Genomic DNA, 458548 nt, shown 5'->3' on the forward strand with positions numbered 1-458548 from the left:
CGGCGACCGTCAACTCGCCGAAGACGCCGCGCCCTTCGGGCACCAAAGCGATGCCGCGTTCCACGATCAAATGGGCCGGCAGTTCGCCGATGTCCTGTCCGTCGAACCGGATCGTTGCGCCCGGGGCGGGCCTGACCAACCCGGCGATGCTCTTGAGCAGGGTCGACTTGCCGGCCCCGTTGGCGCCGAGGATCGCGACGATCTCGCCTTGACCGATGCCGAGCCCAATGTCGGCCAGGGCCTGGTGCTTGCCATAGAAATGGGAGAGGGCGGCGACCTCAAGCATCGTCACCTCCGAGATAGGCGGCGACGACTTTTGGATCGGCCAAAACCTCGTCCGGAGCACCGCGCGCGATCACGCTGCCGGCGTTCATGACGATGCAATGCCCGCACAACGCGCGGATGGCATCCATGACATGCTCGACCATGATGATGGTGAGGCCGCGCTCGCGCAGCTTTGCGATCAGCGCGATGCCGGCCTCGAGCTCGCTTGGATTGAGGCCCGCCAACCATTCGTCGAGCAGCACGAGGCGCGGCTGCAGCGCCAGCGCGCGGGCAAGCTCGAGACGCTTCTGATCGATATAGGTCAAGTCGCCCGCTTGCGCTTCGTGCATGGTGCCGAGCCCGACCAGGTCCAGCAGTTCGCTTGCCGTTGCATCCGAGCCGTTCGACGTGGAGAACAGCCGTGCCGCCGCGACGTTCTCGGCGACGGTGAGGTCCGGCATCACGCGCACCAGCTGGAAGGTGCGGGCAAGGCCCAGGCGCGCGATCTGGTGTGCTCGCAGGCCATTGAGGACGGTGCCACTGAACCGGATCGTGCCCGATGACGGCTTCAAGGCGCCGGACAGCGTATTGAGAAGCGTGGTCTTGCCGGAGCCGTTCGGGCCGATGACGCCGACGATCTCGCCGGGGGCGACCTGGAAGCTGACGCTATCGACGGCGCGCAACCCGCTGAACGACTTGCTGACGCCGTCGACCGCCAGCAACGGTGTATCCATGGTGCGGGCGGACGCCGCCGCGGGGCCGCCTGCCGGAACACGCCAGCGCCCGCCCCCGAACAGTCCGATCACCCCGTTCGGCAGCACCATGACGATGAGCACGAAGATGAGGCCGAGCACGATGCTGAAATGATTGGGCAGCGTCGCGGTCAGAACCTCGAACAGCAGGACCAGCGGGATGACACCCAGCACGGGACCGAACAGCGAGCCTGCGCCGCCCAGCAAGGCCATGATGACGACCTGGAACGAAATGGTCGGATTGAACGCGATGGCCGGATCGATATAGGTCCAGCGCGGCGCCATCACCGCGCCGGTCATCGCCATGAATGTCGCGCTCAGGATGAACACGCCGAGCTTGACCCGCGTCGCATCGATGCCGGAATGGCTGGCCGCGGTCTCGTCTGCGCCGATGGCGCGCAAGGCAAGCCCATAGCGCGAGCGCCCGAGCAGCCAGCCGACCAGGAAGACGAGCGCCGTCAGGCCAAGCAACTGCCAGTAGAGAATGTCCTGCGTCACGGCGCTGAAGAGGTAGCGGCCGACCGATTTGTGGATGTTGACCTCGTACCAGATCACAAGTTGCCGGATCAGCTCGGCAAGCCCGAAGGAGAAGATCACGAAATAGATGCCCGATAGCCGCAGCGTCGAGAGGCCGGTGATTGCGGCGGTCAGGGCGCCTATTCCCGCCGCGGCCAGCAGCACGATGGGCCAGGGCATGGTCTCGCCCAGCGCTGCGGCGGTGTAGGCGCCAAGGCCGAAGAAGGCGACGGTCGCAAGCGAGATGTAGCGGGTGGGACCTGAGAACATCGCCCAGGCCGTCGCCAGAATGGTGAAGTAGAGGACGCTGATGCCGAGCGCGAGATAATAGCCGTTGGCGTACAGCGGATAGGTGATAACCGCTGCAGCCACGGCAAGGCCGGCACCCCACAGCAATGTCCGGACGAGCGGCGTCATGACGTGGCTCTCCCGAACAGACCGGTCGGCTTGATCAGGAGCACGCCGAGAAACAGCGCGTAGGTGGCCGCCAGCGTCAGGCCCGGGTCGACCAGCCGCGCCACCGCTGTTTCGACCACACCGAGCAGCAGTCCCGCGACCAGCGCGCCCATCACGTTGCCGACGCCGCCCATGATGACAACGACCAGCGCCTTCATGGTGAAGACCACGCCCATGGCGGCATTGAAAGTTAGAAACATGCTGACCAGCACGCCGCCGACGGCGACGAGGCCGCCGCCGAATGCGAAGGCCAGCCCCGACAGCGCTGCGACGTCGATCCCCACGAGGCGCGCGGCATTCGCATCCACTGCGATGGCGCGGACGGCGGTCCCGATCCGGGTGCGGGTGAGGGCAAGATACACGGCGCCGCCGACCAGTGCCGCGAACAGCAGCGCGACCAGGCGATTGACCGCAAGCGTCGAGCCCATGATCGTCAGTGGAATGGAGAGATAGCTGTAACTGTAATACTGGCCGCCGAAGGCGACCAGCATGGCGCCCTGGATCACGAACAAGACGCCGAAAGTGACGAGGATGCTGTCGATCTCCTGCGCGCCTCTGTCCTTGCCCCGCCGCATCAGTCGCTCGAGCAGGAAGCGGTAGAGCAGCCAGTTCAGCACCATCGCGACGGGGACGGCCAATAGCAGCGCAGCCAGCGGGCTGAGGCCGAGACCGCTGTAGAGCGAGAACGCGCCGAAGGCGGCGGCGACCAGCGACTCCCCATAGGAGAGGTTCATGATGCGCGCCACGCCATATTGCAGCGTCAGCCCAAGCGCGATCAGCGCGTACATGCCGCCAAGCACGAGGCCCGGCAGGACGATGTCGACAACCAGCATGAAACAGGGTTCCTAGTGGACGGCGGCAGGCCGCGCAGCGCGCGGCCCGCCCGCCAGCCTTACTGCCACTGCGCCTTCGGCACGACCGGCGCACGCGCGCCCGGAAGCGAGGCGGGCGCGAGGGCGTAGAATTCGCCGTTCTGCCACTGGCCGACGCTCCAGACCTCCTGGAGCAGACCGTCCTTCAGCTTGACCTTGCCGATGATGGTGTCGAACGTTCCTGCGCGGATCTCGGCCGCGACTGCGGCGCGATCGAGCTTGCCGACCTTCTCGATCGCCTGCTGGAGCACCTGGAGGCTCGCATAGGTGATCGAGCTTGCCCAGCGATCAGGCTCCTTGCCGGTCGCGGCCTTGTGGCGCGCGAGATAGTCCTTCAGCTGCGGCGAGTCCGCGTTCCAGCCGCCGATCCCCATCACGCCGTCGCTGTTGGCGGCGAACTTGCCCTTGTACAGCGGGAAGGCGGTACCGACGCCGACATAGAAGACCTTCGGGTTGAACTTGAGCAGTTGCGCCTGCTCGGTCAGCGCGATCGTATCCGGCGGATAGCTGAAGGCGACGAACGCGTCCGGATTGGACGCGATGGCGTCCTTCAACAGGGGCTGAAGATCCTGTGTCCCCATCGGATAGGTCTTGTCGTAGGCGAGCTTGAAGCCGTGCTTCTTGAAGGCTTCGCGGCCCGCGGCGGACAACTCGATGCCGAACTGATCGGCGATGCTGACCATCGCGATGTTGGGCCCGATCTTGCCGTCGCTCTTCAATTTGCCGAGCAGATCGGCGAGCGCCTCGGAGATCTGCGCGGAGGTGCCGAGCCAGAAGGTCGCGTTCGACCAGCGCTTGGCCAACTCCGGGGCCTTGTCGGTCACCGACGTGACCGCGAGGTGGGGGTAGCCGAGACGGTTCAGCGTCGGGCCGACCGCGAGATTGAGGCCCGTGCTCCAGGGCGGAAGAATGAAATCGACCTTGTCCTGGTTGGCGAGGCGCTCGATCGCCTTGACGGCTTCCTCAGAGCTGCTGCGGTCGTCGTATTCGACCACTTCGATCGGCAGTTTCTTGTCGCCGACCTTGATGCCGCCGGCCGCGTTCACGTCCTTCACCCACAGCTCGTAATTGGGCAGGGTCGTGATGCCGGCACCACCGGCATAGGGGCCGGTCTTGGAGATGGCATAGCCGATCCGGATCTTCTCCTGTGCATCGGCTGTGGACGCGAAGGTCCCCAGCGCCGCGGCGAAAGCCGCAAGGCCAGTGACGCGCAGCAACGTTCGACGGTTCGCCGAAAACATGTCGATCCTCCCTCGTTTTCACTCGCGCGGTTGTCCGCAACGATGTGAGTGTCGTTTCCTCATGGTCCCGATTTCTCTTCGGCGCGGCTTCGATGGCCGGCTGCGATCGGGGACTTGACCTAGCAAGCACCGCAAGGTTTGTTCGCACAATGGACAAATCCGGTGAAAGATTGGACGTTTCTGGTCAGGGCTGGGAAGTGCGTCGAGGCGTCGCGGGGGTCAATCCGGTGCTGGGTCCCATAGCGGGGGGCGCCGCACCCGTCGGAGCCGAGCTGATCGGATCGCACTACGTGGCGCGGCGCTGGACGCTGACGTCAAGGTCGTCCCGACCCTTCATCCATTTGCTTTGCCTGCACGGCGGCGCCGCCGAGATCGGCCGGGCCGGCAAGTCGATGACATTGGCGGGACCCGCCATCGCCTGGCTGCCGGCCGGATCGGCCGAATATCTGGAGGTGTCGGCAGGAGCCATCGCCGAGCTGCTGCATCTGCGCACGGGCGTGTGGCATCGATACCTGCCGCCGTCGGCCGAGCCTGCGTACCTCGCACTCGAAGGCGCCGGCGGTATCATGGCGCTGCCGGTCGAGACCGATCTCGTCACGACCATGGCCCGTTCGATCGCGGCGATCGCGGATGAGATCGCAGCGCCCACGCGCAGTGGCGCAGCATCGATCATGTCGGCCGAGCTGACGCTGTGCGTCCTGCGCTTCTGGCGGCTGTTCTCCGGCGACAGTGACCGGGACGAGGAGGGCACCAGCACCGAGATCCTGAGCCGCTTCCGCAGGCTGCTCGAGGAGCGCTATCAGCAGCACCTGCGCGTCAGCGATTACGCCGGCCTCCTCGGCATGACGCCGGACCGCCTGCACGCCCTCTGCAGCCGCGAGCTGAAGCGTTCGCCGAGCGAGCTGATCCAGCAGCGCGTCGTCAAGGAAGCCGCGACCCGGCTGGAGGCCGGCACCGTCGCCGTCAAGCAGATCGCGTTCGCGCTCGGCTTCAAGGACACCGCCTATTTCAGCCGGTTCTTCCGCAAGCACACCGGCGAGGCACCGGGCGCATGGCGCCGACGCATCGCAGCGCGCGAGCGAGCCGGACGATCGAGACCGACGCTGAATTTTGCCGACTGGCCGTAAGCGCCCGCCCGCACAGCTAGCCTCCGCGCCGGATGTCCTCGGTCGCGCGTCTGAGGATGTCGTGGAGCCAGTTGTGTGCTGGCTCGCCCTCGATCCGTTCGTGCCACAACAGCCGGACCTCGACCGGGGTCGTGGCGTAGGGCAGCTCGTAAGCCGTGACGGCATGCGCGCGTTGGAACGCCCGCGCCAATGGACGGGGAACGATGGCCGCGAGTTCGGAGTCCGCGAGCAGGGCGGGCAGGGCCAGGAAATGCGGCAGCGAGACCGCTATGCGCGGCGGCCGGTCGCTTTCGGACAGGGCACGTTCGAGCGCGGCGCGGTCGTACATTTCCGATCGCCGGGCGAGTCCGCGCTCGGAGATGAAGCCGCCGATCGCTCCCTCCTGCTCGCCGCCGAAGGAGACGACGACCAGAGGCATGCGCGCGAGCGCCGCGTTGTCGATCCGGCCAAGCTTGCGCTTGCCGCCCGCGATCAGCACGTCGTCATATTCGAACAGCAGCGAGGTGCGGAAGCGGCTTGGCGGATCCGAGAACACGCCGATGGCGACGTCGATGCGACCGAGGTCGATCTGTTCGGCGAGGTCGATCCGTGTCACGGGCTTGATGATCAGGTCGATCGCCGGTGCCTCAAGTCTGAGGATCTTCAGGAGCGGTGTGGCCAGCACCATCGTGGTGAAGTCGTTGGCGGCGAGGGTGAACTGCCTGGTGGAGGCCGCCGGAACGAAGCGCGGCTGCTCGACCGCGGCCTCGAGCGATCGCAGGGCTTGCCGAACCTGCGGCGCCATCGTCAATGCGCGGGTCGTCGGCTGCATGCCGGTCGCCGTACGCACGAACAGATCGTCTTCCAGCATCTCGCGGAGCCGGGCGAGCGAATGGCTGACAGCAGATTGGCTGAGAGCCACCCTTTGGCTTGCCCGCAGCACGCTGCGTTCCTCCATCACGGCATCGAAGACCTTGAGCAAGTTCAGGTCGAGAGTCTTGAAGGAAACAGCCACGAGCAGCACACCGTCTCAAGGCGGATCGCGCGCCCGTTGCGTTACTGCGATCGCGTCCAGTTAAGGCCAACCACGCAGCCGACGCAACCGAGCAGGGCGCCCGGATCGCCCGGCCGTTCGCCTCACCAATCTGAAGGCGGTTCAGGATCACTCTGCAAGAGTTTCACTTCCGCAATCGCGCGATCCCGTCATGATCCCGGCGCCGGCTTTGGAGGAGACGGGCCATGAAATCCTACGGAATGTCGATCGGAGTTTTCGGACTAGCACTGGCGCTGTTCGCGGCGCCGGCCATTGCGCAGGATGGTCAGGTGAAGCTCGGCGTCCTCACCGACATGTCTTCGCTGTATGCCGACAATGGTGGCCAGGGCTCCGTGGTCGCGGCGCAAATGGCCGTCGACGACTTCGGCGGTCAGGTGCTCGGACGCAGCATCCAGATCGTCGCGGGAGACCACCAGAACAAGGCCGATGTGGGAGGGACGATCGCCCGACGCTGGATCGAAAACGAAAACGTCGAGGTCATTCTCGACGTGCCGAATTCTGCGGTCGCGCTGGCGGTGCAGGGCATCACACGCGACAAGAAGAAGCTGTTCCTCGCCACCGGCGCCGCGACATCGCGCCTGACTGGCGATGAATGCTCGCCGACCGGGATACACTGGACCTACGACACCTATGCGCTGTCGCAGGGAACGACGCGGGCGATGTCGCGCCTCGGCGCCAACTCCTGGTATTTCATCTCTGTCGACTATTCCCTCGGAGCCCAACTCGAGGCCGACAGCCGCAGCGTCATCAACGCCATGGGCGGCAGAGTGAGCGGCGCGGTGAAGCACCCGATCAACACACCGGATTTCTCGTCCTTTCTGCTGCAGGCGCAATCCTCGAAGGCGGACGTGATCGCGCTCGCCGATGCCGGCGGCGACTTCATCAACGCGGTCAAGCAGGCCGGCGAATTCGGCATCACGCAGCGACAGAAACTGGTCGCGCTGCTCGCCTTCATTGCGGACATCCACAGCCTCGGACTCCAGAGCGCCCAGGGCCTGATGCTGAGCTCGGCGTTCTACTGGGACCTGAACGATGACACGCGGGCCTGGTCGAAGCGCTTCATCGCCAAGACCCAAAAAGTGCCGACCATGATCCATGCCGGCACCTATGGCGCAGTGATGCACTATCTGAAGGCGGTTCAGGCCGCAGGCAAGCTGGATGGACCGACGGTCGCCGCCCGGATGCGCGACACGCCCGTGAACGACTTCATGACCAAAAATGGCCGGATCCGCGAGGACGGTCGGCTGGTCCGCGACATGTATCTGTTTCGCGTCAAGTCGCCCGAGCAGTCGAAGTACAAGTTCGACTATTACGAGCTGCTGGCAACGATCCCGGGCATCGAGGCTTTCCGGCCGATGGAGCGAGGCGGATGTCCGCTGGTGAAGCAGCCATGACCGGCGAGGGCGCGGCGACGCGCATCGACGAGATCATCGCGAGCCGCTTTGCGTGCCGCGACTTCTCAAGCGAACCGGTCGGGCGAGGGACCATCGAGCAGATTCTGCGCGTGGCGCGGTTTGCACCAAGCGGCGCCAATATCCAGCCCTGGCACGTCTACGTGCTGGCGGGCGAAGCCAAGGACCGGGTGTCGGCGGCGCTGGGCAAGGCGCACGACACCGCACGCAACCAGCATGCGTCGGAATACAGCTATTACGCCACCGACCTGCCCGAACCCTATTTGCAACGGCGTCAGGAGTTCGGCCGCCTGTTTTACGGCTCGCTCGGGATCGCCCAGACCGACATCGAAGCGAGAGGCCGCCAGACCGGCAAGAATTACGCGTTCTTCGGCGCGCCCGTCGGGCTGATCATCACCATCGATCGGCGGCTGGAGGTCGGTAGCTGGCTCGATCTCGGCATGTTCGTCCAGAACGTGCTGCTGGCCGCGGCAGGCCAGGGGCTTCAATCCTGTCCGCAGGAAACGTTCTCCAAATACCACCGGATCCTGCGTCCGCTGCTGGCGATCCCGGCGGAGCAAATGGTCGTGTGCGGCATTTCGATTGGCCGGGCCAGGGATCACATCGCCGGCAGGCTGATGCCGCGCGCGGACGTCACGCAGTTCGCCTCGTTCGCGGGCTTCGAAGAACAAAGTGCAACCCAACTGGAAAGGACAACGCCATGGGAAGCCGAGACGATCTGATTGCGTGCAGCATTCCGTTTCTGCGCGAGGTCAAGGACATGACGCCGGGCGCGGAGATGGAGCGGTGGCTCAACCAGACATACGGCGAGGGTAGCGAGCTCTACCAGGACCTGGCGCGCCTGATTAAGCTCGGGGTCGAGCAAGGCTGGGCCGCCAACCAGGAGGTCGAAGGTCCGAATTACCGGCGCAGCCGCATCCTGGAACCGGGGCCTGAAACGTTCCAGTTCAGCATCACGGCCGTCTACATGAACAGCACCGATCCACGCCGCTTCAAGGACGATGACGACCATGATGTGCTGCGCGGACAATATCACGGCCATCCCTATGGGGAGCTGAACCTGGTCGTGCCGCTGGACAAGGGCGCCGAGCTCAAGGGGCTGCAGGGCTGGCAGGGCCCCGGCTGGACCGCGCCCGATCCCGGCAGCCGTCACTATCCCGAAGTCCGCGGCGGCGCCGTCATCGCGCTGTTCTATTTGCCCGCCGGACGCATCTCCTACGACTTCGCGGCGCCGTCCTGATTGGCAACCCGTCGTCTCGGGTGGCTCCGTTCGCGGACCTTCACCCGAGATGAAGGCGGCCCGACCGAGGGGCCGCCCAGCTGGCCGTGAGTCGCGACAGCCGCGGCTCCGACGCGGACTGGCGGATACAGCTGGAGAGGGATTTCGACGGCCCAGACGACAAGCGGAGGCTCGCGCTCAGCCATATCCGTAATTCGCATAAGGTATATTATGGAATATATTTATATACAATCAGATCAGATGTTTAGGGAGAATTCCTGTCACGGCGCCTTCGCTTTGACCCCGTCTTCGCTTTGCGCCTCGACCATTCCCCCGGCTGTCAGCGGCTACTGTGCATGGGGTTGTTTTTCAGACTTTGAATCGGATCGATGTCTGCGAAAGCCGATATTGCCGTGACCTTGTCCGGCTGCAATAAGCGAGGCCTCGCGAGATCGCAGATGACCTTCTGACCTGACGTCCGTATAGGTTTGCATCTCAGAACAACAACAAACCTTCCGAGGAAGCAGACCCATGGTCCTTTCAACGCGCTTTTCCCGACGCACGCTTCTCAAGGCCTCCGCCGCGACCGCGGTCCTGGGCGGTATCGGTGCGCCCCATGTGGCCCGCGCCCAGAGCGCCGAGTTCACCTACAAATACGCCAACAACCTGCCCGACACCCATCCGCTGAACGTGCGCGCCAGGGAGATGGCGGCTGCGATCAAGAGCGAGACGAACGGCAAGTTCGACCTCCAGATCTTCCCGAACAACCAGCTTGGATCCGATACCGACATGCTGAGCCAGATCCGCTCCGGCGGCGTCGAGTTCTTCACGCTGTCGGGCCTGATCCTGTCGACCCTGGTGCCGGCGGCGTCCATCAACGGCATCGGCTTCGCATTCCCGGACTATGACACGGTCTGGAAGGCTATGGACGGCGATCTCGGCGCCCATGTCCGCGGCGAGATCAAGAAGGCCGGCCTCGAGGTCATGGACAAGATCTGGGACAACGGCTTCCGCCAGACCACGTCGTCGAGCAAGCCGATCACCGGGCCTGACGACCTCAAGGGCTTCAAGATCCGCGTGCCGGTGTCGCCGCTCTGGACCTCGATGTTCAAGGCGTTCGATGCGGCGCCCGCCTCGATCAATTTCAGCGAGGTCTATTCGGCGCTGCAGACCAAGATCGTCGAGGGCCAGGAAAACCCGCTGGCGATCATCTCGACCGCAAAGCTTTACGAGGTGCAGAAGTACTGCTCGCTGACCAATCACATGTGGGACGGCTTCTGGTTCCTGGCCAACCGCCGGGCCTGGGAAAAGCTCCCACAGGATGTGCGCTCCGTCGTCGCCAAGAACATCAACGCGGCTGCGGTCAAGGAGCGTGAGGATACCGCCAAGCTCAATGCCAACCTCCAGCAGGAGCTTGCGACCAAGGGCCTGACCTTCAACCAGCCGGCCGTAGGACCGTTCCGCGACAAGCTGCGGACTGCCGGCTTCTATGCCGAGTGGAAGGGCAAATATGGCGACCAGGCCTGGGATCTGCTGGAAAAGGCCGTGGGCAAGCTGTCGTAGAGCGTCGGGGCCGTCATGGCTCATGTCGAGGCCGAGGTAGTCGACGCGGCGGGCGAGGCGACTGTTCAGTCCCCTCGCCGACCTTCGTTGCTGGCATCGCTCGAGCGCGTGCTCGGTCTGATCGTCGAAATTCCGGCGGCGATCCTGGTCGTCGCCGAGATCGTGATCCTGTTTGCCGGCGTCGTCGCACGCTACGGCCTTCACCGGCCGCTGATCTGGTCGGACGAACTCGCCTCGATCCTGTTCCTGTGGCTGGCGATGCTCGGCGCGGCGGTGGCGTTCCGCCGCTCCGAGCACATGCGCATGACCGCGATCGTTGCGAGCGCCAGGCCGGCGATGCGGGCCTATCTCGATCTGGTCGCAACCTCGGCGGCGCTGGCGTTCCTGGCGCTGATCGTCTGGCCGTCCTTTGACTATGCCTATGAGGAAAGCTATATCACCACGCCGGCGCTGCAGATCTCCAATATGTGGCGCGCTGCCGCGCTGCCGGCCGGCATTGCCCTGATGGCGGCCTTTGCCTTGCTGCGGCTGCTGCGCGCGGCGGACTACCGGATGGTTGCGGCCGCCGTGCTGTCGGTCGTCGTCCTGGTCGGCCTGTTCTGGCTCGCGGAGCCCTTGCTGCGGCCGCTTGGCAATCTCAACCTCGTCATCTTCTTCGTCGGCGTTGCCGGCTTCTGTGTCTTTGCCGGCGTTCCCATTGCGTTCGGCTTCGGCCTCGCCATCTTCGGCTATCTGGCGCTGACCACGCGCACGCCGGTCATGGTGCTGGTCGGGCGGATGGACGAGGGCATGAGCCATCTCATCCTGCTCTCGGTGCCGCTGTTCGTGTTCCTGGGACTCCTGATCGAAATGACTGGCATGGCGCGGGCCATGGTGGCGTTCCTGGCCAGCCTGCTCGGCCATGTCCGCGGCGGCCTGCATTACGTTCTGGTCGGCGCCATGTACCTGGTCTCCGGCATCTCCGGCGCCAAGGCGGCCGACATGGCGGCCGTCGCGCCCGTGCTGTTCCCGGAAATGAAACAGCGCGGCGCCAAGCCCGGCGATCTGGTTGCGCTCCTTGCGGCCACTGGCGCTCAGACCGAGACCATTCCCCCAAGCCTCGTGCTGATCACGATCGGCTCGGTCACCGGCGTGTCGATCGCGGCGCTCTTCACCGGCGGCCTGTTGCCCGGAGTCGTGCTCGCGATCACGCTGTGCATGCTGGTGTGGTGGCGCTATCGCCACGAGGACATGAGCCACGTCCGCCGTGCCACGGGTGGCGAGATCGGCAGGACCTTCGTCGTCGCGCTGCCCGCGCTCGCGCTGCCCTTCGTGATCCGCTACGCCGTGGTCGAGGGCATCGCGACGGCCACCGAAGTCTCCACCATCGGTATCGTCTATGGCGCCGTGGTCGGCCTCCTCGTCTACCGCCGCTTCGACTGGCGGCGGCTGTTTCCGATGCTGGTCGAGACCGCGGCGCTGTCGGGCGCGATCCTGCTGATCATCGGCACCGCGACCGGCATGGCCTGGGGCCTGACCCAATCAGGCTTCTCGCGCTCCCTGGCGGCGGCCATGACCGGATTGCCCGGAGGAGCTGCGACCTTCATCGCCGTCTCCATCCTGGCCTTCGTCATTCTCGGCAGCGTGCTGGAGGGCATTCCGGCGATCGTGCTGTTCGGGCCGCTGCTGTTCCCGATCGCCCGCGCCGTCGGCGTGCACGAGGTGCACTATGCCATGGTGATCATTCTGGCCATGGGTATCGGACTATTCGCCCCGCCCTTCGGCGTCGGCTATTATGCCGCCTGCGCCATTGGACGCGTCGATCCGGCCGAAGGCATCAGGCCGATCTGGGGCTATCTGCTGGCGCTGCTGGTGGGATTGATCATCGTTGCGATCTTCCCCTGGATCTCGATCGGATTCCTTTGAGACGTTTTCAGGAGGGTGTCGATGAGTGAGCGGCAGAACCAGTACAATATCGGCCTCGACAAGACCCCCGCCAACTATGTGCCCCTGAGCCCGCTGAGCTTCCTCGCGCGCAGCGCCGCCGTCTTTCCCGATCACGTCAGCACCGTCTATGAGGGCCGCAGCTTCACCTGGGCGCAGACCCACGAGCGCTGCCGCCGCTTCGCCTCCTATCTGTCGGGCAAGGGCATCGGCGTCGGCGACACCGTGGCGGCGATGCTGCCGAACATCCCGGCGATGAACGAGGCGCACTTCGCCGTCCCCATGACGGGCGCTGTGCTCAACGCTCTCAACATCCGCCTCGATGCGCCCTCGATCGCCTTTCAGCTCGACCATGGCGGCGCCAAGATCATCCTGGTCGACCCGGAATTCTCCGGCGTCATCAGCGACGCGCTGGCGCAGATGAGCGGGCCAAAGCCGTTCGTGATCGACGTCGACGATGCCGCCTTCCCCGGCGGCCAACGCATCGGCCAGATCGAATATGAGGCGGCGCTCGGGCTCGGAGATCCAGGCTTCACCGCAATCCCACCGACCGACGAGTGGGACGCGATCGCGCTGAGCTATACGTCGGGCACCACCGGCAATCCCAAAGGCGTCGTCACCCATCATCGCGGCGCCTATCTGAACGCCGTCAGCAACATCCTTGCCGGCAATCTCGGCCAGCATCCGGTCTATCTCTGGACGCTGCCGATGTTCCATTGCAACGGCTGGTGCTTTCCCTGGACCATTGCGGCAGCCGCCGGAATCAATGTCTGCCTGCGCAAGGTCGAGCCGAGCAGGATCTTCGAGCTGATCCGGCAACATGGCGTCACCCACATGTGCGGCGCGCCGATCGTCTACAACACGCTGATCAACGCACCCGATGCGCCCAAAGGCAACGCCGCGCGCCGCGTCGTCGGCCTGATCGCTGGCGCCGCGCCGCCCGTCGCCGTGCTCGAAGGCGCCGAAAGCATCGGCATCAAGCTGACGCATGTCTATGGGCTGACCGAGGTCTACGGCCCCGCTTCCGTCTGCGCCGAGCAGCCCGGCTGGGATGACCTGCCCGCCGCCGCGCGCGCGCGCATGAAGCGCCGGCAGGGCGTGCCCTACCCGCTCGAGGAAGCCGTCACTGTCATCGATCCGCAGACCATGCAGGAGGTGCCGCGCGACGGCGAGACCATCGGCGAGGTCATGTTCCGCGGCAACATCGTGATGAAGGGCTACCTCAAGAACGAGAAGGCGACCAAAGAGGCGTTCGAAGGCGGCTGGTTTCACACGGGCGATCTCGGCGTGCTCGACGAGCACGGCTACGTCATCATCAAGGACCGCTCCAAGGACATCATCATCTCCGGCGGCGAGAACATCTCCTCGGTCGAGGTGGAGGATATCCTCTACAAGCACCCGGCCGTGCTGTTCGCGGCCGTGGTCGCCAAGCCGGATCCGAAATGGGGCGAGGTGCCCTGCGCCTTCGTCGAGCTCAAGGATGGCGCCAGCGCGAGCGAAGCCGAGATCATTGCGTTCTGCCGCTCGCAGCTAAGCGGCTTCAAGACGCCGAAGGCGATCGTGTTCGGGCCGATCCCGAAGACGTCCACCGGCAAGATCCAGAAATTCCTGCTGCGCAACGAAGTCGGATCAGTCAAGGCGATCTCGGCGTAGATTAGCCGCTCAGCCGCTTCGTCGTTCGTAGACGGCCGGTGCTGCTTCGCGAGACGACGGTCGCAGCTTCAGCATGATCCAACCTGCCAGTTTCTTGTGCTTGGCCTCGGTGGCCTTGGCGAAATAGTAGGCCGCGACATTCGAAACAACGATTGCCGCGCTGAACGTCAGCCATAGCGGCATCGGCGACCAGACGACGATGATATTGACGATCGTCATGTGGATGAGAAAAAGGCTGTAGGAATAGTTCGCGAAAAATTCGACGAGTCCGCGGCGTTGCGACAGAACGTTCCAGGCCTGCGCAGCAACGGCAAGACACACGAACCACGCGGCAAACACGGGATAGGAAATAAGCGCATATTCGTTGCCGCGCACATGGCCAACTCGCCATCGCCAGAACAGAAAGATTGACAACGCGGCGCAAACGACCATGACGGTACGATCAATTCTCATATTGATCACGATGAAATACCCGGCAAAGCCAAGGAGCCAGAGAATGAAAAGGCTCCGAGCGACGCTCGATGCCTCGGTGAAGTAGCTGAGCGGCAATGCGGCCGACGCAATCACCAGCAAGAGGCCCGCAATCCGATTGCGCCCGATGCAGAAGAAGAACGCGCCGCCGATGAGGTAGTAGATGTGAAATTCCGCCGCGAGCGAGCTGAGTTGTCCCGCCGAGCCAAACGTTCCGCCGCCCCATTCTCCCGGATACCCCTGGAGCATCGCGAGGTTCCTGAAGAAGCTCGTCGCGTTGTCAGGCACGATCGGCATGCCGAGCGCGGAGGCTGCATAGTCGAGCGCAGCGATCAAAAGCAGAGCCGGAGCATAGGCCGAATAGATGCGGGCGAAACGTTCGACCGCGTAGTTGATCAAGAAATAGGTCTCGGACTTCGTCCGCTCATGGAGCGTGAAAGCGATCACAAAGCCCGACAGGACGAAGAACAGCATGACCCCGATGTCAGGCACCAACGTCTGACGCGCACCGCCTGTCGCGGCAAAGGTGTAATTCCACGTGTGTCCGACGCACACCATTTGCGCGGCACAGGCGCGGAGCAAATCGAGCAGCGTCGAGGTGTCGTTCTTCGAGCGATCGAGACTGAACATTCTGACATCATTAAGCGAGCTTCCCAACGAAGTATAGCGGAAGAGCAACGACGGCGATCGAGGGCGGCCCAGCAAAGCCGCAAGCGGTCGGCTCAGGCCGATCCCAAAGACCTCGACCAGAACGATCCAGGAAATTCTCGCTGCGCAGCGAAGCCCCCCGGTTGGCGAAGACGATTTCATCCTGGACCAGCGCCCGCCTTCCCGCAGAAGGCGCGGATTGACGCTGTGTCCGCAGAGCGACCGTGATTCGTCCGGAAACCGATCGCGCGGCTTCAACGAAATCGAGACACGACAGGAAAAGATTGGAAAACGTTAGAGACGCATTAGCGAAGTGTCGAGCCTCGTGCGGTCCTATACCCGCAAGGCCATGCTGCGGTAAGCGTGGTAGGCGCTCAACGCGTCTCCAGCCGCAGCCCGTCATAGGCCGGCACCACGCCTGCCGGCAGTGACTGCCTGAGAACCTCGTAATCGACGTCGGCGGTCATGTTGGTGATGACCGCACGCTTCGGCTTGAAGCGCTCGATCCACGACAGTGCGTCGTTGATGCTGAGATGGCTGGTATGGGTGGTGTAGCGCAGGCCGTCGATGATCCAGAGGTCCAGATTTTCCAGTGCGCCCCAGCTCTCGCGCGGGATGTCGTTGAGATCCGGCGTGTAGGCGGCATCGCCGATGCGGTAGCCGAGCGCGGGAATGGCGCCGTGCTGCACCAGGAAGGCCGTCATCGTCACCGCGCCGCCCTTCCCCAGGATGATCTGGCTTTCGCCTGCTTCAATCGAATGTCGGGTCAGGATCGGCGGATAGTCACTGCCCTCGGGCGAGATGAAGCAATAGGAGAACCGCGCCATGATGTCCTTGGCGGTCGACAGGTTGAGGTAGGTCGGGATGCGCCGGCGCATCTTCATGACGACCGAGCGCAAATCGTCCATGCCGTGGGTCTGGTCGGCGTGCTCGTGGGTCAGGAACACGGCGTCGATGTGGTCGACGTTGGTCGAAAGCAATTGCTCGCGCAGGTCCGGCGAGGTGTCGATCACGATGCGCGTGATGCCGTGCTCGGAAATCCGTTCGACCAGCAGCGAGCAGCGGCGACGGCGGTTCTTGGGGTTGTCGGGATCGCAGGCGCCCCAACCGAGCGCCGGGCGCGGCACACCGGCGGAGGAGCCGCAACCCAGGATCGTCAGCGTCAGTGTCATGCGCCTTCCGAAGCTTTCACCTTGGAGAACAGGCGGAAGAAGTTCTCGGTGGTCTGGCGCGAGATCTCCTCGAGCGATACGCCGCGCGTTTCGGCGAGCACTTTTGCGACCTCGACCACATAAGCCGGCTCGTTGCGCTTCCCCCGGAACTTACCGGGCGCAAGATAAGGCGCGTCTGTTTCAACCAGAATACGGTCGGACGGCAGCTCGGCCGCCAGCGCGCGCAGGGACTCCGATTTCTTGAAGGTCAGGATGCCCGTGAAACCGATATAGAGCCCCAGCGAGACCGCCTTCAGCGCGAGCTCACGTCCGCCGGTGTAACAATGCAGCACGGCGCGAAACGATCCATGTCCGGCCTCCTCCTCGAGGATGCGCGCGCAATCCTCATCCGCCTCGCGGGTGTGGATCACGAGCGGCAGACCGCTGGTGCGTGCCGCGGCAATGTGGGCGCGAAAGCCCCTCGCCTGCGCATGGGGCGAGCCGTTGTCGTAGAAATAATCCAGCCCCGCTTCGCCGAGCGCGACGACCTTGGGATGCCCGGTCAGCGCGATCAGTTCGTCCGGCGTGATGCCATCTTCCTCATCCGCATTGTGGGGATGGGTGCCGACCGAGCAATAAACGTCCTCGTAGCGCTCGGCGATGGTCAGAAGCTGGTTCAGCCTGCGTACCCGCGTCGAGATCGTGACCATGCGCGTGATACCGGCTGCACGCGCCCGCGACACGATCCCGTCGAGATCCTCCGCAAAGTCCGGAAAATCCAAATGGCAATGGCTATCGACCAGCATCGCGCGAACGCCTTCAGGCCGCCGGCTCGATGTAGCGCGGGAACGCCGGTGTCGGGGCCGGCAAGGACGAACCGGGCGCGATCCGCCTGGTGCCGCCGAGCGTTGCAAAATTGCGCTCGTCCGCGGGGATGCCGAGGCTGTCGAGCAGCAGTCCCGAGGCCGTCGGCATCGCCGGCTGGGCCAGGATCGCAATCTGACGCACCACCTCGGCGGTGACATAGAGCACCGTCTTCTGCCTGACAGGGTCGGTCTTGGCGAGCGCCCACGGCGCTTCGCCCGCGAAATAGCGGTTGGCCTCCGCGACCACGGCCCATACGGCGTTGAGCCAGTGATGGATCTGTTGCGTCGCCATGGCTTCGCGCGAGGCGGCGACCATGCCGTCGGCCATCGCCAGGATCGCCTTGTCATTGTCGCTGAACTCGCCGGGCTCCGGCAGCACGCCGCCGAGTTGCTTGGCGATCATCGACAAGGAGCGCTGCGCAAGGTTGCCGAGATCGTTGGCGAGATCGGCATTGATCCGCGCGACGATGGCCTCGTGGTTGTAATTGCCGTCCTGGCCAAACGGCACCTCGCGCAGGAAGAAGTAGCGCAACTGGTCGACGCCATATTGGTCGGCGAGGTTGAATGGATCGACGGTGTTGCCGACCGACTTCGACATCTTCTCGCCCCTGTTGAACAGGAAGCCGTGGGCATAGACCCGCTTCGGCAGCGGGATCCCGGCCGACAGCAGGAACGCCGGCCAGTACACCGCGTGGAAACGGATGATGTCCTTGCCGATGATGTGCACGTCGGCCGGCCAATAGCGCCAGTTTCCATCGCCCTCGTCGGGGAAGCCGACGCCGGTGATGTAGTTGGTCAGCGCGTCGACCCAGACATACATCACGTGCTCTTCGTCGCCGGGCACTTTCACGCCCCAGTCGAAGGTCGTTCGCGAGATCGAGAGATCGCGCAGGCCGCCCCTGACGAAGCTCACCACCTCGTTCTTGCGCGAGTCCGGCCCGATGAAATCGGGATGATCCGCATAGAGCCGCAAGAGCTTGTCCTGGTATGCAGACAGGCGGAAGAAATAGCTTTTCTCCTCGACCCATTCGACCGGCGTGCCCTGCGGCCCGAGCCGGACGCCGTCATCGTTCAAGCGCGTCTCGTCCTCGGCGTAATACGCCTCGTCGCGCACGGAATACCAGCCGGCATAGGTGTCGGCATAGATGTCGCCGTTCGCTTCCATGCGCCGCCAGATCTCCTGGCTGGAGCGATGATGCTGCTCCTCGGTGGTGCGGATGAAGCGATCGAACGACACGTTCAGGCGCTCGTCCATCTCCTTGAAGCGCCCGGCATTGCGGGTCGCGAGCGCAGAGACGGACATGTTCTCGCCGGCCGCCGTCTGAACCATTTTCTGGCCATGCTCGTCGGTGCCGGTCAGGAAGAACACGTCCTTGCCGTCGAGCCGCGCAAAGCGCGCCAGCACGTCGGTCGAGATCGCCTCATAGGCGTGACCGATATGCGGGCTGCCATTGGGATAGGCGATCGCGGTCGTGATGTAGAAGACGTTGTCGCGCGCGGGCGCCGCAACGGGCGCGACGGCTTGCGCAGCCACGACGGGCTCCGGCGCGCGCGGCACCCTGGGTTTCGAGACTTTGGGCGTCACGGCTTTCGGCGGCGTGGCGGCGGACGACGGCGTGGCGACAGGCGCAGCCACCGTCGCCTTCTTGGTCGCTTTCTTCGCCGGAGCCTTGGCCGGCTTTCCGGCCGTCTTCTTCACTGCCTTCTTGGCGACGGCCTGCTTCTTCGCAGCCTTTTTGCCGATCGTCTTCGCCGTCTTCGCAGCGCTCTTCTTCACACCCTTCTTGGCCGCAGCCTTCCTGTTCTTCTTGGCGACCGTGCGCGCGAGCGCCTTCACGGCCTTTTTCGCGGCCTTCTTGACGGTTTTCTTGGCGGCCTTCTTCGCAGCCTTCTTGCCGCTCTTGCGCTTGACGGTTTTCTTAGCTCGCGTTGCCACCACGAATTCCTTTATCGGCTTCTCGAAATCTGGAAACGAACCTGCGTTCGGTTATTGTTTGAGCATGATCTTCTCGGAAAACCGCTGCACACTTTTCCGGTTCACGCTCTAGCGCGTTGCGTCCGCCAGCCAGCCGAACACCGAGAAAACCAAGGGCTTGCGCTCCAGATTGTAGGTTTCGGTGTCGCGCGCGGCGCGGACGATCTTTTCCCATACCTCAGCTAGACGCGCAAGGCGCGGCAGGTTCTGGTTGGCGTTGGCTTCGTCCGCATGCAGACGCTCCGCGATCCAGCGGTCGATGCCGTCGATGAAGGCGGCGAGCGCGACGCGGTCGCTGGTGCCAAGCGAATCGCCGAGCGTGTGCAATTCGCGCGGATCGACCTGCGGCAGACGCGCGAGCAGCGCCGCCGTACGCTGCTGGAGCTTGAGCGCATCGCCGCCGAGCAGCGTCAGCGCCCGCGCGACACTGCCCTCCGAGGCCTCGGCCGCCTCGCGCAGCGCGGGATCGCTCGGATCGAGATCGGCTGCGGACGCCGCAGCACCGATCACATCGTCCGTGGCGAGCGGGCGCAGGCGCAGCTTGCGGCAACGCGACTGGATCGTGGCGAGGACGCGTGCGGGCGCGTGGCTGACCAGCAGAAACAGCGATTGCTGCGGCGGTTCTTCGAGGATCTTCAGCAATGCGTTGGCTGCATTGGGGTTGAGCTCGTCGACGGTGTCGACGATGCAGACGCGCCAGCCCTCGGCGGCGGCTGTCGAGCCGAAGAACCCGATCGTCTCGCGCGTCTCGTCGACGGTGATGACGGTGCGCATCACACCGCGGTCGTTGGCGGTGCGCTCCAGCGTCAGCAGGCCGCCATGCGAGCTCGCCGCAACCTGCCGCGCCACAGCGTTATCGGGATCGATCGCAAGATCCTCGGCGCGCTGCACGGAGGACGTCAGCGGTTGACCATGGGCGAGCACAAAGCGCGCCATGCGGTAGGCCAAGGTCGCCTTGCCGATCCCTTGCGGCCCGCCGATCAGCCAGGCATGCGGGATGCGGCCGCTGCGATAGGCGGTGAGCAGCGCCGCCTCGGCCTCGCGATGGCCGAACAACCTCGACGTCTCGCGCGGATGTGGAATGGCGCTTTCGCGTTCGGTCTGACGCGGGCTCATCTCGAGACCACCGATGCCGGCGTGGGAAGGAGACGTTCGCGCAGCGCCGTCCATATCCGCCCGGCGACCGTATCGGGATCGGAGTTGGCGTCGATCAGTACGCAACGCGCGGGCTCTTCCGCGGCGATCTTGCGGTAGGCGTCACGCAGACCCTGGTGGAACGTGAGGTTCTCGCCCTCGAACCGGTCGGGGGTGGCACTGCCGCGGCGCGCGGCGGCGCGCTGCAGGCCGATCTCGACCGGCAGGTCGAGGATGATGGTGAGGTCCGGCTTGAGATTGCCGATCGTGACACGCTGCATCGCGTTGATCAGGCCAGCCGGCACGCGGCCGAGGCTGCCCTGATAGGCCCGCGTCGAGTCGGCGAAACGGTCGCACAGCACCCAGGTGCCTTGGTTGAGCGCAGGCTGGATCACGGTGCGGACGTGATCGTCGCGGGCGGCGGCAAACAACAGCGTCTCGGCTTCGGGTCCGAGCAGCTTGCCCATGCCTGACAGGACCAGATGACGCATGATCTCGGCGCCCGGCGAGCCCCCCGGCTCGCGCGTGACGAGGATGCGCATCCGTGCCGCCTTGAGGCGGTCGGCGAGCTTCTTGATCTGGGTCGACTTCCCCGCCCCCTCACCGCCTTCAAAGGTGATGAAGCGCCCGCGTCCAGACGGCCATCTTACCGCGCTTTCACTCATGGTCAGAGCTTCTCGGCGCCTGCGCGGAACATGCCGATCACGAGCTCGCTGGCGCCATCGATGGCGCGGCGGACGGTCGATCCGGTGCCGATCGCTTCGGCGGCATAGACCGGCGTCTCCACCGCGATGTTGCCGCTGCGCCAGACCCTGACGACGCCGACCCGCTGGCCGGCCTCGACCGGGGCGCGCACTGGGCCGCTATAGACGATGCGGGCGATCAGCTTGTCGTTGCCGTTCTTGTGCACCATCACCTTCACGGGCGTCTTGGCGACGAGCTTCACCGAACGGCTTTCGCCGCCGAACACCTTGGCGTAGCCGACAGGCTGCTCGGCCGCGATCAGCGTGCGGGTCTCGAAATTACGAAAGCCCCATTCCAGCATCTTCTTGGCTTCCGTGGCACGGTCTTCAGGATCGTCCAGCCCATTGACGACCACGATCAGCCGCGTGCCGTTCTGCACCGCCGAGCCCACCATGCCATAACCGCCTTCCTTGGTGTAGCCGGTCTTGAGGCCGTCGGCGCCTTCCATCGAATTGAGCAGCGGATTGCGGTTGGGCTGACGGATCTTGTTCCAGGTGAACTCCTTCTCGCCGAACAGTTTGTAGAATTCGGGAAAGTCCAGGATGATGTGACGGGCGAGGATGCCGAGTTCGCGCACCGTCATCTTGTTGCCGGGATCGGGCAAGCCGTTGGAGTTGGCGAAGGTCGATCGGGTGAGACCAAGCTCTCGCGCGCGCTTGGTCATGAACTCGGCGGCGAAAATCCGCTCGTTGCCCGCCATGGCTTCGGCGAGCGCGATGCAGGCGTCGTTACCGCTCTGGATGATCGCCCCGTGCAGGAGATCGTCGACCGAGACCTTGCTGTTGATCGCCGCGAACATGGTCGAGCCGCCCGAAGGCGCCCCGCCCCTGCGCCAGGCATTCTCGCTGATCCGGTATTCGTCGGTCAGCTTGATGTCGCCCTTCTTGACGGCGTTGAAGACGACCTCCGCGGTCATCAGCTTCATCATGCTCGAGGGCGCGCGCAGCTCGTCGGCGTTCTTCTCGAACAGCACGCTGCCCGAGGAAGCCTCGATCAGGATCGCGGTCGGGGCGTCGCCGTCGAAGCCGATGTCTTCTGCTTTCTTGGCGCCCTGGACGCTCTGGTTGGCGGCGTAGAGCGCCCCGCCCCAGCCGATGCCTGCGACCAGAACTGTCGCGATCAGCCCGCGCGCCAGCGCACCGGCGGTGAACCGGGGACGACGAAGCAAGGAAGAATGAAATGCCATGGCGAAGCCCTGAGAGCGGCGTTCTAACAGCTGGAACAGGTGCGAACAACACAGGGTTGGCCGCGCCTTCCCGAGATTGCACGATTCTCGTCGCGCCCCTATCGTGGCACCTTACATTTCCTGACCAAACCCCTGAAACAAGGCGGAAAAGCGAAAATGTCCTCAACCCGGACGATCAAGACCAACGGGGTCGAGCTCTTCATCCGCGAGCAGGGCCAGGGGCCGCTCGTGGTGCTGTGCCATGGCTGGCCGGAACTGTCCTATTCCTGGCGCCACCAGATCCCGGCGCTGGCGGCGGCCGGGTTTCACGTCGTCGCCCCCGACATGCGCGGCTATGGCCAGAGCGCAGCGCCACCTGACGCAGCCGCCTACTCCATCTTCGACACCGTCGGCGATGTCGTTGGCCTCGTGCAGGCACTCGGCGAGAGCAAGGCCATGGTGGTCGGCCATGACTGGGGCGCGCCGGTGGCTTGGCACGCAGCCCTGTTCCGCCCCGACATCTTCACGGCCGTCGCAGGCCTCAGCGTGCCGCCGCCGTTCCGCGGCCGCGGCAAGCCGCTCGATCTGTTGCGCCAGGGCGGCATCACCAACTTCTACTGGCAGTATTTCCAGACGCCCGGCGTCGCTGAGGCCGAGCTCGAGCGCGACGTCGCCCGCACCATGCGCGTCGTGCTCGGCGGACGCGGCCTGGCCGATCCCTCCGCGGCCATGTTCGTGCAGGAGGGCAAGGGCTTTCTCGGTCACGCGGGCGCCGAGGAGCCCCTTCCCGGCTGGCTGAGCGAGGCTGACCTCGCCTATTTCACCGAAAGCTTCCGCAAGTCCGGCTTTCGCGGCGGGCTGAACTGGTACCGCAACCTCGACCGCAATTGGGAGCTGACGGCGCCCTGGCAGGACGCGCAGATCCATCAGCCGTCGCTGTTCATCGCCGGCTCCAGGGATGCCGTCATCACCGGCCTGATCGGGGCCAAGCGCGTCAACGAGCTCGAGCGCGTGCTGCCCAATCTGAAGCGCAAGCTGATCCTCGAGGGCGCCGGCCATTGGGTGCAGCAGGAGCGCCCCGACGAGGTGAACGCTGCGCTGGTGACGTTTCTGAAGGAGAGCGCGGCCTAGTACAGCCCGCGCCCGCTCAGGATGCTGCGGGCTTCGGCTGCACCATCCGAGGCATAGGCGGCGGACGGCGCGCTCTCGCTCGCGTAGCGGCCGTTCTCGTCATAGGACACCGCGCGCGCGTTCTGGAGCGCCCGGCCCCGGCCGCGGCTGGAGGCCGACATTTCCGAGGTCGCATTGAGCGAGGCCATATCGGCCGAGGTGCTGCCGAGATTGTACGGGCGCCCCTCCGGCATCGGAACCTCGCCGCGAATGGTACCGCGGCGCGACGAGGACAATTCCGGCACGAAGGGTTTGGCCGAAGCGACCCGGACCATCGAGGGGGTCGGCGCCGGAACGCCGGTGCGCAGGGTGGCCATCAGCTGGCGGTCGTCGGAGCCTTCGAGCGGTGCCCGGCCGACATATTCGACCCGCACCTTGGCGACGCCATTGCCTTTGAATTCAAGCAGTTCGGCGGCCTTGTTCGAGACGTCGATGAGCCGGTTGCCGTGATAGGGCCCGCGGTCATTGACGCGCACGATCAGCGATTTGCCGTTCGAGACATTTGTCACCCGCGCATAGGACGGCATCGGCAGGGTCGGGTGCGCCGCCGTCAGCGACGTCATGTCGAACACTTCGCCATTGGCGGTCAGGCGGCCGTGGAAATCGTCGCCATACCAGGACGCCATGCCCTCGGCCCGGTAGTTGACGTCCTCCTCGGGCACGTAGGTCTTGCCGGCCACGACATAGGGCTTGCCGACGCGGTAGGTGCCGCCGCCCTTCGGGACCGGATCGCCGAAGGCCACCACCCGGGGGCTCGAGGACACGCCGTACTTCGGATCGACGCGGCTGGCGAACTTGTTCGAGGAGGCGCAATTGGCGAGCGCAAGGCAGGTCGCGACCGCCGCAACGCCACGCGCGGCCCGCAAAACCGAATCTGACCGTCGGATCCCCATTCGCCCCAAATACCATTCCCGCCGACGGCTGCCCAACCCGCGTTGGCTACGGGAACGCCGTCCGGTCATCTGATCCGAGGCGGCCCACCACCGCATCGGAAGCGGTAAGGATAACGCAACCCGAACACGGCGGAAATGGGGAGCCCGCAGCGATCCCGCTGGGATGGTAAACGGGACGTTCGCCCTCCCCGTTCATCTACGGAGCGCGGGCGCCCTGCTTTGTGCCAAGGCTGGACAGTCTGTTGCGCCAAATCCTCACTCCACCCCCATTGTCGCGCCGCTCACCGAAATTCTTTTGACTGTGCAAGGCCGCACGCGTTCTCTCGGATGCAAGGGCGGGATTTGGAATTTAACGATGATCGAGACGGTTTCGGCACTGATGGGTCTGGTTAGCGCGGCAATCTTCCTGGCCCATGCCTTCGAAGGTTACCGCACGAGGGCCTGAAGGCACTCGCGCGGTGGCAAGCATCACCTCTTTCAAGGCGGCACGTTCGGATAATCTTAATCGATCCGATCGAGTATCGAAGACGAGAGCGGCAGGTGTCCCATGAGTAACCATGACCTCGTATCCGATGGCTTCCTGGCACTGACTGCAGGCGGCTTTGTCCTGCTCTGTTCGAGCCTCGTGGCATTGGCCTTCGGCTGACCCGAATCAGAGCTCCTCGCTTTTCCGACGACGGCCATACTGCGCTGCAAACTCGTGTTTGCCCGGGATTGCCCTGCTCTCGCTTTATTGATTGAATTTCCGCGTTCGGCGCCTCGACTTACATTTCAGGAGGCCATCACCAACGAGGGTGACCAACATGCTTGCCGAGAAGTTTTTCCTGGTTCTGGAATCCCTGATCCGCGGCGATCGCACCTATCCGGACGGAAGTCCGCGGCAGATCAGCACCTCCCCGCACGTGCCGGTGAAATTGCCGGGCCGCAAATAGCCGGCTCGCCGTCGAGCCCCGGTCACGCACCGCTCAGCGCAGGCCCAGCAGCGAGCGGCGATAGCGGGCATCGCGCGCTTCGCCCAGACAGACGAAGCTGCCGTCGAAGCCCTGGCGATATCGCTTCTGGGCCCTGGTGTAGTAGACGCCCTTCCTGAAATCGAGCCAGACCACCTGATCGTGCGGACAATGGCGCTGCGCCTGCGCCTCGTAGCGAAACGGCGACAGCGGCGTTGCCGATACCTCCGCGCCGGAGCCGGCAATGATCGCAGCGAGCGCAATCCCGCCGACCCCTCTCCTGATGCCGCTCCAGGACACGTGCCCCTCCCGATCCCGGCCGCCCGCGTGACGGCCTTGGTCGGCAGGCTAGCACGAAACAGCACCGAGCCTGGAAGGTGGCGAGCGCCCGCCGCGTCTTCCGCCGGCCATCTTGCCGGGGTACATGGACGGCGGTCGTCTCGATGCGAGGATGCTGCCTGAATGTCGGTTGAGCCTGGACCCAGCACCGAATCCCGTCCGCCCTCGCCGCGCCTGGGCCTGCTGCCGATGATCATCTTCGGCTCGCGCTGGCTGCAGCTGCCGCTCTATCTCGGGCTGATCGTGGCGCAGTGCGTCTATATCGCGCTGTTCCTCAAGGAGCTCTGGCACCTGTCCTGGCACGCGCTCGATCTCACCGAGCAGCAGATCATGATGAGCGTGCTGGCGCTGATCGACGTCGTGATGATCTCAAACCTGCTGGTGATGGTGATCGTCGGCGGCTACGAGACCTTCGTCTCGCGGCTCGAACTCCAGGGTCATCCCGACGAGCCGGAATGGCTCGGCCACGTTAATGCGAGCGTGCTGAAGATCAAGCTCGCCATGGCCATCATCGGCATCTCCTCGATCGCGCTGCTGCGCACCTTCATCGAGGCCGGCAATCTCGGCTCGAACCGCGCCGGCTTCACCGAGAGCGGCGTGATGTGGCAGGTGCTGATCCACCTCACCTTCGTCGTCTCGGCGATCGGCATCGCCTATGTCGACAAGCTCGGCGATTCCGGGACGCGCAAACACGCCGAGTGAGGTGCGGCGCGGCAACGGGACTCTTCAAGAGATACGGATTGGGCAGCGCGCCTCGGTCAACCCTTGGTCAACCCTGATCAACCCTTGGCCGCGGCCGCTTCGCGCGCGAGGCGCTCGGCTTTGAGCCGCTCCTTGTTGGCGTAAAACGCCTTCTGCGCCTCTTCGTGGTCGCGCATGGCCTTTTCGGCCTCGATCCGGCGTGCCGCATCGCGCGCCTGGCGCTGCTCGGGGGTCAGGGGTTTGCGTCGGAAGGAAAGGTCTTCAGTCATGCGAAGGAAACGCGGGGATCAGGAAAAAGTTCCGCATGGCCCTGCCGACCCGCACAGGCCCCGACATTATATCTGCGAAAACAACCCCATGCACAGTAGCTAAGTCATTGTAACATAATCCCTTTTGAATCGCGCACACGGGGCGGTTGAGCCGTCGGGCAAAACACCGGCAACCTGCCAGCTTCGGACAATCATCAAGATCATGGCCGACCTCCACGAACATCGTCATCCGGTGGTGGAATCTCGATGTCCGCGATCACGGGCAGATGGTCTGAATAGGCCCTTGCCTCCAGGTCGGTCCAAACTTTCCCGATCCGGCTGTCGGGCGTTGCATAGATCCGGTCGAGCCGCATGAGGGGCAGGCGCGAGGGGAAAGTCCGCAGTCGCGTACGGTTGGGACAGACCTGCGCGAGCACGCGCCGCACCGATCTGACCCAGAACCAGTCGTTGAAATCGCCGAGGACAACGGTCCTTCCCGGTTTCACCAGGCTCACCAGGGCCCGCGCCTGGGCATAACGCTCATGGATACTCAAGCCGAGATGCGTGGCCACCACGCGCACATCGCCGGCGGGCGTCAGCAAGTCCGTGGCAATCGCCCGGCGTGGCTCCCGCTCCCGATACGACACATCGACGATCTCGGGCACGCCGGAGAACGGAAAGCGGCTCAGCAGCATCTGACCGTACTCGCCGTCCTCGGTGACGATCGACTTGGCGTGCACGCGGTGATCGCCGACGACACTCGCCAGCTTCCCAAATGGATCGTCTGACCGTGATCGCGAATCCACTTCCTGAAGCGCGACCACATCGGGGGTCCACTTGCGCAAAATGGAGCAGACGCCCTCGAGATCGAACTTCGGATTGAGATTGAACGTGCCATGCACATTCCACGTCATGAAGCGCACGGGCGCCATCAGCGCCTCCCGGCGAGCCACGTCGCGACGAATTGCGCGCCGGCGCAGACCCCGAGCCAGCCCAGGAATGCGAGTGCGAGCAGCGATATGTTGGACCAGGACGCATTCCTGGCGAGATCTGCGATCTGCGCGCCCAGGACGGCCATGGCGAGAATACCGGGCATCATGCCCAGCAGGGTTCCAGCCATGAAGTCACGCAGGGGCAGCGTGCTCGCACCAGCCACGACGTTCACCACCGAGAATGGCGCGATGGGAATCATCCGGATGACGACGACGGCCAGGATCCCCTTGCCGACAACGCGTTCCTGGATGCGCGCGGCGCGTCGCCCCAGCAGACGCTGCAGGCGTTCTCGGCCGAGGAACCGTCCGATCGTGAACAGGATGAGAGCGCTGAGCAGAACGCCTGCCATCGCGGTGACGAAACCCAGCCAAGGCCCCAGTGCGGCAGCAGTTGCGGCGATGAGCACGAGAACCGGAAAGATGACGAGCCCGCCGACGACGAAGGCTGCGATCGCAAATGGCGGCCCCCAAACGGATTCCGCATAGGCAGACAGGAATGTCGAAATATGGCCTGTGTCGGTGTAATCGCTCAGGGACGTGTACGACCAGGCCATCCCCAGTCCAAGAAGACCCACGGCGATCGAAACGATCCCGATGATGGTCTTCGTACTCCACATGCGAGATGCCGCGCGCTCCAGATGAAGCGGCAGATCAGGATCCGCCACCGGCTGAACCATGGTGGCCAGCGTACTGGTCAGGACCGAAGACTCCACTTTCCGCAACGTCTTTGCCCCCTTCGCCTTCGCTACGTCGTCCAGCAGAGCGAACAGCCGCTGCTCGTCATGCGCGATGGCCTGTTCGTCGAGACCGCAGAAATGAGCGATCAGGCGACGGCGGACCGACACAATGAAATCCCGGTGCTCCTCGGTCGCGGCTTCAAAAATCAGGTCGCATTCGCTGTCGGCTCCCATCGACCGGTTGTTCAGGTTGGCCGAGCCGATCCTCAAGATCCGGTCGTCGACGACCAAGAGCTTGCTGTGCACCATCACGGCGGCTTCCTTCTCCCCGCTGCGCGAGACCGGGTAGACGAAGCGGATGCGATCGGCCACGCCAGCCTCGCTGAAACAAGCGATGAAGGCGCCTCGGCCGTTCTGCATGGCCTGAGATTCCAGCCACGAGGAATGTAGTTTGGGAGCAACGATCAGAGCACGAAGCGACGGAACGCGACGCATCTGCTCGGCCAGTTCGCGCGCTATCCTCGTCGCACTAGTGAACTGGTTTTCGACGTACACGAAGCTCGTCGCCGACCGGATCGCTGCGATCAACGAGCGTTCGATCTCCCTGATCGTCGAGCCTGCAGGAGAGACCACCTCGGTCCTGGCGATCCCGACCGGCAAGTGCTCGGCTTCGACCGGCACATTCGCCGGCCAGCGATCGCCCTTCGGCGCGCGCCGTTCATCGGCCTGTTGGCCGGCCGCGCGCCAGCGTTCCTCCACGAGTTCGAACAGCTGCACCGCGGCATCCCCGTCGACCAGGCATTGGACATCATGAAACGGCGGGTATGGCTTCCGCTGGGGGTCGCAGCGCATTGCGTTGTCGGCGCGATGATCACTCGTGTCCCAGCGCCTGATGGTCAGATCGAGCCCGCCGGCGAACGCCAGTGAACCGTCGACACAGACGATCTTCTGGTGTTGGGCCGAGCCAAACGGAAGCGTGGCGTCCAGATGAAAGCGCACGCGGCCATCCGTGTCGGCGGTGAATTTCGCCGCCGAATTCCATTCCCTCTCAGAGGCGTAAAACGAGACGAAGTCCCAGACGAGGATGTTGATGCGCAAGGCGGGGCGGCGCTGAACCAGCGCGCGCAGGAACGGACCCAGCTCCTCAGGCAAGCCGTCATCCGCCTGTCCGGAAGCTCCGACCAGCCGGGTCCTGCTATGGATATCCCATCCGACGATGTAGACGAGATCCTGCGCCTCCAGCAGCGCCTCCCGCAGGGCCGCAAAATAAGCGGCGGCATCGTTCAGAACCGCCACGCGCTGCGCCTCGCACCGCCGCCACACGGTGTCGCCGGGGATCAGGGTCGATGAACTCTGAAGCAGGTGGACCTCGCAAATCGCGTTTGCGTCTAAACGCGCTGAACGCTCAAGGGGTTCCTCGCCTTCAGGGGAGCTCAACGGGTGCTGCTCGCGGCCAGCGGCAGCTCCGGCGTAGACGCGGCTTTGCCGTCGGCACCGCCGCATGCGTTCGTACCGCCGGCCGGCTGGACGAAGACATCGCTTCGCGCCACGCCGCATTCCTGCACGACATGCTCAACCGCCAGCTCGGCGCCGCGGCGCGTGTCGAATGCTCCGATGATCGTGCTTTCCAAGGCCGCTCTCCGTGGCTGGGTCGAGAGTGCGGACAACGCGAGCCAAGGCCAGCGTTCCTGAAAGCTTGGGACGTGTTCCTCAACAGCGCACAGGAAAAGAAGCGCCACAGTTACGAAGCCACCATCTCGTCGCTCCGGAGAGGTAGCGGACAGCTTGTCGCAGTTGTGCCGAAAATATCACAGACGGAGGCCGACGGCCCCAACTTAAATCTATTCTAGGCGCCGTTGCGATGCGTGCCCACGGTCCTTCGGATAAGGCAGCAGATGGCTGTGTTTCCGGGGGTTACAGAATGCATTTTTTTAAGACTATTGCATCTCGCGCGGTTTTGGCTGGCGCGACAGGTTCGATCATCCTTCTCGTCGAAATTCCGAGCGAAGCTTTCGCGCAGCAACAAGCGCTGCCTCCCGTAACTGTTGAAGCGGCGAAACCATCTGCTCGTCCCGCACGTCCCGCTCGCCGCGCCGCGCGCGCCCCGGCGACGACGCGTCGCATCGCGGCCCAACGGCAAGACGCAGTTCCCGAAGCGGCGCGTGATGGTGGCGCCGGCATCGAACGCGCCAATGGCCCGGTCAACGGCATGGTCGCACGGCAGAGCGCAACAGGAACCAAGACGGACACGCCGATCCTCGAAACGCCGCAATCCATCACGGTGGTGCCCAGACAGCAGATCGAACTACAGGGCGCTCAGTCGATCGGCGAGGCCATTCGCTATACGTCTGGCACGCAAGGTCAATTGTACGGCGCGGCGTCAGTGTTTGACACGGAGGTCAGAGTCCGCGGCTTCATCGCGCCACGTTATCTCGACGGCTTGCGCTTGCCTTACGACACGACGATCCAGTTCGCTCAACCGCGAACTGAGCCTTATGGGCTCGAGCGGATCGAAATCCTCAAGGGACCCGCGTCGGGGATTTACGGCCAAGCCTCACCTGGCGGCATTCTCAACATGGTGAGCAAGCGGCCGACCATCGAGCAGCGCGGAGAAGTCGAGGTCCAGACAGGCAGCTTCGACCGGATCCAGGGCGCCTTCGACGTCTCCGGCCCGATCGACAAGAACCGCGAGTTTCTCTATCGCATCGTCGGCCTGGGGCGCGAGAGCGACACATTTGTCGATAGGAACAAGGAGCAGCGCTATTTTCTTGCGCCGAGCTTCACCTGGCAACCCACTGTCGACACGAGCCTGACGGTGCTCGCCAGCGCACAGCGCGACCGTCTTGACGGCCAGGTCCATGCCTATCTGCCGGCTTACGGCACACTCTTCCCGAATCCGAACGGCCGCATTCCGGCCAGCACCTACACCGGCGAACCGGGGTTCGACAAAATCGGATTCGACCAGGCCATGATCGGTTATGAATTCAGGCATCGTTTCGACGATGCCGTCGAATTCCGCCAGAACCTGCGGGTGGCGTCGGTCGATATCGATATGTTTTCAATGCGCAACGCCGGGACACTCTGCCCGATCGCGGGCGGCCATGTCGCCTGCTATCTCCCGGGTGTCGTGCCTCCCATTGACCCTGCGCAGCGCATCACCCTGCGCGATGCGAATTTCGTCGGTGGCAGCACGAAGAACTTCGCGATCGACAACCAGCTGCAAGCGGATTTCAACACCGGTTGGTTGCGTCATAAGGTTCTGGCCGGGCTGGACTACCAGAAGACCACGGTCGACACCGATTACCGCGGCACCTTCCCCGGCTTCCCGATTGACGTTTACAATCCGGTCTATGGTGCGACGCCGCTGCCGACCAAGGCGACGATGATACCGTTCATCAATACAACGACGAACAAGGACCAACTGGGCATCTACCTGCAGGACCAGATCAAGCTGGATCGCTGGAATCTCGTGCTGACAGGACGTCACGACCACGCGACGGCCGAAACGGTCAACAGGATCGCCAGCGTAAACGTCCCTCAGGATGATTCCGCGTTCACCGGGAGGGTCGGCCTCAACTACGTGTTCGACTTCGGCCTGGCTCCCTACATCAGCTACGCCACCTCATTCGAGCCGGTCGCAGGACTATCGTTGACCTCGGCGACGGGACAGCCCTTCAAGCCCACGACGGGAGAGGGAATCGAGGTGGGTGTCAAATACGCGCCGCCGGGCACGAGGATGCTGTTCACCACCGCCGTGTTCGACATGACCCAGCAGAACGTTGTGGTGAACACGCCGACATTCGTGCCTTTCCAGGTCGGTGCGGTCAGGGTCAAGGGCGTGGAGGCCGACTTCCGCGCAAGCATCAACGACAATTTCGACATCATCGCCGGCGGTTCTCATATCGAGCCGATCGTTCAGGAGCACATCAACCCGGCGATCGTCGGCAAGGATGTCGCGAGCGTGAATCGTGACAGCGCGTTCGTGTGGGGATTTTACAAGTTCACGGGTGGCCCGGTTGCTGGCCTGGGTCTCGGCGGCGGCGTCCGCTACACCGGCGGCGTTTGGGGCGACGATGCCAACCTGATCAGGGTTCCCGGCTATACCCTGGCCGATGCCGTGCTCACCTACGATTTCAGCTATTTGAGACACGATTGGCGCGGCTTCAACCTGCGCATCAACGTCAACAACATCTTCGACACCTATCACGTGACGAACTGCTTTACCGGCCTTGCCTTTTGTGCGCTGGGTCAGCCCCGCACCGTTCTTGCGACGCTGAGCTATCGCTGGGGAGAAACGCCAAAGCCGCCTTTGCTCGTGACGAAGTAGCAGACGAAGGCATAGAGCCATCCTGATGGGGAACGGCGCCTCGCGGCGCCGTGTCGAGACGGAGGAAGAGTTCATTGACGGCAGCGACGCGATCTCTTCGGCGATGGGGCATCATCCACAAATGGACCAGCCTCATCTGCACCGTGTTCATGCTGCTGCTGTGCATTACGGGCCTGCCGCTGATCTTCCATGAGGAGATCGACGACGTCCTGCACAGCAGCGTCAAGGCTGCGGAAGTGCCGCCGGGCACGCCGCCGGCCAATCTCGACCGCCTGCTGGGCAATGCGATGGCCAACGCCCCCGGCAAGGTCCCGCATTTCCTGATCTGGGATCGCGACGATCCCAGTGCCATGTTCGTCAGCGTCGGCCCCACGATCACGTCGGATCCGTCGAAGAACACCCTGATCCGCATGGATCTGCACACGGGCGCGTTCCTCGATGCGCCCGATGTCACGGCACGCTTCACCTACATCATGCTGAAGCTGCACACGGACATGTTCGCCGGGCTGCCCGGCAAGCTTTTCCTCGGCCTGATGGGAATCTTGTTCTGCGTCGCGATCATCTCCGGGATCGTGGTCTATGCCCCGTCGATGCGAAAGCTGAGTTTTGGCACCTATCGCGCACGGCGAACCCGCGTCGTGCGCTGGCTCGACATTCACAACCTCGCCGGCATCCTGCTGGTAGCATGGACGCTGGTCGTCGGCTTCACCGGCGTCATCAACACGTGGGCCGATCTTGTCCTCAAGATGTGGCAATTCGGACAACTCGCGGAGATGACGGCACAGTACCGCGATCGCTCGGTCCCTGAAAAGCTGACGCCACTCAACGCTGCCGTAGACGTCGCCGCGACGGCCGTCCCCGGCATGACGCCGAGCTTCGTCGCGTTCCCCGGGACGCTTTTCAGCAGCAAAAGTCACTACGCGGTCTTTCTGCGCGGTGAAACGCCCTTGACGTCGCGCCTGCTCAAGCCTGCCCTGATCGACGCCGAGACTGGCAAGCTGACGGACGCCCGCGACATGCCCTGGTATGTCTCGACGCTTTTCATCTCGCAGCCGCTGCATTTCGGCGACTATGGCGGCATGCCGCTCAAGATCATCTGGGCCGTGCTGGACGTGCTCACCATCGTCATTCTGTGGACCGGCGTCTATCTCTGGCTCCGTCGCCGCAAATCCGGCGTGTCCGTGGAACGAAGCATCGCGAACAACTCGGCCGTCGAGAACGCCGCATTGGAGGCGTCATGAATTCCCGGGCGGCCCATCGAAGCCTGACGCAGATTTTCGGTGTACCGCTCCTCGTCGCGATTCTCAGCGGCGTGGGACTAGTCTCCGCGCTTGTCGGCGATGGTTGGTGGGATGCAATGTCGTGGTCCGCCCTGGGCATTCCGGCCCTGCTCTATTTTGTCTTCATCTGGCGACGAAGCCCGCGCTGACGCCGTTTCGCGCCGGCCCCCAAGCGCTCGGAACGCGTGGGCATCGCTGCGCGAGGTCCTGCGGAAAGAACGTCAAGTCGCGCGTCAGTGACGCGCAAACTTGAACTGCTGAGTGCCCCGCTCCGTGGGATCCGGGCTCTGCTCGGTGAGGCGAAAACCCTCGTGAGCTCTGATGAAGGCCTGCTCCGAGATCCACTTCCGCTCGTATCTGACAAGCTTCTCCCTGGAAGCGCGCGACTCCCCTGGGCCGTTGTCGCTCAGATACGATGTCTGGACCTCGCGCCGGATCTCGTCGCTGATCGGGACGCGATGCCAGACCAACATGGCCGGCTGGACGGCGCAAAGTGCTCTGACGGTGTCCAGCGGATCCGGAACGTATTGTATGGCCCCGTTCGAATGGACGAGATCGACACCGCCAAGCCAATCGGCCGCTTCCTCAATGCGCTCGAAGAACATCAGCCTGTCGGAGGCTAGCTCCTTGGCACGCCGCACCATGGCTGGCGTTTCGACCACCGCCCATTGAATGTCCGGGGATTGCTGGCACGCCAGCCTGTAGTGCAGCCCGGCGCCTCCTCCGAAATCGAGAACCGTCTTCACGCCGACGACGAGCGGCCAGGCGTGGCCGCCGGGCTTGTGGTTGACCGTCTTGAGAAAGATCGTTTCGACCAGTTCCGGGTTCTCATACCCCTCGATGATCTCGCGGGGCTTGAACAGCTTGCGCGCTACTCTCCGGACGAATTTCATCGGGGTTGGCCTGCTACACTTGTGATCGTGCATGCTGGCTAACACAATCGGGAAACATTCGGAAACATCGCGATATGTCCGATTGTCGCGGCGGGCCGAGTTCCAACGCGGCCAACCGGGCGACGCGTGCATTCAGAACGTGTCCTTACGATGGGGGACCTGCCCGTATTTGACGCCAGTGTCCTAGCGATTCCATGACTGGGAGTGTCCTAGGTTAATTTGACTCCGGCTCGGCTGCGATACGTTCTCAAGGCATTCTAACGAGCCGCCCTCATGACGCAGGATCAGATCGCACCCGTCCGCTGCCTCAAATGCAACGTCCCCACCAAGCTCATTCTTTACGAAACTCTCTGGAGCCCCCACGCAGGCAGCTCCGTCCGCATCTACAAATGCCAGTGCGGGGATCTCGTCTGGGACGATAAGCAAGGCATGGCGAAGAAGCCGGAACCAACAGACGACGCGGACAAGGCTCGGACCGATGAGGCCCGCAAGGTCGTCAACGAGCACGTGGACGATCAGCGCGAGTTGCTAGACAAGTTGCGCCGCAAGATGAACTAAGGCCGCCTCAGCACGTGGCCTCTCCGTTCAGGCTGGCGAGCCGCCACTTCGAGACCGGCGCCCTGTACGAGCTCGCTGCGGGCAATCTCCTTCGCGATCTCTTCCGCTTGCTGGGGCGACCGGTCATGGAGCGCCGGCCCGGGTTCTTGTCGAGCTGCACAAAGGTCGAGAAGCAAATCTCGTAGCGATGGTTCAGAAGCCCATCATCGACCCGTCCCCGCGCTGCGCACTCGAAGCGGAAGCCGGCAGTTCGGTCGATCATCGGCGGCTTATGGCCCGGACCGGAAGCTGGCCGAGTTCGTGTTGAACCATTTGAATTGCGCCCCCGACCAAGGGTCGGAAGGGGGTTCGGGGATATAGCGATCGGCTATCCCGGCCGCTTCGACCAGACGCGATCGGGCGAGTGAAGAAAGCTTTGAGCGCAAAATGATGAGCAATTGAGCTATGCAGAAGCGCTCAAGCTTCAATACAGGGCAATTCGGAGTTGTCGGTCGAAAGACGCTCTTCTTGCTGCTTCTCCTTTTCGCGATCCCCGCGGACGATTGCTCCGCGCAGACACCGCCGCCGCCCGTCGACCAACATGCGTTCGAGCGCGTGTCGCCGACGGTTGTGAAGAGATTGGCGACCCGCTTTTCGCTAGGCGCATTCGCGGGCCGCTTCGAAGAGACGCGGCTCGGTGCGGTTCGCGACGCCGTGGGCGAAGGGACCATCCAACACCAGGGCGACGCTGGAGATAGCATCTATTGGCTGTGTTATCGGCGCGCGCAGCATCGATTGTGGGTCGTGTCCAACGGAGAGATGGGCGGCCCGGACCATCTCGTCACGGAGATCATTGAAGAGCTCACCGAGAAAGACGCCGGGACCTCGGCCGATTGCGCCATCATCCCGGACAAGTTCTCGCCCGTCGTCTTCGACGGCAAGCTGCATTTGGGTATGTCGCGTCGGGAGGTCATCACGGCGCTGGGACCGCCGTCGAAGTCGGAAGCTGCCCGGATGGTGTATTCTCATGCCGGAAAGCTCGCAGACGGTTTCGATGAGACCGCATGGCTCATTCTGCGGTTTCGTGAGGGAAAGCTCGCATCCATGCGCGGCAGCAAGACCACGACGAATTGAGGTGGCCGCTAGGCAGCGTTCATGCTTCACAGCGTGATGCGAGCGCGTCACGCCCGCTCCCGCACGATCCCCATCACCTACCCCAACTTCTCCACCACCTTCGGCGAAAGCAAGCCAAGGGCACTTGGTCATCCACTGCCGACGACGGCTTCGGACGCGGCGCCGGGCGAGCGCAGCGGTCAAAACTGTGCTAAACAACGAAGCCCAGCACCGTCGTCAAGGTTCATATGGAGCACCAAATGGCTTCCTCGCGGGACGACAGCATCGCGGAACGACAGATCGCGGAGGAGCTTTCGCTCCTGACGCGCAAGGCGGAAGGCGTCCCCTCGGTGCAGCCGACCATGGAGACGTCTCGCGCCCAGCCGGCAATGAACCATCGATCGACGAAACAGCCCCGCGTGGCTGTCGTCTGCTCTCTGTTGGCAGCATCCATCGCTGCTTGGTGGTGGTCGTCCTCTCATCCGGCGATGACGGTCCCCTCGGACCCTGCACCTCTGACGCAGCCGCCCCGAGAAGCGGCGGCGCCGAAAGACGCAGCGCCGTCTGCAATCGCCCTGGTTTCCGACTTGACGCAGCAGCTCCAGTCGACGACGCGCGATCTCGTTGCCTTGAGGCAAGAAGTCGAACTGCTCAAGTTCACGCGAGAGAGATTGGTCCACGACAATGAAAATGTCGCGCGCCAACTCAAGGCAAGCCAGGAAGAAATCGCACGCAACAACCGTGTCATCGACGACGTCAAAGCGATCCAGATCCAGATGGCGCGCGAAAACCAAACGCTCACCGATCGCCTCAACGCAAGCCAGGAGCAACTCGCCCGCGTCACGGCCGACGCCTCGGCGCCAAAGGAGATGATGCCTGAAATTACGAACGCGATCCCAGAACAGCCAAGGGTCATGCCTGAAATCCCATTGCCGCGTCCGCGGCAGTCGGCCAATGTCGTCCAGGCGCCAAAGCCGGCGCCAGTTGCCAAGCCGCAAGCCACAAAACCGCAACCGTCGTTCGCGTGGCCATGGTCGCGCTAGGGCCAGATCGTTACGGCGTCGCGTATTGAGATCGCATCGCTGACCGCGCTGCACCTTGTGCGGATCGCTCGACGCCGACGGCGCGTCCTCAGCACAGAGCATCAGCCGGCGTCTGTTGTGGCTCGCGATCGAATGGGGGCTGGAGCGAGCTCCGAAGGTCGGAAACGCGCCGAGCGACGAGCTGTGCGACTATTGCCGGAAGCACGGGATCAGCTTTGACTGGATGCTCTGCGGGGACCTAACGGGCCTCCAGGCCATGACGCACCGCCGGCTGGAGCGATACCGATCTCGGGCCCGCCGGTTCGCCGGCGGGCCCTTTGGTGAAACCCGCGCCGCCGGGCACCCGTATCTCGCAGATGCCGGATATGGATAGCAATGAGCGGGCCGAACTTGCCAAGCAGTTGGAGGAGTGTTGCCGCAGATTGCGGCTGCTGACCGAAGCCCGCAGACAGGTTGAGGCACACTTTGCCGACCTAAGTCGGCGACGAAGTGAACAGGGCGATTGAGGTCGCCTCAGATCGCGATGCGCTTTCCGGAGAAGTGCCACGAACGGCGCAAATAGATGGGCTGAAAGAAGCGGACGCGCCCTCCTCCCGAAGCATTGTCACCGCTCACGAAATGTGCGCGCACTTACCAAATTGGCTAACCGTCGGATTTATATGGCGGTGGAAATCGTCACGGATAGGCATCGTTACCTTGGTCGGCTACCTCTCGGAAGCGGACACAGCGGCGCTTTAGCCCATGGTCAGCCATGGACCCATCAGCGGACATTGGCCGCTCCTCAGTCGCCCAGTTCGTTAGACCCCTTCGCCTGTTGGTCCAGCCTGTCCTCAAGCCAGGTCGAGATTGCGTTTGGCGGAATGACCTGTTTGGGCATGTGTGGATTGAGGGTGCCCGCTATCACGACCAGTCCCTGATCGATCTTCTCTTTCGCAAACAGCTTGGCTTCCGTCTCCGTTTCAAAAGTCTTGGTCAGCCGAGGATGTCTTGGCTTTGGCAACACCCCTCTACTTTGCACCTCGAAAGTCACGTACCAACTGTGTCTCATCGATTGCTCAACATGCAGCGGGTCGCAAAGTTGCCTAGCCGGAAAATGCTCCGTTCGTGAGCCGCAACACGGCATCACCGGCGCACTCCAACTCGATTAACACCCCCGTTTAAGTTGCCACCCGCGTTATGACGGACCGCAGCGCGCGCCACCGGACGAGGCCTGAGTACCACACCAGCCCGCGCGACGCAGCCCGCTGGGTAGCCAACGTATGTGCAGTAGATCACCGCGTGAGCCGGTGCCGGGCTGAGAGAGAGACCTCCGAGCCCCAGCAGAACGCTGGCCGCAAGCCCTAGAGCTGTTCTCGATCCAATCGATAGACGCTTCCCGTTCATGGCAATCCTCCCGCAGTTGCGAACTGAAAGGCGACTGAAGTCGCCTTTGTGTTGCTGACATTGCGTGAGCGTCGGGAAAAGTTGGCTTGATCTGAATCAACGGCGGATATGAAAGTCAAGTGATCGGTATCGCGGTACACCCCCAAGGTGAATGTCGCTCCGAACGGCAGACATACCGTAGCGATGCGCGCATCCATGACATAGATCAAGCTGAAGGCCGCAAAGCGAATAGACTTTTTGAAGGTGGGCAGTCCAGCAAAGGAGGCAGTCATGATTTCCCGACGGAAGCTTCTTTCTTCTTTGAGCTTGGCGACTGCAATAGCCGCGCTCCCGAGCATGCTGATAGTGCCCGACGCGGAGGCGCAGACCGCTGGCATGGAAAGGCGCCAAGATCGGCGTGAGGGGCGCCACGAGCGCCGAGAAAACCGTCGTGACGCGCGCCAAGTGCGCCGCGAGGGTCGCCGTGACGCGCGCGAAGTGCGGCGAGGAGGCACACCGGGGACGGCAGATACGACTGCGCCGGGAGTTACGACGGGAACAGCTAAGTAGCTGAGCGTCATGGACCACTAGGTCATCATCTCGCTCGCAGTCCCGGCGCAGCTTCTGGAGTAGTCGCGTGCATGATGGTCGAGACGCGTGGCACGCTGCATCCTTCTGCCCAGCGGGCCGCGCGCTCCGTCGTGAACCTTTCGGCGCGCGCCCGCGCGGTCGTTGGGGGCCTTTGGACCGTGTGGAAAGAGCGGGGACCGCGCGACCGCGACACTTGTTTCCGCTGACTCCTTGCGCACGGTTGTGTGCATAGCTCCTCGAGTCACAGCTTGAAGTCACCAGGCAGGGTCAACGAACTTGATCTTTGTCAATGTCGGCATCAACCGACTGGCGTCCTTAGACTGGCCTTCCTTATGCAAAGGGGGGCGACAGCATGGGAGCAAAACGATGAAGCAGACGGCTTTCAGAAATTTTGCAATTGCAACTTCGACTATCGCTTTTGCGGCACTGTTCACCGTTGATTGGTCTGAGCAACGCGGGATCTCGCTGTCAATTGAGAGTGCCCAAGCGAGGCGACTCTATGTCAGCCCGTATCCCTATAATCGCTACATACCCGATCAGACCGGTCTGCCCTGGTACGCAGTGCGGGCCTACTACGCTGGCGGCCCCTGGTGTGGGGTCGGCGGCAGGACCGGGTACGGGTACGGCACGACGGTTGGAGTCTTTGGACGTGCTTCCTATACCTGCTACGACGGTTGGGATAGCTATGCGAAACTCAACGGCATAGGTTGCACGCCCGGCAACCTGATCAAGGGCGGTGACGGCATCATGTACGTCTGCCAGTAAGCACGCGGACCACGAGGAGAGGCGGCGCAATCGCCGCCTCTTTCAATTTGAAAACGCTGCCCGTTCTTGCCGTGACGAGCTCGTTGGTTCGACCAGCACCATCGAAGAGACCTCGTTGGCAGCGTCAGAGTCTCTGCCTCATCCGATCTCGCAAGCCCCTCGTCTATCCTTGATCTAGCGCAATGCCACCCGGCGGTGAGGCGGCATTTTTCCAGCATGGGGCAAGCCAGTAGTGGAGCAAGTTCATGAGACAGACGCATCTGACAAAACTTGCAATTGCGGGCTCAACTGTCGCATGCGCGACACTGTTCTCGTTTAGCTGGTCTGAACAACGCGGCGTCTCTTTGTCCGTGGAGAATGCCCAAGCGCGGGTTGGTCGGCCACTGACCCCAGTGAGCGTTGCAGGTGTTGCTCGCCGGCAGGATCGGCGGGCTGCGTACGGGTATGGAGCCGGCGTCGTCGGTGCTGGCGTCGCCGGCGCGGCCGCCGTGGGAACGGCTGCTGCCGTGGCGGCCACATCCCCCAACTGGGGATGGGGAGTCGGCTATGGAGTTACGGGCGTGAGTCCCTACAGAGGTGGGCCTTCCTACACAGGCGCCGGCAACTATGGATATACGGGCGGAGCCATGGCAGCTAATGCCTACTATCCTGCGTCCACAGCCAGCGACAGCAGTGGCTGGTACATAACTCCCGCCGGCATGGCCTGCACATCGGGGACTTTGGTCAGAGGCGCTAACGGCATGCCGTTCCGCTGCCCGTAAGACAAAGCGCGTAAAGCGGACATGGACTTCGGCCCGTCAGGGTATCAGCGACGTTACTGCACCCCGATCTAAAGGGTCGCGCGAACAAGTGATGGTGCGCAAGGCAACGGAATTGGTTCCATGCCCGGCACACGGATCAAGGGCGACGACGGAACCATGCACGTTAGTCAGCAAGGAAACGCACAGCGACTAGGAGGCGGTCCAAACGGCCGCCTCCAGATCACACTCTTTCTGGTCCTGCATGCGGATTGATGTTGCCTGCGGAGCGAGCGCGCGAGCATCAGTGCGCGCGCTTGGCGTTCCCTCAGAAAAATACACAACAGGCGTGCTCTGATCGTTCGCCACAGAAAGGGGCAAACTCCCTGTGATCGCGCTCATCATCGCAACAAGAACCAGACTTCGCTCGGCAGCTTGCTCAGCGAAGTTCTGTTCAACACCGAAGAACGGATAGTAGGCTCAATACCGCTGACATCGGCGAGACGGAAACATCATCCGCAATCTGGGTTGAAACAGTTCAGCATTTTGCCCCACTCACCAGCACAGCTGACCATTTGGCGTAAAAACTTCTTAAGCCAAAATCACAGGCGCCTTCGCAGTTGGAAGTTGATCCCACGTTCGCCCGTCTAACACCCGACCGGTTTGCTTCTTTTGCACTCCAGACCACTGCCTAAAGTGGAAGGCAACGCCCGCGTCTACGCATTGATCCCGAATAGATCGTACCCAATCGGGGTCCATCGGGCGCGCGGGGGGCGGACTGTGCTGTCCAGAGAGGTGTAGACCCCCAGTCCCCACCTCTTAAAAGCGTCCGACCCGTCTCACTGGCGGGTTGCTACCCCCCGGCTGCCTCGTCCGACACGGGGCATGGCTGTAGCAGGCCAAACCAGTGAGCAAGAACCATGAAAAACAGTGCCCAAAAGGCTCTTAGGGACCCTCAGGAATCCTTTGCCGCGCTCGCGGTCGCCCTACCCTCCCATTGGCATCAGGCCGTCATACGGCTCGCCAAAGCCACCGAGCGGGTGGAAAGGCGATGGATGAGATGGGCTTTGCAAGACCCCGATGACCTTCCAGCGCAAGATGCGCCAGATGGTCGATGACCTGCTGGTCCTGCTCGACGGCCAGGATGATCCAGACCTCGAGCCCACGGCCGGCGGCTCCTGCGACGACGAATACGAGCCGGAGGAGACCGAGCCGTCCCTGGGCAGCTTCGATCGCATCGTCAACCAGGAGCATGCTTGACGCGGCGCCTACTCCGCCCACCTTGAGCAGGACGACTGCGACCGCGAGGAGGACGATCCGGACGAGGTGAAGCAGCAGCCGCTGGTGATGGCATGAAGGAAAATTCTTCGCACCGCCGCCACGCCATCCAGCTTGCCAGCCAACTACCGGACGGGACCGAGGACGCCATGATCATTCTGCGCCTAATGACGCAGCTTGTTACTGACTTCCTCGACGCTCCCGAGCCGGCGCAGAAAACAGCCCCTGTGGTCGTGCGGATCGGAGGCAACGAATGCGCCTGAGCCGTCTTTTGCTTAGCCGGGTCTGCTTCAAGCTGAGCCTTGGTCTTGCAATGGCCGGTACGGCTATCAGCGGGCTTGATCGCTTCGCGGCGCCATCGTTCCCGCTGTACCACTACTGACGACCGAGGCCCGCCGGTTCACGCTGGCGGCTGTCCTACTAGTCTCGAAATAGAACGCTGCCGGGCTCGAAATATATGTCCCGGCAGCGTTTCATTCTCAAACTGAGCGCTGAAATCCCAGTTGGTTTCGACTTTGCAATGGCCATGCCACAGGTTTGTGACACGCGCCCGCCGGTTCACGCTGGCGGGCCTTTACCAACGAAAAGCCCCAGCCGCTGTCTAGAACGGTTGAGGCTAGTCAATGTTACTGCAAGCGTCAGCTTAACGGGATCAGCTCTCATCGGTTCCTAATGGAATCAAGTCCGCTATCCGGTAGTTTTTAAGCATGGTGGCAAACATCGGTGATGAGAACGCCCGATTGCGCTCCCGCCTTCCTCTCACGGAAAGGAGCGCGCCATGATGAAGCGTCGGCGCCGTTTCAAGCAAACGCTGTTGTTGGAAGACCGTCTGACCGCAGAGGCCGTCCGCTTGCGTGAAAAGGCTCAGGAAGCGCCCCCAGGTTCGAGCGAGAACAGTTGCTACGGCGGGCGCGTCAATGCGAAACCGGCTCGCACATGAGCGAATGGCTGCGCTCGGCCGGCTTGCAGCCGCCAAAGTAGGACTACAACCGCACAACCGGATAAATCATCCTAAGGTTGCGGATTGATCAAATCCAGAACAACGTGAGCCCTCAGCCAGCGGCCTCTTTCTTCCCGCTGGCGGTTGCTCTTGGCTTTGGTGGTACGGCCAGCGAGCCAACAACCTAGCCGCCTCTTTGATCTCGGTGTCCGAGGAGATTCCCAGTCGGGATAGCAGACGCTCGCGCTGAGCGGCGATCTGATCCCGCCTTCCCCGATCTCGCTTGCGATCTGCCCGTCCGGCTTACCGCCGGCGAGGCGCCTTAGGAGCCTTTTTTCTCGGTCTGACAGAATGATTACGTTTGGCACAAACTGCACTTCATTGCCGAACTTTCCCGAGTCTATATTACACCAATGTGGGGTGAAATTGCTTACCGAGTATTCGTGATTGTGGTCGGCATGATGCCGCCGGCGCTTTTGGCCGTGGCGCTATTTATGTGAGATTTGGGCGACCCATCCGCCGCGCCATCTCTCATTGATCTATCGCAAAAAGCGCACGTAATTCGGACGTAGCCTCCCACCCAGGGAGGCAACGATGCAGCCTTGGATGCAGCCTTGGATGTTGCATGTGCTGGCGTGGGCAACTGCGGCCTTGGGCTTAGCCGCCATCATTTCCATGAGCCTGTAAGCCCGCGTCAGTCGGCGGCGTCTTTAGTGTCTTCGCTCGATTGCGAACGCCGACGCTTCACCCGCTCTCTCCAACAGATGATGACAAACAGCACAGCGCCAATCATGGCCTGGCCGGCGAAGGCAACCAGCAGCGATCGAATGAGCACGGTGCTATTCGATCGTTGTACGTTCGTTTGTGCGCTGTTCGGCGTGCCTCGGCTTAAGTAATTGATTTGGCTTAATTTTTGGCGGAAGGGGTGGGATTCGAACCCACGGTACCCTTGCGGGCACGCCGGTTTTCAAGACCGGTGCCTTAAACCACTCGGCCACCCTTCCAAGCCTTGAAATTGTTTAGCTTTTCATCGCTTCGCAGGGAACATTCCGTGGACCCTGACCGCTTTGCTCCCCAACATCGTCGGTGCGCTTGTTTATGGCGGCGCGCATGGCGACGTCAACCGCCGCGGCGGCCTCCCCCTGCATGTTCCGAATCGATTGGCCGTGGATATCCATGGTGATCTTAATCGGGGAATGGCCCAGCCACTTCTGGATCCAGCCCTGTGATTGGCGTGCGCGTCGCGCATCTTGCGCAGCGTCATGCCCCATTCGCCGAGGAAGGCAGACATCACATGCGTGAGGCTGCGAGGCTGCAGAGGACCGGAGATCCCGAGGACGAGGAATCGCTCGTCGAGGATTTCCCCTAAAGCGGTGCATCCCTGACGACGCACCGGTGGACAGCGCCTATGGGATGACAGAGGTCGCGTGGACGCCATTCGACGACGCCCCGCCTCGGCCGCCACGGACTGACCCAGACCGCGCCGAGTCGGCGGGGCCGCGTCGTCCGATTCCGGAAGCGGCGAACGTCCTAGTGCAGCACCCGGCCGGCCTCGGCGAGCCGGACTCTTTCTCTCAACTCATCGAGCTCTTCGATCGCATTGAGCAATCTCATCAGTTCGCGGGCCATATGTGCCAAACTGGGCTTTGGACGCCGCGAGATACGAATACGCTGTCCCATCGGTGCACGCCTCCATGCTGAGGAGGTCCACATCGCAAGGAGCGTGCCGCCATGAAGGGGGATATGCTTAACGCAAATCAGCTGATGATGGCGGTTGGGCGTGATCTCGCGCGGACAGGCTCGCCGGTTCACGCCAGGCGAGCTAACTCAAGGTCAACGGCCGATAGGTGCACTTAACGCTGCACGCGTTGAGAACCGGCTGGCTCCCGGGTCGGCGGGTCTTTCCTGGTTGCTGTAAATTCCGGATGGTCAGCATCCCGAAAATCAAGGCCCGGAAGAAGCAGGTGTAGATAACTTTCGCGCTCGCGCGACGTCTGGTTGCCGGCTCCGTCTGTTCACTCCAAGCTGTGGCCCTGTGTGAGTCGGGGGGACCCATGGAGCGGAAGCCATTTGAGAGCATGCCTCTCGAAGAGCTGTGGCAACTCCACAGCCTCGTTAATGATATCCTCGCCGCCAGGCTTCTGGCGAAGAAGGACCAACTGGAACGACGCCTGGAGCTGCTCAACCGAGAAGAGAAAGCTCGCCATTAGCGCCGCCGCGACCGGTCCGCCGGTTGATGCCGGCGGGCGCGAAGACGTCAGTACCGGTCATGCGGATCTTGCGGACAGGTCTTGTTGCCGTAGGTGTCGATCCCTGCCCCACGCCGTCGGTAGCGCGTCAGATCTTCGGACCGAACATGCCGCCCGCCGTCTTCATCGCAGACTCGCTCATGGCCCGCGCCTGTTCGGTTAGCGCTCGCATCTGGTCCTGGAAAAAATCGGCCTGAAGCTTGAGCGCGTCCTGCATGTCTTTGGCATTGATCAGCTTGTCGCCGAGATCGAACGTCGCGCCGACGTTGCGCCGCATGAACGTGCAGAAATCCTTTGCCTGGTTCGCGATCGGCAGTGGCGACGAGCCGAGTCCTCGCTCCAGCAGGTCGAAATACTCTGTATTGGCCTTGCGCACGCGCTCGAGCGCCCCGCTCATTAACGCACGCACGCTTTCGGCAGACGTATTGATTTCGGCCATGTTGCCTCTCCTTTCACAAGGTTGGGGTTATGCGGAAAGTCCTCCGAACCAGGCGCCGAAATAGCCGGCATAGAGTGCCGGCCGTTCGAGATTCATCGAGTGTCCGATGCCGGGCACGATCACGAGGCGGCAATCCGGCATCGCTTCGGCCATGACGCGAAGGTCAGCCGGAGGAATCCAGCCGTCCCATTCGCCCCACAGCACGAGATGCGGATGCCGCAAGTCCGGCATCCGGCGCTCCAACTCGCGGCTTTCCTTCTCCCGCGTGAGGTTGAGCGGGGTCCCGATCCAGATGCCTTCGGAGACGCCAAATGTCTGATCGATGATGCGGTCGAACAGTGCCTGAATCTCGGCCAGTCCCTCGCGGAAACGCGGGACTGCATTCGGAGCCATGCTCTCGGGCACGAACAGCGAGGACGCCGCGGTTGCCATGATCGTCCGCGTCAGCTCCTTGCTCGCCATCATGGCGCGGAACAGGCCGATCTGATCGGCATTGAAGGTCATTCCCAGCGGTGTAACCGGATCGAGCGCGAACACGCGGCCGAAGCGTTGCGGCTGCATCAGGAGCATGCGGGCAGCGATGATGCCGCCGGTCGAATGCGTCGCGAGATGGCAATAATTGATATCGAGCGTATCGAGCGCGGCCAGCAGGTCCGTGGCGTGCTGCTGCATGGAGTAGTTGGCATAGTCGGCAGACGGCTTCGGTCGGTCGCTGTCGCCGCAGCCGCGCCAGTCGATGGCGATGACGCGCAGCCCCGTCGGAAACATCGGCGCCGCGAGCTCTATCCAGTCCTTGCTGGCGAGATTGCCATGGATGAAGACGATTGTGACATCGCCGCCTCCCCACTCCCGCCAGCCAAGCTGGACCTCGCCCGCCTGCACCCTTGGCATCAGCAATCCTACTTGTTGAGTCCGGCCGTCGGCGCTGCGCCCGGAGGGCTCGGCGCCACCGGCAGGGCCGACACCACGGCCCCTTTGATCATCCGGTCGATCCCCGCGGGCGACGATGTGTCGACACCGCCCCTGGTGACGAAGTCGACGACGTCGACCGGGTACTCGACGGGATTGTCCGTGTGGATGAAGTGTCCGGTGTCCGGATAGATCTTCAGGATCGGCCGATTGCCGGCATTCGTCATCCGCGTCATGAGCGGCGAGATCACGTCACGTCCGAGATCCGTCAGCCCGTTGAAGGCGGGCGTCGGAATGAACGGCTCCTTGTCGCCGAAGGCGAGGAAGATCGGCGCCTTGATCTGGGTGACCCGTTCATAAAGGTTCTTCGGATCGTCTTGCTGAACCTCGGCGCCGATGGTGTGGATGTCATAGATGAAGACGTTGCACCACTGCTCGAGCTCCTTCGGGTTTCCCTTGGTCAGCCCGACGCGCTGTTCGGTGTGGAGGCGGGCATATTCGCTGTCGTTGAAGAAGTAGCCGCTCTTGGCAGCCGACACCGCACCGGTGTCGGGGTCGCGCTTCTTGAAGTAGAAGAAATCGCGAATGTTCTGTTCCGAACGCCCGATCTCGGCCGCCAGGATGCCGGTCTGGTCCCACGTCGCCTTCCACTTGTCGAAATCGTGCTCGAAGGCCGGATCGAACAGCTTCGCCTTCTTGTCCTTGGCGATGGTGATCTCGCGCGGATATTCCTCGAGACCCGACGGGGCTTCCAGCGCGAGGCCCTGCACCGTGTCAGGCCAGGTCAGCGCATAGCCCACCACGAACTGGCCGCCCAGCGAATGGCCGAGATAATACGCCTTCTTGACGCCGAGCTGGTTGACGACGAGGTCGTAGATCACCTCGCGCATGTCCTGCATGCTGCGCGCCGGGCTCTTGTCGAGATTGCCGGGTCCGGACATGCCGTAGTGCGGCAGGTCGGGCACGACCACGCGTAGCCCGTTGCGCAGGGCATATTGCATGATGTTGCCGTAATGCCCGCCGAAGGCACCCTTGCCGTGGATGATGACGAGCACCTTCGGGTTCCTGTCGGTCCCGTTGTATTCGTCCATGTAGCCGATCTGCCAGGAATTGCCGCTCTTGTCCTTGGCGTCGGCGAACTTCACTGGATAGGGATAGGTCACGAAATCCTTCCAGAAGGACTTTTGCGGATCGATCTTTTCGGCAACGCCCGGCACGCGATAGTTCTTGTCGACGAATTTCTGCGCGCGATCGAGGCTCGCAACGTCGTCCATGAAGGCGACGAATTTCGGATCGTTCTTGCGCTGGTTGATGATCGGGAACACGCCGTAATGAGCGACCGGGCTTTCCTGCGCGATCAGGTCCGCACCGGGAACGCGGTCGACGGCCTTCTGTGCCAGCTTGAAGTTGAGCCAGAGATCATTGGTGATGTGCATCACCAGCGTGCGCGCCTGGATGCGGCCGAGATAGGGATTGATGTTGTGCGTCTCGCCGACACGGTTGCGCCAGACGAGATCGACCGCATCATAGAGCTTGGCGCGGTTGATGACGTTCAAGGCCGCCTTCTCGTTCGGCGGATCCCAATAGAAGATCTCGGGCTGCACGGCACCCCAGTTCTGGCCGGTGCGATAGGCGAAGTCGTAGCCGGTCATGCCGAGGATCGACCAGCCGAACGCCACGCCGGGCACCGGGTGCTTCTCCTTTGGCAGCTTGTAATAGTCACCCTTGCTCGCCTGCCAGACCGGATCGGCTTCGATCGCGGCCGTCATCATCTGGAACGTCCAGTTGCCGACGGGGTCGTCGCCGTCTGATTGCGTGGTGCCGCCGATCGGCATCAGGCCGCCGATATATTCGGGGTGCATGACGCCCCAGACATAGGTCTGCGTGCCGCCCATGGATACGCCCGTGACCAGCGCGACGCGCGCGACCTTCAGCTCGTCGCGCAGCAGGCGGTAGTTTGCCTGCACCATGTCGTAGTAGCTGTATTGCGGAAACTTGATTCCGAGCCCGTCGGACGGCTTGCTCGCGCCCCAGGTGCCGAGCGGATCGACCATGATGACGTAGTAGCGGTCGGTATCGATCGGCCTGCCCGGGCCGATGATCGGAACGCCGCCCGACAGGGCAGCGCCCTTGACCCACTGCTCGTACATGTCGGTGGAGTCGCCGGAATAATAGGAGTTGATCACAACCGCATTGGTGATCTCGCCGGCGGCGTTGCGCCGGGCGTTGCCGATGGCGATGTAGGCGGTGCGCAGCTTCCCGGCGCCGAGCGACTCGAGCGTGACGCCACCCTCGCCGCCATTCTCCCATTTGGAGGGATTGGACAGGTCGTACTTGCCGCCGAGGCGGAAGTTGGCGATCTCGTAGGTCTTTTTCAGCCCGTCATGCTGTACCTGCGATGAGCGGCGGGTGAAGGGCTGTGCGACTGCGAGAGCGGTGCCGACCAGCAATACGATCAAGCTGACGAAGCAACGCTTCAAGATATCGGTCCCGGTCATGGCGGACTCCTCCCCTTTACGCCTCCTTGAAACGCTAGGAAGGACGGCACAGGGAGCTTTGATCTAACTCAACGGAATCCAGCCGCGGACGTTGAGACTCGCAGGCATCGGAATGCGGGTAGTCTTTGTGCGATGCCTTTCCTCAGCCACGGCTCATATCAGATCCGCTATGAGCTCGACGGGCCGACGGGCGCGCCAGCCTATGTGCTGGTAAACGGACTGACACAATATTCGGAGCTTTGGGCCGCCTATCGCCAAGCGCTGCTGGCGCGAGGCTTTCGCGTCGCGACCTTCGATCTGCTGGGACAAGGCGGCTCCGATAAGCCGACCCTGTTCATCAGCCAGGACGACCAGGTCGCCGTGCTGCGCCGTTTGATCGACAAGCTCGGCGACGGCCCGGTCTTCCTGAGCGGTATCAGCTTCGGCGGCCTGATTGCCCTCCGCTATGCCATCGAGCATGGCGAGCGGCTGTCCGGACTGGTACCGATGAGCTGCTTCGCCGAGCTTTCGCCGCAGCTTCTGCTTCTCGGGAGCGCCCTGCGGACCGGCCTGATCCTGGGGGGAACGGGCTACCTGCAGGATTTGCTGCTGCCGATGAACCTGTCGGATGAATGGCTGAAGCCGCTGCTCGACAAGCTCGACAGGGTCAAACGTCAGGGCTGGCTGGTCAACGACGTCTACGCGCTCCAGAACCTGATGGATTCCTTCCTCGACTTCCAGCCGCTCACGCCACACCTGTCGGCGATCACGGCTCCGACCATGATCCTCAATGGCGAGTTCGACTTCCTGACGCCGCGGCATCTTCACGAGACCCTGCGCGTCGAGATCCGCAACAGCTCGCTGGTGATCATTCCCAGGGCGTATCACGCCTTCACGCTGGAGAAAGGCGCGCTGACGGCCGATCTGCTCGCGCGCTTTGCCGACGACGTGCTGGCCGGCCGCTGGCGGGGCAATCAGGCCGTCTGGGTGGCGCCGGACGAGCCCGGCGGCGAGCTCACGCTGTTTCCCGACGGCTACGACCATCTGCGCGCCATTCCCCACAAGAGGACGCCGGCATGAGCGGCATGCTCGGTCCTCTCGACTCCGAGGGTCGCGTTCCGCCGCGCCAGCAGACCCGGGTTGCAGCATTCCTGATCTCGGCGCATGGCGCCCTCGCCCGGCAGCTCGCCTTCACGCTGCCCGTCAGGCTGGACGCGGCATGGCAGACCGAATTGAACGCGCAGTTCTACCGCGAGACCGAGATCGTCGCGCTGCTGATGCGCGCCACGTCCTGGGTGCCGGATCTGGCCTTGGGACACATGGTCGCGGCCTGGGAAGCCGCCTGGTGGCCTGCGCCGATCGAAGGGATCGCAGACCCTCGCCTTGTCCAGGCGGTTCATCTCGCAACGCTCGCCCATGCCGTGCATGCCGGCATCCGGCCGGCTGCGCTGCTGCCGGTCGAGGCCAATGCGCAGGATCCCTTTGTGACGGCGCTGCGACGTATCGAGTTCGAGAGCAGCCGGCTGCTGCAGGCCCAGATTCTGTTCCTCAAGGGCAGCGATCTTGCGCCGCATCGGGCTGCAGTGAGTGCGGCGCTGGAGCAACGTCACGCCGGCGTTCGCAAGCTCTGGTGCGAATTGCAAGGGAGCATCGGTATCGACGCATCCCGTGCGGAATGATCGGAAGCCTTGACGCAGATCAAAGGCGGGGAATTGCCGGGCGCCAACATCCGCCGCTGCCGCCTTCTGCCATCGTCGGCCGAACCCGGAGTTTCAATCATGAAGGCCGTTTCCGTCGAAGAAGCCGTTGCGATGATTCCGGCGGGCGCCAGCGTCATGGTTGGCGGCTTCATGGGTGTCGGGACGCCGGAGCGTCTGCTCGATGAAGTCGTGCGCCAGAAGAAGACAGGGCTGACCCTGATCTCCAACGACGCAGCGACGCCCGGAAAGGGCGTCGGGAAGCTGTTCGATCATGCCTTGGTGTCAAAGCTGACCGCAACGCATATCGGCCTCAATCCGAAGGCGCAGCAGCAGATGCTGGCGAACCAGATCGGCGTCGATCTCGTTCCGCAAGGCACCTTCGTCGAGCGCATCCGCGCCGGCGGATGCGGGCTCGGCGGCGTGCTGACGCCCACGGGCGTCGGGACCCTGGTCGCCGAAGGCAAGCGTCAGATCGAGATCGACGGCAAGCCATTCCTGCTGGAAACGGCGCTGCGCGCCCAGTTCGCCCTCGTCCACGCCTTCCTCGCCGACTATATCGGCAACCTCGCCTACGCACTCACCTCTCGCAATTTCAATCCGGTCATGGCGATGGCGGCCGACACCGTCATCGTGACGGCCGAAAACATCGTTCCCGTAGGCGTGATTGCGCCCGATCACGTCGTCACCCCCGCTCCGCTCGTCGACTATCTCATCACCAACGGGTGACATCATGGATCCCCAGACCATCATCGCCCGACGCGTCGCCAAGGAGCTGAAGAGCGGCAATCTCGTCAATCTCGGCATCGGCATTCCCACCCTGGTCGCGAACTACGTGCCGGCGGATCTGAAGGTGTTTTTCCAGTCAGAGAACGGGCTGATCGGCACGGGGCCGATCCCCGAGCAGGGCATGGCGCATCCGACGCTCACCGACGCCGGCGGACGTCCCATCAGCGCGCTGCCCGGCGCCTCGACCTTCGACAGCGCGATGTCCTTCGGACTGATCCGCGGCGGTCATGTCGATGTCACGGTGCTCGGCGGCCTGCAAGTCGACGCGCATGGCCATCTCGCCAACTGGATGATCCCCGGCAAGATGGTGCCGGGCATGGGCGGCGCCATGGACCTCGTCACCGGCGCCAAGCGCGTCATCATCGCCATGCAGCACGCGGCCAAGGGCAAGTCGAAGATCGTGGCGAAATGCTCGCTGCCGTTGACCTCGGCGCGGCCCGTCGACCTTGTCGTGACCGACATGGCCGTGATCGGCTTCCCCGGTGGCAGGGCGACCCTCATGGAAACGGCGCCCGGCATCAGCGTCGGCGAGGTCATGGCTGTCACCGAGGCCGAGCTGGCCATTCCCGACAGCGTCCAGGAAATGAGACTTTGAGCAGAGCGAATTTGAGCAGAGCGATCATGCGCATATTTAGCGACTTCAGCGAGATCAAATCCGCCATCGGCACCGAGATCGGCGCCAGCGACTGGATCGAGATCACCCAGGCGCGCATCAACCAGTTCGCCGAAGCGACCTGCGACGAGCAATGGATCCATGTCGACCAGGAGCGCGCCGGCAAGGAGATGCCCGGCGGCAAAACCATCGCCCATGGCCTGCTGTCACTTGCTCTGGCGCCGCTGTTCATCCGCTTGGTCATCGGCCTGAAGGGCCTGCGCAACACGCTGAACTACGGCGCGGACCGGATCAGGTACCTCGCCCCGGTGCCGGCGGGCGCAAGACTGCGCGGACGCGTCACGGTCGCCGAAGCCGAGGACGTACCGCCGGACGGATTGCGCGCCAACTATCATCTCGTGATCGAGATCGAGGGCGGCAAGAAGCCCGCCTGTATCGCCGAGTTGATCGCCCTGCACTATCGCTGAAGCGACATGTCGGAAAACAGCCCCATGCAGCGCGCATGCGTGATCAATCGATGATGTGATATCCGCCATCGATATAAAGCACACCGCCGGTGATCAGCTTGGCGCCGTCGAGTGCGAGAAAGGCGGTCGCGTTGCCGACATCGTCGATGCTGACCAGACTGCGCGACGGCGCCTTGGACTGCGCCTTGTCCATGAGTTCGTCGAATTCAGGAATCCCCGACGCGGCGCGGGTCGCAAGCGGCCCCGGCGAGATCGCGTGCACACGGATGCCTTTCGGGCCCAGTTCGGCGGCGGCATAGCGAACCGAGGCCTCGAGCGCGGCCTTCGCCACACCCATGATGTTGTAGTTCTCCACCACCATCTGGCTGCCGTAATAGGTCATCGTGAACATCGTGCCGCCGTTCTTCATCAGGGGTTCGGCAAGATGCGCCATCCGCAGGAACGACCAGCAGGAGACGTCCATCGTCTTCAGGAAGCCGTCGCGGCCGACGTCGACGACGCGGCCGTGCAGTGCTTCCTTGGGCGAAAAGGCGATGGAATGCAGCAGGAAATCGAGCTGTCCCCATTCCGACTTGATGCGCTCGAACACGGCTTCGGTCTGGCCTTCGACCATGACGTCGAGCGGCATGAAGATCGGCGCTTCCAGCGCCTGCGCCAGCGGCTCGACGTGTTTCTTCGCTCGGTCGTTGAGATAGGTGACGGCGAGATCGGCGCCGAGCGCGCGGAACGCCCTGGCGCAACCCCATGCGATCGATTGGTCGTTGGCGATACCGACCACCAGGCCCTTCTTGCCCTTGAGGGCGACCTTGCTGTCCGGAAATACTGGGATCATGACACCCTCTCACTTCTGGGATTGGGAGAATGGCCATTCATCAGCAGCGACAGAGTATGCTGCGCAATCATCAATTCCTCATCCGTCGGTATGACATAGACGGGAATGCGGCTGGACTTCGCCGATATCAGGCGCGAATGGCGGGCGTTCTCGGCGGCATCGAGTGCCACGCCGAGCCAGCCGAGCTGCTCTGCCACACGAGCACGGATGCCGCTCGAGTTTTCGCCGATGCCGGCCGTGAAGACGAAGGCATCGAGGCCCTGAAGCGCAGCGGCGAGCATGCCGGCGTTGAGACCGATGCGATAGGTGAAGTAATCGACCGCGAGCTTCGCTTGCGGATCGGTGCTCGCCTCGAGCTCGCGCATGTCGTTGCTGACGCCGGAGAGACCTTTCAAGCCGCAGTCGCGATAAAGGAAATCCTGCACCTTTGCGGCTGACATGCCCTTTTCCGATATCAGGTACAGCACGACGCCCGGATCGAGCTGGCCGGGACGTGTGCCCATCGGCAGCCCGTCGAGCGCGGTGAATCCCATCGTGCTCTCGACGCTGAGCCCGCCCTTCATGGCGCACATCGACGCACCGCTGCCGAGATGGGCGACGATCACCCGGAGCTTCGCGATATCAGGCGCGATCTGCGGCAGGCTCCTGGAGATGTATTCATAAGAGAGCCCGTGGAAGCCGTAGCGCCGCACGCCTTCGGCGTGGAGCTGGTGCGGGATGGCGTAACGATCGGCCAACGGGCCATGCCTGCGGTGAAATGCAGTGTCGAAGCATGCAACCTGTGGCACCGTCGGGAAGTTGGCAAGGATCGAACGGATCGGAGCGAGATTGTGCGGCTGGTGCAATGGCGCCAGCGCGACGAACCGCTCCAGCCGCGACACCACCCCATGATCGACCAGAACCGGCCGCTCATAGTCCGGGCCACCGTGGACCACACGGTGCCCAACGGCGAGAGGATTGACACGAACCTCGCTCCGCAGCCAGTCGCCTGCCACGTTCATGGCCGCTGGAACGTCAGGAATCGCCTCGATCGGATAGGCCCGGTCGGCCATGGCATCGCCACCAGCGCCGTTCGCGCGCAGCCGCGGACGACTGCCGATACCGTCCACCTGGCCCTTGATCATCCGACGAAGCCGGCCCTCGCCCTCGACGGCAAACACCTGGAACTTGACGCTCGAGGAGCCGGCGTTGACGACGAGGATGGTATCCATGGTCGTCAAGCCGCGACTGTCGGCGCCTTCTGGCGCCTCGCATAAGCGTAGAGCGCAGCCACCGCACAGGAGGCCATCCGTGCCCGCGGGGAATCCGCGCGGGAGGTCAGGACGACGGGCACCCGGGCGCCGAGCACGATGCCGGCGCCGTCCGCTTTGGCGAAATAGGCGAGGTTCTTGGCGAGCATGTTGCCTGACTCCAGGTCTGGAACCATGAGGATCTGGGCCCTGCCGGCAACTTCGGACGTGATGCCCTTGATCCGCGCAGCCTCGGGGTCAATGGCATTGTCGAAGGCCAACGGACCATCGAGCAAACCGCCGGTGATCTGGCCGCGATCGGCCATCTTGCAGAGCGCTGCCGCCTCGATCGTCGAGGGGATTTTCGACGTCACGGTCTCGACCGCCGACAGGATTGCAACCCGCGGCGTCTGGCCGAAGCCCGCTTGGTTGAAGAAATCGATCGCGTTCTGGATGATGTCGCGCTTGGCGTCGAGATCGGGGAAGATGTTGATGGCGGCATCCGTCACGAAGATGGTCTCGGCATAGGCCGGTACGTCCATGACGAAGACATGGCTGATGCGCCGGTCGGTCCGCAGGCCGCCGACCTTGGCCGTAACCGCTCGCATCAGCTCGTCGGTATGCAGGCTGCCCTTCATCAGCAGCTCACCCCGCGCGGCATGGATCAGCTCGACGCCCTTGGCTGCGGCGTCATCGCTATGAGCGGCATCGACGATCTCGAAGCCGGAAACGTCGAGATCGAATCTGGCGGCGGTATCTTTGATCTTCCGCTCCGGTCCAACCAGGATCGGCCGGATGATGCCGGCGCTCGCGCTGTCGACGGCGCCGCGCAGCGAGGTCTCGTCACAGGGGTGCACGACCACGGTTGGCGTCGGCGGCGCGGCCTTCGCCGCGGCTATCAAGCGATCATACTTGCTGCCGGATTGGGCGTCGGTCATTCTGTCACTCCCGCTTCCACCAATGCGCGTCACGACGCTCTGGCTTTGGGGTCGAAAGGGGCGACGTTCGACGTCCACTCTCCTTCCCCCTCCAGTCCGAACAACTCGGCAACTTCCCGCAGACGTCTGGCGCGCTCGCCGGTAAGGTCTTCGCTCGCCGACAGCACCTCGCGGATCGCGGTGAAGGCCGCGCGCCGCTGGCTCATGTCTTCAGGCAGCAGTTTGGGGATGGCCGCGAGCGAGGCACCGCGATCGAGCAGCAGCATGAAGAATTGCTCGCGCACCAGCATCTTGAAATCGGCGAGCGTCATACGTGGGCCGGCATGGTCGCGCCGAACCCGCCGCAGCGCCTCGATGCTGCGCTCGTCGACCATGCCGCGCGCCGAGCCGACATAGAGCAGCGCCCGGATCGCCGCCTCGCGCAGGCCGCCCTCCTCGATGCGTGACTTCAGCTCGGCAATCCGCCTGGCAAGCATGGCCTGATGCTCGGCCGACATCTCGCGGCGGCGGGATGGTGCCGCAGCGGGGTCAATGCCTACGGCGGCCTGAAGCAGCGGCGAGCCATAGACGTTCAGGAACACGGTCTCACTCAGCGCTTCCTGCGCATCACGCCAGCTATCCAGCGCATGGACGATCTGCTTGGACATCTGCTCCTGGAACGCCAGGAACGGATTGTCTTTCGATACGGGCTTGCGATTGTCCTCGACCCGGTCGGCAACCGCCTTGACCGTGGACATCCAGGGATTTTGGCTGCTGAAGACTTCATATTGCAGTCGCAGCGGGTGCATGTTGCGGGCCCATTCCGCGAGTTGCGGCGTCACCATGCCCTTCACGACAGGCCGCAAGAATTTCTGATAGGCCGCGAGATTGAGCTCCGAGACGCGCTTGGCGGCAGCAAACCGCCGCTCATCCTCGGGAGAATTGCCGCCCATTGCCCGGATGTCGTCCAGCGTCCGAGCTTCGCAACGCATCACCCATTGCCCAGCCGCCAGATCGGCGTTGAGCGTCTCGTTACCGCGGGCCTCGAAAGTGGCCTCATAGAGCCCGGGCGGCAGCACGTCGATAAGGTCAATATTGCTGGAGAATTCCGCGTGCTCCTTCTTGGCCACACCGCCGGACACGAAGATGCCGAGATGGCCGATGCTGTCATGAACGGTATACACGATGGTTTGGCCGTAAGCCCTGATCTCGTCGACGCTGGAATAGCAGTCTAGAATCCAGTCTAGCGCCTGCTGCGGCGGGGTGACGTTGTCACCCTTGGAGCAGAACACGACGATCGGCGAACGGATGTTGCGCAGATCGACTGTCTGCCCGTCCGACATCTCGATCCGGCCCGCGGCAAGATTATTGCCGATGAACAGCTCATCGACGATGAACTGGATCTCTTCGGCATTGAGGTTGACGTGCCCGCCCCACCAGCGCTCGAAGTCGAGGTAGCGTTCAGCCTCGGTATCGACCTTGGAATAGACGTTGTACTGCTTGGTCCAGAGCGTATTCGAGGGGTTCTGGTTCTCGAAATTCTGCACCAGCCAGGCACCGTCGAACTTGCCGGCGCCGAGATCACTGGTGAGCGCCGTGAGCCAGCTTCCACCCAACAGGCCACCGGAATAACGCATCGGGTATTTGCCGTGCACGCCTGCCCAATAGGCGAGCGGCGCGCCGGCGATGATAAGGGGGCCGAATAGCTCAGGTCGCAACGATGCCAGAATCATGACGGCCCAGCCGGCCTGGCAATTGCCGATCACGCAGGGCTTGCCGTCCGCTTCGGGATGGCGGTCGATGACGGTCTCGATGAATTTCGCTTCCGCCCGCGCGATGCGCTCGATGGTCTGGCCGGGCACGGGCTCGGGCAGGAACCCGATGAAGTAGCAGGGATGCCCCGCCTTCATCGCGACGCCAATCTCGCTGTCCGCCTTGAAGCCGCCGATTCCAGGACCGTGGCCGGCGCGCGGATCGACCACGACGAATGGCCGCCGGCTCATGTCGATTTCGATGTCCTTGGGCGGAACGATGCGCACCAGCGCATAGTTGACCGGCTCATCGAACTTCCGGCCATCCGTGATCAATTCAGCTGTATATTGCAGGACATGCGGCGCGGTTTGCGCGACATGCTCGCGATACTGGTCGCCGCGCTGGCGCATGATGTCCAAAAAGAGGACGCTGCGCTGTCCCGCATCGACCATGTATTCCACGGCCGAAGCGACCAGCCCGGAGAGCGGGCCATCGGGCAGTTTCAGATTTTCAATGGCCATGTTCGACCTCGTCGTCGCGCAAGGCATTCAAGCTGCGCCGCCGTCGCCGGGACGTTGATTTAAGTCAACGGTCAGCAACAAGCTGCGCAGGCGGCGCGGCCCGGTCGATCCGGATCCAGGCCGCTGCGAGTTCCCACGCGACCGAGAGAATGATCGGTCCGATGAACAGCCCGATGATCCCATGTGCGAGCGTGCCGCCGATCACTCCGATCAGGATGACGAGTGCCGGCGTGGAGAGACCCCGTCCCATGACCAGCGGCTTCAGGATGTTGTCGAGAACACCGACGATGACGAGATATACAGTCAGAAGCAGCGCCGTCGTGACGTCCTTGTCCATCCAGATCCAGATGACGACCGGAATGATGACGATCGCCGCACCGATCTGCACGATCGACAGCAGCAGAACGATGACGGCGAGCAGCCCCGCGCTCGGGATGACCGCCAGCTTGAATCCGATTCCGGCGAGCAGCGCCTGAATGATGGCGACGCCGATGACCCCTTGCGAGACCGCCCGGATGGTCCCGCCCGCCAGCTCGAGGAAATGTTCGCTCTGTTCCGGCACGATGCGGAACAGGAAGCCGCGGATTGCGCTGACGAGCTGCGGACCATATGGAAAGAGAAATCCGGCGACCAGCACCGACATCAGGAATTGCAACGTGCCGAGGCCGGCGCTGCCCGCGAATGACAGCATCTTGCCGGCAATCGGCTTCAGATATGGCGCAACCTCGCGCACGGCCGCGCGGATGTTGGTGTAGGCCTGATTCCAGAAATCGTAGAGCTGCGGCCCGACCAGCGGCCAGTCCTTGATCCGCTCCGGCGCCGCCTGCAGCACGAGATCGCCGCTGCCGAGTTGCCCGGCAAGCTCCCTGACCCCCTCGACCGCACTGAGGCCGAGCCAGGCCGCCGGACCGATGACGATGCCAAGCATGGTGACGGTGAGGAGCACCGCCGCTGTCCGCGGGCGGCCGCCCAGACATTTCGCGAGCCAGCTGAAGACCGGATAGAACGCCACCGCAAGCACCGCGCTCCAGGCCAGGATTGGCACGAAGGGACGGATGATCACGAGCGTCCACAGGATCAGCAGCGCAAGCAGGCCGAGCCGGATAACGAGCTGAACGACGTCACTCGTGGAAAAAAGTTGGCGAAGTGTCTTCACGGTCTGAGGCCTGCGCCTGGCTGATTAACTCCGTGCGGAAAGCCTAGCGACCGGACTCGCACTGCAGGCTTGATCCAAATCAAGCGGCAAAGGATTGAAGGCGGCCTGATCGGACGGATGCCGTGGCCACCCAGCGGCCCAACAATCGCGACGTGAAGCATGCTTGACGCAGCAAGTTACACGCGAAACGAACAGCTCCGCGACGGTACGGGCGTGGAGATCCGCGCGCTCCGGCCAGATGACGAGGCCGCCATGCTGGCCGCGCTCGGCGAGGTGGGCGCGGAGTCCCTCCAGCGCCGCTTCTTCATGCTGAAACGTCATTTCTCCGAAAAAGAGCGCGCCTTTTTCGTCGAAGTCGACTTCAAGAACCATGTGGCACTGGTCGCTTGCGTGGCGGATGCAGGTCGGAGCACCATCGTGGGCGGCGCGCGATATGTCGCAGCCGGTCCGGGCTGCGCCGAGACGGCCTTCATGGTGATCGACGCCTGGCAAGGACGCGGCATCGGCGGGCTGCTGCTGCGTCACCTGATCAGCCTCGCCCGCGAAGCCGGGCTGAAGGAATTGACCGCGGAGGTGCTGCCGAACAACGCTGCGATGCTCAGGCTTTTTCGCAGATTTGGGTTCGAGCGCGCAGAACGTCGCGATCCTCATACAGTTCATATGGCACTGACGCTGACCTGATCGCACCTCTCGGGCGACGTCTGAAACTAAGCACGACCGCACTCTGTCCATTGGCAGATGGAGCTCGGCAACAATATCTGCCTTACGGGCCATAGCGGTCTCACCGGATTCGAGACACTGGCGTGACCATTTTGCGTTATGAGCACCGGCAAAATCGGCCCTCACCCGTAAAATTCCCAAGTCCAGAGTTACCCACTCCATGCTAATGTTCCCGCCAGTCCACTGGCGGGAGGACGATCATGATGACTTCAGGCGAATGCCGGAAACTCGCGCAGAGTTACAGGGACCGCGCTTGCGAAGCACAGATCTCGGCAAAGAAAGCGACGATTCTGAAGAACGTCGCTCGCAGTTATAGCGGATTGGCGCATCAGCTGGAGATGCTGGACTCCTGTGTCCGGGAGGAACGATCGCAGATCCGCTCACATGACGTTCCCTGCAATCTGCTTACGTAGATCCCGCGCAAGGCAACGCCAAGCTGGCGCGGGTGGCCAAACCTGTACAGGCGAGCGCCCGAACTGAGGGCTGAAATTGAGGTCATAGCGGCACGCCCAGCGGTTCAAAGGTCCCTCACCTTGACGCCGCACAAAAGAAAAGCGGCGCCCCGCAAGGAGCGCCGCGCGAACGGTACCGCAATGCGTCTGACTCAGTAGCCGCAGGACGCGCAGTTCATCTGCACCGGGGCGTAATAGGAATAGCCGGGTGAGACCATCTCGACGCGCTGGCGCGTGGCGTATTGCGGAGGGATGCGCTCGTACTGGACGCTGGGCGGGGCCACCATCACGGTCTGCGGCACCATCACGGTGCGGTACTGCGCCGGCGTGCGGTGCGCGACGACGGAGCCCGGCGAGACCATCACGGTCTGTTCGACGGTGCGGTATTGCGGCGCGACGTATTGCTGCTGATAGCAGGTCGTGCACGGCGGCGGCGTGTAGCAATTGTAGCAGCCGGCGGAGGCTGCGCCCGTCATGGAAATCGCGGCGACGGCGGTGGAGAAAACAACGGCGAGAGTACGAGACATTGCGGTGGCGCCCCAGTTGGCCCGAAATGGATTTGGATGCGAAGGTCGGGCGCAGTATACGCCGCAAGATCCAGGGCTGCCGAACTTCGTCCGGGCATCCTTAATGCGAACGGCCGGTTGCGGCCGACCGGTAAGAACTCATTGACCACACGCATTAACGCGCGGTGTGCATTTGCTCCGAAGTCCGTAAGCGCCATCGCCGCACCGGCGAGCCGGACATCGCGGCGGTGCTCCGTTCAAGCGCCGTTCCGAATGGTTTCATTCGCCTCCGTCAGGTCGGGCGCCTCGCCGCTCTTTCCAGGAACTCCAGCAGCGAGGGATCGGTCTCCTCGAATTCGACAAAGCGGCGACGCAACTCGTCGGCAATCTCTGCAGTGCAATCCCGCGACCATCCTTCCGCGGTATTGAAGGCCACGACACGCGCGGGATGCAGATATTGTCCCTCGACGAGGTGCCTGAGCAGGGTTGCGCGATTGGCGTCCTCCTCGGCCGTTTCACACCAGGCGCGGCCGAGCCGCCGGCCGAAATCATCGAGCACGAGATAGACGTCCCGGTCGGTGGTCATCTGCGGTACGAGCGATGGAGAGTGACTCATGGCTTACTCCGCTACTGGCAATCCGGACCGTTGCGGACGGATCTGGATACGGCGACCGCATCCCCGCTCGATTCGGAACAATGGATTTCCGTAACTTCTTCAGGATGGCACGATTAAATCTCAAATAAAACTTAATAAATAAGAATTAAATAGTAAAACGGGGATAAATGCATTATGTTGATCGGTGCCTGGCGGGCGAGCCCGCACGTCGGGTGCCCACTTCGCAAACGGCTCTCGCCTCCACCCCCCAATAGCCCACACCCCAGGAGGCGGGGGCCGTTTCTTTCCCAGCCTCCCTTCCAGCTACATCGGACCGCAACGCGCATCTGCGCGCGCTCCGCACAGGGAGCGCGCGTCGTTCCGGAACGAAAAAGCCAGCCTGCGGCGCGACCGATCGAGCGCCTATCTCGGGCGCCGCTTCACCTCGCGCACCGCGCCGCGCGCGGCGCTGGTGGTGAGCGCGGCGTAAGCCTGCAGCGCGGTCGAGACGTTGCGCTTGCGGCCTTGCGCCTGCCAGGCGGCATCGCCCTTTGCCTCTTCCGCCGCGCGGCGCTTGGCCAGCTCCTCGTCGGAGACCTCGAGGTTGATGCTGCGGTTGGGGATGTCGATCGCGATGCGGTCGCCGGTGCGGACCAGACCGATATTGCCGCCCTCGGCCGCTTCCGGCGACAGATGGCCGATCGACAGGCCGGAGGAGCCGCCGGAGAAGCGGCCGTCGGTGACGAGCGCGCAGGCTTTGCCGAGGCCCATCGATTTCAGGTAGCTGGTCGGATAGAGCATCTCCTGCATGCCGGGGCCGCCGCGCGGGCCTTCGTAGATGATGACCACGACCTCGCCGGCAACGACCTTGCCGCCCAGGATGCCTTCGACGGCGGCGTCCTGGCTTTCGAACACGCGCGCCGGGCCGGAGAATTTCAGGATCGAGGCATCGACGCCCGCGGTCTTCACGATGCAGCCATCCTGCGCGAGATTGCCGTAGAGCACGGCAAGGCCGCCGTCCTTGCTGAAGGCGTGTTCGAGATCGCGCACGACGCCCTTCTCGCGGTCGGCATCGAGCTCGTCGTAGCGGCGCTCCTGGCTGAAGGCGACCTGGGTGGGGATGCCGCCGGGCGAGGCGCGAAAGAAGGTGCGGACCGCTTCGCTCTTGGTGCGCTTGATGTCCCAGCGCTCCAGCGCATCGTTCATGGTCGGCGCGTGCACGGTCGACACGGACGTGTCGATCAGACCGGCGCGGTCGAGCTCGCCGAGAATTCCCATGATGCCGCCGGCGCGATGCACGTCCTCGACATGGACGTCGGCGACCGACGGGGCGACCTTGCACAGCACGGGGACCCGGCGCGACAGGCGGTCGATGTCCTGCATGGTGAACGCCACCTGCCCTTCATGGGCGGCCGCGAGCAGATGCAGCACGGTGTTGGTGGAGCCGCCCATGGCGATGTCGAGCGTCATCGCGTTCTCGAACGCCTTGAAATTCGCGACGTTGCGCGGCAGCACGGAGGCATCGTCCTGCTCGTAATAGCGGCGGACCAGATCGACGATGGTGTGACCGGCCTCGACGAACAAGCGCTTGCGGTCGGCATGGGTCGCGACCACCGAGCCGTTGCCGGGCAGCGCGAGGCCGAGCGCCTCGGTCAGGCAGTTCATGGAATTGGCGGTGAACATGCCCGAGCAGGAGCCGCAGGTCGGGCATGCCGAGCGCTCGATCACCTTGACGTCCTCGTCGCTGACCTTGGAGTCGGCCGCGGCCACCATGGCGTCGATGAGGTCGACGGCCTTGGTCTTGCCTTGCAGCTTGACCTTGCCGGCCTCCATCGGGCCGCCCGAGACGAACACGGCGGGGATGTTGAGCCGCAGCGCGGCCATCAGCATGCCGGGGGTGATCTTGTCGCAATTGGAGATGCAGACGAGGCCGTCGGCGCAATGCGCGTTGGCCATGTACTCGACGCTGTCGGCGATCAGCTCGCGCGACGGCAGGCTGTAGAGCATGCCGTCATGGCCCATGGCGATGCCGTCGTCGACCGCGATGGTGTTGAACTCCTTGGCGACGCCGCCGGCCTGCTCGATCTCGCGGGCGACCAGCTGGCCGAGGTCCTTGAGATGGACATGGCCGGGCACGAACTGGGTGAAGGAGTTGACCACCGCGATGATCGGCTTGCCGAAATCGCCGTCCTTCATGCCCGTCGCGCGCCAGAGGCCGCGGGCACCCGCCATGTTGCGGCCGTGGGTGGTGGTGCGGGAGCGATAGGCTGGCATGGCGGTTTCCGTCCTCGGGGTATGAGCGCCGGGCGGGAAAATATGGAGCCGCCTCAGGCCTTTCTGGCCGGATAGCGCACGGGCTGGGCGCGCGCAACGGGAACTTGCCCCGAAACGGCCCAGATCAGCCGATCGCAGGCCTCCCCTGCTCCCGGCGCGGGCTTTTGCACGGTCGGGTGGGCGCCGGACGGACGCTGTAGCTAGCGCTTCGGCTTGGGCAGCATAATTCTGCCCTGGGAGGCAATGCCACCCCATTTGGCGGACCAGCCGATTTCCGAAGCCGAGGACGGCTCAATGCTTGTCGAACCTCGGGCGCCCTGCAATGCAAACAGGGCTCCCTGGGGATCGACGCATCGTGCGATCCAGCAGCCATCAGGCAATTCGATCGGCCCTTGCAGGATCCGTCCTCCGCCAGCAACCACATGTTTCGTGGCAGCACCGATGTCATCGACATTGAAGTAATGCAGCCAGCTCGGCTGCTCTACGCTCGGAAGTTTGGTGAGGATGCCGCCGACCGTCTGCCCACCCGCCGAAAATAATTGATACCAGGCCGCTGGTTCGCTTTGAGCGTCGGCCTTCTGCCAATCGAATAGCTCTCGGTAGAAATCGAAGATCACGGTACGGTCGGCGGCCAGTAACTCATGCCAGCCAACGCGCCCCGGCTCGTCCAGCCGGCCCGGCTTCCGTCGACCATATGTCGGTCCTTTGATCAGCCCGAACGTCGCCCCCTGCGGATCGGCAACGACCGCTATGCGGCCAATATTCGTGGCGGTCGGCGGCACAAGGATCGTGCCTCCAAGGCGCTTGATTTGTGCCGCGGTCGCGTCCAGGTCGTCGACGGCGACGTACCCCATCCATCTCGGCGTCGCCCCCAAATTCCGCCCCTCTTCCGGGATATCCATAAGTCCGCCCAGCGGAGCGCCGCTGCTGCGAAGCACCGTGTAAGGCAGTTCCGCGGTCGATTCATCCTTCACGGCCCAGCCGACGGCCTTGCGATAAAATGCGCCCGCCGCCGCGACATCCGTGGTCAGGAGTTCGTACCAAGCGAAACAGCCTGATTGATCTGCCACGCCGATCTCTCCATCCAAGATTCCAGACGCTTGCGGCATTGCACTAAGCTGCACGCGCACCAAGCGCGGGTCGTTGATGCGTTGCGTCAACTGGCCGTGCCGATGCCGTTCATGAAGATGAATACATCCTCAACGTGCGGCGCCGCGCTTTTGTGCGCGTAATTGTTGCTCGCGTTATTTCCCGGGCGTAGACTTACCGCGGCTGGGATACTTCTAGCAATGCTCGGAGGTTAAACCATGCGGCAGGCGAAGAAGACTTCTAAAGGGAAGAAGCGAGTAACCAAAGTTGCCGTGCCGGCGTTCGGAGCCGCGGGTTTGACGTTCTCGCTGGCGGGAGGCGCATCGGCGTCCGCCGTGCCGACAACGGACGAACAACAATTGCTGCGCTTTGGAACGGGTCAGGCAATCACGCTCGATGAAGAGGAAATGGCTGACGTCAGCCTCGCCACCTTCCATCTCTTCGACAAGGAAAACGCCGGCGACCGCGTCCAGCTGGCATGGCGCGGATGCGGCGGTTGCCGTGGCTGCAGAGGCTGTCGGGCTTGCCGTGGTTGCCGATGTGGCGTCGGTTGCCGATGCGCGGGTTGCGCGGTGGGCTGCGGAGTTGGCTGCGCCGTGGGTGTCGTGGGATGCGCCGTATCATGCGCGGCCTGCTGCGCATCGTGGGGCCGTTGCCGCTGGTGCTAGGCCTCGGCGCGTTTTGAATGTCAAATTCGCGGGTTGATAGTCATTGGCCGGCCTCAAGAAAGAGTTCGGCCAACCTCTTTATTTCGCGACGACGCTTGCATCGGCGGCTTGCCGGTGACAGCTGAGTTCATTTCAATTCTCCGGGGAAATGCCAGCGCGCGGGCGCGACGAGCCCTCTTGCGTCGGATATCCAGCGTAACGGCAACAGGAGCAGCGCGCTAACTCGATGACCGTCGATCGCAAGCCCCGCACCGCGCGGCAGATCCGCAAAGACATTCTGCGATTTGCACCGAACTTCACCGCCTATGCACTGCCTCCCGGTGCGGTTTGTCTCTATTCCGAGAACCGGAAATTTTTCCTGCACGGCGAACTCTACTACGCCCTCGCCACCGCGATCGGACAACACGGCAAGGCCCGGTCGGAGATCATTCGCCAGCTTTCGAAGCGCTTCCCGGTCGACAAGATCGAGGAAGCAATCAAGCGGCTGCTCGATCGCCGCCATCTCGTTGCGCAAACCCCGAAAGCGTTCGACGACGCCGTCGGCGGTTTCCTGGCAAGCCTCGGCATGCCTTTGGAGATCGCGGAACAAAACTTTCGCAATTGCCCCGTCCAGGTCGAGTCGATTGACGTCAAAGGCACCAAGGAGCTGACCGCGGCGCTGAGCAAGCTCGGCGTTCAAATCGCCAAGCGAGCGCCGAAGTTCACGATCACGCTGGCGAACGACTATCTCGACCGGCGACTTGCTGAACTGAACCAAGAACGTATGGCCGGCAAGATGCCGTGGTTGCTGGTACAGCCTTCCGGCCCGTTTCCGTTGGTCGGGCCCGTGTTCAAACCGGGCGAGAGCGCCTGCTGGACCTGCCTGTTCGATCGCATGATCCGCAACCGGGAGATCAAGGGATTTCTCGACCGGGGACCGGCGCGCGCGGTTGCTATATCGCCGCTCGTCAGAGAAAGCGTCGGCCAGACTGGAATCCATTTTGCGGCCGTCGAGATCGCTAAGGCAATTGCCTCTGATTTTCGCACCGATTTGCGCGATCACATCGCAAGCTTCGACCTGACCGGTGCCGCGATTGCCAAGCACTACGTGACGCGACGTCCGCAATGTCCGACCTGCGGCAGCAAGAAGCTGAGCAACCCGCGCCGGTCTCCAGCCCTCGTCGAGATCGCCGAGGGCAAGAAGCTCGTCATGACCAGCGGTGGATATCGCACCGTGACGTCGCGGTCGACGGTATCGCGCTTTCGCAAGCATGTGAGCCCACTGACAGGCGTGGTGAGCAGGCTCGAACGGATCGACCTCGACCTGCCGATGAACACCAACTACTTCGCCCAGCATAATTTCTCCGCGCCGGCCCACAGCATCGACCAGCTCAGGTCCGGATTGAGCGGCGGCAGCTTTGGCAAGGGCTCGACCGCCGAACAGGGCGAAGCCAGCGCGCTGATGGAATCGATCGAACGCTATTCGGGCATTTTCCAGGGCGATGAGATCAGGACCACGCGTCGATTTGCCGATTTCGCGCCTGGCGACGCGCTTCTTCCCAACGATGTCCAGCTCTTCAGCGAAACACAGTTCAAGAACAGATTTCTCCAGCAACCGGACGATTCCCATCCGATTCCCGAGCCGTTTGATCCCTCGACGAGGACCGAGTGGTCGCCGGTCTCATCGCTGCGCGACAAACGCTTCAAATATCTGCCGACGGGCCTCCTGTACTTTTTTTATGGCGGCTTTCATACGGATTCCAACGGCTGCGCGGCAGGCAACACCCGCGACGAAGCGATTGTCCAGGGCTTCCTCGAACTGGTCGAGCGCGATGCCTACGCGATCTGGTGGTACAACCGGGTGCAGCGCGCCAAGGTCGATCTCGAGCAGTTCGACGATTTCTATGTCCGGGATCTCCAAACTCAATTTGCGGAAGCCGGTCGCAAGCTGTGGGTGCTCGATATCACCACCGACCTCGGCATTCCCACTTACGTGGCGATCATGCACTGGATGCAGGATGGACACGAGAATATCGAGTTCGGCTCCGGCGCGCATTTCGACCGCCGGATAGCCCTGCTGCGCTCCCTCACCGAGCTAACCCAATTCATGTCCGTTAGCATGATGGGCGGTGCGAGCGGCGAGAAGCCTACTCTCGACGGTGTCACCCCGCTGCGTCTGGAAGACTACCCGTTCCTGACACCGAGTGATCGTCCGATCGTCCCCCCGGCGCCGAGCCTCGAGCCTCACGACAATACGCGAGACCAGGTCATTGCCTGCGTCGAGATCGCGGCCCGCGCGGGCTACGATTTCCTCGTCCTCGACCAGACACGTCCCGACGTCGAGGTTCCGGTCGTCAGAGTGCTCGTTCCCGGCTTGCGTCATTTTTATCGCCGCTTCGCGCCGGGCCGCCTTTACGATGTGCCGGTAAAGCTCGGATTGTTGGACCGGCCGCGACCGGAAAGCGATTTGACTTCATTCCTTCCACACACCTGAAGGCTGCTCTTTCGTGCGCGCTCCCGGGAAAAAGCCGACCAGGAAGATCGCGCCGGACATTGCTGCCCGATTGAGCCATCGCTTCTCCCTCCAGATGCAGCCGGACGGCAACATCGCCGCCTCTCTGGGCGACTATTCCGTCAACCTCGGACAATTCAGCGAGGCCGCGCTGGACCGCGCGCGACATCTGGACACCGGTCTTCCGCTCGCTTCGTTTGCAGGCAAGGGCATCGTCGCCAGGGAAATCGACGCCCTGGTGCATCGTCTGGCTCGGCAGGGGCTTCTGGAATACCGCCTCTCCTCCCCGCGTGACGAGCGGGAGCTCGTGGTCATCGAGCCCCAAGTCCCCGACTACTGGCCGCGACGCGCGAAGCTGGGTAGCCGTGATACCGTTGTGTTGTCGCGCTTTGCCTATCTGCGCCGGCGCGGCAATGAGATGGTGCTGGAATCGCCTCGCGCCGGAGCGCTGTTCCGGATTGGCGATCCCGCCATCGCCGCCACCCTTGCTGCGCTGTCGCAGCCTCAGAAGATCGGCAAGCTCGATCCGAAGGCACTCTCCTTCAACCTCCTTCTGCTCGAACTTTTGGTGGAAAGCCAGATTCTGCTCAAGCTCGATGCGAAAGGTGGCGACGGCTTGCGCGTGAATGAAGGCGACGGCAATCTCGTTCTCTGGGATTTCCATGATCTGGTATTTCACACCCGGAGCACGGAGGGCCGGCAAGCCAATCCGGTCGGCGCCGCTTTCGCCTATGCGAGCGTCGTTCCGCCGTCGCCCGCGGTGCGGCCACCCTGGCCCGGCAGCAAGATCGACCTGCGTCAATTCTCCTCGGAGCCGGACTCTCTCTTCCCGAAGCTGTTGCGCGAACGCCATTCAACACGGGATTTCGACGATCAGCGTCCGGTCACGCTCGGCGAACTCGCGCAGTTTCTCGACACCACCGCGCGCGTTGTGTCCGAATGGAAGAGCGAACCGTATTTTGAGGGCGGTCCCGAGGTCACCTACAGCACGAGACCTTATCCGTCGGCTGGCAGCGCCTACGAGCTGGAATTGTACCTGGCGGTCTCGAATTGCGAAGGGCTCGCGCGCGGGCTCTACCACTACGACGCAGGGGGGCACACGCTCGTAGCGATCAGCGCCTCCGCCCAACAACTCCAGGCGCTCTCGGTGGCTGCCCAGTTCGCGATGGATGCTCCCGGTCAGCCGCAAATCCTGATCACGATCGCGGCGCGCTTTGGGCGGGTCTCCTGGAAATACAGCTCAATCGCATATGCGTTGATCCTGAAGGATGTCGGCAGCCTGATTCAGACGTTTTATCTGGCAGCGACCGACATGGGCCTTGGTGGCTGCGCCATCGGGACCACCGACATCGATCTGTTCGCAAAAATGACGGAACTGGAACTGCATATAGAGGGCCCGGTCGGTCAATTCGCGCTCGGACGCGGCAAGAAGCCGGAGATCCCAGGCTAGAAGCGGCTGTCCGACGGCAAATCGGCGCACGCCTCAAGCCAGTCGCGCTATTGCAGGGTCGGATCGAGCCGGTCGCGCAGCCAATCGCCGATCACGGAGACGGCCAGCGTGGTGACCACGATGGTGGTGGCGGGCGCGAGCATGATCCAGGGCGCCCGGGTCAAATATTCCCGGCCGTAGCCGACCATGTTGCCGAGGCTGGTCATCGGCGGTTGCACGCCGAGGCCAAGGAAGGACAGGCCGGATTCCATCAGGATCACCTCCGGGAACACCAGCGTGGTCGAGACGATCAGGGTCGAGGCGATGTTGGGCAGGATGTGCCGGAGGTAGATCCGCGACGGCGTTGCACCCAACTGGCGGACGGCGGCGGCATAGCCTTGCGCGTTGGCCGAGATCGCAAGGCCGCGCGCGATGCGGGCATAGCGCTCCCAGCCGAACAGGCCCATCAGGCCGATCAGCAGCGGCAGCGAATTGCCGAAGAAGGCGAGCACAGCCAGCGCCATGATCAGGAAGGGCATGCTGGCCTGGAAATCGGTCAGCATCAACACGAGCTGCTCGACCGCCCCGCGGAAATGCGCGGCGAGGAAGCCGAGCGTGGTGCCGACGATGGCCGAGATTGCGGTGGCGCCGAACGCGATCAGCAGCGAGATGCGGATCGAGACCAGAAGGCGCGACAGCACGTCGCGGCCGAGTTCGTCGGTGCCGAGCCAGTGCGCGGCATTGCCGGGCGCGGCCAGCCGGTTGCGCAGATCGAGCTGGGTGAAACCGTAAGGCGCGATCTTCTCGGCGAAGGCGGCGACCACCAGCATCGCGACGATCCAGGTGATCGCCAGCACGACCGAGACCGGGATCGCCGGCAGACTGACGCGCCTGCGGACGGCGCCGTCTTTCAGCGTCGCGTCGGTCATGCGTGCGCTCCTTTGGCGCGCAGCCGCGGATCGAGGAAGCCGTAGAGGAAGTCGACGATCAAATTGGACGTCACCATGGTCATCGCGACCAGCAGCAGGATGCATTGCACGACGGCGAGATCGCGGTTGGCGACGGCGACGACGAGCAGACGCCCTACTCCCGGCCAGGCAAACACGCTCTCGACCACCACAGCGCCGGCGATCAGCGTCCCCACCATGAAGCCGAGGATGGTCACGGTCGGGATCGCCGCATTCGGCAGCGCATGCGACGTCACCACCTTGCGCCAGGGCACGCCCTTGGCCGAGGCAGTGCGGATATAGGGCTGGCCCAGCACCTCCAGCATCGCGCTGCGGGTGAAGCGCGCCAGCACTGCCGCGCCGCCGAGGCTCAGCGTCGCAATGGGAAGGATGGCGTGGCGCCAGCTGTCCTGCCCGCCCGAGGGAAGCCAGCCGAGTTGCACGGCGAAGACGAGGACCAGCAGGAGCGCGAGCACGAAGCTCGGCACGGTGAAGCCGGCGACCGCGGTCATCATCACAGCGCGGTCGATTCCCGAGCCCCGATGCAGCGCGGCGTAGACACCGGCGGGAATCCCGAGCGCCACCTTGAAGAAGAAGGCCGGCAAGGTCAGCGCCAATGTCGCGGGAATGCGCTCGAGCACCAGCTCGATCGCGGGCCGGCCGTCGCGCATGGAGCGGCCGAGCTCTCCTTTGGCGATGGCGCCGAAATAGTCGAAATATTGAGCCCAGATCGGATCATCGAGGCCCCACGCCTTGCGGAATGCCGCGAGCACCTCCGGCGGCGCCTCCGGTCCCAGGATCATCAGCGCGGGATCGCCCGAGAGCCGCAGCACGATGAAGGCGAAGGTCACGACGAGCACGATCGTGAGCGCCGCGCGTCCGATCCGAATGGCGAAATAGCGTCCCATCAGGCCGCATCCCGCGTCTCGGCGCCAGTGACGAGATGGCAGGCGACCTGCCGGTTGCCGCCGACGGCCGCGAGCGCCGGCACCTCGCTCTTGCAGCGTGCGACGGCGCGCGGGCAGCGCGGGTGGAAGGCGCAGCCTTGCGGGCGCGCAGCCGGGTTCGGTGGATCGCCCGCCAGCACGATCCGGCCGGCGCTGCGGCGGCCCGGTGCCGGCGAGGCCGAGACCAACGCCTGGGTGTAGGGATGCTCGGGCCGCGCGAACAGATCGTCAGCGCTGCCGATCTCGACGATGCGGCCGAGATACATCACGGCGACGATCGTGCTGATCTGCCTGACAACGCGCAGATCGTGGCTGATGAACAGCAGCGTCAGCGACAGCTGCGCCTGAAGATCGCACAGCAGGTTCACGACCTGCGCCTGGATCGAGACGTCGAGCGCACTGACCGGCTCGTCGCAGACCAGGAAATCGGGTTTCGTGGCAAGCGCCCGCGCCAGCACGATACGCTGGCGCTGCCCGCCGGAGAGCGCGCCCGGATAGCGCGCACCATGCGCCGGCGTCAGCTCGACGGCGCGCAGCAGTTCGCGGACGCGGTCCTCGCGCTCGGCGGGCGTGCCGAGGCCGTGAATGTCCAGGGGCTCGCGGATCTGGGCGGCGACCGGCAGCCGCCGATCCAGCGCGCCCAGCGGATCCTGGAAGATCATCTGCATGCGCGCGCGCTGTGCACGCCAGGCGGACGTTCCGGGTGACGCCATCGGCTTGCCGTCGAACCTCACCTCGCCGTTGTCGGGCGGCTCGAGGCCCAGCACGATGCGGCCTGTCGTGGATTTACCCGAGCCGGACTCGCCGACGAGGCCGAGCGTCTCGCCCCTGGCAATCGTCAGCGACACGCCGTCGACGGCGTGAACGGCCGTCGCGCGGCCGAACATTCCGGAGCGCATTGCATAGCTGCGCGAGATCGCGGACACCTCGACGAGCGGCACGCTCATTCGGCGGCGATCCCGAGCAGCGCGCGGCGCGAGGCCTCGGCGCGGATGCAGGCGACATTGCGGTCATTTGCGATCGGCACCAGGCTCGGCGCGGCAAGGCCGCACGGCTCGGCCGCCAGCGTGCAGCGCGGCGCGAAGGCGCAACCAGCCGGCATGTGCGCCGGGTCGGGCACGGTGCCGGGAATGGCCGTCAGACGCCGACGAGGTCCATCGAGCGGCGGCAGCGCGCCGATCAAGCCTTGCGCATAGGGGTGGACGGGATCGGCGAAGAGCTGGTTGCTGGGCGCCTCCTCGACGATGCGGCCGGCGTACATCACCGCGACGCGGTCGCAGTTCTCAGCGACGACGCCGAGATCGTGGCTGATGAGGACCATCGCCATGTGCATCTCGCGCCGGACCGTGGAGAGCAGCTCCAGGATCTGCGCCTGGATGGTGGCATCGAGCGCGGTGGTCGGCTCGTCCGCGACCAGCAGGTCGGGATTTCCGGCGAGCGCCATCGCGATCATGATGCGCTGGACCTGGCCGCCGGAGAATTCGTGCGGATAGGCGGACAGCCGACGCGCCGCGTCGGGAATGCCGACGAGATCGAGCAGCCGCCGCGCTTCCGCCTTCACCGCTTCGCCGGAGAGGTCGCGGTGCAGCGCCAGCGCCTCGCAAAGCTGCCTGCGGATGGTCAGCACCGGATTGAGCGCACTCGCGGGATCCTGGAAAATCATGGCGACGCGCCCGCCCCGCACTTGATCTAGCTCGGCGGCAGGCGCGCCAAGGATCTCACGGCCGTCGAGCAGCACGGAGCCCGTGACCTGCGCGTGGCGCGGCAGGAGACCGAGGGCGGCAAGCCACGTCACCGACTTGCCGGAGCCGGACTCGCCGACGAGGCCAAGGGCCTCGCCCTTGTGCAAGCTGACGTCGACGCCGCGCAGGACCGGCACGCCGTTGAAGACGACGCGCAAGTTTCGGATGCTGACCAGCGTCGGCATCGCCTACGCCTCGAAATTGCCGGCGCGGAAATCCATCGCGAAGGCGGGAGCTGCCTTCCATTTGATCGATTTCGGCTTGGCCGTGAAGGTCGCGTTCTGGTGCAGCACCGTATAAGCGGGGTCCTCACGCTCGGCGATCTCCAGCATGCGGCGGAACGCCTTCTTGCGCGCGGCGCGGTCGGTCGAGGTCTCCAGGAACTCCGAGAGCTTGTTCAGCTCGACATTGGTCCATTCGCCGATCTGTTGCTGCTGGCCGTTCGGCCCGTGCTGGGCGACCAGCGACGACACCGGATCGTTGAACGCAGCCGAGTTCGACCAGTCGCGCACCGCGCGCGTGGGCGCGCGCTCCTTGATCTGCGACCAGTTCTCCTTGGTCTCGATCTGGACGTTGAGGCCGACCGACTTCCACATCTCGACCAGCACCTGCGCGGTCGCGACCTGGTTGGTGTAGTAATTGTTGAGCAGCCGGTACGGGATCGGGTCGCCCTTGTAGCCCGCCTGCTTCAACAGATCCTGCGCGAGCTTGGGATCGTAAGCCGGCACGCTCCAGTCGGCGTTGAACATGTCGCCGTAGAATTCCCATTGCAGGCCCTTCGGCACGCGGGTGCGGCCGGCCCACAGGCTGTCGACGATCGCCTGGCGGTCGATCGCGTGGGTAAAGGCGCGCCGGACGAGCGGGTTGGCGAGCTGGGCGTGGTTCTTGTCGAACACCGTCAGGCGGTGATTGAGGATGGTGCCGCCCTGCACTTCGAACGCCGCGTTCTTCTCGATGCCGGCGATCTGGTCCGGCGGGATGTCGCAGGCGAACTGGTATTCGCCAGACAACAGGCCGTTGATGCGGCTCGCGACTTCAGGCACTTCCAGGAAGCGGATGCGCTTGAGCGGTGGCCGGCCGCCCCAATATTCGTCATGGGCTTCCAGCGTCAGCGAGACATCGGGCTTGAGCTCGACGACCCTGTAGGGACCGGTGGTGACCGGCTTGCGCGCCCAGTCGAGGTAGCTCGCGGATTCTTCCCAGGCGCGGCGGTTCGTGATGTCGGAGCCGTAGCGCGACAGCCGGCCCTCGATCGTCACGTCGGGCGTCGCGTTGTAGAAGCGCACCGTGTACTTGTCGACGGCATCGACGCGCACGAGGTCCGGCCATATGCGGCGAGCGACCGCGGGAACATCCGGCGGCAGCTCCTTGCCGGGGCGCGGCGTCGGGATCTTCTCGAAGGCCTGGATGGTGGAGCGGCTCTTTGCCTCGGTCTCGCCGAACATGCGCTCACGGCTGAAGGTGAAGACGACGTCTTCGGCGGTCAGCTCGTCACCGTTGTGGAATTTGACGCCCTGGCGCAGCTTCACCTCGACGGTCTGGTCGTCAATGCGGCGCCATTCGGTGGCAAGTCCCGGCACGGCTTCGAGATTGCCGCGCCAGTTCTTGGAGATCAGGCCTTCCCAAATCGAGGAGAAGAACACGCGCTCGCCGACATTGGACTGCTCGCGCAGCACGTCGAGCACGTTGGCATTCGTCACCTTCTGCACGGCGATCGTCACCGACGGGCGATTGTCGGCCTGCCCAATCGCAAAGCGCGGCAGGAGAAGCGTGCCTGCGGCAGCGCCGCCGGATTTCAGGATGGTGCGACGGGTGAGCTTGCTCATGAGTGTGACCCCTGCCCTTTGTGATGTCGTTTATTCGGCCAGACCAAGCGCGGCGAGATGGGCAGCGCCGGCGCGGACGTCGTCGTGGTTGCGGAGCTCGAGGATCAGCCGCGGGTTGGAATTCAGCCGGCCAAGGGCGCGGAACACGGCAACCCACGGAATGTTGCCTTCGCCCGGCGCCCAGTGCCGGTCGGCAAAGCCATCAGTGTCCTGGAGGTGCACATGCGTCAGCATGTCTCCGGCGGTCTCGACGTAATAGTCGACCGGCGGCGCGCCGGTGGAGATGTGGGCATAGTTGGCGTGCCCGGTGTCGAGTGAGACGCGGACCTTGCTGCTTTCGAGCGCCTTGGCGAGGCGCACGCGGTCGCGTGGATCCTTGTCTTCGATATTCTCGATAACGACCTCGCAGCCGATGGTTTCGGCGCGCGCAATCACTTCGGCGAGCGTCGCCTTGACGCGTTCGACCAGATTGCCGCGGTTGTCGGGATAGAGATCGAGATTGTTGTGATCCCAGGTCGTGAACGGCGAATGGATCACCATCTGCGTCGCGCCGAGGAACTCGGCGGCGTCCAGCCCCTGGAGCAGGCGCTTGGTCACAGCCTGGCGGATCATCGGATCGTGGCTGTCGATCTTGAAGCCCCAGAACGGGCCGTGAATGCCGAGCCGGCCGGTGTGGCCTGCGAGCATCTGCTTGATGTCGGTCGCCGTGCTGTGCCAGTCGCTATCGAGCAGATCGGCGCGGAAGAAATCCTGGATCTCGAGATCGCGCTGTCGTTCCAGAAGCCAGTCGCGATGCGCAGGGATCGATTTGATGGACAATGCGGCGCCTAACACCGGCTTCGACATGGCGTACTCCTTGGCCGTCAGCGATGACGGGAGCAGCGCTAGACCAGTTCAATGACAGGCCGGTGAAATGCAGGTCGCGAGGTGACGGGAGATGTGGACATCTCGCGGGATCTCGCTTGCGGACCCGGCGACGACGCGCGCAACCGATGCCGAACGGACACAGGGCAAGCGGTATTCATGTCCGTAGTGATCCGGAATGGAATGCTTACCAAGCTTCGCGTACATCGCGGGACATCGATCGGCGGCCACTTCCACGGGCATCACCCTCTGATCGCGCTACATGGGGTTGGGGGACCACATGGGGCGGGGGATTGAAGGCTGGGGCAAGGTGACGAGGTCCGGACTCCTAGGCACTCCGGACCTCGAAACTTTTTAGATTGAACGCAGCAACGCGCCGTCCGGATGGGCATCCGGGCGGCGCGTTGTCGTTTCGGCGTCGTCTTTAGCGCGTCTGCGGCTCGAGCGTCACCGTGCAATCGCCCTGCCCTTGCGTCGCGACGACGATGTTGCCCGTGGCAGCGCCGAGGGCGATCGGCGCGGACGAGCCGCCGCCGGGCATCTGGACAGTCACGCTCAGGGAATCGGTGCGCGCGGTCGAGCCAACGGTTGAGGGTTCCGCCTGGGCCACGTTGCCCGAGGCGTCACGCCGCATGACCTGGCAGTTCACGGTGCTGGCCCCAGTGGCCGCCATGCTCGACGAGGCGCTGCCTCCCATTTGTGCACGGGCCCGCGACGGATCGCGCGGCACCTGGCTGACGATGCGATGCGAGCGCGGCTCCACAATAATGACCTCGTCCTCCATCGCGAAATATTCGTAGTCGCGATAGGCGGGCTCGATCGCGACGATCTCGGGCGGAAGCCTATGGAGACGCACGCGCGAGGGAATCGTCTCGCCGACCCGGATCGAGATGTTCAGGTTGCGCTCCGGTTGCGCCAGCCGCGCGCGGCTCACCGTTTCGGAGATCCGCACCTGCCTCTCGCTCGTCACCTGGGCTTGCTGATTGACCTGCGTGTTGGCCTGATTGGTCTGCGTGCCAGAGGTGCCGGGCGCGGTCTGCGCATTGTTGGTCGGAGCCGTCCGGTTCGTGTCGGTCGCGGTGGCCGGCCGGTTGTTCTGTTGCGCCGGCGGCTGCTGCTCGGCCGCATTGCGCGGCGGCTGGGCCTGGTTGCGCTCGTTCTGCTGGCCCGTCCTGGACTTCTCGGACTCGGCCGTTGATTTCTGCGGCGCGGACTTGTCCTGCTTCGTCTCCGCGCTGCTCTTGCTGTCGCGGTCCGGCTTCGCGCTCTCCGCCTCACGATTGCGATCGCGCGAAGGCTCGCGCGATTCTTGTGCCTGATCCTTCGCCTTCGGCTGGTTGCGCTCGACAGAGCCGGCCGGCTGGCGCTTGTCATCGCTCGCCTCCTGCCTGGCAGCGCCACCCCTGTCCTCGCGGCCCGCACCCTGCAGTCGCTCCTGGGCACCTTGCGCACGCTCTTGAACGCGTTCCTGGGCGCCGCCGCGCTGCGGCGCTGCGCCCTTCGCCGGTTCCTCGGTCCGTCTTGGTTCCTCCCTACGCTCGCCGGGTGCCTGCGCGTAGGCTAAGCCGGAAGCAAGTAACAGTCCGATAGCCGCAGTCGATAACATCAAGTGCTTGCGCATGGTCCCTCTCCTCGACAATTCGCAACGACCGACGCGAACGTTCCGTCGCTGCGAAGGTTCCTGAGGAGGAATGAGGGCCGATCACGCCGGGCTCACATCGCGTTCTTGAGCGTGAGGCGGGCCGTGAATGTCACGGTGGTCTTGCCGACCAGGGCCATGCCTTCGATCTCGGCGCCGCCGGCGGAATAGTGGCCCGAGAAACCGCAGGTGACCTCCCGGCCGCCGAATGCGAGCGCTCTGCCGACGGCTTCGGTATGCTGATTGACGATCAAGTCGCCGCGCCACTTGCCGCTCCGGTACCTGTAGCTGCCGGTGTAATAGAAGAAGCTGTCGCCGCCCATGATGCGTCCGTCGCTGAGCACGACCACGCCTCTGGCGTGTCCGCGTTTGCCGTCGCGCATCTCGATGTCGAAAATGTAGAGGCCGTTGACGACCGTGGCCTCGTTACCCGCTTCTGCTCCATCCCCGGTCGACATCAGATAATCTCCCCATGTCGATCCGCCGCCCAATCAGGTCGGCACGTTCCGTTCGAGATCCTCGATCCATGCCGCCGCGCTGGCATCCGACGGCGCGCGCCAGTCGCCGCGCGGTGACAGCGAGCCACCGGCCGAGACCTTCGGTCCGTTCGGCATCGCCGAGCGCTTGAACTGGCTGAAGGCAAAGAAGCGGCGCAGGAACACCTCGAGCCAGCGCCGGATCTCGGGAAGCTCGTAAGCCTTGCGCCGGTCGTTCGGAAATGCCGGCGGCCATTCGCCCTTGGCGACGTCCTTCCAGGCATGCAGCGCCATGAAGGCGATCTTGGAGGGACGCATGCCGAAGCGCAGCGTGTAGAACAGGTTGAAATCCTGCAGCTCGTAGGGCCCGACGGCCGCTTCCGTGCTCTGCGGCTTCTCGCCGGCCTGCACCGGCACGAGCTCCGGGGATATCTCCGCCACCAGGATCGAGCCGAGCGTCCGGTTGACGTCGTCGCCGAACTGTTTCGAGGAGATCACCCAGCGGATCAGGTGCTGGATCAGCGTCTTCGGAACTCCGGAGTTGACGTTGTAATGCGCCATCTGGTCGCCGACACCATAGGTGCACCAGCCGAGGGCGAGCTCGGAGAGATCGCCGGTGCCGATGACGATGCCGCCATGATGGTTGGCGAGCCGGAACAAATAATCCGTGCGCAGGCCCGCCTGGACGTTCTCGAAGGTGACGTCGTAAACCTTCTCGCCCTTGCCGAAGGGGTGACCGATATCCTTCAGCATCTGCGTCGCCGTGGTGCGGATGTCGAGCTCCTGCCAGCTCGTGCGCAACGCCTGCATCAGGGCCAGCGCATGGGCCTTGCTCTCGCTGCCGGTGGCAAAGCCCGGCATGGTGTAGGCCAGGATGTTTTCACGCGGCAGACCGAGCAGGTCGACCGCCTTGGCCGCGACGATCAGCGCATGGGTGGAATCGAGCCCGCCCGAGACACCGATCACGACGCGCTTGGTGCCGGTTGCGCGCATGCGCTGCACGAGACCGGCAACCTGAATGTTGTAGGCCTCATAGCAATCCTGCTCGAGCAGGCTTTCGTCGCTCGGAACGAAGGGAAAGCGCTCCACCTTGCGCAGGAAGCCGATGTCGGCGGCCGGCGGCTTCAGGGCGAATGTCACCTTGCGGAAAAACGCCTCGCGCTGGCGGCGGTTGTCATCGAACGTGCCCATCAACGCGCGCTCCTGCCTGAGCAGGTCGAGATCGACGTCGGCACAGGTGATCTGGCCGCCCTGGCGGAACCGCTCGCCCTCGGCCAGCAGCGCGCCGTTCTCGTAGATCGAGGTCTGACCGTCCCAGGCGAGATCGGTGGTCGATTCCCCTGCCCCGGCGGCGGAATAGACGTAGGCCGCAAGGCAGCGCGCCGATGTCGATTGGCACAGCAGCGCGCGCGCACGCGCCCGGCCGATCGTGATCGGGCTGCCCGAGAGATTGATCAGGACGCTGGCGCCTGCGAGCGCGAGCTCCGAGGCGGGCGTCACCGGGATCCACATGTCCTCGCAGATCTCGACGCCGATGGTGAGCCCCGGAACGTCCTCGGCCGAGAACAACAAATCGACACCGAACGGGGCATGCAGGCCACCAAAGGAAATCGTCTCTCCGGCGATGCCGGCGCCGGAGGCAAAATGCCGTCCCTCGTAGAATTCGCGATAGGTCGGCAGATAGCTCTTGGGCACCACGCCGAGGACGTTGCCGCGATGGACGACGATGGCGCAATTGTAGATGCGATTGCCAAAGCGCAGCGGCGCGCCGACGATCAGGACCGTCATCAGCGCCGAGGAGGCCTCGACGATCGCCGCGAGCCCGCGCTCGACCGCATCGAGCAACGGATCCTGCTTGACCAGATCCTCGATCGCGTAACCGGACAGGCATAGCTCGGGAAACACGGCGACCGCGACCGACTGGTCGTGGCAGGCATTCGCCGCGGCCAGAACGGCCTTTGTATTGGCCGACGGATCGGCCACGTGCGAGGTGGTGACGCAGGCCGCTACGCGCGCAAATCCGTGGGCGTAGATCGAGTGGAAAGTCATCGAGCGCAGTACCTTCGATCTCTTGCAATCTCTCGTGCCGCCGGCCGCAGCCGTCGGCTCCGCATTATATGTAGCCCATCGACCGGGGCCCGTGCAGGCCATCCGCCGTCATGCATAACGGATTTGCATGGCCGCGGCGCCCGCAACGTCAGGCGCTCCGCGCCAACACCCCGGACAGGTCGTCGCGCAGCCATCCGGCGATCCGGGGCCAGGCATGGGCGTGGGTGCGCGCCCCCATGAACAGGCCGAGATGATTGCTCGGCTCGGACGCTGCCGCAATGAAGGCCGCCGGCGTGCCGACGAGACCGGCGGTGGCGAGTGCCTGCGCAGCCGGCACGACGTCGTCGTCCAGCCCGGCCAGCAGGAACACCGGCGCCTTGACGTCCTTGAGGTCAACGGCGCGGCCGAGGGCGACGAATGAGCCGGCGGCGATCCGGTTCTCCCGGAAAATCCAATTGACGATCTGAAGATAATAAGTGCCCGGCAGATCGAGCGTTTCCGTATTCCAGCGATCGAAGCGCGCGAGCAGCGCCGCGCCGTCCTCGTCCGAGATATCCCTCTGCAACGCCGCTTCGATGTCGTCGCGGCTCGGCGCCTTGGACCACAAGCGCAGCATCTCCTCGCCGCTGACATTGCCGCCCCCGCGCGCCACGAGCTGGTCATAGACCAACTCGGGCGCGTTGCGGGTGAGCCGCGACAACGGGGATTCGATCGACAGGTCGACCGGTGCGCCCGCAAGCACCAGCCGCCGCACCTTGGCCGGAAAACGCGCCGCATAGAGCAGCGACAGCCAGCCCCCTTGGCACAACCCGACGAGATCCACCGGCGCGCCGATCTCGTCGATGGCGACGTTGAGGTCGGTCAGATAGCTGTCGATCGAGAGATAGCGCATGTCCGGCGCCGCTGACCGCCAATCCGTGAGATAGACCCGGTCGATGCCGCCGGCCTGGAGGGACTGCACCACGCTGTGGCCGGGCGCGAAGTCGGCGATCAGGGGCCGATGCAGCGCATAGGGCGCGCACACCAGCGCGGGCTGGCCTGAGCGGGTCCGCGTGCAATCGCGCAGACGCATGGTCGCCAGCTCCAGCGCGACCGTGCCGGGCGTCGTCCACGGCAGGCTGCTATCGCCCTGCTCGGCGGGTCCGCGCTCGATCCACCAGAAGCAGGCGTCCATGGCGAGCCGCGCTGCTGCAAACGGCCACAGCAGCGGATCATCCGAGGCATGCCCTGGTCGGCTTGGCTGATTGCCGGTCTTCTCCTTCATCGCTGTCTCGATCTCCTCACAGGAACGCCTCGAGGCCGACGACCGAAATGCCGAGGTCCCTGAAACTCTGATGGGTCGCGGCCACGGTGCCGCCGAGATCGATGCCGCGGCAGGCATCCTCGATGACGGCGACCTCGAACCCTGCCTTGCGCGCGTCCTCCGCCGAGAAGCGGACACAGAAATCCAGCGCCAGACCGGTGACGAAGACGGTCTTCAGCTCGCGCTCGCGCAAGTATCCGAGCAGGCCCGTCGGCGTCCTCTTGTCGTTCTCGAACAACGCCGAATAGGAGTCGATGCCGCGGCGAAAGCCCTTGCGGACCACGAGGTTCGCCCTGGCGATGTCGAGATCCCGGTGGAATTCGGCGCCGGCCGTGCCCTTGACGCAATGCGTCGGCCACAACACCTGGATGCCGTAGTCGAGCTCGATGGTCTGGAACGGCTGCTTGCCCGGATGGTTCGGCGCAAAAGAGACGTGATCTCTCGGATGCCAGTCCTGGGTCAGCACCACATTGGCGAATTTTTGGGCGATCCGGTTGACCGCGGGGACGACCTTCTCGCCGCCGGGAACGGCGAGCGCTCCACCGGTGCAGAAATCGTTCTGCACATCGATCACCAGCAGCACGTCGCGATCGGAAATCTTCATTGCCAGGCTCATCCCGCCTGCCCGGCACGACAGCGCCGAGCATTCTTCCTTCAAGCACACTTCTTATTAGTGTCGGCCTTCCAGCGCTGCTGCGCAACCGCCGGCCCGTGCGGACGCCTGCGCGAATTGGTCACCGGTCGGGTCCTCGGGATGCAACGGTTTGATGTCGACCGTGTTGACTAGCGGCACCCAAGGACGGATTCTGAACGCCGGTCGTCGTTTTCGGTCGGAGAGAGCGGAGGAAGCGGTTCCCGCAGCGGGCAAAGCTGTGGCAGCCATATCGCCATGACAATCGGCAAGACAGGACAGATTCTTCTCGCCGATATCGGCGGCACCAACGCGCGCTTCGCGCTGAGCCAGGTCGCGTCTCGGGACGGCGATCCGGCCGCACCGATCGACTATGTGAAAGTCGCCGACTTTCCAACCGTCCGGGAGGCCATCGTCGACGTCCTCGCGCGCCGGGCCGGCGGCGAGCCGCCCAGAAGGGCCGTGCTGGCGGTCGCGGGGCCCGTGACCAACAATCGCTGCGTCATGACCAACAGTCCGTGGGTCATCGACGGCAACGAGCTGCAACCCGCTCTCGGCTTCGACAGCGTCCACGTGCTCAACGACTTTGAAGTGGTGGCCTGGTCCCTTCCCGCCTTGCAGCCGGCCGACCTGATCCCGCTCGGCGGACAGGATGGCCTTCCCGGCGAACCCTTGCTGGTGGTCGGGCCCGGCACGGGCTTTGGCGTGTCCTGTCTGGTCGAGCGCCATGGCGCGCGGCTGGCGGTCGTGACCGAGGCCGGTCACGCGACCCTGCCGGCGGAGAACGAGCGCGAGGAACGGGTCATCGCCTGTCTGCGCAAGCGCCTCGGCCATGTCTCGATCGAGCGCGGTGCGCTCTCGGGTTCCGGCCTGCAAAGCCTCTACGAGGCCCTTGCGGAGCTCGACGGCGCCCAGGTGCCGCATCGCGATCCCGCCGCCATCACCAAGGCCGCGCTGGAGGGCAGCTGTCCCGTCAGCCGCGCGACGCTCGACATGTTTTGCGCCATTCTCGGCTCGGTCGCCGGCAATCTCGCGGTGACCTTCGGCGCCCGCGGCGGGGTCTATATTGCCGGTGGAATCGTGCCCCGTTTTCCCGAGTTCCTCGCCGCCTCGGCGTTCCGGGCACGCTTCGAGGCCAAGGGACGATTCCAGGACTACCTGCGAAACATCCCAACCAGGCTGGTGACCAAGCCCGATGCGAGCTTCGTCGGCCTGAAGATGTTTGCCGAGCACAATCCAAACTGAGCGGCGGGCATTGGTTCCCGCCGGTTCAATAATTCACAACTGATTAAGGCATCGGCGCGGTTTCACGCAGGATCTGCTTGCCTGCGTGCTTCCGATGCGAAACAATCTTGCCGTGTGTGTGGCGTAGTTGCGGGGGCGTGACATGCGTAAGCAGGATTTGGGTTTCGACTATCACCGCTATCACCGTCTGCTGACCGAGGCGGATGACGATGACAAGCGCCTGGCCTTGATCGAGCTCTTGATCGAGGAAAAGGCGAAAGACCGGCTGGCTGCCCAGCGCGCCTCGGACCGTGCTGCCATGACGGCACACACCATCGCCACGGTTTTGAAGAACGGCCGATACCGAGACCTCGCTCTCATCACGCGCGGCTCCGCCGATGATCTCAGCGCACCCTTACCGTCACTCAGTGCGGCACCTTTGCCGTCACTCGGTGCGGAGCCCTCGTCGTCACTCAGTGCGGCGTCTTCACCGGTGCTTCCGGAAACATCGAATCGATCATCGCCTTGAGCTGATCCATTGCGATCGGCTTGCGCAGGATCGGTCGGCGCCGAAGCAAGGACGGCAGCAGCTCAGGGCCGTAACCGGTGGCGAACAGGAACGGCTTTCCGCGGCGCTCGATCAGGTCGGCGACGGGATCGACGTAAACGCCCATCAGGTTGATGTCGAGGATGGCCAGATCGTATTGCGCGGTCATGGCAAAGGCGCTTGCGTCGCGGACATTGTCCGCCTCCGCGACGACGTGGTGGCCGAGTTCCTCCACCATGTCGGCGATCATCATCCGGATCAACGCCTCGTCTTCGACCAGGAAAACGGAGAGTCCGTCCGCCATATCAACCCCGCAGTCAGCCAAGCGAAGCTAACCATAACCGAATTGTAGAAAGGATTCACGAATTCGTGGCGAGCGCCGTTAATTCGCTCGCCCACGATCGGATTCAACTTGATCAATCCAGCCCCCGCTCGTGGCTGAGGCGGACCATTTCCTGGATGAAGACCTGCTTCTGCTTGTCATCGAGGCTCGAATAGAGCGGCTCGGCGGCATCTGCGACGTTGCGCTGGTCGGCGGCCCGGTCGATCAGGAACTGCGACTCGTTACGCATCTGCTCGATGATGTCGTCGGGCGGATCGCGCTTGGCGCGGGCAACCCGCAGGTTGAGCCGCTCCGCACCATTATGTCCCAGGTAGTGCATGGCGCTCGAGAAGCCGTACCAGTGCTTCTCCTGATCGGACGTGAGGTTCAGCTCGGTCTTGATCCGCTCGATATAGGCATCGCTGTTGGCGACGATCTGTTCCGCGGTCTGCTGCGGCGCGCCGGGCTGGGTGAGAACGGTGACGTTCTTGTTGTCTTTATTGTCCTTGTTGTCTTTATCCTTGCCGTCCGGCGGGGCGTTCTTGGCCTCCTTGCTTGCCTTGGCGCCCTTGCCCGCCTTGGCGCTCTTGGCATCCTTGTCCTTGCCGCCCGGCTGCTTGGACTCCTTCGCGTCTTTGCCGGCCTCCTTATTGGCCTCCTTGGGCGGCGGCCCCTGGTTGTTGTTGCCGACGCCGAGCACACCAGTGAAGACGCCCACCACGCCGCCGATGGCGCCGCCGAGCACGCCGCCAACGGGACCTGCCGCCTTGTTCCCGGCCGCAGCTCCCTCCTGAACGCCCTTGACCAGACCTTGGGCATTCGCCACCGAGGCTGTGCCGAGCAGCAGCGCAAGCGCGGACCCCAGCGCAAACCATCGTCGCAGGTGAAGTCGCGCTGGCAGCGCCGGTTTGATCATTCTCGTCTCCATCGTCGATCTGACTGGCCTGTCGGGCGAGAGCCCCCGCCAATTGCAACTCTATCGTTTCCGCCGCGCCGCGGTCCAGACGCGCCGATTGCTGTCTACGCCCGAAAACTCTTTCGTGCGAAGCGGTTATGCAGGCTTATTCGAAACTGCGGCGTAATTGCGCACGGATCGTTGGAGGGGCGGCTCGCGCGAAGTGTGCGTCGCAAAACGAACAGTCTGCGTGGACGCGCGACGGTGCCGGACACACCATTAGTTCTAGACGAGGAGGCGTTCGGCTTTCTCGACAGATGCGATCAATCATGATCTGATCGCGCTACCAATTTGCTGCGGCCCGCGAGAATGTTCACGTCAGCCGACGGCGCCAATAAGAAAATTCCACAACAAAAACTCAAGAAAGAAATCTCAGAGGAAACTCCAACAACAACACCCAGGCGAGGAAACGAGATGTCACGCAAGACACTGACGCGACGTCAATTTGTGGCTGCCACTGCACTGTCCTCCGCGGCGCTGGTTACAGCGCCCTATGTCCGGGGCGCCTACGCCGCCGGCAAGCTCTCCATCGGCTTCTGGGATCATTGGGTCCCGGGTGCGAACAAAGCCTCGACCGACCTCGTCAACGAATGGGCCGCGAAGGAGAAGGTCGAAGTCTCCATCGACTACATCACCAGCAACAACAAGAAGCTCGAACTGACCGTCGCCGCCGAGGCGCAGGCAAAGTCCGGCCACGACATTCTCCAGATGCCGACCTGGTGGCCGCACGCCTATGCAGACCAGCTCGAGCCGGTCACCGACATCATGGGGCCGATAATCAAGCAAAACGGCGAGGTGAACGGCACGACCAAATATCTCGGCCAGGCCGGCGGCAAATGGCTTGCCGTCCCTGCGACCGTCGGCAGCCAGATCAAGGGCCCCTGCTCGCGCATCGACCTGATGAAGAAGCATGCCGGCATCGACGTCCAGGAGATGTATCCGGCGGGCAGCGCGCCCAAGGACGAGAACTGGACAATGGACGTCTTCCTCAAGGCCGCCGAAGCCTGCAACAAGGCCGGCGTCCCGTTCGGGATCGGCCTCGGCGAGACCACGGACAGCGTCGATACCGCCGGCGCGATCTTCCAGTCATTCGGCGCCGAGCTCGTGAACGCCAAGGGCGACATCACCGTGAAGTCTGACAACGTGCGTCAGGCTCTCGAATTCTACAAGAAACTGATCGCGGTGCTTCCGGCGGACGCGCCGTCCTGGGACGACGCCTCGAACAACAAATGGCTGATCTCGGGCCGCGGGGCCCTGATCCTGAATCCGCCGAGCTCGTGGGCCGTTGCCAAACGCGACGCACCACAGGTCGCCGAGCAATGCTGGACGCACGGCATGCCGGCCGGTCCGAAGGGCCGCTTCGCACCGTTCCTGCCCTATTTCTGGGGCGTCTGGGCCTTCGGCAAGAACAAGGAAGCAGCCAAGAGCCTGCTGACGCATCTGTCGCAGCCGTCGTCGATTGAAAAGTTTGTCGCGGCGAGCGGCGGCTACGACCTCCCGGCTTTCGCGAACATGACCAAGCTGAAGACGTGGGCCGAGGAAGGGCCGCCGAAGGGCACGCTCTATAGTTATCCCGACCCGCATGGCCGCCAGACGATGTCGATCGCGGCCTCGCCAGCGCCGCCAAAGATCGCACAGCAGATCTACAATCAGGCGACGTTGACCAAACTGGCGCTGCGCTATGCCCGTGGCGAGACCATGGAGCAGGCTCTCGCCTGGGCCGAGGGCGAGTGCGAAGGCTTCATGCGGAGCTGATGCCGGGTGCTCATGGCGGTTCACGCGCCGACGCGTGAGCCGCCGGCGATTCCGCCTGTCCCATTCTCTTGTCGGGGGAAGCCGGCCAATGCGGTCGGCTTCCCCGTCGAACCTTTACGAAAGTCTTGGCCATGGCCGATGTCGTCGTTGAGCAAGGTCGCTCCGTCCGCGCTGGAAGCTCGCGCAAACGCTCCAGTCTGCGCAACACTCTCGGGCGGAAGTCGACGGTGGCGTTCTTCCTGACGGTGCCGCTGATTCTCCTGATCGCGCTGCTCGTGCTCTATCCAGCCTTCTACTCCATGCATCTGGCGACCTTGAACAAGTCGATGCAGAAGTTCGTCGGCCTCAGCAACTTCACCTTCCTGTTCAAGCGCGAGACGTTCTGGATGGTGGTACGGCAATCCTGCATCTTTGCCCTCACCGCCGTGTTCTTCAAGGCGCTGTTGGGCTTCATCGTCGCCCATTTCGTCCACAACCTTCCGGCCAAGGGCCAGCGCAAATGGCGCGGCATGCTGCTGGTGCCGTGGGTGATCCCGCCGGCGATGAGCACGCTGGCCTGGCTGTGGCTGTTCGACCCGTCCTACAGTGCCTTCAACTACTCGCTGTCGTTCTTCGGCATCGGTCCGATTCCCTGGCTCGGCGACACCTTCTGGGCGCGCTTCTCCGTCATCCTCGTCAACGTCTGGTACGGCGCGCCGTTCTTCATGATCATGTACCTGGCGGCGCTGAAATCGGTGCCGGACCAGCTCTATGAAGCCGCATCGATCGACGGCGCCAATTGGTGGCAGAAGATCTGGCACATCACCTTGCCGATGATGCGCAACATCATCGCCATCACCACGCTGTTCTCGCTGATCGTCACCTTCGCCAATTTCGACATCGTGCGCATCCTGACGTCAGGCGGCCCATTGGATTCGACGCATCTGTTCGCCACCTGGGCATTCCAGGTCGGCATCCAGAGCAGCGATATTCCGCTCGGCGCCTGCGTCTCGCTGTTCATGGTGCCGATCCTCGCAGTCGCGGCGATCTTCATTCTGCGCGATGTCAACAAACGTGGGAACGAAGCCTGATGAGCACGCTTGCAATCGACAAGGGCGGTCCCACGCGGAAAGTCAAATACCGAAGCATGAGCCGGGATCGCACCTGGGCACTGCGCTGGTCCTACTTCTTTCTGGTGCTGTTCGCGATCTTCTCGCTCACCCCGCCGATCTACATGCTGATCACCTCGCTCAAGAGCAGCGCGGAGATATCGGCGGCGACCAATCCCTGGTGGGTGTTCCATCCGACGCTGTCGAACTACGTCGAGCTTTTGACGTCGAACCAGTTTTTGCGCTTCTTCTGGAATTCCGCCATCGTCTCGATCGTGGTGGTGATGGTCACCATGCTGATCAGCATTCCAGCGGCATTCGCGCTGGCTCGAATGAAGTTCTGGGGCTCGACGACGCTGGCGACCGGCGTCTTTCTCACTTACCTGATCCCGGACAGCCTGTTGTTCATCCCGCTTTTCAAGATGCTGGCCGTGGTTCAGGACCTGACCGGCATCACGTTGCTCAACAGATGGTACGTACTGCTGTTCATCTATCCGACACTGACCGTGCCGTTCTGCACCTGGATCATGATCGGCTATTTCGCCTCGATTCCGAAGGAGCTCGACGAGGCCGCCCTCATCGACGGCGCCTCATGGCTCCAGACCCTGACGCGGATCTTCATCCCCGTCGCGCTGCCCGGGCTTATCGCCGCGACCATCTTCGCCTTTACGGTATCCTGGGCGCAATTCCTCTATCCCCTCGTGTTCACGACGTCGGTCGACCAGCTCGTGCTGCCGGTCGGCATCACCACCACGCTGATCAAGGGCGACGTCTTCAACTGGGGGCAGATCATGACCGGCGCGCTGCTCGGCGCCGCGCCGCCGTTGATCATCTACGCCTTCCTGATGGATTACTACATTGCCGGCCTGACCGCCGGTGCGACAAAGGGTTGATGTCTCATGGCTGACGTTGCTTTGCGGAAGGTAGTTAAGCGTTACGACGACGTCGAAGCCGTGCGCGGCATCGACCTCGATATCGCCGACCACGAGTTCATCGTGCTGGTTGGCCCCTCCGGCTGCGGCAAGTCGACGACGCTGCGCATGATCGCCGGCCTCGAGGACATCAGCGACGGCGACATCATGATCGGCGGCGACGTCGTCAACGACGTGCCGCCGAAGGACCGCGACATCGCGATGGTTTTCCAGAACTACGCGCTCTATCCGCACATGACGGTCGCGGAGAACATGTCGTTCGGCCTGCGCCTCAAGCACTATCCCAAGGCCGAGATCAAGGCCCGGGTGACCGAGGCTGCCCGGCTCCTCGACATCACCGACCTGATCGACCGCAAGCCGAAGCAGCTCTCCGGCGGCCAGCGCCAGCGCGTCGCGATGGGCCGGGCCATCGTGCGCAATCCGAAGGTCTTCCTGTTCGACGAGCCGCTGTCCAATCTCGACGCCAAGCTGCGCGTGCAGATGCGGATCGAGATCAAGAAGGTGCACCAGAAGGTGCGCACCACCACCGTCTACGTCACCCATGACCAGGTCGAGGCGATGACGCTGGCCGACCGCGTCGTGGTGATGAACAAGGGGCGGATCGAGCAGATCGGCACGCCGAACGAGCTCTATCACAAGCCGGCGACGCGTTTCGTCGCGGGCTTCATCGGCTCGCCCGCGATGAACTTCATCCCGTGCCGGCTCGAGGATGTCGGCGGCGCGCTTCAGATCCGCCTCACCGATCGCATCTCCTTCGCGCTGCCGCCGGCGCGTGCCGCGCGCTACAACGCGCTGCCGCGCACGGAGAAGCTGCTGCTGGGCCTTCGCCCCGAGCATCTCACCGAGTCGCATGCGCATCTGGAGCCCGGCGTCGAGACCTTCGAGACCGTGCTCGACGTGACCGAACCGATGGGGATGGAGACGCTGGTCTATTTCGGGCTCGACGGCACGCCGGTCTGCGGCCGCGTCAATCCCAACGCCGGCGCCAAGGACGGGGCACCCATGCGTTTGGCGATGGACCTCAACAACATGCACCTGCTAAACGAGGCGACCGGCGTCGTGTTGTGACGCCGGTTCAAGAAACTCGCGCAGGCAGGGGACGATGGCGACCAACAAGAAAAAGATTTTCGTTACGCAAACTTTGTCGCAAGGGGCACGCGCCCTCCTCACCCAGCGCGACGATATCGAGCTCGTCGAGTTTCCGAACCTGATCTCGGCCGGGGATTTCGAGGCCTTGCTGAAGAGCCATGCCCCGGTCCATGGCGTGGCGTTGGGTGCCACGGCCTTCGGCGAGACCGAGCTCGAAGCGTCGAAGGACATGAAGGTGGTGACCCGCATCGGCGTCGGCTATGACGCCGTCGACGTGCCCGCCCTCTCCCGCCGCAAGGTGCCGCTGATGGTCGCGGGCAGCGCCAACTCGCCCTCGGTCGCCGAGCAGGCGCTGTTCATGATGCTGACGCTGGCCAAGCGCGCCAATGAGATGCACGCCTGCGTCAAGGATGGCCAGTGGGCCAACCGCCTCGGGATGCTGCCGTTCGACCTCTACGGCAAGACCGTGCTGATCGTCGGCTTCGGCCGCATCGGCAGTCGCACCGCCAAGCGGTGCCTGGCGATGGAAATGAACGTGCAGGTCTACGATCCCTACAAGGCTGCCGCCGACATCAAGGCGGCCGGCTGCGAGCCCGTCACTGACCTCGATGCCGCGCTGCCGAGCGCCGATTTCGTCACCATCCACTGTCCGAAGACGCCGGAGACCATCGGCCTGTTCGATGCGGCGCGGATCGGGCGGATGAAGCCGCTGTCCTATCTCATCAACACTGCACGCGGCGGCATCGTGAAGGAAGCTGCGCTGTACGACGCGCTCACGTCCGGAAAGCTCGCCGGCGCGGGCATCGACGTGTTCGAGGTCGAGCCGCCGCCAATCAGCAACGCTCTATTCGCGCTGCCCAACGTCATCATGGCGCCCCATGTGGCCGGCGTTACCGTCGAGGCCGTGAGCCGCATGAGCGAGCAGACCGCGCGCAACATCCTCAGTGTGCTGGACGGCGACCCCATCCGCCAGAACATCATCAATCAGGACGTGCTGGGCTGAACGAGCCGATGGTCGCGCTTTAAATTGTTGTTCGAGCATGATCTTTTCGGAAGACCGCTGCCCGCTTTTCCGGATCATGCTTTCAGTCCGCCCCGCCTTCGGAAGGCCAGAATACGTCCCATTTTGGTGCAGATCGGGCCCCAACTCAGCCTTAATCAAGCGCGCGTAATGGAGGCGGAAGCGCGGCGGCAGCGGGACAGACCGGCCGGCGCGTCGAGCTGGAGGATGAACCCTTGTCAGAAATCGATCCGACCGACCACGCTCTGGCGACAATCGCCAGCATTCTGGAGAACCCCGAGCCCGTTCTCGTCATTCGCAAGACCGAGACCGAAATCGTGGTCGCCGGAGAGCGCGAGCACATGGACTCTGACGAGCAGCAGGTCGTCGAGCAGCAGGTCGTCGACGCGTATCCGGCGGTCGACGAGCATCAGTTGGCTGAAGAGCATCTGCTGGCTGAAGAGCATCCCGTGGTCGAGGAGCAGCCGCTGGTCCCGGAGCACACCGATGCCGATGGCTACAGCAAGGTCGGCCCGGGCCCTATGGTCGCGATCCGACTCAAATGGACGGTCCATCGCAGCGATGACGGCCAGTTCTACGTCCACGAGACCATCGGCGAGCAATCCGCTCCCGTGGTCAACGGCCCGATGACGAGCGAAGCCGCCGTGCGCTTCGTCGACGAGCATGAAGACGAGGCACATCGTCGCTTCGAAGAGCTGCGCAGCGAGATCGCCGGCCGCAGCTCGCTCGCCGATTACGAGCGCAAAGGCGAAGCGTAGGGCTCAGATCTCCGTGCACCTCTCCCCGCTGGGGAGAGGTAGACGCAAAGCTCCTACTTCCTTCCCAAAAAGTCCTTCTTTACCAGCTCGACACCGGCGTGCCGCAACAGGTCGTAGGCCGTCGTGACGTGGAAAAAGAACTGCGGCACGCTGAAGGTCAGCAGCAGCGTCCGCCCGGTGAAGGACAGCTCGGTGCCGTTCTTCAGCCTGAAGAAGACGTTGCGTTCCGCCGCCGCATCGATCTCGGCGCGCGGCAGGGTCTCGATGAACTCGATCGACGTCGCGATGCGCGCCTGAAGCCCCGCCATGTCGTGCTCGAGCACGGGCAGCGCCACCGGCTCGCGTCCGGCCAGCAAGGCCGGAGCGACCGTGGCATGGCGGCAGGCCTCGCCGATCTGCTGCGCCAGATCGTACATGTTCGGCGCCATGCGCATCCCCAGCAGGACCGCCGGGTTGAACTTGCGGGCCTCGGCATAGGCGACGCCCTTGTCGAGCAGCGCCGACAGATTTTGCAAGTAAGGCACGAAGAGGCCCACCGAGGCCTCGTGCATCGAGATCGTCACCTCTGAATTCCCTTCAATTTCGCCTCGCCAGCGACGGGCATCTGGTCTAGATCCACACTCAAGAGCTGCACAATGACAGCTCGGAGATGGGTAGAAAAGAGATGATCGTTCGAATCTGGGCGGCTCTGGCCGTCGCGTTGCTGGTGAATGTCTCGGCACATGCGCAGCAGGCATCGCCCTCGCGCCTCGACGAGATCATCAAGCGCGGCACCCTGCGCGTCGGCATGACCGGCGACTACAAGCCCTTCACCTATCTGGACAAGACCACGCAGCAGTTCACCGGCTTCGACGTCGACATGGCGCAGGCGCTCGGCAAGGCACTCGGCGTCAAGGTCGAATTCGTGCCGACGGCCTGGCCGAAGCTGATGAAGGATTTCGAGACCGACCAGTTCGACATCGCCATGGGCGGCGTTTCCGTAACGCTCGACCGGCAGAAGAAGGGCTTCTTCTCCACGCCGATCATGCGCGAGGGCAAGACCCCGATCGCGCGCTGCGCCGACGTCGGCAAGTATCAGAGCATCGCCGACATCGACAAGAAGGGCACCCGGATCATCGTCAACCCCGGCGGCACCAACGAGCGCTTCGCGCGTGCCAACATCAGGGATGCCGAGATCACGGTGTTCGCCGACAATACCGTGATCTTCGACGAGATCGCCAAGGGCAACGCCGATTTGATGATGACGGACGCCTCCGAGACGCGCTACCAGCAGAAGCAGCACGCTGGCGTGCTCTGCGCGGTGCATCCCGAGAAACCGTTCGACTTCTCGGAGAAGGCCTACTGGCTCCAGCGCGACATGGCGCTGAAGGCCTTCGTCGACCAATGGCTGCACATCTCCATGGAAGATGGCAGCTACAGGAAGATCTACGCCGCCTGGTTCGACTGACATGCGAAGGGCGTTAGCGGTCGCATTTTTGCTCGGGATCAGCGGCGTCCATGGTGCGCTCGCGCAGTCGAAGTTCACACCAGCGACCGGGCCGGCATGCAAGGACGAGTCAACGGACGAGCTCGGTCTGTGGACCTGCCCAGGTCCGGCCGGTTACGTGGTGAGCTTTGCCGACGAAGGCAACATCGTATCGGTCACGATTGCGCCTCGGAGCGCAATCGAGAAGGTGTCCGGGCCGACTGCGCAATGGCGCGGCGCCGGCAAGTCCTTTGGCGACAAGGTGCAATGGATCATGCGTGCCGGCGTACCGAGGGCCGCGGTGATCCGCACCTGGCGACGGGTCGGCAAGAATGAGAAGGAGCTCCAGGAGCTCTCCGTGTTCGCGATCAGCGGCGCAAATGCTTGCCTCATTGCTTCGATCGATGTTCATGCCGATAAGGCGAACGACGCCGCGCTTGCCCGCGCCCAACAGGCGGCCAATGCGGGTTGTCCCCGGAAGTAGACGCGGCGCGCTGAATTGTCGCCGGCCAGGCGCGTCACATGCGAGCGGGCACCGCCCGCCCAACTCCGGGCAGAGTTCGGCGCTATTGAACCAAGCTCAGCGCGAGCACGACTCATACCGAGAACAGTGATCTAGATCACTTTTTGCGATTGAACCGGGGCGTATGCCTCGGTCCGGGGACTATCGGCTCAGGAGATGGAAATGAGGAAGCTGTTGGCCGCGGCCGCATTCCTTTTGGCGAGTACAGCCGCTCAAGCACAGTACACGTTCGAATATGGCGGGCGCACCATCCGGATCGATCCGGACCGCGGCACGGTGCAGATTCCCGGCGTTTACGACAACACCGGCCAGGGCAAGGCCAAGAAGGCCAAGAAGAACGAGACGGGCCCGAGTCAGCAGGCCCCGCAGCAAGCGACCGTCGAACCGCAAGCACCGGCTGCTCCGGCACCTGCGCCCGCTCCGGTCGCCCCGCCGGCCGCGCAGGCGCCCGCAGCTGCGGCCGTAGCACCGCCTCCTGCACCGCCACCGCCGGCTCCTCCGCCGACCACGACCGCCACCAACGCGCCGGCCAACACGGCGGTACTGCCGCCGCCCGCGCCGCCTCCGGCCGCGGCTCCGGTCGAGCAGCAGGCCGCGCCCGCCGTGGCGCCACCGCCCGCCCCGACCGTGGCTGCCGCACCACCGGCGCCGCCTCCGCCACCTGCCCCGGCGCCCGCCCCCGCTCCCGTTCAGGCGGCCGCAGCCACGCCGGCTCCGGCTGCCGCGGCCACGCGCGATATCAGCTCGCCGCTCGGCGTCTGGCTCACCGAGGAGAAGGAAGGCAAGGTCCGTATCGAGCAATGCGGCAGCAATCTCTGCGGCTATTCGGTCGATTCGAAATCGAACCAGAACGGCGAGCAGGTTCTGATCAACATGAAGCCCGGCAAGGACCAGAAATGGTCGGGCCGCATCCTCGACCCCAACTCTGGTTCCACCTACGATTCGACCATCGCGATGAAAGGCACCGACCGGTTGCGCGTGCAGGGCTGCGCCTTCGGCGGCATGTTCTGCGGCGGCCAGACCTGGACGCGCGTGAACTGAGCTCGGGCTGATCAATCAACACAAGGGGCCCCGTGATGCGGGCCCCCTTGCTTTTGTGCGGCGTGCCGTAGCGAGGTGCGCAACGTCACACAGCCGCATGCGCACGTGACAGCCCTCACATCGCCGGTTCCACACGCATGCCACCGTTCCCGCATGGTCAACCGCAGGGGCGTGTCATGAACGGCTTTCGCAAGACTCTCTTCGCCACCATCGTCACCATCGCTGTCCCGCTCGTGCAGGCGAATGCTGCGACGAGCACGTTCGACGGCGCATGGAACGTCCGCATCGCCTCCTCGAGCCAGGCCTGCGGCAACGGCGCGACCGTCGCGATCGGAATCAACAACGGTCAAATCGCATCGGGCAACGCCGCGGTGACGGCGTCAGGCCGCGTCGCCGATGCGGGCAGCATCAAGGTCACCTTGAGCACCGGCATCAAGCGCGCCGTCGGCTTCGGCCGGCTCAGCGGCACGTCCGGCTCCGGCACCTGGCGCGGCGCCATGTGCACGGGGACGTGGACGGCGGAAAGAATGTAGGGTTTCGTGTCCCGGACAAGCAGCGACGCCAAGCGTTGCTGCGCAGAGCCGGGACCCAGCAATCTTCGTGGTCCGAAATCTCTGGGCCCCGGCTCGGCGACGCATCGCCTGCGCGATGCGTCTTGTCCGGGGGCACGAGAGAGGTCGTCAGCCAACCGCGGCGCCATACTCGGCGTCGGTCACCGGTTCGAGCCAAGTCGAGTAGACGCCGTCGAGGGCTTCCTGCATGGCGATGTGGCACATGCCGTTGGTCGGCGAAGCCCCGTGCCAGTGCAACTCGCCCGGCGGAATCCAGACGGTGTCGCCAGGCCGGATCTCCCTGACGGGACCGCCCTTGGTCTGCACGCGCCCGACGCCGGAGATGACGTACAGCGTCTGCCCGAGCGGATGGTGATGCCAATTGGTGCGCGCGCCCGGCTCGAACGCGACGCGCGAGCAGTTCAGCCGTGCCGGCGACGGCGCCATGATGACCGGATCCTGCCAGACAGTGCCGGTGAAGTTCTCCTTGGGCGCGCGGCGGGTCGGCCGCGTGCCTGCGACTGTGATCTCCATGGGGTCCTCGCTTCCTGTTACTTCTTGCTGGCGGCGTAGCGCGCCTTGGTTTCGGCGTTCATGGGATAGAGGCCCGGCAGCACCGCGCCGTTGTTCACCTCGTTGACGATCCAGGCTTCCATGCGTTCCTGCTCGACGCCCTCGTTGAGCACGTGATCGAGCATTGCCTGCGGGATCAGCACGCAGCCGTCCTGGTCGGCGACGACGATGTCGTTCGGGAATACGGCGACGCCGCCGCAGCCGATCGGCTCGCCCCAGCCGACAAAGGTCAGGCCCGCGACCGAAGGCGGCGCGGCATAGCCGTCGCACCAGACCGGCAAATTGGTGCCGAGCACGCCCTCGACGTCACGCACGACGCCGTCAGTGACGAGCGCCGTCACGCCCCGCTTGACCATGCGCGCGCAGAGAATGTCGCCGAAGATGCCGGCATCGGTGATGCCCATGGCGTCGACCACGGCGATGCAGCCATCGGGCATCGCCTCGATCGCGGTGCGGGTCGAGATCGGCGACGACCAGGATTCCGGCGTCGCCAGATCCTCGCGCGCCGGCACGAAACGCAGCGTGAAGGCCGGGCCAACCAGCCGCGGCAGTCCCGGGCGCAGCGGACGCGCGCCGCGCATCCACACGTTGCGCAGGCCCTTCTTCAGCAGGACCGTGGTGATGGTGGCGGTGGTGATGCCGGCGAGGGTCTTGCGGGCTTCGGGGGACAGCGACATGGAAACAGACGAGCTCCGGATGGGCGGGAAAGAACGCGCGCATCTTGCGAGCCGCAGCCCTTGCGTCAAGGGCCAAGAGCCCACCAATAACGCAGGGCGGCTGAGCCGTTATGCGACGCGATAACAAGGCTTTATCGCGCCCCCTTGCATTAATTTATTGGACTTGCGGGCGCATTTACGCGAAGCAGGACGAAGCGGAACTCTCACGCCGAGGGCCGCATTCCTCCGAAGCCCGATTTCGACAGCTCCTCGACAGCTCATGGCCGCGACGCTTCCCCCGCCCCGCCTTCTGCCCAGTGGCGACAGCGCCGTCACGGTCGAGTTCAGCCGCACCATCGACGACGATGCCAACCAGCGCGTGCTGGCGCTCGACAAGGCGCTGGCCGCAAGCTCCATCGACGGCATCACCGAGACCGTGCCGACCTATCGTTCGCTGCTGGTGCATTACGATCCCGGCAAGATCGGCTTCGAGGCGCTCGGCGACAAGCTGCTCGCGCTCGCCGGCCGGCCGCTGCCGCCAGCGACGAAGGCGCGCCGCTGGCTCATTCCCGTCGCCTATGGCGGCGAGCACGGCATCGATCTGGAGGACGTCGCCAAGGCGCTCGGCACCACGCCCGACGACATCGTCGCCCGTCACGCCGGCGGCGACTACAAGGTCGCCATGATCGGATTCACGCCGGGCTGGTCCTATCTCAGCGGCCTCGACAAATTCCTGCACATGTCGCGGCGGCAAAACCCGCGGCTGCTGACGCCCGCCGGCACCATCTCGATCGGCGGCGTCCAGGCGGGCATCCAATGCCTGGCCGCGCCGAGCGGCTGGCACCTTCTGGGCCGCACGCCCGTCAGAACCTATCAGCTCCATCGCAATCCCACCTTCCTCACCGAACCCGGCGACCGCGTGACGTTCTTCGCCATCGACCACACGACATTCGATGAACTGGACCGCGCTGCCGAAGCCGGCGAGATCATCGCCGAGCAGGTGAACGCATGAGCCGGCTCGTCGTCGCCAGCATTGGACCGGCAAGCTCCGTCCAGGATGGCGGCCGCCTCGGCGCGCAGCGCTACGGCTTGACGGTGAGCGGGGCGATGGACCGGCTGTCGCTGGCTGCGGCAAACACGCTGGTCGGCAACGAAGCGTTCGCGGCTGCCGTCGAGATCGGCCCGTTCGGCGCGTCCTTCACCGCGCGTGACGGCGCCGTGCGCGTCGCGATGTCAGGCGCTCCGCGCAACGCGGACGTCGCCGGAAGCCCGGTCGCGATGGACACGTCGGTGACGCTGAAGGACGGCGAGACGCTGACGCTGGGCTTTGCCCGCGGCGGCGCCTTCACCTATCTGGCGATCGAAGGGACTATCCGCGGCGAGCCGGTGTTCGGCAGTCTCGCAGTCAATGCGCGCGCGGGTCTCGGCAGCCCCTACCCGCGCCCGCTCCAGGCCGGCGACGAGTTCAGCGTCGATGCCGCCAGCGGCGCGCCGGAGTTGCGCATCGAATTGCCGAAGCCGGTGAGCGGCCCGATCCGCGTGCTGCTGGGGCCGCAGGACGACGAGTTCGACGACGAAAACAAGGCGCTGTTCCTGGACAGCGAGTGGAAGATCTCGGCGACCTCCGACCGCATGGGCTACCGGCTCGAAGGTCCCGCGATCAAGCATCTGCACGGCCACAACATCGTCTCCGACGGCACCGTCAACGGCAGCATCCAGGTGCCCGGCAACGGCTCGCCGATCGCGCTGATGATGGATCGCGGCACGTCCGGCGGCTATCCGAAGATCGCAACCGTCATCACGGCGGATGTCGGCCGTCTCGCGCAGACCTCGGCGGGAACGGCGTTCCGCTTCAAGGCCGTCAGCATGGCCGAGGCGCAAGACGAAGCGCGCAAATTCGCGCAAGCGATCCGGACCCTGCCCGATCGCCTGCGTTCATCAGATACCGTCGCGCTCAACGTCGAGGCGCTCAGCGATGCCAATGTTGCGGGCTACGCCGTGAGCGCCGTCGACGCCGGGACGTGGCAGGTCGCGGCGGAACCGTAAACGGCAACAAGACCAGAGGCGGAGAGCACCATGAAGACAGTCGATCTCAATTGCGATCTCGGCGAGGGATTTGGCGCGTGGGAGATGGGCAACGACGCGGCGATGATCGAGCTGGCGAGTTCGGTGAATGTCGCCTGCGGCTTCCATGCCGGCGATCCCGACATCATGCGCCGGACGGTCGAGCTGGCGAAGGCGCGCGGCGTCTCGGTCGGCGCACACCCCGGATATCGCGATTTGCACGGCTTCGGCCGGCATCCGATCGCGGGGCTGAAAGCCTCCGAGATCGAGAACCTCGTCGCCTACCAGATCGGCGCGTTGCAGGCGATCGCGACGGCGGCCGGCCACAAGGTCACGCATGTGAAGGCGCATGGCGCGCTCTCCAACGTCGCCTGCGAGGACGACATGACGGCGATGGCGATCGCCGCCGGCATCAAGGCGGTCGATCCCAGCCTGATCTTCGTCGTGCTCGCCAACTCGAAGCTGGTGAAGGCCGGCGAAGCCGCCAATCTGCCGATGGTGCACGAGGTGTTCGCCGACCGCGCCTATGAGAACGACGGCAATCTGGTTTCGCGGAAGAAGCCCGGCGCGGTGCTGCACGATGCCAAGGCGATCGCCGATCGCGTGGTGCGCATGGTGCAGGACGGCGCAGTGGTGTCGGTGACGGGCAAGGTCATCAAGATGCGCACGGACACGGTGTGCATCCATGGCGACACGCCTGGCGCGGTCGACATCGCGCGCGGCTTGCGGCAGGCGTTGAAGGCTGCGGGGATCGAGGTGGCGCCGTTCAAGCGCGGGTGAGGCAGACTCGGTGCCGTAGGGTGGGCAAAGCGAAGCGTGCCCACCACGTCGATCTCGTATGTCGAGGGGACGGTGGGCACGGCGCTGCGCGCCTTTGCCCACCCTACGAGAGCAGCGAAGCTCGTTAGAACGGATGCACCGACAGCGTGCCGAACACGATCGCCGCGATGACGGCAAAGGCGCTGTACATCGCGACATGGTGCATGCTCGCCCCGGTCCGACGCGAGAGCGAGCGCGCGTAGAAATGCAGCCTGGCTTCCGCCGATAGTTCGCGCATGGTCGATCTCCAACGCCCCATTTGCGGGATTATGAAGGATCAACCAGGGCGGGAGGCAAGATAGCGGCGGAAAAAGCGATGAGGGTTCTCTGGAAACCCGGCATCGCGGTCACAAATTCTCCTCACCCCCGGGTTCCGAGAATCCTATTCGTTAAGATCCGAGCCAGTTGGAACCGGCCCGGATGACGATGGGATGACAGCCCGACTCCAGCGCGCCTTAGTAGACGTCGGCCTGGAAGCGGCCGGACTTTTTGAGCTCGGCGACGAAGCTGACGGCCTCATCGGTCGAACGCGCGCCGAACTGGGCGACGATATCCACCAGCGCGCGCTCGACGTCCTTGGCCATGCGCTTGGCATCGCCGCAGATGTAGAGATGCGCGCCTTCGGCAAGCCAGGTCCAGACCTCGCGGCCGACCTCCCGCATGCGGTCCTGCACATAGAACTTCTTCTCGCCGTCGCGCGACCAGGCCAGCGACATGCGCGTGAGCAGGCCCGACGTCTTCATCGCGTTGAGCTCCTCCTGGTAGAAGAAGTCGCAATCGCTGCGCTGGTGGCCGAAGAACAGCCAGTTCTTGCCGGGCGCGCCGGTGGCCTTGCGGTCGAGCAGGAAGGCGCGGAACGGCGCAATGCCGGTGCCTGGCCCGATCATGATGACCGGCGTCTTCGGATCCTGCGGCAGGCCGAAGCCGTGTGCTTTCTGCACATAGACCTTGAGCTTCTCGCCTTCGGCGATACGTTCGCCGAGGAAGGTCGAGGCAACGCCGAGCCGCTTGCGCTTGGCGACGAGGTAGCGCACGGAATCGACCGTCAGCGACAGCTTGCCCGGCGTCGCATTGTGCGAGGACGAGATCGAATAGAGCCGCGGCTGCAGCGGCTCCAGTGCCTCGACGAAGGCCTCCGGGTGCGGCCGCGTGCCGGAAAACTTCTGCAGCGCCGCCATCACGTCGAGCGTGGCGGCATCGCCGTCGGGATCCTCGCCTTGCGCCAGCGCCCGCGCCTTCTCGCGCTGCGCGCCGCCGGTGATGAAGGAGATCAGCTCGAACAGCGAGTCCGGTGCCGGCGACAGCGAGACGTCGTCGATCAGCACCTCGCGCAGCGTCTTGCCGTTGACCTTGGTGGTGTGGGAAGCGCCGAGCAGCGCGATGATCTGGTCGACGAGGCCGACATCGTTGCGCGAGAACACGCCAAAGCTGTCGCCGACGATGTAGTCGAGCTTGCTCTCGGAGAGATCGAACTCGACGTGGTAGGTTTCCTTCTCCGACTTGCCCTTGTTGAGGAGGCGGCGCGACAGGAAGGTCGCGGCAACGGGGTTGTCGCGCGAGCGGCCCGGCTCTGCGATCGTCACCGTCACGGCCGGCGCGGGAGCATCCGGCTTGTCCGCCGCCTTGGCCGCCGGAGCCTTGTCGAGCTCCTCGTACAGCGACTTCAGCATCCGCGCGGTTTCCTTGCCGCCGGGAACGCACAGATTGAGCCGCGCTTCGCTGCGGCCGGCGATCGCCTCGGAATAGTCGTGGCAATTGTAGCCGCACTGGCCGCAATCCTGCTGCGCCATCGCCGCCATCATCTTGCGGCGCACGGGACGGCCCTCGGCGAGCTTCATCCGATCGGCGATCGGCATGGTCTGGTCGTGCCACGGCGCTTCGCCGTCGTCGCCGTCACCGGCGCCTTGCATGACGGCGGCGCCCTGCTCTGCCGACAGCGGCGCGGCGACGTCAGGCGACAGCAGCCCGGCAAAGAATCCGTTCAGCCAGGAGCGCTGCGCGTCGGAGAACGGCGCGCTGGCGGGAATGATGTCGAGCCTGGGCGGAGGCGTGATCTGGTTCATGCGGACACCTGTGCATCGGCAAGCTTGCGCAGCGTTTCGCCGTCATGGCGGCGCGCAAAGGAGAGAAAGGTTTCGTCGGCAGACGCGCGATGGGCGATATAGGCCTTGAGCAGTCCTTCGACCGTCTTCGGCGCGTCCTCGGCCTTGAGGTCGTGATAGACCTCCTGGCCGACATCCGCGTCGGGGCCGAACCCGCCGCCGGTGAAGAGGTGATAACCCTCGACCGTGTCCTCTTCGCCAACCGGCACGCGCGCGCCAATCAGGCCGATGTCGCTGATGTAATGCTGCGCGCAGGAATGGTGACAGCCGGTGACATGGATGTTGACCGGCTTGTCCATCGCGACGCGCGGCTCGCACCAGTCGCCGATCTCGGCGGCATGGCGCTTGGTGTTCGCCGCGGCAAAGCGGCAGCCGGCATTGCCGGTGCAGGCGATCAGCCCGGCGCGGATGTGCGAGGCCTCGACGGCGAGCCCGATCTGCTTGATTGCCGCGACGGCGAGCTCGACATTCTCGTCGCGCACGCCCGATATCAGCAGGTTCTGCCAGACCGTGAGGCGGATCTCGCCGTCGCCGAGATCCCGCGCGACCTTGGCAAGGCCGCGCATCTGGTCGCAGCTGAGCTTGCCGAGCGTCAGCGACACGCCGATCCAGTTGAGGCCGTCCTGCTTCTGCTTGTGCACGCCGACATGCGCCATGCGGTCCGCCGCCGGTCGCGGAAGAAACGCCTCTTCGGGCACGCGGGTGAACGGCGTCTTCAGCCGCTCCTCGACGTGCCCCAGGAAGCCGTCATGGCCCATGGCGTCGAGCACATATTTCAGCCGCGCCTTGTTGCGGTTGGTGCGGTCGCCATGGTCGATGAACACGCGCACGATGGCATCGGCGACGGCGGTGGCGTGCTCCGGTTTGACGATGATGCCGGAATATTTCGCGAAATCCTTGTGGCCGGTGATGCCGCCGAGGCCGAGGCGGAACCAGATGCCGGGCTCGACGCCAAATCCGTCCTTCACCTCGTACGCCGTGAACGCGATGTCGTTGGTTTCTTCCAGCACCGCGATCCTGCCGGCGCCGTCGAATGCGACGTTGAACTTGCGCGGCAGGCCGTAGAGCGAGCGATCGTTGAGGATGTGATAGTGCCACTCGCGCGCATAGGGCCGCGTGTCGATCAGCTCTTGCGGATCGATGCCGGCGGTCGGCGTTCCCGTCACGTTGCGGATGTTGTCGGCGCCGGAGCCGCGCGAGCACAGGCCGAGGTCCTGGATGCCCTCGATCAGCTTGATCGCATTCTTTGGCGGGATCTCGCGAAGCTGGAGATTGGCGCGCGTCGTGACGTGGCTGTAGGGGCCGCAGAGCTCGTCGGCGAGATCGGCCAGGCCTGACAGCTGCCAGTGCTTCATGATGCCGTTCGGAATCCGCAGGCGGCTCATGTAGGAGTCCTGCGTCGGCGCGACATAGAAGATGCCGTAATAGCGCCAGCGGAAATTATCCGCCGGGCTCGGCGGCACGTTGTCGAGCGCCTGCTGGCGCAGCCGCGGATAGGCATCGAAGGGATGCTCATCGCGCTTGAACTTCTCCTGGTCGGCGAGCTTCTTGCCGGATGCGATGACCTTGTCCTGCGCCTTGATGTGCACGGCATCGGGACCGGTGGGCTCGGCACTCGCCTTGCCGGCGCCACCACCGCCCAGACCGCGCCCGACCCGGCTGATCTGCAAACCGGTCGTGAAGCCCTCGAGATAGCGTTTCTGCTCGTCGGTAAAGTCGACTGCGAGCGTATCGATTTTCATGGTCGGGAACGAAGCTCCTGCGGCCACCGGGGTGGCATCGACGGACATAGGCGCGACCCGAAAGGGAACCTGCTGGCACGAGAGCCGGCCTGGCCACCCAACGGTCCGATCAGCTTCGTTGCTGCGGGACTCGGCTCAGCAGGCACCTGTGACAAGCTGGCCGCACTGCAACATTCAAGTTGCGTGCCAGCTTCTGCGAAATAAAAGATTTGATGATTTCAATGGGTTAGTGACACTGCGGAAAAATTCCGGCGGCGGAAAGGCTCATGAAATTCGTGCAGCCGGCTCAAAATTTAGCCGGTGAATCGAATTGCCTATAAAATATGCAGGGGCGAATTAGGCCTTCCAGCGTCCGACGCCGAAGGCCTGAAGGTGCGCCAGGATGTTGCCGGCGTCGAATGCGGGGCCGGCAAAGGCTCCGATCGCTCCGGGTGCCCGTTCGGACGGTTGGCGGCCGAGCGCCGCATCGTAAAGGTCGGGCCTGAACACGGCCATGGCCGTCTTGACGCCATCCGGGCTCAAGGCCGCCTGCCCCCAACGCACCATCTGTGCATAGAGCCACGCGGCCTGAACCGGATCGGGGCGTCCAGCCTCCTCGCGTCCGACCAGCAGATAGCGGCCGCTCTCGCGGAAGGTGCCATCGGGCGAAATCTTCAGCCGTCCCGTCAGGGTGCGCTGGATGACTTCGGCATCGACGCCGATCCGCTCGGACCGCGCCAGGATCTGCGCCGCCTCGGCGAGGTTCGCCGGCTCCTCGATGAACTCGGCCCCCTTCACCGCCGCGCGCACGAGGGCGGCAACCACGTCCGGATGCTTGTCGGCCCAGACCTGGCGGACCGCCAGCACCTTCTCCGCCGCGCGGACCAGGATGTCGGAGACGAAATGCAGGATGTGGCCGATGCCGAGATCGACCGCGACCGAATTCCAGGGCGCACCGACGCAGAACGCGTCGACATGGCCATTGGCGAGACTGTCGACCATATAGGGGGGCGGCAGCACCACGAGCCGCACATCCTCGTCGGGATCGACGCCGGCCGCGGCCATCCAGAACCGCAGCTGGTAATTGTGGGTCGAGAACGGGAAGGTCATGCCGAAGGTGAGCGGATCGGCACCCTGGTTGCGGCGCCTGGCAACGACCTTCGCCAGCGCTTTCGCCGTGACCATCGGATCGAAACGGTCGCCGTCGATCTCTTCCATCAGCGCTGCGTGCAGCGCGGGCGAGACCGTGATCGCGTTGCCGTTGATGCCGAGATTGAAGGGCGCGGCGATCGGCACCTTGACGTGGCCGAGCCCGAGCGAGGACGCGATCGCGACCGGCGCGAGCAGATGCGCGGCGTCGAACAGGCCGATATTGAGCTTGTCACGGACGTTGGACCAGGAGACCTCGCGCACCAGCTCGACCTCGAGCCCTTCGGCCGCGGTGAATCCCTTGTCGACGGCGATGATCAGAGCCGCAGCATCGACCAGCGGAATGAACCCGATGCGGAGGGGAGCGGTCATTTCAGCATCTCCGACGCGGTGATGATCGACTGCGCGATCTCGCCGATTTTCTTCTTCTCGCGCATCGCGGTGGAGCGGAGCAGCACATAGGCCTCGTCCTCGGTGAGGCCCTTCACCTTCATCAGGATGCCCTTGGCGCGCTCGATGATCTTGCGGTCCTCCAGCTGCGACTTGGTGCGCTCCAGTTCCTCCTGGAGCTTGGCGAAGGCGTTGAAGCGGGACACGCAGAGGTCGAGGATCGGCTTGATGCGCTCCTTCTTCAGGCCGTCGACGATGTAGGCGGATACTCCTGCCTCAACCGAGGCCTGAATCGAGGCGGAATCGCTCTGGTCGACGAACATCGCGATGGGCCGCTTCACGGCGCGGCTGACCTGGAACATCGCCTCCAGCACGTCGCGGCTGGGGTTCTCCAGATCGATCAGGATGATGTCGGGGTCCACCGCATAAATACGGGCAAGCAGGCTCTGCATCTCGCGGATATGGACGACCTGCGTGAATCCGGCCTCCCGCAATCCCTCCTCCAGGATCGCAGCCCGGATCGGGCTTTCGTCGACGATCACGATTTTGGGCGACTGTTCGGCGCTCATAGCTCACTCACGGCAGGTGATTCATCCATAGCACGCCGGAACGCCCTGCAAAGGGTTGTAATTATGGGCAATTGGGACTAGCTCAGGCGCGTCAATCAGGCAGTTCAGATATGGATCAGACGGCTGCGCCCAAGGTCAGCTTCGTGTCGCTCGGGTGTCCCAAGGCATTGGTGGATTCCGAGCGCATCATCACGCGCCTGCGTGCCGAGGGCTACGAGCTCGCCCGCAAGCATGACGGCGCCGACATCGTCATCGTCAACACCTGCGGCTTCCTCGACAGCGCCAAGCAGGAATCGCTGTCGGCGATCGGCGAGGCCATGGCCGAGAACGGCAAGGTGATCGTCACCGGTTGCATGGGCGCGGAACCCGAGCAGATCGAGCAGGCCTATCCGGGCGTACTCTCCATCACCGGCCCGCAGCAATATGAGAGCGTGCTCGACGCCGTGCACCGCGCGCTGCCGCCCGCGCACAATCCGCATCTCGACCTGGTGCCGCCGCAGGGCATCAAGCTGACGCCGCGCCACTACGCCTATTTGAAGATCTCCGAGGGCTGCAACAACCGCTGCACCTTCTGCATCATTCCGAAGCTGCGCGGCGATCTCGTCTCGCGCCCCGCCAACGACGTGCTGCGCGAGGCCGAGCGCCTCGTCGGCGCCGGCGTCAAGGAGTTGCTGGTGATCTCGCAGGACACCTCGGCCTATGGCGTCGATCTCAAATATGCCGAGAGCCCGTGGAAGGACCGGCAGGTCCGCGCCAGATTCCTCGATCTCGCGCGCGAGCTCGGCGAGCTCGGCGCCTGGGTCCGGCTGCAATATGTCTACCCCTATCCCCATGTCGACGAGGTCATCGCGCTGATGAATGAGGGCAAGGTGCTGCCCTATCTCGACATTCCGTTCCAGCATGCGAGCCCGGACGTGCTGAAGGCGATGAAGCGCCCGGCGGCACAGGACAAGACGCTGGCGCGGATCAAGCGCTGGCGCGAGGAATGCCCCGATCTCGCTCTTCGCTCGACGTTCATCGTCGGCTTCCCCGGCGAGACCGATGCCGACTTCGCCTATCTGCTCGACTGGCTCGATGAGGCCGAGATCGATCGTCTCGGCTGCTTCAAGTATGAGCCGGTGGCCGGCGCCACCTCGAACACGATCGAGAACCCCGTGCCGGAAGAGGTCAAGCAGGAGCGCTACAACGCGCTGATGGCGCGCCAGCAGAAGATCTCGGCACGACGGCTGAAGCGCAAGGTCGGCACGCGCCAGCAGATCATCATCGACGAGGTCGGCCCGACTGTCGCCAAGGGACGGTCCAAGGCCGACGCGCCGGAGATCGACGGCGCCGTGTATCTCTCCAGCCGCCGGCCTCTGCGCGTCGGCGAGATCGTCACCGCCAAGATCGAGCGTGCCGACGAGTATGATCTGCACGGCAGCGTCGCGGGATTCTGACATACGCCGTCATCACCTTCAGGATGACGGGGGCGCATTTGGGCTCGCGGCGGTCGAAATCACGCTGCGGATGCTGTCACCCCAGCCATTTCGGCACCCAGCGCTCGGGGCGCGGGGCACGGGCGAGATCGGCCTTTGCTTCGGATAGCAGCGCCAGGTCGCCGTCAATCGTCGGGCGCAAATCGTATTCGAAGCTCGGCATGATCCGGCCGTCGGCATAGAGGCCGAAATTCATCGCGTACCACAGCCCGAGCTCGGGCTGGGCGCGACGCATCTGGTCGCGCAAGTCGCGCAGCAGGGATTCGATCGATGCCGCCTCTTCGAACGGCTGCGGTCCATGCGTGAGCACGCGTGCCTGGTATTGCGCGCCGACGATCGCGATCTCGAAGCGCGTCCGGTCCCACGGCTTCTTGCCCTTGGGCAGATGCGCCGCCAGGCGCCATCCGAGCTCGGCCATCAACCGATGGTTGGCCCAGTAGTCCTCGCGATCCCGGCTCCACTTCTCCACGAAACCGCGAAAGTCGGGCAGCTCCGCCGACGTATCGTCGGGCGCTGCCGTCTCGGCGGCCGGCCGTCCGGCAAGCCATTGCGCAAGCTCGACCGTCTGGCACTCGACCTCGTCATGCGGCTTCAGATCGCTCCAGGGATTGTCGAACTGCCGCGACGTCAGCTTGGCGAGCAGCCCGTCGAGGCTCGGCGCCAGCAATGCGTAATCGCCCTCCGAGCCCAGCCCGACGATCGGTGGATTGTCCCGGTCGAGACCGGCGCCATACCAGCCCCCTACGGCCGAGCCGTCGGGCAACCGCATGAACAGCGAAAACCTGTCCCGCAAGGGACTGCCATCGACAATCGGCGCGGAATCAGAGAACTGGCCTTGCAGCGAGAAGCAGCCGACGCTGCCCCAGGGGCGCCCCTCAAGCCAGCCGGCGAAGTCGACCAGCAAGGACAGTACTTCGACGCCCGGCGGGAAAGCGCCGCGAATGCTGTCGAGATCAATCGAATATTGCGTATCGGACAAAGCTGAAAACTATCTTGTTGGTCCCGCCCCTCTTGGTCTGAACCGCCACGCGTCCGGTTCGAACCAATTCGCGTCCTTTGATCACAAACGCGCCAGAGGCGCGATAGTTTCGGACCGGACGATCGATGACCTGGCGAATGACACCGACCGCCCGGCACACGCTGGACGCGCGTTTTGCAACTGTCCGCTTGACAAGTCCCGCCGTTCGGCTGTAGGGACGCGCCCCATGATCAACGCCCGGACCCATCAGCGCACCGAAATGCTCCGCCGTCGCTCCCGCGACGACGAGAGGGTGCGCCATGTCCGACGACGCCGCTGAACCACTGAATTCAGCTCAAGTCTTCGAGAAGGCCGCACCCGCAAGGTGCGGCCTTTCTGCTTTTTGCGCCTCTTTTTCCACCCGCCTCCAGAGGAGTTCGACATGACGACCGCCACCCATCCGTATGACGCGCTGATGGACATCACCGCACGGCCCAAGGCCGTCTTCGTCCGCGGTGCCGGCTCCTATCTCTGGGACGACGGTCGCAAGCGCTATCTCGATTTCGTGCAGGGCTGGGCCGTGAATTGCCTCGGCCACTCACCGCCCGCGGTTGCCGACGCGCTGACCGCGCAGGCCAAGCGATTGCTGACGCCGAGCCCGGCCTTCTACAACGAGCCGAGCCTCAAGCTCGCGCGCTCGCTCGTCGACAACAGCGTCTTCGACCAGGTGTTCTTCGCCAATTCCGGCGCGGAAGCCAACGAAGGCGCGATCAAGCTCGCACGCAAATATGGCAGCCTGCACAAGGGCGGTGCGTTCGAGATCATCAGCTTCGAGGGCGGCTTCCACGGACGGACGCTGGCGACGATGTCGGCCTCGGGCAAGAAGGCGTTCGAGCCGCTGTTCGAGCCGAAGGTCGCCGGCTTCAAGAAGGCCAAGCTCAACGACATCGCGTCGGTCGAGAAGCTGATCAACGACAACACCGTCGCGGTGATGCTCGAGCCGATCCAGGGTGAATCGGGCGTGTGGCCGGCGAGCGATCAGTTCCTGCGGGAGCTGCGCGCGCTCACCGAGGCGCACGGTCTGCTGCTGATCTTCGACGAGATCCAGACCGGCATGGGCCGGACCGGAAAGCTCTTCCACTACGAGCATGCCGGGGTCTCGCCCGACATCATGACGCTCGGCAAGGGCATCGGCGGCGGCGTGCCGCTCGCGGCCCTGCTCGCGACCGAACGCGCCTCCTGCTTCGCCCATGGCGATCAGGGCGGCACGTTCAACGGCAACCCGATCATGTGCGCGGCGGGGCTTGCGGTGCTTCAGGAGATCAGCAGGCCCGACTTCCTGAAGACCGTCACCGAGACCGGTCTCCTGCTCGAAAGCGAGTTGCAGAAGGTCTCGGCCCGGCATGGTCTCGGCGGCGTGCGCGGACGCGGGCTGTTGCTCGCGCTCGACCTCAAGCTGCCGATCGCGCCGGGCATCGTCGCGCAGGCGTTCGAGGAAGGCGTGCTGCTGAACGCGCCGCAGGTGGACACGCTGCGCTTCATGCCGGCGCTGAACGTCACGCGAGCCGAGATCGCCGAGATGATCGATTGTCTCGACGGGATCTTGACCAAGGCCGGCGCGGCACGGCGGGTCGCGTGAAGCCTGTCTCGTGCCCCGGACGCAGCGCAGCGCTTCTTCAGCGGTGCGCTGCAGAGCCGGGGCCCATCTCTCCGCAGCGTGGGTCGCATCTGGGTCCCGGCTCTGCGCCGCAACGCTTACGCGTTGCAGCTTGTCCGGGACACTGAAACGGATGGTGACAACAGCTCTACGGCTTCAGGATCGACGCGCCCGTGGTCTTGCGGCTTTCGAGATCGATATGCGCCCTGGCCGCGTCCTTCAGCGCGTAGGCGTGGTTGATCGGCACGTGAAGCTTGCCGTTGATGACGGCGGCGAACAGCGTGTCGGCGCCTTCCAGCAGCTCTTTGCGCGTGCCGACATAGTCGTTGAGCTTCGGCCGTGTCGCAAACAGCGAGCCGTGATTGTTGAGCTCGGCGATGGAGAACGGCGGCACCGGGCCTGAGGCATTGCCGAACGACACGAACATGCCGCGCGGCTTCAGGCAGGACAGCGAGCCCGGGAAGGTCGCCTTGCCGACGCCGTCATAGACGACGTCGCAGCCCTCGTTGCGGCTGATCTGCTTGACGCGCGCGACGAAGTCTTCCTCGTTGTAGAGGATGACGTGGTCGCAGCCGTTGGCTTCCGCAAGCTCGGCCTTCTCGCGCGAGCCGACGGTGCCGATGACATGGGCGCCCAACGCCCTCGCCCATTGACAGGCGAGCAGGCCGATGCCGCCGGCGGCGGCATGGATCAGCACGCGATGATGCGGCTCGACCTTGAAGGTCTTGTGCAGGAGATACCAGACCGTGAGCCCCTTCAGCATCAGCACGGCGCCCTGCTCGTGGGTGATGTGGTCGGGCAGCTTGACCAGCTTCTCCCAGGGGATGTTGCGCTCGCCGGTATAGGCGCCGAGATTGTGGTAGTAGGCGACGCGGTCGCCGGGATGGAAATGCGTCACGCCGGGACCGACGGCTGTGACCTCGCCCGAGGCCTCGTTGCCGGCAATGAACGGCAGTCCCGGCGCCTTGTAGAGGCCGGTGCGGTAATAGACGTCGATGAAGTTCAGGCCGACCGCGTGCTGGCGGATGCGCACCTCGCCGGGCCCGGGCGCCGGAACGTCGACGCTCTCATAGACCAGGGCTTCGGGGCCTCCGACCTTGTGCACACGGACGGCTTTGGTCATCACCTGACCTCCTCTTCTCGCCCCTGGAGCCCCGTGCCAATTGGAACGGAGCTCCAGTTTCCAGTTTCGATGCGTTTTCTTGACGCGAACCGGGGTCCGCTTCGCTCGAAACGCCATGAGCGAAAAACATCGCGCCCGCCTTGTCAACTCGACGGTGGCTGGAACGCCTAAACCGGGCGCTTGCCGGCCTTCCTGCGATTGCGCTTGGCAAGCACGTTGAAGAACTCCACGGCCGCCGAGAACGCAATCGCGAAATAGATGTAGCCGCGCGGAATGTGGAAATGGAATCCGTCGGCGACCAGCGCGACGCCGATCAGCACCAGGAACGCCAGCGCCAGCATCTTGGTGGTCGGATGCTCCGCGACGAAACGCGACACCGGACCCGACGAAATGTACATGATCAGGCAGGCGATCACGACCGCCGCGACCATGATCTCGATGTCCTGCGCCATGCCGATCGCGGTGATGATCGAGTCCAGCGAGAACACGATGTCGATGATGATGATCTGAACGATCACCCAGAAGAAGGCGTTACCCGCGGACCTCTCCCCGCCCTCGCCCTCGTCGGCTTCGACCTCACCGTGAATCTCGTGGGTCGCCTTGGCGATCAGGAACAGGCCGCCGCCGATCAGGATGAGATCGCGCCAGGAGAAATCGAAATCCGAAAACGAAAACACCGGCGCGGTCAGGCCGATCAGCCAGACCAGGAGGCTGAGCAGGATGATGCGGAAGATCAGGGCCAGCGCGAGCCCGATCTGGCGGGCGCGATGCGCCTGCTTCTCGGGGATGCGCGAGACGATCACCGAGATGAAGATGACGTTGTCGATGCCGAGCACGATCTCGAGCGCCGTCAATGTCAGCAGCGCGGCCCAGGCTTCGGGGCTGGTGAGCAGGTGCATCACGTGAAGGATCTCACCAGGCGGATCAGTGCGTCGCTGAAGCTGATCCAGAGCGCGATGGCGCAGAGCACCAGGGTCACGCCGGTGCCGACGCGGAAATCCATCGCCAGCACGTAGAGGGCGAGCAGCGACCAGATCGCGACCAGCGACATCGTCAGCCAGCGCAGCCGCACGACGCGGACCGGATGCAGCACGTGGAACGGCACGAAGGTCAGCACGACGAGTGCGGCAACCAGCAGCGTCGACCATAGCGGCGGCCAGTGCAGCAGAAACAAATAGAACGCCGCCGCATTCCACAGCGCCGGAAAGCCGCGGAAATGATTGTCGTCCGCCTTCATGCGCAGATCGGCGAAATATAATGCGCTGGTGACGATGATGGCGATGCCGAGCAAGGGCGCCGCGACCGGCAGCAGCATGCCGCTTGCGACGATCGCATAGGCCGGCACGAACACGTACGTGACGAAGTCGACCACGAGATCGAGCACGTCACCCGACCAGTTCGGCTGCACGTTCTTGACGTCGAGCCGCCGTGCGATCGGCCCGTCGATCGCGTCGATGATCAGGGCGATGCCCAGCCACTGAAACATCGCCGCCCAGTGCTCGCGCACGGCCTCCAGCATCGCGAGCAGCGCGATCGCCGCGCCGAAGGCGGTGAAGATATGCACCGAGAAGGCCGCGGCGCGCATCGCCGGTCTCGGCCTCAGGGAATCCTGCTGGGTATCCATGGCTTCTGCTATCAGAACGAGACCGATTTGCACATAAGCCATTGCGGCGCCCGGTCGCACAATTCGTCATAAAATCAGGGAAAAATAGGTGGGCTTGAATTTGCCGCCGGCCGTGTCAATTGTCGTTCCATGACAGACGCATCGACACTCCATGACGCTGCCGTGATCGGCGGCGGACCAGCGGGACTTGCAGCGGCGATCGCATTGGCGCAGGCGGGTGCGCGGACCGCGCTGGTGGCGCGGCGCGTGCCTTATGCCGACAACCGCACCACCGCGCTGCTGGGCGCCTCCGTCGAACTCCTGGAAACCCTCGACGTCTGGTCGCGCTGCAAGGACAAGGCGGCCGCGCTCGAGGTCATGCGCCTCGTCGACGACACCGGCCGGCTGTTCCGCGCGCCCGAGGTCCGGTTCTCCTGTCACGAAATCGGTCTCGACGCGTTCGGCTACAACATCGACAACCGTTCGCTGATGCTGGCGCTCGAAGAGCGGGCGGTCGAACTTCCTCATCTCGTCCGCTTCGACGACGAGGCCGAAAGCGTCGTGATCGAAGCCGACGACGTCGCCGTCCGCACGGTCTCTGGACAATTCCTCTCTGCCCGGCTCGTGGTCGGCGCCGACGGCCGGCATTCGCTGTGCCGGGAGGCCGCCGACATCACCGTGACGCGGCGCGAGCTGACGCAGACCGCGCTGACCTTGAACGTCGCCCATACGCGACCGCATCGCAATGTGTCGACCGAGTTCCACACGCCGTACGGCCCCTGCGTGTTCGTGCCCCTGCCCGGTGACCGTTCCAGCATCGTCTGGGTCGCGGCCCCTGCGGAAGCCGAGCGGCTGCGCAGCCTGAGTGACGAGGAGCTCTCTGCCGCGGTCGAGACGCAGTCGCATTCGATCCTGGGACGAATGACGGTCGAGCCCGGGCGCAACCTGTTCCCGCTGGCGATCGAACGCCCCATATCATTCGGCGGCGACCGCATCGCGCTGGTCGGGGAAGCGGCCCACGTGGTTCCGCCGATCGGCGCCCAGGGTCTCAACCTTGGCCTGCGCGATGCCGCCGACATTGCCCGGCTCGCAGGCGAAGCCATCGCAGCCGGCGAGGATCCCGGGGCGGGCGCTGTGCTCAAGCGCTACGACCGGGCGCGCCGTCCGGACATTCTGAGCCGGACCTTTGCGATCGACATCGCCAACCGCTCCCTGCTCAACGATTTCCTGCCGCTCCAGCCGGTCCGTGCCGTCGGGATGCACCTGCTCGGTGCGATCGGCCCGCTCCGGCGCTTTGCCATGCGCGAGGGATTGACGCCGACCTGGCGAAGGTAAGTGGCCTCACGGAAACGCCAGCCGCCCGCTCTGGATCGCCCACATCACGCTGGTCAGTGTGACCACAGAGGCGAAGGTGCCGAGCAGCACCGCGACGGACGCGGATTCGATCCAGGCATCGTTCTGCCGGGCGATCACGAACACATTCAGCGCCGGCGGCAATGAAGCCATCAGCACCGCAGTCGCGGCCCATGGCTGCGCGAACGGGCCGAACGCCAGCATCAGGCCGAACACCGCGAGCGGATGGATCAGCAGCTTGACCGCGATCACGCCCGGCACCTCCCACGGCACCCGGTCGAACGGGCGCAGCGCCACGGTCACGCCGAGCACGAACAGCGCGGTCGGCGCGGCAGCGTTCTGCAGGAAGGTAATGGTGCGATCGAGCGCAACCGGCAGCTCGATATGCAGCGCCGCCACCGCGGCGCCGAAGCATGCCGACATGATCAGCGGATTGAGCACGATCTGCTTCAGCACCACGCCGAAGGCGTGCACGAGCGAGGAATGGTCGCGGTCGGAGAGCTCGATCAAGAGCGGCACGATCGTGAACAGGAAGATGCTGTCGCAGCAGAAGATCAGCGCGGTCGGCGCCGCAGCCTTCGACCCGAGCACCGCAAGCGCCAGGCCTGGCCCCATATAGCCGATATTGCCGTAGCCGCCGGACAGGCCCGCGAGCGTCGCCTCGCGCAACGTCAATCGTCCCAGCAGCTTGCCGACCACCAGCGCCAGCGTGAACGCGACAACCGTCGACAGCGTGGTCGCGATCAGGAACGGCGGATTGTTCAACTCCGAAAACGGCGTTTTCGACATGATCGCGAACAGCAGCGCCGGCAGCGACACGTAGAGCAGGAAGAAGTTCATCCAGGCCAGACCCGATTCCGGCAAGGACTTGACCTTGCCACAGGCAAACCCGACGAAGATCAGGCCGAAATAAGGTAGAGCCAGATTGAGGATATCGACCATTGATGAAGTGTTTTCTGAGGACTTGCGGGCTATCCGCCCCTGACGCGAAGGTTAATTCCCGCTAAGGCCACTAGCATCGGCCACAATCCTGGTCTATCGACGGGGAATGATTATAGCGAGGACCGCCAAATTCCAGATCGGACAGGTCGTGCGCCACCGGATCTTCTCGTTCCGGGGCGTGATCTTCGACATCGATCCGGAATTCAACAACACCGAGGAGTGGTGGTTGTCGATTCCCGAGGAGGTGCGGCCCCACAAGGACCAGCCGTTCTACCACCTGCTCGCGGAGAACGCGGAATCCGAATACGTCGCCTATGTCTCCGAGCAGAACCTGTTGCCGGACGATTCCGGCGAGCCGGTCCGGCATTCACAGGTCGCCGAGATCTTCATCAAGGACAAGGCCGGCGGCTATCGCCCGCGCAATCCGTCGCTGAACTGATCGTCGCCGATCGTCGGCCAGCAAAAAAGGCGCTCGAACCGAGCGCCTTTTTCATGTCCGGGATTTGGTCCCGCTTACTTCTGGGCAGTCGGCGGTGCGCCGGGAGCCGCACCCTGCTGCTCGAGCTTCTTGCGCTGCTCCTCAGCCTTCTTCTGAAGCTCTTCCTGGAGCTTCTTCTGGGTCTCCTCGAACACCTTCGGATCGGTCGGCGGACCGTCATAGGCCTTCTGGAATTCGCCGGAGAGCGGCAGCGGCAGGGTCAGCGGCGCGCCGTTGGCATTGATCGCCTGGACAACGAGGTTCTGGCCCTTCTTCATGCTGTTGATGAGCTCGGGCGTGGCCTCGTAGTCGGACATGCAGCCGTTCTGGAAGCAGATCACATAGGGCTGCTGAAGCGGCGCGTTGCTGTCGACGATGATGCGGGTGCCGTGCACGAGCTGCATGCCGAGCGGCAGCGTCACGCGCAGGATCTTCTTGGGCTCGCCTTCGGGCTCGATGATCACCGCGGCGATGACCGGCTGCCCCGACTCGATGCGGCCGTCCTTGCCGGTGAAGCAGACCTGCTTGGCGTTGGCGTCCTGGCCCTTCAGGCAGAACTTGGTCCAGGGGGCGTAGATCAGCTGGATCTGCTGGTCGGCCGGCTGGGCTGCGCCCTGCTGCTGGCCGCCCTGCGCCGGAGCCGGCTGCTGGGCCTGCGGAGACGCTGCGGGCGCCGGAGCCTTCGGGGCGGCCTTCGGAGCAGCCTTCGGGGCCGGGGTCGCCTTGGGCGCGGGCGCGCCGGGAGCCGGTGCGGGAGCTTGGGCCTCAGCGGCAAACGGTACGACCAATGCCGTCGCCGTCAACAGGGCGAGGAGCCGCCCGCGCGGCCGGACGGACGCGGCCAAGTAACGGAAATTCATTGCGGAAAACCCTTTCTGAACGGGAAGTGCCCGAACCGCTCGAAGCGCCGAACCTGGCCGCCCTGGGCGCGGCTCTCTCCCCGTCAATTGAGGCGGATAAGTGACGGGCTCGACTCTTCCGCGATCGGGTGCCTTCTTAACGTGGCCGACGAAAAGATCAATGCCGACAGGCGTCTTTGGCCACATCCTCAGCTGCGCTCCGGGAAATTCCCTGTGATAGGATTCAGGCCCGCCGGTCCTCGAATCAACGTGTGCCGATGTTCATGTTCCAGCGCCTCGTCGAGGGCTCCGGACCCCGCATTTGCCGCCTCGCCCCGGCGCTGGTTTTGGCCCTTGCCATCGGACTGCCGGCCGGCGGCGCGCGGGCCGAGGAAGCCCATGCCATCGCCATGCACGGCAAGCCGGCGATGCCGGCCGATTTCACCCACATGCCCTACGCCAATCCGGACGCGCCGAAGGGCGGCCGCATGGTCTGGGGTGTTCTCGGCACCTTCGACAGTCTCAATCCCTTCATCGTCAGGGGATTGGCCGTTCAGCAAATGCGGAGCTACGTGATCGAGAGCCTGCTCGCGCGCGGACAGGACGAGCCGTTCACGCTCTATGGCCTGCTCGCCAGGACGGTCGAAACCGACGACGACCGCACCTTTGTCACCTTCCGCCTCGATCCGCGCGCCCGCTTCTCCGACGGCAAGCCGGTGCTTGCCGAGGACGTGCTGTTCTCCTGGCAGCTGCTGCGCGACCACGGCCGCCCCAATCACCGGCAATATTACGCCAAGGTCGCGAAGGCCGAGGCGCCCGATCCCCTCACCGTCCGCTTCGACCTCACTGGTGCCAATGACCGCGAGTTGCCGCTGATTCTCGGCCTGATGCCGATCCTGCCGAAGCACGCGGTCGACGCCGGGACGTTCGAGGAGACGACGTTGACCGGCCCGGTCGGCTCGGGCCCCTATCGCGTCACGGCCGTGAAGCCCGGCTCCAGCGTGACGCTGACCCGCAATCCAAATTATTGGGGCCGCGATCTGCCGATCAATCGCGGGCTCTACAATTTCGACGAGATCAGGCTCGACTATTTTCGCGAGGCCAACGGCCAGTTCGAGGCCTTCAAGCGCGGGCTCTATGATTTCCGTGTCGAGCACGAGCCGCTGCGCTGGCACGACGGTTATGATTTTCCGGCCGCGCGAAGCGGCGACGTGATCCGCGACACCATCAAGCCGGGCGTGCCGCAACCCTCCGAATTCCTGGTGTTCAACACCCGCCGTTCGATCTTCGCCGACATCCGCGTCCGCAAGGCGCTGACTCTGTTGTTCGATTTCGAGCTGGTCAACCGCAACTATTTCTTCGGCCTCTATTCGCGCGTCGCCGGCTATTTCGCCGGCTCAGAGCTGTCGGCCTATGGCCGCCCCGCGGATGGGCGCGAGCGCGAGCTGCTCAAGCCATTCGCCGCGCAGATCCCGCCCGACATCATGGACGGCAGCTACCGCCTGCCCGTCACCGACGGCTCGGGGCGCGACCGCACCGCGCTGCGGGCTGCGCTGAAACTGTTGTCGGAGGCCGGCTACGATCTCGACGGAACCGTGCTGCGCAATCGCACGACCAAGGCGCCCTTCACCTTCGAGATCATGGTCACGACCCGTGACCAGGAGCGCGTCGCGCTCGCCTTCCAGCGCGACCTCAAGCGTGCCGGCATCGAGCCAACCGTGCGCTCGGTCGATCCCGTGCAGTTTGACCAGCGCCGGCTCGCCTACGAGTTCGACATGATCCAGAACCGCTGGGACCAATCGCTGTCGCCCGGCAACGAGCAGTATTTCTATTGGGGCAGCGCCGCGGCCGACAATCCGGGCACGCGCAACTACATGGGCGCCAGAGATGGAGCAGTCGATGCCATGATCGCCGCACTGCTGGAGGCCCGTGAACATACGGATTTCGTTCCGGCGGTCCGGGCGCTCGACCGCGCCCTGATCGCGGGCTTCTATACAATCCCGCTGTTTAACGTATCCGAGCAATGGATCGCGCGCTGGAATCGGATAGAACGGCCCAAGGCCACTTCGCTGTCCGGCTATCTGCCGGAGACCTGGTGGTCGAAGGGGCCGCCGCAAGCGCATCAAGCAAAGTGACGCCGTGAACCAGCCAGCAATATCGCCGACGCTCGACACGCTGTTTCAGCGCACGCTGACCCGGCAGCCGCACGCGCCGGCCCTGCTCGATCCCCTCAACAAGGCGCGCGTGACCGGGCACCAGCCGCGGCGGATGACCTACGCCGAGGCCGATACGGCCATCGAGGCGCTGTCGGCGTATTTCGTCGAATCGGGCCTGCCGGCCAATTCCGTCATCGCGATCCAGCTCCCGAACACGGTCGAGTTCGTGCTGACGGTGCTGGCCGCCCATCGTGCCGGCCTCGTCGTCGCCGTGCTGCCGCTGCTGTGGCGGCACGCGGAACTCACCGCCGCGCTCAACCGCACCGCGGCGCGTGCCATCGTCACCATGAGCACGGTCGACGGCATCAGCTATGCCGACCTTGCGATGCATGCCGCGGCAGAAGCCTTCTCGATCCGTCACGTCTGCGGCTTCGGCACCGACCTGCCGGAAGGCATGGCTTCGCTCGACGACGTGCTGGCCCGCCCGCCCGGCACCACGCGCGCCGTCATCCAGGACGGTCGCAAGGCGGCGATGATTTCCTTCGACGTCACGGCAGAAGGCTTCCGTCCGGTGCCGCGGCCGCATTTCAGCCTGATCGCCGGCGGGCTCGCGATGTCACTGGAAGCCGATGTCAGGCAGGGGGCGACCGTGATGGCGGCGTTCGCGCCGATGTCGTTCGCCGGACTGGCCTCCTCGCTCGCAGTGTGGCTGCTGTCCGGTGGCACGCTGGCGCTGCATCATCCCTTCGAGATCGACGTGCTGGAGCAGCAGATCACCGAGCACGAATGCGAGGTGCTGATAGCGCCGGCCCAGCTCGCGCTGCGGCTCGGCGGTTCCGACCTCGCGGCGCGGACGCCGACATTGCGCAACGTCATCGGCCTCTGGCGCGCGCCCGAGCAGGTTGCCGCAAGCGATGCCTGGACCGCGCCGCATGCGCCGCTGACCGACGTCTATCTGTTCGGCGAGGCTGGCCTGTTCGGTGCCCGCCGCGGCGAGAACGGCATGCCTGTCCCGGTGATGCCGGGCCCGCACGGCGCCCCGCGCGAACAGTCCGGCTCCTCCATCGCCGGCGAGATCCTGCTGACCCCGAAAGGCACGCTCGGCCTGCGCGGTCCGATGGCGCCGATTGCGGCCTACGCGCCGCCGCAACCGGTCGGCGAGACCCTGATCGCGCAGCCGCCACGCGACTATGTCGACACCGGCTATGCCGCGCGGATCGATCGTCCGAGCGGCGCGATCTGCATCACTGCGCCGCCCTCCGGCATCATGGCCGTCGGCGGCTACCGGTTCCTCTCCAACGATCTCCAGGAATGGGCCCGCCGGCTCGGTCAGGGTGCCCTGCTCACCGCGTTGCCCGACCGCCTTTCCGGGCACAGGCTGGCAGGAAGGGCCCAGGACAATGCCCGTGCTCGCGAGGCACTCAGCGAGCTCGGGCTTAACCCCCTGATGGTCGAGGCCTTTCGCGACCGCTCCGGGCCGGCTTGAGCGCCGTTTTCGCCTGATACGTTGACGCAGCATTAAGGCGGTCAATCTAGATTGCGCGGCACCTGTTGCGTGATCAGAGTTTTCTTGATGTCCCAGGCGGGCCCGATCCTGTTTGTGTCCAATACCGAGCGCCCCGCCTTCATTGCGGCGCTGGACGAGGCCCGGCTCTTTCCCGTGGTCGACACCGACTGGGCCAGCGCCGCCCGCGCGGTCGAACAAGTGCAGCCGGCCGCCGTTCTCGCCGCGATGTCCGGTGGGCACGAACCGTATCTGGCGGTGTTCGCCAAGAAGGTCGCCAGCCAGTCGCCCTACCTGCCCTTCGTCGCCATGGATGCTGCGGGCACGCTGCCTCCCAATGCCCTGCCCTTCGCCTCACGCGGCGGCAATCCCGACCGGCTGATCGCACGCCTCCGCGCCGCGCTCCGCGTGCGCACGCTTCACGCCACCGTGCTGCGCCGGTTGCCGGAAGCGACGGTCAGGCTGCCGGAGGCCGATCCCGCACGCGACGCCACCGTGCTCCTGATCGGCCGCGGCGCGGCTTATCCTGCGCTCTCGGTGGCTCTCGGCGAACGCGCCGGCGTCATCGGCGCGCTCTCGATCGAGGCCGCCGCAAAGCATCTCAACACCCGCGACCTCGACGGCGTCGTGCTCGCCGAAGGTTTCACGGCGCGCGTCACCGATGCCTTCCTGACGGTGCTCGCCGAGGACACCCGCTTCCGTAACCTGCCCGTCGTCGTCACCGCTCACCAGCTCGCGCAGAGCTACGATCTTCCCAATCTCGAACTGATCTCCGGCGAGCCGACGCGGGTCGCCGCCAATGCGCTGCCGCTGATCCGCCAGCATGCGATGGAAGCGCAGCTGAGCCGCACGCTGCGCTCGATCGACGCCGGCGGCTGGCTCGATCCGCGCAGCGGCCTGCTCACGGTGGAAGCCTTCGCCCGCGATTTTGCCAAGGCGGTCGAGCAGACACTCGCCCGCGGTGGCGGTCTCTCCGTCGCGCGCTTCGCCTTCGATCCCGGCAATTCCCGCGCCCAGCTCGACGCCGCGCGCATTCTGAGCCGCCTGATGCGGCAGATGGATTTTGGCACGGCGCAGAAGGACGGATCGGTGATCGTCGTGTTCGCGGAGACCGACTTCCGCACCGCGCACATGATCGCCCGCCGCCTCTCCGCGGTGATGCGGCACACCTCCAACGGCAAGCACGAGATGCGCAGCGATCCCGTCGTCAGCGTGGACTCGCTGTCGCCGTCGGATACCGCAAGGTCGTTGCTGGCGCGGCTGTCGGCGGACGCCTCGCGCGCGGCGTCCTGACTCTCGCCGCCTGCTCCAATCAGGTTCGGGGTGCGGGGCCAATTGTGGTCCGTCAGGGCCCTTTCCCGGCGGCCGTCAGCTTGGCCAGCTGGGACGCGGTTTGGGTCGCGATGGCCGATTGCAGGTCCGGACTGACCTTCGGCAGCAGGGCTCTTTGCGAGCGGACGGCGAGACGGAACAGGTCCGGCCAGCCCGGCAATTGATCCCGATGAGCCTGGTTGAGAAACTCCGTGGTGAGACCGAGCGCCTGTCGCGTGCCGTCCATGGCACGGCAGTCGGCGAACGCGGCCGCGGACTGGAAGCCGAGAGCGATGGCATCGTGCAGGCGATCCTCGACCGCGCAGATGCGGGCGCGATCGAGCAGAAACTGCGCGACGCGGACCGGCTGGTTCATGGCGCGGGCGTGGTCCAGCGCCTGCCTGGCGACCTGATCCGCTTCCTGCGTTTCGCCCGCCATGGTGAGGGCCTGGACCAAGGCGCCCGCAGCAGAAAGATCCTCGAGGTCGCCGAAAGCATGCCGGGCGAGGTCACGGTACTGCCTCGCTGCCGCCACGGCCTCCGGGGCCCGATGCAGAACCAGCAGCGCGCGGGTCTCGTCGCCCTTGAAAGCCGCACGCTCCTTCACATCATCCAGTTCGGTGGCGAGTGCAAAGCCTTCACGGGCAATGTCGAGCGCGCGCTCCTTGTCCTGATTGATGCGGGCCAATTGGCCGACGCGCCCGAGCGCAAGCAGCCGCTGTCTGCGATCGCCGGCCGGAACGTTGGCGAGGGCCCGTTCCGCCGTGGCGAAGGCCTCCTCCATGTTTCCGGCGGCACGCAGCGCATCGCTACGCAGGTTGAGCGCGGCGGTCGACTCGTCGTCGGCCAGCAAATCCAGGGCGTCCTGGATGCGCCTTTCCGCGAGCGCGATACGCGCACCGGCATAGTGGATCAGCCCTCGATGGCGGGTGCGGGCGGCATCGGAAAGTCCGGCGCGGTCGAGCAGCGCCTGCGCAGCGGCAACCTCGGCGGCGCGAGCGGGCACGTGGTCATGCCGGTCCTCCGCCTCGCGGGCCAATACGGAAAGGCGGTCGGCCTCTATGTCGAGCCGATCCGCGTCGGGCGCGGGCCAGCGCTGGTCGAGCACGCCGATCAATTGTCCGGCGACCGTCCATAGCAGTTCCTGCATCGGCCGGATGAAGATGCCGGGCGGCCCCCCACTGCCCCGCTCCAGCGATCGCAGCAAGGCGTTCAACACTTGCCTGATACCCTTCGCCAACGCTTCGCGGCGTGAGCGATTGTCGGAGAGCGTTGCGAGATGCGCGCTGGCCGTGCCGGCAAAGATATAGGCCCGATCGGTGTGACGATCGACACCGGTCTGGCGGATGGCGCGGGCAATCGACCAGCCATGCTGAACGGTGCGCTCGATCACCGATCTGGCAAGCCGCGCCGCCTGCTCCGCATCCACCGGCCAGAGCGTGCCGATATAGCCGCGGGCCCCGGTGCGCATGAACTCGCGACAAACACCGACCCAGCTCAGACAGGAATTGTTGAAGATGAAAGGCCGGCTCGGCAGCGCGTTTCGATACAATTTCCAGGCCGGCAGCTCGCCATCGGCCAGCACGATCTCCTGCTGCTTGCCGTGGGTGTTGAAGTGAATGAACTCGATCGGGAGAAGCTCGCCGAGAGGGATCAGATTGAGCGCCGCGGCCGCGGCATCCGACAGCAACAACACAATGGCGGGCCGGTCATTCAGCACGCGCAGCACGTCGGCGGTTTCGTTGGTCTTGAATTCGCCGGTGTCGAACAGCAGCGTGAAGCCGATCACATCGGCAGCCGGTGTGTCGAGCAGTTCCGTCAGCACGATCAGGGTCGGGTCGCCGGCGACGTGGCCGATCGTCTTGCCGGTCCAGTCGGCGCCGCACTTGCGGACAAAGCTGTAAGGCACCGCCTGGGTGAAGACTGTGAGATCGCGCTCGCCGATCGCCGTGACCACTGCGTCGGGAACAGCGTCGTTCACGGCGTCTTCGATCGCCTGTAGCGGGCCCGCGATGTCAGGGCTTTCCGTAAGCGACCGCCACCACTCCCGCACGGCGGCAAACAACTTGTCGCCGGATCTGCCGGACATGGTGGAGAGCGCGTTGGATATGGCAGCAGTAACGGGCGCCGGCGTCAGCACCAGATGGGCGCGCCGCTCGTGGGCATATTGCACGCCGATCAGGGCCGTCGCGTCCGGTTCGGATTCGATCTCGACCAGAACCGCCTCGGCGGCCTCAGTCGCCGGCAGGTTGGGACGTGCGGCAGCCCCCGGCGCCAGAGGACGGCCCGTCTCGAGCGCGCTCGCCAAGGCCGCGAACCAACCGAACGCATCGTCATGCTCCGGGCCTTGCGGGTCCGGGAGCGCCGTATCGTGGCCGCAGGCCGACCAGGCGCGCATCGCAAGCGTGTCGAGGCCAGGGTCGAGCCGAATGCGCTCGGTGGCATTGGGCAGAACGGGCGTCCGGTCGGGACCAATCCGGCTGACCGGGATGGCCTCGATCAGGTCGAGCTCGCCGGGTGCAGGGTCGAACAGCAGGATGGCACGGCTCGGCGGCTGCTTTGCCAGCAGGCCGCCAAGCGAAAGTTGGTGGCGCCACCACGAGCGGAACGGCGTGAGCGCCAACGCGGCCGCGTCGACGGCGGCGTTGAGTGCGGAGATTTCGGCCAGCGTCGCAACTTGCCGGGCCATGGCGGTGCCGGCCATGGCGTCCCGCTGATTGCGGACGGCGACATAGGCATCATACAGGCGGCGATAGCCATCGTCGGTGACAGGCGGCGGTTCGATGACGAGCAGCGGCGTGAAGCAATCGGTTGGACAGCAAGACAGCACGATGGCCGCTTCGCGCCATTGCGCAGGGCGGCACAGGACGACGAGACCCGATGGGCGGCTCGGCGTCGCCGAGGTCATAGCGCGTCCAGAAAGCTGTGAAGCGGCGAGAGGCGGGCTGGCGCGGCCTCCGTGCCCGCCGCCTTGGTCTGGCTGGTTTTCTTCTTCTTGGTGCCAGCCGCAGCTGCATGGGCCTTGCCGATCAGGACATCGGTTGAGATGCCATTGTAGAAGGCGGAATACAGGTTGGCGCTCGGCAGGATCATCGCCACCACACCTGCAATGCCGGCATAAAGCAATGAGAAGAATATCAGCGAGGGCGACCAGGTGTAGGTGCCGCCGTCCCGCAAGACATTGACCTGGCGTATAACTTCAGGAGCGAGGGCGCCGAGCGCGCCGAGAAGAAAAAAAAGAGGTTGCCAATCCGCCATGACACAACCCTTTTAATATTCGACGACAATATACTGCGTAAGGTTGATCGTAACAGGGGCCTCGCCTGAATTCAAGAATGACGTTCGGTGCGACTGCGCGGGCGGCTGGCGGCACCCACCGCTCCGTCGCGATAATGGCAAAGCGTCTCTCGGACGCGGCGCAGCGCTTCAACTGCGCCGCATCGGAGCACGATGCTATGCCGCCTTCTTGCTCTCGGCGAGCTGCGCCAGCTGCCGCATGATCTCGGTGGTGCCGACCAGACGCTCTTCCGGCGTCTCCCAGTCCTGCAGAAACACCACCTTCATGTCGGGCCGAACCTTGGCGGCCTGGCCGTAGCTGCGGATGAACGTCACGAGGCGATCGGGATAGGCGAAGGAATTGTCGCGGAAGACGATGACGGCGCCCTTCGGACCGGCGTCGATCTTCTCGACGTTGGCCCGGCGGCAGAACGCCTTGATCGCGGCGACCTTGAAAAGGTAGCGCACCTCGTCCGGCAGCACGCCGAAGCGGTCGCGCATCTCGGCGCCAAAGTTCTCGATCTCCTCCTCGGTGTCGAGATCGGCGAGGCGCCGGTACAGCGACAGCCGCACCGAGAGGTCACTGACGTAATCCTCGGGAATGAGCACGGGCATGCCGATCGTGATCGACGGCGACCAGCGGTCGGCGGCGGGCTCGGACACGCCGGCCTTGAGGTTGACGATCGCCTCCTCCAGCATCGACTGATAGAGTTCGAAGCCGACCTCCTTGATGTGGCCGGATTGCTCCTCGCCGAGCAGATTGCCGGCGCCGCGGATGTCGAGGTCGTGCGAGGCGAGCTGGAAGCCCGCACCGAGCGTCTCCAGCGATTGCAGCACGGTGAGCCTGCGCTCGGCCTGCGCCGTGATCTTCTGCTGCGCCGGCAGCGTGAATAGCGCATAGGCACGCAGCTTGGAGCGGCCGACGCGGCCGCGGAGCTGATAGAGCTGGGCGAGGCCGAACATGTCGGCGCGATGCACGATCAGCGTGTTGGCGTTGGGAATGTCGAGACCGGACTCGACGATCGTGGTCGACAGCAGGATGTCGAACTTGCCGTCGTAGAATGCGGTCATGATGTCCTCGATCACGGCGGGCGGCATCTGCCCGTGCGCGACCGCAACCTTCATCTCCGGCACATTCTTGTCGAGGAAATCCTTCACCTCGGCGAGATCGTCGATGCGCGGCACCACGTAGAACGCCTGGCCGCCGCGATAACGCTCGCGCAGCAGCGCCTCGCGGATCATCAAGGGATCGTGCGGGGCGACGAAAGTGCGCACCGCGAGGCGGTCGACCGGTGGCGAGGCGATGATCGAGAGCTCACGCACGCCGGTGAGCGCCAATTGCAGCGTGCGCGGGATCGGCGTCGCCGATAGCGTCAGCACATGCACCTCGGAGCGCAGCGCCTTCAGCCGCTCCTTGTGGGTGACGCCGAAATGCTGCTCTTCGTCGACGATGACGAGGCCGAGGTCACGGAATTTGATGGCCTTGCCGAGCAGCGCGTGGGTGCCGACGACGATATCGACCGAGCCGTCGGCAATGCCCTTCTTGACCTGGTTCAGCTCCTTGGTCGCGATCAGCCGCGAGGCCTGGGCCACATTCACCGGAAAGCCCTTGAAGCGCTCGGTGAAGGTTTTTGCATGCTGGCGCGCGAGCAGCGTGGTCGGCACCACGACCGCAACCTGCTTGCCTTCGAGCGCAACGGCAAAAGCCGCGCGGAGCGCAACCTCGGTCTTGCCGAAGCCAACGTCGCCGCAGATCAACCGGTCCATCGGACGGCCGAGCTCGAGGTCTTTCAGGGTGGATTCGATGGCGCCGAGCTGATCCTCGGTCTCGTCATAGGGGAAACGTGCGCAGAATTCGTCATAGAGGCCTTGCTGCACCGGCAGCTTGGGTGCCTCGTGCAAATGGCGCGCGGCAGCGATCTTGATCAGCTCGCCCGCGATCTCGCGGATGCGGTTCTTCAGCTTGGCCTTGCGGGTCTGCCAGCCGCTGCCGCCGAGACGATCGAGCTCGACCGTGGTCTGGTCGGAGCCGTAGCGCGACAGCAACTCGATGTTCTCGACGGGGAGGAACAGCTTGGTCTCGGCGGCATAATGCAGCTCGAGGCAGTCGTGCGGCGCGCCGGCGACGTCGAGCGTCTGCAGGCCGACGAAGCGGCCGATGCCGTGATCGACGTGGACGACGATGTCGCCGGCGGTGAGGCTCGTCACCTCCGAGATGAAATTGTCGAGCTTGCGGCTGGCCTTGCGCGGCCGCACCAGGCGGTCGCCCAATATATCCTGCTCGCTGATGACAGCGATCTCGTCGGTCTCGAAACCGCTTTCGAGGCCGAGCACGGCAAGCATGGTCTCGTTGCGCGGCGTCGCCTGCACCGTGCGCCAGGCGTTGACGCTGGTGGTGTGGGTCAGCTTGTGGTCGCGCAGCATCGAGGTCATGCGGTCGCGCGAGCCTTCGGTCCACAGCGCGATCACCACCTTCTTGCGCTGACCCTGCAAGGCCATCACATGCGCGACGACGGATTCGAACACGTTGACGGTGCTGTCGTTGCGTTCCGGCGCGAAGTCGCGGCCCTTGCGCGCGCCGGCATCGACGACACTGGTGCCGTCGGTCGGCACGGAGAACGGCGTCAGCCGCGCCAGCGGGACATCGCCGAGGCGCCTGCCCCACTCCTCGTCGGTCAGATAGAGCCGGTCAGGCGGCAGCGGCTTGTAGATGGCGCCGCCACCGGGATGCTCCATCGCGTCGCGCCGGGCCTCGTAATAGTCGAGGATCTGCTTGAAGCGCTCGCGGACGGCATCCTCGGCCTGCGGCTCGATCGCGACGGTCGCTCCCTGCAGATAGTCGAACAGCGTGTCCATCCGGTCCTGGAACAACGGCAGCCAGTGCTCCATACCGGGATGGCGGCGGCCCTCGCTGACGGCCTCGTACAACGCATCGTCGCGCTCGGGCGCGCCGAACTCGGCGACATAGCCCATGCGGAAGCGGCGGATGGTGTCGGTGACCAGCTGGAATTCGGAGACCGGCACGAGGTCGAGCGAGCGCATGTCGAGCAGCGTGCGCTGCGTCTCGGCATCGAAGGAGCGGATCGATTCCAGACTGTCGCCGAAGAAGTCGAACCGCACGGGCTGGTCGAGACCGGCCGGAAACAGGTCGAGGATGCCGCCGCGCACGGCGTATTCGCCGGGCTCGCGCACCGTCGAGGAGCGGTTGTAGCCGTTGTGCTCGAGCCAGGCGACAATGGTGTCCATCGGCACCACATTGCCCGGCGCCACCGACAGCGCCTGCGCCGCGACGAGGTCGCGCGCCGGCACGCGCTGCACCACCGCGTTCACGGTGGTCAGCACGATCAGCGGCTTGTCGCTGCCGGTCAGCGAGGCCAGCCGCGCCAGCGTCGTGAGGCGCTGTGCCAGGATGCCGCCATGCGGCGAGACACGGTCATAGGGCTGGCAGTCCCAGGCCGGAAAGGTCAGCACCGGCAGATCGGGCGCGAAGAAGCGCAAGCCGCGTTCGAGCGACTGCATGCGCGCGCCGTCGCGGCAGACGACCGCGAGGCTGACCGCGGGCTTCTTCGGCCGCGCGGCGATGGCGCGCGCGAGATCGGAGACGACGAGGCCCTCGGCGCCCTCGGCGACATTGGCAAGCGTCAGCGCGCGGCCGGGCGTGAGCAGCTCGGCCGGAGATTTCATGCCCTGCTTCATGCGTCGCGTTCCGCGATCGGGAACGCCCTGATGCGGGCAAACAGCGCGCCGGTGACGTCGGCCGGCAGCACCTTGTCGCCGGTGATGGCGGCATAGAGATCGGGATCGTTGACCTCGAGCAGCCGCTCGAGCTCGCCGAGCTCGGCGTCGGACAGATTACCGATCTCGGAATCCGCGAAGCGGCCGAGGATCAGGTCCATCTCGCGTGTGCCTCGGTGCCAGCAGCGGAACAGAAGCCGCTTGCGGCGGTCATCCAGCCCGCTGCTCGATCGTGTCGTTCCCGTCATGTCTCAAATCCAGTCAAACGCAGAAAGCCCGGACGTGCCGGGCGGGGCTGATATAGCCACTCGGGGTGGCCCTGTCAGCCCTTTGTTGTTGCAATTGTTTATGGTCGTCATAGCCGGGCTTGCCGTCTTCGCAAAGCTTCGCCGGCCTGCTATCGGAAGCCCGGCGAAGCTTTGCGGAGCCGGGACCCGGCAACCATCCTCTTGTGGATGTGCGGGTCGAGCCCGCGCATGACGATTGTTGCACGAATGCGCCCCAGCCTGCTCAATCCGCTGTTTGCTCCCGTGACCAGCCTGCCCGGCGTCGGTCCGAAGCAGGACAAGCTGCTGCAGTACCTGCTCAGCCGGAGCGAGACGCCGCGGCTGGTCGACCTCTTGCTGCATCTGCCGAGCCAGGTCATCGATCGCCGGGCCCGGCCGAAAATCCGCGACGCGGTGCAGGGAACCATGGTGACGCTCGAGGTCACCGTCGACCGCCACCGCCCGCCCCCGCCGCGCAACGCGCGCGCGCCCTATCTCGTGTACGCCAGCGACGATACCGGCGACGTCGTCCTGACGTTCTTCCGCGCCAAGCCGGGCTATGTCGAGAAGCTGCTGCCGGTCGGCGAGAAACGTTACGTCTCCGGCACGCTGCAGATGTATGACGGCATCCCCCAGATCGTGCATCCCGATCGCGTCCTCGACGAGGAGGCGATCGGAAAGCTCTCCGGCATCGACCCGGTCTATCCGCTGACCGAGGGCCTCGCGCTCGGCTCGCTGCGCCGCGCGATCGCGCAGGCGCTGCAAAAGCTGCCGGCCCTGCCGGAGTGGATCAGCCCGGAGGTGATGCGCCGCTGTAATTTTCCGCCGATCAACGAGGCGCTCAATCGCGTGCACCAGCCGGTCGAGCTCACGGACATCCTGCCGGACCAGCCGTTCTGGTCGCGCCTCGCCTTCGACGAGCTCCTGGCCGGCCAGCTCGCGCTCGCCCTGATCCGCGCGCAGTTGCGCCGCCCCGCCGGCGTGCGCAACGCCGGCGACGGACATCTGCGCAACAAGATCATCGACGCCCTGCCCTATGCGCTCACGCCGTCCCAACGCAGCGCTGCCGCAGCCATTGCCGACGATCTGAAACAACCGGTGCGCATGCTCCGCCTGCTCCAGGGCGACGTCGGCTCGGGCAAGACCGTGGTGGCGCTGCTGGCGGCCGCTGCGGTCGCCGAGGTCGGCAAGCAGGCCGCGCTGATGGCGCCGACCGAGATCCTGGCGCGCCAGCACATCAAGACTATTGCTCCGCTCGCCGAGCGCGCCGGTATGCGCGTTGCGATCCTCACCGGCCGCGAAAAGGGCAAGGAGCGGCGCGAGCTCATCGCGCAGCTCGCCGAAGGCGCGATCGACCTCCTCGTCGGTACCCACGCGCTGATCCAGGACGATGTCATCTTCAAGGACCTTGCGCTCGCGATCGTCGACGAGCAGCACCGCTTTGGTGTGCGCGAGCGCCTCGCGCTGACCTCCAAGGGCGAAGCCGTCGACGTGCTGGTGCTGAGCGCGACGCCAATCCCGCGCACGCTGGTGCTGACCTATTTCGGCGACATGGACATCTCCGAGCTGCGCGAGAAGCCCGCCGGCCGCCAGCCCATCGACACCCGCGCCGTCGCCATGAGCCGGCTCGGCGAGGTCATGGACGGTGTCGGCCGCGCGCTGGAGTCCGGCAAGCTGGTCTACTGGATCTGCCCGCTGGTCGAGGAATCCGAGGCGGAGGGCACCGAGCACCTCACCAACGCGACCAAGCGTTTCGAGAGCCTGCAAAAGCGTTTCGGCGACCGTGTCGGCCTCGTCCACGGCCAGATGAAAGGCACCGAGAAGGACCGCGTGATGGGCCAGTTCGCCGCCCACGAGATCGGGCTGCTGGTCGCAACCACCGTGGTCGAGGTCGGCGTCGACGTGCCCGCCGCGACCATCATGGTGATCGAAAATGCCGAGCGCTTCGGGCTTGCCCAGTTGCACCAGTTGCGCGGCCGCATCGGGCGCGGCTCGGAGGCGTCGACCTGCATCCTGCTCTACGCCGAGCCGCTCGGCGAGATGTCGAAGGCGCGCCTGAAGGTGATCCGCGAGACCACCGACGGCTTCCGCATCGCGGAGGAGGACCTGAAGCTGCGCGGCGAAGGCGACGTGCTCGGCGTGCGCCAGAGCGGCCTGCCCGGCTATCGCATCGCCCGCTCGGAAGTCCACGGCCAGCTCATCACCCAGGCCAGAGACGAGGCGCTGCGGATCCTGAAGGACGATCCGAAGCTGAAGGGTGAGCGCGGCGAAGCGCTGCGGTGCCTGCTGTATCTCTACGAACGGGACGAAGCGATCCCGCTGATCGGCGCGGGTTAGCTCGCGACTCTTTGGCGCCCGATCTCGTACGCCGCCACATGCGCCCGGGCGAGGTCCAGCAGCGGTGTGTCGACGCCGAGCGTACGGGCGCGATTGGCAATATCGCCCAAGATATGCTCCGCCTCGGTGATCGAACCGCGCTCGATATCGCGCAGCATCGAGGCCTTCAGCGGCGAATCCTTAGTGGTGAACAGCTTCCGGTCAAACTCGATGAACGAAGCGCGTGGCTCAAAACCTGAAGCCGTCGCGACGGAACAGCATTCCGCAAACAGGCGGAAAATTGACTGCTCGCCGTTGGGCACGGCCAAAATATCTCCGATACTCGCGCGCATCAGGCAGGTGATGCCGGCGACCGTGCTGAGCTGGACGAATTTCTCCCACATGTCGTGCATGATCGTTTCGCTGGCGCGCACATCGATGCCGGGAACCTGGAGCAAAGTCTCGAGCGCGAGCGCACGCTTGCTCAAGCTCCCCTCGATCTCGCCAAAGACAACCGTCTGATTGGCCATGAACTGAACGACACGACCATCCGCATCGAGCCCGGCACTGACGTTCGCGAGCCCGCCGAGGACGCGCGCGGCGCCGAACCTGGCGGTCAGAGCGTCGATATGCTTCAACCCGTTCAGAATGGGCAGGATCATCGTGTCGGCACCGACGGCCGCCGCAAACTGGTCCATCGCATCGTCGAGCGAGTACGCCTTCACGCCGACGAGCACGACGTCGAAGGGCTCCTTGAGATCGCTCGCCAGAAGAAGCTTCGGCTGCACGGCAAAGTCGCCGTGCGGGCTCACGACCTGCAATCCATTCCGCCGCAATTGCTCCGCCCGCGCGGGCCGCACCAGAAAGGTCACGTCGCCGCCCGCGCGGACCAGACAAGCGCCGTAGTAGCCGCCGAGTGCGCCCGCGCCGATGACCAGCACTCTCATTCGAACTCCTTTTACGAAGGAACGGCGTGCGGAGAGACAATAACAGATGGGCCTCGCGCCGTCTCCTCCCCGTCATTACGAGCGAAGCGAAGCAATCCAGATGGCCACAGTCGGAAGACTAGGCCTTCTTCTGCGCGATGCGCGCAGCAAAGGCCTTCATCAGGTCCGCATCCACCGCATCGCCCTTCGCATCTGCCGCCAGATGCTCGAACCAGCGCGCAAAGCCCTCGTAGATCTGGCTGGCCGGATGCTCGGGCCCGAGGAATCCGGAAATCTCCCGCATCTCCGCGACCCAGCGATAGGCTTTCGGAATCATGTCGGGCAGCGCGACCTCGAGCCGGGCCAGGACCGCAGGCTGGCTCAGCGCAAGCTCGTCGCGCAGCGCATCGGCCGCACCTGCCTTCGTTGCCGCGATCACCATGGCCGAGCCGATGCCGGCGAGACCCTTGACGATGCCGGCGTAGGACATTTTGAGCGCCGAGGCCGCGCCGACCGGGCCTTCGACGATCCGCACGTCGAGGCCGAGATCCTTCAACACGGCGACGTCCGCGGCGTACTCGCCGGACATGTAGAAGGCCGGGCTCTTGCCACCTGGCTGCGGCGGGAAGCCAATGATGCCGGCATCGACGAACGGCGCCTGCGCCGAGCCGATGATCTCCTCGATCCGTTGCACGGTATCGACATTGACGGCGTTGCAATCGACCACGACCGGCTTCTTGTCGCGGCGAACGATCAGCGCCGCCAGCCGTTCGGCCAACGCCACGGCCTCGCCCGGCGGCACGATCGAGAGGATGATGTCGGCGTCCGCGATCGCCTCGTCCTCGGCGCCGACCATCCCGGCATCGGCCGCGCGTTTCAGCGTCGCCTCGCTACGTCCCCTCAAGGACGTCAGCACGCGCGCACCGTTCTCGCTGAGGCGGCGGGCCACGGCGCTGCCCATGGCGCCGGGCGCGAGGATCGCGATCGTCTTTGACGTCATTTTGGACATCATGCACTCCAAATCGAATTCCGAGCGAGGCGCTCAGTTCGACCGGAGATTAGCAGAGGCTACGAACGCCTGCGTGAATGCGGCCATCCCTCGCGGGAATGGCCCTACTCCACTTTCGCAGGCTGGCGCGTGGACGCGTTGGCGATGCGCGCGGCGTTGGCCACGCCCGCGAGGGCGGCGGCCTTCTTCGGATCGGGTGCCGAGCCCGGTTGCACCACGCCGGCCGACATGATCAGCGTCGCGGCATCCTCGGCCGTGAGGTCGACCTCGATGACCTTGCTCTTCGGAACATAGAAAAAGAAGCCGGTGGTCGGGTTGGGCGAGCACGGCAGGAACACCGAGACGTGCTCTTCCTGTCCCGGCAGGCTGCGCGCGATGTCCTCGTTCGGCGATTGCGAGATCAGCACGATCGACCACATGCCGGGCGATGGAAACTCGACCAGGCCCACTTTGCGGAAGCTCGAGCCCTTGCCCGAGAACAGCGTCTCGAACACCTGCTTCAAGCCACGATAGATCGCGCGCACGGCGGGGATGCGGCCGAGGAACGTTTCGCCGACGTCGACCAGCGTCCGGCCGATCAGATTGGCGGCGAGGAAGCCGACCAGCGTCAGCGTGAAGAATGCGACAACCAGTCCCCAGCCGGGAATGACGTACGGCAGATAGGTTTCCGGCCGGTAGGCCAGCGGCACGAACGGCCGCACCACGCCGTCGACCCAGGTGACGAACCACCAGACGAGATAGAGGGTGATCGCGATCGGCCCCGTCACGACGAGGCCGGTCAGGAAATAATTGCGGAAACGACCCATCATGCCGGTATGCGGTTCCGGGACGGGATCAAGAGGCGCAGGCGCGTCGTCGCGGGGGGTCATTCGGGTTCCAGGTCGGTCGCTACGAACAAGCTAGGGTCTTCTAGCAGGTTTTGGAAGACTGCGACCGACCGTTATCCCTTCTGCCTATTCCACGGTCACCGATTTCGCGAGGTTGCGCGGCTGGTCGACGTCGGTGCCCATGACGACTGCCGTGTGATAGGCGAGCAGTTGCACGGGAACGGCATAGACCATCGGCGTGAACGCCGCCGCCATGTCGGGCATGACGATGGTGACGAGCGACTCGACCGTCGCCTCTTCGGCGCCCTTGGCATCGGTCATCAGGATGATGTTGCCGCCTCGGGCGGCGACCTCCTGCATGTTGGACACAGTCTTCTCGAACACGCGGTCGTGGGGCGCGATGACGACCACCGGCATGGTCTCGTCGATCAGTGCGATCGGCCCGTGCTTGAGCTCACCGGCGGCATAGCCCTCGGCGTGGATGTAGGAGATCTCCTTCAGCTTCAGCGCGCCTTCGAGCGCGAGCGGGAAGCTGGTGCCGCGGCCGAGATAGAGCACGTCGCGGGACTTGGCGATCTCACGCGCGAGCTTTTCGATCTGGAGCTCGGTGGTGAGCGCATCCGACATCAAACGCGGGACCTCGACGAGACCGTGGACGAGCTTGGTCTCGTCCTCGTCGGACAATTCGCCGCGCGCCTTGCCCGCCGCGATCGCAAGGTTTGCCAGCACCATGAGCTGGCAGGTGAAGGCTTTGGTCGAGGCGACGCCGATCTCGGGACCGGCGAGCGTCTGCAGCACGGTCTCGCTCTCGCGCGCGATCGTCGAGGTCGGGACGTTGACGACGGCCACCGTATGCGCGCCTTCGGCCTTGGCGTAACGCAGCGCCGCGAGCGTGTCCGCGGTCTCACCGGATTGCGAGATGAAGATGGCGAGATCGCCCTTGCGCAGGGGCGCCTCGCGGTAGCGGAATTCGGAGGCGACATCGACCTCGACCGGCAGGCGCGCAAAGCGCTCGAACCAGTACTTGGCGACGAAGCCGGCATAGCTCGCGGTGCCGCAGGCGGTGATATTGATGCGCTGGATGGTCTTGAAGTCGAACGGCAGCTTCACCGGCAGCGCGACGCGCTCGGTCGCCATGTCGACGTAGCGCGCCAGGGTGTGACCGACCACCTCCGGCTGCTCGTGGATCTCCTTGGCCATGAAGTGGCGGTAATTGGCCTTGTCGACCAGCGAGGTCGAGGCGGCATGCCTGATCTTGTCGCGCTGGACGGGGTGGCCATCCTTGTCGAAAATCGTGGCGCTCTTGCGCGTCAGCACGACCCAGTCACCGTCCTCGAGGTAGCTGATCGTGTCGGTGAACGGTCCTAGCGCGATGGCATCCGAGCCGAGATACATCTCGCCGTCGCCATAACCGATCGCGAGCGGCGGGCCGTTGCGGGCGCCGATCATGAGGTCGTCGTCGCCTGCGAAGATGAAGCCGAGCGCGAAGGCGCCGCGCAAACGCGACAGCGTCAGCTTGACGGCTTCGACCGGCTTGTTGCCTCGCGCGAGCAGATCGTCGACGAGGTGCAGCACGATCTCCGTGTCGGTCTCGGTGTGGAACACCGTGCCCTTCTTCTCGAGTTCCTCGCGCAGCTCGCGGAAATTCTCGATGATGCCGTTGTGGACCACGGCCACGCGTTCGGTCGCATGCGGATGGGCGTTGTTGACGGTCGGCTTGCCGTGGGTGGCCCAGCGGGTATGACCGATGCCGGTGGTGCCCTTCAGGGGCTCTGCTTCGAGCCGCTTCTCCAGATTCTTCAGCTTGCCCTCGGCGCGGCGGCGCTCCAGGTGCTTGCCTTCGAGTGTGGCGACGCCCGCGGAATCGTAGCCGCGATATTCGAGACGTTTGAGCGAATCCACCAATTGCTCTGCAACCGGCTCGCGCCCGAGAATGCCGACAATTCCGCACATGCGGATCAATATCCCCCAAATCTTCGAAAAATCGCCTAAACGACGCCCTCGGTTTTTAGCGAAATTCCGAGGGAACCAGATACTCAATAATTATTGCTGATTGAGACAGCATGGCTGCGCCACCTCTGCTTCGCCTGCGGCGGATTGGCCGACCTTAGACCGCGCACATTAACTCGTTGTCAATAAGTTTGACCAACGCTTCCCGCTTGGGAGGAAGGTCATGAATGGCTCGTCTGACCGCAAAGGTCTGTCATCGATGTACGTGCACGCCAGCGAGACCACCGGCACGCATCTCGCGCATTGGCCGCCGCCCCTCCGTGGCAAGGAAAAGAAGCCGGTTTTCGTCAAGCACCCCGAGGGCGAGCCCGTGAAGCGCGCCAAGCCGCGCGGCTGGCGCCTGACCCGCGCGATCTTCTCCGAATTCGCCGATGACGACTAGCGGAAGCGCTACCACCCCACCACAAGGGCAAACACGAGGAAGACGAGGAGCGCCCAGAACGCGAGCCCGATGACGAGGGCTACAATCTCGGGCGGCTCGCGCTCGTTCATTTCCCACAGCAGGGATCGCCCCGTCCCCGTGACCAATGTGTCGATCAGAAAACTGATCAGATCGCGGACAAAGCGAGAGGACACGGCCGCTGGCGCTCACTTCTCCGGCTTCTTGCCGCCCGTCTTCAACTCGCGATAGCGCGTGGCGCCGCCTTCCCGGATGGTCTGCTGGTTGCGCTCGAGCGCCATGGCATCGTCGGGCACGTCGCGCGTGATCACCGAGCCTGAGCCGATATAGGCGCCGTTCCCGATCTTCACCGGTGCGACCAGCGAGGAGTTGGTGCCGACGAAGGCGCCCTGTCCGATCACCGTCTTGTGCTTCTTGAAGCCATCGTAGTTGCAGGTGATGGTGCCGGCGCCGAGGTTGGAATTGGCGCCGACGGTGGCATCGCCGACATAAGAGAGATGATTGACCTTGACGCCGGCCTCCAATATCGCCGCCTTGGTCTCCACGAAATTGCCGATGCGCGCGCCATCGCCGAGCGAGGTGCCCGGACGCAATCGCGCATAGGGGCCGATCGAGACCTTCTTGCCGAGCGTGGTCTCGACGATATGGGAAAAGGAATGGATCACCGTGCCGTCCGCGATCGAGACGCCGGGGCCGATCACCACGAACGGCTCGATGGTCACGTCCTTGCCGAAGGCGGTGTCGGCCGACAGGTACACCGTCTCCGGCGCGATCAGCGTGACGCCGGCCTCCATCGCAGCTTTGCGCAAGCGCGCCTGCATCACGCCTTCCGCTTCCGCGAGCTGCGCCTTGGTGTTGATTCCGCGCACCTCGTCTTCGCTGGTTTCGATCACCACGGCCTCCCATCCCTTGTCTCGGACGATGCCGACTGCGTCCGTCAGATAATATTCGCCCTTGGAATTGGCATTTCCGACCTGACCGAGAATGTCGAGCGCGCGGCGCCCGTCGATCGCCATCACGCCGGCATTGCACAGATCGATCTTGCGCTCGGCTTCACTGGCATCGGCCTGCTCGCGGATCGCGACCAGGCGGTCACCCTCGACGATGAAGCGGCCATAGCCGGTGGGATCGGCGGCGCGAAAACCGAGCGCCGCGATTGCCGCCCCCCTGGCGAGCGGTGCACGCAGCCGCGCGAAGGTTTCGGCCGAGATCAGCGGCGTATCGCCGAACGCGATCAGGAGATCATCCGCGCCCCGTGCGATCGCCTCGCGCGCTGCCAGCACGGCATGCGCGGTGCCGAGCCGCTCGGCTTGCACGAAGGTGAGCGCGTCGGGGCGGATGCGCCGCGCCTCATCGGCCACCGCCTGATGGTCGGGACCGATCACGACGGCGAGCGCGGTGCCGGTTCCCTTCGGTGCGGCGGCGAGCACATGAGCGAGCAGGCTCTGATGTGCGACGGGATGCAACACTTTCGGCAGGGTCGATCGCATGCGCGTGCCTTCGCCGGCGGCGAGCACGATCGTGAGGCTTGAGCGGGCGGTCATCGCAATCCTGACAGATAAAACCGAATCGATGGTGCGGCGGACGGCAGGCCGTCCTGATGCTAACGTCTTAGCTACCCCCGCAAACGCCCGGAATTCAAGTGCGGTACTCTTTTCCTGTTAATGTTCCCTGATTGATTCGGGGAAGCTAGACAGGGCTGGGCACTTAACGTTCATGGCAAAGGATTCCGACCCACTGGCGGATGCCTTCGGGACCAAGGAGACCGGCGGGCTGTTCTCCGGACTATTGGCCGAGGAAAGCGGGTTCGACCGCCGCATGATGTGGCGACTGGGCTCGTGGGGCGTGGCGGCGGTGGGGGCCGTCGTCGTCGCCGTGATGGCCAATCAGGCCCAGCTCGGCTGGCGCCGCGACCAGGTTGCATCGGCCGATCTCACGCGCCAGGCCGACCGGCTCCAGGTGCTGACCAAGGAGAGCCAGAACGAAGCGCGCCGGCTCGCCGCTGCCATCGAGACGCTGAACAGCGATCGTGACCGGCTTTATTCGCGCGTCACGGTGCTGGAGCAGGGCCTCGATTCCGTCACCGGTGCCATCGCCAAGCAGACGGCCGCTCCGCCGCAGGCAGCAAAGCCGCAGGACGCAGCGCCTCCCCCCGCAGCGCCCAGCGTCGCGCCAGTCGCCTCGACGCCGGCACCGGCGAGCGAGAAGCCGCGCGCCGAGGCCGCCGCTCCGAAGGATGCGCCGAAGGAAGCTTTGAAGGAGCCGTCGAGCCCGCCGCCGCAGACCGCGGCTGCCGCCTCGCTCGTGCAGCACCAGTCGGCCCTGAATTCGACGCTGCCGACCATTCCGCTGGTGCCGTCCAAGTCGATCATGGCGCCGCCGGATCCGGCCGCCTCGAAGCTGATCCAGCCCGAGCCCACTGAGAAGTCCGCCGAGAAAGCCGTCGAGAAAAAAAACGAGCCTGCGCTTGCCACGGCTGCGGTCACGAATCCTGCCCCGACCGAGGTCGCTGCGGCCGCAACGAAACCGCCGGAAGCCGCCGAGACCGAAACTCCCGCGATCGCAGTCCAGCAGACGCGCTTTGCGCTCGACCTCGGCGGCGCCAACTCGGTCGACGGCCTGCGCACGCTCTGGCGCGGCGTGACCAAATCCAATCCGGAAGTCGGAGCGTTGCGGCCGATCATCATGATCAAGGAAGGCACCAGCGGCCTCGGCATGCAACTCCGTCTGGGTGCCGGCCCCCTGATCAACGCCGCCGCCGCTGCCAAACTCTGCGCGGGCCTCACCGCGAACGACCGCCATTGCGAGACCACCGTGTTCGACGGCCAGCGCCTGTCGATGCGCGGCGGCCAGGAAAAAGGGCCGGACAAGGCACAGGAAAAGACTCAGGACAGGGTTCAGGAGAAGACCTCCGAGAAGAACCAGGACGCCTCACCGCAAGCCGAAATCGCGCCCGCGGCGAGCGCAAAGCCCGAAAAGCCGCAGCGCCGCCGCAGCTACTCCTCGAAGCGCTCGAAGCGCGAGGAGCCTGCGCCAGCAGCACCCCCGGCCCAGCCGGCGCCAGCAAAACCCGAAGCGTCAGCATCTCCCTCTACGGGATCGACGCTGTCGTCCTTCTTCAGAAGGTAGGTCTTGTTCAGAAGGTAGGTCTTGCGCTCATGCCGGGCTGAGTCTGCCTTCACCTGAACATGCGGTGAATGCCGGCACCTTCTTGCGCGCACAGCTGGACTTAAATTTCAGCCCACCAGAGAGACCAGCCCTCGATTGCCAAGTTGTCCCGGTCTTGAACCGGAGCAGCCGACGCGCAGCCGTTCGGGCCTCGTCTCCATGACCAAGGGAGAAATACACGTGAAGAAGTTTATCATCGTGACGGCCGTCCTTTTGGCGGCATCCCCGGCGCTCGCGCAAACGACGAAATCGCCGGGCGCATCGAGCAACGCGCCGGGTCAGCAGATGCAAAATACGACGAAGCCTTCGACGGGACCCGGCGCTTCCGAATACGCGCCTGGTCACCAGACCAATACCACCAAGGGGCCCGGCCATTCGGAAAGCGCGCCTGGACAGAAGATGCAGAACACCACGGGCTCGAGCACAAGCAAGAAGTGACGGTGCGCGGTGCGAGTTCGTTGAACTCTACAAACGGCGCCGACCCGGTCGGCGCCGTTGCTCTGTCGATCGGCCCGGCGCCGCCGCAAGAAGATCGACGCTGGTTTCGAGCCGTGGGCGCATGCGACCATCGGACGCTCCAACCCGAGGCATTCTTTCGCAGGACTTCTGCGTTCTCGTTCCCGATATGCCCGACCGAGCGTGCCTTATTCCGAAACCCACAGGCTCCGATGAACGAACTGGATGATGTGCTGAGGCTTCTCGTTGCGGCCGGGACAGGGCTGCTGATCGGCATCGACCGCGACATGAACGACAAGCCGGTGGGAATGCGGACCCTGTCGCTGGTCGCCCTGGGATCCGCGCTGGTCTCGATCTCCGTGATCGAATTCCAGAATCTGCGGGACCACCCGGATGCGATCTCCAGGGTGATCCAGGGCGTCGTTGCCGGCGTGCTGACCGGCGTCGGCTTCATCGGCGCAGGCGTCATCCTGCACGACGCCAAGGCGAAGACGGTCCATGGCCTCACCACGGCGGCGACCGTCTGGATTGCCGCGGGCCTTGGGATAGCCTGCGCATTGGGCGCCTGGCTGCTGGTCGGCGCCGCGATCGCGGTCACATTGCTCGTGCTGTTCGCGCTCGGCTGGGTCGAGCGCCGCCTTGGCTTGAAATAGCCTTTCGAGATCGTGCCCTTTCAAATCCCCTTGGCGTCGGTCTGCGTTCGCAGCTCGCGCGCCGAACAGAAACATCCCCCTGCCCTGTTGCCTGCCCGCGCCATCCCGACCATATTGCCCCCATGACAAAGAAGCCCTTCCGCCTCACGCCCTACCAGGTGCAGTTCCTGATCGTCGTCGGCTTTGCCAGCGTCGGCATTGCGTTCTATCTGCGCTACCTCGCGATCGAACTGTCGCAAGTTGCGCTCGCCTGCGACGCCGGACTTCAGACCCTGACCTGCAAGGGGCGCTCGGTCTCGACCGTGCTGTTCAAGAATTCGGTGTTCGGAATCGTGGCGCTGGTGGTGGCGACGCTGAACCTGATGCGGCCGTCGATCGTGCTGCTCACCGTCGGCGTCATCGCCGCCGGCCTCGGCATCGTGCTCTACAACGTCGTGCTGTCGGGCCTTGCGGTCGGCCTGTTCATTCTTGGATTTGCTCGGCCCGCGCCCGCCACAGCGTGAGCGCGAACAACAGGTAGATCGCGCAGGTCCACAGCGACTGCCAATTGTCGCGGCCTTCGTTGATGAGCACGAAGACGGCCGACAGCGCCAGCAGCCCCGCGAACACCGATTCCGCGATCGGACGCTGGCCGATCTGCGGCCGGTTCAGCATCAAAAGCGCAAACGGCACCACCGCCATCGTCAGCGACGCGTAAGGGAAATCCTTGTAGCGCGCGTCGAACACGAAGCCGAGCGCGGTCGCGGCCGCGATCACCGCCGTCACTGCCAGCGTCAGGCCGAGCACGGCGGTGAGCTTCGACCATTTGCGGCCCTCGCGCGGGCCGAGCAGGTCGAGGAAGGTCGGAAGACTGCGGCCGATCACCATCGCCTGCGCGCACAAGATCGGCGACAGGATTCCGGCCAGGAGCAGCGCGCCCCAGAACAGCCAGCCGCCGATGCCGTAGCTCTCGTAATACATCTTGTCGGCGCCGATCCCGAGCAGGATGCCTGCCGTCGTCGCCGAGATGCCGACGCCGAGCCAGGCCGAGAAGCGCGGCGTCCAGGGCCGCCGGCGCAGCGTGATCAGCGCGACCGCGAACACCAGCACGCTGAGCCCCATGCCGGCGCCCATGTACCATTTCCAGTACGGGAAATTGCTGATCGGCTGGCCCGGCGGATATTTCAGATTCCGCCCCACGGAATCGTAGAGGCCCCAATATCCGCCGACGGTGCCTTCCAGCTTGCGCTTCCACGGCTGGTCATAGGACTCGATCAGGTTGACGCGGAATTTCTGGGCCTTCGCGAGGGCCAGGATCTCGGACACCACCCGCGCCTGGTTGGTGCGCGACGGCAGCGCGCCCTCGCGCATGCGTCCCTCGCTCGGCCAGCCGGTCTCGCCGATCAGGATCTCCTTGCCCGGAAACGCCACCGCCATGCGCTCGCGGATGGTCTCGACATGTGTGCTGGCGAATTTCGCCTTCACCGGCACATCCTCCCAATAGGGCAGGATGTGAATGGTGACGAAGTCGACGGCGTCATAGACCTCGCGGTTCTTCAGCCAGAACTCCCAGACGTCGGCATAGGTGACGGGAACGCTGACCCGCGCCTTCACCGAGCGGATGATGGAAACGAGGTCGGCGGTCGTCATCTCGCCGCGCAGCAGCACTTCGTTGCCGACGATGATGCTGGTGATGACGTCGGGGAATTCTTTTGAAAGCCGGACCGCGAGCGCGGCCTGCTCGAGATTCTTGGTGCGGTTACTGGAGAGCCAGATCCCCTGCAGCACTTTCAAACCGCCGACCTTGGCGGCGATGGCCGGCACCTGATCGAGCCCGTTCTCCATCGAATAGGTCCGGACGCAGTCGGTGATCTCCTTGAGCTGGCGCAGGTCCTGCTCGATCTGCTCGGCGTCGATATGGGTCCAGGACTCCAGCGGCGTCTGCTCGCCGCGGAACGGCGCGTAGGAGACGCATTGGACCTTCTCGGCGGGATCGATCGGGGCGCGCGCGAGCGTGATCGGCGTCGCCAACCACCACCACACGGCAGCAATCGCACCCAGTGAAACGAGCAACAGCGCCAGTGGCGTACGAAGAGAAATCGGTTCCGTCCTCCAGAAGGGTCCGTCGATTACCTGCTTGCACGCCGTCTGCCAAGGGGGTGTCCGGGTGGGGATTTAAGCCTCCCCCAAGGGAATCCGGCTGCGGCTGTTCGACCGGGACCTAGCATCGTGACTTTGCTGGACAAAATTCGAAATACAGGTCATGGACTCGGAAAGACTTTTCCGCCGCATTGGAGACCCATTTGGACGCCATCACCGGCGCGTCCGCGGGATCCTGACGCGGACGGCCAGCGGATACATTGGGGAATTCATGCGGCAACGGGTGTTCGAGTCACGAAATGCGGTCCTGCGGCAGTTCGCCGCCACCTTGGCCGTTTCCTGCCTTCTCGTTCTCGCCGGTTTCGGTAGCGCCTCCGCCCAGAGCGGCAGCCCCACGCCCGACCAGGGCAAGGCCGCCGCCCAGCCCGCCGACGCCGCCGCCAAGGACGCCGCCCAGAACCAGCGTCGCACCGACGAATTCGCGGAAGCCGCCCAGGTCATCAATGGCCCCGCCGGCAATCCCGAATGCGTCTGGCTCGGCCGCCGCGTGGTGCGCCTGATGTGGCGGGACGACCTCGACACCGCGTTCCGCCATCTCGACCTCTACGATCGTTTCGGCTGCCCCGGCGGCCACATCCAGGCCGCGTTCCGCTGCCTGACCCGCTTCGGCGGCCAGATCGACCCCAAGGTCGCCGAGACCCTGGACAGCCGGGTGCACGCCTGCTGGATCAATCCGGCCTCCCAGCCGCAGCAGGCGGCGGCGAGCGGCGCCCAGCCGGCCGCGTCGGCTGCCAGCAATGCGCAACCGCAGCCGGCCGCCAGCCCCTCGCCCGCGGCAAGCCCGACGCCGGCGCCCCAGAAATAGCCGCGAGCGTTTCAGCTGCCGTTCAGGAACGATCGGTCATAGAGACGGTTGGCACTGCCACGCGTCTTCAGAAAAGGCCATGCCCTCATAAGGACATGAGGCCATGACAGTTGAGAAACCGCGCGGCAGAGGTATGCTCCCTTTGCCGCGGACTTGGTCGGATCTCGGGGTCGGATCCGCTGCCCTGCCCCCTCAGCCCCTTTTGGTTTAGCCGCGATGCGCGTTGTCGCCGCCGTTCTGTTGCTTGTGTCAGCGCTCCACGCCGGCATCTGGGGAGTCATGCGCGACAGGGAGCCCGCGCCTGATTTCAAGGGCCTGTTGCCTAGCGTCTCCTACGCGCCGTTCGAGGGCTCGGCCCATCCCGACATCGACAACATTCCGACCGTCGAGAAAATCCGCGCCGACCTGAAGACGCTGTCGACCATGACGCGCGCGATCCGCCTCTATTCGTCCACGGGCGGCGTGGAACTGGTGCCGCCGATCGCGGCCGAGTTCGGCCTCAAGGTCACCGTCGGCGCCTGGATCGACAAGGACAAGGACCGCAACGAGCGCGAGATCAAGGCCGCGATCGAGCTCGCCCGCAAGAACAGCAACGTCGTCGGCGTCGTCGTCGGCAACGAGGTGATCTACCGCGGCGAGCAGAAGGTCGAAGACCTCATCGGCATGATCAAGAAGGTCAAGGGCGCGGTCCGCGTGCCCGTCACGACCGGCGAGATCTGGAACATCTGGCGCGACAATCCCGACCTCGGCTCCAACGTCGATTTCATCGCCGCCCACGTGCTGCCCTATTGGGAGAACTTCCGCTCGGACCAGGCGGTCGACCAGGCCGTCGACCGCTACAATCTGTTGCGCAATCTGTTCCCCGGAAAGCGCATCGTGATCGCCGAGTTCGGCTGGCCCAGCCAGGGCTACAATTTGCGCAACGCCGATCCCGGCGCGTTCCAGCAGGCGCTGATCCTGCGCAACTTCGTCACCCGCGCCGAAGCCATCGGCATGGAATACAACATCGTCGAAGCCATCGATCAGCCCTGGAAGTTCTTCGAAGGCGGCGTCGGTCCGTATTGGGGCATCCTCAACGCCAGCCGCGAGCCGAAATTCGCCTGGACCGGCCCGGTAGAGAACCCCGATTATTGGAAGCTGATGGGCATCGCGCTGCTGGTCGGCATCCTGCTGTCGCTGCCGATCCTGCGGATCGAAAAGCCGACCGCCAGGCAGGCCTTCCTGCTGTCGGCGACCGCCAACGGCGTCGGCGCCTGGGCCGCGACCGTGTTCGCGTTCTGGAACACCCATTACTTCATCTTCGGCTCGGCCTTCGCGCTGACGCTCGGCATGATCCTGCTCGTTCCCCTCGTCCTGATCGCGATGGCGCGCATCGACGAGATCGCCGCGGTCGCCTTCGGCCGGCCGCCGCAGCGGCTGATCGCAAAGGACAAGCCGGTCGAGAACGTGCCCGAGAATTACTTCCCGAAGGTCTCGATCCACATCCCCGCTTATTTCGAGCCGGTCGACATGCTCAAGCAGACGCTCGATGCGCTGTCGCGGCTGAACTATCCGAACTACGAATGCGTGGTCATCATCAACAACACGCCGGATCCCGCCTTCTGGCAGCCGATCCAGGACCATTGCCGCGCGCTCGGTGAACGCTTCAAGTTCATCAACGCCGAGAAGGTGCAAGGCTTCAAGGCCGGCGCGCTGCGCATCGCCATGGACCGCACCGCTGTTGATGCCGAGATCATCGGCATCCTCGATGCCGACTATGTCGTCGATCCCGACTGGCTGAAGGACCTCGTGCCGGCGTTCGCCGACCCGCGCGTTGGCCTCGTGCAGGCGCCGCAGGAGCACCGCGACGGCGATCTGTCGATCATGCATTACATCATGAACGGCGAATATGCCGGCTTCTTCGACATCGGCATGGTCCAGCGCAACGAGCTGAACGCCGTCATCGTGCACGGCACGATGTGCCTGATCCGCCGCGCCGCGATGGACATGGCCGGCGGCTGGTCGTCGGACACGATCTGCGAGGATTCCGATCTCGGTCTCGCGATCCAGGAGCTCGGCTGGGTCACCCACTACACCAACCACCGCTACGGCCAGGGCCTGCTTCCCGACACCTACGAGGCCTTCAAGAAGCAGCGTCACCGCTGGGCCTATGGCGGCCTGCAGATCGTCAAGAAGCACTGGCGCCAGTTCTTGCCCGGCAAGAGCCGGCTGACGCCCGACCAGAAGCGCGAATATGGCCTCGGCTGGCTGAACTGGCTCGGCGCCGAAAGCCTCGGCGTGGTCGTGGCCCTGCTCAACCTGATCTGGGTGCCGATCGTCGCCTTCGCCGACATCGCCATTCCCGACAAGATCCTGACGCTGCCGATCATCGGCGCCTTCATCGTCTCGCTGGTGCACTTCCTGTCGATGTATCGCGCCCGCGTCGCGATCAAACCCGGCCAGATGCTGGGCGCGATGATCGCGGCGATGAGCGTGCAGTGGACGGTGTCGCGGGCCGTGGCGCAGGGCCTGATCACCGAGCACATCGCCTTCGCCCGCACCTCCAAGGGTGGCCTGAGCCGGATGTCGATCGAGTTCCAGGCGTTCTGGGAGGCCGTGATCGGCGCCCTTCTGCTGATCGGCGCCGGCGTCCTCGTCGCCACCAACAGCTACCGCCAGATCACCGAGATCTACGTCTTCGCCGGCGTCCTCGTGCTGCAGAGCCTGCCGTTCCTCGCCGCGGTCGCGATCGCGATCCTCGAGCTCAGCCGCATCAACTCGTTCCAATTCTGGCGCGACAGCGCGATCCGCTCCGCCGAGCTGATCGGCCTGCGCCCGGTGGCGCTGCCCCCCGTGGGCGCGCCGCAAGCCGTGCCGACCGAGGTGCGGCGGGAGACGAACTGACGGTGCCCGAACGCGGGCGCCCGGACCCCGTGATTAAAAGTCATGTAGTCTTCGGCGTGGATGACCGGCCGCCAATCAGCTTGAGACTCTCGAGCTAAGCTGCGGAGACGGCGATGGAATCCCCGCTCCTGCCGCGAGTTTCGGCAGCACCTCGCACTATTGACCTGCGCGGCCACTCCCCCTACACAGCGCGGGCCGACAGCATGATCCGGAAACGGCCGGTTTTCCCCGCAACGCAAGCCTAGGCGCTGCGGCAAGACATGCTTCTCGAATGTCCGAACAGGATGGCGATCACGTCAAGCCATCAGCGGCCATGGGAGCGCGTAGCTCAGCCGGTAGAGCACGTGACTTTTAATCACGGGGTCCTGGGTTCGAGCCCCAGCGCGCTCACCAAAATTACAGCAATATCAATATTTTACTAGCTTCAGAAGAGCTGGGACTTGTCTACAATCTCGCGAGCCAGTCTACAAACCTCATCTATCCGCGAGAATATTTTTCCTTCATCTTGAGATTGTTTCGGAAGGAACGACACAATTTGAAGCCGATGGGGAAAGATCTGCCAACGCGTCAAACACGCTCACGATCCTTCAATCACGTGCTCAACGAGATCTCGACGCGATAATAGTTCGCCAACTCGAGCAGACCGAGGAGCACTCTTCGGCCAACTCCCCGCAGAGCAGCTCGATGCCTACGTGCTCGTCGATGAGATGCTGATCCGGTCCAATAAGGCCGATCAGACTCCCGCGCGCTTCCGCTCTCGGCAAACCTAGCGGACTTGACCGGACTCGCTCGTGGCTCGATCCGGTCGCAAATGCCCCTGAGCGGACGTTCTCCAGCCCGCCAGTCCCTGTGTTCAATGTCCGCCGAACACCAACGTCTTGACAGGCAACACCAGCGCCTGAACGCGGAGGAGCGCAGCTTTCACAATGCCAACCGCATCAATCACCTTCAGTGCAAGAGCGTGAGCCGCGCTCAGCTTCCCAGACGAGATAAGGTCGCGATTGCTCGTGTATGCATTGACGATGCAGGTACTGCCCGGCGTGACATCGTCAAGGCCGCCTTTGTAGAGCGGTTCGAGGAAGACGAGTACGGAGCCGGGTTGGGCAATGTTCTGCGCTTCGAGGAGCTGCTCGCCAGCTCTGAACTGTCCGGCTGCGATGTAGTCCTGCACCGTCGTGACCACCATGGGGATGATCGTCCATGGCTTCGACATGCAGGTCGCCTCTGCGAGCATTCCCTCCTTCACGATTTGAGCCGCGATCTGGCCAAAGCCGGCCTGCAGGATGTTTTGTCCTGCTTCGGCCGGTATCAACACGCCGGCAGGCCGGATCAGCTGATTGACGACGTCGCCGGTGCGGACCAGAAATTGCTCGACGCGCCCATCGACGCCTGCGCGCACGACGGTTTTGTCGAGATCGACCTGCGCTTGGGCAAGCGCCGCTTCAGCGCTCGCCTTCTCCGCCGGCAGACGTGTCGTGACCTGCAGCGTCGCTGCCTGCTTCGTCGCGTTGGCGGCATCGACCCCCGACTGCCGCTGATCGACCAGGACCTGAAGTTTCTCGATGTCGCGTTGTGGCACGATGCCGGGATTACGGCGCTGCAGTTCGGACTTGACGTCGAGTTCGTCCTTGGCCTGCTGAAGGTTGGCTTTCGCCTCGCCGATCTGCGCCTCGGCCTTGGCCACGTCGGCCTCCGCCGCCTGCATGGCCGCATCGACCTCGGCGATCTTTCGCTTAGCGGTTTCCAGCGCAGCTGCCTGCTTCGAACTGTCGAGCCGGAACAGCACGTCGCCTTTCTTCACGTCTTGGCTGAAGCCGACATTGACCTCGGCGACGCGGCCGAAACCTTCGGGCAGGATCGGTATGGTGCGGAAATACGTCGTCGCTGTTGTCGTCTGCGGGTGGTAGTAGAAGATCAACGTGATCAGCGCGATTGTGAGCATGAGGCAACTCGTGATGCCCCATCTCAGCTCGTACCAGACAGAGTAGAAGGTGATCTCTATACCTAACCGTTTGCCCTGCCAGTACCTGCGAAACAAGTAGTCCGGCAGGATGGTGACTACCGAGCAGAGGAGAAGTTCAGACATTGCCCGTCCTCCCCGTCGCCTAACCCGTACTTGCAGCCTTGTCGGGTCGTCTCTCTCTCAGCGCGCCTTGGCTCAATCGCGCTTCTTTTGCGACCGCTCAAGGCGCAATCTTTGTGCTTTCATGCGCGCAATCTCTTCATGAAGCGCGTCCGTTTCTTGGTCGCGCCGCGAGGATTTCGGGGTATCCGCCTTGCGCAACTCATTGAGGGCCTTCTCAACCGAGAGCTTTTTGATTTTGGTCATGGACGTCACCGCTTAGATCTCGTCCGTCAAATCAGTTGCAGCCCCAAGAATTGCAAGGGGCTTGCGAACCGAATTGTCATCTGGCCTCGGCTGGCAACCTTGATCTGTATCAATTTTCCACGGACTGGCGGCATGCGGCCCGAGACGGCTTCGCCGTAGTGCAGAAAATGGGCTACCGCACAAGTCCATCCGCGAGGGCAAAGAGTGCAGCAAGGCCAGCAAAAATCGCTCCCCACGCACTCCATTGGCTTTGCCGGTAGACGAGACGGAGCAGTGCCTTTGGATCGTCGAGGCCGGCCCCCAGGCCGTGTTTAGCAGCAGTACGTCGAGTTAAACGGACCCGCGCCGACCCAAACCAAAAGACCGCGGCGGCGGCTGCCGAAATCTCGGCGAGCAATTCAAGCGTTAGATTTATCGACGGCATGATCTGGCGGCCAAATCCGGCAGGTGGACTTAGGCAACTTCGCTACGAGATCGCGTGACCGTGTAGTACGTGTGCGGTGCGCACAAAGCTCACCAGCATGATTGTTTTTTCGGCTTGCCGTTCGATCCTTGATCTACGTCAACCTTGGTGAACGCACGCGGCCGATGTCAGCCCCTGGCCCTGAGCCGAAGATGCTCAAAGTCGCGTGGGTCAAGATCCACCTGTACCAAAGGAGCTTTCTCCATGCCAAGTTCCGGACCATCGACGATCACATCGACCTCGTCGGTACGAGCAACATGGACATCTGCTCGTTCGTCCTCAATGCCGAGCATATCCTCGTGATACATGATCCGGGCATGACCAGCCGGCTGAAAACAGAACAGCAACACGACATCACCAATTGTCGTTCGCTCGATTTACAGCAATGGCGGCAGCGGCCGTTCCGGATCAAACTCGGGGAGCATCTGACCCGCTTGATGAGCCGCTCCTGTGACAGCAGGGAACCGACTGGAAAACGTTTCTCCCGACCCCCGACCAAGCTGTGATCATGCAATGCAGTGGAGACGAAACATGATGAAGTCCAAGTCTATTTTGCTAGGTTTGATGCTATGTGCAATAGCAGCGCCGGTCGGGCACGCGCAGGTTACCATCGACGTGGCCAAGATCACCTGCAATCAGTTCGCCACGTACAAGATCACGAACCCGCAGAACATCGCACTGTGGCTCAGCGGCTATCACAATGGCAAACATGGCGGCAATACTCTCGTTGACCCCCAGGCTTTGAAGGCCAAGTCAGACGAGGTGGTGATGTACTGCTTGCACAATCCTGACACACCGGTCATGCAGGCCGTCGAAACTCTGTTCGGTATAAGCAAATAGAGTCGTGACTCCCTGCCCGCCTCAGCTAAGGCCGCGCGCAAATCGGAAGCTCTCATCGCTGGCGTCATTAAGCTACCCCGCGGAGCAAGTTGGAGAACCTGAGGCTCTGTTATGGGTTTTTTGCAGATTGTCCTGCATTGGTTTGGTTGGGTTTTCCTTCTCAGCGAATGGGTGATCCGGTTGGTCATGCTTGCCGTGGTGCCATTCCGGCGCACGCCGGCAGCAGCCAAGGGTTGGTTGCTGTTGATTTTCTTCGAGCCCTGGATTGGCCATCTATGCTCTGATCGGGCGACCGAAGATGCCCCGGTCGCGCGTTGAGCAAATGGCAAGGCTGCCCCGAGCTATGGCCAAGGTTCGCGAGCGTATTCTTGAGTATCCAAACGTCTTCCATCCTGAGATGTCGCCGGGACTGGAGTGGACGGGTTATCTGGCAGAAAAACTAGGTCGCATGCCGTCGCTTGGGGAAACGCGGCGGAGATCATGGTCGATTACGATGGCGTCCTCGCTCGGCTGGTGGCAGACATCGACCAAGCCAGGAGCCACGTCCATTTGCTATACTTCTTGTTTGTGGCCGATGCTGCAACAGCTCCGGTGATTTCCGCACTGGGCCGAGCGGTCGAGCGCGGCGTGACGTGCCGAGTGCTCGTGGACTCCTTGGGCTCTCGCTCCGGCTTGCCAATTTTGATGCCCAAATTGACGGCATTGGGAGTCGATGTCAGGGAAATGCTGCCCGTCGGTCTCTTCCGTTCAAAGCGAGCACGGCTGGACCTGCGCAACCACCGGAAGATCGCGATCATAGATGGCCGGGTCGCCTTTACCGGCTCGCAAAATCTGGTCGCCTCCGATTTTATCGCAGGGATCACGTACGAGGAACTCGTGCTGCGCCTCACGGGCCCGGCCGTTCTGGCTCTACAGTACGTTTTCGCCACGGATTGGTTCTTGGAAACCAACGAGGTACTTGAGAGCGAGAACGTTTTTCCCGATCCTGAAATCACTGGATCGACTCCAATCCAAACCTTAGCGAGTGGACCGGATTTTCCCACCCAGAACAATCAACGTTTCATCGTTGCCCTCGTCCACGCTGCTCGCAGGCAGATCAAAATCACTACGCCGTATTTTATTCCTGACGAACCCTTGCTGCAGGCTTGCAAACCGCGGTGCTTCGCGGCGCGGACGTCCACCTCGTCGTTTCCGAAACTGAGGATCAAGTTCTCGTGTCGTGGGCCCAGAGGTCGTACTACGAGGAGCTCCTTGAGGCCGGGGTCGAGGTCCAACTGTACCAAGCGAGCTTTCTCCATGCCAAGTCCCTGACCATCGACGATCACATCGGCCTGGTCGGTACAAGCAACATGGACATCCGCTCGTTCGCCCTCAACGCCGAGCATATCCTCGTGATACATGATCCGGGCATGACCGGCCGGCTGAAGACAGAGCAGCAGCGCTACATCGCCAATTGTCGTTCGCTCGATCTACAGCAATGGCGGCAGCGGCCGTTCTGGATCAAACTCGGGGAGCATCTGGCCCGCTTAACGAGCCCGCTTCTATGAACGAATGTCTGGATATGGCCCTTCGCGTCATTTTGTGGCGCTACAAAGTTTGGTTGCTATCGGCGCATACCGGACTTTGGCAAGCCTTCCGAGCGGCAGATTTAAGGCTTCGCGGCCGAGTACAGACGGTGAATATTGGTTTCTACAAACCCCCTAGCTTCCGCCCCGTTATTGCGGTTGCGATTTTCTTGTGCACACACGATGGCACCGGAGAGCGGTGATGCTGCGCTGGCTGCGGTCGCGTTCGCTGGCCACGTCGCCATCTTGTTCGTCGTCATCAGTTGAAGAGAGCGGGTGAAACGGCGCGGTGGTGCAGATCAGAACGGACCGCAAGCCTGAGCACGAGACCACCAATCCAGTGGTGGCCCACAAAGGAAATGGAGACTGCGTCAGCGACGAGCCGGACGCGCCTGGATCGGCACGACTTTATCCACGTCGGTTGAACCCGAACGGCGGCTTTGAATCTTCACCACCTGCTCGAGTTCCAGAGCCTCTATCGCGAGCTCATCTGCCAACCGTTCGAAGAGTTCGCGCTTCTGCGGGTCGCTCGTTCGCCTGCTCATAAGGACCAAATCCGCGGCATCGGCACGGAGTTTGTCCAATTTCTCCCTGAGGTCCGCCATGTTGTCGGCCTACGTCTAGACCCACCTCGTCCGCGGTGACGGGATGCAGGTCAACGGCCAAATATACTATGGGTTCTTCGTTAATGATTTGTTTGGCCATCAGAGCTTCGTGAAGAAGGCCCGTCAGCGTGAACTGGCAGGCCCGGTTGCGTCTCTGCTCTTGGACGCACCAATCGCGAGCCCATGCGCGCGAGCGCCGCTGATCGACCTGGCGATCGAGCGAGCCAAGTCGGCTTCGAGGTCGCGCCCATCGCCGGGCGCGACGGTCACGCCGCACAGGCTTGGCTCGCCGTCGACGTCAGGCTCTGCCCTTCCAGCCCACCCACAAAACCCGCTGACATCGCGCCGGAAACGTGTACGCTTCACCAAAACCGGAGGAACGGCATGTTTGAAATCAACGGTTTGGACACGGCGGGCGTCGTCAGTCTCAAGCGGCTTTCGCTCGCTGCCGCCGTCAAGAAGGCCAGGGAGCTCGTCGAGGACGGGTGCTGGGACGTTCAGGTCGTTGATCCCAATGGCCGGGTCTACACCTCGTTCGAGGAGCAGGCGGCCTAGCCGCCCGGTCCTTTAGGGCCATTCCCACGGTTGCCGGCGCCGGTTACCGCCGCTATCCGCCTCGGCCGACGTTCGACGAGGCGTTGTCGAGCCAGCGCTCCGTTGCCTCGTCGCTCCAGCCCGGGACCGCGAAGCGCACCGGCGGACTTGTGTTCGTGCGGGTCCGGTCCACCGCCGGATGGCGAGTGCGGGGGTGATGCACCGTTGCGGCATTGGCCGAGGCGCAGAGGACGAGCAATAGACCCACGGCAAGAAGAGAACGCATCGCACCAGTTCCAATCGAGCAATCGCTCGCTGTTACTTGATGCACCGATCGGTTCGCCACAACGAGCGCGACTTCACGAGCAGGAGAGAGGCTCGCAAGCTATCGCGATCGCAAGCCAACCAACTCCCGTCGTCGCCTTCGCGGGTCAGCCCGCCGTGCTGTTCATTGTCATTTGAGGGAGGGACCGCCTGAAGCGGCGTCGCATTCCGCAGCGCGACGCGTCCCGATGGCGACATGCCCGAACCAAACAGGGAAAAGCCGCAGCGTGGTTCCAGCCCCCACTGCGGCTCTATCCCGGGCAACTTGAAATTGGCTTGCTGCTTAAATCTCGCCGGTGTTCACACAGTAGAACACCCCGTTCCGAAAATGGACTCCGTCAAACTACGGGATTCCCATGTTTTACCTATTGTCGTTGAGGGGCAAACATGGGACTCTTGTATACCAGCCCCCAATACTCCCGGCTGCCGATCCAATTGCGGATTAGAGCGCCGGGAGTGCCAGGCCTGCCAGCGCGTAAGACCAGGCTTGCCCGCGCGCAAGAGAAGGCCGCTGCTGTGCCGAAGCGCTCGGTCAAGGCCGCCATTCCGCTCATTCCGCGGCGTGCTTCTGTCCCATTACGTCAGCAGGCACTACGAGAGAGCTTCCACCATCGTGGGCTCTTGTCCTGCCGCGGTTATTGGCGTTCCTCGTACCGGTTGCATTGGCCATCGCCCATGCGCACCCGCTTGAGCTCCTGAAACGGGGGATCACAACGCAGGAGCGTGTACACCTTGTAAGACGGCGGGGGCACGCGCCAGCAGAGATTCTGTCCCGCTGGTATCTTGTATGTTTCCCCGCTCGACAACGTATAGCTACACGAGGTATCCGGGACGTTCGTCTTCGTGTCTGCGTGGGCCTGGGCAATCGAAGCCACCGTGAGGAGCGTCACCAGCAATGTACGCATTGTTCCTGCTCCGCCTATCTGATCGCACGTTCTGGAATTGGGATGCGGACATCGCCGCAACAAGTCACAAATTCCTGAAACGCACGACTGGGCGGTCATGAACGAAGGACGCGTAATCCCACTCGCTGATCGCGATCTCCGGGCGTCGGTATGAACGGCCTTCGATCCTCAGCTGTCCGGCTCTGATACCGTAGCCGGCACGCTCAGCGGGGCTCCGCCGACCGAGACCGGCCCCAGGGGCTTGGTCTCCCGCGTCGCCCGTTTGCGCATCGCCAGTCCATAGCGGGCATTCGCTCGTCGAACGGACGACGTGACGTCCGACATCATCGTATTCTGCAGCGAGTCGACCTTCGCAATCAGCGTCGACAGCTGCGACGAGATCTTCTTCACATCGACGCGCTCGTCCGTGATGCTCTGTCGAAGGGACAGGAGCACCATCGAATCTTGCTGCTGCAGAGCCGCATTTTGCTGCGATGCTTGGTTGTTCTGCTGCAGCAAAGCGGTGTGTTGCTGCTGGGCCGCCTGAATATCCATCAAGGCAGCGGCAATGGGATCCGGCTTTGGCGCGGCGGCTTCCTGGCGCGGGAGCAGTTCAGCGAGACTCGCGACATTCAGCGCGGGAAAATCGGACGGCAACGTGTAGATGGCTGCCGCGCCATTGATGGCCAGGGCACACAGCGACAGGGCCAGGACCGATTTCCGGCTGGACTGCCTGGTCGGCAGCGGAACGTCCGGGGCAGCGGGCTCGTGCGCTGCTGCGGCGGCGGCCGCGAGCGCGGCCGGGTCGAGTTCTTCGGCGAAGCTTTGTGTTTCGAAAGTCTTGGTCACGTGCATTGACCCCATGAGCGAGCAGATGGCAGCCGCCCCTGGAACGTCGCCGCGACGACGCCTTTACGCAGCACCCATACACAACTGTCTAAAATTGTGAGCTTTTTGGATTAATTCCACGTTAGCGGCGCGGCCGGCTGACGGGCGCGGCGCCCCGGCCGATTACGGAGGCGACGCGGCGGTTTGACAAGTCCGGGTTGAACAGAGCAACCTTCCGAAAAGCTTCGCATCAAAACGAAACGATGGGCGCATGGGAATCCTGCACCGGTTTGAGCATGGTGTCGTTCGGCCGCTGCTGCGCCGCGTCAGGCCCGCAAAGCGCGTAGTGCTGGGCGGACTCACGATCGAATACAGGAGCGAGCTCGACGGCGGCGGCATCGAGTTCGGACAGGACTTCATCCCCTTTCTGCGGGCCCGGCAGATGCCGAGGCAGCCTCGCATGTTCGAGTGGTGCGCCGGGCCGGCGTTCATCGGCTTCTCGGCGCTGGGCCACGGCCTTTGCGAAACGCTATGCCTCGCCGACATCAACCCGGCGGCCGTCGCCTGCTGCAGGACGACCGTCCGCCTGAACCATCTGGAGGATCGGGTCTCCGTCTACCAGTCCAACAATCTGCGAAACATCCCCCAGGCCGAACGCTGGAACCTGGTGGTCAGCAACCCGCCGCACTTCATCGACCAGTATGAAGGCGATATCCGCGCGCACGATCCCGACTGGGCGATCCACCGCGAGTTCTTCAATACGATCGGGCCCCATCTCGCGGGCGACGGCGTGGTCGTCCTGCAGGAGAACAATCGCGGCTCGACGGTCGAGACCTTTCGCGAAATGATCGATGCGGCCGGACTGAAGATCGTGTTCACCCATGGTGACCACGCGACGCTCACGCCCAGAAGCGTTTTCTATTTCATCGGGATCATGCGTAAGGACGCTGACGTGCCCGATTGGGCCCGCCAGGCCTGACCTCAACGGATTTTCCGAAGTTGGCAGAATGCCAGTGTTTTGCCCGACGCGTCAACCGGCATTTGCGCGCGATGCGGAAGACGTTGTGGCACAAGCACTTGGCTACTGTGCATGGGGTTGTTTTGGCACTTTTTGTTGCTCACCCCTCATCCAGCAGCTCGAACAGCTCCTCCACCCGCTCGAACGGCGCATCCCGCATCGGGCTGTGATAGACGACGCGATCGCCGTCGCGTTGCAGTGACTTGCCCCGCGACTTCCGCAGGCGGCCCGGCAGGAACGTCGCGGCCGCAGCCTCAGGGCCGACGTCGAGGCGGATGATGCCGCGCCGCTTGCACGCGATCCTGAGCTTTGCGGCCGCGAAGAAGTCGCGCGCGACCTTGGGCAAGGGTCCGAAGCGGCGCGAGGTTTCCTCCTCGAGATCCTCGAGATCGTCCTCGTCGGTGCATCTTGCGGCGCGCGCATAGAGCTCGAGCCGCACGGGCTCGGACTGCACGTAGGTCTCTGGCAGCATGTCCGGAACCGGCAGGTTCAAATCGGGCACCCACACCGCGGCCCGTCCCTCGTCGGCCTTCTCCGAAGCCATTTTCAAGAGGTGGCTGTAGAGCACGGGCCCGAACACCTGAACATGGCCGGATTGCTGCTCCGAGAACAGGTCGCCCGCGCCTCGCAGATCGAGGTCGCGCTCGCTGATGGCAAAGCCGGCGCCCGGCCGGCTGAACTCCTCGAGCACGGCGAGCCGTTTCTCGGATTGTCCGGAATAGGTCTCGGTCAGCAGATGGGCGAAGGCGCGGATGCCGCCGCGGCCGACCCGGCCGCGCAGCTGGTGCAGCTGGGCGAGGCCGAACTTCTCGGGCCAGCACACCACGATGGTGTTGGCGCGGGGAATGTCGAGGCCGCTCTCCACGATGTTGGTCGCGAGCAGGACGTCGGCCCTGCCCTCCACGAAGCTCATCATGCGGTCGTCGATCTCGTCGGCCGCCAATCGGCCGTGCAGAGCGACGATTCGAAGGTCGCCCGCCACCGCCTGCACCCGCGTCAGCATGGGTTCGAGGTCCTGGATGCGCGGACAGATCAGGAAGCTCTGCCCGTGACGCCGCTGCTCGCGCAGCAGCGCGGAGGCGATGGCGGCATCCGACAGCGGCGCGATCCGGGTTGCGACCGGCAGCCGGTGCACCGGGGGCGAGGCGATCACGCTGAGGTCGCGGAAGCCGGCGAGGCCCGCGGCCAGCGTCCGCGGGATCGGCGTCGCGCTCATCATCAGCACGTGGACGTTCTTGGCGAGGCCCGAGAGCTTTGCTTTCTCGGCCGCGCCAAAATGCTGCTCCTCGTCGATGATAACGAGGCCGAGATCGTCGAACTTGACGTCCTTGCCCGTGAGCGCCTGCGTGCCGATCACGACCTTGATCCGGCCGCTGCGCAGTCCCTCCCTGGTCTCGCGCAGCTCCGCGCCCGATGTCGCCCGCGACAGGTTGCCGACCTCGATGCCGAACGGAGCAAAGCGCTTCTGAAACGTGGCGACGTGCTGGCGGGCCAGCACCGTCGTCGGCACCGCGATCGCCACCTGCTTGCCCGAGAGCACCACGGCGGCCGCCGCGCGCAGCGCCACCTCGGTCTTGCCGAAACCGACGTCGCCGCAGATCACGCGATCCATCGGGTGACCGGAGGCAAGATCGTCCAGCACGTCGGCGATCGCCTTGGCCTGGTCGCTCGTGGTGAAGTAAGGGAAACGCGCCACGAACTTCTCGTAGGCCGATCCCGGCGGAACCAGCTTGTCACCGCGCCGCCGCCGGCGCTGGCTGATGTGCTTGGCCAGCACCTTGCCCGCAGCCTGGATTTCGCGCTCGGCTTCGGTGCGGCGGGCCCACCATGTGCTGCCATCCGCCTTGTCGAGCGCGAGCTTGCCGAGCTCGGCGGCATAGGGCCACATCAAGGCCAGATCGGGCGGCGGCACCAGCACGGCATTGTCGCCGGCGAACTTCAGGCGGATCATCTCGCGCAGCGCGCCGCCGCCGGTGTTCACGGTCTGCAGGCCATCGAGCACGGCAAGCCCGCGCTGGAGATGGATGACCACGGTGCCCTGCTCGGGCACATCGGCGTGATCGAAGGCCGCGCTCCAGGCCCGCGCCATCGGCTGCGGATGATGCGCCCGGCTGCCGAGCACGTCGGACGCCGTCACCACCGTCAGAGTTTTTTTCCCCGGCACGACGAAGCCGGCATCGAGATCGGCCAGCAGCGCCGCCTCTCCGTTCCGTCCGCTCGTCGCGTCCTCCCAGTCGTCGCAGCGCGGTGCCTTGACGCCGCTCATCCGCTCCATCACGCGCAAATCGTCCTCAAGCGCGGCGACGAGGATCAGGCGCGAGCCGCCCCGCCGCGTCTCCTCGACGAAGGTCCGCAGCGCCTTCCTTGTGGATGTCAGCTTGGAAAATTCCGGCGTGGTCTGGAAGGATGCCGTCCGCGGCAACACCTTCATGCCCTTGGACAGCCGTTTCCAGTCGCTCCGCGCGAGATATTCGCGCTCCCGCTCCGCTCGCGGCGCGGCCTCCTCGATCGTGCTGAGCCAGGCGTCGGCATGCAACGGGACGCCCGCATCGGCGATCCATTTGGCGCGCCCGCAATAGTCGAACAGGCTCGCGCGCTTGCCGCGTTTGCCGGTGAAGCCGAGTCGCTCCGACATGGGATCGACCAGAAGCTCGCTGGTCTCGAAGATGATGTCGTGCTCTTGCGGATCGAACGCCACGATCCGCCTGATGGCGCGATCCGAATGCTCGACCCGGAACGGGCCCAGCGCGCCTGCGGGAAATATCTCGAAGGTCTGGCCGTGGAACAGCGCTCCGCCCGGATAATCCGGCTCGTCGTCGAGATCGTATCCAAGGGATTGCAGGCGCGTCTCGAGGTCCTGCTCGGAAAACGCGCCGCCGACCTTCAGGCTCACGCTCAGGCGGGACAGGCTCGCCGGCAGCGGCAGGCGCTCCATCACCGCTTCCGCCGTCGAAACCAGGAAGAGCGGCTTTCTGGATTTCGCAAGGCGCCGCAGCACCGAGGCCCTGCGCCCCGCGAGCTCGTGCGATGGCTCCAGCTGATCGAACGGCAAGGTGTTCAATCGCGGAAACACCAGGACCTCGCAGGAAGGATCGAGCGCGTGAATGACGCTGCCGAGCCGCTCCGCTCTGTTCTCGCTCTCGGCCAGAAAAACAAGGCCGCTGCGTCCGGACTGCTTCCATTGTGCAAGCAGATGCAGAGCCATCATCCCGAGTGGCGACGAAGACGAGATCGTTGCGCGCTGCGACGCCCTGCTCTTCTTGGACGACTTCTTGGTCGCCCGCGCTTTTTTGGAAAGCCTCACTTGAACCCGTCTCTGGTCGTAAAACTGTCGGCAACCGAACGCGAGCCGTCCTCATTCTGATTCGGCTGCTCGGTGCCATGCATATGGGATTTGCCTTGCGAACGCACGCTCGGGGCAACGCCCGCATCGCCGTCGCGATCCCGGAATTTTCGTGTTGATCGCCCCGCAGATCGGAACTGACCATACCGGGGCGTGAGGCGCAGGCTATACCCGTCGAAGCAAAGGCCGGTCAGCGCGATTCACATGTCAACACGAAAAACCCCAGCGCTTGGAGCCACGCTGGGGCGTTTCGTTCAAAATAAATCGGTTAAACAATGACGTCTTCATAGCAGCGATTTGGCCGGGCGTTTGTGAACTGGTTCACATGTCATGCGCCAAAACGACCTCAGTGCGAGAGGCGCTGAGGTCGCCAACCTTTGTGGGGAAGGTTTTCTCGCGGCCCGGGGGTTTTGGGGCTTGGGGATGGGCCGGAGCCAAGAGTCTACGCGCGCCGTGCGAAGTCGTTCCATGCCGGCGGGCCCCGATATCTGCCGGAACAGGGTACCGCATCCTTTCAGGTTTGAGCGTGCCCAGCCCGCGCGCTACGATGCGCCTTTCACGGAGGCTCATTTTGAAACCATTCATTTTCGTCGCAACTATCGCATTGCTCGCAACGGCGCCCGTCCGCGCCCAGGCACTGGTCGATCCCACCAAGGTTGCACCCGAATATCGCGAGGCGGCCGAGAAGCGCCGGGCCGAGCAGCTTCGCCAGCGCGAATGCGCGATCAAGGCGGATCTCGAGAAGGTGCTGCCCAGGGACCGCACCGCCTATCTCAACCGTTGCCTGGACACGATGGCGGCCAAGCAATAGCGGCCCAGCGGGCCACTCGATTGGTCGTGGCGGAGCGCGAGGACTAGCTCAGCCTCGCTTCCTCGGAAACAGGCGGTCGCGGATGTAACGCGAGGTCGGCGTCAGGCGGATGCCGCGGGGCCTCTGCCAGGCGGCGCGATCGATCTCCTTCTTGTCGCCGATCGTCAGCCTGCCCTTGGCGCCCTTGGCGATGAAGATCGCATCGCTCATCTTGCGGCCGGAGCGCTTGTTCCTGGCCGTCACTTCCTTCCAGAGACTGATCCGGCCGAGCTTGAGATTGGGCAGCTCTTCCTTGATCTCCCGGCGCAGGCAGGCCTTCTCGGACTCGCGCGCCCGCTTGCGGCCGCCTGGGAACATCCACAGGCCGTCCGACCGGCGCCTCACCAACAATACCTTGCCGCGCCTGGCGGCAACCAGCTTGGAAGACTTCGCCATCACTGCCGTAGACTGAAACCAGAATCGTCCCGATCGTAACTTGTCTAGTCAGATAGACAAGTTCAGGACTCGCCTTGACCACAGGCCGCGGAGCCGTCGCGGCGCCAGGTCGCCCTCAAGTCCGCCCCCAAGTCAGCGCCGAGTCAGCGCCAAATCAGCGCAAGTCAGCCCTTGTCCGCCTCCACCGGGTCCTCCGTCCTGATCCAGGCCATCATCATCTCCCAGGCCACCGACAGGACGATCGGCCCGATGAACAGGCCGACGATGCCGTGGGCGAGCGTGCCGCCGATCACGCCGACGAAGATCACGATGGTCGGCGTGGTCAGGCCGCGCCCCATGACAAGCGGCTTCAGCATGGTGTCGATGAAGCCGACCAGGACGAGAAACACGGTGAGCAGCAACGCCGCGGTGACGTCCTTGGCGGTCCAGATCCAGATGATCACCGGCAACAGCACGAGGAAGGCACCGATCTGCACGATCGAGAGCAGCAGCACGATGAAGGCAAGAAGGCCGGCGCTCGGCACCGCCGCGAGCTTGAAGCCGAAGCCGGCGAGCAGCGCCTGCACCACCGCGATGCCGATCACTCCTTGCGCCACGGCGCGGATGGTCGCGCCCGCGAGCTCCAGGAAATGCTCGCTCTGCTCGGGCACGATGCGAAACAGGAAGTTGCGGCCGGCCGCAACCAGCCGCGGTCCGTGCGGAAACAGGAAGCCGGCCACGAACACCGAGAGCAGGAATTGGACAGTGCCGAGCCCGGCGTCGCCCGCAAGCGACAATAGCGGCCCCGCCAACGGCTGGAGATACGGCGCCACCTCGCGCAACACGGCGCGAACGTTGGTGTAGGCCTGGTCCCAGAGCTCAAAGAGCCACGGGCCGACCAGTGGCCACGACTTGAGCTGCTCGGGCGCCGATTGGAGCGCCAGATCGCCGGTGCCGAGCTGGTGCGCCAGCTCCCGCACGCCGTCCACGGCACTGAGGCCGAGCCAGGTTGCAGGGCCGAGGACGATGCCGAGCGTGACCAGGGTCAGGATCGCTGCCGCGGTCTTCGGCCGGCCGCCGAGCATCTTGGCGACCCAGCTGAACGCCGGATAGAACGCGACCGCGAGCACGCCGCTCCAGGCCAGGATCGGCACGAACGGGCGGATGATCAGGAAAGTCCAGATGATCAGCAGGGCGAGCAGGCCAAGCCGGATCACGAGCTGGATGATATCCTCGCCCGTCAGGAGCTGACGGAGACTTTTCACGGCGACTGCTTTCCCTGCGACATGAACGCAACTTCCGGCTCTTGCGAGGCCAATCCGTTATTGCCAGCCGCGCAACCGCCGTCAAGACGACCGGCCTGCACGTGCCCGCCGGAAGGCGCTGGCCCCGAAATTAGGAACGCTTCGATCCAAAGCGCATTCCCGGACGATGGTGCGCCGTCCCATGGAGCCAGAGTCCCACGCGGGAATTTACCGCAGCATCCATTTCTCGCTCGAGCCAAACGGTGCGCCGGGCTATTGGCGCTATGCCTATGCCATCGGCGCCAAGGTGCGCTCCGGGCGGGTGCAAGGCAGATTGCCTCAGCTCGCCATCAGGCGTGTGAAGATGCGTATCGATCGCGACATGCGGGCTGACTCGGTCAACGATTGATGCATGAGCTTGCCTGTCGCCCGCAACAGGCGGCCGGAATTGGCTAACGGGGATTAACCGGATTTCGCCGGGCCGGTTTACGCCGCTGCAAAAGCCCGCGGCTACCGTGGCTGCAGTCCCAAGAAAACATTGCGTGCAATGGCCAACAGCATCTGGACGATCGAAGAATTCACCTGCGCGGGTTGCAGCATGAGCTACACCGCGACCAGGGAGGAACATGCCGAAGCGCATTCGGGCAGCTTCAAATGCCGCATCTGCAGCGGCGTGGTGCACAGCTGGTCCGGCAAGCATCACTTCTTCGGCTGGAAAGCGGTGACGACGAAGCCGCCCGTGTTCGGGCGGCGCTGGGCCGACGCGGGCTACTAGATCGCCGCCCCTGTGTGGCGGCCGCAGCCGGTCCCACAAGCTGGCAAATAAGCTGATGTGCTGGGGACCTGCGCCGCTGCGCCGCAGGCAATTTTCGCGCGTCCCCAATGCGCCTGGAGCGTTGCAGCGGGACAGGGACAGGCTAAGTTCGCACTCCCCTCCACGTCCCTGGCCGCAATTGAAGTCGACATGACAGCCCCCTTCGTTCCGCAGATCGCTCTCTACCGCACCTGGCTCGCCGAGACGCGCGGCCTCACATTCTCGAGCTACGAGGACATGCGGCAATGGTCGGTTCGCGATCTCGACGGCTTTTGGCGCAGCATCTGGGACTATTACGATCTGCAATCACCGACGCCGTTCGCGGCCGTGATCGCCGAGCGCAAGATGCCCGATGCGGTCTGGTTTCCCGGTGCGCAGGTCAACTATGCGCGGCAGGTGTTCCGGCATGTCGGGGCCGCCGATGCCGCTGGCCTGCCTGCGATCGTCAGCGCTGGTGAGGACGGCAAGCTGACCGAGACGAGCTGGCCTGAGCTGCGGCGCAAGGCGGCCGCACTCGCGCTGCACCTTAAGGACAAAGGCATCAAGCCTGGCGACCGCATCGCGGCCTATCTGCCCAACATTCCCGAGACCATCATCGCGTTCCTGGCGGCCGCCAGCATCGGCGCCGTCTGGAGCGTGTGCGCCCCCGACATGGCCGCACCCGCAGTCATCGACCGGTTCAAGCAGATCGGGCCGAAAGTGCTGATCGCCTGCGACGCCGTCCGCTATGCCGGCCGGCGCCACGACCGCAAGGACGTCGTTGCCGAGCTCCGGCAGTCGCTGCCCACGGTCGAGCACGTCATCCTGCACAGCGAGGCCGCTTCGCCCGCGGCTCCGGACGCCCTGCTGTCCGACATTCTCGCCAGGTCGGGCGCGACCATCGACGCCTTCGAGCCGGAATGGCTGCCGTTCGACCATCCGCTCTGGATCGTCTATTCCAGCGGCACCACCGGCCTGCCGAAGCCGATCGTGCACGGTCATGGCGGCATCGTCATCGTGGTGCTGGCACTGCTCGGCCTGCACAATGACATCGGCTGCTCCTATCACGCGAATTCCTTCGGCGAGCGCTATCATTGGTACTCTTCGACCGGCTGGATCATGTGGAATTCGCAGGTCGGCGGCCTGCTTGCCGGCACCACCTGCTGCATTTTTGACGGCAGTCCGGGCGGCGCCAAGGACAATCCGGATTGGACCACACTGTGGCGCTTCGTCGCGCAATCGAAGGCGACCTTCTTCGGCGCCGGCGCGGCATTCTTCGCGAACTGCGCCAAGGCGGAGGTCGACCTGACCGCGGCCGGCGAGCTGTCGCGACTGCGCTGCCTTGGCTCGACCGGCTCGCCGCTCAGCGCCGACACGCAAGGCTGGTTCAATGCCCGCTTTGCCGCACTGTCGGCAACAAACGGCAGCAAGGCGCAGGCGGACATCTGGTGGGCCAACATCTCCGGCGGCACCGATTTCGCCGGCGCCTTCATCGGTGGCAATCGCGAGCTGCCGCAGACACCGGGCGCGATGCAGTGCCGCCTGCTCGGCGCCGCAGTCGAGGCCTTCAATGACCAGGGTCGGGCCGTTGTCGATCAGGTCGGCGAGCTCGTCTGCACCGAACCGATGCCGTCGATGCCGCTGTATTTCTGGAACGACGAGGACGGCGCGCGCTATCGCACCAGCTATTTCGAGACCTATCCGGACAATTTTGACGGCAGCGGCCGCGGACCCGTGTGGCGGCACGGCGACTGGCTCCAGGTCAACGCGGACGGCTCCTGCATCATCTATGGCCGCAGCGATGCGACGATCAACCGGCACGGCCTGCGGATGGGTACGAGCGAGATCTATTCCGCGATCGAGGCTCTGCCGGAAGTGCTGGACTCCCTCGTTGTCGATCTCGAATATCTCGGCCGCGACAGCTACATGCCGCTATTCGTGGTGCTGCGTGACGGCGTGGCGCTCGACGGAGCGATGCAGGCCAAGATCAACAAGGCAATTGAGGCCAGTCTCTCTCGGCGTTTCCTGCCTAACGAAATTTTCGCCGTCGCCGAGATCCCGCGCACGCTCTCCGGCAAGAAGCAGGAGCTGCCGGTCAAGAAGCTCCTGCTCGGCCAGCCCGTCGAAAAAGTCATCAACAAGGAAGCGATGGCCAATCCCGCTTGTCTCGTCTGGTATCTCGCCTTCGCTCGCGACTACCTGGCGAGAACGGCGGCGTGAAGCCGCCATCAGGCGCCACCGAAATTGGAGGGATCGAGATTCCTGTTCTCCGACGGCGGGATCGGCGGATAGCCGGGAAACTTGTACCAGCCGGGCGGCACGACCATGCGCGTGTCGGGACGGACCACGATGTGGGGGCGCGGATGCGCGTGATGCCTCGGCGCCGCGGCGGCCGAAATGCACGCTGACATCAGAAGAAGCAAGGCCAGGACAGAGCGCATCGCACAGGCTCCAGTTCCCCCGCCCCTGCCGATGATGTGGTCAGCAGACCCGGCCCGCGCCATTCATCTGCGCGTCACAACCGGTCACATCGACGGGATCACGCAGGCGCACCGGGCGAATTGGAAAATCGACCCAATTGCGCCGATGGCGTTTGGATTCCGTTCACCGATCGCCGCTAGATCAGGACGAATCCGCCGGACCGAACATCAGCCATGGCCGACCTCAACGCCGTCCTCACCAGGCTCAACGACCGTCTGCTCCGCCTCGAGGGCGAGTTGTTCGTGCTGCGCTCGCTGGCACGCGCCACGCTGACGGCGGGCGACGACCATGCCGCGCGCATGCGCAAGCTGGTCGAGGCCGCGAAAGTCGCGCTCGACGACGAGGCCAAGCGTCCGCTCGACAAGCCGACGCGCAAATATGTGGATGCGGCGACCGCGCTGGTGGAGGAGTTGCTGGTCGAGCCGACCCCCGCGCGGCCGTTGTTTACGGTCATCGACGGCGGCCGGCGCGACTGAACGACAGACGCGTTAGCCCGGCCATCGATCAGCGCTCCAACATGCCGGGATGCGGCGATGCGTCGTATCCAGCATCCGGTCGCGCGCGCCGGGCCTCGCTAGACCGCCGTGGATTGCTCCGCCTTCAGCCGGCTGAGGCCTGCCTCGATGATCGCGATCTCCTCATCGATCTGGCCGATCGGCAAGCTGAAATCATAACCCGACCTGCTCTTCAGATCGACGGCGAGGCGCTGCCGATGCATCATGAGCTCGTTGAGACCACGACGATTTTTCAGTCGGACATAGACGTCGACGATCTTCTCAATCGCGCTCGGCATGAAATCTGTCCCGGCGAAAAGGCCCGCGCGGCGCACCCACGCCGGCGGGGCATTTTCGGTGTCGCGGTACGCAATACAAATCCGCGACGGATTCGTCGATACGCCAAGCTGGTTGAGAACGTATTACCGTCGGATGATTTCGCGACGCGCGGCATGAAAAAGCCGCTGGCGATCAGGCCAGCGGCTCAAGCCGGGTTCGAAAACGGATCCGGAATGAAATGTCGCCAGCCCCGGTTCGTGCAAGCTATGGCAGGCCCAAGATCTCGTCTGTCTGGAAAGACACACAGGAACCGGCCTGTCCATATGGCCATCCGACCGTGGCGCCGCGGCAACGGGTCCGCGATCCAGACATCGATGCACGGCACGGCCCACCGGCGTAAGCCGGAGTGGCCGCGACCAATGCCGCAAGAATCAGGCACTTGGTATGCGCTCGCGCGCCCGGAGCCGGTGCCATGCGCCATGAGCGCTCCGGAGCGGCTGCCGAACTCATCGCCCCGTACGGGTTGCATTGTTGATAACCCGCTCAAACGCGGCGTGGGTGGTGACATCACGTACCGGCATGTTATCGGGGGATAACGCATCTGCGAGACGGATTGGACCCCCATGCGCATTACCCTCGTCGGCTCCCGCCATTTCGGCGTGACCACCCTGAACATGCTCCGGGAGCACAGCGTCTCGGTCGTCCGGGTCGTGGTGGCCGACGCCGAGGATCGCCTCGCTGCGACCGCCAGGGCGGCCGGCATCGAGGTGGTCGTCCAGGCCAATCCGAAGCTGGTGGTGGCTTCCGAGATTGCTCCCGATACCGATTTGATCATCACGGCGCACAGCCACGCCCGGATCGGCAAGGACGCGCTGGCAGCAGCGACGTTCGGCGGGATCGGCTATCATCCCTCGCTGCTGCCGCGCCATCGCGGCAAGGCGGCCGTCGAGTGGACCATCAAGGAAGGCGATCCAATCGCTGGCGGCACGATCTACCACCTCGCCGACCGCATGGACGCAGGCGCCATCGCCGCCCAGGACTGGTGCTTCGTCAAGAAGGGCGAGACAGCGCGAGAGCTCTGGGAGCGCGCGCTGGCACCCCTCGGACTCAAATTGCTGGCCGATGTGATCGACTACGTAAAGGTCCACAAGGCGCTGCCGTCCAAGGTTCAGGACGAGCAGTTCGCGACCTCGGCGCCGAGTCTCGCTTGACGTTTACCCTTAACGTGAAGGGCCTTTGATTCTGCTCCTAAAATTGGAGTCGGGAACACAAATAAACCATTGTTTCCACAGGAACAATTTTCGGTTTGGCATCGCAACAAATTTCCGTCACATTTCGTCCGAATAAGCGTCAGCATATCAGACAGATTCAAGGACGGAATTCATGCGTTATGGTCGCATTGCGGCGTTCTGTGCCGCTTCAGTTTTCGCCGGCAGCCTCGCCTCTCCCGCCTTTGCTCAGAGCCCCTATGACGGCAACTGGCATGTCACGATCGTGACCAAGAGCGGCTCCTGCGAGCCGACCGCAAGCTCCATGCTGACGGTTGCCGACGGCAAGATCAGCGCGCCCGGAGCTAACGTTTCCGGCACCATCGGCAGCGGGGGACTTGTGAAAGTTTCGATCAATGGTGCATATGCCAACGGTCAACTCAACGGCAACGCCGGATCGGGGAAGTGGAATGGAGCATCTGCAGGCATACCGTGCAGCGGGCGGTGGGAAGCATCGCGCCAATAAACCAACTGAGGGTCGCGCTAAAGGCCGGCGGCTGCTGATGGCGGCCGCCGTTTTGTTTGCGGCGGGCCTCGTCAGCGCTGAAAGCAAGGCCCAGTCCAGCCCGTTTGCCCCGTTGGCGGGCAGCTGGAGCGGCAGCGGCACCGTAACCCTCGACGACGGCTCGACCGAGCGCATTCGCTGCCGGGCCAGATACGCTCCGATCGGACCAACCATGGAGATGTCCCTGACCTGCGCCAGCGACGCCTACAAGTTCAACCTTGGCGCCAATGTCAGGGCGGAAGGCGGCGCCATCGCCGGTAGCTGGTCCGAGGCCAGCCGCAACATCTCCGGCTCGCTCCAGGGCCGCGGCGCCGGCGGCAATTACGAGCTGGTTGCCTCCACCGCCGGCTTCAACGCCAACATCTCGCTGAAGACGAGCGGCAACAAGCAGAACGTTTCGATGCGCGCGGACAGCCAGTTCCGCGGCGCCAACATCTCGCTGACGAAATAGAACGACAGCGCGGTGGCAGAACAATCGACCCGGCGTCCGCGCCGGGTCGATTTTTTTATGCGTTCGGCACGAACGCGGTGACTTCGATCTCGACCTTGGCCCGCTCGTCTACGAGCCCGCCGATGTAGAGCAGCGTCGAGGGCGGGAAATTCCGTCCCAGGGTCTCCTTCCAGGCCGCGCCGATGCCCGCGCCCGCGGCCTCATACTCGCTGCGGCTGGTCAGGTACCAGGTCAGGCGGACGATGTGCTCGGGGCCCGCGCCGGCCTCGCCCAGGAGCTTGATGATCCGCTTCAGCGCGGTCGCAACTTGCGCCGCCATGTCAGGCGCGTAGTCACCGGTCTCGTCGCCCCCGGTCTGCCCGGCCAGCACCACCCAGCGGCCCGGCCCCTCGGCCACGACACCGTGGGAAAAGCCGCGCGGTTTCTTCCATTCGGCCGGCTGCAAGATTTGCATGAGCGAAGCTCTCCCTTTTTTATTGTTCAATGCTGCCTTAGCACGTCGTCCTGCATCGCTGCATCCGCAGATTTGGCCGTTGCAAACGGCGTCGATGTCGCCGATACCGGCCATCCTTCCGGACCGCATCCCTCCAGTACCCGCCGCCAATGACCACGACACCGTCCAAATCGATGGCTGCACTTTGGATGGCCGGCTGGCTGGCGCTGATGCTGGTCATGGCGGTCGCCGGGCGCGAGACCACGCGCGAGCTCAACGTCTTTCAGATCATGGAAGTGCGTTCGGTGATCGGTCTCACGCTGCTGCTGCCGATCATCTACCGCGCCGGCGGCTTCAAGGCGGTCGCGACAAAACGCCTGCCCCAGCACCTTGCGCGCAACGGCGTCCATTATTTCGCACAGCTCGGCTGGTTCTACGCACTGACGCTGATCGGAATCGGACAGGTCGTGGCCATCGAGTTCACCATGCCGATCTGGACCGCGCTGCTGGCCGCAACGTTCTTGTCCGAGCGCATGACGATCTGGAAGATCGCCGCCGTCCTGCTCGGCATCGTCGGCGTTGTCATGATCGTGCGGCCCGCGACCAGCGAGATCAACCCGGGCCAGTTGATCGCGCTCGGGGCCGCGATCGGCTTCAGCGTCTCGATGATCCTGGCCAAGTCGCTGACGCGCACGGAGAGCGCCTTGTCGATCCTGTTCTGGATGATCGTGGTGCAAATGGTCGTGGGCCTGCTCCCGACGCTCTATGTCTGGACTTGGCCGTCAGCCTACATGTGGGGCTGGCTCTTCGTTATCGGGGTCTGCGGCACATTCTCGCATTATTGCCTCGCCAGCGCGCTTCGGTACGCGGATGCGACCATCGTGGTCCCCATGGACTTTCTCCGGGTTCCACTCACGGCGACGGCCGGCTGGCTGCTGTATTCAGAGCGGCTCGACTCCTGGACCGTCCTCGGCGCGGCGCTGATCCTCTGCGGCAATCTCCTGAATCTGAAACCGGCATCAGCGGTTCCCGCCCGCGCGCGGTGAACCTCGCGCCGCCTCACGCGACAAAACAGAGTGGCCGTGTGATTTGGATCACGTTGGGAAGCATTCCCATCGTGCACATTCGGCCACACAGCAGCGGTTTGGACGCGACGTGCTTGCCGTTTTGGTGGCACGAAGTCGGGCACTTCGTGTAGATTCGTTGCCAAGTCGTTGCTGCCTGCAATTCGATTCTGTTGGGGATTTCAGATGCGCTATCTCACCCTCCTCGCTTCGCTGATGTGCATGGCCCTGTCGGTCAGTGCCGCGAAGGCCGACCGCCGCGTCGCCTTCGTCGTCGGCAACGGCAACTACAAGAACGTCGCGCAATTGCCGAACCCGCCGATCGACGCCAAGGCAATGGCGGCGACGCTGCGCAATGTCGGCTTCGAGGTGATCGAAGGATCCAATCTCAGCCGAGACCAGATGACGGAGAAGCTGCTCGACTTCGGCCGCAAGGCACAGGGCTCCGACATCGCCCTGTTCTATTATGCCGGCCACGGCATCGCCGTCAGCGGCACCAACTACCTGCTGCCCGTCGACGCCGACATCAAGTCGGAGATGGACGTCAAGCTTGGGGCTGCCATCAACATCGACCTCACGCTCGAGCAGACCATGGGCGATGCCAAGGTCAAGCTGGTCTTCCTCGATGCCTGCCGCGACAATCCGTTTGCTGCCAAGATCAAGTCGAACGCGGCGACCCGCAGCGTCAACGTGCAGAGCGGCCTGGCCGAGATGAAGTCGGGCGAAGGCACCCTGATCGCCTTCGCCACCGGGCCCGGCCAGACCGCGCTCGACGGCCAGGAGGGCAACAACAGCCCGTTCACCCGCGCGCTGATCGACAACATCACCAAGCCCGGCATCGAGATCCAGCAGGCAATGACGTCGGTACGCGCCCAGGTCAATGAAGAGACCCGCAAGGGCCAGCTGCCCTGGGGCCACACCAACCTGACCGGCACCGTCTATCTCAATCAGGCCCCGACGACCCAGGTCGCCAATGCAGCCCCGACAGCTACCGGCATCGTGCCGGTGGCGAGCGGGAGCTCGGACGGCGTCGAGCTCGAATACTGGCGCTCGGTGAAGGAATCCAACAAGCCGGAGGAGCTGAACGCCTATCTCTCGGCCTATCCGAACGGCCAGTTCAAGGCGCTGGCGCTGGCGCGTATCGCGGCGATCAAGAGCGGCCCCTCGACCGCGACCCGCACGCTCAATGCCGGCGTCGATCCGGCGACCTTTACGGACGAGGCCACGCAGCTCACCGAGGACCAGATCGGCCTCGACAAGACCGGGCGTCGCGACGTGCAGCGCCGCCTCACCGGCCTCGGCTTCGACATCAAGCCGACCGGTGTGTTCGGCGAGGAGACCCGCGCGGTGCTCAAGCGCTGGCAGGCCGCGCGCGGCTATCCGTCGTCCGGGTACCTCAACAAGAACCAGCACAAGGCCCTGCTCTCGGAGATCGTGGCGGCTCCCGCGACGGCGAGTGATGGCAGCCAGAAGGCCCCGCGCCGCGCCGCGAGCGCACCCTCAGGCAGCGCGCCGGCTCCCCAGCAGCGCAGCAACCCGGGCGATGCTGCCGGCGCAGCCTTCGTGGGCGGCGTCGTCGGCGGCATGATGGGCGGCATGTTCCGCCGCTGAGGCGCGAAGCCAGACTGAGAACACAAAAGCCCGGCTCGCGCCGGGCTTTATTTCGGGCAAACGGCGTTGGCGCGGACTTCGTCATTGCGAGCCAACGGGTCCGCGCGAAGCGCGGCCCGATGACAGGCTCCGCGAAGCAAGCCAGAGTCTCTCCGCAATGGCAGCCTGGATTGCTTCGTCGCAAGGGCGCCTCGCAATGACGCGGACAGAGATGCGCGCCTCACGCGAACGTCTCTGCCTGCAGCCGGACAGCTGGTCCGGAGCAACCGGCCAGAGCGCTACTTCCCCGCGGCCTTCCGCAGTGCCTCGTTGATGCGGTCCTGCCAGCCCGGCCCGCTCTCCTGGAAAAATTCCAGCACGTCCTGGTCGATGCGCAGCGTGACCTGCTCCTTGATGCCCGGGACTGCGTTTGGCTTGGGCGGCGCCGCGGCGACCTTGGCTGTCACCTTCTTGAACGCCGCCTCGGCTTCCGTCCTGGCATCGCCAAGCGTGCGCGGCCGCCTCGGTTGATCTGCCATGGCCTAGATCCCCTCAAACAGAGCCGTCGAAAGATACCGTTCGGAGAAAGACGGCACGATAGCCAGGATGGTTTTTCCCGCAGCTTCCGGCCGCTTGCCGATCTCAATTGCCGCCGCGATCGCGGCGCCCGAGGAGATGCCGCCCGGAATGCCCTCATGCCGCGCCAGCGCGCGCGAGGTCTCGATCGCTGTCGTCGAGTTGATCTTCACGATCTCGTCGATCACCGAGCGGTCGAGGATGTCGGGCACGAAACCGGCGCCGATGCCCTGGATCTTGTGCGGGGTGTGCTGGCCGCCCGAGAGCACCGGGCTCTCCTCCGGCTCGACCGCCACCACTCGCAAAGATGGCTTGCGCGGCTTCAGCACCTGGCCGACGCCCGTGATGGTGCCTCCGGTGCCGACACCGGCGACGAAGAAATCGATGTTGCCGACCGTATCGTTCCAGATCTCCTCCGCAGTGGTGCGGCGATGCACCTCGGGATTGGCGAGGTTCTTGAACTGCTGCGGCATCACCGAGTTCGGCGTCGTCTTCAACAGTTCTTCTGCGGCGGCGATGGCGCCTTTCATGCCCTGGGCTGCCGGCGTCAACACCAGTTCGGCGCCGAGAAAAGCCAGCATCTTGCGCCGCTCGATCGACATCGACTCCGGCATCACCAGCTTGAGCCGGTAGCCGCGCGAGGCTGCAACGAAGGCAAGCGCGATTCCGGTATTGCCGGAGGTCGGCTCGATCAGCACGGTGTCGGGCTTGATGATGCCCGCTTTCTCCATGGCGATGATCATGGCCGCACCGATGCGATCCTTCACGCTTGCGGCCGGATTGAAATATTCAAGTTTTGCCAAAATGGTCGCGTTCACACCGTGCATGCCCGGCAGACGCTGCAGTCGCACGATCGGCGTGTCGCCAAAAGCCTCGACGATCGAGTCATAGACCCGGCCTCGGCCGGGTTGGTGCGTTGCACCCGCGGTGGACGATGCGTCCATGATCAACTCCCTGTGGCGACAATTGCGCTTTTGTCGTGGTTCTTGCGCAGTTACAGACAGCTTGCGGCGACACGCAAGCAGCAATGCGGCACATGTTAAATACGCTGCATCGCAAAATCACGTGAGCCGTAATTATCAGAAAACCAACGTATTTGTGTTGCGACCTCGTCAACTGATTCTGCTTATGTTAGACTTACGTCTTAAAGCAGGGAGGTCACCACGATGTCAGCAGTTGCTGAAGTGATGTCGACCGTCGCGCTGAACCGCGATCCGCGTTGCAGCGAGTTACCCACCTGTCCGGTCTGCGCCGACTCGATGGTCGCCGCCGAAGCATCTGCCTACGTCTCGGACCAAATGATCAGCTATCTCTGGACCTGCGACAATTGCGGCTATGGCTTCGTGACCAAGCATGCGGTCCGGAAGCGGTTCCTGTGCAACTGAGCTTGGCTAGCGAGGGGCGATATCGCCCCTCGCCCAGTCCTCACGCGTACGCTGATAGAACTCCTCGAACCTGCCCAACGCGATCGCGTCCCTGATGCCCTGCATCAGGGACTGATAGTAAGCGACATTGATCTCGGACAGCAGCATCGCTCCCAGCGTCTCGCCCGCCTTGACGAGATGATGCAAATAGGCGCGCGCGCAACTGCGCGTCGATGGCCAGGGGCTCTCTTCGTCGAGCGGACGCGGATCGTCGGCGTGGCGCGCATTGCGCAGATTGACCTGGCCGAAGCGCGTGAAGGCAACGCCATGCCGGCCATTGCGCGTCGGCATCACGCAATCGAACATGTCGACGCCGCGCTTCACCGCCTCGAGGATGTCGTCGGGCGTGCCGACGCCCATGAGGTAGCGCGGCCGCTCTCTCGGCAGCAATGGCGCTGTCTCGTCGATCATCGCCAGCATCACCGACTGTGGCTCGCCGACGGCAAGGCCGCCGATCGCATAGCCATGAAAGCCGATCTCGACCAGGCCTTGCGCGCTCGCATGGCGCAGCTGCGGGACGTCGCCACCCTGCACGATGCCGAACAGCATGTAGCCGCCGGGCGCGCTTTCGAAGGCCCGCTTGCTGCGCTCGGCCCAGCGCAGCGACAATTGCATCGCGCGCTCGATGTCGGCGCGCTCGGCGGGCAGCCGCACGCATTCGTCCATCTGCATCGCGATATCGGAGCCGAGGAAGCGCTGCACCTCGATCGAGCGTTCCGGCGACAGTTCGACCTTGGCGCCGTCGATATGCGAGCGGAAGGTGACGGCGTGCTCGCTGACCTTGCGCAAATCCGCCAGCGACATGACCTGGAAGCCGCCGGAATCCGTCAGCATAGGACCGTTCCAGCCCGTGAACGTCTGCAAGCCGCCGAGCGCCGCGATCCGCTCGGCGCCGGGGCGCAGCATCAGATGGTAGGTGTTGCCGAGCACGATGTCGGCACCGGCGTCGCGCACCTCGCGCCAATGCATGCCCTTCATGGCGCCCGCGGTGCCGACCGGCATGAAGGCCGGCGTCCGCACCACGCCGTGCGGCGTGGTCAGCCGCCCGGTGCGCGCGGCGCCATCGGTGGCGAGCAACTCAAAGTGATTGGGAAGGTCATTGTCGGGATTCATGGCGGTGCTTATTGCGTGTCGGAGCAGGCCGATCAACCCGCCCGGACCATGCCACGGCCCGGCAACGGTTCAGACTGGGACACATTTGGGCACCATGTCGGTGCCCGCCGCCCTTGTTAAACAAAACGATACAGTGTAGTTTTATCCTGGGGCTGGACGAAAATGCCGCGGCAAAGCTGCCGGCGGCGGTACAAGCGTGATCGCCAGCCACCGACGATGCCCTTCCCTTCAAGTTCAACCGAAATGTCCCGCCGCGCACCTGGCTGGATCGGGCGGACGGTCGCCCGCCTGAGCGGTGTCCTGGTCCTGGCGGGCAGCCTGGCGCTCGGCGCCTGCACGTCCCTCCCGCGCACCCCCTACACAGCCGCGGAGGCCAGCACATCGCGCGTGCTCGATATCGACGGCCTCCGGCGCTACGCCGACGAGCCCGTCACCAAATTCAGTTTCGAGAAGGACAACAGCACCGCGACAAAGTCCTATCTGGCACTGTCAGGCGGCGGGGCCGATGGCGCTTACGGCGTCGGCGTGCTCAACGGCTGGACCGCGGCCAGAACCCGCCCCACCTTCTCCGTCGTCTCGGGCGTGAGCACCGGCGGGCTGATCGCGCCCTTTGCCTTCCTCGGCTCGCAATATGACGACACGCTGAGGGAGGTCTACACCAGCGGCATCGCGGAGAGCCTGCTGAACGATCCCAGCATCATGCGCGTGCTGTTCGGATCGGGCCTGTTCGGCAACACGCGGCTGCGCGAGCTCGTCGCCCGCTATGTCGGCCCCGAGATCATGGCGCAAGTCGCGCGCGAGAATGCCAAGGGCCGGAAGCTGCTGGTGGTGACGACCGACCTCGACACCCAGCGCACCGCGATCTGGGACATGGGCAAGATCGCCGCGGTCGGAACGCCCGAGGCGCTGAAACTGTTTCGCGACGTGATGGCGGCCTCCGCCAGCATTCCGCTGGTGTTTCCGCCGATCATGATCGACGCCGAAGGCCAGGGCCGGCGCTTCCAGGAGATGCATGTCGACGGCGGCGTGACGGCGCCCGTGCTGACGCTGCCGGAAGCCCTGCTGTTCCAGGGCAGCCGCCTGCCCGGCAGCGCGAAGATGGACATCTACATCCTCGTCAACAAGAAGATCGAACGCAATTTCGAGCTCGTCTCCAACAGCACCATCGACGTCGCCTCGCGCAGCCTGTCGGCGATCACCCAGTCGCAGACGCGCTCGATCATCTTCTCGACCTATGATTTCGCCAGGCGCAACCGCCTGGGCTTCCATCTCTCCTACATCGCGCGCGACTATCCGGCGGCGCCCTCGGAAGGGTTCGACACCGCCTACATGCGGGCGCTGTATCAGTACGGATACGACAAGGCGGCGTCCGGCCAGGCCTGGACCTCGAAGCTTCCGTGATCCCACGTGACGGAACGAGACCATACGGAAACCGTTGACGATACGGCCAATTCGGCCAGATTCGCGATGACGCCTCCGCTCCTGCGCGATATAGAGCGAATGACCGATATCACGACCGCGCAGGAATCATTGGGCATGGGATTGACTGCGACCAAGACGAAACCGGCCGCGCCGCGGCGCGAGGTGACGAAATCGCGCGGCGGCCGGCCGACGAAGACCGCCGCCATCGAGCGCGATCAGCGCCTGATCGAGGTCGCCACCCGCCTGTTCCTCGACCGCGGCTTCGACGCGACCTCGCTCGATGCGGTCGCGGAAGCGGCCCGGGTCAGCAAGCCGACCGTCTATTCCCGCTACGGCGACAAGCGCGGCCTGTTTGCCGCCGTCCTGAGGCGCGAGATCGCGCGCTGGCTTGCGCCGCTCTCGGCGGCGGCGGAGACGCAGCTCTCCAGCGCCTCGAACATCTCGGTCGAGCAGCGGCTGGTCGAGATCGGGCGCGAGATGCTGACATTCACCTGCGGTCCCGACGCCGTCGCCTTCAGCCGCATGATGACGTCGCAGGCCATCAACTTTCCTGACGTCGCCAAGCTCGGCAAGGAGGAGGGCTGGCTCAAGGCCGTCGCCACCACCGCGCGCTTCTTCGACCATCTGGCGGCGCAAGGTGCGCTCGATGTCGAAGACACCACCATCGCCGCCGAGGTGTTTCTCGACGTCGTCGTCGGTCACACCCACCGCATGGCCACGTTCGGAACGGCGTTGGAGTTGAAGCCCGCGGAAAAGCGCATGCGGTCGGCGATCAAGCTGTTCCTGGCCGGCGCGCTGGGACCTGCCGACCGCGTCCAGAGCGCCGCAAAGGGCGCACAGCGGCGCCCCGCCCGCTGACAATCCCGTGAGCGCGCGATCAATCGCCCCGGCGGCCACGGCTTCGCCATTGACCAAAATAAAACGATACGGTATGGTTTTGTTATAGCAGCACTGGCCGCTTTTTCACCAGCCCCAAAGCGGATCGTGCTGTTTCGAACGCCGCGGCGGGCACAACCTGCTACGACGGTCCGCGGCCGGCCTTTGCCCAAGGTCGGCCGCGAATTCTTTACGATCATCCGGCACACTCGCAGGCCGAGGGTTTCGAGCATGAAGGCAGCACGACGACACACCTGGACGCTCTTCGCCGCCGCCCTGTCGACATTGCTGGCCGCAGCGCCGGCGCAGGCGGTCGTCTCGGCCGGAAGCACACCCACCGCGCTTCACAGCGAGACAGATGGCGAAGCTGATCGCCAGGCAATCAGCCGCGAGATCGAGCGCTTCCGCAGCTCGTCAATCTCGATCAGCCAGGCCATGGCCATTGCCGAAGCCCGCCATGCCGGCGCCACCACAGCGGATGTGAGTTTCGACGGAGGCTCGGGCGTCCCGGTCTACCGCGTGAAGACCCTGCACAACGACCGGATCTGGCGCCACACCATCAACGCGTCGACCGGCGAGCTCGTCGGCGGGGAAGCCGCCCTTCCCCTCGCCGAGCTCGACCACGACGATCGCAGCAATCTCGCAGCGCTCGGTGCGATCAGGCACCGCCTTGCCGACGCCGTGCGCGTCGCCGAACGCGCGGCCGCGGGCAAGGCCATCAGCGGCGGGCTGGTGCGCGAACGTGGCCGGCTCAATTTCGCGATTGTCGTGATCAGCGGCGACGACCTCAAGGAGGTCATCCTGGAGCCGCCGGGCGCACGAGCCAAATAGCTGGCTCGGCCCCGGCATCGACCGGGGCGAAAAGCCATTGACGGAGGCAAGACTCTCCCGCATAAGTCGCCGCCATGTTCACGACCACCAAACGCACGACCAAAACCACCACGGCCCCAGGGGCCCGGGGAGGCGTGCGCGCGTAGGTCGTCGACTTAAACGCATCAGCTCTACCGAAGCCCCGCCCTCGATGGTCCGGGGCTTTTTTGTTGTCTAATTCTCAATTCAATGGAGGACAAAGTGAGTAACGATCCCGTCGTCGCGATTGTCGGCGTCACCGGTGCAGTGGGCGCCGAATTCATCGCCACCATGGACAAGCGCGGCTTTCGCGTCGGTAAGCTGAAGGCGCTGGCGAGCGCCCGCTCGGCCGGCAAGACGGTGTCGTTCCGCGGACAGGACGTCGTCATCGAGGAATTGACCGAGCGCGCCTTCGAGGGCGTCGACATCGCGCTGTTCTCGGCCGGCGGCAGCATCTCGAAGAAGTTCGCGCCTGTCGCGGTCAAGGCCGGTGCCGTCGTGGTCGACAATTCCTCGGCCTTTCGCATGGACCCGAACGTGCCGCTGGTGATCCCCGAGATCAATGCGAGCCGCATCCGGGATCACAAGGGCATCATCGCCAACCCGAACTGCGCCGCGATCACCGCGCTGGTGCCGCTGTGGCCGATCCACCAGAAGAACCGCATCAAGCGCGTGATCATCTCGACCTATCAGGCGGCTTCCGGCGCCGGCGCCGCCGCAATGGAGGAGCTCGTCGAATCCACCCGCGCCAATCTCAACGGGCAGGTCTATACGCCCAAGGTGATGCCGCACCCCTACGCCTTCAACCTCTTCAACCACAACACCGCCATCGACCCCGACACCGGCTACAACGACGAAGAGACCAAGGTCATCAAGGAGACCCGCAAGATCTTCGAGGACGAGAAGATCGCCGTCGGCGTCACCTGCGTACGCGTGCCGGTGCTGCGCGCCCATTGCGAGGCCATCACCTTCGAATGCGAGAAGCCGATCAGCGAGGACCAGGTCCGCACCATCATGGCGCAGGCGCCCGGCGTGAAGATGGTCGACGACCGCGCCAAGAACTACTTCCCGATGCCGATCGACGCCTCGGGCCAGGACGACGTCCTGGTCGGCCGCATCCGCAAGGACCTCAGCGACCCCTCAGGCCATTCGATCTCGATGTTCGTGGCGGCGGATCAGTTGCTCAAGGGCGCAGCGCTCAACGCCGTGCAGATCGCCGAGCTTTTGCCGCAACGGGTGATGGCGTAGCAGGTGATGCGTAGGGTGGATTAGCCGAAGGCGTAATCCACCTCTTTGCTGTGCACTCGAACAGAGAAGTGGTGGGTTACGCCTTACGGCTAACCCACCCTACGGCGCCAGTGTCAGTCGCGCCGAAACAGCAAGCACGCATCGCCATACGAATAGAACCTGTAGCCTTGCGCGATCGCATGCGCATAGGCCTGCTTCATCGTCTCGAGCCCCGAGAAGGCCGAGACCAGCATGAACAGCGTCGACTTCGGCAGGTGAAAATTCGTCATCAGGACATCCACGGCGCGGAAGCGATAGCCGGGGGTGATGAAGATCGACGTCTCTGCCGCGAACGGCTGGATCGTGCCGTCTTCGCTCACTGCGCTTTCCAGCAACCGCAATGACGTGGTGCCGACCGCGAGGATGCGGCCGCCGCTCTTCCGCGCCGTGTTGAGGCGCTCCGCTGTCTCGGCCGAGATGGTGCCCCACTCCGCATGCATCCTGTGGCCCTCGGTGTCGTCGACCTTCACCGGCAGGAAGGTCCCTGCCCCGACATGCAGCGTGACGCGGTTGATGCCAACGCCGCGCGCGCGCAGCGCCTGCTCCAGTGCCGGGGTGAAATGCAGACCGGCCGTCGGCGCTGCGACCGCGCCTTCGTTGGCCGCGAACATGGTCTGGTAGTCGGTGAGATCCTGATCGTCGGGCGTGCGCTTGGAGGCGATATAGGGCGGCAGCGGTGGACTGCCGAGATCGGCGATGGCCTGGTCCAGCGTGGGGCCGTGGAACGAGAACGAGAGCGTCACCTCGCCTTCGCTGCCCTTGGCCTCGACATCGGCGTCGAGATGGCCGAGCAGGCAGACCCTGCCCTCGTTGCCGAAACGGATGCGGTCGCCGGCCGTGAGCTTTTTCGCCGGCTTCACCAGCGCCTGCCAGCGCGAACCGTCGAGGCGCTTGATCAGCGTCGCTTCGATCTTCGGCTCGGTCTCGCGGCCGATGCGGCGGCCCTTCAATTGCGCCGCGATCACCTTGGTGTCGTTGACGACGAGCTGGTCGCCCGGCCTCAGCCATTGCGGCAGGTCGGAAACGACCTGATCGCGCAGCCCGCCGTTCTCGACGACCAGCATCTTCGCGGAGTCGCGGGGGCTCGCCGGGCGCAACGCGATGCACTCGGCAGGCAGATCGAAATCGAAGAGGTCGGTGCGCATGACTCACTAGCACCGTCATTCCGGACGCCGCGCCTCAAGCGCGGCGATCCGGAATCCCGAGATTATGGTGCGAGATTCCGGGTTCGCGCTAACGCGCGCCCCGGAATGACGGGTGACTATTCCTTGTCCGCGGCCATCCGCGCCTTGACGATCTTGTCGGGGTTCTGCACCGGCTCGCCGCGCTTGATCTTGTCGACGTTGTCCATGCCCTCGGTGACCTTGCCCCACACCGTGTACTGGTTGTCGAGGAAGCGGGCGTCGTCGAAGCAGATGAAGAACTGGCTGTCGCCGGAATCGGGGCTGGCGGCGCGGGCCATCGAGGCAGTGCCGCGCACATGCGGCTCCTTGTTGAACTCGGCCTTCAGCTTCTTGCCGGAGCCGCCGGTGCCGGTACCCTGCGGGCAGCCGGTCTGCGCCATGAAGCCGTCGATCACGCGATGGAAGACGATGCCGTCGTAAAAGCCTTCGCGGACCAGTTCCTTGATGCGCGCGACATGGCCAGGGGCGAGGTCAGGCCGCATCTCGATGGTGACGGGGCCCTGCGTGGTCTCGAGGATCAGGGTGTTTTCGGTGACGCTCATGCTCGTCTCTCTTGCGTTGGGGGTGAAGTCTTCCGGTTGCGGAACTGGATCGCGAATGGACGCCCCGCGGCGGCGCCGGCCATTGCATCGGTAAATGGCACCGGCGTACAGCGTTGCAACGCCTCCATCACCGCGATCCGGTATTGCAGCCGGTCATTGTCGGAGGCCTCCGCGGATTCATAGGTAATCCTCGGATGGCCCAGAATGTTTCCGGCCCGGTTAAAGCTCACGACGACGGTGATGTCGAGTGGGCGGGCCATGGCCGGGGGCGGCGGTCTCCAGCAGGTGCGCAGATGCCGGAAGATGTCCTGGATGGTGTTGACCTGCGCGCCTTGGGCGGCCGCGCCGGGGACGCCAAGCAGCAGCATCGCGGCAACCAGCAGGAGCCTGCTACCGCGGCGCGCCATGGCCGCTCCTACTTGATGTCGGATGCGACCTGCACCTTCACCATCTTGTCGGGATCGGTGACGCTGCCGCCGGCCGAGCCGGGCGGCGCCTTCTTCAGCTTGTCGACGACGTCCATGCCCTGCACGACCTCGCCGATCACCGTGTACTGGTTGTCGAGGCTGCCGCCATCGGCGAACATGATGAAGAATTGCGAGTTGGCGCTGTCGACGCTGTCACCGCGCCGCGCCATTCCGACGATGCCGCGCGCAAAGTGCACCTTCGAGAATTCCTGCTTCAGGTTCGGATATTTCGAGCCGCCGGTGCCGTTGCCGTTCTGACCGTCACCCGTCTGCGCCATGAAGCCGTCCATCACGCGGTGAAACGGCACGTTGTTGTAGAAGCCCTCACGCGCAAGCTGCTTGATGCGCTCGGCGTGCTGGGGCGCGATGTCGGTCCTGAGCTTGATGACGATGCGGCCCTTGGTGCTGTCGATGACGATGGCGTTGGCCTTATCGAGATTTGCCGGCAATTGCTGCGCCACCGCCGGCACCGCGAACAGAAGCGCGGCAAGAACTGCGAGAATTCGGATCATGACTACTCCGGATCAGATGAGAGGAAGCGCGCCGTTATCAGGCGAATTTTGCCTTGAGCTGTGCCGCAACGAGCGGCGGTACGAAGGCCGAGACGTCTCCGCCCATGCCGGCGATCTGGCGGACCAATGTGCCGGTAATCGGGCGGACCGCCGGAGAGGCTGGCAGGAAGACGGTCTGCACGTCGGGCGCCATGGTGCCGTTCATCCCGGCGAGTTGCATCTCGTAGTCGAGGTCGGTGCCGTCGCGCAGGCCCCGGATCATGATGGTCGCGCCGTGCTTGCGCGCTGCGGTGACCGCGAGATCGTCGTAGGTCACGGCTTCGAGCACGCAGCCGGCCTGGGACGCCACCGGTCCGCAGACGTCGTGGAGCATCTTGAGCCGCTCCTCTGTCGAGAACAGCGGCTTCTTGCCGGGATGGACCCCGATCGCGACAACCAGCCTGTCGCATAACGACACGCTGTGCAGGACCACGTCCAGATGGCCGTTGGTGATGGGGTCGAAGGAACCGGGATAGAAGGCAATGCGCGGCATGGCCTCCTCCTACCGCGCCCGGCCCGGGCCGGCAAGCCGGGCCGGTTCCTTGCCCATTTCCCGCCCGTTTCCTGCCCGTCCCACAAATCTCAGGCCGCTCCTGTCGGAACGGAGCACATTGTTTCGTCCTGAGGGCGCCCACGAAACAAAACGGAGCGCGAACGAAACCATTTCAGACATCCGCGAAGACGTCCGGAAACTGGCCATGGTTACTAATCCACCCAACGAATGACGGGCCGCACACCGGGCGTAGTGGCCGCATCACAGGGGACGTCAATGATCAAGACCATCTCAGCGATCGCGATCGCCGCATTTGTTGCTGCCGCACTCACCGTCCTTCCCGGCTTCGCGCCGTCCGTCGAAGCCAGCGTGCCGCAGCCGCTCGCCAAGAGCGACCGGCTTGACATCCGGACCATCGGCAAGGACTGCTCGCAGCAGGCTTGGCCGAACTTCGAAGCCTCGTGCCTGCGCCGCGCCGGGACCAAGACCAATGTCCGCGAGGCCCGCCTCGTGACCGCCGACCGCACCCCGTAGTCGGCCTTGTCAGCTTCGCGTCAGGTAAGCTCCCCAAAATAAACCCCATGGATATTTGCGACGTCCCGTCGCAGACTGCGTTGTGCTCGCGCCCGTCGGAATGATCCGCCGGGCGCGATTCCATCGGGGGGTGCCATTGTCCAGTACGCCCGCAGTCGCTTCCGGCCATCATCCCGATCCGCTACCGCTTGCCATGACCATGGGCGCCCTTGGGGTGGTCTATGGCGATATCGGCACCAGCCCCCTCTACGCCCTGAAGGAAGCCGCCAAGGCGGCCGCCCATGGCGGTACACTGACTCACGACGCTGTCCTCGGGGTTGCCTCTCTGATCCTCTGGGCGCTGCTGCTGATCATCTCGCTGAAATACGCGCTGCTGATCCTGCGCGCGGACAACCGCGGCGAAGGCGGCATCGTCGCGCTGCTGGCGCTGCTGCATGCCCGCAACGCCCAACCGGGCTCCTGGCGGGCGCATCTTTTGGTCGTCGGCCTCATCGGCGCTGCACTGCTGTATGGCGACGGTGCGATCACGCCCGCGATTTCGGTGCTGAGCGCCATCGAGGGCCTCAAGGTCGACGCCCCCTCGCTCGCGCCCGCCGTAGTGCCCATCACCATCGCCATCCTAGTCGGACTGTTCATGATGCAGAAGCAGGGCACCGGCTTCATTGGCCGCATCTTCGGCCCCGTGATGCTGGCCTGGTTCGTCGTGCTCGCCGCACTCGGCATCCACGGCATCGCGCAGGCGCCGGCGGTGCTGGCGGCGCTCAGCCCGCTCTATGCCTTCAACTTCCTGATCCACCAGGACTTTCACATCTCCTTCGCGATCCTCGGCGCCGCCTTCCTCGCGGTGACCGGCGGCGAGGCCATGTACGCCGACATGGGGCATTTTGGCCGCTTCCCGATCCGCCTCGCCTGGTTCGCGATCTGCCTGCCGGCGCTGGTGCTGAACTATTTTGGCCAGGCTGCACTCCTGATCACCGATCCTACCTTGATCGAGAATCCGTTCTTCCAGCTGTGCCCCGACGCCCTGCACTACCCGCTGGTCGCCTTTTCGACGCTCGCCACCGTGATTGCCTCGCAGGCGATCATTTCCGGCGTGTTCTCGCTGACCCAGCAATCGATCCAGCTCGGCTTCCTGCCGCGCATGCAGATCCGCCACACCACAAGCCATGCGATGGGCCAGATCTACGTGCCGCTGGTGAACTGGCTGCTGGCGGCAGCAACGCTCGGCGCGGTTCTGAGCTTCGGCTCCTCGGAAGCTCTTGCCGGCGCTTACGGCATCGCGGTGTCGCTGCTGATGGCGATCACCACGCTGCTTGCCGCGCTGGTTGCGATCCAGTGGGGCTATTCGCCGTGGCTCGTGGTTGCCGTTAACGGCTTCTTCTTCGTGATCGACGTGATCTTCTTCTCGGCCAATTCGATCAAGCTGTTCGAAGGCGGCTGGTTTCCGCTGCTGCTGGCGGCCCTTGTCGCCTTCATGATGCTGACCTGGCGCGCCGGCGTGAAGCTTGTCGAGGCCGCGCGCGGACAGCTGCGACAGCCCGAGGAAGACCTGATCGAAACCGCGGTCAACAAGTGCAGAGCAAGACTGCCCGGGACCGCGGTGTTCCTGGCATCTGCGCCGAAAGGCGTGCCGCTGGCGCTGACGCAGTTCGTCAAGCACAACCACGTCCTGCACGAGCGCATCGTCCTCGTCACCGTCCTGATCGAGGAATCCCCGCACATCAGTGACGAGGAACGCGCCGAGGTGATCGAGATCATCCCCGGCATCACCCGCGTGGTCCTGCATTACGGCTTCATGCAGAACCCGACGATCTATGACGGGCTGACGCTCGCCTGCCGCCAGGGCAAACTCCCCGGCATCGACCTCTCCGATATCACCTACTATGTCGGCCGCGAGACCATCATCCCGCGCGAGGACGTCCCGGGCATGTGGGTCTGGCGCGAAAGCGTGTTCGCCTTCCTCCAGCGCAACGCCGAACGCTCGGCCGCGTTCTTCGGCGTGCCGACCAAGCAGGTGGTGGAATTCGGGACGGAGCTGGAGATTTAATAGCGAATGGCGAATAGGGAGTAGCGAATAGAAGCTATTCCATTCGCTATTCGCCACTCACTATTCGCACTATTCCCCGTTCGCCCCGTTGCCGCTCTCGGCTTCTTCCGTGATGTGCTCGACCGAGACGACATGCTCGTCCTCGGCGGTGTCGAACACGATCACGCCCTGGGTCGAGCGGCCGGCGACGCGGATGCCTTCGACCGGGCAGCGGATCAGCTGGCCCTTGTCGGTGACCAGCATGATTTGATCGGCATCCTCCACGGGGAAGGACGCAACCAGATTGCCGTTGCGGTTGTTGACGCTCATGGCGACGATGCCTTTGCCGCCGCGGCCCGTGGTGCGATACTCGTAGGACGAGGTGCGCTTGCCGTAGCCGTTGACGGAGACGGTGAGCACGACCTGCTCCTGCGCTGACATCTCGGCATAGCGCTCCTGCGCGAGCTGGAAGCTGCCAGAGGTCTCCTCGGCCTCGTTGTCCACCGCCGTCTCTTCGGCGGCGGATTCGCCGGCCACCGCGCGGCGCATCTTCAGATAGGCCGAGCGTTCGTCCGAGCTGGTCTCGACGTGGCGCAGGATCGCCAGCGAGATCACCTTGTCACCCTCGCCAAGCGCAATGCCGCGCACGCCCATCGAGGTGCGCCCGGTGAACACGCGCACGTCGGTGACGGGGAAGCGGATGCACTGGCCGCCGGCGCCGGTCAGCAGAACGTCGTCGCGCTCGGTGCAGATCTGCACGTCGACGATCGCCTCGTTGTCGTCGAGCTTCATGGCGATGATGCCGGAACGGCGGACGTCGACGAAGTCGGACAGCTTGTTGCGCCGGACATTGCCGCCGGTGGTGGCGAACATCACGTCGAGGTTGCCCCAGGTCGATTCATCCTCGGGCAGCGGCATGATGGTGGTGATGCGCTCGCCTTGCTCTAGCGGCAGGATGTTGATCAGCGCCTTGCCGCGCGCGTTCGGCGCGGCCATCGGCAGGCGCCAGACCTTTTCCTTGTAGACCTGGCCGCGGGACGAGAAGAACAGCACCGGCGTGTGCGTGGAGGCCACGAACAGGCGGCTGACGAAATCCTCGTCGCGGGTCTGCATGCCGGCGCGGCCCTTGCCGCCGCGGCGCTGCGCCCGGTAGGCCGACAGCGGCACGCGCTTGACGTAGCCGGCGTGGGAGACGGTGACGACCATGTCCTCGCGCTGGATCAGGTCCTCGTCCTCGACCTCGCCTTCCTGCTCCATGATCACGGTGCGGCGCGGGGTGGCGAACTCGGCCTTCACCTCGGTGAGCTCGGCCTTGATGATGTCGAGAATCCGGGCGCGCGAGCGCAGGATCTCGAGATACTCGCCGATCTCGCCGGCAAGCTTGGAAAGCTCGTCGCCGATCTCGTCGCGGCCGAGCGCGGTGAGGCGCGCCAGCCGCAGTTCGAGGATCGCCCTCGCCTGCTCCAGCGACAGGCGGATGGTGCCGTCCTCGTTGATGCGATGGCGGGGATCGTCGATCAGCGTGATGATGTCCTCGACGTCGCGTGCGGGCCAGTCGCGCGTCATCAGGGTCTCGCGCGCGGCAGCCGGCGTCGGCGAGTGTCGGATCACACGGATGATCTCGTCGATATTGGCGACCGCAATCGCGAGGCCAACCTGCTCATGCGCGCGCTCGCGCGCCTTGCGCAGCTTGTACTTGGTCCGGCGGGTGACGACCTGCTCGCGGAAGCCGACGAAGATCGTCAGCATGTCCTTCAGGTTCATCGTCAGCGGACGACCCGAGTCGAGCGCAACGGCGTTGACGCCGAAGCTCGTCTGCAGCGGCGTGAACTTGTAGAGCTGATTGAGCACCACGTCGGGCACGGCGTCGCGCTTGAGCTCGACGACGACGCGGTATCCGTCGCGGTCGGATTCGTCGCGCAGATCGGAGATGCCCTCGATCTTCTTTTCCTTGTAGAGCTCGGCGATGCGCTCGACCATCGTCGCCTTGTTCACCTGATACGGGATCTCGGTGATGACGATCGCCTCGCGTTCTTTCCGGATCGTCTCGAACGTGACCTTGCCGCGCATCACGATGGAGCCGCGGCCGAGATGATAGGCGCTGCGGATGCCCTGGCGTCCGAGGATGATGCCGCCGGTCGGGAAATCCGGGCCCGGGATGATGTTGATGAGCTCGTCGATGGTCAGCGACGGGTTGTCGATCAGAGCCACGCAGGCGTCGATGACTTCGCCGAGATTGTGCGGCGGGATGTTGGTGGCCATGCCGACCGCGATGCCGCCGGCGCCGTTGACCAGCAGGTTCGGGAACCGCGCCGGCAGCACCACCGGCTCCTTCTCGGAGCCGTCGTAATTGTCCTGGAAGTCGACGGTGTCGCTGTCGATGTCCTCGAGCAGCTTCTGCGCGATCTTGGTCAGGCGCGACTCGGTGTAGCGCATCGCCGCCGCCGGATCGCCGTCGACCGAGCCGAAATTGCCCTGCCCGTCCACCAGCAGCTCGCGCAAGGAGAAGTCCTGCGCCATGCGCACCAGCGCGTCGTAGATCGCCTGGTCGCCGTGCGGGTGATATTTACCCATGACGTCACCGACGATACCGGCGGATTTCTTGTGCTTCTTGTCCGGCGTGAACCCCTGCTCGTTCATCGAGAACAGGATGCGACGATGCACCGGCTTCAAACCGTCGCGCGCATCGGGCAGCGCACGCGACACGATCACGCTCATGGCGTAATCGAGGTAGGACTTCTTCATCTCGTCGAGGATGGAGACGGGGCGAATGTCTGAGGGTTGCGCCGGCTGGTCGCCGGGCTTGTTGTCGTCGTCAGCCAAGGGGAAATCCGGTGAGGTTTTGTCTGGGAATCATATAGCGCATCGCACCCCTGATAACCACCCTTGCGGGGTCCCGGGAAGCGCTTTTTCCGTTCGTTTTTTCATGCACTTACCGGGTTGGCGGACCGCTGTTCCCGGGCATCCTTTGAGGCACCGGCAGCCCGCGCCCGACAGTGAGTTTCGGCCACCCCTCAAGGCCCGAAAACCACCGCGTGCATGATCCGGCCGGGCATGAAGGTGAACAGCCCGGCAGTCACGAGGGCGCCGAAGAAGATCGAGGCCATCGTGATCCTGTGGCGGCGAACATTGTGAGCTCTCGCAGCCATCACACCCAATACGAGCATCGCCAATGCGAAGATCGAGAGCAGATGGATCGGGCTCCACGGACCGACCAGACGGATCTCGTGGATCCAGAACGAGCTGAGCGCCACGACAAGCATCAGCACCACCCAGAGCCAGCCCAAAGCCCGGTGCGGCAGCGCGCCCTTGGGAGCGGCGATCTGGACGATCCCGAGGACGAACGCAGCCATCGCGGCGAAGGCATGCAGCGGGATCGCCGGAGCAGCATCAAGCAGCGGCGCAAGGCTCATGCGGAAGCACCTTCAGGTTGGCAGCGGACACTGTCAAAAGCTGACGCACAACATGAGCAAGCTCGGAAAACCGAGCTTTACCCGTCAATTGCTGGGGAATTTTATCGCTCTGGGCGAATAAGCCAATGTGAAGGACGAACCGCCTGCGATCCAGCCTCAGAACGGGATATCGTCGTCCATGTCGCTGTTGCGTCCGCCGCCAGCGGCAACGGGACGGCGCGGCGCGCTGCTGACCGGGCCGGAGGAGCCGAAATCGCCGCCCGGCTCGTCGCCGAAGCTGCTGCCTCCGCCGCCGCCACCGCGGCCATCGAGCATCGTCAGCGTCGAGTTGAAGCCCTGGAGCACGACCTCGGTGGAGTATTTCTCGACCCCGCTCTGGTCAGTCCATTTGCGGGTCTGCAGTGCGCCCTCGATGTAAACCTTCGCGCCCTTCTTCAGGTACTGCTCGGCCACCTTGCAGAGCCCCTCGTTGAAGATCACGACGCGATGCCACTCGGTCTTTTCCTTGCGCTCGCCGCTGTTCTTGTCGCGCCAGGTCTCCGACGTGGCGATGCTCAAATTCGCGATCGGCCGCCCGTCCTGGGTGCGGCGGATTTCCGGATCCTTGCCGAGATTTCCAACCAGAATGACCTTGTTGACGCTTCCCGCCATCGCCGCTCTCCACTCCGAATGCCACTGAATTCCAGAACGCAGGACCGCCCCTCGCGGCCTGCAACCTGTGTTGAGGCGACCCTATACGCTCGCCGCACACGTCCGGGCGCCGATCAGCCGGTCACGCCTCAGGTTATCCCCATTATATAGCATCGACCCTCTGTTTGTTCCAGATTTGTTCTTATCGAGCAGCAATCCTGAATGGAGGCCCGGCCGGACCGTGGCGCCGGCGCAAAGCGCGTCTCGACGGAACCTTTTCCGGTTCCCGTGAACGGGGAAAACCGCTTAACATTCATCAAGTTGCAGCGGATCAGTCGGCGCGCGAGTGTGGCATTTCGGAGACGGACTTTGCCCACACCTTAGGCTACCGTTGCCTTGGACTTAGTTCATATGGGCGTCGCGCCTGATCAACCGCTTCGGGATTTTCAAGAAGCGGACGAAACTGGGGAGACTGCAATGAATAAGATTCTGCTTGGAGCAATCGGCATAGTGGCAATGGGCCTGTCGGCCCCCGCAAGCGCGGCGGATATGGCGGCGCGTCCCTACACGAAGGCTCCGGCACCGATGGTCGCCACCATCTACGATTGGAGCGGTTTCTACATCGGTATCAACGGCGGCGGCGGCACCAGCCGCAAGTGCTGGGATTTCGTGACGCCGGTTACGGGCGTTCTGGTCGGCGAAGGCTGCCACAACGCGGTTGGCGGCACGGTCGGTGGCCAGGTCGGCTATCGCTGGCAGTCGACCAACTGGGTGTTCGGCCTCGAGGGTCAGGGCAACTGGGCCGACTTCTCCGGCGAAAATATCAGCGGAGCGACGGGCCTGCGCGATCGTTCCAAGATCAACGCCTTCGGATTGTTCACCGGACAGGTCGGCTACGCCTGGAACAATGTCCTGCTCTACGTGAAGGGCGGCGGCGCCGTCGTCGGCGATCGCTACCGGAGCTACGATCTCGCCACCGGTCTCGAATTCGACCGGGCCAACGAATCCCGTTGGGGCGCCACTGTGGGCGCAGGCGTCGAGTTCGGATTCGCGCCGAACTGGTCGGTCGGCTTCGAGTACAATCACATCTTCCTCGGCGACCGCACCCTCAACTTCACCGGGTCTGGCAACTTCGTAATCGCTCCGCTTGGGGTCGTTACACGCTCCGAGCGTATCAGCCAGGACGTCGATATGGCTCTCATCCGCGTGAATTACCGCTGGGGCGGTCCGCTCATCGCAAGGTACTGATACCCGCTTGATATCATTTTGGAATCGAAGGCCGGCCTCGCGCCGGCCTTTTTGCTGGGATCAGCGCGGTAATGAGTCAGCAACCATTACGTTTTGCGTCTGTTGTGGCTTTTGAGAGACACAACTTGCGGCTTCGTTGGTGTAAGCACGGCAATAGTTGGGCCATCGAGTCCGCTGCCTTTCCGATTACGGAAGGCACAACAGAAACTGGGACTGGGATTAGTTGAATATGAAGAAGGTTTTGCTGGCTTCGGCCTGTTTGTTCGCTCTCGCCGCGCCCGCGTCGGCTGCTGACCTGGCGGCTCGTCCGTACACCAAGGCTCCGATTGCTCCGGCTGCTGTGTACAATTGGACCGGCTTCTATCTCGGTGTCGTCGGCGGCGGCGCTTGGGAAGACGCCAACAGCCCGGCAATGCAGGGCGGCTTCGTCGGCGGCACGGCCGGCTACAATTGGCAGACCGGCAGCGTCGTGTTCGGCATCGAGGCCGACGGAGCCTGGGCTGACGTCAACGCCTCGGCGACTGCACTCGGCATCACCGTGGCGTCCAAGACCGACGCGCTCGGAACCGTTCGCGGCCGCATCGGCTGGGCCGTCAACAACGTGCTGTTGTACGGCACCGGCGGCTATGCCTGGATCGACAACAAGATCAGCATCACTACGCTCGGCCTGACCGTCTCCGACAGCAAGTTCCACTCCGGCTGGACCGTCGGTGCGGGCGTCGAAGCGTTCTTCGCGCCGCAGTGGTCGGTCAAGGGCGAGTACCTCTATCGCAGCCTCGGCAGCGAGACCTATTTCGGTGGTGTGGGCGTTCCGCTGAACTCTGGCACGCTCAACCTCCACACCGTGCAGGTCGGCGTGAACTATCACTTCGGCGGCCCGATCGTCGCGAAGTACTGATCACTACCGACGTCACATCGTCACGAAAGGCCGGCCTCGCGCCGGCCTTTTTGTTTGGTGGGATCACAAGTCCCCCGCTCCTGCTGCCAGATGCCGCCAGCGCGCCAACATTCCGTTGACGATTCGCAAACGCCACTGGAAATCCGCTCTCGTTCTTCCTACGTTCGCTGCCATACCCATCGGCGCCGATCCCGGTTCCGGGCGAAGCGCGCCTTTTTCATTGGCGCGATCGCGTGTCTTTGGGCTTCCTTGAGGACCACCGGGATGGACGAAGTGATCAAGGCCAAGCGTCAACAACAGAACGCGGGCTCGCACCTGCGCGCAATTACGATCCGCGGCGCGCGCGAGCACAATCTCAAGAACATCGACGTCGAGATTCCCCGCGACAAGCTCGTGGTGTTCACCGGCCTCTCCGGCTCCGGCAAATCCTCGCTTGCCTTCGACACCATCTACGCCGAAGGTCAGCGCCGCTACGTCGAATCGCTCTCGGCCTATGCGCGCCAGTTCCTGGAGATGATGCAGAAGCCCGACGTCGACCAGATCGACGGCCTGTCGCCGGCGATCTCGATCGAGCAGAAGACGACGTCGAAGAACCCGCGCTCCACCGTCGGCACCGTCACCGAGATCTACGACTACATGCGCCTGCTCTGGGCGCGCGTCGGCGTGCCCTATTCGCCGGCCACGGGCCTGCCGATCGAGAGCCAGACCGTTTCGCAGATGGTCGATCGCGTGCTGGCGCTGCCCGAGGGGACGCGTCTCTATCTGCTCGCCCCGGTCGTGCGTGGCCGCAAGGGCGAGTACCGCAAGGAGCTCGCCGAATGGCTCAAGAAGGGCTTTCAGCGCGTCAAGATCGACGGCACCTTCTACGAGCTCGCCGAAGCGCCGACGCTCGACAAGAAATTCCCGCACGACATCGACGTCGTCGTCGACCGCATCGTGGTGCGCGCCGATATCGGCCAGCGCCTCGCCGAGAGCTTCGAGACCGCGCTGAAGCTCGCCGAAGGCCTCGCCGTCGTCGAGTTCGCCGACGCGCCGGCCACCGCGCCCGCGGAAGAGAAAGAGAAAAAGAAGACCGCGAAAATCCACGACAAGAGCGGCCCCGAGCGCATCCTGTTCTCGGAAAAGTTCGCCTGCCCGGTCTCCGGCTTCACCATCCCCGAGATCGAGCCGCGCCTGTTCTCGTTCAACAATCCCTACGGCGCCTGCCCCGCCTGCGGCGGCCTCGGTGTCGAGCAGCATGTCGACGAAGACCTCGTCATTCCCGACAAGGAGCTGTCCCTCCGCAAGGGCGCGATCGCGCCCTGGGCCAAATCCTCGTCGCCCTATTACGAGCAGACGCTGACCGCGCTCGGCAAGCACTACAAGTTCACGCTCGACACCAAGTGGAAGGATCTCGCCAAGAAGACGAAGGACGCGCTCCTCTACGGCTCCGGCGAGGACGAGATCAAGTTCTCCTACCAGGACGGGGTGCGCTCCTACGACACCAAGAAGCCGTTCGAAGGCGTCATCACCAACATCAACCGCCGCTACCGCGAGACCGAGAGCGAATGGGCGCGCGAGGAGCTGGCGAAGTATTTCCACGACGTCCCCTGCGAGGCGTGCCACGGGTTTCGGCTCAAGCCCGAGGCGCTCTGCGTCAAGATCGGCGCCAGGCATATCGGCGAGATCTCGGAGCTGTCGGTCAGAAAGGCCGGCGAATGGTTCGAGACCGTGCCTGAAGCGCTCAACGCGCAGCAGAACGAGATCGCCGGCCGCATCCTGAAGGAGATCCGCGAGCGCCTCACCTTCCTGCTCGACGTCGGCCTCAACTACCTTACCCTCTCCCGCTCCTCCGGCACGCTGTCCGGCGGCGAGAGCCAACGCATCCGCCTGGCCTCGCAGATCGGATCGGGCCTGACGGGCGTGCTCTACGTGCTCGACGAGCCCTCGATCGGCCTGCACCAGCGCGACAACGCCCGCCTGCTCGACACCCTCAAGAGACTTCGCGACCTCGGCAACACCGTGGTCGTGGTCGAGCATGACGAGGACGCCATCCGCCTCGCCGACTACGTGCTCGACATCGGCCCCGGCGCCGGCATGCATGGCGGCAACATCGTCGCCGAAGGCACGCCCGCCGAGATCATGCGCAACCCGAAATCGCTGACCGGCAAGTACCTGACCGGCGAGCTTGAGGTCGAGGTCCCGGAGCGGCGCCCGCCGAACCATCGCCGTACCATCAAGGTGGTCAACGCGCGCGGCAATAACCTCAAGAACGTCACCGCAGAGATCCCGCTCGGCCTGTTCACCTGCGTCACCGGCGTGTCCGGCGGCGGCAAGTCGACGCTCTTGATCGACACGCTCTACCGCGCCATCGCCCGGAAGCTGAACAATGCCAGCGAGGGCGCCGCGCCGCACGACCGCATCGAGGGGCTCGAGCATATCGACAAGATCATCGACATCGACCAGTCGCCGATCGGCCGCACCCCGCGCTCGAATCCGGCGACCTATACCGGCGCGTTCACGCCGATCCGCGAATGGTTCGCCGGCCTGCCCGAAGCGAAAGCGCGCGGCTACGAGCCCGGCCGCTTCTCCTTCAACGTCAAGGGCGGCCGCTGCGAGGCGTGCCAGGGCGACGGCGTCATCAAAATCGAGATGCACTTCCTGCCCGACGTCTACGTCACCTGCGACGTCTGCAAGGGCAAGCGCTACAACCGCGAGACGCTGGAGGTGCTGTTCAAGGGCAAGAGCATCGCCGACGTGCTCGACATGACCGTCGAGGAGGCCGCCGAGTTCTTCAAGGCGGTGCCGCGCGTGCGCGAGACCTTCAACACCCTGCACCGCGTCGGCCTCGACTACATCCATGTCGGCCAGCAGGCGACGACCCTGTCGGGCGGCGAAGCCCAGCGCGTCAAGCTTGCCAAGGAGCTGTCCAAGCGCGCCACCGGCCGCACGCTCTACATCCTGGACGAGCCGACCACCGGCCTGCACTTCCACGACGTCAAGAAGCTGCTGGAGGTGCTGCACGAGCTGGTCGCGCAGGGCAACACAGTCGTCGTCATCGAGCACAATCTCGAAGTCATCAAGACCGCCGACTGGGTCATCGATCTCGGCCCCGAAGGTGGCGACGGCGGCGGCGAGATCGTCGCCTGGGGCCCGCCAGAAGACATCGCGAAAGCGCCGCGGAGCTATACCGGCAAATTCCTCGAGCCGGTGCTGAAGAAGGCCAGAAAGACGAAACGGCGGAGCACGAGTGAGGCGGCGGAGTAGTTTACACGGCTGGATGGGCCGACGCACTTGTCTGAGGGAGAATGAGCTTTGCCTGCCGGACTTGTGCAGACCTATCGCGCGTTCGCCCATAACAACGCCTGGGCGAACCATCGGCTGCTCACGGCTTGCGCTGCGCTGCCTCAGGCTGGTTTCGAAGCCGAGCGCATCGGGTTCTTTCCAAGCCTGCAGCGCACGCTCAACCACATCCATGTCATTGATCTCTTCTATGTCGACGCGCTGGAGGGCGGATGGTTGGGCCCGGCGGCCTGGAAGAACGAGGTGCCGTACCCTGCCCTCGCCGCGCTCAAGCCCGCGCAAGCCGCGGTCGACAAGCGCTTGATCGCGGTCTGCGATGCATTGACGCCCGAGAGTCTCGACAGCGTTGTGCGGATCAATCGCGACCCGGCCGTGCAGACCGAACGATGCGACCGGCTGCTCATGCATCTGTTCCAGCATCAAATTCATCATCGCGGACAGGCGCATGCCATGCTGTCCGGAACGAGCGTCACACCGCCTCAGCTTGACGAGTTCTTTGCGGAGGGAGAAGCATCGCTTCGTGCCACCGAATTTGCCGATCTGGGCTGGACCGAGGACACTGTTTGGAATTCTAGCTCATTGGCTAGATGAACGAAGCGACATCCGGAGTCTTTCCGTCACGTGCCCTACTCCCTCGCCATCTTCGATCTCGACGGCACCCTCGCCGACAGCTTCCCGTGGTTCCTGCGCACCATCAACGACGTCGCCGATCGCTTCAATTTTCGTCGCGTCGCGCCTGAGGACATCGAGGAGCTGCGGCACGCTTCGAGCCGCGAGATTCTCAGCCGGCTCGAGGTGCCCTTGTGGAAGCTGCCGGCGATCGCGCGGCATGCGCGGCGGCTGAAGGCAGAGGCGGCGGCCGAGATTCCGCTGTTTGCGGGCGTCGAGGCAATGCTGCGGACGCTGGCTGCGAACGGCATGCAGCTCGCGCTGGTGACCTCCGACAGCGAGGCCAATGCGCGCGAGAAGCTCGGGGACGCCGCAGCGCTGTTTTCACATTTCGACTGCGCGGCGTCGCTGTTCGGCAAACCCGCCAAATTCCGCCGGGTCGTTCGCCGTGCCGGCGTCGTGCCCGCCCAGGTGATTTCGATCGGCGACGAGGTCCGTGACATCGAGGCGGCGCGCGCCGTCGGCATCGCCTGCGGCGCCGTGTGCTGGGGCTATGCGGCCCCGGCGGCGCTGCGGGCGCTTGCGCCGGATCACATGTTTGCGCAGATGGAGGAGATCGCCGAAGTGGTGTGCCGGATTCAGCGGAGAGCCTGATCCGCAATCGTCACACACGGCGCAGGGAGACGGCAATGACACTCACGGACGCAAGCCGCCTCAAGCTCCTGGAGCCGCCGGTCGGCCGGTTGCGGGTCGTGCTCGACACCGACACCTATAACGAGATCGACGACCAGTTCGCGCTCGTACAAACGCTGCTGTCACCGGAGCGTTTCGACGTCGAGGCGATCTACGCCGCGCCGTTCTTCAATGCGCGCGCGGACAGTCCCGGCCACGGCATGGAGCTGAGCTATGAGGAAATCCTTCGCCTGCTGGAGCGCCTCAACATCGCGCCTGATGGCCTGGTGCATCGCGGCGTCACCGACTATGTCGGCCCCGGCAAAACGGCGCAGCGAGCCCCCGCCGTCGACGACCTCATCGCCCGGGCGCGCGCGGGCACGCCGGACAATCCGCTCTACGTCATCGCCATCGGTGCCATCAGCAATGTGGCCTCCGCCCTCCTGACGGCGCCTGACCTCATCGACCGCGTCGTGGTGGTCTGGCTCGGCGGTCATGCTCTGGAATGGCCCGACACCATAGAGTTCAACCTCAAACAGGATGTCGGCGGAACGCAGGTGCTGCTCGACAGCGGCGCTCCGCTCGTGCTGGTGCCGTGCAGGGGCGTCACCTCGCGCCTGCACTCGACGGTGCCGGAGATCGAGCGCTACGTCGAACCGCATGGCAGTATAGGCGCCTTTCTCGCCATGCGGTTCAAGGCGTATTCGTCCGACCACATGGGCTGGGCCAAGGAGATCTGGGACATGGCGCCGGTCGGATGGCTGCTGAACCCCGCATGGGCGCCGAGCGTGATCATCCCCGCTCCTGTTCTCACGGACCAGATGACGTGGAGCATCGACCGCCGGCGCCATCCGATCCGCTACGTGACCTATGTGGATCGCAACCCGATCCTGAAGGATTTTTTCCTGAAGCTGCGAGACTTCGCCGCGTCGAAGGTCCCGTAGGGTGGGCAAAGCGAAGCGTGCCCACCATTGCGCGCCGAGGCGGTGGAGAAATGGTGGGCACGGCGCGCTGCGCCTTTGCCCACCCTACTCACCTGACGCTAACCCACCCTACACGCCCCTACTCCGTCTTCCGCAAGAACGCGCCGAACGCGCGGGCCGTCGCCGGTCTTGATCTCACCGATCACCTTCAGCTCGGCGGCATCGATGACGCTCAATGTGTTGCTTTCCCAGCAGGCGACGATGACGCGCTTGCCGTCGGCGGTCGCATTGATGCCCTCCGGATAGTCGCCGACAGTGATGCGCTTGATCGGCTTCAAGCTCGCGAGGTCGAACACACTGACGGTGCCGCCATACTGGTCGGTGACGAAACCGCGCCCCTGCGTCAGCGCCACCGCATAGGGCCGCATCCCGACTGGCACGCGGCCGATCTCGCGGCCTTCGGCGATGTCGATCACGGAGACGTCGTCGGAGCCGACATTGGCGGTGTAGGCGCGCTTGCCCTCGGCATCGATGGTGACGCCGAACGGGCGCGTGCCGACCTTGATGATCGCCTTGCGCTGACGCGTCGCGGTGTCCACCACCGAGACGCTGTCGTCGTCGCGGTCGGCCGACAGCAGCAGCTTGCCGTCCGGTGTCACCGCAAGCCCCGATGGCGAGGCGCCGACCGCAATGCTGGCCACGACGCTGCGGCTCGCCGCGTCGATCACCCGGACCGCAGCGGCATACCAGTCGGCGACATAGACCGTCTTGCCGTCCGGCGCCAACGCAATGCCGAGCGGCCCGCCGCCGACCTCGATGCGCCCCGTAATCTGCCGCGCTGCGGCGTCCACCACCGTCACCGCCTTGGCGTCGGGGCTCGTCACATAGGCAAAGCGGCCGTCCGCGCTGACGGCGACGCCGGCCGGTTTGCCGCCGATCGGGATGGTCGCAACCCCGCGCGCGGCGGCGAGGTCCACGACCATCAGATCGTCGCTGAGCTGGTTGGTGACGAACGCCTCTTCGGCGGACGCGCGCGGCAGACCGGCACCGCAAAGGCTGGCGGCCAAGGCCGCCAGGACCAGCGCCCGCACGATCAGCTTCCGCTCTCGATCTTCTTCTTGAGCGACTCGAGCCCGGCCTTGTACAGGCCGGTCACCGCAGTCTTGGCCGCCTCGTCGCTCAGCTCCGGCGGCGGATCGTTGTTGGGGTAACCACGATAGAACGCGCCGGCCCATTCCAGTTTCGCCTTGCCATCAGGCGCGGGCGATACCGTCAAGGTGGAGGAATAATTGGTCACCGGCAGCACCTTCACGTCGACCTTGGTGATCCGGTACGAATAGCTTTGCATGTCGGGCTCGTATTTGTAGAGTTCCTCCTCGACCGCCGCACCACCGGTCAGGATCAGCGTCCGCGTCGCGCCGACCTCGTTGCCCTTCTGGCCTTCGGTCTTGGTGACCGGCGGCAGCCAGCTCATGTCCTGAAAATTGGAGATTGCGGCCCACACCTTGGCCGGCGGCGCACTGATCTCGATGGATTCCCGCACCTTCTGGCGGGTCGGCCCGTGGGCCCACACCGGCTCGAAAGCAGCCGCCAGAGCCATCCCCGCCACCGCCAGCGCCGCCACCCCGGCGAGCGCCGTTCCGCTTCTCATCCTCATGTCGTTTCCTCGTTCCTCAATCTGCGCGACTTAAGGGCGCGCTGAACTCATCGTAGCGCAATTTTGGACCATGGGGAGACCTGTTCGTGGCACGGCTGTGGCGAGGTCGCCGCCGGCATCCACACCAGCCCTTGCGCTGCCCGCCGGGCAAAACACACGAGACCATGGTCAATCTGTCAGGCCCAAAACAATTCGCTTTACGCGAATTCGGAATTATCGCATGTTTCGACCACCCCAACCCGAGCCGAGGGGCGGATCGCGATCGTCACGAACGCGGGATGGGGCGTGGTGGACGCGGGCGGCGCCGCGCGCAGCTGGTTTGCAGGGCGGGTCACTCCGTGAGCAGGCGATGCGCGCATATGATGGGTGCAGCCTGCGTACGGCAAAATCGTGTGGTCCTGGCGCCCGGGGTCTGTGCGCCAAGTGTTGCGGTGATGTATGCGGCCCGACCGGGCGCGCGCATCAGTCATCCGCAAGGCGACGGGGGCAATAGTGCATCGCTCCCCGGGGAGAGCACGACATAAGCCGTCAAACCACTGCGCAGGGAAGGCCGGATGTTGGGCTTCACCTGTATGCTGCTGTGCATTTGCTTCCAGCGCAATTGCGCACAGCGGACCGCGGGTGCCAGCCGGCACCCGGCCTTCCCTGCGCCCTCGGCACTCTTGAGGGTGGTGACCAACGCAAGCTCGGGCACGATGTGCCGCGAGAACGGGAGACTGTGCCAGCCATTCGACGACAGTCTCGTGCCCCGGACGCTGCGCAGCACGAAGTGATGCGCTGCAGAGCCGGGGCCTAGGCATCAGCGATGCTGCGGCTTGCTGGGTCCCGGCTCTGCGCCGCAACGCTCGCGCGTTGCAGCTTGTCCGGGACACGAGGGTTGAGTGCGCTGCTGCCCTTCACTCCGTCATTGCAAGCGTAGCGACTTGTCCGCCGAAGCCTTGGCGAAGGCGGAAGCAATCCAGACTGCCGCCGCGGAACGGTTCTGGATTGCTTCGTCGCAAGAGCTCCTCGCAATGACGGCGGAGAGAACGACCGCCAACTGACCCATCATTCCGTCAGCGTCGCTTCCACGAACCCGCGCGGATCGTCGCAGAATTCGCGCATCACCCGGTAATGATCGGTCTGCTCCACCGTCACCGGCTCCAGACCGTATTTTTCGAGCCGCAGCAGCCGCGCATTGGGGTAGGCCATCAGCATCGGCGAATGGGTTGCCATGATGACCTGGCAGATGCGGGAGTCTTCCATGCGCCGCAGCAGCTTCAGGAACTCGATCTGGCGCGCCGGCGACAGCGCCGATTCCGGCTCGTCGAAGATGAAGATGCCCTGGCGCTGGCAGCGCTCCTCGAAGAAGCGCAGGAAGCCTTCGCCGTGGGAATGCGACAGGAAATCGGGGCCGGCCTGGCCGACGTCACGCGCCGCCTTGTCGAGATATCGCGCGACCGAGAAAAAGCTCTCCGCGCGGAAGAACCAGCCATTGGTGATCTTCGGCAGCCAGCTTGCGCGCAGCGCCCTCGAGAGTTGGCCGCCCATCTGCTCGCGCGCTTCGGAATGATCGACCGGCATGTAGCCCTTGCCTCCGCCGGCATCGTCGTAGCCGGCGAGCGCCGCGATGCCCTCGAGGATCGTCGACTTCCCGGTGCCGTTCTCTCCCACGATGATCGTGATGGGGGCGTCGAAGCTGAGCTCGAAATCATCCGGGAAGATGGGCAGGCAAAACGGGTATGCCTCGCGATCGCGAACTTGCGACGGGTCGAGCCAGACCCGCTTCAGATAGGGCGCGGGCAAATTGATTGTCCGATTGCCTTTTCGTGCCATTGCCCGCCCCGGAGATTTCATGGAACATAACAGGAACAAGAAGATTGCAAAGCGCAATCTTAGGCCTCACCCGCCCGGACCCTGGCAAGCTACTCCACCACCTCCAGCACCAGCTCTATCGTCATCAGCACGGGATTGTCGCCGCGGACCAGGCGGCCTTCGGCGATGCCGCCGGTGTAGTCGATCAGGGCGACGTCGAGCGCGGCTTCGAGCGCACCGGAAGCTCCCGGCACGATCGCGCCGGACGTTATTGCCAGCTCAGTCGCGAACGGCTCGGTCACGCCGCCATGGGTGAAGCGTGCCCCGATGGTGGAGCCGACGCCGCCGTGGATCCTGGCGCGCGCAATTCCATGCGCGCGACAAAACGCTTCGAGGCAACCCGCAAAGTCTTGGTTCGGCCGCAGCCGCAGCGCGAAGGCGCGACGCGTCGTTCGCGCGCCGGTGCTCGCAGCGGCCAGCGGCCCGAACAGCTTGAAATTGGTCTCGGGATCAGGCTCCGCCGTGAACATCGCACCGTCGAGACCGAAGGCTTCGACCTCGAACGGCTCGGCGACGACAGTCTCGTCCGGCAACATGTGGCCGCCGCTCGTCTTGCCGTCAGCCTCGGTCCAGAGCCCGTGACAATGAAAGAACGGCGCGCCGTCGCGCATGCCCAGCGTCATGCTGCCGAGCCTCACGCGCGTCACGCCCTCGGGCCGGAACGTATCGCTGTAGAACGCCGCGTTCTCGCCGGTCTTCGACAGCGCCGGCATCACATAGCCGAACGGCCTAAGCGCGCCCGCGCCAAAATTGAGCACGCCGCCGGTAAAACCTTCCGCGGCAAGACCGCGGCGCGCGGCTTCCAGCAGCGGCAGGCCGGCTTGAAGCGTGAAAGCGAAGGCACGCCCCCTCGCCTCCACCCATTGGATACGTTCTGCGCCAGGTGCGCCCGGCTGCTTGATGACGCGCATGACGCCGGCTCAACCTGCCTTCGTGTTGTCGAGATCGAGCAGGCCGCGCGCCTCGAGCTCGTCGCGCACCATGCGCTTCGGCACCTTGCCGTAGCCGGATTTCGGCAGCGCCTCCCAGAAGAAGAACCGCTTCGGCATCTTGTAGCGCGGCACCTTCGGCGACAGGAACGCCGCCATCTCGGCTTCGCTCACGGCCTTCGCGCCCTCGCGCGCGACGCAGACGGCAACGCCGACCTCGCCCCAGGTCGCATCGGGCACACCCAGCACGGCGACCTCGCCGACCGCGGGATGGGTCAGGATCTTCTCCTCGATCTCGCGCGGATAGATGTTGGAGCCGCCGGAGATGTACATGTCGGAGGCCCGTCCGGTGATGTAGACAAAACCCTCCTCGTCAATGTGGCCGAGATCGCCGGTGCGGAACCAGCCGTTGCGGAACGCCTTCGCATTGGCTTCGGCGTTGTCGTAATAGCCGGCGAACACGGCGGGCCCGATCACGCAGATCTCGCCGCTCTGGTTGGCCTTGAGCTCCCGGCCCTCGTCGTCCTGGATCGAGACCTGCATGCCGGTGCGCTCGAAGCCGCAAGTGCCGATCTTCGCGTGCGGGCCGTCCTCGGGATCGTGCAGCGCGGCCGGCAGCACCGTGATGTTGCCGGTGACCTCGCCCAGGCCGAAATACTGCACGATCACCTGGCCGAGCTTCTTCAGCGCCGCCTTCTGGTCCTCGCGATACATCGGCGCGCCCGCATAGATGACCTGGCGCAGCGAGGAATGATCGTATTTGTCGGCAGCGGGATGCTCGACCATCATCTTCAGGATCGTCGGCACCGTGAAGAGATTGCTGACGCGATGCGTCTCGATCAGGCGGAACGCCTCGTTGATGTCGAATTTCTCGGTCGGCAGCAGCACGGTGCGCGCGCCGCGCGCGGTCTGCATCAGCTGATGCACGCCGGCACCATGCGACAACGGCGCCACCACCAGCGAGGCATCCTGCTCGGTGGTGCCGGGCGTCAGATCGGCGAGATGATTGGTGACGACGAATCCCATCTGGCCGTGGGTCAGCACGGCCGCCTTGGAGCGGCCGGTGGTGCCGGAGGTGAAGAAGAACCAGCAGGGATCGTCGTGCTCGACGGCAACGTTGTCCACGGCAGCGCCCGCATGCGAGGCGATGGCGTCGGCCACCGAGCGCGCGCCGAACGCCGCGTTGCCGTCGACGCTCCAGGTGAATTCCAGTGCGCCGCCCTTCACCGCCGCGGCGTGATCGGGAAAATCGACGTGGCACAGGAACGCCTTCGCGCCGGAGGCCTCGGCGAGATAGGCGACCTCATCCGGCATCAGGCGGAAATTGGTGGGGACCCAGACCGCGCCGATCCGGAACGCGGCGAACATCGAAAAGAACATCTCGTCGCCATTCTTGGAATGGACGAGGATGCGGTCGCCCTTGGCAATGCCGCGCGCGGCGAGCGCAGCCGCCAGCGCCGAGACCTGCACATCGATCTCGCGCCAGGTCCAGTATTTGTCACCCCAGACGAAGCCGGGGCGCGATCCATGCCGCCGCGCATTCTGGGTCAGCATATAAGCGAGATTCATGACGCGGCGGGACATGCGCAGGGGTTGCATCGGGCTTCCTCTTCGACGACGGGCGGCAAGCGGGCTGCCCGCTCATTGCAGCCCATTTATCGCCATCGCCAGCGCCCCCGCAAGGCCGCCGGATCCACGGCTCCCCTAGGGCTGCTTGAACGCGAACGGCGTCGCCGTGATGGCCTTCTGCTTGACGCAGGTCTGCGGACCAAAGCCGCCGCAGAAGCTGCCATGCAGATCGAAGCGGACCGTGCGCGCGGCGCCGCGCTTCACCGACGGGGCCATGATCTTGTAGCGGAGGACGTAGCCGTCGAATACTTCACGCATGCTGCCGTCCGGCAGCGTCACCAGGATCTTCATGACACAGCCGCCGGTTCCACAATAGGTCGTCTCCCGATCGCCGCATTTGGTCTCCTGGAAGTCGACGATGTAGTCCTCACGGCCATCGCCGGTCAGGTCGATCTTTCGGACAGTCTCGGGCGCGAAGGTCACGGCGCCGCCCTCCTGGCTGTCGCATTCCTCGTTGGCGAAGCGCACCGCCTTCTGCACGCCGGGCGGATAGTCGGCCGGATTGAACGGCCTTGCCTCGTCGGCGCGAGCCGCGGAGGCAAACAGAGCAAGCATGAGGACCAGGTATCGCATTGGCGTTGGTCGCAGCCACGACCGCAATCGTTCAGGGAATTTTAAACATGATCGGCGCACCCTTCATCCGTCTCCGCCGACAGAGTGCATGTCATGATCAAAGCGCCCGCCACCCTCCTGCTCACGCTGGCGCTCGCCGGATGCGCCGTGGGCCCGCAAGCACAGCTGGCTTCAGGTCCTACCCTCAAGCCTGCGCGCTACGCCTGGGATGGCGCCGGCGAGGATCCCAATCAGCCCCGTTCTGCCCCGCGGGTGACGCGCGCCGCGGCAGCATCCGAGCGCAACCCGTCGCAAGCCGGCCTTGCGCCCTATTCGAAGGAGTGGTGGCAGGCGCAGGACGGCATCGAGGCCGAGCAGGACGCCAGGGTCAACCGCTCCCTCGTCATCTGCCAGGGGTGCCTTCGCCCGCAGCCGCAGCCCGAGGATTCCAGACTGGCCAAAGCGACCGATTGAGCCGATCGCTCTCAGCCACGGAAACCGGATGAGCCGACCGCGCGTTACGGCTTCGCGCGCGAGGCTCACAGCTGGAGAGATCGACGACATGAGCAACGTCATCAACAACAAGGACCATCACCGCTACGAGCTCGCGATGGACGGCCATCTTGCGACCGAGCATTACAAGCTCGACGGCGACGTGATCACTTTCGAGCATACCGACGTGCCGAAGGAACTCGGTGGCAAGGGCGTCGGCTCGAGGCTGGTGCAAGGCGCGCTCGACCACGTCCGTGCCGACGGATTGAAGCTGATCCCGCAATGCCCGTTCGTGAAGGCGTGGATCGAGAAGCACCCGGACTATGCAGATCTCGTGACGAGATAAGGACGCAGGCCGCCGCTCGCTTCCGGCGGATCCGCCGAGATCAGCGGCCTATTGGCCGTGCTTGAGCATGTCCTGGTCGTTCATATCCCAGTCCTGCCACAGCTGGAGTATGCCGAGCAGTACCACCGCCGCACCGAGGCTCGTGTGGTAGATGCGGAGAAAGCCTTCACCGGAATATCCGATCACGTATGGCGAGGCGATGAGCCATAGTCCGACCAGGATCGTCGTGACCTCCTGCCAGCGCTGCAAGGCGACATATTCGAGCTGGCTGATGCCAAACACGACCAGACCGATCGCGATCGTATTCAGGATCGCCGTCTGGTGTCCGGCGATCGCCGGTTCCTGGACAGGAAACCACGGCGAAGCGACGATCGCCGCCCCGAGCAGCATCCCGCACCAGTCTTCCCATGTTCGATGAGTCTTCAGAAAACCAGAGTCCGACATCGTACCCTCCTGCAAAGAGGCATACGTCGGCGGCCGGTGACCATGACACTCCGAATGCCTAACGACCCTGCCGGCCGCATTCGGGCGTATGTCCTGTCGAGGACGTGGGAACCGAAATTTGCCTTGCAAGAGCAATATCGAACAATATTTGCGGTCAATGCATCATGCTCGCATAGCGAGACTTTCCTACCGCACCGCGGGGCACACGTTTGCAGATATCTCCCCTGCAGCCATCTCCCTTGGTCTGGCCTTGGCAAGGGTGGGCGCCGTCTCTTAGATCAGAAGGCAATCTGCACTTTGGAAGGATTTCGCATGGCGGCCTCGGTACGCGACAACAAGGACAGAAGCCGCTTCGAGCTCGATGTCGGCAGCGAGATTGCCTTCGCCAATTATCGGCTGACCCCGTCGGCCGTGATCATCACCCACACCGAGACGCCACGCGCGCTGCGCGGCCGCGGCATCGCCTCCGAGCTGGTCAAGGGCGCGCTCGACTTGATACGCCGCGACGGCCGGAAGGTGATCGCCGGCTGCGGCTTCGTCGTCGACTATCTCGAGAGACATCCGGAGGATGCGGATCTCTTGGCCTGACATCTCGGCCTGAAATATCTTGGCCTGAACGCAAAAGGGCCCGCGAGATCGCGGGCCCTTGGCGCTACGACCTGGCGATCGGTCAGTGCTTGATCTCCGGCGGCAGCTTGCCGCCATTGGCGGCGAGCTTGGACATCACCTGCTTGTGCAGCCAGACGTTCATGCTCGCCGAGTCGTTCATGTCGCCGGTGTAGCCCAGCTCCTTGGCGAGATCCTTGCGCGCAGCAAGGCTGGAGTCGATGTCGAGCGACTTCATGAGGTCGACGATGGAGGTGCGCCATTCCAGCTTCTCGCCCTTGTGCGCAGCTGCCGCCTTGTCGACGATCGCGGCGACATCGACAGCCGCCATGGGTGCGGCGGCCGGTGCCGATGTGCCGGGTGCGCTGCTTGCCGGTGCACTGCTTGCGGGTGCGCTGCCGGCAGGCGCCGCGCTAGCTGGCTGGCTGCCGAAGATCGCGCCCATGATTTTCCCGAAAATGCTCATGTCTGCTCCCCAAAAAGGATGCGTTGGAAGGGCCTTGAGTGGCACTTATAGACGAAGATACGTCGTGGCGCCCGCGAAGTTCCGCGAGCCACCACGAAGCATCAGCTTATCTGCGGCGAAATGACGACCGAATGACATCGTCGAGGTTGCACTGCGTCATCGAATTTCCCCCAAGCTGAGGGACAGGACTCGGAATTGGGAGTACGCTGACCGCTCAGCTCGCGATGCCGTCCGGAATTCGCGTCTGGTCGGAATCGCGATAGTTCAAAGAAAGCGGCCGCTTGCGCCGTTGCCGGCGCGGGATCAGCTGCGCGGCAAGGGAGCTAGCGACCATGGCCACACTCTACCAGGGCAATGTCCCCACGATGGCCCAGCCCGCGGAAGCGGCTGGACCGGTGATCCGAACCATCCAATTGTCCGACCTGCACGATGCGCTGAAGCGCGGCTGGGAGGATTTCAAGGCCGTTCCGAGCCACGCCATCCTCCTCTGCGTGATCTATCCGGTGCTTGGCGTCGTGCTCGCGCGCGTGGTGATGGGTTATTCGGTGCTGCCCCTGCTGTTTCCGCTGGCCGCGGGCTTTGCGCTGATCGGCCCCTTCGCGGCACTCGGCCTCTATGAACTCTCCAGCCGGCGCGAACGCCATGAAGAGGCGACGGCATGGGACGCCATGGAGGTGCTGCGCTCACCCTCGTTCGGCGCGATGCTCGGCCTCGGCACGCTGCTGCTCGCTCTGTTCGTGACCTGGGTTGCGACCGCGCAGGCGATCTACGTCACGGCATTCGGCTACGAGGGCGTGACCGGCATCTCGGACTTCATGACGCGCGTTCTGACGACTGAGCAGGGCTGGTGGCTGATCGTGGTCGGCTGCGGCACCGGCTTCCTGTTCGCGCTCGCCGCGCTCTGCATCAGCGCCGTGTCCTTTCCGCTGATGCTGGACCGTCATGCCGGTGCCTTCGAAGCAATGACGACGTCGCTGCGCGTCGTCGCGAAGAACCCGGTGCCGATGGCGGCCTGGGGCCTGATCGTCGCGGTGCTGCTGGCGCTCGGCACGATCCCGGCCTTCCTCGGTCTTGCCGTGGTCATCCCCCTGCTCGGCCATGCCACCTGGCATCTCTACCGCAAGGTGATCGAGTCAGATCCGGGCGCGCGCCCGGTGCCGCCTCCGCCGCATCGGCCGCGCAAGCCGGCCGCGGACTTTCCCGCCAACCTCTTCCCGTGGCGAAACAACACGGATGCCTGACGATATCGTGGGTGTGAGACCCTGCCCGGTTCGGACAGGGTCTCACGCTGTCACACGCCTTGCTTTGGCCGCGGTTACAATCGAGATTGCCTCTGCCGGTCAGATCACCTCACGGAATTCATTTCATCTGATGACCCCGACGATTTCTCGTCTCGCTCTCGCAGCCTTCGCCCTCTCCGCGTCAATCCTGTCAGCCCAGCCGGCGCCCGCCGCCGCTGTTGCCTGCGGCTCGGGCAATTTCGACGCCTGGCTTGCGGACTTCAAAACCGACGCCGCCGCCAAAGGCATCTCGCAGCAGGCCATTGCCGCGGGGCTCACCGGCGTGACGCTCGACCCGACCGTGCTCAACCGCGACCGCTCGCAGAAGGTCTTTACCCAGAGCTTCGAGGAATTTTCCGGCCGCATGGTGCCGCCGCGCCTGCAGCGCGGCTCCAACATGATGAAGCAATACGGCTCGGTGCTGTCGCGCATCGAGCAGGCCTACGGCGTCCCAAGTGAAGTGCTGGTCGCAATCTGGGGGCTCGAGACCGATTACGGCGTCAACACCGGGAAATTCGCGACCATCCGCTCGCTGGCGACGCTGGCCTATGACTGCCGGCGCTCCGAGCAATTTCGTGCCGAGCTGCTGGATGCCCTGCGCATCGTCCAGCGTGGCGATCTTGCGCCTGCCGACATGAAGGGCGCCTGGGCCGGCGAGCTCGGCCAGACCCAGTTCATGCCGTCGTCCTGGATGAAATACGCCGTCGATTTCGACGGCAACGGCAAGCGCGATCTCCTGCACAACGCACCCGACGTGCTCGCCTCCACCGCCAATTATCTCGCCGGCTATGGCTGGCAGCGCGGCAAGGATTGGCAGCCCGGTGGTCCGAACTTCACAGTGCTCCAGCAGTGGAACAAGAGCGAGGTCTATTCCAAGACCGTCGCCTCGTTCGCCGCCCAGCTGGCGCGCGCCCCTTAATCCCTCGGACAAAAGAGAGGGCCGATCGCGAGGCGACCGGCCCTCTCGGTGCGTCGACTTCTGGACGTGCCTATTTGGCCGTGGTGGCCTGCATCGCCTTGTTCAAATGCGTGCCGCAGGAACCCATCTTGCCGTTGAGCAGGGAATCCTGCGCGGCCGCGATCTCCTTCTGCGCGACGAACTTGCTGTCGCCGTCGGCCATATTCTCGATTGCGGTCTCCGTCTTCTCCAGATTGGCCGAGCTGCAGCCGCCCGCGGCGCGCTTGGCGGCCTGGGCCGGCGCGACGGCGAGGGCAGCGACGGCAGCGATTGCGATAACCCCGAGTAACTTCGTCATGACGTTACCTTCCTTCTTGTCCTTGGACAGACCAGCGACATTGCCGGATTCTGCGGCATGACTTTTCTCCGGGCGCGGCAACTTGCCGCAATAAATTCCTCGCGAGAATTGCGTGATGTTGCGCTTGGCGCAGAGCGGCATGCGAAAATTCTGATTTTCATTACATGTGCGTAATGAGCCCTGCACGCTGGGCGTGTGTGCACCGCAATGAGGTGAGATTTTCCCGTTGTGGGAGCTAATTGCCTTCGCGAGCCCGCCCGTATCGTCAGATCCGTAGAGCGCATGGGTGCGAATCGGCAGCAGGTCAATGTGAACTAATATTCACTCTTACAGGTTCCACAAGCATGCAGTTCGCGCATAAGTGATTTGGGTTGAGGCGCTGGGCCACCTCCCTTGGCGATGGATCCAACGAGACGTATATCTCAGGGCGAGAAAGCTGCGATTTCTCCTATAAGCCCGTGAATTCACGGGCATTTATGACGCACTCACTCGCATTCTGCCTGTTGCTTGAGCGGGAGCGCTCTCGGGTTAATCGTGAGTTACCGACGCTATGCATTCTTCGCCTAGCTGCATCGCAACATCGGAACTTTCGCACTGCACCACTCTCACCTATATTCATTTCAACGATGAGGCCCGAGCAAGGGCTGAATCGAACTACAGGAGACTACCAATGCTGCTCTCGCTCATCCGCATGATCCACGCTTTCCGGGACTATCAGCGCAATGTTGCCGAGCTGTCCCAGCTCAGCGATCGCGAATTGGCCGACATCGGCCTCGATCGTTCGGACATCCCGCGCGTTGCCGCCGGCCAGTATCAGGGCTGATATCGTTCAGCCCTCACCGGACGAACCGATAGCGCCCGCCTCGTGCGGGCGTTGTCGCATCTAGGGGCAGAAAACTCGATCTCGGCGATTCCACTCATCGCCGAAAAGCGCTACCTGTCCGCCCCATGACAGGACCCCAACCCAACATCGTGCACGTGATCGGTGCCGGCCTTGCCGGTTCCGAAGCCGCGTGGCAGGTGGCGAAATCCGGCGTGCCCGTGGTGCTGCACGAGATGCGGCCGACCCGCATGACCGAGGCGCACCGCACCGACGGGCTTGCCGAGCTCGTCTGCTCCAATTCGTTCCGCTCCGACGACGCCGCCAACAATGCTGTCGGCCTGCTCCATGCGGAGATGCGCCGACTCGACTCGCTGATCATGCGCGCCGCCGACGGCAACCAGGTGCCCGCCGGCGGTGCCCTCGCCGTCGACCGCGAGGGCTTCTCTGCGGCCGTCACCAAAGCGCTCAACGACCATCCCCTGATCGAGATCGCACGCGGCGAGATCGCCGGCCTGCCGCCGGCCGACTGGAGCAACGTCATCGTCGCGACCGGCCCCCTCACCTCTGCGCCGCTGGCCGATGCCATCCGCGAACTGACCGACGAGAACGCGCTGGCCTTCTTCGACGCGATTGCACCGATCGTGCACCGCGAGTCCATCGACATGTCGGTGGCCTGGTTCCAGTCGCGCTACGACAAGGTCGGCCCCGGCGGCAACGGTGCCGATTACATCAACTGCCCCATGACCAAGGAGCAGTATGACGGCTTCGTCGCGGCGCTGGTCGCGGGCGAGAAGACCGAGTTCAAGGAGTGGGAGACCAACACGCCCTATTTCGACGGCTGCCTGCCGATCGAGGTGATGGCGGAGCGCGGTCCGGAGACGCTGCGCCACGGCCCGATGAAGCCGGTGGGCCTGACCAATCCGCATGATCCCGCGACGAAAGCATATGCGATCGTGCAGCTGCGCCAGGACAACAAGCTCGGCACGCTCTACAACATCGTCGGCTTCCAGACGAAGCTGAAATACGGCGAGCAGCAGCGCATCTTCCGCACGATTCCCGGGCTGGAGAAGGCCGAATTCGCCCGCCTTGGCGGCCTGCATCGCAACACATTCCTCAATTCGCCAAAGCTGCTCGACGGCCAGTTGCGCCTGCGCGCGCAGCCGCGGCTGCGCTTTGCCGGTCAGATGACGGGCTGCGAGGGCTATGTCGAATCTGCCAGCGTCGGCCTGATCGCCGGGCTCTATGCAGCCGCCGATGCGCGCGGTGAAACGCTGGCGAGCCCGCCCGGCACGACGGCACTGGGTTCGCTGCTCGGCCACATCACCGGCGGCCATATCGAGACCATCGAGCCGGGCACGCGCTCGTTCCAGCCGATGAACATCAATTTCGGCCTGTTTCCCCCGCTCGCGACCGTGCCGACCAAGAAGCCCGACGGCACACGGCTGCGCGGCAACGAGAAGACGGTGGCCAAGAAGCAGGCGATGAGCGCACGCGCGCTCGCCGATCTCGATCGCTGGATCGTCGATCACCTGCGCATTGCCGCAGCGGCGTGAGTTTTCGATGAGCCTCCCCAAAGACGACGCCGCGGCACTCCGGGCGCGCTGGACCGAGGGCGTGCTGCTCAAGCGCGACGTGTTCTCGACTGTCGAGCGCGGCCGCTTTCGCGACGACAACGGCGAAGTCGATGCGGTTCTGCGGCGGCTCGACGAGGTGCCGTGGTGGTCGTTCCTGCTGGCCCGCCATCTGTTCGCTCGCGAGAAGCATGCGCTTGCGCTCGCCAAAGGCCTCGATGTCGGGCCGGAGCTGCTATGGGCCGGCCGCCGCGCGCTGGTGCGCGGCTTCGTCGACGGCGTCGCGCTGCATCTGGCCAAGCCGCATGGCGACCTTGCCTATTTCCGCTCGGCCAAGGCCGCCCTGCGCCGGTTGCGTCGGGCCGGCATCTGCCACAACGATCTCGCCAAGGAGCAGAACTGGCTGGTCGGCCGCGACGGCCGCGCTTACGTCACCGACTTCCAGCTCGCGGCCTGCTTCGCGCGGCGCGGCCGGCTCTATCGTATCCTCGCCTATGAAGACCTCCGGCACCTGCTCAAGCACAAGCGCTCCTACGCACCCGAGGCGCTGACGCCGCGCGAGCGAAAGATCCTGGCGAAGAAGTCGTTCGCAGCGAGCCTGTGGCTCGCCACGGGCAAGAAGGTCTACCGCGCCATCACCCGCGGCCTGTTCAACTTCACCGACCGTGAGGGCGGCGGCCGCCGCCTCGTCAACGACGCGCCGGTGCTGGCGGAACTGATCCGCAAGAACCCGGCCGTGCGCGATACCGCCATCGTGGCCTTCGCCGACCGCCGTTCCGGAGTCGGGCTCTACGCCTTCGTCGAAGCCGATCAGGCGGCGCTCGAAGGCGAGCTCCGCAACCAGCTCGCGGCCGCCAGAGGCCCGAAGCCGCCGGAACACATCCAGGTCGTGCACGCGCTGCCGCGCGATACCAGCGGCAAGCCGCGCACCGAGATCCTGCAACTGGTCGCCATGAACCAGCTCGACCTGATCGAGCCGATGATGAAGAACGACCAGGACCGCGCCTTCCTCAAGGACATCCTCGAGCAGCGCAAGAACCTGCGTGACCGCTTCAATTTCGAGGCGGACCTGCCGGCCGGCTAGCACCGCCGGTTGCGCCTTGAAGCGTCCACATTGACGATAGAGAAGCTGGGATCATCAGGACTTGGCGGGATAATGGGCACTCGGGGGATGACGATGCATCGCGCGGCTGGCGTCCTGATCGCCGGCCTGTTTTTACTTGCGGCCGCGCCCGCCATGGCCGAGTCCCCGGCCGAGCAGATCTCGAGCTTCCGCCTCAAGCACGGGGAGATCCGCGTCGTCCGCGATTCAACCCTCGAACGCATTGCCATGGACCAGGCGAAAGCGATGGCGGCGAAGGACGACCTCAGCCATGACGCGCTCGGCCCGTTCAACAAGCGCGTCGCGCCGGCCGGCGCGGGCCGCGCCGCCGAGAACATCGCCTACGGCTACGACAATTTCGAGAAGACGCTGGGCCAGTGGATCGACTCGTCCGGGCACCGCAAGAACCTGTTGCTGCACAACGCCTCTCGCGTCGGTATCGCCAGCGCGAAAAACGCCAGCGGCAAGCGTACCTATTGGGCGATGGTGATCGCCGGCGATTACGAACCGAAGGGCAAGGGCAAAGGCAAGAAAGACCAGGAGCCGCTGGTTGCAGTGAAGCGCGAGGCCGCGCCCGCAAGCAAGCCCAAATCCGAGTCCAAGCCGAAATCCAGCAGTTGCCATGTCAAGCTGCTTGGCCTCTGCATCTGAGCTGGCCGCCGCACGAAAGAGCGCATCGCCCATGAACGACCTTCGCTCGGAGTACGAACGGAAGGTGCAGATGCTCCCCGACATGGCCAGGGAGATGCGGCGCCGCGGAGTTGAGGCCGAAACCATCGCGCGAGCGGTTCATGCCGAGCGCCTCGCGATCGCCAAGGCCTTCAAGAACATCACGCCGGAGCCGCTGCGGACAAGAATTCAGGCACGAACCATTGCCCAATATGGCGATGCGGCCGGGCCTTCCATCGATTGGCTCCGCACGGCCGGGAAGAGCTGGGATGAGATCATCGACAGCGCCTCCCGGCCCGGCTCGTTGCCAGACTGAACGGTTGCGCCCTACCGCGTGGGCTCCGCCAGATCCTTGGCTTTCAGATCGCGCGGCAACACCGTCAGCAGCAGCACGGCGCAGACCACGCACAGGCCGCCGATGACATAGAGCGCCGGCGTCGTGCTGCCGGTCATATCCTTGACCGATCCGACCATCACCGGGCTGACGATGCCACCGACCTGCCCCAGCGTGTTGATGAGCGCGATTCCGCTCGCCGCTCCAGCGCCCGCGAGGATCTTCGGAGGCAGCGTCCAGAAGGTTGGAATGGCCGCGACCACGCCGGCGCCGAGGATGGCAAGCGCACCGACCAGCGTGACGATATTCCGGTCGAATGCACCGGAGGCGAAGAAGCCCACGGCTGCAGCCAGAACCAGGGCCGCGACAAACTTCGGGCGTTCGCCCGACGCATCCGACAGGCGGCCCACAATGATCATGCAGAAGGCGCCGCAGATATAGGGTACGGCGGTCAGGAAGCCGATCGCAGCCGCGCTGCCTCCGCCGGCCGCCTTGATCAGGTCAGGCGCCCAAAAATTGAGACCGTAGGACGCGATCTGGATCAGGAAGTAGATGAACCCGAGCAGCAACACGCCGGGCATGAGCAACGAGCGCCATGCCGAATGCTCGCCAATCTCGCTCTTCTGGCGATCGAGTTGCACAGAGATCAGCCGCCGCTCGTCGTCACTCAGCCATTCGGCCTGCTCGATCCCGTCGTCGAAGCGCAGCAGCACGACGAAGCCAAGAGCAACGCACGGAATGCCGCCGGCCAGGAACAACCATTGCCAGCCGGCAAGACCGTGCAGCCCATTCAGATAGTTGAGGATGAGACCGGCGATCGGCGCGCCGATGATCCCCGAGAATGCCGTCGCAAGAAAGAACACGGACGTCATGCGGCCGCGATGCGACTTTGGAAACCAGAGCGTCAGATAGTAGAGAATGCCGGGCGCAAATCCCGCCTCCATCGCGCCAATCACGAAGCGCAGCGCATAAAACTGCCATTCGCTGTGAACGAAGATCATGGCAGCGGTCGCCAGCCCCCAGGAGATCATGATGCGGGCGATCCAGCGCCGCGCGCCGAAGCGATAGAGCAGCATGTTGCTCGGCACTTCCAAAAGGACGTAGCCGACGACGAACAGGCTGGCACCAAATCCATAGGCCGTGTTGCTGAGACCAAGGTCGGCCTGCAGCGCGGCCTTGGCGAAGCTGATGTTGACGCGATCGAAGAACGCGAAGAAGTAGCAGACGATGATCAGCGGCATCAGCCGCCATGCGATCTTCTTGATGACCTGGTGCTCTGTGAGTCCAGTATCGAGGTCGGCAGTCGCCGCCGTGGCAATCGTCATTGTTTCCTCCATTTTGTTTTGAGATTTGGTGGCAGTCGCTCAGCCCGAGCGCCGCAAACGTTCGGGTATGGGATGCAGATCGAGGGGACGCCCGGCCTTGGCGACCTGCCCCGGCACCTCGTGTCCGACCAGCCCGGGCAATCGAAACGAGAGATCGATCAAGCGCTGCAGATCGAGACCGGTCCTGCGGCCAATCTCGTGGCAGAGATTGACGAGATCCTCGGTGCAGACATTGCCGGTCGCGCCCGGCGCAAACGGACATCCACCGAGGCCGCCCAGCGCGGCATCGAAGCGGCGTGCGCCCGTGTCATAGGCCGCAAGGACATTGACCAGTCCGAGGCCGCGCGTGTTGTGGAAGTGAAGCGTGAGCATGTCTGCAGGGAGCAGCATCAAGACTGCGGCCACCAGCTGCGCGACCTGATTGGGATTGGCCATGCCCGTGGTGTCGGCGAGCGTGACGCCGTCTGCGCCAAGATCGAGATAGCGCTTGACGATATCCGCCACCTTTTCGAGCGGCTGCATGCCTTCGAACGGACAGCCGAACGCGGTCGCGATCGTCGCATTGACCAGAGCGCCGCCTGCATGGGCCGGCTTCACGATCTCGGCAAGCGACGCCAGCGATTGCGCGTGCGTCATGTTCATGTTGGCGCGGTTGTGCGTCTCGCTCGCCGACATCACGAAATTGAGCTCATCGGCACGCGCCGCCAGCGCGAGCTCAGCACCTTTCCGGTTCGGGACGAGCGCCGTGTAGATCGTTCCGGGGCGGCGCTCGATACCGGCGAACACATCCGCCGCATCTCGCAGTGACGGAACGGCTGCCGGCGAGACAAACGACGAGACCTCGATGCGGCTGAAGCCGATCGCGGAAAGCGAATTGACCAGCCGTATCTTCTCGCAGGTTTCAACCCATTGCGCTTCGATCTGAAGGCCGTCGCGCGGGGCGACTTCCTGGATCATGATATCGGGGGGCGTTGCCATCATTGCACCGCTCCCCTTCGACGCAGCTGCGCGATCTCGCCCGCCTTCATGCCGAGGCTGATCAGCACCTCGTCGGTGTGCTGTCCGAGCGTCGGACCGGACCATTTGACCGAGCCAGGCGTGTCGGAGAGCTTTGGCGCAATGCCCGGCATCTTCACGGTGACATCGCCCGGCAGCTCGGTTGGCAGGATCATGTCGCGGGCGGCGTAGTGGGGGTCGTCGACGATATCGGCAACCGAATAGATCCGGCCTGCGGGAATATCGGCCGCATCGAGGCGCACGAGGATTTCGTCCATCGTCCGCGGCGAGGTCCATGCGCTGATGGCGGCATCGAGCAAGGCGTTGCTGCGGACCCGTCCGTCATTGCTGGCGAACGCCGGATCGTCGGCAAGATCCGGCCGGCCGACCACCTGCATCAGCCGCTTGAAGATCGCATCGCTGTTGCCGGCGATGACCACGTGGCGACCATCGGAGCTGGGATATGTGTTGGAGGGGCTGATGCCGGGAAGAGCCCCGCCGGAGCGCGTGCGGACATGCCCCATGAGGTCATACTCAGGAACCAGGCTCTCCATCAGATTGAACACGCTCTCGTAGAGCGAGACGTCGACGACCTGCCCCCGCCCCTGCCCGGTCTTGACGCGGAGCAGCGACATCAGCGCGCCGATCACGCCATGGAGCGAGGCGAGACTGTCGCCGATACTGATGCCGACCCGTGCCGGCGGGCTGTCCGGGTCGCCCGTCGTGAAGCGCAGGCCGCCCATGGCTTCGCCGATCGCACCGAACCCGGAGCGGTCACGATAGGGACCGGTTTGCCCGTAGCCGGAGATGCGCACGAGAGTGAGATTGGGGTTGAGCTTCGACAGTACATCCCAGCCGAGGCCGAGCTTCTCGAGGTTTCCAGGCTTGAAGTTCTCGATCACGACATCAGCCTGCGCGGCCAGGCGCAGCGCCACGTCGCGCCCCTCGTGCGATTTGAGGTCGATCGCGATCGACTTCTTGTTGCGCGATTGCAGGTACCACCAGAGCGACGTGCCCTGATGCAGCTTGCGCCATGTACGCAAGGGATCGCCGCTACCAGGCTGCTCGATCTTGATGACTTCGGCGCCGAACTCGGCGAACAGCCGCGCAGCAAACGGCGCAGCGATCAATGTTCCGAGTTCAACGACTCGTATTCCGGATAATGGCCCGTCCACGTCTAGCGCTCCTCGATCGTCTTTGATCGTGGTGTCGCCGAACGCAGGGGCTTAAGTCCAATATCCCTTGGCGAACACGCGTTCGCGGATGACGAACGCCATGAAGGGCGGCATCAGTGAGGTCTGCTGCCTGGCGTTCGCAGATGATCGAGCATCAACTGGCTCGTCGCCGACAAGCCCGCGGGATCTCTGGCGACAAGTACGAGCTCGCGATCGGCCCAGTCCTCATTCAATTCGACGGCCGTGAGGTTCATGCCGTGACTGAGCACCTCGAACGCACGGTCGGGAATGAGGCCGATGCCCATGCCGGCCTGCACCATCCGGCACACCGCGTCGAAACCCGGAACATGGACCCGCAAGCGGATCGACTTGCCGATCTGCTGCGCGGTGTACTGCGAGCGGAGATAAATCGAGCTCGTTGCAAACAAACCGACATGGTCGTAGTCGAGCGTGTCGGCGAACGAAACGTCACCTGCCGACGCAAGCGGATGATCGGACCGCACCACGATGACAAGGCGGTCGCGACGATAGGAAAACCGCTCCAGCCCGCGGGTCGAGACGTCCGCCGAGCAGATGCCAATCTCGGCCACCCCCTCCTCGACGCCGCGAACGACGTCGGCGCTGGGGCGTTCCTGCAGATCGAGGCGCACCAGCTCATGCGAGCGGAAAAAGCCGGGCAGGTCGTCCGGCAGGAACTCGACGATTGACGACAAATTGGCCAGCATCCGGACATGCCCGCGCACGCCCCGCGCATGCTCGGCCATGTCGACCGCGATCTTCTCGACGTTGAGCAGCGTCACCCGCGCGTGATGCAGCAACGACTCGCCGGCCGGCGTCAGGGCCATTCCGTTCGGCTGCCGCTCGAACAGCGCGACCTCGAGCACCTCCTCAAGGTCATGCATGCGCTTGCTGACGGCCGACGGCGCGATCGCCTCCCGCTGCGAGGCGCGCGTCAAATTACCCTCTTCGCAGATGGCGATGAACAAACGCAGGGTCGTGAGATCGATCCGCCTCGCGATGTTGATCTTGGGTGCCCCGCTCATTGAGCGCGACGATTGCATTTTCTCATGCATGGCCGGTTTCCAGGCCGGGAGAATATCGCGTTCGAGTTCGCAGAGTTTCTCAAAATAGCGCGAGCGCGGCGCTCGGATTGGAATCTGATACCAACGACCTGCAAGGATCGCGCAGTTTATTCCAAGATGAGCGTCGTGCCTTCAACCTTGCCCGTGGCCCTCATCGCGTCTACTTCTAGAAACGTAGCCAGATGGTGGAGGCAACCTTGATTGATATCGACCAAATTCGTGCCGATACGCCTGCGACCTCCCGGCTGGCGTATCTCCACAATGCCGGCGCTGCTCTCATGCCGATGCCCGTTGCCAGCGCGATGAAGCGGCATATCGATCTCGAGAGCGAGATCGGAGGTTATGCCGCCGCCGACCGCGAGGCCGCCCGGCTCGACACGGTCTACGGCTCGGTCGCACGGCTGCTCAACGCCGCGTCGGACGAGATTGCCCTTGTGGAGAACGCGACGGTTGCCTGGCAGATGGCGTTTTATTCGCTTCCGTTGACCCAGGGCGATCGCATCCTGACCGCGGAGGCAGAGTACGCGGCAAACTATGTCGCGTTTCTTCAGGTCGCCAATCGTACAGGCGCGACCATCGATGTCGTGCCGAGCGACGCGACTGGCGAGCTCGACGTCGGCGCACTCGAACGCATGATCGACGAGCGTGTGAAGCTGATCGCCATCACCTGGGTTCCGACCAATGGCGGGCTGGTCAATCCCGCAGCGGCCGTCGGCAGGATCGCACGGGCACATGGCATTCCCTATCTGCTCGACGCTTGCCAAGCGGTGGGCCAGATGGCGGTCGACGTCGAGGCTATCGGCTGCGACATGCTGTCGGCCACGGGTCGCAAATTCCTGCGCGGTCCGCGTGGCACCGGCTTTCTCTATGTCCGCCGGGCACAGTTGCAACAGCTCGAGCCGCCGATGATCGATCACTTCGCCGCGCCCTGGGTCGCGCGGGATTCCTATCAGCTGCGGGACGACGCCCGACGGTTCGAGACCTGGGAGAACAACTATGCGGCCAGGCTTGGCCTGGGCGCTGCCATCGACTACGCGCTCGACATTGGAATGGACCCGATTGAGCAACGCTGCCGACTGCTTGCGGACCGCCTTCGCAGCGGCCTTGCCTCCGTTCGCGGCGTCACCATCCGCGATCTCGGCCGCGCGCCGGGCGCCATCATCAGCTTCACGGTGGAGGGATTCGACGCGGACGCCATCGTCAGCAGTGCCGCAGCGGCCGGCATCACCATCGGCGCCTCGGATCCGGCCAGCACCCGCATCGACGCCGAGATGCGCTCGCTGCCGCCGCTCGTGCGTGCCTCCCCGCACTACTACAACACGGAAGCCGAGATCGACAGGCTGATCGGGCACCTCGCAAACCTGGCTCCCCGATAGCGCCCGAGCCGCTTACGTGCAGCGCGCGCTCAATCCGGATGCGCTGAGCCTTGCCATTACCTCGTCGAGATGGGCGCTGTCGCGGGTCTCGATGACCAGTTGCAGCAGCGTCGCCTTCGCCGGCAGGTCGGAGAAGGTGCGCTGGTGCGAGACCTCGATGATGTTGGCCCCGGCTTCGGCCAAAAGCGCCGCCACGGCGGCGAGCTGCCCGGGCCGGTCGGGGATATCAAGCGACAGCTGCGTCAGCCGCCCCTCACGGGCCAGCTCGCGCGTGAGGACGGATGCGATCAGTCTGGTGTCGATATTGCCGCCGCTCAAGACCAGGCCGACTTTCTGGCCGGCAAAGCGGGACGGATCGGACATCAGCGCGGCAAGGCCCGCGGCGCCGGCGCCTTCCACCACCGTTTTCTCGATCGAGATCAGGGTCGCCACCGCGCGCTCGAGCTCGGCTTCGTTGACGAGCGCAATGTCGTCGACGAGGCGGCGGATGATTTCGGTGGTGATCTTGCCCGGTGATTTGACTGCGATGCCTTCGGCCAGCGTATCGCCGCGCGCTGGCAGATTCCCGTCATGGATGGCATTGTACATCGAGGGATAGAGCCAGGCCTCGACGCCCAACATCCGCAGCGAGGGCTTGATCGATTTCGCCGCAATGGCGGTGCCGCTGATCAGCCCGCCGCCGCCGATCGGCACGACCAGCGTGTCGAGCTCCGGCACGGCCTTCAGCATCTCCAGCCCGACGGTGCCCTGCCCCGCGATGACGAGCGGATCGTCATAAGGATGGACGAAGATCATGCCGCGGTCTTCGCCGCGACTGCGCGCGAACGCGGCCGCCTCCTCCAGCGTCGCGCCGGTGACCACCACCTCCGCGCCATGATGCCGGGTGTTCTCGACCTTCACCATGGGCGTGCCGACCGGCATGACGATGGTCGCGGGAATGCCGAGCCGCTTGGCGTGATAGGCGACACCCTGCGCGTGGTTGCCGGCCGACATCGCGATGACGCCGCGCGCACGCTCCTCCGGCGTCAGAGCGGTGAGCCGATTGAGGGCGCCGCGCTCCTTGAACGAGGAGGTGAACTGGAGGTTCTCGAATTTGAGCCAGATATCGCAGCCGCAGATGTTGCTCAGCGTGCGGCTGTAGCTGCAGGGCGTCTCGACGACGGCGCCCCGGATGGTCTCGGCGGCCGCGTGAATGTCACTGGGTGCGACCGCAAGGCCGCTGAGATCGGAGGACGTGCTTTGGGACAAGTCAGCCATGGGACAGCATAGAGCATTTGCCCGGACCGGGCGACAAGCCAACCGCTATTTGGTAAATTCCCGCGAACGTGAAGCCCGCCACAGCGCCCACAATGTCCGCAGCCGCGACTCTGGCTGCGGCACAAACGGATTGCGCCCGGGTTGCGACAGGCGCTTGAGGTCGGCCCGCACCTGGCTCAGCGGCAGGAAGGCAGGTCGCACGGATGCCGGCACGTCCGCCAATAGCGACAGCGCCGTGGACAGATGCTGCTGCGCCTCGCCCGCAAGCTGCTCCAGCGCAGCTCGCAGGCCCGGTGTCTCCTTGCCGGCGAACACATCCTCCATGCCGCAATTGTGGTTCGCCAGCACCTGCTGCGGCAGGAACAATTGCCGATGTGCCACATCGCGCGGCAGGTTGGCCATGACCTGAACGATGCCCTGCGCCAGCCCGGCATGGCGGGCGAGATGCTCGACCGCTTCCGATGGCGGCGCCAAGACCTGCGCCGCCAGAGCGAACAACGCAGACGAGGTCGCCGCGAGATAACCTTCCAGCGCCGCCATGGTCGGCATCGGATCGTTGTAGAGATCGAACTGGTGCTCCTCGGCGAGCAGCGACAGCGGCTCGACCGGCAGGCCGTAATCCCGGATCGTGCGCAAGAGCTCCGCCGCCACCGGATTGCCCTCGGCGCTGCCATGAACCTGGCCTGACAGCATGTCGGTCCACCATTGCAAGCGAATTTCGCCGGGCAAGGGCTGGCTCACCTGGTCGCGAACACGCACGATCTCGACATTGAAGGCATAAAGCGCCAGCAACGCGCGGCGCTCGGCGGCAGGCACGAACAATGTCGCGACATAACGCGGAAAGTCGTGGCTGCGCACGAGATCGGCGCAGAAGGCAACCGAGTCCGGCGGCGACGCGGTGCTGCTCATGGCACCGCGATCAGCGCGGCGGCGACGCGGCGCCGCTCACCGATCATGATGTTGTAGGTGCGCACGGCCGGGCCGGTCTGCATCGTATCCAGCACCACCCTCACCGCCTTCAAGGCCTGCCGCAGTTCCGGCGGCGGCAGCCAGACGCCGGTTCCGGTGCCGACCAGGAGCGTGTCGATGCTGTTGGCGGCCGCGAAAACCCGATCCAGCGAGTAGCGATCGATCTTCTGCGGATCGTTCACGTCCCAGGCCCAGATCGCGTCGGGCAGGCACAGCAGCGATCCCCGGTGCGACATGCCCGCAAAGGCGAAGCCGCCTTTGCCATAGGCCTCGATCGGCGCCGAGCGCGGAAAATGCGGTGCGTTGGGATCGCCAGCCATGAGTTTCGTCCGAATGGGCTTACTGCCCTCGCAAACGCCTGCGAGGGCATGCGGTTCGGATCATGCCTTGCTTTTCTTCGCCGGCGTATCCGTATCGGGCGCATCTTCGCGATGCTCGCCGACGCCGAGATAGATCAGAATCGGCGCCGCGATGAAGATCGAGGTGTAGGTGCCGACCAGCACCACGCCGAACATCATCACCGCGGTGAAGCTGTGGATGGCGTGACCGCCGAACAGCAACAGCGCGAGCAGGGCCAGCGTGACCGTGACGTGGGTGATGATCGAGCGCGACAGTGTCGAGTTGATGGACTCGTTGAGAAGCTGCGGCATCGGCATCTTCTTGTAGCGCCGCAGCATTTCACGGATGCGGTCGTAGATGACGACAGTGTCGTTGAGCGAATAGCCGAGAATGGTCAGCAGCGCGGCGATGCTGGTCAGGTCGAAATCGACCTGGCTGATCGACATGAAGCCGATGGTCAGCACGATGTCGTGCACGTTGGCGATCATGGCGCCGAGCGCGAACTGCCATTCGAACCGGAACCAGAGATACATCAGGATTCCGACGATCGCGAGCATCAGGCCGAGCATGCCGAAGGCCAGCAATTCGCCGGAGACGCGCGGGCCGACCACCTCGACGCGGCGATATTCGACGGAATCGCCGAGCGCGGTGCGAACCTTCTGCACCGCCTCCTGCTGGGCGGCGTCGCCGCCCGGCTGCTCGGCAACGCGGATCAGGACGTTCTCGGGTCCACCGAACTGCTGCAACTGCACTTCGCCGAGGCGCAAGGCATCGAGCGTCGTACGCATCGCAGCGATGTCGGCGGCGCCCGACTTCGCCTTGACCTCCAGCAGCGTGCCGCCGCGGAAGTCGATGCCGAAATTCAGGCCATGGGTGAAGAACAACACGATCGCGACGATCGACAGCGCGGCCGAGATCGGAAAGCTGATGCGACGGAACCGCGTGAAGTCGAAATGCGTATCGTCAGGGACGATGCGCAGCGATGGCAGCAGGCCGAGGGCCGAGACCACGGTGAGGATGGCAATGAAGACGCCGAGCCCGATAAGAACGGTGTGAGTCACGATCAGGCTCCTAGATCGGCACGCTCTGCGGCCGCTTCCACCGCACCCACCAGGCGACGATCAGCCGGGTCAGGGTGAAGGCGGTGAACACCGTGGTGATGATGCCGATGCCGAGCGTCACGGCAAAGCCGCGCACCGGACCGGTGCCGATGTAGAACAGCACCGCGGCAGCAATGAAGGTGGTGATGTTGGAATCGAGGATGGTCGCCAGCGCTCGCTTGAAGCCGGCGTCGATCGCCGAGATCGCATTGCGGCCGCCACGCAATTCCTCGCGGATGCGCTCGTAGATCAGCACGTTGGAATCGACCGCAATGCCGACGGTGAGCACGATGCCGGCGATGCCGGGCAGCGTCAGCGTGGCGTTGAGCAGCGACAGCAGGCCGAAGATCATGGCGACGTTGATGGCCACCGCGATGTTGGCGAACACGCCGAAGAGCCGGTAGGTCACGAGCATGAACACAATGACGAGGATCGAGCCGACATAGGCCGCAAGCTCGCCCTTCTCGATCGAGTCCTGGCCAAGGCCCGGACCGACGGTGCGCTCCTCGACCACGGTCAGCGGCGCCGGCAGCGCGCCGGCGCGCAGGAGGATCGCGAGGTCGTTGGCCGATTGCACGGTGAAATTACCGGAGATCTGGCCCTGGCCGCCGGTGATGGGCTCGCGGATGACGGGCGCCGAGATCACCTTGTTGTCGAGCACGATCGCGAACGGCAGCCCCACATTCTCCTGTGTGGCCTGCGAGAACTTGCGGGCGCCCGACGTGTTGAACTTGAAGCTGACGACGGGTTCACCGGTGCGCTGGTCGAAGCTTGCCTGGGCGTCGGTCAGATCACCGCCGGCGACCAGCACCTGTTTCTTGACCACGTAAGGCGTCGGCGGTGGCGAGGCGCTCATCAAGAGCTCGGAGTCCGGCGGCACCCTGCCCTGCTGCGCCTGATCCGGCGGCACGGAGGTGTCGACCATCCGGAATTCCATCTTCGCGGTTCGGCCCAGCAGCTCCTTCAGACGGGTCGGATCCTGAAGGCCGGGGACCTGCACCAGGATGCGGTCGTTGCCCTGACGCTGGATCACGGGCTCGACGGTGCCGAGCTCGTTGACGCGACGTTCGACGATCTGGATCGACTGCTCGATGGTCTTGCGCAGGCGATCAAGTATCGCGGCCTGCGGGACGCTCAGCCGGATCACGCCGCCGCCGGCATCGGCCACTTCGAGGTCGCGCTGACCGCTGGATCCCATGAGGCCGCCCAGCGGCTGCGATAAATCCCGCAGCTTGGCGAGCGCGGCCTGCGCATCTGATTCTTTGGTGATGCGAACCTCGACCGCGTCGTTGCGCACGGTAACACCACCGGTGAAGCCGATCTTGGCGTCACGCAGCGTCCGGCGAACGTCGTCGCGGATCTGGTCGAGCCTCTCCTTCTTCACGTAGGCGGCGTCGACCTCGAGCAGCAGATACGAGCCGCCCTGGAGGTCGAGGCCGAGCACGAGCCGGCGCTGCGCCCAGGCGGGCCAGGTCTTGACCTGCGCCTCGGGGAAGAAATTGGGGACCGCGCAGAGGCACACGATCAGCGCCGTCAGGATAATCCCGAGCGCCCTCCACCGCGTGAAATACAACATCGACTGGACCTGTCAGATCAGGAGACTTGGGATGCTCGCGGAAGCGCTCACTTCGACGCGGCGTCGTCCTTGGCGGCTTCCTTGCTATCCTTGGATTCCTTGGCCGGCTCGCCCTTGGCGCGCACGCCGGAGATCATCTGGCGCATCTGCCGCACGCGCACGCCGTCGGAAATCTCGAACTCGATCTGGTCGTCGTCGACGACCTTGGTGACCTTGCCGACGAGGCCGCCCGACGTCACGACGGTGTCGCCGCGGCGGATGTTCTTCACGAGGTCGGCGTGGTCGCGGACCTTCTTCTGCTGCGGACGCAGAATCAGGAAGTACATGATCACGAAGATCAGGGCGAACGGCAGCAGCGACATCAACATGCTGTTGGTGTCGCCGGCGGCCGCAGCCTGGGCATACGCAGGGGTAATCAGCATTCGGACGATCCTCGTGACAACGGGAGAAGCCGGTCAGGCCCTCGAAGGCGACCGGTTCGGTCAAATTCGCGCGGACTATAGCGGCCATTGCCCCAATTGCAACGCTGCCAGACCGCCCTTTTGGCCACCTTGCGGCGCGGCGTCAGGCCCGATAAGGCTGCGTTCTCAGGAACTTCGGACATGCCCAAAAACCATAGCAAACGCCCGGCCGGCAAAGGCCCCAGCACCCCTGCCCGCAAGCCCGCCCGCGTCGCGGCAAAACGCCCCACGGAGGCCGTCAAGGCGGCCCCTGATCTCTCCCAGGAGCGCCTCGTCCGCGCGCTGGAGAGCATTGCGGCCCACCTCGCCGCCCAGGGCAGTCCGGCCATTGGGCCCGAGTCGTTCGAACGCGCCGATGCCTATGTCTGGCACCCCGACGGCCGCCTTTCGGCCGTGCCGCGGGTCAGCCGCGTCGAGCTGTTCCTGCTCAAGGGCGTCGACCGGATGCGCGACATCCTGATGGAGAACACCGAGCGTTTCGCAGCCGGCTTGCCCGCCAACAACGCCCTGCTCTGGGGCGCGCGCGGCATGGGCAAGTCGTCCCTGGTGAAAGCGGCACATGCCAGCATCAATGCCGACCGCAAGCCCGCCGACAGGCTGAAGCTGATCGAGATCCACCGCGAGGACATCGAAACGCTGCCGACGCTGATGGAGAAGCTCCGCGACGCGAGCTTCCGCTTCATCGTGTTCATCGACGACCTGTCCTTCGACGGCAACGACGCGTCCTACAAATCGCTCAAAGCCGTGCTCGAAGGCGGCATCGAGGGCCGGCCCGAGAACGTTCTCCTCTACGCCACGTCCAACCGCCGCCATCTGCTGGCGCGCGACATGATCGAGAACGAGCGTTCGACCGCGATCAATCCCGGCGAAGCGGTCGAGGAGAAGGTCTCGCTGTCGGACCGCTTCGGCCTCTGGCTCGGCTTCCATCGTTGCAGCCAGGACGAATATCTCGCCATGGTGCGCGGCTATTGCAGCCATTTCGGCATCAAGATCGAGGACGAGGCCCTGGAGCGCGAGGCGCTGGAATGGTCGACCACGCGCGGCTCCCGCTCGGGCCGCGTCGCCTGGCAGTTCGTGCAGGAACTGGCGGGTCGGCTGGGCGTGAAGCTGGCGGCAACGTAGCGGTCGGATCGCAACCCGGGTGTCTTTCCCCGAAAACGGGGAATCAAGGGCGCGTGCGCATCAAACCCGGCTCGGGCGGCGTGCAGGGATCTGGGGTGCCAAGCTTGACCGGAGGGAGCCTCTTGAAGCTCGCTTCCAGATCGGCGACCCCCGGGTTTTGCGCGCCCACCCAGTTCGGCGCCAATTCCTGACCCTCCGCTGGAGCCGGCGCCCGGTTTGAGCCCTTTCCGGGTTCACCCTTACTTCGTCACCCTGTGACGGGTCGGCGCAACCGTGCTTTCGGGCGCGGCGGGCGAGATCGCAAAGGTCAGCCAGGTATTCCAGCCCGACGGCCGGTTTTCCGCACCGAATTCGCCATATCCCTTGATGTTGAGATATCCCTGCATGCCGCCAACAGGGAAAAGGTAGCCGAACTGCGGACCGATGCCGAAAACCCGCGACCTGAATCCGCCAAGGGCCGGCAGTCCGCCGGTATCGTCGGAGACCTGCTGATAGGCATAGCCGACCAGACCTACGAAGGCCTGCTTCGAGAGAAATTTCGACGCGCCCCAATCGAAGTGGAAATCGACCCCGCTCCGAACCAGCGTGTCCGGGTTCTTGAAGTTGTACGTGAAGCCGCCGACACCGGAGAATTCATATCCTGTCACGGGGTTGAGGTAAGTGTAACCCCCGCCTGCGTCGATGGCGCCATGACCGATGCCGATGTTGGAGAGGCGGCTGGGTTCATAGGCGCCGACTGGAATGTCGCCGGTCACGTAGGTCATGTAGTTGTGGACGCCGTCGTGCCACTTCATCGTGACCATGGGGTAGAGGTCGCCGAAGCCGGTGAGCGAGTCCGATATGCTTCCCGTGCGGGTCGCCGAAATCGGACCGAACCCGGTCGTCAGCGTGCCATCGAGGGTCGTGCTGTTTCGGCCGTAAACGCCCATGACGGTGACGGACAATTGTGCGCCGAAGACCGGTGTCGCGAACGTATACGTCGGAGCCAGGAACACCAGGTCTGGCGGCGCATTGAGATTTACGTTCAAGCTGACATTGACGTTTGGCGAGAAGCGGCCGATCTGAACTTCTCGGGCCGCAGCGGCCGAACCGGAGGCGGACACACTGGTGTGGTAGTAGATCGTCCCGAGGGACCAGCCGGGCACGCTGGGTGCCGCTGCCAGACTGCCGAACAGTCCCGGGACCCAGAATGAAATTCCGCTCTCGTCGGCACTGGCGATCTGCGGGAAAAACGCGAGAGCTGCAACCACAACCGAGCTGAGCAGGGTCCGTTGAGAGGCACCCGCAAATTCCAACGTGGGCTTCATCTGCAAATCTCCAAACGCCACGGGTGATGTGCATCAGGCTTTCGCAGTCGCGAACACACCTTCCGTTGTAAGACCTGGTCCCGTCATGAGGCCAAAGCCCATCTCGAAAGGAGTCCGAGTTACGACTCCGGTCTGCAAGTAAGCCATGTTCCAGAGCCGATGTCCGTTGTGAATTGGCCACAACCTAAAACTTAGTTGGCATGCTCCGCCCGATGGCGTGCATTTAGCTGATGGTTGGGTCCCACCGCATTCGCGCAGCCAAGAGCCCTACGATTTCACCTCTAATCAAACGGAAAGATCCTCTTCCAGTCCTTCTTCATGTCCACAACGGTCCACCTGTTCAGCGCTGCAGCATCGAGAGCGACATCGAGCTTGCCGAAATGCGATTGGCGATCGTAGGCGTATTCGCGTTCCGCGTCGGTATGGTGGACGATCAGGCCGAACCGTGCGCCGCTGGTGCCGAGTGTCGCCCATTGCAGCATTTCGAGGTCGCCATCGGAGTTGCCGAAGGCGGCGATCGGACGCCGGCCGATATGGCTGTTGATCCCGATCGGCTTGCCGGCCTTGTCGTCGATGAAATCGACCTCGGGCAAGCGGAATAGAACCGGCGTGCTGTCGCGCATTTCAAATCGGGTCTTGATTGACGATCCGACGACCTGCTCCGGAGGTATGCCATAAACCTGTTCGGTCCACGGCCGCATGAATTCGATGCCGCCACCTGACACGATGAAGGTCTTGAAGCCGTTGGCGCGGAGATAAGCGAGCAATTCGAGCATAGGCTGATACACGAGCTCGGTGTAGGAGCGCTTGAAGCGAGCATCACGCGCGGTCGCAAGCCAGTCTTTGACGATCTTCTCAAACTCCGCTGTCGTCATGCCGGCGTGAGTCACCGCCACCAACTCGGCCACGCCCTTTTCTCCGGAAGCTGCGAGCGCCTTCAGGTCCCCGTTCAGCACTGCCGCGAACGGCTGCTTGTCCTTCCATTCCGGATGCATGGGCGCAAGAACCTTCACGCGGTCCAGCGCAAAAGCGAGCTGCACATACATCGGCTGCTCGATCCAAAGCGTCCCATCGTTGTCGAAGGTCGCGATGCGTTGATCGGGCGGTACGAAATAGGGCCCGCCATTTTCCGTGACACGCGCGACGAAGTCGAGGATTGACGATTTGGCCGCGCCGTCGTTCCAGGAGGGAAGCGCATCGCGCTGCACTTGAGCCTCCGCCGTGGTCGAGCGAAGCGAGGCAGAGAGCAACGGAAGCATCGCCAGCGACGACAGCAGGATGCGGCGGTTGACGCCGAATAAGGCCCGAGGGATCGACATGGTTGGTCCTTTCGACAGCGAAAGCAGGGATCTTGAAGGCCCTAAACGGGCGCTCCGACGCGGAGCGCCCGCTCACCGCACCTTTATTTGCTATTTGCCAGCCGGCGACTGCATGGCCTTTTCGATCTGCTCCTTGACCGCTTCCAGGTTGAAGCTCGCCCCTTTCTGCATCGGCGGAAACTCGATCGCCGTCTGGGCGAGCTTGCCGACCTCTTGCTGCACAAACTGGAAACGCCAGAACTCGAAGACAAACCAGTTGTAGTATGCCAACGATCCCTTATCGCCGCTTGGCAGGCCGGTACGTTCGAACGGATCAAGCCGAATGTTGGTGAGGATCGGCCAATCCACCTTGACCGTGCCGCCTAACCAGCCGCTCGGCTGATCGGTGAAGCGATATTTGAAGTCGTCGATGCGTACCGCGCTCAGTGTGCCCTCGGTGAAGTAGAAGATCGAGTGGCGAGCAGACGGACCCTTCCCGGTAATCAGGTCCATCTGGTTGTACCCATCGAGATGAACCTTGTAGGTCTTGTCGCCAAACTGCCGCTCAGCAACAGATCGCGGCGTTTCATTCCAGGGCCGGATTGCGGCACAACGTCGTGGGATTCTTCTGGCGGACGTTTGCTACTCATCACATGCTCCTACCGTTGCTATGCATTGGCGCTGTTTGCTTGATGCATCGGAAGCTGACGTCACTTGTGGTTGTGCCGACCGGACCGGCGCGATCCACTCGACGACATTGCTCGCCATTCCGTTGCGGGCACCCCGTCGCGGGGGCGCCCGCCTCGTCGGATCACGCTCGCCGCATGCGGCTAATCGCTGCGGCCGGCCGTCCTGGCCTGCTTGATCTGCTGTATCACCTGTTCGAGGTTGTAGCTCGCCGGGTCCTGCAGCGGCGGGAATGGAATGTAGCTCTCCAGTTCCTTCAGCCAGAGCGCCTGGCCGATCGGCAGCATGTTCCAGTCATAGACGTAGGCGGTAGACGGGGAGCCGATTGAGCCGCCCTGGCCCATGAGGGTCTTGTATTGTGAACCGATCGAGGTCTCGAACGGGTCTCGCTTGATGTTGACGACCTGGGCCCAGTGATAAGGCAGCGCTCCGGCGATAAAGCCGGCCGGGTTGTCGGATACCATCGTGAAATAGATCTTCCAGTTCTTGTAGCGGACTGCTGACGGGTCCTTGCCCGAATAGTAGAAGAAGGTATCGCGCGCCGACTTTTCCGAACGCCCGGAGAGGTACTCGGTCTGATCGACGCCATCGAGCGTGGTTTTCACGATGCCGGGATATTGGCCGGCCTCAATACGCCTCTTCAGTTGGTCGCCCTTTGCGCCGCCGGCGATGTTGACAAGCGTCGGCAGCCAGTCGAGGGCCGCGAACATTTCGTTCTTGATGGTACCGGGCTTGATGACCCCCGGCCAGCGGATGAGAGCCGGAGCACGCATGCCGCCTTCCCAGGTGCTCAGCTTGCCGCCCTTGAACGGCGTGGTGCCGCCATCCGGAAAGGTGATGGTCTCGGCACCGTTATCAGTCGTGAACACGACGATCGTGTTATCGAGCTGTCCCATGTCCTGCAACTTCTGCAGCACATAGCCGATGTTGTCATCCATCTGCTTCATGCCGGCCTCGTTGAGGCCCCAGTCCTTGCCGCCCTGCTCGCCGATCATGGCCGCGTATTTGTCATTCAGCACGGTCGTGATGTGCATGCGCGCAGGATTGTACCAGACGAAGAAGGGTTTGCCCGTCGTCTTCGGATCGTTGCGATCCATGAAGTCGATGACCTTGGCCGAGATTTCCTCGTCGACCCCCTTCGACCGCTCAAGGGTCAGTGGACCCTGATCGATACACTGCTGGGTTCTTGATGAACCATCCGACTTGCACGACAGGATGTTGCGCGGAGGCGTCAGGCAGACCGTCGTTTTCGGATCGACTGCGCCCGGCACCTCCGGGATGCCGGGGATCGGCGTGTTCTTGCACGGTGGTGCCACCGTCTGCTGCGTGGGGGATTTATTGATGTCCGGGAAGCTCACGCCCTGCATGGCGTCAAGGTGATACAGGTAGCCCCAGTATTCCTGGAAGCCATGCGCGGTCGGCAGTGCGTCGGTGTGATCGCCGAGATGGTTCTTGCCGAACTCGCCGGTGTTGTAGCCGAGATCGAGCAGGAACTTGGCGATCGCGGGGGTGCCGGGCCGCAGATAGGACGGGCTCCCGGGCAGCTGCGGAGGAATCATTCCGGTTCGCAGCGGATGCATGCCGGTGAAGAAGGCATTGCGACCGGCGGTGCAGCTCTGCTCGGCATAGTAATGCGTGAAGATCGCGCCTTCGTTGCCGATGCGATCGATGTTGGGCGTCTCGCCGACCATGAGGCCGCGATGGTAAATGCTCGGCTGGTAGAGGCCGATGTCGTCGCCCATAATGAAAAGTATATTGGGTTTCTGTGCCGGTTGCGCGGTTGCCGGCGTGCTCGCTAACCCGGGCAGCGACATCAACATGGTCGCGCCGAGCAGCGAGGTGCAGGATCTCTTGTACCAATTGAATGTCGTGCGCTGCCTCGCAATCGAAAGCTTGTCGTCGAATACGCAATTCAACATGGCATCGCTCTCCCGTTATGACGTGTTTGAGACACCTCTCCTGATGCACCGAAATCCAAGATGACTTGTGGATGTGTCGACCGGCTCCGCATGCCGCGCAGCCGGCCGGTAGCGCCGGCAGTAATTCGGCGCGCACAAATGCGAGCCGCCTTTGATGACCTTGCGTGGAATCTTGACGTTGGTCGTTCTGGGGTCGTAGCTATCGGCCTCGCGGCCGCCGCGCGGGTTCTCTGGAATGCAGCAGGCTTTCGCAGCGTCGGCTTCATGCCGAGGCGAATACCAGTCTGACGTCCATTCCCAGACGTTGCCGATCATATCGTGCAGCCCATATCCGTTCGGCGGAAACGAGGTGACCGGCGATGTCCTTTCGTACCCGTCATCCCTGGTGTTCTGGCGTGGAAATTCGCCCTGCCAGGTGTTGGCCATGTGACGGCCCTCGGGCGTAAATTCATCTCCCCATGCGAACTCGGCGCCGTCCAGCCCGCCGCGCGCCGCGAATTCCCATTCCGCTTCGGTCGGCAAATCCTTGCCGGCCCATTTTGCGTAGGCGATCACATCGCTGAACGCCACGTGCACGACGGGATGATCGTCCAGCCCACGGATGTCGCTGCCCGGCCCGTAGGGATGCCGCCAGTCCGCGCCTTTGGCGAAGGTCCACCACTGGCTGAAGTCCCGGAGATTGACCGGATGCGCCGGCGGAGAGAACATCAGCGAACCCGCGTAGATCATATGCGGGAGAATTCCGGGATAATCCTTTGGATCGGGCGTGAGTTCGGCAACGGTGACGTGGCCGGTAGCTCTGGCGAATGCCTTGAATTGGCGGTTCGTCACTGGATGGCGATCCATCCAGAACGCATCCACGGTGACGCGGTGAACCGGCGCTTCCTCCGGATAGTGCCGATCCGAACCCATGCGAAACGTGCCGCCCGGCACGTACAGCATCCCCTCACCTGCTGGATGCTGGTACGACTGTCCGGGATCAGGCGACGATGTCGTATCAGCCAGCTTCACGCCGATCTCCCGGACCCGTGCATCATTAGCCTGCGGCGCTACGGAAACGGAACGCCACTCTTCCAGGTTGATCTAGATCAAGAGTTCCGGATTGGCTGTTTCACGCCGGCTCTGGGTCGCTGGCAAGCCTAGCCATGTCCTCGGCCTGGCGACCGCCGCCTCTGGAATACTAGATCGCCCGCACTAGGCGGGCGATGACAACATATTGGTGGTAATTGCGCACCCGACTCTGTGGGCCCGCGTCTCACGCTCCGTTCAGGAATTGAAGCGGGTCAACCGGGCTCGATCCCTTGCGGATTTCGAAGTGGAGCTGTGGCGATGCCACTTCGCCGGATTGACCCGACTTGGCAATGACCTGACCGCGCTTGATGGTATCGCCGCGCTTCACCAACAGCTCACTCGCATGGGCATATGCGGTAACATAGCCGTTGGAGTGCCGGACCAGGACCAGATTGCCGTAACCTTTCAGCTCGTTGCCGGAATAAGCGACGACGCCGTCTTCGGCGGCCTTGACCGGCGTCCCCTCGGGCACCGCGAGGTTGATGCCGTCATTGGACTTGCCGTTGGTCTTGGCGCCGTAGGTCGTGACCACCTTGCCGCGCACCGGCCAGCGGAAGGTCGGCAGCGCGCCGGTGGCTTCCGCAGCCTTCGCCGGCGTGTCCGCGGGCTTCTCTTCGACATTGGCCGTGGCCTGGGCCAGGCGTGCGCTCTGCACGGGGGCGGCAGCGGCCATCTTGGTGGCGGGCGCCGGAGCGGCCGCGACGGGCTGGAGCGTACCTGCAACCGGAGCGGCTGCGACCGGAGCCGCAGCGGGCGCCGCGACGGCGGCGGTCTTGGCACCGGGCACGGTCAGCTTGGTGCCGAGCTTGAGCTTGGCCGACGGGTCGAGGCCGTTGGCACGGGCGAGCTCGGCCGCCGAGATACGGTTCTTGCGCGCGATGCTGGCGAGCGTGTCGCCGCGGTTGACGAAGTGCGTGCTCGGCGGCGCAGCCACGGCCGCAACCGGCTTCGCAGCGGGCACGGCCGCAACGGGCGCCATGGCCGGTGCGGGCGCTGCGGCAGTGGCCGGATGCGGGATGATCAGCTGCTGGCCGGGCGAGAGCGCCCGCGGGCCCTTGTAGCCGTTGGCCGCTAGGATCGCCTGCGGCGTGACGTGATAGCGCTTGGCGAGCACGTCGAGCGTGTCGCTGGTGCCGACGATGATCTTGGTTCCACCGGCCGGCTGGGCGGCAGCAACCGAGCGCGGCGGCACGGTGGCCGTGGTCTCCAGATGCGGCTGCGCGGGCGGCGCGTAGGAGCTGACACCGCGCCCGCCTCCGGATACACCGCCACCACCCGAGACGGGGTAGGATTGCGGCGCGGACACCGCCGGCGCAGGCAGGGGCTGGGACTGATAATAGCCGGGCTGTGTCTGCAGCCGCGAATATTGCGGCAGCTCGCGCTGCGGCGGCGGGGCCTGTTGCACCGATCCGGTCTGGTCAGATGCAAAGGGGTTGGAGAAGTTTGACTGGGACAGCCGCGACGACATGTCGGCGCTGCACCCCGCAAAGCTGAAGGAGATCAGCGCCAGCACCGCGACCTGCGGCACACGGCGCGAGTAAAGCAACTCGGCGACGATAGACATGGTTACTCACTCGTACGCAACAGAACTGGTGTTTTAAGTAAACACCCGCCGAGTAAATAACGGCTTAACCCTCCCAATAAGATGTTGGCAGCACAGCCGATCCGGAAATCTACAGCTCCCGCGCCACGCCGGGCAGTGCCGGCACGAAGCGGACCTCGACGAGTTCCTTGCGCTCGATCCCCCTTTCGGAGCGGCTGAGGCGGGTCAGCGTCTGCACGCCCTGATGCGGGCCGACCGGTGCGATCAGGATGCCCCCGATCTCGAGCCGCTCGACCAGGTTTTCGGGAAGCTGCTCCAACGCGGCGGTGACGATGATGCGGTCGAACGGGCCAATATTGGGAGGCAGGTTGAGGCCATCGCCCAGCATCACCTCGACATTGTGACAGGCTATCTTTTCAAGCCTGGCGCGTGCGGTGTCCGCCAGCTTGCGGTAGCGCTCGACCGTGAGCACCTGTCCGGCGAGGCGCGACAGCACGGCGGCCTGATAGCCGGAGCCGGCACCGATCTCGAGCACGCGGTGATGCTTCTGGAGCTGGAGCTGCTCGGTCATGTAGGCGACGACGAAGGGCTGGCTGATGGTCTGCCCGCAGTCGATCGGCAGCGCGCTGTCGCGATAGGCGCCCTCGCGGTCGGCCTCATCGACGAACTGCTCGCGCGGCACTTCCTCCATGGTCCGCAGCACCGCTTGATCGCTGATGCCGCGACGTCTCAACGTGAGCTGAAACATCATCTTTTCGGGTGGGTGCTGATGGGAGGTCATTGCCGCCAATGCTGTCTTGTCGGGTCTGGGAGGTCGCCCGGTCCGGCCGCGAGAATCTTGTTCCTGCTCAGGAACCCATGATACCCTTCACGCAACGCATTTGACCACAAATTGGCTTGCAACGGGCGGGCCGTGATGGCCATTTTCGGGCATCCGTTCGTCGAAACGCGCATTGCGTCGATTCATGTTATCTGCGAACGTTTTTGGGAATGGGCAAGGACTCAACGATGACTGCGACAGGGCTTTCCGGCCGCTCTGTATTCCTCGTCGAAGACGAGGTCATGATCCGGATGATGGTTGCGGACATGCTCGAAGAGCTGGGTTACAAGGTCGCAGCCGAGGCAGGCGACATTACCGAGGCCATGCGGCTCGCCCAGGCGACCGAGTTCGACATCGCCATTCTCGACGTCAACGTCAACGGCAAGGTCATCTCGCCGGTGGCCGATGTCATCAAGGCGAAGGGCTGCCCCTTCATCTTCGCCACCGGCTATGGCTCCTCTGGCCTGCCCGAACAGTACCGCGATCGGCCGGCGCTCCAGAAGCCGTTCCAGCTCGACGCCCTCGGCAAGACCATCGAAGCCGCGCTGCGCGGGGGTTAGGAAATTTCCGTAGCCCGGATGGAGCGAAGCACTACTTCAGCGTCGCGCTCAATTCTTCCGAAAACGCCTCATTGGTGCGATCGAGCCTGAGCGGCGTGACCGAGACGTAGCGCTCGCGCAGCGCCGCGAGATCCGTTCCGTCGGCGGGTGTGTCCATCATCGCCGCGCGCTCGAAACCGATCCAGAAATAGGGATTGCCGCGGCCGTCCTTGCGCTCGTCGACCCTGAGGAAACCGAGATTGCGCTTGCCCTGGCGCGTGACGCGGATGCCCAGCACCTCGTCCGGCGCGCAGGACGGGAAGTTGACGTTAATCACCGTGTCCTTCGGGACGCCGGCGGCAATCACCTTCCGCACGATGTCGGGCCCGAATTTGCGCGCAGTGTCCCACGGCAGCCGATCGCGGGTCTCGACACTGAATTCCTGCGACAGCGCGAACGACGGCAGCCCCAGGATGGTGCCTTCCAGCGCGCCGGCAATGGTGCCGGAATAGACCACGTCCTCGGCGACGTTGCGGCCCTTGTTGACGCCGGACAGCACGGCATCCGGCGGCTTGGCACCCAGGATGTGGCGCGCGCCCATGATGACGCAATCGGTCGGCGTGCCGCGCACGGCGAAGTGCCGCGGGCCCACCTCGCGTAGGCGCAAGGGGTCGTTCAGCGACAGCGAATGCGACACGCCGGACTGGTCGAGCTCCGGCGCCACCACCCAGACGTCGTCGGACAGGGCGCGCGCAATCTCCTCCACGACCTTGAGGCCGGGAGCGTGGATACCGTCGTCATTGGTGCAGAGGATGCGCATGCGAAAGGTCGTTTCCAGAAAAGCGGGTCTGAGCCGTCTTATCCGGCTCTGCCCGATCAGGCAAACCGGCCGATCCTGCCGGCGGCCAGGTTCCCGGCTTTGCTACCGGCGGATGCGCCATTGCGGCAGGAAGCGCGCGAGCCGGCCCTCCGCACGCAGCTGCATCGCCGGCATGGCCGGGCTCACGACGGGCGTTTCGATCACGCCGAGGGCCTCGAATTGCGCGATGATCGGGTCTGGCCCGGATGCCTGCGGAAAGCGTTCGCGCGCCACCGCCAAGGCCTTGTCGAAATCCGCAGCATTGACGCCGGGCTTGGCCCGCCGGCTCTGCACGAGATCATCGTCCCAGAGTCGCGCGATCTCGATGTCGAGCACGCCGCGCAGGCGCTGATCGACGGCCTGGATGCCGGCCCCCGTCACCGCCCACTGTCGGCCGACCCAGAAGATGTCGCGGTGCAAGGCCATGAACGGGGGGTTCGCGTGGACGGGCCGGCAGGATAGCCGGCCGGCCGGTGTTCGCAACCACACGTTTCCAGCGTTTCAGACCGGCAACGCGATTCCTGTCTTGATGCGTTTTCTTGATGCGAACCGGTATCCACTTCGCTCGAAAACGCTTCAGTCGCGCGCGATCACCTTCAGCCCGCCCATATAGGGCTGGAGCACGCTGGGGACCGCAATCGAGCCGTCCTCCTGCTGATAGGTCTCCATCACCGCGATCAGCGCGCGGCCGACTGCGGTGCCGGAGCCGTTCAGCGTGTGCACGAAGCGCGGCTTGCCGTCCGGGCCGCGCGAGCGCGCATCCATGCGCCGTGCCTGGAAGTCGCCGCAGACCGAGCAGCTCGAGATCTCTCGGAACATGCCGCCGTCGCCCTGCCCGGGCATCCAGACCTCGATGTCATAGGTTTTTTGCGACGAGAAACCCATATCCCCTGCGCAGAGCGTCATCACGCGATAATGCAGGTCGAGCTTCTGCAACACCTGCTCGGCACAGGACAGCATCCGCTCCAGCTCGTCCTTGCTCGCCTCGGGCGTCGTGATCGAGACCAGCTCGACCTTGGTGAACTGGTGCTGGCGGATCATGCCGCGGGTGTCGCGCCCGGCGGCGCCCGCTTCTGCGCGAAAGCACGGCGTCAGCGCGGTGAGGCGCATCGGCAATTGCTTCTCGTCGAGGATGGATTCCCGGGCGAGGTTGGTAAGCGACACTTCGGCGGTCGGGATCAGACCGAGACGCTCGGTCTTCAGCCGCTCATGGTCGGGCGCAGCGAGCAGCTCGCCCTTGATGGCCCAGAACTGATCATCCTCAAATTTCGGCAACTGCCCGGTGCCGAACATCACCTCGTTGCGCACCAGAAGCGGCGGATTGATCTCGGTGTAGCCGTGCTCGGTCGTGTGCAGGTCGAGCATGAACTGGCCGATCGCGCGTTCGAGCCGCGCCAGTCCCTTCCTCAGCACGACGAAGCGCGCGCCGGAGAGCTTTGCCGCCGCCTCGAAATCCATATAGCCGAGCGCGGTGCCGAGATCGTCGTGCAGCTTCGGCGCGAAGCTGTAGTTGCGCCTGCTACCGAACACGTGGCGCTGCACGTTGCCGTGCTCGTCGACGCCGTCAGGCACCTCGTCGAACGGGATGTTCGGAATTGCCGATAGCTCCTTCGTCAGCTCCTCGTCGGCAGTTTTCGCGGACGCTTCGAGCTCCGGCATCGTGGTCTTGAGCTCGGCGACCTCGGCCATCAGCTTGGCCGCGCGGGCCTCGTCCTTGGCCTTCTTGGCATCGCCAATTTCCTTCGAGGCTGCGTTGCGCCGTGCCTGCGCCTGCTCCGAGGCGAGGATCGCCGCACGCCGCTTCTCGTCGATCGCGAGCAGCGACGCCGACATCGGCTTCAGGCCGCGCCGTGCGAGGCCGGCGTCGAAGGCTTGCGGATTGTCGCGGATCGATTTGATGTCGTGCATGGCAATGGTCCTGGATCGGCGCGCAAATAGTCGACGTTTATGCCGACAATTCACATTGGCGCCTCCCCTAGCACAGCTGTCATCATCCGCGAAGGCGGATGATCCAGTATTCCGGAAACGGCAGTGATTCCACGATGGGCCCCGGCGTACTGGATTCCCCGCTCCAGTGCGCAATCGCGCACAAGGCGGGAATGACACCGAAGATGAGCCGCCCTATTCCGCCGGTTTGGCCGGCGTTGACACGTCGGTGCCGGTGGCCGCCCGCGAGGCCGCGACCCTCTTCTCCACCATGCCCACCGCGATGATCGAGCCCTCGTAGAGCGCCATCAGGGGAAACGCGAGGGAGCACTGGCTGAGCACGTCGGGCGGCGTCAGCACGGCTGCGATGACGAAGGCGATGACGATGAAATAGCGGCGCTTCTCGCGCAGCATCTTCGAGGTGACGATGCCGATGCGTCCGAGTAACGTCAGGATCACCGGAAGCTGGAAGGCGATGCCGAAGGCGAAGATCAGCGACATCATCAGCGAGAGATATTCGCCGACCTTGGGCAGGAGCTGGATCTGCGCGGTCTCGTCGCTGCCGGCCTGCTGCATGCCGAGCGAGAAACGAACCAGCATCGGCAGCACAACGAAATAGACCAGCGCTGCGCCCAGCACGAAGAAGACCGGGGTCGCGACCAGATACGGCAGGAACGCCTGCTTCTCGTGCTTGTAGAGCCCGGGCGCGACGAACTTGTAGATCTGCGTCGCAATGATCGGGAACGAGATGAAGCCGGCGCCGAACAGCGCGAGCTTGAGCTGGGTGATGAAATACTCCAGCAGCGCCGTGTAGATGAACTTGGAGTTCTCGGGGCCCGCGATCCACACGAACGGCCAGACCAGCACGTTGTAGATCTGCTTGGCGAAGAAGAAGCAGAAGATGAAGGCAATGCCGAAGCCGAGCAACGCCTTGATCAGCCGCGACCGCAGCTCGATCAAATGGTCCATCAAGGGGGCTTTGCTGGCCTCGATATCGGCGTCGGTCATGACGCTTTGGCGTCCTTGATCGCCTCGGATGGCGCGGTGTCCTGCGCAACCTGCGCCTGCTCGACCTCGCGGGTGATCGCGAGTGGCTCGTTCGCGGCCGCATGGGCCTCGGCTTCCATGAACGTCGCGGGCGTTGGAGCTTCCGGAGTGGTCGGCGTCGTCGGCGCTTCACTCGAAGTCGTCGGCGCTTCACTTGAAGTCGTCGGCGCTTCGCTTGAAGTCGCCAACGGTTCGACAGCGCTGCTGGCGGAAGTCTCGGCGGGCTTGTCGAGCGCATCGACGCGCAACGCGTCACTGACGTCCTTCTGGAGCGAAGTCAGCGGATTGTTGCTGGCGAAGCCGGTCGCGGCTTCCTTGACCTCGTCGAAGCTCTTCTTGAGGTCGGCCATCTCGGCCTCGCGCATGGCTTCCTGGAACTGGCCCTGGAATTCGGCGGCCATCTTGCGGGCCTTGCCCATCCACTGCCCGACCATGCGCAGCACACCCGGCAGCTCTTTCGGGCCGATGGCGATCAGGGCCACGACCCCGATCAGGACCAGTTCACTCCACCCGATGTCGAACATGAGGTCTTCCGTTCACGCGAAGCCGCAGCCGGCCCAATCCCTTGCGCGCAGGATCGGGCCGCTACCCGCGTCTCGCGTGCTCTCTGGCTCAGACGGCCTTGCTGCCGACGTCGGACCGTGCCGCGGTCGGCGCGGCATTGTTGTGCTCGATGGACTTGGCAGGCTCCTGCTTCTCAGCGGGCTTGTCGTCGTCCTGCATGCCCTTCTTGAACGCCTTGATGCCCTGCGCCACGTCGCCCATCAGATCCGAAATCTTGCCGCGGCCGAACAGCAGCAGGACCACTGCGATCACCAAGATCCAGTGCCAAATGCTGAGTGAACCCATCCTGCAACCCTCCAAACGCGCATGGCCGGGGACCCGACCGATCTTCCCCGAAACCTAGGCTCGGCAGGCCTCAAAAACAAGGACCAAGGCAGCGCCAATTCGCTGTTGGCACTACGTAATCTTGCTAGTGTTAACCGGTCGCAGGGCTGATGAACGGACGGGCGTCACGCCTCGGTGCCGCCCTCGCCGCCCCCTTCATTGCCGCCGTCCGGGGTCTCGGGCTCGACTGCAGGCGCGAGCGCGAGATCGAGCTCGTCGCCCGGTTCCAGCGGATCCTCGTCTTCACGCAGCGCCGGGTCATCGGACGGCGTCGGCACGCTGAAACCGGTCGGCAGGCGCGAATCCAGCAGCCCTGTGCCCTTCAACTCTTCGAGACCGGGCAGATCCCCGAGCTGTTCCAAGGTGAACTGCGACAGGAAGTCCTCGGTGGTTCCGAAGGTCAAGGGTCGGCCGGGCGTCTTGCGACGTCCGCGCGGCTTGATCCAGCCGGTCTCCAGCAGCACGTCCAGCGTGCCCTTCGAGGTGACGACGCCGCGGATCTCTTCGATCTCGGCGCGCGTCACCGGCTGGTGATAGGCGATGATCGCCAGCACCTCGATCGCGGCGCGCGACAGGCGGCGGGTCTCGGTGCTCTCCCGGGTCATGAGCCAGGCGAGGTCGCCGGCGGTGCGGAAGGTCCATTTGTTGGCAACGCGCACGAGGTTCACGCCGCGCGAGGCATAGTCGGCCTGGAGCTGCTCGAGCGCCGCCTTGACGTCGACACCATCAGGCATCCGCTTGGCCAGCGTCGCGGTATCCAGCGGTTCACTCGAAGCGAACAGCAGCGCTTCCAGCAGCCGCAATTCCTCGGGACGTGCCTGGGATTCGTTCTCCATCGGCTCGGCCTCTTCTACCCGCACTTCAGCCAGGCTTGCCATGGCAGATTCTCCTTCTTGCACTTAACCGACCGGCGCATCGGGCGCAGGAGCTGCGTCCGGAACCGGTTTGGGACGCCCCTTCCGGAAATAGATGGGCGCAAACGCCTCTTTCTGGTTCAGCTCGAGCTGACCCTCGCGCACCAATTCGAGTGCGGCCGCGAAGCTCGAGGCGAACACCGTCGCGCGCTGCGTCGGATCGGCGACGTGGCGGATCAGGAAGTCGTCGAGAACACCCCAATCGTCCTGTTCGCTGATGCTGCCGACCAGCCGCTCCAGCGTGGCGCGCGCCTCGGCAAGCGACCACACCGTGCGCTTGGCCAGATGCACGCTCGCCAGCACGCGCGACTGGCGCTGCGCCGCATAGGCGGTGAGCAGGTCGTACAGCGTCGCGGTGTATTTCGGATGCTTGATCTCGGCGATCTGCTCCGGCTCGCCGCGCGGAAAAATGTCGCGCAGCAATTGCTGCCTGTTCATCAGACGGTTGGCGGCTTCGCGAATGGCCTCCAGCCGGCGCAGGCGGTTGGCGAGCGCCGTCGCCATCTGTTCCGCGCTCGGACCTTCCGCACTCGGCGGCTCCGGCAGCAGCAGGCGCGACTTCAGGAAGGCGAGCCAGGCCGCCATGACGAGGTAATCGGCGGCAAGCTCCAGCCGGATTTTCCGCGCCGCTTCGATGAAATGGAGGTACTGGTCGGCCAACGCCAGGATCGAAATCTTGGCGAGGTCGACCTTCTGCTGCCGCGCCAGCGCGAGCAAGAGGTCGAGCGGGCCCTCATAGCCCTCGACGTCCACGACCAACGCCGGCTCACCCTCGGCAAGCTCTGCGGGCCGCCCGGTTTCAAACGATAGGATTTCTGCGGTCATGCCGATGCCGTGTTTGCCCGTGCGATCAATGCGTCCAGCTCAGTGCGCGCGGCCGCCCGGTCGAACGGCTGCGGCGGCTTGCGTACGGCGAGCGCGGCTTCCGCCCGCTCCAGTGCCTTGCCGGACAGTTCAGGTGTCTGGCCGGCGACGTCGCGCATCTCCTCGATGTTGCCGTTGCAATGCAGGGCTATGTCGCAGCCAGCCGCGAAGATGGCGCGGGTCCGCTCGGCGATATTCCCCGACAGCGCGTTCATCGACACGTCATCACTCATCAACAAACCCTGGAACCCGATTGCGCCGCGAATCACGTCAGCAATCATTGTCGCAGATGTCGTCGCCGGATGGGCGGGGTCGACCGCGCTAAACACAACATGTGCAGTCATGGCCATCGGCAGGTCCGACAGCGGCTTGAACGCCGCAAAATCGGTGCGTTCGAGTTCGTCCTTGGGTGTATCGACCGTCGGCAGCTTGAAATGGGTGTCGGCAGTTGCCCGGCCATGACCTGGGATATGCTTGAGAACCGGCAGCACGCCGCCCTGCTCCAGCCCGTCGGTGACCGCGCGTGCGATCGCCGCGACCTTGCCTGGCTCGGTGCCATAGGCCCGGTTCCCGATAACCGCATCGGCGCCCGGCACCGGCACGTCAGCCAGCGGCAGGCAATCCACGGTGATGCCGAGATCGGCAAGATCGGCCGCGATCAGGCGGGCGCTCAAGCGTGCCGCGGTGAGCCCGAGCGCCGAATCAGTGTCGTACAAATTCGCGAATACGGCCCCCGGCGGATAGACCGGCCAGTGCGGCGGCCCGAGCCGTTGCACCCGTCCGCCCTCCTGATCGATCAGGACAGGGGCGTCGGCGGCACCCGCAACCGACCGCAATTCCGCAACCAATGCAGCAACTTGAGCCGGTGTCGCGACGTTGCGCTTGAACAGGATGAAGCCCCATGGGCGTTCGGCGCGGATAAACTCCCGCTCGGCGGCGGTCAGTTCCGTTCCGGATACGCCGGTAATGAAGGCCCGCGTGCTCATAACGGCCGATTAACCCTGACCCGCGAGGGGGTCAAGGAAACGGCCATTAATTCCTCTGGACGAAGCAGGCAGACAGGCCTGCAGACTTCAGGCTGTTGCAGGCCTGCGTCGCCTCTTCGGCCGAGCCATAGGGTCCGGCGAAGGCGCGGTAGACGACGCCCTTGCCTTTGTCGGTGAGATCGACGCGCTTGATCACCGGCGAGCGCGAGCCGAGCACGCTGCCATACTTGCTCTGGAGCACCCGGTAGGATGCGGCGGCACTGTCCTCGCTCTGCTGCGAGGAGATCTGCACGATGTAGCCGCCACCGCCGCTGCTGGCGGGCGCGATCTGAGTGGGAGTGGTCGCAGCCATCCGCTGCGGCGGCTCGGCCGCCGGCATCGAGTGCGGCGCCAGCGACATCGGCTGGGCGCTGGCATTGGCCGAGATCGGCGGGTTGCGTGGCGCGATCGGTGCGGGCGGCGTCACCACCGGCTTGGGCGCCGTTGCCGTTGCCGTTGCCGTTGCCGGCTTGGCGGCAGCCGATTGCGGCGTCGTGCCATCGGTCTGATCACCCTTCACGGCGACCGTCCTGATCGGGCGCGGCGAATTGTTCGGCAGGGTGCCGTTGGTCGCGGCGGCCGCTCCCGCGCCCGGCGGCGGGACCGCCGACGGCGAGACGCTCGCCACCGACGGCGGATTCGCATTCTGATTCAGCGGCGGGAAGACCACGCGAGGACCGCCCGCCCTGGCGTTGACGTCGACAGGCGCCTCCTCGCGCGGCACGATCTTCTCGGTGCCGTCGCCGGTCACCATGCGATCCGGCACCTTGGCCGAGGAGTCCGTCGGCGCCGGCACGATCTTGGTCGGCGTATTGTCAGCCTTGATGATCGGCGGCTCGCCGCTGCGGGGCGAACCCACATAGGACTTGTAGGCAAAGGCCGCGCCGGTCCCGACCACCGCAAGGGCCAGGATGGCCGCAACCGTCATCATGCCGCCGCGCTGCTTCGTCGGCTCTTCGTGTTCGGCATCGGGATAGTCGTTCTGGTAGGCGTAGGGATCGTCCGGGTAGGCCGGATCCCGCTGGTAGTCCTGCTCGCCCGCCTCGAGCCGACCATAGAGCGCATCGTCGTAGCGCGACGGATCGGGCTGCGGATACGACTCTTGATAGGCCTGCTCCTGATGCGCCTGACCGTGCGGCTGGTAGGCCTGGGCCTGATAAGCCCGATCCTGATAAGCGTGATCCTGATAGGCCTGATCTTGCTGGATCCGGGACTGACGAAAATCCGGCTCCGGCGCGGGCGCCGGCGGCTGGGCCGAATAGCGATGCAATGGATGAACCGGGTTCACGGAGACGGGATAGTCAGGCTCCGGCGCGGGTGCCGGTTGCGGCTGCACATTGGCGCGCCGCATCCATGAGGGCGGTCCGGGCTGCGGCGGAGCCTGCTCGACATAATCCTGCCGATCGTCGTCCTGGCGATAATCGTGTTCCTGATAGCCCTGGCTGGGCGCTGCGGCTGGCCGCCCCTGCGCTGCAAAAAACGGATCAGTCTGTCCGATCAGGCGGGCGAGCTCGGCCAAGGGATCGTTGTCCGCTCTTCCATGCTGATCGCTGCCGCGACCGTGGTCATCGGAGGAAAACGGTCTGTCGTGATATCGTTCGGCCATCGTGATGATGCGTCCCTTCGGGAAAGCCGCGCGCCCCTCGACCAAGGCACGGCCTTCGACCCACAAGGCTTTCAACCAAGTCTAAGCGATCCGGCTTCTGCCGGTTACCCCCGAATTCCTCTTAAGTAGTTCGCCCCAAACTACCGCATCTCGTCCGGGGCATGGACGCCGAGGATGGCGAGGCCCGATGCCAGGACCGAGACGACGCCCTGGACCATCGCCAGCCGCGCCTTTGTAAGATCTGCATCATTATTGATAATGAAGCGTAAATAGGGCAAATCGCGCCCCTTCGTCCAAAGTGCATGAAATTCGCTGGCTAAATCATAGAGATAAAAGGCAATTCGGTGCGGCTCGTGCGCCGTGGCGGCGGCTTCCAGCATGCGCGGATAAATTGCGAGGCGCTTGAGAAGATCGAGTTCGACCGGATCCGACAACCGCTCCACGGCCGACTCGCGCAACCAGGCGATCCGCTCGCCCGCATCCTCAGGCAGTTCCGGGAACACCTCGGCCCGTGCATTGCGGAAGATCGAGTGACCGCGGGCATGGCCGTACTGGACGTAGAACACCGGGTTGTCGCGCGACTGCTCCATGACCTTGGCGAGGTCGAAATCGAGCACCGCGTCGTTCTTGCGGTACAGCATCATGAAGCGAACGGCGTCCTGGCCGACCTCATCCACCACCTCACGCAAGGTGACGAAGTCCCCGCTCCGCTTGGACATTTTCACCGGCTCGCCATTCCGCAGCAGCTTGACGAGTTGCACGATCTTGACGTCGAGCGCGCCCTTGCCTGACGTCGTCGCCTTCACCGCCGCCTGCATGCGCTTGATGTAGCCGCCATGATCGGCGCCCCAGACGTCGATCATCTCCGCAAAGCCACGGTCGAACTTGTTCTTGTGGTAGGCAATGTCGGAGGCGAAGTAGGTGTAGGAATTGTCCGACTTGATCAGCGGACGATCGACATCGTCGCCATAGGCGGTCGCCTTGAACAGCAACTGCTCGCGATCTTCCCAATCCTCGACCGGCGCGCCCTTCGGCGGTGGCAGACGCCCTTCGTAGATGTCGCCCTTGGCGCGCAGGAAGTCGATGGTCTCGGCAACTTTGTTGTTGCCGGTCTCGATCAGTGAGCGCTCGGAGAAGAACACGTCGTGGCGGATGTTGAGCGCGGCGAGATCGTCCTTGATCTCGTCCATCATCATCGCGATCGCCTTGGCGCGCACCGTCGGCAGCCATTCAGTCTCGCTCATCGCGAGGAGCTTGTCGCCGTGCTCTTTCGCCAGCGCAGCACCGACCGGCTTGAGGTAGTCGCCGGGATAGAGCCCTTCCGGGATCGCGCCGATGTCCTGTCCCAGCGCCTCGCGGTATCTGAGGAACGCGGAGCGGGCGAGCACGTCGACCTGGGCGCCGGCGTCATTGATGTAATATTCGCGCGTGACGTCGTGGCCGCCGAACTGAAGCAGGCTGGCCAGCGCGTCGCCGAACACGGCGCCGCGGCAATGGCCGACATGCATCGGCCCCGTGGGATTGGCCGAGACGTATTCGACATTGACCTTGGAGCCGCCGCGGACGCGGCCGTAATCGGCCCCCTCGCGCAGCACCGTGCGCAGCGCCTCGGCCCAGGCGGCCGGCTTCAGCGTCAAATTGATGAAGCCGGGGCCGGCGACGTCGACCTTGGCGATCAGCGCATCGGCGCGCATCCGCTCGGCGATCTGCTCGGCAAGATCCCGGGGCTTTGCCTTGGCTTCTTTCGCAAGCACCATCGCGGCGTTGGTCGCCATGTCGCCATGGGAAGCGTCACGCGGCGGCTCGACCACCACGCGCGAGAAATCGATGCCCTCAGGCCAGTTGGCTTCCACGGCCAGCGTACGGCAGGCGGCGTGCACACGCGCGAGCACGTCGGCGAACAAATGCAGGGATGAGGATGTGTCGGGCATGGCCGCCGCCTAACGCAAATCCGGGGTCGAGTCAAAGAGCCGCTGGTGCTCGGTCAGGGCGAAACGGTCGGTCATTCCGGCAATGAAATTGCCGATCCGGCGGGCCCGGTCGCCCTCATTGTCCGCCTCGGCACCCAGCAGCCATTCCGGCGGCAGTTCGGCCGGCACTTTCAAATATTTCGCGAACAGATCGAACAGGATCTGCTCCGCCTCCCCCATCACCCGCATCACCCGCTTGTGGCGGTACATGTGCTGGTACAGGAAGCGCTTGATGGCGGCCTCCTCCTCGGCGACCTCGGCGGGGAACGCGATCAGCGCCTTGCTTTGCTGCCGGACGTCCTGGGCCGATTGCGGCTTGAGCGCCGCAAGGTTCTTCTGCGCCTCGGTGAACACGGTGCCGATCAAGTGCGAGATCAGCTCGCGCACCAGCTCAGCCCCGCGCCTGAGGTCTTCGAGATCGGGGTAATGCGCTGAGGTCTCGGCGATGATCTCCGCGGTGAGCGGCATGACCTTGAGATCGTCGAGGTGGAACAGGCCGGCGCGCAGGCCGTCGTCGATGTCGTGGGCGTCATAAGCGATGTCGTCGGCGATCGCGGCGACCTGCGCCTCGAGCGAGGCGAAGCTCCACAATTCGAGATCGTAGGTCTTGATGTAGTCGGAGATCCCGACGGGAATGCCGTGCTCACGATAGCGCGCGGTCGGCGCGCCACTGCGATCGGTCAGCGGGCCGTTATGCTTGACGATGCCCTCCAGCGATTCCCAGGTCAGGTTCAGACCGTCGAACTCGGGATAGCGGTGCTCCAGCGCGGCGACGACCCGAAGGGTCTGGGCGTTGTGGTCGAAGCCGCCAAACTCCTTGAGGCAGGCGTCAAGCGCCCGCTCGCCGGCATGGCCGAACGGCGGATGGCCGAGATCATGGGCGAGTGCCAGCGTTTCGGTAAGGTCCTCGTCCAGGCCGAGCTGCCGCGCCAGCGCGCGGGCGATCTGCGCCACCTCCAGCGAATGGGTCAGCCGCGTCCGATAATGGTCGCCCTCATGGAACACGAACACCTGAGTCTTGTACTTCAGGCGGCGGAACGCGGTGGAATGGATCACCCGGTCGCAATCCCGCCGGAACGGGCTGCGGGTCCGGCTCGGGGGCTCGACGACCAGCCGGCCGCGGCTGCGATCGGGGTCGCAGGCATAGGGCGCACGGGGGGCAGCCATTCCGACGGACACGGCGAATTTAGTCCCTATCCATTTGATTCTGCGTATGGTGGCACTTAACTATGTCGGGCACGGGATACCAAATGAATTGGCCAAGTGAACCTGCCAAGTGAACCTGCCAAGTGAATTTGGTATGACCGCGGGACGATCGGAGACGAGCCATGACGACTGACGTGACCATCAGCGACCGCGCCGCACGCCGGATTGGGGAGATCCTCAAGGGCGAAGGCACAGGCGCGATGCTGCGCATCTCCGTCGAAGGCGGCGGCTGCTCAGGCTTCCAGTACAAGTTCGACATCGACCGCGCCCGGACCGACGACGATCTCGTGATCGAGCAGGACAATGCGGTCGTGCTGGTCGATTCCGCCTCGCAGCCGTTCCTTGCGGGATCGCAGGTCGATTTCGTCGACGACCTGATCGGCGCTTCGTTCCGCGTCAACAACCCCAACGCCACCGCCTCGTGCGGCTGCGGGACCAGTTTCTCGGTCTAAGCGCCGGTCGCCTGCTTTTCCTCGTCCGTCCACTCCACCTCGAGCGGCATCAGCACCGGCTGAAGCGGTGCGTCGTCCGACATGACGTAGCCGTCCAGCGCGCGCAGGAGTGCCGCGATCAGCGCGGGCTTGCGCAGCGGCTTGGCGAGGAAGTCCGACATGCCGGCTTCGCGACTGATCCTGATGTCCTCGGGGAAGGCGTTCGCGGTGAGCGCGACGATCGGCAAGCTTTCGTAGCTCGCGCCCTGCGCGCGGATCGCGCGGGTGGCGGCCAGTCCGTCCATGTCGGGCATGCGCACGTCCATCAGCACGACATCGTAATCGCCGTCCGAGGCTGCAGCGACCGCTTGCAGGCCGTCGGTGACGACGCGAAGCTCAATGTCGAAGGCACCCAGCATCTTGCTCACGACCATGCGGTTGACGGCGTCGTCCTCCGCGACCAGCACTCTCAAGGGCCGATCGAGGCCGGCGATACGGGTCTTCAGCTCCTCGGCTTCATCGTGGCCAGCATCGTGATCGGACGCCGCGGACGAGCTCCAGGGCAGCACCAGCGTGAAGCGGAAGGTTGACCCCTCGCCCGGCGTCGAGGTGACGCCGATGGTCCCGCCCATCTGCTCGATGATGCGCCTGCTGATCGCAAGGCCAAGGCCGGTGCCGCCGAAGCGGCGGCTGATCGAGGCGTCCGCCTGGGCGAAATCGCTGAAGAGCTGGCCGAGCTTTTCGGGGGCGATGCCGATACCGCTGTCGGTCACCGTCCATTCGACGGTCGCCAGCAGATCGCGGCGCGCCTGGCAGGTCACCGAGACCGTCACCTCGCCTTCGTCGGTGAACTTCACCGCATTGGACACGAGATTGAGCAGCACCTGGCGGATGCGCACGACGTCGCCGCGCAGCATCGGCGGCAGGTTCGGGTCGAGCTCGACCCTGACCGCCAGTCCCTTGCTCTTGGTGCTCGCCCGCCCCACGGCCGCGACGGCTTCGACCAGCGTCTGCGGCGCAAAGTCGATCGCCTCGAATTGGAAGCGGCCCGCCTCGAGCTTGGACAGATCGAGGATGTCGTTGAGGATGCGCTGGAGATTGTCGCCGGACTCGCGGATCGTGGTGACCGCCTCGCGCTGCTCCGGATCGAGCTTGGTCTCCAGCAGTATGCTGGCGAGCCCGAGCACGCCGTTCATCGGCGTGCGGATCTCATGGCTCATCACTGCGAGGAAGTCGGACTTGGCGCGGCTCTCGGCCTCGGCCTTTTCCGCGCGCCAGCGTTCGGTCACGTCGCGGCCGAAGCCGCGATAGCCGAGGAATTGACCGTCGCGATCATAGGCCGGCTTCGCCGTCAGCGACCACAACCGCGCCTCGCCGCCGGCGACGACCTTGATGTTCATCTCGTGCAACGGCTCGGCCTGCTCCATCAGGCCGACGATATTGTAAGCGGCCGTCTTGTCCTCGGGGCAGAGCATGTCGAGCACGTCGGCGAATTGCGATCCCTTCAGGAGCGGGAGCGGCAGCTGCGCCACAGCGGCGAAGCGTTCGGGCACGTCGACCAGATGCCCGTCGGCATCGGTCTGCCACAGCCAGTCGCTGGCGTTCTCCTGAAAGTCCTTCAGCAGCAGCGAGATGATCTCGGTCTGCCGCTCTAGCTCGAGCTGGGCCTTGAGATTGCCCAGGAAGAGATTGCCCTGGGAGACGATGTTGCGCGCCATGAAGAACGCGAACAGCAGCAGGAACACGGAGGTCACGAGATACGGTCCGGCGCCGCACAGGAGCAGCGCGCCGGCGCAGGCGATCGTCATCGTGGCGAGATAGACGAGGCCGGCCCGGGGAAAGGCCGATAGCGTGAACGCGCCGCCGGACATCATGCCGACCATCAGGCAGGCCAGGATGAGCTGGCTGGTCGGTTCGATGCGGCTAAACAGCGCCAGCGGCAGCGTGCCCCAGATCGCGGCGAAGAAGAACGCCTGTCGCAGCATCTGCCGCGCGGCGCGGCCTGAAGCCTCCTGCGGCGGATTCCGATGCGACCGCTGCCACGAGCGCACTGCGAGCGAGGCGGCGACGGCGAGCGTCATGCCCCAGATCGCGAGGAAGTCGTTCCAGCCCCTGCCCCAGAACAGGATCAGCACGACGGCGACGTTGAGCATGGTCACGGCCATCGTGACCGGGATCAGCTGCCTCACCGCGTCGATCTGCTTGGCGCGGATGCGCCGCAACTCGCGCTCGCTGAGATCGGCGGTCAGCCCGTCCTCGATCTCGAAGCCGCCGAGCCAGTACAGGAACGCGCCGACCAGACCGTCGCGCGGCTCAGTTCGCGTCATGGATTTGTCCGGCCATCCCATCCGTGGAACCTTTTCGCCCATCCATGGCCCGGCGCGCGCTTAAGGCGGGTTAATTTTGTGGGAGATTTTGCGGCGTCCTTGACGGGCGCGTTGGCAGTTTGTTCTAACCAAGACCCCTGCCCGGAGCCCGCCGACATGCCCATCAGAGTAGCCACCTGGAACGTGAACTCGGTTCGGCAGCGGATCGACCTGCTCCTGACCTGGCTCAGGGAATGCCAGCCGGACATCGTCTGCCTGCAGGAGATCAAATGCGTCGACGAGGCCTTTCCGCGGCTGGAGATCGAGGCACTCGGCTACAATGTGGTGACGCACGGGCAGAAGACCTTCAACGGCGTCGCCCTGCTCTCTAAGCTCCGGTTCGACGAGACCAAGTCGGGCCTCGCCGGCGACGACGAGGACGCCCATGCCCGCTTCCTCGAAGGCGTGGTGACCCTCAAGCGAGGCGTCTTGCGGATCGCCTGCCTCTATCTGCCCAACGGCAATCCGGTCGGGACGGAGAAATATCCCTACAAGCTCAAATGGATGTCGCGCCTTCTTGAGTACTCGAAGGAACGCCTTAAGACCGAGGAGCCGCTGATCCTCGCCGGCGACTTCAACGTCATCCCGCATGCCCGCGACGTCCACAACCCCGCCGCCTGGACCGAGGACGCCCTGTTCAAGACCGAGACGCGCGAGAGCTTTCAGTCCCTGCTCGGGCTCGGCCTAACGGACGCCTTGCGCGCCGTCACCGACGAGCCAGGGCTCTACACCTTCTGGGATTACCAGGCCGGCGCCTGGCAGAAAAACCACGGCCTGCGGATCGACCATTTGTTGCTGTCGCCGCAGGCCAGCGACAAGCTCGCCAATGTCGGCATCGACAGCTATGTGCGGGCTTGGGAGAAGCCGTCGGACCACGTGCCGGTGTGGGCGGATCTGGATCTCGAGGCGGCTTGAGGCCGCCTCTGCTGATCACTCCCGACGGCCCTGCACCCACTGCTCCAGCATTTGCAGGGCCATGGCGCGGTCGTCGTCGGAGGCCTTGGCGAAGGCCCGGTTGTAGCTTTCCTTGATCCAGCTTTCTTCGGCTCCGGCGCTGTCACGCGCCAGGGTCAGCCACATCAGGCCGCGCGCGGCCTGTCGCGGCAGCCGATCGCCGTTGAACAGCATCTGGCCGAGCAGCGCCTGGGCCTGATGCTGGCCCTTCTGGGCCGCGAGGCCGAGCCAGCGCGCGCCGTAGCGGAAATCCTCGCGCGAGGCATCCGGCGTCTTCAGGTACAGGCGGGCCAGATCGTACTGCGCGTCCGCGTTGCCGAAATAGGACGCCGCATAGGAGAACATCTCCCGCGCCCGGTCCGGATCCGACTTGACCTTGGAGTTCGGGATGCCGCTGAGATAGTAGCGGCCGAGCGCGACGAAGGCGTTGGCCACGATCTGCGCCTGCGGCGCCGACGGGCTATCCTCGGCATGCGCGTTGGCGATGCGGCTGAAATATTCGAAGGCGCGCAGATCGTCCTGGGCGACGCCGTCGCCATTGGCGTACATGCGGCCGAGCTTCCACTGCGCGATGGGGTGACCGCCCTCGGCGGCATATTGCAGCGCACTGAGCGAGGTTTCCTGGGTGGCGACCGCCGGCGGAACTTTGGTGCGGACCGCAGCCGCAGCGCCCGGCAGGTTGGTCACGACGGGGATGGTCGCGTCCTTGTTGACCGGCGCGCCGTCAAACGCGAGCGCCGGCGCGGCCAGCGCAGCAGCCCCCAACACAAACGCAACTATGGCACGCCTAGATGTCCGCATAGCACTGTTTCTCGTGCGCGCCGCCCGGATGGGTTACTGCCCCACCGACCGCTGGTCCAACCTGCTGAGCATATTTCCAAAGCGCACCCGACGTATGGTTAGTCGCGCGAGCGCTCCATTTGGTCTTGCGTTGGGCGAGCTCCTGGTCGCTCAATTTTACGTTAAGAGTACCGGCGACGGCGTCGATCTCGATGATGTCGCCATCCTCGAGCAGCCCGATCGGGCCGCCGATCGCGGCCTCGGGGCCGACATGGCCGATGCAGAAGCCCCGGGTGGCGCCCGAGAAGCGGCCGTCGGTGATGAGCGCGATCTTGCCGCCCATGCCCTGGCCGGTCAGCGCTGCGGTGGTCTGGAGCATTTCCCGCATTCCCGGGCCGCCCTTGGGCCCCTCGTAGCGGATCACGATGACTTCGCCTTCGCGGTAGGTCCGGTTCTGGACGGCCTCGAATGCATCCTCCTCACGGTCGAAGCACCTGGCCGGACCGGTAAACCTGAGGTTGGACATTCCCGCGACTTTCACGATCGCACCTTCTGGCGCCAAATTGCCCTTCAGACCCACCACACCGCCGGTGACGGTGATCGGCTTGTCTGCCGGGTGCACCACGTCTTGGTGCGGATTCCACTTAACGCTTTTGAGGTTTTCGGCGATCGTTCGACCGGTGACCGTAATGCAGTCGCCGTGGAGAAATCCGTTGTCGAGCAGCGTCTTCATCAGAAGCGGTATGCCACCTACTTCAAACATGTCTTTGGCGACATAACGGCCGCCCGGCTTCAAATCCGCGACATATGGTGTCTTTTTGAAGATTTCGGCGACGTCGAACAGATCGAACTTGATGCCGGCCTCATGCGCGATCGCCGGCAGGTGCAGTGCAGCATTGGTCGAGCCGCCGGATGCCGCAACGACGGCGGCCGCATTCTCCAGCGCCTTGCGGGTGACGATGTCGCGCGGCCGGAGGTTTTGAGCGATCAGGTCCATGACCTTCTCGCCCGCAGTCATGCAAAACGCGTCGCGGATTTCGTACGGTGCCGGGGCACCCGCCGAGTACGGCAGCGCAAGGCCAATCGCCTCCGAGACCGTCGCCATGGTGTTGGCGGTGAACTGGGCGCCGCAGGCGCCCGCCGACGGGCACGCCACGCGCTCGATCTCGTCGAGATCCTCGTCGGACATGGCGCCGACCGAATGCTTGCCGACGGCCTCGAACATGTCCTGGACGGTGACCTGCTGCCCACGGAAATTGCCGGGCAGGATCGAACCGCCATAGATGAAGATCGAGGGCACGTTGAGGCGGACCATCGCCATCATCATGCCCGGCAGCGACTTGTCGCAGCCGGCAAGTCCGACGAGGGCATCATAGGCGTGGCCACGCACGGTCAGCTCAACCGAGTCGGCGATGCATTCGCGCGACGGCAGCGAGGAGCGCATGCCGTCGTGGCCCATCGCGATGCCGTCGGTCACGGTGATGGTACAGAATTCACGCGGCGTGCCGCCGGCCGACGCGACGCCCTTCTTCACGGCTTGCGCCTGGCGCATCAGGGCGATGTTGCAGGGTGCAGCTTCATTCCAGCACGAGGCGACGCCGACGAAGGGCTGGTGGATCTGGTCGGTGGTCAGCCCCATCGCGTAGAAATAGGACCGATGGGGCGCGCGCGCGGGGCCTTCCGTCACGTGGCGGCTCGGCAGCCTCTGCTTGATGTTGGTCTTCGCGTCCATCGCAAACCAGTTTCCCAGCTCAACCCTTTCAGACCCGAAAAATCAGAGCCAAGATTTGAATCGACCTTGGGATTTCCCGTCGCCTCGAGGACTTGCCGTTGCCCTAGAACCTTAGAGCGATTTTATTCATGGTCGGGTGTGGCTAAAAAGCGGCGGCGATACGAACAGCCGGTGATGAGGGTTAAATCCGAACCGGGTGTTGCAGAGACAACACGATCGTTACCGGGAAGACACGGATTAGCCTACTTGGATACCTTGAGATTCGCCACTTGAGGTTTTGATGTCGACAAATTGCGCCCGACATTTGTCTCAGTGAGGCGCCGGCCCCACTGAGTCGCCCGGCACCTACAGGTAGCGGGCGTGATCAGATCGTCACCGCTCGACAGAGCAAGGCGGATCATCGTCGTTCGCTCCCGCGTCCCCGACAAGCTGGCGCAGGCGGAGTTGAGGGCGATCGGTATCTGCAGAGAGATGGGCCCCGGCTCTGCAGCGCACCGTCGAAGGGACGCAGCGCTGCGTCCGGGGCGCGAGAGCGGAGTGTGGAGCAAGCTCTCTCCGCGTCGTCATTGCGAGCGCAGCGAAGCAATCCAGAGTCTTCCGGGGAGGGATTCTGGATTGCTTCGTCGCAACGGCTCCTCGCAATGACAGAGTATGAGGCGATCGTTGGCTCTCCAAACTCCACTGTCATTCCCCGCCTTGTGCGCAATTGCGCACTGGAGCGGGGAATCCAGTACGCCGCGGCCTCTTGGTTCGATCACAAGCGCTTCTGGAATACTGGATCGTCCGATCAAGCCGGACGATGACAGCCGCGTGGCTGGGCCCAGACACGGCTTCGCGTCCTCGCGGCGCTTTTCGCCCGAGCTTTGCTTCGTCACTTCGCCCTGAAACCAAGAGGGCGCAGGGAAGGCCGGGTGCCGGCGGCACCCGCGGTCCACTGCGCGAAAGGCACACGCAGGAAGAACCGCACAGCAGCATACAGGTGAAGCCCAACACACGGCCTTCCCTGCGCGATGGTCGGACGGCTTATGCCGTGCTCTCCCGGGAGCCGAGTTCCTTCTGGCCTCCCTCACCCCGGCGAAAGTCGCCGGCACCGCGCCGGTTGACGCCAGTGCCGCATCCGCCGGGGCTTGACCGTAGCAACGACGGCCAGGACCACACGTCTATATTTTGGCATTCGGTGAAACACGCCGAAACTAACAAAAGACTTTAAAACAAGCGCTTTTCGGCTACCCTGATGCGGGCTGTTTCAGCGGGCTTCACCAAATTAAGGGCCCGGCCCTAAGCCTTTCAGCGTCCGCACGACAAACTGAAAGCCCCAAAGCCGAGCCCTTTGGTCTCAAGCCTTAGGAGCCGAAACCACATGGATACTACCATTGCAGCCGTCCCCGATGGCAAGCGTGGCCGCAACAGCAGCATCATCCTGACCGACCGGATATGCGAGAAGCGGGTCGCCAAGCGGGTCAAGTTTTACGACCGCAAATGCCAGGGCCTTTATGTCAGCATTATCCCGGCCGGCACCGCGACCTTCAATTTCAAGTTCACCGATAGCACCACCGGCAAGCAGCGCTCGACCGTGCTCGGTGTCTACAATCCGGAGACCTTCACCGTCGAGGACGCCCGTAGCCGGGTCTACGGATTGAAGGCCCTCGATCCGATCACGCTGGCCGAACAGTTGCGCCAGACCAAGACCGTCAAGGCCGCGCGCGGCAAGACCGTGGACGATATAATCGCCGAGCGCATCGAGTGGATGAAGACCAAGGTCATCAAAGCGGACGGTGAAAAACGCCCCCGGCTGGAAAGCTGGGAGAACACCGCGAGCCATCTGCGCCGCTTCCTTAGTCCCCGGCTGGGCAAGAAGCTCGCCACCGAGATCACCAAGCAGGACATCGCGACGCTCTCCAATGACATCGTCGCGGGCAAGTTCGGCAAGCCGTCCGTCAGCAACGCGCGCCACATGCGCAAAGCCGCATCGGGCCTGTTCAACTGGGCGGCGGAAGCGGGGCGCGACTACGTCACCGCCAGCCCCTGCGTCAACCTGCCGAAGCTGGACGCTGAACATCCCCGCACGCGGGTGTTGTCCGAAGACGAGATCGGGATTTTTTGGCATGGCCTCGACCGCAACGACCTGCCGTGGGATCGCCGGACCAGGCTGGCGCTGAAGTTCGAGCTGGTCACCATGCTGCGCTCACGTGAATTGCTTGGCGCCCACCGGGATGAACTGTTCGACCTGGATGGCGATAATCCCCGCTTTGACGTACCGCTCAAACGCGTCAAGAAGCGCCGGGTGATCCAGCAGCCGTTGTCCGATCTGGCTGTCGAGATCATCAAGGAGGCGCTGGCCTCGGATGATCAGCAGTTTGTTTTCGAGAGCCCCATGTACAAGTGCCAGCCGATCCATCGGAAAGCGATGGCCGCCGCGCTGCGAGGTACCAAGCACGAGACAAACAAAGACAAGACCAAGACACCGGGGCTCTGTGAGCTATTGGGGCTTAGGCCGTTCACGCCACACGACCTCCGCCGGACGGCAGCGACCCTGGCCGGCGACCTCGGCTTCGACGACGCGTGGATTGCGAAGTGCCTCGACCACGTCGCCAGCAAAAAATCGGAACAGATCGTGCCGACCGTTACCGGCAAGGTCTACAACCACTCCAAGCGGATGAAGGAGAAACGCGCAGTGCTGGACGGCGTCGCGGCCGAGCTGAGGCGAATCGTCGGCGTGCCCCTCGCTAAGGCCTTGGAGCAGGAGGAGCGACGGGTCGCCGCCTGATTGCGTCATCCGACCAACTGTCAGCCCGGCCACAGCTCGCGCTGGCCGCCTCTCCCCTGCGCATGAAGTGTTTCTGCATAAAAAATCTATATAAATCAAATAGTTAAGTTTTGAGTGTCGTTATTTGTGTCGCGATCCGTTGAGCGACTGATCGCTGTGCAAAAGTCCGCGCCAGCCGGAACCCCGCCTTGGCCCAGGGGGTAGGCCCTAGTTTCACCGTATGCGCTGGCGCGGCCCGCCCGGTGTCCTGTAGCCCTGTGCTGGCGGCGCGTTGTGGGGCCTTCCTACGGCCTCGACGCTGACGCCTGCCGCGTGTCCCCGACGTGATGGCGCGGTCGCGGTGATGGGCGCGCTGCTCTCGATGTCGCTGCTCGATGTGATGGGCGCGCTGTCGACCCCAGTCGATATGCGCGCGGCTTGTCCGCGTGTCCGTTGCCCGTCGTGGTGACGGTGAGGTGCTTGACGCCAGCGAGGTGCTATAGTCGCAATCCGCAGCCTGCGAACCATCTTGGAGGCCCTACTAGGCCGAGCCGGAACAATCCACTTAGGAGCGTACCGATGCATGACGTAAGGGAAAAGCAACGCGAAGCCCGCCGGAAGATCATTCGCCAATGGGCGAAGCTTCCGAAGGATAAACGGCAGTCTATGGAGGGGATTTCTGAATTCGCCAGGACCGCCGCTCAGCAGAACGAGAAAGCATTCGTCCGCAGTCGTCGCGATCCGCATGAGAAGATCATGGGATGGCTATTGCCGCGTGCTCATCTCTGAACGACTGAGCCCTCTGCACATACCGTCTCCTGCACCGCGATCTGATCGCCCGGTGCGATGGGACGCGCTCGATGACGTGGTGGACGTGATACGACGGCTCGACGCTGGCGTGGCCCGTCGTTTGCGCGCTGCCTGCCGCCGCCGCGTGGTGATTGCGCGATGCCGTGATGCCGCGCCTGTCCGCGCCGTGATGGCGCTGTTGTCGTCGTCGGTCGCGATGACGAGATTTGCGCGCGAAGGGTGGATTAGGCCGTCGCCGAGTTAGATTTTGACCACGAAGGATTTCGATCTATCGCACCTTTCGCAATCAAAGGTCCTTAGATCGTAGCCTTCCGCACCGGGCGTGATGCAAGTCAGCCTCATGGGCTCGCTGCAACGCGGACAGGGTATAATTCCGGTCTCAGCGCGACTGAAGAGTACGTCGGAATGCGTCGTGGGCATAATGCTCTCCCCCTAGTTGGGCGGGAGCGTTACCGATCTCTCAGTCACCGATGGATGCCGATGGCGGGGCGGTGATGGCTTCAGCATGCGCTTCGAGTTCCGCCGCCGCTGGTCAATATTGCTCAGATCGCCGAATTGTTAACAACCAAATCAGGCGATGCGCGCGAGCGCTGGCGATGGTGACCCGGTGGCGTGATGCCGTGCGCCGGAAACCAGCGGGAGGGATTGGTGAGGGTCGTGCGCTTGATGCTGACGCACGGTCGCGTCGCGGTGACGATGCGTGGCGACAAGACAAGAAGCGACGCAGTGTCCCCTCAGAACGGGATCGATGGTGCGCGGACCCGGTTAATGAAAAGTTAACGGAATAGGTAAACTTGGCAGTTGTCGTGATCGTGATGACGTGCGGCGCGTGACGCTGTCCGGGCGCGTGAAGTTGTAGCAGTCCCTCCGCAATCGGTCGGCAGGGTCCTTTGGAGAGCGCCCCAAAGCGCGGGGACCGCCGAACCGCCCGGTATGAAGATATTTGCAATTCATCATACGGCGTTAAATTTAGTGCGATCCGGTACACAACGGCGCTAACTCAAACTGCAATGTTGATGCCCGTTTAGCCGCCAACCGAGGTACTCCGAACTAGTTCGGAGCGATCAAACGAGCTGCGGTAATTTCGCTGACCGTTGGCCGCTGTTCTGCGTTGCCGGCGGTTGGAATGGCGGCCCCACCAGCACCCCAGCCCCCGCTGTTGGGGCCTTGGTGCCCGTCACCGGATGGGCAACGTGGATACTTTCACCATCATCTTCGCGGCGCTGGCGGTCTTTATATGCCTGCGCCTGTACAGCGTTCTCGGACAGCGCACCGTGAGCGAAGACAGCGCCTTCCTCAATCGCGTCTCCGTGATCGCAGTCCTTTTGGCCGTGGTGCTTTACGTCGCCAGTGAAATCCCAGGACGGCATTGGGCGAACGCCAATGCCGTAGCCCCCATGACAACCATCAGCGGCTCCGCCCGCGTGGTCGATGGGGATACCGTCGTCGTCGCGGGCACGACAGTACGCCTAAAAGGCGTCGATGCCGCCGAACTGGGGACGGAGCGCGGCGAGAACGCTCGGCGGGTGATGGTCGCGCTCGTCACCGGGACGCTGACTTGCCGCTTGACCGGAGAAAAGACCTATAGCCGCGAGGTCGGCTATTGCACCACAGCCAACGGCACCGACATCAATCGAGCGATTATCGCCCAAGGTGCCGCTCTGGCGTGTCCGCGCTACGACACCCGTTACGTGTCTTTCGAGCAGGAGGCCGCGTTGGCGGCGCAACCACGGTCGTCCTATTGCGTGAAGCGCTAGGCGATGGAAATCCCGACCGCTGCCAGCGGCCTTACTTGTCGTTCTGCTTGATCGCCCACAGCCGGTAGGCGGCACGTCATCCACCGCAAGTTCTAGCGGCTTGCCTGTCCCGCGCGACCGGGCGCATCCTCTCTCGCATGGGCAGCAATCGTTCGAGTAGCGGAGCAGAACAGATGAGTGACCTTGTCGTAATTGCATTTCCAACCGAGGCGAAGGCGGAGGAAGTTCGTCAAAAATTGCTGGCCATGCAGAAGGAGTATTTGATCGAGCTCGGCGATGCCGTGATCGCGGTGAAAGACAGCAACGGAAACATCAAACTAAATCAACTGATCAATACCACGGCTGCGGGCGCGGCTACTGGCGCCTTTTGGGGCACGCTGATTGGCCTGATCTTTTTGATGCCGCTTGCTGGTGCTGCCCTTGGCGTCGCGTCCGGCACACTCAGCGGATATTTAACGGATGTCGGCATCAACGACAAATGGATGAAAGAGACCGCTGCCGCCGTTCAACCCGGAACCGCAGCGCTCTTCGTACTGGTGCGCAAAGTCACGGCAGACAAGGTTCTTGAGAGGCTCAAAGGCGAAGGCGGCACGGTGCTAAAGACTTCTCTCGACCACACTAAGGAAGCCGCCTTGCAAGCGGCTCTGGCGGAGGTCAAAGCGGCGGTACCGGCGGCTTCGCCTCCTGATTTGCCGGGCGTTTGAAAGGATTGCGAGCGCCTGCCGACGACCGCTCTTGGCATTACCGCAGCCCTCTCTGGCCCAATTTCGGTTTGGGCCCAAGCAGCCTCGGTGGTGACGCCGCGCCGGGTGCGGTCATCGGTGCGGTTCCGGGTCCTTTGGGGGCCATGGGCAAGTGCCGGGGTTGCTGTGCTCCAACATGACCCAAGCGAACCGTATCCCAAGGAGGTCCCGCGCCGCTTCCGTTGTGCCCGGCACGCTATCCACCGCAATCCGTAGCGGCTTGCCTGGCGGGCGCGGGGCCCGGCGATCCTCTCGCATGGGGACCAAATCACGTGAGACGATCTACGGCGCATCGGTCCGCGCGGCGGCAGAGCGCGCGACGGAGGCACGCAAGCAAGCCGACCGGCTCGCCTGCGAGGCATCGAATAAGCGCATGCTCGGCTTTCAGGGTCCGGCGCAGCCATCACCCGCGCTCGGTGACGCGCTCAATGCGGGCTATCGATATCTCGAAGTCAAATGCCTTGGCTGCAACACGCATCAGACCGTCGCGCTGGACATCGTGCGGCGACCGAAGGCGACCCCGGTCCATGAGCTGGAGCGCTACATGCGGTGCAAGGACTGCTCGCAGGTCCGAGGCTATGCGTACAAGCGCAGTCATCTGGTCGCGCTGCGACCGACGAAGATTTCGGCGAGTGATCCGCCGTCAACGTGGTGGCCGGGCGAACGGTGATCGACCTTAAATCACAAATGTATTGCGATGGCCTTTGGCAACGGTGGGGATGGATTGAAATGACTGATCGAAGCGAGCGACGCGAGGAAATAAAGCTTGTCTTGGAATACCTGAAACTTGTCATTTCCGTCGGCGGCATCGTCACTCTGTACTTTGCACTTCGTCAGTGGGAGGCGGCAACAAATGCGGCGAACATAGCAGTATATCAACGAATGACGGGAGAGTGAAGAGAGCACCTCAAGACATTCGTCGATCACCCATCGCTTCGTCCATACTTTGAGGAGAAGAAAGAATTAGACCGAGCCCCAGATGATAATGAGCGCGAGAGCGTTCTCGCTATTGCTGACGTACGTTTAGATACAGCGGATGGGTTGCTTACCTATGCAGCGTATCAAGGTCTAGGCGACATAACTGGATGGGAGAACACCATATCCAATGCCTTCCGGACAAGCTCAGTGCTGTGCGCGCGTTTTCAGGAAGTCCAGACCAGTTATGCAAACGCGAACATTTTACCTATCGCTCGTTCGGCATGCAAAGAAAGATAATGTGCAATCTTTATTCGATCACAACAAACCAAGCCGCGATCATCGCGCTGTTCCGCGTGGTCAACCGCTATGTCGGCAACCTCGCACCGATGCCGGGCGTGTTTCCGGATTATCCGGCTCCGGTGGTGCGCAACACTGACAGCGGGCGCGAGCTGAGCATGATGCGATGGGGCATGCCGCCGCCACCGCGCACAGGCGGGCCTCCTGTCACAAATATCCGCAACACGTCGTCACCGCACTGGCGCGGCTGGCTGAAGCCGGAGAGCCGATGCTTGGTCCCGGCCAACAGCTTCGCCGAGTACGCGCCGGAGCCGAACCCGGATACGAAGAAGAAGGACGTGGTGTGGTTCGCGCTCAACGAGGACCGCCCCCTGTTCACTTTCGCTGGCATCTGGACGACGATCAACGGTGATCGCGGCACGAAGTCGAAGCCGATACCTGGTCCGCATCAGGTCTATGGTTTTCTCACGACATCGCCGAACGCGGTGGTCGAGCCAATCCATCCAAAGGCCATGCCGGTGATCCTGACGACCGACCAAGAGCGGGACGTGTGGATGCGCGCGCCGTGGGATGAGGCGAAGGCGTTGCAGCGGCCACTGCCGGACGACGCGCTCACGATAGTCATGCGCGGGGCCGACAAAGAGGATCGAGCGGCGGCAGCATAAACACGACGATCACAGGAGATTAGTAGGACAGGTCTGAGGGCTATTTTGCAAACGGTTGGAACACATTCAACAGAAGGATCTCAATCAAGCTCGCCACGGTGTTGGTCGAGACCTTCAAAGTGTTCGGGTGTCCGCAGCCATTTCTCAGCTTCAGGCACTTGTGCAACTCTTCCTTTACGTTTTTGCCGATAGCTGAAATGGCAGCCATCCTATCGAGAAAATCACCTTCGGGCATACGACCAAGATCATCGCTTGTCTTTGCGGGTTTCCATTTGGCATCTACACGTGCAGCCTCTGTGTTGAACGCGCTGAGATGATGCTGCACAATCACCCGTCTCAGGACGTGCACAGCCGCCAGCCACGCCATGACGACAGCGGATCGATATAATTCCAGTTCATAGCACTCGACGGCTTCCTGAACGAAAGCCCGAGTATCATCGTCTTTAACCTTCGCGAGCATATTTCGGAGGTCACTGGCAACCTTCACCGCCGCAGGGCTGATTTTTGCGACACCCAAATTTCGGAGGTGCTGTTTACCCGCATCCGTAAGCTCCCAACCTTTCGGAGTTGAGATTGCAAGACCATTCGTGCCACCTGCAATCTGAGAGACGTTCCACTTTCGAATCTCTCGCAATCCGGCATCTTCAGCGCGAGCCTTAATCTCGGCCACCTGCCATGGGCTTTCATCCGAAGCCATGACAAGTAACACCTTGTCAGCCCTCGAAAGGTCGCGATGCAACCAGTTCTTCAGCTCCGCAGGCTTAAGCACTTAGCTTAGGCTCTATGTCGGCAATAGCCTTAACAGACAAAGCATATGTGTCAGTGCCCACGTCCCGCAGGATATCATCAGTAACTAGTCGCTTGAGACTTGCCGTCAGGTTACCCAAGTATGATTCCTTGAAGTAAGATGGGGCATCGCGCATTGCGGTCGTGAGGTCTTTGCGGGTGAATTTCTGCATCCCTTTGACGAAATGGAGGTGGGCAGCAGCGGCTACAGCCAAGGTCGGCCCGCTGTCTGCTTTGAGCAAGGTCGCCATTGTACTTGTCGAATGATCGAGGCCGTTGCCGGAAAGTTTTGCGGGCGGTTGTCCGCTGGCGGATTTATCGGGGATGGCGGCAATCGCTGGAAATTTTCCTTGGATTTCCAGCAGTTCTTTAACAGTTCGAACTAAGTCATCTTTCAAAAAATTAGCTTCGCCCTGATACTCGATTTCGAGGTTTCCGAGCTTGACCCGGATTGTCGCCTGCGTTGGGTCCACCTGTGTCGCCCCTTGTTTATGATCCCCATGTCGGGGATGGCCCTCAGGGTTGGCGATGGTAGCGGCGATTCGCGTGCCAACAATCAAAAAGCGAGCGACCCGTTCGTTTTCAACCAGAATTATGTCCCCGGCACCTAAGAGAAAATCCTCGATCCCCGGCTTCATCGAACCGTGCCAGCCGTCGAAGGTGGCCCGGCCTCCGTCCGGCCCGCTCTGGGTCCACGAAATCAAGCATGATGGCTACCGGATGATGGTGCGCCGAGATGGTCAGCGCATTCGCTGCTTCACGCGCGGCGGTCATGACTGGGCCGACCGCTTCCCGGCCATCGTTGACGCTGCACGCCGCCTCAAGACCGCATCGTGCCTGATCGACGGCGAGGCGGTGATTATTAATGACGACGGGGAGCCGGTCTTCCATACTCTGCGCAGCAAGCGCCGTGGCAGCGATGCGGTGCTGTTCGCCTTTGACCTGTTGGAGCTTCACGGCGACGACCTGCACGATCTGCCGCTGATCGAGCGCAGCCGGCGACTGATCGGCAAGCCCAGTCGCGCGCCATCCGCTTCAACGAACACCTGACCGGCGGCGGCCCGACGATCTTCAAGCACGTCTGCCAGATGGGGGCTGGAAGGGATCGTGTCGAAGCGGACGGATGCGCCGTATCGGGAGCGGACTATCGAAGACGTGGCTCAAGTCGAAGAACCCGGCGAGCGAGGCGGTGCGCCGGGAGCGCGTGGAGGAGTGGCGTTAGTCTCGGCGCACCCCGGCCTTCATGGTTCTGCCCAAATGGAAAACCCGACGAAGGCGAGTACAGCCACGCTGAGAACGATAATCGCAATCGCCCCCACTTCGATAATGGAAAGCCGTCTTGCCATGCGCCAGTTTTTTCGGCAGTCGAGCGACAGCGTTGATCTGGATCATGTGTGGCGACCATCACACCCAGCAGCCGCTCCTTCAGCGGCTTCGGAACATTGAGTGCAGAATGCCGCTAGGGACAGTTTCGGATCGTCTCAGGCTTCGTGGTTGCACTGCTTAAGCCCTCAGCGCGCTAGCAAGTCATTCCGGTCGCACATCTGCGGACGGCTCGACGGGTATGGCGGACGGTGGTTCTTGCGACGCACACACCGTTAACTCGTGTCCTACCCGCGCCGCAGGCAGCAGCGACTTCCGTGATCATGCCGTTGGGCGGAGGAGTAATCGGTGCAGGTGTCATGGCTTGCGCCGATACTGCGACCGATAAGGCGAAGCCAGCAATAGCAATCAACCTAATCATTCTGCACCTCCCTTAACCGTCCAAACATCCCGACCTCTCACGGCAGGGGATGGGTCCGGCTCTCGTGTGAAAGCAATGCGAGCTTCCGGCGCTGGCCGTTGGAAGGCTTGAGATAGATCAAGGTCTTTCTCGGTTTAAAATGGCGCATATTACTGCGGTGATAGGTAAACTCCGGGTAGGCGTATGGGGCGCTATATCGACGAAATCCTACAGCCTGGCGAAAGGGTGCTGTATTCGACCAACGAACACTGGGTGTACTTTCTGCCTGCAATCGGGGCGTGGATCGCGGCGGTCGCATTTCTGGTGCTGTGGCGCTTGGTCGCCGTCGACGCCCTGGCGTTGGTTTACTTGGTATTGGCGGCGGTCGCTGGGCTTGCGGCCTTGTACTGGACGGCGACGGCTTGGTTCCACCGCTGGACCACCGAGACCGACGTTACCAACATGCGGGTCGTCCACAAGGCCGGTTTCATTAAGAGGCGGACCTTTGAGATGAGCCTCGACAAAGTTGAGAGCGTCGATGTCAATCAAAGCGTTCTTGGCCGCCTTTTGAACTATGGCGACCTCACCATTCAGGGCGTTGGCGAGGGTACGCAAACCATTTCCACCGTTAGTTCGCCTCTCGCGTTTCGCAGCGCCATCACGACAAGACCGGTTGGCACGTAAATCGCGGCATGGTTTGACAGCCGCCGCCCCAACAACGCCCCCGGAGCCCCCCACCGCGCCGGCGATTTTGCGGCGGCGCTCGCGGGGGATCCGGTGGCGCTGCGGCTCTGCCTTGACCGGATTACCCTGCCCCAAGGATCAACTCGTGGCGTTCGCGCTGCCGCCCTATCGATCATCCTCAGCCTCCGCGCGGAAACCCATCTTCGCCCCTTATGTGGCGAGCAAGCCCGAGGTGGCGCCCGTTGCAGCGTTGAACCACCAACCTTGGCCCAGCTATTCGCGCGAATGTGAATTGATCTGAAGCAATAGGCTTTGTCTGCTTCGATGCGCTGATGCGATGGCGTCGATCCGTAAGGAAATTCTGATGCGCATTCCAGCTTTGGCGATTTGGGCAACGATCGCGGTTTTGGCGGCCGCGCCAACTCAGGCCCAAACATATGGCGGGAATGCTCCGATCTGCCTACAACGTTGGTACTGGGGCGGAGGCGAAACTTTCTACTGCGGCTATAGCTCGATGGCGCAGTGCCACGCCAATGCATCGGGCCTCTCCGCCATGTGCGTTACCAATCCATATTTTGCAAACGCACAAGTGCCACGGGAACCAGCCTATCGGCAGCCTCGTCGCGCCTACTAGATCGGACAGGGGCGCGATGACTCGGGTTGAGATGGCTGACGCCTCTGGAGAGCCCGCCCCTCGATCCGATCTCGCACGAGCCGCATACCCGCTGATTGGAGGCCTGCGGCGCTGTATGTAGGTGCATCGATCTGCGACAACCAAACGACTGAACGGGTATAAAATCCGGACAATTCTTGATCTTCAGTGTGACCGCGGCCGTAAAGAGGCCAAACGGACCTAGCGTCCTTTGGCAGTCATCTCACTGTTGTCAGCGTCGGCTACACGACCGACATGAGCTGCTACGATCCATCCACGATAGCCACATTGCGCCGCGCGTTGGACGAGGTGCTGCTTGACGCCCGTTTCCATCAGCGGAAGTCGGCTTCGGCGCTTGAAATTGCTGAACATCTTCTGGCGCGTGCGGCGGACGGAGAACGGGACCTAGAGCGCCTGAAATGCTCGGCTTTCAAGAAACTAATCGGCGATGCCGCGCGCTTGCCGAGCTAGACTGCATAGCGATCTCAAGACTCTTGCGGGCAGCTTTTTGGGGATCGGTAAGGTCGATCGACGGCGACTTTCATTTGACGGCCTTGTCCTCCTTGTCGGCGCCACGATCCTCAGCGCGTCATCCGGCAGCGGACGTTGCTCGGGGAAGCTGTTAGCCGGGACAAGGCCGCGGTTCTCCGGCTCCAGCCAGCCTCGCCAGTGCGGTGACGGCATTGCGGATGTTGGTGACCGGTGTCCCGCCGAACTTTGGTAGCGGCGGGATGCTCCAGCGCATCATGGCCAGCTCGCGGCCCGTGTCGGTGTTGCGCACCACCGGGTAATCCGGAAACACGACCGGCATCGGCGCGAGGTTGCCGACAAGCGATTGACGACGCGGAACAGCGCGATGATCGCAGCTTGGTTGGTTGTGATGCTGTAGAGGTTGCACATGCGCTTTGCGGACTACCGCTTCTTAAAGTCCGTTAGCTTGCGCATGTAGTAGCCCTGTCTCTGAACGGCGAGCTTAATGTCCTCGCTGACGCTCGCTACTTTTTTCTTCTTGCGCCATCTGCTCGACGCGTCAGGAAAAGGAATCGGCAAACCATTGCGTACAACCAACAGATCACGTCTGTCGTTCAGATACACATCGAACATTCTAAGGCCCCCCAGCCGATTGTCAGAATATCGCGGGGAGCAAAAATGGCAACAACTCCGCCCGGCCATGATGGACAGGCGAGCCGCCACCGGAGTGAGATGGACGACGTGCCAGGCACAACGGAAGCGGCAGGCGCCGGCAAAGCGCCGCCGACGAGTGCCTGCCCCTTCTTTGAACGGTGCCGATACACCCAAAAGTGCGAGGTCCGATGTGGCCCTGATAGTGTTGAAAAAGTCTTTCTGGGGCGACGAACGAAATTTTTTAGAGCTGCCGATGCGTTTTACGCGCGACGTGAGGGACCATATCGATTCGTCCAAAATCGACCACGGACCTTCGTAGCGGAGCTGAATAGCGACGCAGGAGCAGAGAGGTCTAAAAATCTACTTTCGCGAGATTTTTAGGGTCGTTCGATTTTCGACTTTTGCAACAGTATCTCGGGCATAGCGGACAAGATTGGCGCAGGTTTGGTATCCGGGCGATCAGCGCGATCGAAAGCGCTTGACGCCGGTGGTATGATTTCCGCGATGTGGCCGTACTGACAGTCCCGATGCGTCGCCATGCATGCCCGAATTGATGTCGCCACGCATGCCCGAATAGATGGAGAAGGTCGGGTCCGCGGCTAATGCCGCGGCGGGTTCCCATGCCGAGGCGGGCATCGCAAGGAGCGCGGAAAAAACGAGCGCCGCGCCCAAAAATTTGAAGCTGGTCATGCTATGCTCTTGTTACTGGCGTGCAACCCATGCGCGCGCTGTCCAGTGACATGACTGACAGTTAGGCGTTGGCATTCCGCTCGCGCAGGGGTGCCGCAATCACGCTTGGGCGACCGGCGTGTGATGTCACATAGGATCAGAACAGCGGCGGCGCTTGAGCGACCTTTCAGGGCCCCAGGAAGACCGCGCCATCGACGAAGCGCAGCTCCGGCGTCGGCCACCTTCGGCCGGTCAACGCGGCGCCATCGCGATCCGCGCCATCATGACGTACCGCCGTTCTCGGCGGCGCTCAGACGACGGGGCTTGCGACGGATGAGGCAGAGACTTTGACGTTACCGAACCAGCCGAGCTCGTGACGGCGAGAACGGATATCGGATTCAAATTGAAAGAGGCGGCCCTTGCGCCGCCTCTCCGTGTCGTCCGCGTTCCTACTGGCAGACGTACATGATTCCGTCACCGCCCTTGATCAGTGTGCCGGGCGTGCAACCAATGCCGTTGAGCTTCGCATAGCTATCCCAACCGTCGTAACAGGTATAGGAAGCGCGCCCAAAGACTCCAACCGTCGTGCCGTACCCGGTCCTGCCGCCGACCCCACACCAGGGACCGCCATTGTAGTAGGCCCGCACTGCGTACCAAGGGAGACCAGACTGGTCGGCTATGTAGGGATTATAGGGATACGGGCTGACATAGAGCCGCCTCGCTTGGGCACTCTCAACTGACAGCGAAATCCCGCGCTGCTCAGACCAGTCAACGGTGAACAGTGTTGCAAAGGCGATAGCCGAAGTTGCAATTGCAAAATTCCTGAAAACCATTTGCTTCATCGTTTTGCTCCTATCCTGTCTCGCCCCCTTTGCATAAGGAGACCCGTCGGTTGATGCCAACATTGACAAGGATCAAGGGCCTTGATCTGGCTCGTGACCAAATTTCAACGTGAATCATGGAGTTTTTGCACGGCACCGTGCACAAAGTCGGCAGAGATTTCGAAACGACAACCGAGTGAGCGATGTCGCCTCTTGGCCCTTCTCGCACCTGACGCGATGTCCTCCTTTGGTCCGTACTGCGCCGCAGAGCGGACAGAGACAACCAACAGCACAGACGACCCCAGAGGCGCCTCCTTTGCGAAACTCAGAGATCACCGACACCGGAAGCTGCCGCCGCTCCAGCCAAGCAGCGTGCCCCTTGGGCTCTTGGGTACCTCAGGCCTCGGGCGAGGCAACAGACCTAGGGAAGCCACGCTGCTTGCCGCGATGTTGCCGCTCAGTATCGGTTCCGATAGGCGCGGCTCGGCTGGCGCGCGAACGCGTACATGGGGTTGATTCCGCAGTAGGCGTTAGTGCCGCTCGCGGTTGCCATACACTGGGCGTAGCTGCTGAACTGGCAATTGCCGGGATAGCCCCATATGCGCCCCTGCAAGCAGTAGCTATTCGGTCCCGTGGGTTCAGACAAATAATCATAGGGCTGAGTGCGGGCTTGGTCTGTCGCCAAGACCATACCCACCGTCAGGATAGCCAACGCCAAAGTGCGCATCGGAACCTCCTCGAAAGCGAGACTGAAGCGCCAAGGGGGCGAGCAAACCTGATCCAAGTCAATTCACGTTCTCGCTCACGACGGTGCTCAGGCGTCCGACGCGCTCGGCGGCCAAAAAATAATCTCCAAATTGCAATTGAGACTCTCCGCATCAAAGCATATTCGGCGATTGCCGGACTAGGACTGACTTCCGAAATGGGTCATTCGCGTCGATCTCGACATGTCCGCTAGATGTCCGGTTTTGGGCTGGTCTCAGAAGCCAAGCCGGTCGTCCGACATGTCCCGCTAAAGTCTGCCGCTCGTTAAAAATAGTGGGTCCCAATCGAACTTTTTTCCCCTCCCTGGGTCGTCGGAGCGAAAGCGTGCTTGCTGGCGGCGCTTGTAGAGCGAATTACTCGGCCAGTGCGCGATAGACCGAAGCTCGGCCGATCTTGAGCGATTTCGCAATGGCCGACGGACCTAAACCCTCAGCTTTCATCTGCTTGATCTTCGCGGCATCGATGCTCGCCTTGCGCCCCTTATAGACGCCGCGCGCGTTCGCATCCGCTATTCCTTCAAGCTGGCGCTCGCGGCGAGTGACCTCGGCGGCTCTCGCGCAGGCACCCTTGGCATCGCTTGGGCCGTTTCCGACACCGAGACTTGGCCAGCCTTGTCATGCCGTCAGGCCGACAGCGACTTCCGGTCGGGGCGTTTACGCATTGGCACAAAGTGCACTAGCCAAACACTGAGGTTCTGCTTGCCTGGGGCGCGCCTCGCCGATCTTTCTCAGCCCCCAAGCTTCCAAGATTGGCGAGAACGTGCAACGCCCCGGCGCGGCCATCAACTTCGCCGGGGCCGGTGAACGCGGGGATAGCCCAAGACGATGGACGCAGAGGCAGATCGGCAACGCGGTTTGGAGTTGGGTCGCCGATGGGCAGAGCATGCTTCCGCACATGAACTTGTCACCATGGTGAGCGGCTCGTTCGATGATCTCAGCCAAATTCTGCCACCGGACGTATCCGATCAGTTCGTCAGCGGCTTTCGCGAGGGCGTGTTGCACGTCTGGCGCGGAGCTTAGGACCTCAGCGTAAGGACCCCGGGTATGCGGACCAAGCGCCCTTGCAACCCCCTGGTCGGCGGTCACGAGGATTAGTCTGGGGGCGTGGCATAGTGCTCGCTGCTTTCATTTTCACAGTTTGCCCATAGAAAGCAGCGACTTGAAGAGTAGTCCTATCGAAATTTTTTCATCTCCCGTCGTGCGGGGGGCAAAGCATGTATGCACGCCACCCGACATAGCCCGTACAATCACGGTGCCAAAATCGCAGATCCCCTGTCGGAAACGGTCAGGCCTACCTGCCAGTCGAGTAGGATACGTTGATCGCCATCACCTCGCCGGTTCATCGCGGCGGAGCTTGGACGACATCGATGCTGTACTGGCTCTTCTAGCTAGTCACGGCTGACGTAGGTCTACCAACGACCTTGGGGTTTAGGGGCGTACGTGCTGAAGTTTGTACATGTTGTCGATGACGACTGTGCCTTCAGAACAGCGGTCGAACGTCGCCTGAAACTCGCCGGGTACGAAGTGGCGACCTACGCGTCTGCGGAGCAGTTGCTGGATCGCTTCCCGGACGAAAGTAAGCCCGGCTGCATTCTCGTCGATGTACGACTACCGGGAATGAGCGGTCGTGAACTCCAAGCTCGATTGGACGAACTCGGTTCGTCGTTGCCGATTATATTTCTTACCGGCCGTCCCGATATCCAGACCACGGTGCAGGCCATCAAGGCGGGCGCGGAAGACTTTCTGATCAAGCCGGTATCGTCCGACGACTTACTTCGCGCAATTGATCGTGCGTTCGCACGTTACGAAGTCACGCGTGCCCAAAAGCACAAGCTGGATGCGGCTCACACTCGTCTGGCGGCATTGACGCCACGTGAGCGGCAAGTGTTTGATTTGGTGGTTCAGGGCAAGGTCAACAAGCAGATCGCGTACGCGCTGGGCTGTACCGAGCGTACTATCAAGGCACATCGCCAACAGGTGATGGTGAAAACGCAGGTCCAGTCCCTGGCGGAGCTCGTGGCACTTGCCGAGCGGGCGGGCTATCGCCCAGACGGACCGTCTCTCCACCTGCCTTAGGGCGACAAGGGGTTCCAGACGTTTTGACAAGAGGAACGCGCGCATCCGACTACCAAAAATTCGGCTGCGTCTACGGCCGTCTTCGTATTGGCACAAAGTGCACTAGCCAAACACTCCGGCTGTGATTGTCTGGCCACGCGCTTTTTCGATCTCTCACAGCCCCCAAGCCCCCCAAGATCGGCGACAGCGCGCTCGGCCCCGGCGCGGCCGCAAGTCCTCGCCGGGGCCGCTTAAACGTTGGATGATCGAGCACGGCGACGCGGAGCAGGAGCGGCAACGTGGTTTGGAGTTGAAGCAAAGGCGTTCGCTAGCATGAAGCTAGAAGATGGCTTGGCGCTATTTGCGGTGCACGATCAATCCGCGTTCTCCCAAACAACTTATTCCATCGTCACGCGTCCATGTCTGGCTCGATGGCGAACAGGTGGAAGGCGGCGGCCCGTAGAAATTACGGTTTCGGGATCGGATGACTGCCGGGTAGAAGTGCATCCCGACAAGCCTTAATTGGCGACGACGGCGACAGGCGGACTACCCAGTGTCTCAGTAAACGGCCCGTTAACCGCAAATCTCCATCATCGGTCCGACTGGCGCATAATCATCATCAAAGAACTCACACAGAGCCGTCGCTGACCTCAACCCGGCGACGGCCTTTTTGTTGGCACCGATGGACTATCGAACTTTCACGAACGACAGTCTCACAATGATGTACGAGAGCATTCGGGGAGCTCTCGCGTCGGATGACGCTCAGAAGGCTGCCGGTGAACAGCCTCGCTTCAAGGTTCGCCAAACGTCGGACTGGAAGGAGCATGCCGCCAACCTAGAGGCCGAAATGCTTCGGCGAGGCATGTTCTTCGAGATTATTGATTGGTCCGAAGATCAAGGGCGTTTGTCCCTCTAGTTCTGCTTTACGGAAATTTAATGGGTCGTTGCCAACGTTGAGACCATTGCAAATCGTCGCGGCGGCGACACCCCTTTCGAGAACCATTGTCTAGACCTGCTCGGTTGGCAGTCTCTTCCCGGGAGAAACCGTTATGCTCAAAGGTTGCATGATTGCCGCTTTCGCGCTGCTTTTTCTGTTGCTGTGCGATCAGCAAGTATCAAATGGCAAGTACACTGACGCAGTTATCGTTATGGCGAAACAGATCACGCGCTCGTTCGGCGTCTGACGTTCTTCGCGTTCTCCAAGGCCGCGCATCATGAGCGAGACAGATATTCTTGAATCACTAAACGTCGGAAAGTGCCCGGATTGCGGATCGAACAAATTACGATCCGGGCTGCGCGTTGATATCGCCGCGCACCTGACCTGCGTGACATGCGAAGCCCGTTTTTATGTCGCTCCGCGACCACCGCTTGCCACGGTGTTCATTCGGCAATGACGGGCGGCGGGCGACTTCGTTGGGACTGACAATAAGCATGCTCTACGGGGAATTTTCCGCTTCCCCTTTGGGCGTTGCCCCGATCAGCTTGCAGCGGACACAACAAAATCTTCCGCTGAGCCCCTGATAGCAGACCTTCTCGGATACAGTCGGCAGGTCTCAAAAGGGCCAGTTCCGGACTCGTGCACCGCAACGAAATCGTTGACCTATTCGATCACCTCGTCAGCCCGGTCGAGCAGCGATGCTGGGACCTCAAGGCGGAGGCTCCTCGCGGTCTTGAGATTGATGACAAGCTCGAATTACGTCGGCTGCTCAACCGGCAGGTCGGCCGGCTTTGCGCCTTCGAGGAGTTTGTCAACATAAGTCGCGGCGCGGCGCGAGAGGTCGGGGAAGCTTGGCCCATAGCCCATCAGTCCACCCGCGTCCACATGCAGCCTGTTGGTATGCATCGCCGGAACAAGACTTACGATGTTGAAGGTCCCTCGAAGGAGAATGGTGTGCTCCCATCCTGAGTAACCCAAGTGCCACCCCCGAAACGGACCTAGGCTGTTGCTTCGTTTGGTCCGTACTGACGGTAACGCACTTCACGGTAATCTGAGACTCGTCATAGGGCCTGAGTGCTAGTTTGTGTCGGGGCAAGTTCTTGTGCGGTCCAAGAGCATGCCAAGAAAGCTGCATGTTTACCGAGAGAGGCCCGCTGATTGCGCTAGCCATCGCGGCGGGAATGCTGCTCGGCATTGTCGGACCGACCTCGGCGCAGTTCTTCAATTTCGGCGGATTTCAGCAGCGGCCGCAGCCACAACGCGGTGGCGGCGGGTTCGGTGGCGGCTGGTTTGGTGGTGACACGTTTCAGCCGTTCCAGCCGCTGGCGCCCCAGCCGCGGCGGCAAACACTACCGCCCGTGCGCGAGGATTTTTCAAGGGCGCCGCCGCCCGAGAAACGCGACACTATACCGGAGCGCCACATTCTTGTGCTCGGTGACGCCATGGCGGACTGGCTCGCCTATGGTCTTGAAGCCGCCTATGCCGAACAGCCAGACATGGGCGTGATCCGAAAGGCAAAAAGCACCTCCGGCCTGATCAAATACCAGCCAAGGGGCGATCCGGCCGACTGGACCGCCGCCGCAAGAGGCATTCTTGCCACCGAAAACCCGGACGCCATTGTCGTGATGCTCGGGCTCGACGACCGTGTCGCGATCCGCGAGCCGCCGACTGAGAAATCCGACAGCACGTCGTCGGACAAAAAGACCGACAAGAAGGACGCCAAAGCCAAACCGGACGCCAAGCCTGCGGACGGAAAACCGAGCGCCAAACCGAATGGCGGTACAAACGCCACCGCAAGGCCGGATGACAAGCCGGTCGATACCGAATTGTCGCCGGATGACGTCATCGACAATGGCGCGCCGCCGGCCATCGCGCCGGCGAAGAGCACACGCTCGCCGAACGGCATCTACGAATTTCGTGAAGAACGCTGGGTCGAGCTCTACAAAAAAAAGATTGAAGAGATGATCGGCGTGCTGAAATCCAAAGGCGTGCCGGTGCTGTGGGTCGGTCTGCCGATGGTACGTGGCCCCAAGGCGACCGCCGACACGCTGTTCCTGGATTCGCTCTATCGCGATGTGGCCGCCAAGACCGGCATCACCTATGTCGATGTCTGGGATGGATTTGTCGACGAAGCCGGCGGCTTCCTGCAGAAGGGTCCCGACTTCGAAGGCCAGATCCGCCAGTTGCGCTCCTATGACGGCGTCTATTTCACCAAACCGGGCGCACGCAAGCTCGCGCATTATGTCGAGCGCGAAATCACGCGGCTGCTCGCCGCGCGTTCGGCGCCGATCGCCCTGCCGACCGAGCCTGCGACGCCCGATGCCAATGCAGTGCCCGGTCAGCCCGCGCCGCGGCCCCTCGCAGGACCAATCCTGCCGCTGGTCGCCTCCTCTGTCAGCACCGATCAATTGCTCGGCGGGCCGGGAACGCGCCCGACCGCGGTCGATGCGCTCGCCGCTCGCGCGCTGATCAAGGGCGAAGCGCTGACGCCGCCCCCCGGCCGCGCCGATGATTTTTCCTGGCCGCGCCGCGAAGTCGGAAGCGAACGGGCCAAGGGTGAGGAAGCAATGGCATCGGCATCGCGCGATGGCATCGCCCCGGTAAGGGCGCCGGCGGCATCGCTAAAGCCGAACAAGTATCACAGCCAGAGGTGGGACCGGTTTAGAGGGATGGCCCGGGAGTCTGCTTTTGCGCGCAGCAATGTTTGGTAAGCCGCCTAATGGCGACGGAGCGGCAAGCCGTGCCAGTCACCAGCGATGGCAAACGGTAGGTGCCGAATGCACGGCGGGCCATCTCCAGGCGCACCTAAGGCAATCGGCACGCCTATAAGCCTGGTCGCTACTCGGCAGAAACGATCGCCCGGCGACGTGAAATACCGGCGCTGATCCGAGCAGGCCGGGCGTTTGGCGGAAAGAACGTTGTTTGATCCCTCCGCTGTCCCAATTTCGGACCCCAAAGCGGACGTGAGCTGTTGCTTCGTGTGGTCCGCACTGAGGCTAATGCACTTCACGGTAGTCTGAGACTCGTCATAGAGACTTAGGCTGGGGCGCGTACTCATAAACCGAGCTTGCGGCTTACTCGATGTCCGCTATGCCGATACCGACCAAACTACGACGCCCAGTGGTCCGGCGCCGATCCAATCCCCAATACATTGACAATTTGCCTGCGGCATCGCGTGGCGCTTTGATCAGGCGCCATGCCCGTCTCACCCGCCGCCGCGACCGCACCGCCCGAAAGGAAAGCTGGCTAATCTATTGCGGCGATGTGCACGTCGGGAGCATCGGCCTGCGCTCCGGCAATCCGACCGAGAGCGATCCGTGGCAGTGGCGCAGCGGCTTCTATCCGGGATCACGCCCGGGCGAATGCACCTCCGCCACCGCCACGACCTTCCAGAGCGCGCGCGCTGCGTTCTTGGCGGCTTGGCCTGTGTTCTTGTCCAAGCGCACGGACGCGGACTTCGAGGAGTGGCGACAAGAGCGGGATTGGACGGCGCGGAAATATGCCGCGTGGGATCGCGGCGAGAAGGCGCTAGTCCGATGAGGCTGCGACTTTGGTCTTAGGCGCTATTTGTGCGCTGCGGTCCACGCATTGTCCGTAGTCCTACGGACGTTGCGCATCGTCGATCTTGGGCGTCTACTTCAGATTGAATTTGATGACGATCTGATTTTTAGTCGAGGTCCCCATGAGCGTTAAAGCCATGATGGCGACGATCCTCCAAAACCAACTGACGCTGCGCGGCGTGCATTCACTGACGCCATCTGACTACCATGAGATTGTAGAACTGCTGATCGAGCAGCTGAGAGAGCTGGAGCTAAATCTGGCAGCGCGCGAGACAGCTGACAATGGCGAGCCGCATTAGCGCGGCTGATCTCGTGCACAAGCCTGAGCGCACTGCACCGTTGCATCGGTTCAATGCGACGCGCAGCGGGGCATTCACCATCTGCCGCTTCGCTGAGTTGCCGACCAATCTCTTCGTTGAGCGCCTTCGGCTCCCAATTCGTACCATTGCTCCTGACGATCCTCTTGGCGCGTTCGAAGGCATGGCTTTCAGCCGCATCTTCACCTATACGGATGCTCACTTCAGAGTGAAAGGGACAGGCCGCGATTGCACGAGTTGTCTCTAATGCATAGCGCACGGTCGCGCTGAGGTCGTCGGCGTAATCTTTGGCGGACATGTTGAGCCTCCCGTCGCCTCGACATGGTGAGACTTGCACGCAATCACGATGGCGCGATGCGGATAAGGTGAGGCCCGGTGTGCCTAGGAGCCCGGGCCTCATAACCTCAGCAGCCTGACAAGAGGTTGTTCGGCTACACGTCCGGCCTATCGGGAGGCCAATCTCGCTTTGATATTGCGCAAAGCCGCCTCGTGTCAGCGGCCGCCTTCCCGGCGGCTTTGAAGGGGACTGGGCGACGGGGGACCCGGTCGCCCCGCGGCGAGGCCGACGAGCTCGGCGTCGATGGCATCTCCGATTTCAATGCCCTGCACTCCCGCGAGCATGACCACTTAGGCGCAGTTCTGCGGCGGCGACGGAAGGCATCTTCGTCAATCCGTTCGAGCGGGGTGAGATCGGCCCCAACCTCTTTCGCGCCGCGTGCCGCGTGGGGTCGTCTGCACGCATCGTGAGCGGCCTTGCATCGGTGGCCGTTGCAGACACTGGATCAAGGTCAAGAACCGGCGGTATCCTACGATGGAGCGAGAGTTGTGAGGTCGCGAGTAACGCGAATTGGCAAGCGCGCCGCTTGTTGCACGCAAGCAACTCTTCTCTTGTTCCATGTTTTGCGTCGTGTTTTCGTCTTCACACGGTAGGCCTGACCTGCGTAGATAATCCGCGCGCAAAAATTGGCTGGTAATATTATGATCGGCGGGGAAGAAACCGCGCGCATTTATCCGGCGCCTACAGAAAGACCGTCTGTAGATGGTCTTTCTGTAACGCGCGGCTTCGTTAGCTGAGCCGTTCGTCCTGCCATTAGTCGTGCAGGCGAATTAGTTGGGGGCTTCCTCGCGAAGCCAAAGCCGCTATTCATACTATTGCGATCTCATATTTTATAATGGGGACGACTATGCTGGACGACGAATTTAATGAGCAACGTGCGAAAATATTGCGTGAACTCGCAGAGCAAGCTGACCCATTCATCAAAAAGCGCATTTTGAATTTAGTGCAGCGCTACGAACCCAGGCGGAAGCCGATGCCAATTGACGAGCGGCTTGCAAGCCGCGGGGATAACGTCGATAAGTAAGCCGCCGCGCGTTGAGCCGACCGCAATGCAGGGCGGCTCCGTCGGCCAGGCGACGATGCGAACGCGCGCGTAGGCGGTGGGCCGTACATCTGCTGCTCATCCCCTGATAGCAGACATTCTCAGAGGCAGTCGGCAGGTCTCAAAAGGGCCAGGAGCGGTCATCACCCCCATGCCTCGGACGGTTGGACCGCCTGGCAATCGCATCCTTTTTGCAGGGAAGCCTGATAGTATTTCCGCGCTGAACTTTGACACGCCGTCCCGTACCCCTTGGGGATTGGTCCATGCGGCGGCGGGAATTCGTTACGAATCTTGGCGGTGCGACAACAACGTGGCCGCTAGAAGCGCGCAGGTAAGCGCATGCGGCGCGTCGGTGTGGTCGCGGCCACCACCGCGCCGGACGAAGCCGAAGGTAAGAGCGGGGGACTACAGGAGGTAAACATGGCCGAGCCTGATCGCAATGGGATTTCCGCGCGATTGTGGAGGCTCCCTGGGCAGTTGCTGCTGGCGCTGATCAATGCGACAGCGATCCTGGTTATCGTCGCCGCGATTCTTGCGCTGGTCGCAATTGCGCGCATCGACCATTTTGCGGAAAACGTCGTCGCAACGATGACGGAGGCCGTATTGTCGAAAGTCGATCTGCCGCCGAAAGACGTGCTGTCGAATCTCCGAAACCTGACGGCGGAAGTCCGCACGCTTGGCAACGAGCTTCGGGAGATTAAGGCAGGAGAACACCCAGCCCTTCAATCCGAGATCACGCAACTGAAGGAGGCGCTGACCGTCCTGAATGTCAGCGTCGACCGGCTCGGAAGCGCGAGATCGATCCTCACCGACGAAGCGATTGGGCAATTGGGCCGGACGGTCAGCGACGCGCTTATGAAGCTAAGGGACTGCTCTTCCAGCACTCGCCTAGTGGCGCCTCACCGCACCCTCAAAAACAAGACAGTCGAAGCCTGGGAGACCGCCGGCCCTCAGAAAGCTGGCCATGAAAATTGACGTACCGCCGCTATGGGTCAAAAGGCGAAGAATTCAGCGACATCGAAAGGACGGAGGCCGCCAACCAAGGCGGCCTTACTGTTGTTCCGGGTGAAGGGCTTTTTTCTGCGCTTCTAGTTTAGCGATGAGCGCCTTGATCCGCTCAACCGTCAGCTGATCATTCAGTGAGAACGCAATTTTTTGGTAATGCTCGATCCTCTTGTCGAGTTCGTTGCACGTCTCACACATTGGCAGTTCCGCATTGGCGCGAGCCCAAGTCAGTAAGACGGCCGAACTGCCATTTTGTTCATCTCCATTAATTAGGACACTTCTAAATTCAACTTCGGACACCGGGGTCAAAGGCGGAAGTTGGCGCTTGAACGGCATGTCCGGTCAATCCAAATTAGGGTGCAATGCCAACAGCGGCGGCCTCATTTGCGTGGGAGTTTTTCTTCTTTCGATAACTCGGCCAGAAATTCTGCCAGCGCTTGCTTGCCAGCAAATTGCGCGGCCATCTCGGACTGTAATCCGTCTCCGGTCATCTTAATGCCCAGCGGTTTGCTCTTGCGATGTATCTCCCAGCTCCAGCGATCAGGGTTCTGACCGCGTCGAGAAGTAACGACGTAATAGTCGTTGATGGGGGGGGATCGGCCATCGCGCACACTAGACCGTATACGCGCTCCGCCGCCGACTATAGTTCAAGCAAAACAGACCACTACTGGCCATTGGGTGTCCGCCGGTCGATTGCAGGCTTCGCAATAGAAGGCCTCACCAAATTCCACGCGCACGACCTTGAAGCCTGCTGGAACGGCTTCCACGTTAAAATCGTAGGCCTGCTTCTCAGGCCGTGAAAGACGGGCTGACCCCGACATCCCGCAGTTCGAGCATGTAAGCAACTCGGTCCACTTATCGTGGGCTATTATCATGTGCGTAGTCCTCTTTGCCCGGTGGCAAAAAAACACACGGCGCAGCGGTCGTCTGGTCAGAATTGCTCACTTTCAAACTAGGCCACTGGCCAAAACGGTCGTGACGCCCTTGAAATGGGATGTCTGCATTACCCCTGATAGGGCGTAGGAAGGTCCATGGTCGTTTTTGGGTAAAACGATGTGGTCCCTCACATCGCCGCGTGCGGAACGCATCAGTTGTCCTGAAAAATTCGTTCGTCAGCCGACGCAAGCCGCTCTGGAAAGTCTGCTCATCGAGCAACCGGTCGGTTAGTCCTTGCTGGTTGAATCATCCCGCTCTATCTCGGGCTTCTCACGCAAAACGGCATTCAACAACGAATTATGAACCTCGATCTTTCCGTTGTAGCTGATGAGTCCAAGTTTGCGGAATTTGTTCATGAAGGCGCTGACGCGGGATCGGGTCGTTCCAATCATCTCTGCCAACGTTTCCTGGCTGATGTTCAATAAAATAGACTGAGATCTACCTTCCTCTCCGAAATGCGCGAGCAGAAGGAGAAGGCGCGCGAGGCGCTTTTCACTTGAGTTAAAAAGCTGATCGATCAAGTCCTCTTCGATTCGGCTGTTCCTTGTCAGGAGATACGCCATGAACAGCTCGGAAAATTTCGGTTCGGTACGCAGGGTAGCAATCATTGCTTCTTTGGTGATTGAGGTGATTACACTTTCTTCCATCGTCGTTGTGGTCGCGATGCGCAATGGATGGCCATTGAGGCACCCCTCGCCGAAAAATTGGCCCGGTTCTAAAATTCCGACTACCGCTTCCTTACCTTGCTCGGATACGACAGTGAGCTTGACCTGGCCTTTTTGAAGGTAGAAAACCGAATCCGCCACGTCTCCTTGCTCGAAGACGTGCTGATTCTTTTTGATTGTCAGGACCGTTTTGCCAGTCCCAACCATGGCGAGAAAGGCTTTGGGATCGAACTCGGGTTTGGCAGGCCTTCCCACAGGAGCCTCCCTTAGCTCCGATGAACGAGCGCGCCTCGTATTATAACGGTCCCAGCGCCGAAATGAAGCGGGTGCATAGCGCTAATGAGGGAGCTTGACCGGCTAGATAGAGGGAGTTCCGCAGGGGTCGCGTCTCACTTGTTTGTCACGCGGGCGACTTTAGACCCGGCGATGATAGCCACAGACTGATCTGGGAAGCGGTGTGTAGCTGTCTGGCCTTTCGCAGCAGTTGCTCCTTGAGTCTCCCGGAAGGAAGCTTGGCGGCTTCATCCTCTGTGGCCTCAGATTGCTCGTGCCATTTTTGCTCAGTAGTTTTTCTCTTGCTCATGATGCAGTCCCTTGCATCAGGCGGGAGCGCAACACTCTCATCACTGGGTAGATGCCGTGACGGGCCGGTGATGGGAATAGTCTTCCACGCCCGCGCCCCGACATACTGGTCAATACAGATCACCTCTCGGAAAAGTTTGGTCCGGAGCTGGTGGCCAATATTGCTCACATCGCCGAACTTCCTGATCAGCCTATGCGATGAATTTAATCTGCGTTTGGAACGTTAAACTACACGGCATGTTGTCGCTGCGCACGAGTGACCGTTGTGGTCGCCCAATCATCCCTTGGAGTGTCAGATGAGCAAACGTAAACCGGCGACGGCGTCAAAGCATGCCCACAGCACGAAAATAGCCGCCCAACGGGCCAATCAGGCTATTACTAGAAGCCCGAAAGACAGCCCCCTGCGCTCTGTTGCGGCAGGCTCGACTGAATCGCCCCCTGAGAGTCATAACGACTCAAAACAAGAGGCTCCCCTTGTTGAGAAACCGGCGACAGCCTTTCAAGATGACTGCAAACAGACGATGACGGATAACGATTCAAAGAAGGGGTTTGTTTTTCCTTCAGCCACGGCAAACGTGCGGGCTTATCAAGCAAAGCTGCTGGAAATGGCACAAGCCAACATGCAATTGGCTTTCGAATTCGCCCAGAGGCTTGCGACGATTAGGTCGCCCGTTGAAATTCTCAGCGTCATTGCAGAATTCACAAGTAAGCGGATCGCAATGTTCCAGAAGTATTCGATAGAAATGGCTGAATTAGGTACCAAGCGGTGAAAAAGCATCCGTGACGGAATCCAGCGAGTCGATGTCAGCAAACAAGCGTGGCTGATGTCTCAGTTGGGATCAATCGCGTCGGTTTGGGCGATGACTGCGGACTTCTGCTCCACCCTCATGAACAGACATCGTCACCGCCCCGCTATTAGCGACGGGTTGAAAAATGTTAGTCCCCCAGTCGCAATTACTTCAGCGGGGATACCCTAAGATAAAGAATGCCGTTTGGTCCGAAAACGTCGGTCAACCGCTCGGCTGCAAACTCCTGGTTTACCCCCATTGACCGACATGTGGCGGCCCCCGCATCAACGGAAGCGATGGGCCAACAACAGACATCGCTGGCTTGCAAGACACGAACTTGCACAGTCGATTGGTCAATAGCGCTGACGCAACTAGAGCGCGTGTTGCCGAATCTTCCCGAGTGTTGCGGCCTGGGCACATCGCATGCTGATCGAGTCAGCTAGGTTCAGCTGGAATGCCGGACATCCAACAAGAACCGGCGTCGTTTCGGCTGAAACGCGGGATGGAGCGAAAATAATGAAGAAGATTTTTTTGAGTGGCGTGGCCTTGCTGGCAGTGAGCATGGCGGCACCCGCGTCAGCGGCTGACCTGGCTGCTAGACCTTACGTCAAGGCCCCGCCCCCGGTGGTCGCGCCGATTTATGATTGGACCGGTTTCTACATCGGCGCCAACGGCGGCTGGGGCCAGACCCACAGCTGTGTGGATTTCGTTACGCTTGCAGGGACAGTCGCAGGTGGTTGCGCTGATCGCTCCGGAGGCCTTGTTGGCGGACAGATCGGGTATCGCTGGCAAACCAATCAGTTTGTGTTCGGACTGGAAGCACAGGGCGATTGGGCTGACATCAAGAATACGCGCGTCAGCCTGATCGATCCGCTGATTTCAACCACAGGGAAAACCGATGGCATTGGCCTCTTCACGGCCCAACTCGGTTGGGCATGGAACGCATCGCTGCTCTACGTGAAGGGTGGCGCGGCCGTCACTCGCAATCGCTTTGACGTATTCAACAACATCACAGGGGTCGGCCTTGCCTCGGCAGGTCACACGCGCTGGGGCGGCGCCCTTGGTGTGGGCTGGGAATATGGTTTCGCACCGAACTGGTCGGTCGGTGTTGAATACGACCATCTCTGGATGGGGCGTGACAACACCTCCTTCGCAGGCGTGGTCACGCCCGGAGGGGTCACCCTCCTAGGCAACGGGGTCAGCCAGGACGTGGACTTGGTCACCGTGCGCTTAAACTATCGATTCGGCGGCTTGGGAAAAGCTCCTGTCGCCGCGAGATACTGACTTCATCTAGACGCTTTTGTCAGCACAATGGGCCGGGCAATTTGCCCGGCCTTTTTGTTTGACGCCCATTTCTGACAAAGTTGCAAGGCGCTCCATCAGATCCAGCCTGAGCCGCCGAGAGGTTGCGGAACGCATCAATGCCGCATTCGAGACCGGCGACATCGCCGTTGTCGTGCGATTGAGGATGCGGCCCGCCTGCACAACATTTTCGGAGCTCCGCGCGACGTTCTGGGATCATACGAACAAGCCTTTACCGCGCGTTCGCAGGCGGCAAAGCGCATCCGAATTTCAGCACCGTCTTGAGATTTGCACGCGATGGGTTTTCAGTCGCACGTGACCTGCGCCCGCACGCTCAGGCGAGGAAGACGCATGACAAAGTCTCAAGCGTCGGCCCCACTTCCGCATCGGGTTACGAGAGCCGACTCCGCCACGGCAATACTCCGTAGCGCCGATACGAAGCTCCGTGGTCGTTTTTGTGTGAAACGATGTGGTCCCTCATATCGCCGCGCGCGAAACGCATCAGCGGCTCTAAAACTTTTCGTTCGTCACCCTAGAGCTCCGCGAATTGGAGGAGCGCTCATCGTCAATACACCCCGGTTGATCTTCTTGCGGCCAGCCGTTGCTGCGCGGCGAAATAACAGCCATCACGAGTAGGCGCGGCTTCCGGTTTGGGTCAAAACCGGCATTTAGGAAGTCGGCCGATCACTTCCGGTCTACGCCCATAAGCGGACCAATTCAGCGTCCGCCCGGACTTCGCATTAGGGCCAATACCGGAAGTAGATGCGGGCGCTGAACGTCGGCGAGCGATGCGCTCCGGGCATCAATCTTCCGCACGCCAAGGTGACTACCTATTCAAATGCCGCGATTGCAAGCACAACGGCGGCGAGGATCGGACCTGCATCGGCGACAAGCGGGCGATCATGTGCGCTGACTGCGCCTGCGCACTGCCCGATGATCACAAACCTAGAAATATCGCCACGGACAAGCACGCGCAATCTGTGCGTTAGGAACTTTGTTCAATCTCATGATCGTTCTAATATTTGCACTGCCGCAGACAGGACAGAAGAACCAAGACTCACTTGCGATTACCTTCGGACCCGGACTGGGATTGTAACCGCACATCGTTCGATGACATTGAAAACCGTCACAAGCATCATAACCCATGAATGCAATTTCAGGGGCGGGATAACCTGAACAATACACTTTCGTTCCAGTCCAGCATTTGCCACCGTCCCCTTCTGAATTACTCTTCACGTATGTCATTCCCAGATCAGTGCAGTCTGCTGGCGACCCAAGGCAAAATGGGGCTGTCCCGATCCACATCCCTGGCTCCGCAAATGCATCCCTGCTTAGCAAGATAGCGGTTACTGCGAAGGCTATCCTGAATAGGATCATAGAAGCCTCCCTGTGACAGATGTGGGGGGACTCCAGGGTGGATACCCAGACCCACCGCAGAGGATATTTGAGCAACACCAGACACGCCTGTAAAGAAAGATCCCCATGTCGCACGACTTACCAGTGGTCAGTCGCGCGCATTGCTTTCCTTCCTTCATGATCTCGCGGAGAGACTTCGGCCGCGGAGGTGACCTGTAGCGGCCCTCCCACTGGGCCGCGATCACGCCCTCGAAGGGAGCTTCCCCGGAGTGCAGCTCGGCATTCCGCTATCGGTTCTGCGCCGATCCAGGTGCTAAATCGAAATGACCATCATACGCTGGATGCGAAGGACCACGACGGGTCGATGTCGCATTTGGGTCATGAGCCGTCGATTTGGGAGATGAACTGAGGACTTCAGCTCCACCCTCATAACCAGACATCGCCAACGCCCAGCCAGTCGCTGTTAAAATGTTGGTCCTTAGTCGCAATTGCTTCGGTCGCCCGTCATGCGGGACGAAGCAGGCCTCGTGGCCTCCTGGTGATTGGGGTCAGTCCGAGGAAACTACTGGGGCTGCAAAGCAGATAGGTTGGGATTGTTTGGCGGTCGGCTTTGTAAGGGGCTTTGCCGAGAATAAGCATGCTTTCCAAGAAATTTTTCCCTCCCCCTCGGGGTGCAGGAGGCAGCGGGCCTCGTGGACTGCACGCCCAGAGCAATTCACTCCGCGAGTGCGCGATAAACTGAAGCTCGACCGGTCTTCAACGTCTTCGCAATCGCAGACGGCCCCACGCCGTCGGCCTTCATCTTCCTGATCTTCGCGGCATCGATTGCTCGCCTTGCGCCCCTTGTAGACGCCGCGCACCTCGGCGCTGGCGATCCCTTCAAGCTGGCGCTCGCGGCGAAGGCTGCAGCCACGACTTATCGCCGCGCTCATACTCCCCGGAAGAAAACGGATTCCGATTTGCGTATCGATCCGGTAGATTGCGGACGTTTACACATGAACGAGCGATCAGTTGTAATTCTCGAGAGGATAAATCATCTATGCGCGCCGCCGTTTCCTACATCCGCGTCTCAAAACCGAAGCAAGGCCGCAGCGGTCTCGGCCTGGAAGCGCAGCAAGCCGCGATCAGATCTTTTTGCGCGCAGCACGGCTTCAACATCGAAGCCGAGTACCGCGAGGTCGAGACCGGGAAAGGCGCTGATGCGCTGGAGCGCAGGCCCGAGCTCGCAGCCGCCATGAAGTTCGCTCGCAAACTTGGTCGAGGCGGCAAGTCAGGCGCTGCTCCAATCATCATCGCCAAGCTGGACCGACTAAGCCGTGACGTTCACTTCATCAGCGGCCTGATGGTGCAACGCATTCCCTTCATCGTCACCGAGCTCGGACCCGAGGTGGACCCGTTCATGCTGCATATCCACGCCGCTGTCGCAGAGAAGGAGCGTGAGCGCATCGCTCAACGCACTAAGGAAGCCCTTGCGGCAGCCAAGGCTCGCGGTCAGATGCTGGGCAATCCTGCAATCGGAGAAGCTCGCAAGGCCGAAGCAGACCTGCACGCCGAGCATTTCCGGCCCATTCTCGGACCGCTACGCCACCTGCCCGCCAAGCGGATCTCGGTGATCCTGAATGATCGAGGCGTAACGACGCCACGCGGTGGCAAGTGGCAGGCTACTCAGGTGATCAGGCTGCTCAGCCGTCTACAATTGTCGGCTGGTAATCCAAGCTGACTCAGCCCGGCTCGTCCGACCTGACCTTTGCCGGCGGCATCAGCAGCATCGTCTCCGCGGTCAATCCGCCGCCTGCCGCAATCCGATACAATTCGGCATCGCTGAGCTCATGGATCGGAATCTCTTGACGATCAACAATCTGCACAGCCTTGCCATCCAGGCGATCGATCAACTCGTGAATGTAGGCGAGATTGCCCTGCTCCGCCTTGTCGAGCAGCTGGTCTGCGACCCTGCGCAGTGCCAAAGGACGGCTCCGAAGCGCGATCCGGAGCGCGTCGTTGAAGGGTTTCTCCCTGTTCACACTACCGATAGGTCGTCCCATGGGATCCCCCTAATCACATCGCCATGCATGTGATTCTAGACTCAATTCTTCGGTGGAACTACTGCCTTTTGCGCTTCTTCGATCGGCCCTCGGCAGGCCGCCAACTGCTCTGGTCAGTTACGCCGTTCTTATGGCAGCCTGCGTTGATGCTTCCTCTATCAATCGCGGCGCAGCGACACGCGAGCGATCTGACGTTCCCCTCCCCCAGCAGATGGGGTGTGCCGCGAAGACAGAATCCATGTTGAACGCGCTCCCGCCCCTATGAAGCGCGGTATGCCGCCAGAAATCGCTTGTAACCGCATTCGGGGTCTTCAGCGATTTGCAGAGGATCCGTGAACCGCAACCAACGCATCATCAAAGTCCGGGCGTCCTGGCCCAATGAATTTTCTTCAGACTGCCCCTGAAGCTCCGTAATCAACCACTCGAAGAAGAGTGCCGCCGTAGCGACATTCGCGCGAGGAACGGAGCCGGACGCCGCAGAGCCGAACAAGTCGATCAGCCGCTCGCCGACGACCTTCGGATCGTATTGGGTGGCAATCCGCGTCAGCTTTTCCAAGGTGGCCGGCCGGATCTCTTCTACCGTCGAAAGCAGCAAACTGACGTACTCAAGGTGGCAACGGCGCCAGATGCGCCACATGTTGTCCGAGTAGTGGTAATGAAAAGCCTCCGCCGGCAGGACGTCGACCCGAAGCTGATCCAGCTCGATTGCCGCCGAGAAAACGGCCAACAAATCCCTGATGTCGTCCTTCCTGATGTTCGTGGGCATCGATGTCGCTCCGAGTTATCCCTTGTTCATGATCAGCGGCGACAGAATGGCAGCGGCCACTGCCTTCCGGTTGACATGCCATGCTGCCCAGCACCGCGAATGCAGCCAGGCATGGCCGCTCGGTCCGGTGCCGAAGGGCACCAGCTCATCAAGTACGGCTTCGCTGCCACCGCAGTGGAGACAGCGTCCGGGTGGAGAGCACACCGGATTGCGGTTCAGCCATTCGACCACGCAGCATTCAAAAGCGCGCGCCTCAGCATCCGTTCGCTGCAGTCCACCATCGAACTCGGCGATGCCCGCCCGCTCATCGAAGAAGGCCAACCAGTCCGCGTCCGACCAGTTGTCACGGGCGGCCCGCAGCAGCGCCACAATCTCAGGCTTGCGCCGGGACAGTTCGCTGAGCACCGTGCCCCGGGGGGCTTCGGCTGCCGTCAACACGAGATCGTCCCCGTCGAGTACGAGCTTAATGCCGGCGGCGCGGGCCGCCCTGAGAGCTTCGACCGCGCTCATAGCCGCGCACTCCAGCCTGGAGTTCCAGTCTCCTCGAATTCAGATTCGGAGGAGAAAGTTGCGTCCGCAGCGTCCAGAGCGTCCGCGGCGTTATTCTGCAAGGAGTTGTCGCGGACGATCGGAACTTGGCGCGGATTGACATCGTCCGCATCGTCGTTTTGCGTCCGCTCCGACCAAGTCGAGAAATCCCTGCCATCAGCTGCTTTTCCCGAACTGTCGGACGATGCGGACGTTGCGGACGATGTTTCCGGCGGCATTTCTGACGCAGAGGAAGTCTGCATCTTCGTGATGATGATGGTGCGGGTACGCGCCCGGGCCTTGGCCTTCTTGAAGTCGATATCGATGCCGACCTTACGCAGAAAGGTCGCAATCCGCCGCAGCCTGCCTGAGAGTACGCGAGGGCTTTCGGGCCAAGACTTCGACTTCGCAACCCGCTCGCTGACCGCGAGGGCCCCCATAAGGTCTGAGGCAGTTCCCGTCCACACCACCTGCGTTTCCATCATGGCACGCACGGCGGCGGCGACCGGGTCGGCATCGAGCACGCCCTCCACCACGTCGTCGAGGTTGTCACGGTAGGCTGACCAGAAGGTGCCAGGGGGCCACAGCGCCGCCTCGCATGCTGTAGCCCACAGAGCGAAATCCGCCATTCGCGGCAGCTTCGGCAGATGAGTGTGGGGCAGCCGCTTAAGGCCCTCCACCACCGCATTGAGCAGCACACCAAGAATCTTCGGGCGCGCCGCCTCGAATGCGGCCCGCAACTCCTGTTCCGGTCGGCGGCGCTCCTCCGGGATCGGCTGCAGTGTCAAGAACAAGGCGCGGTCGGCGAGGTCGGGCCGGGTGACGATCTCCTCAATGCCGTTGAGGATGACGGGGCGGGTCGCGTCGAACAGCACCTCGTCATTGTCGGTATAGAGCTGGCGAACGGCAAATCCGCCGCCGGTCGCCAGCCGGCAAAGAGTGTCGGAGATCCACCCCGGCAACCCCGAAACATTATCGAAGGCAAGTACGTGGCTGTTGCTGGCAGCGATGAAGAGGTCGCGATCCTCGCGGGGAAGCGCCCGCAGGGGTGCCGTGTTGGGGTCAAGCAACGACCGGAGGACTGCTGAGAATGTCGACTTGGCCGACCCCTGCTCGCCCGCCAATGCGATCACCGGGTAAGGGCCACAATTGCGCAAGCAAGCCAGTGCCCAGGAGACCACCAGGACGAAGTCCTTGTCCGAGTTCACGTTGAGGAACGGCCGAAGCGCGTCGACCGATCCACCCGTGACCGGCACCGGCAGCGGCTGCATGCCAGCTGCGCGACGAAACCTTACCGGCGGATTGTTGATGACCCTCCAGCCGGTGGGACTGATCTCCACCGCACGCCAGTGTTCATCGCCGAGGTCGAGATAGAGATTACCTTCATGCCCCCCGATGCGAATGTAGACGCGCCTCTCCGGTGAACCGAAATCTGCCTTCGCCTCAATCAAATTCAGCGCTGACTGCATTGCCTCCGAGCTTGGTGCGCCTCCTACCTCATCAAAGAAGCGCCGCGTGAGCCAACGACGGAAGCCCCTGGAACGGATCGGCCAGGTCTCGCGGTGGCTATTGATGTCAATATCTGCGTAGCCCGTTCCCTCGGGCGCATGAAACAATTCGGCGCTCTGCGCGAGCTCGGCCAGAATGCTGGCCTGTGTCCGCCGCGCCCTATCGGCAACGCCGCTCTCCCCCACGATGGTCCCGAGCGCCGTCACCCTGGATCCAATATCCTTGGACGTGGCATCCAGCACCTCGGATGCCGCGTAATTGTCCTTTTGCAGGGTGGCAAGGGCCGCCGGCGTAAAGGGCGCACCGGAATCGCGGACGATCCGCTCGAGCGACCCGTTCAGTGGGACGCGCACCTCCTCGGCGGCGGCAATCGTGGTCAATATACTGCGCTCACCGACTTCAGTCGTTTCACGCGCAACATCGATCCGGTGGACATGATGCGAAGATCCGCCCGACGCGCCGCGATCACTTCCCTCGCAACGCCGGCAGAGAAACCGCGGGAACCCGTGCTCGCAGTTCTCGGTGTTTACCGACATGGCAGGTCGCCTTCATAGCTCGATCCGCCCGAGGCGCTTCGCGGCAACGTCGGACCCTGGCCCGAGCCGAAACCAACCAAATCGCTCGTGGGGCGGCACGCAATCAGCATGTCGTTGAAATCCATTCCCGCGGGAGGACGCGCGACACGAACCCGACGACCTTCCCGCGCCCAACGGCGCGCGGCGGCCATTGCCGCGGCCTCACCTGGCGCATCGGCGTCGGCGAGGACGACAACGTCCCGCTCGTCATCCGGGAGATCGAGCCTCCGCAGGCCCGAGGTCGAAAGGGCCGCCCACGTCCGGTGTTCCGTTGCCTGCATCGCCGAGAGGCACGTTTCGATCCCCTCGCCGATCAGCAAAACGCCACCCTGCCCGCCGAGGCGAACAATCCCGCCGCTGCAGGGCCCCAACATCATTTTGGCGGTCTCAACGGGTGCCTTCGAGGTGCCATCGCGCGACAGGAATGTCCGGTGGATAGCAGTCGGCGCGTTGCCGATTGCGCCGGTCACCAACGCAACCATGGCGGGCCAACGAGACCCCTCCGGGTGCCGCAATCCATGGTGAAAACGAATGGCAGGGGGAATTGCGACCGTGAGACCACGCCGCCGCAGATAAATCTCAACGAGCGAGCCCTTTGCGCAGGTTGAGTTGTTCCAAACCTCTGCTGCCCAAGAAGCAGAGCCGCAAATGCTGGCCTCTTTCGATACCGCCGCCTTGGCAATATCAGACTCCCGCGCTCCAGCGAGATTCGATCCCGGCCAGAGACCGAGGAGCTTGAGTGCCTCGATAACCGACTGCTGATCGCAACCACCAAAGCAATGGACAAGCACGATCCCGTCGCGGCCGTATCCAAGTGAGAGGCTGCCAATCCTCTCTTCGTGGGCAGGGCAGCGACACATGAATCCGCAAGCCGTCCGTTTGGCACCGCCACAGGCTGCTGCGATTTGCTCAATAGAAATCACATGCGCTCTCCATTTAGCGCGCGATGATGTTCGCCTTGCCGCCTCAGTTAGCCGCTCAACATTCTTTCCAGCGCGTGCCGCGGGACAATCCAACGCCGACCCACTCGAATTGCAGGCAACTCGCCGGAATTAGCGGCTGCATAGGCACTGCACTTCGAGAGACCCAGAATCTTGCATCCCGCTTCTTCGACAGTGAACGTCGAGCGACCGTCCCAGCGCCGGTCGAGGACACGCGGGGCAGTCGTGTTTTCCGAAGTAGTCATATTCAGTCTGTTCCAGTTGACCCTTTATGTCAACTATTGTAGGGCTACATTCTGTCATAACAAGGGCTATGAAATTGAAGCAGCAACAGTTCAAAATCACCCTCGGGGACGATCTTCGCGCGAAACTCGACAGTTCCAGTTCGCTCAATCTCCGGTCGATCGCGGAGGAAATTCGCCAGCGGCTGGAAATGTCGTTCGACATCCAAGGTGACGGTCACACGCTCGACCTGATCTACGCGATCCTGTTTCTCGCGCACGAGATCATGCGCGACTTCGGCACGACGTGGTGGGGTGACGAGAGGGCGCGATCTGCGTTCATGGCGGCGATCGCCGACCAGGTGATGAGCTATCCGATCAATCCCGCCGATCTTGCTGCGAGACCACTGGTAACTTTGGGAACACCTGAGCAGCAGGCAGGGCCCGAAGATCCGCCGGAGGTTATTGGCCGCGCTATCGCTCGAAACTACCGCCGGAGAGTTCGGCCACTTGGTTTCCGATCCGACAAGTTCGACATCAGCCGCTTCCGGGAGCTGATGCAAAGCGACAAAAAATGAATCGCTTCGCTTACGGCGTGAAACCACACGACACGCCTCGCGCGGGCGAATGACGAAAGATCTGCCGGAAATTCCGCAGACCGAGCTTTAAGGGACGTTCGTAATGACCGCAGCAAAGCCAGCACTCACCGAGACGAGCGTTGACGCGACGCCTAAGTCCGCTCCTCGCCGCATGCTCACCGAGACACAGGTGCTGGAGATCATCCCCGTGAGCCGCACCACGCTCTATCGCATGGAGAAGGCAGGCCGGTTTCCGAAGTGCACTTATATCAGCCCCAACCGGCGCGTCTGGTACGAAGACGAGATCGTGGCGTGGCAGAATGCGGTCGATGAATTCGATCCGCGTCGGGCCCGGGGCAAAGGGCGGCGCGTGCGCGCGATTGCTGCTGTTGGGCGCAAACCGAATACGCGCTGAGGATTGGGGGTATGTCCAACGCATAGCGGCCCCCGGCAATGACGTTGCGCATGTGCCGCTGGCGCATTCCCCACGCATTCGCAACAACCATTCCCCTACCCTTCGCAGCTGGCGCGCGCATTGCGTCAAGCCCAAATGGCTAGACTGCTGGAAGCGATCGGAGGCTGGCCAGCTGCCGGGCGATCACACCGATCGTGCAGCCGGGCTTGCTGCCTGCATGACCCCGGCATTGCGCGAGGCGCGGGCACAGCCGGTGGCTGCTCCCGCGTACGAACCCGCGCGGCCTAGGGCTCGCTCCTGGGTTAGTGGCGTCGGGTCCGATCGATCAAGAAATCATCCAGCTGTCTGCCAGCTTGAATTTGCGGCCCAAGCCATCGGGGTTGCTTCCCACGGCCGGACCAAATCTGCATTGGGTTCTCTGGATTTCGATACTTCGGCGGAACGGGAGGGTAAGGGCGTCGCGGCCGACAAAGGTCCGATATGTTGTCGGCCCCTTGAAGCTGACGTAGCCATCAGCGCCCTCCAGAAGGCCATCAGACGCGGCCTTGAGCGCGAAGCGATGGAATTCGCGGTCGAACTCATGCACACCAGCAAAGCCTTCCACTCGATGGTCTGCAACAGGCTCGAAGTGATCTGCCATGAAGACCTCGACACGCTGGCCGCGCCATGGGTCGTGCCGTTCGTCGCGACCGCGCTCGCGCAGTCCAAGGACCGCTACAGTAGCAAGATCGGCGAGGCACGGTTGATGATCGGCAACTGCATCAGGATCATGTGCCGGGCGCCGAAGTCCCGCGCGGGCTGTCACTTCGCTGCCGCGATCGGTCTGCGGTCTCAACTCGAAGGCTACGTTCCGACCGTTCCAGATTTTGCTTTCGATCAGCACACGCTCGAAGGTCGCAGGCTGAGCCGTGGCCTCGACCACTTCCGCAGCGAAGGCGCGAAGCTGGTCCCGCCGCCGACCGGTGATGATCCCTACGAGGACGAAGCCTATCGGCTGTGGGCGCTCAAGCAGAGCAAGTAAGACCCCGACACGCCGATCACCGCCCGTCGTCCTGCCACGGCATCGTCGGCAGTGGAGGCATACTTAATGAGGCCGTTCAAACACAGCGCCGTAATGGTGGGGCGAGACCTCAACCAAGTTGCGGAATTTCAGACCGCTCGGCTCAACGCTAGCGATGGTCTGATCAGGCGTCATTCGTAGTTCCGTCGCTGGCCCTCGCGGCTCTCCTAGGACAGTCGTTTGCTCGCGCGGCCGCGCGTGCCAACTCACGATAGCGATCAAACCACCGGGCTTGAGAACATCATGGACGGCTCCCGCAAGGCGTCGCCTGTCCGGAACTCCGTGGAAGGCATTGGCGAGGAACACATGGTCAACCGCCTGCCGGACTACATTTGCGATATTGTAAGCGTCAGCTTCGACGAAAGTGCAGTTTGGCGCACCGCCTCGCTCGACGATCCGGACCTTTGCCGCTTTCAGCATCGCCCGGTCAATGTCGATAGCGATGACGCTGCCCACGATCCTAGAGAGCGGGAACGTGAACCAGCCATCACCGCAACATAGGTCCACCACGTCCATGCCGGGCGTCACGCCCACGTCGCTCAGCACTTTGGCGGGATCGGGCCACAGCGCTTCCCACCAACCGGGATCAGGCATTCCGGTGCCTTCGAAAAATCCGGGAAGTTGAGTGGTCATATCGTTGGCGACTGTCTACGGATTTCTCACGACATCACCGAACGCGGTGGTGGAGCCGATCCATCCAAAGGCCATGCCGGTGATCCTGACCACCGACGAAGAGCGGGACGTGTGGATGCGCGCGCCGTGGGATGAGGCCAAGGCGTTGCAGCAGCCATTGCCCGACGATGCGCTCAAGATCGTCATGCGCGGGACCGACAAAGAGGATCGGGCTGCGGCGTGATGCGCGCCAAGCCGCGCTATCGCGCGTCGCCACGTATTAATAGGCGCAAATATAGTTTCCGTACGCATCGTAGCAACTGCGGCGGTACGCAGCAGCGCCAACGGCAGCCGCGCCTACCGCTGCCGCTCCGACACCGTAGCCCCGATAGCCGTAGCCGCGATAGCCGCCCCGATAGCCGTAGCCCCGGTAGCCTGCGCCGCGCACTGCAACAGCGCCGCCGCCCCGCGGTCCTCGAACTGCGACCGCACCGCCGCGGTAACCGCCGCCACCCCGATAGGCACCTCCGCCGCGCCGAGCCTCGGCATCATCGGGGATCAAGCAGGCGATGAGCAAAACGAAAGCGGCAAGAGGAGCGAGAATATAGCGGAGCATGACAGAAACCCTTCTATGTATTCCTTAAGCCCCGCTCGCGAGATTGCGGCTCTCTCCGCGCAGGAGGTTGATGTAGATCAATCGAACCCGCGCACTGCGGCGCCTACGCTATGTTCCCGCACCTGAGGCGGCTTCTGCCACCTTTCGGTGACGCAAAGCAAAGAGGGAGGTCCGCCATGCATTCGAGGAAGCATTTTTCGATCAAGTCAGCGACTGTTGCCGGGATTGCTGCTAGCGCCCTGTTGGGGCTTGCAGGTGTCACTCTCAATCCAGCGCCAGCCCAGGCGGTCGTGTACTGCCAGTACGTTGAATATCCGGTGGGTTGCGTTGCCCGGGCAGGCGTCGTGCTGAGGCCTCGTCCGGTGGCGCGCGCTGCGGTCCGTCATAACGCCGGTGGCAATGCAAATGGTGGCGTCAATCGCGTTGGGGCGGGGCGGTAAAGCACTTGTTTGCGGGTCACGAGCGAGAAAGAAGCCGTCACCGTTTCTTATGGCGGAGGCTTTTTTATCGTCCCGGCGCGGAGGACTGGCGACCGATACCGGTGGCGGCTTCACGGCATGAAACACGCTTGGTACGTCACATTTGAAGTGCCGCCGGATGGCACGCTGTTAAGACGGCGACATCCGCGCTTAACCAAGACGTTTGAAACCGAAGCGGAAGCTAGGGCTTTTGCGCGAACCAAATTCAACGAGGGATTGGTCGTAACCGCGGGGACCATGATCCCCCACCTGCCGAGAACGTCAATCCCGTCGCCGGAAATTCCAGCGTGACTTGAAGCTGACCAAGTAAACGAGTTGTTTGTAAGCAGCGGGCCGACCAAAAAGTAATCTTTGACGACACGCTGCCGCGTGCAACTGCGCCTATTTGATCTAGATCAAGCGCCAGGCTCTCGACCTCAGGTGCCATACTCTGGGGCACAGCAACCGGGAGCCTGAAGATGGGTGAACGTTCGGAGCCGAAACGGGTCTGTCGTCGCAACGCACTCACTTTCCTTGGATACGCGGCCGTGTTTGGGCTTGTGGCCTCGCCCGCAATTTTGGCGGTGTCGGAGGCGGAAGCTCAGACCACCACCGCGCCCGCCACACCCACGACGCCGCCCGCAGACGCGCCGATGTCTGGGACAGAGCGCCGTCAGGAGCGGCGAAGCGGGCGAACAGAACGGCGCCAGGAACGCCGGACCGGACGCACAGAACGGCGTCAAGACCGGCGCACAGGGCGCGACGAGCGACGGGACGCGCGCGACGGCACCCCGACCACCACAACCACCACCGAGCAGAAAAAGTAGTCCGTTCATTCGGGCCAACCACGGCAACCGGGCCGCCTCAGCGCAGGCCCGGGAAAGCAGTACAGCGCGCGGATCGCAGGGCCACCGCACAGCCGGCGCTATCGCGTAGTTTGAGTGCGCGCCGCGATCCGCAGGCCCTTCGGGCGCCGCTCGAGCGGCTTAAGCTTCCCGAGCTCCAACTCGCGCCCAACGGCAGGATGTGAAACTAGGGCCTAATAGGGCCCGGCGGTTTCCGAAGACACCCAGCGCCGTCCGCTAATCAACATAAGCCCTTCATTAAACGAGGCTTTTTAGTTTTCCCCAACCGTACGAAATCGCTGGACGACAGGACCACACGGTTTTGCCGTACGCACGGCCCGTTGGCGCCACAGGGTCCGACGGCGTTGTGCACGTTGCCATCGGAATGTGACGCGACGAACCTGACAGCGCCGCTCGTCCACGCGAAGCCCTGGGCTCACGGAGAGCAATCCGCCCTGCCCACGCCTCTCGCGCACGACGCTGCTGCGTCCACCGCAAGCCCGGCCCTGCGATCACACGACACATGACCGCCCCTCAAGGGCGAGCCGGGATGGACGACACATACGCCGTTTCCGAATTTCGGTAAAGTGGAATATTTTCAAGCGGCGACTTGACACCTACCAGGGTGTTTTGCCCGTCGGGCGCCGTGGCTTGATGCAGGCGCAGACCGTAAACCTTGGCCTGGCGTACAAATTTCAGCGCCGTCTCGCGCCTCGCCGATCTAGTCAATGATCTCGTCGGCGCCGATGGCCAGGGACGGAGGGATCGTCAGGCCAAGCGCCTTGGCAACCTTTTGATTGATCACCAGCTTGAAACGGGTCGGCTGTTCAACCGGCAGATCGTTCGGCTTGGCACCCTTGAGTATCTTATCCATCAATCCCACTGCCCGACGAAAGAAATCAGGAAAGTCCTGCCCGTAGGACAGCAGAAGACCGTGCGGGACCATTTCAGCGATGAGCGAGACAGTTGGCAATTTGTGCGCCAGGGCGGCAGCCCCGATCCGCCGCCGTTCATTGAACAAAATCGGTGCGGCCAGAGCGACGCCGTCAAATCCGCTTTGCGAAATCGCGGCGAATGCCGGCTCGATTTCGTCGGGCGTCGTTATCCCGAAGGGTTTGGTCGAAACCGACAAGGCTTGCGCCGCCCTCTCGTAGCCGCCCTGGATACGCGGAGCCGCAGGGTCTCTCGGATCAACCATGATGGCCATCCGGGATAAGTTCGGCACCAGTTTCCTGAATAGTGCAACGCGCTTGCCAGATACGTCGTTGGACATCAGCGAAAGGCCAGTCACGTTACCACCGGGGCGCGCCAAACTTTCGACGAGACCGTGCCCCACGGGATCGGCATCCAGAACGAACACGACAGGAATTGTATTCGTGGCTTGCTTCGCTTCCTTGGCGCCGAGTGAAGTCACGGCAAGGATCGCATCCACTCTGCGTTCGACCATGTCCCTCGCAAACGCACGAAATCGGTCGGGCTGTTCGGCCGGAAAATGGTGCTCGAGTTGAATAGATTTGCCGTCGACATATCCAAGGTCACTGAATGCTTTCGTGACCACACTCAGATAGACATCTTCCTCCTCGGCGCTCGCCGCATGCCAGAGGACTCCGATGCGAGGTACTTTCTTCGCCTGTTGCGCCCAAGCGGCCAGCGGCCAAACGGTCACTGCGCTGCCGAGAAGCGCAATGAACTCGCGCCGTCTCATGTCAGCCCCGAGCCAAGAAAAGGATCTACTTAGACTAGCACGTTGGCGACTACCGGGATCAGCCGCTTCCGCGACCAAATGTCCGATTTGGGGTCAGCTGACGGACGGCGGATGGCACTGCGAGGCCAGCTATGGGCCACAAGCGGACCTTCCATGTGGCCCCCGCGACCAAAAGCACCTTCATTGCGCCAGCTCGTCGAGTAATGACTTGGCCTCTTTCAAATCCAACGTGTCGAAGCCCTCGGTGAACCCGCCGTAGATAGGCGCGAGGAGATTGCGGGATTCTCTGCGCTTGCCACGGTCGCGCCAGATCCGGGCCAAGCTGGTGGCAGCGCGCAGCTCCAGGCATTTGGCGCTCTGGCGACCCGCCACATCTAGCGCACGCTGAAACCACCCTTCTGCTTCGGTCCCGTCGCCGCTCCGCCTGCCAAGCGTCAGCTCCCCAGTTAACCGGCAGATTTCCGCCTCCCATCGTCGCTCGCCAGTTTCCTCGACAACGCGCGCAGCCTCGACCAGCGCGGCTAATCCTTGCTCGATTTCTCCGGCCCACGCCGATGCTTCAGCCAGCGACGCGAGATAATAGGGCCAACGGATGCGCACGCCCGTCGGCTCGACGGCCGCGAGACCGCCGCGAATCTCCGCGATCCCTTCCACCGCCTGCCCGCGTGCCGCGATCGCCCACCCCCGCAAGATGTTCCCAGCCGCCGCCAGGTGCGGTGCGATGCCATACTCGGCGCACACCGCGATTGCGGTCTCCGCATGCTCCTGGGCCGGCTCCGCTTCCCGCCGATGCTGGTAGATCATTGCGGCGAACACCAGGGCGAGAACAAGGCTGAAGGGATGCGACAGCCCCCGCGCCATCCTCACCGCCTCGCGCGCCGTAACAAGCGCCTGCTCGGGGAAACCAAGCGGCCACAGCGTGAGGGCCGCGGTGTATCGATTGCAGACGGCTGCGTCGTGGCCGCCATACAGGAACGTATGGCCACGGTGCGCGTCCGGCCGATACAGCGCCCATCCGGCTTCGAGATGCGTCCGACACGCGGTCAGTTCCGGGAGATGAAGGAGTGTCGTCCATGCGGCATGATGCGCCTGCAGGAGCAACGCCGGATCGGCGCTCTGCCGAGCGACCGCGAACAGCCCGTCCAATAGGCCGCGGGCCGCCTTGAACTCGCAGCGCTGCTGGTAAACAAGCCACAGCCCCCAATTCACGGCATAGAGCTGCGCTACATCGCCGGCTTGCTGACACAGGTCGCGTGCGTGCAGATAGGCTTGCTCCACCTCCGGCGCCGAATAGCTCTTGGTGGCGATCAGCATCGGCGCAAGCACGAGCTGCAGGGCGAGTTCGCGGCGGGCACGCTCCGCCGGATCGGCGACCCGCCTGACGAGCGCCAGCCCCTTGTAGAGATGGGCAAGGCACTCGGCATGCGCCGAGCGCTCAGCCGCGCGCTGGCCGGCCGCCTGCCAGTAGGCAATGGCGTTTTCCGCAAGGTCAGCTTCGGTGAAGTGGTGCGCGATCACCTCCGGCTGGGTTGCCGCGATGTCCGGAAACGTCTCCTCGAGCGCCCGGGCAATGCGCGCGTGCAGCGCGTGCCGCCTATTGCGCAGCAATGTGCCATAGGCCGTGTCCTGAACGAGGGCGTGCTTGAACAAATAGGTCGCGTGCGGCGGGATGCCGTTTCGGAACAGCAACCCTGCTTGCATCAGGCGGTTGAGCGCCGAGACCAGTTCCGGCTCTGACTGCCGCAGCACGGCGGCTAACAGCACATGAGAGAACTCACGACCGATCACCGCTCCGATTTGTGCTACCTCCTTGGCCGGGCCAAGCCGGTCGAGCCGCGCCATCAGAGAAGCATACAGGCTCGCGGGGACCGCCAGCGCTGGAGAGGGAATCGCGGCCGCAGTCTGCATCGCTCCGCGCTCGCTCCCGGCCTCCAGCATCGCCTTCGTCATCTCCTCGACGAACAACGGGATGCCGTCGGTGCGCTCGACAATGTCCTTTCTGACCTTCGCCGGCAGCAGCTTATTGCCGACGATGCACTCGATGACGGTCCCGACCTCGCGATGTCCCAGCCGATTGAGGGCAAGCGTTGTCACATGCGGTTGTCCTACCCAGGGCGCGTCGAACTCAGGCCGAAACGTCACGATCAAAAGCACGCGAAGGCTCGCGATCCGGTTCACCGAGCGACCGAACACTTCCAGGCTCGTGGGATCGCCCCAGTGCGCATCCTCGACGATCATGAGCACGGGGCTCGTCCGCGCTAGGGCTTCCAATTGGACGCCGAGTGCCGCCAGCGTCTTTTGCCGGCGCTGTTCGGGAACAAGCTCCAGAGCGGGATAGCGGCCGTCGTTAGGAAGCGACAACATCTCGGCCAACAGCGCCGCGTCCTGCCGGGACGTCGAAGTCTGCGCCAGGAGCGCATCGAGCTTGTCGAGCTTGGTATGCGGTGTGTCGCCGTGCACAAGTCCGGCAGCCCGTTCGAGCTGCCCGATGATCGGATAAAGAACGCTGTCGATGTGTTGGGGCGAGCAGAAATAACGAAGCCGTGTGTGGGGTTCGGCCGTCAGGCGCTCCATGAGTGCAGTGGAGAGCCTGGATTTGCCGATCCCGGCCTCACCGGACAGCAGCACCACCTGGCCTTCGCCGCTCTTGGCTTTTGCCCAGCGCCGTAACAGGAGTTCAAGCTCTTCTTCGCGGCCGACGAGTGCGGTCAGGCCGCCGGGATGCATTGCGTCGAAACGGCTCTCGACAGAACTGGCCCGCAGCACCGCGAAAGCTCGCACTGGACCTGTGATCCCCTTAAGCTCCGTTGGCCCGAGGTCCCGAAGCTCGAAGAGATTGCCCAGAAGTTTGCGCGTGGCCTCGGCAATGACGACCGTGTCCGGTTCCGCGATGCTTTGCAGACGGGCCGCAAGGTTCGGCGTCTCGCCGACAATCCCGCGCTCCTGCGCTTCGCCGGAGCCGACGAGATCTCCGACGACCACCAGCCCGGTGGCAACCCCAACCCGCATCTGCAGGGGCTCGCGAGTTGGGAGGGCAGCAACCGCGTCGATCAGGGCGAGGCCGGCACGAACAGCTCGCTCGGCGTCATCCTCATGCGCCTGAGGATAACCGAAGTAGACGAGAACGCCGTCGCCCATGTACTTTGCCACGAACCCGCCGAAGCTGCGGACGGTCTCGGCAACGCACTTCTGATAGGCCGTGATGACCTCGCGCAAATCCTCTGGGTCCATCCGGACCGAGAGCGCCGTCGAGCCGACGAGATCCGAGAACATTACGGTCACTTGGCGACGCTCAGCCGTGTCCTCTTCGTGGATTGCCAGAGAAACATCGAACACTGGCGTGGCTGCGCTCTTTTCCGCGCGCAGAGCCGCAATCGCATCTAGAAGCATGCGGCGGTGCCCAACCATGGCGACGCCCAAGTCTTTTAAGTCCTCCGCCGTCAGATTGGGCAGGACCTTCCCACTGATCTCATTTTCGCGGAATGCCGCCTCATATTGTTCGAGGCCAAGCCTCCGCAGCCAAACTCCGACGTCCATGATGGCGCCCCGGGTTCGCCTTGCGCTGCATGATCCCGCAGTCGAGACAGCCTGTCTAGAGCGCTCTCTTGGAGGACCGGTTTGGTCACAAGCGGCAGGGAGGCCAACCAGCCCTCGTCCGGTTCACCGCCGGTAGCCGACGTAGCAATGGTTGTTCGGCTGAGGGCCAGAAGCGGACTCATTCACCGCCGCAATTAAGGTCCCTATTCGATCACCTCGTCCGCGCGGATTAGCAACGAGGGCGGCACAGTGAGACCGAGCGCCTTCGCCGTCTTCATGTTGATCAGGAGCTCGAATTTGGTTGGCCGTTCTACCGGGAGGTCAGAAGGCTTGGTGCCTTTGAGTATCTTGTCCACGTAGCCCGCCGCACGGCGGAATAGATCTCGGACGTCGGCTCCGTACACAGACAGTCCGCCATCGGCATAATGCCGGAACAGATAGTTTGCCGGCAGGCGATACTTTGCTGCGAGCGCGATAATCCGCGGAGCCTGGACATAGGTGAGCGTATCGCCAAAATCGATGATCGCGTTGGCGTTTTGGGCGGCAGCGGACGCAAACGCGGCGTCGAGCTCGTCGGCCGTGGCCGCCTCGACCGGCACCAAAGTCACGCCGAGTTCCTGCCCTATTCGTGGTACGTCCTCTGCGAGATATAGCTTCTGCATTGGGTTGGCCGGATTGACCAAGAGTGCGATTTTCGAGGCGCCGGGAACGAGTTCTCGAAGGATTTCGAGACGTTTCGCGAGGAAGTCGTCCGGTACCATTGTCGAAAGGCCCGTCACGTTGCCTCCGGGGCGCGACAGGCTTTGCACAAGGCCAAGCTTCACGGGATCGGCCACACTTACGAATACAATCGGAATGGTGGTGGTGGCCGACTTCAGCGCTACGGCCGCTTGCGGCCCGGGAGCGATGAGCAGTTCGGGGCTGAGGGCAATCAGATCGGCGACAGAAGCCGCCAGTCGATCCGAGGGATGGGAAAATCGATACTCGATTACGAGATTCTTACCCTCGATCCAGCCGAAGCTGCGCAGCGCATCAAGAAGCACAAGCTCGGCTTGATTAAGAGCTTTTGCGCTTCCATCACCTACAGCAAGAAAGCCAAGCCGACGACGCTTTCCCTGCGCGCGCGAATAACGTGGCGAAAGAAGCAACGCCGCAGTGCCAGCTATGAACTCCCGCCGTTTCATTCGACCCTCATCACAGCGTGAGGACGAAGGCGCATCGTATCACGTCTCGCTAGTCGCGGCACTCTGTGGCTGCATATGCTGCGGTGCGTGGCTCAGGACGGCTGTGGGTCAAAAGCTGCCCTTGGCGGGCTGCTTCACCTTGGTCGGCTCATCTCCCGGAAGCAGACATTTCGGCTCTTCGAGCGGCAACGGGCCACAAGGCGGGCATCAGGATTGCTCGAATGGCGGATGGTTCGCCGGAGACAGAAGCGTCTACTCCTCCCGCTGCACCAACTCGAAGGTGATGCCCTCGGGACCCTCGAAGAGCCGCAGCTTTCGGCCAATGTAGTCCATCTCGTCGCTCAACATGACGACGCCGTGAGCTACGAGGTGCGCGGTGGTCGCCTCAATGTCGTCGACGCGGAACGCCAGGTGGTTGAATCCCAGCTTTCGCAAATTCGTCGGGTGCGCCCCGGGATCGGTCCCCGAGAGCGGGTCGAACTCAAGCAGCTGGATCTCGAAACGCGGCTTCGATCCTTCGAGTACGAGGGTTATGTGCTGCGCTTTCATGCGCGGCATACCCATGTATTGGGCGGGAATGCCGCCGTCGATCGCTGCGACGTGATCCTTTCTGAAACCAAGGAGCGCGAAGAACCCAATCGCTGCCTCGGCGTCCGCCACTGCGATCGTAACGTGATCAGGATTGAGTATCATCTCGTCACTCCCTCCATCAAAGCAGCGCGCTCGATCGCGCCGGCGTGCCACAGCCGGGCAAGCCGCCGGCCGCTGTCGCCCCCGTCACAATCCAATTGGACCACAGTGCGCCTGCGCTCATTCAATCACCTCGTCGGCGCGTAACAGGAATGATTCCGGTACTTTCAGACCGAGTGCCCTGGCCGTCTTCAGATTGATGACGAGGTCGAACTTGGTCGGCTGTTGGACCGGCAAGTCGGCGGGCTTCGCCCCGCGCAAAATCCTGTCGACGAAGGCCGCGGCAAGCCGCCATATGTGGGTTTCGTTCACGCCGTAGGACATCAGCCCACCCGCATCGACGAACTCCCGGTATTCAAACATCGTTGGAATTCGCGCGGTCAGCGCCTGGGCGGCAATGGCGAAGGTGAGTGGGACGCCAACGGCATAGAGGGCGTCCGCACGATCCCTGAGGTTCTCGAAGGCCGATGCAACGTCCGCCGCGCGCCTGATTTCCAATATAGTCGCCTCGAGGCCGAGCGCAGAGGCTGCCGCCTGCACCTCATCCATCCTGTTCTGGAAACCGGGACTATTGGCATTGACCATCACGGACAAGCGGCGGAAACCCGGGACGACCTCGCGCAACAGGTCGAGGCGCTTGCCGGCAAGACTGATCGGGTTGAGCGCCAGGCCGGTCGCATTGCCGTCCGGTCGGGCCAGGCTTGCGACGAGGTCGCTGCCAACAGGGTCACCAGAAACAGAGACGATCGGGATGAGCGATGTCGCACGTTTTACCGCGAGGGTCGGAGATCCCCCCACCGTGACGATGACGTTGACCTTGAGCCGGACGAACTCGGTCGCAATTTCGGTGGAGCGTTCGGTATGTCCCTCCGCGGAGCGATACTCGATCGCAACGGTCCGTCCCGCGATCCAACCGAGTTCGCGCAACTGATCCTCGAAGTCCGGGGCCGACCAGGCCGGGCCGAGGAATCCGATGATGGGTAGCTTTCTCGTCTGCTCCGCCCGCGCCGTGCTCGCGCCCATAGCCGCCGCGACGCCGACGAGCGTGATGAACTCGCGTCGCCTCATTCTGTTGCTCGCGTGAAGCGCCCGACTGAGGCATGAAGCCTAGCACCTTGCAACCGCGAGCCGAGCGAGAAAAGGGTTAGCAGCCCCTGCGACGCAATGTCCGCGTCGATAGCTTTTCAGGCGCTCCGCATCACGCGCCTGTCAGGATCGACCAGACGCACGATCTCGCAGGCGGCGACGAGGCCGGCGAGCCAGGCGGCGCTGGTCAGCCCAATGCGCGTCACGATGGCCGCGGTGAAGGCGCCCTCTCCGCCCAGCAACGGCGTCGCGGCGAGCAGTGCAAGCTCATAGGCCGCATAGGCGGCAACGAGCGTGACGGCCAGCGCCAGCGCCGTGCGGCCCTGCGGCAGCGTACGCAGCACGGCGGACGACACCGCGGTGGCCAGCAACGCAGCCGCGCCGATCGCAAAGCCCCAGGCGATGGTGTTGCCGTCGACGGGATAGTGCAGCGCGCCGAAGCCGATCGTCTGGTTCACGAGCCAGGCGCTGGTGACCACGAGCAGCGCCGGGCGCAGCGGCAGCATCGCGGCCGCGAGAACCGCGAAGGCCGCAAAGGGCGTGGCGCAGGCCAAAGCGAAACTCGCGAGCGCGCATGACGCCGTCAGCAGCGCAAGGCAGAACATCGCCGCAAGGCGCGGGGCGACCGGGTGAAGCCGCAAATGGTCCGCGTGCGGCGGCAGGATGCTGAAAGCCATAAGTGATCTCCTTCTTTTCCAATTCTAGTCCATTTGTGGGCCTGTGACAGCCCCATCGAGGTCAGAGTCCTGATCAGAACGTGGCGCCGGCCTTGAGCAGATAGCTGCGACCCGGCAGCGGATAGGCGCTGAAGCGGCCGTCAGTGAAAGTGCTTGCGATCGCATAGTCGTAATAGAGCGCGTTCAAAACGTTGTTGACGCTGAGCGACCAGAAATAGCGCTCATATTGACCGCTGAGCTTGAGGTCGATCGTGCCATTGGCTCGGCGGGCCTCGTCACCTCGACCGGCGGCAGCTGCTCCGCGGCGGACTGCTGCGCACGGGCGATGGAGGGATCGAGCAAAGGGAAGGAAACGGCCGCAACGATGCCGGCGCAGAAGCGCCAGGCGACGGAGAGAACACGGGACACGATTGTAACTTCGGCATGACGTCAGTGGCACGTCACAGCGAACGAGGCTTTACGGCGGAGCGATCGATTGCTCCGGTGAAGCTAATGTCTGTACTCCCCGACCGACATCTTCGCGTGTGACCACGGCTGACGGCAGGTCTCCTGGCTCGCGGGTCGTTACCTCTGCGTCGCCTTCCCAGGACCGAGATTTCCCAGTGGCACAGGACGAGAGATTCACCGCTTACAGTTGCGGGGGCAGCCATGGCATTGAGAAGATCCCGGCGTCGGGACCATCTCGCACCACATTCCCTTTTGATCTCCGAAAGGAGAACCGTCGGCGGCCAATCTACGGGGCGCCCAGACCGGGGTCAATCGACGCAATGTCGGCAGGCAAAACGCAAGCGGCCAGGTTCCTATGTCCGTCCCCGGGGACGCTGGGCCTGGGCCCAGGCGGCAGCGACGTCCCGGGGTGGGACGTCGATGCGCTTGATCGGGGTCAGCTCGCCGGAGGCGGAGACGATCGCGGTCTCCTCGCGGCGGCAGCGCGGGCACACGAAACGGACCTCATGCGGGGACGCCGACCAGCTTGAACGTTTCACGTTGGCGGCCATCGGCCAGGCATCGCATTGCGAGCACGATACCAGGAACCGGCCGGGATCGAGCATACCCATTCCATCGGACTCCACGTCCTGCCCGCTCACTCAATGATTGATCCATGTGAATCGTTCCGGTGCCGGGACACCGTCAGCGCCAATTCTGCTGCGAATCTGCGTCCGCCCGGTGCGCTCAGCGAGCCCCCTTGAGGGTGCACGACGTCGAGCAGGTGACCGTGGTGCCACGATCGCACACTTTGCAGGCGTTGACGCACTGCTTCATGTCGCGCGGATTGTAGCTGTAGTTTCGCAACGGGCAGGTCGAGACCGGCGTCGAGCCGGTGATGTCCTGCCCTTGATCGCAGGCCGCCGTCATGAGCGCGAATATGATCACGGCAACGAGGCGCATGGGATTGTCCTGCCAGGCATGGCAACAGTGACGCTTGCGAGGCCCGCTGCATTGCAACGAACCCCGGCCTTCCCACTACGGATATCGCCGGTCAGCGACGCCCGCATGCATCCGAGGATGCGCGCCAAACGTTAAGAAGGGATTGCCACCCGCCTCAGGCCGCAGCCCTGGCTGCGATCGCCTGTCGCATATCCACCGCCAGCTGGCGGTACTGTTCGCCGAGCTTCAGGTAGAATTCGCGCTTGGTGCTGTCGGTGGCGAGCTTGGCAATCAGCTCGCATTCGGCGGTGAGCGTCTCGAACCGTTCCAGCCTGTCGTGAAGATCAGTCATCGGCGTGTCCCCATCAAACGCCACAAGGGACACTTAACGTAAGCCCGGGAAATAGGTCACGGCGAACATCGTTATCGACTAGAACCGTTTTTTCCCGCCGCGGCGGTGCCAGCTCGACAAGGACGGCTATTTCTGATCCAGCCGCCAGGCGCCGTCCCAGCCTTTGCCCGGCGAATTGGCCTCGAACTGCGCGATGCGGCCGAGCAGCGTACGCGAAGGGCCGTCACCAGGTACCGCTTCAAGCGCCGCGTTGAAGGCGATGCGTGCGTCGTCGAAGCGCTGCGCACGATAGGCGGCAAGACCTTCGGCATAGTGCGTGCGCAGGTTCTCCTGCGGAATGCTGAGCCCGTGCGCCTTGCTCATCACCTCGAAAATGGCCTGCGCCTCACTCTGGCCGGCCACCGCGAGACGGTCGATCTCGCGCAGCTCGAGGTTCGATCCGATCGCATCCGCCGTGGCCTGCGAGATCAGGATGCGGGTCCCGTAGACCTTGTTGACCACCTCGAGGCGCGAGGCGAGGTTCACGGCATCGCCCATCACGGTGAAGCTCATCATCAGGTCGGAGCCGATGCTGCCGGTCAGCACCTCCCCGGTCGCGATGCCGATACGCAAGTCGCAGGGCACGGGCATGGCACGGATCCCGAGCAGGTCCGGCAATTGCTTCTGGAGCGCGGGCACCTGATCGGCCATGTCGATGGCCGCGTAGCAGGCAAACAGCGCCGGCTCGTCCTCCTCGATGAAGGGCGGGCCCCAATAGGCCATGATGGCGTCGCCGATATATTTGTCGATGACGCCGCGATTGCTCCGGATCGGGCCGGACATCACCGTGAAATAGTGGTTCATCACCTTGACGAGGCCACGCGGGGTCATGCCCTCGCTCATCGAGGTGAAGCCGCTCATGTCGCAGAACATGATGGTCATCACCCGGCGCTGGCCGTCGATGGCGACCTCCGGCCGGTCGATCAGCCCCTGCACCACCTTGGGATCGATGTACCGGCCAAACGTCTCGCGGATGCGCTCGTTGTGCCGCAGCTGTTCGGTCATGCGGTTGAAGGCGGCGGCGAGCTCGCCGATCTCGTCTTGCGTGGAAACGGCAATGGTCTTGTCGAACCGGCCCGCCTCGACCTCGCGCGTGCCGGCGAGGAGCAGCCGCACCGGCCGGGTGATGCCGCTGGAGACCATCAGCGCAAAGACAAAGCCGACCACGGCAGCCAGGACAGTGACAAGGCCCGAAATGATGATCGCCTGATGCTGGCGGCCGATCACCGTCGACGTGGCGGCGAACACCTGCTTGAGCATATCGGCGCGAATGCCGTCGATCTTCTGATTGAACTGGTCGCGCAAGAGGTCGAGATGCTCCAGCGTGCCTCGCGCGTCCGGCATTTGCTTGGCGTCGACCTGCTTGAGGAGCCTTGCATGGTCCTCAGCCATGCCGTGGCGCAGCTCGGAGACGGCGGTCTCGATGCGGGTGTCGATCCGCGCCAGCGCGGCATCGTTGGATGGGGTCCTCGTATCGTTGATGATCTCGTTGATGCGCTTTCGCGCGCTCGAGGTCTCCTCCTCGATCCTGCGATCGGCCTGCTCGAACTCTCTGAGGCGCGCGGCATAGGCCTCCTCGTCGGAGGATGCCTCCATCTTCACCATCACCATCCGACGCAGCGCCAGCGAACGCTCGAGCGAGCGGATATTGGCGCGGGCCAGGTTACCGTAAGCCGGGATGTAGCGGTTGGTCAGCTCGTCGAGCAGGACGCCGACCTGGCTCGACATCACCATCGACAGGATCGAGGTGACCAGCATCAGAACGATCAATCCGAGGGCGATACCGACGATCTTGCGCCGGATCGACTGATTGAAAATCGGCATGGGTGCGGGCAAAGGGCTGAAGGATGAGCGATGGAACTCAATACAACGGAATTGGTCGCGGGAACACCGGTCACCCTGACGTTTCATGCCGCACGCGATGGTCGCGCGAGACTTGATCGTTAACAAAGGTTAAAGGCGCTACCCTTTCCGCCCTTTCGGAAGTTCCAGAGTTCCCATCCGTATTTTGCCGCAATGTTGCGGGAGCGTGAGGAATGCGAAACGATGTCGTGACATCGTTCGGTGTCGTCGTTTGATTCTCAAGCCGCATGTGTCGCGGACCTTGGTTTGTAGTGGTTTCGCAGGGGGACCATCCAATGAACCAGTGCCTACGCTCGCTCGCGTGTGTCGTTGCCGTGGCCGCAATAGCCCTCCTTCCCACCGAATTGGCGGCGAAGGGCAGTCATAAATCGTCCGCAACGAAGAAGACGCATGAGGCGAAGGTCGGCAAGCAGCGCCATGCCGCAGCCGGCAAAGTGCGACATGGCAAGCACGCCGAGGCCAAGCGCAAGCCGAAGAAGACGGTCGACGAGCCCTCTGACAAGCCGGCTCCGCCGCCGCTGACCGGCGATCTCGCCGCGCTGAGGGATGCGATCGACCTCGCGCGGAAGGGCAAGACGGAAGATGCGGGCGCGGCACGCGACCGCATCGCGGACCCCGCCGGCCAGAAGCTCGCGGACTGGTTCATGCTGCGCCACTCCGAGAGCACGGCGAATTTCAAGCTCTACGCCGCCTTCCTCGCCGCCAACCCGGACTGGCCGAGCAGCGCTCTGCTGCGCCGCCGCGCGGAAGCGCGGCTCTGGCAGGAGAAGAGCGACGCGGCCACCGTGCACAAATTCACCATGGACCGGCCGACCAGTGCCAAGGGCAGGTTCGCGCTGGCCCGCGTGCTGCTCGCCGAGGGCGACGCCGACAGGGCCGCGCGTCTCGTGCGCGAGGCCTGGCGCGCGGACGAATTGTCCGAACGGAGCGAGGAAGACTCCTACGCGGCATTCGGCGACCTTCTGACCGCCGACGATCACCGCGCGCGCATGGACAAGCGCCTCGGCGCCAAGGACTATGACGGTGCAAGGCGCGCGGCCAAACGCCTCGGCGAGGATGCCCTTGCGATCGTGAAGGCCTGCGCCGCCGTCACCGGCAAGGCGAGCAAGGCCAAGGACTACCTCGAGGACGTTTCGACCGAGGCGCGGCGCGATCTCGGCTATGTGCTGTGCCGCGCCCAGTGGCATCTTCAGAACGACCGCATCGAAGACGCGGCCGAGGTGATCCTCGCCGCCCTGCCCGACACGATGGCCGCACAGGACACCGATGCGTGGTGGCGCGAGCGCCGCATGATCGCGCGCAAGCTGCTCGACCAGGGCAAGTCCAGGACCGCCTATGACGTGGTGCGCACCGCCGCGGTGCCGGAAAAGGAAGTCTATCGCGTCGACTACCACTTCATGTGCGGCTGGATCGCGCTGCGCTATCTCGACGATCCCAAGACGGCGATGGTGCACTTCGCATCGATCGACGCAGGTTCGGCCAATCCGATCGCGCTGTCGCGCGGCCACTATTGGCGCGGCCGCGCCGCCGAGGCGATGGGTGCGGCAGCCGATGCGCGTATGAGCTATCGGGCGGCGGCGCGCTATCACACCGCTTATTACGGACAGCTCGCCCGCGCCAGGCTCGGCCTCGACGGGATCGAACTGCGCCCGCCCTCACCCGTCCTGGCCGCCGCCGATACGCAGGCGGCGGACGAGCGCGTGCGCGCGGCCAACATGCTCTACGATCTCGGCGAGCGCGACGTGGTGTTCTATTATGCCGAGGACTTCGCCAAGGAGAGCACCGACGTTGCGGCGCTCGAAGCGCTCGGCGAGCTCGCCGGACAGCGCAACGATGCGCGCGTGATGCTGGAGATCGGCAAGTCGGCGCTGGCGCGCGGGCTCGCGCTCGACCACTACGCCTTCCCGACCATCGGAATCCCCGAGCACAAGCAGGTCGCGCCCGCGATCGAGACCAGTGTGATCTATTCGGTGGCGCGCACCGAAAGCTCGTTCCACCAGCGCGACAAGTCGCACGCCAACGCGGTCGGGCTGATGCAGGTGACGCCGGAAGCGGGCCGCGATACCGCCAAGCGCTTCGGCCTGACCTATGACTGGGGCAAGATGGTCTCCGATCCCGTCTACAACACGCAGATGGGCGCCGCCGAGCTCAGCGCGCTGTTCTCGGAATATCGCGGCAACCAGATCATGACCTTCGCCGGCTACAATGCCGGCCGCGGCCGGGTGCGCGAATGGGTGCAGGCGCGCGGCGACCCCAGAGATCCCAAGGTCGACCCGGTCGACTGGGTTGAGCGCATTCCGCTGTCGGAGACGCGCAACTATGTCCAGCGCGTGATCGAGAACGTGCTGGTCTATCGCGCCCGGTTCGAAGACAGCGGCACGATCGCCGGCAAGAGCGACCAGCGCGTGGTGACGCACGGCGTCAGCGCAACCGCACCCGTGGCGGCCGCAGCACCCGCTCCCTAGTCGGCGCCGCCGGGGCTGGACGCGGCGACTGCGAGGTTGCGTTGCTGCGGCTTCCACGCGAGTGCAGTCGCTAGCTAGGTGTCACCTCCTTCCAGCTTCATCAGATCGCGACCGTCCAGATATGTGGCGGTCAAGGCTCTTGCGAAGCTCCAGATCTGTATCGTGGTGCTCCAGCACGAGACGGCACCCAGCACCGCCAACGTCTCGATCATGCTGGCGGCGGCGACCTCGGCGCTCCCGGCGGCCGGCTCTGTGCGTCGAGGTATCGGCCACTGCATCAACAGCGTCACGACTTCGCTTCGCCGATAGCAATCGTAGTCGCAGTAGCGGTGCTGGGTCCGCGCATGCCGGACGTAGCCGGACTGGATCGACCGCGAGCAAGTGCTGCACGTCACCGCGTGCGACGGAGGCTCGTGATTGACCACCACGAACTTCACGACACCGCCCTCATGCGATCTTTTGCGAGCGCTTCGCAGAACAGCTCGTAGCACTGATGGTCGCAGTAAGGCAGACGGGTTGCGATCTCGCGGAGATATCCGCCTTCGATCGGCTCGCAGCACTGCAAGCACCAGGTCTGCCGGAACGGAGTGCGGTCGTTCACCAGCACGAACGCGAACCTCATGTGGCACCTCCCAAAGCGAAGCAGTAAACGCTGTCCAATGGAGACAGTGCGGGTGGTGGAGCGCACAGATGATTTCGGCCGTCCGGGTTATCCCTGTTTCGCTCCACTTTCTGCGGCGGGATCAGAATGTATCGCCCGTCCTCCCTGCGACGTGCATAGATCTGGCCGTCGACATATTTGATATCGGTCGGATAGCAGTCAGCGCTGTTGCAGCAACTGAGGCTCGGATTGTCCGGCATGTGCCAGGTCGAATAGAACTTTTCGTGCAGCCCCTGATCCTGGGGCGGGTGCTGGCGATGAACGGCACCCTGTCTCGTCTCCTGCGCCTGGACCGTCGCAACGGAGCCGAAGAGAATGATCCAGCACAAGGGCTTGTATGAGCGTTTCAACGCACCGGCTCCCGGATCAGAGCTGAACGACGTCAGCCCTCCAATTCAGCCTCACGCGACCTGAGCTCGAAACAACCACCGGCGGTCCCGTTCGCGGCGTGTGCGGAAACCATCAACGCATTTCCTGGAACAGAGCGCCGTGCGCCAGGAATAGTAGCGGATCAGGCCAAACTTGCTGCCGCACATCGCACAGCCGTTGATCGAAGAGCAACGTTCGGATCCGGACAGGCGACCTTCAGGAAGTTCCGATGTATCGCACATTGTTGTCTCACTCTGTTGCTTGCGCTTTTGCCAGTTCGTTCCCTTCGACCTCTCGCGGGTCCTGAATGACCGCGCCGCGGCTGCGTATCGGGAAATGCGGTGGCCTCGTCCCTGATCGTGTGCCTGTCGGTGAGGCGGCTTGGCCGTAGGCTTCAGACCAGTTCTGGTGCGATTGACTGGTCGATACTCCCGATGGTCATGAGCCTAGTCCGTTGGGCACGAGGTCCTCAATTGTACGGAGGTAAATAGCCGGCATGACTAGGAATGGAGGAGCTATACCTAGGTTTGTCCGTAGTCGCCCGGGTCTCTCGCGCGGCTCATGTTCAACGGGACAGCGCATGATGCGTCGGCCGCACGGCCACCGCGAAAAATCGGCTGACACGGCGCGCTTGATGCGTTGCGGTGAACAGCGGCGCGGCAGCCAATTCGAAGGCGAATGTCGTAACCGCCGTCCGACTTTGGCCGGAATTGCTCCTCTGGCGGCAACGTGCTCTACTTGTCTTCACGCAGAGAGCGCCGGGAGCGTCTGCGATGAAGCTTGGCCGTGCAGCGACCTTTGGGAAGTCAGCCGTGCAATTCCTCGCCGGATGCGTCCGGCAAACGGTTACCACGAAGCCTCGCGTCGAGCCCGGCGACGCCAGTTTGCTCGAATCGGTCAAGCAGTGGCAGCAAGTCTTCGAACACAACCCCGTCATGTACTTCATGGTCGATCCGGTCGGGACCGTGATCAACGTGAACCCGTTCGGCGCCGCGCAACTGGGCTATACGGCCACGGAGTTGATCGGCCGATCGGTGCTGGATGTCTTCTTCGAGGAAGACCGCGACTTCGTCCGCGCATGTGTCACGCTGTGTCTCGAGACCGTCGATCAGTCACACACCTGGGAAATCCGGAAGGTCCGCAAGGATGGCTCGGTGCTATGGGTGCGCGAGAACGCCAAGACCATGCTGCGGGCCGATGGCGGGCCAATCGTGCTGGTCGCCTGCGAGAACATCACCGAACGCAAGGAAGCTGAGAATGCGCTGCGACAGAGCGAGGCTTACCTCGCACAGGCGCAGGAACTGAGCCACACCGGCAGTTTCGGCTGGAGGTCGGCAACCGGAGAGATTACCTGGTCCAAGGAGACCTATCGCATCTTCCAATGCGACGAGGGGACCAGGCCAAGAATCCCCTTCATGCTCGAGCGGATTCATCCGGATGACCGGCTTGCGGTGCAACAGACCACGGGTCAGGCTGCGCGCGAGGGCAAGGATTACGATCACGAATACCGGCTCCTGATGCCCGACGGCTCCATCAAATACGTCCGGGCAGTGGCCCGGGCGACCCGGGATTCCAGCGGCCGTGTGCAGTTCGTCGGATCGGTCACTGACGTCACGGCGACCAAAGAGGCCGAGCGAAGGCTTCGCGAGAGCGAGCAGCGCTTTCGCGATTACGCCGAAACCGCCTCTGACTGGTTCTGGGAGACAGGGCCAGACCATCGCGTGACCCAGATTTCGGAACACTCCGATACCATCACGGCTCCCGTCGGCCTGCTCGGGCTCACGCGTTGGGACATTGCGCCCGATGCAGATCTCGAGCCGGATAAATGGCGACAACATCGGGAGGCGCTCGATGCCCACGTCCCATTCCGCGACCTGGTGTATCGCAGCAGGGACCGCAACGGTCAGGCGATCTATGTCCGGACCAGCGGCAAGCCGTTCTTCGACCCGCAAGGCGCCTTTCTGGGTTATCGTGGCGTCTGCACCGACGTGACCGCGGCCATCCGGGCCGATCAGGCGGAAGACGCGCTGCGCAGGGCCCAGGCCGAGCTCGCCCATGTGACGCGCGTCACGACACTGGGCGAGCTGACAGCCTCCATTGCGCACGAGATCAACCAGCCGCTCGCCGCCGTGATCGCGAATGCCGACGCCTGTCTCTCCTGGCTGCAGCGCAATCCGCCAGATCTCAACGCGGCCCGCCGCTCCGTGGACTGGATCATCGAGGACGGCAAGCGTGCCAGCGACATCATCCACCACGTCCGGGCGCTCGCCAAGCAGACCGACATCGAGATGGTGCCGCTCGACGCGAGCACGGTCGTGCGGGAGGCCGTGGCGCTCGTTCAGCGCGAAATGGCCAGCCATGCCGTGTCGGTGCGAATGGAGCTATCATCGGCATTGCCCGGGATCTTTGGCGATCGAATCCAATTGCAACAGGTCCTGATCAACCTGATCATGAACGGGATCGAGGCCATGGAAGGCGTCGATGATCGCCCGCGCGAGCTGACGATCCGCTCAGAGGCGGACGGCGATCATGCGGTGCTGGTGAGCGTTGCCGACTGCGGCGCCGGCATCTGCGAAAAGGCGATTGACCGCCTGTTCATGCCGTTCTTCACCACGAAATCCTCGGGCATGGGCATGGGGCTGTCGATCTGTCGCTCCATAGTCGAGGCCCATGGCGGTCGACTTGCCGCCGCTCCGAACCAAGGGCACGGGGCAACTTTCCAGATCACCCTGCCTGTCCATCGAGAGGAAGCATCGTGACCGAACGCGCGGGACCTTCGCCGGCGCAGGAGGACGGCGATCAGCCCATCGTCTTCATCGTCGACGACGACGCATCCATGCGCCGTGCGCTCACCAATCTATTCGAGTCGGTCGGCCTCAAGGTCGAAGCATTCGGCTCGGCGCCGCAACTGCTCCAGGCCAAGCCGCCGGAAGTGCCCAGCTGCCTCGTGCTCGACATCCGCCTGCCCGGAGCGAGTGGCCTCGACCTTCAGACCGATCTTGCCAAGGCCAATATCCACACACCCATCATCTTCATTACCGGTCATGGCGATATTCCCATGACCGTTCGCGCCATGAAGAGCGGCGCGATCGACTTCCTGACCAAGCCGGTTCGCGACCAGGACATCCTGGACGCAGTCCGGGCCGCGATCGAGCGGGACCGCAAGCGCCGCGACCTCAACAGGACGGTCTCGACCGTGCGATCACGCTTCGAGTCACTGTCGTCTCGGGAGAGAGACGTATTGTCACTGGTGACAGCCGGCCTGATGAACAAGCAAGTGGCCGTCCAGCTCGGATTGGCGGAAATTACCGTCAAGATCTATCGCGGCCAGATCATGCGAAAAATGGGTGCGAAGTCGCTGGCCGACCTGGTCAGGATGAGCGAGGCGCTCGGGATTCGGCCCGGCAAACCCGACGTACAAACCTAAGTATGAGTTTCCAATGGTGACCGAGAGGTCCACCTTGCGTGGCTTATGTGTGGCCGCAGCGTCGGCAAGCGTAATCCCGAGCGAGGAGCGGACGTCTTGTCAGTGGCTTCGGTCATTTCGGTGCTCGACGATGACCCTTACGTCCGGGCGGCGCTCAACAATCTCCTGGAATCGCGCGGGTACATCGTCCACACGTTTGCCTCCGCCGACGAGTTTCTACGGTCGGCCAATTCGAGCGACACCTCGTGCGTGATCGCGGACGTGCAGATGCCGTCGGTCACCGGCATCGACCTGCTGACGCAGATGCGCGCGCAGGGTTCGGCTACGCCGTTCATCTTCATCACAGCTTTCCCGGATGAGAGCGTGCGGGTGCGTGCGCTCAAGGCCGGTGCAATCTGTTTCCTCGGCAAGCCGTTCGTCGCCGCCGAACTGATACAGTGCCTGGAGCGAGCGCTAACAGCAGGTGACGAAACCGTGGTGTAATTGTGCGGTCCATGGCAACCGACACCATATCCCCGCTTCTCGCGAAGCCCCCGAGATGGCCGCGTTCGCGGCCGCCTCGGGATGAGGGAGAATGATCTGGCGGCCGACGCGGAGCGCGCCGACCGCATCAATCCACCTTGATGTTCGCCGCCTTGATGATCGGCCACCATTTTGCGATCTCGGCCTTTTGGCGGGTCCCGAGGGCTTCGGGCGTGAGCTGATCTTTGGGCGTCATCTCCAGACCCTGACTTTCGAGCTGCTTCTTCACCGCAGGATCGTTCAGCGCCTCCACGGCCGCGGCGTTGAGCTTGGTCACGATCTCCTTCGGCGTGCCCTTCGGCACCCACATGCCCGACCACAGCGTCATGTTGAAGCCTTTCAGGCCGGCCTCCTCCGCGGTGGGAATCTCCGGCGCCGAGGGCAGCCGCTTGTCGTCCGTGATGGCATAGGCGCGGACGGTGCCGGCGCGGACCTGGTTGATGGAGTTAGAGGTCTGGTCGACGATGAGGTCGATCTGGCCGGCGATCAGATCGTTCAGGGCCGGCGCCGTGCCGCGATACGGCACATATTGCAGCTTGATACCGGAGACACTTTCGAAATAGACGCCGGCGATGTGGCTGCCGGAGCCCGCACCGGCCGTGCCGGCGGTCGGCGGCGAGGGCCGCGACTTGAGCCACTCGATCAGCTCCTTCAGGGAGGTCGCGGGCACCCCGTTCTTGCTGACCACGATCATCGGATTGCTCGGCAGCAGCACCACCGGCTCGAGGTCGGCGACGAGGTCGTACTTGAGCTTGTAGACGGCACCGTTTGCGACGTGGGTGCCGAGATGGCCGAACGAGATCGTGTAACCGTCCGGCGGCGATTGCACGGCACGGCCGACGCCGATCGAGCCGCCCGCGCCGGTGACGTTCTCGATGACCACGGGCTGCCCCAGCGTCACCCGCATCCGCTCGGCAAGCACGCGCGCCATTGCGTCCGACGGTCCGCCGGCCGAGAACGGCACGATAATGGTGATGGGATGCGATGGATAATCTTGGGCGCGCGCGACGCCTGCAACAGCGAGAACAGCAATCAGCGCAGCCCAGAAGGCCTTCTTCATTGTCTTCTCCCCAGCGATGTCGATATTGTTCTTGCTCTTCCCGCGTACGGGAAGAGGGATCATTCGTGGCGCATTGCCGCGCTAGAACTGGGAATAGTCGATCGGCTTGTGGCGATCGAGCGTGCGAGTGACCGGCGGCAGCGGGTACTTCAGGCCGGTCGCGCAATTGAACAGCATCACGCGGTCCGACTTGCTGACGCGGCCGTCGGCGAGGCTCTCCTTGTAGGCGGCGTAGGTCGCGGCGCCCTCGGGGCAGAGCAAGAGCCCCTCCTCGCGCGCAACCTCGCTCAACGCGGCCGAGATCTTGTCGTCGTCGACCGCAATGGCAAAACCCTTGCTTTCGCGCACCGCGCGCAGGATCAGGAAATCGCCGATCGCCTGCGGCACGCGAATGCCGGAAGCGATGGTGTGGGCGTCCTCCCAGCGCGTCGCATGCTCGGTGCCGGCGTCATAGGCGCGCACCATCGGCGCACAGCCGGAGGCCTGCACCGCGACCATGCGCGGACGCTTCGAGCCTATGAAGCCGATCTTCTCGAGCTCATCGAACGCCTTCCACATGCCGATCAGGCCGGTGCCGCCACCGGTCGGATAGAAGATCACGTCGGGCACGTCCCAGCCGAGTTGCTCGGCGAGCTCGAGGCCCATCGTCTTCTTGCCTTCGATCCGGTACGGCTCCTTCAGCGTGGACGTGTCGAACCAGCCGACCTTGGCCTTGCCCTCGCCAACGATCTTGCCGCAATCGTCGATATAGCCGTTGACGCGGTAGACGGTCGCGCCCTGGAGCTCGATCTCGCTGACATTCACTTCAGGCGTGTCGGCCGGGCAGAAGATCGTGGTCTTGATGCCGCAACTCGTCGCATAGGCCGCGAGCGCAGCCCCCGCGTTGCCGTTGGTCGGCATGGCCATGTGCTTGATGCCGAGCGCCTTGCCCATCGACACCGCCATCACGAGGCCCCGCGCCTTGAACGAACCGGTCGGCAGCCGTCCCTCGTCCTTCACGATGATCTCGCCGCCGCCGAGCTTCTTGCCGAGCTTGGGCAGCCGGATCAGCGGTGTGGTCACCTCTCCAAGCGAGACGATGTCCTTGCATTTGCGCACCGGCAGCAGCTCGCGGTAGCGCCACATGTCGGCGGGACGCTGGGCGAGAGCGTCCTTGGTCAGCGCCTTCTTCACGCCGGCGAGGTCGTAGCGCACCAGCAGCGGCTTGCCGGCCTTGGAGAGGTTGTGGACCTGGTCGGCGGCGTAGTGATCGCCCTCCATCGCGCATTCGAGATGCGTGACGAAGGTCGGGCGTTCGATGGTGAGGTTGTCGTTGTCGTGCATGGGTTCATCCCTCTTGTTGTTGTGATCTCTGTCGCAAGCCGCGTTCACCCTTGTCATTGCGAGGAGCGAAGCGACGAGGCAATCCAGACTGTTTCCGCGGATCAATTCTGAATTGCATCGCTTCGCTCGCAATGACGGCGGCGGTCAAATATTCAGCACCCGTCCATACGCATCCAGCACGGCTTCCTTCATCATCTCCGACAACGTCGGATGCGGGAAAACCGTGTGCATCAGCTCTTCTTCCGTGGTCTCCAGGTTCATGGCGACGACGTAGCCCTGGATCAGCTCGGTGACCTCGGCGCCGACCATGTGAGCCCCGAGGAGCTGGCCGGTCTTCTTGTCGAAGATCACCTTGACGAGGCCCTGGTCCTCGCCGAGCGCGATGGCCTTGCCGTTGCCGACGAAGGGGAAGCGGCCGACGCGGATCTCGCGGCCGCTCTCCTTGGCCTTGGCTTCCGTCAAACCGACCGAGGCCACCTGCGGCTGGCAATAGGTGCAGCCCGGGATCATGTTCTTGTCCATGGGATGCGGATGGAGGCCCTTGATCGCCTCGACGCAGATCACACCCTCATGCTCGGCCTTGTGCGCGAGCATCGGGGGACCGGCGACGTCGCCGATGGCGTAGATGCCGGGAATATTGGTCTTGCCGTAGCCGTCGACCACGATGATGCCGCGGTCGGTCTTCACGCCGGCCTTTTCCAGGCCGAGATTCTCGATGTTGCCGACCACGCCGACCGCCGAGATCACGCGCTCGAACTCGGTCGTGACAGGCTTGCCCTTGCCGTCGTCGATGGTCGCGACGACGCTGTCGGCCTTCTTCTCGAGCTTGGTGACCTTGGTCGAGGACATGATCTTGATGCCCTGCTTCTCCAGCCGCTTGCGGGCGAGGCCCGCGATCTCGGCGTCCTCGACGGGGAGGATCTGCGGCAGCACCTCGACCACGGTGACGTCGGAGCCCATGGTGTGGAAGAACGAAGCGAACTCGATACCGATCGCGCCGGAGCCGACCACGAGCAGGGACTTCGGCATCCGCTCCGGCACCATCGCCTCGAAATAAGTCCAGACCAGCTTCTTGTCGGGCTCGAGCCCCGGCAGCACGCGCGGCCGCGCGCCGGTTGCGACGATGATGTGCTTGGCCTGGTAGCTCCCCTCGCCCAGCGCGCCCTTCGGACCCTCGACCTCGGACTTCTTCACGGTGACCTTGCCGGGCGCGTCGATCGAGGCGGCACCCCAGATGACGCTGACCTTGTTCTTCTTCATCAGGAAGCCGACGCCGTCGTTGAGGCGCTTGGAGACGCCGCGCGAGCGCTGCACCACCGCCTTCGGATCGAACGAGACCTTCTCTGCCGACAGGCCGTAGTCCTTGGCGTGCTGCATGTAGTGATAGATCTCGGCCGAGCGTAAGAGCGCCTTGGTCGGGATGCAGCCCCAGTTCAGGCAGATGCCGCCGAGATACGATTTCTCGACGATCGCGGTCTTGAAGCCGAGCTGTGCGGCGCGGATCGCGGTGACATAGCCGCCGGGGCCGGACCCGATGATGATGACGTCGAAGGATGTATCGGCCATGGCGGCTCCCGTTCAACTCAAGACGTGACGCCGCGGGCGCGGCGCTTGAAGACAACAAACCTGACCAGCCATTCGATGATCCCGACCAGGACCAGAACGGCCAGCGCGCTCAACACGATGGGTTGAGCGATGTTCCGCGATAATTGCTCTCCCGACAGGAATGCGGATCGTAGAAAATCGAGCCCGATCGGATTGAGCGCGACGACGGCGCCGAGCAGCAGCGATATCCATGGCCAGCGGGTACGGACATGCAAGGTTGCCCCCTTCGCCGCCGCGTCAGACCATCATCATCACGGGGTTTTCGATCAGCTGCTTGAACGCGCCGATCAGTTCGGCCCCGAGCGCGCCGTCGATCGCCCGGTGATCGCAGGACAAGGTCACGCTCATCATGTTCGCGATCTCGATCTTGCCGCCGCGCACGACGGGACGCTCCTCGCTGGTGCCGACCGCGAGGATGGTCGCATGCGGCGGGTTGATCACGGCGGTGAAGTGGCTGATGCCGTACATGCCGAGGTTGGAGACGGCCGTGGTGCCGCCCTGATATTCCTCGGGCTTCAGCTTGCGGGAACGGGCGCGCGCGGCGAAATCCTTCATCTCGTTGGAGATGGTGGAGAGCGTCTTGGTCTCGGCCTTGCGGATGATCGGCGTGATCAGGCCACCGGGCATGGCAACGGCGACGCCGACGTCGGAATGATGATGCTTGACCATGCCGCTTTCGGTCCAGCTGACGTTGCAGTTCGGGATCTTCTGGAGCGCCACCGCCATCGCCTTGATGACGAAGTCGTTGACCGAGATCTTGTAGAGCGGCTTCTTCTCCTTGTCCTTCGGCGCGGCGGCGTTGATCTCCTCGCGCGCGGCGAGCAGCTTGCCGATGTCGCAGTCGATGGTGAGGTAGAAGTGCGGGACGTTCTGGATCGACGCGGTCAGGCGCTGCGCAATGGTGCGACGCATGCCGTCATGCGGGACGATGTCGTAGGAGCCGGGCTCGAACAGCGACAGGATCTGCTTGTCCGACATGGTCGGCGCGATTGCAGGCGCGCCGGACGGCGCTGCCGCAGGTGCCTTGAGACCCTTGCCGGACTTGGCCTGCTCGACGTCGCGTGCGACCACGCGGCCATGCGGTCCGGTACCGGTGACCATCGCAACATCGATGCCGGCTTCCTTGGCGATACGGCGCGCAAGCGGCGAGGAGAACACGCGGCCGCCATGGCCGTTGCCCTGCGCGGCCGGTGCAGCCGCCTGCGGCGCGGTCGGCGCGGCCGGCGGCGGTGCTGCCTTGGGCGCGGCTGGAGCGGGCGCCGGCGCAGCGGCGGGAGCCTCAGCGGGTTTCTCGGCTTTCGGCGGAGCAGCCGAGGCGGTGGGCTTCGCAGCCCCGGCCGCCTTCACGTCCTCGCCCTCGCCGGCGAGCACGGCGATCACGTCGTTGACCGGGACGTCCTGCGTGCCTTCCGGCACAAGGATCTTGGCGATCGTGCCTTCGTCGATCGCCTCGACCTCCATGGTCGCCTTGTCGGTCTCGATCTCGGCGATGACGTCGCCGGATTTGACCTTGTCGCCTTCCTTCTTCAGCCACTTGGCGAGGTTGCCCTTCTCCATCGTCGGCGAGAGAGCGGGCATCAGGATGTTGATGGGCATGCTGACCTCACGAAGAACTTCTCAAAATGTCGCCTTCGACAGCGAAGACGAACAGACCAGGTTTAGTTGCCGATGTCGCCCTGCCACAGGCGCTCATTGGCAGGATTAGAACGCCAATTCTTCATCATGGCGATGGAGCGGTCGTCGGCAAGGTCGATCCAGGGGATACCGAACTTGTCGAGAATGTCCTTGGAGCCCTCGAAGGTGACGGACTCGCCGATCACCACCAGCTTGACCTTGAACAAAGCGAGCGCGCCGGCGCACATCGAGCATGGCGACAGCGTGGTATACATGACGGTGTCGTGGAACGTGATGGCGCCGGCCTCGCGCAGGCAGCTCATCTCGCCGTGCAGGATCACGTTGTTCTCCTGCACGCGGTTGTTGTGGCCGCGGGCGATGATCTTGTCGTCGCGCGTGAGCACCGCGCCGATCGGCAGGCCGCCTTGCGCGATCGAGGCTTCCGCCTCGCGGATCGCCTCCAGCATGAAATCGAAATGACGGGATTCGATCGCCACGGTCAGTGTCCCTTGCCGCGTGGCGTCGTGGTTCCGGTGTCGGTCGGACGCTCGATCTCGGCCTGGAACATCTCCAGGATCCGGTTCAGCGCGTCCTCTTCGGTATATTCGCTCTCGCGCGCATAGGCGCGCGCGGCATGGCGGGCGAGATCGACGAGCAGCAGGCCCCACATGTCGGGCTCTTCGAAGGCACGCTGGAACGCCATCGACAGCCCGCCATCCAGCACGAACACGCGCAGGATCTCGACCGCGTCCTCGCGGGTCATAACGTCGGGCGGCAGTGGCTGCTCCTTCGGACCCGCCATGATCTACCTGTAGCAGACGGCTTTTGCGGCCTCGACGACTTCCGCCGCCGAAGGCAGCGCGAGCTTCTCCAGGTTCGCGGCATAGGGCATCGGCACGTCCTTGCCGGAGACGCGCGCAACCGGCGCATCGAGATAGTCGAAGGCGTTCTCCATGATGCGCGCGGCAATCTCGGCGCCGACGCCGCTCTGGGCCCAGCCCTCTTCCACCGTGACGGCGCGACCGGTCTTCTTGACCGAGTTGATGATGGTCTCGGTGTCGAGCGGGCGCAGCGTGCGCAGGTCGATCACCTCGGCCTCGATACCGTCCTTGGCGAGCTCGTCGGCGGCCTTCAGCGCGTAGGTCATGCCGTTCGACCAGGAGATGATCGTGACGTGGCCTCCTGCGCGCACGATGCGCGCCTTGCCGATCGGGATGATGAAATCGTCGAGCTTCGGCACCTCGCCGGTGTGACCGTAGAGCACCTCGTTCTCGAGGAAGATCACCGGGTTGGGATCGCGGATCGCGGCCTTGAGCAGACCTTTGGCGTCGGCCGCCGAATACGGCGCCACCACCTTGAGGCCGGGGATGTGCGAGTACCAGGCCGAATAGTCCTGGCTGTGCTGGGCGGCGACGCGCGCAGCCGCGCCGTTCGGCCCGCGGAACACGATCGAGCAGCCCATCTGGCCGCCGGACATGTACAGCGTCTTGGCCGCGGAGTTGATGATCTGGTCGATCGCCTGCATGGCGAAGTTGAAGGTCATGAACTCGACGATGGGCTTGAGGCCCGTCATCGCGGCACCGACGCCGACACCGGCAAAGCCGTGCTCGGTGATCGGGGTGTCGATCACGCGCTTGGCGCCGAACTCCTGGAGCAGGCCCTGCGTGACCTTGTAGGCGCCCTGATATTCGGCGACCTCTTCACCCATCACGAAGACGTCGGCGTCGCGGCGCATCTCTTCGGCCATGGCGTCGCGCAAGGCTTCGCGGATGGTCTGCGTCACCATCTCGGTGCCGGCGGGCACTTCCGGATCGGGCTCGGCGACGGCCTGAGGAGCAGGTGCAGCCTTGGGCGCGGGCGCTTCGGCTTTTGCAGCGGCGGGCGGCGCCGACTCGGCGGCCTTCTCCTGCTTGGCCGGCGCGGTGGCCTTGGCGAGATCGGCAGCGCTCTCACCATCGGCGAGGATGGTCGCGATCGGCGTGTTCACCGCCACGTCGGCGGTGCCCTCGGGGATCAGGATCTTGCCGAGCGTCCCCTCATCGGTCGCCTCGACCTCCATCGTCGCCTTGTCGGTCTCGATCTCGGCGATCACGTCGCCCGACTTGATCTGCTCGCCCTCTTTCTTCAGCCATTTGGCGAGGTTGCCCTTCTCCATCGTGGGCGACAACGCGGGCATCAGCACTTGAATTGGCATATCGACTCCAAAAGAAAGCTTGCGCGCGTTCAGCGGTAAACGTCGGTCCAGAGCTCGGCGGCGTCCGGCTCGGGATCATGCTGGGCGAAATCGGCGGACGCATTGACGATGTCGCGCACCTCGGCGTCGATCGCCTTCAGGTCCTGCTCGCTGACCTTGGCCGCGAGCAGGCGGTTGCGCACCTGCTCGATCGGATCCTGGTCGTGGCGGACCTTCTCGACCTCCTCGCGTGTGCGATATTTTGCAGGATCGGACATTGAGTGACCGCGGTAGCGGTAGGTCTGCATCTCCAGGATATAGGGACCCTTGCCGGCGCGGCACCAGGCCGCCGCCTCCTCGCCCGCAGCCTTCACGGCGCGGACGTCCATGCCGTCGACCTGCTTGCCGGGGATGTTGAATGACGCGCCACGCTTGGAGAAATCCTGCTGCGCCGAGGCGCGCGAGACCGAGGTGCCCATGGCGTAGCGGTTGTTCTCGATGACATAGATCACCGGCAGCTTCCAGAGCTCCGCCATGTTGAAGCTCTCATAGACCTGGCCCTGGTTGGCCGCGCCGTCGCCGAAATAAGTGACGCTGACATTGTCGTTGCCGCGATAGTGATTGGCGAAGGCGAGGCCCGTGCCGAGCGAGACCTGCGCCCCGACGATGCCGTGGCCGCCGTAGAAGTGCTTCTCCTTGCTGAACATGTGCATGGAGCCACCCTTGCCCTTGGAATAGCCGCCGCGGCGGCCCGTGAGCTCGGCCATGACGCCGTTGGCGTCCATACCGGTGGCAAGCATGTGACCGTGATCGCGATAGCCGGTGATGACCTGATCACCCTCTTTCAGGGCCATCTGCATGCCGACCACCACGGCCTCCTGGCCGATATAGAGATGGCAGAAGCCGCCGATCGCGCCCATGCCGTAGAGTTGGCCGGCCTTCTCCTCGAACCGCCGGATCAAGAGCATGTCGCGGAGCGCCTTGAGCTCCTGCTCCCTGGTGAATTCCGGGGGCGACCCGCCGTCGGACTTGTCGTGTGGCGTGCTTGCGGCGGCTTTCTTGGGTGCGGCCATGGGAATTCCGGGTCAGAGAAAACTTTCGCCCTCTCTAACCCAAGTCAAACGCCCTTGGAAAGCACCGCGGCGACATGGCACGACTTTCATTATGCCGCACTGCAACGTGGTCGAAATATTGCAAAATGTTTGGCGCCGATCGGGCAACAAATCGATGCGCGGCCGCCGCACGCGCAGATTCGTGATCGCGTCAACCGGCGTTGAAGCAACCGGGTCGTGACATTCGGAACGGGCGACGCCGAAACGGCGCCGCCCTCGCCGCCGCCCCGATCAGAAGAAGCCGAGCTTCTTTGGGCTATAGCTGACCAGGAGGTTCTTGGTCTGCTGGTAGTGATCGAGCATCATCTTGTGGGTCTCGCGACCGACGCCCGACTGCTTGTAGCCGCCAAACGCCGCATGTGCGGGATAGGCATGGTAGCAGTTGGTCCAGACCCGGCCTGCCTGGATCGCCCGGCCGAAACGGTAGCAGCGATTGGCATCGCGGCTCCAGACGCCGGCTCCGAGGCCGTAGAGCGTGTCGTTGGCGATCGCGAGTGCCTCGTCGTCGGTCTTGAAGGTGGTGACCGAGACGACGGGGCCGAAGATCTCCTCCTGGAAGATCCGCATCTTGTTGTGGCCCTCGAACACGGTGGGCTGCACGTAGAATCCGCCGGCGAGATCGCCGGCGAGCTCGGCACGTCCGCCGCCGGCGAGAACCTTGGCGCCCTCCTGCTTGCCGATGTCGATATAGGAGAGAATCTTGGACAATTGCTCGCTGGAGGCCTGGGCGCCGATCATGGTGGTGGCATCGCGCGGATCGCCCTGCTTGATCGCTGCGACGCGCTTCAACGCCTGTTCCATGAAGCGGTCGTAGATATCCGCGTGCACCAGCGCCCGGCTCGGACAGGTGCAAACCTCGCCCTGGTTCAGTGCGAACATGACGAAGCCTTCGATCGCCTTGTCGAAGAAGTCGTCGTCCTCGGCGGTGACATCGTTGAAGAAGATGTTCGGCGACTTGCCGCCGAGCTCCAGCGTGACGGGAATGAGATTCTGGCTGGCATATTGCATGATGAGCCGGCCCGTCGAGGTCTCGCCGGTGAAGGCGATCTTGGCGATGCGCGGGCTCGAGGCCAGCGGCTTGCCGGCCTCCAGGCCGAAGCCGTTGACGATGTTGAGGACGCCCGGCGGCAGGATGTCGGCGATGATCTCGGCCCACACCATGATCGAGGCCGGGGTCTGCTCCGCGGGCTTGAGCACCACGCAATTGCCGGCAGCCAGCGCTGGCGCAAGCTTCCAGCAGGCCATCAGCAGCGGGAAGTTCCAGGGGATGATCTGGCCGACAACGCCCAGCGGCTCGTGGAAATGATAGGCGATGGTGTCGTGGTCGATCTCGCCGATCGAGCCTTCCTGGGCGCGCACCACGCCGGCGAAATAGCGAAAATGGTCGATGGCCAGCGGCAGGTCGGCAGCGCGGGTCTCGCGGATCGGCTTGCCGTTGTCCCAGGTCTCGGCGATGGCGAGACGCTCAAGGTTCTCTTCCATGCGGTCGGCGATCCGGTTCAGGATCGCGGCGCGCTCGGCGACGCTGGTGCGGCCCCAGGCCGCCTTGGCCGCATGCGCCGCGTCGAGGGCCGCCTCGACGTCCTGCGCGTCGGACCGCGCGATCTTGCAGACGATCTGGCCGGTCACAGGCGAGGCGTTGTCGAAATACTTGCCCGCGATCGGCGCCACGAACTTGCCGCCGATGAAATTGTCATAGCGTTCGGCGAAAGGAACTTTGGTGACGCTGAGGAATTCCACCTTGTTCATTGATCACTCCCGATGTTTGCTGTTTGCGCAATTCGTCGCGTGATCGCGACTTGCGACGACGATGTCTCGGGAGGTGTTTTCTGTCAGCCCGGGCGGCTGCGATGGTGGATCGGACCTGTCGCAGTTCTGCGACAGTCGTGAGTGTCACGGGTGGTCGCCACGTCGTCATTGCGAGCGCAGCGAAGCGATCCAGAGTCCCTTCGCGGAAAGATTCTGGATTGCTTCGCTCCGCTCGCAATGCGGCTGGGGAAGCTCAGTGCTTGATCTCGAACCGCTTCAGCTTCCGGTGCAGCGTGGCGCGGCTGACGCCGAGGGCCTTGGCGGCCGCCGACACGTTGCCGCCGGCGCGGAGCAGCGCCCGCTGCAACACCGCGCGCTGACCGCCGGCAAGGTGGTCGTGCGCGGTATCCCCGCCGAGCAGGTCGGCCGCGGGCACCGGCTGCAACGCCTTGCCTGGCGCGATCCCGAGTCCGAGCCGCGCGGAGCGTGTTGCGCCGATCACGAGATCGTCGGCATCGACCGCGATGAGGCCGCCGCAACTGCCGTCCGGTCCTTGCGTCAGCACGATGCGGGCATGGGCGAAGGCTCTGCGAAACAGGTCGGCCTCGATGCGCTTGGCCGCCTCGCCCGCCGCCAGCGCGATCAGGCTGGAGAACGCATCGGTGCGGTCGGCGCGGCAGGAGGAGACGTCGAGCACGCCTGCGAGCGCCGCCTCATGGTCGTAGATCGGAACGGCGGTACAGCTCAAAAGCGTGTTGCGGGTGAAGAAGTGCTGGTCACGATCGATCGTCAGCGGCCGCTGCTCGACGAGGCAGGTGCCGATCCCGTTGGTGCCCTCATGCTCCTCGCTCCAGAGCGCGCCGGTCCACAGGCCCCAGGATTGGAAGGTCGCATCGTCCCCCGGCGTGCCACGGCGATCGACCGGCACGCCCTCGCCGTCCGCGAGCAACACGCAGCAGCCGCTCGCGCCGACGGCCTGATAGAGCCGGTCCATCGCACCTTGCGCCGAGGTCAACAGCGGCGCGATGCGCTCCCGCGCCTTGTGCAGCTCGGCGTCGGTCAGCCGTATCGGCGAGGTGCGCCCTGCGGGATCCAGATGATGCAATCTGGACGAACGGCGCCACGAGGCCACGAGCGCGGACCGGGCCGCCTGGCCTGACGCGATGGCGGCCTCGACGCGGGCCGCGTGATGCGGGGGCGTTGGCCCATTCACCACTGTTTCCTCCGGAAGGCAGTCTAGGCTGTGCCGGCAGGGCCCGGTTGATCTGCGTCAACTTGGCGACAGCAGCACAAGCCATGAGCCCGCTCGGGCGCCGCCGTCAAGGCGGCATTCCGGTTCCACGCCAACGCCTTTGGTAGAATTGATCCACGGCCGTCGGATTTCGGCAGCCGCTTTCGATTCCGGTTTCGAGTGCAGCGAAAGCGCTATTTCGCCGGAATCATCCGAACGAGATCATGCGGATTGACATAGTCGAGCTGGTAGCGCGCCCGCTCGTCCAGCATGTCGGGGTCGATCCTCGACGTGCGCAGCAACGAGACGCGCTGCTCGCTCCTGGCGCGCTCGCGCTTGAGCTGCGCGAGCTCGCTGGTCAGCGCGATGATCTCCTGATCGAGCTCCTGACGGGCGTTGAGGCCGTATTTGCCGGTGTAGGCGTTGACGCCGAAATAGCCGACGATGGCCGCTGCCACGGCATAGAGGGCAAGACCGGTCAGGATCGATTTCAGGCGCGCGCGGGAGACCATCCTGGGAAGATGCGGCAGGTTGGTTAAGGGAGTGCTAACCTTGGACAAGCTGTCATTCCGGGTTCGACTCTAACGAGCCGCCCCGGAATGACCCCCGATTGATTTCTTCCTGTGAGGAAGAAGCTTGGCGGCAGGCCGTTCGCCTCAGCCGTGGTGCTTCGCGACGTGCGCGGCGAACGCGTCGACATAGGCCTGGAGCACGGGCTTGAGCGACTCCTTGGTCAGGTTGCCGTCAGCATCGAAGGCGTCACCGACCGCGTTCAGATAGGTCTCGGGCTGCTGCATGATCGGGCCGGCAATGCCCGGCAGGATGTTCTGGAGCGTCTTGGCGGCGCTGACGCCCCCGAGCGGGCCTGGCGAGTTCGAGACGATGCCGACCGGCTTGCCGTTGAACGAGCTCTTGCCGTAGGGCCGCGAGGCGACGTCGATGGCATTCTTCAGCACACCGGGGATCGCGCGGTTATATTCGGGCGTGACGAAGATGACGCCATCCGACTTCTGAAGCTTCTCGCGGAAGGCCAGCCAGTCCGCGGGCGGCGCGCCCTCGAGGTCCTGGTTGAAGAACGAGATGCCCGACAGCGTGATCACCTCGAGCTTGAGTGAGCCAGGCGCGAGCTTGGCAAGCGCATTTGCGATCTTGAGGGAGAAGCTGTCCTTGCGCAGGCTGCCGGCGATCACGACGATGTTGTAGGCCATGGGGTGTCCTCGAGGAATTGAGCGGGAGTGCCGGGGCGGCACTTAAGCGATCCGGAGCATTGGATGCAAGTGCATGAACCGGATCGATTTGGAAACGCTGCGTTTCGCGAAAGCAGATGGTCGCCCAAATCAATCGGGCCGCCAAGCGGCGGCCCGATCTTTTACGCAAATGGTCAAAATCCGGTCAGATCGTCGGATTCCACGCCGACGGGATCAGGCGATATTTGGCACCGTTCTTCTCGACATGACCGACCGACGGGAACGTGAAGTGGAAGCCGATCACGGTCGCCTTCTCGGCAGCCGCCATGTCGTAGAATTTGTGGCGGGTCGCCTGCGCCAGCGCAGCATCGGCGTCGAACATCACGTGCCAGTCCGGGTTGCGCAGGAAGAATTCCGGAATGTTGGTGACATCGGACTGGATCAGCACCTTGGCATCGCCCGATGCAACCGCAAACGAGGTGTGGCCGGGCGTGTGACCCGGCGTCGCAATGGAGGTGATGCCGGGCGCGACCTCCTTGCCCCAGTCGTACTTGGTGACCTTGGACTCGAGGCCGGCAAAGGTCTTCTTCACGTTGGCGAAGTAGTTCTTCATCATCGGGTTGGACTCGGCCTTGGCGGCGTTGTCCTCGCTGGTCCAGAACTCCCAGTCCTTGCCCGGCACCATGATCTCAGCGTTCGGGAAGGCGAGCGCGCCGTCGGCCAGGCGTATGCCGTTGGTGTGGTCGGGATGCAAATGCGACAACAGCACGACGTCGACGTTCTTCGGGTCGACGCCAGCTGCGGCAAGGTTTTGCAGGGTGCGGCCGACCGCGCCTTTGCTCGGCTCGAGGTTGGCTACTCCGTTGCCGGTATCGATCAGCACGAGCTTGGAGCCGGTGTTGATGAGCTGCGGATTGAACGGCACTGTGACCATGCCCTTCGGCATGTAGGCCGCCTCGCCCGCGGCCAGGGATTCCTCCTTGGGTATGTTGACGACGAACTTCTCCGGCATCGGAAAGGTGCGCGCGCCGTCGTTGATCGACGTGCACTCGTAGCTGCCGACCTTGTACCTGTAGAAGCCCGGCGCCTGCGTCCCGGTCGGTGGCACTGAGGCATTGGCGTCGGTCGGCCGAAGGCCGGTAACGGCAGCCGCACCGACGGCGGCAGCGCCTGCAAGCAAATGGCGGCGATTGAAGTCAGTCATGAAGAAGTCCCCTTCTGAGCGCCCTGCGGATTTTCCGCTTTCAACGGCAGCGGGAATAATCCCGGGCTTCGCTCAGAAGGCAAGACCTTCTTTCGGTGACGTGCCGTCGCACGCCACGATTATTTGTTTGGGTTGATGAGGAATTTTTCGCCGGTGGCGCGTTTGGCGTACACCGCGATGTTGGCGGGATCGAGCGCCTCGGGCAGCGAAACCACCTTGGTGTAGTGGCTGGCGAAGGTGGTCTTCAATTCGTCGACAACGCGCTGGCGCAGCTTGGCGCCGTCCGCCTGCCCGATCCTCATCAGGAACGGAAACAGCAGCCAGCCGCCGACGCCCCAGGCCATGCCAAAGCCGCGCGGCAATTCGATCGGGCGGATATCGAGCGCGCCGTAGACATAGACCTGCTTGTGCACGTTGGAGCCGTAGCGGCTGTATTCCTTGGCGGTCTTGTTGATCGCGGCTTCCATGCAGTTGAGGATGTCGCCGGCAAGCTTGCCGCCGCCGATGGCGTCGAAGGCGATGGTGGCGCCGGTCTCGACCAGTGCATTGGTGAGATCGCTGAGGAAGGTCGGCGCGGTGGAATCCACGACATATTTGGCGCCGATCTTGTGCAGGATGTCGGCCTGCTCCTTGCTGCGCACGATGTTGACCAGCGCAATCCCGTCCTTGATGCAGATCTTGTTCAGCATTTGGCCGAGATTGGAGGCAGCAGCGGTGTGCACCAGCGCCTTGTGGCCCTCGCGCCGCATGGTCTCAGTCATGCCGAGCGCAGTCAGCGGATTGACGAAACAGGAGGCGCCTTCCGCCGGCGTGGTCCCCGCCGGCAACGGCAGGCACTCGCGCACTTTCAGGGTGCGGTACTGCGCATACATCGCGCCGCCGATCATGGCGACCGTCTTGCCCATCAGTGCCTTCGCGGCATCCGACGAGCCGGTCTTGATGACGATGCCGGCGCCTTCGTTACCGACTGGCATGGATTCGTCGAGCCGGCCAGCCATCGCCCGCATCGCGCCCTCAGGCACCTTCGCGGTGATGACCGGGGCCTCCTTCGTGCCAGACGCCTTCGCCGTACTCATATCGGCCGCGCCGATCAGGAGCCCGAGGTCGGACGGATTGATCGGCGCCGCCTCGACGCGGACGACGACTTCATCCGCGGCGGGCTCGGGGGTCGGCACGTCGAGAAGCGAGATTTCCAGCTCTCCACTCTTCTTGATCAGCGAACGCAGTTGCAGGCCGGTTTTGCCGTCGCTCATGTCGATCCTCCCCTGTCCGTCTGTTCGCGGGTCGAAGCGCCGGCTTATGCCAGCGCCTTGAGTGCCGCCTTGCCGCCATAGAGCGCCTGCTTGCCGAGCTGCTGCTCGATGCGCAGGAGCTGGTTGTATTTGGCGGTGCGATCGGACCGCGCAAGAGAGCCGGTCTTGATCTGACCGCAATTCGTGGCAACCGCGAGATCGGCGATGGTGGAATCCTCGGTCTCGCCCGAGCGGTGCGACATCACCGAGGTGTAGCCGGCCTTGTGCGCCATCTCGACGGCGGCGAGCGTTTCGGTCAGTGTGCCGATCTGGTTGACCTTGATCAGGATCGAATTGGCCCGGCCGGCCTTGATGCCCTCGGCGAGGCGCTTGACGTTGGTGACGAAGAGATCGTCGCCGACGAGCTGGCACTTCTTGCCGATGAGGTCGGTGAGCTCCTTCCAGCCGTCCATGTCGTCCTCCGACATGCCGTCCTCGATGGTCACGATCGGATAGCGCGCGACGAGGTCCGCAAGGTACTTGGCCTGCTCGGAGATCGAGCGGGTCTTGCCCTCGCCTTCATAGACATATTTGCCGCCCTTGAAGAACTCGGTCGAGGCGCAGTCGAGGCCGAGCACGATATCGCTCCCCGCCTTGAATCCGGCCTTGCCGATCGCGTTCATGACGAAGTCGAGCGCGGCGTCGGCCGACGGCAGGTTCGGGGCAAAACCGCCCTCGTCGCCGACATTGGTGTTGTGGCCGGCCTTCTTGAGCTCGGACTTCAGCGTGTGGAAGACCTCGGCGCCATAGCGCAGGCCCTCGGCGAAGGACGACGCGCCGACCGGGAGGATCATGAATTCCTGGAAGTCGATCGGGTTGTCGGCATGCATGCCGCCGTTGATGATGTTCATCATCGGCACCGGCAGGAGGCGCGCCGAGGTCCCGCCGACGTAGCGATACAGCGGCATGTCGAGCGAGTTCGCGGCCGCCTTGGCGCAGGCGAGCGAGACGCCGAGGATGGCGTTGGCGCCGAGCCGGCTCTTGTTCGGCGTGCCGTCGAGGTCGATCATGATCTGGTCGATCTGGGCCTGCTGCTCGACATCGAGACCGCTCAGGGCCTCGAAGATCTCGCCATTGACGGCGCCGACCGCCTTGGTGACGCCCTTGCCGAGATAGCGGGCCTTGTCGCCGTCGCGCAGTTCCACGGCCTCATGGGCACCGGTGGAGGCGCCCGACGGCACCGCGGCACGGCCGAGCGCACCGTCTTCCAGCACGACATCGACCTCGACGGTGGGGTTACCCCGGCTGTCCAGGATTTCGCGGCCGATGATGTCGATGATGGCGGTCATGAGAGCCTCATTTCGAGAAACACAGGGGGCAGTTGGCCGTGCTTCTACCGCAATGCATCGAAGTGGAAAAGGCCGGGTGACGGCCGCCCGATGATTGGCTAAGAGGGCCGCACGGAGGCGGCCCGATGTCGAAAAAACCCAGCAAATCGAACAACTCCCCTGCTCTGCAGCTTGGCCGCGCCGTGGAATGGCCGGATGCACCGGAAAAGGCCAAGCTCGACCGCGTGCCCAATCCGCAAAAGGGTACGGATTATCTGGTGCGTTTCACGGTGCCGGAGTTCACCTCGCTCTGCCCGGTCACGGGCCAGCCGGATTTCGCCCATCTGATGATCGACTACGCGCCGGGCCAATGGCTGCTGGAGTCGAAGTCGCTCAAGCTCTACATCGCGAGCTTCCGCAATCACGGCGCCTTCCACGAGGATTGCACCGTGATGATCGGCAAGCGCATCGCCTCCGAGATCAAGCCGAAATGGCTGCGCATCGGCGGCTATTGGTATCCGCGCGGCGGCATCCCGATCGACGTGTTCTGGCAGACCGGCCGCGTGCCGAAGGGCATGTGGGTGCCGGAGCAAGGCGTCGCGTCCTATCGTGGGCGGGGCTAGTAGGAGAAGAACAACAATGAAATGGATGCCAGCAACATTCCGCAACCTTGCCCTCGGTCTTCTGAGCGTCCTCTGGCTCACCGGCGCGTCCGACGCTGCCGAGGTGCGGGTGATGATTTCGGGTGGATTGACAGCTGCCTACAAGGCGCTCGTGCCCGAATTCGAGAAGGCCACCGGCAACAAGGTGCTGACGGAATACGGGCCGTCGATGGGAACGACCGCGAACGCCATCCCGGTGCGGCTCGAGCGCGGCGAGCCGGCCGATGTCCTGATCATGGTGGGCTACGCCCTCACCGACCTCGCGGGCAAGGGCAAGGTCGCTGCCGGCAGCCAGGTCGATCTGACAAAGTCGCCGATCGGCATCGCCGTGAAGTCGGGTGCACCGAAGCCGGACATCAGCTCGGTGGAGGCCGTCAAGCGCGCGCTGCTGGCCGCAAAGTCAATCGCCTATTCCGACAGCGCCAGCGGCGTCTACGTCTCCACCGAGATGTTCGACAAGCTCGGCATAGCCGATGCCATGAAGGACAAGGCGCGCAAGATTCCGGCGACGCCGGTCGGCGAGATCGTCGCGCACGGCGAAGCCGAGCTTGGCTTCCAGCAGATCAGCGAGCTGAAGCCCGTCAAGGGCATCGATATCGTCGGACCGCTGCCGAACGAATTGCAGAAGATCACGATCTTCTCCGCCGGCATCGCGGCCGGTTCGAAGGAACCCGATGCAGGACGTGCCTTGATCAAGTTCCTGGCCTCCCCGGCCGCGCGCGAAGCGATCGTCGCGAGCGGCATGGACCCGATCCCGGCTGCCGGGGCGAATTAACGCAGTCGGTCGCGGTCTCACGATTGCGGCTGATCAATACGCGCTCAGCAGATCCACCTTGGCATTCGCCGCCACCAGCCGCCGCGCCAGGATGGCGGCGAGGTTGCGCATGATCTTCAGCGCGGTTTCCGGGTGCAGGCGGCGGTAATCCGCAAAGCTGTCCAGCGGCAATTCGAGACAAATGACGGGTGTGTCCGCAACGACGTCGGCGCTGCGGCTCCGCTCCAGGATCGCCATCTCGCCGAACTCCATGCCGGGGCCGAGAGAAGCGAGCCGGACGCCGCTCGGCAGCTTCACGCTGACCATCCCGCTTTGGAGAAAGAACAGCGAATTGGCGGGCTCGCCAGTCGCGATGATGCGCTGGCCGGCCGTGTAATGCCGGGTGCTCGATAGCTTGACGATCGCAGCGATCTCGTCCGAGGCGAGCTCGCCAAGCAGCGCCTGCTCGCCGAGATGCGCGCTCTCCTTCAAGTCGGTGAAGCCGCCGAAGCGGTAGATCACCTGGTCTTCGGCCCATTCGATGGCATCGTCGAGCAGGGCGAAGCGGCGCAGCCGGCGCGGCTCGGCCGTGCGCGCGGCGATCGCCGCCCAGACCACGGAGGACTGCTCGAAGCCGGACAGGATGGCAGTGACCCCGCCATTGCCGAGCGCGGTCAGCTTCTCGCCGAGCAGCTCCGCACCAGCCGCGGTGATATCAGGAACGCGGCGGAAATCGATGATCAGCAACGGCGCGCTCGGCGGCTCGCTGCTAAGCCGCCGGGTGACGTAGTCGATGGTGCCGAAATTCATCGCGCCGACAAGCTCGAGCACGCGGATGTCGCTGTGACGCTCGTCGAGGATCTGCTGCTCGTGCGGCTGACGGCTGCGGCGCGAGGAAATACCGTAGATGTCGTAATCCGCCATGATGCTGGTGCGGACATCGGCGTTGCGGTTGAGCATGTGCAGGTCGAACCGCGCCGAGAGCGCTTCGCACACTTTCAGGCCACGCACACTGTTGAAATGATTGTCGAGCAACGGCGAGAAGGTGCCGAGCCCGAGTTGCGAGGGCAGCGCCGCGACGATACCGCCGCCGACGCCGCTCTTGGCGGGGATGCCGACCCGATAGGTCCACTCGCCGGCGTAGTCGTACATGCCCGAGCTCGTCATCACCGACAGCGTGCGCGCGACGATATGGGGCGTGATCACCTGCACACCCGTCACCGGATTGATGCCTCGATTGGCGAGCGTTGCCGCCATGACCGCGAGGTCGCGCGCCGTCACCAGAATGGCGCATTGACGGAAATAGACGTCGAGCACGGCGTCGACGTCATCCGGCAGCACCGCGTAATTCCGCAGCAGCCAGGCGATGGCCCGGTTGCGATTGCCGGTCGCCGTCTCGGAGGCATGAACGGCCTCGTCCACCGCAAGCTCGCGGCCGGCGTACTGACTGAGCTTGGCGCGGACGCGCTCGAAGGCACCCTTCCCGTCCACCTCGTAGATCAGGCCCGAGCAGGCGATCGCGCCGGCATTGACCATCGGGTTGAACGGACGGTTGTCATTGGTGAGCCGGATGGAGTTGAAGGCCTCGCCGCTCGGCTCGACGCCAATGGTGGCAGCGACGCGTGCTTCGCCCACCATCTCCAGCGCAAGCGCAAAGACGAACGCCTTCGACACCGACTGGATCGTGAATGGCACGTCGCTGTCGCCGACCTCGTAGACATGGCCGTCGATGGTCACGAGCGCGATGCCGAAATGGTCGGGGTTGGCGCGCCTCAGCTCGGGGATGTAGTCGGCGAGCTCACCGGAATGATCGACCCTGAATTCTTCGTGGCAATCGGTGAGAAAGCGCCGCAGCGGCGGCCGGGTAGGATACCCGGATGATCGGGGCGCCCCTGCTGTGCTGGGCAAATGGTCGGGCTGGGCGTCCACGGTTTCACACCTCGATTTGCCCGGAATCGAAGCAATTCGTGTGCCATGTATACCGGGTCGACGGTGTCGTGGTGCGGAGCGGTGCGCGCCTACGTGGCCTGATGGACGTCAGCGCGCATCCGCCGGCGCCCGCTGCTTGAGCAGGCGGGCGCAGACGAAGCCCAGCACCACCATGATCAAGGCGCTCGCGAACAGGGTCGGCATCTTGCCGGCATGCTGGAGCCCGAAGCCATAGGCGAGCGGCCCTACGGTCTGCCCCATGAAGAAGAAGAACGAATGCAGCGACAGCGCGGTGGCGCGCGCCTCGACCGAGAGCTCGCTGGCGAAGACCTGCAGGCAGCCATGGGCGATGTAGAAGCCCCATCCCATCACGATGAGGCTCAGGGCCTGCACTTCCCAGCGTGGGCCGAAGGCGACGGCAATGAGCTGCGAGGCCACCAGCGTCATGCCCGCGATCATCATGCCCTTCATGCCCAGCCGCGGCAGCAGGCGCGACACCGTCAGCGTGTAGAGCAGGCCGCCGACCGCAAAGCCCGCGATGACGATGCCGGCGATCGACAGCGAGGTCTGCCCGAGCTCGAACAGGAACGAGGCGATGTAGGGAAACAGGCCGAGCACGCAGCAGCCTTCGATGAACACGGCCGAGTAGCAGACATAGGCGTTGGGATTGGTGAAGATGGTGCGATAGCCGGCCTTCAGTGCCGACAGGCTCGTCTTCGGCGGATGCTTGACCTTGGCGCCGTGAAAGCCGGCAGCGACCGCGATCGAGGCGACGATCACGAGCGCACCAAGCACCGCGAGCACGCCGCGCCAGCCGAGGAAATCGCCGATCAGGCCGGAGGCCGAGGCGCCGAGCAGATTGCCGGTCATGGCGCCGGCGAGCGTACGGCTGATCGCGACCTGGCGCTTCTCGGGCCCGACGAGATCGCTGGTCAGGCTCAGCGCCACCGGAAACACGCCGCCGGAGCCGATGCCGGCGAGAACGCGCGTCGCAAACAGCACCGAGAACGAGGTCGAGAGCGCGCCCAGGATGTTGGCAAGGCCGAGCAATGCGAGACAGCCGATCATCAGCCGCGTCTTGCCGAACAGGTCGGCAGCGGCGCCGACGATCGGCTGGATAATCGAGAAGGTGAAGGCGAACACCGCGGCAAAGCCGGCGGCGGTCGCGATGCTGACGCCAAAATCCTCGGCGACATGCGGCAGCACCGGATCGAGCGCGCGCGCCGAAAGTGCTGCGGCGAAGCTGGCGCCTGATATGACGTAGAGCGCTGTCGGCAAGCCGTGATCGTGCGGCCCCGCCTCGCCGTGCTGCATCAGCGCGGGCCGGTTTCGACGGATTCTTTGGCGAGCGCGTCGAACGCCATCAATCTGGCGATCAGTCCCTCGAATTCGCGCAGCGGCACCATGTTGGGCCCGTCCGAGGGCGCCCGGTCCGGATCGGGATGGGTCTCGATGAAGACGCCGGCAACGCCAACCGCGACCGCCGCGCGTGCCAGCACCGGCACGAATTCGCGCTCACCGCCCGACGAGGTCCCCTTCCCGCCCGGCTGCTGCACCGAATGGGTGGCATCGAAAATGACGGGGGCGCCGGTGGTGCGCGCCAGGATCGGCAGCGCGCGCATGTCCGAGACCAGCGTGTTGTAGCCGAACGAGGCGCCGCGCTCTGTGACGAGCACGTTGGGGTTGTTCGCGCCGGTGATCTTAGTCACCACATTCGCCATGTCCCAGGGCGCCAGGAACTGTCCCTTCTTGACGTTGACGACCTTGCCGGTCGCGGCCGCAGCCAGCAGCAGATCAGTCTGCCGGCACAGGAAGGCCGGGATCTGCAAGACGTCCACAGCTTGCGCGACCTCGGCGCATTGCGTGGCCTCGTGCACGTCGGTCAGCACCGGCAGGTCGAGAGAGGATTGAATCTCTGCGAAGATCGGCAGCGACTGCGCAAGGCCCAGCCCGCGTGCGGCAGATGCGCTGGTGCGGTTGGCCTTGTCGAACGAGGTCTTGTAGACGAGGCCGATCTTCAGCCGCGCGGCGATCTCCTTCAGCGCGGAGGCGACCTCCAGCGCATGCTGGCGGCTTTCGAGCTGGCACGGTCCGGCGATGATCGAGATCGGCAGATCATTGCCGAACTTGACCGTGCCAATGGTGACGACCGGCGCCGCCGAATTCGAAGAGCTCAAGGCCAATATCCCCCGTTTCGCCGCGACCATAGCGGCGATGAGGGGCGGATCAACCCTATTCGGGCCAGGCTGTCAGAATATCAGGGTTGCGGCGGGGTCCCCCGCCGCGCCCTGCCGCCGGCAGCCGCTACTTGACTGACGAGAAGGCCGTCGGCGTCAGGAACTGGCTGACGATGTTGCCGACGATCTGCCCGTCGGCTTCGCTCTCGGCGCGCGCTTTCATCCAGTCCGGATCGGTCATGAACTTGCCCCACTTCGCCTCGCGCTCGGCCAGCGACTCCCACGCCAGGAAATAGGTGAGCTCCTGGTTGGATTCACCGATCAGCGTGGTGAAGAATCCGGCCTGGCGAATGCCGTGCTTTTCCCAGAGCTTCAGCGTCACATTCTCGAACCGCTTCAAGAGCGCCGGCAAGCGGCCGGGAACGCAGCGATAGACGCGCATTTCGTAGATCATCGAAGTTCAACTCCCTGCATTGTTGTTCTTGCGGCAGGGAGTTGTCGCAACAAACGGCGCGAACGTCAAAGGGAGAGAGTGCGCTACACCAGCCGCGACTGCACCATCGCGGCCTGAATGAAGGACGCGAACAGCGGATGCGGCTCGAAAGGCCGCGACTTCAGCTCGGGATGGAATTGGACGCCGATGAACCAGGGATGATCCTCGTACTCGACGATCTCCGGCAGCACGCCATCGGGCGACAGACCTGAGAATTTCAGGCCGTGCTGCTCGAGACGGTCCTTGTAGGCGGTGTTGACCTCGTAGCGGTGGCGATGGCGCTCGGAGATTTCGGTCGCACCGCCATAGACCTGCGAAACGCGGCTGCCGCGGTTCAATGCCGCGGGGTACGCGCCAAGCCGCATCGTGCCGCCGAGATCGCCGGCCTGCGAGCGCTTCTCGAGCTCGTTGCCGCGCAGCCATTCCGTCATCAGACCAACCAGGGGCTCCTTGGTCGGGCCGAACTCGGTCGAGTTGGCGTTCTCGATGCCGACGAGGTTTCGCGCAGCCTCGATCACCGCCATCTGCATGCCGAAGCAGATGCCGAAATACGGCACGTCGCGTTCGCGCGCGAACTGCGCCGCCCTGATCTTGCCTTCTGCGCCGCGCTGGCCGAATCCGCCGGGCACGAGAATTCCGTTGACGTGCTCGAGGAACGGCGCTGGATCCTCCTTCTCAAAGATCTCGCTCTCGATCCAGTCGAGATTGACCTTGACCTTGTTGGCGATGCCGCCATGCGACAGCGCCTCGATCAGCGACTTATACGCATCCTTCATGCCGGTATATTTGCCGACGATGGCGATGGTGACGTTGCCTTCGGGATTGCGGACGCGTTCGTTGATTTGCTGCCAGCTCCGCAGCTCCGGCGGAATCCGCGAGCCGATGCCGAAAGCGGCGAGCACTTCGTCGTCGAGGCCCGCATTGTGATAGGCCTCGGGCACGGCGTAGATGTTGTCGACGTCGCGCGCCTCGATCACGGCGCTTTCGCGCACGTTGCAGAACAGCCCGAGCTTGCGGCGCTCTTCCTTCGGAATCTCGCGGTCGGTGCGGCAGAGCAGGATGTCCGGCTGGATGCCGATCGAACGCAGCTCCTTCACCGAATGCTGCGTCGGCTTGGTCTTGAGCTCGCCGGCGCTCGGAATGTACGGCAGCAGCGTGAGGTGGATGTAGACAGCGTGATCGCGCGGCAGCTCGTTCTTGAGCTGGCGGATCGCCTCGAAGAACGGCAGGCCCTCGATGTCGCCGACGGTGCCGCCGATCTCGACCAGCACGAAATCGTAGTCGTCATTGCCGTCGAGGACGAATTCCTTGATGGCGTTGGTGACATGCGGAACCACCTGGATGGTCGCGCCGAGATAATCGCCGCGGCGTTCCTTGGAGATGATGTCCTGGTAGATGCGCCCGGTGGTGATGTTGTCGGCCTTGGTCGCGGGACGGCCGGTGAAACGCTCGTAGTGACCGAGATCGAGATCGGTCTCCGCGCCGTCATCGGTCACGAACACTTCGCCGTGCTGATACGGCGACATCGTTCCGGGATCGAGGTTGAGATAGGGGTCGAGCTTGCGGAGGCGGACCTTGTAGCCCCGGGCCTGCAACAGCGCACCGAGTGCCGCCGAAGCCAAACCCTTGCCGAGCGAAGAAACCACGCCGCCGGTGATGAATATGTACCGCGCCATGGGACTTAACCTCTAATCCCTCGAATTCGATTCGCCAAAGCGATTCGTATTCCGCCCCAAAGATTTTGCGGGCCTGTGGGTGATCCAGAACTGATAGTGGTGACAGGGCCTTGATGGGGGTTGTTGATGCAGGACGGTAGAAGCCGCCCTGCATGGCCCCCCTGCTTTATTGCGAGCGCGGTACCTGCGGGCCGGATGGCGCCTGGTTCTGCTGCTGCTCGTCGGCCTTCTTCAGCGAATCCAGGATGCCGCCCGACGTCGGCGGTGCGATCGGCGACCCACCGGCCGGCTGGGTCTGCCCGGGCTGGCTGATGATCGACGACGGCTTGCGATCATAGCCGGCGTACCAGGACAGGAACAGGCTGGTGAGGAAGAAGCCGACGGCCAAGACCGCGGTCGTCCGCGTCAAGAGATTCGCGGTGCCACGGCTCGACATGAAGCCCGCGCCGCCGCCCATGCCGAGGCCGCCGCCTTCCGACTTCTGGAGCAGGACGGCGCCGATCATGACGGCGACGATCATGAGGTGGATGACGATGACAACGGTATGCATAGTGTCCTTCCGTCACAAGCGGGCGGCGCCTGACGGCGGCCGATCGCGCTTCGCGGGTTTTCCTGAAGTTGCGCGGTGTTACACGATCGGAGGGGCTATTGCCACCCCCGATCGGGCCCAGGCCAACGGTTTCAATGAGCTAGGGACAGCCTTTGGCAATCGCAAGGAAGTCGGCCGCTTTCAGGCTGGCGCCGCCGACCAGCGCGCCGTTGACGTTTTTCACCGCCATCAGTTCGGCCGCGTTCGAGGGCTTGACCGAGCCGCCGTAAAGGATGCGCATCCTGGCGCCGTCGGCCTTGAACCGCGAGGTCAGGAATTCCCGGATAAACCCATGAATTTGCTCGACATCCTGGGCCGTGGGGGTCAGGCCGGTGCCGATCGCCCAGACCGGCTCATAGGCGACGATCAGATTGGCTGCGGTCGAGCCTTCCGGCAGTGAGCCATCGAGCTGGCCTCGCAGAATGTCCAGGGTCTGCCCGGCATCGCGCTGGCCTTGCGTCTCGCCGATACAGACGATTGCCGTCGCCCCGGCGCGCCAGGCCGCCTCGGCCTTCTGCCGCACCAGCGCGTCACCCTCGCCGTGGTCGGCGCGGCGCTCGGAATGGCCGACGATGATGGCGGTGGCACCCGCGTCCACCAGCATCTCGGCGGCCACGTCGCCGGTATGGGCGCCGGAGGCCTTGGGGTGGCAGTCCTGAGCCCCCACCGCCACCTTCTTGCCGCGCGCCTTGTCGGCGAAGGCCGCGATCAGGGTTGCAGGTGGACAGACCAGCAGGTCGGCCTTGGCGGCCACGTCTGCCGCGCCGTTGAGCATGGCGTCGAATTCGGCAGCCTGGGCTTTCAGGCCGTTCATTTTCCAGTTGCCGGCGATCAGCGGTCGGATGGCGTCGGTCATGTCATTTTCCAGCAGAATGAGGTTTGCGCTTGCGCTAGCAGAGCTGTCGCGGCAGTTCCAGACCTAGGGGCTTTTAACCGCAGCGCCGAAGCGCCGCCTGAGGCGAGGTTGCGGGGGGAAAGCCGCCACTTTATGATGATCTATCAATTTGGTGACGCGCTTTTGCGGAATCTGCATTAAAGACGCGCTCCCGTTTCCCTCCTGACCAAACAAGTTGGACCAAATGCTTCGAGGAATACGCAAAGCCTCATCAAACTGGCTCGGCAAGACCATTATGGCCGTGGTGATGGGCGTGTTGATCGTCAGTTTCGGCATTTGGGGCATCGCCGACATTTTCAAGGGCTTCGGGCAGTCAACGGTGGCCAAGGTCGGCAGCACCGAGATTTCGCTCAACGAGTTCCGCCAGATCTACACGGACCGCCTGCAACAGATCAGCCGCCAGTTCGGCCGCCCGCTGACGCCGGATCAGGCGCGTGCCTTCGGCCTCGACCGCCAGGTGCTCCAGCAGACGATTGCCGAAGCCGCCCTCGACGAAGAGGCGCGCCGGCTTGGGCTCGGCCAGTCCGACGAACAGATCCGCCAGTTCATCATGAACGATCCCAACTTCAAGGGCGTCGGCGGCAGCTTCGATGCGAACCGCTTCCAGGCCATGATCCGCAACTTCGGTTACACCGAACAACGCTACGTCGCCGAGCAGCGCAAGGTGTCGCTGCGCCGGCAGATCACCGGCACGATCGGCGCCGGCATCGAGCCCCCGAAAACCATGCTCGACGCCCTGACGCGCTTCCAGAACGAGCAGCGCGCCATCGAGTTCGTCAAGCTCGATGCCGCGCAGGCAGGCACTATCGACGCGCCCTCGCCCGAGACGCTCGCCACCTATTTCGAGGATCACAAGGTCCAGTTCCGCGCGCCCGAATACCGCAAGATCGCCTTCGTCGTGGTCTCGCCGGAGGAGATCGGCAAGTGGACCGAGGTGTCGGACGAGGACGCCAGGAAAATGTTCGACCAGCGCAAGGACCGGCTCGGCACGCCGGAGAAGCGCCAGATCCAGCAGATCGTGTTTCCGAACGTCGCCGACGCGCAGGCCGCACGCGAGCGGCTCGTCGGCGGGATGTCGTTCGAGGATCTCGGCAAGGAGCGCGGGCTGAGCGCCTCCGACGTCGACCTCGGGCTCGTGACCAAGTCTTCGCTCGCGCCCGCCGTCGGTGACGCCGCCTTCGCGCTTCCTGCCGGCGAGATCAGCCAGCCGATCCAGAGCGGCCTTGGCGTTGCGATCGTCAAGGTCGACAAGATCGAGCCGGGCAAGGAGGCGGACTACGCCAGCCTTGCCGGCGACATCAAGCGCGAGATCGCCACCGAGCGCGCGCGCGTCAAGGTCGCCGATCTCCGCGACAAGATGGAAGACGAGCGCGGCGGCGGCTCCAGCGTGATCGACGCGGCGCAGAAGCTCGGGCTCACGGCCGTGACCATCGAGGCCGTCGACCGTTCCGGCCGTGCTCCGAACGGCCAGCCGGTCGCCAATATCCCGCAAGGCCTCGACGTGGTGTCGCAGGCCTTCAACACGGATGTCGGCGTCGACAACGACTCGATCTCGTATAAGGGCGGCTATGTCTGGTACGACGTGCTCGCCATCACGCCCTCGCGCGACCGCAATCTCGACGAGGTCCGCGACCAGGTCGAAGCGCGCTGGCGTCAGGACCAGATTGCCACCAAGCTGAAGGCCAAGGCGACCGAGATGGTGCAGAAGCTCGAAGCCGGCGGCAAGCTCGCCGATGAGGCCGCCGCGATCGGCGTCAAGGTCGAGACCGCGAGCGGCTTCAAGCGTGACGACTCGCCTGCCGGCGTGCCCGGTACTGTCGTCGCGGCCGCCTTCCGAACCGCCAAGGACGGCGTCGGCCAGACGGCAGTGGACGGCGGCAGCGAAGTGATCGTCTTCCGCGTCACCGACGTCGTCGAGCCCGCGATCGACGCAACCTCCGACGCGGTCAAGAAGCTCAAGGAGACCCTCGACCGCGCGCTGACCGAGGAGCAGGTCGCGTCCTACGTCAACAAGCTTGAAACCGACATCGGGACCACCATTAATCAGGCCGCCTTCGCGCAAGTGACCGGCGCGAACCAGTGAGTTGAAAGCACGCGATGGACGACCTGAAATCGATCATTGGAAAAGTGGCGACCGGCGCCAGCCTGTCGCGTGACGAAGCAGCTTCCGCCTTCGATGCCATGATGTCCGGCGAGGCGACGCCTTCGCAGATGGGCGGCCTGTTGATGGCGCTCAGGGTGCGCGGCGAGACCGTGGACGAGATCACCGGCGCCGTTGCGGCGATGCGCTCGAAGATGCTGACGGTGACGGCACCGCCCGACGCCGTCGATATCGTCGGCACCGGCGGCGATGGCTCCGGCTCGGTCAACGTCTCGACCTGCGCCTCCTTCATCGTCTCGGGCGCCGGCATGCCGGTCGCCAAGCACGGCAACCGCGCGCTGTCGTCGCGCTCGGGCGCCGCCGACGTGCTGGCCTCGCTCGGGGTCAAGATCGACCTCAGGCCGGAGCAGGTCGGGCACTGCGTACGCGAATGCGGCATCGGCTTCATGTTTGCCCCCGCCCACCATCCCGCCATGAAGAACGTCGGCCCGACCCGGGTCGAGCTTGCGACGCGCACGATCTTCAATCTGCTCGGCCCGCTCTCGAATCCCGCCGGGGTCAAGCGCCAGATGGTCGGCGTATTCTCCAGGCAGTGGGTGCAGCCGCTGGCGCAGGTGCTCAAGAACCTCGGCTCCGAATCCGCCTGGGTGGTGCATGGCTCCGACGGCCTCGACGAGATCACCCTGACCGGTCCGACCTTCGTCTCCGCGCTCAACAATGGTGAGATCCGGAATTTCGAGGTGACGCCGGAGGAAGCGGGCCTGTCGCGCTGCGACGCCGGCGCGCTCAAGGGGGGCGATGCCGATGCCAACGCGATCGCGCTGCAAAGCGTGCTCGACGGCAAGCCGAGCCCCTACCGCGACGTCGCGCTGATGAACGCGGCCGCCGCGCTGGTCGTGGCCGGACGTGCCAAGGACCTCAAGGACGGCGTTGCGATCGGCGCGAAGTCGATCGACAGCGGCGCTGCGAACGCGAAGCTGAAACACTTGATTGCGGTCTCGAACGGCTGAGCCTGACATGTCGGACATCCTCACCAAGATCGAGGCGTACAAGCGCGAGGAGATCGCCGCCGCCAAGCGCGCCCAGCCGCTCTCCGTCGTCGAGGCAAAGGCCAGGGCGCAAGCCGCCCCGCGCGGCTTCGTCCGCGCGATCAAGGCGAAGCACGCCCAGGGCGACTACGCGCTGATTGCCGAGATCAAAAAAGCCTCGCCCTCGAAGGGGCTGATCCGCGCCGATTTCGACCCGCCAGAGCTTGCCAAAGCCTATGAGGCAGGCGGCGCCGCCTGCCTTTCGGTCCTGACCGACACGCCCTCGTTCCAGGGCCATCTCGACTTCATGGTGGCGGCTCGCGCGGCGACGTCGCTCCCCGTGCTGCGCAAGGATTTCATGTTCGACACCTATCAGGTGGCGGAGGCTCGCGCGCATGGTGCCGACTGCATCCTGATCATCATGGCCGCGCTCGACGATGCCACCGCGAAAGACCTCGAAGATGCCGCCCTTGCCCATGGCATGGATGTGCTGATCGAGATCCACGACCGCGCCGAGCTCGACCGGGCGCTGAAGCTGCAATCGCCGATGATCGGCGTCAACAACCGCAATTTACGCACCTTCGAGACCACGCTTGCGACCAGCGAGGCGCTGGCGCCCTTGATCCCCGGGGACCGGCTGATGGTCGGCGAGAGCGGCATTTTCACGCCCGCCGATCTCGCCAGGCTCGAGCGCGTCGGCATGTCGACCTTCCTGGTCGGCGAGAGCCTGATGCGGCAGGCCGACGTCACGGCGGCGACCCGCACGTTGCTCGCGCGTGAGACCACGGCGCGCGCAACGGGCACGCGCTGACATGGCGCGCAAGGTTTCCACGACCAAGCGGTCCAAGACAAAGACCAGCCCTGCCCTCACCCATATCGGCGCCTCCGGCGAGGCGCGGATGGTGGACGTATCAGACAAGCCCGCGACCGAACGGCTTGCTGTCGCGCAAGGCCGCGTCATCATGACCAAGGCGACGCTCGATCTGATCGTGTCCGGCAACGCCAAAAAGGGCGACGTGCTCGGCACCGCCCGCATCGCCGGGATCATGGCCGCCAAGCGCACCTCCGAGCTGATCCCGCTCTGCCATCCGCTCGCGCTATCCAAGGTCACCGTCGACATCGAACCCGACGCGAACCTGCCCGGTTGCGTTGTCCGCGCCAGCGTGAAAGTGACCGGCCCCACCGGCGTCGAGATGGAAGCGCTTACCGCGGTCTCGGTCGCCTGCCTCACCATCTACGACATGATCAAGGCGGTGGAGCGCGGCGTGCGCATCGAGGGCATCCATCTCGTCGAGAAGCTCGGCGGCAAGTCGGGCCACTACCGCGCGTGATCGCGCCGCTACTTCAGCGACGTGCTGATCGAGCCGAACTTCAGCTTAAGCGTCGAGCCGAGATTGTTGACCACGGCGATGATCGCGAGCGCGATGCCGGCGGCGATCAGGCCATATTCGATCGCGGTCGCTCCGGATTCGTCGGCAATGAAGTTCTTCAAGACGCTTTTCATGGATCAACTCCTCACTGTGTCGCTTGCACACATATTCGCAAATCACGTGCCAAAGTCGACTTGAGGATCGCCAACGACTTAGATGGTTAAACTTTGATTGATCGCGGCATGGTCGGCAGGAATTGACCGGCATCGCGGGAGCTTGCGGCAATTCCTGCACGTCTTGCATCCCGCACATCGATTGCTTTTGTCCGCGACCATTCACGTCGCGTTAACCGCGCTTCCTAACTCCGCTTCCATACCGTTCCCGTAAACCAACGGATGTTTTGGGAATCAAGAATTGATCCTGGCGTGTGCACGGCAATGAACCAGCATGATGACGAGATTCGGCAGTCGCCTCTTTGACCAGGCCTTCGTGCGCAGCGGACCGATCCGCTGGCTGGTGGTGGGCGGTACGCTGCTGATCGCGGCGATCGCCGTCGGCGCGACGCTCATGGCGCAGAATTTCCGCGAACGTGCGCTGCGCAACTCCGGCCGCGAGCTTGAGAACACCGTGCTGATGCTCGCCCATCATTTCGACCAGCAATTGCAGGATTTCGCCGTCATCCAGAAGGATTTCGTCGACCACGTCCGCACGACGGGCATCAACAATGCCGAGGATTATCGCAAGCGCTTCTCGGGGCAAGACGTCCACCGGATGCTGCGCTCGAAGATCGAGGCGCTGCCTTACATGGGCGGCGTCAACGTCATCGATGCCGAAGGCAATCTGATCAACTCGTCGACGGCATGGCCCGCCCCGAAGGTGAATGTTGCCGACCGCGCCTATTTCCGCACCTTCAAATACGATCCCTACGCGCCCGACGTGTTGATCGAGCCGCTGCACAGCCGCGTCTCCGGCGCCTGGACCATCCTGATCGTCCGCAGGATCGTGGGCTCGAACGGCGAGTTCCTGGGCGTGGTCGGGCGCGGCATCGAGCCGGCCAATTTCGAGAAGTTCTTCGCCTCCGTCGCGCTCGGCGAAGGCGCGACGATCTCGATGCTGCATCGAGACGGCACGCTGCTCGCCCGCTATCCCCATGCCAGCGAGATGATGGGACGAAATTTCAAGACCGGCTCGTTCGAGCAGCAGAGGATTTTCGGGCTCGATCACTTCGCCGGCCACTTCGTGAGCCCCGTCGACGGCGAAGACCGGCTGATCTCATCGCGCGCCCTGCCCCATTTCCCGATCCTGATGATGGCCACCACGACCCGCGCGGCGGCTCTGACTGACTGGCGTGAGCAGATCGGCATCCTGATCTCGGTCGCGGCCTCGTCGGCGCTCGCCATCGCGGGCGTGCTGATCGCGATCGTTCGCAAGTTGCTGGAGCAGCACCGCCTCTCGCGGGAACGGCTGACGCTGGAAAAGCAGCGTCTCGACCGCGCCGTCAACAACATGACGCAGGGCCTTTTGCTGTTCGACGCCGAGCGGCGTCTCGTGATCTGCAACCAGCGCTACATCGAGATGTACGGCCTGTCGGCCGAGACGGTGAAGCCCGGTTGCAGCTTCCACGACATCATCGCCCATCGCAAGGCGACCGGCTCCTTCGCCGGCGAGGTCGATCAGTATGTCGCGCGCGTGCTGCGCGACGTCAACGTGCGCAATTCCATGGTCATCGACACTTCCGACGGCCGCTCGATCCAGATCGTCAACGAACCACTGGCGGATGGCGGCTGGGTAGCGACGCATGAGGACATCACCGAACGCCGCCGGATCGAGGAGCGTATCACCCACCTCGCCCATTACGACGCGCTGACCGACCTGCCCAACCGCATCATGTTCCACGAGCATTTGCGCGACGAGCTGGCCGCCCTCGCCGAGGGCGAAGAAATCGCCGTGCACTACATCGACATCGACGAGTTCAAGGGCGTCAACGACGCGCTTGGCCATCTCGTCGGTGACGAGCTGTTGAAATCGGTCGCGCAGAGCCTGCGTCGCTGCGCCGGCCCGGAGGACTTCGTGGCCCGGCTCGGCGGCGACGAATTTGCCATCGTGCAAAGCGCAGTGACCTCGCCGGACCAGATCACCGATCTCGTCGCACGGGTTTTCCATGCCATCCGCACCCCCTTCGACTGCATGGGCCACCATCTCACCGCGGACGCCAGCATCGGCATTGCGCTCGCGCCGGAACATGGCAGCGCGCTCGACCAGATCCTCAAGAACGCCGACATGGCCATGTACGCGGCCAAGGCGGCGGGCCGCCGCACCTATCGCTTCTTCGAGCCGGAGATGGACGCCAAGATCCGCGAGCGGCGGCAGCTCGAGATCGACCTGCGCCACGCCATCGCCCAAGGGGGACTCGATGGCGGCCTCGAGGTCTATTATCAGCCCTGCCTCAGCCTCAGGGACGACCGCATTACCGGCTGCGAAGCGCTGGTGCGCTGGCGCCATCCCGAGCGCGGCATGGTCTCGCCGGCCGAATTCATCCCGATCGCCGAGGACACCGGCCTGATCAACGAGATCGGCGAATGGGTGCTGGCGACCGCGTGCCGGGACGCGGCGAGCTGGCCCGACGACATCCGCCTCGCCGTCAACGTCTCGCCCGTGCAGTTCAAAAGCGGCACGCTGGCGCTGAAGATCATGGCGGCGCTCGCCACCTCCAATTTGCCGGCAAGCCGGCTCGAGCTCGAGATCACCGAGGCCGTGCTGATCCGCGACGACGACACCGCGCTCGCGATCCTGCACCAGCTTCGCGCCATCGGCGTGCGCATCGCGCTCGACGATTTCGGCACGGGCTATTCCTCGCTGAGCTATTTGCACCGGTTCCCCTTCGATAAGATCAAGATCGACCGCTGCTTCGTCGACGACATCGCCGGCCCCGACGGCTCCGCCAGCATCGTCCAGGCCGTCGTCAACCTCGCGACCGCCCGCCGCATGACCACCACGGCCGAGGGCGTCGAGACCGAAGAGCAGCAGCGGCTGCTTCGAACGCTCGGCTGCTCCGAGATGCAGGGCTATCTGTTCAGCGCCGCGAAACCGGCCGACAAGGTGCTGGGGCTGTTCGCGCTGCACCGCAGCCGTCTTGCCCAGCGCGAAGGCAGCGAGAGCCGCCGACGCGAAGCGGGTTAGAGCCTGGACAAGCTCCCGCCAGCTTGACGAAAACGACTGACGCGGATACTTCCAGGCATGCAGCGGCCGAAACGGCGCTGCCGTAGGCGTTACCGTCATCCAACGCGTCCTTTGTCGAGAGGATCCCAGCTGGGAGATCTCGATTCACGAGACGCCACGGTCATGCCGCCACTTTCCCTGTTTTCGGACACCCATCGATTCAAGACGCCTGTTCGGCACGGCTCGCGCGTGCCCAAATGCTGGTCGTCTTCCGGATCATTCGCTCCCCGGGATTCCCGGATTGCCGTGGCCTTCACCTCCATCGAAAGGCAACGACCATGAAGATGACCGGCAACACGATCCTCCTTACCGGCGGCACCAGCGGCATCGGCCGCGCACTCGCCGAGGCCTTCCACGACCGCGGCAATCGCGTCATCGTCACGGGCCGGCGGCAGGCCCTGCTCGATCAGATCACGACCGAACGGCCGGGCCTGATCGGCCTGCCGCTCGACTTCGACGATCCCGCATCGCTGCCGCGCCTGTCGGCGGATGTACGCGCGCGCTTCCCCGAGCTCAACGTGCTCATTGCCAATGCCGGCATCTCGCGGCCCGAAGACATCTGCGCGGACGGCTGGGATGCTTCCGACGCAGAGGCGATCGTGGCGACCAATATCGTGGGCGCGCTTCGCGCGACGGCGGCATTTCTGCCGGTCCTGAGGCGGCAACCGAACGCGACGATCGTCGCGACCAGCTCGAATCTCGCCTTCGTGCCGCGCGCTGATTTCCCGACTTATTGCGCCAGCAAGGCGTTCCTGCACTCCTGGCTGCAGTCGCTGCGGCACCAGCTCCGCAAGATCCCGGTCGAGGTGCTCGAGCTCGCGCCGCCCTACGTGCAGACCGAGCTCACCGGCGCGCAGCAGGCAAGCGACGCGCGCGCCATGCCGCTTGCTGCCTACGTCGCGGAGGTCATGCAATTGCTGGAGCTGCGGGTTCATCCCCGCGATGAAGTGCTGGTGGAGCGCGACCGCGCCCGCCGCTGGGCCGAGCGCGACGGCCGCTACGAGGCGACCTTTGCGGCCATGAACCCGAGCTGAGCCGGCGTCCAAAACGACATCGCCCGGGAGTGGCATCCACGCCCGGGCGATCAGTGATCAAAAGTCGAAAGACCTAATTCGGCACCGCCGCCTTCGGCGCGGGCTTGGCTGCGACCGCATTGGCGGTCACGCCGTGCAGGAAGTCGAAAGCCGCATGCAGGGCCTTGTCGTCTTCCTCCTTCGGTGGGACGTAGGACTGCGATCCGGTCTGCTCGGTGCCGTCAGCGGCCGACAAATGCCCGCGCATCTGGGACTCCGCCATGGTGTCCATCCGGCCCTTCAGCTCCGGCGGCACGTCCTGGAGGATCTCGATGTCGGGCGCAATGCCCTGAGCCTGGATCGAGCGGCCCGACGGCGTGTAGTAGCGCGCCGTGGTCAGCGCCAGCGCACCATTGCCGGTACCGAGCGGAATGATGGTTTGCACCGAGCCCTTGCCGAACGAGCGCGTGCCGATCAGCGTCGCGCGCTTGTGGTCGTGCAGCGCGCCGGCGACGATCTCCGAGGCGGAGGCCGAGCCGCCATTGACCAGCACCACCAGCGGCTTGCCCTTGGTGAGGTCGCCCCCATGCGCGGTGAAACGCTGGGTCTCTTCCGGATTGCGGCCGCGGGTCGAGACGACCTCGCCTCGCTGCAGGAATGCGCTCGACACCGACACGGCCTGGTCGAGCAGGCCGCCCGGATTGTTGCGCAGGTCCATCACATAGCCCGCAAGCTTCTCCGGCGGGATCTCCTTGGAGATCGACGCGATCGCCTTTTTCAGCCCGTCGGTGGTCTGCTCGTTGAACGAGGTGACGCGGATATAGCCGATATCGCCGTTTTTGACCTGGAAGCGCACCGGCCGCACATGGATGATCTCGCGCGTGATCGCGACGTCGATCGGTGCGTCGGCCCCCTTGCGCACGATGGTGAGCTTGGTCTTGGTGTCGACCGGGCCCTTCATCTTGTTGACGGCCTGCTCGAGCGTCATGCCCTGCACGGCCTCGCCGTCGATCTTGCTGATGAGGTCGCCGGACATGATGCCGGCCTTCGAGGCGGGTGTGTCGTCGATCGGCGAGACGACCTTGACGAGGCCGTCCTCCATCGTGACCTCGATGCCAAGCCCGCCGAACTCGCCGGAGGTAGTCTCCTGCATCTCGGTCCAGGCCTTGTCGTTCATGTAGCGCGAATGCGGGTCGAGCGAGGTCACCATGCCCGTGATCGCGCCTTCGATCAGCTTGGCATTGTCGGGCTTCTCGACATAGCTCGCCTTCACGCGCTCGAACACTGCGCCGAACAAATTGAGCTGGGAATAGGCGTCGTTCGCGTTCGCTGCCGCCCTTGCCGCCCATACGCCGCCGTGGGGACTGGCTACCAGAAGGGTCAGACACGCTCCCGTGAGCGCGCCCAGGGGGAACAGCAGGGTTTTCCGCATGGATGAGGTAGCCTTTTTGCTGGGGGCTGTGGCGCCATGCAAATGGCGATCCAGTCCGCTTCTCACAATACCATTCTGGTTTCTTCAAGGCCGGCGTGCCACGCCGGCGGACACACCGAAGAAATCCCTTCGCCTTGGCCTAAACTTTTGGCAACGTTCCGAGACCGCTTCAGCAGGGCGGACGACGATCGGCCGCCCACGCCTCGCAGGTATGCGATTTTAGGATGGTTTTGCAGGGCCGGACGCGATAGGCGATGGCAACAAGACTTCAAATTCTCGGGAGGACAACAATGAACGACGCGCCCCGCATCCGGCCGGAAAGGAACGTCGAACTCGGCGCCAGCAACGAGCCGTTCCAGAACCTGCACGAATTCGTCCGGAAGGCGCGTGCCAACCTCAACCAGAATGCCTGGGACTACATCGTCGGTGCCGCCGAGACCGAGACCACCATGCGCCGCAACCGCATGGCCCTGGACGAGATCGCCTTCCGCCCGCGCGTGCTGCGGGACGTTCGCAAGGTCGACGGCTCCGTCGAGCAGTTCGGCCGCAGGATGCGTTTGCCGGTGGTGCTCGCCCCCGTCGGCGCGCTGGAGATCTTCGACCCCGATGGCGCGGCAAGCGTGGCACGCGCCGCCGGCACCTTCGGTGCGGCCCACATGCTGAGCTCGGTGTCCGATCCCGGTCTGGAGAAGACTGCGGAGGCTGCGCCCGACGCGCTACGGCTCTATCAGCTCTATGTCCGCGGCGACGACGCCTTCGTCGCGGACGTCGTCAGCCGGAGCGAGAAGAACGGCTATGCCGCGTTCTGCCTGACGGTCGACACCGCCCATTACAGCCGTCGTGAGCGCGACATCGCCAAGCGCTATGTTCGCGAGAGCCGCCTGCGCGCAACCGGCGGCGACTACCAGAAGGGCCTGGAATGGCGGACGGTGAAGATGATCAAGGACACGTTCAAGACCCCGCTGATCCTCAAGGGCATCGCCACCGCCGAGGACGCACGGATCGCGATCGATCACGGTGTCGAGTGGATCTACGTCTCCAACCATGGCGGCCGCCAGCTCGATCATGGCCGCGGCGCCATGCATGTGCTGCCTGAAATCGTCGAAGCCGTGAAAGGTCGCGCCAGGATCATGGTCGATGGCGGCATCTGCCGCGGCACCGACATCGTCAAGGCCATTGCGGCGGGCGCCGACCTCGTCGGTATCGGCCGGCTGCAATGCTGGGCACTGGCGGCGGCCGGCGAAGCCGGCGTGTTGCGGATGCTGGAACTGCTGGAGGACGAAGTGTTGCGCTGCCTCGGCCTGTTGGGTACCACCTCGTTCGCCGAGGTCGACAAGTCCTGCCTGCACCAGGCGACCGCGACGAATGCGCCAAGCGTGTTCAGTGCGTTCCCGCTGTTCGACCACGACCCCTATCGATACTGAAGTGAAAAGGACGCAATGACCGCACTCTCTCCCGGCAGCGCTGATGCGCTCCTGTTCGATCTCGGGCGCGTGGTGCTCGACATCGATTTCTCCAAGGCGATCGCCTGCTGGGCGGGACATGCCGGCTGCCAGCCGGAGGCCATCGTCGCGCGCTATGTGCGTGACGAGGCCTACCGGCTGCACGAGGTCGGCAAGATCAGCGACGAGGATTATTTCCAGTCGTTGCGCACCTCGCTTGGAATCGGCATTTCGGATGCGCAGTTTCTGGAGGGATGGAACGCGATCTTCGCCGGCGAGATGCCTGATATCGCCGAGCTGTTGCCGCGCGCGGCCAAGCAGATGCCGATCTACGCGTTCTCCAACACCAACCGGCCGCATATCGACTATTTCTCGAAGGAATATGCCGGCGTGCTCGGACATTTCCGCGAGCTTTATTTGTCGTCCAGCATCGGCCTACGCAAACCGGATGCGGAGGCGTTCGACCACGTCGTGACGGCGATCGGTGTGCCCGCCAGCCGAATCGTATTCTTCGACGACCTTGCCGAGAACGTCGAAGGGGCGCGGGCACGCGGCCTCACCGCCGTGCACGTCACCTCGCCCGGCGATGTCGGGAACGCGTTGAGGGCGCTGGGCGTCTGACCGCCAGGCGGGCTGGTTCGGGGGCGCCGGAACTAAATTTACGGGTGGCGAGGAACCGAATTCCTCTGTGCATTTTTATACAAAGTTCCGGGAACGAATGGCTGCGTCAGGACTCATGAGTCCGTTGGGACTTCTACATCGGACTGATCGACGTGCTGGGCAAAACCTATCTGACGAAGCAAGCCTCTCTCCTGCTCGAGTTTGCAAGAACCACCTCGGACTCTGAGCTGTCCGCCAAGCTGATCAGCAAGGCGGCCGACTTGAAATCCCAGGCCGACCCGATGCCCGACAAGGATCAAGGCCCAAAAGCTCCTGATGTCGCGCTGGACGGCGGCCCGGACCGCCCCAGCGGGAGTTGACCGATGCTGGCCGTGGCGCTCGTCCTCCTCGTCCTCGCCATGGCTATCCTCTTGCCGGTCTGTCTCGCCTTTCGGATCATGCCGCGGCGGATCTGAGCCGCCGTTCTGAACGAAAATATCGATAGGCGGGACGAATTATCCTGCGTCGCCGCTTTTTGCCTCTGCGCCCGCACTCGGCTAGAACTCTCGCTGCCGATTGCCCGAGCGGCCCAGCAGGAGATTTCACTTTTGGCCCTGATGCCGGTTTCCGACGCGCTTGCCGCGGTGCTGGCGGGTGCAGAGCCGCTGCCTGACGAGACGGTCGCGCTCGATGCAGCCTTCCACCGCGTGCTCGCCCGCGACGTGGCGGCACTGCGCACGCAGCCGCCGGAGGCGATGTCCGCGATGGATGGCTACGCGGTGCGCGCGGCCGATGCGGCGACGATTGATTCTCAGCTGACGGTCATTGGCGAGGTCGCGGCCGGCCGGCCATTCGCCGAGACGGTCGGCTCCGGCGAAGCGGTACGGATCTTCACCGGCGGCGTGATCCCCAATGGCGCGGACGCCGTCGTGATCCAGGAGGATACCGTTGCCGACGGCAGGCGCGTCACGATCAAGGAAGCCGCGGCTGCCGGGCGGCACATCCGTCCCGCAGGCGTCGACTTCTCCGAAGGGGATGTGCTACTGCGCAAGGGAGTTCGCCTCACCGAGCGCGATCTCGCTCTCGCCGCCGCCATGAATTACCCGCAGCTTGGCGTCTGCCGCCGCCCCAAGGTCGCGATCCTCGCCACCGGCGACGAGCTTGTGATGCCGGGCTCCACGCCCGGCCACGGCCAGATCGTCTATTCCAACGGCTATGCCCTACACGCGCTCGCGCGCAGCGAGGGTGCCGAGACCATCGACCTCGGCATTGCCGCCGATACGCTGCAATCCACCGCCGCCGGCATCCGCCGGGCCCGCGAGAGCGGCGCCGACGTCCTGATCACCACCGGCGGAGCCTCGGTCGGCGACCACGATCTGGTCCAGCGGGCGCTCCGGGACGAAGGCATCTCGATGGCGTTCTGGAAGATCGCGATGCGCCCGGGCAAGCCGATGATGCATGGGCGGTTGGGCGCGATGCGGGTGATCGGCCTGCCCGGCAATCCGGTATCATCCTATGTGTGCGCCTTCCTGTTCATGGTGCCGCTGATTCGTGCCTTGTCGGGCCGGTCCGTGATTCATCACCGCCACGAGCGCGCCGTGCTCGGCCGCGACGTGGGCGCAAACGACATGCGCGCGGATTACCTTCGCGCGCGTCTGGAAGAGCGCGACGACGGCACGCTCGTTGCGCTCCCCCTCCATCTTCAGGATTCCTCCCTGCTTGCGAATCTTGCTGCGGCACAGGCACTTCTCGTGCGCATGCCGTTCGCGCCCAAAGCCGAGGCCGGTACGCCTTGCGAGGTGCTGCGCCTGCCCGCCTGAACGGTCCCGCCACACGCATTCCGCGAACTTCGTCGCGTTCACGGTAAATTAAGCAGTTGCGGAACACATATCGAACATATAGTGTCCGTTCATGATTTGTTTCGAGCATGTAGCGGTTCGCCGCTTCAATTCAGCGTCTCGGAATCGAACGACATCAACCGGGGGACTTTGGTCGAGATGTTAACGCGCAAACAATACGAGCTTCTGCGGTTCATCAGCGAACGTCTGAAGGAAAGCGGCGTGCCGCCCTCCTTCGACGAGATGAAGGATGCGCTCGACCTGCGCTCGAAGTCGGGCATTCATCGCCTGATCACCGCGCTCGAGGAGCGCGGCTTCATCCGCCGCCTGCCCAACCGCGCCCGCGCGATTGAAGTCATCAAGCTGCCGGAGCTGCAGGCCGCAGCCGGCAACCGCCGCGGCTTCACGCCAAGCGTCATCGAGGGCAATCTCGGCAAGGTGCGCACGACCTCGAGCCCGCCCGCGGACGAGGGCGAGCGCCCCGTTGCGGTGCCCGTGATGGGCCGCATCGCGGCCGGCACGCCCATCGAGGCGCTGCAGACCCGCAGTCACACCATCAGCGTACCGCCGGACATGCTCGGCTCAGGCGAGCACTACGCGCTCGAAGTGCGCGGCGATTCGATGGTCGAAGCCGGCATCCTCGACGGCGACATGGCCCTGATCCAGCGCAACGAGAGCGCCGATACCGGGGACATCGTGGTGGCGCTGATCGATGACGAGGAGGCGACGCTCAAGCGCTTCCGCCGCCGCGGCGCCTCGATCGCGCTCGAGCCCGCCAACGCCGCCTACGAGGTACGCATCCTGCCGCCCAACCGGGTGAAGATCCAAGGCAAGCTGATCGGGCTGTACCGCAAGTACTGAGAAAGCACTGAGACGACCAGCGGTCATTCGATACCAACGATTCCGATTGGAGCGGACCAGGTTGCCCGCTCCGGCTGGATGGTCTTTCTGGTACTGCGCAGATTGTCCGGCACTTTTCCAGCGCGGTCCTCGGCGTACCGCCGCGAAGCTCATGCTTTGCGACCTCAAGGGATCGACGAGACAGCGATGCGTCGACGCCCGCGCACCACTGACGCCGGCATTCGCCGAATGCACTGAAGCGGGCTTTGTTCCTAATAGATTTGAAAAAATAATGTGATCGCTTCCCGCGAACACCAGCCGCAGATTTGCCCACAACCAAGCAGAGCGTTGTATGCTTCCACTCTGATAGAGGCTTGCGCCTCCGAAAGAGGCGCGGGTTGCTATCATCGAAAGAGGAGCACCCGATGTGTGACTACAGCCTGCATGCCGTTGCATCGCGGCCCGCCGAAGTCGGCGAGACGATCGTGTCGACGACGTTTCGCGGCACCTCGACGCGTGGCTTTGCTTCTGCGGCCGATCCGACCGTGGCCGTCTGCCTGCTGCCGGGAACGGAGCTCGCCTTCGCCGACAACGTCCGTTACGACAATCGCTGGATCTGGACGCGCACCATCAACTCCCGCGTCGGTAAGTTCGGCAAGATTGATCCGCAGATTCCCGATCGCCATCACGACGCGATCGAGTTTCCGGACGGCAAATATGTGCTGGTGACGCAGCTCGTCGAAGGTCAGCGCGCAACCGTGCTGCAATTGCCGGTGACCCAGCCGATCGGCGAGCGCGAGCACAAGCCGCAGATCATCACCGACAGTCGGCCGAGCACGACGCGCCGCCTGCCGATCGACTGATGGGCCGTCCCCGGCCGCCCAGGTCGGGCCTGGATCAAATGCCATCGCCGGCCCTAGCCGGCGAGATGGTATGGTTTGTGTCCCGGCGGAGTTCCGGTCGGACCCGGACCAACCTCGCAGACCAACTCCTCGCAATTATCATTGATCGTCGGCCTGCAAGTCGGCCTCCGCCGGCGTTGCGTCGCGGTTGCGGGCTGCCGCCGCCTTGGGCGCAAGGCTCCCGCCGAAATCACCCTCGCCGGCGCCGGCCGGCAGCCAGGGCCGGCTTGTCCCTCTCGCCCTCACCGCCTGAACCGCAAAACCATCGCCACGCTGCGACAACGCCAGCGCGCCCTGGCTCGTGAGCCGCTGCCGATCGATCACCATCGCCGCGCAATCCGGCGGCGCGGGTCGCGCGGTCACCACCAGTGCGGCGCGGCTGCAATCATCAGCCAGCGCGTCGATGCGCAAGGACAGCGCGACCAACCGGCCATCGGCGAGAGGCGTCACACAGCCGGCCTCGTCGCACGACACGCCGTCGGCCAGCGTACTGCTCGCGGCATCGCGCCGATCGGCGTCGGCCGCTAACCACTCCCTCAGCAGAAAGCTGTCCTTGCTCGCGCGCATGACAAGCAGCTGCCCGTCCCGGCCCCGAACCGCAACGCTCGCGCCGTCTCCGGCAATCAGGATGTCGGGCGGCCGCACCGACATGGCCCAGGCGATGGACGCCAGCAGCACCAGGGCGCCGGACCAGCGCAGGGGCGTTCGCAACAGGCCCATCACGATGATGCCGAGGCTTGCCGCCATCAACGGCGCGATACCGAACGCCGGGATGCGGCCGATGGCGCCCGGCAGAGCCGACACCCAGCGCGACACCGCAACCATCCAGTCGATGCCGATTCCCATCAGCCACCAGAACGCGCTGTCGAGCCCGAAGGGTGCCGCCAGCAGTCCCAGCAGCCCCGCCGGCATCACCAGTGCCGAGACCACCGGCATTGCCCCGAGATTGGCGAGGACACCGTAAGGGGTCACGCGATGGAAGTGGAAGGCGGCATAGGGCGTCGTCGCCAGCCCCGCTATCAGCGAAGCCAGGAACAGCATCGCGATCTCGCGGCCGCCCCACAGCGCGACGCGAGCCGTTGCCGAATGATCGGGCGAGGCAAACAGGTTCGGCATGCCGATCTGCACCAGCGCGACCAGCCCGAGCGTTGCCGCAAACGACATCTGGAAGCTCGGATGCACCAGCGCTTCAGGTGCGACCGCGAGCACGATCAGCGCCGCCACGGCCAGCGTGCGGAAGGTGATTGCGCGGCGATCGACCATGACTGCGATCAGCACCACTGCGGTCATGAAGAACGAGCGTTGCGTCGCGACCTCCGCGCCCGACAGCAGCAAATAGAACGCGGCCGCCACCAGCGCGGCGGCCGCCGACCATTTCTTGATGGCAAAGCCGGCCGCGAGCCCCGGGATCAGCGCCAGCAGCGCGCGCACCGCGAAGAATACGACACCGGCAACGACCGCCATGTGATAGCCGGAGATCGACAGCACATGGCCGAGGCCCGAGATGAACATGGCATCGTTGACGGGCGCGGTGATGGCGTCGCGCCGCCCGGTGAGCAGCGCCGTCGCGATCGCGCGGTTGTCGCCCTCGAGTGTCGCGCGGATACGCGCGTCGATCGCATCGCGCAGGCCCTGCATGAAGGCCGCATAGCGCAGCCGCAACCCGCCGGCGTCGGGCGGCACTGACGCCGTGATCGCGCCCATTACGAAGCCGGAAGCACCGATGCCCTGGAAGAACATGTCGCGCGAAAAGTCGTAGCTGCCGGGGCGCACCGGCGAGATCGGCGGCATCAGCCGTGCCTTCAGCTGCACGAAGCTGCCGACCTCGGGAGCCGTGCCCTTGCGCACCGACAGTCGCACGCGCTCGAGCTTGACCTCGCTGCGCTGGGCCTCCATCGCGGTGACGCGCAGCACGAAGCGGTCGGTACGCTCGCGGATGTCGCGCGCTTCCACGAAGCCCGACAGCGACACCGAATAGAGCGGTTTTGCCAGAACAGTGTGCGCGACGCGCGCCGTCTTCCAGGTCGCCACGGCAAAACCGGCGGCAACCGCCGCAATCAAGATCGCGGGGACAAACAGCCGGCTCCGCCGCAGCAGGACAGCGCCGAGCAGGAGCGCGACGGCCGTCGCGGCGACCACCCACAGCACGGGCTCGTGGTCGGCGGCGAAATAGAGCGCGATGCCGCCGCCGAAGGCGACCGGCACCCACGGTAACAGCCGCCCGGAACCGGCCTCGGCACGCACCCATTCCCGCAACGTCCCGACGATCGCAGGCCAGAGGCCGAAGCCCACCGGCACCAGCCCGCCAGCCGGCGCGGCGCGGCCGACCGGCCACGTTCCAGCTACTCCCTGGGAGCGTCCTGGCCGGCCCGGCTCCGCCATTCTCTGCACCTTGCGATATGCGACGGGTGCAGAGGCTACCGGAACGTGCAGATCAACGAATAGCGGTACGGATCAGGAACAGGCGGCGGAGCGCCCTACTTTTCCTCTTCCATGGTCACGGCCACCGACGCCTTGGCCGAGAGGCGGACCTTGTTGCCCTCGACGCCGGCAACGAGCCCCTTGTCGATGAAATGATGATGGCCCTTGTGGCTACCCTCGCCGCTGTCCTTCTTCGTCAGCTTGATGCGGTTGCCCTCGACGCGATCGACGGTGCCGACATGGACGCCGTCGGCGCCGATGACTTCCATATGCTCAGCGATGTTCTGCATGTCTGTTGTCCCTTCCAAACAACCGACAACGCCGCAATCACAGATCAGTTCGATTGAGGATTGTCCATTCGCAGCGCCGAGATACGAGACGACAGCTACCATACTGCCTGTTGTCTTACACCTTCAGATTGTGTTGTTTATGCCCGCAACAGGCAGGAACGGGAATCAGGAAATGTACATCGCTATTCGATTGGGCGTGTTGGCTCTGTCATTGGTCTGCGCCCGTCAAGCGGTTGCTGACACAGAATTCGAGCAGAAGGTTCGCGACGGCTTCGCTCGGCATCCGGGGTACAGTGTTGTCTTCATGGATGTGCGCTTGGTTGAAGACGGTTCGAAAACCCTCGATTGCTCGGTACCCATAGTATACGTCTCGTCGGCGCGTGGATTGTCATCCATCAAACTCGGACGAAAAGAGACATCAATATTCGGCCACTCCGTTTCCGAGGCAACGTATGGCGGCGCTGATCTGCTCGCTCCTGGAACTTACGTTGTCAATTACGTGACCTGTTCGCACTATCTGAACCTGAGAGGCGAGTTCGCCCGGTTTCGGGTCGGCCCGGACGAGATCGTCAATCTTGGATCCCTGGTCATCGACTTCAAGCGCAACCCGCAGCAATTTATGCAAAAGGCAACGTTTACGGGGCGCACAAGGGTGGAGGATCTGAGCGAGAACGCTAAGGCCTCTCTGACAGAGCGCTCGCCGGTCATCTTCCCCAAAGCAGCAAAGCGCTACATGATTCCGAATCCGGCGACATCCGGTAGTTCGGCCCCCGCGTCAGTCAAAGGCAACTGAGTGAAGCTGGCGCGTCAGATCAGCGGTGTCTTCGCCGAGGCGTGGTGATTGACGATCTTCCAGTCACCGTCCTCGCGGACGATGACCCAGCTCATCTTGACGACGAGGTCGTCCCGCTCGCCGGCGAGGTCGAACGTGATGGTCGCGCCCATGTTGATGAGGTCGGGGCCGGCCTGCGCTGCGTTCACCTCGGAAAACGCCGCGGCCGGCTTGCGCCAGCGCGGCAGGCCGTTGAAATAGTCGGCAACGCCGTCCCGCCCCCGATAGAGCTTCGGGTTGGAGCCGAAGAAGAACGCGTTCTTCGCATAAAGCCGCGACAGCGCGGCAGCGTCGAGCGTCGCGAAGCCGGCGCACCATTTCGCGATGATGGCGGAAACGATGGCGTCGGCTTCACTGCTCATATGCCCTGCCCCTTGTCAGCCCTTGTCAGCCTTTGGCGACTTCCTTGGCGAACGTATCGCGCAAGCCGATCGTCCGCGAGAACACCGGCTTCCCCGGCGTCGAGTCCTTGTCGCGCACGAAATAGCCCTGGCGCTCGAACTGCACCGGCTCGGTGGAATTGCTCTCCGCAACGGAAGCCTCGATCCGCGCATCGGACAGGATCTCCAGCGAGTTCGGATTGAGATCGGCCGCGAAGTTCGCTGCGTCGGGGTTCGGATTGGCGAACAGCTGGCTGTAGATGCGGATCTCCGCCGGCTTGGATGCCGCCGCCGGCAGCCAGTGCATGGTCGCCTTGACCTTGCGGCCGTCGGGTGCGTTGCCGCCCTTGGTGGCGGGATCGTAGATGCAGCGAAGCTCCACCACCTCGCCGGCGTCGTTCTTGATCACGCCGGTGCACTTGACGAAATAGGCATAGCGCAGCCGCACCTCGTTGCCCGGCGACAGGCGGAAGAACTTCTTTGGCGGATTCTCCATGAAGTCGTCCTGCTCGATATAAAGCTCGCGGCCGAACGTGATCTTGCGCGTGCCGGCGGAGGGATCGTCGGGATGATTGATCGCCTCGAGCTCCTCGGTCTGCCCTTCCGGATAGTTCTCGATCACCACCTTGAGCGGCTTCAGCACCGCCATACGGCGTTGGGCCGTGCGGTTCAGCTCCTCGCGAATGCAGAACTCGAGCATGCCGACATCGACCACGCTGTTGGCCTTGGCAACACCAATGCGCTTGACGAATTCGCGCAGCGCAGCCGGCGGCACGCCACGGCGGCGCATCCCCGCCATGGTCGGCATGCGCGGGTCGTCCCAGCCAGCGACATGGCCGTCGCGGACGAGCTGGGTCAGCACGCGCTTGGACAGCAGCGTATAGGTGATGTTGAGCCGCGCCATTTCGTACTGGTGCGGTTCCGACGGCACCGGCAGCTTCTCGATGAACCAGTCGTAGAGCGGCCGGTGGTCTTCGAACTCCAGCGTGCAGATCGAGTGCGTGATGCCCTCGATCGCGTCCGACTGGCCGTGTGCGTAGTCGTAGCTCGGATAGATGCTCCATTTGGTGCCGGTGCGCGGATGGTGCGCATGCAGGATGCGATACAGCACGGGATCGCGCAGATTGATGTTGCCTGCGGCCATGTCGATCTTGGCCCGCAGGACGCGCGCCCCGTTCGGGAATTCGCCGGCCTTCATCCGGCGGAACAGGTCGAGATTCTCCTCTACCGTGCGGTCGCGGAACGGCGAGTTCTTGCCGGGCTCGGTCAGGGTGCCACGCGAGAGGCGGATCTCCTCCTGGGTCTGGTCGTCGACATAGGCGAGCCCGTCGCGGATCAGCTGCTCCGCCCATTCGTAAAGGCGATCGAAATAGTCCGAGGCGAAGAACAGATTCTTGCCCCAGTCGAAGCCGAGCCAGCGCACGTCGGCCTGGATCGAATCGATGAATTCCTGCTCTTCCTTGACCGGGTTGGTGTCGTCGAAACGCAGATGGCAGCGGCCCGGAAACTCCTGGGCGATGCCGAAATTGAGCGCGATCGACTTGGCGTGGCCGATATGGAGGTAACCGTTCGGCTCCGGCGGGAACCGGGTCACGATCTCCCTGTACTTGCCCTGATCGAGGTCGGCCTGGATGATGTCACGAATGAAATCGCGCCCAACCTCAGGTGCCACCGGTTCTGCCATCACGAAAATCCTGTAGGGAAATCAGCGGCCCTTCTGCCAAATTCGGGAGGCTGAGCCAAGTGCTTAAGCAAGCCCTTCAGCCGTCTGCGGCCGGGCTTTAGTTATGCCCCGGTCCTGCTATACACCACCGCCTCCAATGCATAGGCCCTGCCAAGAATGACCGATTCCGTCGTCACCCGCTTTGCTCCCTCACCGACCGGCTTCCTCCATATCGGGGGGGCCCGCACGGCGCTGTTCAACTGGCTCTATGCAAAGAAGCACGGCGGCAAGATGCTGCTCCGGATCGAGGACACCGACCGGGAGCGCTCCACCGAGGCCGCGATCGGCGCTATCCTCGACGGCCTCAAATGGCTGGAGCTCGGCTGGGACGGCGATGTCATCTACCAATTCGCCCGCGCAGCCCGCCACCGCGAGGTCGCCGAGCAGTTGCTCGCCAACGGCAAGGCCTATCGCTGCTACGCCACCGCCGAGGAGCTCGCCGCGATGCGCGAGAAGGCGCGCGCCGAGGGCCGCACCCGCCTCTACGACGGCATGTGGCGCGACCGCGACCCGGCAACGGCGCCAGGCGACGTCAAGCCGACGATCCGGCTGCGCGCGCCGCAGACCGGCGAGACCGTGATCGAGGACCAGGTCCAGGGCCGCGTCGTCTGGCAGAACGAGAACCTCGACGACCTCGTGCTGTTGCGCGGCGATGGCAACCCGACCTACATGCTCGCGGTGGTAGTCGACGACCACGACATGGGCGTCACCCACGTCATCCGCGGCGACGACCATCTGATCAACGCCGCCCGCCAGAAGCAGATCTACGATGCGATGGGCTGGGCGCTGCCGAGCATGTCCCACATCCCCCTCATCCACGGTCCGGATGGCTCGAAGCTGTCGAAGCGCCACGGCGCGCTCGGCGTCGATGCCTATCGCGCCATGGGGTACCTCCCGGCGGCGCTGCGCAACTATCTCGTCCGGCTGGGCTGGAGCCATGGCGACCAGGAGATCTTCTCGACCGAGGAGATGATCGCGGCGTTCGACCTCGCCAGCGTAGGCCGGGCCGCGGCGCGGTTCGATTTCGCCAAGCTGGAAAACCTCAACGGCCACTACATCCGCCACGCCGACGATCAATCACTCGTGAAGATGTTCGAGGATGTGCTCGACCACGTCGTGCCCGCCCGCGACGAGATCAAGGCCAAGTTGAACGACACCACGCGGGCACAGCTCCTGAAGGCCATGCCGGCCCTGAAGGAGCGCGCCAAGACGCTGATCGAGCTGATCGACGGCGCCTACTTCATCTTTGCCGACCGGCCGCTGCAGCTCGACGCCAAGGCGCAGGCACTGCTGACACCCGAGAACCGCCGGCTGATCGGCCAGCTTCATTCCGCGCTGGAGAAAGTCGAGACGTGGAGCGGCGCCAGCACGGAAGCCGCGCTGCGTACCTTCGCCGAGGAAAATAGTCTCAAGCTCGGCGCGGTCGCCCAGCCTTTGCGGGCCGCGCTGACCGGGCGGACGACGTCGCCTGGTATATTTGAGGTTTTGGACGTCCTGGGACGCCAGGAAAGCCTGGGCCGGCTCAAGGATCAGTCTACGACGTAAGTAGGCCATGAGTAGACCATGGCTGCCATGATCTTGCAGCGCACACAGCAATAATATACCCATCTCCCCGTACATTCTGGAACATCCGGCCTGCCCCCCATGATCTCCCTAGGGGCCTCCGGCTCCGGCCCGTTTCACCACACATCGGGGACCTACGATGGACGCAAAACCAAGCAACAAGACCGCCACGCTGACGGTCGGAAACAAGAACTACGATCTTCCGATCCTCAGCGGCAGCGTCGGGCCTGATGTCATCGATATCGGCAAGCTCTACGGCCAGTCCGGCCTGTTCACATACGATCCGGGCTTCACCTCCACTGCGAGCTGCCAGTCCAAGATCACCTACATCGACGGCGATGCGGGCGTGCTGGAATATCGCGGCTACCCGATCGAGCAGCTCGCCGAGCACGGCGACTTCCTGGAGACCTGCTATCTCCTGCTCTACGGGAATCTGCCGACCGCCGCACAGAAGAAGGATTTCGACCACCGCGTGACGCATCACACGATGGTGCACGAGCAGATGGCCCGCTTCTTCCAGGGCTTCCGCCGCGACGCCCATCCGATGGCCATCATGGTTGCGGCCGTCGGCGCGCTCGCCGCGTTCTACCACGACTCGACCGACATCAACGATCCGAAGCAGCGCATGATCGCTTCCATGCGCATGATCGCGAAGATCCCGACGCTGGCGGCGATGGCCTACAAGTACACCGTCGGCCAGCCCTTCATCTATCCGAAGAACTCGCTGGGCTTTGCCGAGAACTTCCTGAACATGTGCTTCGCGGTGCCCTGCGAGGACTACAAGGTCAGCCCGGTGCTCGCCGACGCGCTGGAGAAGATCTTCATCCTGCACGCCGACCACGAGCAGAACGCCTCGACCTCGACGGTGCGCATCGCCGGCTCCTCCGGCGCCAACCCGTTCGCCTGCATCGCGGCGGGCATCGCCTGCCTCTGGGGCCCGGCGCATGGCGGCGCCAACGAAGCCGCACTCAACATGCTCTACGGCATCGGCACGGTCGACAAGATCCCCGAATTCATCGCCAAGGTGAAGGACAAGAACTCTGAAGTCCGCCTGATGGGCTTCGGTCACCGCGTCTACAAGAACTACGATCCGCGCGCCAAGATCATGCAGAAGATGTGTCACGCCGTGCTCAAGGAGACCGGCCATGGCAACGATCCGATGCTGAATGTGGCGATGGAGCTCGAGAAGATCGCGCTCAGCGACCAGTACTTCATCGAGCGCAAGCTCTACCCGAACGTCGACTTCTATTCGGGCATCACGCTGAAGGCGATGGGCTTCCCGGTCTCGATGTTCACCGTGCTGTTCGCGGTCGCCCGCACCGTCGGCTGGATCAGCCAGTGGAGCGAGATGATCGAGGATCCCCAGCAGAAGATCGGCCGCCCGCGCCAGCTCTACACCGGCGTCGACAAGCGCGACTACGTGCCGATCAAGGATCGCAAGTAAGTTCGGACTCTTCAGGTCCTGCGGTACGGCGTCACCCCAGGGGTGACGCCGTTTTCGTTTTGCGTGCGGTCCGGACGGCCGCCCGGCATCATTTGCTTTCTATTTCCGCGAGTTCTCTGGCATGATGCATCCGTGGTCGCGAACCCCGGAGACCGGTCATGTCCGCGAAGAGAGTTGCGCCCTCACGAGCGAAGGCCGGCGGCCGGAAAGCCAAACCGCCTGCCAAACCGCGAGCGCGACGCCGCACGACCGGCGCGACGGCCACCGACACCGTCCAGGACTTGCCGCCCGTGGCCGCCGAAAAGCAATCCGGCGAGTACGAGGTACGACTCCGCTATAGCGGCAACAGGGGCTTGGACGAGCTCGTCATTCCCATCGACGACCAGAAATTCTACCCGTCCGTCCAGCGCTGGCGCTACGTGATCGCCAACCGGCGACGGATCGTCCGTTCGACGCGCGACGACCTCAGCCGGGACCTCCAGACGCTGATCAAGGATCACGCTCGCATTTACGACGACAGCCAGATCCTGACACGGATCAAGGAGATGGCGGCAGCCAAGCTCGTCGAGGTCAGAATCCCTTACAGCGAAGAAAACGTCGGGTGGTCGGCACGACTATTCCCCTGGGAGAGCGCGCTGTGGCTGGCGACCGCGCCCTATCGCAGCGAGCCAAGCGAATTCGCCGTCCTCCGCCATCTCGTCGTTGAATCGCCATACAATCACCAGCTGACACCTGCGACAGCGCTCGCAGTCGACAGCGGCCCCGGAAAGCTGCGCTCGCTCTACGAATTCACGCGAGAGATCGAGATGGTCAAGGGCGCGCTGCACGAAGTCCAGACAGAGACCCTCCGAGATCCCGACCGTCAAGGACTTCGCTCGAAGGTCGAAGCTCTTTCTCCTTCGATCGTGCATCTTGTGGGCGTAGACCCGATGTCCCTGGCGGAGCAAAAGCTCATTGACCAGCCGACCAACGAAGAGGACGGCTTTGTTCTCCGCGCAAGCACCCAAGGAAGCACCCAGGGAATCGCCCAAGCCTACGACGCCGTGGGTTCAGCCGACCTGGCCGATATTGTCACGGCCGGCGCGCAGAAGCCTCTGCTGGTGGCGATCAGCACCTGTTACAGCGCGCAGCGCCTTGCTCCCCTCGCCACCGCGCAAGGCGCCAGGCACGCGATCGGTTTTGTCGATACCATCACCGATGCCGACGCCATGCTGTTCTTCAGCGTATTCTACCGCACCCTGGCGCAAGCCTGGAACGTCAAGGACGCTTTTCTTCGCGCCCGGCAACAGTGGATGTCCCAGGCCGGCAGCGACAACGAGCAGCGCTCGGGGGTCGCACTTTGGAGTCAAGTCTCGCTCCTCGACAGCCCTCAGGCCGGAACGATCGCGGCGCGTCCTGCGGCGTCGAAGAAAGCTGCGAGGGGCCGCGCAACCTTCCGGGACCTCAGGCTGGACATCACCTTGGTCCAGGACAAGTCTATTCCCGGTCGCATGCGCAAGACCGCAAGCGCGAGTTTGAACTACTCGTTGCTTCACAACGACCGCCCGCCCTTCAGTATCTTCACGGTTCATAAGACCAAGGCAGGTCCACTCGACCTGCTTCAGGTCGAAGTCGTGCTGGAAGTCGGTACGGAATCATGCCGCTGCCGCTTCTCGGAGGAGTTGCCCGAGGAAGACGCCACACTCGACCTTCTCGAGAAGATCCGGCTTCCCCTCGTTGCGGGAATGCTCAGGCAGACCAGCGAGAGCCTGAGAAGTAATCTCTACATCAAGGTCCAATGCGGCGACCGGATATTGCGCGAGTCCAGCGAGCGCGTGACCGTGCTTCCGGCAGACGAGTGGCGGGACGACGGGGAGGACCATCGCTGGCTGCCGAGCTTCGTTCTGCCGCGGGACCCGACAGTGCTGAAGGTCGTCGCCTGTGCCCAGCGATATCTGCAAACATTGCTCGATGACTGCTCCGCCGGCTTCGACGGCTACCAGCAAGTGCTTGAAGACGACTCCAATGCGCCCAACGTGGTCGATCCTCAGGTGCAGGCGATCTGGGCCGCTCTTCAGCACGATCTGCCCGTCAGCTACATCAACCCGCCGCCGTCCTACACCAGCCAGTCGCAGCGGCTTCGAACGCCAACCGAAATATTCAAGGGCAACGCAGCAACCTGCATCGATCTTGCGCTTCTGTTCGCATCGTGCCTGGAGTTCGTGGGCATCTATTCGTCGGTGTTCCTGATTACGGGACACGCGTTTCCGGCCTACTGGAGAAGCAACAAGGCCTGGTGGCGCATGAAGAGCTTCCGATTTGACCAGAACGAGCAGCAGATGCCCGGGCAGATCGGCCGAAGTCAGGATGGCTTCACCAGCACGGTCCCGTCGACGAATACCAAGGGCCAGACCGAGAGCTGGATGTTCACCGGTACCGACAATCTCGCGGAGCTCCTGAGCTACGTGCAAAAGGGTGAGCTCGTGCCTTTCGAGAGTACCTTCGTGACCGCACGGAAGGGCTTCTTCGAGGCCCTCGAGCGGGGCGCGAGCAATCTGCATCCGCAGAGCTTCGACGCAATGATCGACATTCAATCCGCCCGCGGCGAAAGCGTCACCCCACTTCCCTTGCTGGACCGGCTCGGCTAGCCCGGCGACAAAACACGGAGCCCCCATGGCGGCTGCGCCCCCTCCTTTCGACGATTGGCTCGCATCAATGCCGGAAATCGAAGGCGTCCGGCCAGTTGATCGGCTCACTGAGGTCATGCGGATGCAATCCTACCGGCCGACCTATCGGCGCCAGCGCCCGCCGACCGATCCGACGGACCGGCTGCCAGATCAGCAGATCATTTCACTCGTGCGCGACGGCGGAATCCTGAGATGGCGCCTCGGCGCCGCCATTCCGATGATGTCCAGTCGCGCCGGATCGCGCGCCGCGCTGCCGATGGGACAAATTGTAAAGCAGTATGCCTTTGAGACTCTCGAAACGTCACAGGTCTATGATGCGCTCCTCAAGCTCGACAGGACGCTGACACCGGATGCGTCTTATGCGGTCAAACCGTCGACAGGCCTCAGTCGACTCGTGCAGGGCCAACTCCAGCCGCTGACAATGGCCGACATTCCCGGGGTTGCAGGCAAGCGCGTATTGCTGCTGATCCACGGAACGTTCAGCGGATCTGCAGCTCTCATCAAGAACGGACTGGCAAAGGTTCCCGAAGGGCAACAGCTGCTGAGGCGAGCGGAGGCGAAGTATGACCTCGTGCTCGCCTACGACCACCCGACGCTCAGCGTGAGCCCGGTGATGAATGCCTTCGACCTGGCGGCATTGTTGCGACCGGCGCCGAAGGAACTGGACATCGTCTGCCACAGCCGCGGCGGGCTGGTGGCGCGGTGGCTGTGCGAGGGATTCTGCGAGCCCGCACTGAAGCGCAGGGTGATCTTCGTCGGTTCGCCGCTGGGCGGCACCAGCCTGGCAGCTGCTCCGCGTCTGCGCAGCACGCTCGACCTCTTGACGAACATCGCAGACGTCCTGCGGGCCGGCGCGGATCTCGCCGCCGCCAACCCCTTCTTCCTTGCAGCGAGCGGATTGCTGCGGGTGTTCAGTACCGTCACCAACCTCGCCGCCAAGACACCGGTATTCGACGCCGCCCTGGCTCTCGTTCCCGGACTCGATGCACAGTCACGCACCGGCAACAATGAGGAGATCCGCCGCCTGCGCATGAACACCGGCAGCGGAGAGTTCGGCGCCCAGCCGATCCAGTACTTCGCGATCAAATCGAATTTCGAGCCGACGGCAATCGGCTGGAATTTCCTCCGGATCTTCTCCAAGCCGATGCAGCGTCTCGGCGACCTCGGAGCCGACATCATCTTCGAGGCCGAAAACGACCTGGTCGTCGACACCTCGTCGATGTCCGAAGTCGCAGACTTGCGCCAGGTGAAGATCGTCCATGATTTCGGCACGAACCCCAACGTGCACCACACCAACTATTTCGTTCAGAAAGAAACGGCTGCGGCCATCGCACAGACGTTTACGATCTGACGCGCGTGCCGATATCGCGTCATTGTGCGGGTCGGCTGCGCCGGCGGCCGACGTCATCATCGCAGCGGTCCTGCAACAAACCCCGGCGGGCTTACGACCGGTTTTGCTGCCCCGCACAACATCAAGTCAGCCGATGGAGCCCCAAGCGCCTTGACAGCCGAAACGCTCCGCGCGCAAATTCTTACACTAAGTAAGAATGACGACAGGGATGGAAATGCCGGAGCAGCCGAGAAGTCGGCGGCAGACGCGCGCTGCCATTTTGACTCATTTGCTTCAGTCGGGCGGCTCGTTCCGGCCGCCGCTGGCCAAGGCCGTGCGCCTGTCCGAGGCGAGCCTGTCGCGCATCCTGTTCGACCTGAAGGCCGAAGGTCTGATCGAGGAAGTGCGGCGCCCTGCCCCTTACGTCGGCGGCCCGACGGGCCTCGTGTCGCTCGACAGCGCAGTGGCGCTCGCGGCCGTGGAGCTGACGGCTCAATGGCTCAGCATCGGCGTCGGCGGCTTCTCGGGCGAGCTGCATTACACCGAGCGCCTGCCGTTGCCGAAGGCGCCAACCGTCGAAACGGTCGGCCGCGTGTTCCGCGAGGCTATGACGCTGCTGCGCGACTGGACGCGCCGCCGCCGCATCACGCTCTCGCAGATCGGTGTCTCGATTCCGGGCCTCGGCCGGTTGACCGCAGCAGGCAATCCGATCATTCCGTGCGACGCCAGGGGCATCGGCGACATGATCGGCGAGCAGTTTGCCAACGTGCCGCTGGAGTTCACCAATTCGGTCGTGGCGCACGCCACCTTTCACCGATGCCGCACCGAGGGCTATCCGTTCAGCGGCACGCATCTGTTCGTCTTTGTCAGCCATGGCGTCGCCGGCGCCTGGATGGACGACCCGACTGAAGCCGATGCATTCCAGCCGGTCGAACTGGGCCACATGGTCTTTGGACCTGAAGGACCGCATTGCCGCTGCGGCCATCACGGCTGCGTCGAGGCCTATACCTCGCTCCCCGCGCTGGCCGAGCTTCTCGGTGTCTCCGAAGCCGAATTTCTCCAGCTCGGCAGCGACTGGGTCCACGCGATCCCGCTCTCGACGCGCGTCCGCCAGGAGCTACGGCGACGGCTGTTTCGGCTTGGCCTTGCGATCGGCAACACGCTGAACGTGAAGCCGTGCGGTGGCGTTGCCATCAGCGGCTGGCCATCGCTTCTTGGTGACGACGATCGCAACGCCGTCATCGACGGGATCGACGCCTGCCTGCTCGGCGGCCGGACATTGGCGCGAGTGTCCATCGCCTTCGTGCCGTCCTCGACCGGCAACGATCCGCAGGCTGCCCTTGCCTTTGCCGCCTTTTGCCTCGCCAGCCGCGGCGGCCTGCCCGCCACCTCGACGGAGGCCGCCTGAGATGTCCTGAGCCGTGCCGCCTGAACGCACCAACACAAAGCACTTCACACCGGGAGAAACTGCCATGCCGATTACGACAACAAGGCGCCGTCTGCTCGCTGGATCCGTTGCCACACTCGCGCTGCCGGCATTTGCCCGTGCGCAAGGCGCAGCCAAGCCGCGCCTGACCGCGATCTCGCAATGGTCCGCCGGCAGCGACGGGGCGGCCATCACGGCGCTTGGCAAGAAATTCGAGGAGAAAGGAGGCGTGTGGCAGCACTCGCCTGTCCCTGGCTTCACCACCGAGATGATGAACAAGCTGCGCGCTCAGATCATGGCCGGCGATCCGCCGGCCTGCTCGCAACTCAAAGGTCCCGAGATTGCAGCCTGGTCGAAGATTGCTCCGACCGTCGATCTCGACGCCGTGGTCGCTGCCGCCGGTTACGAAAAAGTCGTCGCTCCCGACCTTGCAAAGTTACACAAGCCGGCGGGCAAATGGATCGCGCTGCCGTTACAGATCTACAGCACCAACATGCTGTTCCTGTCCAAACGCGCGATGGACAAGGCCAAGGCCGACAAGGTCCCCGTCACTTGGGCGGACTTCAATGACCTCGCCGAAAAGATGAAGGCGGGCGGCGTCAATCATCCTATCGCCAACGGCGGGACCCGCCCGGACGACGGGCAGAAATTCGAGGCCGCGCTGGCGGGAATCAGTCCTGCCGCCTACCGCGCCGCCATCATGAATCTTGACGAGAAAGCGTTGAAGGGGCCCGAGATCAAGGCCGCCTTCGCACAGGTGCGCAAGATCGCCGACTGGATGGACCCCAACGTCGGCGCGCAACACTTTTCGACCAACCTGAAGCGCTTCGTCGACGGCGACATGGGCATGATGATCATGGGCGGCTGGGCGCAGGGGGTGTTGCGCAATGCCGGCTTCAAGTTCGAGGACTTCATGATCGCGCCAGGCCCCAGCGACAACAGCAAGCCGGTCTTCCTGTTGAATGCCGATGCCTTCATCTTCTGGCAGCGCAAGGAGCCCGACCTGCAGGCCGGCCAGACGTTGATGGCCCAGCTCGTCATGGATCCGGCGATCCAGACGATGTATTCGCAGATCACGGGATCGATCCCGGTGCGCACCGATGTCGATCTTTCCGGCGAAGGCTGGTCGGAAGGTCAACGGCGGACCGCAGCGGCGCTGAAAGACGCCATCGCCAGCAATCAGGCGGTCCTGAGCCTTGCGCATAACATGGCGCAGGAAAACGGAATGACCGCAGCGATGATCGACGTGATCACGGAGTATGTGAAGAACAAGACCATCAAGCCGGAGCAGGCAGCCACCCGCCTCGCCGAGGCCGTCGAGGGCGCACGTTGACCAACGCCGTCTCGATAAGACCGGGCCGGCCGGCAGCGACCGAATTGGTGCGCCGGCTGCCCGAATATCTCATGATCTGGGTGCCGCTGCTGCTGTCGGCCGCGCACCTCGTGTCGTTCTCGCTGTGGACGATCTGGATATCGTTCACGCCATCCACGCTGATCCCGGTCTCGGGATGGGTGGGACTGCGCAACTATTCGGCGGTCGCGGCGTCGCGGAACTGGCAGATCGCCTTCGACAATCTGCTGCTGTTTGGCAGCGCTTTCGTCGTGCTGAGCGCGGCAACCGGCCTCGTCCTTGCAATCCTGCTCGATCAGCGCATTCGCGGCGAAAACGTGCTGCGATCCATCTTCCTCTATCCGTTGGCCGTGTCGTTCGTGGTCACCGGCACCGTGTGGAGCTGGCTGCTCAATCCCGGGCTTGGAATCCAGAAGCTGGTCCACGACCTCGGCTGGACCACCTTCAAGTTCGACTGGCTGATCGACCGCGACATGGCGATCTGGACCATTGTCATCGCCGCGATCTGGCAATCCTCCGGCTTCGCGATGGCGCTTTTCCTCGCCGGCCTTCGCTCCGTCGACGCCGACATCATCAAGGCCGCGCAGATCGACGGCGCCGGACCGGTTCGAATCTACCGCCGCATCATCCTGCCGTCGCTGTGGCCGATCACCATCACCGTCGTCGTGATCCAATTGCAGTTCGCGATTTCGACGTTCGACCTCGTCCGCGCGCTCACCAATGGTGGGCCGGGAATCGCGACCCAGTTGCCCGCCCTCGTCGTCTACGACCTGATGTTCCAGCGCAGCCTGCTCGGCCGGGGGGCGGCGGCGGCGGTGCTCATGTTGCTCATTCTTCTCGCGGTGCTGCTGCCCTATGCGGCCTGGCGATATGTCCAGCGACGGCGGGCCGCCCATGCGTGACCGTAGCTTCGCGCCAGGCCGGATCTTGATCTATCTCGCCGTTTCGCTGATCGCCGCGGCATGGCTCGCGCCGCTCGTCGTCGTGGTGCTGAACTCGCTGCGCAGCAACGAGGAGATCGCGCAGGCCTCGATGATCGGCTGGCCGCGGCATTGGGCCTGGAACAATTATGCGGTTGCCTGGAGCGGCTTCTGCGTCGCCGAGACCTGCGCCGGCATCCGGCCATACATGCTGAACTCCGCGCTCGTCACGATTCCCGCAACGATCTTCTCGACCCTGCTCGGCGCAATCGCCGGTTATGCCGTGTCGCTCTGGCGCTTCCGAGGCGACAACTGGATCTACGCCATCGTGACCCTCGGCCTCTTCCTTCCCCAGCAAATGCGCCTGCTTCCCTGGACCGTTGTGCTGCGGGACATCGGTCTCATCAACACGCTGACGGGACTGGTGTTGATCCACACCATCCAGGGTCTCTCCTTCACCACGCTGTTCTGCCGGAACTATTATGTCGCCATTCCCCATGAATTGATCAGGGCCGCGCGGATCGACGGCGCCGGGTTCTTCCGTATTTTCTGGCGCATCATCCTGCCGCTCTCGGGGCCGATCCTGATCGTCACCGTGATCTGGCAGTTCACGCATATCTGGAACGAATTCCTCTATGGCGTGACGTTCACGACCGGCCAGCAGCAGCCCGTCACGGCCGCCCTGATCGCACTGTCTGCCGCGGTCGCCGATATCCCGCAGCATGGCGTGCAGAGCGCAGCGGTGATCATCGCAGCGCTCCCCACCCTGTTGATCTATCTCCTCGGCGGCAAGTACTTCGTCCGCGGCCTGACTGCCGGGGCCGTGAAATGATGGAGTTGTCATGGCAGCACTAAGCATCCGCGCCCTGTCCAAGCGCTACGCCAATCTGGAGGTGCTGAAGGACATCGCGCTCGATATCGAGAGCGGCGAGTTCACCGTGCTGGTCGGGCCGTCCGGCTGCGGCAAGTCCACCCTGCTCAACATCGTCGCCGGGCTCGACCGGCCGAGCGCAGGGACGATCGAGATCGGCGGGCGCGTCGTCAACGACGTCCCGCCCAAGGACCGCGACATCGCCATGGTGTTTCAGTCCTACGCGCTCTATCCCTCGATGACGGTGCGGCAGAACATCACCTTCGGCATGGAATGCCGTCATGTGCCGAAGGCCGAGCAGGAGAAGGCGGTCGCCAACGTGGCAAAGCTGCTGCAGATTGAGCCGCTGCTCGGCCGAAAACCCTCGCAATTGTCCGGCGGCCAGCGCCAGCGTGTGGCGATGGGCCGCGCGCTGGTGCGCGATCCCCTGCTCTTCCTGTTCGACGAGCCACTGTCCAATCTCGACGCCAAGCTGCGCGTCGAGATGCGGATGGAGATCAAGCGGCTGCACCAGCGCATCGGCGCCACCATCGTCTATGTCACTCACGACCAGATCGAGGCCATGACGATGGCGACACGAATCGCCGTGATGCACCAGGGCTGCGTGCAGCAATTCGCCGACCCCGATACCGTGTACCGCTATCCCGCCAATCTGTTCGTCGCACGCTTCATGGGCTCGCCGCCGATGAACACGATGCCGGCGCGGCTTGAGACCGAGAATGACGGTCTGGTGGCCGTGATCGGCGCGGGCCGGCCGGACGAGATTCGTCTGCGCCTGAGGGGATATGACGCTGCAGCGTCCTTTGTCGGGCGCGAGGTGGTGTTCGGGATCAGGCCGGAATGCATTGCCGAAGGCAGCCGCGCGTTCTCCGGCGATGCGCCTGTCCTCGTCAACGCGCCGGTGGACATGGTCGAGCCGACCGGCGCCGAGACGATGGTGTCGCTGCGGCTCGGCGGCGAGCCTGCGATGGCGCGCGTCTCGCCCGATATCCGCCCGGCGCCCGGCGCGTCCGCCTCCTTCGCGCTCGATACCCGCCGCATCTGCCTGTTCGACCCCGAGACGGAGCGACTGATCGCATGACGAAGACGACTTATCCAAGCCTTTCGGGCCGCGTGGTATTGATCACCGGCGGCGCCAGCGGCATCGGCGCCGCCTTCGTACGGGCCTTCGCGGCCCAGGGCGCGCGTGTCGCCTTCCTCGACATCGACGCCGATGCGGGCGAAACGCTGGTGCGGGAGGTCGCGGCGGCGGTCGGGACGGCACCGCTGTTCGTGCCCTGCGATCTCCTCGACATCGACGCCTTGCGCACCGCGATGACGGAGGTCCGCCGTTCGCTCGGCGATGCCGCCGTTCTCGTCAACAACGCCGCCAACGATCAGCGCCAGGTTCTCGCCGAGGTGACGCCGGCCGAGTTCGACTGGACCATCGGCGTCAACCTCAAGCATGTCTTCTTCGCGGCGCAGGCGGCGGTGCCGCAGATGCAGGCGCGCGGCGGCGGTTCGATCATCAACATGTCGTCGGTCGCGTGGATGCGCGGCGCACCGGCACTGCCGACCTATGCCGCGGCGAAAGCGGCGATCGTCGGCTTCACCAACTCACTGGCCCGGCTGGTCGGGCCCGACCGCATTCGCGTCAACGCGATTGCACCGGGCATGGTGATCACCGAGCGCCAGCGCCGGCTGTGGTACCCGGACGAGCAGGTCATCGCCGAGATTCGCACGCGGCAAGCCGTTCCCGGCGCGGTGACGCCCGAGGACATCGCCAACATGGCGCTGTTCCTGGCCTCCGACGAAAGCCAGCGCATCACCAGCCAGTGTTTCCGGGTCGACGGCGGCTTGGCCTAGCTCCGCCTGCTCTTCCGCATCGTCGCGAGCACGATATCGGCCGCGAGCACGCTCGGCGATTTGTTGCCCGTCGACATGATCTGGTCGAGCCGGGCGAATGCTTCAACCTGCTCCCGGCGCAGCGGCGAATCCGCCAGCAGCTCGGCCAGCGCCGGTGCCAGCTTCTCGGGCGTGCAGTCCTCCTGCAGATACTCCGGAATGACGTCGTTGCCGATCACGAGATTGGCGAGGATCACCGAGGAGACGCGGATGGCGCGGCGCAGGATGAAAGCCTCGATCGCGCCGACGCGATAGGCCGTCACCATCGGAATGCCCGACAGCGCGAGCTCGAGCGTCACCGTGCCGGATTTTGCCAGCGCCGCGTGGGCCATGCGGAAGGCAGCGCGCCTCTCGCTCTCGCCGATCACGATCGGCGGCTTGACCGGCCAATTCGCGATACCTTCGCGAATGGTGGCTTCGAGATGCGGCATGGTCGGCAGCATCAGGTCAAACGCGCGCCCCTCCGCCTGCAACCGGCCGAGTGTCGCACCGAACACATCGAGGTGATGCCGGATCTCGCTGCGGCGGCTGCCGGGCAGCACCAGGAGCACCGGCGGCTCGCCATCCCGTCGCTTCTGCTCCTCCGCGTTCGGCCGTAATGACGGCAATTGCTCGATGAGGGGATGGCCGACATAGCTGCATGGCGGCCCGCCGAGCTTGCGGTATTCTTCCGGCTCGAACGGCAGGAGGCCAAGCACATGGTCGACATAGCCGAGCATGGTCCGCGCCCGCCCCGGCCGCCACGCCCAGAGCTGCGGCGAGACGTAATCGACGATCGGGATTGCCGGACTGCGCGAACGCACGCGGCGGGCGACGCGATGGGTGAAATCGGGGCTGTCGATGATGACGAGCGCGTCGGGCGCGGCCTCGATCACGGCGTCGGCCGTCTGGCGGATCAGCCGCAGGATCTTCGGCAGCTGCTGCACGACCGCTGCGAAGCCGACGATGGAGAGCTCCTCGATCGGAAACAGCGTCTCCAGCCCCTCGCGCGCCATGGTGCGGCCGCCGACGCCGACGAACTGCACGCCGTCGCCGAGGCGCTGGCGCAGCACCTTCATCAAGGCGCTGCCGAGCCGGTCGCCGGATTCTTCGGTGGCGATCAGGAAGATCTTGCGCTTGGGATCGCGCGACTGCATCACGCCGGCAAGCCTATGACGAAGAGATATTTGGCGTCGGCGAGCGCGATCATCGCCTGCGGCTCGGCCGCGATGGTATTGCCGGCAATGACGGCGATGCCGGCAAGGCCGGCGGCAGCGACGCCCTCAATGGTGCGCGGGCCGATCGTCGGCAGGTCGAAGCGCAGATCCTGGCCGCTCTTCGGCGCCTTCACCAGCACGCCGCGGCCCATGGCCGCGCGAATGCGGCCTTCCTCGCGCAGCCGCGCGACGCGCGCCAGCAGCGCGTCGGTGCCCTCGATATCCTCGACCGCGACCACGTGGCCGTCGATCACCACCGCAGCCTGGCCGATGTCGAACGGACCAAGCGCCGTCAGCACCGCCCGGCCGCGCGCGATGTCGGTCTTGCCGGTGTCGCTCGGCCAGGCACGGCTGATGCAGCCCTCGGGCATCAAGAGATCGGGCGCGACATCCTTGATGCCGACCATGCGAAAGCCGTCCTGCTCGAGGAGGCGGCCGACACCGGACAGCAGATGATCGTCGCCGCCGCGGAAGGCCCGGATGACATTGCCGAGCAGACGCAGCGTCTTGACGTCGAAACGGATCTCGGAGAGCGAAGGCCGGATCAATGTGCCGATGAAGATCAGGTCGCGGCAGCCTTCTTCGCGAAACAGCCGCATCGCGCGGCCGAGCTGGCCGACCGAGATCCAGCGATGGCGGAATTTCTCCACCCGCGCCGGATCGCAGGCCCCGCGCAGCGGAAACAGCACCGGCGTGATGCCGCGGGCGGCGAGCGATTCGGCGACAGCAAACGGCATCGCGCCGCCGCCGGCGACGATGCCGACCGGTGACGAAATCTCCGAAGCCGCCGATGTCATGCCCGCGGCCATCCCCGGATCACTTCGCGATGGCGGGAAGACAGAGCGGGCGCTTGCCCTTGCCGATGAAGTCGAGAATTTCGACGATCGCCGGGTCGTCACCCGCGAGCGGCCGCACCGCTTCCAGCCGCTCGGCGAAGGTGCCGGAGCCCTGGAAGAGTTTCTGGTAGAACCCGCGCACGGTCGCGAGCCGCTGCTTGGTGAATTTCCGCCGCTTCATGCCGATCAGGTTGAGGCCTTCGAGCACCGCATATTGGCCGTTGACGAGGCCGAACGGAATGATGTCGTCGCGCACGCCGCACACGCCGCCCACCATGACCTGCGGCCCGATGCGGGTGAACTGGTGCACGGCGGACAGACCGCCGATGAAGACGAAGTCCCCGATCTCGCAATGACCGCCGAGCGTTGCCGAGGTCGCGAAGATCACGTCATTGCCGACATGGCAGTCATGGCCGACATGGCTGCAGTTCATGAAATAGCCGCGCTCACCGACGGTCGTGACGCCGCCGCCGCCAACGGTCCCGGCATTCATGGTGACGGATTCGCGGATGGTGCAGCCCGAGCCGATCTTGAGCTGCGTCAGCTCGCCACGATAGCTGAGCGATTGCGGCGGCGTGCCGAGCGAGGCAAACGGGTAGATGGTGCAATCGTCGCCGACCGTGGTCTGCGCGGTGACATGCACATGCCCGATCAGCTTGCAATTCCTGCCGATCACGACGTTGGGGCCGATGATGCAATAGGGCCCGACTTCGGTGCCCTCGCCGATCACGGCGCCGTCCGCGACCCGTGCGGTGGGATCAATCTTGCTCATCAAGCCAATCTTACTCGTCAAGAAGGTCTGGTTATCTATTGAAGTCGTTCGATTTTCGGGTGGTTAGCGCGACTATGCCCGATCTGTCCAGTGACGTATCATCTCGCCGTGTTTCAAGTGCCGGATGAGGCGGCCCTCCCGGCCCTTCAACAAGTTCATGCGGAGCTTCAGCTATCGTGGTCAGGGCCCTGGTCCTTTTGCTTGCGCAGCTCGCGGCTACGCCGATCGTGCCCGAGACGGTCGAGACCGGCGAACACCGCTTCGTCAATCTCGGCACCTTCGAGTGCCGGGACATCACCCGCAGTACGGTGCTTCAGCGGGTCTGTTACGACCGCGCGCAGCAAGACCTGATCGTTGCGAGCAACGGCGCCTATGACCGCTATTGCGGCGTGACGGCCGAGACCGTCGAGCGCCTCCTCGGCGCGCCCTCCATGGGGCGGTTCTTCAACCAGAACATCAAGCGCGAGGCGACCGCCGGGCGTTACGCCTGCCGGGTGCGCGAGCCGGTTCAGAGGGGGTGAATAGCTCAGTCCGTCAGCATGGCGCCGACGTCGGCTTCCGCGACGACCTGACCGTTGACCTTGGCATCGCCGTGAAACCACCACATGGCCTTGCGGCGGCCGACCGAGCGCATGTGATATTCGATGGTATCGCCGGGCAGCACGGGCTTGCGGAACTTGCACTTGTCGATGGTGAGGAAATACACCGCGCGCGGCTTCTCGGTGCCCTCGACCGACTTGATGCCGATCACGCCCGCGGTCTGCGCCATCGCCTCGATCATCATGACGCCAGGATAGACCGGACGCTCGGGGAAGTGCCCCTGGAATGCCGGCTCGTTGAACGTCACGTTCTTGATGCCGATGCCGCTGTAATCGGCGCGGATGTTGATCACGCGATCGATCAGCAGCATCGGAAAGCGGTGCGGCAGGGTCTGGAGGATCGCATTGATATCCACCAGCTCGAACTTAACAGGTGATTCCACCGTCATTCCCCTCCCTCGTCCTTCGGATCGGCCTTGCTGTCGCGCACCAGACGCTCCACCGCGATGATCTCCTTGAACCATTGTTTGGTCGGCTTGGCGAAATGCCCGCCCCAGCGTCCGCCCGGCGGGATGTCGTCCTTGACGGCGCTCATGGCGGTCACCTGAGCTCCGTCGCCGATCTTGAGGTGGTTGTTGATGCCAACCTTCGCCCCCAGCGCCACGTTGTCGCCGATGGTCAGGCTGCCGGCGAGGCCGATCTGGGCCGCCAGCAGGCAGTGCCGCCCGATCGTCACATTGTGGCCGATCTGGACCTGATTGTCGATTTTGGTCCCCTCGCCGATCACGGTGTCGCGCAAGGATCCGCGGTCGATCGTGGTGTTGGCGCCGACCTCGACGTCGTTCTGGATCAGGACCCGCCCGGTCTGCGGCACCTTCAGATGGCCCTCGGGTCCGAAGAAGATGAAGCCATAGCCGTCCTGGCCGATCGAGCAGCCCGGATGGATCAGCACATTGTTGCCGATCAGTGCGCACTGGATGGCCGTACGGGCGCCGACATTGCAGTCCCGGCCGATCTTGACGCCGGGGCCGATCACCGCGCCGACCCCGATCACGGTGCCACTGCCGATCTCGACGTCCGGGCCGATCACCGCCAGGGGATCGACGATCACGCCGTCCTCGAGCCGGGCCGTGGGATCGATGATGGCGGACGGCGCAATGCCGTCATTGCCGACCGAGGATTGCGGCCTGAGCGCGTCTGCGTGCCATTCGCGCGCGATCCTGACGAAGGCACGGAACGGCTGCGCCGCCCGCAGCACGGCCACGTGCGCGGGCACCTGGGCCTCGAAGCGCGGGCTCACGAGGCAGGCTCCGGCCCTGGTCGCCCTGAGCTGGTCGGCATATTTCAGGTTGTCGAAGAACGTCAGATGCATCGGGCCGGCTTCGTCGAGCGAAGCAAGGCTCGTGATGATCTGGCCGCCCCTTTCGGGATCGACCAGCTGCGCCTTGGTCAGCGCGGCAATGTCAGCCAGCGCTGAGGCAGGCGGTTTTGTGAAGAAGGTCGGCTGCGCCATTCCACCCCGTCGCGGTCCGGCTTCGGCATGAAGCGGCCAGGCCGCATCATGCCTCATCTCCAGGATTGGCACGATCCCTTTCGGAAACCGGGTCCGGTGATCCGGATCGTGCCGTGCTGATCGAACTAGAACGTGGTGCCGCCGCCGAACCGGAACTCCTGCGTGCGGTCGTACTTGCCCTTGCTGAGCGGCACGGCGTAGTCGAAGCGCAGCGGACCGAACGGGGACTGCCAGATCAAGCCGACACCGACCGACGAGCGGATCACCTTGCTGTCGTCGTAGACCAGGCCGGTGCAGGTGCCCGCGCTCGGCGGATTGATCGTCGACGGGATACAGCCCGGTACGTTGATCTCGTTGGTCGCTGTCCAGCTGGTCGGGCCCTTGTAGTCATACAGACCGCCGGCGTCGGCATAGACAGCACCCTTCAGACCCACTTCCTTCGGCAGGAACCAGAACGGCATCTGCACTTCGAACGAAGCACCCCAATACTTGGTGCCGCCGAGCGCGTCCTGCGTGCCGAAGGGATTGAGGTCGCGCGGGCCGATGCCGTTCGGTGCGAAGCCACGGACGAGGTTCGGTCCCATCTGGAAGTGGTCGAGCATCCGCAGATCATCGTTGATCTTGGTCAGAATGCCGCCCTGGAGACGGACGATGCCGACGAGGTCCGACACCAGCGGAGCGTAGTACTTGGCGTCACCCACGGTCTTCAGATAGCTGACGTCGCCGCCGACGCCGGCGAAATCCTGCCGGAAGTCGATGAGCAGGCCGTCGGTGGGGTTCTTGTTGTTGTCCAGCGTGTTGTAGGTCAGCGTGTAGCCAAGCGCCGAGGTCAGGGTCTTGCCGTTGGCAAGCTCCTTGCGCACCGGCAGCGAGGCTTCGCCGTCGCTGTAGCAGCCGAGGCCGCCGGTCGAGCTGAGATCGGGAACGCCGCCATTGGCGTTGACGAAGGCCGGGCTCGGGTTGAAGGCCGCCGAGCCCAGAACATTGTTACAGTTCGCCAGGTAGTACGGCAGCGTGATTTCCTGCTGGTAGATCGAGTAGCGCAGCTGGAGCGCGAGGTCTTCACGCAAGGAGAAGCCGAGGCGCGGCGAGAAGCCGAGCGTCTTGGTGCCGTAGGAGATGTAGCTGTTGGACAGCTGCTGGCGCTGATAGAGGTCGAGGCCGAGCGCGACGCGGTAGTCGAGCAGATACGGCTCGACGAACGACAGCGAGTAGCCGCGAGCGTACTGGCCGTAGGTCACCGACGCCTTGGCGAACAGGCCGCGGCCGAGCAAATTGCGCTCGGAGACCGAGACTTCGGCCAGCGCGCCATCGGTCGTCGAGTAGCCGCCCGAGACCGAGAAGTCGCCGGTCGACTTCTCTTCCATGTCCACGATCAGGACCACGCGGTCGCTCGACGAGCCGGGCTCCGTCGTGATCTTCACGCTCTTGAAGTAGTCGAGGTTCTTCAGGCGCCGCTCGGCGCGGTCGACCAGCGCACGATTGTAGGCGTCGCCCTCGGAGATGTCGAACTCGCGGCGGATCACGTAGTCACGCGTGCGGGTGTTGCCGCGCAGGTTGATGCGCTCGATGTAGGTGCGCGGGCCCTCGTCGATGTTGAACACGACGGAGACGGTGTGGGCCTCGAAGTTGCGGTCGCCGCCGGGACGGACCACGGCGAAGGCGTAACCGCGGCGCGACGCCTCGATCTGCATCTCCTCGACCGACTTCTCGACCGATTCGACGTTGTAGAGCGAACCGGCGTTGATGCGCGAATAGGCGCGCATCGACGAAGGATCGAAATTCGGAATGCTGGAGCGGAAGTCGACCGAACCGACGCGGTATTGCGAGCCTTCCTCGATCTTGAAGGTGACGTTGAAGCCCTTCTTCTCCGGATCGTATTCGGTGAGCGCAGCTACCACCTGGACGTCGGCGAAGCCGTTCTTGAGATAGAAGCGGCGGATCAGGTCACGATCGGCCTCGACGCGATCGGGATCGTAGATGTCGCCGCTGGCGAGGAAGCTCAAGAGATTCGATTCGCGCGTCTTGATGACGTCGCGCAGGCGATATGACGAGAACGCGTTGTTGCCGACGAACTCGATCAACTTGACGCCGGTCTTGGAGCCTTCCTCGATCGTGAAGATCAGGTCGACGCGGTTGTTCGGCTGCTCGATGACCTCAGGCGTGACGCGCACGTCGTAGCGGCCGGAGCGGCGATAGATTTCAGCGATTCGCAGCGTGTCGGACTGCACCATGGCGCGGGAGAAGGTACCGCGCGCCTTGGACTGGACTTCGGTGGTGAGCTGCTCGTCCTTGATCTTCTTGTTGCCCTCGAAGGCGATGCGCCCGATCACCGGGTTTTCCACCACGGAAACGATGATCTGGCCGCCGGCACCGCGATTGATCCTGACGTCCTGGAACAGGCCGGTCTCGATCAACGCCTTGAGGCCGTCGTCGATGGCGGCCTGATCGAGGCGACCGCCCGGACCCGGCTTGAAATAGGAGCGGATCGTCTCCACCTCGACTCGGCGATTTCCCTCGACGGAAATCGACTGGACCGTCTGAGCGAGCGCAGACGAAGACACAAAAACAGCCCCAACCGGGGCAACCACCGGCGCGCCGAACATGATCAGGGTTGCGAGCAAGCCCCCCCGGAGTCGCAGTCCAAACTTCATCGCGCAACGCGCCCTTATCATTCCGTACCAGACCCAACCCCAACGCCGGTCTGGAAGATTCCCCAACTTCAAGCCGCTTGTAGCCAATTTCCCCGACGCCGCAAACGGCCGAGCGCGCCGCAATTTCAATTTCATTCCAAGACGTTGCTCAACAGCAACGCCACAAAAAAGCCCCTATCACGAAGCGGCCATCCGCAGGATGTCGTTGTAAGTCGCAAACACCATCAACATCAGCACCAAACCGAGTCCGATTCGGAACCCCATCTCCTGGGTCCGCTCGGACAGAGGCCGGCCGCGGACAACTTCCGCCGCATAGAACATAAGGTGACCGCCATCGAGCAGCGGAATCGGAAACAGGTTCAACAGGCCGATCGACACCGACAGCACGGCGCAGAGATTGATCACAAACTGGAACCCGGCGCTGGCCGCCTGCCCCGACATCTTGGCGATGCCCAGGACTCCGCTGACCTCGTTGGGATTGCCGTGTCCGACGAACAACGAGCCGAGGAACTTGAACGTGCTGGTGATGATGAACCAGACCTGCTCGACGCCGATCTTGAGCGCCTCGCCAACGCCCACCGGGGCAGTCGAGGCCTCGCCGGCCTGCGACTTGTGCTCGACGCCGAGCACGCCGACGCGGTGGCGGTTCCCGAAGGGATCCTTGCGCTCCAGCAGCGCGGGGGTCGCGGTCAGCGACACGATGGCACCGTCGCGCTTCACCTGGAACGCAAGCGTTGAACCGGCGCTCATCGCAACGATTCGCTGCATGTCGGCAAAGCTCTCGATCGGCTTGCCGTCGATCTGCACGACGACGTCCCCGACCTTGAAACCGGCTGTCGCCGCAGCACCGTCGGCGACGACGCCGTCAACGCGGGCGATCGTGCTCGGCTTGCCGTAATACAGCGCCATGGCGGCGAAGATCAGCGCGCCCAGGATGAAATTGGCGATCGGTCCGGCCGCGACGATGGCCGCGCGCGGGCCGACCTTCTTGTGGTGGAAGCTTCCGGCGCGCTCCTCGGCCGTCATGGAGGAGAGGGTCTGGGCCGACGGGGTCGAGGCCTCGCTCTCGTCGCCGAAGAACTTGACGTAGCCGCCAAGCGGAATCGCGGAGATCTTCCAGCGCGTCCCATGGCGGTCGTTGAAGCCGACCAGCTCAGGTCCGAAACCGAGTGAAAAGGTTAACACGCGAACGCCCGCCCACCGCGCGACCAGGAAATGGCCGAGTTCGTGGAAGAACACGACGATGGTCAGGACGAACAGGAAGGGAACCGCATAACCCAGGAGCCCATGGCTCAACGTATTGAAACTATGGACGAAAAAGTCGATCATCGAATTCCCTCATCCAGCGCCGCAAGGCCCTGGCCCCGAACCATCTAGGATGCCTTTAAGGCAATTTGAGGCAATAGGGCGGCAGCTCTATTTCGCGCAACATGGTCAACGGATATTGCATCGTCGGCCGAGGTCATCGGGGCCTGGTTCCCGCTGCGGATCCAGTCGTCCAGCGTCGCCTCGACCAGACGCGCGATCGCGCCAAAGCGGATCTTGCCGGCGATGAAGGCGGCGACTGCAACCTCGTTGGCCGCATTGTAGACGGTGGTCGCCCCCTTCCCGGTCCGGAGCGAATCGTAGGCCAGGCGCAGCCCGGGGAACCGCTCGAAATCCGGCGCCTCGAAGGTCAGCTGGCCGATCTTGGCGAGGTCGAGCTTCGCCGCCGGGCCCTTGATCCGATCGGGCCAGCCCAGGCAATGGGCGATCGGCGTCCTCATGTCGGGCGCGCCGAGCTGCGCCACGACGGAGCAATCGGAAAACTCGACCATGCCGTGGATGATCGACTGCGGATGAACGAGGACGTCGATCTCGTCGGGCGTGAGCGCGAACAGATAAGATGCCTCGATCACCTCCAGCCCCTTGTTCATCATCGAGGCGGAATCAATCGTGATCTTCTGGCCCATGCTCCAGTTCGGATGCTTGAGGGCCTGCTCGAGCGTGGCCTGCTCGATATCGGCAGGCTTCCAGGTCCGGAACGGGCCGCCGGAAGCGGTGATGATGACGCGGACGAGCTCGTCGCGATTGCCGGAGCTCAACGCCTGGAACAGCGCATTGTGCTCGGAATCGGCCGGCAGGATACAGGCGCCCGCCTTTGCCGCGCGCTGCATGAAGAAATCACCGGCGCAGACCAGACATTCCTTGTTGGCGAGCGCGACATGCGCGCCGCGATCGACCGCCGCCAGGGCCGGCTTCAGTCCGGCAGCGCCGCTCACGGCCGCCATCACCCAATCGGCCGGGCGCGCACCGGCCTCGATCACCGCGCTTTCGCCGGCGCCGCATTCGGTGCCGGTGCCCGCCAGCGCAGCCTTGAGCTCGCCGAGCTTGGAGGTGTCCGCGATCGCGACAAAGCGCGCGGAGAACTCCTTCGCGAGCTTGGCGAGCGCCGCAACATTGCCGTTCGCCGTCAGCGCCTCGACGCGGTAGCGCTCGGGCGAGGCGCGCAGCAGATCCATCGTGCTGTCGCCGATCGAGCCGGTGGCGCCGAGAACCGTGACGCTGCGAACGGCCGTCGCAGCAAGCTTGTTGTTACGCAATGGGACCGCGCTCATATCCTCACCAAACCATAAGACCGCTTCCGGCGCCATGCACACCATGGCGGAGAAAGCCGATAATCCATGCCACCAGGATGGCAGCGACAAAACCGTCCAGGCGGTCCATAAGCCCGCCATGGCCGGGAATTAAGTGACTGGAATCCTTGACGCCGAAACGCCGCTTCACTGCGGATTCGAACAGGTCGCCCAATGCCGACACGACCGACAGGATCGCGCTGACGAGCAGCAATGGCGCCAACTTTCCGAACCCGCAAGCCGCAAAGCCCACAGCGACCAAGAGGCTTGCGACGAAGCCGCCGAGTGCGCCCGCCCAGGTCTTCTTCGGGCTCACGCGCGGCCACAGCTTCGGTCCGCCGATGCTGCGGCCGGCGAAATAGCCGCCGATATCGGTGGCCCACACCACCAGCAGCACGAACATCAGCGCGGAGAAACCGTTGACGAGATCTTTCCGCACCAGGATCGAGGCCAGCAACGCCGCCGCCGCGTAGGCGAAGCCGGTCGCCGCCCACAAGAACTTGCCACGCGCGATCAGCGTCACGATCGCACCGCCAATGAGCCCGGTGACGATAGAGGTCTTGAGCGCGCCAAAAGCGACGGCGGCCCCCATCATGGCGAGGACGACCGTCCCTGCCCCGGTCAGCGCGGCCGAACCCGCGCCCACCACCATCAGCCATTCCGCAAACAGCCCGATAGAGACCAGGGTGACCAGAAGCGCCCACAGCCAGCCGCCGGCATAGGCGATCGCAATGGTGAGCGGCGCCAGCACCAGCGCTGCGAGAACTCGCATCACCAGATTGCTCGGGGCAGGCTTGGCGCCCGCCGGTGCGGCGTCGGGTTCGCTCACGAGGCGGTTTTCGCGACCAGACCGCCGAAACGGCGCTCGCGTCTGGCAAATTCGGCGATCGCGCTTTCCAGCGCCGCCTTGTCGAAATCGGGCCAGTGGATCGGCACGAAGACGAGCTCGCTATAGGCGGCCTGCCACATCAGGAAGTTGGACAGTCGCTGCTCTCCGCTGGTGCGGATGATGAGATCGGGATCGGGAATGTCGGGCGCATCGAGATGGGCGCCAAGCGTCTCGGCGTCGATCGTGGCAGGATCCCGCCTGCCCTCCGCGACCTCGCGCGCAAGCTTCTGCGCCGCTTTCGCGATCTCCTGCCGCGAGCCGTAGTTGAAGGCGACGACGAGCGTGAGGCGCGTGTTGTCGCGCGTCAATTCCTCGGCCTCGTTGAGCAGCGCGCAGATGTCGCTCTCGAGCCCGTCGCGCTCGCCGATGATGCGGACCTTCACGCCATCGCGATGCAGGCTCGCCAGATCGTTGCGGATGAAGCGCCGGAGCAGGCCGAACAGATCACCGATCTCGCTGGCCGGACGCGACCAGTTCTCCGAAGAAAACGAGAAGATGGTGAGATAGCGGATGCCGAGCTCGTGCGAGGCGCGCACCACGCGGCGCAGCGCGTCCACACCGCGACGATGCCCTTCCGCACGCGGCAGGCCGCGCGAGGCCGCCCAACGCCCGTTGCCATCCATGATGATGGCGACATGCGCAGGCGCCTCGGACCGGTCGGGTCCCTCCGTTGCGGGCGCGGCGGCGTTGGACATGAAGGCGATGCCTTAAACGGTGAGAATTTCTTTTTCCTTGGCGGCCAGCAGCTGGTCGATCTCGGCGATCGTGCCGTCGGTCGCTTTCTGCACCTCGTCGGCATGACGCTTCTGGTCGTCCTCCGACATCTCGTGGTTCTTTTCGAGCTTCTTGAGCACATCGAGACCGTCGCGACGGACATGGCGCGCGGCGACCTTGGCGGCTTCGGCGTATTTGTGCGCGACCTTCACCAGCTCCTTGCGCCGCTCCTCGTTGAGCTCGGGAATGCGCAGGCGCAGCACCTGGCCCTCGGTCGCGGGCGACAGGCCGAGATTGGAATCGACGATCGCCTTCTCCACGGCCTTGACCATCGACTTGTCCCAGACCTGCACCGAGATCAGGCGCGGCTCCGGCACGCTGACAGTGGCGAGCTGGTTGAGCGGCATGTGGCTGCCATAGGCGTCGACCTGCACCGGATCGAGCATCGAGGCCGAAGCGCGTCCCGTCCGCAGGCCGCCAAGCTCGTGCTTGAGGGACTGGACGGCGCCCTGCATACGGCGCTTCACTTCGTTGAGGTCGAAACTACCCGTGGCCATCACGTTTCTCCTTCAAAATCCCGGCGACCTCTCCGCGCCCCCCTCTGTGGGGGCGCGACGACGAGACGTCAGCCGGCGACAATGGTTCCGTGGCCGGCGCCACGCAGAATCGCACCGATCGAACCCGGCTGCGCGATCGAGAATACGATGATAGGCAGCGACGTCTCGCGGGCAAGCGCGAAGGCGGTCGCATCCATCACCTTGTAGCCACCCTCGATCGCCTGCGAATGGGTCAGACGGTCGAACCGCGTGGCGGTCGGATCCTTCTTCGGGTCGGCCGAGTAGACGCCGTCGACATTGGTCGCCTTCAGCACCGCCTGGGCGCCGATCTCGGCGGCGCGCAGCACCGCGGTCGTGTCGGTGGTGAAGAACGGATTGCCGGTTCCGCCGCCGAGCAGCACGATCCGGCCCTCGGCGAGGTATTTGTGCGCCGCGGTACGGGTGAACAGCTCGGAAATCTCCGGCATGACGAAGGCCGACAGCGTCCGCGCCGGCGTGCCCTTGCGCTCGATCGCCGCTTCCAGCGCGAGGCAGTTCATCATGGTGGCGAGCATGCCCATGGTGTCGCCGGTCGGCCGCGACACGCCGCGGGCGGAGACCTCGACGCCGCGCACGATGTTGCCGCCGCCGATCACGACCGCAACCTCGGTGCCGAGCTTGCGGGCAGCGATCAGATCGTCCGCAACCCGGTCGACGGTCGGCTGGTCGATACCAAACCCCTGCTGTCCCGCGAGATATTCGCCGGACAGCTTGATCACGACGCGACGATAGACCGGATCAGTCATGAGCACCTTCCTTGTCCGGGCGCCGCTTCCGGCGGCACGCCGGAAGGAACGTTCCGGCGCTTACTTCTTGCCGCTGGCCGCCGCGACCTCGGCTGCGAAGTCGCTTTCCTGCTTCTCGATTCCCTCACCGAGAGCATAGCGCACAAAGCCCGCGATCTTCAGGGGACCGCCAACCTTGCCCTCGGCCTCCTTCACCGCCTGCGCCACCGACTTGCCGGTGTCGTGGATGAAGGCCTGCTCGAGCAGGCAGACTTCCTTGTAGTAGGTCTTGAGGCCGGACTCGACGATCTTCTCGATCACGTTCTCCGGCTTGCCCTGCTGGCGATATTTGTCGGCGAGCACGTCCTTCTCGCGCTTGACGACCGCCGGATCGAGGCCGGACGGATCGAGCGCCAGCGGGTTGGCCGCAGCGACATGCATCGCGATCTGGCGACCGAGCGCGGCGAGCTCGTCGGCCTTGCCGGGCGATTCCAGCGCAACGATCACGCCCATCTTGCCGGCACCGTCGATGACGGCGCCGTGGACATAGTGCGACACCACGCCCTGGCTCACCTCGAGCTGGGCGGCGCGGCGCAGCGTCATGTTCTCGCCGATCGTGGCGATCGCGTCATTGATCGCCGTTTCGATCGTGACGTCGCCGACCTTGGCGGCCTTGATCTTCTCGACATCGGCACCGGCGTCGAACGCGACCTGGGCGATCATCTTGACGAGGCCCTGGAACTGACCGTTGCGCGCAACGAAGTCGGTCTCGGAGTTAACCTCGACCACGACGCCCTTGTTGCCCTTGGTGAGCGCGCCGATGAGGCCCTCGGCCGCGACGCGGCCCGACTTCTTGGCGGCCTTCGACAGGCCCTTCTTGCGCAGCCAGTCCTGCGCCGCTTCCATGTTGCCGTCGTTTTCGGTCAGCGCGGCCTTGCAGTCCATCATGCCCGCGCCGGTCGACTCGCGCAGGTCCTTGACCATCGCAGCTGTGATCGTTGCCATCGTTGAAAATCCTTCTTGCCTGCCGGTTCGCCGCGGCGCGGCATCCCATTGCCCCGCCGCGGTCCATCTCAGGAATTCGCGTCAACTGAATGAAATGGTGGCCGGGATTTAGCCGGCCAACCCATCGCCTTTTTGACTATTCCGCTTCCGCGGTCAGCGCCTTGGCCTTGGCCACCCAGGCATCCGCGCGGCTCGGCAGACCGACTTCTTCGCCGATCGTGTGCGCGGTGTCGTGGTCGAGCTCGGCGAGCTGCCAGTAGTGGAAGATGCCGAGGTCGTTGAATTTCTTCTCGATCGCACCCGACACGCCCGGGAGCTTCTTGAGGTCGTCGGCGGTGCCGCGAGGACCCGCAAGGCCCTGGAAGCCGCTCGAGGACGCCGCCGGCAGCTCTTCGGCCAGCGGACGGGCGGAGGCACCGACGTCGATGCCCGAATCGCCCTGGGCGCGCGAGATGCCGTCGATCGCGGCACGCGCGATCAGGTCGCAATACAGCGCAATGGCGCGGCCGGCGTCGTCATTGCCCGGCACCACATAGGTGATGCCCTTCGGATCCGAATTGGTGTCGACGATCGCGGCGACCGGGATGTTGAGCCGCTGGGCTTCCTGGATCGCGATGTCTTCCTTGTTGGTGTCGATCACGAAGATCAGGTCGGGCAGACCGCCCATGTCCTTGATGCCGCCGAGCGAACGGTCGAGCTTGTCGCGCTCGCGCTGCAGCGTCAGGCGCTCCTTCTTCGTGTAGGAATTGGCTTCGCCGCCCGAGAGCACGTCGTCGAGGTGACGCAGGCGCTTGATCGAGGCCGAGATCGTCTTCCAGTTGGTCAGCGTGCCGCCGAGCCAGCGCGAATTGACGAAGTACTGCGCGCAGCGCTTGGCAGCGTCCGCGACGCCGTCCTGCGCCTGGCGCTTGGTGCCGACGAACAGGATACGGCCGCCCTTGGCGACGGTGTCGCTGACGGCCTGAAGGGCCGTGTGCAGCATCGGCACGGTCTGGGCGAGATCTACGATGTGGATGTTGTTGCGCGCGCCGAAAATGAACGGAGCCATTTTCGGATTCCAGCGGTGAGACTGGTGACCAAAGTGCACGCCAGCTTCGAGGAGCTGACGCATAGTGAAATCGGGCAGTGCCATCGTTCTAATTCTCCGGTTGGTTCCTCCGGAAGCGTGTGAGCAAAACGGAGCGTTGCGCCCCGGCTGCCACCGGACGGCCTTGTGAGCCATGCTTCCGTGTGAGATGGCGCGCTATATAGCGCCATTTCGGCCAGAAGCAAGGAAATAACGGGCCCATCTGGGGCACCGGAGCTTCCGGCGCCCCGGATGCCTAGCACCTCGGCTGGCCCGGCGGGCAAGGCTTCGGTGGCGGTCCGGCCGGCCGCGGCGGCGGGTGTGGTGCTGGCGCCGCACGCGGCGGCGCGGCGGCCATCGGAGGCGGCGCCGGCCGCGCGACAGGAGGTGGCGGCGGCGCGGGCCGCGCCATCGGCGGCGGAGGTGGCGCCGGACGCGCCATTGGGGGCGGTGCGGGCCGGGCCATGGGTGGCGGCGGTGCCGGTCGTGCCATGGCGGCGGGCGGAGGTGCAACCCGAGGCGGCGGAGCTGGCGCGACCCGTGGCGGTGGCGGCGGCGCCGGTCTCGCCACGGCCTGTGGAGGAGCTGGCGGCGCGGCGGGCTTGGCCGCCGCCGGCGGCGGAGCGGACCGCGGCCCCTGAAGCCTGGACGGCTCCCGTGCTGCCACCGGTGGGGGTGGAGGCGTCGCGGGCTTGACTGTGCTCGGCGCGGCGGCACTCGGGGGCGGCAAAGCGCCCGGCCGGGAACCGGTCTGCCTGCCACGCGGGTCAGTCACGGACGGAGGCGATACCCCTGGACTGGGCAGCCCGGCGGATGGGGTCGTACCTGCGGGAGCCGGCCGCTGGTTGGGCGCCGTAGCGGTGGCCGCGTTTGGCTGCGCCGGCGGAACATTGCCGACGGGCGACGTGGTGGTCGCAACGGGTTTGCCCGGAGCTCCGGCGGGGCGCGGCGGTCCGCCGGGGGTCCCGGGCACCGGCAGCGTATTCGCCTGCGGCGTATTGGGCTGCGGCGGCGTATTGGCCTGCGGCGACGTATTGGCCTGCGGCGGCTTGGCCGGCGCCGCTGCTTGGGGGGGCGCAGCAGCATTGCCAGCCGGAGCCGTCGCAGCCGGACTTGGTGCCGCGTTCGGGGTGACAACGCCGGGAGCCACCCCTGCCCCCGCCGGCGGCGCGCCGGGAGTCCCCGGCGCCGGCGGCGTATTGGCCTGCGGCAGCGTAGTCGCCTGCGGCAGCGTATTGGCCTGCGGCAGCTTGCCCCCAACCGGCGGCTGCGCGGTCGTGGCGGGAGCGACATTGGCCGGCGTCGGTGCCGCGATCCCGGGCCTTGCCGTCGGCTGGATGGTCGCGCTTGGCGGCATCGGCGCCTTGCCCTGCTGGATCAGGGCGGCGCGCTGGACCACGGCCTGCGGCACCGCCGGACCTGCCGGGTTGGCGCGCCCCGCGACGGCGGGCGCCAGATTCCCCACCGCAGGCGCCGCGCCGGGCGGCGGAGCCGGCGGCCGGTTGATCACGGTGTTGATGACGGTCGTATTATGGATGTTCTGGTAGATGATGTTGTTCGGCGGCGGCGCGACATAGACCGGCGGCCTGACGAACACCGGGATCGGCACAAACACCGGCTGCGGCAGCACGAACAGGCCGATCACGGGCAGCGGCGGCGGCAGCACGACGAAATCCGGCGGCGGCGGCGGCAGATAGTAGACCGGTGGCGGTGGCGGCGGCGCGAAGCCGAAATCGGGGTCGCTGAAATACAGCACGGGGCGGTCGACATAGACCACCTCCTCCGGCGGCGGTGGCGGCACGTCGTAATCGATCATCGCAAAGGTCGGTGGCGGCTCGGGCGGCGCGGTGAGGATCGCCAGTCGCCGGCGCGCATCCGCTGCATGCGGGCCGCGCGGATAGCGGCGCAGATACGACCAATAGGCCTCCGGCGTGTCGGTCCGATAGGTCCGCCGCCAGGTGATCGCCTCGCGGCGCGCCGCCACGATCGCCCTGACCCGTTTGGCGAGCGGATCGTCGGGATAGGCCGCGAGAAAATCCTCATACGCCGGCAGCGTGTCGCGCTCGAGCGCGGCGGCATAGGCATCCTGCACACCGAGATCGCGGATCGGCTTGTTGCGGATCGCAGCGACCTGGTCGGGCGCGGCCTCCGGCGGAGCGTCGGGCCCACGCTCGAAGAACGAAAACGTCGCGGTGATCTTCTGCTCGTTCCAGGGCACCTGCGCGCCCTTGGAGGCCTCGTTGACGCGCAGGCGGACGCGATCGAACACCTCGGGCAGCGGCAGGCCGCCGGTGCGGATCATCTCGGCGAGCGACTGCGCATAGATGCCGTAGGGCCCCGGCTCCTCCGGCGCCACCGTACCCGGCGCGGCGTTGAAGGCGATCAGCATGTTCGCCTCGGGCTCGACCAGCGCCAGGCCACTCGCGATCGGCTGGCCGCCTTCGACGAAGGGCTGCGCGCGGGCCGCATCGAGCACGATGATGTTGGCCTTGAGCGGAATCGCCGCGAGCTGGCGCGCATAGTCGCTGATGCGCAAGGCCTCGGTCGGTATGTCGGTATCGCGGGTGATGTTGGAATCGACCGGGATGAAATAATTCTCGCCGGCAAGCTGCACGCCATAGCCCGCAAGATAAATCATCGCGACCGTGCCCGGGCCGGACGCCTGCGCCTTCTGGATGAAATCGCGAAAGCTCTTGCGCAGCGTGTCGCCGTCAAGATCGCGCGCGCCGACGACGTCGAAGCCGGCCGCCTGCAGCGTCTGCGCGATCAGGCCGGCATCGTTCGCGGTGGTGGCTAGCGGCGATTTGGCATAGGCGCCGTTGCCGACCACCAGCGCGATGCGCTTCTCCTGCTGCTGCGCGCGGGCCGCGTTCGGCGCGCTGGCGACAAGAGCCACGACCGGCAGGAGAAGGCAAACGAAGCGAAGCATCCCACGCATGGCATTTCCCGTTTTTGTCGTTGAAGTGCCAGTATGCATCAGACGCGCGGCCGGCTGAACGGCACTTGAACGAAAAGCTCGGATTGAGGCGGTGGCATGGCACCTGGCGTTTGCGCCAGGCCGTCAAATCAGGCCTCTGTGTCAGGCCCCGTCAGCCTTCACGATCGACGGTGGTTCAGCTCTGCGCGATCAGGTCGACTGTTCCCGTCGTGAGCCGGTAGATCCCGCCGACGACCTTCAGCTTGCCCTGCTCCACGGCTGCATTGAGGATCGGCGCGGCCGACTTCAGCTTGGCAACATTGTCGGTCACGTTCTGCCGGATCGCCTGATCGAGCACCTCCCCGCCCCGCTGCATCGCAGCCTTGGCGGCGGGGGCGATCGCATCGACGAGCGAGGGGATGTGGCCCGGCGGCGACTTGTTGTCTTTGATCGCCTTCAGCGTCGCATCCACGGCGCCGCAGGCATCATGGCCGAGTACGAGGATCAGTGGTGCGCCCAGCACGGCGACCGCATATTCCAGGCTGGCGATGGTCTCAACCCCGGCAAAGTTTCCGGCAACGCGGCAGACGAACAGATCGCCGCGGCCGCTGTCGAAGGCGTACTCCGGCGCGATGCGTGAGTCCGCACAGCTCAACACCGCTGCGAACGGATTCTGGCCGCCGGCCAGCGCCTCGCGCTCATGCTTGAAATCATGCCGCCGCGCGACGCCGGCGACGTAGCGCGCATTACCCTCCATCAGCCGCTTCAAGCTCGCGTCCGGCGACAACACGTTCTGCGGCTTGGGCGGAGCCTTGGCCTCCTTGGCAAGGGCGACGCCGCCCAGGGCAAGCCCGAGCGCCGAAACCGTCAGATGGACGAGCGATCTCCGCGAAGGGCCGATGTGGACGTCGCAATCACTGCCGCAATTCTCGCACATGCCTGCCTCCTCCCATCGAGCCGCCTCGTTGATGCAGCGGCAATCATGCCCCGCATCCTACTCGACAGCCTGTAATTCCGCGAGCTTCGTTCGCGCGGTCGCCTCGTCCAACGCGACGAGCTCGGCCAGCCCGGGATTCGCCTCTCCTGCCGTCGCGACGGAGACGACGAGCCCGGCCAAGCCGCCCAGCATCGCACCGCCCATCGCGGCATCGTGCCTGGGGCTGCTCTTGATGAGATAGAAGTGAGTCCGGCCCGCGTCCATGACGACCTCGCGCTTGGTGTCGCCCGGAAACATCACCTCGGTCACCAGCAGTTCGTGGCGGCCGGCCGGCCGATCGGCATAGGCATATTTCCCGGCCACGACCTTGCCGAGCGGAGCACCGTCGAGCTTCACCTCGCAGGCGCAAATGGCCATGCTGAGCCCATTCCTCTTGTCCTGCAGCAGGACGACACGCGAATATCCGGGGCGAGGCGGTCCGACCTTCTTTGCCACCGATGCAAAATCAGTTCCGACCTGATCGCTGACGGCATCCCGTCAGCATGGCACCAACGGCCAACAACAACGACCCTCGTCGCAGCATCGCACACCCCAGCCCTATCCCCGAGTGCATGCTAGCCGGAAACAGCGCAAGGTTGCAACACGCTCCGACGACGACGACGACGACGACAGCACCGAGTTGCTAGATCTGCTGCACGTCCACCACGCCCGCGACCGCCTTGATCGCACCGGCGATCTGCGGCGAGACCTTGAAGCGGCCGGGCAGCTTCATCTCCACCTCGGTCTCGAGGTCGAGCATCATCACCAGCGACACCTCGCCATCGCCATTGGAGCGCGGCGCGATGCCGGGACTGCCGATCTTTGGCGCTGCGCCATTCGACGCGGCCATCTCGGGTCCGGCGAGACGCTTGGCAATCGATTCCAGCGGCTTGGTGTCGCGCACGAAGATGCGCAGGCCCTTCTGCGTCTTGGCGGCGGCGTCATCCAGCGGCTCGGCATGCAGCACGCGGGCGCGCACATCCTCGCCCTGAAGCTCGGCCCCCAGCTGGAGCAACACGGCAGCGCCCGGCTCCAGCACGTCGCGATATTGCGCGAGCCCTTCGGAGAACAGCACCGCCTCGAAATGGCCGGTCGGATCGGACAGGCCCATGATGCCCATCTTGTTGCCGGTCTTGGTGCGCCGCTCCATGCGCGAAACGACGGTCGCCGCGACCTTGCCGGCGGTGGCGCCGGTCTTTACCGCGCGCGAGAACTCGGCCCATGACTGCACCCGCAGCCGCTTCAGCACCGTGGCATAATCGTCGAGCGGATGTCCCGACAGGAAGAACCCGATCGCGTCGTATTCGCGCCGCAGCCGCTCGGCCGGCAGCCAGGGCTCGATCTGCGGCAGCATGATGGTCGGCGCATCGGCCGACATGCCAAACATGTCGTTCTGGCCGATGGTCTCGGCCTGATGCGCGCGCTGGCAGGCGGCGAGGATCGAGTCCGCACCGGCGAAGACGCGCGCGCGGTTCGGCTCCAGCGTGTCGAAGGCGCCCGCGGCGGCAAGGCTCTCGATGATGCGTTTGTTGATCGCACGCGGGTTGACCCGCGCGGCGAAGTCGGCGAGCGAGGTGAACAATCCGCGCTTGTTGCGCTCCTCGATGATCTGGTCGATCGCCTGGATGCCGACGCCCTTGAGCGCCGCGAGCGCATAGTAGATCGTCTTCTCGCCGACCTCGAAGGTCGCGCCCGAGCGGTTGATGTTCGGCGGCTCGACCTTGATGCCGAGACGCTGCGCCTCGGAGCGGAATTCGGAGAGCTTGTCGGTGTTGTTCAGATCGAGCGTCATGGACGCTGCGATGAACTCCACCGGATAATGTGCCTTCATGTAGGCGGTGTGATAGGACACCAGCGCATAGGCCGCCGCGTGGCTCTTGTTGAAGCCGTAATCGGCGAACTTGGCGAGCAGCTCGAAGATGGTCTCGGCCTGCCCCTTCGGCACGCCGTTCTTCACGGCGCCGGCGACGAAGATGTCGCGCTGCTTGTCCATCTCGGCGCGGATCTTCTTGCCCATGGCGCGGCGGAGCAAATCGGCGTCGCCGAGCGAGTAGCCCGACATCACCTGCGCGATCTGCATCACCTGTTCCTGGTAGATGATGACGCCGAACGTCTCTTTCAGGATCGGCTCCAGCACGGGATGCAGATATTCCGGCTCCTCGTCGCCGTGCTTGCGCGCGCAATAGGTCGGGATGTTCGCCATCGGGCCCGGGCGATACAGCGCCACCAGCGCGATGATGTCCTCGAAACGGTCGGGCCGCATGTCGACCAGCGCGCGCCGCATGCCCTGGCTTTCAACCTGGAACACGCCGACCACCTCGCCCCGCGCCAGCATCTGGTAGCTCTCGGCATCGTCGATCGGCAGCGTTGCCAGATCGACATGGATGTCGCGCGGCTTGAGCAGCTTGCACGCGACGTCAAGCACCGTCAGCGTCTTGAGGCCGAGGAAGTCGAACTTGACGAGGCCCGCGGGCTCGACCCATTTCATGTTGAACTGGGTCACCGGCATGTCGGATTTGGGATCGCGATACATCGGCACGAGTTCGCTCAAGGGGCGATCGCCGATCACGATGCCGGCCGCGTGCGTCGAGGCGTGGCGGGTCAGGCCTTCGAGACGCTGCGCGATGTCGAAGGCACGCGCCACCACCGGATCTTCATCGCGGAACGCCTGAAGCTTCGGCTCGCTCTCGATCGCCGCCGCCAGCGTGACCGGCGCGGCCGGGTTCTGCGGCACGAGCTTGGTCAGCTTGTCGACCTGGCCATAGGGCATCTGCAGCACGCGACCGACGTCGCGCAGCACGCCGCGCGCCTGCAGCGTACCGAAGGTGATGATCTGCGCGACCTGGTCGCGGCCATAGCGCTCCTGGACGTACTTGATCACCTCGCCGCGGCGGTCCTGGCAGAAGTCGATGTCGAAGTCCGGCATCGAGACGCGTTCCGGATTGAGGAAGCGCTCGAACAGCAGGCCGAACTTGATCGGATCGAGGTCGGTGATGGTCAGCGCCCACGCCACCAGCGAGCCGGCGCCGGAGCCGCGGCCTGGCCCGACCGGGATGCCGTGCGCCTTCGCCCATTTGATGAAGTCGGACACGATCAGGAAGTAGCCGGCGTATTTCATGCGCATGATGACGTCGAGTTCGAACGCCAGGCGCTTGTTGTAGTCCTCTTCGCTCGTGCCCTGCGACAGTCCATGGACGCGCAGGCGGTTGGCGAGGCCCTCTTCCGCCTGCCGCTTCAATTCGGCCGCTTCCACCGAAGCGGCATCCGAGCTTGCGGCGGCGCCCACCGTGAAGAACGGCAGGATCGGCTTGCGCGTCATCGGGCGGAACGAGCAGCGCTCGGCGATCTCCACCGTCGAGGCCAGCGCCTCCGGAATGTCGGCGAACAGCACCGCCATCTCGGCGCGGGTCTTGAAGCGGTGATCGGGGGTGAGCTGCTCGCGGTCGGTCTCGGCAATCAGCCGCCCGCCGGCGATGCACAGAAGCGCGTCATGCGCCTCGTAATCGTCGGTCGCGGCGAAATACGGCTCGTTGGTCGCAACCAGCGGCAGGCCCTTCGCATAGGCGATGTCGATCAGGCCGCTCTCGACGCGTCGCTCCTTGTCGGTGTTGTGGCGCTGCAATTCGACGTAAAGGCGGTCGCCGAACAGGCTGGCGAGACGCTCGCAGCGCAACGCGGCAATTTCGGCCTGCCCGGTCGCAAGCGCCAGCGAGACCGGGCCGTCCGGACCGCCGGTGAGCGCGATCAGTCCCTCGGTCTCGCCCTCGAGCCAGTCGAACTTGATGTGCGAGGCATGGGTGTCGGGCGTCTCCAGGAACGCCCGCGAGTTCAGGCGCATCAGGCTGCGATAGCCGCGCTCCTGCGCCGCCAGCAGCACCACGCGCGACGGCCCCATCGCATTGCGCGCATTCGGATCCTGGTCGCCGAAATCGATTGCGAGCTCGCAGCCGACGATCGGCTGGATGCCGGAACCCGCCATCTTGTCGGAGAACTCCAGCGCCCCGAACATGTTGTCGGTGTCGGTCAGCGCCAGCGCCGGCTGGTGGTCTTTCTTCGCAAGCTCGGCGAGCTTGGCGATCTTGATCGAGCCCTTGAGCAGCGAATAGGCCGAGTGAACGTGAAGGTGGACAAATCCGGCGCTCGGCATGGTCGCGTGACGGCCTCTTGCAGATGAGATGGAGCGGTCGCCCGCTCCTGGGGCATGCACCCATCCGGCCGACTCGCCTCACAATGGTGGGGCGTCACTGCGCCAGAGTCCACGGCGGAGCGGCCGATCGGCCCCGTCGTCCGGCTTTTCCCCAGGGGCACGGAAAGGGGCCCGCATCATCAAAGCTGCGGAATCACCTGGGCCCAGATTGCGATCATCCCCACGAACAGCGTGATCGACGCCAGTGCTGCGGCTTCTTCCACGAAAATCTTGAACATGGCCTGCTCCCGTGTTGGAACGTATGAAGAACATTGTTCTCATTTCGTTCTCGGGAGTCAAGTCGACTGAGCCATCCCGACATGGAATGGTTAACTCGCTGAATTCGAACAACAAAAAAGCCCCGGCCGATGGCCGGGGCTTTCGACAACCGCTCGAAGAAGAGCGATCAGTCTTAGTCTTTTGCTCAGTACCGGCCGATCATCGGGCCGCCGAACTTGTAGTTCAGGCGGACGAGGCCCATGTCGACGTCCTGGCTGACGTGGACCGGCAGAACACCGCCGAAGCCAGTCAGGTTCCGATCATTGCCACCCAGGAAGATATGGTCGTACTCGACGCCCACCGACCAGTTCGGAGCGAAGCCGAACTCGAGGCCTGCGCCGACCGTGCCGCCCCAACGGGTGTCGTTGGCGGAAGCAACCGACACGCCGGCGAGGGAGGCGTCGTACTTGGTGCCGACTACAGCCGCACCGCCCTTCACGTAGAGCAGCACGTTGTTCCAGGCGTAGCCGACCTGGCCCGTGATCAGACCGAACGAATCGATCTTGGTGTTGTTGCTGAAGCCGGAGATCGCGCCGACGTGGCTGCCGGAGAAGTCGGCCCAGTTGCCCTGGCCTTCCACGCCGAACACGAACTGGCCGGACTGCCAGCGATAGCCGATCTGGCCACCGACCGTGCCGCCGGTCGCGTCGTGCGAACCATCACGGCCGAAGCCGACCACATCCCAGTCCGCATGCGCCGAACCGCCACCGCCGTTGATGCCGATGTAGAAGCCGCTCCAGTCGTAAACCGCGGCGATCGCCGCCGGCGGAGCCTTCGTGTAAGGCCGCGCCGCGAGATCAGCAGCCACCGCCGGCGCAGCCGCGCCGAGCGCGATGAGGCTGACAGCGGCGAGCAACAAATTCTTCTTCATTTGATTCCCGTTCCAGTTTCTTCAGTAGGCCCCCGGGCCGTGGCTCGGTCATAACAGTGATCGACGGAATTGCTGTAACCACGACGCAACAGTTGGCGCCAAAGGCCCGCGCTACGTTAATGAACGTTTAGCAGAGCGCGCTGGAGACCCTTTGAAACAAGGGTTTTCTGTAGTTCCAATGTCGACTACACGACATATGCTGCACGTACGCGTAACAACGCCGCGCGCACATTCGCGTGATTGGAGAATCGAGATGAGCGCACGAACCGCTCTCCCCATTGTCGCCACATTTTCGCTCGCCCTCGCCACATTTGCGCTGTCGTTGAGCGCAAGTTCGCCGGCGCGCGCATTCGGGACGCATCATCCCTTCTGCCTCACCGGAGATGAATGGCCCGGGCTGAGCAATTGCAGGTTCGATACTTACGCGCAGTGTCAGGCGAGCGCGTCGGGCCGCGCGCTGACCTGCATCGCCAATCCCTTCTTCAAAGGCGAGAGCGATGATCCCTACGCCTATCAGAATCGTCCGCGCGCGCCGACGCCGGGCTATTTCCTGCCGCGCTGACATGCGCTGCGGCTGCCTCGCATTCGTCGTGATTGGCCTGCTCTTCGCGGGCGGGTCAGCACGCGCCCAGACCTACGATCCGCGCTACCCGGTCTGCATGCAGATCTACGGCCCCGTCGGCTATTTCGACTGCCGCTACGGCTCGCTCGAGCAGTGCAAGTACCTCGCCGTCGGCCGTTCGGCGAGCTGTGTCGTGAACCCGTACTTCGTGCCGACGAAGCCCGCCCGCCGGTCGAAGCGCGTAAACTAGGGGTGGCACAGGCGGGACGCTGATATGCAGCCCGCCCCACATCACGGCTCCGGTGTTGACGCCGAACGATCCCGGGTTAAGTACGACGAACAAATCTTGCAGGGATGGCGACGTTCGCTGGGCTGGTTCCCGTTGACGCCACCTCTGCAGGACACATGACGCCCTCGCATCAAGCGACCTCGCCGCGCGCGAATTCATCAGCGACCTCGGCACCCCCTCACCTCGCCATCGTTCTGTTCTCGCTTGCGATGGGCGGCTTTGCGATCGGAACCACCGAATTCGCATCGATGAGCCTGCTGCCGTTTTTCGCCGCCGATCTCGGCATCGACGAGCCGATGGCAGGTCACGCGATCAGTGCCTATGCCCTCGGCGTCGTGTTGGGCGCGCCGCTGATCGCTGTGCTCGGCGCCCGGTTCGCGCGGCGCACGCAGCTGCTGGCGCTGATGGCCGTGTTCGCACTCGGCAATGCGCTCACTGCGCTCGCACCGACCTATGGCTCGATGATCGCGGCCCGCTTTCTCTCCGGATTGCCCCACGGCGCCTATTTCGGCATCGCTGCGCTGGTGGCAACCTCGCTCGTTCCCCAACATCGTCGCTCGCAGGTGGTCGGCCAGGTGATGCTCGGCCTGACCACGGCCACGATTATCGGCGTGCCGCTGGCCAATCTGATCGGGCAGGCGGTCGGCTGGCGCGCCAGCTTCGGCCTGGTGTCGGTGCTGGCGCTGCTCACGATCCTCCTCTGCGCCCTGTTCGCGCCGCGCGACCGGGCCGGCAGCTCCGATCCGTTGCGCGAGCTCGGCGCGCTCAGAAGCGGACGCGTCTGGATCACGCTGGCGATCGGCGCCATCGGCTTCGGCGGCATGTTCGCCGTCTACACCTATCTTGCGACGACGCTGATCGAGGTCACCAGGGTCAGCCCTGCGGTCATCCCGTTCTTCCTCGCGGTGTTCGGCATCGGAGCCACGCTCGGCAATCTGGTCGTGCCGCGCTTCGCCGACCGCGCCTTGATGCCGACCGCGGGCGCCATCCTGCTGTTCGCCGCGGTTGCGCTGCTGGTCTTTCCGCTCGCCGCCGGCAATCCCTGGCTGCTGGCGGCGGACGTCTTCGCGATCGGCGCCAGCGTCTCGCTCGGTGCCGTCCTGCAGACGCGGCTGATGGACGTCGCGGGCGATGCGCAGGCGCTCGCCGCCGCGCTGAACCACTCGGCGTTCAACACCGCCAATGCGCTCGGTCCGTTCCTCGGCGGTATCGCCATTCGCGAAGGCCTGGGTTGGACTTCCACCGGTCCCGTCGGCGCGGTGCTTGCGCTGCTCGGCTTCCTGATCTGGATCGTCGCGTGGCGCGCCGGACCGGTGTCGGCCGGGATCACCCCGGGACGCAACGCGGCTCGAGACGACAACGCTCCGGCGAGACCAGCGCCGCCGCTGGCGCCTGATCACCGAAGCCGTTCGGATGCCGCCAGGGATCGAGTGGCGTAGCGGTCGCGTCCGTTCAGCTTTGCCAGGGCGTGTTGCGGATGCGTGTACACGCGTTCGGTTTGCGAAAGCCGGGGTCGTGATGTTCGATGTAGTCGAAATTGACCGTTCCAAACGTCGTCTGCGGCTTCTTCAGCGCTGAGCAGGTCTGCACCTTCAAGAATTCGTTCTTGAAGTCCCCGCGCGGAAACGCAGTGATCACCTGCTCGCGCTGTTCGGGCGTGTAGTCGTCAAAGCCGACTCCCACGACATCCACCAGGACGCCCGCGTTGGTGAGAGCGATCTCCGGCCGCATATACTGCGGAATGCCGGGCGTCGTGTGCAGCGCGATCGCCTCCCACACCAAGTCCGCTTGCGGCTCGGCAATGCCGCGTGCGCGCAGAAAGTCCCGCGCGGCGTCGGCACCATCGACCTCAAACCGCTTGGTCTCCGTGTGATAGTGATCCACGAGACCGAGGTCGTGAAACAGCGCCGCCACGTAAAGCAGCTCGGAATCAAATTTCAGCTTCTGGCGCAGCCCCTTCATCGCGCCGAACACGTAGACGCGAACCGAGTGGTTGAACAACATCTCGTCTTCGTACTGGCGCACCAGCTCGGCGGCCTCGCGTGCCAGCTGGCTGTCGGGAATTTTGACGCCGGAAATCACGCTTGTCATTTTCGAGCTCCTGCTCCCTTTCGGCCGATGCCGTTCGCAATCAGGCGGCCTTCTCAAGAACCGCTTGCGGCGTATTTCGGAAGCTGATCGACATGCGATTGTACGCATTCATCAGGCTGATGGCGATCGTGAGATCAACCAGCTCGCGCTCGCTGAAGACCTTGCGGGCGGCTTGATAGGCCTCATCCGGAACATTGGTCTCGGCAACGCGGGTGACAGTCTCGGCCCATGCAAGCGCGGCGCGCTCCCGTTCGTCGAACAGACCGCCGGCCTCGGCCCAAGCCTGGACCAGCGCGAGCTTTTCGATCTTGACGCCACTCTTGATCAGATCGCGCGTGTGCATGTCGAGGCAATAGGCGCAGTTGTTGATTTGCGAGATCCGCAGGTAAGCGAGGTTCACCAGCGTCGTGGGGAGCCCGCTCTGCATGACGTAGCCGTAAACGCCGCCCAGCGCCTTGGCGCCGGCCGGCGCGACGTGATTGTAGTTGAGGCGTTCACTCATCTGCATTCTCCTTCATGATCCGACGGGATGAAGCGCTCCCTTGCCCCTTAGGTGGCCTCGCCGTGGTTCACAAAAAAGCACCAAGAATGCACTAAACTCGTGTACCACGGGGACATGAGCAACCCGCTGCGCCTGGAGCTCGATCGATCTGCGAAGACCCCGCTGGCGGAGCAGATCCACAGGGGGATCAAAATCGCCATCGAGAGCGCCGTGCTCGCCCCGGGCGCGCGCCTGCCCTCCTGGCAGGACCTGGCGGCCCAGCTTGGCGTCGCACGTGGCACCGTACGCTCCGCGTATGAGAAGCTCTCATCCGCCCAATTGATCGTTGCATCCCGCGCGACCGGGACGCGTGTCGTGGACCGGCCCTCCGTTCCCATTCGGCAGGACAAGGCTCCGGACCCCGGCTCCTTCATGGAGATGTATCAGGAGCTCACCGCCGGGCCGGCGATCTTCCAGATGGGCGTGCCGGCGCAGGAGACGCTTCCCGCAACGCTGCTGGCGAGGGTGCGCGCGCAGGCCGTTCGTGCGGAACTGAGCGCGCCGGCGATCTATCCCGATCCGCGCGGCGAGCTGGCGTTACGGCGCGAGATCGCGGCCTACCTTGCGCTGGCGCGCGGGATCGAATGCGCACCATCCCAGATCATCATCACCGCCGGTTTCAGCGGCGGCCTCGGATTGGCGCTGCGCGTCCTCAGCCTCGAGCCAAGGAAGAAAGTCTGGGTCGAGAATCCCGGGTTTCCGTTCACCCGGCGCGGTCTCGGGCTTGCGCAATTGTCGATCGCGCCAATCCCGGTTGATGCCGATGGCATCAATGTCGCCTACGGCCTGCAGCATGCCCCTGGCGCGGCGCTCGCCGTCGTGACGCCGGGGCAGCAGGCGCCGCTCGGCGCGACATTATCGCTGGCAAGGCGCGCGCGGCTGCTCGACTGGGCTGAGCAAAGCAAGGCGTGGGTGATCGAGGACGACTATTTGAGCGAACTCCAGCTCAAGGGCCGGGCCACCCCCGCGCTTGCCGCGCTAGACCGCGCCGGCCGCGTCATTCACATCGGCTCCTTCAGCAAAACCGTGACCCCTGCCCTGCGGCTGGGCTTCGTCGTTGCGCCGGCTTCCCTGGCGTCGCGATTTGCCGAAGCTGCGGCATGCCTCGCGCCGGCGCCAGGCCCCGCGGTGCAGCTCGCAACCGCCGACTTCATGCGCGAGGGCCATTACCTCAGGCATCTTCGACGCACGAAGCGGGCCTACGCTGCGCAAGGCGATGCGTTGCTGAAATGCCTTCGCCCGCGCACCGCAGACGTGACGCTCGCCGGCTTGGCAGCGGTCTTGCGGTTGCCGGATGGAGCCCCCGACCTCGCGATCGCCCGGGAAGCAACCTTACTCGGTCTGGCGCCCACGCCACTATCGCTCTGGTACGCGTCGAAGGGCTCAGTGCGCCCGGGTCTCCTGCTGGGCGTCGCGACATCCCCGCTCAAGAAAATCGAGGCGTCGTGCGAGCGGCTGCTTCAGCTCATTGACCGCTCGACGTGATTGGACATCAGTCGCCTTACCTGGCCATCGTGACGATCAAGGGTCCGCTCCGCGTGGCGACCACGGTGTGCTCGTATTGCACGGTCGGCGCCTCGGGGCTGCTGTAGAGCGTCCATGGGTCATCACCGTCCTGGGCCCACTCGGCCCCCAACGACAGGAACGGCTCCACAGTGAACACCAGGCCCTCGCTCATGACGCGGCGCTCGGAGCGATCCGGCCATGTTGCAATCTCGGTCGGCTCCTCATGGAGCGACAGACCGACACCGTGACTGGCGAGGTTGCGCACCAGGCTGTAGCCGTTCTTGCGTGCAAACGTCCCGATGGCTTGACCAATGCCGGCGATCGGCTTGCCGGCTCCAACCTGACGCAGCCCGGTCCACATCGCCCGCCGGCCGTCCCGGCAAAGTCGCTCGATGACGCGGGATACCGGCGGAACGGCGAAGGAGGCCCCGGTATCCGCGAAGAAGCCGTTCTTCTCGGCCGACACGTCGATGTTGACGAGGTCGCCGGGCGCGATCCGTCGCTCGCCCGGGATGCCGTGCGCGATCTCCTCGTTCACGCTGATGCAGGTCGCTCCGGGGAAGTTGTAGGCCAGCTCCGGAGCCGAACGCGCTCCGGCAGCCTCCAGCAGCTGTCGCCCGATCCGGTCCAGCTCGGAGGTGGTCATGCCCGGCTCGAGCGCCTTGCCCATCGCCTCCAAGGTATTGGCAACGATGCGCCCGATCTCTTTCAGGCGAGTGAGGTCGTCGTCGTCTGAGATCGTCATGCCATGCTCTTCCGAAAGCTCGGGCATAGCGTTTGTGCAGGCGGCTTGCAAACGCGGGGCGCGCGCAAGGGCTCGCAAGGTGTCTTGGCGAAGCCGGGTGAAATTGCGTTTGAGGATATTGACTATCATCCCGACGCGCTACCGAAAGTTGTACAGGAACGGATCGTCGTATAGTCTCCTCACCGTTTCGCGCCTGTGGTCCGATCAGCTCATGCTTGCCCACATTTTGCTCCTCCTGGTCTCGCTGTTGCTTCCGGGCGCATCACGCGCGGAAGCGCCTCCGGTCGAGAAAGCCGGCTTCGCCTCCAGGCTCACGATCTATCTCGCCAAGGGACCGCCGGACGCGTGCGGGCCGGGCTGCGACCGCTGGATCGCGATCGAGGGCGAGATTGATCGGGACGCTGCACCGCGCATCCGCCGCTTCCTTGCCGGCGTCAAGGACTCGCAACGTCCGATCTATCTCCATTCGCCTGGCGGCAATGTGGAACAGTCCTACGTGATCGCGCGGTTGCTGCGCAGCCGCAAGGCGATCGCCCGGGTCGGCCGGACCACCGCGACGGCCTGCGCCGCGGGCACGCAGGTTGACGCTGCGTGCCTGAAGATCAAGAACGCGAGCGGCGAGGTCGAGGCCGAACTCACCACGTCCCGCGCCATGTGCAACTCGGCCTGCGGATACCTGTTTCTTGGGGCAACCTCGCGCAAGGTCGCGCCCGACGCAGCGCTCGCGGTCCATAATTCGAGGCTGGTTCTCGCCTTCCACGGGCACCCGGCTCCGGAGGCGGTCGCCGAATACAGGCGGCGCCGGATCTTGTCGGCCGATCGCGATCGCGCCGCCTTCATCACGGCGATGGGGATCAGCGGCGAGCTCGACGCTCTCATCCGCACGGTGAAGTTCGAAAGCCTGCATGTGCTGACGCGATCGGAGCTCTATCAGTTTGGAATCGACACGCGACCGCTGGTCGAGACGACGTGGAAGCTGGAGAAGGAAGCTCGGCCGTTCGTCCGCAAGATCGCGACGATGAAAAAGGAGAACGGCTCTTCGTTCCGAACGATGGAGTGGCGACTGTCCTGCGAAGGCGGCCAGCGCGTGCCGCTGGCATTCTTCGGCGAGATCGACGAGACGACCACCGGCAAGAGCACGATCCTGATGACGGCGGACGCCGACGCGGACATGACCGCCGGAGGGCCTGCGCCACGCCTCGGCAAGTACGAGGTCTGGCGCGGCAGCATCGACGCCGACATGGTCAAGGCGATCCTGGCGTCCCGCGCCCTGCACGTCCGCGAGATCACGCCGATGCCGGACGACAAGACGAACGTCACGAGATTCGACATCGACCTGACGGGCCTCGCGTCAGTCTGGACACAGCTCACGGCGGCGTGCGCGTCGGCGACGACAAGCGCAAGGACCCCTTGGCAGGCAATGCCTCGGCAGGCAGGTCCCTGGCAGGCGTCTCATTGGCCCGGAAGCCCCTGGACACCCCTCGCCCCGCCGAGCCCCGGCGCAGCGCCTTCGGCCGTCGCGCCGTCGCAGGCCCAAGGGGCGCAGTGACCGACGGCGTCCTCAACCCTCGTCGAGCAGATTGCGAACCTTGGCGGCGAGGTCTTCGATCGCAAACGGCTTGGAAAGCAGATGCTTGCCGGCATCGAGCATGCCGTTGTGAACGATGGCGTTGCGCGTGTAGCCGGTGGTGAACAGCACCTTCAGATCCGGATGTCGCTTCGACAGCTCGGTCGCAAGCTCGGCGCCGGTCATGTCGGGCATGACGACGTCGGTGAACAACAGGTCCGGAACGAAACCATTTTCGATCGTCCTGATCGCCTCCTTGGCGCTCGCGGCTTCGATGACCGTATAGCCGAGCTCGCGCAGGCTTTCGGACGAGATGCCGCGAACGCGTTCGTCGTCCTCGACGACGAGAATGGTCTCGCTCTGCAGGCTTGCGCCGGGATGTGTCACGCCTTGCGACGGACTTGAGGCGGCCTCCTCGCCCGCGAAGCGCGGAAGATAGATCTTCACGGTCGTGCCGACATCGACTTCCGAGTAGATTTTGACGTGGCCGCCCGACTGCCGCACGAAGCCGTAGACCTGACTGAGGCCGAGGCCGGTGCCCTTGCCCACGACCTTGGTCGTGAAGAACGGATCGAAGACCTTTCCCAGCACGTCGGCCGGAATTCCCGTACCGTTGTCCGTCACGGCAACGAGAACATACTGACCGGGCGACAACGCGTATTCGCGGGCATATTTCCGGTCGATCGAGGCATTGCTGGTTTCTATCGTCAGCCTGCCGCCCTTCGGCATGGCATCGCGCGCATTGACCGCGAGATTGATGACGGCGCTCTCCAGCTGCGCCGGGTCCGCCTTGACGCGCCAAAGGCCGGCCGCAAGGACCGTCTCGAGCCGGACGAGCTCGCCGAGCGACCGCTCGAGCAGTTCGCTCATCCCGCCGACCATCTTGTTGAGGTCCACGACCTCCGGTGCCAATGGCTGCTGGCGCGAGAACGCGAGCAGTCTTTGCGTCAGGGTGGCCGCGCGGTTGGCGCCATCGATCGCACCCTCGATGAAGCGATCGATGTTGACCTCTCCCTTGCCGAGCCGCCGCTTGGCGAGATTCAGGCTGCCCAGAATCACGGCCAGCATGTTGTTGAAGTCGTGGGCGATCCCGCCGGTCAACTGACCGACGGCTTCCATCTTCTGGGATTGCCGCAGCTGCTCTTCGGCCTTCATGCGCTCGGCGATTTCATCGGCGACCCGCTGCTCCAGTTCGGCATTGAGCGCCTCGAGCCGGGTCAGGAGCCGGGCGTTGTCGATCGCCGTGGCGGCGTGGCCGGCAATCCCGAGCAACGCGGCCTCATGCTCGGCCTGGAATTGACCCGTCTCGGCATGACCGAAGAAAAGTCCCCCGAGCACCTCTCCCGTCCGCGAGATCACCGGGACCGCCAGATAGGATCGAACCGGAAGATGCCCCTCGGGCATGCCCTTCCGCGGCGCGTTTTTGCCATAGCGCGGGTCCTGCAGGATATCGTCGGACCTCACCACGCCGGTGCCTTTGAACGTCGGCTCGAACACGGCGGTATTGCGCGGCATCGGGAAGTTCTCGAAAGCGGATCGCGGCACGCCGGACAACGAATACAGCATGTAGCTGCCGCCATCGGGCGTGAGAACGTTGTAGAAGAAGGCGCCGAACTGGGCTCCCGTCAGCTGGACGCCGGCATCGGTGACGATCTGAACGATCGTATCCAGATCGCGTTCGCGCGCGACCGAAGCGCCGGTGTCGTTCAGTATTCGAAGGTGACGCTCGGTCTTCTTTCGCGCGGTGATATCCAGCACTGTCCCGATGAATCGAACAGCCTGGCCGTCCGAAAAGATGGCTTCACCGGTCGCGGCAATCCAGCGCTCGACACCATCCTCGATACCGACGGTGCGGTACTCGATGTTGTAACTCGTCGGAGCTTGCGCATCGAGCGCCGCCGATACGGCTTCGTGAGCGCGTTGCCTGTCGTCGGGATGAAGGCCCTTGAGGAAGGCCCCTTCATAGCTGACCTCGGCGTCCGGCGGGAGACCGAACACCTCCTTGCAGCGGATGTCCCATCGCAGGACGTCGTTGACCGGATCATAATCCCAGGTGCCGATGCCGGCCGCCTTGTTGGCGAGGACCAGCCGTTCGGCGGCTTCCCGGGCAGCCTGTTCCGACCGAACGCGCTCAATATGCGCCCATGATCGCTCGGTCACCTCGGTGAGCAGGGCAAGTTCACGCGACGTCCACCAATGCGGACCCCGATGATGGATCGCCATCAAGGCGGTGAGCTGCCCTTCCTTGACCAGGGGCATGCAAATCGTCGAGCCGATCCCGATGCTCTGGAACGTGGCAGCTTCGTGCGGCGCGATCTCCTTCAGATTGTCGTTGATGATGAGTGGCCGGCCGGCGCCCAGTTCTCGCACCGCCTTCATGCCGAAATCAGCCAGGCTGTAGTGGCCGAGGATGTGCATCGCACCGGGTGCGGCCCAATCCCCGCGAATGGTGAAGCCGTCCTGATCGGGATCCATGTCGGCATAGGCGCAATTGGACACGCCGAGATGCTCACCCAGCATCCTGGTCGTCACCGCCATCACCCCGTCTGCATCGCGGGTCGTGGCCGTCTCCTTGTTGAGCGCGTCCAGGAAGAGCAGCCGGGCTTCGTTCTCCCGCACGGCCGTCTCCGCACGGCGACGCTCGACCGCGGTGCGCGTGCGCTCGGCAACGTCGCGGATGAGCTCCAGCTCTCCGGGGCTCCATTCGCGCGGCGCGGCGTTGTTGAGGTACAACAGCGCCACGACCCCATCGGGCTCGGAGATCGGCATGTTGACGAGCGCGCGCGCAGAGATGGCCTCGAGCGCCCGGGCACGGTCGCCGACGCGTGGGTCTTTCTCCGCATCGGCACAGATGACGGTCTCGCCGCGCTTCAGATCCTCGATGTAGCTGCCGTAGTCGCGAAAGCGCAGCACCCCTGCAAGGCTCGAGATGCCCGGCGCATTCCAGTCGCGCGCGATGGTGATGGTTTCGTCCGACGTGTTGACCGTGCCGTAACCTGCCCTGCTTACGTTCAGGCTACGACCAAGCAGTTCTGCGGCTGCATAGGCGAGATCGTCGGGATTGCTGATTTCTCGGATGTAATCGCCGAGTGTGGCCAGGACGGAATTGCGATCGGCCGAGTAGACCCCGGTCGCTGTCGTCATGGACTTCCCCTGCCACTTTCCTGGCTCTCCGAGGAGCCAATGAATCGATTTTCACACGGCCATTCGCTGCAGAGCGTGCCCCACCGACCGTTGAGTAACGCCGGCAAGTCGCGCGAGCTGTCTGCCCGTTAACCGCACGATTGCATTTAGGTTCCCGCCATGATTCCGACTACCGGTGCCGCGTGGCCGGCACGGCTCCGCCGGCTGCCTCGGTTGACGCAGGACTGGCCGCAGCGTCCGGGCTGGCGATCGTCGATCGATCTCCTTCACACCGAGACCGCGACGAGGATTGGCCTCAACGCAATGCGACCTGAGGCCGTTGCTCGATGCCGACTCGCTTGGGCGCGGCTCGTCGGACGTCAGAGCTTGGGTGGCGCGTCTTCATGGCGGCAGGAGAGCGACGGCCGTATCGATCGCGTCGCTGAGCTCCGGAGACCGCATGAAAACAAAGCGCGAGGTCACCGGAATTTCGGCGTCATCCCTGCCGTCCTGGCCGATCAGAATCAATCCGGCCCCGCCATTTGCCACGTTGAGAACCACCTGCTCTCCGTTCCACGTCTTGATTGGCTTCATTCCAACGATGAGAAATTCACCCATGGGCTGATCGAAGTATTGAAGGCGCAATTGCGGACCGACCTCAGCTGCCGCAAGTTCAAAGCCGAGTTGCTGCCCGCGCGTAGATGACAGCCAGAGGCACGCGGTCGGTGCCAAAGCCAAGCTCGACCGCGGATGCCATCACAAGCTCAACCCTCGTCCTGCTGAAACTGATCTTGAAGGTCGGTCGAGCCAGAACTTCCGCGGCCAGCACCGAGCTTCAGTTGGTCCTGTAAGACGTCGAAAGCCGAGCATTGTCCCTACCCTTGGGCGTGAACTGAAACAGGGAAGCGGCACAGAGCAATGCAACAATCAGGCAATGGCTGCCCTGCGTTCGGATAGCGAGTTCGTGTGGGCGACCCGCCTGTCGAATTGCACATGTCGAAGATCGCTTGTTGCAAAGTTCGACCGAAAGAACGTCAACGGGAAGAACGGAGGCCTATGAAAGACGTCGTCCGACCGAGCTGAAAAGGGGGCCGGAGGCGGGGCGCATTGGCACAAGCATTCCAATTTCAAAATGAACGGGCGGTAGTCCGTAAGCCCGATCGCCCGCCGCATCAGTTCGAAACCGGAATGACGTGGCTGAAGCGTAGCACCACGAGTCCGTCGGTTCAATTTTCAGCTACGCCCGCCAGCGGGCATTGCGGCCGCTCGGCCCTGAGGCTGCCAGTGACGATGCGAATCCATCCGCCGAGAAGACGCAGAGTTGCTTCCGCTTGCGAAGTCTGAACCAGGATCAAGCCGCCGAAGACAAACTTGCATCGAGATCGAACGGGAGGTTCGCTCCTCAAACGTTGCTCGATACATGCCTCTTGGACAGTTTACACAACTAAGGAGGTATCCCATGCCGATCGTCCAATTTACTCGCTTCAAGACCGACAAGGTCGAGGAAATGGTCCAGATCATCAGGCAGGCAAAGAAAATCTTTGAAAAACATGGTGCCGAATTTCTTCGGCTCTCCCGCTTCCATACCGGCCCCTGGGCAGGAGAGCTGCTGGTTTCAACGCGCTACGCCAATTGGGAAGTTTACGGCAAAGTGCAGGAGGCCGTGGCAAAGGACCCGGAGTTTGCGCAGGTGCAGGCTGAGGGAATGAAGATTGCCCAACTACAGGCCCGTAACATCGCCGTTAGCATCGATCTCTAGTCGGGGCGCCGCTCCGTAAACAAGCGCGGAGGCCGCTGGACATATGCCGGCGGCCTTCCCAATCTGATCACAGCGCTTCCGGCCATTTTCAGAAGTGCCGCCGGCTGATGCTGGCCGGTCAGGCTCGCGATCATCCGCCGAATGGGTGGCGGCACGATACCGGGCGCGAGTGTGCGCCCGTGCCTTCGGGGCGTATGCTCGGTCTTACTGAAACGCAGCGCGCGGGCCAGCGCGTCGATGGCCTTGGCCTTCGCGTCCTGCCTACACCGGCGTATAGATCACGAGCTTCAGCGCGGGATCATCGTTGGCCTGAAAGCTGGTGTGCTCGAACCGGAGCACGCCCTTGCTCGGATGGTTCATGGTCTTGAGGCCCGAGGCAGTGCTGCGGATCTCGTGCGCTTCCCACCATTTGACGAATTCCGGGCTGCCCTGGCGCAGCCGCGCGAGCAGCTCGGTGAAGGCGGGATCGCCGGCCCAGACGTCGTGGGTGGCACGAAACATCGCGACCATGCTCTTGGCCACATCGGTCCAGCCTGCGCCGTAGAACTTTCGCGTCTGCTTGTTCGTCAGTACGAGGAGCAGCGTGTTGCGGTCCCGTTCAGGCAATTGCCCAAAGCCAAAGATCTCCTCGGCCGCCGCATTCCAGGCCAGCACGTCCCAGCGGCGCCCGGTGACGTAGGCCGGCTGCGCCAGGCTCTCGATCATCCGCCGGATCGGCGGCGGCACGATCTCGGGCACGAAGGCGGCCCTCACGCCATCGCGCGCCAGCGCCTTCAGATGCGCGTGCTCGGCCTTGCTGAGTCGCAACGCGCGCGCCAGCGCATCGACGGTGGTGACCGAAGGGCTGACGGTGCGGCCCTGCTCGAGGCGGATGTACCAGTCGACGCCGATGCCGGCGAGTTGCGCGACCTCCTCACGCCGCAGCCCTGCGGTGCGCCGGCGGCGGCCCGCCGGAAGCCCGACGCTCCTCGGCGAGAGCTTCTCGCGGCGGGAGCGGAGGAAATCGCCGAATTCGACGCGGCGTGGGTCGGCCATTGCTGTCGCTCCCGCGATGGAGGGTCCCTGGAATACTAGGATAATACCAGGCCTTCTTGGCGCATCCAAGGCGGTCCATATCGGCTTCACCCGACCTTGAGGTGAACATCATGAAAGCTGCCGTGCTCAAATCCTTCGGTTCGCCACTGGCGATCGAGAATGTCTCCGAACCGGTGCTCGGCACCGGCGAGGTCATCGTCGATGTCGTCGCCACGCGCGTGCTGTCCTACATGAACGAGGTCTTCGACGGGACGCGCAATTACGCGCTCGACCTGCCGATCATCCCGGGCCCCGGCGGCATTGGCCGCGTGCGCGCGATCGGCCCCGATGCCACCAGGCTTGCCGTCGGCGACTGGGTGTTCTGCGATCCGACCGTGCGTTCGCGCGACGACGCCCTTGCGCCCGACATCGCGCTGCAGGGGCTGACCGCTGCCGGCGCCGGCGGCATGCGCCTGCAACAGCATTTTCGCCACGGCTCGTTTGCCGAGCAGATGCGGGTGCCGACCGAGAACGTCAAACGGATCGGCACGATCACGTCCGAGGACGCGACGCAATGGTGCGCACTCGGCACGCTGCTCGTGCCCTATGGCGGCTTCCTTGCCGCCAAGCTGCAAGCAGGCGAGACCGTGCTGGTGAGCGGAGCCACCGGCAATTTCGGCAGCGCAGCCGTCTCGGTCGCACTCGCGATGGGCGCGGCCTGCGTGGTCGCGCCCGGCCGCAATGAAAAGGTCCTGGCCGATCTCGTCCGCCGCTTCGGCGCCCGGGTGAAGCCGGTCAGGCTCACGGGCGTTGAGGACGACGACCGCGACGCGATGAAGCGCGCAGCATCGGGCCCGATCGACTGCGTGTTCGACATCATGCCGCCTTCCGTGAGCACCAATGTGGTGCGCGCGGCGGTCATGACGGTGCGCGCTTACGGCCGCGTCGTGCTGATGGGCGGTGTCGGCATGGCTGATGGCGCAGGGCTCGACCTCCCCTACCCATGGATCATGCGCAATTGCATCAGCATCCATGGCGTCTGGATGTACCCGCCCGATGCCGCGAGCCGCCTGATCGCGCTGGTGCGCGCCGGGCTGCTCAGGCTGGACGACTATGAGGCCACCGCGTTCGATCTCGACCACGCCAACGCGGCGGTGGAACACGCCGCGGCCAATGGCGGGCCGTTCAAATTGACCGTGATCAGGCCTTGAACCCTCCGGCGGCGGAGCGCCGCCGCCATTTTTTTCGTCAGTTTAGCCAGGCACTTGGCTACTGTGCATGGGGTTGTTTTCGCGTTCTTTTGGCTGCTCCGATGAAGCGAGCCCTACAATCCCGGTGATCTCGCCGCCCAGGCCTTGGTGGCCTGGCAACTTTCCATCGCTCGGGCATAGGCCGGGCGTGCCGTCGTGCGGGCGAGATAGTCCCGCTCGGTCGACCCGGGAACATAGTTGCCGGTTCGCAGGCCGAGCAGGAGGGCGTAGCTCACCGAGATGTCGGCGGCCGTGAATCGGTCGCCGGCGAGATAGGGGCAATCTGCGAGGCGGCGGATAACCAACCCCAGCCGGCTCTCGAACGTCTGGAGTGCCCAGCGGGTCACCCGGGCTTCACGCTCGGCTTCGGGCGCCAGCTGGCGACCGACAATGACGGCGTTCATCGGCCCGGCGAGCCCGGCCTCGCCCAAGTGGAGAAATTGCAGATAGGACGCGAAGGCGGGATCGTCCGGGGCCACGGCAAGCGAACCAGAGCCGTGACGGGCCAGCAGGTATTCCAGAATAGCGATCGACTCGACCATGATCGTCTCGCCATCCTGCAGCGCAGGAATGAAGCCGGCGGGATTGATCGCGAGGAAATCGCGATCAATTTCGGCCGCGAGCAGATCGACCGGGTGCAGCCGATATGCCAACCCTAATTCCTCGAGGAGCCAGACAACACGGAAGCCACGACCTTCGCCATAGACGGTGAGCATGGTTGAGCGTTTCCGGATTGCGTTCGATTATGGGTGCACGACCTATTCGAGCTCGACCACCTGGCCGTTCGACAGCGAGACGCGCCGGTCCATGCGGCCGGCGAGCTCCATGTTGTGGGTCGCGATCAGCATGGAAACCTTGGTTGCCTTGACCAGCTGCATCAGGGCCTGGAAGACGTGGTCCGCGGTGTGCGGATCGAGGTTACCGGTCGGCTCGTCCGCAAACAGCACGCGCGGCGCATTCGCCACGGCACGCGCGATCGCGACGCGCTGCTGCTCGCCGCCGGACAGCTCGGCGGGGCGATGGGTGATGCGGTCGCCGAGGCCGAGATAGCCCAGGATCTCCTTGGCGCGCTTCACGGTCTCGGACTTCTTCAGGCCGCGGATCATCTGCGGCATCATGACGTTCTCCAGCGCCGAGAATTCCGGCAGCAGCCGGTGCGACTGGTAGACGAAGCCGATGTCGGTACGGCGCAGCTGCGTGCGCTCGATGTCCGGCAGCTGCGAGGTCGGCGCGCCCGAGACATAGACCTCACCGGAATCGGGGGCCTCGAGCAGGCCCGCAATGTGCAGCAGTGTCGACTTGCCCGAGCCCGACGGCGCCACCAGCGCGACCGATTGACCGGCCCACAGCGCCAGCTTGGCGCCGTCGAGGATCGTCAGCGGCACCTCGCCCTGCAAGTACTGCCGCTTTATCTCGTGGAGATAAATGACCGGTACATCTTCCCCCTGCTGCTCCATCAGCCCCTCACTCGTACCGCAGCGCTTCGACGGGGTCGAGACGCGCGGCGCGCCACGACGGATAGAGCGTCGCCAGGAACGACAGCGTCAGCGCCATGATGACGACGGCCGTGGTCTCGCCGACGTCGATCTCGGCGGGCAGCTTCGACAGGAAATAGAGCTCCGGCGAGAACAGCTCGGTGCTGGTGAGCCAGGACAGGAATTGCCGGATCGATTCGATGTTGAGGCAGATCACGAGCCCGACGAAGAAGCCGACCAGCGTGCCGACCACGCCGATCGAGGCGCCCGTGATCAGGAAGATGCGCATGATGGAGCCTTGCGAGGCGCCCATGGTGCGCAGGATCGCGATGTCGCTGCCCTTGTCCTTCACCAGCATGATCAGGCCGGAGACGATGTTGAGGGCTGCGACCAGCACGATCATGGTCAGGATCAGGAACATCACGTTGCGCTCGACCTGGAGCGCGTTGAAGAAGGTCGAATTGCGCTGCCGCCAGTCGACCAGGAACACCGGGCGGCCCGCGGCTTCCGTCACCGCCTTGCGGAAGGCGTCGATCTTGTCGGGGTTGGTGGTGAACACCTCGATCGAGGTGACGTCGTTGCTGCGGTTGAAATAGGCCTGCGCCTCCGCGAGCGGCATGAATACGAAACCAAGATCGTATTCGGACATGCCGATCTCGAACACGGCGACGATCTTGTACGGCTTGATGCGCGGCGTCGTGCCCATCGGGGTGACCGCGCCCTTCGGCGCCACCAGCGTCACGCTGTCGCCGGCATGCAGCGACAGCTGGTCGGCGAGCCGCCGCCCGATCGCAACGCCCTGCCCCTCGTCAAAGCCCTCCAGCGAGCCCTGCTTGATGTTCTTGGCGATCGAGGTGAGGTTGTTGAGGTCGTCGGAGCGGATGCCGCGCACCAGGACGCCCGAAGCGTTCCACGGCGATGATGCCAGCGCCTGGCCGTCGACCACGGGCGCAGCCAGCCGGATGCCCTGGACCTGGCTGATGCGGTCAGCGACGTCCTTCCAGTCGGTCAGCGGCGATTCCAGCGGCTGAACCAGGATATGGCCGTTCAGCCCCAGGATCTTGTCGAGCAGCTCCTTGCGGAAACCGTTCATGACGGCCATCACGATGATCAGCGTCGCCACGCCCAGCATGATGCCGAGAAAGGAGAACCCGGCGATGACCGAGATGAATCCCTCCTTGCGGCGCGCTCGCAAATAGCGCGCCGACAGCATCCACTCGAATGGCGCAAAAGGCGCGGTCTGCACGGTTTCGGTCATGGTCTCATCCATCGCTCGATAATCCCATGATTCGGGGTCAATTGTGGCCGGATTGGCGGCCGCGATATCGCGCGATGAACAATATTCAGCCGACCAGCCGGGCGATCGCGTCGGCAGGCGACATGGTCTCGCGGGCGCCGTCGCTGCGCCGCTTGATCTCGACCTTACCGTCGGCAAGTCCCTTCGGCCCGATCATGATCTGCCAGGGGATTCCGATCAGGTCGGCGGCGGCGAATTTGGCGCCGGCACGCTGGTCGGTGTCGTCGTAGAGCACGTCGACGCCCTTGGCGGTGAGCTCCGCATAGAGCTTTTCACAGGCCGCATCGACCGCGGCATCGCCCTGCTTGAGGTTGAGCACCACGGCGCGGAACGGGGCGACGGCTTCCGGCCATTTGATGCCGGCATCGTCATGGCAGGCCTCGATGATGGCGCCTAGCAGGCGCGAGACGCCGACGCCGTAGGAGCCGCCGTGGATCGGCACATCGACGCCATCGGGGCCGGCCACCAGCGCCTTCATGGGTTCGGAATATTTCGTGCCGAAATAGAAGATCTGGCCGACCTCGATGCCGCGGGTATTAAGCCGCTTCTCCGCCGGCACCTCCTGCTCGAAGCGCGCGGCGTCATGAACGTCTTCCGTCGCCGCATAGACCGACGTCCATTGCTTGATGATCGGTGTCAGGTCGCTCTCGTAGTCGACGTCCTCGCCCGGCACCGGCAAATCGAGCACGTCGCGATTGATGAACACACCGGATTCGCCGGTTTCGGCGAGCACGATGAACTCGTGACTGAGATCGCCGCCGATCGGGCCAGTCTCGGCGCGCATCGGGATCGCCTTCAGCCCCATCCGCGCGAACGTGCGCAAATACGCCACGAACATCTTGTTGTAGGCGACCCGCGCCGCGGCCTCGTTGAGGTCGAACGAATAGGCGTCCTTCATCAGGAACTCGCGGCCACGCATCACGCCGAAGCGCGGACGCTGCTCGTCGCGGAATTTCCATTGGATATGATAGAGATTCAGCGGCAGGTTCTTGTAGGACTTCACATAGGCGCGGAAGATCTCGGTGATCATTTCCTCGTTGGTCGGCCCGTACAGCAGCTCGCGCTTGTGGCGGTCGGCAATACGCAGCATCTCCGGGCCATAGGCATCGTAGCGCCCGCTCTCGCGCCAGAGATCGGCGAGCTGGAGCGTCGGCATCAACACCTCGATCGCGCCGGAGCGGTCCTGCTCCTCGCGCACGATCTGCTCGATCTTCTTGAGCACGCGAAAGCCGAGCGGCAGCCAGGCATAGATGCCGGCGGCCTCCTGCCGGATCATGCCGGCGCGCAGCATCAGCCGATGCGAGACGATCTCCGCCTCTTTCGGGTTTTCCTTCAAGATGGGCAGAAAGAACCGCGACAACCGCATGGCAATACTCTGGGAATCAGTGGTGGGTTGCAGTGAAAGCGGATTGGGAGCGAAAACACAAGTGCAGGAATGAGGAAAAGCCGCTAAGGCGACGGAATTCCTGTCATTTTTCCGTTGGCTTCAGGTTTGACTTGAGCAGCAGCAGGCCCGGCAAAGCCAGCGAGCCTAGGGCGGCGGCACGACGAGTTCGTCCTCCAGCGTGATCTTCTCGAAGTCACTCACCAGCGCGTCGATCCGCACCTGCCAGCGGCCGGCGAAGGGCAGCTCGACCTTGCGAACGTGCCAATAGCCATCCGGCCCCAGCGAGGCGCCCCGTTCCATCGGCTCGATGCCACGCTCGGGCAGGCTCAGCGTCAAAGTCACCTCCTTGGCCTTCAGCAGCGTCCCCTCTCCGGTCATGAGCTGGAGCACGAAGTCGTCCACGCCGGCCTTCCCGGGAGACACCAGCACCTGGAACATCGCCTTGTCGCCGTGGATGTGGATCGCCAGCGGCGTTTCCGGAACGATGGTCCGCGGCGGCGGCGTGAAGCGCCAGCCGGCGACGACGGCGAGGATGGCAAGCGCGATGGCGCATTCCAGCAGGATCGAGCGCTTGAGGGCTGGGGCAGCCATCTCCCCTCGCGCCAGGGCCGGCGTCAGCCGGAACCTGTTGAGCGCGGCGAGCGCAAGCAGCACGGTCGCCAATCCAAGCTTGATCGAGAGGATGAGTCCGTAGCGGGTTTCGACCAGCGCGGACGGCCTTTCAAGCTGGATGATCGCAAGGCCAAGGCCGGTCAACGCCAGCGCGCCAACCGCGAGCGTAGCGATGCGGGAAAAGCGGCTCACGACGAGCGTCGTCGCGGTGGTCGGTTTCGATACAAGCGCGGCGAGCGGAGCGAGGGCCCCAATCCAGAAGGCGACGCCGAGGCCATGAAGAAACATCGCCGGCCTCGTCACGATCTCGGGCTGCGCCGTCGCGGCGTGTCCGGTCATGGCGAGTGACAGGCCGACGCCAGCGAATGCGATTATCGCCAGAGCGCGCGCATACCACGCGCTACGCAGCGCCAATAAAGCGAACAGCATCGCAACGAAGGCGACCAGTAGCGCCGGACCGGCGCTGGTCGCGATCGCGACCTTCCAGGGAGTCGCCGTCACAAGAGCCGCCAGCGGCAGGCCAAGGAGATCAAGACCCAACGCGCCAAGGGACGCCACGGCGCTCGGAAGGCCAATCGCGAGCGCCACGCGCGGGACGGTCATGCCAACCGTCGACCATGCGATCCAGCGCGCAAAGAACACGCCGCCGACCCCGACAAGGAGCCCAAGATAGAGACCGACCCGCGTCAGCCAGATCAGCGCATTCAAACCGCGATCGGCATTTACAGGCGGTTGCGTTCCCGTCGGCATGCCGATCGAGAAGATCACCGATCCCGAGACTGGATGGCCATCCTGCGAAATCACGCGATAGCTGACGACCGCCGTGCCCTGCGGCAGGTCCGGAGGCATCACGACCGAGACCATCTCGCCCGAGGCGCTGACGCGCGCATCGTCTCGCGTCCTGCCTGCGCCATCGATCAGTCGGATCGCGCCCGGCGTCACTGCCTCGTTGAAGCGCAGCTCCACTGCCTTCGGCGCGTTAGCGAGCATGCTGCCGCTCGCCGGCTCGACCGCGACGAGCGCCGCATGCGCCGAGGCGCCGGTCGCGAAGCCGACAACGAGGAGCAGCGTCGCGAGCGCGGCAAGCAGGCGCATCAGGGCTTTGGCAGGAGTTTTACGCCAGGCGCCGGCGACTTGCCCTCATGCGAGTGCCCTGCCCCCTCTGCCGGAATTTCGATCCAGCGGCTGACGCCGGTCTCGCATTCCTGGACGACGGGGAAATACAGCGTCGTGCCCGGCTTGAGCCTATCTGTCAGGACCGTGCGCATGACGAACTCGTCATAGTGCTTGTCCAGCAGCTTGCCGCCGGACCATGCCACCTCCTTGACGCCGGAAGAAAGCTTGTTGCCGTGATAGTCGTACTCGTTGGCATATTTGCCTTCGACGACATCGACGTTCCAGCCCGCCTTCGGCATCGGCTTCACCGCGATCACGCCTTCCGGAATCTGCACCCGGATCCTCACCGTGGGCGAGCCCGCGCAGCCATGCGGCACAGTGAAGACCGCCTTGTACGACGCACCGACTGTGGCTTGCTTGGTCTCGAGCGACACGTGCGCCGCCGCCGGCGAAGCGGCGAGCGCCGCCATCAGGATGAGGCAGGCTCGCTTCGACATGTTCGGTCCCTTCGACATCGTCACTTGATCAGGATCGGAGATTCAATGCTGACATGATCGGCCTCGGAGAGCACAATTCCGAGACCCAGCATCCAGCGACCGGGCGTCAATTGCGCCACCTTCACGTGCCAACTGTCCTCGCCATTGCGCGCGGCCTCGAGGGGCGCGAGCTTCCTGCCGGTCTGCGTATCCACGAGCGTCACCGACACGGCTTTGGCCGTGAGCGGCGTCTCGTCTGTCGTTTCGAGCTGGATCGCGATCTCGACCGGGCCAGCACGGCCCGGCGAGATCGTGACATTGGCCATCGCCTTGTCGGTGTGCAGATGCGTGAAGAAACTGTCGTCGTCGGTCGCCGCCGCAACCGGTGTCGCCGCAATCGCGAGCAGCCCAGCGAGAGCGAGCGCAGGAGCCATAAAGTTTCGACGCGAGGTCATGGGAGGCTTGATCAGTTTCATCACATCTTCATTCCCGAATGATCTGGCATTTTCTTCATGTCCATGTGATCTGAATGCCCAGCACCACCCGGCGCCTGCGCGCCGACGCCCTGGACGTCGAGCGACACGGCGACCTTTCCGGCCTTCTCGAACTGAAGCGTCACCGGCACCTTGTCACCCTGCTTGAACGGGCCCTTTAGCTCCTGAAGCATCAAATGATTGCCGCCGGGCGCGAGCTTCACCGTCTTGCCGGGATCGATGGCGAGCCCCTTGTCGAGCGGGCGCATCTTCATCACACCGTTGTCCATCGCCATCTCGTGAATCTCGGCCTTCCCTGCGATGTCGGCGGAAACGCTGACCAGCCGATCCGCCGCAGTGCCCTTGTTCTCGATGGTGAGATAGCCGCCCGCGACCTTGGCGCCGCCCGGCGTCGCCCGGCTCCAGGCCTGCGAGATGACGAGATCGCCGGCCTTGATGTCATCGGCCACGGCGGGCGCTGCGCAAAGCGTGAGGGCGAACGTCGCGAGCAGCACATTCTTCAACATTGTCTTCATGTCCGTATTCCTGTTTGCAGACTGGATTCAGTGCGCCGAGAGCTGTTGGGCCGACCATTTCTCAAGATCGGGAATGTCGGCCGACCCTTCGATCGTGGTGACGGTCCCGTCGCGTGAGAAGAGCATGGTCCTGGGGATGTCGCCCTGCCAGGCAGGATCGATCTCGAACCGCAAACGCTCGACGAAGCCGTCGCTGAAGATGAAATTCTCGGTGGACGACAGCCCCGCCTTGTCGAGCATCGATTGCGTCGCGGCCGGCAGGTTCGGCACGAGATCGGCACTGACCGTGACGACATCGATCTCGGGGTGGTCCTTTGCAAACTTGCCGAGCAACGGCAGCTCGACCTTGCAGGGGCCGCAGGTCACGCCCCAGAAGTGCACGAGCATCGGGCGGCCGGCGTGCCCCTTGAGCACGCTCTGCCATGTGCCGCGTTCGAATGGCTTGAGAGCCGGCGGCGCGCCAAGCGCGGACGCCGATGCGATCAGGATACCCAGCCCCATAAAGCCTGCAAATCGACGTCTCATGGTTGATCCTCGATCGCTGTGAGACGATAGCCATCCGCTTTCGTCATCCATGACAGATACACCTGCCGACCATTGGCGACGAGCAAGGGATGATCAGACGTGTCCGTGGTGCTCGCAATCGTCCTCGGCGGCGACCAGGTTTCGCCGTCGTCCCGGGAGGTCGTCATCTGCACCGAGGTCTTCTCACCGTCGAACTCCTTCCACACCATCAACGTTCCCGCCGGACTCGCGAGCACGAAGGGACGCGCCGGACCGCGATCCGGCCGTCCCAGCGCCATCGGCGCGGAGAACGTACGGGCTTCGTCGCGCGAATGCGCGTAGAATAAGCCCTTCCGCGCCTTGCCGTTCGTGTACCAGACGACATGATAGGTCCCGTTCGGCGCGACCGAGAGGCTCGGCCCGTGATGGGGGCAGGCATTGATCTGCCAGTCATCATTGCTCACCCGGTGGATGTCACCCGGCGTCGAAAGGTCGGTGAAGGTCATGACCGCGTGATCGCGCACGCCGCCTTCGAAGATGTTCCTGAAGATCACAGCCGGCCGCCCGGGCGCCGCGAACGTCAATCCCAACCGGCAGCATTCGCAGGTCCCCTCGCGCGCCAGCTTTGCTTCTGCGTAGGTGGTGCCGCCGTCGTTCGACGACGTGAAGAACAGCCCCGCTCCCTCGTACTTCTGTCCCGCTTCCTTCGCAAAAACGCGATTGCGCTTGTCCAGCCAGGCCGCAAATATCGTTCCATCCTGATCGAGCGCCAGCGCCTCAAAACGCTGGCTCTCGTTATTGGCAGTGATGGGCTTCAGCTCCGCAAAGCTCTTGCCGCCGTCGGCTGAGCGCGTGTAGAGCACCTGCCCGTTGAACGCCTCGTCCCTGAAGATCGAGAACGCGAGCGCGATCCCGCCCTTGCGATCGACGACGATCTTCGGCCGGGCATCCGGCCCCCAATCGAGGTTCAGCCGCTTGGTCGTGACCTGGACGGGAACCGAAAAATTGCGCCCCGCGTCCTGCGAACTCGCAACCGAGACCTGCCCGCCTGCCATCCAGACCAGCCACAGCGTTCCGTCCGGACCGAATGCGGGCGTCACCTTGGTCGCGCAGCGCAACGCGGGCTCTTCGCAAGCAGCTTCGGACGCATGCTGTGCATGCATCTGCGCGAGCGCCGCGCCCGGCAAGAGTGCAAGAGCGACTATCCCGAACAAGCCATTTCGGATCACGGCCCTAGTCCCTTCGAGAGCCCGGATCATCTGAACGCCACCTTCATACCCGCAACGAACGTGCGCGGCGAGCCCGCATAGATCGATCCCATCGTGTTTGCGAGCACGCTCGCAGGATTTTGAAGGCCGGCCCCGGTCACCGTATTGGCGATGTTGTTGGCGGACGCGACGTAGGTGCGGTCGAACACGTTTCTGACTTCGAGAAACAGATTCAGGGATCGGAAGGTGTCGGACACGAGATCGGTCTTGTAGTGAACATTCACATTGACCAGCTCATAGCCGGGGGCCTTCAGCAAATTCGCATTGTCCATGTAGAAGGAATCCTTCCACTGCACCTCGACGAAGCCGCCGAGACCCGCCAGCGGTCCGGCAAACTCGTCGTAGCCGATCCTTGCCGTCAACTCGTTGGGCGAGATGCCCGGGATCTTGTTGCCTGCCCGGTTGAAGCTGAACACCGCGCCATTGGTGATGTTCTCGACATATTCGGTGTAGACCTCGTCGAGATAGGTATACGCCGCCATGAACCGCCAGCCCGGATAGAACTTCCAGTCGGCCGCAAGCTCGATGCCGCGATGCTCCGATCGCGGAGCGTTGAACGAGTAGGATGTGCCGGCAACCGGGGTAGCCTGACTGACGATCTCGTTGCGAAAGAACTCGTAGAAGCCGGTCGCGCTAAGCCTGAGTGTGTTGTTCGGCGTCCAGTCAAAACCGAGATCGTAGCCCAGATTTTTCTGCGTCTGGAGCTGAGTGTTGTTGCCCGACAAGCCGGTTGGGAGAACAAAGAGATTAGAAACCTGCGGAGTGCCGTATCCCGTAGCAACCCGCCCCCGGAACAGCCATTCGTTGTTGAGATTGTAGAGGAGCGCCAGCTCCGGCGCGGCATTTTGAAACTGCCGGTCTGCCGTCGTGAAGGTTGTCGTGGTAATTCCGGTGGGACCTGCGTACGCGTATGCCGTATTGATCCCCTTCAAGACGGTGGTCTCCCAGCCAACCCCGGCGACCGCCGTCAGCGAGGTCGTCAGCCTCAGCTCCTCCCGCGCGCGGACGCCGTAATTGGTCGTTTCGCTGAAGAGATTGCTCGAGAGCCTGCCGAGCGTGGCATTGCCCCCCGGCATCACGTTTCGCGTGTCGCTCGACGCCGTCAGGGTGTTGTAGAACGCGCCGAAGAAGGTGGTCGATTCCAGGCCGAGAATCTCACCGCGCTTGGTCAGGTCGCTCATGTAGTTGTACGACGGAAAATCTCCGATCGCGCTGGTCGTGCCGGTCGGCTGGCTGATGTTCCGGTCGTCGAAGACGAACTGGTTGCGCCAGGTCATGGTGTTGTCGAAATCGTGCTCCCAGCGGCCGCCGACGATGGTTCGACGATCGTTGCGGCCGAGCCCGGCCTGCACCGCCGTCTCAACATCAGTTCCGGCGGTGGCGTTGAAGCCGTTGTTGAACAGCCTGACCGTGCCGCATCCGGGCGCGGCCGTGGCGCCGGTCGCGCATCCCTGCTGGAACGGGTTGAGATAGTACTGGTTCAGCGACTGCCGGATCGGCAACCGCGTGCTGAGGTCATTGTTGATGACCTTGACCGTGAAGCGATCGTCCGGCGTCGCCTGGAGCGTTCCGAGGAAGTTGACCGTCTGCGTGTTGAACCAACTGTTGCCGATATAGCCGTCTCCCCGCACGTCGCTTGCGAACAGCGAGCCCTCGAAATTCCCGACCTTCTTGCCGGCCGCCAGGTAATTATTGAGATAGCCGTAGCTGCCGCCGTCGACGCCATATTCGACGCCGTCGATCGTGCCACCCGGCCGTGTCCGGAAATTGAGCGCGCCGCCGGTCGCATAATTGCCGTAGAGCGCCGACGAGGGGCCACGGATCACGTCGATCGCGCCATAGGCGTGGGGATCGATCAGGTCGCTCCGCGACAGGCCGTCCGGCTGCGTCACTGGAAAGCCGTCGTCGAAGATCACAAGATTGCGGATGCCGAAGCCGTTCCGGGCGTTGGAGCCGCGAATCGAGATGCCGAAATCGCGCGGACCATTCCCCTGCTTGACCGAAATGCCCGGACTGTCGCGCAGGACGTCGCCGACCGAAAACGCCGGGCGATTGTCGAACTGGCTGCGATTGATGGTCGTCGCGGTCTGGCCGGTCGGCGCCTGATTGAGGCCATCGCGCGCCGCGGCGACGGTCAACGTCCGGTTTTGGGCCGGGGCGCTCTCGGTCGCGTTCGGCGCAACAGGCCGTGCAGCGCGGCCAGCCGAAGCAGAGCGCGGCCGCGATGGCCGATTTGTCGCCCTGGGACGGGCCGTCTGCGGCGCCTCGACGGTGACAGGGGGAAGCGCCTCCTGGGCCGACTGGGCAAGTGCATCTGAGCCGACCGCGGACAGCAGCCCACAAAGCACGGGCAAGCTTGCGCTGCCGATCGCACATATGCGTGACATCTCTAGAAATTCCTGACATCCGGCGCGTCGGCCGGTCCATTGAGCTCGCCACCGGCGCAGCCAAGTCGCGCGCCAATGGTTCGGTTGGTCGCTAGGTCAGGAAAAGTGTGGAGGTGCGCGCGCCTGGGCGCCTGAGCCTCGATGGGCAGAAACGGTGGACGCATCCGCATCGCGCCACACCACGCGCTCGGCGAGGCGGACGGGAATTGCGAGCGCGACGCGCGGCGGCGAATCGAGCGATGCGTTCGCCTGCGCGAGGCAACACAGCGCGCAGGCACCGGCATGCGCGGTCGGGCTGCCGGTCCGATCGTTCGGGCCCCCCTGCTCCGACCCGCTGTGGCAGATGATGGCGGCGGACAACGGATCGGCAACGGCCTGGCCGGCCGCCAAGCACGCGGCAATCGGCGCCAGCACCTGCATCACCAAAGCGAGCAGGACGATGGGTAGGAATTTTTGCAGCCGCGCGCGCATTCGCCGAACCATTCGTTCGCCTGCTAACTAAACACCCGGCCCGCCCTAAGTCGAGGTCAGTTCCGCGGTCTTCTTGCCCCGGCGCAAATTTCTCGAAAACTGTGCTCCGAAAAACCCTGGTGCGGCCGGAGGGCCGGCATTTCAGACAGGCCAACGGCCACGCCCTTCCAAAGATTTCTTATATCTGTCATACACTTACAAGATCAAAAGCCCGAACATTTCGCCAACTGCTCGAATTTTGAACAATCGTTGCCGAAAATGATGACAAGTGAGAAAAGTTGATCTAGCATCCCTCTCGCTCAGGCTGGCCGTGAGGTCGAAGTCTGGTGGTCCAAGTCTCGGGAGGAGCCCCTGGCGCGCAAAACGCAGCGTCGCCCCGTCAATCAAGAGCAAATCTTAGAATCGGGGATAATAGGGTCGACACAATTTTTGAGCGGGGCCAGGGCCCCGCTCTTTTTTTGTCTGGATGGCTGAAGCGCCGATGACGGCTTCTCCCAATCCGATCGAGCAGAGCTTCGAGCTGGCGGCCGCGCGCTGCGCCGATCTGACACCGCAGGTCTATCAACGCCTGTTCGAAGCGCATCCGGAAGCGCGGACGATGTTCCGCTCGCAAGGCAGCGAGCTCGTGATGGGATCGATGCTCGCGCTCGCCATTGAGGCGATTCTCGACTTCGCGGCCGAGCGCCGTGGGCATTTCCGGCTGATCGCCTGCGAGGCGGCCTCGCACGAGGCTTACGGCACGTCTCGCGAACTCTTCATCGCGTTCTTCGCGATCATCAGGGATACGCTCCGTGATCTGCTCGGCAATGAATGGTCGGGCGACATTGCGCGGGCCTGGGATGCATTGCTCGTCGAGATCGACGCCTTCGCCGTGCCGACGTGACGCTTTGCGCTGCACCAACGGCGGCTCGCTGCGGCGATCGTGCGATTGATTGCAGATTGAGTGCAAACACCTCTTGTGAGAGACTTTCGGACATCGGTCGCGCAATCAATGACGCGCCGACGATAAAACTTTACGGGAGCGAGCGATGTCCGGGACGAAAGATTTCTCGACGACGAGGCGCGATCTTCTTCAGGCGGCAGCGGCCGCCGGCGCCGGAGCTGCCCTCTTCGGCAGCATGGGCATAAACCCAGCACTTGCAGCCGAAGTCGGACGATCCGAGAAGCCGCTGAAAGCGGCCTTCTCCAACGCAGGCCTGCAGGCGACGTGGTGCGCACAGGGCAAGAAAGCCGCAGAGTTCTGGGGCAAGCTGTTCAACGTCGAGGTGACCTGGTTCGACGGTCAGCTCGATGCGGTGAAGCAACGCGCGGCGGTCGACAACATGGCGTCGCAGAAATGGGACTTCGTCGCGATCCAGGCCTTCGGCATCGGCACCCTCACCCAGCCCGTGCAGAAGATGATCGACGCCGGCACGCCCGTGATCGACATGGACACGCTGATTGCTCCGCTCGATCAAATCAACGTCCACTCCTTCCTCGCGCCCGACAACGAGTTCATGGGCGCCTCGGTGACCCAGGCGCTGTGCAACGCGATGGGCGGCAAGGGCAAGATCATCATGACCCAGGGCGCGCTCGGCCACTCCGGGGCACAGGGCCGCGCCAAGGGCTTCAACTCGGTCGTCAAGCAGTTCCCGAACATCGAGGTGCTCGACACCCAGCCGGCCGACTGGGACGTGTCGAAGACCGCTCGCCTCTGGGAAACCTATCTGACCAAATATCCGCAGATCGACGCGGCGTTCTTCCACAATGACGACATGGCACTCGCCGCCTACAACATCATGAAGGCCCGCAACCGCACCAACATCCTGATCGGCGGCGTCGATGCCATGCCGCCGGCGATCCAGGCGGTGAGCGAAGGCCGCATGTTCGCGACCGTGCGCAATCCGTCCTGCCGTATCCATGGCGGCGCGATCATTGCGGGCGTCTCGGCCGTGGTCGGCGGCGAGAAGAGCGGACAGGGCATCCCCAAGAACGTGGTCACCGACGGCCCCGTCGTCACCAAGGCCAACGCGCCCGGCATGCAATGGATGCAGGACCATTTCCTGATCTAGTCCTCCATGCCTGAGGTTCGTTTGCCCATCCTGGAGCTCCAGGGCATCACGAAGAGCTTTGGCGGTGTCGAAGCGCTTCGTGGTGTCGACTTCGCGCTTCTTCCCGGCGAGATCCACGGTCTCGTCGGCGAGAACGGCGCTGGAAAAAGCACGCTGATGAAGATCATCGCCGGCGTGCACACCGAGTTCTCCGGCCGCTTCCTGATCGACGGGGCGGAGACGCATTTCCGCTCGGCGCGCGATGCGCACGCGGCGGGCATCGCCATGGTGCATCAGGAGCTCTCGGTCGCCCCCGACCTCACGGTCGCCGAGAACGTCTTTCTGGGCAACCAGCCGACCAACGCCCTTGGCCTCGTCCAGTGGCGGCGGATGGCGCGCGAGGCCGGCGAGCAACTCGCCCGCTTCGGCATCGACGTCGATCCGATGAGCAGGCTCGGCGACCTCCCGATCGGGCTGCAGCAGCTGATCGAGCTCGCGCGCGTGCTGTTCTCGGGCGCGCGCATCGTCATCCTGGACGAGCCGACATCCGCCCTCTCCCCGCCCGAGGTCGAGCGGCTGTTTGCGACGCTCAGGCGGCTGCGCGAGCAAGGCACGGCCATCGTCTTCATCTCGCATTTCATCGAGGACATCCTGCGCGTCTCCGACACCGTGACCGTGTTCCGCAACGGACGGAAGGTTGCGGAAACGGCGAGCGCCGCAACCACCAAGGGCGCGCTGATCGAAGCGATGATCGGCCGCGGCGGCGAGGCGCTCGAGCATAGCTACACCGACGATCTGATGCTGCCGCAGCCGAGCGACCGCCCGGTGATCCTGAAGGTCGATCAGCTCTCCTTCGCCCGCAGCCTTCAGGACGTTTCGTTCGAGGCCCGCGCCGGCGAGGTGCTCGGCATCTACGGCTTCATGGGCTGCGGCCAGCAGGAGCTGTCGCGCATCCTGTTCGGCAAGTTGAAGCCGGACGGCGGCACGCTCGCCGTCGACGGCACGCCGAAGACCTTCGCCAGCACGGCGGCTGCCCGGCGTGCGGGCGTGGCGCTGGTGCCGGAGAGCCGGCGCGACATGCTGTTTCACCAGGAGCCGGTCTACAAGAACATCTCGATCAGCATCCTCGACCGCATCTCGGCGCTGCTGCTCAGGCCGGCCCGGGAGCGCGATATCGCCAAGCGGCAGGTCGAGCAGCTGCAGATCAGGCCGCCGGTGGTGGGCCTCGACCTCGGCATGCTCTCCGGGGGCAACCAGCAGAAGGTCGCGCTGGCAAAATGGCTGACCTACCCGCCCAAGCTTCTGGTGCTGTGCGAGCCGACCCGCGGCATGGACGTCGGGGCCAAGAACGACGTCATCAACATCGTCCGCGACCTCCGCGCCAAGGGCCTGGCCATCATCGTGCTGTCGACCGAGCCGGAAACGGTGCTGTCGCTGGCCGACCGCATCCTCGTGCTCAAGCGCGGCGCGTTGGTGCGGGAATTCAGGAACGAGCCGGTCAGCAAGGACCGCCTGCTGGAAGCGGCGTGACGGAGAAGCACCATGGCGAGCAGTGACACGGTTTCAGCGGCGGATGCGCGGGCGCGCGGCCTCGCGCCCTTCCTGCGCTCGCAGATGCGCAACATCGCGCCGTTCCTGACGCTGATCTTCCTGTCGGGCTTCTTCGCCTTCGCCAGCCCCTCCTTCGCGACGCTCGACAATCTCGGCAACATCCTCACGCAAGTGTCGATCACCGGCATCATCGCGGTCGGCCTCACCTTCGTGATCCTCTGCGCCGAGATCGACCTCTCGATCGCCGCCATCGCGAACGTCACCGGCATCGCGGTCGCCTATTTCACGCTGCAGGAATCCTACGTCAACATCGCCAACGTGCCGCTGCCCGGCGCGGTCGCGATCATCCTGTCGATCCTGCTCTGCGCGCTGCTCGGCCTCGTCAATGCGCTGGGGCTGACCGTGATCGGAATCCCCTCCTTCATCATGACACTGGCGATGATGCAGATCGCCGCCGGCATCTCCGCGCTGCTGGTGCGCGGCCAGATCGCCTACAAGGTGCCGAGCCTGGTCACGACGCTCGGCTCGGGCTCGATCGGCGGCATCCCCTGGCTCGTGATCATCGCCGCGCTGATGCTGCTCGGCGGCCATCTGGTGCTGACCTACACGCGCTTCGGCCGCTACGTCTACATGGTCGGGGGCAATCGCGAGGCGGCCGAATATGCCGGCCTCAACGTCAAGCTCATCCTCGGCGCGGTGATGGTGATCTCCGCGGTGTGCGCCGGCATCGGCGGCATGCTGGGTGTCGCCCATTTTGGCAGCGCACAGCAGAACGAGTTCGACACGTACCTGCTCGACTCCATCGCTGCCGTCGTGGTCGGCGGCACCAGCCTGTTCGGCGGCCGCGGCGGCATCGGCAACACCATCGTCGGCCTGTTCGTGCTCGGTGTGCTCAACAACGGGCTCGACCACGTCAACATCGACAGTTTCCTGAAGATCCTGATCCGCGGACTGATCCTGCTGGCGGCGCTGGTCATCAACGTCTATGCGCAGCGCTTGAGGGAAAAAGCGGCGGACTAAGACCACGCGCATCAATAAAGTGCGAAAACAACCCCATGCACAGTAGCCGGGGCCAGTGGAATCAATGACTTGCCAGTGGCGCCGTGCAGCTACGGATTTAACGAAATCCGTTTGACGCGTCGGGCAAAACAGGCGCATGATGTCACCATGGCGACTGCTTCGAAAGGCGGTGCCTACCCCGTCATTGCTGTCGATGTTCACTAATTCGCTGATTGGATCGCGGTGGTCTTGGTTGCGGCAAAGGCCTTGGGAGTTTGTCCCGCCAAGGCCTGATGGGGTCTGTGGTTGTTGTAGTAGAGGAGGTACTCGAACAGTTCGTTGGCGAAGTGGTCGAGGTTGTCGAAGGTCGCGCCTTCGATGACGTCGTCATCGAGGGTACGCCAGAAGCGTTCGACTTTGCCGTTGGTTTGTGGCCGATAGGGCCTGGTGTAGCGGTGTTTGATGCCAAGCTCGAGCAGCATGGCCTCGAACGGGTGTTCGTCCGGCTTGGTGCGGGCAGCGAATTCGGCGCCGTTGTCGGACAGGATTTCCTGGAAGATGAGCCCGTAGGTGACGTTGAGGGTGTTGATCATCTTCAGGGTCTTGAACATGACCGGCAGCGCCTTCTTGGAGATCAGCACTTCAGCCCAGGCCAGCCGCGAGCAGCTGTCAATCAGGCTGATGATGTAGGCCGTGACCGGGGGTGGCGCGAGGAACATATCGCGCGGCAATTGATGCAGATCGACGTGGCCCAGTTCCCCGAGCTTGTCCTTGATAATGCGGCGTTTCTCCTCGCGCATCGCCAGGGTGCGGCGGTTCAAGCGATAGCGTCGCAGCACCCGGTAGATCGTGATCGGCGAAGGTACCGTCTGGCGCGTCTCACGCAAGACGGCATGAATCTCGTAGCGGTTCATCCCTCGCTTGCGATGGGCGACGATCTCCGCCTCGATCCCTTCCGGCTCGCGCCGTTCCCGCCATTTGGGGCCGCGCCGTCGCGGCAGCAGGTCCGCTTCCTCGCCGCTCTGCAGATAGCGATTGTAATACTTGCGGAACGTCTGCGAGCAGGTCCCGTGATGTCGGTAAAAGTCGCCGACCCGCTTGAACAGCGCCGACCGACCAGCCTTCACCGCTTCATACTCCGGGATCAGAAAACGCCACTTCTGCAGATAGTTGCGCTCAATCGTTCGGTCGTAGCTGTTGTCCCGCATCGGATCGTCCTCCGCTGGAGCGATCCAATCAGCGAATTAGTGAACATGCACAATTGCGAGCGCAGCGAAGCAATCCAGAGTCTTTCCACGGAGGGATTCTGGATTGCTTCGCTGCGCTCGCAATGACGATGGGGCGGCAGGAGAGCAATCCCGGGCCGCGCGTATCGCAGCGTATGGGAACGAGCCTAACTCTCCACCTTTACATCCGGCGCCAACCGCGAGAATCGGAAATCGCAATGGCTGGCGCCGCCGGCCAACGTTTGCGTCCGCTCCAGGCGGATGCCGCGCGTCGCATAGGCATCGAAATCGAGCCCGCAGATGTTCGGCAGGATGTCCTTGTCGCCGTGGCGCGCGGCAAATGTGCAGAAGCCGCAGGCCCTGTAGTTGATGCCGAACTCGAAGTGGTCGTTTGGCCCCGGTTCGACGAAGTCGTAGACGAAATCTCCCGGAAACGCGTCCCTATGGCTTTTCGTTGTGCTTTCTGCAGCCTGCTCGCGCAGCAAATGCCGGTTCTCCGGCGACATGAACTGGCGTCCCGCGGCGAGGCGTTCCGCCTCGGGCACCGTGAGCAATTGCGCCTTGTACGTTTCCCGCTCGATGTCGCCGATCACGGGCAGCGGCACGCCGTGTCGCAGCAGCACGCGGCTGATGGCCATGAACCCCATCAGACGCATGAAGAAATCGCTCATGCGGCTTGCCGCCCCTCCGACATAGGGCATCTGCGCGAGCACGACTGCGAACTCGTCCATCACCTCCTGCCGGACCGCGTCGATCTCGGGCAGGTCCGCGCGCTCGCGCAACATCGCTTCGGCAAGGTCGAGCCGATGGCGCATCGCCGATTCCATCGCGCCGCGATGCGCCTCGTAGAAGGGATGGACGATTTCGGCCATCGGATGCCTCTCAATCAAATTGGCCTGCCCGCCTCATTCCGCAGCGATTGCCTCGATCTCCAGCAGCCATTTGCTGTCGACGGTTTGCGCGATCATGACCGTCAGCGCGGGCTCGTGTCCCGCCAGCATCTTGCGGCGCACGCCGCGATTGGGCACGACCTGACTGAGATCGGTCAGGAAGGTCGTGACCTTGACCAGATTCCCGACGCCGAGGCCGGCAGCGGCGAGCACCTCGATGACATTGCGCCAGGACTGCTCGCATTGGGCTTCGAAACCTTCGGGCACGCTGCCGTCGAACCTCTCAGGCACCTGGCCGCTGATGAACAGCAGGCGGCGGTGCTGGCTGAATTCAAGCCCCATGCTGTACCCACTGGCGGGAGCATGAACCGACGGCGGATTATGGGTGACGATTTGAGCCATGTCAGATTGTCTCCTGTTGGACGAATTCCAGCGCCAGCCCATGCGACGCCGTGGGCGGCACCAGCAGCACGGCGCCGAACATCTCGAAATCGACGCCGTTGGACCTCAATGTCCGCCGTGTCGCATCGAGATCGCCGACCGCAACACGCGCAGCGCAGAAGCGCGGCGTGGCTTCGCCGGCGAGGCCCGGCAATCGCCGCGACAATTCCGCAGGGCCCAGCACCGTGATCCGATTGCCGGTCTCGCCGATGGTCAGCCGCCCGGGCGCAAGCTCGGCCCGGCCTTCCATGAGATGCTCGAGAAATTCGCGATGCCTTGCCGGCTCCGGTGCCGACATCACGACCTCGACCACGCGCGCAGCCCCGTTGGGGTGGCGCTGATAGTCGGGCTTCCAGAACAATTCGGGCGCATGCCGCTGCTGGCACGTGAAGAACGCGATCCCGGGCATCGCCGGATCGGTGGCGAAGGCGAGCGAAAACTCGACGCGCGCCTTGCCACCGCCCGGCAGCACCGCGTCGCGGCCAAAATCGAACGGCGCGTAGGCGCCGATGCGCTTCGCTGCGAAATGGGCCGCATCGGCGTGAGCGTCGGTACTGTGCAAGACCAGCATCGACATTCCTTCGCCGCGCTCCAGAAATTCCCGGTTGTGGGCCGCGAAGCTGAAACGGCCGGGCGCGGCCGCGGGCACCAATGCATCGTCGGTGACGGCCAGCAGCTCCAGAAAATTATCGGCGAACTGGGCGAGGCGATTGCTGGTTCCGAACGGGTGCACGCCGGTCGGCGTGAGATTGAAGCCGAGCTTTTGCCAATCCAGCGCAGCTTGTTGCAGATCACGGACGCAGATGACGAGATGATCGAGACGACGAGGCATGGGGTTCTCCGGATTGCGCCTGACCGTATCCGGGGACAGCATTGCCGCGCAAACCATCATTCCTGCGGCTCAGCGCAAGAAAATCTATTGCAAGCGCACAGCCATTGCATGACAAACTGCGCGGCGATGACCTATGCCCTTCCCCCGCTCAACGCGCTCCGCGCCTTCGAAGCCGCCGCACGGCATCTCAGCTTCAAACTGGCGGCGCACGAGCTGCATGTGACGCCCGCTGCCGTAGGGCAGCAGGTGAAGGCGCTGGAGACGCGCCTCGGCGTCCGCCTGTTCGATCGGCTGCACAAGCAGCTCATCCTCACCCCGGCAGGTCAGGCCTATCTGCCCGGGATCTCCGAAGGCTTTCGTCACATTGCAGAGGCGACCTCGCGGTTGAAACCGGCAGGCGCAGTGCTGCTGCAATTGGGGGTCCATGGCAGCTTCGACCTGCGCCGCCTCGATTTGGCGGAGTTTCGCAGCGCGCATCCGGACATCGGCCTGCGGGTGCTGCAGCCCGCCGGCCTGCACGAGCTGGTCGAAGGCAAGGCCGACCTGCTGATTGCCCGCGGTCTCGGCCACCATCCCGGCTATCGCTGCGACCGGATCGATGACGGTCCGGGTCTGGGCGACTGGCTGGTTGCGCCCGAAGGCACCGCGGATTGTCCCGAGATCGTCAGCTTCCGCGAATGGCTGCGCGCCCTGTCCGCCGAGCACTCCCTCGCAAACCACCGCCGCCCTCGTCTGGTCGGCATCAAACGTTAGGCTGGACCGGCAATCCATAGCCTCACTACGACGAGCGGATTGGCGGCAATTTGACCGAGAGCAGACCTATTGTACTCAGTTCGAGTTTTGTCGTTCATGACCCACAGCAGACGTCACTAGCCCGGCGCTGCGCTCAGGTGAAATGTTGAGACCAGTATTCGCCAGCCGTCGGCAAGGCGGACTAGGTTGTACGATTGCCGCCACTCCCTGATTGGCCTTCCATCAGCATCAACCGCATTCCATGTCATGCTCACCAAAGCGCTGCGGTCGCCGATCGGAACGACCCTAAGGTCGTGCAGGGTCGTACTGGCCAAGCCTTGGCCTTTGTAGGTGTCGAGCACTCCCTGGAAGAATCGCGCAAGCTCTTCTCGGGATTGAAGACAATGGATGGACCCGTCTCCCCGCACAGTGACCGTGGGGACGCAGTAAAACCTGGCGATTTCGTCGCCATCGAACTGCCAGGCTTCGTTGTATTGGCGACCAAAGAAATCCGACATCTCGACCTCAAGTGCTTTCGCCATGACAGTCCTCCTAGGGCGCGGGCGAACACATTGTGGGAAGCTGCACGATCAAAAAGGCCACCGCCGCCGAACCGAACAGAATTCATGCAGTCCGTGGATCGATTGAGCGGTTGGAGGCGATGAACTCGATTCCGCTGCGCGAGGTCCCGATGTCCTTCAGGTCCTTATCACTGAGGTCGTACAAGGCCGCGCGCAGCCTCTGGCGTTTATACCGTTCCTGAAGCGCGGTGCAGCATTTCCTAAAGAGCCTTGATAGACGCCCGGTCGGTGCGGCGGTCTGTCGCAGTAATGTTGCATCAGAGGCTGTGCTCATCGCGGCATCTCCCTGAATGTCTTCAGGCGAGGTTGCCAGCGCGTGAAAGCGGGCGCTTAACGCCCAGCTTACTTTTTCCTCGTCGGAGCCTTATTCTTTGCGCTCAACGGCAGCCCAATCATCAGGGGCGCCTGGGGGAATCGGCAGCTTGCGCTATCTCTTCGAGGACTACGCATTCGATCCCGATAGGCGGGAGCTGCGGCGCGGGGCGGACGTGGTCCCTGTCCCACCACAGGTGTTCGACCTCCTCGACTACTTGATACGCCACAGGGAGCGCGTCGTCAGCAAAGACGAACTCATCAACGCCATTTGGGATGGACGTAGCGTATCTGACGCCGCAGTGACTACGCGCCTGAACGTTGCCCGGACCGTGATCGGCGATACCGGTGAAGAGCAGCGCCTTATCAAGACACTACCGCGCAAAGGCTTCCGTTTTGTTGGATCGGTTTCGGAAGTACAGGGGCTCACAAATGCGACAGCGGACGAGCCAGAGAATCAGCCGAAGCTGGCCCTCACGCACCCCGACAGACCCTCGGTTGCCGTACTTCCTTTCGATAACCTCAGCTCCGATCCGGAGCAGGAATTCTTCGCCGCCGGCATCGCAGAGGACGTGCTGACCACTTTATCAAAGATCCAGGCTCTCAATGTCATCGCGCGCACCTCGAGCTTCGCATTCAAGGAACAGTCCAGAGACGTGCGCGAGGTCGGGCGGCTCTTGGGTGTGCGCTATGTTTTGGAAGGGAGCGTGCGCAAGGCGGGAGATCGAGTGCGTCTGACAGCACAATTGATTGACACTCGGGATGGCCACCATTTGTGGGCTGACCATTTTGACGGGAGTCTGGATGACGTATTCGATCTGCAGGATCGCATTACACAGGAAATCGTCGCAGCGCTGGAGGTACGGCTGACACTTGGCGAGCAGGCGCGCGTCTGGCGAAAGCGCTCCTGCAGTCCCTTGGCATATGAGCACTTCTTGAAAGGACGCAACTTCTATCTGAATTTTGATAAGCGTACTCATGTTCAAGCCAGAGACTGTTTGGAACGGGCATTGCAGATCAACCCAGCGTTCACGCCAGCACTCTACCAATTGGGACTCACCCTGACTGATCAGGCTCGCTTCGGTTGGGTAAAGGAAGCAGCCGCGACTTATCAGTCTGCATTGGACTGCGCGTCGAAGGCCCTGGAAGTAGATCCTGGGTGCGGCGAGGCATACCTTGTCATAGGCTACGTCAGGACCTTTCAACACCGCCATGACGAAGCCGTGGAGGCCGGGGAGAAGGCGATCACCCTCAGCCCTGGTGGCACGGACGCCTATCATATGGCGGGCATGTATCACGGCTATGCCGGCAATTTCCGCGAAGCAATCCGATACATCGAGCACGCGCAGCGGATGAGCCCGCTGTCGCTCACGGAATCGATGGTCGATGAAGCACTGGCCAGATTTCATCTCGGCGATTTCGCCGCGGCGTCCGATACTGCCTCGCAGGTCCTAAAGGAGAGGCCAGGCTGGCTGACAGCGCAGACAACTTTGATCGCGGCCCAATGGATGCTGGGACAGGAAACGGAAGCAAGGATCATCGCGAAGGATTTGCTGGACCGTCATCCGCGCTTTTCGGTGGCGCGCTGGGCAGTTAGGCTGCCTTATCGCCGCCAGGAGCACATCGATGCGTTGATCAAGCCGCTAAAACTGCTCGGACTACCTGAGTGAAAGACTTTCGCCTTCCTAACTTATAGGAGGGTGACTTCCGTTTCTGGCCCGTAGCCGAACAAGGCCAAAGCCATTGTGATGTCGGCTATCGACGGTGGACCGGACGTAGAGCCGCCGCTTGTGACCCAAGTGCGACATCAACCCGCCGCCTGGTGGGAGGGCCGCTATAGTCACCTCCCCGGCCGAACTCTCTCCGCGAGATCATCTAAAAAAGGTAGCACGGTGCGCGACTGACCACTGGTAAGTCGCGCGACATGCGTGTCTTTCTTTACAGGCGTCTCTGGTTGCTCAAATATCCTGTGCGGTGGGTCAGGATATCCACCCTGCAGCTCCTTCCACATCCGTCATAGATAGGGAGGCTTCTATGATCCTGTTCAGGATAGTCGTCGCAGTAATCGCTGTCTTGCTAAGCAGGGATGCAATTGCGGAGCCGGGGATATGGATCGGGACAGCGCCCTTTTGTTTTGGGTCGCCAGCAGACTGCACTGATCTGGGAATGAAATACGTGAAGAGTGATCCAAAAGGGGATAACGGCGGCAAATGCTGGACTGGAGTGAAGGTGTATTGTTCAGGGTATCCCCCTCCTGAAATTGCATTCATGGGTTATGATGAATGTGACGGCTTTCAATGTCATCGAACGATGTGCGGTTACAATCCCAGTCCAGGTCCGAAGGTAATCGCAAGTGAGTATTGGTACTTCTGTCCAGTCTGCGGCAGTGCAAATTTTAGAGGGATCATGAGATTGAACAAAGTTCCCAACGCACAGATTGCACGTGCTTGTCCTTGGCGATATTTCTAGCCGGCAGTGCGTCGGTGCAATCAGCGCACATGATCGCTCGCCTGTCGTCTATGCAGGTCCGCCCCCCTGCCGCCGTTGCGCTTGCAATCGCGGCATTTGCTTAGGCAGTCATATTTGCTTCGGTAGCCATCTGGCGTGCGGAAGAATGAGCAGCATCGCCCGAATTTCCGCCGACCTTCAGCCGCCGCACCGACCGGATGAGCGAATAGGCTGGCTACTCCGGTATTGGCCCTAGGCGGATATTTGGGCGCAGTAGTGAATTGTTGGCTGCTGACCCAACCGAGTCATTGGCGCGAGGCTTCCGCCCCGCGCTTTACGTTTACGCCCACGGCGGCTCTTCGCTCTTCCCGGCTGCCTCGTGGTGGGTCGTGACACCCGCCGAACGCAAGCCGGTCAGCAGTACGGTTCTCACAGAGACCGGATCGAATCCAATATCCTTGGCGTTTGGTGGATGTGCTTCGCTGCCCTTCAACCGGAGCGCCAAGTGCAGTTGCTCGCAAAGGTGCCGAACGACGAGATTGACCTGATCGTCAGTCATGATCTGCCTTTCCTGCTACATTTTGCTATCCAATCTGGTAGCACACATGAAGACAGGGCGATACGCGCCTTCCATCCCTAGGGGTGCCCACCTTCGGTCGAAGCCAACTGCGTCTGACCGGCAATCTCGTCAGCCCGCCAGCATCGCACCGCGTGCCCATCGGGACGCGTTTCAAGCAACGGCCCCGGTTCACGGCGGCACACCGCCTCGGCATAGCGGCAGCGCGGGCTGAAGGCACATCCGTTCGGCGGATTGAGCGGGTTGGGCAGATCGCCGCCAGTCGTCGCCAAGGGTGTGTGGCGCAGCGGATCGGGGATCGCGGCGATCAGGGCCTGCGTATAGGGGTGCGCGGGACGTTCGAAGATCTCGCGCCAGTTGCCGTTCTCGACGATGCGGCCGAGATACATCACGGCCACCCTGTCGCTCATATGCTCGACGACGCCGAGGTCGTGGCTGATCATGATGAAGGAAAGGCCGAGCGTGTCCTTCAGTTCCAGCAGCAGGTTGATGATCTGGGCGCGGATCGAGACGTCGAGCGCAGAGACCGGTTCGTCGCAGATGACGATCCTGGGATTGAGGATCAGGGCGCGGGCAATGCCGATGCGCTGGCGCTGGCCGCCCGAGAATTCGTGCGGGTAGCGGTCGGCCTGTTCGGGCCGCAGGCCGACATGCCGCAGCATCGTCGCGACGCGGTCCTCGATCTCGCTTTTCGCGGTCACGCCGTGCACACGCAAGGGATCTTGAAGGGTGCGGCGCACGGTCTGGCGCGGGTTGAGCGAGGCGTAGGGATCCTGAAACACCATTTGGACGGTACGGGCCAATGCCTTGCGATCGCCGGAGGGCCGGTCCGTCACGACCTGCCCGTCCACCACGATACGCCCGCGCGTCGGCCTCAGGAGGCCGAGGATCGACAGCGCGACGGTCGACTTGCCCGAGCCGGACTCGCCGACGAGGCCGAGGCATTCGCCGCGCTTCAGCGTGAGGTCGACACCGTCCACGGCACGGAGCAGCCGCCTCTCGCGAGCCAGCAAGCCGCCCCCGAGCGGAAAATGAACCGCGAGATCCCTCACGCTGAGGATGACGTCGTCGTCCGCTCTCCCCTGGGGCTCAAGCATGGTGGTGACACCTGACGAGGCCGCCCGCCTCCAGCTGATCCGTCGCCGGCGCGACGGTCCGGCAGATCTCGGTCGCCTGCGTACAACGCGGGTTGAACCGGCAGCCCTCCGGAAAGCTCGTGATGGCCGGGACAACGCCCGCGATCTCCTTCAGCCTGCTGCGCCCCATCGCGGCGCGGCTGCCCAGCCGCGGCAGCGAGGCGACCAGGCCCTGCGTATAGGGATGCGAGGGCGCGCGGAAGACATCGGCCGAACCGCGCTCCTCGACGATGCGGCCGGCATACATGACGGCGACGCGGCGGCAGACATTGGCGACAAGGCCGAGATCGTGGCTGATCATCAGGATCGCCGTTCCCCTCTCGGCGCACAGGTTCCGCATCAGCTCGATGATTTCCGCCTGCACGGTGACGTCGAGCGCGGTGGTCGGCTCGTCCGCGATCAGGAGATCCGGACCGCAGGCCAGCGCGATGGCGATCATCACGCGCTGACGCATGCCGCCCGACAGCTGGTGCGGGTAATCCCTCACGCGGCGCTCGGGCGCGGGAACGCGCACGCTTGCCAGCGCCTCCACCGCCAGCCGGTTGGCCTCCCGCCAGCTCTTGCCCTTGTGCAGCACGAACATCTCGGCGATCTGCCGGCCGACCGGCGAGACCGGGTTCAGCGCCGTCATCGGCTCCTGGAAGATCATGGCGATGCGATTGCCGCGCAGCTGCCGCTGTCCGGCGGCGGAAAGGTGCTGGATCTCCTGCCCCATGAACCGGATGACGCCGCCGCCGATCGCGAGCGGCGGCCGCAACAGGCCGATCAAGGCGAGCGCCGTGATGCTCTTGCCGCATCCGGATTCGCCGACGAGGCCGAACGTCTCGCCGCGATCGATGCGGAATGAAATGCCTTCGGCTGCCGCCACGCGCCTGGACCCGTCATCGAGATCGATGCGCAGATCCTTCACCTCGATCAGCGGTGCGTCCGTCATGTGCGCCGGCTCCGCGATTGCGGGTCGAGGATGTCGCGCAAGCCATCGCCGAGCAGATTGAGTCCGAGCACCGTCAGGAAGATGGCAAGGCCGGGAAACACCGAGAGCCAGGGCGCCGTCGTGATCTGGTCGCGGGCCTCCGACAGCATGCTGCCCCAGCTTGGAAAGGGCGGGCGGACGCCGAGGCCGAGGAACGACAATGCGGCTTCGGACAGGACCGCACTGCCCATCCCCAGCGTGCCGATGACGACGATCGGTCCCAGCATGTTCGGCAGCAGCTGTGTGATCATGATGCGCAGATCGCCATAGCCGAGCACGGTCGCCGCCTGCACATAGCCCTGGCTCCTCAGCGACAGCGCCGAGGCCCGTGCGATCCGGCAGGTGAAGGACCAGTTGGTCAGCCCGAGGGCGATCAGCAGGCTGGTCAGGCCGGGTCCCAGCACCGCCATGATGGCCAGCGCGAAGATCAGCGAAGGGATCGCGAGCATGAGATTGGTCAGGGCGTTGACGACATCGTCCCACCAGCCGCCGAAATAGCCGGCGCTCAGGCCCAGGGCCACGCCGATGATGCTGTTGATCAGCTGCGAGACGATGCCGACCGTCAGCGAGACGCGCGCGCCATACACGACGCGGGAATAGATGTCGCGGCCCTGGTCGTCGGTGCCGAACCACCAGGTCCAGCTCGGGGGCTCCTCCGCGTTCATCAAATTGGCGTCCATGACGGGATCGGTGTGCGCCAGCCAGGGCGCGAGCAGGCCGACCAGGATCGCCAGCGCGAACAAGACCCCACCGATGACGAGATTGGCGCGGAGCTTCATGCGTATCTGATCCTGGGATCGATCACGCCATAGAGCACGTCGATCAGCAGATTGATCGCGAGGAAGGCCAGCACAACCACGAGAATGGAGCCCTGGACGGCCGGAATGTCGCGCTGCAAGACGCTGTCGACCAGCAGCGAGCCGATGCCCGGCCAGGAGAACAGTTTCTCGACCACGACCGCCTGCCCCATCAGCCCGCCGAACTGCAGGCCGACGGTGGTGAGAATGATGACGAGCGCGTTGCGCATCACATGCCACTTCACGACCCTGGTCTCGCTCATGCCCTTCGAGCGCGCGGTGCGGACGAAATCAGCCGTCATGATCTCCAGGACCGCGGCGCGCGTGGTGCGGGCAAACAGCGCCATCGGCGAGACGCCGAGCGTCACCGCCGGCAGGACCAGATATTTCAGGCCCCCATCGCCATAGCCGAAGCTCGGCAGCCAGCCCAGTTTCAGCGCGAACAGATACATCAGCACCAGTCCGAGCCAGAATTTGGCGATGGAAAGGCCCGACACCGCGACGACCATGGCGATCGTATCGACGAGACCGCCGGGCCGCAGCGCCGCGATGAAGCCAAGCGGCACCCCGATCACGATGGCGAACGCCATGGCGGCGAATATCAGTTGCAGCGTCGGCCAGGCCCGCTTGGCGATCATGGCCGTAACGGGCTCGCGGGTGCGGAAGGAGGTGCCGAAATCACCGGTGGCGAGCTTGGCAATGTAGGACCCGAAACGCACGTAGACGGGGTCGTCTAGGCCGAGCTGCTTCTTCATGCGCAGCTCGACCTGGGGATCGGCGTCGTCGCTCATTCCCGTGACGATACTGCCGGGAACGACGCTGAACAGCACGAACACCAGCAGAACGACGGCGAGGACGGTCGGAATGGTCTGCAGGAGACGGCGGGTCAGGAAGGCGAGCATCGGCACTTTTCCTCTCTCCCTCCGGCGCGCGACGCGATGCAGGGAGCGCGCGAGCGCGTATCACTTCGCGGGTGAGGTCTCGTCGACCCAGAGGTCCTCGACGTTCTGATGGGTCAGCTCCGTCGCATTGAGCTGAATCCCCTTGAGCCAGGGCTGCACCGCCATGACCGCCTTGTTGTAGTTGAAGAACCAGACCGGCGCTTCTTCGTAGAGCAGCGCATTGGCCTTTTGCAGCAGCTGGATGCGCTTTGCGGGATCGTCGGCCTGCCCGGCCTCATCGATGATCTTGTCGAAGTCGGCATTCTTGAAGGTCATGTAGTTGCAGGCCGGCTGCGGCGTCGACGAATGGAAGCATTTGAGTGCGGCCTGGGGATCCGGGCCACTCGCCTGGGAATAGATGAAGGCCTGATAGTCGCCGCTGCGAATGACCTCGGCCAGCACCGCGGTCTCGACCTGCTTGACCTTGGCCTTGATGCCGACCTTGTCGAGCATCGGGATGACGGCAGAGACGATCGGCAGGCCCCAGCTTTCATTCTGGCTGGTGGTCCATTCGAATTCGAAGCCGTTGGGATAGCCGGCCTCGGCGAGCAGCTGCTTGGCCTTGGCGGGATCATAGGGATAAGGCTTCATCGCCTTGTCGTAGGCCGGCGCGGTCAGCGGCAGCCAGCTGGTGGCACGATAGGCCTTGCCCTTCACCAGCTTGTTGATGATCAGGTCGGTATCGATCGCATAATTGATCGCCTGCCGGACGCGCTTGTCGGCGAACGGCTTGAAGGTGGGGTTCATCCCCATGTACCGCGTGAAGACCTCGGCGACCTCGACGATGGTGCCCTTGAGGGCGGCGTCGGACTGATAGGCGACGTATTGCGCAGGTCCCAGCACGGAGGTGTCGATCTCCTTGTTGCGGAAGGCGACATCGCGGGCCGCGGCTTCGGCCATGATCGACACGACGAGCTTGTCGGCATAGGGCTTGCCAGGTTTGTAGAAGCGGTCCCACCGCTCCAGGACGATGCGCGATCCCGGAACGTGCTCGACGAACCTGAACGGCCCGAGGCCGATCGGCTTCTGGATGAAGCTCTCCTTGGCGCCTTCGTCTGCAGGATAGATCGAGGTCAGCGCAGTGAAGAAGTAGAAGCCCGGATCGACCTTCTCGGTCAGCTTCATCTCGATCGTGAAGTCGTCGATCTTCTTCAGGCCGGAGATCTCCTTGGCCTGGCCCTTCTCGACCGCCGCCGCGCCCTCGATCAAGCGAACGAAACGCGCGCCGGGATAGGCCTTGGTTCCGTCCATGATGCGGGTGTAGGACCAGATGACGTCGTCGGCCGTCATCTTGCGGCCGTTGTGGAAATAGGCGTCGTCGCGCAGCTTGAAAGTGTGAACGAGGCCGCCGCCCGAGACGACATCTTCCTTGGCGAGCTCCAGAACCGGTTTGCCTTCCGCGGAATTCCAGATGTAGAGCGACCGGTGCAGCGCCTTGGCGTAGATCTCGTCCTGGGCCCGCTGCGTGGTGTGGATGTCCAGGCTGGTGAAGCTCGAGCCATAGGGCGCGGTCATACGGATGGTTCCGCCCTTGCGCGGTGTCTGGGCCTGCGCCGTGGCGGCGAGCGCCAGCCCCAGGCCGGCAACGAACGCAATCATCCTGAACATCATGAGTCCCCCCAACAACGCAGGTATTCCGCTCCGAGAGTTGATCATTCGCAACCCGTCGAGCGCAAGCTTCGTTTTCGATGAAGACCAATCTCGTTCCGGAAGACGGCCCCTCGACGGGGACTACGGGTCAGGTTGCAACGCGGTGCAAATCCGGCAGTTCGAGATCGCGGCCAATGAGACCTGCCAATGAGACCTGCCAATGAGACCTGGGGTCTTCTGGTCGGCCCGGACGGCGCCTCGCTGCCGATGCGGCTTTATTGACGCCGCACTGTCAACCGGACAGTTCCGGCATCCAGTCTCTCAGCTTTCGCGCGGCGCCGGCGACGTCGGCGATGGACCGAAATGCCGCCGCCTCCACCATCATTGCGCGCGCAAGCCGCACGGCGCGGGCTTCGCTGATGGCGCGCTTCTTCGGATCCTCGATCAGCTCGAAGTCGATATTGTGCGCGAGGCCGAAGATGCGGCGAATGGTTTTTGCGGCTGCGAAGCCGACCGTATCCGTGAACAGGCGATGCATGTAGGCCTGCCGCTCGGCTTCCAGTCGTGCGGCGCCCTTCTCGCCGGCAAAGAGCGAGACGGGATAAGCATCGCCCGCAGCGCCCGCGCGCCAGAGGCTCAGGAACTTGCCGGCGAACTCGCTCCAGACCCGCTCGACGGTCCCCAGCACCCAGGCCTCGAATGCGGCCCGCTCGCCCGGCGCGCGCTCGTGGCCGGCGGAGGCGAAATAGGCCATCAGGAGATTGGCCAGCACAGCGCCGATGTCGAACCCCATCGGGCCATAGAACGCGAATTCGGGGTCGATCACCCGGGTCTGGCTCTGCGTCACCATGATCGACCCGGTATGGAGATCGCCATGGAGCAGCGCCTCCGGGCTCGCCATGAACTTCAGCTTCAAGCGGGAGATCGCGACATGCAGCTCCATGTCGTCGCGCAAGGCCGCCGCCAGGCCGTCGAGATAGGGCGCGGTCCAGCGATTCTGCTCGGCGATGCGGTAGGGATCGGTGAAGATCAGATCCTCGGTAATCTTGCAGAGCGCATGGTTGCCGGCAAACGCGGCGATCCCCTCCTTCTTCTCGGCCGCAGACAGCGCGAGGTCGGAGGTGAAGAACAGCGTCCGCGCCATGAAGGTGGTGATGTCGTCGACGAAGCCAGGATATTGCGTTGCCGCAACCAGCCCCTTGCGCATGATGATGTGGGGCTCGAGCAGCTCCATCACCGTCAGCGCCAGCGGCTCGTTGTGATGCAGCAGCGCCGGCACGAGGCCCGGCGCGAGCCGGGCCTGCTTCGACAGCGCCAAATATTCGTAATGGGCCCGTGACAGCGGCAGCGGCCAGCTCTCGCCGACGAGGCGGACGTAGGGCAGCGCCTGCTTCACGGCGATGCCGCCGCGCCCACCCTTGACGATGAAGACGAGGTTGAGATTGCCGTCGCCGACCTCGGTGATCGCCCAGGACGCTGGCTCGCCGCCCAGGAGCGCGGCGATATCGGACAGGCTTGCGAGATAATCCCGCAAGGCCGCCTCATGCAAAATCCGGTAGTCCCCTGCCCGATCCCCGGTCATGATGATCCCATCCCTGTCTGCGCCGGATCGTTACTCCCGATGCTGGCAAGCTCGAGCCGATCCCGGCCATTCTTTTGATCGGATCGTAATCGCAATCAACGCGGTCCGCTACCTGGTGCTTTGGCTGTGCCGGCGAACAGGGATGGGCGCAAGGTGATTGGTATCGGGCGACTAGGCTGGGACGCTTGGTCGCGAGCCCACGATTTGCCGACCAGGAACACAAGTCGGCTGAGACGGTTTTGCTTTTCTGACCTTTTGAAGGAGCTGCCGATGAGCCGCGGAATGCCCTCGATGACCGCCCTTCTGGCGATGCTGGCCATTGCCGGATATCAGAACCGGGATAAATTGGCTGAGCTGCTGAAAGGCGCGAGCGGCGGCACGTCCGCGGGCGGTCAACAGCCGCCTGGGGGCGTGCTCGGCAATCTCGGCGGCATGCTTGGCGCGGGCGGCATCGGCGGCCTGCTCAATGGCGGTATTGGCGAGCTCCTGGAGAGATTTAATCAGAATGGGCAGGGCGAGATCGCCGATTCATGGGTCAAGCCCGGGCCCAACAAGGATATCTCCTCGCCGCAGCTGAAAGAAGCGATCGGCAGCGACGTCCTGGAGAAGCTCGCACAGCAGACCGGGCTTTCCCAAGACGAGATCGTCGCACGGCTATCCCGCGAGCTTCCTTCCGCGATCGACAAATACACGCCGGATGGACGCCTGCCTGAGGCATAGCTGCAGCGGCTCAATTCAGAAGAGGCGTACACATGAGCCTTCTTTGGACCATCATCATCGGCTTTCTCGCCGGCGTGATCGCCAAGTTCATCATGCCGGGCGACAATGAACCTTCCGGGTTCATCCTGACGACCATCCTTGGCATCGTCGGCGCCTTCGTCGCCTCCTACCTCGGCCAAGCGTTGGGCTGGTATCGCCCTGGTGAAGGCGCGGGCCTGATCGGTGCCGTGGTCGGCGCGATCATCGTGTTGTTTGTCTACGGTTTCATCGCCGGCCGGCAACGCCGCGCGATCTAGATTGGCGCGGATCGCTACTCCCGCTCCAGGAAGCTCGAGCCGATCTCGGCCTTTCTTTTGATCGGGTCGTAATCGCAATAGACGCTGTCCGCCACCAGCGTGTAGCTGGCGTAGACGCTGTATTTGTCGGTCTTGACCGAATTCAGCCCGATCACCGAGGTGCTCTTGCCGCCGTTCCATTTGAACGGTGTCGAGCTCTTGGCCTGCTCGCAGGCCATCACGGCCTCGTTGAAGACATAGCCCTCGACGAACGCCTTCAAGGTGCGCACCTGGACCGCCATCTTCCATTCGACATAGCCGATGGCGCCGAGGCCGGCGACGATGAGCACCAGAAGCGCAATGACGATCCTCTGAAAAGTCATTCGGTCCCCCAAAACAATCGTCAGCAAAAAAGCTAGAAAGGCATTCCCATCATCTTCGACAGGCGCTCGATCGAAAGATAGCCGGCGTAGTAGGCGGCAAGGCCGATACCGAAGACGATGGCCGAGATGATCGTTGTCCAGATCAGCTTTCGTCCCATGCGGGTAAGGATGGGTGCGCCGGGGTCGGTGCCGGGCGCGCCGACGCCGTCCTCGTGCTGGCTGCGGACGCCGAACGGCAGCGTCACGAACAGCATGACCCACCACAGCACGAAATAGATCGCGAGCCAGGTTGAAATCTGGATGGCCATGGCGCGGCCTTATGCCTGCTCGATCTCGACGAGGGCGCCGGAGAAATCCTTGGGGTGCAGGAACAGCACCGGCTTGCCGTGGGCGCCGATCTTCGGCACGCCGTCGCCGAGCACCCGCGCTCCCTCCTTCACCAGCGTATCGCGCGAGGCGATGATGTCGACGACCTCGTAGCAGATATGGTGGATGCCGCCGTCGGCGTTGCGCTCGAGGAATTTTGCGATCGGCGAGGCTTCGCCGAGCGGCTCGATGAACTCGATCTTGGTGTTGGGCAGCGTCGCGAACACGGTGGTGACGCCGTGCTCGGGCAGCGGCACGGCTGCCGAAATCTCGGCCCCGAACGCCGCACCATAGATCTTCGCGGCCTTGACGGCGTCCTTGGTCGCGATCGCGACATGGTTGAGCCGGCCCAGCATCTTGTCTCTCCCCTTACACTGTCAGCACATGTACCAGACAGGGGGGCTTTTTACCCCAATGTTCGTTGATGACGGCACGGACAGCGCGTCGCACCGACTCCGCCAGAGCGTCCGGATCGCGGCGGCGCGCCCTGGGCAGCCCCTCGATGGTGGACGTCACGGCGTCGAAGACCAGATCGTCAAAGGCCTCGCCCGCCCTGTTCTTCTCGGGAATGCCGACGAGATCGACCTCGGGATCGTCGGCGAGCTCGCCCTGCTCCGTCATGGCCACGGCCACGAAGGCGCAGCCGGAAAAGGCCATGCGGCGGCGCTCGACCACCGCGCGGGATTTGGAATCCTCCAGGATCGTGCCGTCCTTGTAGAGACGGCCCGACGGCACCTCGCCGACGATGCCGGGGTCGCCGGGGCCGAGCTTGACGAGGTCGCCGTTGCGGCAGACCAGCACGCGCGGCACGCCCGCGGCGCGCGCGAGCTTTGCGTGCTCATTCAAGTGCAACGCCTCGCCGTGGACCGGGATCAGGAGCTGCGGCTTCACCCAGGAGATCAGATCGCGCAGCTCGTCGCGGCGGGGATGGCCGGAAACGTGGACCAGGTGGTCGCGGTCGGTGATCACCTCGACGCCCTGGAGCACGAGGTTGTTGATGATCGAGCCGACGGCCTTCTCGTTGCCGGGAATGGTGCGCGAGGAGAAGATGACGCTGTCGCCGCGATTGAGCGTGATCTCGGGATGGTCGTCATTGGCGATGCGCGCCAGCGCGGCGCGCGGCTCGCCCTGGCTGCCGGTGCACAGCGCCAGCACCTTGTCCTGCGGCAGGTGGCCGTAGACCTCGGGCGAGCGGAAGTTCTGCACGCCGTCGAGATAACCGCATTCGCGCGCGACCTGCACCACGCGCTCCATGGCGCGGCCGACCACGACGACCTCGCGGTCCGCGGCCTTCGCGGCCTCGGCCACGGCCTTGATCCGGGAGACGTTAGAGGCGAACGTCGTCACCGCGACGCGGCCCTTGGCTGATTTCACGAGATCGATGATGGTCCGGGCAACCTCGGCCTCCGACGGCGAGCGGCCGTCGCGCACGGCGTTGGTGGAATCGCCGATCAAGGCGAGCACGCCCTCCTCGCCGAGCTCACGCAGCCGCTTCTCGTCGGTCGGCGCGCCCAGCGTCGGGGTCGGGTCGATCTTCCAGTCGCCGGTGTGCAGCACCGTGCCGGCTTCGGTGTGGATCGCCAGCGCGTGCGCTTCCGGAATGGAGTGCGCAACGGGGATGAACTCGACGTTGAACGGGCCGACATCGATGCGGCCGCCGGACGGGATCACCGTAACAGGGATGTTGGGCGCATTGCGCTCGGCGGCGCATTTGGCCTCGAACAGCGCCGCGCTGAACTGGGTCGCATAGATCGGGCATTGCAGCTTCGGCCACAGATCGATGATCGCGCCGAAATGATCCTCATGGGCGTGGGTCAAGACCAGGCCCATCAGGTTCTTGCGTTCCTTCTCCAGGAAGGAGATGTCCGGCATGATCAGGTCGATGCCGGGCAGATGCTCCTCGTCGCCGAAGGAGACGCCGAGATCGACGGCGAGCCAGGCCCGCTGGTGGCGGTTGCCGAGGCCGTAGATCGACAGGTTCATGCCGATCTCGCCGACGCCGCCGAGCGGCGCAAACACCAGTTCGTCGGGCCTCGCCATCACGCAGCTCCCACGGAGGCGGCCGGACCGAAGAACACCTCGCCCGCTGCGACCGGCACAATCCGGCCTTCCGCGGTGCGGACGATCAGGCAGCCGGTGTCGTCGATGGTGTCAAAAACGCCTTCCAGTGTCATCGCACCCGTATGGATCGCAACGCGTTCACCGAGGCCGGCGGCGCGCTCCAGCCAGAGCTTGCGGATCTCGGCAAAGCCGCGGCCATTGTCCCAGATGCCGCGGAACTCGACCCAGGCATCCGAGAGCGCCGAGAACAGCTCTTCGGCGCTGATCTGGACGCCGAGCGTCGCGAGCGACACCGCGGGCGTCGGCGTGCCTTCCGGCGCGGCCACGACATTGGTGCCCATGCCCGCGACGACCGCGAGTCTGTCGCCGATGGCCTCGGCCTCGAGCGCGATGCCGACGAGCTTCTTGCCGCCGGCGAGCACGTCATTCGGCCATTTCAGCGCGTAGCGGGGGCGGCCCTCGCCGAGGCGCAACGCAGCCTCGAGGCTCACCCTCTCCAGTGCCGCCTCCTGCGCCAGCCCGGCGGCAAAGCCGAGGGTCGCCGCGACGGCCGGGGTGATATCCATGATCTCGAGGACACTCGCGGCGAGATTGCCCTTGGGCGCGATCCACGCCCGCTGGCGCCGGCCGCGCCCGGCGGTCTGCTCGGATGTGACGAACCACATCGGGCCGCGTTCGCCGCGCCTCGCGTGCTCGATCGCGTCGGTATTGGTCGAGCCGGTCCGATCGAAAGCCGCGAGCTTGTAGCCCGCGGCCTGTGCGCGAGGACCGAGCGCGAACCCCATCCTAGAACAGCGACTTTGCCGCGGCGGAGGCGACGCTCACCACGGGACCCGCGAACAGCGCGAACAGCAGGTTGAACAGGCCCGCGACCGCGAGCACCGTCCGCACCTCGATCCGGACAGGATCGACCTGACCGGCCGGCTCGTCGAAGTACATCGTCTTGACGATGGTGAGATAGTAATAGGCGCCAATGACGCTGGAGAGCACACCGATCACGGCGAGCGTGAACAGGTTCGCCTTGATGGCGGCGACGAAGACGTACCATTTGGCGAAGAAGCCGGCGAGCGGCGGAATGCCGGCGAGCGAGAACAGGAGCATCGCGAACATGAAGGCGAGCAGCGGATTGGTCCGCGACAGGCCTGCGAAATCGCTAATCTGCTCCACGGCCTGGCCGTTGCGCTTCATCGCAAGGATGATCGAGAACGAGCCGAGCGTCATCGCGACGTAGATGACGATGTACATCAAGACGCCCTGCGCGCCCTCGACCGTGCCGGAGGCGAGGCCGACGAGGGCAAAGCCCATGTGGCCGATCGAGGAGTACGCCATCAGGCGCTTGATGTTGGTCTGGCCGATCGCGGCGAAGGAGCCGAGCACCATCGAGGCGATCGCCACGAACACCAGGATCTGCTGCCACTGCGAGACGATGCCGGGGAATGCGGTCAGCGTGACGCGGGTGAAGACGGCGAGCGCGGCCACCTTCGGCGCCGAGGCGAAGAAAGCGGTGACCGGCGTCGGGGCGCCCTCATAGACGTCCGGCGTCCACATGTGGAACGGCACGGCCGAGACCTTGAAGCAGAGGCCGGCGAGCAGGAACACGAGGCCGAAGACCAGGCCAGTATTCGAGATCGTCGCGGCAGCGGCAATTCCGGTGAAGCTGACCGTGCCGGTGAAGCCATAGACCAGCGAGGAGCCGTAGAGCAGCATGCCCGAGGACAGCGCGCCGAGCACGAAATACTTCAGGCCGGCTTCGGTCGACTTGGCATTGTCGCGGTTCGAGGACGCCACGACGTAGAGCGCGAGCGACATCAACTCGAGGCCGAGATAGAGCGAGATCAGATCGCCGGCCGAGATCAGCACCATCATGCCGAGCGTCGAGAGCAGCACCAGGATGGCGTATTCGAAGATGCGGCGCGAGGGATCGGACAGGAATTCGGTCGACAGCACCAGCGTCACCGCCGAGCCGATCAGGGCCAGGATCTTCATGAAGCGGGCGAAGTCGTCGACGATGAAGCTGCCGCCGAAGGTCACCTGCTTGCCCGCGGGCTGCATGTAGACGAGCGCGCCGACCACGATCAGCAGCACGACCGCCAGCGAGGTGACGGTCCTGGTCGTCTCCTGCCCGCGATAGGCCCCCAGCATCAGCAGCGCCATGGCGCCGACCGCGAGCACGATCTCGGGCAGCACCGGCGCCAGTTGATAACCTGCAGTCTCAAAGCTCATGGCGATATCCTGACCTGCCCGCTCACTGGAGCAGTGCGGCGGCCTTCACGGCCGTCACAGCGGTGTTGTAATTATTGACGAGTTGCTGGACCGAGGCGGCCGACATATCGAGCACCGGCTTCGGATAGACGCCGAACAGGATCGTCAGCGCGATCAGCGGGAACAGCGTCACACATTCGCGCAAGGTGAGATCCTTCATGCTCGCCAGCGACGGCTTGACCAGCGCCCCGAACACGACCTTGCGATAGAGCCACAGCGCGTAAGCCGCCGACAGGATCACGCCGAAGGTCGCGAAGAACGCGGTCGGGATCGAGACCTTGAAGGTGCCGAGCAGCGTCATGAACTCGCCGACGAAGCCGCTCGTGCCGGGCAGACCGACATTGGCCATGGTGAAGACCATGAAGGTCAGCGCGTAGAGCGGCATTCGGTTGACGAGGCCGCCATAGGCCGCGATCTCGCGGGTGTGCAGGCGGTCGTAGACGACGCCGACGCAGAGGAACAGCGCGCCGGAGACGATGCCGTGCGAGATCATCTGGAACACACCGCCGGCGACGCCCTGCATGGTGCCGGCGAAGATGCCCATGGTGACGAAGCCCATATGCGCGACCGAGGAGTACGCGATCAGCTTCTTCATGTCCTCCTGCATCAAGGCCACCAGCGAGGTGTAGATGATGGCAATGGCCGAGAGCGTGAAGACCAGCGGCGCGAAGTCGTGCGAGGCCAGCGGGAACATCGGCAGCGAGAAGCGCAGGAAGCCGTAGCCGCCCATCTTCAGCAGGATCGCGGCCAGGACCACCGAGCCCGCGGTCGGCGCCTCGACGTGAGCGTCGGGCAGCCAGGTGTGCACCGGCCACATCGGCATCTTCACCGCAAACGAGGCGAAGAAGGCCAGCCACGCCCAGGTCTGCAGGGACCGCGGCACCGCGGTGTGCATCAAGGTCGGGATGTCCGTGGTGCCGCCGTTCCAGTACAGCGCCATGATGGCGAGCAGCATCAGGACCGAGCCGAGCAGCGTGTAGAGGAAGAACTTGAACGACGCATAGACCCGGCGCGGGCCGCCCCAGACGCCGATGATCAGGAACATCGGGATCAGGCCGCCCTCGAAGAACAGATAGAACAGCACGAGATCGAGCGCCGAGAAGGTGCCGATCATCAGCGTTTCCAGGATCAGGAACGCCATCATGTATTCGCGGACGCGGTTGGTGACCGCCTTCCAGCTCGCGATGATGCAGAACGGCATGATCGCGGTGGTCAGGATCACCAGCGGCAGCGAGATGCCGTCGACGCCCATGTGGTAGGTGATGCCGGTGGCGAGCCAGTTCGCCTTCTCCACGAACTGGAAGTCGGGGTTTGCGGGATCGAAGCGCATGACCAGGATCACCGACACCGCGAAGGTAATCAGCGTGGTCCAGAGCGCGATCCAGCGCGAATTGCGCTTGGCCGCCTCGTCATCGCCGCGGCTCAGATAGACGATCAGCGCACCGACCAGGGGCAGGAACGTCGTGACCGAAAGGATGGGCCAGGTTGTCATTTACTGGCCTCCAAAGCCGAACATGAACCAGGTGATCAGGCCGGCGGCGCCGATCAGCATGGCGAATGCGTAGTGGTAGAGATAGCCGGTCTGGATCTTCACGACGTTGCGGGTGACGTCCAGCACGCGGGCGGAGATGCCGTCGGGACCCAAGCCGTCGATGATGAAGCCGTCGCCCTTCTTCCAGAGCTGGTAGCCGACCCACTTCGCCGGACGGACGAAGATGAGGTCGTAGAGCTCGTCGAAGTACCATTTGTTGAGCAGGAACTGGTACAGCATCGGCTGCGTGTTCGCGAGCTCGACCGGCAGATACGGCCGGCGGATATAGAACAGGTACGACACCAGGAAGCCCAGCACCATCATCACCGTCGGCAGGAACGCGATGGTCTCGGGGATGTGGTGCATCTCCTCGATGATGTGCGGGTGCATCTTCACGGACTCGCGGAAGAACTCCTCGACACCGTGACCGGCGAACAGCTCCTTGAACGGGAAGCCGGCGACGATCGAGCCGACCGCGAGCACGCCGATCGGGATCAGGATCCAGAGCGGAGCCTCATGCGCGGCCTCGTAGTGGTGCTCGTCATGCGGCTCGCCGTGGAAGGTCTTGAAGATCAGGCGCCAGGAGTAGAACGAGGTCAGGCCGGCGGCGACGACGGTCATCAGGAAGCCGTACACCGCGAACGGATTGTGCGAGACGTAGGCGGACTCGATGATCGCGTCCTTGGAGAAGTAGCCGGCCGTGAGCGGGAAGCCGGTCAGCGCCAGGGTGCCGACCACCATCACCGCATAGGTGTAGGGGATCTTCTTCCAGAGGCCGCCCATGTTGCGGATGTCCTGCTCGTGGTGCATCGCGTAGATCACCGAGCCGGAACCCAAGAACAGCAGCGCCTTGAAGAAGGCGTGCGTGAACAAATGGAACATGCCGACCGAATAGGCACCTGCTCCCATCGCGACGAACATGTAGCCGAGCTGCGAACAGGTCGAATAGGCGACGATGCGCTTGATGTCGTTCTGGACGAGGCCGATGGTCGCCGCGAAGAAAGCGGTCGTCGCGCCGAAGAACATCACCACCGCCTGCGCGTTCGGGGCGAGCTCGAACAGCGGGGACAGGCGAGCCACCATGAAAACGCCGGCGGTGACCATGGTCGCGGCGTGGATCAGCGCCGAGACCGGGGTCGGGCCTTCCATCGCGTCGGGCAACCAGGTGTGCAGCAGGAACTGCGCCGACTTGCCCATCGCGCCCATGAACAGGAGCAGACAGGTCAGGGTCAGCGCGTCGGCGTGCCAGCCGAGGAAGTTGATGGTCTTGCCGGTCAGACCCGGGGCGGCATGGAAGATCGTCTCGAAATCGGTCGAGCCAACCAGCATGAAGATCGCAAAGATGCCGAGCGCAAAACCAAAGTCGCCGACGCGGTTGACCACGAAAGCCTTGATGGCGGCCGCGTTCGCCGACGGCTTCTGGTACCAGAAGCCGATCAGCAGGTAGCTGGCCAGACCCACGCCCTCCCAGCCGAAGAACAGCTGCACGAGGTTATCCGCGGTCACCAGCATCAGCATGGCGAAGGTGAACAGCGAGAGATAGCCGAAGAAGCGCGGCCGGTTCGGATCCTCGTCCATGTAGCCGATGGAATAGAGGTGCACGAGCGAAGACACGGTGGTCACCACCACCAGCATCACGGCGGTGAGCGTGTCGACGCGCAGCGTCCACCAGACCTGGAGGTCGCCGGAGAAGATCCAGGGCAGCAGCTGGATGCGGGCGTCGTGGTGCATGAAGCCGACATCGACCAGCGTCATCCAGGACAACGCCGCCGAGACGAACAGCAGCGCCGTCGTGATCAGCTCGGCGCCGCGTGAGCCCGCCGCCGGCGGCTCGGTCGGGCCATGGCCGTGGTCGTCATGACCGTGATCGCCGTGACCATGGTCGTCATGTCCATGAGAGCCGTGCGCCGCCGACGCATGCGCGTCGCCATGCCCGTGGTCGCCATGATGCTCGACCTCGTCGCCAGAGGGGTTACGGGCATGCGCGCCGAACAGCGCAATCAGGCCGGCCAGAATGGCGCCCAGCAGAGGCAGGAAAACGATTGCCTGAACCATTTGAGAGCTCAGCCCTTCATCAGATTGACGTCCTCAACCGCGATCGAACCGCGGTTGCGGAAATAGACCACCAGGATGGCGAGACCGATCGCGGCTTCGGCGGCCGCGACGGTGAGCACCAGCAGCGCGAAGACCTGACCGACGATGTCGCCGAGGAAGGTCGAGAACGCGACGAGGTTGATGTTGACCGAGAGCAGGATCAGCTCGATCGACATCAGGATGACGATGATGTTCTTGCGGTTCAGGAAGATGCCGAGGATGCCGAGCGTGAACAGGATCGCGCCGACCGCCAGATAATGTCCGAGCCCGATCGTCATTTCACCCACTCCGCCGCATCGGCATCCGAGAGCCCCTGCCCCGGCGCCACCTTGCGCATCGCCATTGCCATCTCGGGCGTGCGCGCGTTCTGAACGTTGATGTCCTGCCGCTTCACGCTCGCCTTGTGGCGCAGCGTCAGCACGATGGCGCCGATCATGGCAACCAGGAGCACCATGCCCGAGAGCTGGAAGTAGTGGATGTACTTCGTATAGAGCACGAGGCCGAGCGCCTCGGTGTTGCTGACGTTGGCCGGGATCGCCGCCGTGATCGTCTTGGAGACGCCGGGGTTGATGACCCAGAAGCCGACCGTGAGCAGCAGCTCGAACAGGAAGATGCCGCCGATCACGAGACCGACCGGCAGATACTCGATGAAGCCCTCGCGCAGCTCGAGGAAGTCGACGTCGAGCATCATGATCACGAACAGGAACAGCACCGCGACCGCGCCGACATAGACGACGATCAGGATCATCGCCAGGAATTCGGCGCCCATCAGCACGAACAGGCCGGAGGCGTTGACGAAGGCCAGGATCAGGTACAGCACGGAGTGCACGGGATTGCGCGAGACAATCACCATCACCGCCGAGGCGACGCAGATGCCGGCGAACAGATAGAAGAACAGCGCGGGAAGGATCATGCCCTCACCTCACCGGTACGGCGCGTCGAGCTCGATCGCTTTCGCGATCTCGCGTTCCCAGCGGTCGCCGTTGGCGAGCAGCTTGGCCTTGTCATAGAACAGTTCCTCGCGGGTCTCGGTCGCGAACTCGAAGTTCGGACCTTCGACGATGGCGTCGACCGGACAGGCCTCCTGGCAGAGGCCGCAATAGATGCACTTCACCATGTCGATGTCGTAGCGCACGGTGCGGCGGGTGCCGTCGTTGCGGCGCGGGCCGGCCTCGATGGTGATGGCCTGCGCCGGGCAGATCGCTTCGCACAGCTTGCAGGCGATGCAGCGCTCTTCACCGTTCGGATAGCGGCGCAGCGCGTGCTCGCCGCGGAAGCGCGGCGAGATCGGGCCCTTCTCGAACGGATAGTTCAGCGTCGGCTTCGGCTGGAAGAAATAGCGCATGGCGAGAAAGAACGCCGAGACGAATTCCGACAGCAGAAGCGAGCGTGCAGTGGCGTTGACGTTGATACCCATGACGGCCCTCACTTCGGCGCGATGCCGGCGAAATGCAGCACGCCGGCCACCACGATCACCATCGCCAGCGAGATCGGCAGGAACACCTTCCAGCCGAGACGCATCAGTTGATCGTAGCGGTAGCGCGGCACGATCGCCTTCGCCATCGCGAACAGGAAGAACATGAAGAACAGCTTCAGCGCGAACCAGATGATCCCCGGCACCCAGTTGAAGGGCGGCAGATCGACCGGCGGCAGCCAGCCCCCGAGGAACAGGATGGTCGCCATCGCGCACATCGTGACGATCGCGACATACTCGCCGAGCATGAACAGGAGGTACGGCGTCGAGCCGTATTCGACCATGAAACCGGCAACCAGCTCGGATTCCGCTTCGACGAGGTCGAAGGGCGGACGGTTGGTTTCCGCCAGCGCCGAGACGTAGAACACCACGAACATCGGGAACAGCGGCCAGACGTACCAGTTCAGGATGGTGAGCTGCGGCAGCCCGATCAGGCTGGCAAGGCCGCGCGCGTGCTGGGCCTCGACCACGGCGGACAGGTTCAGCGTGCCGGCGCAGAGCAGCACGGTGATGATGACGAAGCCGATCGAGACTTCGTAGGACACCATCTGCGCCGCCGAGCGCAGCGCGGCCAGGAACGGGTACTTCGAGTTCGACGACCAGCCCGCCATGATGATGCCGTAGATCGACAGCGACGAGATCGCGAAGATGAAGAGGATGCCGACATTGATGTCGGAGATAACCCAGCCGAGATTGGTCGGGATCACCGCCCAGGCGGCAAGCGCCAGCACGCACGACACCAGCGGCGCCAGCAGGAACACGCCCTTGTTGGCGCCGGCCGGGATGATCGGCTCCTTCAGCACGAATTTGAGCAGGTCCGCGAAGGATTGCAGCAGGCCCCAGGGTCCGACCACGTTCGGGCCGCGCCGGATCTGCACCGCCGCCCAGATCTTGCGATCGGCGAGCAGGATGTAGGCGATCGCGACCAGAAGGACGACGAGCACCAGGACGCTCTGCGCGACCATGATGATCAGCGGCCAGAGGAACCCGGTCCAGAATGCGCTTTCGAAGAATTCCATCAGATCACGCTCACTCCGCTGCGGTCAGCATTTGCCCGGAGGCGAGACGCGAGCATTCCGCCATCACGGCGGACGCACGCGCGATTGGGTTGGTCAGGTAGAAGTCCTCGACCAGCGGCTTGAACGGCGCCTTCTCGGGCGAGCCGCCCTTCCCCGCCAGCTTCTTGATCTGGTCGGCGGAGCCGGCCTCGATCTGGTCGAGACGGATCAGATGCGGCACGGCCTTGAAGATCGCCTGCCGCAGCGCGCCGAGCGAGTCGTAGCCGAGCTTCTTGCCGAGCGCTTCCGATAGCGCGCGGATGATCGCCCAGTCCTCGCGGGCCTCGCCCGGCGGGAATGCGGCGCGGCCGGTCATCTGCACGCGGCCCTCGGTATTGACGTAGATCGCGGACTTCTCGGTGTAGGCGGCTGCCGGCAGGATCACGTCGGCGCGGTGCGCGCCGCGGTCGCCATGGGTGCCGATATAGACGACGAAGGTGCCGTCCGGCGCCTTGATCTCGTCGGCGCCGAGCAGGAACAGCAGGTCCAGCGTGCCGAACGTCGTCATCTGCGCCGCGTTCAGGCCGCCTGCGGTGGCGGAGAAGCCGACGTCGAGCGCACCGACGCGCGAGGCGGACTCATGCAGCACGCCAAAGCCGTTCCAGCCGTCCTTGACCGCGCCGACATCGAGCGCGAGCTTGGCGCTGGCAGCGAGGATGGCGGCACCGTCGTGACGGGCGGCCGCGCCCGCGCCGACCAGGACGATCGGATGCTTGGCGTTCTTCAGCACGTCCATGAAGGAATGCTTGCCGGCCGCGAGTTCGCCGAGCGTCTCGGTGCCCGCGCCGAGATGGTCGTAGTCGTAGGTCAGATCGACCTTGGCGCCGATGACGCCGACCTTGAAGCCGCCGCCGCGCCAGCGCTTGCGGATGCGGGCGTTGAACACGGCCGCCTCCTTGCGCGGATTGGCGCCAATGATGAGCAGCGCGTCGGCCCGCTCCACGCCGACGAGCGTCGGGTTGAAGATGTAGGAGCCGCGGCCCAGCGCCGGATCGAAAGCGTCGCCGCCCTGCACCGCCAGATTGGCCGAGCCGTATTTGGCCAGCAGATCCTTCAGCGCGAACATCTCCTCGACGCCGGCAAGATCGCCCGCGATCGCGCCGATGCGCTTGCCGTCGGTGCGCGCGGCCTTGGCGGCGATGGCGGCAAAGGCCTCGGGCCAGCTCGCCGCGCGCAGCTTGCCGGCCTCGCGGATATAGGGCCGGTCGAGACGCTGGGTGCGCAGGCCGTCGACGACGTGGCGGGTCTTGTCGGAGATCCACTCCTCGTTCACTGCCTCGTTGATGCGCGGCAGCACGCGCATCACCTCGCGGCCGCGGGTATCGACGCGGATCGCAGAGCCGACGCCGTCCATGACGTCGATCGACTGGGTCTTGCCGAGCTCCCACGGGCGCGCAGCAAAGGCATAAGGCTTCGAGGTCAGCGCGCCGACCGGGCAGATGTCGACGAGGTTGCCCTGCAGTTCCGACGTCAGCGCGTGCTCGAGATAGGTCGTGATCTCCATGTCCTCGCCGCGGCCGGTCGCGCCCATCTCCGGAGCGCCGGCGACTTCCGCCGAGAAGCGGACGCAGCGCGTGCACTGGATGCAGCGGTTCATCGAGGTCTTGACCAGCGCGCCGAGATATTTGTCCTCGACCGCGCGCTTGTTCTCGGCGAAGCGGCTGGTGTCGACACCATAGCCCATCGCCTGGTCCTGCAGATCGCACTCGCCGCCCTGGTCGCAGATCGGGCAGTCCAGCGGATGGTTGATCAGCAGGAATTCCATCACGCCTTCGCGTGCCTTCTTCACCATCGGCGAACGCGTGGAGATCTCCGGCGGCTCGCCCTTGGGACCCGGACGGCAATCGCGCACGCCCCAGGCGCAGCTGGCGACCGGCTTCGGGCCGCCCTTCACTTCGACGAGGCACATCCGGCAATTGCCGGCGATCGACAGCCGCTCATGGTAGCAGAAGCGCGGAATCTCGGCGCCGGCCGCCTCGCACGCCTGAAGCAGCGTGTATTCGGCGGGGACATCGATCTCTTTGCCGTCGATGATGAGTTTGGTCATTGCTGTCTCAAGTCTTTCCCAGCTTGCAGTCTGGCGGTGTGACGCTGGCGGTCTTCAGCGACGCCGTGATCCATCGCTGGGTCTCGGCGCCGTAGGTGGCGAGATAGGCCGGCTTCGCCGCGTTCTTCTCGCACAGGAACGGCAGATGCGGCTTCAAATCGTAATCGCAGGAGGCCTGCCATTCGCGCTTGTCGGCGAAGGTGGCGATCGTCTCCTCGCAGGCGTAAAGAAAATACGAGACGAAGCTCTCATACTGCGCCCGCTCCTCGCGGCTGCCGGCCTTGATCGCGTCGTAGTCAGGCTGCGAGAATTTCGGATTCTGGAACGCCAGCTCCGTATAGCCCAAAAACACCTCCCGCGCGCTGGAAGTGCGGTTGCCGGTGCGAATTTC

General features: G+C 63.9%; 427 protein-coding genes, 2 tRNA genes, 10 pseudogenes and 1 riboswitch (2 of these 440 running past the window's edge). Of the genes and pseudogenes, 177 read left to right on the forward strand and 262 right to left on the reverse strand.

Features of this window, described 5'->3' with window-relative positions; all coding sequences use genetic code 11:
• The 4 genes in view from HAP40_RS19595 to HAP40_RS19610 are tightly spaced (at most 59 nt apart) and all read right to left on the reverse strand, a layout consistent with a single transcriptional unit that may run on beyond the window.
• Positions 1-286, reverse strand: the 5' portion of a protein-coding gene (locus HAP40_RS19595; protein WP_166816269.1) for an ABC transporter ATP-binding protein. Its footprint begins 446 nt before the window's first position; only the first 286 of its 732 coding nucleotides appear in the window; its start codon is at positions 284-286; its stop codon lies beyond the left edge, outside the window.
• On the reverse strand, positions 279-1949 hold the full coding sequence (locus HAP40_RS19600) for an ABC transporter permease subunit (RefSeq protein ID WP_208024758.1): 1671 nt from the start codon (positions 1947-1949) through the stop codon (positions 279-281). Before HAP40_RS19600 ends, HAP40_RS19595 begins: the two co-directional genes overlap by 8 nt.
• Entirely contained in the window at positions 1946-2821 is an 876-nt protein-coding gene (locus HAP40_RS19605) for a branched-chain amino acid ABC transporter permease (protein ID WP_166816268.1), read from the reverse strand. The genes HAP40_RS19600 and HAP40_RS19605 overlap by 4 nt, the downstream gene beginning before the upstream one ends.
• 59 nt (positions 2822-2880) lie before the next feature.
• Complete coding sequence (locus HAP40_RS19610) at positions 2881-4101, reverse strand: amino acid ABC transporter substrate-binding protein (RefSeq protein ID WP_166816267.1); 1221 nt, start codon at positions 4099-4101, stop codon at positions 2881-2883.
• Between the two features lie 227 nt (positions 4102-4328).
• On the opposite strand from HAP40_RS19610, the gene HAP40_RS19615 reads away from it, so the two are divergent.
• On the forward strand, positions 4329-5228 hold the full coding sequence (locus HAP40_RS19615) for a helix-turn-helix domain-containing protein (RefSeq protein ID WP_246741075.1): 900 nt from the start codon (positions 4329-4331) through the stop codon (positions 5226-5228).
• A gap of 16 nt (positions 5229-5244) precedes the next feature.
• Here the strand turns inward: HAP40_RS19615 and HAP40_RS19620 are convergent, their stop codons facing one another.
• On the reverse strand, positions 5245-6222 hold the full coding sequence (locus HAP40_RS19620) for a LysR family transcriptional regulator (protein WP_166816265.1): 978 nt from the start codon (positions 6220-6222) through the stop codon (positions 5245-5247).
• 224 nt (positions 6223-6446) lie between these two features.
• On the opposite strand from HAP40_RS19620, the gene HAP40_RS19625 reads away from it, so the two are divergent.
• The 6 genes from HAP40_RS19625 (at position 6447) to HAP40_RS19650 (ending at position 14031) form a co-directional block, all read left to right on the forward strand.
• The gene (locus HAP40_RS19625; protein WP_166816264.1) at positions 6447-7655 is read left to right on the forward strand and encodes an ABC transporter substrate-binding protein; all 1209 of its coding nucleotides are present in this window, start codon (positions 6447-6449) and stop codon (positions 7653-7655) included.
• Positions 7652-8395, forward strand: coding sequence for a nitroreductase (locus HAP40_RS19630; RefSeq protein ID WP_246741074.1), 744 nt, complete (start codon positions 7652-7654; stop codon positions 8393-8395). Before HAP40_RS19625 ends, HAP40_RS19630 begins: the two co-directional genes overlap by 4 nt.
• Positions 8374-8913: a DUF4863 family protein gene (locus tag HAP40_RS19635; protein ID WP_166816262.1), complete on the forward strand. Its 540-nt coding sequence runs from the start codon at positions 8374-8376 to the stop codon at positions 8911-8913. Before HAP40_RS19630 ends, HAP40_RS19635 begins: the two co-directional genes overlap by 22 nt.
• A 510-nt stretch (positions 8914-9423) precedes the next feature.
• The gene (locus HAP40_RS19640) at positions 9424-10455 is read left to right on the forward strand and encodes a TRAP transporter substrate-binding protein (protein ID WP_166816261.1); all 1032 of its coding nucleotides are present in this window, start codon (positions 9424-9426) and stop codon (positions 10453-10455) included.
• Between the two features lie 15 nt (positions 10456-10470).
• A complete protein-coding gene (locus tag HAP40_RS19645; protein ID WP_166816260.1) occupies positions 10471-12360 on the forward strand; it encodes a TRAP transporter large permease subunit in 1890 nt (629 codons plus the stop codon).
• Positions 12361-12381: 21 nt separating this feature from the next.
• Complete coding sequence (locus HAP40_RS19650; RefSeq protein WP_166816259.1) at positions 12382-14031, forward strand: acyl-CoA synthetase; 1650 nt, start codon at positions 12382-12384, stop codon at positions 14029-14031.
• 9 nt (positions 14032-14040) lie between these two features.
• On the opposite strand, the gene HAP40_RS19655 is transcribed toward HAP40_RS19650, so the two are convergent.
• The 7 genes from HAP40_RS19655 to HAP40_RS19685 all read right to left on the reverse strand — a co-directional run bounded on the left by HAP40_RS19655 (position 14041) and on the right by HAP40_RS19685 (position 22206).
• On the reverse strand, positions 14041-15408 hold the full coding sequence (locus HAP40_RS19655) for an acyltransferase family protein (RefSeq protein ID WP_166816258.1): 1368 nt from the start codon (positions 15406-15408) through the stop codon (positions 14041-14043).
• A gap of 116 nt (positions 15409-15524) precedes the next feature.
• The gene (locus HAP40_RS19660) at positions 15525-16322 is read right to left on the reverse strand and encodes an MBL fold metallo-hydrolase (RefSeq protein WP_166816257.1); all 798 of its coding nucleotides are present in this window, start codon (positions 16320-16322) and stop codon (positions 15525-15527) included.
• On the reverse strand, positions 16319-17107 hold the full coding sequence (locus HAP40_RS19665) for a TatD family hydrolase (RefSeq protein WP_166816256.1): 789 nt from the start codon (positions 17105-17107) through the stop codon (positions 16319-16321). Before HAP40_RS19665 ends, HAP40_RS19660 begins: the two co-directional genes overlap by 4 nt.
• A gap of 13 nt (positions 17108-17120) precedes the next feature.
• Positions 17121-19103: a methionine--tRNA ligase gene (metG, locus tag HAP40_RS19670; protein ID WP_166816255.1), complete on the reverse strand. Its 1983-nt coding sequence runs from the start codon at positions 19101-19103 to the stop codon at positions 17121-17123.
• 108 nt (positions 19104-19211) lie between these two features.
• A complete protein-coding gene (locus HAP40_RS19675; protein WP_166816254.1) occupies positions 19212-20258 on the reverse strand; it encodes a DNA polymerase III subunit delta' in 1047 nt (348 codons plus the stop codon).
• The gene (gene tmk, locus HAP40_RS19680) at positions 20255-20941 is read right to left on the reverse strand and encodes a dTMP kinase (protein WP_166816253.1); all 687 of its coding nucleotides are present in this window, start codon (positions 20939-20941) and stop codon (positions 20255-20257) included. Before tmk ends, HAP40_RS19675 begins: the two co-directional genes overlap by 4 nt.
• A gap of 2 nt (positions 20942-20943) precedes the next feature.
• Positions 20944-22206, reverse strand: a complete 1263-nt coding sequence (locus HAP40_RS19685) for a D-alanyl-D-alanine carboxypeptidase family protein (protein ID WP_208024757.1) — start codon at positions 22204-22206, stop codon at positions 20944-20946.
• 156 nt (positions 22207-22362) lie between these two features.
• Here HAP40_RS19685 and HAP40_RS19690 point away from each other — a divergent pair, with 156 nt between their 5' ends.
• Positions 22363-23316, forward strand: coding sequence for an alpha/beta fold hydrolase (locus HAP40_RS19690; RefSeq protein ID WP_166816252.1), 954 nt, complete (start codon positions 22363-22365; stop codon positions 23314-23316).
• Here the strand turns inward: HAP40_RS19690 and HAP40_RS19695 are convergent.
• Positions 23313-24248, reverse strand: a complete 936-nt coding sequence (locus tag HAP40_RS19695; protein WP_166816251.1) for a septal ring lytic transglycosylase RlpA family protein — start codon at positions 24246-24248, stop codon at positions 23313-23315. The genes HAP40_RS19690 and HAP40_RS19695 overlap by 4 nt on opposite strands.
• Positions 24249-25051: 803 nt before the next feature.
• Here HAP40_RS19695 and HAP40_RS19700 point away from each other — a divergent pair.
• Positions 25052-25180, forward strand: coding sequence for a hypothetical protein (locus HAP40_RS19700; RefSeq protein WP_256380436.1), 129 nt, complete (start codon positions 25052-25054; stop codon positions 25178-25180).
• Between the two features lie 33 nt (positions 25181-25213).
• On the opposite strand, the gene HAP40_RS19705 is transcribed toward HAP40_RS19700, so the two are convergent.
• On the reverse strand, positions 25214-25498 hold the full coding sequence (locus HAP40_RS19705; RefSeq protein WP_166816250.1) for a hypothetical protein: 285 nt from the start codon (positions 25496-25498) through the stop codon (positions 25214-25216).
• A gap of 162 nt (positions 25499-25660) precedes the next feature.
• Here HAP40_RS19705 and HAP40_RS19710 point away from each other — a divergent pair, with 162 nt between their 5' ends.
• On the forward strand, positions 25661-26239 hold the full coding sequence (locus HAP40_RS19710) for a TIGR00645 family protein (RefSeq protein WP_166816249.1): 579 nt from the start codon (positions 25661-25663) through the stop codon (positions 26237-26239).
• A gap of 77 nt (positions 26240-26316) precedes the next feature.
• Here HAP40_RS19710 and HAP40_RS19715 read toward each other — a convergent pair whose 3' ends face one another.
• The 4 genes from HAP40_RS19715 to HAP40_RS19730 form a co-directional block, all read right to left on the reverse strand.
• Positions 26317-26508, reverse strand: a complete 192-nt coding sequence (locus HAP40_RS19715; RefSeq protein ID WP_091895525.1) for a hypothetical protein — start codon at positions 26506-26508, stop codon at positions 26317-26319.
• 200 nt (positions 26509-26708) lie between these two features.
• Positions 26709-27419, reverse strand: a complete 711-nt coding sequence (locus tag HAP40_RS19720; RefSeq protein WP_166816248.1) for an endonuclease/exonuclease/phosphatase family protein — start codon at positions 27417-27419, stop codon at positions 26709-26711.
• A complete protein-coding gene (locus HAP40_RS19725) occupies positions 27419-29452 on the reverse strand; it encodes a VTT domain-containing protein (RefSeq protein ID WP_166816247.1) in 2034 nt (677 codons plus the stop codon). Before HAP40_RS19725 ends, HAP40_RS19720 begins: the two co-directional genes overlap by 1 nt.
• A gap of 137 nt (positions 29453-29589) precedes the next feature.
• Positions 29590-29787, reverse strand: coding sequence for a hypothetical protein (locus tag HAP40_RS19730; RefSeq protein WP_166810893.1), 198 nt, complete (start codon positions 29785-29787; stop codon positions 29590-29592).
• Between the two features lie 290 nt (positions 29788-30077).
• Here HAP40_RS19730 and HAP40_RS19735 point away from each other — a divergent pair, with 290 nt between their 5' ends.
• The 3 genes from HAP40_RS19735 (at position 30078) to HAP40_RS19745 (ending at position 33912) form a co-directional block, all read left to right on the forward strand.
• Positions 30078-32483 carry a TonB-dependent siderophore receptor gene (locus HAP40_RS19735; RefSeq protein ID WP_166816246.1) on the forward strand — a complete coding sequence of 802 codons (2406 nt, stop codon included), beginning with the start codon at positions 30078-30080 and terminating at the stop codon, positions 32481-32483.
• Positions 32484-32632: 149 nt separating this feature from the next.
• Complete coding sequence (locus HAP40_RS19740; protein ID WP_246741359.1) at positions 32633-33724, forward strand: PepSY-associated TM helix domain-containing protein; 1092 nt, start codon at positions 32633-32635, stop codon at positions 33722-33724.
• Positions 33721-33912, forward strand: coding sequence for a hypothetical protein (locus HAP40_RS19745; RefSeq protein WP_166816244.1), 192 nt, complete (start codon positions 33721-33723; stop codon positions 33910-33912). The genes HAP40_RS19740 and HAP40_RS19745 overlap by 4 nt, the downstream gene beginning before the upstream one ends.
• Before the next feature lie 84 nt (positions 33913-33996).
• Here HAP40_RS19745 and HAP40_RS19750 read toward each other — a convergent pair whose 3' ends face one another.
• Positions 33997-34788, reverse strand: coding sequence for a hypothetical protein (locus HAP40_RS19750; RefSeq protein ID WP_166816243.1), 792 nt, complete (start codon positions 34786-34788; stop codon positions 33997-33999).
• Between the two features lie 141 nt (positions 34789-34929).
• Between HAP40_RS19750 and HAP40_RS19755 the strand changes: the two genes are divergently transcribed.
• The 3 genes from HAP40_RS19755 (at position 34930) to HAP40_RS19765 (ending at position 37349) form a co-directional block, all read left to right on the forward strand.
• Positions 34930-35214 (forward strand): hypothetical protein, encoded by a 285-nt coding sequence (locus tag HAP40_RS19755; protein ID WP_166810892.1) that lies wholly within the window; start codon positions 34930-34932, stop codon positions 35212-35214.
• 444 nt (positions 35215-35658) lie between these two features.
• The gene (locus tag HAP40_RS19760) at positions 35659-36327 is read left to right on the forward strand and encodes a hypothetical protein (RefSeq protein WP_166816242.1); all 669 of its coding nucleotides are present in this window, start codon (positions 35659-35661) and stop codon (positions 36325-36327) included.
• 227 nt (positions 36328-36554) lie between these two features.
• Positions 36555-37349 (forward strand): hypothetical protein, encoded by a 795-nt coding sequence (locus HAP40_RS19765; RefSeq protein WP_246741073.1) that lies wholly within the window; start codon positions 36555-36557, stop codon positions 37347-37349.
• 781 nt (positions 37350-38130) lie between these two features.
• On the opposite strand, the gene HAP40_RS19770 is transcribed toward HAP40_RS19765, so the two are convergent.
• The 3 genes from HAP40_RS19770 to HAP40_RS19780 form a co-directional block, all read right to left on the reverse strand.
• Positions 38131-38397, reverse strand: a complete 267-nt coding sequence (locus tag HAP40_RS19770) for a hypothetical protein (RefSeq protein WP_166816241.1) — start codon at positions 38395-38397, stop codon at positions 38131-38133.
• 74 nt (positions 38398-38471) lie between these two features.
• Positions 38472-38732: a hypothetical protein gene (locus HAP40_RS19775; protein ID WP_166816240.1), complete on the reverse strand. Its 261-nt coding sequence runs from the start codon at positions 38730-38732 to the stop codon at positions 38472-38474.
• Entirely contained in the window at positions 38729-39109 is a 381-nt protein-coding gene (locus HAP40_RS19780) for a hypothetical protein (RefSeq protein ID WP_166816239.1), read from the reverse strand. The genes HAP40_RS19775 and HAP40_RS19780 overlap by 4 nt, the downstream gene beginning before the upstream one ends.
• Positions 39110-39668: 559 nt before the next feature.
• Here HAP40_RS19780 and HAP40_RS19785 point away from each other — a divergent pair.
• On the forward strand, positions 39669-40067 hold the full coding sequence (locus HAP40_RS19785; RefSeq protein ID WP_166816238.1) for a hypothetical protein: 399 nt from the start codon (positions 39669-39671) through the stop codon (positions 40065-40067).
• Positions 40068-41395: 1328 nt separating this feature from the next.
• On the opposite strand, the gene HAP40_RS19790 is transcribed toward HAP40_RS19785, so the two are convergent.
• Positions 41396-41563, reverse strand: a complete 168-nt coding sequence (locus HAP40_RS19790) for a DUF5131 family protein (RefSeq protein WP_246741072.1) — start codon at positions 41561-41563, stop codon at positions 41396-41398.
• 321 nt (positions 41564-41884) lie between these two features.
• Here HAP40_RS19790 and HAP40_RS19795 point away from each other — a divergent pair, with 321 nt between their 5' ends.
• The 3 genes from HAP40_RS19795 (at position 41885) to HAP40_RS19805 (ending at position 43022) form a co-directional block, all read left to right on the forward strand.
• Entirely contained in the window at positions 41885-42064 is a 180-nt protein-coding gene (locus HAP40_RS19795) for a hypothetical protein (RefSeq protein ID WP_166816237.1), read from the forward strand.
• A 92-nt stretch (positions 42065-42156) separates the two neighbouring features.
• Positions 42157-42345 (forward strand): hypothetical protein, encoded by a 189-nt coding sequence (locus HAP40_RS19800; RefSeq protein ID WP_166816236.1) that lies wholly within the window; start codon positions 42157-42159, stop codon positions 42343-42345.
• A gap of 515 nt (positions 42346-42860) precedes the next feature.
• Complete coding sequence (locus HAP40_RS19805; RefSeq protein ID WP_414645336.1) at positions 42861-43022, forward strand: hypothetical protein; 162 nt, start codon at positions 42861-42863, stop codon at positions 43020-43022.
• A gap of 914 nt (positions 43023-43936) precedes the next feature.
• Here the strand turns inward: HAP40_RS19805 and HAP40_RS19810 are convergent.
• Both HAP40_RS19810 and HAP40_RS19815 read right to left on the reverse strand, forming a co-directional pair.
• A tRNA-Ser gene (locus tag HAP40_RS19810) sits at positions 43937-44026 on the reverse strand.
• 526 nt (positions 44027-44552) lie between these two features.
• Complete coding sequence (locus HAP40_RS19815; protein ID WP_166816235.1) at positions 44553-44702, reverse strand: hypothetical protein; 150 nt, start codon at positions 44700-44702, stop codon at positions 44553-44555.
• Positions 44703-45076: 374 nt separating this feature from the next.
• Between HAP40_RS19815 and HAP40_RS19820 the strand changes: the two genes are divergently transcribed.
• Positions 45077-45232 (forward strand): hypothetical protein, encoded by a 156-nt coding sequence (locus HAP40_RS19820; RefSeq protein WP_166816234.1) that lies wholly within the window; start codon positions 45077-45079, stop codon positions 45230-45232.
• 127 nt (positions 45233-45359) lie between these two features.
• Here the strand turns inward: HAP40_RS19820 and HAP40_RS19825 are convergent, their stop codons facing one another.
• The 3 genes from HAP40_RS19825 to HAP40_RS19835 are packed head-to-tail and all read right to left on the reverse strand — an operon-like array spanning position 45360 to position 49117.
• Positions 45360-45710 carry a phasin gene (locus tag HAP40_RS19825; protein ID WP_166816233.1) on the reverse strand — a complete coding sequence of 117 codons (351 nt, stop codon included), beginning with the start codon at positions 45708-45710 and terminating at the stop codon, positions 45360-45362.
• 27 nt (positions 45711-45737) lie between these two features.
• Positions 45738-46601, reverse strand: coding sequence for an alpha/beta fold hydrolase (locus HAP40_RS19830; RefSeq protein ID WP_166816232.1), 864 nt, complete (start codon positions 46599-46601; stop codon positions 45738-45740).
• Between the two features lie 8 nt (positions 46602-46609).
• Entirely contained in the window at positions 46610-49117 is a 2508-nt protein-coding gene (locus tag HAP40_RS19835; protein ID WP_166816231.1) for an alpha/beta hydrolase, read from the reverse strand.
• A gap of 132 nt (positions 49118-49249) precedes the next feature.
• Between HAP40_RS19835 and HAP40_RS19840 the strand changes: the two genes are divergently transcribed.
• The 5 genes from HAP40_RS19840 to HAP40_RS19860 all read left to right on the forward strand — a co-directional run bounded on the left by HAP40_RS19840 (position 49250) and on the right by HAP40_RS19860 (position 52662).
• On the forward strand, positions 49250-50176 hold the full coding sequence (locus HAP40_RS19840; RefSeq protein WP_166816230.1) for an alpha/beta fold hydrolase: 927 nt from the start codon (positions 49250-49252) through the stop codon (positions 50174-50176).
• The gene (locus tag HAP40_RS19845) at positions 50173-50775 is read left to right on the forward strand and encodes a hypothetical protein (protein ID WP_166816229.1); all 603 of its coding nucleotides are present in this window, start codon (positions 50173-50175) and stop codon (positions 50773-50775) included. Before HAP40_RS19840 ends, HAP40_RS19845 begins: the two co-directional genes overlap by 4 nt.
• Before the next feature lie 99 nt (positions 50776-50874).
• Positions 50875-51522 carry a CoA transferase subunit A gene (locus HAP40_RS19850; RefSeq protein ID WP_166816228.1) on the forward strand — a complete coding sequence of 216 codons (648 nt, stop codon included), beginning with the start codon at positions 50875-50877 and terminating at the stop codon, positions 51520-51522.
• Between the two features lie 4 nt (positions 51523-51526).
• Positions 51527-52177 carry a 3-oxoacid CoA-transferase subunit B gene (locus HAP40_RS19855; RefSeq protein WP_166816227.1) on the forward strand — a complete coding sequence of 217 codons (651 nt, stop codon included), beginning with the start codon at positions 51527-51529 and terminating at the stop codon, positions 52175-52177.
• Between the two features lie 26 nt (positions 52178-52203).
• Complete coding sequence (locus HAP40_RS19860) at positions 52204-52662, forward strand: MaoC family dehydratase (protein ID WP_166816226.1); 459 nt, start codon at positions 52204-52206, stop codon at positions 52660-52662.
• Between the two features lie 43 nt (positions 52663-52705).
• Here HAP40_RS19860 and fabI read toward each other — a convergent pair whose 3' ends face one another.
• The 5 genes from fabI to HAP40_RS19885 all read right to left on the reverse strand — a co-directional run bounded on the left by fabI (position 52706) and on the right by HAP40_RS19885 (position 59069).
• Positions 52706-53494 (reverse strand): enoyl-ACP reductase FabI, encoded by a 789-nt coding sequence (gene fabI / locus HAP40_RS19865; RefSeq protein ID WP_166816225.1) that lies wholly within the window; start codon positions 53492-53494, stop codon positions 52706-52708.
• On the reverse strand, positions 53491-54705 hold the full coding sequence (locus HAP40_RS19870) for an acetate/propionate family kinase (RefSeq protein ID WP_166819441.1): 1215 nt from the start codon (positions 54703-54705) through the stop codon (positions 53491-53493). Before HAP40_RS19870 ends, fabI begins: the two co-directional genes overlap by 4 nt.
• 5 nt (positions 54706-54710) lie before the next feature.
• Complete coding sequence (locus tag HAP40_RS19875) at positions 54711-55661, reverse strand: phosphate acetyltransferase (RefSeq protein ID WP_166816224.1); 951 nt, start codon at positions 55659-55661, stop codon at positions 54711-54713.
• Between the two features lie 29 nt (positions 55662-55690).
• Entirely contained in the window at positions 55691-57913 is a 2223-nt protein-coding gene (locus HAP40_RS19880) for a DUF3141 domain-containing protein (protein ID WP_166816223.1), read from the reverse strand.
• A 64-nt stretch (positions 57914-57977) separates the two neighbouring features.
• Positions 57978-59069: an AI-2E family transporter gene (locus HAP40_RS19885; protein WP_166816222.1), complete on the reverse strand. Its 1092-nt coding sequence runs from the start codon at positions 59067-59069 to the stop codon at positions 57978-57980.
• Positions 59070-59228: 159 nt separating this feature from the next.
• Here HAP40_RS19885 and HAP40_RS19890 point away from each other — a divergent pair, with 159 nt between their 5' ends.
• Positions 59229-59750 carry a GNAT family N-acetyltransferase gene (locus HAP40_RS19890; protein WP_166816221.1) on the forward strand — a complete coding sequence of 174 codons (522 nt, stop codon included), beginning with the start codon at positions 59229-59231 and terminating at the stop codon, positions 59748-59750.
• Between the two features lie 643 nt (positions 59751-60393).
• Here the strand turns inward: HAP40_RS19890 and HAP40_RS19895 are convergent.
• From HAP40_RS19895 to HAP40_RS19910, 4 genes are all read right to left on the reverse strand, one after another.
• The gene (locus HAP40_RS19895) at positions 60394-60717 is read right to left on the reverse strand and encodes a hypothetical protein (RefSeq protein ID WP_166819440.1); all 324 of its coding nucleotides are present in this window, start codon (positions 60715-60717) and stop codon (positions 60394-60396) included.
• A gap of 322 nt (positions 60718-61039) precedes the next feature.
• Entirely contained in the window at positions 61040-61363 is a 324-nt protein-coding gene (locus HAP40_RS19900) for a hypothetical protein (protein ID WP_166816220.1), read from the reverse strand.
• 402 nt (positions 61364-61765) lie between these two features.
• Positions 61766-63616: a dihydroxy-acid dehydratase gene (ilvD, locus tag HAP40_RS19905; protein ID WP_166816219.1), complete on the reverse strand. Its 1851-nt coding sequence runs from the start codon at positions 63614-63616 to the stop codon at positions 61766-61768.
• Between the two features lie 200 nt (positions 63617-63816).
• Positions 63817-64776, reverse strand: a complete 960-nt coding sequence (locus tag HAP40_RS19910; RefSeq protein ID WP_246741071.1) for a VOC family protein — start codon at positions 64774-64776, stop codon at positions 63817-63819.
• 823 nt (positions 64777-65599) lie between these two features.
• Between HAP40_RS19910 and HAP40_RS19915 the strand changes: the two genes are divergently transcribed.
• Positions 65600-67846: a TOMM precursor leader peptide-binding protein gene (locus HAP40_RS19915; RefSeq protein ID WP_166816218.1), complete on the forward strand. Its 2247-nt coding sequence runs from the start codon at positions 65600-65602 to the stop codon at positions 67844-67846.
• Positions 67847-67940: 94 nt separating this feature from the next.
• The gene (locus tag HAP40_RS19920; RefSeq protein ID WP_166819438.1) at positions 67941-69314 is read left to right on the forward strand and encodes a SagB/ThcOx family dehydrogenase; all 1374 of its coding nucleotides are present in this window, start codon (positions 67941-67943) and stop codon (positions 69312-69314) included.
• Between the two features lie 47 nt (positions 69315-69361).
• On the opposite strand, the gene HAP40_RS19925 is transcribed toward HAP40_RS19920, so the two are convergent.
• From HAP40_RS19925 to pncA, 11 genes are all read right to left on the reverse strand, one after another.
• Positions 69362-70222, reverse strand: coding sequence for an ABC transporter permease (locus HAP40_RS19925; RefSeq protein WP_166816217.1), 861 nt, complete (start codon positions 70220-70222; stop codon positions 69362-69364).
• Entirely contained in the window at positions 70219-71148 is a 930-nt protein-coding gene (locus tag HAP40_RS19930) for an ABC transporter permease (protein WP_166816216.1), read from the reverse strand. The genes HAP40_RS19925 and HAP40_RS19930 overlap by 4 nt, the downstream gene beginning before the upstream one ends.
• Positions 71148-72134, reverse strand: coding sequence for an ABC transporter ATP-binding protein (locus HAP40_RS19935; protein WP_166816215.1), 987 nt, complete (start codon positions 72132-72134; stop codon positions 71148-71150). Before HAP40_RS19935 ends, HAP40_RS19930 begins: the two co-directional genes overlap by 1 nt.
• Complete coding sequence (locus HAP40_RS19940) at positions 72131-73114, reverse strand: ABC transporter ATP-binding protein (protein WP_166816214.1); 984 nt, start codon at positions 73112-73114, stop codon at positions 72131-72133. The genes HAP40_RS19935 and HAP40_RS19940 overlap by 4 nt, the downstream gene beginning before the upstream one ends.
• 3 nt (positions 73115-73117) lie before the next feature.
• Positions 73118-74755: an ABC transporter substrate-binding protein gene (locus HAP40_RS19945; RefSeq protein ID WP_166816213.1), complete on the reverse strand. Its 1638-nt coding sequence runs from the start codon at positions 74753-74755 to the stop codon at positions 73118-73120.
• Between the two features lie 30 nt (positions 74756-74785).
• Positions 74786-75601, reverse strand: a complete 816-nt coding sequence (locus HAP40_RS19950; protein ID WP_166816212.1) for a sugar phosphate isomerase/epimerase family protein — start codon at positions 75599-75601, stop codon at positions 74786-74788.
• 442 nt (positions 75602-76043) lie between these two features.
• Complete coding sequence (locus tag HAP40_RS19955) at positions 76044-77240, reverse strand: DUF1236 domain-containing protein (RefSeq protein ID WP_166816211.1); 1197 nt, start codon at positions 77238-77240, stop codon at positions 76044-76046.
• 92 nt (positions 77241-77332) lie between these two features.
• Complete coding sequence (locus tag HAP40_RS19960; RefSeq protein WP_166816210.1) at positions 77333-77716, reverse strand: GrlR family regulatory protein; 384 nt, start codon at positions 77714-77716, stop codon at positions 77333-77335.
• A gap of 33 nt (positions 77717-77749) precedes the next feature.
• Positions 77750-79783: an NAD(+) synthase gene (locus HAP40_RS19965; RefSeq protein WP_166816209.1), complete on the reverse strand. Its 2034-nt coding sequence runs from the start codon at positions 79781-79783 to the stop codon at positions 77750-77752.
• A gap of 148 nt (positions 79784-79931) precedes the next feature.
• Positions 79932-81047 carry an alpha/beta fold hydrolase gene (locus HAP40_RS19970; protein WP_166816208.1) on the reverse strand — a complete coding sequence of 372 codons (1116 nt, stop codon included), beginning with the start codon at positions 81045-81047 and terminating at the stop codon, positions 79932-79934.
• A gap of 16 nt (positions 81048-81063) precedes the next feature.
• Positions 81064-81702 (reverse strand): bifunctional nicotinamidase/pyrazinamidase, encoded by a 639-nt coding sequence (gene pncA / locus HAP40_RS19975; RefSeq protein ID WP_166816207.1) that lies wholly within the window; start codon positions 81700-81702, stop codon positions 81064-81066.
• A gap of 273 nt (positions 81703-81975) precedes the next feature.
• Between pncA and glk the strand changes: the two genes are divergently transcribed.
• Positions 81976-82962 (forward strand): glucokinase, encoded by a 987-nt coding sequence (gene glk / locus HAP40_RS19980; RefSeq protein ID WP_166816206.1) that lies wholly within the window; start codon positions 81976-81978, stop codon positions 82960-82962.
• Positions 82963-83104: 142 nt separating this feature from the next.
• A pseudogene (locus HAP40_RS19985) lies at positions 83105-83302 on the forward strand (hypothetical protein); the annotation flags it as partial.
• A 112-nt stretch (positions 83303-83414) separates the two neighbouring features.
• Here HAP40_RS19985 and HAP40_RS19990 read toward each other — a convergent pair.
• A complete protein-coding gene (locus HAP40_RS19990; RefSeq protein ID WP_008564831.1) occupies positions 83415-83792 on the reverse strand; it encodes a response regulator in 378 nt (125 codons plus the stop codon).
• Positions 83793-83904: 112 nt separating this feature from the next.
• The gene (locus tag HAP40_RS19995; protein ID WP_166816205.1) at positions 83905-84726 is read right to left on the reverse strand and encodes a Spy/CpxP family protein refolding chaperone; all 822 of its coding nucleotides are present in this window, start codon (positions 84724-84726) and stop codon (positions 83905-83907) included.
• Positions 84727-85179: 453 nt separating this feature from the next.
• Here HAP40_RS19995 and HAP40_RS20000 point away from each other — a divergent pair, with 453 nt between their 5' ends.
• The 6 genes from HAP40_RS20000 to HAP40_RS20025 all read left to right on the forward strand — a co-directional run bounded on the left by HAP40_RS20000 (position 85180) and on the right by HAP40_RS20025 (position 91408).
• Entirely contained in the window at positions 85180-86520 is a 1341-nt protein-coding gene (locus HAP40_RS20000; RefSeq protein ID WP_166816204.1) for an ABC transporter substrate-binding protein, read from the forward strand.
• 131 nt (positions 86521-86651) lie between these two features.
• Positions 86652-87590, forward strand: a complete 939-nt coding sequence (locus HAP40_RS20005) for a carbohydrate ABC transporter permease (RefSeq protein WP_166816203.1) — start codon at positions 86652-86654, stop codon at positions 87588-87590.
• Positions 87590-88501, forward strand: a complete 912-nt coding sequence (locus HAP40_RS20010) for a carbohydrate ABC transporter permease (RefSeq protein ID WP_028179734.1) — start codon at positions 87590-87592, stop codon at positions 88499-88501. Before HAP40_RS20005 ends, HAP40_RS20010 begins: the two co-directional genes overlap by 1 nt.
• Positions 88502-88507: 6 nt before the next feature.
• Positions 88508-89608 (forward strand): ABC transporter ATP-binding protein, encoded by a 1101-nt coding sequence (locus tag HAP40_RS20015; protein ID WP_166816202.1) that lies wholly within the window; start codon positions 88508-88510, stop codon positions 89606-89608.
• Between the two features lie 34 nt (positions 89609-89642).
• Positions 89643-90632, forward strand: coding sequence for a hydroxyacid dehydrogenase (locus tag HAP40_RS20020; RefSeq protein WP_166816201.1), 990 nt, complete (start codon positions 89643-89645; stop codon positions 90630-90632).
• Positions 90633-90865: 233 nt separating this feature from the next.
• Positions 90866-91408, forward strand: a complete 543-nt coding sequence (locus HAP40_RS20025; RefSeq protein ID WP_166816200.1) for a hypothetical protein — start codon at positions 90866-90868, stop codon at positions 91406-91408.
• Positions 91409-91461: 53 nt separating this feature from the next.
• Here HAP40_RS20025 and HAP40_RS20030 read toward each other — a convergent pair whose 3' ends face one another.
• Entirely contained in the window at positions 91462-91959 is a 498-nt protein-coding gene (locus HAP40_RS20030; protein WP_166819437.1) for a DUF1993 domain-containing protein, read from the reverse strand.
• A gap of 113 nt (positions 91960-92072) precedes the next feature.
• Between HAP40_RS20030 and HAP40_RS20035 the strand changes: the two genes are divergently transcribed.
• The 4 genes from HAP40_RS20035 to HAP40_RS20050 all read left to right on the forward strand — a co-directional run bounded on the left by HAP40_RS20035 (position 92073) and on the right by HAP40_RS20050 (position 94970).
• Positions 92073-92855, forward strand: coding sequence for a transporter substrate-binding domain-containing protein (locus HAP40_RS20035; RefSeq protein ID WP_166816199.1), 783 nt, complete (start codon positions 92073-92075; stop codon positions 92853-92855).
• Position 92856: 1 nt separating this feature from the next.
• Positions 92857-93357: a hypothetical protein gene (locus HAP40_RS20040; protein WP_166816198.1), complete on the forward strand. Its 501-nt coding sequence runs from the start codon at positions 92857-92859 to the stop codon at positions 93355-93357.
• A 201-nt stretch (positions 93358-93558) separates the two neighbouring features.
• Complete coding sequence (locus HAP40_RS20045; protein WP_166816197.1) at positions 93559-94437, forward strand: DUF2147 domain-containing protein; 879 nt, start codon at positions 93559-93561, stop codon at positions 94435-94437.
• A gap of 176 nt (positions 94438-94613) precedes the next feature.
• Positions 94614-94970, forward strand: coding sequence for a hypothetical protein (locus HAP40_RS20050; RefSeq protein WP_166816196.1), 357 nt, complete (start codon positions 94614-94616; stop codon positions 94968-94970).
• A 147-nt stretch (positions 94971-95117) separates the two neighbouring features.
• Here HAP40_RS20050 and HAP40_RS20055 read toward each other — a convergent pair whose 3' ends face one another.
• Positions 95118-95522 carry a (R)-mandelonitrile lyase gene (locus HAP40_RS20055; RefSeq protein ID WP_166816195.1) on the reverse strand — a complete coding sequence of 135 codons (405 nt, stop codon included), beginning with the start codon at positions 95520-95522 and terminating at the stop codon, positions 95118-95120.
• Between the two features lie 17 nt (positions 95523-95539).
• On the reverse strand, positions 95540-96238 hold the full coding sequence (locus HAP40_RS20060; RefSeq protein ID WP_008564879.1) for a ribonuclease activity regulator RraA: 699 nt from the start codon (positions 96236-96238) through the stop codon (positions 95540-95542).
• A gap of 259 nt (positions 96239-96497) precedes the next feature.
• Between HAP40_RS20060 and pxpB the strand changes: the two genes are divergently transcribed.
• Genes pxpB through HAP40_RS20075 form a run of 3 tightly spaced genes read left to right on the forward strand, consistent with a single transcriptional unit; the run spans position 96498 to position 99061 of the window.
• Positions 96498-97229, forward strand: a complete 732-nt coding sequence (gene pxpB / locus HAP40_RS20065) for a 5-oxoprolinase subunit PxpB (RefSeq protein WP_166816194.1) — start codon at positions 96498-96500, stop codon at positions 97227-97229.
• Entirely contained in the window at positions 97226-98263 is a 1038-nt protein-coding gene (locus HAP40_RS20070; RefSeq protein WP_166816193.1) for a biotin-dependent carboxyltransferase family protein, read from the forward strand. Before pxpB ends, HAP40_RS20070 begins: the two co-directional genes overlap by 4 nt.
• Positions 98264-98293: 30 nt before the next feature.
• On the forward strand, positions 98294-99061 hold the full coding sequence (locus tag HAP40_RS20075) for a LamB/YcsF family protein (RefSeq protein ID WP_166816192.1): 768 nt from the start codon (positions 98294-98296) through the stop codon (positions 99059-99061).
• A 124-nt stretch (positions 99062-99185) separates the two neighbouring features.
• On the opposite strand, the gene HAP40_RS20080 is transcribed toward HAP40_RS20075, so the two are convergent.
• The 5 genes from HAP40_RS20080 to HAP40_RS20100 form a co-directional block, all read right to left on the reverse strand.
• Positions 99186-99338: a hypothetical protein gene (locus HAP40_RS20080; protein WP_036028094.1), complete on the reverse strand. Its 153-nt coding sequence runs from the start codon at positions 99336-99338 to the stop codon at positions 99186-99188.
• A 217-nt stretch (positions 99339-99555) separates the two neighbouring features.
• Positions 99556-101163 carry a sulfite reductase subunit alpha gene (locus tag HAP40_RS20085; RefSeq protein ID WP_166816191.1) on the reverse strand — a complete coding sequence of 536 codons (1608 nt, stop codon included), beginning with the start codon at positions 101161-101163 and terminating at the stop codon, positions 99556-99558.
• Positions 101160-102944: a NirA family protein gene (locus tag HAP40_RS20090; RefSeq protein WP_166816190.1), complete on the reverse strand. Its 1785-nt coding sequence runs from the start codon at positions 102942-102944 to the stop codon at positions 101160-101162. The genes HAP40_RS20085 and HAP40_RS20090 overlap by 4 nt, the downstream gene beginning before the upstream one ends.
• 336 nt (positions 102945-103280) lie before the next feature.
• A complete protein-coding gene (locus HAP40_RS20095) occupies positions 103281-104444 on the reverse strand; it encodes a CmpA/NrtA family ABC transporter substrate-binding protein (protein ID WP_166816189.1) in 1164 nt (387 codons plus the stop codon).
• The gene (locus tag HAP40_RS20100; RefSeq protein WP_008564898.1) at positions 104441-105031 is read right to left on the reverse strand and encodes an ANTAR domain-containing response regulator; all 591 of its coding nucleotides are present in this window, start codon (positions 105029-105031) and stop codon (positions 104441-104443) included. Before HAP40_RS20100 ends, HAP40_RS20095 begins: the two co-directional genes overlap by 4 nt.
• Positions 105032-105141: 110 nt before the next feature.
• Between HAP40_RS20100 and rimO the strand changes: the two genes are divergently transcribed.
• Positions 105142-106467: a 30S ribosomal protein S12 methylthiotransferase RimO gene (gene rimO, locus HAP40_RS20105; protein WP_166816188.1), complete on the forward strand. Its 1326-nt coding sequence runs from the start codon at positions 105142-105144 to the stop codon at positions 106465-106467.
• A 76-nt stretch (positions 106468-106543) separates the two neighbouring features.
• Here the strand turns inward: rimO and HAP40_RS20110 are convergent, their stop codons facing one another.
• Complete coding sequence (locus tag HAP40_RS20110; RefSeq protein ID WP_166816187.1) at positions 106544-107485, reverse strand: hypothetical protein; 942 nt, start codon at positions 107483-107485, stop codon at positions 106544-106546.
• A 421-nt stretch (positions 107486-107906) separates the two neighbouring features.
• Here HAP40_RS20110 and HAP40_RS20115 point away from each other — a divergent pair, with 421 nt between their 5' ends.
• Complete coding sequence (locus HAP40_RS20115) at positions 107907-109103, forward strand: acetylornithine transaminase (protein WP_166816186.1); 1197 nt, start codon at positions 107907-107909, stop codon at positions 109101-109103.
• Between the two features lie 166 nt (positions 109104-109269).
• Here HAP40_RS20115 and HAP40_RS20120 read toward each other — a convergent pair whose 3' ends face one another.
• From HAP40_RS20120 to pcsA, 3 genes are all read right to left on the reverse strand, one after another.
• Positions 109270-110244 carry a quinone oxidoreductase family protein gene (locus tag HAP40_RS20120; protein ID WP_166816185.1) on the reverse strand — a complete coding sequence of 325 codons (975 nt, stop codon included), beginning with the start codon at positions 110242-110244 and terminating at the stop codon, positions 109270-109272.
• 167 nt (positions 110245-110411) lie between these two features.
• The gene (locus HAP40_RS20125; RefSeq protein ID WP_166816184.1) at positions 110412-111146 is read right to left on the reverse strand and encodes a TerC family protein; all 735 of its coding nucleotides are present in this window, start codon (positions 111144-111146) and stop codon (positions 110412-110414) included.
• A complete protein-coding gene (gene pcsA, locus HAP40_RS20130; protein WP_166816183.1) occupies positions 111143-111910 on the reverse strand; it encodes a phosphatidylcholine synthase in 768 nt (255 codons plus the stop codon). The genes HAP40_RS20125 and pcsA overlap by 4 nt, the downstream gene beginning before the upstream one ends.
• An 87-nt stretch (positions 111911-111997) precedes the next feature.
• On the opposite strand from pcsA, the gene HAP40_RS20135 reads away from it, so the two are divergent.
• Positions 111998-113182, forward strand: a complete 1185-nt coding sequence (locus HAP40_RS20135; RefSeq protein WP_166816182.1) for a UbiH/UbiF family hydroxylase — start codon at positions 111998-112000, stop codon at positions 113180-113182.
• Between the two features lie 6 nt (positions 113183-113188).
• Here the strand turns inward: HAP40_RS20135 and HAP40_RS20140 are convergent, their stop codons facing one another.
• Entirely contained in the window at positions 113189-114142 is a 954-nt protein-coding gene (locus tag HAP40_RS20140) for an AEC family transporter (protein ID WP_166816181.1), read from the reverse strand.
• Positions 114143-114248: 106 nt separating this feature from the next.
• On the opposite strand from HAP40_RS20140, the gene hspQ reads away from it, so the two are divergent.
• Positions 114249-114581, forward strand: coding sequence for a heat shock protein HspQ (hspQ, locus tag HAP40_RS20145; protein ID WP_166816180.1), 333 nt, complete (start codon positions 114249-114251; stop codon positions 114579-114581).
• A gap of 74 nt (positions 114582-114655) precedes the next feature.
• On the opposite strand, the gene HAP40_RS20150 is transcribed toward hspQ, so the two are convergent.
• The gene (locus HAP40_RS20150) at positions 114656-115480 is read right to left on the reverse strand and encodes an invasion associated locus B family protein (RefSeq protein WP_166816179.1); all 825 of its coding nucleotides are present in this window, start codon (positions 115478-115480) and stop codon (positions 114656-114658) included.
• A 257-nt stretch (positions 115481-115737) separates the two neighbouring features.
• Here HAP40_RS20150 and HAP40_RS20155 point away from each other — a divergent pair, with 257 nt between their 5' ends.
• From HAP40_RS20155 to HAP40_RS20165, 3 genes are all read left to right on the forward strand, one after another.
• Entirely contained in the window at positions 115738-117594 is a 1857-nt protein-coding gene (locus HAP40_RS20155; protein ID WP_166819436.1) for an extracellular solute-binding protein, read from the forward strand.
• A 4-nt stretch (positions 117595-117598) separates the two neighbouring features.
• The gene (locus HAP40_RS20160; protein ID WP_166816178.1) at positions 117599-119101 is read left to right on the forward strand and encodes a class I adenylate-forming enzyme family protein; all 1503 of its coding nucleotides are present in this window, start codon (positions 117599-117601) and stop codon (positions 119099-119101) included.
• A gap of 87 nt (positions 119102-119188) precedes the next feature.
• Positions 119189-120412, forward strand: a complete 1224-nt coding sequence (locus HAP40_RS20165) for a GGDEF domain-containing protein (protein WP_166816177.1) — start codon at positions 119189-119191, stop codon at positions 120410-120412.
• Positions 120413-120464: 52 nt separating this feature from the next.
• Here the strand turns inward: HAP40_RS20165 and HAP40_RS20170 are convergent, their stop codons facing one another.
• The 4 genes from HAP40_RS20170 to HAP40_RS20185 all read right to left on the reverse strand — a co-directional run bounded on the left by HAP40_RS20170 (position 120465) and on the right by HAP40_RS20185 (position 127689).
• A complete protein-coding gene (locus tag HAP40_RS20170) occupies positions 120465-123134 on the reverse strand; it encodes a CHAT domain-containing protein (protein ID WP_334270700.1) in 2670 nt (889 codons plus the stop codon).
• A 200-nt stretch (positions 123135-123334) separates the two neighbouring features.
• Positions 123335-123688, reverse strand: coding sequence for a hypothetical protein (locus HAP40_RS20175; RefSeq protein WP_166816175.1), 354 nt, complete (start codon positions 123686-123688; stop codon positions 123335-123337).
• 195 nt (positions 123689-123883) lie between these two features.
• Positions 123884-127402 carry a transcription-repair coupling factor gene (mfd, locus tag HAP40_RS20180; RefSeq protein ID WP_166816174.1) on the reverse strand — a complete coding sequence of 1173 codons (3519 nt, stop codon included), beginning with the start codon at positions 127400-127402 and terminating at the stop codon, positions 123884-123886.
• On the reverse strand, positions 127399-127689 hold the full coding sequence (locus tag HAP40_RS20185) for a succinate dehydrogenase assembly factor 2 (RefSeq protein WP_166816173.1): 291 nt from the start codon (positions 127687-127689) through the stop codon (positions 127399-127401). Before HAP40_RS20185 ends, mfd begins: the two co-directional genes overlap by 4 nt.
• Positions 127690-127935: 246 nt before the next feature.
• On the opposite strand from HAP40_RS20185, the gene recG reads away from it, so the two are divergent.
• A complete protein-coding gene (gene recG / locus HAP40_RS20190; protein WP_166819435.1) occupies positions 127936-130044 on the forward strand; it encodes an ATP-dependent DNA helicase RecG in 2109 nt (702 codons plus the stop codon).
• Here recG and panE read toward each other — a convergent pair.
• From panE to glmS, 4 genes are all read right to left on the reverse strand, one after another.
• Positions 130041-130970, reverse strand: a complete 930-nt coding sequence (gene panE / locus HAP40_RS20195; protein ID WP_166816172.1) for a 2-dehydropantoate 2-reductase — start codon at positions 130968-130970, stop codon at positions 130041-130043. The two genes, recG and panE, sit on opposite strands and share 4 nt — an antisense overlap.
• A 118-nt stretch (positions 130971-131088) precedes the next feature.
• Positions 131089-131949, reverse strand: a complete 861-nt coding sequence (locus HAP40_RS20200; RefSeq protein ID WP_246741070.1) for an NAD(P)-dependent oxidoreductase — start codon at positions 131947-131949, stop codon at positions 131089-131091.
• 113 nt (positions 131950-132062) lie between these two features.
• Positions 132063-132827, reverse strand: a complete 765-nt coding sequence (locus HAP40_RS20205; protein ID WP_166816170.1) for a DUF502 domain-containing protein — start codon at positions 132825-132827, stop codon at positions 132063-132065.
• Positions 132828-132911: 84 nt separating this feature from the next.
• Entirely contained in the window at positions 132912-134738 is a 1827-nt protein-coding gene (gene glmS, locus HAP40_RS20210; protein ID WP_166816169.1) for a glutamine--fructose-6-phosphate transaminase (isomerizing), read from the reverse strand.
• Between the two features lie 220 nt (positions 134739-134958).
• Between glmS and HAP40_RS20215 the strand changes: the two genes are divergently transcribed.
• Positions 134959-135177 carry a hypothetical protein gene (locus HAP40_RS20215; RefSeq protein WP_166816168.1) on the forward strand — a complete coding sequence of 73 codons (219 nt, stop codon included), beginning with the start codon at positions 134959-134961 and terminating at the stop codon, positions 135175-135177.
• An 8-nt stretch (positions 135178-135185) separates the two neighbouring features.
• Here HAP40_RS20215 and HAP40_RS20220 read toward each other — a convergent pair whose 3' ends face one another.
• Complete coding sequence (locus HAP40_RS20220) at positions 135186-135371, reverse strand: hypothetical protein (protein WP_166816167.1); 186 nt, start codon at positions 135369-135371, stop codon at positions 135186-135188.
• Between the two features lie 12 nt (positions 135372-135383).
• Entirely contained in the window at positions 135384-136739 is a 1356-nt protein-coding gene (glmU, locus tag HAP40_RS20225; RefSeq protein WP_166816166.1) for a bifunctional UDP-N-acetylglucosamine diphosphorylase/glucosamine-1-phosphate N-acetyltransferase GlmU, read from the reverse strand.
• Positions 136740-136911: 172 nt separating this feature from the next.
• On the opposite strand from glmU, the gene HAP40_RS20230 reads away from it, so the two are divergent.
• From HAP40_RS20230 to HAP40_RS20245, 4 genes are all read left to right on the forward strand, one after another.
• Positions 136912-138324 (forward strand): hypothetical protein, encoded by a 1413-nt coding sequence (locus HAP40_RS20230; protein WP_166816165.1) that lies wholly within the window; start codon positions 136912-136914, stop codon positions 138322-138324.
• A gap of 219 nt (positions 138325-138543) precedes the next feature.
• Positions 138544-138801 (forward strand): hypothetical protein, encoded by a 258-nt coding sequence (locus tag HAP40_RS20235; RefSeq protein ID WP_166816164.1) that lies wholly within the window; start codon positions 138544-138546, stop codon positions 138799-138801.
• 230 nt (positions 138802-139031) lie between these two features.
• A complete protein-coding gene (locus HAP40_RS20240) occupies positions 139032-139472 on the forward strand; it encodes an MgtC/SapB family protein (RefSeq protein WP_166816163.1) in 441 nt (146 codons plus the stop codon).
• A 122-nt stretch (positions 139473-139594) separates the two neighbouring features.
• Positions 139595-139975 carry a hypothetical protein gene (locus tag HAP40_RS20245; RefSeq protein WP_166816162.1) on the forward strand — a complete coding sequence of 127 codons (381 nt, stop codon included), beginning with the start codon at positions 139595-139597 and terminating at the stop codon, positions 139973-139975.
• On the opposite strand, the gene HAP40_RS20250 is transcribed toward HAP40_RS20245, so the two are convergent.
• A complete protein-coding gene (locus HAP40_RS20250; RefSeq protein ID WP_166816161.1) occupies positions 139935-141494 on the reverse strand; it encodes a beta-(1-6) glucans synthase in 1560 nt (519 codons plus the stop codon). The genes HAP40_RS20245 and HAP40_RS20250 overlap by 41 nt on opposite strands.
• Before the next feature lie 328 nt (positions 141495-141822).
• Between HAP40_RS20250 and HAP40_RS20255 the strand changes: the two genes are divergently transcribed.
• From HAP40_RS20255 to HAP40_RS20265, 3 genes are all read left to right on the forward strand, one after another.
• The gene (locus HAP40_RS20255; RefSeq protein ID WP_166816160.1) at positions 141823-142416 is read left to right on the forward strand and encodes a beta-1-3, beta-1-6-glucan biosynthesis protein; all 594 of its coding nucleotides are present in this window, start codon (positions 141823-141825) and stop codon (positions 142414-142416) included.
• A gap of 216 nt (positions 142417-142632) precedes the next feature.
• A complete protein-coding gene (locus HAP40_RS20260) occupies positions 142633-145299 on the forward strand; it encodes a glycosyltransferase (RefSeq protein ID WP_166816159.1) in 2667 nt (888 codons plus the stop codon).
• A gap of 317 nt (positions 145300-145616) precedes the next feature.
• Positions 145617-145692: transfer RNA gene (locus HAP40_RS20265), tRNA-Lys, on the forward strand.
• A 460-nt stretch (positions 145693-146152) separates the two neighbouring features.
• Here the strand turns inward: HAP40_RS20265 and HAP40_RS20270 are convergent.
• Positions 146153-147385, reverse strand: a complete 1233-nt coding sequence (locus tag HAP40_RS20270; RefSeq protein WP_166816158.1) for an HlyD family secretion protein — start codon at positions 147383-147385, stop codon at positions 146153-146155.
• Between the two features lie 72 nt (positions 147386-147457).
• Complete coding sequence (locus tag HAP40_RS20275; protein WP_166816157.1) at positions 147458-147628, reverse strand: hypothetical protein; 171 nt, start codon at positions 147626-147628, stop codon at positions 147458-147460.
• A 552-nt stretch (positions 147629-148180) separates the two neighbouring features.
• Here HAP40_RS20275 and HAP40_RS20280 point away from each other — a divergent pair.
• The 5 genes and pseudogenes from HAP40_RS20280 (at position 148181) to HAP40_RS20300 (ending at position 150478) form a co-directional block, all read left to right on the forward strand.
• The gene (locus HAP40_RS20280; RefSeq protein WP_166816156.1) at positions 148181-148597 is read left to right on the forward strand and encodes a phospholipase D-like domain-containing protein; all 417 of its coding nucleotides are present in this window, start codon (positions 148181-148183) and stop codon (positions 148595-148597) included.
• 25 nt (positions 148598-148622) lie between these two features.
• On the forward strand, positions 148623-148931 hold the full coding sequence (locus HAP40_RS20285; RefSeq protein ID WP_166816155.1) for an HdeA/HdeB family chaperone: 309 nt from the start codon (positions 148623-148625) through the stop codon (positions 148929-148931).
• A 111-nt stretch (positions 148932-149042) separates the two neighbouring features.
• The gene (locus HAP40_RS20290) at positions 149043-149249 is read left to right on the forward strand and encodes a hypothetical protein (protein WP_166816154.1); all 207 of its coding nucleotides are present in this window, start codon (positions 149043-149045) and stop codon (positions 149247-149249) included.
• A gap of 162 nt (positions 149250-149411) precedes the next feature.
• Positions 149412-149807: pseudogene (locus tag HAP40_RS20295) on the forward strand (phospholipase D-like domain-containing protein); the annotation flags it as partial.
• Positions 149808-150088: 281 nt separating this feature from the next.
• Positions 150089-150478 (forward strand): phospholipase D-like domain-containing protein, encoded by a 390-nt coding sequence (locus HAP40_RS20300; protein WP_246741069.1) that lies wholly within the window; start codon positions 150089-150091, stop codon positions 150476-150478.
• 389 nt (positions 150479-150867) lie between these two features.
• Here the strand turns inward: HAP40_RS20300 and HAP40_RS20305 are convergent, their stop codons facing one another.
• Entirely contained in the window at positions 150868-151101 is a 234-nt protein-coding gene (locus HAP40_RS20305; RefSeq protein WP_166816153.1) for a hypothetical protein, read from the reverse strand.
• A gap of 384 nt (positions 151102-151485) precedes the next feature.
• On the opposite strand from HAP40_RS20305, the gene HAP40_RS20310 reads away from it, so the two are divergent.
• Positions 151486-151656 carry a hypothetical protein gene (locus tag HAP40_RS20310; protein WP_166816152.1) on the forward strand — a complete coding sequence of 57 codons (171 nt, stop codon included), beginning with the start codon at positions 151486-151488 and terminating at the stop codon, positions 151654-151656.
• Positions 151657-153032: 1376 nt separating this feature from the next.
• On the opposite strand, the gene HAP40_RS20315 is transcribed toward HAP40_RS20310, so the two are convergent.
• The gene (locus HAP40_RS20315) at positions 153033-153698 is read right to left on the reverse strand and encodes a hypothetical protein (protein ID WP_166816151.1); all 666 of its coding nucleotides are present in this window, start codon (positions 153696-153698) and stop codon (positions 153033-153035) included.
• 244 nt (positions 153699-153942) lie between these two features.
• Here HAP40_RS20315 and HAP40_RS20320 point away from each other — a divergent pair, with 244 nt between their 5' ends.
• Entirely contained in the window at positions 153943-154650 is a 708-nt protein-coding gene (locus HAP40_RS20320) for a methyltransferase (protein ID WP_166816150.1), read from the forward strand.
• Between the two features lie 139 nt (positions 154651-154789).
• Here HAP40_RS20320 and HAP40_RS20325 read toward each other — a convergent pair whose 3' ends face one another.
• Positions 154790-157897, reverse strand: a complete 3108-nt coding sequence (locus HAP40_RS20325) for a DEAD/DEAH box helicase (RefSeq protein ID WP_166819434.1) — start codon at positions 157895-157897, stop codon at positions 154790-154792.
• A 706-nt stretch (positions 157898-158603) separates the two neighbouring features.
• Here HAP40_RS20325 and HAP40_RS20330 point away from each other — a divergent pair.
• Positions 158604-158843 (forward strand): hypothetical protein, encoded by a 240-nt coding sequence (locus HAP40_RS20330; RefSeq protein ID WP_166816149.1) that lies wholly within the window; start codon positions 158604-158606, stop codon positions 158841-158843.
• A gap of 48 nt (positions 158844-158891) precedes the next feature.
• Here the strand turns inward: HAP40_RS20330 and HAP40_RS20335 are convergent, their stop codons facing one another.
• Positions 158892-159278, reverse strand: a complete 387-nt coding sequence (locus HAP40_RS20335; RefSeq protein WP_166816148.1) for an NUDIX hydrolase — start codon at positions 159276-159278, stop codon at positions 158892-158894.
• Between the two features lie 164 nt (positions 159279-159442).
• Entirely contained in the window at positions 159443-160522 is a 1080-nt protein-coding gene (locus HAP40_RS20340) for an AI-2E family transporter (RefSeq protein WP_166816147.1), read from the reverse strand.
• Positions 160523-160703: 181 nt separating this feature from the next.
• Between HAP40_RS20340 and HAP40_RS20345 the strand changes: the two genes are divergently transcribed.
• The 3 genes from HAP40_RS20345 to HAP40_RS20355 all read left to right on the forward strand — a co-directional run bounded on the left by HAP40_RS20345 (position 160704) and on the right by HAP40_RS20355 (position 163514).
• Positions 160704-160910, forward strand: coding sequence for a hypothetical protein (locus HAP40_RS20345; RefSeq protein ID WP_246557759.1), 207 nt, complete (start codon positions 160704-160706; stop codon positions 160908-160910).
• A 138-nt stretch (positions 160911-161048) separates the two neighbouring features.
• Positions 161049-161276, forward strand: coding sequence for a hypothetical protein (locus HAP40_RS20350; protein WP_166816145.1), 228 nt, complete (start codon positions 161049-161051; stop codon positions 161274-161276).
• 189 nt (positions 161277-161465) lie between these two features.
• Positions 161466-163514 carry an acetoacetate--CoA ligase gene (locus HAP40_RS20355; protein ID WP_166816144.1) on the forward strand — a complete coding sequence of 683 codons (2049 nt, stop codon included), beginning with the start codon at positions 161466-161468 and terminating at the stop codon, positions 163512-163514.
• An 8-nt stretch (positions 163515-163522) separates the two neighbouring features.
• Here HAP40_RS20355 and HAP40_RS20360 read toward each other — a convergent pair whose 3' ends face one another.
• Entirely contained in the window at positions 163523-163735 is a 213-nt protein-coding gene (locus HAP40_RS20360) for a hypothetical protein (RefSeq protein WP_166816143.1), read from the reverse strand.
• Between the two features lie 213 nt (positions 163736-163948).
• Here HAP40_RS20360 and HAP40_RS20365 point away from each other — a divergent pair, with 213 nt between their 5' ends.
• On the forward strand, positions 163949-164251 hold the full coding sequence (locus HAP40_RS20365) for a hypothetical protein (RefSeq protein ID WP_027575377.1): 303 nt from the start codon (positions 163949-163951) through the stop codon (positions 164249-164251).
• Between the two features lie 98 nt (positions 164252-164349).
• Here HAP40_RS20365 and HAP40_RS20370 read toward each other — a convergent pair whose 3' ends face one another.
• Complete coding sequence (locus HAP40_RS20370) at positions 164350-164568, reverse strand: hypothetical protein (protein WP_166816142.1); 219 nt, start codon at positions 164566-164568, stop codon at positions 164350-164352.
• 603 nt (positions 164569-165171) lie between these two features.
• Between HAP40_RS20370 and HAP40_RS20375 the strand changes: the two genes are divergently transcribed.
• From HAP40_RS20375 to HAP40_RS20385, 3 genes are all read left to right on the forward strand, one after another.
• A complete protein-coding gene (locus HAP40_RS20375) occupies positions 165172-165759 on the forward strand; it encodes a formyltransferase family protein (protein WP_166816141.1) in 588 nt (195 codons plus the stop codon).
• A 172-nt stretch (positions 165760-165931) separates the two neighbouring features.
• Positions 165932-166282 carry a hypothetical protein gene (locus HAP40_RS20380; RefSeq protein ID WP_166816140.1) on the forward strand — a complete coding sequence of 117 codons (351 nt, stop codon included), beginning with the start codon at positions 165932-165934 and terminating at the stop codon, positions 166280-166282.
• Positions 166227-166772, forward strand: a complete 546-nt coding sequence (locus tag HAP40_RS20385; protein WP_166816139.1) for a hypothetical protein — start codon at positions 166227-166229, stop codon at positions 166770-166772. The genes HAP40_RS20380 and HAP40_RS20385 overlap by 56 nt, the downstream gene beginning before the upstream one ends.
• 55 nt (positions 166773-166827) lie before the next feature.
• Here HAP40_RS20385 and HAP40_RS20390 read toward each other — a convergent pair whose 3' ends face one another.
• The gene (locus HAP40_RS20390) at positions 166828-167226 is read right to left on the reverse strand and encodes a RidA family protein (RefSeq protein WP_166816138.1); all 399 of its coding nucleotides are present in this window, start codon (positions 167224-167226) and stop codon (positions 166828-166830) included.
• Between the two features lie 149 nt (positions 167227-167375).
• On the opposite strand from HAP40_RS20390, the gene HAP40_RS20395 reads away from it, so the two are divergent.
• Both HAP40_RS20395 and HAP40_RS20400 read left to right on the forward strand, forming a co-directional pair.
• Entirely contained in the window at positions 167376-168251 is an 876-nt protein-coding gene (locus HAP40_RS20395) for a DMT family transporter (protein WP_166816137.1), read from the forward strand.
• Positions 168252-168455: 204 nt separating this feature from the next.
• Positions 168456-169880: a caspase family protein gene (locus HAP40_RS20400; protein WP_166816136.1), complete on the forward strand. Its 1425-nt coding sequence runs from the start codon at positions 168456-168458 to the stop codon at positions 169878-169880.
• A 278-nt stretch (positions 169881-170158) separates the two neighbouring features.
• Here the strand turns inward: HAP40_RS20400 and HAP40_RS20405 are convergent, their stop codons facing one another.
• Positions 170159-170398, reverse strand: a complete 240-nt coding sequence (locus tag HAP40_RS20405) for a BrnA antitoxin family protein (RefSeq protein WP_166816135.1) — start codon at positions 170396-170398, stop codon at positions 170159-170161.
• A gap of 3 nt (positions 170399-170401) precedes the next feature.
• The gene (gene cysK / locus HAP40_RS20410; RefSeq protein WP_166816134.1) at positions 170402-171379 is read right to left on the reverse strand and encodes a cysteine synthase A; all 978 of its coding nucleotides are present in this window, start codon (positions 171377-171379) and stop codon (positions 170402-170404) included.
• A gap of 222 nt (positions 171380-171601) precedes the next feature.
• On the opposite strand from cysK, the gene HAP40_RS20415 reads away from it, so the two are divergent.
• Positions 171602-171820 (forward strand): hypothetical protein, encoded by a 219-nt coding sequence (locus HAP40_RS20415; protein WP_166816133.1) that lies wholly within the window; start codon positions 171602-171604, stop codon positions 171818-171820.
• Between the two features lie 6 nt (positions 171821-171826).
• Here the strand turns inward: HAP40_RS20415 and tgt are convergent, their stop codons facing one another.
• Positions 171827-172972 (reverse strand): tRNA guanosine(34) transglycosylase Tgt, encoded by a 1146-nt coding sequence (gene tgt / locus HAP40_RS20420; RefSeq protein WP_166816132.1) that lies wholly within the window; start codon positions 172970-172972, stop codon positions 171827-171829.
• A 243-nt stretch (positions 172973-173215) separates the two neighbouring features.
• Here tgt and HAP40_RS20425 point away from each other — a divergent pair, with 243 nt between their 5' ends.
• The 4 genes from HAP40_RS20425 (at position 173216) to HAP40_RS20440 (ending at position 177367) form a co-directional block, all read left to right on the forward strand.
• On the forward strand, positions 173216-174373 hold the full coding sequence (locus tag HAP40_RS20425; RefSeq protein WP_166816131.1) for a patatin-like phospholipase family protein: 1158 nt from the start codon (positions 173216-173218) through the stop codon (positions 174371-174373).
• Positions 174374-174508: 135 nt separating this feature from the next.
• Positions 174509-175252 (forward strand): TetR/AcrR family transcriptional regulator, encoded by a 744-nt coding sequence (locus HAP40_RS20430; RefSeq protein WP_166819433.1) that lies wholly within the window; start codon positions 174509-174511, stop codon positions 175250-175252.
• A 249-nt stretch (positions 175253-175501) separates the two neighbouring features.
• The gene (locus HAP40_RS20435; RefSeq protein WP_166816130.1) at positions 175502-176101 is read left to right on the forward strand and encodes a PepSY domain-containing protein; all 600 of its coding nucleotides are present in this window, start codon (positions 175502-175504) and stop codon (positions 176099-176101) included.
• A 228-nt stretch (positions 176102-176329) separates the two neighbouring features.
• Positions 176330-177367, forward strand: coding sequence for an aspartate-semialdehyde dehydrogenase (locus HAP40_RS20440; RefSeq protein WP_166816129.1), 1038 nt, complete (start codon positions 176330-176332; stop codon positions 177365-177367).
• 113 nt (positions 177368-177480) lie between these two features.
• Here HAP40_RS20440 and queA read toward each other — a convergent pair whose 3' ends face one another.
• The 5 genes from queA to coaD form a co-directional block, all read right to left on the reverse strand.
• Positions 177481-178551 (reverse strand): tRNA preQ1(34) S-adenosylmethionine ribosyltransferase-isomerase QueA, encoded by a 1071-nt coding sequence (gene queA / locus HAP40_RS20445; RefSeq protein WP_166816128.1) that lies wholly within the window; start codon positions 178549-178551, stop codon positions 177481-177483.
• A 116-nt stretch (positions 178552-178667) separates the two neighbouring features.
• Positions 178668-179132, reverse strand: a complete 465-nt coding sequence (locus HAP40_RS20450) for a peptidylprolyl isomerase (RefSeq protein WP_166816127.1) — start codon at positions 179130-179132, stop codon at positions 178668-178670.
• Complete coding sequence (locus HAP40_RS20455) at positions 179129-179539, reverse strand: hypothetical protein (RefSeq protein WP_166816126.1); 411 nt, start codon at positions 179537-179539, stop codon at positions 179129-179131. Before HAP40_RS20455 ends, HAP40_RS20450 begins: the two co-directional genes overlap by 4 nt.
• Before the next feature lie 8 nt (positions 179540-179547).
• A complete protein-coding gene (locus tag HAP40_RS20460) occupies positions 179548-180111 on the reverse strand; it encodes a peptidylprolyl isomerase (RefSeq protein ID WP_166816125.1) in 564 nt (187 codons plus the stop codon).
• A gap of 37 nt (positions 180112-180148) precedes the next feature.
• Positions 180149-180643: a pantetheine-phosphate adenylyltransferase gene (coaD, locus tag HAP40_RS20465; protein WP_166816124.1), complete on the reverse strand. Its 495-nt coding sequence runs from the start codon at positions 180641-180643 to the stop codon at positions 180149-180151.
• Between the two features lie 276 nt (positions 180644-180919).
• Between coaD and HAP40_RS20470 the strand changes: the two genes are divergently transcribed.
• Together HAP40_RS20470 and HAP40_RS20475 are read left to right on the forward strand one after the other, a co-directional pair.
• Positions 180920-181177, forward strand: a complete 258-nt coding sequence (locus HAP40_RS20470; RefSeq protein WP_166816123.1) for a hypothetical protein — start codon at positions 180920-180922, stop codon at positions 181175-181177.
• A 193-nt stretch (positions 181178-181370) separates the two neighbouring features.
• The gene (locus tag HAP40_RS20475) at positions 181371-183224 is read left to right on the forward strand and encodes a potassium transporter Kup (protein WP_166819432.1); all 1854 of its coding nucleotides are present in this window, start codon (positions 181371-181373) and stop codon (positions 183222-183224) included.
• A gap of 69 nt (positions 183225-183293) precedes the next feature.
• Here HAP40_RS20475 and gyrA read toward each other — a convergent pair whose 3' ends face one another.
• From gyrA to HAP40_RS20490, 3 genes are all read right to left on the reverse strand, one after another.
• A complete protein-coding gene (gene gyrA / locus HAP40_RS20480; protein ID WP_166816122.1) occupies positions 183294-186026 on the reverse strand; it encodes a DNA gyrase subunit A in 2733 nt (910 codons plus the stop codon).
• Positions 186027-186217: 191 nt separating this feature from the next.
• Positions 186218-186616, reverse strand: coding sequence for a DUF2306 domain-containing protein (locus HAP40_RS20485; RefSeq protein WP_166816121.1), 399 nt, complete (start codon positions 186614-186616; stop codon positions 186218-186220).
• 156 nt (positions 186617-186772) lie between these two features.
• Positions 186773-187267 (reverse strand): single-stranded DNA-binding protein, encoded by a 495-nt coding sequence (locus HAP40_RS20490; RefSeq protein WP_166816120.1) that lies wholly within the window; start codon positions 187265-187267, stop codon positions 186773-186775.
• A gap of 456 nt (positions 187268-187723) precedes the next feature.
• Between HAP40_RS20490 and HAP40_RS20495 the strand changes: the two genes are divergently transcribed.
• The 6 genes from HAP40_RS20495 to HAP40_RS20520 all read left to right on the forward strand — a co-directional run bounded on the left by HAP40_RS20495 (position 187724) and on the right by HAP40_RS20520 (position 194899).
• Positions 187724-188494: an outer membrane protein gene (locus tag HAP40_RS20495; RefSeq protein WP_166816119.1), complete on the forward strand. Its 771-nt coding sequence runs from the start codon at positions 187724-187726 to the stop codon at positions 188492-188494.
• 229 nt (positions 188495-188723) lie between these two features.
• Complete coding sequence (locus HAP40_RS20500; protein ID WP_166816118.1) at positions 188724-189392, forward strand: outer membrane protein; 669 nt, start codon at positions 188724-188726, stop codon at positions 189390-189392.
• Positions 189393-189656: 264 nt separating this feature from the next.
• Positions 189657-192638, forward strand: coding sequence for an excinuclease ABC subunit UvrA (gene uvrA / locus HAP40_RS20505; RefSeq protein WP_166816117.1), 2982 nt, complete (start codon positions 189657-189659; stop codon positions 192636-192638).
• A 48-nt stretch (positions 192639-192686) separates the two neighbouring features.
• A complete protein-coding gene (locus HAP40_RS20510; protein ID WP_166816116.1) occupies positions 192687-193265 on the forward strand; it encodes a DinB family protein in 579 nt (192 codons plus the stop codon).
• 30 nt (positions 193266-193295) lie between these two features.
• Positions 193296-193937: an HAD-IA family hydrolase gene (locus HAP40_RS20515; RefSeq protein ID WP_166816115.1), complete on the forward strand. Its 642-nt coding sequence runs from the start codon at positions 193296-193298 to the stop codon at positions 193935-193937.
• 35 nt (positions 193938-193972) lie between these two features.
• Complete coding sequence (locus tag HAP40_RS20520) at positions 193973-194899, forward strand: nucleoside hydrolase (RefSeq protein WP_166816114.1); 927 nt, start codon at positions 193973-193975, stop codon at positions 194897-194899.
• Between the two features lie 118 nt (positions 194900-195017).
• Here HAP40_RS20520 and HAP40_RS20525 read toward each other — a convergent pair.
• The 6 genes and pseudogenes from HAP40_RS20525 to HAP40_RS20550 form a co-directional block, all read right to left on the reverse strand.
• Positions 195018-195969, reverse strand: a pseudogene (locus tag HAP40_RS20525) (cytochrome D1 domain-containing protein).
• Positions 195970-195971: 2 nt separating this feature from the next.
• Entirely contained in the window at positions 195972-196535 is a 564-nt protein-coding gene (locus HAP40_RS20530; protein ID WP_166816113.1) for an SRPBCC family protein, read from the reverse strand.
• 1047 nt (positions 196536-197582) lie between these two features.
• Complete coding sequence (locus HAP40_RS20535) at positions 197583-198350, reverse strand: AAA family ATPase (protein WP_166816112.1); 768 nt, start codon at positions 198348-198350, stop codon at positions 197583-197585.
• An 89-nt stretch (positions 198351-198439) separates the two neighbouring features.
• Positions 198440-199300, reverse strand: a complete 861-nt coding sequence (locus tag HAP40_RS20540) for a PCC domain-containing protein (protein ID WP_166816111.1) — start codon at positions 199298-199300, stop codon at positions 198440-198442.
• Positions 199301-199309: 9 nt separating this feature from the next.
• Positions 199310-200917 (reverse strand): acyl-CoA synthetase, encoded by a 1608-nt coding sequence (locus HAP40_RS20545; protein ID WP_166816110.1) that lies wholly within the window; start codon positions 200915-200917, stop codon positions 199310-199312.
• Positions 200918-201022: 105 nt separating this feature from the next.
• Positions 201023-201502, reverse strand: coding sequence for a hypothetical protein (locus tag HAP40_RS20550; protein ID WP_246741068.1), 480 nt, complete (start codon positions 201500-201502; stop codon positions 201023-201025).
• A gap of 111 nt (positions 201503-201613) precedes the next feature.
• Between HAP40_RS20550 and HAP40_RS20555 the strand changes: the two genes are divergently transcribed.
• Both HAP40_RS20555 and HAP40_RS20560 read left to right on the forward strand, forming a co-directional pair.
• Positions 201614-201973, forward strand: coding sequence for a hypothetical protein (locus HAP40_RS20555; RefSeq protein ID WP_166816108.1), 360 nt, complete (start codon positions 201614-201616; stop codon positions 201971-201973).
• A gap of 88 nt (positions 201974-202061) precedes the next feature.
• A complete protein-coding gene (locus tag HAP40_RS20560; protein WP_166816107.1) occupies positions 202062-202337 on the forward strand; it encodes a GNAT family N-acetyltransferase in 276 nt (91 codons plus the stop codon).
• A gap of 48 nt (positions 202338-202385) precedes the next feature.
• Here the strand turns inward: HAP40_RS20560 and HAP40_RS20565 are convergent, their stop codons facing one another.
• A complete protein-coding gene (locus HAP40_RS20565; RefSeq protein WP_166816106.1) occupies positions 202386-202781 on the reverse strand; it encodes an SPW repeat protein in 396 nt (131 codons plus the stop codon).
• Between the two features lie 312 nt (positions 202782-203093).
• On the opposite strand from HAP40_RS20565, the gene HAP40_RS20570 reads away from it, so the two are divergent.
• Positions 203094-203369, forward strand: a complete 276-nt coding sequence (locus HAP40_RS20570; RefSeq protein WP_166816105.1) for a GNAT family N-acetyltransferase — start codon at positions 203094-203096, stop codon at positions 203367-203369.
• An 82-nt stretch (positions 203370-203451) separates the two neighbouring features.
• Here HAP40_RS20570 and HAP40_RS20575 read toward each other — a convergent pair whose 3' ends face one another.
• A complete protein-coding gene (locus tag HAP40_RS20575; protein ID WP_166816104.1) occupies positions 203452-203853 on the reverse strand; it encodes a DUF3597 domain-containing protein in 402 nt (133 codons plus the stop codon).
• Positions 203854-204185: 332 nt separating this feature from the next.
• Between HAP40_RS20575 and HAP40_RS20580 the strand changes: the two genes are divergently transcribed.
• A complete protein-coding gene (locus tag HAP40_RS20580) occupies positions 204186-205094 on the forward strand; it encodes a DUF2189 domain-containing protein (RefSeq protein WP_166816103.1) in 909 nt (302 codons plus the stop codon).
• A 130-nt stretch (positions 205095-205224) separates the two neighbouring features.
• Positions 205225-206052, forward strand: coding sequence for a lytic murein transglycosylase (locus HAP40_RS20585; RefSeq protein ID WP_166816102.1), 828 nt, complete (start codon positions 205225-205227; stop codon positions 206050-206052).
• A gap of 70 nt (positions 206053-206122) precedes the next feature.
• Here HAP40_RS20585 and HAP40_RS20590 read toward each other — a convergent pair whose 3' ends face one another.
• The gene (locus tag HAP40_RS20590) at positions 206123-206389 is read right to left on the reverse strand and encodes a hypothetical protein (RefSeq protein ID WP_166816101.1); all 267 of its coding nucleotides are present in this window, start codon (positions 206387-206389) and stop codon (positions 206123-206125) included.
• Between the two features lie 670 nt (positions 206390-207059).
• Between HAP40_RS20590 and HAP40_RS20595 the strand changes: the two genes are divergently transcribed.
• From HAP40_RS20595 to HAP40_RS20615, 5 genes are all read left to right on the forward strand, one after another.
• The gene (locus HAP40_RS20595) at positions 207060-207212 is read left to right on the forward strand and encodes a DUF1127 domain-containing protein (RefSeq protein WP_140979519.1); all 153 of its coding nucleotides are present in this window, start codon (positions 207060-207062) and stop codon (positions 207210-207212) included.
• Between the two features lie 125 nt (positions 207213-207337).
• Complete coding sequence (trmFO, locus tag HAP40_RS20600) at positions 207338-208765, forward strand: methylenetetrahydrofolate--tRNA-(uracil(54)-C(5))-methyltransferase (FADH(2)-oxidizing) TrmFO (RefSeq protein WP_166816100.1); 1428 nt, start codon at positions 207338-207340, stop codon at positions 208763-208765.
• Positions 208766-208772: 7 nt separating this feature from the next.
• Positions 208773-209867, forward strand: coding sequence for an AMP-binding enzyme (locus tag HAP40_RS20605; RefSeq protein WP_166816099.1), 1095 nt, complete (start codon positions 208773-208775; stop codon positions 209865-209867).
• Positions 209868-209960: 93 nt separating this feature from the next.
• Positions 209961-210536 carry a CAP domain-containing protein gene (locus HAP40_RS20610; RefSeq protein ID WP_166816098.1) on the forward strand — a complete coding sequence of 192 codons (576 nt, stop codon included), beginning with the start codon at positions 209961-209963 and terminating at the stop codon, positions 210534-210536.
• Between the two features lie 31 nt (positions 210537-210567).
• Positions 210568-210870 carry a cell wall-binding protein gene (locus HAP40_RS20615; protein ID WP_166816097.1) on the forward strand — a complete coding sequence of 101 codons (303 nt, stop codon included), beginning with the start codon at positions 210568-210570 and terminating at the stop codon, positions 210868-210870.
• An 11-nt stretch (positions 210871-210881) separates the two neighbouring features.
• Here HAP40_RS20615 and HAP40_RS20620 read toward each other — a convergent pair whose 3' ends face one another.
• The 4 genes from HAP40_RS20620 to HAP40_RS20635 form a co-directional block, all read right to left on the reverse strand.
• A complete protein-coding gene (locus HAP40_RS20620) occupies positions 210882-212213 on the reverse strand; it encodes an MFS transporter (protein ID WP_166816096.1) in 1332 nt (443 codons plus the stop codon).
• 39 nt (positions 212214-212252) lie between these two features.
• Positions 212253-213194: a hydroxymethylglutaryl-CoA lyase gene (locus tag HAP40_RS20625; RefSeq protein WP_166816095.1), complete on the reverse strand. Its 942-nt coding sequence runs from the start codon at positions 213192-213194 to the stop codon at positions 212253-212255.
• Positions 213191-214384 (reverse strand): CaiB/BaiF CoA transferase family protein, encoded by a 1194-nt coding sequence (locus tag HAP40_RS20630; RefSeq protein WP_166816094.1) that lies wholly within the window; start codon positions 214382-214384, stop codon positions 213191-213193. The genes HAP40_RS20625 and HAP40_RS20630 overlap by 4 nt, the downstream gene beginning before the upstream one ends.
• Positions 214385-214497: 113 nt before the next feature.
• Positions 214498-215457: a LysR family transcriptional regulator gene (locus HAP40_RS20635; RefSeq protein WP_334270702.1), complete on the reverse strand. Its 960-nt coding sequence runs from the start codon at positions 215455-215457 to the stop codon at positions 214498-214500.
• Between the two features lie 206 nt (positions 215458-215663).
• Between HAP40_RS20635 and HAP40_RS20640 the strand changes: the two genes are divergently transcribed.
• Positions 215664-216842: an aminotransferase class V-fold PLP-dependent enzyme gene (locus HAP40_RS20640; RefSeq protein ID WP_166816093.1), complete on the forward strand. Its 1179-nt coding sequence runs from the start codon at positions 215664-215666 to the stop codon at positions 216840-216842.
• A 12-nt stretch (positions 216843-216854) separates the two neighbouring features.
• Here HAP40_RS20640 and HAP40_RS20645 read toward each other — a convergent pair whose 3' ends face one another.
• Genes HAP40_RS20645 through yajC form a run of 6 tightly spaced genes read right to left on the reverse strand, consistent with a single transcriptional unit; the run spans position 216855 to position 222505 of the window.
• On the reverse strand, positions 216855-218099 hold the full coding sequence (locus HAP40_RS20645) for a threonine ammonia-lyase (protein ID WP_166816092.1): 1245 nt from the start codon (positions 218097-218099) through the stop codon (positions 216855-216857).
• Between the two features lie 45 nt (positions 218100-218144).
• On the reverse strand, positions 218145-219008 hold the full coding sequence (locus HAP40_RS20650) for a phytoene/squalene synthase family protein (protein WP_166816091.1): 864 nt from the start codon (positions 219006-219008) through the stop codon (positions 218145-218147).
• The gene (locus HAP40_RS20655) at positions 219005-219388 is read right to left on the reverse strand and encodes an Mth938-like domain-containing protein (protein ID WP_166816090.1); all 384 of its coding nucleotides are present in this window, start codon (positions 219386-219388) and stop codon (positions 219005-219007) included. Before HAP40_RS20655 ends, HAP40_RS20650 begins: the two co-directional genes overlap by 4 nt.
• A 60-nt stretch (positions 219389-219448) precedes the next feature.
• Complete coding sequence (secF, locus tag HAP40_RS20660; protein WP_166816089.1) at positions 219449-220468, reverse strand: protein translocase subunit SecF; 1020 nt, start codon at positions 220466-220468, stop codon at positions 219449-219451.
• A gap of 10 nt (positions 220469-220478) precedes the next feature.
• Positions 220479-222083 (reverse strand): protein translocase subunit SecD, encoded by a 1605-nt coding sequence (secD, locus tag HAP40_RS20665; protein WP_166816088.1) that lies wholly within the window; start codon positions 222081-222083, stop codon positions 220479-220481.
• 47 nt (positions 222084-222130) lie between these two features.
• Positions 222131-222505 carry a preprotein translocase subunit YajC gene (gene yajC / locus HAP40_RS20670; RefSeq protein ID WP_166816087.1) on the reverse strand — a complete coding sequence of 125 codons (375 nt, stop codon included), beginning with the start codon at positions 222503-222505 and terminating at the stop codon, positions 222131-222133.
• Between the two features lie 180 nt (positions 222506-222685).
• Between yajC and HAP40_RS20675 the strand changes: the two genes are divergently transcribed.
• Positions 222686-223666 carry an ATP-binding protein gene (locus HAP40_RS20675; protein WP_166816086.1) on the forward strand — a complete coding sequence of 327 codons (981 nt, stop codon included), beginning with the start codon at positions 222686-222688 and terminating at the stop codon, positions 223664-223666.
• A 239-nt stretch (positions 223667-223905) separates the two neighbouring features.
• Here HAP40_RS20675 and HAP40_RS20680 read toward each other — a convergent pair whose 3' ends face one another.
• The 7 genes and pseudogenes from HAP40_RS20680 to HAP40_RS20710 form a co-directional block, all read right to left on the reverse strand.
• Positions 223906-224973: a SphA family protein gene (locus HAP40_RS20680; RefSeq protein WP_166816085.1), complete on the reverse strand. Its 1068-nt coding sequence runs from the start codon at positions 224971-224973 to the stop codon at positions 223906-223908.
• Positions 224974-225254: 281 nt separating this feature from the next.
• On the reverse strand, positions 225255-226232 hold the full coding sequence (locus HAP40_RS20685) for an HAD family hydrolase (protein WP_166819430.1): 978 nt from the start codon (positions 226230-226232) through the stop codon (positions 225255-225257).
• Positions 226233-226382: 150 nt separating this feature from the next.
• Positions 226383-226835, reverse strand: a pseudogene (locus tag HAP40_RS20690) (arylsulfatase); the annotation flags it as partial.
• A 266-nt stretch (positions 226836-227101) separates the two neighbouring features.
• Positions 227102-228772, reverse strand: a complete 1671-nt coding sequence (locus HAP40_RS20695; protein ID WP_166819429.1) for an arylsulfatase — start codon at positions 228770-228772, stop codon at positions 227102-227104.
• Between the two features lie 120 nt (positions 228773-228892).
• Positions 228893-229888: a formylglycine-generating enzyme family protein gene (locus HAP40_RS20700; protein WP_166816084.1), complete on the reverse strand. Its 996-nt coding sequence runs from the start codon at positions 229886-229888 to the stop codon at positions 228893-228895.
• Between the two features lie 244 nt (positions 229889-230132).
• Positions 230133-231512, reverse strand: a complete 1380-nt coding sequence (locus HAP40_RS20705) for a LysM peptidoglycan-binding domain-containing M23 family metallopeptidase (RefSeq protein ID WP_166816083.1) — start codon at positions 231510-231512, stop codon at positions 230133-230135.
• A gap of 109 nt (positions 231513-231621) precedes the next feature.
• Positions 231622-232272 carry a protein-L-isoaspartate(D-aspartate) O-methyltransferase gene (locus tag HAP40_RS20710; RefSeq protein ID WP_208024754.1) on the reverse strand — a complete coding sequence of 217 codons (651 nt, stop codon included), beginning with the start codon at positions 232270-232272 and terminating at the stop codon, positions 231622-231624.
• A 227-nt stretch (positions 232273-232499) separates the two neighbouring features.
• On the opposite strand from HAP40_RS20710, the gene HAP40_RS20715 reads away from it, so the two are divergent.
• Positions 232500-232871 (forward strand): response regulator, encoded by a 372-nt coding sequence (locus HAP40_RS20715; protein WP_008547195.1) that lies wholly within the window; start codon positions 232500-232502, stop codon positions 232869-232871.
• A gap of 31 nt (positions 232872-232902) precedes the next feature.
• Here HAP40_RS20715 and surE read toward each other — a convergent pair whose 3' ends face one another.
• The 12 genes from surE to HAP40_RS20775 all read right to left on the reverse strand — a co-directional run bounded on the left by surE (position 232903) and on the right by HAP40_RS20775 (position 245128).
• The gene (gene surE, locus HAP40_RS20720) at positions 232903-233670 is read right to left on the reverse strand and encodes a 5'/3'-nucleotidase SurE (RefSeq protein WP_166816082.1); all 768 of its coding nucleotides are present in this window, start codon (positions 233668-233670) and stop codon (positions 232903-232905) included.
• Between the two features lie 102 nt (positions 233671-233772).
• Positions 233773-234135: a hypothetical protein gene (locus tag HAP40_RS20725; protein WP_166816081.1), complete on the reverse strand. Its 363-nt coding sequence runs from the start codon at positions 234133-234135 to the stop codon at positions 233773-233775.
• A 150-nt stretch (positions 234136-234285) separates the two neighbouring features.
• Positions 234286-235617 (reverse strand): serine--tRNA ligase, encoded by a 1332-nt coding sequence (gene serS / locus HAP40_RS20730; RefSeq protein ID WP_166816080.1) that lies wholly within the window; start codon positions 235615-235617, stop codon positions 234286-234288.
• Between the two features lie 213 nt (positions 235618-235830).
• On the reverse strand, positions 235831-236643 hold the full coding sequence (gene tatC / locus HAP40_RS20735) for a twin-arginine translocase subunit TatC (RefSeq protein ID WP_166816079.1): 813 nt from the start codon (positions 236641-236643) through the stop codon (positions 235831-235833).
• On the reverse strand, positions 236640-237206 hold the full coding sequence (gene tatB, locus HAP40_RS20740; protein WP_166816078.1) for a Sec-independent protein translocase protein TatB: 567 nt from the start codon (positions 237204-237206) through the stop codon (positions 236640-236642). The genes tatC and tatB overlap by 4 nt, the downstream gene beginning before the upstream one ends.
• 88 nt (positions 237207-237294) lie before the next feature.
• On the reverse strand, positions 237295-237531 hold the full coding sequence (locus HAP40_RS20745; protein WP_008547211.1) for a twin-arginine translocase TatA/TatE family subunit: 237 nt from the start codon (positions 237529-237531) through the stop codon (positions 237295-237297).
• Between the two features lie 164 nt (positions 237532-237695).
• Positions 237696-238448, reverse strand: a complete 753-nt coding sequence (scpB, locus tag HAP40_RS20750) for an SMC-Scp complex subunit ScpB (protein ID WP_166816077.1) — start codon at positions 238446-238448, stop codon at positions 237696-237698.
• Between the two features lie 21 nt (positions 238449-238469).
• Positions 238470-239309, reverse strand: a complete 840-nt coding sequence (locus tag HAP40_RS20755; protein ID WP_166816076.1) for a segregation and condensation protein A — start codon at positions 239307-239309, stop codon at positions 238470-238472.
• The gene (nagZ, locus tag HAP40_RS20760; protein ID WP_166816075.1) at positions 239306-240334 is read right to left on the reverse strand and encodes a beta-N-acetylhexosaminidase; all 1029 of its coding nucleotides are present in this window, start codon (positions 240332-240334) and stop codon (positions 239306-239308) included. Before nagZ ends, HAP40_RS20755 begins: the two co-directional genes overlap by 4 nt.
• Before the next feature lie 46 nt (positions 240335-240380).
• On the reverse strand, positions 240381-241979 hold the full coding sequence (locus tag HAP40_RS20765; protein WP_166816074.1) for an SPOR domain-containing protein: 1599 nt from the start codon (positions 241977-241979) through the stop codon (positions 240381-240383).
• Positions 241980-242119: 140 nt separating this feature from the next.
• Positions 242120-243910: an arginine--tRNA ligase gene (gene argS / locus HAP40_RS20770; RefSeq protein WP_166816073.1), complete on the reverse strand. Its 1791-nt coding sequence runs from the start codon at positions 243908-243910 to the stop codon at positions 242120-242122.
• A 9-nt stretch (positions 243911-243919) separates the two neighbouring features.
• Entirely contained in the window at positions 243920-245128 is a 1209-nt protein-coding gene (locus HAP40_RS20775; protein ID WP_208024753.1) for a deoxyguanosinetriphosphate triphosphohydrolase, read from the reverse strand.
• A gap of 149 nt (positions 245129-245277) precedes the next feature.
• Here HAP40_RS20775 and erpA point away from each other — a divergent pair, with 149 nt between their 5' ends.
• Positions 245278-245607 (forward strand): iron-sulfur cluster insertion protein ErpA, encoded by a 330-nt coding sequence (gene erpA, locus HAP40_RS20780; RefSeq protein WP_061847977.1) that lies wholly within the window; start codon positions 245278-245280, stop codon positions 245605-245607.
• On the opposite strand, the gene HAP40_RS20785 is transcribed toward erpA, so the two are convergent.
• Positions 245604-247934 carry a hybrid sensor histidine kinase/response regulator gene (locus HAP40_RS20785; protein WP_166816071.1) on the reverse strand — a complete coding sequence of 777 codons (2331 nt, stop codon included), beginning with the start codon at positions 247932-247934 and terminating at the stop codon, positions 245604-245606. The genes erpA and HAP40_RS20785 overlap by 4 nt on opposite strands.
• 135 nt (positions 247935-248069) lie before the next feature.
• Here HAP40_RS20785 and xth point away from each other — a divergent pair, with 135 nt between their 5' ends.
• On the forward strand, positions 248070-248867 hold the full coding sequence (gene xth, locus HAP40_RS20790; RefSeq protein ID WP_166816070.1) for an exodeoxyribonuclease III: 798 nt from the start codon (positions 248070-248072) through the stop codon (positions 248865-248867).
• Positions 248868-248882: 15 nt separating this feature from the next.
• Here xth and HAP40_RS20795 read toward each other — a convergent pair whose 3' ends face one another.
• Positions 248883-249707, reverse strand: a complete 825-nt coding sequence (locus HAP40_RS20795; protein ID WP_166816069.1) for a tetratricopeptide repeat protein — start codon at positions 249705-249707, stop codon at positions 248883-248885.
• The gene (ilvD, locus tag HAP40_RS20800) at positions 249694-251418 is read right to left on the reverse strand and encodes a dihydroxy-acid dehydratase (RefSeq protein WP_166816068.1); all 1725 of its coding nucleotides are present in this window, start codon (positions 251416-251418) and stop codon (positions 249694-249696) included. The genes HAP40_RS20795 and ilvD (HAP40_RS20800) overlap by 14 nt, the downstream gene beginning before the upstream one ends.
• A gap of 1360 nt (positions 251419-252778) precedes the next feature.
• Here ilvD (HAP40_RS20800) and HAP40_RS20805 point away from each other — a divergent pair.
• From HAP40_RS20805 to HAP40_RS20835, 7 genes are all read left to right on the forward strand, one after another.
• Positions 252779-254185, forward strand: coding sequence for a tyrosine-type recombinase/integrase (locus HAP40_RS20805; RefSeq protein WP_166816067.1), 1407 nt, complete (start codon positions 252779-252781; stop codon positions 254183-254185).
• 558 nt (positions 254186-254743) lie between these two features.
• The gene (locus HAP40_RS20810; protein ID WP_011087399.1) at positions 254744-254953 is read left to right on the forward strand and encodes a hypothetical protein; all 210 of its coding nucleotides are present in this window, start codon (positions 254744-254746) and stop codon (positions 254951-254953) included.
• 1214 nt (positions 254954-256167) lie between these two features.
• Positions 256168-256731 (forward strand): thermonuclease family protein, encoded by a 564-nt coding sequence (locus HAP40_RS20815; protein ID WP_208024752.1) that lies wholly within the window; start codon positions 256168-256170, stop codon positions 256729-256731.
• A gap of 173 nt (positions 256732-256904) precedes the next feature.
• Entirely contained in the window at positions 256905-257435 is a 531-nt protein-coding gene (locus tag HAP40_RS20820) for a DUF1269 domain-containing protein (protein ID WP_166816065.1), read from the forward strand.
• A gap of 295 nt (positions 257436-257730) precedes the next feature.
• Positions 257731-258144 carry a hypothetical protein gene (locus HAP40_RS20825; RefSeq protein WP_166816063.1) on the forward strand — a complete coding sequence of 138 codons (414 nt, stop codon included), beginning with the start codon at positions 257731-257733 and terminating at the stop codon, positions 258142-258144.
• Between the two features lie 59 nt (positions 258145-258203).
• Positions 258204-258371 carry a hypothetical protein gene (locus HAP40_RS20830; protein ID WP_166816061.1) on the forward strand — a complete coding sequence of 56 codons (168 nt, stop codon included), beginning with the start codon at positions 258204-258206 and terminating at the stop codon, positions 258369-258371.
• Positions 258372-258688: 317 nt separating this feature from the next.
• Positions 258689-259354, forward strand: a complete 666-nt coding sequence (locus HAP40_RS20835) for an SOS response-associated peptidase (RefSeq protein ID WP_166819427.1) — start codon at positions 258689-258691, stop codon at positions 259352-259354.
• Between the two features lie 40 nt (positions 259355-259394).
• Here the strand turns inward: HAP40_RS20835 and HAP40_RS20840 are convergent, their stop codons facing one another.
• Entirely contained in the window at positions 259395-260123 is a 729-nt protein-coding gene (locus HAP40_RS20840; RefSeq protein WP_166816059.1) for a hypothetical protein, read from the reverse strand.
• Positions 260116-260778, reverse strand: a complete 663-nt coding sequence (locus HAP40_RS20845; RefSeq protein ID WP_166816057.1) for a hypothetical protein — start codon at positions 260776-260778, stop codon at positions 260116-260118. Before HAP40_RS20845 ends, HAP40_RS20840 begins: the two co-directional genes overlap by 8 nt.
• 82 nt (positions 260779-260860) lie before the next feature.
• On the opposite strand from HAP40_RS20845, the gene HAP40_RS20850 reads away from it, so the two are divergent.
• From HAP40_RS20850 to HAP40_RS20865, 4 genes are all read left to right on the forward strand, one after another.
• On the forward strand, positions 260861-261190 hold the full coding sequence (locus tag HAP40_RS20850; RefSeq protein ID WP_166816055.1) for a hypothetical protein: 330 nt from the start codon (positions 260861-260863) through the stop codon (positions 261188-261190).
• An 877-nt stretch (positions 261191-262067) separates the two neighbouring features.
• Positions 262068-262547 (forward strand): PH domain-containing protein, encoded by a 480-nt coding sequence (locus HAP40_RS20855; protein WP_166816053.1) that lies wholly within the window; start codon positions 262068-262070, stop codon positions 262545-262547.
• A gap of 364 nt (positions 262548-262911) precedes the next feature.
• Positions 262912-263181: a DUF3551 domain-containing protein gene (locus tag HAP40_RS20860; protein WP_166819426.1), complete on the forward strand. Its 270-nt coding sequence runs from the start codon at positions 262912-262914 to the stop codon at positions 263179-263181.
• 273 nt (positions 263182-263454) lie between these two features.
• The gene (locus HAP40_RS20865) at positions 263455-263670 is read left to right on the forward strand and encodes a hypothetical protein (protein ID WP_166810890.1); all 216 of its coding nucleotides are present in this window, start codon (positions 263455-263457) and stop codon (positions 263668-263670) included.
• A 138-nt stretch (positions 263671-263808) separates the two neighbouring features.
• On the opposite strand, the pseudogene HAP40_RS20870 reads toward HAP40_RS20865, so the two are convergent.
• The 5 genes and pseudogenes from HAP40_RS20870 to HAP40_RS37345 all read right to left on the reverse strand — a co-directional run.
• Positions 263809-264099, reverse strand: a pseudogene (locus HAP40_RS20870) (SOS response-associated peptidase); the annotation flags it as partial.
• Between the two features lie 684 nt (positions 264100-264783).
• On the reverse strand, positions 264784-265014 hold the full coding sequence (locus HAP40_RS20875; protein WP_166816049.1) for a hypothetical protein: 231 nt from the start codon (positions 265012-265014) through the stop codon (positions 264784-264786).
• A 428-nt stretch (positions 265015-265442) separates the two neighbouring features.
• Positions 265443-265835 carry a hypothetical protein gene (locus tag HAP40_RS20880; RefSeq protein WP_166816047.1) on the reverse strand — a complete coding sequence of 131 codons (393 nt, stop codon included), beginning with the start codon at positions 265833-265835 and terminating at the stop codon, positions 265443-265445.
• A 436-nt stretch (positions 265836-266271) separates the two neighbouring features.
• Positions 266272-266541 carry a DUF3551 domain-containing protein gene (locus tag HAP40_RS20885; RefSeq protein ID WP_166816045.1) on the reverse strand — a complete coding sequence of 90 codons (270 nt, stop codon included), beginning with the start codon at positions 266539-266541 and terminating at the stop codon, positions 266272-266274.
• A gap of 391 nt (positions 266542-266932) precedes the next feature.
• The gene (locus HAP40_RS37345; protein WP_414645403.1) at positions 266933-267019 is read right to left on the reverse strand and encodes a hypothetical protein; all 87 of its coding nucleotides are present in this window, start codon (positions 267017-267019) and stop codon (positions 266933-266935) included.
• A gap of 999 nt (positions 267020-268018) precedes the next feature.
• On the opposite strand from HAP40_RS37345, the gene HAP40_RS20895 reads away from it, so the two are divergent.
• The 7 genes from HAP40_RS20895 (at position 268019) to HAP40_RS20920 (ending at position 275801) form a co-directional block, all read left to right on the forward strand.
• Positions 268019-268654: a response regulator transcription factor gene (locus HAP40_RS20895; RefSeq protein WP_166816043.1), complete on the forward strand. Its 636-nt coding sequence runs from the start codon at positions 268019-268021 to the stop codon at positions 268652-268654.
• Positions 268655-270703: 2049 nt separating this feature from the next.
• Positions 270704-272281, forward strand: a complete 1578-nt coding sequence (locus HAP40_RS20900) for a DUF459 domain-containing protein (RefSeq protein WP_166816041.1) — start codon at positions 270704-270706, stop codon at positions 272279-272281.
• Positions 272282-272326: 45 nt separating this feature from the next.
• A complete protein-coding gene (locus tag HAP40_RS37350) occupies positions 272327-272455 on the forward strand; it encodes a hypothetical protein (protein ID WP_414645337.1) in 129 nt (42 codons plus the stop codon).
• Between the two features lie 797 nt (positions 272456-273252).
• Positions 273253-273429, forward strand: coding sequence for a hypothetical protein (locus tag HAP40_RS20905; RefSeq protein WP_166816039.1), 177 nt, complete (start codon positions 273253-273255; stop codon positions 273427-273429).
• A complete protein-coding gene (locus tag HAP40_RS20910) occupies positions 273413-273694 on the forward strand; it encodes a hypothetical protein (protein ID WP_166816037.1) in 282 nt (93 codons plus the stop codon). The genes HAP40_RS20905 and HAP40_RS20910 overlap by 17 nt, the downstream gene beginning before the upstream one ends.
• 937 nt (positions 273695-274631) lie before the next feature.
• On the forward strand, positions 274632-274808 hold the full coding sequence (locus HAP40_RS20915) for a hypothetical protein (protein ID WP_166816035.1): 177 nt from the start codon (positions 274632-274634) through the stop codon (positions 274806-274808).
• 438 nt (positions 274809-275246) lie between these two features.
• Positions 275247-275801 (forward strand): hypothetical protein, encoded by a 555-nt coding sequence (locus tag HAP40_RS20920; RefSeq protein WP_166816033.1) that lies wholly within the window; start codon positions 275247-275249, stop codon positions 275799-275801.
• A 75-nt stretch (positions 275802-275876) separates the two neighbouring features.
• On the opposite strand, the gene HAP40_RS20925 is transcribed toward HAP40_RS20920, so the two are convergent.
• Positions 275877-276167, reverse strand: coding sequence for a hypothetical protein (locus HAP40_RS20925; RefSeq protein ID WP_166810888.1), 291 nt, complete (start codon positions 276165-276167; stop codon positions 275877-275879).
• A gap of 827 nt (positions 276168-276994) precedes the next feature.
• The gene (locus tag HAP40_RS20930; protein ID WP_414645404.1) at positions 276995-277639 is read right to left on the reverse strand and encodes a Crp/Fnr family transcriptional regulator; all 645 of its coding nucleotides are present in this window, start codon (positions 277637-277639) and stop codon (positions 276995-276997) included.
• A 671-nt stretch (positions 277640-278310) separates the two neighbouring features.
• Here HAP40_RS20930 and HAP40_RS20935 point away from each other — a divergent pair.
• Both HAP40_RS20935 and HAP40_RS20940 read left to right on the forward strand, forming a co-directional pair.
• Positions 278311-278784, forward strand: coding sequence for a phasin family protein (locus tag HAP40_RS20935; protein ID WP_166816029.1), 474 nt, complete (start codon positions 278311-278313; stop codon positions 278782-278784).
• 534 nt (positions 278785-279318) lie between these two features.
• Complete coding sequence (locus HAP40_RS20940) at positions 279319-280086, forward strand: outer membrane protein (RefSeq protein ID WP_166816027.1); 768 nt, start codon at positions 279319-279321, stop codon at positions 280084-280086.
• A 2089-nt stretch (positions 280087-282175) separates the two neighbouring features.
• On the opposite strand, the pseudogene HAP40_RS20945 reads toward HAP40_RS20940, so the two are convergent.
• Positions 282176-282365 (reverse strand): annotated as a pseudogene (locus HAP40_RS20945) (helix-turn-helix domain-containing protein); the annotation flags it as partial.
• A gap of 134 nt (positions 282366-282499) precedes the next feature.
• Here HAP40_RS20945 and HAP40_RS20950 point away from each other — a divergent pair.
• Positions 282500-283180 carry a recombinase family protein gene (locus HAP40_RS20950; RefSeq protein WP_166816026.1) on the forward strand — a complete coding sequence of 227 codons (681 nt, stop codon included), beginning with the start codon at positions 282500-282502 and terminating at the stop codon, positions 283178-283180.
• Position 283181: 1 nt separating this feature from the next.
• Here the strand turns inward: HAP40_RS20950 and HAP40_RS20955 are convergent, their stop codons facing one another.
• The 6 genes from HAP40_RS20955 to HAP40_RS37355 all read right to left on the reverse strand — a co-directional run bounded on the left by HAP40_RS20955 (position 283182) and on the right by HAP40_RS37355 (position 288066).
• Positions 283182-283424 (reverse strand): hypothetical protein, encoded by a 243-nt coding sequence (locus HAP40_RS20955; protein ID WP_166816024.1) that lies wholly within the window; start codon positions 283422-283424, stop codon positions 283182-283184.
• A 337-nt stretch (positions 283425-283761) separates the two neighbouring features.
• Positions 283762-284268 (reverse strand): hypothetical protein, encoded by a 507-nt coding sequence (locus HAP40_RS20960; protein ID WP_166816021.1) that lies wholly within the window; start codon positions 284266-284268, stop codon positions 283762-283764.
• 15 nt (positions 284269-284283) lie between these two features.
• Complete coding sequence (locus HAP40_RS20965) at positions 284284-284778, reverse strand: hypothetical protein (RefSeq protein ID WP_166816019.1); 495 nt, start codon at positions 284776-284778, stop codon at positions 284284-284286.
• Complete coding sequence (locus HAP40_RS20970) at positions 284775-286841, reverse strand: hypothetical protein (protein WP_246741066.1); 2067 nt, start codon at positions 286839-286841, stop codon at positions 284775-284777. The genes HAP40_RS20965 and HAP40_RS20970 overlap by 4 nt, the downstream gene beginning before the upstream one ends.
• The gene (locus HAP40_RS20975) at positions 286832-287803 is read right to left on the reverse strand and encodes a DUF7146 domain-containing protein (RefSeq protein WP_246741065.1); all 972 of its coding nucleotides are present in this window, start codon (positions 287801-287803) and stop codon (positions 286832-286834) included. The genes HAP40_RS20970 and HAP40_RS20975 overlap by 10 nt, the downstream gene beginning before the upstream one ends.
• A gap of 47 nt (positions 287804-287850) precedes the next feature.
• Positions 287851-288066 carry a helix-turn-helix domain-containing protein gene (locus tag HAP40_RS37355; protein ID WP_080586812.1) on the reverse strand — a complete coding sequence of 72 codons (216 nt, stop codon included), beginning with the start codon at positions 288064-288066 and terminating at the stop codon, positions 287851-287853.
• A gap of 68 nt (positions 288067-288134) precedes the next feature.
• Between HAP40_RS37355 and HAP40_RS20980 the strand changes: the two genes are divergently transcribed.
• Together HAP40_RS20980 and HAP40_RS20985 are read left to right on the forward strand one after the other, a co-directional pair.
• A complete protein-coding gene (locus HAP40_RS20980) occupies positions 288135-288620 on the forward strand; it encodes a hypothetical protein (RefSeq protein WP_166816017.1) in 486 nt (161 codons plus the stop codon).
• A 103-nt stretch (positions 288621-288723) separates the two neighbouring features.
• Positions 288724-289035, forward strand: coding sequence for a helix-turn-helix transcriptional regulator (locus HAP40_RS20985; RefSeq protein WP_166816015.1), 312 nt, complete (start codon positions 288724-288726; stop codon positions 289033-289035).
• A 302-nt stretch (positions 289036-289337) separates the two neighbouring features.
• Here HAP40_RS20985 and HAP40_RS20990 read toward each other — a convergent pair whose 3' ends face one another.
• Positions 289338-289445 carry an H-NS family nucleoid-associated regulatory protein gene (locus HAP40_RS20990; protein ID WP_334270704.1) on the reverse strand — a complete coding sequence of 36 codons (108 nt, stop codon included), beginning with the start codon at positions 289443-289445 and terminating at the stop codon, positions 289338-289340.
• Here HAP40_RS20990 and HAP40_RS20995 point away from each other — a divergent pair.
• Positions 289445-290056 carry a hypothetical protein gene (locus HAP40_RS20995; protein WP_166816013.1) on the forward strand — a complete coding sequence of 204 codons (612 nt, stop codon included), beginning with the start codon at positions 289445-289447 and terminating at the stop codon, positions 290054-290056. The genes HAP40_RS20990 and HAP40_RS20995 overlap by 1 nt on opposite strands.
• 63 nt (positions 290057-290119) lie before the next feature.
• On the opposite strand, the gene HAP40_RS21000 is transcribed toward HAP40_RS20995, so the two are convergent.
• Positions 290120-290728, reverse strand: coding sequence for a class I SAM-dependent methyltransferase (locus HAP40_RS21000; RefSeq protein ID WP_166816011.1), 609 nt, complete (start codon positions 290726-290728; stop codon positions 290120-290122).
• 13 nt (positions 290729-290741) lie between these two features.
• On the opposite strand from HAP40_RS21000, the pseudogene HAP40_RS21005 reads away from it, so the two are divergent.
• Together HAP40_RS21005 and HAP40_RS21010 are read left to right on the forward strand one after the other, a co-directional pair.
• Positions 290742-290951: pseudogene (locus tag HAP40_RS21005) on the forward strand (SOS response-associated peptidase); the annotation flags it as partial.
• Positions 290952-291499: 548 nt separating this feature from the next.
• Complete coding sequence (locus HAP40_RS21010; protein ID WP_166816009.1) at positions 291500-291763, forward strand: hypothetical protein; 264 nt, start codon at positions 291500-291502, stop codon at positions 291761-291763.
• Positions 291764-293347: 1584 nt separating this feature from the next.
• On the opposite strand, the gene HAP40_RS21015 is transcribed toward HAP40_RS21010, so the two are convergent.
• The 11 genes and pseudogenes from HAP40_RS21015 to HAP40_RS21065 form a co-directional block, all read right to left on the reverse strand.
• Positions 293348-294331, reverse strand: a complete 984-nt coding sequence (locus HAP40_RS21015; protein WP_166816007.1) for an ABC transporter substrate-binding protein — start codon at positions 294329-294331, stop codon at positions 293348-293350.
• Between the two features lie 180 nt (positions 294332-294511).
• Complete coding sequence (locus HAP40_RS21020) at positions 294512-297868, reverse strand: adenylate/guanylate cyclase domain-containing protein (protein ID WP_166816005.1); 3357 nt, start codon at positions 297866-297868, stop codon at positions 294512-294514.
• A gap of 203 nt (positions 297869-298071) precedes the next feature.
• Positions 298072-299052, reverse strand: a complete 981-nt coding sequence (locus HAP40_RS21025; protein ID WP_166816003.1) for an ABC transporter substrate-binding protein — start codon at positions 299050-299052, stop codon at positions 298072-298074.
• 252 nt (positions 299053-299304) lie between these two features.
• Positions 299305-299745, reverse strand: coding sequence for a VOC family protein (locus HAP40_RS21030; RefSeq protein ID WP_166816001.1), 441 nt, complete (start codon positions 299743-299745; stop codon positions 299305-299307).
• 117 nt (positions 299746-299862) lie between these two features.
• Complete coding sequence (locus HAP40_RS21035; protein ID WP_166815999.1) at positions 299863-300810, reverse strand: ABC transporter substrate-binding protein; 948 nt, start codon at positions 300808-300810, stop codon at positions 299863-299865.
• A gap of 116 nt (positions 300811-300926) precedes the next feature.
• Positions 300927-301505 (reverse strand): hypothetical protein, encoded by a 579-nt coding sequence (locus HAP40_RS21040; RefSeq protein WP_166815997.1) that lies wholly within the window; start codon positions 301503-301505, stop codon positions 300927-300929.
• Between the two features lie 73 nt (positions 301506-301578).
• Positions 301579-301767, reverse strand: a pseudogene (locus HAP40_RS21045) (hypothetical protein); the annotation flags it as partial.
• A gap of 260 nt (positions 301768-302027) precedes the next feature.
• A riboswitch (cobalamin riboswitch) is annotated at positions 302028-302243 on the reverse strand.
• Positions 302244-302305: 62 nt separating this feature from the next.
• Entirely contained in the window at positions 302306-302563 is a 258-nt protein-coding gene (locus tag HAP40_RS21050; RefSeq protein WP_166815995.1) for a hypothetical protein, read from the reverse strand.
• Positions 302564-302678: 115 nt separating this feature from the next.
• Positions 302679-302894, reverse strand: coding sequence for a hypothetical protein (locus tag HAP40_RS21055; protein WP_166815993.1), 216 nt, complete (start codon positions 302892-302894; stop codon positions 302679-302681).
• Between the two features lie 154 nt (positions 302895-303048).
• Positions 303049-303225 (reverse strand): hypothetical protein, encoded by a 177-nt coding sequence (locus HAP40_RS21060; RefSeq protein ID WP_166815991.1) that lies wholly within the window; start codon positions 303223-303225, stop codon positions 303049-303051.
• Between the two features lie 126 nt (positions 303226-303351).
• On the reverse strand, positions 303352-305088 hold the full coding sequence (locus HAP40_RS21065) for an adenylate/guanylate cyclase domain-containing protein (protein ID WP_166815989.1): 1737 nt from the start codon (positions 305086-305088) through the stop codon (positions 303352-303354).
• Between the two features lie 314 nt (positions 305089-305402).
• Between HAP40_RS21065 and HAP40_RS21070 the strand changes: the two genes are divergently transcribed.
• Entirely contained in the window at positions 305403-307592 is a 2190-nt protein-coding gene (locus HAP40_RS21070) for a lytic transglycosylase domain-containing protein (protein ID WP_166815987.1), read from the forward strand.
• 74 nt (positions 307593-307666) lie between these two features.
• Here HAP40_RS21070 and HAP40_RS21075 read toward each other — a convergent pair whose 3' ends face one another.
• Genes HAP40_RS21075 through HAP40_RS21085 form a run of 3 tightly spaced genes read right to left on the reverse strand, consistent with a single transcriptional unit; the run spans position 307667 to position 308603 of the window.
• A complete protein-coding gene (locus HAP40_RS21075; protein WP_166815985.1) occupies positions 307667-308029 on the reverse strand; it encodes a hypothetical protein in 363 nt (120 codons plus the stop codon).
• Positions 308026-308214, reverse strand: a complete 189-nt coding sequence (locus HAP40_RS21080; RefSeq protein ID WP_166810886.1) for a hypothetical protein — start codon at positions 308212-308214, stop codon at positions 308026-308028. Before HAP40_RS21080 ends, HAP40_RS21075 begins: the two co-directional genes overlap by 4 nt.
• Entirely contained in the window at positions 308211-308603 is a 393-nt protein-coding gene (locus HAP40_RS21085) for a hypothetical protein (protein WP_246741064.1), read from the reverse strand. Before HAP40_RS21085 ends, HAP40_RS21080 begins: the two co-directional genes overlap by 4 nt.
• Before the next feature lie 792 nt (positions 308604-309395).
• Between HAP40_RS21085 and HAP40_RS21090 the strand changes: the two genes are divergently transcribed.
• The 3 genes from HAP40_RS21090 to HAP40_RS21100 all read left to right on the forward strand — a co-directional run bounded on the left by HAP40_RS21090 (position 309396) and on the right by HAP40_RS21100 (position 312532).
• Positions 309396-311381: a PAS domain S-box protein gene (locus tag HAP40_RS21090; protein WP_166815983.1), complete on the forward strand. Its 1986-nt coding sequence runs from the start codon at positions 309396-309398 to the stop codon at positions 311379-311381.
• Positions 311375-312049, forward strand: a complete 675-nt coding sequence (locus tag HAP40_RS21095; RefSeq protein ID WP_409363738.1) for a response regulator transcription factor — start codon at positions 311375-311377, stop codon at positions 312047-312049. Before HAP40_RS21090 ends, HAP40_RS21095 begins: the two co-directional genes overlap by 7 nt.
• Before the next feature lie 96 nt (positions 312050-312145).
• A complete protein-coding gene (locus tag HAP40_RS21100) occupies positions 312146-312532 on the forward strand; it encodes a response regulator transcription factor (RefSeq protein ID WP_166819421.1) in 387 nt (128 codons plus the stop codon).
• A 127-nt stretch (positions 312533-312659) separates the two neighbouring features.
• On the opposite strand, the gene HAP40_RS21105 is transcribed toward HAP40_RS21100, so the two are convergent.
• From HAP40_RS21105 to eno, 16 genes are all read right to left on the reverse strand, one after another.
• On the reverse strand, positions 312660-313631 hold the full coding sequence (locus tag HAP40_RS21105; protein ID WP_166815979.1) for a tripartite tricarboxylate transporter substrate binding protein BugD: 972 nt from the start codon (positions 313629-313631) through the stop codon (positions 312660-312662).
• Positions 313632-313712: 81 nt separating this feature from the next.
• Positions 313713-314954 carry a threonine synthase gene (locus HAP40_RS21110; protein ID WP_166815977.1) on the reverse strand — a complete coding sequence of 414 codons (1242 nt, stop codon included), beginning with the start codon at positions 314952-314954 and terminating at the stop codon, positions 313713-313715.
• A gap of 144 nt (positions 314955-315098) precedes the next feature.
• Entirely contained in the window at positions 315099-316520 is a 1422-nt protein-coding gene (gene lpdA / locus HAP40_RS21115) for a dihydrolipoyl dehydrogenase (protein WP_166815975.1), read from the reverse strand.
• A gap of 17 nt (positions 316521-316537) precedes the next feature.
• Positions 316538-316774: a hypothetical protein gene (locus HAP40_RS21120; protein WP_166815973.1), complete on the reverse strand. Its 237-nt coding sequence runs from the start codon at positions 316772-316774 to the stop codon at positions 316538-316540.
• 22 nt (positions 316775-316796) lie between these two features.
• A complete protein-coding gene (locus HAP40_RS21125; RefSeq protein WP_166815971.1) occupies positions 316797-318155 on the reverse strand; it encodes a pyruvate dehydrogenase complex dihydrolipoamide acetyltransferase in 1359 nt (452 codons plus the stop codon).
• Between the two features lie 62 nt (positions 318156-318217).
• On the reverse strand, positions 318218-318670 hold the full coding sequence (locus HAP40_RS21130; protein ID WP_166815969.1) for a nucleoside deaminase: 453 nt from the start codon (positions 318668-318670) through the stop codon (positions 318218-318220).
• A 2-nt stretch (positions 318671-318672) separates the two neighbouring features.
• The gene (locus HAP40_RS21135; protein WP_092181243.1) at positions 318673-318975 is read right to left on the reverse strand and encodes a DUF5076 domain-containing protein; all 303 of its coding nucleotides are present in this window, start codon (positions 318973-318975) and stop codon (positions 318673-318675) included.
• Between the two features lie 3 nt (positions 318976-318978).
• Positions 318979-320367 (reverse strand): pyruvate dehydrogenase complex E1 component subunit beta, encoded by a 1389-nt coding sequence (locus HAP40_RS21140; protein WP_166815967.1) that lies wholly within the window; start codon positions 320365-320367, stop codon positions 318979-318981.
• A 29-nt stretch (positions 320368-320396) separates the two neighbouring features.
• The gene (gene pdhA, locus HAP40_RS21145) at positions 320397-321419 is read right to left on the reverse strand and encodes a pyruvate dehydrogenase (acetyl-transferring) E1 component subunit alpha (protein ID WP_166815965.1); all 1023 of its coding nucleotides are present in this window, start codon (positions 321417-321419) and stop codon (positions 320397-320399) included.
• 270 nt (positions 321420-321689) lie between these two features.
• On the reverse strand, positions 321690-323207 hold the full coding sequence (adh, locus tag HAP40_RS21150; protein WP_166815963.1) for an aldehyde dehydrogenase: 1518 nt from the start codon (positions 323205-323207) through the stop codon (positions 321690-321692).
• Positions 323208-323460: 253 nt separating this feature from the next.
• Positions 323461-324420: a helix-turn-helix domain-containing protein gene (locus HAP40_RS21155; protein ID WP_166815961.1), complete on the reverse strand. Its 960-nt coding sequence runs from the start codon at positions 324418-324420 to the stop codon at positions 323461-323463.
• 212 nt (positions 324421-324632) lie between these two features.
• Positions 324633-324950, reverse strand: a complete 318-nt coding sequence (locus HAP40_RS21160; RefSeq protein WP_166819420.1) for an FtsB family cell division protein — start codon at positions 324948-324950, stop codon at positions 324633-324635.
• A gap of 144 nt (positions 324951-325094) precedes the next feature.
• Positions 325095-325646 (reverse strand): NADPH-dependent FMN reductase, encoded by a 552-nt coding sequence (locus tag HAP40_RS21165; RefSeq protein ID WP_166815959.1) that lies wholly within the window; start codon positions 325644-325646, stop codon positions 325095-325097.
• A 184-nt stretch (positions 325647-325830) separates the two neighbouring features.
• Positions 325831-326829: an MBL fold metallo-hydrolase gene (locus HAP40_RS21170; protein ID WP_166815957.1), complete on the reverse strand. Its 999-nt coding sequence runs from the start codon at positions 326827-326829 to the stop codon at positions 325831-325833.
• Between the two features lie 119 nt (positions 326830-326948).
• On the reverse strand, positions 326949-328082 hold the full coding sequence (locus HAP40_RS21175) for a zinc-binding dehydrogenase (RefSeq protein WP_166815955.1): 1134 nt from the start codon (positions 328080-328082) through the stop codon (positions 326949-326951).
• A 44-nt stretch (positions 328083-328126) separates the two neighbouring features.
• Positions 328127-329410, reverse strand: a complete 1284-nt coding sequence (gene eno / locus HAP40_RS21180) for a phosphopyruvate hydratase (RefSeq protein WP_166815953.1) — start codon at positions 329408-329410, stop codon at positions 328127-328129.
• A 125-nt stretch (positions 329411-329535) separates the two neighbouring features.
• On the opposite strand from eno, the gene queF reads away from it, so the two are divergent.
• Entirely contained in the window at positions 329536-330012 is a 477-nt protein-coding gene (queF, locus tag HAP40_RS21185) for a preQ(1) synthase (protein WP_166815951.1), read from the forward strand.
• Positions 330013-330028: 16 nt separating this feature from the next.
• Positions 330029-330826: an extracellular solute-binding protein gene (locus HAP40_RS21190; protein WP_208024751.1), complete on the forward strand. Its 798-nt coding sequence runs from the start codon at positions 330029-330031 to the stop codon at positions 330824-330826.
• A gap of 33 nt (positions 330827-330859) precedes the next feature.
• Here the strand turns inward: HAP40_RS21190 and glsA are convergent, their stop codons facing one another.
• The 7 genes from glsA to tpiA all read right to left on the reverse strand — a co-directional run bounded on the left by glsA (position 330860) and on the right by tpiA (position 338525).
• A complete protein-coding gene (glsA, locus tag HAP40_RS21195) occupies positions 330860-332734 on the reverse strand; it encodes a glutaminase A (RefSeq protein WP_166815949.1) in 1875 nt (624 codons plus the stop codon).
• 108 nt (positions 332735-332842) lie between these two features.
• Positions 332843-334048, reverse strand: coding sequence for an MFS transporter (locus HAP40_RS21200; RefSeq protein ID WP_166815947.1), 1206 nt, complete (start codon positions 334046-334048; stop codon positions 332843-332845).
• Complete coding sequence (gene kdsA, locus HAP40_RS21205) at positions 334048-334911, reverse strand: 3-deoxy-8-phosphooctulonate synthase (protein ID WP_166815945.1); 864 nt, start codon at positions 334909-334911, stop codon at positions 334048-334050. The genes HAP40_RS21200 and kdsA overlap by 1 nt, the downstream gene beginning before the upstream one ends.
• 127 nt (positions 334912-335038) lie before the next feature.
• Positions 335039-335365, reverse strand: a complete 327-nt coding sequence (locus tag HAP40_RS21210) for an NIPSNAP family protein (RefSeq protein WP_166815943.1) — start codon at positions 335363-335365, stop codon at positions 335039-335041.
• 83 nt (positions 335366-335448) lie between these two features.
• Entirely contained in the window at positions 335449-337080 is a 1632-nt protein-coding gene (locus HAP40_RS21215) for a CTP synthase (protein ID WP_166815941.1), read from the reverse strand.
• A 166-nt stretch (positions 337081-337246) separates the two neighbouring features.
• Positions 337247-337630 (reverse strand): preprotein translocase subunit SecG, encoded by a 384-nt coding sequence (gene secG, locus HAP40_RS21220; RefSeq protein WP_166815939.1) that lies wholly within the window; start codon positions 337628-337630, stop codon positions 337247-337249.
• A gap of 139 nt (positions 337631-337769) precedes the next feature.
• On the reverse strand, positions 337770-338525 hold the full coding sequence (tpiA, locus tag HAP40_RS21225) for a triose-phosphate isomerase (RefSeq protein ID WP_166815937.1): 756 nt from the start codon (positions 338523-338525) through the stop codon (positions 337770-337772).
• Between the two features lie 223 nt (positions 338526-338748).
• Here tpiA and HAP40_RS21230 point away from each other — a divergent pair, with 223 nt between their 5' ends.
• From HAP40_RS21230 to moaC, 4 genes are read left to right on the forward strand one after another with little or no spacing between them, the layout of a single operon-like run.
• Positions 338749-340647: a SurA N-terminal domain-containing protein gene (locus HAP40_RS21230; RefSeq protein WP_166815934.1), complete on the forward strand. Its 1899-nt coding sequence runs from the start codon at positions 338749-338751 to the stop codon at positions 340645-340647.
• Between the two features lie 14 nt (positions 340648-340661).
• Positions 340662-341675: an anthranilate phosphoribosyltransferase gene (gene trpD / locus HAP40_RS21235; RefSeq protein WP_166815932.1), complete on the forward strand. Its 1014-nt coding sequence runs from the start codon at positions 340662-340664 to the stop codon at positions 341673-341675.
• Between the two features lie 7 nt (positions 341676-341682).
• Positions 341683-342504: an indole-3-glycerol phosphate synthase TrpC gene (gene trpC / locus HAP40_RS21240; protein ID WP_166815930.1), complete on the forward strand. Its 822-nt coding sequence runs from the start codon at positions 341683-341685 to the stop codon at positions 342502-342504.
• 1 nt (position 342505) lies between these two features.
• Complete coding sequence (moaC, locus tag HAP40_RS21245; RefSeq protein ID WP_166815928.1) at positions 342506-343024, forward strand: cyclic pyranopterin monophosphate synthase MoaC; 519 nt, start codon at positions 342506-342508, stop codon at positions 343022-343024.
• Between the two features lie 8 nt (positions 343025-343032).
• Here the strand turns inward: moaC and HAP40_RS21250 are convergent, their stop codons facing one another.
• Positions 343033-343197 carry a Flp family type IVb pilin gene (locus HAP40_RS21250; protein ID WP_166815926.1) on the reverse strand — a complete coding sequence of 55 codons (165 nt, stop codon included), beginning with the start codon at positions 343195-343197 and terminating at the stop codon, positions 343033-343035.
• 313 nt (positions 343198-343510) lie between these two features.
• On the opposite strand from HAP40_RS21250, the gene HAP40_RS21255 reads away from it, so the two are divergent.
• Positions 343511-346243, forward strand: coding sequence for a bifunctional diguanylate cyclase/phosphodiesterase (locus HAP40_RS21255; protein WP_166815924.1), 2733 nt, complete (start codon positions 343511-343513; stop codon positions 346241-346243).
• A gap of 317 nt (positions 346244-346560) precedes the next feature.
• Positions 346561-347316: an SDR family oxidoreductase gene (locus HAP40_RS21260; RefSeq protein WP_166815922.1), complete on the forward strand. Its 756-nt coding sequence runs from the start codon at positions 346561-346563 to the stop codon at positions 347314-347316.
• Positions 347317-347389: 73 nt separating this feature from the next.
• Here HAP40_RS21260 and HAP40_RS21265 read toward each other — a convergent pair whose 3' ends face one another.
• The gene (locus HAP40_RS21265) at positions 347390-348727 is read right to left on the reverse strand and encodes a S41 family peptidase (RefSeq protein WP_166815920.1); all 1338 of its coding nucleotides are present in this window, start codon (positions 348725-348727) and stop codon (positions 347390-347392) included.
• A gap of 290 nt (positions 348728-349017) precedes the next feature.
• Between HAP40_RS21265 and HAP40_RS21270 the strand changes: the two genes are divergently transcribed.
• From HAP40_RS21270 to HAP40_RS21295, 6 genes are all read left to right on the forward strand, one after another.
• Complete coding sequence (locus HAP40_RS21270) at positions 349018-350151, forward strand: alpha-hydroxy acid oxidase (RefSeq protein WP_166815918.1); 1134 nt, start codon at positions 349018-349020, stop codon at positions 350149-350151.
• Positions 350152-350166: 15 nt separating this feature from the next.
• On the forward strand, positions 350167-350790 hold the full coding sequence (locus HAP40_RS21275) for an HAD family hydrolase (protein WP_166815916.1): 624 nt from the start codon (positions 350167-350169) through the stop codon (positions 350788-350790).
• Between the two features lie 152 nt (positions 350791-350942).
• Positions 350943-351149, forward strand: a complete 207-nt coding sequence (locus HAP40_RS21280; RefSeq protein WP_166815915.1) for a hypothetical protein — start codon at positions 350943-350945, stop codon at positions 351147-351149.
• A 228-nt stretch (positions 351150-351377) separates the two neighbouring features.
• Positions 351378-352589: a gephyrin-like molybdotransferase Glp gene (gene glp, locus HAP40_RS21285; RefSeq protein ID WP_166815913.1), complete on the forward strand. Its 1212-nt coding sequence runs from the start codon at positions 351378-351380 to the stop codon at positions 352587-352589.
• A gap of 177 nt (positions 352590-352766) precedes the next feature.
• On the forward strand, positions 352767-353468 hold the full coding sequence (lexA, locus tag HAP40_RS21290) for a transcriptional repressor LexA (RefSeq protein WP_027559402.1): 702 nt from the start codon (positions 352767-352769) through the stop codon (positions 353466-353468).
• 404 nt (positions 353469-353872) lie between these two features.
• Positions 353873-354310 carry a hypothetical protein gene (locus tag HAP40_RS21295; RefSeq protein WP_166815911.1) on the forward strand — a complete coding sequence of 146 codons (438 nt, stop codon included), beginning with the start codon at positions 353873-353875 and terminating at the stop codon, positions 354308-354310.
• A gap of 138 nt (positions 354311-354448) precedes the next feature.
• On the opposite strand, the gene HAP40_RS21300 is transcribed toward HAP40_RS21295, so the two are convergent.
• Together HAP40_RS21300 and HAP40_RS21305 are read right to left on the reverse strand one after the other, a co-directional pair.
• Complete coding sequence (locus HAP40_RS21300) at positions 354449-356731, reverse strand: ComEC/Rec2 family competence protein (protein ID WP_166815909.1); 2283 nt, start codon at positions 356729-356731, stop codon at positions 354449-354451.
• Positions 356732-356826: 95 nt separating this feature from the next.
• Positions 356827-357060 (reverse strand): DUF2171 domain-containing protein, encoded by a 234-nt coding sequence (locus HAP40_RS21305; protein ID WP_166815907.1) that lies wholly within the window; start codon positions 357058-357060, stop codon positions 356827-356829.
• A gap of 172 nt (positions 357061-357232) precedes the next feature.
• On the opposite strand from HAP40_RS21305, the gene HAP40_RS21310 reads away from it, so the two are divergent.
• Positions 357233-357853 (forward strand): hypothetical protein, encoded by a 621-nt coding sequence (locus HAP40_RS21310; protein WP_166815905.1) that lies wholly within the window; start codon positions 357233-357235, stop codon positions 357851-357853.
• A 14-nt stretch (positions 357854-357867) separates the two neighbouring features.
• On the opposite strand, the gene HAP40_RS21315 is transcribed toward HAP40_RS21310, so the two are convergent.
• Together HAP40_RS21315 and HAP40_RS21320 are read right to left on the reverse strand one after the other, a co-directional pair.
• On the reverse strand, positions 357868-358254 hold the full coding sequence (locus HAP40_RS21315) for a nuclear transport factor 2 family protein (RefSeq protein ID WP_166815903.1): 387 nt from the start codon (positions 358252-358254) through the stop codon (positions 357868-357870).
• 25 nt (positions 358255-358279) lie between these two features.
• The gene (locus HAP40_RS21320; RefSeq protein ID WP_166815901.1) at positions 358280-359956 is read right to left on the reverse strand and encodes a glutamine--tRNA ligase/YqeY domain fusion protein; all 1677 of its coding nucleotides are present in this window, start codon (positions 359954-359956) and stop codon (positions 358280-358282) included.
• A gap of 156 nt (positions 359957-360112) precedes the next feature.
• Between HAP40_RS21320 and gltX the strand changes: the two genes are divergently transcribed.
• The 10 genes from gltX (at position 360113) to HAP40_RS21370 (ending at position 373411) form a co-directional block, all read left to right on the forward strand.
• Entirely contained in the window at positions 360113-361540 is a 1428-nt protein-coding gene (gltX, locus tag HAP40_RS21325; RefSeq protein WP_166815899.1) for a glutamate--tRNA ligase, read from the forward strand.
• A gap of 157 nt (positions 361541-361697) precedes the next feature.
• Entirely contained in the window at positions 361698-363002 is a 1305-nt protein-coding gene (gltA, locus tag HAP40_RS21330; RefSeq protein ID WP_166815897.1) for a citrate synthase, read from the forward strand.
• A gap of 158 nt (positions 363003-363160) precedes the next feature.
• Positions 363161-365629 carry a CHAT domain-containing protein gene (locus HAP40_RS21335; protein WP_166815895.1) on the forward strand — a complete coding sequence of 823 codons (2469 nt, stop codon included), beginning with the start codon at positions 363161-363163 and terminating at the stop codon, positions 365627-365629.
• A gap of 25 nt (positions 365630-365654) precedes the next feature.
• Positions 365655-367019, forward strand: a complete 1365-nt coding sequence (locus tag HAP40_RS21340; RefSeq protein WP_166815893.1) for an esterase/lipase family protein — start codon at positions 365655-365657, stop codon at positions 367017-367019.
• Positions 367020-367227: 208 nt separating this feature from the next.
• Positions 367228-368406 carry an ROK family transcriptional regulator gene (locus HAP40_RS21345; RefSeq protein WP_208024750.1) on the forward strand — a complete coding sequence of 393 codons (1179 nt, stop codon included), beginning with the start codon at positions 367228-367230 and terminating at the stop codon, positions 368404-368406.
• Between the two features lie 64 nt (positions 368407-368470).
• Complete coding sequence (locus HAP40_RS21350; RefSeq protein ID WP_166815891.1) at positions 368471-369757, forward strand: ABC transporter substrate-binding protein; 1287 nt, start codon at positions 368471-368473, stop codon at positions 369755-369757.
• Positions 369754-370677: a carbohydrate ABC transporter permease gene (locus HAP40_RS21355; protein WP_166815889.1), complete on the forward strand. Its 924-nt coding sequence runs from the start codon at positions 369754-369756 to the stop codon at positions 370675-370677. Before HAP40_RS21350 ends, HAP40_RS21355 begins: the two co-directional genes overlap by 4 nt.
• Complete coding sequence (locus HAP40_RS21360; RefSeq protein ID WP_166815887.1) at positions 370670-371527, forward strand: carbohydrate ABC transporter permease; 858 nt, start codon at positions 370670-370672, stop codon at positions 371525-371527. Before HAP40_RS21355 ends, HAP40_RS21360 begins: the two co-directional genes overlap by 8 nt.
• Positions 371528-371537: 10 nt before the next feature.
• Positions 371538-372647 carry an ABC transporter ATP-binding protein gene (locus HAP40_RS21365; RefSeq protein ID WP_166815885.1) on the forward strand — a complete coding sequence of 370 codons (1110 nt, stop codon included), beginning with the start codon at positions 371538-371540 and terminating at the stop codon, positions 372645-372647.
• Entirely contained in the window at positions 372644-373411 is a 768-nt protein-coding gene (locus tag HAP40_RS21370) for an SDR family NAD(P)-dependent oxidoreductase (protein WP_166815883.1), read from the forward strand. The genes HAP40_RS21365 and HAP40_RS21370 overlap by 4 nt, the downstream gene beginning before the upstream one ends.
• Here HAP40_RS21370 and lpxB read toward each other — a convergent pair.
• From lpxB to lpxA, 3 genes are read right to left on the reverse strand one after another with little or no spacing between them, the layout of a single operon-like run.
• The gene (gene lpxB, locus HAP40_RS21375; RefSeq protein ID WP_166815881.1) at positions 373408-374589 is read right to left on the reverse strand and encodes a lipid-A-disaccharide synthase; all 1182 of its coding nucleotides are present in this window, start codon (positions 374587-374589) and stop codon (positions 373408-373410) included. The two genes, HAP40_RS21370 and lpxB, sit on opposite strands and share 4 nt — an antisense overlap.
• Complete coding sequence (locus HAP40_RS21380) at positions 374586-375443, reverse strand: LpxI family protein (RefSeq protein ID WP_166815879.1); 858 nt, start codon at positions 375441-375443, stop codon at positions 374586-374588. The genes lpxB and HAP40_RS21380 overlap by 4 nt, the downstream gene beginning before the upstream one ends.
• A gap of 19 nt (positions 375444-375462) precedes the next feature.
• Complete coding sequence (gene lpxA, locus HAP40_RS21385; RefSeq protein ID WP_166815877.1) at positions 375463-376254, reverse strand: acyl-ACP--UDP-N-acetylglucosamine O-acyltransferase; 792 nt, start codon at positions 376252-376254, stop codon at positions 375463-375465.
• Positions 376255-376430: 176 nt separating this feature from the next.
• Between lpxA and HAP40_RS21390 the strand changes: the two genes are divergently transcribed.
• Positions 376431-376775, forward strand: coding sequence for a KTSC domain-containing protein (locus HAP40_RS21390; RefSeq protein WP_166815875.1), 345 nt, complete (start codon positions 376431-376433; stop codon positions 376773-376775).
• Between the two features lie 5 nt (positions 376776-376780).
• Here HAP40_RS21390 and fabZ read toward each other — a convergent pair whose 3' ends face one another.
• The 16 genes from fabZ to HAP40_RS21470 all read right to left on the reverse strand — a co-directional run bounded on the left by fabZ (position 376781) and on the right by HAP40_RS21470 (position 397799).
• Complete coding sequence (fabZ, locus tag HAP40_RS21395; protein WP_166815873.1) at positions 376781-377242, reverse strand: 3-hydroxyacyl-ACP dehydratase FabZ; 462 nt, start codon at positions 377240-377242, stop codon at positions 376781-376783.
• The gene (lpxD, locus tag HAP40_RS21400; protein WP_166815871.1) at positions 377239-378306 is read right to left on the reverse strand and encodes a UDP-3-O-(3-hydroxymyristoyl)glucosamine N-acyltransferase; all 1068 of its coding nucleotides are present in this window, start codon (positions 378304-378306) and stop codon (positions 377239-377241) included. Before lpxD ends, fabZ begins: the two co-directional genes overlap by 4 nt.
• Positions 378307-378431: 125 nt before the next feature.
• On the reverse strand, positions 378432-380960 hold the full coding sequence (bamA, locus tag HAP40_RS21405; protein ID WP_166815869.1) for an outer membrane protein assembly factor BamA: 2529 nt from the start codon (positions 380958-380960) through the stop codon (positions 378432-378434).
• Positions 380961-381137: 177 nt separating this feature from the next.
• A complete protein-coding gene (gene rseP / locus HAP40_RS21410) occupies positions 381138-382289 on the reverse strand; it encodes an RIP metalloprotease RseP (RefSeq protein WP_166815867.1) in 1152 nt (383 codons plus the stop codon).
• 44 nt (positions 382290-382333) lie between these two features.
• Entirely contained in the window at positions 382334-383557 is a 1224-nt protein-coding gene (dxr, locus tag HAP40_RS21415; RefSeq protein WP_166815865.1) for a 1-deoxy-D-xylulose-5-phosphate reductoisomerase, read from the reverse strand.
• Positions 383558-383561: 4 nt separating this feature from the next.
• The gene (locus tag HAP40_RS21420; RefSeq protein ID WP_208024749.1) at positions 383562-384404 is read right to left on the reverse strand and encodes a phosphatidate cytidylyltransferase; all 843 of its coding nucleotides are present in this window, start codon (positions 384402-384404) and stop codon (positions 383562-383564) included.
• A complete protein-coding gene (locus tag HAP40_RS21425; protein ID WP_166815863.1) occupies positions 384401-385159 on the reverse strand; it encodes an isoprenyl transferase in 759 nt (252 codons plus the stop codon). Before HAP40_RS21425 ends, HAP40_RS21420 begins: the two co-directional genes overlap by 4 nt.
• Positions 385160-385171: 12 nt before the next feature.
• Positions 385172-385735, reverse strand: a complete 564-nt coding sequence (frr, locus tag HAP40_RS21430; RefSeq protein ID WP_008547512.1) for a ribosome recycling factor — start codon at positions 385733-385735, stop codon at positions 385172-385174.
• 68 nt (positions 385736-385803) lie between these two features.
• Entirely contained in the window at positions 385804-386520 is a 717-nt protein-coding gene (pyrH, locus tag HAP40_RS21435; protein ID WP_166815861.1) for a UMP kinase, read from the reverse strand.
• Between the two features lie 60 nt (positions 386521-386580).
• Positions 386581-387504, reverse strand: a complete 924-nt coding sequence (tsf, locus tag HAP40_RS21440; protein WP_166815859.1) for a translation elongation factor Ts — start codon at positions 387502-387504, stop codon at positions 386581-386583.
• A gap of 136 nt (positions 387505-387640) precedes the next feature.
• The gene (locus tag HAP40_RS21445) at positions 387641-388636 is read right to left on the reverse strand and encodes a 30S ribosomal protein S2 (protein ID WP_166815857.1); all 996 of its coding nucleotides are present in this window, start codon (positions 388634-388636) and stop codon (positions 387641-387643) included.
• A gap of 190 nt (positions 388637-388826) precedes the next feature.
• The gene (locus HAP40_RS21450; RefSeq protein WP_166815855.1) at positions 388827-391508 is read right to left on the reverse strand and encodes a caspase family protein; all 2682 of its coding nucleotides are present in this window, start codon (positions 391506-391508) and stop codon (positions 388827-388829) included.
• A 175-nt stretch (positions 391509-391683) separates the two neighbouring features.
• Positions 391684-392424: a carbonic anhydrase gene (locus HAP40_RS21455; protein WP_166815853.1), complete on the reverse strand. Its 741-nt coding sequence runs from the start codon at positions 392422-392424 to the stop codon at positions 391684-391686.
• A 57-nt stretch (positions 392425-392481) separates the two neighbouring features.
• Positions 392482-392841 carry a DUF2846 domain-containing protein gene (locus HAP40_RS21460; RefSeq protein WP_246741063.1) on the reverse strand — a complete coding sequence of 120 codons (360 nt, stop codon included), beginning with the start codon at positions 392839-392841 and terminating at the stop codon, positions 392482-392484.
• 265 nt (positions 392842-393106) lie between these two features.
• Positions 393107-396610 carry a DNA polymerase III subunit alpha gene (gene dnaE / locus HAP40_RS21465; RefSeq protein WP_166815851.1) on the reverse strand — a complete coding sequence of 1168 codons (3504 nt, stop codon included), beginning with the start codon at positions 396608-396610 and terminating at the stop codon, positions 393107-393109.
• Between the two features lie 463 nt (positions 396611-397073).
• The gene (locus tag HAP40_RS21470) at positions 397074-397799 is read right to left on the reverse strand and encodes an outer membrane protein (protein ID WP_166815849.1); all 726 of its coding nucleotides are present in this window, start codon (positions 397797-397799) and stop codon (positions 397074-397076) included.
• Between the two features lie 253 nt (positions 397800-398052).
• Between HAP40_RS21470 and HAP40_RS21475 the strand changes: the two genes are divergently transcribed.
• The 3 genes from HAP40_RS21475 to HAP40_RS21485 all read left to right on the forward strand — a co-directional run bounded on the left by HAP40_RS21475 (position 398053) and on the right by HAP40_RS21485 (position 400089).
• Entirely contained in the window at positions 398053-398361 is a 309-nt protein-coding gene (locus HAP40_RS21475) for a DUF3551 domain-containing protein (RefSeq protein ID WP_166815847.1), read from the forward strand.
• A gap of 1 nt (position 398362) precedes the next feature.
• Positions 398363-398611, forward strand: a complete 249-nt coding sequence (locus HAP40_RS21480) for a DUF3551 domain-containing protein (RefSeq protein ID WP_166815845.1) — start codon at positions 398363-398365, stop codon at positions 398609-398611.
• 155 nt (positions 398612-398766) lie between these two features.
• Positions 398767-400089 (forward strand): MFS transporter, encoded by a 1323-nt coding sequence (locus HAP40_RS21485; protein WP_166815843.1) that lies wholly within the window; start codon positions 398767-398769, stop codon positions 400087-400089.
• Between the two features lie 13 nt (positions 400090-400102).
• Here the strand turns inward: HAP40_RS21485 and HAP40_RS21490 are convergent, their stop codons facing one another.
• Positions 400103-400741: an HD domain-containing protein gene (locus HAP40_RS21490; RefSeq protein WP_166815841.1), complete on the reverse strand. Its 639-nt coding sequence runs from the start codon at positions 400739-400741 to the stop codon at positions 400103-400105.
• Between the two features lie 40 nt (positions 400742-400781).
• Positions 400782-401243, reverse strand: coding sequence for a carboxymuconolactone decarboxylase family protein (locus HAP40_RS21495; protein ID WP_166815839.1), 462 nt, complete (start codon positions 401241-401243; stop codon positions 400782-400784).
• 114 nt (positions 401244-401357) lie between these two features.
• Between HAP40_RS21495 and HAP40_RS21500 the strand changes: the two genes are divergently transcribed.
• Positions 401358-402767, forward strand: a complete 1410-nt coding sequence (locus tag HAP40_RS21500) for a PLP-dependent aminotransferase family protein (RefSeq protein ID WP_166819416.1) — start codon at positions 401358-401360, stop codon at positions 402765-402767.
• A gap of 16 nt (positions 402768-402783) precedes the next feature.
• Here HAP40_RS21500 and map read toward each other — a convergent pair whose 3' ends face one another.
• Positions 402784-403533: a type I methionyl aminopeptidase gene (gene map, locus HAP40_RS21505; RefSeq protein ID WP_166815837.1), complete on the reverse strand. Its 750-nt coding sequence runs from the start codon at positions 403531-403533 to the stop codon at positions 402784-402786.
• Positions 403534-403744: 211 nt separating this feature from the next.
• Between map and HAP40_RS21510 the strand changes: the two genes are divergently transcribed.
• A complete protein-coding gene (locus HAP40_RS21510; RefSeq protein WP_246741062.1) occupies positions 403745-405082 on the forward strand; it encodes a hypothetical protein in 1338 nt (445 codons plus the stop codon).
• Positions 405083-405094: 12 nt separating this feature from the next.
• On the opposite strand, the gene HAP40_RS21515 is transcribed toward HAP40_RS21510, so the two are convergent.
• Positions 405095-408244 carry a GAF domain-containing protein gene (locus HAP40_RS21515; protein WP_166815835.1) on the reverse strand — a complete coding sequence of 1050 codons (3150 nt, stop codon included), beginning with the start codon at positions 408242-408244 and terminating at the stop codon, positions 405095-405097.
• 165 nt (positions 408245-408409) lie between these two features.
• On the opposite strand from HAP40_RS21515, the pseudogene HAP40_RS21520 reads away from it, so the two are divergent.
• Positions 408410-408610: pseudogene (locus tag HAP40_RS21520) on the forward strand (aminoglycoside phosphotransferase); the annotation flags it as partial.
• 15 nt (positions 408611-408625) lie between these two features.
• Here the strand turns inward: HAP40_RS21520 and HAP40_RS21525 are convergent.
• Positions 408626-409046, reverse strand: a pseudogene (locus HAP40_RS21525) (hypothetical protein); the annotation flags it as partial.
• Between the two features lie 636 nt (positions 409047-409682).
• On the opposite strand from HAP40_RS21525, the gene HAP40_RS21530 reads away from it, so the two are divergent.
• On the forward strand, positions 409683-409982 hold the full coding sequence (locus HAP40_RS21530) for a hypothetical protein (RefSeq protein ID WP_166815833.1): 300 nt from the start codon (positions 409683-409685) through the stop codon (positions 409980-409982).
• A gap of 261 nt (positions 409983-410243) precedes the next feature.
• On the opposite strand, the gene HAP40_RS21535 is transcribed toward HAP40_RS21530, so the two are convergent.
• Positions 410244-411017, reverse strand: coding sequence for a helix-turn-helix transcriptional regulator (locus HAP40_RS21535; protein WP_166815831.1), 774 nt, complete (start codon positions 411015-411017; stop codon positions 410244-410246).
• A gap of 110 nt (positions 411018-411127) precedes the next feature.
• Here HAP40_RS21535 and HAP40_RS21540 point away from each other — a divergent pair, with 110 nt between their 5' ends.
• Positions 411128-412207 carry a zinc-binding dehydrogenase gene (locus HAP40_RS21540; RefSeq protein WP_166815829.1) on the forward strand — a complete coding sequence of 360 codons (1080 nt, stop codon included), beginning with the start codon at positions 411128-411130 and terminating at the stop codon, positions 412205-412207.
• A 113-nt stretch (positions 412208-412320) separates the two neighbouring features.
• On the opposite strand, the gene HAP40_RS21545 is transcribed toward HAP40_RS21540, so the two are convergent.
• The 12 genes from HAP40_RS21545 to HAP40_RS21600 form a co-directional block, all read right to left on the reverse strand.
• Entirely contained in the window at positions 412321-412962 is a 642-nt protein-coding gene (locus tag HAP40_RS21545) for a glutathione S-transferase family protein (protein WP_166815828.1), read from the reverse strand.
• Positions 412963-413004: 42 nt separating this feature from the next.
• Positions 413005-413703 carry an ABC transporter ATP-binding protein gene (locus tag HAP40_RS21550; RefSeq protein ID WP_166815827.1) on the reverse strand — a complete coding sequence of 233 codons (699 nt, stop codon included), beginning with the start codon at positions 413701-413703 and terminating at the stop codon, positions 413005-413007.
• A 7-nt stretch (positions 413704-413710) separates the two neighbouring features.
• The gene (locus HAP40_RS21555; RefSeq protein ID WP_166815826.1) at positions 413711-414991 is read right to left on the reverse strand and encodes a lipoprotein-releasing ABC transporter permease subunit; all 1281 of its coding nucleotides are present in this window, start codon (positions 414989-414991) and stop codon (positions 413711-413713) included.
• 73 nt (positions 414992-415064) lie between these two features.
• Positions 415065-416384 (reverse strand): proline--tRNA ligase, encoded by a 1320-nt coding sequence (proS, locus tag HAP40_RS21560; protein ID WP_166815825.1) that lies wholly within the window; start codon positions 416382-416384, stop codon positions 415065-415067.
• A 165-nt stretch (positions 416385-416549) separates the two neighbouring features.
• Positions 416550-418112 carry a copper resistance CopC/CopD family protein gene (locus tag HAP40_RS21565; RefSeq protein ID WP_166815824.1) on the reverse strand — a complete coding sequence of 521 codons (1563 nt, stop codon included), beginning with the start codon at positions 418110-418112 and terminating at the stop codon, positions 416550-416552.
• Complete coding sequence (locus tag HAP40_RS21570; protein ID WP_166815823.1) at positions 418112-418630, reverse strand: YcnI family protein; 519 nt, start codon at positions 418628-418630, stop codon at positions 418112-418114. Before HAP40_RS21570 ends, HAP40_RS21565 begins: the two co-directional genes overlap by 1 nt.
• A 20-nt stretch (positions 418631-418650) precedes the next feature.
• Positions 418651-419085 carry a hypothetical protein gene (locus HAP40_RS21575; protein WP_166815822.1) on the reverse strand — a complete coding sequence of 145 codons (435 nt, stop codon included), beginning with the start codon at positions 419083-419085 and terminating at the stop codon, positions 418651-418653.
• Positions 419085-419618 carry a copper chaperone PCu(A)C gene (locus HAP40_RS21580; RefSeq protein ID WP_166815821.1) on the reverse strand — a complete coding sequence of 178 codons (534 nt, stop codon included), beginning with the start codon at positions 419616-419618 and terminating at the stop codon, positions 419085-419087. Before HAP40_RS21580 ends, HAP40_RS21575 begins: the two co-directional genes overlap by 1 nt.
• Positions 419619-419645: 27 nt before the next feature.
• Positions 419646-420143 (reverse strand): TlpA family protein disulfide reductase, encoded by a 498-nt coding sequence (locus HAP40_RS21585; protein WP_166815820.1) that lies wholly within the window; start codon positions 420141-420143, stop codon positions 419646-419648.
• The gene (locus HAP40_RS21590; RefSeq protein WP_166815818.1) at positions 420140-421351 is read right to left on the reverse strand and encodes a sialidase family protein; all 1212 of its coding nucleotides are present in this window, start codon (positions 421349-421351) and stop codon (positions 420140-420142) included. The genes HAP40_RS21585 and HAP40_RS21590 overlap by 4 nt, the downstream gene beginning before the upstream one ends.
• A gap of 26 nt (positions 421352-421377) precedes the next feature.
• Positions 421378-423777, reverse strand: a complete 2400-nt coding sequence (locus tag HAP40_RS21595; RefSeq protein WP_166815816.1) for a TonB-dependent receptor family protein — start codon at positions 423775-423777, stop codon at positions 421378-421380.
• Positions 423778-423873: 96 nt separating this feature from the next.
• Positions 423874-424248, reverse strand: coding sequence for a DUF2946 domain-containing protein (locus HAP40_RS21600; RefSeq protein WP_208024748.1), 375 nt, complete (start codon positions 424246-424248; stop codon positions 423874-423876).
• A gap of 481 nt (positions 424249-424729) precedes the next feature.
• Here HAP40_RS21600 and HAP40_RS21605 point away from each other — a divergent pair, with 481 nt between their 5' ends.
• The 4 genes from HAP40_RS21605 (at position 424730) to HAP40_RS21620 (ending at position 428849) form a co-directional block, all read left to right on the forward strand.
• Positions 424730-425131 (forward strand): globin, encoded by a 402-nt coding sequence (locus HAP40_RS21605; protein WP_166815812.1) that lies wholly within the window; start codon positions 424730-424732, stop codon positions 425129-425131.
• 145 nt (positions 425132-425276) lie between these two features.
• Positions 425277-426299, forward strand: coding sequence for a sugar ABC transporter substrate-binding protein (locus HAP40_RS21610; RefSeq protein WP_166815810.1), 1023 nt, complete (start codon positions 425277-425279; stop codon positions 426297-426299).
• Positions 426300-426305: 6 nt separating this feature from the next.
• Complete coding sequence (locus HAP40_RS21615) at positions 426306-427808, forward strand: sugar ABC transporter ATP-binding protein (protein WP_166815808.1); 1503 nt, start codon at positions 426306-426308, stop codon at positions 427806-427808.
• Between the two features lie 12 nt (positions 427809-427820).
• The gene (locus HAP40_RS21620; RefSeq protein WP_166815806.1) at positions 427821-428849 is read left to right on the forward strand and encodes an ABC transporter permease; all 1029 of its coding nucleotides are present in this window, start codon (positions 427821-427823) and stop codon (positions 428847-428849) included.
• A gap of 200 nt (positions 428850-429049) precedes the next feature.
• Here HAP40_RS21620 and HAP40_RS21625 read toward each other — a convergent pair whose 3' ends face one another.
• The 4 genes from HAP40_RS21625 to HAP40_RS21640 form a co-directional block, all read right to left on the reverse strand.
• Positions 429050-430036: an integrase core domain-containing protein gene (locus HAP40_RS21625; RefSeq protein ID WP_166815804.1), complete on the reverse strand. Its 987-nt coding sequence runs from the start codon at positions 430034-430036 to the stop codon at positions 429050-429052.
• Positions 430037-430221: 185 nt separating this feature from the next.
• Positions 430222-430926: an L-2-amino-thiazoline-4-carboxylic acid hydrolase gene (locus tag HAP40_RS21630; protein WP_166815802.1), complete on the reverse strand. Its 705-nt coding sequence runs from the start codon at positions 430924-430926 to the stop codon at positions 430222-430224.
• 33 nt (positions 430927-430959) lie between these two features.
• Positions 430960-431346, reverse strand: coding sequence for a RidA family protein (locus HAP40_RS21635; protein WP_166815801.1), 387 nt, complete (start codon positions 431344-431346; stop codon positions 430960-430962).
• 1 nt (position 431347) lies between these two features.
• Entirely contained in the window at positions 431348-432217 is an 870-nt protein-coding gene (locus tag HAP40_RS21640; RefSeq protein ID WP_166815799.1) for a VOC family protein, read from the reverse strand.
• A 126-nt stretch (positions 432218-432343) separates the two neighbouring features.
• Between HAP40_RS21640 and HAP40_RS21645 the strand changes: the two genes are divergently transcribed.
• A complete protein-coding gene (locus HAP40_RS21645; protein ID WP_166819415.1) occupies positions 432344-432970 on the forward strand; it encodes a LysR family transcriptional regulator in 627 nt (208 codons plus the stop codon).
• A gap of 116 nt (positions 432971-433086) precedes the next feature.
• Here the strand turns inward: HAP40_RS21645 and HAP40_RS21650 are convergent, their stop codons facing one another.
• Together HAP40_RS21650 and HAP40_RS21655 are read right to left on the reverse strand one after the other, a co-directional pair.
• Positions 433087-433491 carry a DUF4440 domain-containing protein gene (locus HAP40_RS21650; protein ID WP_166815798.1) on the reverse strand — a complete coding sequence of 135 codons (405 nt, stop codon included), beginning with the start codon at positions 433489-433491 and terminating at the stop codon, positions 433087-433089.
• A gap of 82 nt (positions 433492-433573) precedes the next feature.
• Positions 433574-433804 (reverse strand): DUF1127 domain-containing protein, encoded by a 231-nt coding sequence (locus HAP40_RS21655; protein ID WP_166815797.1) that lies wholly within the window; start codon positions 433802-433804, stop codon positions 433574-433576.
• A gap of 148 nt (positions 433805-433952) precedes the next feature.
• Between HAP40_RS21655 and HAP40_RS21660 the strand changes: the two genes are divergently transcribed.
• Entirely contained in the window at positions 433953-435512 is a 1560-nt protein-coding gene (locus tag HAP40_RS21660; protein ID WP_246741061.1) for a winged helix-turn-helix domain-containing tetratricopeptide repeat protein, read from the forward strand.
• 1118 nt (positions 435513-436630) lie between these two features.
• Here HAP40_RS21660 and HAP40_RS21665 read toward each other — a convergent pair.
• The 7 genes from HAP40_RS21665 to mtnK all read right to left on the reverse strand — a co-directional run bounded on the left by HAP40_RS21665 (position 436631) and on the right by mtnK (position 443886).
• Entirely contained in the window at positions 436631-436849 is a 219-nt protein-coding gene (locus HAP40_RS21665; protein ID WP_166815796.1) for a hypothetical protein, read from the reverse strand.
• Positions 436850-436926: 77 nt separating this feature from the next.
• Entirely contained in the window at positions 436927-437964 is a 1038-nt protein-coding gene (locus HAP40_RS21670; RefSeq protein ID WP_166815795.1) for an ABC transporter ATP-binding protein, read from the reverse strand.
• Complete coding sequence (locus HAP40_RS21675; protein ID WP_166815794.1) at positions 437957-438937, reverse strand: ABC transporter ATP-binding protein; 981 nt, start codon at positions 438935-438937, stop codon at positions 437957-437959. Before HAP40_RS21675 ends, HAP40_RS21670 begins: the two co-directional genes overlap by 8 nt.
• Positions 438934-439755, reverse strand: a complete 822-nt coding sequence (locus HAP40_RS21680; RefSeq protein ID WP_166815793.1) for an ABC transporter permease — start codon at positions 439753-439755, stop codon at positions 438934-438936. The genes HAP40_RS21675 and HAP40_RS21680 overlap by 4 nt, the downstream gene beginning before the upstream one ends.
• The gene (locus tag HAP40_RS21685) at positions 439752-440675 is read right to left on the reverse strand and encodes an ABC transporter permease (RefSeq protein WP_166819413.1); all 924 of its coding nucleotides are present in this window, start codon (positions 440673-440675) and stop codon (positions 439752-439754) included. The genes HAP40_RS21680 and HAP40_RS21685 overlap by 4 nt, the downstream gene beginning before the upstream one ends.
• Before the next feature lie 60 nt (positions 440676-440735).
• Positions 440736-442325, reverse strand: a complete 1590-nt coding sequence (locus HAP40_RS21690; protein WP_208024747.1) for an ABC transporter substrate-binding protein — start codon at positions 442323-442325, stop codon at positions 440736-440738.
• A gap of 271 nt (positions 442326-442596) precedes the next feature.
• On the reverse strand, positions 442597-443886 hold the full coding sequence (gene mtnK / locus HAP40_RS21695) for an S-methyl-5-thioribose kinase (RefSeq protein ID WP_166815792.1): 1290 nt from the start codon (positions 443884-443886) through the stop codon (positions 442597-442599).
• A gap of 270 nt (positions 443887-444156) precedes the next feature.
• Here mtnK and HAP40_RS21700 point away from each other — a divergent pair, with 270 nt between their 5' ends.
• On the forward strand, positions 444157-444606 hold the full coding sequence (locus tag HAP40_RS21700; RefSeq protein WP_166819411.1) for a YidB family protein: 450 nt from the start codon (positions 444157-444159) through the stop codon (positions 444604-444606).
• 32 nt (positions 444607-444638) lie between these two features.
• The gene (locus HAP40_RS21705) at positions 444639-444902 is read left to right on the forward strand and encodes a GlsB/YeaQ/YmgE family stress response membrane protein (protein WP_166815791.1); all 264 of its coding nucleotides are present in this window, start codon (positions 444639-444641) and stop codon (positions 444900-444902) included.
• A gap of 14 nt (positions 444903-444916) precedes the next feature.
• Here the strand turns inward: HAP40_RS21705 and HAP40_RS21710 are convergent, their stop codons facing one another.
• The 14 genes in view from HAP40_RS21710 to HAP40_RS21775 are tightly spaced (at most 32 nt apart) and all read right to left on the reverse strand, a layout consistent with a single transcriptional unit that may run on beyond the window.
• Entirely contained in the window at positions 444917-445264 is a 348-nt protein-coding gene (locus HAP40_RS21710) for a hypothetical protein (protein WP_166815790.1), read from the reverse strand.
• Positions 445265-445296: 32 nt separating this feature from the next.
• Positions 445297-445572, reverse strand: a complete 276-nt coding sequence (locus HAP40_RS21715) for a DUF1467 family protein (RefSeq protein ID WP_166815789.1) — start codon at positions 445570-445572, stop codon at positions 445297-445299.
• A gap of 9 nt (positions 445573-445581) precedes the next feature.
• Positions 445582-445986: a methylmalonyl-CoA epimerase gene (mce, locus tag HAP40_RS21720; protein WP_166815788.1), complete on the reverse strand. Its 405-nt coding sequence runs from the start codon at positions 445984-445986 to the stop codon at positions 445582-445584.
• Between the two features lie 13 nt (positions 445987-445999).
• A complete protein-coding gene (locus HAP40_RS21725; protein WP_166815787.1) occupies positions 446000-447670 on the reverse strand; it encodes a ribonuclease J in 1671 nt (556 codons plus the stop codon).
• Positions 447670-448476 carry a biotin--[acetyl-CoA-carboxylase] ligase gene (locus tag HAP40_RS21730; protein WP_166815786.1) on the reverse strand — a complete coding sequence of 269 codons (807 nt, stop codon included), beginning with the start codon at positions 448474-448476 and terminating at the stop codon, positions 447670-447672. The genes HAP40_RS21725 and HAP40_RS21730 overlap by 1 nt, the downstream gene beginning before the upstream one ends.
• A 1-nt stretch (position 448477) precedes the next feature.
• Positions 448478-449914 carry an NADH-quinone oxidoreductase subunit NuoN gene (nuoN, locus tag HAP40_RS21735; RefSeq protein ID WP_166815785.1) on the reverse strand — a complete coding sequence of 479 codons (1437 nt, stop codon included), beginning with the start codon at positions 449912-449914 and terminating at the stop codon, positions 448478-448480.
• A 22-nt stretch (positions 449915-449936) separates the two neighbouring features.
• Positions 449937-451445 carry an NADH-quinone oxidoreductase subunit M gene (locus tag HAP40_RS21740; RefSeq protein ID WP_166815784.1) on the reverse strand — a complete coding sequence of 503 codons (1509 nt, stop codon included), beginning with the start codon at positions 451443-451445 and terminating at the stop codon, positions 449937-449939.
• Positions 451446-453539: an NADH-quinone oxidoreductase subunit L gene (gene nuoL, locus HAP40_RS21745; RefSeq protein WP_166815783.1), complete on the reverse strand. Its 2094-nt coding sequence runs from the start codon at positions 453537-453539 to the stop codon at positions 451446-451448. It abuts the gene before it with no gap.
• Positions 453540-453547: 8 nt separating this feature from the next.
• On the reverse strand, positions 453548-453856 hold the full coding sequence (gene nuoK / locus HAP40_RS21750; RefSeq protein WP_008547737.1) for an NADH-quinone oxidoreductase subunit NuoK: 309 nt from the start codon (positions 453854-453856) through the stop codon (positions 453548-453550).
• On the reverse strand, positions 453853-454491 hold the full coding sequence (locus tag HAP40_RS21755) for an NADH-quinone oxidoreductase subunit J (RefSeq protein WP_166815782.1): 639 nt from the start codon (positions 454489-454491) through the stop codon (positions 453853-453855). The genes nuoK and HAP40_RS21755 overlap by 4 nt, the downstream gene beginning before the upstream one ends.
• A 9-nt stretch (positions 454492-454500) precedes the next feature.
• Positions 454501-454995 carry an NADH-quinone oxidoreductase subunit NuoI gene (nuoI, locus tag HAP40_RS21760; protein ID WP_014494864.1) on the reverse strand — a complete coding sequence of 165 codons (495 nt, stop codon included), beginning with the start codon at positions 454993-454995 and terminating at the stop codon, positions 454501-454503.
• Positions 454996-455003: 8 nt separating this feature from the next.
• Positions 455004-456071 (reverse strand): NADH-quinone oxidoreductase subunit NuoH, encoded by a 1068-nt coding sequence (gene nuoH, locus HAP40_RS21765; RefSeq protein ID WP_208024904.1) that lies wholly within the window; start codon positions 456069-456071, stop codon positions 455004-455006.
• 10 nt (positions 456072-456081) lie between these two features.
• Positions 456082-458157, reverse strand: a complete 2076-nt coding sequence (gene nuoG, locus HAP40_RS21770; protein ID WP_166815781.1) for an NADH-quinone oxidoreductase subunit NuoG — start codon at positions 458155-458157, stop codon at positions 456082-456084.
• Positions 458158-458164: 7 nt separating this feature from the next.
• A protein-coding gene (locus HAP40_RS21775; RefSeq protein WP_166815780.1) for a hypothetical protein crosses the window boundary here: on the reverse strand, positions 458165-458548 show its 3' portion. Its footprint extends 105 nt past the window's final position; 384 of the gene's 489 nt are visible here — the last part of the coding sequence; the start codon falls outside the window, past its right edge — the gene reads right to left on this strand; the stop codon is at positions 458165-458167.

It is taken from the genome of Bradyrhizobium sp. 1(2017) (assembly GCF_011602485.2).
GTDB lineage: Bacteria > Pseudomonadota > Alphaproteobacteria > Rhizobiales > Xanthobacteraceae > Bradyrhizobium.

Bases quoted from the DNA above. Each gene is read 5' to 3' on its own strand.
- cysK (WP_166816134.1), bottom strand. From the start codon at position 171,379: ATGGACGCATCGTCCACCGCGGGTGCAACGCACCAACCCGGCCGAGGC.
- HAP40_RS20440 (WP_166816129.1), top strand. From the start codon at position 176,330: ATGGAGGACAAAGTGAGTAACGATCCCGTCGTCGCGATTGTCGGCGTC.
- pcsA (WP_166816183.1), bottom strand. From the start codon at position 111,910: ATGGCTTATGTGCAAATCGGTCTCGTTCTGATAGCAGAAGCCATGGAT.
- HAP40_RS21685 (WP_166819413.1), bottom strand. From the start codon at position 440,675: ATGCTCGCCTTCCTGACCCGCCGTCTCCTGCAGACCATTCCGACCGTC.
- nuoI (WP_014494864.1), bottom strand. From the start codon at position 454,995: ATGGGTATCAACGTCAACGCCACTGCACGCTCGCTTCTGCTGTCGGAA.
- HAP40_RS20030 (WP_166819437.1), bottom strand. From the start codon at position 91,959: ATGCACGAGGCCTCGGTGGGCCTCTTCGTGCCTTACTTGCAAAATCTG.
- HAP40_RS21350 (WP_166815891.1), top strand. From the start codon at position 368,471: ATGCCGATTACGACAACAAGGCGCCGTCTGCTCGCTGGATCCGTTGCC.
- HAP40_RS19775 (WP_166816240.1), bottom strand. From the start codon at position 38,732: ATGAACGGGAAGCGTCTATCGATTGGATCGAGAACAGCTCTAGGGCTT.
- HAP40_RS19715 (WP_091895525.1), bottom strand. From the start codon at position 26,508: ATGACTGAAGACCTTTCCTTCCGACGCAAACCCCTGACCCCCGAGCAG.
- HAP40_RS20460 (WP_166816125.1), bottom strand. From the start codon at position 180,111: ATGATCCGAATTCTCGCAGTTCTTGCCGCGCTTCTGTTCGCGGTGCCG.
- HAP40_RS21135 (WP_092181243.1), bottom strand. From the start codon at position 318,975: ATGGCGGGTCCGAAGGAGCAGCCACTGCCGCCCGACGTTATGACCCGC.
- HAP40_RS21340 (WP_166815893.1), top strand. From the start codon at position 365,655: ATGGCGGCTGCGCCCCCTCCTTTCGACGATTGGCTCGCATCAATGCCG.
- HAP40_RS20950 (WP_166816026.1), top strand. From the start codon at position 282,500: ATGCGCGCCGCCGTTTCCTACATCCGCGTCTCAAAACCGAAGCAAGGC.
- HAP40_RS20230 (WP_166816165.1), top strand. From the start codon at position 136,912: ATGGCAAAGGATTCCGACCCACTGGCGGATGCCTTCGGGACCAAGGAG.
- nuoK (WP_008547737.1), bottom strand. From the start codon at position 453,856: ATGACGATCGGGCTCGGACATTATCTGGCGGTCGGCGCGATCCTGTTC.
- HAP40_RS20530 (WP_166816113.1), bottom strand. From the start codon at position 196,535: ATGAGGATGAGAAGCGGAACGGCGCTCGCCGGGGTGGCGGCGCTGGCG.
- rimO (WP_166816188.1), top strand. From the start codon at position 105,142: ATGGATCAGACGGCTGCGCCCAAGGTCAGCTTCGTGTCGCTCGGGTGT.
- HAP40_RS20745 (WP_008547211.1), bottom strand. From the start codon at position 237,531: ATGGGTTCACTCAGCATTTGGCACTGGATCTTGGTGATCGCAGTGGTC.
- HAP40_RS20140 (WP_166816181.1), bottom strand. From the start codon at position 114,142: ATGGTCGATATCCTCAATCTGGCTCTACCTTATTTCGGCCTGATCTTC.
- HAP40_RS21175 (WP_166815955.1), bottom strand. From the start codon at position 328,082: ATGAGCGACGGCAAAACCGGCCTGCAACTGCGTTCGCTGATCAAGAAG.
- HAP40_RS20625 (WP_166816095.1), bottom strand. From the start codon at position 213,194: ATGATGGCAACGCCCCCCGATATCATGATCCAGGAAGTCGCCCCGCGC.
- HAP40_RS19830 (WP_166816232.1), bottom strand. From the start codon at position 46,601: ATGCCAAGGGTGCAGGCGGGCGAGGTCCAGCTTGGCTGGCGGGAGTGG.
- HAP40_RS21600 (WP_208024748.1), bottom strand. From the start codon at position 424,248: ATGCGCGCGCGGCTGCAAAAATTCCTACCCATCGTCCTGCTCGCTTTG.
- HAP40_RS21345 (WP_208024750.1), top strand. From the start codon at position 367,228: ATGGAAATGCCGGAGCAGCCGAGAAGTCGGCGGCAGACGCGCGCTGCC.
- HAP40_RS19650 (WP_166816259.1), top strand. From the start codon at position 12,382: ATGAGTGAGCGGCAGAACCAGTACAATATCGGCCTCGACAAGACCCCC.
- HAP40_RS19900 (WP_166816220.1), bottom strand. From the start codon at position 61,363: ATGAGTCACTCTCCATCGCTCGTACCGCAGATGACCACCGACCGGGAC.
- HAP40_RS19880 (WP_166816223.1), bottom strand. From the start codon at position 57,913: ATGGCCATTGAAAATCTGAAACTGCCCGATGGCCCGCTCTCCGGGCTG.
- HAP40_RS21445 (WP_166815857.1), bottom strand. From the start codon at position 388,636: ATGGCACTGCCCGATTTCACTATGCGTCAGCTCCTCGAAGCTGGCGTG.
- HAP40_RS19635 (WP_166816262.1), top strand. From the start codon at position 8,374: ATGGGAAGCCGAGACGATCTGATTGCGTGCAGCATTCCGTTTCTGCGC.
- HAP40_RS21740 (WP_166815784.1), bottom strand. From the start codon at position 451,445: ATGACAACCTGGCCCATCCTTTCGGTCACGACGTTCCTGCCCCTGGTC.
- HAP40_RS20090 (WP_166816190.1), bottom strand. From the start codon at position 102,944: ATGAAAATCGATACGCTCGCAGTCGACTTTACCGACGAGCAGAAACGC.
- serS (WP_166816080.1), bottom strand. From the start codon at position 235,617: ATGCACGACATCAAATCGATCCGCGACAATCCGCAAGCCTTCGACGCC.
- HAP40_RS21585 (WP_166815820.1), bottom strand. From the start codon at position 420,143: ATGAGACGTCGATTTGCAGGCTTTATGGGGCTGGGTATCCTGATCGCA.
- HAP40_RS20620 (WP_166816096.1), bottom strand. From the start codon at position 212,213: ATGACGATTGCCACGGCGGCGACTGCCGACCTCGATACTGGACTCACA.
- tatB (WP_166816078.1), bottom strand. From the start codon at position 237,206: ATGTTCGACATCGGGTGGAGTGAACTGGTCCTGATCGGGGTCGTGGCC.
- HAP40_RS21105 (WP_166815979.1), bottom strand. From the start codon at position 313,631: ATGAAGAAGGCCTTCTGGGCTGCGCTGATTGCTGTTCTCGCTGTTGCA.
- nagZ (WP_166816075.1), bottom strand. From the start codon at position 240,334: ATGAGCACGCGGGCCTTCATTACCGGCGTATCCGGAACGGAACTGACC.
- HAP40_RS21630 (WP_166815802.1), bottom strand. From the start codon at position 430,926: ATGGCCGAAATCGTCCATCCCTTCTACGAGGCGCATCGCGGCGCGATG.
- HAP40_RS21025 (WP_166816003.1), bottom strand. From the start codon at position 299,052: ATGAAACGGCGGGAGTTCATAGCTGGCACTGCGGCGTTGCTTCTTTCG.
- HAP40_RS20595 (WP_140979519.1), top strand. From the start codon at position 207,060: ATGCTGCTCTCGCTCATCCGCATGATCCACGCTTTCCGGGACTATCAG.
- HAP40_RS21470 (WP_166815849.1), bottom strand. From the start codon at position 397,799: ATGAAGAAGAATTTGTTGCTCGCCGCTGTCAGCCTCATCGCGCTCGGC.
- gltX (WP_166815899.1), top strand. From the start codon at position 360,113: ATGACCGATTCCGTCGTCACCCGCTTTGCTCCCTCACCGACCGGCTTC.
- HAP40_RS21575 (WP_166815822.1), bottom strand. From the start codon at position 419,085: ATGAAACTGATCAAGCCTCCCATGACCTCGCGTCGAAACTTTATGGCT.
- HAP40_RS21090 (WP_166815983.1), top strand. From the start codon at position 309,396: ATGAAGCTTGGCCGTGCAGCGACCTTTGGGAAGTCAGCCGTGCAATTC.
- HAP40_RS20830 (WP_166816061.1), top strand. From the start codon at position 258,204: ATGACTGATCGAAGCGAGCGACGCGAGGAAATAAAGCTTGTCTTGGAA.
- HAP40_RS20040 (WP_166816198.1), top strand. From the start codon at position 92,857: ATGCGAAGGGCGTTAGCGGTCGCATTTTTGCTCGGGATCAGCGGCGTC.
- HAP40_RS19675 (WP_166816254.1), bottom strand. From the start codon at position 20,258: ATGAGCCCGCGTCAGACCGAACGCGAAAGCGCCATTCCACATCCGCGC.
- HAP40_RS19735 (WP_166816246.1), top strand. From the start codon at position 30,078: ATGCATTTTTTTAAGACTATTGCATCTCGCGCGGTTTTGGCTGGCGCG.
- ilvD (WP_166816068.1), bottom strand. From the start codon at position 251,418: ATGGACGCGAAGACCAACATCAAGCAGAGGCTGCCGAGCCGCCACGTG.
- HAP40_RS20845 (WP_166816057.1), bottom strand. From the start codon at position 260,778: ATGAAGCCGGGGATCGAGGATTTTCTCTTAGGTGCCGGGGACATAATT.
- HAP40_RS21215 (WP_166815941.1), bottom strand. From the start codon at position 337,080: ATGGCGCGGTACATATTCATCACCGGCGGCGTGGTTTCTTCGCTCGGC.
- HAP40_RS19740 (WP_246741359.1), top strand. From the start codon at position 32,633: ATGCTGCTGCTGTGCATTACGGGCCTGCCGCTGATCTTCCATGAGGAG.
- HAP40_RS21580 (WP_166815821.1), bottom strand. From the start codon at position 419,618: ATGAAGACAATGTTGAAGAATGTGCTGCTCGCGACGTTCGCCCTCACG.
- HAP40_RS20965 (WP_166816019.1), bottom strand. From the start codon at position 284,778: ATGAGCGCGGTCGAAGCTCTCAGGGCGGCCCGCGCCGCCGGCATTAAG.
- HAP40_RS20115 (WP_166816186.1), top strand. From the start codon at position 107,907: ATGACGACCGCCACCCATCCGTATGACGCGCTGATGGACATCACCGCA.
- HAP40_RS20535 (WP_166816112.1), bottom strand. From the start codon at position 198,350: ATGGCACGAAAAGGCAATCGGACAATCAATTTGCCCGCGCCCTATCTG.
- adh (WP_166815963.1), bottom strand. From the start codon at position 323,207: ATGAACAAGGTGGAATTCCTCAGCGTCACCAAAGTTCCTTTCGCCGAA.
- HAP40_RS20545 (WP_166816110.1), bottom strand. From the start codon at position 200,917: ATGCAACCCCTGCGCATGTCCCGCCGCGTCATGAATCTCGCTTATATG.
- HAP40_RS20390 (WP_166816138.1), bottom strand. From the start codon at position 167,226: ATGCAAATCTTGCAGCCGGCCGAATGGAAGAAACCGCGCGGCTTTTCC.
- HAP40_RS20695 (WP_166819429.1), bottom strand. From the start codon at position 228,772: ATGTCGCTGCCCGGGTTAGCGAGCACGCCGGCAACCGCGCAACCGGCA.
- HAP40_RS19695 (WP_166816251.1), bottom strand. From the start codon at position 24,248: ATGGGGATCCGACGGTCAGATTCGGTTTTGCGGGCCGCGCGTGGCGTT.
- pncA (WP_166816207.1), bottom strand. From the start codon at position 81,702: ATGAGCCTGGCAATGAAGATTTCCGATCGCGACGTGCTGCTGGTGATC.
- HAP40_RS20650 (WP_166816091.1), bottom strand. From the start codon at position 219,008: ATGAGCAGCACCGCGTCGCCGCCGGACTCGGTTGCCTTCTGCGCCGAT.
- HAP40_RS19785 (WP_166816238.1), top strand. From the start codon at position 39,669: ATGAAGCAGACGGCTTTCAGAAATTTTGCAATTGCAACTTCGACTATC.
- mce (WP_166815788.1), bottom strand. From the start codon at position 445,986: ATGCTGGGCCGGCTCAACCATGTCGCGATCGCGACCAAGGACGCCGTC.
- HAP40_RS21040 (WP_166815997.1), bottom strand. From the start codon at position 301,505: ATGGCTTTCAGCATCCTGCCGCCGCACGCGGACCATTTGCGGCTTCAC.
- HAP40_RS20855 (WP_166816053.1), top strand. From the start codon at position 262,068: ATGGGGCGCTATATCGACGAAATCCTACAGCCTGGCGAAAGGGTGCTG.
- HAP40_RS19840 (WP_166816230.1), top strand. From the start codon at position 49,250: ATGCCTTTCCTCAGCCACGGCTCATATCAGATCCGCTATGAGCTCGAC.
- HAP40_RS20395 (WP_166816137.1), top strand. From the start codon at position 167,376: ATGACCACGACACCGTCCAAATCGATGGCTGCACTTTGGATGGCCGGC.
- HAP40_RS19710 (WP_166816249.1), top strand. From the start codon at position 25,661: ATGTCGGTTGAGCCTGGACCCAGCACCGAATCCCGTCCGCCCTCGCCG.
- moaC (WP_166815928.1), top strand. From the start codon at position 342,506: ATGGCGCGCAAGGTTTCCACGACCAAGCGGTCCAAGACAAAGACCAGC.
- HAP40_RS21335 (WP_166815895.1), top strand. From the start codon at position 363,161: ATGTCCGCGAAGAGAGTTGCGCCCTCACGAGCGAAGGCCGGCGGCCGG.
- HAP40_RS20980 (WP_166816017.1), top strand. From the start codon at position 288,135: ATGAAATTGAAGCAGCAACAGTTCAAAATCACCCTCGGGGACGATCTT.
- HAP40_RS21060 (WP_166815991.1), bottom strand. From the start codon at position 303,225: ATGACTGATCTTCACGACAGGCTGGAACGGTTCGAGACGCTCACCGCC.
- HAP40_RS21530 (WP_166815833.1), top strand. From the start codon at position 409,683: ATGCCGATCGTCCAATTTACTCGCTTCAAGACCGACAAGGTCGAGGAA.
- HAP40_RS20175 (WP_166816175.1), bottom strand. From the start codon at position 123,688: ATGGCGGATTGGCAACCTCTTTTTTTTCTTCTCGGCGCGCTCGGCGCC.
- HAP40_RS37345 (WP_414645403.1), bottom strand. From the start codon at position 267,019: ATGAAAGCTGAGGGTTTAGGTCCGTCGGCCATTGCGAAATCGCTCAAG.
- HAP40_RS20015 (WP_166816202.1), top strand. From the start codon at position 88,508: ATGGCTGACGTTGCTTTGCGGAAGGTAGTTAAGCGTTACGACGACGTC.
- scpB (WP_166816077.1), bottom strand. From the start codon at position 238,448: ATGGCAAGCCTGGCTGAAGTGCGGGTAGAAGAGGCCGAGCCGATGGAG.
- HAP40_RS20585 (WP_166816102.1), top strand. From the start codon at position 205,225: ATGACCCCGACGATTTCTCGTCTCGCTCTCGCAGCCTTCGCCCTCTCC.
- HAP40_RS20635 (WP_334270702.1), bottom strand. From the start codon at position 215,457: ATGCATGAGAAAATGCAATCGTCGCGCTCAATGAGCGGGGCACCCAAG.
- HAP40_RS19805 (WP_414645336.1), top strand. From the start codon at position 42,861: ATGATGAAGCGTCGGCGCCGTTTCAAGCAAACGCTGTTGTTGGAAGAC.
- pyrH (WP_166815861.1), bottom strand. From the start codon at position 386,520: ATGACTGATCCGGTCTATCGTCGCGTCGTGATCAAGCTGTCCGGCGAA.
- tatC (WP_166816079.1), bottom strand. From the start codon at position 236,643: ATGACCGACGCCGATATCGAGGCCAGCAAAGCCCCCTTGATGGACCAT.
- HAP40_RS19925 (WP_166816217.1), bottom strand. From the start codon at position 70,222: ATGACCGACGCGACGCTGAAAGACGGCGCCGTCCGCAGGCGCGTCAGT.
- HAP40_RS20080 (WP_036028094.1), bottom strand. From the start codon at position 99,338: ATGCGCGAACTATCGGCGGAAGCCAGGCTGCATTTCTACGCGCGCTCG.
- HAP40_RS20930 (WP_414645404.1), bottom strand. From the start codon at position 277,639: ATGGTTGGGACTGGCAAAACGGTCCTGACAATCAAAAAGAATCAGCAC.
- HAP40_RS20940 (WP_166816027.1), top strand. From the start codon at position 279,319: ATGAAGAAGATTTTTTTGAGTGGCGTGGCCTTGCTGGCAGTGAGCATG.
- HAP40_RS21030 (WP_166816001.1), bottom strand. From the start codon at position 299,745: ATGATACTCAATCCTGATCACGTTACGATCGCAGTGGCGGACGCCGAG.
- HAP40_RS21620 (WP_166815806.1), top strand. From the start codon at position 427,821: ATGGCGAGCAGTGACACGGTTTCAGCGGCGGATGCGCGGGCGCGCGGC.
- HAP40_RS19945 (WP_166816213.1), bottom strand. From the start codon at position 74,755: ATGAGCAAGCTCACCCGTCGCACCATCCTGAAATCCGGCGGCGCTGCC.
- HAP40_RS21250 (WP_166815926.1), bottom strand. From the start codon at position 343,197: ATGAAAAGCGTCTTGAAGAACTTCATTGCCGACGAATCCGGAGCGACC.
- HAP40_RS21460 (WP_246741063.1), bottom strand. From the start codon at position 392,841: ATGGCCATTTGCGCCTGCGAGGTGAAGCTCGACGGTGCTCCGCTCGGC.
- HAP40_RS21170 (WP_166815957.1), bottom strand. From the start codon at position 326,829: ATGACTGACTTCAATCGCCGCCATTTGCTTGCAGGCGCTGCCGCCGTC.
- HAP40_RS21730 (WP_166815786.1), bottom strand. From the start codon at position 448,476: ATGGGGTTCGCGCTCGGTCCTCGCGCACAGGCCGCGGGCTACAAGCTC.
- HAP40_RS20910 (WP_166816037.1), top strand. From the start codon at position 273,413: ATGGCGAGCCGCATTAGCGCGGCTGATCTCGTGCACAAGCCTGAGCGC.
- HAP40_RS21050 (WP_166815995.1), bottom strand. From the start codon at position 302,563: ATGGGTATGCTCGATCCCGGCCGGTTCCTGGTATCGTGCTCGCAATGC.
- HAP40_RS20100 (WP_008564898.1), bottom strand. From the start codon at position 105,031: ATGAGCGCCGAACAGTCGCCCAAAATCGTGATCGTCGACGAAAGCCCG.
- HAP40_RS21300 (WP_166815909.1), bottom strand. From the start codon at position 356,731: ATGGCGGAGCCGGGCCGGCCAGGACGCTCCCAGGGAGTAGCTGGAACG.
- HAP40_RS21210 (WP_166815943.1), bottom strand. From the start codon at position 335,365: ATGATCTACGAAATGCGCGTCTATCGCTGCGTTCCCGGCCGCTTGCCG.
- HAP40_RS21305 (WP_166815907.1), bottom strand. From the start codon at position 357,060: ATGCAGAACATCGCTGAGCATATGGAAGTCATCGGCGCCGACGGCGTC.
- HAP40_RS19800 (WP_166816236.1), top strand. From the start codon at position 42,157: ATGAAGGAAAATTCTTCGCACCGCCGCCACGCCATCCAGCTTGCCAGC.
- HAP40_RS19960 (WP_166816210.1), bottom strand. From the start codon at position 77,716: ATGTCGACCGGGGATGGAGCAGAAGCGGGTAACGAGGCCACGGTCGTC.
- HAP40_RS19770 (WP_166816241.1), bottom strand. From the start codon at position 38,397: ATGAGACACAGTTGGTACGTGACTTTCGAGGTGCAAAGTAGAGGGGTG.
- HAP40_RS20170 (WP_334270700.1), bottom strand. From the start codon at position 123,134: ATGGCCGGCACCGCCATGGCCCGGCAAGTTGCGACGCTGGCCGAAATC.
- HAP40_RS19815 (WP_166816235.1), bottom strand. From the start codon at position 44,702: ATGGGACAGCGTATTCGTATCTCGCGGCGTCCAAAGCCCAGTTTGGCA.
- HAP40_RS20200 (WP_246741070.1), bottom strand. From the start codon at position 131,949: ATGACGTCAAAGACGATCGCGATCCTCGCGCCCGGCGCCATGGGCAGC.
- tsf (WP_166815859.1), bottom strand. From the start codon at position 387,504: ATGGCAACGATCACAGCTGCGATGGTCAAGGACCTGCGCGAGTCGACC.
- HAP40_RS20765 (WP_166816074.1), bottom strand. From the start codon at position 241,979: ATGGCCGAACGATATCACGACAGACCGTTTTCCTCCGATGACCACGGT.
- yajC (WP_166816087.1), bottom strand. From the start codon at position 222,505: ATGCTGATTACCCCTGCGTATGCCCAGGCTGCGGCCGCCGGCGACACC.
- pdhA (WP_166815965.1), bottom strand. From the start codon at position 321,419: ATGGCCGCACCCAAGAAAGCCGCCGCAAGCACGCCACACGACAAGTCC.
- HAP40_RS21110 (WP_166815977.1), bottom strand. From the start codon at position 314,954: ATGCACGACAACGACAACCTCACCATCGAACGCCCGACCTTCGTCACG.
- HAP40_RS19860 (WP_166816226.1), top strand. From the start codon at position 52,204: ATGCGCATATTTAGCGACTTCAGCGAGATCAAATCCGCCATCGGCACC.
- HAP40_RS20205 (WP_166816170.1), bottom strand. From the start codon at position 132,827: ATGACCCCCCGCGACGACGCGCCTGCGCCTCTTGATCCCGTCCCGGAA.
- HAP40_RS21550 (WP_166815827.1), bottom strand. From the start codon at position 413,703: ATGGAGCAGCAGGGGGAAGATGTACCGGTCATTTATCTCCACGAGATA.
- HAP40_RS20360 (WP_166816143.1), bottom strand. From the start codon at position 163,735: ATGCGCTCTGTCCTGGCCTTGCTTCTTCTGATGTCAGCGTGCATTTCG.
- HAP40_RS20540 (WP_166816111.1), bottom strand. From the start codon at position 199,300: ATGCGCGTCATCAAGCAGCCGGGCGCACCTGGCGCAGAACGTATCCAA.
- HAP40_RS20255 (WP_166816160.1), top strand. From the start codon at position 141,823: ATGCGGCAACGGGTGTTCGAGTCACGAAATGCGGTCCTGCGGCAGTTC.
- HAP40_RS20380 (WP_166816140.1), top strand. From the start codon at position 165,932: ATGCGTTATGGTCGCATTGCGGCGTTCTGTGCCGCTTCAGTTTTCGCC.
- HAP40_RS19950 (WP_166816212.1), bottom strand. From the start codon at position 75,601: ATGTCGAAGCCGGTGTTAGGCGCCGCATTGTCCATCAAATCGATCCCT.
- HAP40_RS20020 (WP_166816201.1), top strand. From the start codon at position 89,643: ATGGCGACCAACAAGAAAAAGATTTTCGTTACGCAAACTTTGTCGCAA.
- HAP40_RS20005 (WP_166816203.1), top strand. From the start codon at position 86,652: ATGGCCGATGTCGTCGTTGAGCAAGGTCGCTCCGTCCGCGCTGGAAGC.
- ilvD (WP_166816219.1), bottom strand. From the start codon at position 63,616: ATGCCAGCCTATCGCTCCCGCACCACCACCCACGGCCGCAACATGGCG.
- HAP40_RS20095 (WP_166816189.1), bottom strand. From the start codon at position 104,444: ATGACCGCTCCCCTCCGCATCGGGTTCATTCCGCTGGTCGATGCTGCG.
- HAP40_RS20475 (WP_166819432.1), top strand. From the start codon at position 181,371: ATGACCATGGGCGCCCTTGGGGTGGTCTATGGCGATATCGGCACCAGC.
- HAP40_RS21380 (WP_166815879.1), bottom strand. From the start codon at position 375,443: ATGACATCGGCGGCTTCGGAGATTTCGTCACCGGTCGGCATCGTCGCC.
- HAP40_RS20680 (WP_166816085.1), bottom strand. From the start codon at position 224,973: ATGAAGCCCACGTTGGAATTTGCGGGTGCCTCTCAACGGACCCTGCTC.
- fabZ (WP_166815873.1), bottom strand. From the start codon at position 377,242: ATGACGGTGGAATCACCTGTTAAGTTCGAGCTGGTGGATATCAATGCG.
- HAP40_RS20905 (WP_166816039.1), top strand. From the start codon at position 273,253: ATGAGCGTTAAAGCCATGATGGCGACGATCCTCCAAAACCAACTGACG.
- dnaE (WP_166815851.1), bottom strand. From the start codon at position 396,610: ATGCCGAGCGCCGGATTTGTCCACCTTCACGTTCACTCGGCCTATTCG.
- HAP40_RS19645 (WP_166816260.1), top strand. From the start codon at position 10,471: ATGGCTCATGTCGAGGCCGAGGTAGTCGACGCGGCGGGCGAGGCGACT.
- HAP40_RS20685 (WP_166819430.1), bottom strand. From the start codon at position 226,232: ATGCTTCCGTTGCTCTCTGCCTCGCTTCGCTCGACCACGGCGGAGGCT.
- HAP40_RS20555 (WP_166816108.1), top strand. From the start codon at position 201,614: ATGATCAAAGCGCCCGCCACCCTCCTGCTCACGCTGGCGCTCGCCGGA.
- lpxA (WP_166815877.1), bottom strand. From the start codon at position 376,254: ATGAGCAAGATTGATCCCACCGCACGGGTCGCGGACGGCGCCGTGATC.
- HAP40_RS20275 (WP_166816157.1), bottom strand. From the start codon at position 147,628: ATGACCAAAATCAAAAAGCTCTCGGTTGAGAAGGCCCTCAATGAGTTG.
- HAP40_RS20050 (WP_166816196.1), top strand. From the start codon at position 94,614: ATGAACGGCTTTCGCAAGACTCTCTTCGCCACCATCGTCACCATCGCT.
- HAP40_RS20755 (WP_166816076.1), bottom strand. From the start codon at position 239,309: ATGACCGCAGAAATCCTATCGTTTGAAACCGGGCGGCCCGCAGAGCTT.
- HAP40_RS21270 (WP_166815918.1), top strand. From the start codon at position 349,018: ATGAACGACGCGCCCCGCATCCGGCCGGAAAGGAACGTCGAACTCGGC.
- HAP40_RS21705 (WP_166815791.1), top strand. From the start codon at position 444,639: ATGAGCCTTCTTTGGACCATCATCATCGGCTTTCTCGCCGGCGTGATC.
- HAP40_RS21535 (WP_166815831.1), bottom strand. From the start codon at position 411,017: ATGGCCGACCCACGCCGCGTCGAATTCGGCGATTTCCTCCGCTCCCGC.
- HAP40_RS20810 (WP_011087399.1), top strand. From the start codon at position 254,744: ATGCATGACGTAAGGGAAAAGCAACGCGAAGCCCGCCGGAAGATCATT.
- HAP40_RS20580 (WP_166816103.1), top strand. From the start codon at position 204,186: ATGGCCACACTCTACCAGGGCAATGTCCCCACGATGGCCCAGCCCGCG.
- HAP40_RS20825 (WP_166816063.1), top strand. From the start codon at position 257,731: ATGGGGACCAAATCACGTGAGACGATCTACGGCGCATCGGTCCGCGCG.
- HAP40_RS20400 (WP_166816136.1), top strand. From the start codon at position 168,456: ATGCGCTATCTCACCCTCCTCGCTTCGCTGATGTGCATGGCCCTGTCG.
- HAP40_RS19895 (WP_166819440.1), bottom strand. From the start codon at position 60,717: ATGACGGGCGCAGCCTCCGCCGGCTGCTACAATTGCTACACGCCGCCG.
- HAP40_RS19845 (WP_166816229.1), top strand. From the start codon at position 50,173: ATGAGCGGCATGCTCGGTCCTCTCGACTCCGAGGGTCGCGTTCCGCCG.
- frr (WP_008547512.1), bottom strand. From the start codon at position 385,735: ATGGCCACGGGTAGTTTCGACCTCAACGAAGTGAAGCGCCGTATGCAG.
- HAP40_RS19940 (WP_166816214.1), bottom strand. From the start codon at position 73,114: ATGCCGACGCTGGTCAGCATCCGAAACTTGCGCGTCGTCTTCAACGGC.
- HAP40_RS21010 (WP_166816009.1), top strand. From the start codon at position 291,500: ATGCATTCGAGGAAGCATTTTTCGATCAAGTCAGCGACTGTTGCCGGG.
- HAP40_RS20960 (WP_166816021.1), bottom strand. From the start codon at position 284,268: ATGCCCACGAACATCAGGAAGGACGACATCAGGGATTTGTTGGCCGTT.
- HAP40_RS21490 (WP_166815841.1), bottom strand. From the start codon at position 400,741: ATGACAAGCGTGATTTCCGGCGTCAAAATTCCCGACAGCCAGCTGGCA.
- HAP40_RS21265 (WP_166815920.1), bottom strand. From the start codon at position 348,727: ATGCGGAAAACCCTGCTGTTCCCCCTGGGCGCGCTCACGGGAGCGTGT.
- HAP40_RS20655 (WP_166816090.1), bottom strand. From the start codon at position 219,388: ATGGCTGGCGATCCCAACGCACCGCATTTTCCGCGCTCGGCGCCGATC.
- HAP40_RS20785 (WP_166816071.1), bottom strand. From the start codon at position 247,934: ATGGGATGGCCGGACAAATCCATGACGCGAACTGAGCCGCGCGACGGT.
- HAP40_RS21755 (WP_166815782.1), bottom strand. From the start codon at position 454,491: ATGATCCTTCCCGCGCTGTTCTTCTATCTGTTCGCCGGCATCTGCGTC.
- HAP40_RS20610 (WP_166816098.1), top strand. From the start codon at position 209,961: ATGCATCGCGCGGCTGGCGTCCTGATCGCCGGCCTGTTTTTACTTGCG.
- HAP40_RS21020 (WP_166816005.1), bottom strand. From the start codon at position 297,868: ATGGACGTCGGAGTTTGGCTGCGGAGGCTTGGCCTCGAACAATATGAG.
- nuoG (WP_166815781.1), bottom strand. From the start codon at position 458,157: ATGACCAAACTCATCATCGACGGCAAAGAGATCGATGTCCCCGCCGAA.
- map (WP_166815837.1), bottom strand. From the start codon at position 403,533: ATGACGATCTCAGACGACGACGACCTCACTCGCCTGAAAGAGATCGGG.
- mtnK (WP_166815792.1), bottom strand. From the start codon at position 443,886: ATGACCGGGGATCGGGCAGGGGACTACCGGATTTTGCATGAGGCGGCC.
- HAP40_RS20270 (WP_166816158.1), bottom strand. From the start codon at position 147,385: ATGTCTGAACTTCTCCTCTGCTCGGTAGTCACCATCCTGCCGGACTAC.
- HAP40_RS20605 (WP_166816099.1), top strand. From the start codon at position 208,773: ATGAGCCTCCCCAAAGACGACGCCGCGGCACTCCGGGCGCGCTGGACC.
- tgt (WP_166816132.1), bottom strand. From the start codon at position 172,972: ATGAATCCCGACAATGACCTTCCCAATCACTTTGAGTTGCTCGCCACC.
- HAP40_RS20860 (WP_166819426.1), top strand. From the start codon at position 262,912: ATGCGCATTCCAGCTTTGGCGATTTGGGCAACGATCGCGGTTTTGGCG.
- HAP40_RS20320 (WP_166816150.1), top strand. From the start codon at position 153,943: ATGGGAATCCTGCACCGGTTTGAGCATGGTGTCGTTCGGCCGCTGCTG.
- HAP40_RS20315 (WP_166816151.1), bottom strand. From the start codon at position 153,698: ATGCACGTGACCAAGACTTTCGAAACACAAAGCTTCGCCGAAGAACTC.
- HAP40_RS20500 (WP_166816118.1), top strand. From the start codon at position 188,724: ATGAAGAAGGTTTTGCTGGCTTCGGCCTGTTTGTTCGCTCTCGCCGCG.
- HAP40_RS19600 (WP_208024758.1), bottom strand. From the start codon at position 1,949: ATGACGCCGCTCGTCCGGACATTGCTGTGGGGTGCCGGCCTTGCCGTG.
- HAP40_RS19640 (WP_166816261.1), top strand. From the start codon at position 9,424: ATGGTCCTTTCAACGCGCTTTTCCCGACGCACGCTTCTCAAGGCCTCC.
- HAP40_RS20900 (WP_166816041.1), top strand. From the start codon at position 270,704: ATGTTTACCGAGAGAGGCCCGCTGATTGCGCTAGCCATCGCGGCGGGA.
- nuoN (WP_166815785.1), bottom strand. From the start codon at position 449,914: ATGAGCTTTGAGACTGCAGGTTATCAACTGGCGCCGGTGCTGCCCGAG.
- HAP40_RS20045 (WP_166816197.1), top strand. From the start codon at position 93,559: ATGAGGAAGCTGTTGGCCGCGGCCGCATTCCTTTTGGCGAGTACAGCC.
- HAP40_RS21320 (WP_166815901.1), bottom strand. From the start codon at position 359,956: ATGGCAGAACCGGTGGCACCTGAGGTTGGGCGCGATTTCATTCGTGAC.
- HAP40_RS20520 (WP_166816114.1), top strand. From the start codon at position 193,973: ATGACACTCACGGACGCAAGCCGCCTCAAGCTCCTGGAGCCGCCGGTC.
- HAP40_RS20455 (WP_166816126.1), bottom strand. From the start codon at position 179,539: ATGGCGCGCCGCGGTAGCAGGCTCCTGCTGGTTGCCGCGATGCTGCTG.
- HAP40_RS20305 (WP_166816153.1), bottom strand. From the start codon at position 151,101: ATGGCGGACCTCAGGGAGAAATTGGACAAACTCCGTGCCGATGCCGCG.
- HAP40_RS20715 (WP_008547195.1), top strand. From the start codon at position 232,500: ATGACTGCGACAGGGCTTTCCGGCCGCTCTGTATTCCTCGTCGAAGAC.
- HAP40_RS20490 (WP_166816120.1), bottom strand. From the start codon at position 187,267: ATGGCGGGAAGCGTCAACAAGGTCATTCTGGTTGGAAATCTCGGCAAG.
- HAP40_RS20495 (WP_166816119.1), top strand. From the start codon at position 187,724: ATGAATAAGATTCTGCTTGGAGCAATCGGCATAGTGGCAATGGGCCTG.
- HAP40_RS20820 (WP_166816065.1), top strand. From the start codon at position 256,905: ATGAGTGACCTTGTCGTAATTGCATTTCCAACCGAGGCGAAGGCGGAG.
- HAP40_RS19850 (WP_166816228.1), top strand. From the start codon at position 50,875: ATGAAGGCCGTTTCCGTCGAAGAAGCCGTTGCGATGATTCCGGCGGGC.
- HAP40_RS21070 (WP_166815987.1), top strand. From the start codon at position 305,403: ATGAACCAGTGCCTACGCTCGCTCGCGTGTGTCGTTGCCGTGGCCGCA.
- HAP40_RS20705 (WP_166816083.1), bottom strand. From the start codon at position 231,512: ATGTCTATCGTCGCCGAGTTGCTTTACTCGCGCCGTGTGCCGCAGGTC.
- HAP40_RS19610 (WP_166816267.1), bottom strand. From the start codon at position 4,101: ATGTTTTCGGCGAACCGTCGAACGTTGCTGCGCGTCACTGGCCTTGCG.
- queA (WP_166816128.1), bottom strand. From the start codon at position 178,551: ATGCGCACCGACCTCTTCGATTTCGATCTGCCTGCCGAGTGCATCGCG.
- HAP40_RS20405 (WP_166816135.1), bottom strand. From the start codon at position 170,398: ATGGCAGATCAACCGAGGCGGCCGCGCACGCTTGGCGATGCCAGGACG.
- HAP40_RS21665 (WP_166815796.1), bottom strand. From the start codon at position 436,849: ATGACTGACGATCAGGTCAATCTCGTCGTTCGGCACCTTTGCGAGCAA.
- HAP40_RS19605 (WP_166816268.1), bottom strand. From the start codon at position 2,821: ATGCTGGTTGTCGACATCGTCCTGCCGGGCCTCGTGCTTGGCGGCATG.
- HAP40_RS19795 (WP_166816237.1), top strand. From the start codon at position 41,885: ATGACCTTCCAGCGCAAGATGCGCCAGATGGTCGATGACCTGCTGGTC.
- HAP40_RS20385 (WP_166816139.1), top strand. From the start codon at position 166,227: ATGGAGCATCTGCAGGCATACCGTGCAGCGGGCGGTGGGAAGCATCGC.
- HAP40_RS21725 (WP_166815787.1), bottom strand. From the start codon at position 447,670: ATGGCGAGGCCCGACGAACTGGTGTTTGCGCCGCTCGGCGGCGTCGGC.
- bamA (WP_166815869.1), bottom strand. From the start codon at position 380,960: ATGAAGTTTGGACTGCGACTCCGGGGGGGCTTGCTCGCAACCCTGATC.
- HAP40_RS19920 (WP_166819438.1), top strand. From the start codon at position 67,941: ATGCAGCCGGACGGCAACATCGCCGCCTCTCTGGGCGACTATTCCGTC.
- HAP40_RS20875 (WP_166816049.1), bottom strand. From the start codon at position 265,014: ATGACCAGCTTCAAATTTTTGGGCGCGGCGCTCGTTTTTTCCGCGCTC.
- HAP40_RS21610 (WP_166815810.1), top strand. From the start codon at position 425,277: ATGTCCGGGACGAAAGATTTCTCGACGACGAGGCGCGATCTTCTTCAG.
- HAP40_RS21140 (WP_166815967.1), bottom strand. From the start codon at position 320,367: ATGCCAATTCAAGTGCTGATGCCCGCGTTGTCGCCCACGATGGAGAAG.
- HAP40_RS21065 (WP_166815989.1), bottom strand. From the start codon at position 305,088: ATGCCGATTTTCAATCAGTCGATCCGGCGCAAGATCGTCGGTATCGCC.
- dxr (WP_166815865.1), bottom strand. From the start codon at position 383,557: ATGAGCGCGGTCCCATTGCGTAACAACAAGCTTGCTGCGACGGCCGTT.
- HAP40_RS19755 (WP_166810892.1), top strand. From the start codon at position 34,930: ATGACGCAGGATCAGATCGCACCCGTCCGCTGCCTCAAATGCAACGTC.
- HAP40_RS20055 (WP_166816195.1), bottom strand. From the start codon at position 95,522: ATGGAGATCACAGTCGCAGGCACGCGGCCGACCCGCCGCGCGCCCAAG.
- nuoL (WP_166815783.1), bottom strand. From the start codon at position 453,539: ATGGTTCAGGCAATCGTTTTCCTGCCTCTGCTGGGCGCCATTCTGGCC.
- HAP40_RS21310 (WP_166815905.1), top strand. From the start codon at position 357,233: ATGTACATCGCTATTCGATTGGGCGTGTTGGCTCTGTCATTGGTCTGC.
- fabI (WP_166816225.1), bottom strand. From the start codon at position 53,494: ATGATCCCAGTATTTCCGGACAGCAAGGTCGCCCTCAAGGGCAAGAAG.
- HAP40_RS20350 (WP_166816145.1), top strand. From the start codon at position 161,049: ATGGCCAACAGCATCTGGACGATCGAAGAATTCACCTGCGCGGGTTGC.
- HAP40_RS20060 (WP_008564879.1), bottom strand. From the start codon at position 96,238: ATGTCGCTGTCCCCCGAAGCCCGCAAGACCCTCGCCGGCATCACCACC.
- HAP40_RS19955 (WP_166816211.1), bottom strand. From the start codon at position 77,240: ATGCGCAAGCACTTGATGTTATCGACTGCGGCTATCGGACTGTTACTT.
- HAP40_RS21230 (WP_166815934.1), top strand. From the start codon at position 338,749: ATGCTTCGAGGAATACGCAAAGCCTCATCAAACTGGCTCGGCAAGACC.
- HAP40_RS20075 (WP_166816192.1), top strand. From the start codon at position 98,294: ATGAAGACAGTCGATCTCAATTGCGATCTCGGCGAGGGATTTGGCGCG.
- HAP40_RS20560 (WP_166816107.1), top strand. From the start codon at position 202,062: ATGAGCAACGTCATCAACAACAAGGACCATCACCGCTACGAGCTCGCG.
- HAP40_RS20085 (WP_166816191.1), bottom strand. From the start codon at position 101,163: ATGAACCAGATCACGCCTCCGCCCAGGCTCGACATCATTCCCGCCAGC.
- HAP40_RS21315 (WP_166815903.1), bottom strand. From the start codon at position 358,254: ATGAGCAGTGAAGCCGACGCCATCGTTTCCGCCATCATCGCGAAATGG.
- HAP40_RS20710 (WP_208024754.1), bottom strand. From the start codon at position 232,272: ATGACCTCCCATCAGCACCCACCCGAAAAGATGATGTTTCAGCTCACG.
- HAP40_RS20935 (WP_166816029.1), top strand. From the start codon at position 278,311: ATGAGCAAACGTAAACCGGCGACGGCGTCAAAGCATGCCCACAGCACG.
- HAP40_RS20345 (WP_246557759.1), top strand. From the start codon at position 160,704: ATGGAGCCAGAGTCCCACGCGGGAATTTACCGCAGCATCCATTTCTCG.
- HAP40_RS20925 (WP_166810888.1), bottom strand. From the start codon at position 276,167: ATGCCGTTCAAGCGCCAACTTCCGCCTTTGACCCCGGTGTCCGAAGTT.
- HAP40_RS21425 (WP_166815863.1), bottom strand. From the start codon at position 385,159: ATGTCCAACGCCGCCGCGCCCGCAACGGAGGGACCCGACCGGTCCGAG.
- HAP40_RS21480 (WP_166815845.1), top strand. From the start codon at position 398,363: ATGCGCTGCGGCTGCCTCGCATTCGTCGTGATTGGCCTGCTCTTCGCG.
- HAP40_RS21675 (WP_166815794.1), bottom strand. From the start codon at position 438,937: ATGACGGACGCACCGCTGATCGAGGTGAAGGATCTGCGCATCGATCTC.
- HAP40_RS21475 (WP_166815847.1), top strand. From the start codon at position 398,053: ATGAGCGCACGAACCGCTCTCCCCATTGTCGCCACATTTTCGCTCGCC.
- HAP40_RS21165 (WP_166815959.1), bottom strand. From the start codon at position 325,646: ATGGCCTACAACATCGTCGTGATCGCCGGCAGCCTGCGCAAGGACAGC.
- HAP40_RS19690 (WP_166816252.1), top strand. From the start codon at position 22,363: ATGTCCTCAACCCGGACGATCAAGACCAACGGGGTCGAGCTCTTCATC.
- HAP40_RS21125 (WP_166815971.1), bottom strand. From the start codon at position 318,155: ATGCCCATCAACATCCTGATGCCCGCTCTCTCGCCGACGATGGAGAAG.
- HAP40_RS21635 (WP_166815801.1), bottom strand. From the start codon at position 431,346: ATGGCTCAAATCGTCACCCATAATCCGCCGTCGGTTCATGCTCCCGCC.
- HAP40_RS21035 (WP_166815999.1), bottom strand. From the start codon at position 300,810: ATGAGGCGACGCGAGTTCATCACGCTCGTCGGCGTCGCGGCGGCTATG.
- HAP40_RS19990 (WP_008564831.1), bottom strand. From the start codon at position 83,792: ATGGCGGACGGACTCTCCGTTTTCCTGGTCGAAGACGAGGCGTTGATC.
- HAP40_RS20805 (WP_166816067.1), top strand. From the start codon at position 252,779: ATGGATACTACCATTGCAGCCGTCCCCGATGGCAAGCGTGGCCGCAAC.
- HAP40_RS20645 (WP_166816092.1), bottom strand. From the start codon at position 218,099: ATGGCTGACTTGTCCCAAAGCACGTCCTCCGATCTCAGCGGCCTTGCG.
- HAP40_RS21200 (WP_166815947.1), bottom strand. From the start codon at position 334,048: ATGCAGCACGGCGAGGCGGGGCCGCACGATCACGGCTTGCCGACAGCG.
- HAP40_RS20035 (WP_166816199.1), top strand. From the start codon at position 92,073: ATGATCGTTCGAATCTGGGCGGCTCTGGCCGTCGCGTTGCTGGTGAAT.
- HAP40_RS20885 (WP_166816045.1), bottom strand. From the start codon at position 266,541: ATGCGCACTTTGGCGTTGGCTATCCTGACGGTGGGTATGGTCTTGGCG.
- HAP40_RS21555 (WP_166815826.1), bottom strand. From the start codon at position 414,991: ATGGATGAGACCATGACCGAAACCGTGCAGACCGCGCCTTTTGCGCCA.
- tmk (WP_166816253.1), bottom strand. From the start codon at position 20,941: ATGAGTGAAAGCGCGGTAAGATGGCCGTCTGGACGCGGGCGCTTCATC.
- HAP40_RS21000 (WP_166816011.1), bottom strand. From the start codon at position 290,728: ATGACCACTCAACTTCCCGGATTTTTCGAAGGCACCGGAATGCCTGAT.
- glmS (WP_166816169.1), bottom strand. From the start codon at position 134,738: ATGTGCGGAATTGTCGGCATTCTCGGGCGCGAGCCGGTTGCAGAGCAA.
- HAP40_RS21570 (WP_166815823.1), bottom strand. From the start codon at position 418,630: ATGTCGAAGCGAGCCTGCCTCATCCTGATGGCGGCGCTCGCCGCTTCG.
- HAP40_RS20000 (WP_166816204.1), top strand. From the start codon at position 85,180: ATGTCACGCAAGACACTGACGCGACGTCAATTTGTGGCTGCCACTGCA.
- HAP40_RS20215 (WP_166816168.1), top strand. From the start codon at position 134,959: ATGAATGGCTCGTCTGACCGCAAAGGTCTGTCATCGATGTACGTGCAC.
- HAP40_RS20245 (WP_166816162.1), top strand. From the start codon at position 139,595: ATGACAAAGAAGCCCTTCCGCCTCACGCCCTACCAGGTGCAGTTCCTG.
- HAP40_RS19685 (WP_208024757.1), bottom strand. From the start codon at position 22,206: ATGGCATTTCATTCTTCCTTGCTTCGTCGTCCCCGGTTCACCGCCGGT.
- HAP40_RS19835 (WP_166816231.1), bottom strand. From the start codon at position 49,117: ATGACCGGGACCGATATCTTGAAGCGTTGCTTCGTCAGCTTGATCGTA.
- HAP40_RS19935 (WP_166816215.1), bottom strand. From the start codon at position 72,134: ATGAGCGTGCCGCTCGTCGAGGTGTCCGCGATCTCGCGCAGCTATGCA.
- pxpB (WP_166816194.1), top strand. From the start codon at position 96,498: ATGGCCGCGACGCTTCCCCCGCCCCGCCTTCTGCCCAGTGGCGACAGC.
- HAP40_RS21455 (WP_166815853.1), bottom strand. From the start codon at position 392,424: ATGTGCGAGAATTGCGGCAGTGATTGCGACGTCCACATCGGCCCTTCG.
- HAP40_RS21690 (WP_208024747.1), bottom strand. From the start codon at position 442,325: ATGATGTTCAGGATGATTGCGTTCGTTGCCGGCCTGGGGCTGGCGCTC.
- HAP40_RS21485 (WP_166815843.1), top strand. From the start codon at position 398,767: ATGACGCCCTCGCATCAAGCGACCTCGCCGCGCGCGAATTCATCAGCG.
- HAP40_RS21360 (WP_166815887.1), top strand. From the start codon at position 370,670: ATGCGTGACCGTAGCTTCGCGCCAGGCCGGATCTTGATCTATCTCGCC.
- HAP40_RS21605 (WP_166815812.1), top strand. From the start codon at position 424,730: ATGACGGCTTCTCCCAATCCGATCGAGCAGAGCTTCGAGCTGGCGGCC.
- HAP40_RS20120 (WP_166816185.1), bottom strand. From the start codon at position 110,244: ATGACCAAAGCCGTCCGTGTGCACAAGGTCGGAGGCCCCGAAGCCCTG.
- HAP40_RS19965 (WP_166816209.1), bottom strand. From the start codon at position 79,783: ATGACTTTCCACTCGATCTACGCCCACGGATTTGCGCGCGTAGCGGCC.
- HAP40_RS19855 (WP_166816227.1), top strand. From the start codon at position 51,527: ATGGATCCCCAGACCATCATCGCCCGACGCGTCGCCAAGGAGCTGAAG.
- erpA (WP_061847977.1), top strand. From the start codon at position 245,278: ATGACGACTGACGTGACCATCAGCGACCGCGCCGCACGCCGGATTGGG.
- HAP40_RS21080 (WP_166810886.1), bottom strand. From the start codon at position 308,214: ATGAGGTTCGCGTTCGTGCTGGTGAACGACCGCACTCCGTTCCGGCAG.
- HAP40_RS20260 (WP_166816159.1), top strand. From the start codon at position 142,633: ATGCGCGTTGTCGCCGCCGTTCTGTTGCTTGTGTCAGCGCTCCACGCC.
- HAP40_RS20165 (WP_166816177.1), top strand. From the start codon at position 119,189: ATGTCCCAGGCGGGCCCGATCCTGTTTGTGTCCAATACCGAGCGCCCC.
- HAP40_RS19915 (WP_166816218.1), top strand. From the start codon at position 65,600: ATGACCGTCGATCGCAAGCCCCGCACCGCGCGGCAGATCCGCAAAGAC.
- argS (WP_166816073.1), bottom strand. From the start codon at position 243,910: ATGCCCGACACATCCTCATCCCTGCATTTGTTCGCCGACGTGCTCGCG.
- HAP40_RS20920 (WP_166816033.1), top strand. From the start codon at position 275,247: ATGGCCGAGCCTGATCGCAATGGGATTTCCGCGCGATTGTGGAGGCTC.
- HAP40_RS19970 (WP_166816208.1), bottom strand. From the start codon at position 81,047: ATGAAGGAGAAGACCGGCAATCAGCCAAGCCGACCAGGGCATGCCTCG.
- HAP40_RS19790 (WP_246741072.1), bottom strand. From the start codon at position 41,563: ATGGACCCCGATTGGGTACGATCTATTCGGGATCAATGCGTAGACGCG.
- HAP40_RS19820 (WP_166816234.1), top strand. From the start codon at position 45,077: ATGGAGCGGAAGCCATTTGAGAGCATGCCTCTCGAAGAGCTGTGGCAA.
- HAP40_RS20425 (WP_166816131.1), top strand. From the start codon at position 173,216: ATGTCCCGCCGCGCACCTGGCTGGATCGGGCGGACGGTCGCCCGCCTG.
- HAP40_RS20010 (WP_028179734.1), top strand. From the start codon at position 87,590: ATGAGCACGCTTGCAATCGACAAGGGCGGTCCCACGCGGAAAGTCAAA.
- HAP40_RS19870 (WP_166819441.1), bottom strand. From the start codon at position 54,705: ATGGATACCATCCTCGTCGTCAACGCCGGCTCCTCGAGCGTCAAGTTC.
- trmFO (WP_166816100.1), top strand. From the start codon at position 207,338: ATGACAGGACCCCAACCCAACATCGTGCACGTGATCGGTGCCGGCCTT.
- HAP40_RS20915 (WP_166816035.1), top strand. From the start codon at position 274,632: ATGCTGGACGACGAATTTAATGAGCAACGTGCGAAAATATTGCGTGAA.
- hspQ (WP_166816180.1), top strand. From the start codon at position 114,249: ATGATTATAGCGAGGACCGCCAAATTCCAGATCGGACAGGTCGTGCGC.
- lpdA (WP_166815975.1), bottom strand. From the start codon at position 316,520: ATGGCCGATACATCCTTCGACGTCATCATCATCGGGTCCGGCCCCGGC.
- HAP40_RS20550 (WP_246741068.1), bottom strand. From the start codon at position 201,502: ATGCTTGCTCTGTTTGCCTCCGCGGCTCGCGCCGACGAGGCAAGGCCG.
- HAP40_RS21545 (WP_166815828.1), bottom strand. From the start codon at position 412,962: ATGCTCACCGTCTATGGCGAAGGTCGTGGCTTCCGTGTTGTCTGGCTC.
- HAP40_RS21640 (WP_166815799.1), bottom strand. From the start codon at position 432,217: ATGCCTCGTCGTCTCGATCATCTCGTCATCTGCGTCCGTGATCTGCAA.
- queF (WP_166815951.1), top strand. From the start codon at position 329,536: ATGTCGAAAAAACCCAGCAAATCGAACAACTCCCCTGCTCTGCAGCTT.
- HAP40_RS20070 (WP_166816193.1), top strand. From the start codon at position 97,226: ATGAGCCGGCTCGTCGTCGCCAGCATTGGACCGGCAAGCTCCGTCCAG.
- HAP40_RS21450 (WP_166815855.1), bottom strand. From the start codon at position 391,508: ATGCGTGGGATGCTTCGCTTCGTTTGCCTTCTCCTGCCGGTCGTGGCT.
- HAP40_RS20590 (WP_166816101.1), bottom strand. From the start codon at position 206,389: ATGACGAAGTTACTCGGGGTTATCGCAATCGCTGCCGTCGCTGCCCTC.
- HAP40_RS20725 (WP_166816081.1), bottom strand. From the start codon at position 234,135: ATGGCCTTGCACCGCGACATCTTCTGGGTCGGCCGACAGTGGGCGGTG.
- HAP40_RS19995 (WP_166816205.1), bottom strand. From the start codon at position 84,726: ATGATCAAACCGGCGCTGCCAGCGCGACTTCACCTGCGACGATGGTTT.
- rseP (WP_166815867.1), bottom strand. From the start codon at position 382,289: ATGATCGACTTTTTCGTCCATAGTTTCAATACGTTGAGCCATGGGCTC.
- HAP40_RS37350 (WP_414645337.1), top strand. From the start codon at position 272,327: ATGGCAAACGGTAGGTGCCGAATGCACGGCGGGCCATCTCCAGGCGCA.
- HAP40_RS21655 (WP_166815797.1), bottom strand. From the start codon at position 433,804: ATGAGCACAGCCTCTGATGCAACATTACTGCGACAGACCGCCGCACCG.
- HAP40_RS21510 (WP_246741062.1), top strand. From the start codon at position 403,745: ATGCTTGCCCACATTTTGCTCCTCCTGGTCTCGCTGTTGCTTCCGGGC.
- HAP40_RS20970 (WP_246741066.1), bottom strand. From the start codon at position 286,841: ATGTCGGTAAACACCGAGAACTGCGAGCACGGGTTCCCGCGGTTTCTC.
- HAP40_RS20150 (WP_166816179.1), bottom strand. From the start codon at position 115,480: ATGAATTTCCGTTACTTGGCCGCGTCCGTCCGGCCGCGCGGGCGGCTC.
- HAP40_RS20325 (WP_166819434.1), bottom strand. From the start codon at position 157,897: ATGATGGCTCTGCATCTGCTTGCACAATGGAAGCAGTCCGGACGCAGC.
- HAP40_RS20795 (WP_166816069.1), bottom strand. From the start codon at position 249,707: ATGCGGACATCTAGGCGTGCCATAGTTGCGTTTGTGTTGGGGGCTGCT.
- gltA (WP_166815897.1), top strand. From the start codon at position 361,698: ATGGACGCAAAACCAAGCAACAAGACCGCCACGCTGACGGTCGGAAAC.
- HAP40_RS20310 (WP_166816152.1), top strand. From the start codon at position 151,486: ATGTTTGAAATCAACGGTTTGGACACGGCGGGCGTCGTCAGTCTCAAG.
- panE (WP_166816172.1), bottom strand. From the start codon at position 130,970: ATGAGAGTGCTGGTCATCGGCGCGGGCGCACTCGGCGGCTACTACGGC.
- HAP40_RS21595 (WP_166815816.1), bottom strand. From the start codon at position 423,777: ATGTCACGCATATGTGCGATCGGCAGCGCAAGCTTGCCCGTGCTTTGT.
- HAP40_RS20365 (WP_027575377.1), top strand. From the start codon at position 163,949: ATGGCCGACCTCAACGCCGTCCTCACCAGGCTCAACGACCGTCTGCTC.
- eno (WP_166815953.1), bottom strand. From the start codon at position 329,410: ATGACCGCCATCATCGACATCATCGGCCGCGAAATCCTGGACAGCCGG.
- HAP40_RS19745 (WP_166816244.1), top strand. From the start codon at position 33,721: ATGAATTCCCGGGCGGCCCATCGAAGCCTGACGCAGATTTTCGGTGTA.
- HAP40_RS21700 (WP_166819411.1), top strand. From the start codon at position 444,157: ATGAGCCGCGGAATGCCCTCGATGACCGCCCTTCTGGCGATGCTGGCC.
- nuoH (WP_208024904.1), bottom strand. From the start codon at position 456,071: ATGGAATTCTTCGAAAGCGCATTCTGGACCGGGTTCCTCTGGCCGCTG.
- HAP40_RS19750 (WP_166816243.1), bottom strand. From the start codon at position 34,788: ATGCACGCGTCGCCCGGTTGGCCGCGTTGGAACTCGGCCCGCCGCGAC.
- HAP40_RS21645 (WP_166819415.1), top strand. From the start codon at position 432,344: ATGACCTATGCCCTTCCCCCGCTCAACGCGCTCCGCGCCTTCGAAGCC.
- HAP40_RS20435 (WP_166816130.1), top strand. From the start codon at position 175,502: ATGAAGGCAGCACGACGACACACCTGGACGCTCTTCGCCGCCGCCCTG.
- HAP40_RS21260 (WP_166815922.1), top strand. From the start codon at position 346,561: ATGAAGATGACCGGCAACACGATCCTCCTTACCGGCGGCACCAGCGGC.
- HAP40_RS20335 (WP_166816148.1), bottom strand. From the start codon at position 159,278: ATGGCGAAGTCTTCCAAGCTGGTTGCCGCCAGGCGCGGCAAGGTATTG.
- HAP40_RS21190 (WP_208024751.1), top strand. From the start codon at position 330,029: ATGAAATGGATGCCAGCAACATTCCGCAACCTTGCCCTCGGTCTTCTG.
- HAP40_RS21255 (WP_166815924.1), top strand. From the start codon at position 343,511: ATGATGACGAGATTCGGCAGTCGCCTCTTTGACCAGGCCTTCGTGCGC.
- HAP40_RS19760 (WP_166816242.1), top strand. From the start codon at position 35,659: ATGCAGAAGCGCTCAAGCTTCAATACAGGGCAATTCGGAGTTGTCGGT.
- glmU (WP_166816166.1), bottom strand. From the start codon at position 136,739: ATGACCGCCCGCTCAAGCCTCACGATCGTGCTCGCCGCCGGCGAAGGC.
- HAP40_RS19630 (WP_246741074.1), top strand. From the start codon at position 7,652: ATGACCGGCGAGGGCGCGGCGACGCGCATCGACGAGATCATCGCGAGC.
- HAP40_RS21500 (WP_166819416.1), top strand. From the start codon at position 401,358: ATGAGCAACCCGCTGCGCCTGGAGCTCGATCGATCTGCGAAGACCCCG.
- HAP40_RS37355 (WP_080586812.1), bottom strand. From the start codon at position 288,066: ATGACTACTTCGGAAAACACGACTGCCCCGCGTGTCCTCGACCGGCGC.
- HAP40_RS20865 (WP_166810890.1), top strand. From the start codon at position 263,455: ATGAGCTGCTACGATCCATCCACGATAGCCACATTGCGCCGCGCGTTG.
- HAP40_RS21565 (WP_166815824.1), bottom strand. From the start codon at position 418,112: ATGCGCCTGCTTGCCGCGCTCGCGACGCTGCTCCTCGTTGTCGGCTTC.
- HAP40_RS21540 (WP_166815829.1), top strand. From the start codon at position 411,128: ATGAAAGCTGCCGTGCTCAAATCCTTCGGTTCGCCACTGGCGATCGAG.
- coaD (WP_166816124.1), bottom strand. From the start codon at position 180,643: ATGCCGCGCATTGCCTTCTATCCCGGTTCCTTCGACCCCATCACCAAC.
- HAP40_RS20285 (WP_166816155.1), top strand. From the start codon at position 148,623: ATGATGAAGTCCAAGTCTATTTTGCTAGGTTTGATGCTATGTGCAATA.
- surE (WP_166816082.1), bottom strand. From the start codon at position 233,670: ATGCGCATCCTCTGCACCAATGACGACGGTATCCACGCTCCCGGCCTC.
- HAP40_RS20355 (WP_166816144.1), top strand. From the start codon at position 161,466: ATGACAGCCCCCTTCGTTCCGCAGATCGCTCTCTACCGCACCTGGCTC.
- HAP40_RS21015 (WP_166816007.1), bottom strand. From the start codon at position 294,331: ATGAGACGGCGCGAGTTCATTGCGCTTCTCGGCAGCGCAGTGACCGTT.
- recG (WP_166819435.1), top strand. From the start codon at position 127,936: ATGCGCCCCAGCCTGCTCAATCCGCTGTTTGCTCCCGTGACCAGCCTG.
- HAP40_RS20675 (WP_166816086.1), top strand. From the start codon at position 222,686: ATGCCCAAAAACCATAGCAAACGCCCGGCCGGCAAAGGCCCCAGCACC.
- HAP40_RS20155 (WP_166819436.1), top strand. From the start codon at position 115,738: ATGTTCATGTTCCAGCGCCTCGTCGAGGGCTCCGGACCCCGCATTTGC.
- HAP40_RS20880 (WP_166816047.1), bottom strand. From the start codon at position 265,835: ATGAAGCAAATGGTTTTCAGGAATTTTGCAATTGCAACTTCGGCTATC.
- mfd (WP_166816174.1), bottom strand. From the start codon at position 127,402: ATGAAGCAGGGCATGAAATCTCCGGCCGAGCTGCTCACGCCCGGCCGC.
- HAP40_RS21160 (WP_166819420.1), bottom strand. From the start codon at position 324,950: ATGGTCTCCCGCGCGCGCCTGAAATCGATCCTGACCGGTCTTGCCCTC.
- trpC (WP_166815930.1), top strand. From the start codon at position 341,683: ATGTCGGACATCCTCACCAAGATCGAGGCGTACAAGCGCGAGGAGATC.
- proS (WP_166815825.1), bottom strand. From the start codon at position 416,384: ATGCGGTTGTCGCGGTTCTTTCTGCCCATCTTGAAGGAAAACCCGAAA.
- HAP40_RS19875 (WP_166816224.1), bottom strand. From the start codon at position 55,661: ATGACCGACGCCCAATCCGGCAGCAAGTATGATCGCTTGATAGCCGCG.
- HAP40_RS21055 (WP_166815993.1), bottom strand. From the start codon at position 302,894: ATGCGCCTCGTTGCCGTGATCATATTCGCGCTCATGACGGCGGCCTGC.
- HAP40_RS21615 (WP_166815808.1), top strand. From the start codon at position 426,306: ATGCCTGAGGTTCGTTTGCCCATCCTGGAGCTCCAGGGCATCACGAAG.
- HAP40_RS19930 (WP_166816216.1), bottom strand. From the start codon at position 71,148: ATGGGACGCTATTTCGCCATTCGGATCGGACGCGCGGCGCTCACGATC.
- HAP40_RS20370 (WP_166816142.1), bottom strand. From the start codon at position 164,568: ATGCCGAGCGCGATTGAGAAGATCGTCGACGTCTATGTCCGACTGAAA.
- HAP40_RS20615 (WP_166816097.1), top strand. From the start codon at position 210,568: ATGAACGACCTTCGCTCGGAGTACGAACGGAAGGTGCAGATGCTCCCC.
- HAP40_RS19625 (WP_166816264.1), top strand. From the start codon at position 6,447: ATGAAATCCTACGGAATGTCGATCGGAGTTTTCGGACTAGCACTGGCG.
- HAP40_RS19660 (WP_166816257.1), bottom strand. From the start codon at position 16,322: ATGACACTGACGCTGACGATCCTGGGTTGCGGCTCCTCCGCCGGTGTG.
- HAP40_RS20135 (WP_166816182.1), top strand. From the start codon at position 111,998: ATGACAGACGCATCGACACTCCATGACGCTGCCGTGATCGGCGGCGGA.
- HAP40_RS20290 (WP_166816154.1), top strand. From the start codon at position 149,043: ATGGGTTTTTTGCAGATTGTCCTGCATTGGTTTGGTTGGGTTTTCCTT.
- HAP40_RS21625 (WP_166815804.1), bottom strand. From the start codon at position 430,036: ATGCGGGACAACAGCTACGACCGAACGATTGAGCGCAACTATCTGCAG.
- lexA (WP_027559402.1), top strand. From the start codon at position 352,767: ATGTTAACGCGCAAACAATACGAGCTTCTGCGGTTCATCAGCGAACGT.
- HAP40_RS20990 (WP_334270704.1), bottom strand. From the start codon at position 289,445: ATGCAGATTTGGTCCGGCCGTGGGAAGCAACCCCGATGGCTTGGGCCG.
- HAP40_RS21515 (WP_166815835.1), bottom strand. From the start codon at position 408,244: ATGACGACAGCGACCGGGGTCTACTCGGCCGATCGCAATTCCGTCCTG.
- HAP40_RS20565 (WP_166816106.1), bottom strand. From the start codon at position 202,781: ATGTCGGACTCTGGTTTTCTGAAGACTCATCGAACATGGGAAGACTGG.
- HAP40_RS21295 (WP_166815911.1), top strand. From the start codon at position 353,873: ATGTGTGACTACAGCCTGCATGCCGTTGCATCGCGGCCCGCCGAAGTC.
- HAP40_RS21715 (WP_166815789.1), bottom strand. From the start codon at position 445,572: ATGGCCATCCAGATTTCAACCTGGCTCGCGATCTATTTCGTGCTGTGG.
- HAP40_RS19825 (WP_166816233.1), bottom strand. From the start codon at position 45,710: ATGGCCGAAATCAATACGTCTGCCGAAAGCGTGCGTGCGTTAATGAGC.
- HAP40_RS20835 (WP_166819427.1), top strand. From the start codon at position 258,689: ATGTGCAATCTTTATTCGATCACAACAAACCAAGCCGCGATCATCGCG.
- glk (WP_166816206.1), top strand. From the start codon at position 81,976: ATGACAATCGGCAAGACAGGACAGATTCTTCTCGCCGATATCGGCGGC.
- HAP40_RS20485 (WP_166816121.1), bottom strand. From the start codon at position 186,616: ATGAGCCTTGCGCCGCTGCTTGATGCTGCTCCGGCGATCCCGCTGCAT.
- HAP40_RS21680 (WP_166815793.1), bottom strand. From the start codon at position 439,755: ATGAAGCTCCGCGCCAATCTCGTCATCGGTGGGGTCTTGTTCGCGCTG.
- lpxD (WP_166815871.1), bottom strand. From the start codon at position 378,306: ATGGCGCAGCCGACCTTCTTCACAAAACCGCCTGCCTCAGCGCTGGCT.
- HAP40_RS19665 (WP_166816256.1), bottom strand. From the start codon at position 17,107: ATGCTGGTCGATAGCCATTGCCATTTGGATTTTCCGGACTTTGCGGAG.
- uvrA (WP_166816117.1), top strand. From the start codon at position 189,657: ATGGACGAAGTGATCAAGGCCAAGCGTCAACAACAGAACGCGGGCTCG.
- HAP40_RS19890 (WP_166816221.1), top strand. From the start codon at position 59,229: ATGCTTGACGCAGCAAGTTACACGCGAAACGAACAGCTCCGCGACGGT.
- HAP40_RS21710 (WP_166815790.1), bottom strand. From the start codon at position 445,264: ATGACTTTTCAGAGGATCGTCATTGCGCTTCTGGTGCTCATCGTCGCC.
- HAP40_RS19765 (WP_246741073.1), top strand. From the start codon at position 36,555: ATGGAGCACCAAATGGCTTCCTCGCGGGACGACAGCATCGCGGAACGA.
- trpD (WP_166815932.1), top strand. From the start codon at position 340,662: ATGGACGACCTGAAATCGATCATTGGAAAAGTGGCGACCGGCGCCAGC.
- HAP40_RS21275 (WP_166815916.1), top strand. From the start codon at position 350,167: ATGACCGCACTCTCTCCCGGCAGCGCTGATGCGCTCCTGTTCGATCTC.
- HAP40_RS20985 (WP_166816015.1), top strand. From the start codon at position 288,724: ATGACCGCAGCAAAGCCAGCACTCACCGAGACGAGCGTTGACGCGACG.
- HAP40_RS19780 (WP_166816239.1), bottom strand. From the start codon at position 39,109: ATGCCAGCGGTCTGCGCCTCCGCGTCGGGCACTATCAGCATGCTCGGG.
- HAP40_RS20430 (WP_166819433.1), top strand. From the start codon at position 174,509: ATGGGATTGACTGCGACCAAGACGAAACCGGCCGCGCCGCGGCGCGAG.
- HAP40_RS20375 (WP_166816141.1), top strand. From the start codon at position 165,172: ATGCGCATTACCCTCGTCGGCTCCCGCCATTTCGGCGTGACCACCCTG.
- HAP40_RS21365 (WP_166815885.1), top strand. From the start codon at position 371,538: ATGGCAGCACTAAGCATCCGCGCCCTGTCCAAGCGCTACGCCAATCTG.
- HAP40_RS20570 (WP_166816105.1), top strand. From the start codon at position 203,094: ATGGCGGCCTCGGTACGCGACAACAAGGACAGAAGCCGCTTCGAGCTC.
- secG (WP_166815939.1), bottom strand. From the start codon at position 337,630: ATGCATACCGTTGTCATCGTCATCCACCTCATGATCGTCGCCGTCATG.
- HAP40_RS20470 (WP_166816123.1), top strand. From the start codon at position 180,920: ATGATCAAGACCATCTCAGCGATCGCGATCGCCGCATTTGTTGCTGCC.
- xth (WP_166816070.1), top strand. From the start codon at position 248,070: ATGCCCATCAGAGTAGCCACCTGGAACGTGAACTCGGTTCGGCAGCGG.
- HAP40_RS20415 (WP_166816133.1), top strand. From the start codon at position 171,602: ATGTCAGCAGTTGCTGAAGTGATGTCGACCGTCGCGCTGAACCGCGAT.
- HAP40_RS21370 (WP_166815883.1), top strand. From the start codon at position 372,644: ATGACGAAGACGACTTATCCAAGCCTTTCGGGCCGCGTGGTATTGATC.
- HAP40_RS20185 (WP_166816173.1), bottom strand. From the start codon at position 127,689: ATGACGGGAACGACACGATCGAGCAGCGGGCTGGATGACCGCCGCAAG.
- HAP40_RS19700 (WP_256380436.1), top strand. From the start codon at position 25,052: ATGCTTGCCGAGAAGTTTTTCCTGGTTCTGGAATCCCTGATCCGCGGC.
- HAP40_RS19720 (WP_166816248.1), bottom strand. From the start codon at position 27,419: ATGGCGCCCGTGCGCTTCATGACGTGGAATGTGCATGGCACGTTCAAT.
- tpiA (WP_166815937.1), bottom strand. From the start codon at position 338,525: ATGACCGACGCCATCCGACCGCTGATCGCCGGCAACTGGAAAATGAAC.
- HAP40_RS20450 (WP_166816127.1), bottom strand. From the start codon at position 179,132: ATGAGCGTCACCGAAAACACCCTGATCCTCGAGACCACGCAGGGCCCC.
- HAP40_RS21495 (WP_166815839.1), bottom strand. From the start codon at position 401,243: ATGAGTGAACGCCTCAACTACAATCACGTCGCGCCGGCCGGCGCCAAG.
- HAP40_RS20240 (WP_166816163.1), top strand. From the start codon at position 139,032: ATGAACGAACTGGATGATGTGCTGAGGCTTCTCGTTGCGGCCGGGACA.
- HAP40_RS21670 (WP_166815795.1), bottom strand. From the start codon at position 437,964: ATGCTTGAGCCCCAGGGGAGAGCGGACGACGACGTCATCCTCAGCGTG.
- HAP40_RS21650 (WP_166815798.1), bottom strand. From the start codon at position 433,491: ATGGCGAAAGCACTTGAGGTCGAGATGTCGGATTTCTTTGGTCGCCAA.
- HAP40_RS20850 (WP_166816055.1), top strand. From the start codon at position 260,861: ATGATGGTGCGCCGAGATGGTCAGCGCATTCGCTGCTTCACGCGCGGC.
- secD (WP_166816088.1), bottom strand. From the start codon at position 222,083: ATGTTGTATTTCACGCGGTGGAGGGCGCTCGGGATTATCCTGACGGCG.
- HAP40_RS20575 (WP_166816104.1), bottom strand. From the start codon at position 203,853: ATGAGCATTTTCGGGAAAATCATGGGCGCGATCTTCGGCAGCCAGCCA.